This is a genomic window from Thiothrix winogradskyi, assembly GCF_021650935.1.
GTDB classification, from domain to species: Bacteria; Pseudomonadota; Gammaproteobacteria; order Thiotrichales; family Thiotrichaceae; genus Thiothrix; species Thiothrix winogradskyi.
On sequence record NZ_CP091244.1, the window covers coordinates 797,950 to 1,257,467 of the forward strand.

A 459,518-nucleotide genomic window follows, 5' to 3' on the forward strand; every position below is an offset into this window, starting at 1 on the left:
AAAATCGTATTCCTAACCCTAACTTGTTGGAAACTGGCGATATACTGATTATGCCCAAAGTAGCGGAGAAGGTAACACCGTGAAAATTGACCGTTTCTGGATGATACAAATCATCATCATCATCAGTTTATTTGCGCTGTTGATTGGCAGCTATCTGTTTTCATTTGGCTGGTTTGCCAACAAATCCACCAGTCTTGCGACAACCGTAGCTCCTGCGCCGGTTGAAGCAGTAGAAATAGCACCTCCTACACCTGCGCCTGCGCCTATGGCATTAGCAGTTGTTCCCAGCGAACCGCCGAAACCGCCAGCAACGTGTACGCCTGCTGGGGAAACCTTATCCAGTGACAGCATTCGTGACAGCTTAAGCAGCAGTGATGGGTTACGCCAGACAAGTTGCTTAGAGTTTTTGCAAGCGGAGAGCCTTGCCGGTGATAAGGGTGCGGAATTATGGATAGGACAAGCGCATCATCATGGTTGGGGTGTGGTGAAAAATCTGGAGGAAGCCGCTAGCCATTATCAGCAAGCGGCGCTAAGCGATGATTTAGCGGTGCGTGATTCCGCCCAGCAATGGTTAAAGCAGTTGGAACAAGAGCAGGCGTTGCCCAACTGATTACGGTTGCCAGTTGACGAAATTTTCCAGCAATTTCAAGCCATCATCCGCCGATTTTTCCGGGTGTGCCTGAATCGCAAATACATTGTCTTTGGCAATCGCGGAGGCGTAGCTGATGCCGTATTCGGTCGAGCCTGCAATCAAGTCCGGCGTGACTGGCTCCACATAATAGCTGTGGACGAAATAGAAGCGTGCGCCATCCGCAATGCCTTGCCACAGCGGGTGTTCGACTTGATGCCAGATTTGATTCCAGCCCATTTGCGGAATCTTCAGGCGCACACCAATTTCCTGATGCACCGTGTCGAAATAGCGCACATTACCCTCGTACAAACCGAGGCATTCAATGCCGCCGTTTTCTTCGGAATGCTGCATCAAGACCTGCATCCCCATGCAAATGCCGAGGAAAGGTTTGGTCTGGATGACTTCGCGTACCACTTCCGCCATGCCACGGGTTTCGAGTTCGCGCATACAGTCACGCGCCGCACCTTGCCCCGGAAACACCACGCGGTCGGCTTTTAAGATCATGTCAGGGTCAGACGTAATCGCTACCGTGGCATGACCAGCAGCAGCGTGGGAAACGGCGCGTTCCACCGAGTGTAGGTTGCCCATGTTGTAGTCGATGATGGCGATTTTTTGCATTAACTGTTCTCTTTAAGTGCGGAGAGTCTTCAAAGCTCACCCGCTTGTTGTAAGGCTTTAATGATGATGTTCTCTCCAAGATGAACATCCGAAGCCGATAACGTCATTAATAACGGTTTGATCGCAGGCAACATACCGCGTTGCTCCGCTAACAGCAGAACACCCACACTGCCCATGACCTCTAAACCATTGGCATAGGCAACTTTTTTAGCGCGTTGGTCATCAACCAACAATAAATCAGCGGATATTTCCAGATACAAAGCCATTGCTTCGCGCTCACCCAAGCCTAGACCCTTGAGCGGATGAATCGGAAAATTCGCGGTTGAAGCTATCAATACTTTGTCTTGCAAATACAAACTGAGATTGCTGGCTTCAGGTTTGCCTGCCACGCAAACCTCTTGAAAAACAGCATCCGGGACTCGCACCTGCCCAAACAACCTATCCAATAATGACAGGCAGCCACACACGGACAACGCTACCAATGGCGAGGAATCAGCAATAACAATCATAAGGGGTGCAGCCGATTAAAGCGCATCACATCCGCTTCTAAATCATCTGCATCCGTATTGATAACAGGGATATTGTACTGTTTACACGCGGCAAAAAAGCTATAGATGTCAACTCCGGCAAATTCACAAGCAGCACCACGCGATAATTGCCCAGACTGAAACAACAGCAATGCCGTGTACAGTTTTGCTTTTTGCGCCAGTGTCGTCGTGTCTTGTTGGGATGGAAAACAGTGGTCAGGTATGTCTAATGTCAATTGCATGGTTGTGTACCTCTGCGCGAAATCATACAAACAGATGAGATGACGTTACAAACTCCCCTTCGTCGACGGCATAATCCCCGCCATGCGCGGATCCAGCTCCAACGCCATGCGCAACGCCCGCCCGAAGGCTTTGAAAACGGTTTCGGCAATGTGGTGTGAATTGCGCCCTTTCAAATTGTCGATGTGCAACGACACCAGCGCGTGATTCACAAAGCCTTGGAAAAATTCGTAAAACAGGTCGGTTTCAAACGCGCCAATATTGGTGCGCGGGTATTCCACCTGATGTTCCAAGCCCGGTCTGCCGGAAAAGTCGATGACCACGCGGGAGAGGGCTTCATCCAACGGCACGTAAGCGTGGCCGTAACGGCGGATGCCTTTTTTGTCGCCTACGGCTTGCGCGAACGCTTGCCCCAAGGTAATGCCAATGTCTTCGACACTGTGGTGGTCGTCAATGTGGTGGTCGCCTTTGCATTCGATGTCGAGGTCAATCATGCCGTGACGCGCCACTTGATCAAGCATGTGTTCGAGGAAAGGAATACCGGTCGCAAAGCGCGATTTGCCCGTGCCATCGAGGTTGATGGTGATGCGGATTTGGGTTTCGAGCGTGTTGCGTGCCACGCTGGCAGTACGTTCAGTCATAGGGAACCTGTGTAACAGTGAGTTTGCTTGGATTCTACCACAGGCAAGCCGCGCTGCTAGGGTTTAGCCGCCCGTGGCGCTCATGTGGCGGAAAATCATCGGTTGCGCCGCTTGCAAATTGAACTCATGCCCTTGCGGTTTAATAGCCATGGATTCGAGCAGAGCTGCCCGCACCCGCGCATCATCGGTTGGATTCGCCCGCAATACGCGCCGCAAATCCATCGAATGTTCCTGCCCCAAACACAGCAGCAAGCGTCCTTCCGCCGTCACGCGCACCCGGTTGCAGGTATCGCAAAAATTGTGGCTATGCGGTGAAATAAATCCCACACGGTACGCGCTGTCTTCGCGGCGAAAATAGCGTGCCGGGCCGCCAGTCTGTTCTTCGATCGCGCTCAAACTCAAGTGCTGCTGCAAGTCGCGCAAAATTTCATCGCTGGAATAAAACGCTTCGGCACGGTCATGATCGCCGATAACGCCTAGGGGCATTTCTTCGATAAAGGTAATATCCATGCCGCGCCCGTGGGCAAATTCCACTAAATCCAGCACTTCGTCGTGGTTGCGGTGTTTCAAAATGACGGCATTGAGTTTGACGCGCTGGAAACCCGCTTCCAAGGCTGCGTCGATGCCTGCCAGCACTTTATTGATGTCACCCAAGCGCGTTAAGGCGTGAAAACGGTCGGGATTTAAGGTGTCGAGGCTGATATTGACGCGGGTAACGCCAGCGGCTTGCAGGTCTTTGGCGTAACGTGCCAATTGTGTGCCGTTCGTGGTTACGGTCAGATCTCGCAAGCCATCAAGTTGCCCCAAATCCTGGAACAGTTTCAAAATATTGCGGCGCACGAGGGGTTCACCACCCGTAATCCGAATTTTATTTACCCCCATATCCACGAAGGCTTTGCCCAAGCGTGCCATTTCTTCCAAGGTGAGTAATTGTTCACGCGGTACGAAGGTCATGTCTTCGGACATGCAATACACGCAACGCAAATCACAACGATCCGTCACGGACAGCCGCACATACGTGACTTGCCGCCCGAAACGATCCACCAATTGCACAGGGTTTGCTTTCGTATCCATTACCGCCTCTCTCTCAACAGCAACCAAACACCTACTGTACACAGCCTGCCCCGGAAAAGAAAACAACCGTAATGGGGAATTTTCATAATGAGCGGCGGTGTTAATTCTTGTACGATAGGTGCTGTGAAAATACAGGATACTCCAACACATGCTGACATTAACCCCTAAAACGTTATGGCTGGCGATTGGCTTGATTGCCATGAGTCTCGCGGCAAGCAGCTTTGTGCTGACTGCTTGGCTGGATCTTCACCCGTGTTATTTGTGCATTTTTCAGCGGCTATTATTCATGCTGTTAGCGGTATTTGGGTTGCTCGCGGCGACGGGGTTTGGTGAAAAAGTATGGGGCGGGTTGGTGATCTTGCTGGCAGGCGTGGGAACCGCAACGGCAGGTTATCAGACTTGGCTGCAATTACAGCCACCCGGCAGTGCGTCATGCGCAGGCAGCAATCCGAATCTGATTGAGCAATTGGTGTATTTCCTCAGCGATAATATCCCCAGCTTGTTTGAAGTCAGCGGCTTATGCGAAGACGAAGAGCTGGTTATTTTGGGACTTTCGCTGGCGAATTGGGCGCTGGTGTCGTTCTTGGCGGCGGTGATTGCGGCGGTGTGGGCGTTGCGTTTGAGAAAGACGGCTTAGGATATCTTGGGGATGGATTGCTCAATATTCCCCATGAAGACCCTCACCCCAACCCCTCTCCCAGAGGTAGAGGGGCTAAGAAAGACAACCTCTTACTCCCCCTCTACCTCCGGGAGAGGGGGCTGGGGGGTGAGGGTCTTCGAGGGTGGTGTGAACAATTACTTTCAGCTTAGTGCTTTTTCTTCGGTGCAATCAAATCGGTAATCGTGCCTTCAAACATTTCCGCCGCCATTGCGACCGTTTCGGAAAGCGTCGGATGCGGATGCACCGTCAAGCCAATATCCGTCGCATTCGACCCCATTTCAATCGCGTGTGCGACTTCAGCGATCAAATCCCCGGCATTCGTGCCGACAATGCCCGCGCCAATCACGCGTTCGGTTTCCGCGTCGAAAATCAGCTTGGTCATGCCTTCGTCCCGTCCGATGGATAGCGCCCGTCCGCTGGCTGCCCACGGGAATACGCCTTTGCCGTAGTTGATGCCCTTGGCTTTGGCTTCTTCTTCGGTCACGCCGACCCACGCAATTTCGGGGTCAGTGTAAGCGACCGATGGAATCACCCGTGCGTCGAAGTGGCTAGGCAAACCAGCCGCGACTTCCGCAGCCGTCTTACCTTCGTGCACCGCTTTGTGCGCCAGCATCGGTTGCCCAATGATGTCGCCAATCGCGAAGATGTGCGGCTGGGTAGTGCGCATTTGCGTATCGACCACTTGCACAAAGCCGCGCTCATCCACTGCCACACCGGCTTTTTCCGCACCGATGCGTTTGCCGTTCGGCGTGCGCCCAACTGCGACCAAAACACGGTCATACAATTGCGGTTCGGCTGGCGCTTGCTTGCCTTCAAACGTGACTTTCATGCCTGCCGCCGTGGCTTCGACTTTGGTCACGCGGGTTTCTAACCAGATGTTTTCATAACGCTTTTTAATGCGGTTGAAATACGGTTTCACCACGTCTTTGTCTGCGCCCGCAATAATGCCGGGCAGCATTTCGACCACGGTGATTTTAGAACCGAGTGCCGCGTAAACCGTCGCCATTTCCAGCCCGATAATGCCGCCGCCGATCACCAGCATGTGTTCTGGCACGCTCGCCAATTCCAGCGCACCCGTGGAGTCGATCACCCGCGGGTCGTCAGGAATGAACGGCAATTTCACCGCTTCTGAACCCGCCGCAATCACGGCTTTTTCAAAGCGCACCACGGTTTTCTTGCCGTCGTTGCCGATGACTTCGACGTGGTTGGGGTCGAGGAATGTACCCACGCCGTTGACCACTTGCACTTTGCGCTGTTTTGCCAAGCCCGACAGACCGCCGGTTAAGCGGTTGACGATCTTTTCTTTCCAGCCGCGTAGTTTGTCGATGTCGACTTTGGGCGGGGCAAATTCAATGCCGCAATCCGCCACTTCATGCGCTTCGTCCAGCACTTTTGCGGCGTGCAGCAAGGCTTTGGACGGAATGCAGCCGACGTTCAAACACACACCGCCCAAGGTGCTCCAGCGTTCCACCAACACGGTTTGCATTCCCAAATCGGCGGCACGGAAGGCAGCGGTATAACCGCCAGGGCCTGCGCCCAATACCAGCATCTGGCAGGAAAGATCTGCTTTCAAGTTACTCATGATTCCACTCCCCGCATTACAGGATCAGGTTACGCACGTCGGACAATACAAACGCGATATGGCTGACGAAACGCGCCGCATACGCACCATCAATCACACGATGGTCGTAAGACACCGCCAGTGGTTGCAGCAGGCGGTCGACGATTTCGCCATTCACGCGCTTGAGGCGGTCTTGCGCACGGGTCAGGCCGAGAATGCCGACTTCCGGTGCGTTGACAATCGGGGTGAAGTTAGTGCCGCCAATCCCGCCGAGGCTGGAAATGGTGAAGCAACCACCCTGCATGTCCGCCGCTTTGAGTTTGCCATCGCGGGCTTTTTTCGACACTTCGCCGAGTTCACGCGCCAGTTCAAACAAGCCTTTGCGGTCGACATCGCGGATGACGGGCACAACCAGGCCATCCGGCGTATCCACCGCAATGCCGATATTGTAGAACTTGCGCTGGATCAGGTTTTCACCATCGTCCGCCAGTGCCGAGTTGAATTTCGGGTATTCCTTGAGTGCGGCGACCACCGCTTTCAGCATGAATACCAGCGGGGTGAAGTTGAAGCCCATCGCCTTGGCCTTGTCTTTCAAGCTGTTGCGGTAGGCTTCCAGTTCGGTAATGTCGGCTTCGTCAAAATGGGTGACTTGCGGCACGTTTAGCCAGGCACGGTGCAAATGCTTGGCGGAGAGTTTGCCAATGCGCGACATCGGCACGGTTTCGATGGCGCCAAACTGACTCCAATCGGGTTGGGTAATCAGCGGAATGCCCATTTCACCGCCAGCAGGCGCGGCAGGTTTTGCCGCTGGTGCAGGTGTAGCAGCTTGTGCGACCACAGCACTGCCACCTTTGCCAAAGTTGCGCACATCGGCTTCGGTAATGCGCCCGTGTGGGCCTGAGCCTGCCACTTGCGTCAGATCAACGCCCAGTTCACGCGCAATACGGCGCACTGACGGGCTGGCGTGGGCGCGGCGGAAACGCTCCGCATCCACCGCCGGGGCATTGCTTGCCGGGGGAACAAAAAGGGAAGCGGCAGGCATGGCGGCTGCAACCGGAGCAGCCTCTGAGGATGATGCGCCTGCCACTTCCAAAACCAGAATCAAACTGCCTGCGGAGACTTTATCGCCGACTGCAATTTTCAATTGTTTCACCACACCCGCTTTCGGGGACGGAATTTCCATTGCGGCTTTGTCGGATTCGAGCGTAATCAACGAGGTTTCCGCGTCGATCACATCGCCTTCGCGCACCAGCACTTCAATGACATCCACATCGTGGAAATTGCCAATGTCCGGCACGCAAATTTCTTCCAAACCGGTCGGGGTGGCAACGGTAACGGGTACAGCCGCTGCCGCACCGCTGGACACTTTCGGTTGTGCGGGGGCAGACGCGACGTTAACGCTGGCTTCACCGGCGTCTTCCAGCACTAGGATCAGCGTGCCTTCGGAAACCTTATCGCCGATCGCAATCTTGATTTCCTTGACCACACCACCGCGTGGCGCGGGGATTTCCATCGCCGCTTTGTCGGATTCGAGCGTGATTAACGAATCGTCAATGGCAACCGTGTCGCCAACGTTGACGAGGACTTCAATAACATCGACATTGGAAAAGTTGCCAATGTCGGGAACGTGAATTTCGATACTCATAAGGGCAACTCCAAATCAAGCGTACAGCGGGTTGGGTTTTTCAGGGTCGATACCGTATTTCGCCAGTGCTTCCAGCACGGTTTTTACCGTGATTTTGCCTTTGGCTTTGCTGGTTTTTTGCTGGTCAGCCAGTGCTTTCAGCGCCGCTACGGTGACGTAATAACGGTCAACCTCGAAATGTGAGCGTAATGCATCACGGCTGTCGGAACGCCCGAAACCGTCCGTGCCCAACACATGGTAATCCCCCGGTACATACGCGCGGATTTGCTCGGCAAAGCTGCGGATGTAGTCGGTCGAAGCGATGACTGGGCCTTGTTGGCCTTCCAGACATTGCGTGACCCACGGTTTGCGCTCTTCCTGATCAGGATGTAGCAAATTCCACCGTGTACACGCTGCGCCATCTCGCGCCAATTCGTTCAAACTTGGTGTTGCCCAAATATCAGCTTCCACGCCCCAATCCGCTTGCAGCAAGTCAGCAGCAGCAATGACTTCGCGCAAGATTGAGCCGCAACCCAGCAATTGCACACGGTTTGCGGCTTTGCCTTCCGCCGCACGGAGTGAGTACATGCCCTTGATAATGCCTGCTTCCGAACCTTCCGGTAGTGCTGGCATGGCGTAGTTTTCGTTCAGGGTGGTGATGTAATAGAACACGTTTTCACCGTCCTGATACATACGCTTCATGCCGTCGTGCGCAATCACCGCCACTTCATACGCGAAGGTCGGGTCATACGATTTGCAGTTCGGAATAAAGCCCGCGAACAATTGGCTGTGACCATCCTGATGCTGCAAGCCTTCGCCATTCAGCGTAGTACGCCCTGACGTGCCGCCAACCAAGAAACCGCGTGCCAGCATATCACCCGCTGCCCACGCTAAGTCACCAATGCGTTGGAAACCAAACATGGAGTAGAAAATATAAAACGGAATCATCATCTTATGGTTATTCGCATAAGAGGTAGAAGCCGCAATCCACGACGACATTGCACCGTCTTCATTAATGCCTTCTTCCAACAACTGACCCTTTTGGGTTTCCTTGTACGGCATAATGTCGTTGGCATCTTCCGGCTCGTATTTTTGCCCTTCAGGGGAATAAATACCCACTTGGCGGAACATGCCTTCCATGCCGAAAGTACGCGCTTCATCCGGCACAATCGGCACTAAACGCGGCCCTAATTCCTTGTGACGTGCAATCGCTACCATCACGCGCACCATTGCCATCGTGGTGGAGAGGGTACGTTCGCCCGTGTCTTTCAACAGGGCGTCGAAGATCGACAGGTCAGGAATCGGCAGTGTCTCGAAGTTTTGCGGACGGTTCGGTAAATAACCACCCAACGCCTTACGACGCTCATGCAGATACTGCATTTCTGGCGAATCAGCCGCTGGTTTGTAGAATTCCGCGCCTTCGATTTGTTCTTGTGAGACTGGAATGCTGAAACGGTCACGCAACTTCAGTAATTGGTCGGAACTGAGCTTTTTCTGTTGATGGCTGATGTTCATGCCTTCGCCCGCTTCGCCCATGCCGTAACCTTTCACGGTGTGCATGAGGATAACGGTGGGGCGACCCACGGAATTCACCGCATTGTGGTACGCCGCGTAGACTTTTTCCTGATCGTGACCGCCGCGCATCAGTTCGTAGTAAATCTGGTCGTCGGTCATGTCGGCAACCATCGCTTTCAGCTCGGGGTACTTGCCGAAGAAGCGTTCACGGATGTACGCGCCGCCTTTGTTTTTGAAGTTCTGGTATTCGCCGTCGATGCATTCCATCATCAACTTGCGCAGTAACTGCCCGTATTGTGGATCAGCCAGCAAACGATCCCAGCCCGAACCCCACAGTACTTTGATCACGTTCCAGCCCGCGCCCCGGAAATTGCCTTCCAGTTCTTGCACGATTTTGCTATTGCCGCGTACCGGGCCGTCCAAACGTTGCAGGTTACAGTTGACGACAAACACGAGGTTGTCGAGTTTCTCGCGCGAAGCCAGCGCAATCGCGCCTTGGGATTGCGGTTCGTCCATTTCACCGTCGCCCAAGAATGCCCAAACCTTGCGACCTTCCGCATGATTTTCAGCTTTCTTGGTTAACTCTCTGTTTTCCAAATATTTTAAAAAACGCGCTTGGTAGATTGCCATGATTGGCCCCAAGCCCATTGAAACAGTGGAGAACTGCCAGAAATTCGGCATCAAATACGGGTGTGGATAGGATGAAATCCCCTTGCCACCGGCTTCAATGCGGAAGTTTTCTAACTGATCTTCGGTGATTCGCCCTTCGACGAAAGCGCGTGCATATGTGCCGGGCGCGGTATGTCCTTGAATAAACAGCATGTCGCTGCCATTCGGGTGATCATGGCCTTTCCAGAAGTGGTTATAACCGACTTCGTACATGATGGCGGAGGATTGGAATGAGGCAATGTGACCACCGGGGGAAGCAGGCTTGCGGTTGGCGCGTACCACCATGGCGGTAGCATTCCAGCGCAACGCCCGCAAAATATGGCGTTCCAGTTCCAAATTACCTGGATAAACAGGCTGTTGGCTCACCGGAATGGTGTTGACGTAAGGCGTGTGCATGTCGGGTGGCTCAATGCCGGACTCGAATGCTTTTTCAATGGTTTTTTGCAGTAAGTGGCGGGCGCGTTCCGCACCGAGGCGTTCCACTACCACGTCGATAGCTTCTTGCCATTCCGCCGTTTCTTGCGGGTCGAGGTCTTGGTAATCCAGACTCATAACGAGTTCTCCTAGCGATTGTATGAACAGTTGTCTTGGTATGTTTTTGTTATTCCTACCTGAATGGGATATATGTCGTCATCCCCCTATCCCATTGGGGGTGGATACTACTATAGATTTTCACAGAAAGAATGACAAATAATGATTGTATTTTTCAATAATAAGTATCTAAAAAAATAAGTTTTATTATCAGTTGCTTAGCTAAGAAATATTGTTTTAATAATCATTTGTTAGTATCTGGTAAAGAGGTTTTTTGAGAAAACCCTACGGATTTCCTGCGGCAATAACAGGAAATTTTGGGTAAACGGGGTGGGATAAACGCTGATTGATAGACGGATACAGGGATGACAACGATGATGAAACACGTAAAAAATATTTATTTATTTTTCAGGTGACTATTATGTTTTTGATTATTATTTAATCAAAAGAAGTGGGTGTATGTAATACTTTGGTCTGTAATGCGGCAATCTTGTCGACCAATCGCCATACCTGAGGTGTCAGCAAATTGAAACTAGAAAGCTGCATCGAACTGCGCCAATGCGGTCATGCTCAGGCGGTGATGGGGTCGTTGGTAATTAGGCATGGTGTGCCGCCCCAAACGCTGGAAGGAAAATGCCTTGCCCCACTGTGCGAGTAAGCTCATTGATTAGACTTTGCTCGTTGTCGCTTAGGTTCTGTGCTTGCACGAAGCCTCAACGTTCTTCATACACGCGGAAAGCAAAGTCAGGATCGACGGTTTCGCAATGAACATCCCACAGCAGCTTGTCCAGTTCTGGGTAGAGCTTACGGTTGATGGTGGTTGGCATGGCGATGCCCCTGCTTTGCTTGTCTCATGGTTTTTAGGGCTTGGGAAGGTGTTTGACGGCTTGTTCAAAGTCGCGGTCAATGGGTTGCGGCTCTGATAGCAATGCTTGGCGGTATTTGGCGTACTCCTGCTCGGCTTTTTGTAATGCTTGTTGGTGCGAAATCGTTCCTGCGTTGTCCAGCAGTTCACGCCCGGTCAGGCGCAGGAAATCATCCAGCCGTGCTGCCCAGTCTTTCATGTACATGGGGGTGCGGTTGAGTGCCTGTAATTCGGCGAGTTCGAGATAGGCGGTGACGATGCGGTTTAACACATCCAGTTCGTCGGTTGTCAGGTAATTTTTGGCAATGATTGTTTCCGCTTTGGTGGGCTTTTGACCTGTCCACGTGGTCATTCCCATATTGGGCTGGTCGGCATTGGCGCGGGTGTGGATGATTTCGGCGGCGGTGTGCCCGTGCGCTGCCCAGTGCATCTTGTTTTGCACGCTGGCGAAGAACTGTTGGGAAACCTCGGTTTTCGGGTCGTAATCAATGCTGGTAGCGTAAATGTCCAGCACCTTGCGCCAGAACACGCGCTCGGCAGAACGGATGTCGCGGATGCGGGCAAGCAATTCGTCGAAATAGTTGCCACCGCCGCCGCGTTTGAGGCGTTCGTCGTCCAGTGTGAAACCCTTGACCAGATATTCGCGCAGGCGTTGGGTTGCCCAGATACGGAACTGGGTTCCCCGGTGGGATTTTACCCGATAACCGACGGAGATGATCACGTCGAGGTTGAAGTGCTCGATCTCACGTTGGACATCCCTTGAGCCTTCGGCTTGAACTGTTGCAAATTTTGCAACGGTTGCCTCCTGCGTCAGCTCGCCTTCTGCAAAGATGTTGCGGATGTGGCGGGAAATCACCGACTTGTCGCGTTGGAACAGGTCGCTCATGTCGGTGAGGGAAAGCCACACGGTTTCGTCTTGCAGGCGAACTTCGAGGCGAGTTTGTCCGTCGGGGGTTTGGTAGAGGAGGAAATCAGGTATCATTACACAATATCGCTCAAAGGATTGATTTGTTTGTGAATATCCATAAAAAAGTGCATTGGCACAGGTTGCCTATGATGCCGACAGGCTAATAGAATGATTGGCCAAAATGAGTACTTAATAGCTGAAAGTTCTCTAAACTGATTAGAAACTTCGCATTCCTCAAAAACCTCATCAAGTAATTCAGAAGGGGCTTTGTCAACGCTTATATCAGAAAGTGTTCCTCCATGATTTGCACTGTACTTATAAAAGTGTTCTTCAGATGAATTGCCTGGATACCATACCTGAAAATTACAGTGCTGAAGAAAATCAATTTTCAATTCCTGAATAAGGCGATATGATTCATCAAATCCAAACATGGCAGAAAGAATTGAAATGTATTGATAAAGAATTGAACCTTTGGTTTTAGATTCTCTATATTTTTCTGATTTATCTGTAGGGTGTTCGATAAGCTCTGCATAGCTATTAATGTTTGACGGATATGTACTGTTCGACTGAAAAAGAAAATAGATACAATCACTCATAAGAGAAAGCAGCGATCAATGTCTGACCAGTTATTTCGATTTAACCCAAGAAACCAAACTGCTAAAACTATATCAATAGCTTGTTCATCCTTATAAGGGCTAAACAACATTGGATTATTTATAATAATTTGTTTTAATGATTCCTGATAGGATATAACAACTGCTTCCAAGTTTTCTGCAAGTTCTTTATCGCGAGGATTGAATCTATTTAAAAACCAGTAAGTCCAAATTCCTGTCAGCGAGAGGCGACCAATAATATCAAATAGCTTCAGGTTTACATCAACTGGGCAAGAAGGATGAGTAGCTGATGATAAAGCGTAAAGACTGTTAGCATGAGGGAGTATTGCTGCTTCTAAATAATGATTTATTATTTCAAAGTAAAGTTTAAAAATAGCGTCAAGCGTTTCTCTTATTAATTGTGATACTTTATCGTTTTTTTCAAATACTACTTTAGATATATCCCAAGCATGAAGAAGAGATATTTCTGATGCTAAGTAAGCACTCTCTAAATTTTTCTCTTCGCGACACCAACTATAAAGAATCCACAAGGAAATGTAGATTTGCCTTACTGAGGTCAGAATCTCTGTTTGAGTGTTATTTTCTGCTTTAGTCAGAAAATTAATCAAATAACTAAAGTGCTTAAATGAGACTTCTGGCTCATCAATCATGGCAAGTGCTTTTCTAAGCTGACTTCGTAAATGCTCAGGAACTAAATCTTCTTGCAAAAAATATTGTTCAATATAGTCAGCAAGCTTGTCACCATTCCACTCACTAAATGACAAATTCTCCCTTTGATTTTTAGCAGTATATCCAGATACTTCTTGTCTTATTTTTGACTCAATATCACCACCAAAACATAAGCAAATTTCAACTGGTTTATCACGATGTTCAGGTGGAATTCTTGATGGAATAAATGCGTCAATAATTTCATCTATTGATGGGCGCAGGGCTTGATCAGATGACCCGTTCCAAGTGCTACGAGTAAGGTTTCCCGCTTTTACAGAAAAAAGGTAAACTTTTTCTTCTCCATTGTCGATACGACCAACTGCGGCAATATCAACTCCATATTCCTTAGTTCCACGGCTGGGGGAGATAAAAACATTTAGCCCCATTTGACTGAGTAAGTCAGGCAAGATAGAATCAAGCTCATTTCGTTCTCTAAGTGAGGAGAGATATTCTTTAATTACCAATTTCATTACATGCATCCCTCCAACCGAAATCTACGAACTTGAAAATCTAATCCATGTGGATCAATATATTGTAGCGAAGGAAATTCAAAGCGAGTGCTAATCTTTTGCATTAGAGTTTCTTGTCTAGAGGTTATATTATCATGATGTATGTGATAAATTGTGCTATCACCATACAAAATCACTGATTCTTTTACTATTGAGAGGAAAACTGATTTTTCTCTTGCTTCATTATGTACGTCATTTATTATTTTATGGTGAAACCTGTTATATGCATGACGCTGTGCTTCACTTGGTCGTAGCTCATTAATTTTTAAAGCCTGATCTATACCTTCATGATAATCCTTAAGTTTAGCTAACACAGATGTTACAAAGTTTTTTGTTTTCTCTGATGCGCCATCCGATGATTTTTCAAGATAATCTTTTACGCTGCCGGGATAACTGATAAGCAGGGGATTAAATGTAATGCTAATTATTTCTTCAATTTGTTCTTCGGGTGCAGAATCAATTAAAGAAAAAATAAAGCTAATTGCGGAAATTTGTTTGGAAAAAAACCAACCGCAGGCTTTCTTTGCTAAGAAAACATGAAAACTTTCATATTTTTCTGAGAGCTGAGATATATCACATTTGATGATTACCCCTTTGTCTCTTGTCATATCAAGTAAATCAAGACAGAATCGTCCAAGCATGGCTTTTCTAGATAAAAACCATCGAGTAATAAGATTTGAAAGATAAATATCACTCTTGCATATTTCTCTCATCAAACAGCTAAAGTCGGAAATGGATATTTTATAGTTAGATCGTTCAAATAGTTTTTCAAGAAATATAATAACTTTGTCAAACTCTCTTTTTTCCAGCATATTTGACAGAATGTTATCAAGACGGCTTATCGTTCCTTTGTTCTGTGGTTTTATTTGGTAGGCAAACTTAATAAGACAAGCTTCTATATCGTCAGGTGTATTTTCTTTATTGAAAGATAAAAGTTCTAGGGCTGTATGTACAAATAAGTCACTAGCTATATCTTTATGTTTTTCTATGAAGTCCAATAAGATTGACTTGCAATTTTTTTCTTGTAGGAAAAGTGAAAACAGCGATCTTAATGATATGGATAATACTTCATCATTCTCTGTTTTTGATGATGCAATAATCACTTCTAATGCTATTTTTACAAGATCAAGTTGATTATTGTAATTAATAAAACCTAAGGAAAAAATGGCTCTTTTTGAAATAAAATGATTTTCATTTTTTACTAGTGAAAGGGTTTTTCTTGTGTGTTCCTCTAAATTTAAATCTGCCCCTGAAAGAATCGCTGGTGAAATAAAGTCAAATTCATCATCAACGTCTGTAGTTGCTATCGAGAGTAATTCGTTTGATCTTGTAGGATTTTTACGACAGAAATCTTTAAATGGAGTCATAAGCATATATGCCGCCATATCATCACCAGCTTCTAAAGAGAGGTGCTTAACACAATCCATAACTTGATGAACAGGGGCATTGATTGAAGGTAAGATTTCCTCAAGTATATATCTAAGTAGAAAAAAATCCCCGTTTGTATTTTTTCGTGTTAATTTTCTAAACTCAACGATAACATCTATCTGACCTTCGTTATGCATTCGTATTAATAATGGACGCAGAGTTTTTTCATTCTTGCGACTTTCCAAATCAAGCTCGTAAACCACATCCAAAAAAGTGTCATTTTTACAGCTTTGAAGTAGTTTCTTGGTAATCTCTTCCATTATGTTCTATCTCTTTTATCAGTGGCTTTAGTTTCTTGATACCCCAACGCCAGCATCGCATTCTTCACCCCATACAACGCCAACACATCCCGCAGCCACAACCGACACCCTTGCTCTTCAACACTATGATCCGCCGAGCAATCTACCTGCCATTGCCGCAGCACATACCCCGCCATTGCCGCCCGCAGTTTCAGATGCAGCACACCATCAACCATGCCGTAGTCGCGTTCGGTGATGTCGGGGTGTGGACGGTCAGGGTGCGGCACGATGTCGAGTTCGACAATGCGGTTCCACTGGATGTCTTGCGCGGGGAGTTCGTGTTTGGCGGGGTTGCCATCCAGCAGTTCGGTGGATTCCATGCGCGTAAACACAAAGTCGCGGAATTCGCCGGATTTGCGGTCAAAAGCGCGGACGTGCCAGCGCAGCCCGTCATTTGCCAATGCGAACGGCACAATTTCCCGCTCCGACATCCCGCTGGAATGCGAGAAATAACGCATCCGCACCGCTTTACGCTGATAAATCGCCCGCGTCACGGGCGCAAGGATGTCAACCACAGGGCGGTTTAACATCGGCGGCAGTTCACACGCCAAAAACGCATCCTGCATCTGGCTGATACCATCGCCAAACCCTTGCGACAACATCATCAACACCCGCTCGACATTGTGCGCAAACGCAGGCCGAAAGCCACAGCCCAGCACATACGCCTTGCTGCTGCCATCCAGACTGAGGTTATCGGGGCAAAGCTCGCGGTATTGCGCAAAATCGCGGGTCGCAGCGGCGGGCGCAATGCCAAAGCGCTCCATCAAATCCTGACGGCGCACATCACCCAGAAAGAACAAGCGGAACTCAATGTACGCCAGCCGTTCGCGCTGCGGCAGGCTCAAGGAGGCGAGTGTATCGGAAGAGGTTGTCGTAGTGTCGGTTTGTTTCATAGCGCATATTATGATCGTTACTATTTTTAAATTCAACAAAATGAGCTACTATACATAACCAATATGATGACATCTTTGAATGAGACAGAGACAAGCCATGAAAAAGGAATTGGTTCACACAGCCCAAGAACGTTATTCAGATGCAGGCGATACCGCTTTGTTCGGCAAACCAACGCAATCCATGAAAGCCCAATGGAATGTGCCTGACAATCGTCCGCTGGCGGATTTCGCCCCAACCATCATTCTCAAAGCTAAAGACTTCGCCACAGAAATCACTATCTTCAACGCCCGCGAACACAAAATGAACACGGAAGCCGCCATTTCCAGCGAACACATCACCAACAATCAAGCGGTGCGTAAAACACTGCTGGAGCGCGGCATTCGCCCAGAAAACCTGCCACCCGCCGAAGATGTGAAGAAAGTAGAGCGTCGTTTGGCTTCTGAAGCGAAAAAGGCACTCAAAAAGCCCGACGTATTAGACGAGTGAGTTCAGCTATCACCCACAACAACTACAATTCCGCTTATACTTCTCCATCTTCCCAATCCCCGGATTAAACGTATTGGTCGGATCAAGCTTTTTGTAGAACTCTCGCAAGCCACTTTCCGCCTTATACAAATGCCCCACATTATGCTCCGCCGGGTATTTCGCCCCCCGCGCATCCAGCAATTCCAGCATCGCCGCTTTCACCGCATGGGCATCCGCACCCTTTTTCAGAATGTAATCCTGATGGAAAACGTGGCACATAAAATGCCCGTAATACAAGGTATGTTCAATTTGGCTGCGAATGTGTTCCGGCAACACTTCCACCCAATCCGCATCATTGCGCCGCAACGCAATGTCCAACGCCAACATTTCTTCGCCGACCTGATCACTGAACAAGGTCTGGTAACGAATCGCCGCGCCCGCCGCCGCAAACCGCTGCAAAAACGCCTTACTCGCCTCCTGCGGCGTACACTCAAAATACGCCCCCGCATTGCCCGTATCCGCAAAGAATTCCGGCAAAAACGCCTGCGCCTCCGCAATCCCGCCCTCACTCATTTTCAAAATCAAGTGATGTTCATAAAGGTCACGGAATTCCAACAAACGATCCGGCAAATGCTGCGGAAACAAACGGCTTGCCCCCTGCATCACCCGATCACTCAAATATTTGGGCAACACCGGCAACTTGTTCAACGTCGCATCGGTACGCCCCTTAATCGCAAACAACTTCGGCATCACATCCGTCCCCAACTTCTCAATCGTCAGGAAGGTATCTTTGCCATACTTTTCCGCAATATTGAAAATATCGCGGTGCATGTATTCGCCCACTTCCGGCACATTTTCAAACTGACTGAGGATGTGCCGACGCAAGCGCGTCAACACCTGCGGGTCATTCGTGCCAATGTAAAATGCTTGTTCCTGCTGCACCATCGGAAACGTATCCAGCCGCACCGCAAACACCGCCAATTTCCCCGCGCACCCGCTGGCTTCAAACAAGCGGCTTTCATCGGCATTGAAACGCGCCGGTGTTGCCGCATCCACATCGCGCAACCGCGCCACGTAGTCGCGAGCCGATGCCAGCTTACCGCCGTCATCCACCCCGTCTTTCGCAAAATCGTCAGACTCCAGTCGCGTAATCATCTCCTCCGGCGACTCGCCCAAGGCAATGCCCAAATGGTTAACCATTTCGAGCTTGCCCTGTTCATTCACCTGCGCAAACAGCGCCATTTCGGTGTAAGCCGGGCCGCGCTTGACCAATGCCCCGCCGGAATTATTTGCCACTCCACCGACAATCGACGCGCCCAAACAGGACGAGCCGATCACCGAATGCGGCGCACGTTTCAACGGTTTGAGCAGTTTTTCCAACTTGTGCAAGGTTGCACCGGGAAAACTCAACACCTGTTCACCACCATTCAACAGCACCAAATCGTCCATCGCCAAGGTATTGATCACCACCACCTCACGGTCGTAATCGTCCCCGCTGGGGGTCGAGCCTTCCGTCAAGCCGGTTTTCGCTGCCTGCATGATAATAATGGTGTTCGCATCCACACAGGCTTGCAGCACGCGCCACAAATGCAGCAGCGTTTGCGGAAACACCACCGCCAATGCTGTGCCACTGCCCGAACGGAAACCAGTACGGTAATACTCAGTACGGCGTTGCCCGGTCGTCAGCTTATCCGCGCCCACAATGCCTTGCAGGGTGGTGATCAGGGGATGGTTCATGGCACTTGCCTCACATTAATGGGTCAGTCACGCCTAAGAAATGGATGGCAATCATGGTAATAATGCCCGCCATCACCAAATAATACAGCGTCGGAATAATCGTCATACGAATGGTTTGCCCTTCACGCCCTAGTAAGCCTACCGTTGCCGATGCTGCCACCACGTTGTGAATCGCAATCATATTGCCCGCTGCTGCACCCACCGCTTGCACCGCCACCAACATTGCACCCGATACCCCAATCAACCCCGCTGTATCAAATTGGAATTGCGCCAACATCAGGTTAGAAACGGTATTCGAGCCAGCAATAAACGCGCCCAATGCCCCAACTGCCGGAGCAAAGAACGGGTAAACATCACCTACACTGGTCGCCACCAATTGCGCCATTGCACGTGGCATAGACGGTAAATCCGCCAGATTCACCCCAGAGTTAATCAGAATCCGCACCATTGGAATGGTGAAAATCAATACAAAGCCCGCACCCAGCAACGTCCGCGAAGACTCGCCCACTGCCGCTTTCAACTCAGAAAATTTCATGCGATGCAGGAAGAATGTCGCCAGCACCACCAACACCATAATGCCACCCGGCAAGTACAAGAACTCGATTTTGCCGGAAATGCCTTTTTCACCCAGAATATCCACCCAAGGCAATACCAAGGTATTGTTGAGGAAAGCTTTCACATCGGCATTCGCCCGTGACAACACCAGCAACGCCGCCAGCAAGACATACGGCAACCACGCCATGCCAATCGACACGGGTGCTTTTGCGGTCAGGCTATCCAGTTTGATTTCGATGCTGCCCATCCATTCCGCTGCCCATTCGCTCGGTGGGGCAAAATCCCACGATTTTTTCGGCACGAGGAAACCGGCACGCGCCGCAGGCACAACCAATGACAAACCGACCAACGCACCAATGATAGAAGGGAATTCCGGCCCTAAAAACACGCCAGCCAGCGCGTAAGGAATCACAAACGCCAAACCGGTAAAAATCGCAAATGGCGCAACCGCCAAACCTTCCGTCCACGACTTATTACGCCCAAAGAAACGGGTCAGCATCATCGCCATAAACAACGGCATTAACACGCCAATAATCGCGTGGGTAATCGCCACCTCAGAGGTAATCAGCGCGTAAAACACTTCCCAACTAGAGCCATTCGCTGTCAGAGTTTCGCTGATACCGGCTTTATCCAAACCGCCGGAAACGCCCACCACAATTGGTGTACCCACCGCGCCAAACGATACGGGCGTGGATTGCACCATCATTCCGACCATGACGGCTGCCATTGCCGGAAAACCCAAGGCTACCATCAACGGTGCGACCACCGCTGCGGGTGTACCAAAACCGGATGCACCCTCAATAAAGCAGCCAAACAACCAAGCCACGATAATGACCTGAATGCGCCGATCGGTACTGACATTCGAGAATCCCGCCCGAATCGCGGTAATCGCCCCCGAATGTTTCAGCGTATTCAGCAGCAAGATTGCCCCGAAAATAATCCACAGAATGGCACCCGTCAGAATCAGACCTTGCAGGGTAGAAGCCAGCACCCGGTTGAAGGTCATTTCCCACGCGGTCAGCGCAATCGCTGCCGTCACCACAAATACCACGGGCATCGCTCGCCGTGCAGGCCAGTTCAATCCCACTAGCAGCACGGCTGCTAGCACCAAGGGCAAAAATGCCAGTAACGAAAGTAACGTTTGACTCATTGAGAACTCCTCCTCCTGAATATGATTGGTCTTACCAATTTAGCTAAAATGACCAACTGGTAAGACCATGAATTCTGGGGCTTTTCGTAAGTCCTTGTCAATACACAATCTAATTCACTTGCAATAAAACTTTCAGGCTTTTATGATAGCCGAAATTGGTAAGACCAAAAGAGCGGAAGCCATGAAGAAATTACGTATCGCCGAGCAACTCACTCAACAACTGGAACAGATGATCACCAGCGGACATTTCACGCTGGGCGAACGTTTGCCTGCCGAACGCGCCTTGGCTGAACAATTCGGCGTATCGCGCCCCTCGCTGCGCGAATCCATCCAAACCCTGAACAGTCGCGGCTTGCTGGTTTCCAAGCCGGGCGGCGGCACGTTTGTGCAAAGCGATACGCCACACGCCAACGCGCCGTGCAGCAGCCCATTGGTCGAGTTGTTCCGCGACAATCCCGAATACCGTTTCGATGTGCTGGAAATCCGCCACGCGCTAGAAGGCAATGCCGCTTGGTACGCTGCTTTGCGTGCCACCGATGACGACAAAGCCAATATCCGCGATTGTTTCGAGATCATGATTCAACGCCACGGCAACGCCGACCCGATGGACGAAGCCCGCGCCGATGCCGATTTCCACCTCGCGATTGTCGAAGCCTCGCACAATCTGGTGCTGTTGCACGTCATGAAAAACCTGTTTGAACTGCTGCAAAACAGCATTTCGCACAATCTGGATAAGCTCTACACCATCCCGCGTGTGTTCGATCCGCTCAAGAATCAGCACCGTGAACTGATGGAAGCCGTCCTTGCCAGCGACCCCGAACGCGCCCGCAAAGCCGCGCAAGAACATCTGGCTTTTGTGGAAGATTCCCTCAAATCCATCGACGCAGACGAAGCCCGCAAAGTGCGTTCGTTGCGCCACCTTACTTTGCTTGGAAGGTAAACCCATGCCCCCCATACCTGACACCATCTACTTTTTTGGCACTTGCCTCGTCGATTTGATGTACCCGCAAGCGGGTGTGTCGGCGATGCAATTGATTCAACGTGCGGGGGTGAAAGTCATTTTCCCACCCGCACAAACCTGTTGCGGACAACCCGCTTGGAACTCCGGCTACCGTGACGAAGCGCGTAGCGTGGCACGGGCGCAAATCGCGCTGTTCCCCAAACCCATTCCCATCGTGATTCCCTCCGGTTCGTGTGCGGGGATGATGAAAGTGCATTACCCCGAACTCTTCGCGGGGCAACCGGACGAAGCGCAAGCGGTGGATGTTGCCAGCCGCGTGTACGAACTCACCGAATTCCTCGTCGATGTGCTGCACATTGAGCTGCAAGATTTGGGCGAACCCGTAACAGTGGCGGTACACACGTCCTGTTCCGCCCGCCGTGAAATGGGTGTTGCCGACAAGATCGAATCATTGCTGGGGCAACTCAGCAATGTGCAACGGGTGGAACACGCACGTAAACCCGAATGCTGCGGTTTCGGCGGCACGTTCGCGGTGAAAGAACCGGAAATTTCGGCGGCGATGGTGCTGGATAAAGTCACCCACATTCGCCATGCACAGCCAGACCGCCTGATTAGTCAGGAGTGTGGTTGCTTGCTGAATATTAGCGGGACGATGGAAAAGCAGGGGGATGCGATTCCGCATCAGCATATTGCGGAGTTTTTGTGGGAGCGTACTAGCATGGCTTCGACTTCGCTCAGCCAACGGACAGATCGTTCCCTGAGCGAAGTCGAAGGGAACACGACGGAGGGTACACCATGACATCCACTTTCCGCACCACCGTCCGCACCAACCTCGCAAAGCCCGAAGTCCGCGCCAATTTTTACCGCGCAATGGATGGCTTGATGACGCGCCGCCTCGACCAATTCCCCGACAAAGCCGAACTGGAACGCTTGCGCACCCAAAGCATGGCAATCCGCGCCAATGCCCTAAGCAAGCTGCCGGAATTGCTGGAAACGCTCGAAGCCAACCTGACCCGCAACGGCATCCAAGTGCATTGGGCTGAAACCACTGACCAAGCCAACCAAATCGTGTTGTCGATTTTGCAAAAGCATAACGCCAAGTCGATCATCAAGGGCAAGTCGATGGTGTCGGAAGAAATGGGCTTAAACCATTTCCTCGAAGCCTTGGGCATTGAAGCCTTGGAATCGGATTTGGGCGAATTCATTATCCAGCTCGACCACGAAGCGCCGTCGCACATTATCATGCCCGCGATTCACAAAAACCGCATACAGATTGCCAAGTTGTTCCACGAAAAATTCCCCGACATTCCTTACACCGAAGACGTGGATGAATTGACGCAAATGGCGCGGCGCATTTTGCGCGACAAGTTTTACGCGACAACGGTGGGGCTTTCCGGCGTGAATTTCATGGTGGCAGAAACGGGTACGTTGTGTCTGGTGGAAAACGAGGGCAACGGGCGGATGTCCACAACCGCGCCATCGGTGCATATCGCGGTCACGGGCATTGAAAAAGTGGTGGAAAGCCTGAGCGATGTGCCGCCGCTATTGAGCATTTTGACGCGCTCGGCAACGGGGCAACCGATTACCACCTACTTCAATATGATTTCCGGCCCGCGTAAGCCGGGGGAAAAGGATGGCCCCGAAGAGGTGCATTTGGTGTTGCTGGATAATGGGCGTTCCAATATTTACAGTGACCCGGAATTGCTGGCGACGCTGCGTTGCATTCGTTGCGGGGCGTGTATTAACCATTGTCCGGTATACGTGCGCATTGGTGGACACAGTTATGGCACGGTGTATCCGGGGCCGATTGGCTCGATTTTAGAGCCGCAAAAAGCGGGGTTGGATGTGCATGGCGAATTGGCGCAAGCCTCAACCTTGTGCGGTGCGTGTAGCGAAGTTTGCCCGGTACGCATTCCGATTCCCAGTATTCTCAACCGCTTGCGTTACGACGGGGTGCGCAGGGATACCGCCAATACCAACACCGTGGGTTCGGGTAAACGCCGTACTTTGAGTGAAGCAGCGACATGGAAAACCTGGGCGTGGGCGGCAACGCATCCAACGATTTACCATGCCGGTTCGTCGCTGGCGACGCACTTCAAAGGCATGTTACCGACCAATTTGGGCGCGTGGACAACGGTACGTAGTGCGCCGAAACTGGCGGAATCCACTTTGCACCAACAAGTAAAAAATCTGGGAGTCGACCATGAGTAATACTGCACGCGCCAATATTCTCGCTCGTTTGAAAGAAACCCCTCCCCAACCCTCCCACACCTCTTATTCCTCCCCTGACAAGGGGAGGTTAGGAGGGGTTTCTTACGATTGGGATACGGCGGAACGGGTACGGCGTTTTACCGAACGCATGGTCGCAGTACGCGCCGAAGTACATCACGCCACGGCCGAAACGTGGCTGGATGTCGTCAGCCAAGTGTGTGCTGCCAAGGGTTTGAACAACTTGTTGGTTTCGCCGGAAACGGTGCTGGGCAAACAGATTCACGCGCAAGCCGACCGCTTTCCCACTCTCAAAACCTACGATCAGCCCATTGAAAGCTGGAAACAGGAAATGTTTTACGGGATAGATGCCGCGTTTACGGGCACGTATGGCGGAATTGCGGAAACGGGAACGTTGATCGTGATGCCATCCGTTGACGAACCGCGTTTGATGTCGCTGGTTCCACCCGTGCATATTGCGCTGCTGGAAGTGAATAAGCTTTACACCACGTTTGCGGAAGCGGTGCAGGCGCAAGGCTGGGTGCAAATGGGAATGCCGACGAATGCGCTACTGATTTCCGGGCCGTCGAAGTCGGCGGATATTGAGCAGACGCTGGCGTATGGGGTGCATGGGCCGAAGGAGTTGGTAGTGGTGTTGGTTTAAGCCCAGAAATCTCTTAACTTGAGCTAACCCATCTCCACCAATATTTCCTCTGCTATTGAGCCAAACAGTTGGCTTACAGCAGAGTGGAATGGTTTTAATATGCCCTCGTGAGGCAGTAGCTCTTGCCTAGCTAGTTGTTTCAAAATTTCAGGCTGATCCAGAAAGGTTTCAATCAGTTCAGCCTTCTGTGCCAACCATGTTCTTCGCCAATTCACTAAAATCGCTGCATTCAGATTGAGCTTATAAATGGTTAATCGTGCCTTAGCCCTGTCACGGCGTGGCATGTTTGTATTGGGCACGACACGTCCGCTGCTTGCTTCATAATGAAAATAACGTGCACAGTTTGGTCGCAAAGGATGAATAAACGCATCAGGGTTCCACCATTCCAAACGTGCATGACCACCAAAAACATCGTGTCTGGCAAGTTGTCCGAGTGCTTCATCATCAATCGCAGAAACAATCAGGTTCGTATGGTCAAAAGTCCTGTTGGGGTTGGTCGATCGCGGCTCAATATGATCCAGATGCGCCCCCAAGCCCTGATTTCTGCCTGTGCCATCAACAAGTGGAATCTCACTGTATGCACACAAGCTATATTGTTCGTCATGCAGGCATCTGTTTTGGGTGGCTTTTTTCCGTTGTCCGCGAAAATTCTTCCAACTGCGCCGCGCTTCTTCTGAAGTTGCTGGAGGTGTTTGATGCCGCCTTGCCAAATGGTGATTCGCCTCTCTCTTGAAAATTGCTCTCATCCCAGCAGTTCCCTTCTGCGCTTTACGGTATCCAACCTGATTAACTCAGCATGACTTTTACCCAAGGCATCTTCCAGTTTTTGGCGCAATTGCTGTGCTTTGGGAGAGTTCCAGTCACCCTGTTCGATGATCTGGCGATACCGTTCCAAATCAGCACTTTCTTTCACTTTTGGCATCGGGCTGACCTGCATCACGGTTTCCAATACGTCCGCATTCGTGCGGGCATAGCTCTCGGCGACTGGTTTGGCGGCAATAGTTTTGCCATCAATATTTTCGGTCAGCAGCCGGATATTTTCACTGGGAATAGTTGATAAGACTTGGGGGCTATGGGTTGTGACCACAAACTGCATGTGAGGAAATGCCTTACGCAAGTGGGCTAACACATTCTGCTGCCAGCTTGGGTGCAGGTGCATATCCACTTCATCAATTAAGACAATACCAGGTGATTTAAGAGGGGCATCTTCTTTAAACTGCTTATTCAATCGTACTGCACGATAAGCAATGTCAGCAATCATGGCGATCATGTTGCGAATACCATCAGATAGCTGGTTTACTGCCAACATCCCATATTTGCGATGTTCAATGATAGGTTGATCATGAATATCACTGAAGCGTAGATTATGCCAGCCTGTTTCAGCCAAACACACATCAACCACCGAGCCGATCCCCTTGAGCAAGGCTTGATAAGGGGTCGTCATGTGTAAGCCGCGTTCACCAAATTTTTCTATATTTTGGTCACGTAACTGGTTATGAGCTTTTGATGTATAGCGCAGCCAGTCAACAAAGTATTTATAGCTTGATGCTGGATCCAAGCAATCCAGATAGCCCGAAGTTCTTGAGTAGAATTCTGACGAGAACACTTTGTTTCCTGTCATTTTTTTCTGCGCCCAAAGCCTGCCTGTTCCGTAATAAGCAATGACAGGAAGAATAACATCGCTGTTTTCTTCGTCAGCAATTGATGTTTGTAGCCGGGTACCAATATCTATAACCTGCTTTGCTTCCTTGAATGTATTGTAGGAATGCGGGGTGTTCATCCGACGCTCCCAATCGACAACCTCTCCTAGAATCAAGCCCTTACAGATGAAGATGGATGGGTACTGAGCTTCCATCTCAAGGATTTCGGTGTCCATGATCTTAAGTAAGACATCATCTTTGGAAATTCCATACCGCTTGCCGTTATGAAATGCTCCCACGAAAGCACTTAGTGATACCGCAATAGCATCCAGTACGGTCGTTTTGCCTGCACCATTATTAGCCACCAAAACTGTCATATACTTATCCAGTTCAACGGTCAAGTCGGAGAAACAGCGGTAATTTTGTAACTGGATGGATTGTAAACCTGTATAGGTATTCATTTATTCAACCCTTTGGTTGCTGATTGCGTTCTTGACCATTGTAGCATTTTCCCACGTCTACTCTTGATTGGCACAACCATTGCGAATTTATCGAAAACATCACTTCTGTGTTCGAGTGGCGGGCATTCAAATACAAGCACCACAGACCGATAGCAGGATATTCGGTAATGGCTATTAGATTAAAGCATATTGTGAGATATTAACGTAACAGTAACACCTTGGTCATGCCAATAACACGTGATCAAACCACAGCAGTTTTCATCACTACGAGGCACGTGCTTCATGAGCGTTATCGCCATTATCGGCAACAAAGGCGGCGTTGGTAAAACCACGTTGGCGATTAATCTTGCAACCTTGTTGAGTGAGCAAGCTGCCACTTGCCTGCTGGATGCCGATCCGCAGGGTTCCATTTTGCATTGGGCGGCAATGGTCGATAATGCAAACATGCCCGCCGTTTTTGATGCCACCGCTAATGTCGGTAACGCGGTGGCGCAATACCGTGATGATTACCAACATATTCTGATCGACTGCCCGCCCCAGCTACAATCAGAACAGACACAAGCTGCCCTTGCGTCGGCGGATGTTGTCGTTATTCCCGTGTTGCCTTCCCCATTGGATTTGTGGGCGACAGTGGCGGTGAACGAAGGCATTGCTAGCGCACGGGAAAGCAACCCTGACCTCAAGGCACTCTTGGTGATCAACCAGATGGAGCCGAGCACTAAACATGAGTAATTTAGATAAAACCGGCGCACAGTTAATCCATTCCATGCGCAAGACCAAAGCCGCTGCTGCCCTGCAAACCGTGCAACCGCCAGCAGCAACGCCGTACCCCGATGGCAGCACCGTGTGGCCGGATTAATCATGCGCCGCAGTGTTTTAGTGTGCGTATGAAACGCTTGCTCCTCATTCTCTGGTGTGGTCTGTTGATCTTGGCAACGGCGAATACGTTAGCTATTGAGCAAACACCGCCCGCCACTGATATTGCTTTAAGCAAAGCAGAACAAGCATGGCTCGAAAAACGCCAAGGCGCACCGCTGCGCTATTGCTTCAGCCCCGTCTGGAAACCTTACGATTTCTTGGAGGATGGCAAACACAAAGGCATTTTCGCCGACTACCTGCGATTCCTCTCTCAGCGGTTGAATATTCCTTTGCAACCAGTGGTTAGCAATAGCTGGCACGAAGCCTTGCAGTTTGCCAGCGAACGCAAGTGTGATTTTGTATCAGGTGCAGTCAAAACACCTGAGCGTGAAGCGTATCTGGCGTTTACCACGCCGTATTACCTGACCACGCATGTTCTATTAGCCAAACCTGATCAAGCGTTCATCCAGTCGATTGCGGACATTGCGGATAGAAAGATCGCAGTACCAGCCAAGGGAGCCATCGCGGATACATTGCGGCAGACGTATCCTGCTACCACTTTTATTGGTGTGGAATCGTCAGAACTTCTATTCAAAACGGTCGAAAGTGGTGATGTCTATGCTGGGGTAGCGTCCTTCGAGCATGGGGTGCAAATTGTCCAGCAAGGTTTGTATAACCTGAAAATCATCGGCAAACTCGATGACACCTACCCCATTTCCATCGGGGTGCGCAATGATGCCCCCGAACTTCTCAGCATCATGCAAAAAGCGGTCGATTCACTGACCCAGACCGACCATAACACCATCAAGCGCACTTGGAGTTCAGTCAATCTTATTGACAGCACCGACTATTCCCTGATCTGGGAAGTCTCCATTACTGCGACGCTCTTATTGCTGGGGATCTTTTACTGGAATCGCAAATTGACCCGTTTGAATACCGCGCTGCAACAAGCCAAGGAAGAGGCGGATCGCGCCAATCAAGCCAAAAGCGAATTTCTGGCAAACATGAGCCATGAAATCCGTACCCCGATGAACGCAATGATTGGTTTGGGGTATTTGCTGCAACATACCGAACTCACGGCACAACAAGCCGATTACATCAACAAAATGCAGGCATCCTCCAAACTCTTGCTGGGAGTTATCGACGATATTCTTGATGTCGCCAAAATAGAAGCCGGTAAGCTTGCGCTCAACCCCACCGCGTTTCGGCTCAGTGATGTGTTGCAGCAAATAAGCTACTTGTTTGAAGAGCAAGCGCGGCAAAAAGGCTTGGGGTTTCAGATTCAAGTTGCTGAGGATGTGCCGACCTGTTTGATTGGCGACCCGCAACGCCTTGCGCAGATTTTGCTGAATTTGGTGAGTAATGCCGTTAAGTTTGCCGATGCGGGCGAGGTGTGTATCCGGGTGACACGCTTGCAGGCTGACGATGGCATTATCCGCTTGCAATTCAGCGTGACCGACACCGGTATGGGTATCAGTGTGGCGCAACAGGCAAAACTGTTTAAACCGTTTTCGCAAGCGGATAGCTCCTTTTCGCGGCGGCACGGCGGTAGCGGCTTGGGGTTAGCCATCAGTCAATCGCTGGCGCGGCTGATGGGTAGCGAGATCAGGCTGGAAAGCGCAGAAGGGCACGGCAGCACGTTTAGTTTCAGCGTTGCGTTTACAGCGTGTGTCGATATTGTGCCGATTAATACACCCTTCGCGCAAGCCACGGGGCTGTTCAAGGCGGCGCAGGTCTTATTGGTGGAAGATGATCTGTTGAATCAAATAGTGGCGGGTGAATTATTGCAGCGCTTAGGTGTGACGGTTACGGTGGCGAATAACGGTCTCGAAGCGCTGGAAGCTTTGGAGACAAACACCTTTCATCTGGTATTCATGGATATTCAAATGCCACAAATGGATGGTTATCAAGCGGTTAAATTGATTCGCCAACAGCCGCAATGGTTGCATTTACCGATTGTCGCCATGACCGCCCACGCGATTTCCACCGAACGGGCGAAGTGCATTGAGGCGGGGATGGATGATTATTTAAGCAAACCTATCGACCCTGCCGGGTTGGTAACGATGCTGGCGAAGTGGGTAAACATCCCCAACTGCTCCAACACCACCGTGGCATAAGCCCCCGCTGGCAAGGCAAAACTCAGGCGCAAGGTGCTCTCATCCACCACCTCAAACCCCACCGTACCCACATTGACACGCAAGGCACGGCGTTCCTGTTTCAAACCCTGCTTTTCCAGCCCCGCGCAAAAGATCGGGAAACGTGCGGCTTGTTCGGCTTCCAAGTCGCGTGCTTCGATTGCGGTGGGCAATTCGCCACGTCCCCACAAGACGCCGGTTGGGTGGATGGCTTGCGTTGCCAACCGTGCAGGCAATTCCGCACTGGCGTCGTCGGCAAACCACGCGCTGCCGCCTTCAAACATAAACACATCGCCCGGCACGCGCTGATTCCAGGTTCCGTCTGCGACCCGTTGCGCCAACACATTATTGAAAATCCACGAACGCGCTGCTGACAAATACAAGCTGCGCTGGTTACGTTGCTTTGGTTCTACGCCTGCCGCAAACCAGCGTTCTGCCTTGCGCAAATTACCGAAGTTATGCCCGAAACGCTGGTCGCCGTAGTAATTGGGAATCCCCTGCTGGCTGATTTGTTCGCAAATCGCAGCCGCTTCAGCGAAATCACCGCTGCACTGCCGCAAGGTGAGGATGAAACGGTTGGCTTCCAACGCGCCGCGTCGCAGCTTTTTGTCATGGCGCTGTTGCTGGAGAACTTCGATTTCAGCAGGCAGGGCAGCAAAATCCGGGTCAGCAATGCCCGGCAATTGCAGGCTAAACCATTGCGTGGTGATCGCATGGCGGTCTTTCAGCCCCGCGTAACCGACTTCCTTGGCAGGCACACCGGCACAGCGGGCGAGTTGCCCTGCCACCCAGTCGGTATTCGCGCCGGTTTTGCGGACTTGCACCCACAAATGTTCACCACTGCCGGTGAGGGCAATTTCCATTTGCTCATCGACGATAAAATCTTCCGGCGAACTGCGGAATTCACCGCGTAACGGGGCGGCATAAGCGCGGGCAAAGCCCGTGGTATCAAAGGTAGTTGGGTTCATGCGCGAACTATACCAGCCACAACGCCAAGGACAACAGCACGCCGTGCAATACCGCGCTGCCAATCGTCATTTTAATCGCCGGTTCGAGCTTATGCGGCGCGTGGGCGTGTTCCACCAATTGCAAACCGGCACGCAATGCAATCCCCAACGGCAAGGCACTCAGCAAGGCCATCGGTGGCAATACATCCAGCATGACCCACGCCACCAGCAACAACGTTGCCAGCAAGACTGCGGCTAGGTAAATTTTTGCCGCCGTATCCGCCCCAAAACGCACCACCCAATGGTGTTTGCCACTGGCAGCATCGGCTTCGCGGTCAGGGAACTGGTTAATCAGCAAAATATTCATGATTAACAACGACAAGGGCAAACTGATCACGAGCGGATACCACGCCAACGTGCCAGTTTGTACAAACCACGCGCCCAACGGGGTGAGAATGCCAAAACTCAAGGCAATCGTTGGTTCACCCAAGCCGCGACTATTCAAACTCAACGGCGGCGCGGAATAACCCCAACCAATTACCAAACCCGCCACGCCAATCCACAGTAAATCCATCCCGCTTTGCCATGCCAAGCCCACCCCGATTAGCATTGCCACCGCAAGCAAGCACGCGCCGAACACGAAGGTTTCGCCCGCGCTCAATACGCCGTTTTGGATAAAGCGACTGCCGCCGGTAAACGGAAACAAGCGTTGGGTATTGCGCCGATCCGTGCCATTTTGCTCGTCGTAGTAATCGTTCAGCACATTCATGCCCGCGTGTACCAACATCACCGCCAGCAATGTCCACGCCAGTAACCAGCCGTGTAACGCATAGCCTTGCGCCGATGCCGCAGCCGCGCCCACCAGTGCGGGCACAATACTTGCTGCCAGAAAGCCGGGGCGAGTGGCTAACCAATAGCGGCGTACCGGGGTATGCAGCAGACGTTCATTCGATCCTTCCATTATCGTTTCCTTCTATATTTGTCGACAATATTACGATATTTTTGCGTAATAACTGCCATTTCTGCGCAATATTGTCTACAATATCGCTGCGTGTTTGATAATTACACGTCGCCATTCAGTCTGCATGAGGAACACCCCAAGGTGTGCAGGCTGCATATTATTTTTGGAGGAGATGATTGTATATGAAACTGTTACACACTGTTGCAGGTGCTGCCCTGTTTGCATTAACCCTGAATGTATTTGCTGCTGATGCAGCAGCTCCAGCAACCGGTACAGAAGCCGAAGCACAAGCCATGAGCGAAAAAGCCTTAGCTGAAGTTGATAAAAACGGCGAAGCGGCGTTTGAAACGTTCAAAAAGGCTGACGGCGGCTTCCAAGATAGAGACCTGTATGTTTTCTGTATGGATCTGGATGGCAAAATGTTGTCCCACCCGAAAAAGCCTGAGCTGGTTGGTCAAAACCTGCTTGAGTTCGACAAATACGGTGAAAAACTGTTCCAGAATATGATTGCCACTGCAAAATCTACCGAAAGCAAAGGCTGGGTTGATTACAAGTGGCCACGTCCGGATACAGAAGAACTGACGGCTAAAAAAAGCTACGTGATGAAAAATTCTAAAGGCTTCTTCTGTGGTGTGGGTGCGTATGCAGCAGCAGCGGCAGCAGCTCCGGCAGCCCCAGCAGCTCCGGCACCGGCTGCAAAATAATTTCATAGGTCTTTCCAATCTGACATTTAGGCTACAGGTGTTCCGCTTGTAGCCTTTTTTTTGTGATTTCCGCTATTATCCTCGCCATGAAATACCATGACCTACGCGACTTTATCCAACAATTGGAAAAAATGGGCGAACTCAAACGCATTAGCGTGGAAGTTGACCCGTATTTGGAAATGACCGAAATCGCCGACCGCGTATTGCGTGCTGGCGGCCCCGCCTTGCTGTTTGAAAATCCCAAAGGGCATAACACCCCGGTACTCGCCAACTTGTTCGGCACGCCGCGCCGCGTGGCGTTGGGGATGGGCGAAGAATCAACCGAAGCCTTGCGCGAAGTCGGTAAATTGCTGGCGTTGCTCAAGCAGCCTGATCCGCCGAAAGGGTTTAAAGATGCGCTGAATGCGCTGCCTATTTTCCGCAAAGTGCTGGATATGGCACCGAAAGTGGTCAGCAAAGCTGCGTGTCAGCAGGTCGTGGAGGAAGGCGATAAAGTGGATTTGAGCAAGCTGCCGATTCAGCATTGCTGGCCGGGGGATGCTGCGCCGCTGATTACGTGGGGTTTGGTGATTACCAAAGGCCCGAATCAGAAACGCCAGAATTTGGGGATTTACCGCCAGCAAGTGTTGGGTAAGAACCGCGTGATTATGCGCTGGTTGTCGCATCGCGGCGGGGCGTTGGATTTTCGTGAGTTTCAGCAGGCGAATCCGGGTAAACCGTTTCCGGTAGCGGTGGCGATTGGCACTGACCCGGCGACGATTTTAGGGGCAGTTACGCCTGTGCCGGATTCGTTGTCGGAATATGCGTTTGCGGGGTTGTTGCGCGGTTCGCGGACGGAGTTGGTGCAAGCGATGGGGGTGGATTTGCAAGTGCCCGCGTCGGCGGAATTTGTGTTGGAGGGGCATATTTACCCCGACGATTTCGCACCCGAAGGGCCTTATGGCGACCATACCGGCTATTACAATGAGGTTGATAGCTTTCCAGTATTCACTATCGAGCGCATTACGCACCGCAAAGACCCGATTTACCACAGCACGTATACGGGGCGACCGCCGGATGAACCGGCGATTTTGGGCTTGGCGTTGAATGAAGTGTTCGTGCCGATTTTGCAGAAGCAGTTTCCTGAAATCGTCGACTTTTACCTGCCGCCGGAAGGCTGTTCGTATCGCATGGCGGTGGTGAGCATCAAGAAGCAATACCCCGGTCACGCCAAGCGGGTGATGATGGGGGTTTGGTCGTTCCTGCGCCAGTTTATGTACACCAAGTTCATTATCGTGGTGGATGACGATGTGAATACCCGCAAGTGGGAGGATGTGATTTGGGCAATGACGACGCGGATGGATCCGGCGCGGGATACCACGTTGATTGAGCATACGCCGATTGATTATCTGGATTTCGCCTCGCCCGTGTCAGGGTTGGGGTCGAAGATGGGCATGGATGCGACCAATAAATGGCCGGGGGAAACCACGCGGGAGTGGGGTACGCCGATTGTGATGGATGCGGCGGTGAAATCCCGCGTGGATGGGATGTGGAAAAGTTTGGGCTTATGATTTCATAAGGCTCGGTCATAGGTGTGACCGGAAGTGATGCAAATACATAAAATCGGATAACTACATTCCTATGAAGTTATCGGTTTGTGTTGGACACCTTCCGATTTCGCTGAAAATTTAGGTTTATATCACTTCCGCGCCCCTCGGTCAGGGAGTTAACTCAACACATCAGTAACTGAAATATAATAGCTCACCGTCATTTTTCTGTTACTAGATAGCTGAGCGTGTCCTCCCACCCCAAATTCAGGTCCAGCATACTCATCACTAATAGACCCCAGAGTCTCTTGTGTCGTTGTATCATCATCATAACCTTCATAAAGAACAGTTACTCTTCCATCATCAGGAACAATAACGGACACGCTCCGCGAATCGTCCCATCCCTCACCTGAATTTTTATTTACTTGATCGCTCAATCCAGTATCGTCTGCATTATCCCCGGGTGAGGAAATAATTCTTCCTATAAAAAACAATTCACCAGATCCCCAATTATCATTATCGTTATGAATATCAATTCGCCCAAATCGAACAGTTACTGTTTTCATAAAATACTCCATATTTTAAAAAATAAATTATTAAATAGGACTCCACTCACCACGACTTTGGTGTTCATTGATTCCAATCCATTCAAATTCAGTGGCTTGCTCACCTAATTTAATAACTAAAGTCCCCCAAAAAGCAGTTTTGAAGGCAGGTATAGCTGAAGCCGGACTACTTAGGAAAGCAGCTACACCTCCAGCAGCTAATCCGGCAAGAATACATTCACGGATAACAGGAACAAAATCTCCACTATCTGGAACTTTAACAGACAACTCAAAAACATGTGTCACATCACGATGAAACACACGTGGATATGGGAGTCTTGTTCCAAGTGGCCCATCAATATAACCAGTCTCCAGTTTGACATCCGGCGCACCGGGAACTCTTCCAACTTCCTCAATAATAATTCTTGGCATTGAACACCTCCTCACAGCAATTCCCGCCGATCTTAAAATGACTGTATAATCATGGTCTTGTAAAACGAGTCACTGTGCAACGAAATGCCTGCAAAACCACCTCCCCTGCCTCTTGTTGGTAGCCTGAAGCTACGCAAGACCCTCTCAGTCCCCGGATTGCTGGAACGTGTGCGCGGCTGTTTCAGTGAAGTCACTGACCACCGCAAAACCAAACCCGACTATCCCTTGGTTGACGTGCTGATGTCAGGGCTTGCCCTATTTTCGTTGAAAGACGGCTCACTGTTGCAGTTTGACAAACAGCGCGGGGACAAGGCACGACGGCACAACCTGAAAACCCTGTTTGGCATCCCCGATGCTCCTGTGACAGCCAAATGCGCACGGTATTGGACGGGGTAAAACCGCAGCGTCTGCGCCCGGTGTTCCGCGCCATCCATCAGGAACTGCAACGGCAAGGCATACTGGAAGGCTACCGTTTTCTAGGAAAGTATTTAGTCAGTATTGATGGAACAGGTATTTTTAGCTCTGGGGCTATCTCTTGCCCGGATTGTTGCATTAAGACACACAAGGACGGACGTGAGGAGTATTACCACCAGATGCTGGCGGCAGTGCTGGTTCACCCTGACAAGAATACCGTATTACCCTTTTTCCGACAGGCCATCACCAAGCAGGATGGCAGCAAGAAAAATGATTGCGAACACAATGCCTCTAAACGGCTCATCCCCCAGTTGCGCCAAGACTTCCCGCGCATGGAGATGATCCTGCTGCAAGATGCCCTTTCCTGCAATGCACCGCACATCCGTCTTCTGAAGTCAAACGGTTACAGCTTTATCATTACCGCCAAAGCCCGTAGTGGCAGCCTATTACTGAAGACGGTATTGGACGGGTTAGCCAATGGCAGTACCCAAGAATTGGCAGGCACGACGAGCAAAAAGTTACGGTGTGGCTACCGTTATGCCAACGACATCCCGCTCAACCATGCCAACCAAGACGTGCGGGTCAACTACATCGACTATTGGGAGGAACGCCCCGACGGTACAACCTTTATCTATGACTGCGTGACTGACATCCCCTCACCGCCGACAACGTGGCGGATGTGGTACGCGCAGCCGTTCCCGCTGGAAGGTGGAGAACGAAACCTTTAACACCCTTAAAAACCTCGGTTACAACCTCGAACATAATTACGGTCATGGCAAGCAACATCTTTCCACTGTGTTCGCCACCCTGATGATGTTGGCCTTCCTGATCGACCAGATTCAGGAAGCTTGCTGCCAGTACTTCCAAGCCGCCCGCACCCGCTTACAGAGCCGTACCGCATTGTGGGAGAAGATGCGTGGGATGTTCCGTGAGCATCTGATTAGCGATTGGGAGTCCTTCTATGCTGCCATCATTTGGGGTTATGAACATGCTGACCTGACACCCAAAGGCATTCGCAGCGGATGAAAATCAGGCTTGAGGGTACGCTGGGGTTTTCCAACAGGGTGTTGGGTTATGCAAAAGTCAGGCGGTATTCGGGCAGGCTTTCAGGGCTTGGAGGGTATGGTTGTGCCCGTAAAAATCAAAGCCCTCGCAGGTCTGCGAAGCTCTGATTACCGATGGATAGCGGGAATTGCTGACCTCCTCAAACCAACTTAAATAAGTTACTTTAAATAAACCATTTATTATTCACCCCAGCCTTCCGGTGACAATGAGTTATATCCCTTAATATCTTTCTCATCCCCTTTGATCTGGTAATAATTATTCTGATAAATAGAGAACATGCAAAGGTCTACAGGGGTTACTTCGGATGAGTTAACGCTTCTGATTGCTCCAGATGCCTCCAGTCCAGCAGCAGCCAGTTCCGAACAGAAAAACTTGGCGAAATCCTCAATATTGTAGGTAACAGAACCCGCTAACCGAAGCATGTCTAAGGCATCTAATGACGATTTAACTGCTTGGGGCATATCGTATTCTTTACCTTCCTGATCCAGTAAAAACCTACAAAATAAACCCAAATCCATTTTCTCCCTCACTGCATCTCTAAGTGGAAGCCACCACACTTCGCCCTCATATTTTCTTAGTCGGTCACTTAAACGACTCCTAATCACACCGGAAAAACCATTTAGGGAAGTTGACTCAATCACTTCATTAATATAATCCCTTTCAGGTTCACCATTAATCAGAACCTGAGAATGAAGGATGACCGCGACATGTGATACAGATGAGCGGGTTGCCCATTTGATAATATCGGAAATATTGCCTTTTCCAGAAAAGGCAATAATATCACCAGGCTTCATTTTGTTACGCACATCTTCATATTGAACAGTTAAACGAGACATAATATTAACCTCTAAATATTAATTTAATGCGATTTGAGGTTAAATTAATTGATTGCCATCGTTAGTACAATAGTGAATATGATATAGGGAATTAAGGATAAGGTTACGCCTAATGATCTGTATGTCTAGGCATAAAATTAACAACAATTAAGTCCGATTAAAAAATAGAAAAACTAACCCGCATCCCCTCTCCATTCCCCCGCCCCACCTCAAACCCAAACCCATTCCTCTCACACTCCCCCAACACAAACCCCAGCCCCAACCCATGCCCATTCACCTTAAAACTCTGCCCACTCCCCCGCATCACCGCCTCAATTTGCTCAGCCGTCATCCCCACCCCATTATCTTCCACCGCAATAACTATCTGATTACCCAAGATTTCAGCCGTAACCCTAACCTCGCCCCCCAACTGTTCCCCGAACCGCTCCTCCACCGCCTCCAACGCATTCTTCACCAAGTTATGAATAATCAGATAAGTCGCCCCGGTGCGTTCTTCAAAACGGTACTGTGCCGCCTCAGCCGGAAATATCACAGACAACGCCACTTGCGGGTAGGATTGCCCATGCCCTATTAATAAACGCACGTCGTCTTGCAATTCCGCCAGCGAAAGCGTGCGGGTAGTCGCGTGCTTATTGCCTATCCCATCCAGTATTAAATGGGTCACTTGAGTCATATACCCCAAGGCTTTTTCCAAGCGGTCTATGTCTTTAGACATAGCCACTGGGGAATAGCGCAAGTTATCCACCGACATTTTAGCGATGCCGATCAGGTTATTAATTTCATGGGTAACAACGCGGACAGAATGCCCAACGGCAGCATCGCGCTGCAAACAATGCGCTTCGCGTTCAATCACGGTGCAGTGCAATTGCGCCGCAAACAATTCTTGTAATTCAGCGTGTAAAGCGTGCCCGAACCGAAACAATAATGCCGCCAGCCCCACATAGCCCAGCAACCAATACCACCAACGAATAGCGCTACAAAAGACCCCGCCCAGCACAAACACCACCGTCGTCAGGATCAGTGGCAAAATGACTTGCACCAATAAACGGTAATAATGCTGCCGTAAATAAGCGTCCCACGCCTCATCCTGAATCGGTGGTGATGGTTGCATGAATCCTCACTGGCTCAAGTTACAACACGCCCAACCGTGTCGCCGCCTGCACCGCTTCCGTCCGATTACGCGCATGGAGGGTGCGTAAAATTGCACTCACATGCAGTTTCACCGTGCCATCTGAACAATTCAGCTCTCTGGCGATGGATTTATTGGGCAAACCCCTTGCCATCAAACGGATGACATCACGCTGACGCGGCGTCAAGCCGCTGTTATCAGTCTGTGGTGGTAAATTCGGGGGTGGCAAATTCGGGGGAGGTGGGTCTTTCGGTTCCGCACGTTGGCGCACCTCGGCTAACATCGACGGTGAAATATAAATTTCCCCCGCCAAAATCAAATGCACCGCATTTTTGACATCGCCCACGCCCGCTGACTTGGCGATATAACCCCGCGCACCTTTGGCAAGGGCTTGATTCATCATCTCTGAATTGTCCGAGCCGGACATAATCACAATCGGGGTCTCCACCGCAACACTGGCGTGCAACGTCTCTAAGCCCGCCACACCGCTTTGCCCCGGTAAAAAAACATCCAACATAATCAGATCGAACGGTGCATATTGGCGCACCACGCCTGCGGCTTCTTCCACCGAACCGACTTCAAATACCGCTGCGCTGGGGTAAAAACGTTCGAGCAGACTGCCTAACGCCTCACGAAATAACGGGTGGTCATCCACAATCAAAATACGCATGGCTAAGCCCCTTGACACACGTCACAAAAACACTCAAAAAGTATGCTTAATAGTATAGGTATTTAGGGATAAAATTCGACAACAGATATAACTATTAGCAACTTTTTTGATGACTATTTGACTTATCGCATTATTTTTAGGCGTTAATCCCCACCGCACTATTTATCAACCTGCGTTTACGATGACTTAAGTGATCATTATCACGGTGTTGAGCGGTGGAATTCGTTTAGAATTTGCCCTCATGCAATCCACCAACTTTGCGTTCCTGCGCCCGCATCACGACACGCTTGCTAACCTCGGCGGTTTGGCAGAAGCGGTGTTGTTCCTTGATCCCGGCAGTGCTTTGACACGCTTGCGGGGTTTTGCCGAAGAAGTTACCCGCACGATTTATCACCTCGAACGTTTGCCGCGCTTACCGCAAGCCAGTTTTTACGACTTGTTGAAAGACAGCGTATTCACCGGTTGTGTGAGCCGCGCCTTACTCGACCAACTGCATGTATTACGGCGTGAAGGTAACAGTACCGCCCACGGCAGCAATGGCGATGCCCGCAATGCACACCTTGCATTGGGGATTGCCCACCAAATCGCCACTTACATGGCAGTACGCTACTACGGGCATTCACCCGCCAAGATTGCACCGTTTGCCAGCGTTACCGACCCGCGCATCAGTGCCAAGCAACTCAAAAAGCTCGAAGACGAGTTGCAGCAAACCCGTGAAGCATTGGAACGCGAACGCACCCAACACAGCGAACGCCTTTCTCCACCCACGCCGCCCGAAGCCACCCAACGCCAAACCGCCAGCCAACAAGTCGCCAACTCCCTGCACTGGAACGAAGCACAAACCCGCGCTTTGCTGATTGATGTCATGCTGCAAAAAGCCGGTTGGGATGTGGGCGAACCTGCACAAGTCAGTGTGGAATTCGTGGTGGATTACCCCGATAACGTCTCCGGTAAAGGTCGCGCCGACTACGTGCTATGGGGTGACAATGGGCAACCACTGGCGGTGATCGAAGCCAAAAAATCCGGCAATAAAAGCCTGCAAGCGGGGCGCGAACAAGCGCGTTTGTATGCCGATGCGCTCGAACACATGGGCTACCAACGTCCGGTAATCTTTTACACCAACGGCTACGAAACCTTTATCTGGGACGATCACCAATACAACACCTACCGCCCCGTATACGGTTTTTACAGCAAAGACAGCCTCGATTATCTGATCTACCAACGCCATTACCGCGTCGCCGCACTCGAACAACACAACCCTGACCTGAAAATTGCCGACCGCCCCTACCAGATTGAGGCGATCAAAACCGTGGCGGCACATTTCCAGCAGCAACGCCGCAAAGCCTTGATTATCCAAGCCACAGGCACGGGTAAAACCCGCGTGGCGATTGCGCTGGCGGAATTGCTATTACGCACCGGCTGGGCAAAACGGGTGCTGTTTTTGTGTGATCGCAAGGAATTGCGCACCCAAGCCGATGAAGCCTTTAAGCACAATTTGCCGAGTGAGCCGCGTTGCGTGATCGGCGAAACCAACCGCATTGACCAATCCGCACGGATTTACATCGCCACCTACCCCGGCATGATGAGCCGCTTTGCGCAGCTCGATGTGGGCTTTTTCGACCTGATGATTGCCGATGAATCGCATCGCAGCATTTACAACCGCTACCGCGATTTATTCGACTATTTCGATGCGCTGCAACTGGGCTTGACGGCGACACCCGTGAAATTTATCAGCCGCAATACCTTCGATATTTTCGATTGTGAAACCACTGACCCGACCTATGAATTTGGGTTGGATGCGGCCATCAATAACGATCCGCCGTACCTTGCCCCATTTCGCGCCAAGGATTTAACCACCGAATTCCTGCGCAACGGCATTCACTACAAGGATTTGAGCAAGGAACAACAGCAGCAACTCGAAGCCGATTTGGGCGAAGAACAAGCGCGTATCACCAGGATTGCGGGCAAGGATATTGGGCGCAAAATCTTCAGCGAAGACACCGACCGCGCCATTCTCGAAAACTTGATGAATCACGGCATCAAAGATGAAACCGGCTCGTTGGTGGGCAAAACCATTATTTTTGCGCAACGCCAAGACCACGCCGAACACCTCGAAGCCTTGTTCTGCAAGCTCTACCCGCAATACGGCAGCAAAGTGTGCAAGGTGATCCACAACCAGATTCCCAAAGTCGAAAGCCTGATCAAGGAATTCAAAAAGAAAGGCAACCACGATTTCCGCATTGCCATTTCGGTGGATATGCTCGACACCGGCATTGATGTACCGGAAGTGGTGAATCTGGTGTTCGCCAAAAAAGTGATGTCATGGGTGAAATTCTGGCAAATGATCGGGCGCGGCACACGCCTTTGCCCCAATTTGTTCGGCGCGGGCAAGCACAAAACCGAATTCCGCATTTTCGACCATTACGGCAACTTCGAGTTTTTTGAACAGGAATATAAAGAGCCGGACGACGTGGGCAGCAAAGCCTTGTTGCAAACCTTGTTTGAGGCACGGCTGGAACTGGTCGATGTGGCACTCAAAGCCAATCATGCGGCGGCATTGGATACGGCACTTGCCTTGCTGCGGGCGGATTTGAACGACTTGCCGGAAGACAGCATTGCGGTGCAGCGCGAGTTGCGCAATGTGCGCGTGCTGCAAGAAACCGATGCCTTGCAGCGCATGACTGCCGCAACCCGCCATTTGCTTGCCAGCAAAATCGCGCCGTTGATGGCAGCGCGGGTGTTGCGCGACAAACACGCTACTCAGTTCGACAAACTCATGGCGACGCTGCAACGCTGTTGGGTGGAACAGGCCAGTTGTTTGGCGGATAAGCGCGATGCTTTGCTGGCGGAACTGGATAAACTGGCGGTGAATATTCAAGCCGTGCGCCAAAAAGACGCGGTGATTGCCGAAGTGCACCGCGCGGAATTCTGGCAAACCTTGAGCATGGAACGGCTGGAATGGGTGCGCACTGAATTGCGCGGCATAATGAAATACCGCCAAACGGGTGATAGCGTGAGTTACGGCACACCGACGACCAAAACCAAGGATGGCGGGGTGCAGGAAGCCGAGCGCCTAGTGAAAATTGCGGGGACGAATGAGGCGTTGCTGTATCGGCGGCGTTTGAAAACGGTGCTGGATGGCATGATTGCCGATAACCCGCTTTTGCAGAAAATCCGCAATGGTGAAGCGATTGCTGCGGCTGAATTACAGACACTGACCTCGACTATTCTGACCAGTCACCCCGGTGTGAGTTTGGAGGTGTTGAACACGTTTTATGGGCGTACTGCGGAACAGTTGCAGGAAACGGTGCGAGAATTGGTGGGGCTGGATGTGCAGGCGGTGGAACAGCATTTCACCGCATTCTTGCATCAGCATCCGACGTTGACGGCGCAACAGGTGCGCTTTATGAATTTGCTGAAAAATTACATCGCGGAACACGGCAGTATTCCGGTGGATACGCTGTATGACGCGCCGTTTACCAGCGTGGATTATCGCGGGATTGACGGGGTGTTTACCGAGGCGGATGCGGGGGAATTGTTTGCGGTGTTGCAGCCGTTTTTGAGGAAGGAAAGACCCTCACCCCAACCCCTCTCCCTGAGGTAGAGGGGCTAAGAAAGAAGAAAAACAGCTAACCATTCAACTCTTGGCTCCCCCTCTACCTCTGGGAGAGGGGCTGGGGGGTGAGGGTCTTCAAAGGAACATCAACCATGACGATACCTAATCGTGAAAAAGCCCGCTCGCTACGCCAACAACAAACGTCCGCCGAGCAACGCTTGTGGCAACAGCTACGCAACCGCCAATTAGACGGTTACAAATTTCACCGCCAATATGTTATTGCCCCCTACATCGTCGATTTCGCCTGTCGCGCCGAGAAACTCATCGTAGAGCTGGATGGCACACATCACGCTGAACCCGATCAAGCAGAATACGACCAAATCCGCAGCGAATGCCTAGCTGCCCAAGGCTACCGCATCCTACGTTTTTGGAATACCGACATCGACCACGCCCTACCCACCATCCTAGAAACCATCAAATTCACTCTTAAAGCCCCTCTACCTCCGGGAGAGGGGTTGGGGTGAGGGTCTCCCCATGCCACAATCCCCAACTTTCCCGCACTGACACAAAGGACACCCCATGCTGACCGGACAAGCCCGCAACGACATCGACAAACTCTGGGAAAAATTCTGGACGGGCGGCATCACTAACCCCTTAACCGTGATCGAGCAGATCAGTTACCTGCTGTTTGCGCGGATGCTGGATATGCAGGAGGAAATGGGCGAACGCAAAGCAGCACGCGGTAGCACGGTTACGCTGATTTTCCCCACGACGCCAGCAGGGCAGTTATTGCGCTGGAAAAACTTCAAGAATCTTTCAGGCAAGGCGTTGTACACACACTTGAAGGATAACGTTTACCCATTCTTCACCCAGATGGGCGAACAGCCCAACGATGATTTGAGCGCGGAAGGCAAAGCCTTGAGCGGGCTGGTGAATATCGGCGAATACATGCAAGACGCGGATTTGGCGATTAAAAACGAGTCGGTGCTGGCGGCGGCGGTGGCGATGGTGGATAAGCTGGAGCTGACCAAAAGCGATACCAAGGGCGATATTTACGAATATTTGTTGAGCAAGCTGACCACGGCGGGGATTAACGGGCAGTTTCGCACACCGCGCCACATTATTGACGCGATGATTGAGTTGGTTGCGCCGCTGCCCACGGAAACGGTGTGTGACCCGGCATGTGGCACAGCGGGTTTTTTGGCGCGGACGATGGAGTATTTGAACCGCACGTATTCGAGCGCGGATGGCACGTTTAGGGATGATGACGGCAATGTGCATTATTCTGGCGATTTGTTGAGCGAGTACCGTGAGCATATCAATAGCCAGATGTTTTGGGGGTTTGATTTCGATACCACCATGTTGCGGGTGTCGAGCATGAATATGCTGCTGCACGGGGTGAGTGATGCGAATATTTTGTATCAGGACAGCTTGAGCAAGTCGATCAAGGCGAATTTCCCGCGTCAGGAGGAGGATTTTTTCGACGTAATCCTCGCCAATCCGCCGTTCAAGGGTAGTCTGGATGAGAGCAATGTGAACCCGGATGTGTTGGGTGTGGTGAAGACCAAAAAGACCGAATTGCTGTTTGTGGCGCACATTTTGCGGGCGCTGAAATTGGGCGGGCGGGCAGCGGTAATCGTGCCGGATGGGGTGCTGTTTGGGTCGAGCAATGCGCATCAGCAGTTACGCCAGAGCTTGATCGAAAACAATCAGTTGGAAGGGATTGTGTCGTTGCCGAGCGGGGTATTTAAGCCGTATGCGGGCGTTTCCACCGCGATTTTGCTGTTCACCAAAGGCGGCACGACGGAACGGGTGTGGTTTTACGATGTGCAGGCGGATGGCTATTCGCTGGATGACAAACGCACCCCGCAGGAGGCGAATGATTTGCCGCAGGTGATTGCCCGTTGGCAGGCATACCGGGCGTTGGTGTTGGCGAATGCCGCAGCGGAAACCATTGCGGAGGCGTTTGGCGATAAGACCCAGCAGGCGTTTGCGGTGGCGAAGGCAGAGATTGCCGCGAATAAGTACGACCTGTCGATCAATCGCTACAAGGAGGTGGTGTATGCGGAAGAGCGGTACGACGCGCCCAAGGTGATTTTGGGGAAGTTGAAGGCGTTGGAAACAGAGATTTTGGCGAATTTGGAAGAGTTGGAGGCGATGCTGTGAAGCTGAAGACCCTCATCACCCCAACCCCCTCTCCCAGAGGTAGAGGGGGAGCAAGATAAAGATGGCGCTCTCCTCTTAGCCCCTCTACCTCCGGGAGAGGGGTTGGGGTGAGGGTCTTGCTAAACCACCCTGAATCCACTACATTTGTAGTATATTGTAATACATTTGGGGTGATGGTTATGTTGTCTTCTGTGTTGAGCGTTCGCTTAAGCGATGCCGAGCGTAACCTCTTGGAGGTTGCTGCGAGTCATGCCCGTCTTAAACTGGGCGATTTTATTCGCCGCAAGGCATTGGAAGCAGCCGAAGCCGAGTTGCTGGAACGCAATGTCATTGTGATTCCGACCAGTCGCTGGGCAGAAATTGAAGCTTTGATTAGTGCGCCCGCACGCGCCATTCCTGCGGTGAAAGAACTTGCCCGCTTTGCTCCGGCATGGAAACCCTGAATGCCGTCCGCCCGTTGGCGGAAAATGATGACCGCGCCAGTTTTGATTGCGGCAGGGCATCACTGAACGGTTGGTTGCAACGTAATGCCTGGCGCAATCAGGCGACCGGCGTTTCCCGAACCTATGTGTTGCCTGATCCCATACAGGCGCAGCAGATCAGGGGTTATGTGACCTTGGCAGCCGGAGAAATCCGCCGCGAATTTTTGCCTAAAAGCCAACAGCGTAATATGCCAGACCCTGTGCCTATTGTATTGCTGGGGCAGTTGGCGGTGGATGCCGCGCATCAGGGTACGGGCGTTTCCAAGGTATTGTTGGCGGCTGCGTTCACTTTCGCGGTACATGTCTCGAAAACCATCGGCAGCTTTGCATTGGTGACTCATCCGCTGGATGACAATGCCCGTGCGTTCTATCAGCGCTGGGGATTCAGCACCTTAGATCCTGATCCACAACAGGCGATGTATATCCGCATTCGTGACCTCGAAGCATCGGGTGTGCAGTAAATTGTTCATGTTGAAGACCCTCACCCCAATGCCAAAGAAACCCCTCCTAACCTCCCCTTATCAGGGGAGGTTAGGAGGGGTTTCTTCAATCCCCCAAAAACCGGAGAACCTGCTGTGAGTTGGTTTGGAAATGCGAAATCATGGTCTTTAGTTCCTCTAAAAGAGGTTGCAACCCTGAAAAGAGGCTACGATTTACCTGTCGATCAACGAAATCCGGGTAATGTGCCGATATATGCGGCAAATGGAAAAAATGGTTCTCATGATGAAGTAAAAAAGAAAGCTCCTAGTGTGGTTACAGGAAGGTCTGGAACTATCGGAAAAGTCCATTATGTCACAGAAGATTATTGGCCTTTAAATACAGCATTATATGTGACTGACTTTTACGGCAATGACCCAAAATGGGTTTATTACATGCTTCAGGCTTTCAAACTGGAGCGATTTGTAGAAGGTGCTGGCGTTCCAACACTGAATAGAAATCTGGTGCATGGTGAATTAATCCCCCTCCCACCACTCCCCGAACAACAACGCATCGCCGCCATCCTCGACAAAGCCGATGCCATCCGCCGCAAGCGCCAGCAAGCGATTCAACTGGCGGATGAGTTTTTGCGGTCGGTGTTTTTGGAAATGTTTGGTGATCCGGTAACGAACCCGAAGGGATGGGAGGTTAAGCTGTGTACTGATATTTGCCGACAGATTACAGTTGGACTTGTTATTAAACCTGCGTCTTATTATGTAGATGAAGGTATTCCAGCCATTAGATCATTAAACATTGGCGATAAAGGAATTAAACGTGAAAACTTCGTTTACTTTAGCGCATCTGACAACGAAACAGTTTTATCAAAGTCACGAGTGTACGAAGATGATATTGTTATAGTGCGTTCAGGTCAACCGGGGAAAGCGGCAGTGATTCCAAAAGAGTTAGATGGGATAAATGCAATTGACGTATTGATTGTCAGACCAGATAAAGAAAAAATTGAACCTAATTTTTTAGCTTTTTTCTTGAACTCAAGTGCTGGAAAAAGTCTTGTCATGAGCGAGGAAAGGGGGCAAGTACAAAAACACTTAAATGTTGGATCATTAAATGTAGCAAAAATACCTATTCCACCGATTGATAGACAACGGCAATTCGTCAAAATAATAAAAAAAATCCGAGATATTTCTGAAAAAAGCAAACTGGCAGAATGTGACGTGATGTTCAACGCGCTAAGTCAGCGGGCGTTTGCGGGGGAATTGTAAGACCCTCACCCCAACCCGCACCCCTGCCGCTTCATCGCGGCGCTTCGCCCCAGAGGTAGAGGGGCAAAGAGAAGCACGCCCTCTTTATCTTACTCCCCCTCTACCTCTGGGAGAGGGGGCTGGGGGGTGAGGGTCTTCAACCCGTTTGCGGGGAAACAATGAACGTGCCACCATCATTTCAACACACTGTTAGCAGAGGCATACCATGCAACTGACACTCGACATCCCAGAAAAATACCTTCTGGATTCCCCAGTGCGAACCGGAACTGGTGGATGTGTTGCGTTGCATCAAGCAAAGGGATTAGCCACTTCATCACTCGCTTGAAGGCTGATTTTTTCCAGTAATACGCCGCTGGCTTGTTCACGGCTCAATACCTCCACCACACCATCCAACAGGGCTTTGAGTTTTAGGGCGAGTGCTAAACCAGCGGCATCGTGCGTAAGATCCAAACTACCGTGCAAGGACACGCGATCCAAACGGTTTTCAATGTTTAAACCCTGCAATAAGTGGGTTTCGGCTTCATTTTTAAAAAAATCCATCGGGCTATACTCAAGGTTGCGGTAACGGCATCACGTTAGCTTTGCTGAAAGCGTCGAGGCTAGGGAAAGGGTCAATGCCTGCCGTTTGCGTCAACTCAGCAATGCTCATCATTTTGTAGTTCCTGTTAGCATCGTTTGCAACCCAATACGCGCCACTTTCCCCCGTATTGGCATCGTAAATCGCTTTGAAATAACTGGTTGGCACTAACACCCGATTATTAATGCGTTGCAACGCGGCTCCCGCAAAAATGGCACCCGAAACCACATACAACTCACCGCGCTGCTTGGCTAAATCGCGGGTGCGCGACTCAATGCTTGACCACAACCCCCGGTTATTTGATGGATTTTGCGGGGTCATATTCGCGAGGGAAAAACTTTCACGCATCGCTTCTGCCGTCGGCATATCCGCCGCTGGAACCAAATGCCCGCGATCAAAACCAGAGCCTGCATAATCCGCCAATTCAGCACGTTCATCAGCCGGTAGACGTGGCTCAGCGTAGAAATTATCAGTGCGATTAATATCCATCAGCAGCTCGGCATACGTCATTTGCTCACTTGCCCATAACGGGGTGCGTGTCACCCCCGAATGCAGCACTGCAAATTCCGTAAAACACAACGCCTGCGTTTTAGCCGCCAATTTAGCATTGACCAATTGCGGCATATCGCCATTAGCATGATGCTGCGGGCAAGCACTGGCACTACTGCCAGCGGTACTCGCCGTAGCCCCCGTGTTCGTCGCACCAGAACCCGATGAGGCGGTGTTATTGGATGCACAAGCCGTTAAGCTCAATAAGGTAAATAGTGTGATTAACACACGGTTAGACATTGTATTCATCAGCAAGCCCCAGCGTTCAGCAAATTGTAAGTCTAACGTACAATCGGCAAGAATACTTAGGGTAATGATGCTTAGCGTATGGTATTGCGCAACACGCCCACGCCTTCCACCTCACATTCCACCACATCCCCCGCTTGCAAATACTCCGGGGGTTCGCGCACAAAGCCCACGCCACTCGGCGTACCCGTGGCAATCACATCGCCCGCCTCCAATGTCATCCCCCGCGATAGCCATTCAATAATGCTGGCAACATCAAAAATCATATTGCGCGTATTCGATGCCTGTTTCGTCACCCCATTCACCCGACACGCAATCGCCAGCGCTTGTGGATCGGCAATCTCATCCGCCGTCACAATCCAGGGCCCCATTGGGCAACCGCCGTCAATGCTTTTGCCCAGAAAATACTGCTTGTGATTCAACTGAATATCCCGCGCACTCAAATCATTGATCACGGTGTAACCAAACACATGCGCCAAGGCATTCTCACGCGCAATCTTTTTGCCACCTTTGCCTAACACCACGCCCAATTCCGCTTCCCAATCCAGTTGTGAGCAAGTATCCGCGTCAAACGGCACAGTGGCTTCGTGCCCAATCACGCTGGTTGGGCATTTGGTAAACACAATCGGGTATTGCGGCGCTTTGCCGGTGCGCCCGATCTGGTTCGCGGTTTCTTGCGCGTGTTCCAGATAATTCAGCCCTAGGCACATGACGTTTTTACGCGGGCGCGGAATCGGTGCCAGCAGCGTCACGTCCGCCAACGGCACCCGCATTGCCGCCGTCAAGGTGTTACGCACGGTCTGCAAGTCAATGCCGCTATCAATCAACGCCAACATATCGCGCCACGCGGGTTGATCAAACGCCGCATCCAACGCCGGAAGCAGGGCAATCTCCGCCTCGACAATGCCGACAAAACGCTGATTTTGATACTGACAACTGATTAATTTCATGAATTTAGACCAAAAGTGTGGGTGAAATAGCGGAAATAATAACAATCGCAGGTACAATGCCGCCATCCTTTTATAACATCACGGAACCCACAATCTCATGGACATTGCCATATTATTTGGCTTGATTTTCCTCAATGGCTTTTTTGCCATGTCAGAAATTGCTTTAGTCACCGCCCGCAAAACTCGCTTACAAAACCTCGCTCAGCAAGGCGATAATGCCGCAGCTACCGCACTCCGCCTAGGCGAAGACCCCACGTTTTTCCTATCAGCCATACAAATTGGCATCACCTCCATCGGCGTATTAAGCGGGATTGTGGGTGAAGCTGCCTTAAGCCCGCCGTTCAGTGCGTGGTTACAAGGCTTTGGGGTAGAAGTCGACATAGCCAACCCGCTGGCAACCGTGCTGGTGGTGGTGAGCATTACCTATTTTTCCATCGTATTGGGCGAATTGGTGCCCAAACGTATCGGGCAAATCAGCCCAGAAGGGATTGCGCGTTTTGTGGCACATCCGATGCTGTGGCTGGCGATTTTGACCAAGCCTTTCGTAATGCTGTTGTCAGGTTCTACCCGTTTGCTATTGCATTTGCTGGGCGTGAAAGACACCGGCAATAACAGTGTCACCGAAGAAGACATCCACCACCTGTTGAGCGAAGGCTCGGATGCCGGGGTAATTGAGCAGCAAGAACACCAAATGGTGCGCAATGTATTCCGCCTTGATGACCGCCAGATTGCCTCCTTCATGGTTCCGCGCAATAACGTGGTATTTTTAGATGCGGATAAGCCCCTCGCAGAAAGCTTAAACCAAGTGGAAGCGCACCGTTACACCCGTTTCCCCGTGGTGCGCGGCAATTGGGAAGAGGTGCTGGGTTTGGTTAGCACCAGCGAGTTGCTGAATCAATTATTGCGCGGCGAACAACCGAGCCTGACCGAACACCTCAGTCCCGCCGTGTTTGTTCCCGAATCCCTGACTGGCATGGAATTGTTGGAAAACTTCAAAGATTCCGGCGGGCAGATGGTGTTTATCATCGACGAATACGGCGAAATTCAAGGCATTGTCACCTTGCATGACCTCATGGAAGCGATTACCGGCGAATTCAAACCGCAATCGCAGGAGGATGCTTGGGCAATCCAGCGCGAAGATGGCAGTTGGTTGCTGGATGGTTTAATTCCCGTCCCCGAACTCAAAGACCGTTTGGGCTTGCTGAGTGTTCCCGAAGAAGACCGAGGTCGTTACCACACCCTGAGCGGCATGTTGATGCTGATTTTAGGGCGCTTGCCACAAACCACCGACTATTGCGAGTGGGAAGGCTGGCGGCTCGAAGTGGTGGATATGGATGGCACCCGCATTGACAAAGTACTCGCCAGTGCGCTGCCTTCAGACACCACTGACTGCGAATCTTTGTAGGAGCCAGCCATGCTGGCGATCGCTTGCTACAGAAGAGATTTCGTGACTGTTGCTAAGCCGCTAATGCCGTCAACCATCAGTTTGCAGCCGGTGAGGAACAAAAACACGTAAGCGACTTGAAAAAACTGCTTTTCGGGTACGCGGTGATGCAATTTGTAGCCCAACCAAATCCCGAATGCCGCGATGGGCAGCAACAACACTGACGTACTCAAGTTGGTGCTGTTGAACTGCCCCAGCGCGGCGTAAGGAATCAGCTTCACGTAATTCACGATGGTAAAAAACAGCACCGTAGTTGCCTGATACACGGTTTTATCCAGCTTTTGTGGCAATAGGTAAATATTCACCGGGGGACCGCCCGCGTGCGCCACAAAACTGGTGAACCCGGCGATACTGCCCCAAAAAATCCCCGACTTCGCCCCCGGCTTGCCCATCGCCAAGCGCTGGAAGGGCTTAAACCAATAATTCAACGCAAACCCGACTGCAATCAGCCCCACCAATAAACGCACGTCACTGGCTCGAAAATACGTAAAGGTGAGCGCTCCAATCGCAATGCCCAGCAGCGCAGCGGGTAATAATTGCTGAAGGTGCGCCCATGACCAGCGTTTCCAAAAGGCTTTCAGCGCCATCAAATCCATCACGCACAAAATCGGCAGCAAAATCGCCGCCGCTTGCGCCGGGGGCATGGTCAGCGCCATTAACGGCACGCCCAATACCCCCAAACCGCCGCCCATGCCGCCTTTCGAGATGCCGACGATCAGCAGCGCCAGCACAGCCATCGTCAGTGTTAACGGGTCAGATAATATATTCATCGGGCTAAGAAACTGCGCTTAACGGCACGGTTGGTAATGACCATTCGGCCAGCATGGGGCGGACAGCATTTCACCTAAGTTAGCGGCTCGTAACCGTTCACTGACTTCCAGCAAACGGCTCACCAAGCCTTCTTCGACGGCGGCGTAAGCCTCGGAATCGACTTGGCGTTTCACCACAATCCCCAGTAATTCGGTGATCGCATTGCCCACTGAATTCTGCGAAATCGTTACCACCAAGCGCCCTTTGTCATCGCGGAACAGGATTTGCTTGTACGCCGGTCGCCAGCGAATATCGTTGGCAAATTGTGGGTCTTGAATCACTTTTTCGCGCAAATCCCGTGCGACTCGCATAAAACGCTGATTGCCCAGCAGCACATCATCAATCTGATTGGCGAAATTGGCGTTATCCGGCACTCGTGCTTCGCCCGTGGCAACCATCGAGAAAAACGTGCGATAGAAATCCAAAAATCCGCGCAATACTTGCTCGTATTCGTGCCAGAAATACTGGTCTTTTAAACGTTCCGCGCCGCCGACCACTTCCCAACACGGCAAGCCTTGCGGGTAGCCGGTCAAGCGCAATGAGGCTTCTTCGGTGGGCAATAGCTTAAGGATTTGCAGGTCTAACACTTCCAGAAACTTGCGGTAAGCTTCACTTAATTGCCGTAAAAATAACGTGTTATGCCCGCTGTCGGTCAGGTTGGGGTTATTAGCATCGGCTTCCTTGGCATTGCGCAATTCTGCCATCGGGAAAACCATGAAATGATTGTGAATCATGCGGATACTGGGCACACCCGGTTTGTTCAACGGCCAGGTCGAATCCAAACTGGCTTCCCCGCATAAAATCAGGTGTTCGGCAGGGTCGGGGTATTTCTCAAACATGTAATCGCAGATGATTTGCGTCATCTTCGACCAGACTTTCTTTTCCTGACGTTTCATTTGATCGCGGCGTACCGGACGACCCAGCGGGTCAAGAATGCGGCGCGAACAATCCAGAATAATCGAGGTGTCGAATTCCACGCTATGCCCGACGAGCTTGCGGTAGAGCAGTAAATCTTCTGGGGTGCGGAATAAGCCGTTTTCTTCGGCAAGGTTTTTCAGGTTGGCGGGGCTGTTGAAAAATTCCACCTGCGTCATGCCTTCCGGCACTTTCAGGGACATTTGTGGGCAAGGGGTAGCGATTTCACGGGGTGCTGTTTTCATGGGTGCGGTATCACTTTAGTTATGGGAAAACTCCCGTGTGTTTTTACCCCGATCGGAACAGGTATACAAGCAGCAACACGAACAAAGCCAGCAGTAACCAGCCACCAAACTCTTCCCAAAGCATTTTCACCAAACCGGGCTTGGGGGCAGCCGAGGCTTTTTTCTGTTCCGGTTTGGTGTTGATCGCTTTCAGCACTTCTTCTTTCACTTGCTGGTGCAAGTCTTCGTGCATCCCCGGAACGGGTTTGGCATCCACCAAGGTTGTGACCATGTGTTCTTTGATTCCGGCTTTGAGACCGGCTTTCATGCCATCTTCATGACCTTTTTTAAAGCCTTCGCCGACGCCGGTTTTGTAGCCTTCCAGCAGCCCGTGATTCCACCCAGCGCGATACGCCAGCCAGGCCACAATCATTAGTGCCAAACCAAAAAATACCCATATCATGACAACACTCGATTCCTTATGTTTGCTAATGCCAATGGTAGCAAAATCCCTAGCGGCATCCGCCTTTTTGCTTGCCCACACCATTTACCTGAGAATAAGGTCGTTCTTATAACTGACAGGTAGTAGCTTAGATGAAAACGTGGATGTGTGTGGTGTGTGGCTGGATTTACGACGAAGCTAGTGGTTTGCCCGAAGAAGGTATCGCGCCGGGTACGCCTTGGGAAGCGATTCCCGACGATTGGCGCTGCCCGGATTGCGGCGTGGGTAAGGATGATTTTGAGATGATGGAAGTCTGAAACTTTCCGCAATTATGCTAAACTGAGCGGCACTTTTTGAGACTGAAAACGAGAGTTCGACATGGCTGGTCATAGCAAATGGGCAAACATCAAACACCAAAAAGCCGCTGTTGATAAAAAACGCGGCAAAATTTGGACGAAAATCATCCGTGAAATTACCGTCGCCGCCCGCGAAGGCAAAACATCCGACCCCAACACCAACCCGCGCTTGCGCCTTGCGGTGGATAAAGGGCTGAGTGCTAACATGACCCGCGACACCATCGAAAAAGCTTGTAAGCGCGGCGCAGGCGAAACCAACACCGACAATTATGTCGAAGTGCGTTACGAAGGCTATGGCCCCGGCGGAATTGCGGTGATCGTCGAAACCATGACCGATAACGTCAACCGTACTGTGGGCGAAGTGCGCCACGCCCTCACCAAACACGGTGGCAACCTTGGCACGAATGGCTCGGTCGCCTTCCAGTTCAAGAAAATCGGCGTGATGAACTTTGCCCCCGGTCTGGATGAAGAAAAGCTCATGGAAGCCGCATTAGAAGCCGGTGCTGACGACATTCAAATGGACGACGACGGTTCGGCTGAAATCGTCACCACGCCGGAAGATTTCGCTGCCGTTAAAGTCGCCATGATTGCAGCAGGTTTCACGCCTGACCACGATGAAGTCACCATGCGGGCAGACAACTTTACGCTGGTGGAAGGCGATACTGCTGCTAAATTGCTGAAAATGATCGATATGCTGGAAGATTTGGATGATGTGCAAGAAGTCTTCACCAATGCGGATTTCAGCGATGAAGCCTTAGCGGCGCATGGTTAAGTGACCACGCGCCGTATTCTGGGCATTGACCCCGGTTCGCGGATTACCGGAATCGGGATTGTCGACACGGATGGGCGGCGCAATCAGCACGTTTTCAGCACCTGCTTGCGCTTAGGCGATGCATCTTTTCCCGAACGGCTGGGAACGATTTTCAGCGAAATCACCCGCATTATTCGCGAATACCAGCCACTTGAAATGGCGATTGAAAGCGTGTTCGTCTCCAACAACCCCGCATCGGCACTCAAATTGGGGCAAGCGCGAGGGGCGGCGATTTGCGCAGGCGTGATTGCTGGTTTGCCGGTCGCCGAATACAGCCCCAAAGAAGTCAAACAAGCCACCGTCGGCAAAGGTGGTGCGGATAAAGCGCAAGTGCAACACATGGTCAAGCTGCTGCTCAGTTTGCAAGGGCGGTTACAAGTCGATACAGCAGATGCGCTGGCGGTGGCATTGTGCCATGCTCATGCCAGTCACTTGCAACAACGTCTTAGGAGTACCGTAGCATGATTGGATTATTACGCGGTAAATTACTCATCAAACAGCCCCCCGATTTGCTGTTAGATGTGAATGGCGTGGGCTACGAAGTGCAGGCTTCAATGACCACATTCTACGATCTGCCGGAATTGCACCAAGAGGTGACGCTCTATACCCACTTTGTGGTGCGTGAAGACGCGCAATTGCTGTACGGTTTCAGTTCCCAAACCGAGCGCGAATTGTTTCGGCATTTGCTCAAAGTGAATGGCGTTGGCCCCAAAATGGCGCTGGCGATCGTGTCGGGCATGAGTCCAGTGGAATTCAATCAAGTGATTCACGCGGCGGATATTGCCCGCTTAAGCCGCATTCCTGGGGTCGGCAAGAAAACAGCAGAGCGCTTGGTGATTGAATTGCGCGACCGCTTGCCCAAAGCCGAAGCAAGCAGCAGCACGGGGGTTGCCGTTAGCGCCCCGCTTCCATCCGTTTCGATCAGTGATGAAGCTGTCAATGCACTGTTAGCACTCGGTTATAAACCCGCCCAAGCCAGTCAAATGATTGCCGCTTACGAAAATCAAGGCCTGAGTGTGGAAGACATGATCCGTCAAGCCTTGCGAGCTAGTCTGAACTAGGATTTTTAGGATTTAAGGATTAGCAGGATGGGGAGAAGAGACGTTTCTTCATCCTACTAATCTTGTAATCCTAAAAATCCTAGTTCAGACCTGACGCTACAATCTGTCAATGTTGTCACTTTCTGACAGCATCCGCACCTGCCAATCCACTTTGCCAATTCTAATAAAATTATCTTTTGATCAATTAAATTAATGATTTAAGTATGATAGGGTGCGATTGGCACGGGTGTTGCAATATCCTTTGTACAGACTGAGACGGCGAAGACTAGAAGGTCTGGAAGGGACGACAACAATAATAAGAAAGGGTTAAGGAAAGCATTTACCAGCAAGCCCCAAGAGATAGTGAGTAGGCATAAACATTAATAACAATAAAGCGCCTGACCATATCTCGACTTCTCTAACCCCCTACCGATAAGGCGGGGGGGATTTATCAGAAGTCTGGTGTTTTGAACAACAATAACAATAAGCTAATAATAATAACATTTGCCCGTGTTGACTGCCCCCGTTCGTCGGGGGTTTCGTTTTTCAGCGCTATTCAGCTACCGTTTATCTGTTTCTCTTCCTGCTTGGCGATATTCCAAGCATTTTCCATCTGTTCCAGATTAGCCGCTTCCAGCGAAATACCTTGGTCGGTGAGTAGGGTTTCGACCCGCACAAAGCGCCGTTCAAACTTTTGGTTGGATAAACGCAAGGCATTTTCCGCATTCACCCCCAGCAAACGTGCCAGATTGGTTGCGCCCATGAGCACATCGCCAACTTCTTCCTCAATCCGGCTTTGCGATTCACCGTTAGTGACTGCATCCAGCACTTCATCGAGTTCTTCCTGAATTTTAGGAATGACGTGTTGCCAATGTTCCCAATCAAACCCGACCCCGGCAGCGCGGCGCTGAAGTTTCTGGCTGCGGCGTAAGGCAGGCATCGCGGTGGGGATTCCGGCAAAGAATCCAGTTTCGTCCTTTTTTGTGCCACGTTCAGCCTGTTTAATCGCATCCCATGCTTGTTTTTGCTCATGTTCATCGGCGTATACCGTGTCGCCGAAGACATGCGGGTGGCGACGGATCATTTTGCGGGAAATGCCTGCGGCGACATCATGAAAATCGAACAAACCTTGTTCGCTGGCAATTTGCGCCATAAATACAATCTGGAATAACAGATCCCCCAGCTCATCACACAAGGCTGCGGCATCGTGCTTGTCTACTGCATCAGCCACCTCGTACACTTCTTCCAAGGTGTAGGGCAGAATGGTTTGCCAGGTTTGTTTAATGTCCCATGGGCAACCGTGCTCCGGGTCACGCAAGCGGCTCATTATGTTGAGCAATTCATTGATTGGAAGGGTACTTAATCCGTTTTTGCCTTGCATAGCATTTACCTGTAGCGTATCGTGCGTTCGTCGTGCAATATACACAATTGTGGTATTAATGCTACGCTCAAACATAAAGCAAAATCCAACTTACGACTCAAAACCTAGACTTGAAGGAGATCACCATGACTCTGAAACAGATTGCAGGCATTAGCTTTGCTGCTCTGATGCTGGCTACTGCTGGCGCTCACGCGGCTGATATGAAAGTTGTCAAAAATAGCAACGGCGAAGTTGTTAAAAATAGCAACGGCGAATGCGTTCAAGCCGTATACGGCTTCGCGCCAGAAGGTTGTGAAGCAGCACCTGCTCCACCAGCCGCAGCGCCAGCCGCTCCTGTTGCTGCGCCAACGCCACGTGCTGCGCCACGTGCACCAGTTGTCCCTAAAGTGAAAGCGAAAGGCAACTACAAAGGTCCAGTCCAAATGGATGACGCGGCACGTTCCAGCATGAAGCGTTTCGCGAAATAAACCTGACAACGAATCAAGCTACTTGATTCATCAATGGGTTAATAAGCCTCCTTGCCTCACGGTAAGGGGGCTTTTCTTTGTGCCTTTCCCAAGAAAATTCCGCTTGCCTATAGGCACTTACCCAGAAAGTAACCTATAATCTTAGCCGTTGTTGTATATTTAAGACACTATAGTCGTAATCTACGCATTCTGCTGACAGTACTAATTATTTCATGATGCAGAAACGCGGATTCCAACAATCGACACTCAAAACTAGGCTAAAGGAGATCACAATGACTCTGAAGAAAATTGCAGGTATCAGCATTGCTACGATGATGGCAACCATGATGATGACGACTGCTCATGCAGAAGATGGCAAATACGTTCAAAACAGTGCTGGCGAAGCGGTCAAAAATAGCGCTGGCGAATGCGTCAATGCACAATTTGGCAGTAATCCAGAAGGCTGTGAAGCGGCACCGCCTCCACCAGCACCCGCACCAGCTCCGGCTCCAGCGCCCGCACCGGCTCCGGCTCCGGCTCCAAAACCCATCCATCAAATGAGCTTGAGTTCTGATGCTAACTTCGACTTTGACAAAGCGGTACTCAAGCCAGCAGGTCAAGCTAACTTGAATCAGTTCCTGTCTGGTTTGGCTGGTGCAAAAGTAACGGGTATCAGCGTAGTCGGGCATACCGATAGCGTGGGTTCTGATGCTTACAACCAAAAGTTGTCTGAGCAGCGTGCGGCAGCAGTGGCTAACTATTTGGCTAGCAAAGGCGTTCCGGCAGCAGCTATCAAAGCGTCTGGTCAAGGCGAGTCACAACCTGTTGCTAATAATGGCACTAAAGAAGGTCGTGCAGCTAACCGTCGCGTTGACGTGACTGCGAGCGGCACACGCTAAGACCCGCATCTAACCTACACTAAACCTGTAGGGTCTTGATCAAGGAAAAGCCGGGTAAGCCCCGGCTTTTCTTTGGGTGCTATCCGCATGGGAATATTTCATTCCCAGCTAATATTCAGCTAGTATGTTGACCCTTATACGGGTCGGATTGTGCTTTTCCGGCTTAATAACACTCTACATTTTCACCACAATCCTTCTGGAGACAGAACATATGTCAATCAAAGTGGCTGTGCCCAAGGAAACCGCCGAGGGCGAGCGTCGGGTTGCCATCGAATCCAGCGTTATCGCCAAACTCAGCAAATTAGGTGCTGAAGTTTTGGTCGAAACCGGGGCGGGCGCTGCGGCACACCTTCCTGATAGCGCCTTCACCGGGGCAACGCTGGTGGCTACGGCAAACGATCTTTATCAGCAAGCCGACATTGTGCTCAAGGTACAACCCCCGTCTGACGCAGAAATTGCCCAATTAAAAGCGGGCAGTGTGTTAATCGGCATGTTGCAACCTTACCAATCCCCGGAGCGGATTGCGGCACTCAACGCTAAAAATATCACCAGCTTTGCGATGGAGCTGATTCCACGAATTTCGCGGGCGCAGTCGATGGACGTGCTGTCTTCGCAAGCTGCTATCGCTGGTTACAAAGCCGCGATTATGGGTGCTGATCTCGCGCCGCGCTTTTTCCCGATGCTGACCACGGCGGCAGGCACGATTCGCCCCTCCAAAGTCATTATCATTGGCGTGGGCGTGGCAGGTTTGCAGGCAATTGCAACCGCACGGCGTTTGGGCGCAGTGGTTGAAGCCTATGACGTGCGTTCCGCGACCAAAGAGCAAGTGCAATCACTCGGTGCAAAATTCATCGAACTCGGTATTACGGCGGAAGGCACGGGCGGTTACGCCCGCGAACTCACCGCTGAAGAAAAGCAGCAACAGCAAGAAGCCTTGGCGAAACACATTGCTACGGCTGACGTGCTGATTACCACCGCTGCGGTTCCGGGTCGTCCTTCCCCGAAAATCATTCCCGAATCCACGGTGGATGGCATGAAATCCGGCGCGGTCATTATCGACTTGGCAGCGGAAGGCGGCGGCAACTGCACCCTGACACAACCGGGTAAAACCATTGTGCATAACGGTGTGACCATTCACGCGCCCCTCAATGTGCCTAGTCAAGTGCCGGTACATGCGTCTGAAATGTACGCTAAAAACTTGCTCAATTTCCTGACTCCCATGCTGAAAGACGGTGCGTATGCTCCCGACTTCAGCGACGAAGTGATTGCAGGCGCGTTACTCACCCACGAAGGCAAAATCATGAACGCAGCCATTCGCCAACTGGTTGAAGGAGCATAACAATGGAAGGTTTTATCGCCATTTACATCTTCATCCTTGCCGGATTTGTCGGCTATGAAGTGATTTCCAAAGTGCCGGTTATCCTGCACACCCCGCTCATGTCGGGTTCAAATTTCGTTCACGGCATTGTGTTAGTCGGCGCAATGGTCGTGCTAGGTCAGGCAGAAGGCTTTATGGAACAATTGATTGGGTTCATTGCGGTGGTACTGGCAGCGGGTAACGCGGTTGGTGGTTACGTCGTGACCGAACGCATGTTAGAAATGTTTAAAAGCAGCAAAGGGGAGAAATAAGCATGAACCTTTTTGTTGAAATTTTTTACTTGGCAGCCGCAGTGCTGTTCATCCTCGGTCTTAAGCAAATGGCATCGCCGGTCACGGCGCGGCGCGGGATTGTGTGGGCAGGCATCGGCATGGTGCTGGCAACCTTGATTACGTTCGCGCACCCGCACGTCAACACCAATTACTTGCTGATTTTCATCGGGATTGCCGTCGGTGGTGGCATTGCTTGGAAAACCGGTAAAGAAGTCGCAATGACCGATATGCCGCAAATGATTGCGCTCTACAACGGCATGGGCGGCGGTGCGGCGGCGGCGATTGCGGCGGTGGAATTGATTAAGCGTCATGAAATGGATCCGGTGGTGCAATTACTCGCGGTGGCGGGTGCGCTGATTGGTGCGGTAGCATTCTCTGGCTCATTGATTGCCTTCGGTAAGTTGCAAGGTCTGAAACAATTACGCGGGGCTTTCCGCTTTAAGCATCAGCAACGTATCAACGCCGCCTTATTTGTTGTCACCGTGTGGATAGGCTTGGGGATTGCGACCAGCGGGACGGATTACGGCATGTTTGTGCTGTTCCTGTTCTTCGCACTGGCACTGGCGTTTGGGGTGATGATGACGCTGCCGATTGGTGGTGCGGATATGCCGGTAGTGATTTCCCTCTACAACGCTTTCACAGGTCTTGCCGTCGGTTTTGAAGGTTATGTGCTGAATAATCCTGCAATGATGATTGCGGGGGTTGTGGTGGGTGCTGCCGGTATGTTGCTGACGCAATTGATGGCAAAAGCGATGAACCGCCCGATTACCAACGTGCTGTTCAGCAATTTCGGCGAAACCACGGGTGAGGCGCAGGAAGTCAGCGGTTCCATGAAAGCGATTGAAGCTCCTGACGCTGCCATTATGATGGCGTTTGCGGAAAAGGTCATTATCATCCCCGGTTACGGCATGGCAGTCGCGCAAGCGCAGCACAAGGTTTGGGAAATGACCAAGCAATTGCAAGAGCGTGGCGTAACGGTCAAGTTTGCGATTCACCCAGTTGCGGGGCGGATGCCGGGGCACATGAACGTATTGCTGGCGGAAGCGGGCGTGCCGTATGACATTATTTACGATCTGGATGAAATCAACGAAGAATTTCGCACTGCCGATGTGGCGTTGGTGATTGGGGCGAATGACGTGGTGAACCCGATTGCGCGGACTGACCCGAACAGCCCAATTTACGGAATGCCGATTCTGAACGCGGATTACGCCAAGAACGTGATCGTGGTGAAACGCGGTCAAGGGGCGGGGTTCTCTGGGATTGAGAACCACCTGTTCTTCGCCGACAACTGCCGGATGCTGTATGGCGACGGGCAGGCGGTCGCGAATGAATTGATCACGAATATGAAAGAACTGTAACGCGCTTGCGTTCGCTACGGGTGGGGCAGGACGTGTTCTGTCCCACTCAGGCGCTCAGTAAACCTGAAACAGTTGCCGATGATGATTCGTTTGGGCGCAGATTCGGCAGTGCTGTTTTACTGCATTGCCATCCGCCGGGTAGTGAAAATGGCTGCCACACGCCTTACAACGCGCTTGCACCAAAGGAATCGTGGTATTGCCTAATGGCTGATCTGTTGGCTGATTCACTGGCTGCATTTGCCGAACGTTAACCGCATCCCGCTCACACACATCCATACAAATTCCGCATCCCGTGCAATGTTCCGCCTGAATCCGGTAGGCAAGGGCTTGCCCATCGTCACGCTTTTCCAATTGTAACGCCTGATGTGGGCAAAGCTTTATACACGCATCACAGCCATTGCAATTTGCCGCGCTCAGCGTGGGTACGAAGGTGTTGGATGGCAAAGCCACGGGTGGAGCCATGCTGTCGTCGACGGAAAATGCCAAGGCTTTGCGCAAAAACTGGCGGCGGTTGAGGGCGGGTGTGACCTTCACCACCGGGGTATTCCCCACTAATGCCGACTCTGTACAAGCCGTGACACACAAGCCGCAACCATCACAACGCGAGGTATCAATCTTCAGGCTGGCATCATCCAGTATCCACGCCTCCTGTGGGCAGGCATCCACGCAACGGGTGCAGCTCGCCACTTCGCAGAGGCTGTGGACGCAACGTTCAGGGACAATCTCTGGGATCACCCATTCTTGTTTAAGTTGTTTGAACCACCCCAGCGATAAACTCATGGCTTACCAGCTCGGCGCAACGCCGGGGTAATATTGCATGGTTTGCGGCTGTGCCGCTGCCCGCTGCTGGGCTTTCATGCGGGTTTCGATTTCCTCGTGGGTCGGGCGCGGCACACCCAGAATTTCTGCCAGTGAATCACGGATATGTTCGGCGTATGCCGCTGTTTCCAGTGCCAGCTTGGCATAGAACTCAGTGTGGCAGCGTTGCGCGACCCGCTGGGCAAACGGTAGCAGCCAGCGCAGCAGGTGTTCATCCATGAAACGTGCCGTTTCTGCCAGCAATACCAGTGGCTCTGCCTGTTCGGCTGCCTTGTCCAGCAGGTGGGCAATAAACAGCAGCTCATTGACTAGATGGTCATCTGCCCGCTTGCGCCAGTCGGGAACCGCCAGTTCGTGGCGGGCATACCAGTCGCGCACTTCAAACATTGGTTGCTGGCAAATCAGCTCCTCGTCATCAAGCCACACCGATTCCTGCGGCGAACTGTGGAATTTACCGTGGAGGTAAATGTCGGCAAAGTCACAGGCAAGCTCGTCAAGCAGGGTAGCGGGGAGCGGCTGCGGCAATGCCTCTGCCCCCAGGAACGCAACTGCCCGCAGTTCCTCCAGTTTCTCTGCGGTCACTTCCGTCGCGTGTAAATCCGCCAGCAGACGCAGGTCGTTGATGACTTCCAGCATCATTTTTTCTCCGGTGTGACAGGGGCTGGTTGGGCTGCGGAAGCCGCAGGGGTTGCGGCGACTGGCTCGACCTTGCCTTGACTGTGGGCAATGAACACAATGGATGGGTTAGTCAGTGCAGGGTCTGCCATGCCTTTCACTTGCCCCACCAGCTTGTCCTTTTCGGTGGGAGCCATCGCCTTGGTTTGGTAAGCACCCGCCCGTAACTGATCAATCGGACCAATATCCAGCACCCGCATCATGCACGCCATCACGCAATACGGCTTGCGCCCTGCATCAATCTCGTCCACGCACATATTGCATTTGGAGACGATGTTCTGTTCGGGGATGAATTGCGGCGCACCATAGGGGCAAGCGGCTTCACAACGGCGGCAGCCAATGCACAGGGTGGAATCAATATCGACGATGCCATCCTGTTTGCGCTTGAAAATCGCCCCGGTCGGGCAGGTCGGCAAACATGCTGGTTCCGCGCAATGGTTGCACGACATATTCACCTTGTAGGCATACACCGCCGGGTAAGTGCCACCTTCCACGTACATGACGCGGCGGAAACGTGGCCCCGGTGCTAGGCCATTTTTGTCCTTGCAGGCAATTTCACAGGCGCGACAACCAATACAGTCCACATTGTGGTGGATGAAGCCGAATTGCTGTTCGGGTACTACCGGTGTGTAGACCTCTTTCTTATGGCGTTTAATGGCTTCCTTGATGGTGGCCTTGTCCTGTAATACCGGATTTTTAGGTGATGGCTCGTTTGCCATAGGGGTTCTCCTCAGAATATTACAGGGTATTACAAGTCACGCCGGAACACGTGGCTACGGGCAGTCGCCAGTCTGTCCCAACCGGGTTTGTGTGCCAGATCGGTCTTGCGGATATTGCACAATACCGTGTTGTAGGCAAACGAACCGGCAGGGCTGGGTTCATCCAAGGTCAGCATGTCGGGGTTGCCTGCGCGGTCAATGCCGTTTTCATCCAGATCAATCCATGCGCCTTCATACACCACCAATACACCGGGCATCAGGCGTTCGGTCACATACACTGGCACAATAATGCTGCCCCGGTCGTTGAACACTTCCACGGTATCGCCGGTCTTGATGCCGAGTTTTTTCGCATCACTGGCATTGACGGTCACTTCCTGTTCATAAGTTTCACGCAACCAGCCGATATTGTTGAAAATCGAGTGGGTACGGTGACGCGGGTGCGGTGAAATCAAATGGAAGGGATGCTTGACGGTCTTTTCTTTATCACCGAGGTATTCCCACGGCACAATCCATTTGGGGATGGCGGGGATTTCATGCCCGTAAGCGGTTTTTGTCCAATCATCGTACTGTGCCAACTGCCCGGAGAAGATTTCGATCTTCCCGGAAGGGGTGGGCCAGGGCAGCCCTTTTTCCACATTGTCCTGGAAAGCGACGTGCGGGCGTGCCAGTTTGAATTTGTAAACCCCGCGTTTTTGGAACTCATCCCACGGCATTTCTACATGCTGGTGTGCCATCACCTTGTGTTCCCACCAGTCTTTCAGGTAAGCGTTATCCACCGCATCGTCATTGAGGAAGTAATCACGGTTGGCTTTGGGGTTGTAACGCTTGCCGAATTGCTCACCGCCGAGGCGATACGCCAACTCGGTGTAAATCTGGAAGTCGGTTTTACTTTCGCCCAGTGGCTGGATGACTTTGGGGCGGTGAATGTAGTAATGCCCCTTGTACCAAGGCAATGCCACGTCATGACGCTCGAAGTGGGTGGCAACGGGCAGCAATACATCGGCATACAAGCCAGACGGGGTAATGGTCGAATCATTGCACACCACCAAGTCCAGCTTGTTGATGGCTTTGATTTCCTTGTTGATATTGGTGAGCTGGTTGAACCAGTCCGAGCCTTGCCAGAAAATGCCGCGAATGTCGGGAATCAGCCCGTCACCCGCCTTGCCGCCCGGCCACAAGCCGATGTCTTCGCGTTTCACATTCGGGTAATTCAGCACGCAATGCGCCCAGCGGTCGGATTTAATGGACTGGTAGAACACATTGGCGAATTCGTCGTAAGGGTAGGCAACACCTTCGGCGTGCCATGCCTTGCCGATGCCTTCGGAGCAGCCGCCCAATACACCAATATTGCCGGTCATGGCTTGCAAGGCGGCTGCCATGCGGTTGTACTGTTCGCCGTAAGCGTTACGCCCCGGCGACCATGAGGCTTTCAGGGCTGCCGGTTTGGTGGTGGCGTACAGTTGCGCCAGTTTCTTGATGTCATCGGCTGACACCCCGCAGATTTCTGCTGCCCATTCGGGTGATTTGGGGGTGTTGTCGTAGGTGCCGAGGATGTAATCCTTGAAGTTTTCCTGATCCTTCGCCCAGTCTGGCATCGTACCCGCATCCATGCCTTGGGTGAATTTGTTGATGAAGTTCTGGTCGTGCAGGTTATTGGCGAAGATGTAATGTGCCATGCCCGCCATCATCGCCGCATCGGTATTGGGGCGTATCGGAATCCACCACGCATCATAGGCAGAAGCGGAGTCGGTGTATTGCGGGTCAACCAGCACGAATTTGCAACCTTTCTGCTTCGCCATGCGCATGTAGTAGAAGGTATTGCCGCCGTGGAAGGTATACGCCGGATTCCAGCCCCACATAATGATCAGTTTGGAATGGGCGAAAGCATCATCTTCGTTGCCATCTTCAATCGTGCCAAAGGTGATGCGCGAACTGAACTTAGTGCCCTCATACGATGGCACTGACCACGAACTGGTGCGGCAGCCGTACATACCCAAGAAACGTGCCTGTAAACCTTCGATCTGGTCGGATTTGTGCAGTACGCCCCAAGATGCACCAGCATAAGCCTGATCGAGCAGGGCAGTGGGGCCGTATTTGCTTTTCAACAATTCCATCTTTTCGGCGACTAAATCCAGCGCGGCATCCCATGAGGCGCGTTTGAATTTGCCTTCGCCGCGTGCACCGGTGCGTACCATTGGGTAGAGCAGGCGTTCTTGCGAATACAGGCGGGCGCGGTAGGAACGCCCCCGCAAGCAGGCGCGGATTTGTGGTTCTTCAAAGGTATCCTTGCCGAATGCGCCGTCTTTCTGGTAACGCCCGTCATCGGTGGACAGGCGCACAATCACGTCACCTTTCTTGTGAGCCACCAGCATGTGGCGTGAGCCGCAGTTGTGGGCGCAACTGGTGACAACAGTGGTTAACTCATCATCACGCGGGTAAGGCTCATAGGCGAATGCCTGGGCTTCTTTGGGCTTGAGGGTCAGCCCGCCTGCGGCGACAGCGGCTGAACCTAAAGCGGTGGTTTTCAGGAAGCTGCGCCGATCCATCTTCAGGGAGGACTTCAGCTTGTCTTTCCAGTCTTGTCCGTTATTCATGGTTTGCTCCCTTCAATCAAGAAACGCAGGTCAGATTCGGTTGGGCGGTTTTTTGCCCAATCCGGTGTCGGGGTAGCACCCGGCCATGCGTGGCGCGGGTAGGGGAAGCTGGTACGATACCATGACCGCCCACCGTGGCAACCGTAGCAGCTATCGCTGTTAGCAGCACCTTCTTGTTCAATACCCGCTGCATTCAGGAAATTGACCTGATGGCGCACGGTACGGATACCGGCATGGCACAACAGGCAGTTGTTCTGGAAGGTTGCACCGCTTTGTTCCCATGGCCCCGGCAGTCCCATGACTTCGTGCGGGAATTTGCCGTGGCACATCAGACAGGTATCGGGGTCAACCATTTTGCGCATGGTTAAACCGGCTTGGGTATCAAATGCACTACCACTCACTTCATCGCGCGGGTCGTTACCCTGATGACAGGTAGTGCAACTCATATTGGCAACCTTTTTAATAAAGGGTGCGGTTAAATGGCGCTGGTGAAACGTCATTTGCTCGCCTTCGTAGGTATCAAGGGTTTGATACCATGCCAGTGTAGTATTTTTTTGTAAACCTGCCGGGGATGCATCGCGGGTGTTGGTATCCAGTACTTCCTGATGGCATTTCAGGCAGTCGGCATCCGTGGCTGTGTCAATGGCAGGTTTAAAGTGTATGGGGTCGTAGCGGGCACGCACATAGTCCGCGTTGCTGGCTGTGGATGTCGCAACAGTTTGGGAGAGAGCCTCGTCAGTGGCTTTGGAGGGAGCCTCGTTAGTCGTTGTTGGCGACGCGGCTATTACTGTTTGTGTGGGGGGGGCGGACACATTATTTGTGGTAGCACTGTCTGGTGTTTTATTAGAAGTAAAATGTGTTGCGAGTCCCCAGATAACCACGGCAACGAGGGCTATTATACCAATCCACCATTTATCCTTGCCTGCATTCATGAACTTGACTCCTTTTGAAAAGTCCCCTCCCCATTGAGGAGAGGGGTTAAAGTGAGGGAAGCTTTATTTGGTTGGTGGTGTCCAACCTTGCATACCAGACATGCCGCCCATGCCTTGCATCCCGGACATGCCGCCCATGCCTGACATACCGTTCATCCCGGACATGCCGCCCATGCCTGACATACCGTTCATCCCGGACATGCCATCCATGCCTGACATACCGTTCATCCCGGACATGCCGCCCATGCCCGACATACCGTTCATGCCCGACATACCGTTCATGCCCGACATACCGTTCATGCCCGACATACCGTTCATGCCCGACATACCGTTCATGCCCGACATACCGTTCATGCCACCCATGCCTGACATACCGTTCATGCCACCCATGCCTGACATACCGTTCATCCCGGACATGCCGCCCATGCCCGACATACCGTTCATGCCCGACATACCGTTCATGCCACCCATGCCTGACATACCGTTCATGCCGCCCATGCCACTTTGGGTAGGCATCCAAACCCATTTACCGCCTTGACCTGCCATGCCGGACATTCCCTGCATCCCTGCCATGCCATTCATACCGCCCATGCCTTGCATCCCGGACATGCCGCCCATGCCTGACATACCGTTCATCCCGGACATGCCGTTCATTCCTGACATGCCGCCCATGCCGCCCATGCCTTGCATCCCAGACATACCACCCATGCCTGTCTGGTCAGGAACCCAAACCCAAGCGCCTTGCTGACCCGCCATCCCGGACATGCCACCCATGCCTTGCATCCCGGACATGCCACCCATGCCTGACATACCACTCATGCCATCCATGCCGGACATGCCATCCATGCCGGACATGCCTGACATACCGTTCATGCCACCCATGCCTTGCATCCCGGACATGCCGCCCATGCCTGACATACCACTCATACCTTGCTGCCGTCCAGCCATGCCGGACATGCCTGACATGCCATCCATACCGCCCATGCCCTGCATTCCAGACATGCCGCCCATGCCCTGCATTCCAGACATGCCGCCCATGCCCTGCATTCCAGACATACCGCCCATGCCTTGCATCCCGGACATACCGCCCATGCCTTGTTGTTCGGCAAATGCCACCGGTGACAGCAGCATAGCACCAACCAACATAGCCAAGGTTTTTTTAACAAACTGTTTCATTTGAAGTCTCCATCCAAAGGTTAATTAACGGTTACGTTTTGGAACGTTACTTGCCGGTGTGCCATTCACGCAGATCGTAAGGAGGGGGCATACCAGCGTGAGTGAAAGGGCTAAACCAGTTACCCTGATTTTCCAGAAAGCGCAGCGAAGCAGGGTAAGGCTGTGATACCCCCTGCAATGCGCTTGCATACCATGCGGCATCTTTCTGAACTTCAGTAATGGTGGGAGCGGTGGCGGGACGTTCTGCCGGGTTTGTGCCTGCGATATAGGCAATCTCGTCTGCCTGTGCGGTGGTGGCAAGCAGCACCAGTAAGAAGTGATGCATTCGCATATTGGGTTATCTCCTCTCGTTGTCCTTCACTCATCCATGTAAAGCAGAAACCGTGCCAGATAACAGGTTTTTTAAATAAGATTTTGATAAATAGATATTTATTTGGTGTGTTCCTTGCTAAAAGTTAGGTGTTTGATATTTGAAATCATGACAGAGTGTCATGCTATGAATGACATTGTGTCATGATAGAAGCTAATTAGGACATTTTGTCATAATGTGCGCTACACTCTCCCTATCAAAATAGGGAGTTATTCCGTGCCTATGTCTACGCAACACCTGAGCCGTCGCTTTATTGTCTTCCTGTTTGGGGTATTGGGGCTGGTGTCGGTGTGTTTCCTGTTAATGTTTTATTACTTCTACAATGCGCAGATTGCGGATGAGCGTACTCAAGCCTCGCATTCGGTCAGTTTGTTGCTGAAGTCGTCACTGGAAGGTGCCATGTTACGCCGTGACTTGCCCGGTTTGCGTGACATTATCGGCGATTTGGGCAGGCAGGAGGGGGTGAAGGAGGTCATGATCCTCAATCCGGCAGGTGAGGTGCGCTTTGCTTCCCGGCAAGAACGGCTGGGGCAGATGGAAGCATCAATCATCCAGCAGTTTTGCCCGAACTGTACCGCTGCCAGCCTGCCGCTGGAGCCTGTGACCCGTTTTTTCACTCCTAGTCATGGTGGTGAATTGTTGCGTACTTTCCATCCGGTCAGGAATAAGCAAGAGTGTATGCAATGCCACGGTAGCCCTGATACCCACCCGGTCAATGGCATTTTAGTCGTGGATTATGATGCGGCTCCGATCCGCCAAAAGGGCTGGATGAATATCTTGATATTGGCTGGGGCTGGTGTGGTGGCAGTCCTGTTCAGCGCGTGGGCAGCCTGGTGGTTTATGCAGCGCTATGTATTGCAACCTGTCAGCCGTTTGCATCAGGCCAGCCAAGCGCTGTCGCAAGGTGATTTGACCACCCGTGTTCCCGTGCGGGGCAGTGATGAAATGGCGAATCTTGCCACTACCTTTAACCACATGGCAGAACGTTTGCAACACGGTCATCAGGTGTTGCAAAGCCGCGAACAGTTCCTGCAAGGCTTGATTGATGCCGTACCGGACGGGGTGCGGGTGATTGACCCGTATTTCCAGATTGTGGTGGCAAACCGTGCTTATGCAGAACAGTGTGGCGTTGCTTCTGCGGAGAGCTTACGCCAGCAATACTGTTACAAGGTCACTTACCAGCGTGACACCCCTTGTCCGCCCTCCTTGCGTAGCTGCCCGCTGGCGACCTTGAGTGCCGAACAACCGACATTGAAATTCATGGAAACCCTGCAGCGGGCGGATGGTTCATTGCTATCCACCGAAGTCTACGCGGCGCGTTTGCCCGTGACAGCAGGGGCAGACCTTGCGTCAGAATGCTTGGTGGTGGAGTCGGTACGGGATATGGACAAAGCGGTGCAGTATTCGCATGAACAAAAACTTGCCTCGCTGGGTGAGTTGGCAGCCGGTGTTGCTCACGAAATCCATAACCCGCTGGCATCGGTACGCATTGCGCTGCAAGCCAGTGACCGAATACTGGATACCTCACAGGAAAATGTGACCGAACTGAAGGACTACCTGCATTTGGTGGATGAACAAGTGGAGCAGTGTTTGGATGTGACGCATCGTCTGATGAAATTGGGGGCGCTTGCCAGTGGTCATCCCGAACTGGTGGAGGTGAACACGGTGATTCGTGAAACACTGTCCCTATTGCGTTTTGAGCGTGAGCAAAAAGGGATTGGTGAATCTTTACAACTGGATGCCAGCAATCCGCGCATTCTTGCGGCAGATAACGATCTGCGCATGATTATCCTGAATCTGGTACAAAATGCTTTCCACGCCATGCCAGAGGGTGGTTTGTTGTGTGTTATTTCCCGAAAACAGGGTGCTAGTGTGGAAATCCGGGTGGAAGATACTGGCACGGGGATTCCCGATGAGATTCTGGCGCACATTTTCGATCCGTTTTTTAGCCGTCGCCATGACCAACGCGGCACGGGGCTGGGGTTGACCATTACCCGTACCTTGGTCAAGCAACACGGCGGGCAAATACAGGTGGCGGAACACGCGGCGGGCAAGACGGCGTTTATGCTGCATTTCCCAGATGCGGACGATGTGCAAAACCTGACCCAGGAGGCAGCATGATTCCCCTGATTTTGGTGGTTGATGATGATGTAACCCTGAATCGCCTGATGGTGGGGCAGCTTAACCGCATGGGGTATGCCGCAACCGGGGTGCATTCGTGGGCAGCCGCGCAGGCTTATTTGCAGCAACACGACCCGCATCTGGTGCTCTTGGATTGCCAGTTGCCAGATGCACGGGGGCGTGACGTTTTGCCGCAACTGGTGGGCGATTGCCCAGTGATTATTATTACCGCCTACGGCAGCGTTAAGGAAGCGGTGGGAGCGATGCAGGCGGGCGCAGCCGAATACTTGCTCAAGCCGGTCAATCTGGACGAGTTGCAACTGGTGATCCGCAAAGTGTTGGACGCGCACAGCATGAAACAGGAATTCCTTTACCTCAAGGAACAGGTGCAAAAGCGCAAATCCTTCATGGTCGGGCAAAGCCCCGCCTTGAAGGAAGTGGAAAACATGATCGGTGCGGTTGCCCCTAGCATGATGACGGTGCTGATTCAGGGCGAAAGCGGGGTGGGCAAGGAATTGGTTGCCCGCGAAATCCACGAGCGCAGCCAAGTTGCCAGCCGTAGTTTCGTCGCTTTGGATTGCTGCACCATGCAGGAAAACCTGTTCGAGTCCGAGCTGTTCGGGCATGAGAAAGGTGCGTTTACCGGTGCTGACCGCCAGAAAAAAGGGCTGATCGAAAGTGCCGAAGGCGGCACGCTGTTTCTGGATGAAATCGGTGAAATTACCCCGGCGATTCAGGCTAAACTGTTGCGGGTACTGGAAACCGGGCGTTTCCGGCGGCTGGGTGGAACCCGTGATATGACCGCCAATGTGCGGGTGGTGGCGGCGACTAACCGCGATTTGCTCGCCATGTCGCAGGAAGGCACGTTCCGCGCTGACCTGTTTTACCGTTTGAATGCCTTTACCATTTACGTGCCGCCGTTGCGCCAACGCCGCGAAGACATTCCGGCGTTGGTGAAACATTTCATCAATAACCATGACTTTTCACGGCGGGTTAATAAGCATCTGAGTGAGGAGGCGTTGGCGAAATTGGTGGCTTACCCGTGGCCGGGGAATATCCGCGAACTCAAAAACATGGTGGAACGGGCAATTATCCTATCCGGTGATACGGCGCGAATTTTGCCGGGACATATCATGCTGAGTGATGGCGTGGTGGCGACGGTTGCTGCGCCTGCCAGCAAAGGCGTGAGTCTGGATTTTGAACAGATACCGACGCTGGAGGATTTGGAAAAGCATTATCTGCACGTATTGCTGGACAAGTTCAACGGGCATCGCGGCAAGGTGGCGCGGACGCTGGGGATTAGCGAGCGCAATGTGTACCGTTTGCTGAAAAAGTATGAATTCATGGAAGCCTGAGTGAGAGTGTCGGACTTGAGTCCGACACGTTATCGCTGTTTTAAGGATTTCCCACTTTATCCCCGTCTTTCACCTCACGGGTAGCATCCATAATCAACCCGTAACTTACCCGGTCGGTCACTTTATAAACCACCAGATTTGCCACTTTTTCAGGTGGGAGTTGGCTGCACACCGCGCCCGATTTGGCTTTGCACGATTCCACCACATCCACGACGTATTTGCCCTGGGCGTAGACACCTAAGGTATGCCCCACTTCGATGCGATCACGCTGTCCTTTATTAATTACCGCAATCATGTGGTTGCCGCTAATCGCTTCCGCATCAAACAATGAGATAATGTCGCCGCGAATTTTGGTGCGGGGCGCATGGATTACGCCATTCAGGTAAGCCACGTCATCAATCGGGGCCAGCAAGCGGTCGCCTTTGCGGATTTCGCGTTTCGCATCCACGACGGTGGCGGTTGAGGTGTTATCGACCCGTTCGACCCGGCTGTAGCCGCCATAGGTCACTTCATAGCCGAGCAATTGCCCGGTACGCGGGTCATGCAAGACCTTATTAGGGTGGAAGATGGCACAGCGGGTTCCTGCTGCTGCATTGCGTAGGTTTTTGACGTAAATGGTTTCGCCTTCGGTAATCAACTGGCGATCATCGCGTGAGGCGAGGATATACGGCGCATTCTTAATCGTTGCCTCATCTAGCACCCGTGGCCACAGCATGAATTCCGCCAAGGTTGAAATGGGTTCGCCTTGCCCACGACGGTCAACGCGAATGCGCGGTTGCAATTTATCGCCGTTTGCGCCGTTGGCATAATCGAAGGTCAAGACATCGCCGGGGTAAAGCTGATGCGGGTTGGCAATGCGTTGGTTCTTGTCCCAGATTTCCGGCCAATGCCAAGGCGTGTTCAGGAATTTACGCGCAATGCGCCATAAGGTATCACCTTTTTTGACCACATAGCTGTTGGGTGCGGCGGGGTTGACGATAATGTTACCGGAATCAACGGCATCACTTGATTGCGAGGTCACTTGCCCATAATACTTGTCGTAAGGGTCTGCACCCCCGCGCGGGGTTGTAGTGGTTGCGCCGCAGCCGCTAAGCACAAGGGTCGCCCCGATGCTAAGGCACAGGGTGTTTAAGAAAAAAGCAGAAGAATGCCGCATGGTGGTATCCTTGTCGTTATTATGGGTTGGATGTGCAGGTTATAATAAACTATGGCTTGGGAAACATTCAGAACTTTTAGATTTTCGGTATTTACAATGGCACAACTAGAGATTTTACACCATCCAGACCCGCGTTTGCGCAAGAAAGCCGCGCCGGTTGCCCAGGTTGACGCGAGCATCCAACAGATTGTGGATGATATGTTTGAAACCATGTACGCCAACCAAGGCATTGGCTTGGCGGCAACGCAGGTCAACATTCATCAGCGCATTATCACCTTGGATATTTCGGAAACGAAAACGGAGCGGCTGTGCCTGATCAACCCGGAAATTTTGCACAAAGAAGGCAAAATCGAACACGAGGAAGGCTGTCTCTCGGTTCCCGATTACTACGAAAAAGTGACCCGTGCCGAACGCATCCGGTTACGCGCCCTGACCCGCGAAGGTGAAGTGCTGGAGCAAGACTTCGATGAGTTGCTGGCGATTTGTATCCAACACGAAATCGACCATTTGGATGGCAAATTATTCGTCGACTACCTCTCCACCCTCAAGCAACAACGCGCCCGCAAAGTGGTGCAAAAGTGGGAAAAAGAACAGGCTAAATTGGCAGAACGCCGCGCTGCTGCCGCCAAAGCGATCATCGCATGAGGGTCGTGTACGCGGGAACGCCCGAATTTGCTGTCCCTGCCTTGCAGGCATTGTTAGCGGCGGGGCATGACGTGGTGGCGGTGTATTGCCAACCTGACCGTCCGTCGGGGCGGGGGCGCAAGCTCACCTTTGGTCCGGTGAAACAGGTCGCGGTCGCCGCTGGTATTCCGGTGGAACAGCCGCTTTCCCTGAAACCGCCCGAAGCGCAGCAAACCCTGCGTGATTACGCCCCCGATGTGATGATCGTAGCGGCGTATGGCTTGATTTTGCCGCAAGCGGCACTGGACATTCCGCGTTACGGTTGCCTCAATATCCACGGGTCGCTATTGCCGCGCTGGCGCGGGGCAGCACCGATTCAACGCGCGATTCAGGCGGGTGATACCGAAACCGGTGTCACCATTATGCAAATGGCAGCAGGCTTGGATACCGGCGATATGTTGTACAAAACCGTTTGCCCGATTACCCCGCAAGATGGCGGGCAAAGCATCCACGACAAACTGGCGGAACAGGGCGCAACTGCATTGTTGCATACGTTGGAATTGCTGGCAGCAGGCAAGCTGCAACCCGAAGTGCAAGACGACGCACTCGCCAATTACGCCCATAAACTTACCAAGGCAGAAGCGCAAATCGACTGGACACAAGCAGCGGCAGTGATTGACCGTACCATCCGTGCGTTTGATGCGTATCCGGTGGCGTTTACCTTGTATGAGGGACAGCCGTTGCGGTTGTTTGCGTCTTCTGTAAAAGAAACCCCTCCTAACCTCCCCTTATCAGGGGATGGACAAGAAGACGTCCTATCTTTTCTTCGCTCCTCCCCTGATAAGGGGAGGCTGGGAGGGGTTTCTTCTCCCGGCACGGTCATTGCCGAAAGCAAATCCGGCGTCGATATTGCCACGGGTGATGGGGTCGTGCGCATCCTCAGCTTGCAACTCCCCGGTGGCAAACGCTTAACCGCCGAGCAATTCCTCAACGGGCGTTCGTTGCTAGGAGTGCAATTGTGAGCGCCCGTGCGACAGCGGCGTTGTGCTTACAACGAGTGATTTATGAGGGCGAATCCCTTACCGAGGTGTTGCAAGACCGCACAATTGCGACGCTCAATCCGCAAGATCAGGCGTTGTTACGCGACATGTGTTTCGGCACCTTGCGCTGGCACGAGCGTTTAAGCGCTATCCTCAAAAAACTGGTGAAGAAAGCGTTAAAAGCGGCGGATAAGGATGTGGAATGCCTGTTACGCATTGGGCTGTACCAGCTCATTTACCAGCGCAAACCTGACCACGCCGCCGTCAACGAAACGGTTAAAGCCACCAAAAAACTCAAAAAAGACTGGGCGGGCAAACTGGTGAATGGCGTGTTACGCACCTTTATCCGCCAGCAAGCCGAATTGTTGGTGCAAGCGGATAGTACTGTCACGGCACGTTACGCTTGCCCCGACTGGCTACTTAAACGCCTGCAAATCGCGTGGCCGGACGACTGGGCAGACATTCTCAGCGCCAGCAATACGCACGCGCCGATGACCTTGCGAGTCAATCAACGGATGCAAACCACGGCGGCGTATCAAGCCTTGCTGCAAGAGGCGGGCATTGCGGCGGAGCTTGTCCCCGCAGTGGATAGCGCCTTGATCTTGCAAACCCCCGTCGGTGTCGAACAACTCCCTGGCTTTTTCAGTGGCACGGTGTCGGTGCAAGATGCCGCTGCGCAACTCGCCGCACAATTGCTGGATTGCCAAGCCGGAATGCGCGTTTTGGATGCGTGCGCTGCTCCCGGTGGCAAAACCAGCCACTTGCTGGAGCGCACTGACGGCTTGCACTTAATTTTCAATCACAAGGTTTAAACCACCGGCTTTAGCCGGTCAGCTTTAGCTGCGATAATGCGCTGTATGAACGAAGCGAGGTGCAGCATGGATTACCGCTATGGCAGTCACACGGTCTATCAGATTGAGTATCACTTTGTTTGGGTGACGAAATACCGTTACAAGGTGTTGACGGGAGAAGTAGCGCAGCGTGTGCGTGAGCTTGTTCGGCAGACTTGCGAGGCATTTGAGATCAGGATAGTCAAAGGCGTGGTGAGCAAAGACCATGTGCATATCTTGGTGAGTTGCCCGCCGGAACTAGCACCGAGTGAAATCATGCGTCGGATCAAGGGAAGGACATCCAGTCGGCTGTTTGAGGAGTTCCCCCATGTGAAGAAACGTTACTGGGGAAGGCATTTTTGGGCACGCGGGTATTTCTGCGCCACCGTGGGTCAAATGACGGAAGAGATGATCAAACAGTATTTGGAGCATCACTTTGAGCCAAATCCAAACGACCATTTCAAGATGGAACCGGAGTAAGCGTACCGACACGTCGTTTAGCCGACGTGTATCCGGGACTTTCAGTCCGTAGCAAAAAAACCCACCAGCTTTAGCTGGTGGTTGTTTAGTGCACTCGATGAAAGCGAATCACGCCTCAAACGTGTCACCGAAAACCTGACACGCCTGAATTTGCAGGCGCAACTGGTAACAGCGGATGCGGGGGAATTGGAAACTTGGTGGGATGGTCAATTATTCGACCGTATTTTGTTGGATGCCCCGTGTTCAGCCACTGGTGTCATCCGTCGCCACCCGGATATTAAAGTATTACGCCGTGACAGCGATATTGCCGAATTGCAACAAGAACAGGCGCGTTTATTGCGCAGTTTGTGGCATACTTTGCGCCCCGGCGGGCAGTTGCTGTATGCGACTTGCTCAATTTTGCCGGATGAAAACAGCCGTCAGGTGGAAGCTTTTTTGGCGGAATACCCTGATGCTTACCAGCAGCCTATAGAGGCTGCATGGGGTCATGCCCAAACCGTCGGGCGGCAAATTTTGCCGGGGGAACAGGGCATGGATGGGTTTTACTACGCACGATTGGGCAAAGCAGTGCAGGAAACAATACCGTGATCAGCAAATTATCCATAACGCAGCGATTTTTAGTCACCGGACTGCTATTGCTGTGCGCTTGTTTGGGGCAGGCGCAGGCGCAGGCTTCTGAAAGCAGCATCCGTTTTCAGGAGTTTTCTATTCGGATTCAGCCACCCAAGCAATTGATAACCACCCTCAAGTTGGATTACGACCTGAGTGATTATTTGCGTGAAGGCTTATTGAATGGCTTAACATTACAAAACGAAACTCGCTTTACCTTGGAGTGGCATAACACTTGGTGGTGGAATACTCAAAAACCCTTGGTGGTGGTGAAAACTGAACTAAAATACCATCCATTGAGCAAGCAGTATCAGGTCGTGCGCCAGGATACCAAGCAGAGCTGGAACTTCCCGAATCTGCCCGCTGCCTTAGAACAAATGGGAGCCTTGAGCGATCATCGCTTGCCAGCGCTACCGGGGGATGCGTGGGGAGATAATGCGGCTATTTTTGTGACCGCTACGCTTACTCAGCAATCATTGGAGTTGCCGTTGAAACTGAAGTCATTATTTTCTGACCGCTATTCACTGGAAAGTGATGGAGTGCTGTGGCCGATTCCCTAAAAAACCGTTGGTGGCAATGGCTGCCGCTACTGTTAGTGTTTTTATTGCTGATGGTGTCGTTGACGTTATTGAATCTGGCGACGCTCAGCCCCAGTAATCTCCAGCGTTACGGGGATTGGCATTTTTACTTCAGTGTGCTGACGCTGGTGTTACTGAGTGTGGTTATTCTCGGTAATTTGGTCAAAGTATTTAATCAGTGGCGCACCCGGCAAGCCGGTTCGCGTTTTACCTTGCGCTTAATGACGGGTTTTCTGATCCTGACCTTATTGCCGGTCTTATTTGTCTCGCTGTTTGCGGTTAACCTGATTGGTACACGCATTGACCGCTGGTTTTCAGTGTCGGTGGAGCGTGCCTTGGGCGATTCGCTCGAATTGAGCGAGTTGGCACTGGAAACCCGTCACCGTCAATATTTGGATGCCTTAAGGCGTTTCCACCCTAGCCTGCACGGCAAAGAGGTGCACGAAATCCCGCTGTTATTGGAGAAATTTCTCAGTATCGGTGCAAGTGAAATCGTGCTGCTGGATCATTCCCAGCAATTGTTGGCGTTGGCATTGGAAGATACCGAAACCTTGATTCCGCAAATGCCGGGGCAGGGTTTATTTCGTGCCATGCAAATCCGTGATTATTATTACGCACTTGAACCGGAAGGTACGGATAAGTTGTTTTCACGGGTGGCGCTGAAGGTTCGTTATGGGCGTGAGAGCGAATATCAGGCTATCCTTACCGCCCGCTTTCCGATAGCGGAGCGGGAGCGTGCTTTGGCTGAAAGCGTGTTGTCAGGGCGTAATGAATACACAAGCCTGGTGTATCAGCGCGATGTGCTGAAAAACATGTTTCGCCTGATGATTATCGTCATTATGGTGTTGACTACTTTGTTTTCTTTGTGGGCAGCGTTTGTGTTTTCGCGGCGCTTGACGCGCCCGGTACGCACGCTGGTGGAAGGCACGCTCGCGGTCGCCGCTGGTGATTTGGATAAGAAATTGCCTGTCTCGGAACGCGATGATTTCAGCATCTTGGCACGTTCGTTTAATACCATGACCAAGCGTCTGTCAGATGCACGGGTGGAGCGTGAACAAGCCCGCCGCCAGTTGCAACAGGAACACGATTACCTGCATGTGGTGCTGGAACATTTATCGTCCGGGGTCATTACGCTGGATGAAGCCAGTACGATTCGGCGCGTGAATTCGGCGGCTAACAGCATTTTGCGCCAACCCTTGCTGGATCAAGTCGGTAAAACCTTGAGTGAATTGGGGGATAAGCTGCCCGCGTTACAGCCTTTCATTGATATGGTGCAAACGCATTGGCAAGACATGCTCACCGGGCGTGAATGGCAGGCTGAAATCACTTTGAATACCGAAGATGGGCGGGTGATTTTGGTGTGTCGGGGTGCTTCCTTACCGCAAGGCGTGTCGGGGCAGCAAGGTTCCGTGTTGGTCTTTGATGATGTGACGGATTTGATTCAGTCCGAACACGATGCGGCGTGGGGCGAAGTGGCGCGGCGCTTAGCGCATGAAATCAAAAATCCGCTGACCCCGATTCAGCTTTCGGCGGAACGTTTGCACCGCAAATTGGCAGGGGAACTCAGTGCCGACTCTGCCAGTTTCCTGCAACGCATGACCAATACGATTGTGCAGCAAGTCGACAACCTCAAGTCGATGGTGAATGCCTTTAGCGATTATGCCCGCGCCCCCAGCTTACGTCTCCAGTCGGTGAACCTGAATGCGTTGGTGCAGGAAATTGCTGAGTTGTACCGCCTGAATGAAGGACAGGTGCAGATTCATCTGGAACTGGCTCCGAATTTGCCTGCGTTAGCGCTGGATATTCACCGCATTCGCCAACTGCTGGTGAATTTGACCAAAAATGCGCTGGAGGCATTGGAGGAACATCACGTCAGCCCCGCCAGCGTCACTATCAGTACGCAATACCAAGTGGATAGCAAACAAGCCATACTCAGTGTTCGGGATAATGGCTCTGGGATTGCGCCAGAATTATTGCCACGCTTGTTCGAGCCTTACGTTACCAGCAAACACAAAGGCACCGGCTTGGGCTTGGCGATTGTTAAAAAAATCGTTGAGGAGCACGGCGGATACATCAGCGCCCGCAATCATGAGAGCGGAGGCGCTATAATCAGCGTAAAGTTTCCAGTCAATGAGGCATAGGGAGTAGGGATATGACCGCACAATACATTATGGTGGTGGATGACGAGCCGGATATTCGCCAGCTTGTCAGTGAAATTCTCGAAGACGAAGGCTATCGAGTAGTCACGGCTGAAAATGCCGCCAAAGCCCGTGAACTGCACCGCAGCCGCAAACCTGATCTGATTTTGCTCGATATTTGGATGCCGGGGCAAGACGGCATTTCCCTGCTCAAAGAATGGCGTGAAAACGATACGCTGTGTTGCCCAGTCATTATGATGTCAGGGCATGGCACGATTGAAACTGCCGTGGAAGCCACCAAACTCGGCGCACACGATTTTATTGAAAAGCCGCTGTCGATGGCAAAAATGTTGCTGACTATTAGCAATGCCTTGCGTGCCAGTCAACTGGAAAAAGAAAACCGGGGTTTGCGCAAACAAATGGTCAGCTCTTTGGAACCGGTAGGCAGTAGCCAACCCATGCAACGCTTGCGTGAACAAGCCAAACGCATTGCGCAACACGATAGCCGCGTGCTGTTGTATGGCGAGCCGGGTACGGGTAAGGAGACGTTTGCCCGTCATATTCATGCCATCAGTAGCCGTAAAAATCGCCCGTTTGTGCGTGCTGCCTTGAGTGCAGGTAAAGACCATGCGACCACGCTCAGCCATTTGCTGTTTGGGCGTGAGGAGCAGGGCAAAATTCAATACGGCTTGCTGGATGAAGCCAATGGCGGGGTGCTATTCCTCGCTGAAATCTATGAATTGGATCAGGATACCCAGACCCGTTTGCTGCATACCCTCAAGGAAAACCGCTACATGCGTATCGGTGGCAGCGATTGGGTGGATATGGATATTACCCTGATGGTGTCTTCCTCCCACGATTTGCTGGATGATGTGCGTGGCGGTAAATTCAATGAGGAATTGTATTACTTGTTGAATATCGTGCCGGTCATGATCCCGCCCTTGCGCGACCACCCCGAAGACGTGCCGGAATTACTGAATCATTACGTTGATATTCTGACCGCACAAGACGGTTTGCCGTACCGGCATATTTCGCTGGCGGCACAGAATTTTCTGCGTAATCACTCGTGGCCGGGTAATATCCGCGAATTGCGCAACCTGGTGCAGCGCTTGCTGATTTTGGGTACTGAGACTGAGGTGTCGCTGGATGAGGTGGAAGAGTCCGTCGGTACACGCATTCCTGTGTTTTCACAGGAAATCGGGCAAATTCCCGAAAGCCTGTTTGATATGCCGCTACGGGAAGCCCGCGAGCAGTTTGAACACGATTACCTGATTTATCAGCTCAAACAAGCCGATGGCAATGTGAGCAAACTCGCGGATCAGGTAAAAATGGAGCGTACCCATTTGTACCGCAAAATGCGCTCCCTCAATGTTGACCCGAAAAAATACGGACGCTAAGCGCACGCTATGAAAATCCTGATTCTCGGTGCTGGGCAAGTGGGTCATTCCGTTGCCGCTTCATTGGTAAACGAAGACAACGATGTCACGATTGTGGACACGAATGCCACTGCCTTGCGCGACTTGCGTGAAAAACTCGACGTGCGAGTGGAGGTGGGACAGGCTTCCTACCCACGGGTGCTGGAACGTGCCGGAATCGAGGATGCCGATATGATCGTGGCAGTGACCAATAGCGATGAAATCAATATGGTTGCCTGCCAGATTGCGCATACGCTCTACCATACGCCGACCAAAATTGCGCGGATTCGCTCCTCGCATTATTTGGATCGCCCCGAATTGTTTAACGATGCGGCGGTGCCGATTGATGTGCTGATCAGCCCGGAACAATTGGTGACAGAGCATATTTTTAACCTGATTTCCCACCCCGGTTCCTTGCAAGTGATCAGCTTTGCCAATGGCAAGGTGCAAATGGTCGGGGTGAAAGCGCTGCATGATGGCCCGCTGATTGGTTCCCCCTTGAAAGCCATGCGTGAACACATGCCGGGTGTGGAAGCACGGGTTGCGGCAATTTTCCGCAAAGGCAAGCCGATTAACCCGACCGAAGCCACGGTGGTGGAAGTTAATGATGAAATCTTTTTCATTGCCAGCCCCAAACACATCCGCGCCATTATTAGCGAATTACGCAAGCTCGACAAACCCTACAAGCGCATTATGCTGGCAGGTGGCGGCAATATTGGCAATCGCTTGGCACGTTTGCTGGAAGAGTCTCGTTATCACGTCAAAATCATTGAGAAAGATAATGAACGTGCTGCCAAACTCGCCGAACGCCTTGATAAAACCATTGTGCTGGAAGGCGATGCCGCTGACGAAAGCTTGCTGAGCGAGGAAAACATCGACAATACCGATGTGTTTGTGGCAATTACCAATGACGACGAAGCCAATATTTTGTCTTCCATGTTGGCGAAGCGTTTGGGGGCAAGACGGGTCATGTGCCTGATTAACCGCCCCAGTTACATTGATTTGGTGGAAAGCAGCATCGACATTGCGATTTCGCCGCAGCAAGTGACCATTGGCGCGTTACTGACGCATATTCGCCGGGGCGATATTGTGGCGGTACATGCTTTGCGGCGCGGTTCGGCGGAAGCGATTGAAGTGGTGGTACATGGCAATTACAAAACCTCGCGGGTGGTGGGCAGGCGTTTGGATGAAATCAAATTGCCTCCCAGTGCGACCATTGGCGCATTGGTGCGGGGGGATAGCATTTTGATGTCTGCTGCTGAATTGGTGGTGCAGGAAAATGACCACATCATTATGCTGGTGACGGACAAACGTTACGTGCCAGCGGTGGAGAAACTGTTCCAAGTCGGCATCCAATTCTTTTAAGCCTATGCAATTCAAAGTCATACAACGGGTGTTGGGCTTATTGATCATGGTGTTTAGCCTGACCATGCTGCCGCCTATCCTGATTGGTTGGGCAATGGATGACCCGGAAACCTTGCCGTTTTGGGAAAGTTTTGCCTTGTTGTTAGCTGGTGGGTTTTTATTGTGGCTACCGGTTTACCGTGAGCGCGGCGAATTGCGTTCCCGCGATGGCTTTTTGATTGTGGTGTTGTTTTGGGTGGTGTTGGGCTTATCGGGGTCGTTGCCTTTCATCTTGTCGGAATCGGTGGAATTATCCGTGACCGATGCGGTATTCGAGTCTATTTCCGGGCTAACCACGACCGGGGCGACGGTCATTATCGGTTTGGACAGTTTGCCGCGTTCCATGCTGTTTTACCGTCAGGAACTGCAATGGCTGGGGGGCATGGGTATTATCGTGTTGGCCGTGGCGATTCTGCCGATCCTGGGGGTTGGGGGGATGCAGCTTTATCGCGCCGAAACGCCGGGACCGATGAAAGATGCCAAGCTTACTCCACGCATTACCGAAACCGCTAAATTGCTGTGGTACATCTATTTGGTGTTGACGGTATTGTGTGCGGTGGCGTACCGCGTGGCGGGTATGGACTGGTTTAATGCGATTTCCCACAGTTTTAGTACCGTGGCAATTGGTGGGTTTTCAACCCATGATTCCAGCCTTGGGTATTACGATAGCAGTGCCATTGAGGCGGTTGCCATCGTATTTATGTTGCTCTCCGGGGTGCATTTCGGGCTGCATTTTATCGCTTGGCGCAGTGCCAGTCTCATGGGGTATGTGCGGGATTCGGAGTTTCGTGCCTATGTCAGTTTAATGCTGGGGCTGATGGTGATCAGCACGCTGTATTTGGCTTACAACTCAACCTATGAAACGTTTGCGGAAGCATTGCGGCATTCGGTGTTTCATGTGGTATCCATTGGGACGACCACTGGCTTTACGACCACAGGGTACAGTGAATGGCCGGGATTTTTGCCGGTGTTGCTGTTGTTTGCCAGTTTTATTGGCGGGTGTGCCGCGTCTACCGCCGGGGGCATGAAGGTCATTCGTTTCCTGCTGTTGGTGAAACAGGGGATTCGTGAAGTCAATCGCCTGATTCATCCCAATGCCCGCATCAGCATAAAAATCAACCGTAATCCGTTGCCGGAAAATGTGATGCAGGCGGTGTGGGGCTTTTTCTCGGTGTATATCGCGGTGTTTGTGGTGTTTATGCTGGTGCTAATGGCGCAGGGGTACGATCAAATTACCGCATTTTCTGCCGTTGCCGCCACTTTGAATAACTTGGGGCCAGGGCTTGGGGATGTCGCGGGTACATTCAAAAGCCTCGATGATTTTTCTAAATGGTGGTTATGTCTGGCGATGTTAATGGGGCGCTTGGAATTATTCACCATGTTGGTGATTTTAACCCCGGCATTTTGGCGCAAGTAGTTCGTTAACGCGGTTAATCTGCTGCGGATAGCCGTTCATCCCACATTCACCGCTGATAAATGGCGGAACCGGTATACTGCGCCACACAAGGAAGTACGTGCATGGCATGGACGCCTTTTCTTCCCTGAATCCCAACAATAAGACACAGCTAAGGGAATGCCTCATGAACAAACACTCACAGCGCGGTTTGACGCTCATCGAACTCATCGTCACTGTCACCATCGTGGCAATATTAGCAGCCGTGGCTACGCCGTCATTGCGTGAAATGGTGGAAAATAATCGCCTGACCGCTCTCAATAACCAACTGGTTTCCACCCTCAACTATGTACGCGCAGAAGCGGTAAAACGTAATTATCCTGTCACTATGTGCGTGCGTAAAGCGGATGGCTCAGGTTGCGTGGATAAAACCAGTACCGATGGATTTGATAACGGCTGGATTGTGTTTGTCGATTGCAACGGTAACGATGCGATTGATGCTTCCGGTTGTAATTACGGCTCCGGTAACACCAATGCGGCTGAGGAAATTCTATTGGATACCATGCCGAATTTTAATGGCGTCACGGTTACTGGTCCAGATACCATTCCCAATAACATAACCCCCAGCATTCGTTACAAGCCCAATGGTGGGATCGCAGGTGTCAGTGGCAGCTTGGTGCTGAATACGGATACACAGGAATACGAGCAGGATTTAAATGCCAGTGGGGTTGCGCGTTACAAAATCAAAATCCAATCGGCAACAGGCAGAATCCGCTCTTGTAAGATTCCAACCGGTGGCTCTGATTGCTGAGCGCTACGCACTGAATTGGGGCAAAATTTCATTGCGTATTCACTTGTGTTGGGGGAAAATCCGGTACGATTTACAACAATAAACCTGCGCTAGATCAAGGCAAGCTAGTGGTTTTCCGGCATAGAATTTGCATAACTATATTGCTGGTTACACGCAGAAGGAGAATTCATGCCCATCACCACGGAACATCCATCCCATGCTGGCACACTACCGGCATTGCACCAGCCCATTCATGCCGCCCTGCAACAGCATTATGCAACCCTCCGCGATGTGCATTTGCGCGAATTGTTTGCCGCTGATCCTGCCCGTTTTGAACGCTTTTCCCTGCAAGTTGGCGATATTTTCCTCGACTATTCCAAGAACCGGATTACCACTGAAACCTTGCAACTGCTGATGCAACTCGCGGAAGCGGCTGATGTGGCAGGCTGGCGCGAACGCATGTTCCAAGGTGACACCATCAATAACACCGAACACCGCGCCGTATTGCACACTGCTTTGCGCAATCGCAGCAATACGCCGGTGCTGGTTGACGGTGAAAATGTCATGCCAGCGGTGAATGCGGTGATCGCACAAATGAGCGCTTTCGCCGAACGGGTACGTGGCGGTAGCTGGACAGGTTATACCGGCAAGCCGATTGTGGATGTGGTGAACGTCGGCATCGGCGGTTCTGATTTGGGACCGCACATGGTGTACCAAGCCTTGAAAGCCTACCGTCATCCACGCCTGAATATGCATTACGTCTCCAATGTTGACGGTGCACACATTGCCGAAAAGCTCGAAAGCCTTGACCCTGAAACCACGCTGTTTATCGTCGCTTCCAAAACCTTTACCACCCAAGAAACCATGACCAATGCGCACCATGCGCGGCACTGGTTTTTGCAACACGCTGCCGATGACGCGCACATTGCCAAGCATTTCGTGGCGGTTTCCACCAATCGGGAAGCGGTGATGGGGTTTGGGGTTGACCCTGAGAATATGTTCGGTTTCTGGGATTGGGTCGGGGGGCGCTATTCGTTGTGGTCAGCGATTGGGCTTTCGGTGGTGTTGGCAGTGGGGGCAGAAAATTTCATTGCCTTGCTGGATGGCGCACACGCAATGGATCAGCATTTCCGTGATGCACCGTTTGAGTGCAATATGCCGGTCATCCTCGCGCTGTTGGGTGTGTGGTACAGCAATTATTTTGGGGCAGAATCGCAAGTCATCCTGCCTTACGATCATTACTTGCGCAGTCTGCCCTTGTATTTGCAGCAAGCCGATATGGAAAGCAATGGCAAATCGGTCGACCGTGATGGCAACGCCGTGGATTATGCCACCGGGCCGATTATTTGGGGGACGAGTGGCATTAATGGGCAACATGCGTTCTACCAACTGATTCACCAAGGTACACGGTTGATTCCGGCTGATTTCATTATTTCGGTCACGCCGCCGACCGATTTGCACGCGCAGCACGATATTCTGATGGCAAACTTTTTGGCGCAAACCGAAGCGCTAATGCGGGGGCGTACTTTGCAAGAAACCCGCGACAGTGGCGTGACCCCGCCTCATGCGCCTAAAGTGTTTGCTGGTAATCACCCTAGTAATGCTTTATTGCTGACGGCACTCACGCCGCATACTTTAGGTATGTTGATTGCGTTGTACGAACACAAAATTTTCGTGCAAGGCATTATTTGGAATCTGAACTCTTACGATCAGTGGGGGGTTGAATTGGGCAAGCAATTGGCGAAATGCATCCAGCCTGAATTGAATGCAGCCGAGCCTGTGACCTCGCATGACGCTTCCACCAATGGTTTAATTAATCGCTATCGGCAACAACGCGCCCAATAACGGGCAGTATAAACGCGCATACCTTGACCTGTAGCAGCGCATGGCGTGTCCACGCTTGCTAGGATCAAGGCATAACAAGCCATAACCCAAAAACGCATACGTAACCATAGGGTCGTCGATGAATGTAATTGCTGGTGATATTGGCGGTACAAAAAGCTGGCTGGCATGGGTGCAAGCCGATGCGCAGACTGCCAGAGTGTGCTTCGAACATGTGTATGCCAGTAGCGAATTTGTCAGTGCCGAAGCGTTGTTGCAGCAATTCTTGGCAGATGCGCAGCAAACCGTTGCCCCGGATAGTGTCTGTTTAGCTTTGCCGGGGCCGGTGCAAGCCGGTCAACCGATTCGCCTCACCAATCTGGATTGGACGCTGGAACATGCCGCGCTGCAAGCCTTGTTGAATACCCCACAACTGCTTTTTATGAATGATTTCCAAGCGGCGGCGGCAGGTGTTGCCACGCTAACGGCGGCAGATTATGTGGTGTTGAATGCGGGGGTGCACTCAGGGAACGGGGAAACGCGTGTGATTACGGGCGCGGGAACGGGCTTGGGATTGGCGTGGATGCAAGCGGATGCCAATGGACATTACCAGAGTTTTGCGACCGAAGGTGGGCATACCGATTTTGCGCCTGCGAATGCGCAGCAAGAACGCTTGCTGGCATTTATGCGCCAGCGTTTCAGCCATGTGTCGTGGGAAAGGGTCTTGTCTGGCCCCGGCGTGAATCAGGTTTACCAGTTTTGTCTGCATGATATGACGGGCAATTTGCCGGATGAGTTGCGTGACCGTGGTGGGGCTGAAGTGAATAGCGCTGCCCAAGCGGGCGACCCGATAGCGCTGGCGGCGATGGAGCTGTTTACCGATATTTACGCTAACTGGGTCGGCAATGTGGCGCTACTCTACCAGCCACGCGGTGGCTTGTATTTGGCGGGTGGTATTTCCGCTCGCATTCAAGCGTGGTTACAGACACCCCGGTTTTTGGCGGCTTGTTTTGACAAAGGCAGGATGGCTGGCTTGGTTCAGCAAATGCCGATCTACTTAATTACCAATACGCGGCTCGGCTTACAAGGGGCGCTGGCGGCTGCACTGCAACATAGGAAGACATCATGACACTGGATAAAAATCAGCAGGCAAAGTTGTACCGTTATTACACTGAACCGAAGATGGTCACGGAGTTGACCCGTAAAACCCTGGCCTTGGTGTTGGCGGGCGGCGAAGGTTCGCGTTTGAAAGATTTGACGATGTGGCGGGCAAAACCTGCTGTGCCATTCGGTGGTAAATACCGCATTATCGACTTTGCTTTATCCAATTGCGTGAATTCCGGCATTCGGCGGGTTGGGGTGCTGACGCAATACAAATCGCATTCCATGATTCGCCATTTGCAACGCGCCTGGGGGTTTATGCGGGCGGAAATCGGCGAGTTCGTGGAAATCCTTCCTGCGCAACAACGCACCAACAAAAAGGAATGGTATCAAGGCACTGCGGATGCGCTGTTCCAGAACATCGACATCGTGCAACGCCATGACCCGGACTACGTGCTGGTGTTGGGTGGCGACCATATTTACACGATGGATTATTCCAAAATGTTGATACACCACGTCAATTCTGATGCGGATTTCACCGTGGGCTGTATTGAAGTGCCGGTGGAGGAAGCCAAAGGTTTCGGGGTAATGTCGGTCGATGATGGCTTGCGTATCACTAAATTCGCTGAGAAGCCTGCTCATCCCGAAGAAATTGCTGGCAAGCCGGGCATGGCGTTAGCGTCGATGGGGATTTACATCTTCTCCCGGGATTTTCTCTACAAAGTGCTGTACGAAGATGCTGCGAAAATGCATTCCTCGCGGGATTTTGGCAAGGACATCATTCCCGCCAACATCAACAGCGCCAAGGCAATGGCCTATCCTTTCCGCAAGGATAATGGCGAACCGGGCTACTGGCGTGACGTGGGGACGCTGTATTCTTATTGGCAAGCCAATATGGAACAGTGCGCCGTCGAACCCGAACTGAATTTGTATGACCGTGACTGGCCAGTGTGGACTTACCAAGCACAATATCCACCCGCTAAATTCATTTTCGACGATGAAGGTTGCCGGGGTGAGGCCATTGACTCACTGATTTCAGCCGGTTGTATCCTTTCCGGCGCAAGGGTTAAACGCTCCCTGGTGTTTTTCGCCACCACGATTGGTAAACACAGCCATGTGCGCGATAGTGTGATTTTGCCCAAAGTGAGCATCGGGGAAAATTGCAAGATCACCAAAGCTATCATCGACAAAGGCACGGTAATTCCCGATGGTACGATTATCGGACAAGACCTCGAACTCGACAGCAAACGCTTCCACGTCACCCCCGAAGGCATCGTCCTGGTGACGGCGGAAATGATGGGACAAAAACTTCACTCCGGCGACAAGGATATGTTATGGCGAATGGCCAGTTAAATGTTGTTCTCTGCTGGCACATGCACCAGCCGTGGTATCGCAACGGGTTAGACGGTGAATACCGCCTACCGTGGGTTTACTTGCATGGCATCAAAGATTACAGCGACATGGCGGCGCATCTGGAAAAACACAGCCGGATGCGCAGCGTGGTTAACTTTGCCCCGGTGTTGCTGGAGCAAATCGACGATTACGCCCAGCAATTAAGTGCGTTCCTCAGCAACGCTACGCCGATGCAGGATAAGTTGTTGAATCTGCTGGCAGGGGTTGAACCCGTGCCAGCAGATACGGCAGCGCGTGCTGAATTGATCGCGGAATGCCAGCGTTGTCATGCGCCGACCATGATTCACTCGCACGCGCCATTTCAGCGCTTGTTCAAGATGATTGGTGCCACCGATGAGTCGGGCATTGGCAGCAAACGCTTTCGTTGTTCCTTAGTGTATTTGAGTGATCAATTTTTTCTCGATTTGTTGACTTGGTATCACTTGGCGTGGATGGGGCAGTCGTTGCAAGACTTACCCATTATTCAGCGCCTATTAGAACGGGGCAGCGAGTTCAGCGCGGCGGATCGGCGGGATTTGCTGGGCGTGATGCGTGATTGTCTGGCGGGTCTGATTCCGCGCTACCGCAAACTGGCGGAACGCGGGCAGGTGGAATTAGCCATGACGCCGTACATGCACCCGATTGTACCCTTGCTCAATGATTTCAATAACCTGCGTTGTTCCTTGCCGGATGCACCCGTGCCGCAAACTAGGCATTACCCTGACGGCGAAGTGCGATCACGCTGGCATTTGCAGCAAGGCATTGACGTATTCCAGCATTATTTCGGTTTGAAACCGCAAGGCGTGTGGTTGTCCGAAGGTGGAATTAGCGAAGACGCGGTAAGCCTGCTGGATGAGCTGGGGATTCGTTGGACGGCTTCCGGGGAAGGCGTGTGGCGTAACAGTTGCCGTTTATCAGGTTACGATGGTGAAGATGAACACAGCAAACGCAGCTTGTTCATGCCGTATCAGCAAGTGGATAGCAAGGTGCGCGTGTTCTTCCGCGATGATGGTTTGTCGGATTTGATCGGCTTTAAGTACAGCACCTGGCACGCCCGCGATGCGGTGGCAGATTTCGTGCAACACTTGGAAAACATTGCGGTATTCCTGAATCACAATGCCTCCAATCAAGTGGTGTCGATCATTTTGGATGGCGAAAATGCGTGGGAATATTACCCGAAAAACGGCGCGTATTTCCTCGATGCGCTGTATGCCGCGCTGAGCAATTCTGACCAAATCAAAATGGTCACGTTTGCCGAAGCCAGTAACTTGCCGACGCGCACTATGCCTAAGATTTGTGCGGGCAGTTGGGTGTATGGCTCGTTCTCGACGTGGATTGGTTCGCCCGATAAAAACCGTGGGTGGGATTACCTTGCTGCCGCCAAAGTCGCCTTCGACGAGGTAATGGCAGCGGGTACGTTGGATACCCAACAGCAAACCCTCGCCAGCCGTCAGTTGGGGATTTGCGAAGGTTCTGACTGGTTCTGGTGGTTCGGCGATTACAATCCGGCGGATAGCGTGCGCGATTTCGAGCGCTTGTTCCGTCAGCAATTGCGCAAGCTGTATGAAATGTTGGGCGTGGATGCGCCTGAGTATCTGGATAAACCGATGTCGCAAGGTGGTGCAGGCGCTGAAAATGCGGGCACGATGCGTAGGAATACTTGATGGGTGTACAAACGATTGGGCGTGCGGCGGGGGTGTTGTTACACCCCACTTCTTTGCCGAGCGGTAAATTGGATGCAGATGCGTACCGCTGGGTCGATTGGCTGGCAGATGCGGGTTTTAAGGTCTGGCAAATGTTGCCGCTGGGCGTGCCGTTGGCGGGGTTGTCGCCGTATCAATGTGCGTCAGCATTCGCCGTAAACCCAGATCTATTTTCTTCGCCCCCTTCACCCCTTGCGGGGGAAGGGCTGGGGATGGGGGGAACGGCGCAGCCGTTTTCTTTCGATGCATGGTACGCCAACCAAAAACACTGGGTCGAAGACTACGCCCTGTTCATGGTGCTAAAACAGCAGTTCGATGGCAAGGAATGGGCTGAATGGTCAGTAGCGTTCCGCAGCCGCGATCCCAAAACGCTGTTCACGGCACGCGGCGAACACGCCGAAGCCCTCGCCGCCATTATCCACGAGCAATATGCTTGCTGGTTGCAATGGCAAGCCTTACGCACCTATGCTACTGAACGCGGTGTTGCTCTGTTCGGTGACATGCCGATTTTCGTCGCCTACGACAGCGCGGATGTGTGGGCAAACCCACAGCGTTTCCTGCTGGATGACAGCGGGACACCAACCGTGGTGACAGGCGTGCCGCCCGACTATTTCTCCGAAACAGGGCAACGCTGGGGCAATCCGCACTACGACTGGGCATACATGCAGACGGAAAACTTCCAGTGGTGGCAACAACGCCTCGCTTATCATTTTGAATTTTTCGATTTGGTACGGCTGGATCATTTCCGTGGGCTAGAAGCAAGCTGGATGATTCCGGCGACCGAACCGACAGCCATCAACGGTTACTGGCAAAAGGTGGCAGGCGATGCGATGCTGGAAAGCTTGCAAGCGAGCATGGGTAATATTCCGCTGATTGCCGAAGATTTGGGGGTGATTACGCCCGATGTCACCGCTTTGCGTGACAAATACGGTTTGCCGGGCATGAGTGTATTGCAATTCGGCTTTGATCACTTTGACGATAACCCGCATAAGCCGCACAATGTGCGTGAGAATACCGTGTATTACACCGGTACACACGATAATGACACCTTGCAAGGTTGGTTCACCGGTCTGAATACGGATGCCCAGCGCCACGTCATGGGGGTGCTGGGTATTGAGGCTGCTTCACAGGTGACAGATACTATGCTGGACACGATTTTTGCCAGCCGTGCGTTGTTAGCCATTATTCCATTACAAGATTTACTGCATTTAGGTAGCGATGCCCGCATGAATACCCCCGGTACGGTGGAGGGTAATTGGGCATGGCGCTTCGACTGGTCAGACATACCGGCAACTCTGGCATCACAATTGCATGAAAAACTACAGGGACACCAGCGAAATGAACGAGAACTTGCGTCGGATACAACAAGGCACACATCACGACCCGTTTGATTGGCTGGGATGGCATCCGCTACCGGATGGCAACCAGGTGCTGCGTACTTTCATGCCTGCCGCTGAAGCGGTTGAAGTCGTCGGGCATGGATTGATGACACGCTTGGAAGGTACTGATTGTTTTGAAGCGAAGCTACCCTCTGCAACTGACACCACTCCTTCGCATCCCGCCCTACGCTGGCAGGACAAACAATCGGGCAACTGGCACGATGCCGTCTGTCCCTATACGTTTCCTCCACAGGTGGGCGACCTTGATTTGCATCTCCTTGGTCAAGGTCGCCATCACCACGCTTGGAAAGTTCTCGGTTCTCATGCGACCAGCGTTGACGGTATCGCAGGCACACGGTTTGCGGTGTGGGCTCCAGCGGTCAAGCGCGTCAGCGTGATCGGCGATTTCAATGCATGGGACGGGCGGCGTCACCCGATGCGAGTGCGCGGTGATTCCGGCGTGTGGGAAATTTTCATCCCCGGCATTGCAGTCGGCACTTCTTACAAATACGAAATCCTCAACCGTCACGATGCCATTGTGGTCAAAACCGACCCGTATGCGCAGCAGATGTTCATGCGCCCCGAAACCACTTCCCGCGTTCCCAATGATGTGCCGCACCCTTGGCAAGATAGCGCGTGGATTAGCGCCCGCGAACAGTTCGATTGGCAACACCAGCCGATGAGCGTGTACGAATTGCACCCCGGTTCATGGCGCAAACACCCGGATGGGCGTTTTTATTCGTGGGCGGAACTCACGGAAACGCTGATTCCTTACGTCACCGACTTAAATTACACCCACATCGAATTAATGCCGGTCGCGGAACACCCGCTGGATGAATCGTGGGGTTATCAAGTGTCGGGCTATTACGCCCCCACCGCCCGTTACGGCACGCCAGATGATTTCCGCGCATTCGTGGATGCCTGCCACGTCGCGGGGCTTGGCGTATTGCTGGATTGGGTTCCGGCGCATTTCCCCAAAGATGATTTTGCGCTGGCAAAATTTACCGGCGAACCGCTTTACGAACACGCTGACCCGCGTCGCGGCGAACATCAGGATTGGGGGACACTAATTTTCGATTTCGGGCGCAATGAGGTGAAAAACTTCCTGATTTCCAATGCGCTGTATTGGATTGATGAATTCCACATCGACGGGCTGCGGGTGGATGCGGTCGCGTCGATGCTGTATTTGGACTATTCGCGCAAAGCTGGAGAATGGTTGCCGAATCAGTATGGAGGACGCGAAAACATTGAAGCGATTGCGTTTTTGCGCGAAATGAATACCGTGGTGCATGGCTATTTCCCTGGCGTATTGACGATTGCGGAAGAATCCACGTCATGGCCTGCGGTATCGCGCCCGGTGGAAATCGGCGGTTTGGGTTTCAGCATGAAATGGAACATGGGTTGGATGAACGACAACCTCAAGTACATTGAGCAAAACCCCGTGCATCGTAAATACCACCATAACTTGCTAACGTTTAGCCAGATTTATGCGTATTCGGAAAATTTCGTGCTGCCGCTGTCACACGATGAAGTGGTGCATTTGAAGCACAGTATGCTGGATAAAATGCCGGGTGATTACTGGCAAGCCTTTGCGAATCTGCGGCTGTTTTATGCATGGCATTACGCGCACCCCGGTAAAAAGTTGTTGTTTATGGGCAGTGAATTCGGGCAATGGGCAGAATGGAACGTGAAAAAAGAGCTGGATTGGGCGTTATGCCAGTTTCCGGCGCATGACAGCATTCGCCATGTATTGCGCGATTTGAACCGGCTGTACCGTGATTTGCCCGCCTTGCACCACTACGATTTTGACGGGCGCGGCTTTCAGTGGATTGATTGCCATGATTCCGATCAATCGGTGTTGAGTTTGATCCGGCACGGTGAAAATCCTGATGATCAGTTGATTATATTGCTAAACTTTACCCCTGTACCCCGTTACGCTTACCGTATTGGGGTTCCCGCTGCTGCGAGCTACCGCGAAGTGCTGAATACCGATTCGGAATACTACGGCGGGAGCAATTGCGGCAATGCGGGCATGATTCCGGTGCAACCTCATGCTTGGATGGGGTTTGAGCATTCGGTCGAAGTCACCTTGCCGCCATTGGCGGCGCTATTTTTACAAGCGTGCTGAATGAAACTACTGTTTGTTGCGAGTGAAGCCTACCCCTTGGTAAAAACGGGTGGCTTGGGGGATGTTGCGTACAGTTTGCCGGTGGCGTTGCACAAAGCCGAGGTGGATGTGCGGCTGTTGTTGCCCGGCTACCGCGATTTATTGCGTAAATTGCGGAGCGTGCGGATTCTGGGTTGGTTGGAACTGCAAGGTGCGGGGCAAATACACACGGTGCGAATGCTGGAAAGCCAGCATCCCGATTACCCGTTCCCGCTGTGGATTGTGGATTGCCCCGCGCTGTTTGATCGCCCCGGCAACCCGTATTTGCAACCGAATGGCTACGACTGGGCGGATAATGTCGAGCGCTACACCGTGTTTGCACGGGCAGCGGCGGAACTGGCACGGGATGCGTTGCAACTGGACTGGACACCGGATGTGGTTCACGCCCACGACTGGCAAACCGGCTTAGTGCCTGCATTTCTGGATATGCTGCCGCAACGCCCGCAGCGGATTTTCACTATCCATAATCTGGCTTACGGCGGGCATTTTTCACAGGCCGATTTCACCAGCTTACACTTGCCAAGCTATTGGTGGTCAGCGGAAGGCGCGGAATTCTACGGCGGCTTTTCGATGCTGAAAGCAGGCATTGTGTATTCGGATGCCGTCACCACGGTCAGCCCGACGTATGCGCGGGAAATCTGTACGCCCGCGTTTGGTTACGGCATGGATGGTTTGCTGCAATCGCGCAGTTACAAGTTGCGCGGCATCCTCAATGGCATTGATAACGATATTTGGAATCCGGCAACCGATGCGTATTTGCCTGCACATTACAGTGTTGAGCAAGTCCAGCCGGGCAAAAGCCTGAATAAAGCCGCGCTGTTGCGGCGCTTTGGGGTGCAGGATCCTGATTCGCATCTGCCATTCCCTTTGCTGGGCATGGTGAGCCGTTTGGTGGAACAGAAAGGCGTGGATCTGGTGATTAACGCGATTCCCGATTTACTTGCCACCACCGATGCCCGCTTTGCGCTGATTGGGGCGGGACATGGCTATTTTGAACAACGCTTGCGGGATTTGGCGGCACAACACCCCAATCGCGTGTTTGTGTTCATCGGCTATGACGAGCAATTTGCGCACTTGCTGGAAGCGGGCGCGGATATGTTCTTGATGCCCTCGCGCTTTGAGCCGTGTGGGCTGAACCAGATGTACAGCTTGCGCTATGGCACGCCACCGATTGTGCTGCATACCGGTGGCTTGGCGGATACGGTGACGGATGGTGTGGATGGCTTCGTACTCCACGAACCGATTACCAGCGCCTTGAAAGGCACAATCCTGCGGGCAATTGACTGTTTCTATCAGCCAGCCTTGTGGCAGCAATTACAAACAACCGGCATGAAACATGCATTCGGATGGGATAACAGCGCGACAGAATATCTGGCGCTATACAACAAAGGAGCAACCGCATGACAGAACACTTTTCACAGCACATCCCGTATGTCGCCGTACCGCTAGACCCATTATCCAATGACGCAGAAACCTTAGGCGCTGATTTCCAGCGTTACCTCTCGTACCACTTGGGGCGTTTTCAGGGTTGCAAGCCGGTGTACTTGTATCAGGCATTGGCGTACACCTTACGGGATCGTTTAATGGTGAACTGGCGTAAGACTTGGGGCGAATACCTGCAACCGGGGCGTCGCCGCGCTTACTATATGTCGCTGGAATTTTTGATCGGGCGTTCGCTTGGCAATAATTTGTTGAATCTGGATATTTGCGAACCTACGAAAAGTGCGTTGTTGAACTATTGCACCGACATGGAGGAAGTGTCTTCGCAAGAACCCGATGCGGGTTTGGGGAATGGCGGTTTGGGGCGTTTGGCAGCGTGCTTTATGGACAGTTGCGCCACGCTGGGCTTGCCGGTAGTGGGTTATGGGATTCGCTACGAATATGGCATGTTCCGCCAGCACATCGACAACGGCTACCAAGTTGAAGACCCCGACCATTGGTTGCGCGACCCGAACCCGTGGGAATTGGAGCGTGCTGAATACAGCCAGCGGGTGCAATTCGGCGGTCATACCGAACATTTTCTTGATCACAGCGGCAAGCAGCGGGTACGCTGGGTCGGCACGAATGACGTGCTGGCTGTGCCGTTTGATATGCCGGTTTCCGGCTATAAAAACGATACCGTGAACACCTTGCGTTTGTGGAAAGCAACAGCGACGGATGAATTCAACCTCGACGAATTCAACGCGGGCAGTTACACCGAAGCGGTCGAAGCTAAAAACCACGCTGAACACATTTCAATGGTGCTGTACCCTAATGACAGCAGTGAAAACGGCAAGGAATTGCGCTTACGCCAGCAATATTTCCTTGCCTCTGCCAGTTTGAAAGACGCGATTCGTTTGTGGGAACGTCAGGGTAATTACGATTACACCAAGTTTGCGGCTGAACACGTTTTCCAGATGAACGATACGCACCCGACTATTGCGGTCGCGGAATTGATGCGCATTTTGATGGATGAGAAAGGCTTGGGTTGGGATGAAGCCTGGGCGATTACGTCTAACTGCATGGCGTACACCAACCACACGTTGTTGCCAGAAGCATTGGAACGTTGGGCAGTACATTTGTTTGCCAAATTGTTACCCCGCTTGCTGGAAATTATTTATGAAATCAATGCGCGTTTCTTGCGCCAAGTGGCAATGAAATGGCCGGGTGATACCGAACGTCAGCGCCGCATGTCGATCATCGAAGAAGGTGGTTCGCAACAAGTACGTATGGCTTGGCTGGCGATTGTGGGTAGCTTCTCGGTGAATGGCGTGGCAGCGTTGCATTCGCAATTGCTGGTGGATGGGCTGTTCCACGATTTCTACCAGCTCTGGCCGGAAAAATTCAATAACAAAACCAATGGCGTAACCCCACGGCGTTGGGTGGCACATGCCAACCCCGGCATGACAGCGTTGATTAGCGAACACATTGGTACAGACTGGGTGCGCGATTTGAGCCAATTGGAAAAGCTCAAGCCGTTGGCAGCACCCGAATACACCGCGTTTCATGCGCAATGGCAGGCGGTGAAATACGCCAACAAGCAGCGCTTAGCCGCATTGGTGAAAAAGGAATGCGGGGTCGATTTCAACCCGAATGCCTTGTTCGATGTGCAGGTGAAACGGATTCACGAGTACAAACGTCAGTTGCTGAATCTGTTGCACGTGGTGCATTTGTACCGCCGCATCAAACTCGGCAAGCTGGATAACTGGGCGGATCGCTGTGTGTTGATCGGTGGGAAAGCCGCGCCTGGTTACGCGATGGCAAAACGCATTATCAAGTTGATCAACAGCGTGGCGGAAGTGGTCAACAATGACCCTGATGTGGATGGGCGCTTGAAAGTTGCCTTCATCCCCAACTATCGGGTGTCGAGCATGGAGATTATTGCGCCTGCCGCGAATTTGTCCGAACAAATTTCCACCGCAGGCAAGGAAGCATCCGGCACGGGCAATATGAAGTTCATGATGAACGGCGCGTTGACCATCGGCACGTATGACGGCGCGAATATCGAAATTCTGGAAGCGGTTGGCGAACCGAACTTCTTCCTGTTCGGCTTGCGGGCGGATGATGTGGAGGAATTACGTCACTGCTACCGCCCTTGGCATTACGTTGAGCAGGATGAGGATTTACGCGGGGTGATTGAGCTGATTCGCTGTGGTCACTTCAATATGACCGAACCGGGCATTTTCGATATGGTATTGGATGCGCTGCTCAGCCCGCACGACCCGTGGATGACGCTGGCGGATTTCCGCAGCTACGTGAATGCGCAGGAACAGGTATCAGTGGCCTGGCAAGATCAGGCGCACTGGACGCGCATGAGTATTCTGAATACGGCGAGCAGCGGGTTCTTCTCCACTGACCGCACGATGGCAGAATATAACCGCGAGATTTGGAAGCTGAAGCCGGGGAATGGCAACGGGGATTGATATTATCCCTCCTTAATCCCGCCGCAAGGCTTTCGGCAGCACAAACGACACATTTTCGGTGATGCCCGAATCCTGCACGCGCACCTTCGCCCCGTGCGCTTGCAGGTGGGCAATCACGCCTTCCACCAACACTTCGGGGGCAGATGCGCCAGCGGTTACACCGACGTTACGCTTACCTTCCAGCCATTCGGCACGAATGTCTTCCGCACCATCAATCAAGTAAGCGGGCGTGCCGCGCTTTTCGGCAATTTCACGCAAACGGTTAGAATTAGAGCTATTGGGTGAACCCACAACCAGAATCATATCGCTTTCATCCGCGAGCTTTTTGAGCGCATCCTGACGGTTTTGGGTAGCGTAGCAAATGTCGTCTTTTTTCGGGCCAATAATGGCGGGGAATTTGGCACGCAAAGCGTCAATCACGATGGAAGCATCGTCCACGGATAACGTGGTTTGGGTGACGAACGCCAGTTTTTCGGGATTGTTCACCGTCAGTTCCGCCACTTCCTGCGGGGAATCGACGCGGTAAACTGCGCCACCGAACGCGGTGTCGTATTGTCCCATCGTGCCTTCGACTTCGGGGTGGTTTTTGTGTCCGATGAGGATGGTTTCGCGCCCTTCGCGGCTGTAACGCATTACTTCGATATGCACTTTCGTCACCAGCGGGCAGGTGGCATCGAATACTTTCAAACCACGGCGTTTGGCTTCTTGCTGTACTGCGAGCGACACGCCGTGAGCGCTGAAAATGACGGTGGCATCATCCGGCACTTCGTCGAGTTCTTGCACGAAAATCGCGCCTTTTTCCCGTAAGTTGTTCACCACAAAGCGGTTATGCACGACTTCGTGACGCACGTAGATGGGTGCGCCGAGGATTTCCAAGGCGCGGTCGACGATTTCGATAGCGCGGTCAACACCGGCACAAAATCCGCGTGGGTTGGCGAGAATGGCTTGCATGAGCGTTCCGTCTGTCAGTGATGGTTGAATAGCGATACTGTAACGAAATGCGGGTTGCAGTGCTATTTTCCAGTATGGTTGTGTTTCGCTATTTGTGTACAAATAACACTCCGAGATATTTCATGCTCATCGACAACAAATCTTCCGGCAAAGTCGGCGAAAAGCTCAAAGCAAACCTGACTTCAGGTGACAGGCTATCGTTTGTATGCGCCTTATTTTCCCTGCACGCTTTTGATGCCCTCAAACAGGAATTGACCAAAAGTGAAAGTTTGCGCTTATTGCTTGCCCCTGCGGGAATCACCAACGATGTCGCCAACGTATTGCCGATTCAGCTTACTGGCGATGCGTTTGAAACCCGCTTGCGTAACCGCCTAACCCAACACCACATTGCCCGTGAATGCGCCAAATGGTTGGAACAGAAAGTCACCGTGCGGCAGGTTAAGCAAGCGGGGATGGTGGGTAACAACCTGTTCCATATTCAGCACCCCGATCAAACCGGGTTTGCGGTTAACGGGAGTTCACAGTTCACCACATCCGGCTTGGGTTACAGCGAATCCCCCGGTTTCCACATGAACATGGGCTTTGCCGATCACGAAAATACCCGCGCCATGCTGGGCTGGTTTGACAGCTTGTGGAACAGCAACGCGGTTGAAGATGCCAAACAAACCCTGCTGCACCAGCTTCAAGCCTTGTATCGCGACTATTCCCCGCAGTTCATCTACTTCCTAACACTCTACAATATCTTCAAGGATTACATCGAAGACATCGACGAAGAGAAGATCATCCGCAGCAAAACGGGGGTGAAAGATACCGCCGTGTGGAACAAGCTCTACCGTTTCCAGCGTGACGGGGTAATCGGGGCAATCGACAAACTGGAGCGTTATAACGGCTGCATCATTGCCGATAGTGTGGGCTTGGGGAAAACCTTTGAAGCACTGGCCATCATCAAATACTACGAGTTGCGCAATGACCGGGTGTTGGTGCTTTGCCCCAAAAAGCTGCGTGAGAACTGGACGCTCTACACCGTCAACGACAAGCGCAACCTGCTGGTGGCTGACCGTTTCAACTACGATGTATTGAACCACACCGATCTTACCCGTGAAGGCGGCTTTTCCGGGGAAATCAATCTGGAAACCCTCAACTGGGGCAATTACGATCTAGTGGTAATCGACGAGTCGCACAACTTCCGCAACAACAATCCGCGCAAGGATGGCAAAACCCGCTATTCACAGATGATGCAGGCCATTATCCGTGCTGGGGTAAAAACCAAGGTGCTAATGCTGTCCGCTACCCCCGTCAACAATCGTATGAACGACCTAAAGAATCAGGTCGCCTTCATTACCGAAGGGCGGGATGATGCGTTGGCGGATCATGGACTAACCAGTATCGAACAGACCTTACGCAAGGCGCAAAGCCGCTTCAACGCATGGGTAAAACAAAGCCCTGAACAACGTACTGCAAAATCACTGTTGGATAATCTGAATTTCGACTATTTTAAGCTGCTGGACTTGCTGACCATTGCCCGTTCACGCAAGCACATCGAGAAGTATTACGGCACGGCAGACATCGGCAAGTTTCCGCAACGCCTCAAGCCACACAACATCAAGGCGGACATTGACAGCAACAGCCAATTCCCGCCGCTCCATGCCATTAACCGCACCATCCGCCGTTTACATTTGGGCGCGTATTCACCGCTGAAGTACGTGCGGGCAGACAAGCGCGAGGAATACAGCCGCCAGTACGACCAAGCGGTAAAAGGTGGGCAAGGCGGCGTGTTCCGGCAAGCTGACCGGGAAGAAAGCCTCATCCACCTGATGCGCGTCAACCTGCTCAAACGCATGGAAAGCTCGATCCATTCCTTTCATTTGACGGTCAATAGCTTGCTGGAACAGGTCGATACCCTGCTGGAGAAAGTGGAACAGCACCAAACCGCCGAGATTGAAGAACTCAGCATCGAAAACCTTGACCTCGATAGCCCAGAATGGGATGCCTTACTGATTGGCAACAAGATCAAGGTACTGATTCAGGACATGGATTTGGTCAGGTGGAGGCAGGACTTACAGGAAGACCGCTACCAACTGCAACACCTGTTGGAAGAATCACAAGCGATTAGTCCGGCACGGGATGCCAAGCTGCACGAGTTGCAGGCATTGATCCGTTCCAAGATCAACCAGCCCATCAATCCCGGCAACCGCAAGGTGATCATTTTCACCGCTTTTGCTGATACCGCCATCTACTTGTACCAACAGCTTGCACCGTGGGCATTGCAAGAACTGGGTGTGCATGGCGCATTGGTGACAGGTTCAGGCAGCAACAAGACCACGTTGAAAGGAGTCAATACCGACTTGGGCAGTTTGCTGATGCACTTCTCGCCCATCTCCAAGGAACGCGACAAGATCATTACCGGGGATGCACCGCAAATCGACCTGCTGATTGCTACCGATTGCATTTCCGAAGGGCAAAACCTGCAAGACTGCGACACGTTGATCAACTACGACATCCACTGGAATCCGGTACGCATTATCCAGCGGTTCGGGCGGATTGACCGTTTAGGCTCAAAGAATACCCGCATCCAGCTTGTGAATTTTTGGCCTAACATGGCGCTGGATGAATACATCAACCTCGAAGCACGGGTCAGCGGGCGTATGGTGCTGCTCGACATTTCCGCGACGGGTGAGGAAAACATCATTGTGCAGGATGAAGCCAGCCAGATGAATGACCTCGAATACCGCCGCAAGCAACTGGAACAGCTACAGGAAACCGTGCTTGATTTGGAAGACTTGGCAGGCGGGGTTTCTATCACCGACCTGACACTCAACGACTTCCGCATGGATTTGTCGGCTTACATGAAAGCCTATCAAGGTGTGCTGGAGCAATCGCCAATGGGCTTGTTTGCGGTTGCCAGCCTTGACGATGAGTTACGGAACGACGGCTTAGAACCGGGGGTGATTTTCTGCCTGAAGAATATCCGTAACCCGGTGCAGACCGACAGCAACTATGCACTTGCCCCGCATTTTCTGGTGTATGTCACCGCAGAGGGTGAGGTGAAACACCCATTCACCGCTACCCGGCAAGTGCTGGATAACCTGAAAAAATTGGCAGTACGGCATACTGTGCCGGATGAAACCGCCATCAACGCCTTCAACCGCAGCACCCGCAAAGGGGCAGATATGCAGCCCTATCAGCAGTTACTGGCAAAGGCTATCGACAGCATTGCAGGCAAGAGTCAGGAAACCGGGGTATTGAGCCTGTTCAGTCGGGGTGGGACGGTGCTTGCTCCGGGTGAGTCGCAGGGGATAGAAGATTTTGAAGTGGTAAGCTACGTTCTGTTACTGTAATGCACAATATATAGTATATATTTTATTTTTAGATACTATATATTGATTTTCAAATCAATTCTGAATGCCGTTAATCAGCCCTTATTGACACATTGACAATTTTTCATAATACTCAAAAATAAGTTGTGTAATTTGGTGTATAATTGGATAATAAGAACGACAGAAGGAGTCTACGCAACCATGAAAACACATATTCCAGTAGAACGGTTAAGCAACCCACCGTTAGTGTTGGTGCTTGCTGTTATAAAATTCGCCCAACTACCTTCAAAAGATTTTGAAGATGCCGTTCTTCAGTTGCATGGCGTAATTCGTAAAGAATATCCGGGTATAGAAAAAGGTAAAGACAAGAATATCCAAGTTCTTTTTAATGAGCAAGAAGATCAATTTCATCAAGAAATAAAACATACTGAAGAACCATCTGTAACATTTACCAGTTCAGATTCTTCTTGGTTAATTAAGATAAATACAACCAGTCTTGCCATTTTTACAAGAAAATATATATCTTTTGACGATTTACTAGAGAAGGTATTAAGAATAATAAGCCAACTAGAGCAGAAGGCTGGCATTACACATACTTCAAATATTGGTTTGCGTTATATTAACCGAATAGATATTAATACTGAAACTGGCTTTGATGATTCAGTAGTGAATGGTTTTCTTCAGCCCAAAATTTTGGAGTTTAATGCTATGGCTGGTTCTGATATGGTAAATATATACCAAGCTGATCCTGGCTGGTGTATTCTTAGAACCTCTTTAAGAATACAGGGACATGAAATTCCGAATGATCTATTGCCTGTCGCTCACAAGATGAGGCTTGCTCTTGAACCTGTAAATAATATTTTTGCCTCTATTGATATAGATAGCAATACGATGTCACATGACTATATTGAGTTTAATATCGAGGGCATTAAAAACTGTTTTTCAGAGCTTCATTCATTGGTAAAGATTGCTTTTGGAAGCGTTTTAACAGAGGCTGAAATTCAACGCAGGAGTTAGTCATGGGATACATATTGCCTCCTAATGCTACCAAAGTTGCGGCTAAATTTGCAGGAATGGTGATTGCAGGAATGTGTTTCGTTGCACCTCCAGCTAACGCTGCTACTGGTACTGCAAAAACTAATCTAAGCCCACCATTAGCCAAGGAAACGTCTGGCATAAGAAGTTCGAGAAAGGGGAGAAATCTTCTTTTAGGGTATGTGCGTTCTGATATTCAACCAGAGGCTAGATACGACACACCTACGAAAGCATCAGAAATTAGGAAAATTCCTACGCCGCAGGCTATCCATGTTGAAAACGCAGGTGGAGCTGAAAGCTTCTATGGCAGGGTTGAAAGTATTATGACTAGTTTTGGCTTTAACAAAAGTCAACTCTCAGCCGTTCTTAATGTACAGCGGAAGTCCATTTATGATTGGAAGTCTAACCTGTCTGTAGAAGTACGCTCCGCGACTGTTGATCGCGTCCAAACGCTTGAGGATTTTGCAGCTTACATGGATAATGGACACTCAAGATTCTTGAGTAAGTTGGCATTTGGTTCATTAGGCCATAAAGACTTGGCACAGGAAATAACCAAGGATGCCTTGGACTTGACCCAGTTAAAAGCATTATACGACAACTACTGGCTTGAGTTTGATGGTATGTACAAACGGGCTAAACTTCGTGAAGCAACTAAAGACTTCTCGAATGAGTCATCAAAAGAGGAACTGTTTATTAGTGTCTGAAGAAGATGATGTTCGTTCTAAACTGCTTGCAGCCGGATGGAAACAGGGGACTTGTATTGATGCTCAGGAAGCTCTTAAGACGATTCCTGATGTTTCCGAGTACCATAAGCAGTTATTAGAGAGTGAAAGCAACTGCTTGTTAATTATTACATTGTACGATTGCGCAGTAATCAATGATTCTTTTGAAAAAGAGCCATTGATTACCTATGTCATTGCAAAGCCAATTGATGGCATAAATCCCAATAACGCTTTGTCGAAAAACAGTCGTACTCTTCACTTTAATCTTATGGTGGATGGCAAAGAGTATCCCTTTGAAATTAATGCTGGTTCATTTGGTGTGTTTTGTCGAAAGGTACTATTAAGCCTTTTTCCATTAAGAAAAGTTACTTTTGATGAGAAAACAAAGCGAGTATTTCTTAAGTGGATTCAGCGACGCATTACTCAAGCCACATTCCCTGATAATTTTGATCGCAGACTAAACAAAAACAAACGTAGCAAGCTTTTTGATAAATATGATGATAAAAACGTTACTGGCGTTTATCTCAGGTTATCACCTAGACATGCTGAATTGCCAGAATCGGAAGTCTATGACGCATCAATCATAGTAGCTGTCAGTGATTCTGAAGCCCGAAAATTCATGAAAGAAAATGAAACTGCATTGCTAATGCAATTGGATTCATTCTTTAATTCGCTAACGGGCATTAACTTGATTGAAAAACAGATTTTTGCAGAAGGGCAATTAACTTTAAGCTTGTTGCGCGATTATGACTTATGGTCGCCTGAATACAATAGTTTCAAATCAAACCCTGAAGGCATTCCACCTGTAGACTTGGATGGATAATGTCCGAACACATTTTCTATTCTACTTTTAACCTCCCCGCCTCCACCCGGCAATCCGTCCGCATCTACAAAAAGCAGTTGCTGGAAAACGCTGACCTGACCGCGACCGACCGCAAGCACATCCAGCAGGACATCGACACGCTGGAGTGGCGGCATGTGTTGAAAGCGGGTACGTGCGACATTCTGCCGTTTAAGGATGAGGAACGCGATTACAGCGAACTGCACCTGATTCACGCCACGCTCAAGTTCCCCGCCCACGTCAAACGGCTGGGGGAAGTGTTGCAACGTGCGATCCAGTACCCGCTGATACTGGTGTTTGAACACGCGGGGCAGATTTGCATCCAGATGGCGGACAAGCGCATCAACCGCGCCGACAGCACCCGCCTGACGGTGGAAGCCCTCCATGACAGCGGTTGGCTGAATGTCATGGAGCCGGATGCCACTACCCTTGGTTTCCTGCAAGCCTTCCGCTTTGAGGTTTGTGACCAGCAACACCTATACGCCTTCTGGCAATGCCTGACGGACAAACTCGCAGGGCTGGAAACCGCACGTTATACCGGGCATTATGTGGCAACACCTACGCTTGACCGGGAACAACGCCGCGCCGTGTTGCAGCAACTCCATGTGCTGGAGCAGCAATTGACGACTATCCGCGCCACGCTCAAGCGGGAAACCCAGTTCAACCGTAAGCTGGAATTGAATATGCAGGCCAAGCAGTGCCAGCAACAGCTACAGGCATTGACCGCCCAACTCGACTAAAGGAATACCATGCACAAGCTGACCGCCCATGACGCTGAAACCCAAAGCCTTGATCTGGTCGCCGACAATATCGCCAAACTGACCGCGCTGTTCCCAGAAATTCTCACCGAAGGGGCGGATGGTGGCAAGCGGGTGGATTTTGAAGCCTTGCGCGAGTTGTTGGGTACGGCGGTGGAGGACAAGGAAGAGCGTTACAACTTCACTTGGCATGGCAAGGCGCAAGCGCGGCGACTGGCGCAAACGCCGTCCACGGGTACGTTGCGTCCGTGTCCGGCGGAATCCAAGCATTGGGACAGCACCCAAAACCTGTTCATCGAAGGCGATAACCTCGAAGTGCTGAAGCTGCTGCAAAAGAGCTATCACCAGCGGGTGAAGATGATCTACATCGACCCGCCGTACAACACCGGCAAGGACTTCATCTACCCTGACAACTACCGCGACAATATCGCCAACTATCTGGAACTGACCGGGCAGACCGGGGAAGACGGGCGCAAGCTCGCCGCCAATCCCGAAACGTCGGGGCGTTACCACACCCACTGGCTGAACATGATGTATCCTCGACTCAAACTTGCACGCAACCTGCTGCGGGACGACGGCGTAATCTTCATCTCCATCGACGACACCGAAGTTGCCAACCTGCGCAAACTCTGCGACGAAATCTTCGGCGAAGAAAACTTCTTATCTAATGTCATTTGGCATAAAAAATATGCAGCATCAAATGATGTTAAGGGCATTGCTCCGATGCACGACCATATTTTGGTCTATCAAAAATCTGGCAGCTTTGAGCGTAACTTGCTACCACGTACTGAAAAGCAAGATTCTCTTTATAAATATGATAGTAATGATGGTAAAGGCTTGTGGCGACCTGATAATTTGTCAGTAAAAACTGTTTCAGAGTCATACCTTTATCCCATTATTAATCCAAAAACAGGGAAAACCTATATGCCACCAGCAGGACGTTGTTGGCTGACTAGTTCAGAAAATATGCAGAACTGGATTAATGAATCACGAGTTTTCTTTGGACAAAGTGGAGATGGCGCACCTCAATTAAAACGCTACCTATCCGAAGTACAGCAAGGCATAGTTCCTCAATCTTATTGGTCTTATGATGAAGTCGGACACACCGATAGCTCTCGAAAAGAGTTAAAGGCCTTATTCAATGATCCTCCTTTTGATAATCCTAAATCGACAGGTGTAATCATTCGATCTATACAAATCGGTTGTGTTAAAGATGACCTGATTTTGGATTTTTTTTCGGGGAGTGGGACGACGGCGCACGCGGTGATGGCGTTGAATGCGGAGGATGGTGGCAACCGGAAGTTCATTATGGTGCAGCTGCCAGAACCGACCGATAAGCCCGATTACCCCACGATTGCGGACATCGGCAAAGAGCGGATTCGCCGAGCTGGAGACGCAATTATCGCCAAGCCAGCCAGCCAGCCAGCCAGCCAGCCAGCCAGCCAGCCAGCCAGCCAGCCAGCCAGCCATTATACTTCATTAGACATAGGATTTAAGGTGTTCAAGCTGGACTCGACCAATATCAAGCCGTGGGACGTGGGTTTCGACGACCTCGAAACCAGCCTGCCGCTGTTCACCGACAGCCTCAAGGACGACCGCAGCAACGACGACGTGCTGTATGAAATCCTGCTCAAATACGGGCTGGACTTGAGCCTGCCCATCACCACCCACACCCTCGCAAGCAAAACAGTCTACAGTATCGGCATGGGCGCACTGATCGTCTGCCTAGACAAAGCCATCACGCTCGACACCGTGGAAGGCATCGCCAAACTCAAAGACGAACTCCAACCCGAAGACAGCCTGATGCGCGTGGTATTCCGCGATTCCGGCTTTGCCGACGACGTAGTGAAAGTCAATGCCGTGCAAATCCTCAAACAGGCGGGGATTGAAGACGTGCGGAGTGTATAAGGAAAAGCCAATGACCAAAGATGCGTTGATTGCCCGTCTCAAAGGCTACGAATGGGCTGACTTTGAGTGTAAAAAAGCCAAACGCAGCATCCCTGACGATGCGTATGCAACCGTCAGTGCCTTTGCGAACACCGCAGGCGGCTGGCTATTGTTTGGCATATCCGAAGAACAAGGGCAACTGCTGGTCACGGGTATTGATAACGATGCATTTGACCAAGTACAAAATAACTTCCTGACCGTCCTACGCAGCGGGCAGAAATTGAATCGCCCCATTGCCGTACAACCCACCGTTCACGAGCTGGATGGCAAGCGTGTCTTGGCTTGTTTCATCCCCGCCAGCCCCCGCCATGAAAAGCCGATCTACCTGAAAGGCAACCCACGCAACAGCTACATCCGCCGGGGCGCAAGCGATGAGCAAGTGACCGAACACGAGCTACAACGCTTCATGCGTGATGCCGCCCTCAAATCGTGGGATAGTGAAGGGCTGATTGACATTCCGGCAACCCAATTTTTTGATGCTGACACCTTGCAATGGTATCAGACGCAATTTTACCAGCGGCATCCTGAAAAAAAGGCCATTACCGAAGCACTGCCTTTCCTGCTGGAATGGAATTTCATTGTTGAGCAAGGGCAGCAACAGTTCCCAACCCGTGCCGCCGTGTTGCTGTTTGGCAAAGACCGCTTTGTGCGCCAATTGTTACCGCGCCCTGTGCTGGATTACCAACGCATCGACACCTTGTTTGCCAACTGGTCGCCCGAGTTACGTTGGCATGACCGCCTGCTGTTTGAAGAAAACTTGTTCTCCACATGGCGCGGTCTGGTCGGGAAATACATGCGCATTGCGGAACGCCCATTCTTGCTTGACCCCGCCACTTTGCGCCGCAATGATGACCCCGCCGACTACGTGGCATTCCGTGAAGCAGCGATTAATTTGCTGATCCATCAAGACTACGGCGACACTTTCCGCACTCCCGCCCTGAAAATATTTGTCGACCGCACCGTATTCTGGAATCCGGGCGATGCCTTCGCCACGGCTAGCGAATTGCTGGAATACAGCGAAAAGGAATTGCGCAATCCTGCCATTGTCACTGCATTCCGTCGCATCGGCCTCAGTGACCAAGCAGGGACAGGTATCCGCGCCATTTACCGCAACTGGCATCAATTGGGGCGAGTTCCCCCCAGCATCCACAACAACAAGGCCAACAAAAGTTTTGAGTTGGTACTGGTTAATGAACCACTGATTACCCCGACGGTGCGCCAATTTCAGCAACGCTTGGGGGCTAAACTGACCACGCAGCAAGCCGAAGTACTGGCATTGGCAGTACGGGCAGCGACAGTCAGCCCATTGGATGTGCGTCAACTGATCCAAGGCGGCGTTGCCGAAGTGCAGGCACTCCTGAACAGTCTCGTGGCGCAACAATTACTGCTGGAATTAGAACCCAAGCAAACCTACCAATTGCCGGAACACTTGCAAGCCTTGTTTTCTGCTAGCTCAACAGTAGCGGGTATTCAGCATCCACGGCTAGAGTCGCGGCTAGAGTCACGGCTAGGGTCAAATTTGGCAGCCAAGGTTGTATTGCTATTGCGTGAGCAGCCGCTGGGTAAAATCCGGCTCGCTGAAGCATTAGGGCACAAAACCGTATCCGGCGAACTGAACAAGCAAGTAAAACACCTGTTAACCCGACAATGGATTGAGATGACCTTGCCAGAGAAGCCCTCAAGCCGCCTGCAACAGTATCGGCTGACCGCAGCAGCGTTAGATTTAATAACACAACTGGAACAGGTGGAGTTATCGTGAAAATCCAGTTCGACAGCAACCTTGCCTACCAGCAACAGGCAGTAGAAGCCATCCTCGGCGTATTTGAAGGGCAGGAAACCACCCAAACCACCTTCACCGTCACGTCAAAACCCATCTTCAACGGGCGTGGGCAAGGCGATCTGCTGCAAACCGCCGCTGCCAGCGAATACGGCATCGGCAACCGCCTGATGTTGCTGGAGGACGAATTGCTGGACAATGTGCGCCGCGTCCAACTCCAAAACGGCCTCAAGCAAACCAGCAAGTTGGACAAAAAAGCCCTGAATTTCACCGTTGAAATGGAAACCGGCACAGGCAAAACCTACGTCTACCTGCGTTCCATTTTTGAGTTGCACCTGCGTTACGGCTTCACCAAATTCATCATCGTCGTGCCGTCCATTGCCATCAAGGAAGGCGTGTACAAATCGCTGCAAATCACCAACACGCATTTCAAAGACCTGTACCAAAACATCCGCTACGACTACTTCATCTACGACTCGCAAAAGCGCGAACAGGTGCGCAGTTTCGCCACCAGCGACTACGTGCAGATCATGGTGATCAACATTGATGCCTTCCGCAAAAGCTTCAGCGACCCGGACAAAGAAACCAAAGCTAACCTGATCCACCGTGCTGACGACCGATTGAATGGGCAACGCCCAATTGAATTCATCCGCGACACCTGCCCGATTGTGATTATCGACGAACCGCAAAGCGTGGACAGAACCGACAAAGCCAAGGAAGCAATTGCCAGCCTCAACCCGCTGTGTACCTTGCGCTATTCCGCCACCCACGCAGACAAGCACCAGATGCTCTACAAGCTGGACGCGATTGATGCCTTCGAGCAAAAGCTGGTCAAACAGATTGAAGTCAAATCCCTCAATGTGCAGGATGGGCATAACAAAGCCTACCTCAAGCTGCTCAGCGTCGATAACCGCAAGTCGCCCATTACCGCCACCATCGAACTGGACGCACTGCAAAAAGGCGGCGTGGTAAAACGTATCAGCAAAAAGCTCAAAGCCGGAGCTGACCTGCTGGAAGTTTCCGGCGGGCGTGACCTGTACGACGGTTACATCATCAACGACATCGTTTGCACACCGGGCAGCGAATACATCGACTTCACCAGCAAGCCCGACATCCTTAAGCTAGGACAAGCCATTGGCGATGTAGACGAAGATGCGCGTAAACGCCTGCAAATCCGCCAGACCATCGAAAAACATCTGGAACGCGAACTGCTCCTGAACCCGATGGGTATCAAAGTCCTGAGCCTGTTTTTCATCGACCGCGTAGCCAATTACCGCAGCTACGATGCAGCGGGGCATGTCGTCCTCGGCAAATACGCACAATGGTTTGAAGCCGAATACCGCGCAATGGTTGCCAAACCCAAGTACCGTTCCCTGTTCGGCGAAATCGACCCAACGGCGGAAGTCAGCAAAGTGCATGACGGCTATTTCTCCGCCGATAAGCGCAAAAAAGGCGACCCGGATAGCCTGATCCGTTTCAAAGACAGCAGCGGCACAACGGCTGAAGACGAAAGCACCTATAACCTGATCATGAAGGAGAAGGAAAAGCTGCTCAGTTTCGATTCCAAGCTGCGCTTCATCTTCTCGCATTCTGCCTTGCGTGAAGGCTGGGACAACCCCAATGTGTTCCAGATTTGCACCCTGAATGAAACCGCATCCACCCTAAAAAAGCGTCAGGAAATCGGGCGCGGCTTGCGGTTGGCGGTCAACCAACAGGGCGAACGCATCCAAGGTTTCACCGTCAACACCCTGACCGTGATGGCAAACGAGTCCTACGAGGCATTCGCCGCGCAGCTTCAGCGTGAATACGAGCAGGATGCAGGTATCCGTTTTGATGTAAAAAAGCACATCAAAAATGCCGACACTGGGCAAACGGTACAGCTCAACAAACAGGTTTACCTCAGCCCCGAATTCACCGCGCTGTGGGATCGCATCAAGCACCAGACCACCTACCGGGTGAATTTCACCCCTGAAAACCTGATTAACACTTGCGCCAGCAAGCTGGGTGAGATGATCGTGGGTAAAACCCGCTTTGAATCCATTGAAGCCAAGCTCCACATTGACCGTAGCGAAATCGCAGGCACAGACGTAAAAACCCAAACCTACGTCTACGACCTGCGTGATTACACCTTACCGGACATCGTGACCTACTTACAGGATGCCACTAACCTGACGCGCCGCAGTGTGATTGACATCCTGCAACGCTCAGGCCGCCTGAAAGACTTCAAAAGCAACCCGCAAAAGTTTATCGAACAGGCCACCGCCATCATCCAACAAGCTATGCGCTTGGCATTGGTGGACGGCATCAAATACCACAAAATCGGTGATGAGCATTTCTACGCCCAAGAATTGTTTGAATCGGCAGAATTGCGCGGCTACCTCAACGACAATATGCAAGCCGCCGCCAAGTGCGTGTATGAGCATGTGGTGTATGACTCCGATGTGGAAGCCAGCTTTGCTTTGGGTATGGAGCAGAGCGAGGACGTGAAGCTTTACGCCAAACTCCCCGGCTGGTTCAAGATCGACACCCCGCTCGGCACCTACAACCCCGACTGGGCCGTGTTGGTGGAACAAGACGGCAAAGAGCGGCTGTATTTTGTGGTGGAAACCAAAGGCACGTTGCTGCCCGATGCGCTACGCCCGGTGGAAGACGGTAAAATCAAATGCGGGCGGGCGCACTTTGCCGCGATGGAAAACGATGTGCGATTTACCATTACCAACGAGTTTCGGGAGTTTGTGGGGCAGTGGTAGTGACCTTTCATGACAGCCGCGTGAAAAATATGAAAGGTGATGGTTCGCTTTACCCACGCAACCTTGTAAGATACGCGCACCTTTAGTGTTCAAAATAAAAGCGAGTGCATCCATGCTCCACGCTCACCTTTCCCCAGGGCCGCTACCGTCGCGTATGCAATTGACCAAAGACGGCAAGTTGAAACACTTTCTGACTATCGAAGGTTTGCCGCCGCTATTGTTGGAAGAGATCCTTGATCGCGCCGAACAATTCGTCACGTTGCCGAATAAACAGCAGAAAAAAGCCCCCCTGCTGCGCGGTAAAACGGTCATGAACCTGTTCTTCGAGAACTCCACCCGTACCCGTGTGACATTTGAAATCGCCGCGCAACGCCTCGGCGCGGATGTCACCAACCTCGATATTCGCACCTCATCCGCGTCCAAGGGTGAAACCTTACTGGACACGGTGCGCAATTTGGAAGCGATGAACGCCGATATGTTCGTGGTGCGCCATGAACACGCGGGCGCGGCGCATTTCATTGCCCGCTACTGCGCCCCGCATATCAGCGTGCTGAACGCGGGCGATGGGCGGCATTCACACCCCACCCAAGCGATGTTGGATATGTTCACCATTCGCCAAAAGAAGGGCAGTTTCCAGCCTTTGAAAGTGGCAATTGTGGGTGATGTGCTGCATTCACGGGTGGCGCGTTCGCAAATTCACGCGCTGACCACGTTAGCAACCGGCGAAGTGCGCGTGGTTGCCCCGAAAACGCTCGTGCCTGCGGGCATTGAGAAAATGGGCGTGAACGTATTCCACCACATGGAAGAAGGCATTGAGGATGTGGATGTGGTGATTATGCTGCGCCTGCAACGCGAACGGATGCAGACTGCGCTGCTGCCCTCCGAACGCGAATTTTTCAAACTCTACGGCTTGACCGAAGCCCGCCTGAAACACGCCAAGCCCGACGCGATTGTGATGCACCCCGGTCCGATTAATCGCGGCGTGGAAATTGATTCACGGGTTGCCGATGGAATGCAGTCGGTAATTTTGGAACAAGTCACCAACGGCATTGCGGTACGCATGGCGGTGATGTCGATGATTATGGGGCCACAAGGGGGTGCGGCATGAGCCTATTGATACGCAACGCACGGGTAATTGACCCCGCCAGCGGTTTGGATGGGCAGCGCACGTTGTTGATTGACGGCGGGCGCATTGCGGCGATTGCCGAAACGTCCGCAGCGTTTGTTGCCGATGAAGAAATCAATGCCAAGGGTCTGTGGGTATTTCCGGGGGCGATTGATTTGTCGGCCTGGCTACGTGAGCCGGGGTTGGATCAGAAAGCGACTCTGGCAAGCGAAACTTTCGCTGCCGCCACCAGTGGCATTACCACCCTGTGTTACCAGCCGGAACCGCGTGCCAGCTTTGACAATGCCGCGCAGGTGAAGTTGATTTACGATTTGAATCGCCGTTCGCAATACGCCAATGTCGAAGTATTGGGCAATTTGACCCAAGGGTTGAAGGGCGAACAACTGAGCAATATGGCGAGTTTGAAACGCGCCGGTTGCGTGGGGGTGAGCAATGGGTTGCAACCGTTTCATAGCTTGCAAACCTTGCGCCGGGCGATGGAGTATGCCGCCACCCACGACCTCACGGTGTTCATTTACCCCTTGGAACATGCGCTGGCAGCAGGTGGGTATATGCACGAAGGTGAAGTGTCCGCACGCTTAGGCTTGCCCGCGATTCCCTCGGCGGCGGAAACCGTGGCGGTGGCGCAAACCTTGGCACTCGCCAGCCACACGGGGGCGAAAGTGCATTTTTGCCGCTTATCGGCGCGTTTGAGTGTGCGCTTGGTGCGTCAAGCCAAGGCAAGCGACCTTGAGATTACTGCCGATGTCGCCGCGCACCAGTTATTCCTGACCGATCGCGATGTCAGCGATTTCAACCCGCTGTGCCATGTGATGCCGCCGTTGCGCTCTACCCGCGATTTGGAGGCACTGCGCGAAGGGCTGGCGGATGGCACGATTGATGCGATTTGTTCCGACCATCAGCCGCACGAAGTCGATGCCAAACTTGCGCCATTTCAGCAAACCGAACCGGGGATTTCCGCGCTGGAAACCTTGTTGCCGCTGACTTTGCGACTGGTGGAGGATGGCGTATTGAGCTTGTCGGAAGCCTTGCGCAAAGTGACGATTGCCCCAGCCAGTATTATTGGCAGTGAGGCAGGGGAAATCAGTGTGGGCGCTCCGGCGGATTTGGTGTTGTTTGACCCGGCTGCGTTATGGGAGCTGGATTTGAACCACATGCACAGCAGCGGGCAGAATTCGCCGTTTGGGGGCTGGAATTTTAATGGTGCGGTGAAACGCACGTTATTGGCAGGGAAGACTGTGTTTAGTGTTTAGTTTGCCACGTCGTAAGATTGGGATTGGCATAGCGTGAAATCAGGATTATGTTGCCCTACGATCAGGAATGAAATGGATGTTGTTTGATGTTTGAAATTGCCTTGTATGAGCCTGAGATTCCGCCGAATACCGGCAATATCATGCGCTTATGCGCCAACACGGGTTGCCGTTTGCACCTGATTCACCCGCTAGGCTTTTCGCTGGATGAGAAGCAGGTCAAGCGGGCGGGAATGGATTACCGTGATCTGGCGGTGGTGCATGAACACGACAATTTTGCCGCGTTTAACTTAGCAATGCAGGACAAGCGCGTGTTTGCGTTGAGTACTAAGGTGAATACGCGCTATACCGATGTCGCTTTTCAGCCAGGGGATGTATTGCTGTTTGGCCCTGAAACGCGGGGTTTGCCGGAAGCTTTGCTGTTAAGCTTGCCGGATGAGCTGAAATTGCGCGTGCCGATGTTGCCGGATAGCCGCAGCATGAATTTATCGAACACCGTCGCTGTGGTGGTGTATGAGGCATTGCGGCAACACGGTTTTCCCGATTTGAGGTAAACTCAACACATGAAACTAATCCGCCGCATCCTCCCCGCTCCTGCCCATGACCCCGGTTGTGTTGCCACCATCGGTAACTTCGATGGCTTGCACAAAGGGCATCAAGCCGTGATCCAGCACGTCGAATGGAAAGCGCAAGCCCTCGGCTTACCCGCCACGGTGATCAGCTTTGAGCCGCTACCCATTGAGTTTTTCCGCGCACCACCGCCACCGCGTATTTATGCCTTGCGCGACAAACTGCGCTTGCTGGAAGCGATGAACGTGGAGCGCTTTGCCTGCCTACGCTTTAACAAGCAACTGGCGAGCATGGAGGCGGAAGATTTCGTGCAAGACATCCTGCTGGATGGTTTAAAGGTGCGCTATCTGGTCGTGGGCGATGATTTCCGTTTTGGCAAAGGGCGCAAGGGCGATTACCACTTGTTGCAGGCAATGGGCGCAGCGGCAGGGATGCAGGTGGTGGATACGCCTACCTTGTTGCATGAGGATGAGCGCGTCAGTAGCACCCGTATCCGGCTGGCGTTGAGTACGGCGGAGTTGGCGCAAGCAGCGGAATTGCTGGGCAAGCCTTACCGGATTTCGGGGCGGGTGCGCCACGGCGACAAACGCGGGCGTACCATCGGCTTTCCCACCCTGAATATGCGCGTGCCGCAACACATCGCGCTACGTCGTGGGGTGTATGCCGTGCAGGTGTATGGGCTTGGTGAGGAAATCATCAATGGCGTGGCAAATTTAGGCACACGCCCGTCGGTGCATGGCGTAGAAAACCGGCTGGAAATACACCTGTTCGACTTTGCCCAACAGGTGTACGGCAAGCATATTTGCGTGGAACCCGTGGCATTCATCCGTGACGAAATGAAATTTACGTCACTGGATGAATTGAAGGCACAGATTGCGCGGGATGCGGTGCAGGCACGCGCTCTGCTTTAAACGGCCGCTAATACGTCGGTGTGTGCGTCTTTGCCCAACCGCGCACCGAATACGGTGACAATGCGGGATGCTGCTAGGCTTGCCAGTTTACCGGCGCGGGCATTATCCATCCCTTGGGTAATGCCATACAGGAATGCGCCCGCGAACATATCGCCTGCCCCATTGGTATCGACGGCTTTGACCGGATGCGCGGCAATTTCAGTACGCCCACTATCATCGACCACCAACGCACCTTTGCTGCCCAAGGTAATCACCAGCTTGCCTGCATAGGGTTTAATGGCGCGGATTACTTCTTCCAGATCGTCCTTGCCGGTAAACACACTGGCTTCCTCGCGATTGCAGAATAAAATATCCGCACCATCGCCCAGCATTTCATCCACACCACTGCGGAAGAAACGCACCATCGCCGGGTCAGAAAAGGTCATCGCGGTTTTTACGCCGTGTTCCTTGGCAACTTGCCGTGCTTTCAACGCGGCTGCCCGTGAAATGTCAGACGTTACCAAATAGCCTTCGATGTACAAATACTGGGATTGCTTGAGTTCATCCAAGTGCAATTCGGCTTCGGAAAAGTCAGCGGTAATCCCCAAAAACGTATTCATGGTGCGCTCGGCATCGGGTGTGACCATGACCATGCATTTGCCCGTGACACCTTCACACGCGCACCGTACTTGATCAAGGCGGGTATTAACACCAGCGGCGTGCAGATCATGCATGTAAAATTCGCCGGTTTCATCATTAGCAACTTTACAGGCGTAAAACGTTTTGCCCCCAAACTGGCTGACTGCCACGATGCTGTTGGCGGCGGAACCACCACTGGCACGTTTTTTCAAGCCGAAGGTTTCGGTTAAACCCGCCAGTAATTGTTGCTGTTTTGCCTCATCAATCAGGGTCATCATGCCTTTTTGGATGCCGTGTGCCGCCAAAAAGTCGTCTGTCACCTCAAATTCCTTATCTACCAGCGCATTGCCAATACCGAATACGTCGTATTTCATCGTGTCCCCATCAGATATTTACGTGAAAACGCCTTGTACCTTATCCCGCGTCTATTTTCCAGCATTTGCCCTAACTCAAGTGCATTCTGTGCCTTACTCACAGGCTTGTCCCCATACTTATCCACGAAGTTATCCACAGGAATGCCGTTTATCAGTACTTTGTTAACAGTCATAAATACACTTATGAGACTGTTGTTAAAACCTACAAATGGGCAGTCATTAGCGTGACGAGTGTCATTAGTCGGTTAAATTAAGCCTTTTGTCTATTAAAACTGTTTTTTAATTCTGGGTTCAGGAACTGCTTAAAAAAAGCTGACCAAGAAATTGCCATCGCAAACTGTGGGTCTTTTCATGGGGTTGGTGGACTTATCCACAAAAGCCCCTGTTTAAGATTACCCTTCCAGCTCGGCACGTAAGCGTGCTTCTTCCCGGTTTAGCTCGCGTCGCTGAGAAATAGAACGCCACAGCAATGCCAGAATAAACATCAATGAAACCAGTGCAACCACCAGCGATACCCGTGTTGGTGTTGGAAATTTACCGTCTTCTGTGCCGGTGATTTGCTGCTCTAAAATGTTTTGCAATGGCACGGCGGATTTGTCGCTGTTAGCGGCGCTGGGTGTCGCCGGTGGTGTCAATTGGTCAGCAAACACGGGCGCAGTTTCGGGTGGAGCGCTGGGTATTTGTTCGGGGTCTGGATTGGCAGCCAAGGTCAGGCTCGGTGGCATGGTGGTACCCGGTTCAGCCGGTGGTGGTGGTGCGGCACTGGTGTTACCGGGTTCCAATTCTTGGAGGCGGGTGTGCAGTGCTTGGCTTTCAGCGTATTGCCGTTTGATGGAAATACTGGCTTCCCGCAATGACGCCTGTAAGTTCTGGATGTGGGTATCACGTTGCTCCAGCAGTTGTTTCAGGTCGGTCAGTTCGGCTTGCAACGCGGCATCGGCTTGCTGGGTTTGTTGTGTTTGTTCGGGGGTTGCGCTAGTCGTGGGATCGCTGGTGGTGGGTAAGGCGGCGACTTGTGCCGAGGCCGTTTCCAATTCCGCGATGCGGGCATCTTTGGCTTGTAGTTGTTGTTTCAGATCCGCCAGCTCTGTTTGTAATTTAATCATTAACTCGTTTTGCAATTGTGCGACTTGTGCCTGATCCGATGCAGGCTCAGGCGTAGCCGGTGCTGCTGCTTGGCTTGCCTGTAATTCTGCTAACTGCTTGCTTAAGTCAGTGCTGCGTTGTTGTTCGGCGCTGAGTTGTTCTTTCAGGCGCGTGATTTCAGCGTGAAGGCTGGCTTGGGCGGCTTGTTTGCCCGCACTTTGTTGAACTTCAGGAACTACCGGGATCTTGAGGTAAACGCCTTTTTTGAGTTTGTTAATATCGCCACTGATAAACGCATCGGGGTTTTGCGCACGGATAGCTGCCATCATTTGCGGTACGCTGATGTCATAGGAAGGGCGTCGCCGACTGGCAATATCCCACAGCGAGTCATTGTTTTTTACCGGCCCGTAACTGGCTCCGGCGTAGGCGGGAGGTAAGCTGCTTAATGATGCTGCCAGTAACAGCCCCGTGGCAACAGCAAGTATTTTATATTTCATGGCAATTCCGCAGAGACAATCTAAGTTAATCTTTTATATAGACGATCCGCGCATAAAATGCAGGCGGATCGCCATAGCCCATCTAATCATAACCTGATGTCAGCCGGTCTGCACGGTTTACCGGACAGCGTGCCCCGTCATCGGGATTTCCGGTGCAGGCTGATTCGCCCAGCGGCTTGCCAGCAGGTACTTAGGCTTTCCGACACCTTGTTGTGGGTTCAGTTCCAGTACCGTTTCACGTTCCAGTTTTTCGAGGATTTTTTCCGCGATTTTCTGGCGTTCGGGTTTGCCAATCAGCGACGGTTGCAAGCCTAATGCCTTGGTGTGGTGGCGAATGACATCAGTGACGGCATCTGTTACCGGGCGTACCGTGGGTTTGACGTCACCGTTGAGAATACGTGAGCGCACTTCCATGTAAATCAGCTTGAAAAAGCGTTCACGGGTTAGGTCGCGTACATTGGCTTCCGGTGGGTCAGGGCGTGACGTTTCCGGGGTATCCGCTGGGGTATCCATCGTGGCTTCTGGTATGGCTTCGGGATGAAGGCGCACATTGACCGCATTGGTTAGTTCGGTGCGTTCGGGCGTGATTTGGTTCAGGTACTGATCGCGTTCCGCATTGCCGAAATCCCTAGGAATGCCGTTGGGGGTTGTTGCACCCGTGACACCAACGGCGACGGCTAAATTGTCATCCGCATGGATAAGTTCACCGCGCGTATCGCGCCCCAGCAATAACAATGCGCGTTTGTGGTCGGCTACGTAACTGCCCACAAAGTGAAAAGCGTATTCAAATGTGCCGATAATAATGATGGCAAACAAAAACGATGCCCAAATGCCGCCAATATTAAACAAATCCTTGAGCAGGCGGATCATCGCATAGTGCTTGTCTTCATCGTATTCCAGCGTTTTGGCTTGCGTAATGGCAGCACTCAGCGCGGAACCGACCATGGTTGCTGAGCTACCAGCGGCTGCTTCTGCTGCGGCGAGTTCACCGCGTGCTTCCGCAATTTTGTCATGTTCGTAACGTTCACACTGTTGAATGCGCGTATCGGTACGGTATTTGGCACGGCACGCGGCAAGTTCAGCCTCATGCCTTGCCAGTTTACCACGTGCTGCTGCCAACTGTGTGGTAGCGCCTGAAGGGGCTGTGGCTTGCACACTCAGATTTTGAATGCTGCCGAGGGCGGCTTGAAACACCGGAGACCCTTCAGAACGCTCGCGCACGGTGGCATCTTCACGTTCCATTGACTGCGAGACTTCTGAAAATAAGCCAAAAAAAACCACAATCACCGTGGCGACGATCGCTGCCGGACCTTTGTAGCCACTGGCATACAAAAATGCTTGGGCGGCGGTGATGACGGCGGTAATGCCCAAACCTAGCATAGCATTCGCCCATTGCTCTCCCGTCCAGTTGGGCGGATCCATTTCCCCGCCCGCGAAGTATTTCACCACGAAAAAAGCGGAGGCAAGGAATGCCGCAAATGCTGCCATCAATAGCCAGGCTTCGGCTTTGCGCAAATCACCGAGGATGTCGCGCAGTGATTTGGTGGCGACCAGGTGCGCTGGTCGATCCAAGTTGGTATTTGTGTTGGAATCCGTCATAATAAAACCTTCCTGTCTTAAACTTAACTCAGTGATAGCGGGAATTTCCGGCGTGTTGAAAGCGGCAACTTTCATCACGCCATTTTTATGCTGCATATTTAGCTCTCATGGTTTACATCCAGCCTGCTAACATCAAGAGCACGCTCAAAAACCACAATAAGTGCCGGTCAGCCCGCAGGCTATGCGCGGCGACTACCGCCCCGACCAACGCCAGACCGATCAGCACGTAGGGCAAATGCAGCATCGCGGTTTCTATGTTAATGCTCTGTTCCAGACCGGGAAGCAGGATCAGCAAAGCCCAGATGGCTAATGCCCATACCACCAGTAAGGCGCGGGTGACTTGCCAGACCTGCCCCCACTCTGGTTTGTCTGGTGTTGCTGATAAGGTTGCGTCAAGTGACGGTGTTTGCATGTCAATATTCATAGGGTTACTCCTTGATTGTTTGCTTAATAACTGCGGAACAAACCGACCATTTTGCCCTGTACCTGTACGCTTTCGGCGGGGTAGCGCATCGGTTGCATTTGGCTGTTTTCCGGGCGTAGTTCGATACGCCCATCGGGTAGACGGTACAGGCGTTTGAGGGTGGCTTCTTCGCGTTCCACTAGAGCGACCACAATGTCGCCATCGCGGGCGTTGTCTTGTTGTTGGATGACGACGAAATCACCGTCCATAATGCCGATGTCGATCATCGACTCGCCACGCACTTCCAGCACGTAACGCCCATTGCCACCGAACAAATCGCTGGGGTTGATTTCATCTTTACCCGCAATCGCTTCGATCGGTTTACCGGCGGCAATGCGCCCGGCAAGCGGTAAGCCAAGGCTTAGCGGCATTTGCGGGTGGCGTGCCACTGCCGTCTCTGGCAGCCGGTAGGCACGTTTGCCCGCTGTGGCGTGTAGGCGACCTTCCCGGATCAGCGCCTGCACATGTTGGTGAATGGTACTGCGGGTGGAAATCCCGCCTGCTTGGGCAATTTCATCCAAAGTAGGGGTGTAGCCATTACGGGCGTACAGGGACTGGATAATGTCCCAAATCTGTTGTTGTCGGCGTGTGAGCATAGCGCGGTTCCTTCTTAGCAAAACGAACAAAACACGAACCAAATATACGGTTTAGTACCGACCTACGCCAATCAAAAATACTTGCCGTAGATTCGCTTTTTGTTCGGTTTTACCGATGAACGGTAGAATTGACTTGAAGAAAACGCGCTTAGTGAAGGCTTTAGTGGAATGCGACGGACAACTGATTGATCTTGCGGAATTGCCCCGGTGTCATGCCGCTAATTTCACGAAATGCTTGTGTGAACAGGGTTTCAGAGGTAAAGCCGACACGTAAACCTACGGCTTGCAAGGTGGTGTCAGGTTCTTCCAACAGCATATCTTCTGCTGCTTCTACCCGAAATTCGCTCACATAGCGTGAAAAGCCTTTGCCGAGCCGGGTTTGCAGTAATTCCGCCACTTGTTGGGGCGATAGCCCCAGCCGTTCTGCCAGCGTATCGAGCGATAAGTCGGGTTGGCGGAACAGTTCTTGTTCCTGCATTAAGCCTTCGACTTCTGCCAGCATCAGATCGCAATCCACTTGCGCCAAGGTGGATGCGGCATGGGTTTCGCGGACAGCTTCCGCTAAGTCGGTCGTTAGCCAGGGGGCAATGCTGAGTGCGGCATAGATCAGTAAGAGCACAAGCCCAATGGCGCTGGCATGTGCCATGAAAAAGACGTTTTCCGGCAGTAAGGTTACGCCCATTCCCAATGGCAAGGTTGATAAGGCGATGATAAATGCTATCCCTAGGATTATTCTGACCGGTTGAAAGCGATTCGGTTGTTGACGCAATGCAGCATACAAGCGGCTGGCTAACCACACGCAATACCCAGCTCCCAAAGCAAAGGCTAAGGTCACGGCTATAGGGAAGGGGAGAAAAGGGGCAGCCAAAATCGGTAACAGGTGCAGCACGTCACGCGGTAGTTTTTCACGTGTTGCCTGCAATAGTGGTTTGCTGAACAGGTAAAAGGTTGGGGCGACGGTGAACAATAAGACTTGGTAGTAAGGGCTGTGAATAATATCAGCCCCCGTCTGTAACCAGACAAAATACGCCAGTTGCAGACCCAGCAGGGTAATGAGCACGATAATGCCCATTGCCTGTGCGGTGGCTTGCCCTTGGTAATGTTCGCGCCGGAAATGGGTTAAGGCGAGCAGCGGGATGCTGAATACGGAAAAGCCGATGAGCAGCGTACTGATTGTCTGCATGGCTTAACGCTTATCGTCAGGTCGGCAGGCTGCATTGGCGCGGATCAGTGCATCCACTTGTTCTTTGCTCAGTTTGCCAGTGGAGTTCATGGCTTGTTTGGCGACGTCCTGAATGCTTTGGGTTTCAGCTTCCTTGACGGGCGCGGTTTCGGTGCAGCCAACCATTAGACTGCCGGTGAACAAAAGACACGCATAAACCGCGAGTGAAAATAGTGTACGCATGGTGAGAATGCCCTCGAAAAGAATATGCTACTTAGATAACACATTCTTGCCGTTAGTAAACATAGAATTTACCGATAGGGGCGTTTATTGCTGATAAGTGGTTATGCCGTTGAAGGATTCATCACACCCAATAATACGTGTTGTTGTTGGAACTGATGTAACAGAGTTAACCCGAACTCTAATAGTTGCTCTGTGTTAGGGTGTTGAATTTCCCCTGCAATCCGGGTGAGTGCTTGTCTGGCACTGATTCCCTCTTGCAGCGATTGCAGCAGCCGGGCGGTAATGGCATTAAGTACGATGAAATCAATCTTGTTTTCTGGGTTTCTGATTAATAATAGATGGGTGGGTTCTGGGGTGTGCGGTTGGTAAGCCGTGTTAATGCGGTGGACGGGGTATTGATAACTTTGTAACAACATGACCGGATTCAGTACGGGGATGCCATCCAGTAAATCGCCATTCGGGTTAATCTGTTGCCAGTTGATGGGCGCGTCGGCAAGTGTTAGCGGGATTTCCACCCATTCGTAATGCGCGAGTTCCAGCAAAAACGGTGGGCGGTCACTGAGCGAAGTCGAAGTGAGCCATTGCACAAATTCCGCCGAAATTTCACGGAAATAGGGCGTGGTACAGGCGTGTTCAGCATAAAATTGGCGTACCAGCGCATTCCAAACGTCATCATCCAGAATGCTGCGAATAACAGGAAAGCAGTTGCTGAGGAAATCTTCCACGTTATTGAAGAGCAATTCCACGTAAACACCCACTCGTGCCGCATCAACACCGGCAGGCGGCGGATTCGCGGCAGGGTCGCGCAAATGAGCGGCAAAGGCACGTTGGTAGGCTTCAGTAGGATTCATACGGCGTGTTTCCGTTGCAGGCTGGCAATGTGTTGCACTTCCGGGAGCAATTCTTCCAAGGGTGGGATGTGGTAATCGCGCTCTAACAGCGTTGGGAATACGCCAAATTGCTGATAGGTGAAATCCAGCAATGCCCACACCGGGTCGATGACTGGAGCGCCATGCGTGTCGATCAGCAGGTTTTCTTCTTGTTGGTAATGCCCCGCCATGTGCAGATACACCACCCGTTCCTTGGGCAGTTTGCGCAAAAATTCGTAAGGGTCGTAAGCGTGGTTGACGCTGTTAACGTAGACGTTATTCACATCCAGATGCAACAGGCAATCGGCTTCGGTCAACACCGCGTTGATGAAGGTGGCTTCATCCATCTCATTGATGGGGGCTTGCAGGTAGAACGAGGCGTTTTCAATGCCGATTTGCTGCCCCAACATGTCTTGGGTTTGGCGAATACGGGCAACCGTGTGCTGAATCGCTGCTTCGGTAAACGGAATCGGTAGCAAGTCATACAACTGCCCGTGATCGGAACACCAGGATAAATGCTCGGTATACAGCGGGATACGGTGTAGCTGCATGAATTGCTTGAGTTCGATGAGCAATTCGGTGTTGAGCGGGGTTAAACCACCTAACGATAAGGAAAGGCCGTGGCACACAAACGGGTAACGTTCGGTGAAAGCTTGCAAGCGTTTGGCGCTAACCGGGTCAGCACCGATCCAGTTTTCGGGGGCGATTTCAAAGAAATCAATGCAGTCGGGGACTTGTTGTTCCAGCGCAACCAGATGGTCACGCCGGAAACCAAGCCCTGCCCCGTGTAAGGCAGAGCGCTGCATGGCTTAACCTTGGATGCTGATAGCCGCCAATGGCGTATTCAAGCGGAAGGTTTCATTTTGGGAAGTTTTATCATCTTTCTTTTCTTCTTTATTACCGCCGCAAGTGCCTTCTTTGCCACCACACTTGCCTTCCTTGCCGCCGCATTTGCCTTCACTCATTTTGCTGTGCAGGGCTTTACGCTCTTCGGCATCCAAAGAGCCGTCTTTGTTGGCATCGGCTTCGGTAAACATTTTTTCGTGGTGGCTCATGAATTCTTCTTTCGTGACCATGCCGTCTTTGTCGGCATCAGCAGGGCAATCGTCGGATTTTTTATTGCCGCCGCACATGCCAGCGCCACATTTCATTTCGCCATCCGCTTTGTTTTCAGCCAATTGCATATAGCCGCTGCTGAGCGTCTCGGCAGCGAAAGGGTTTTCGGCGCTAACCGATCCAGTACCCAAGGTAACGACTGCGAAGGTGGTGCCCAAAGCCAGTTTCAGGGATGTTTTGGTATTCATGTTCTAATGTCTCCGTAAAATCATGTGGATTATTGTGTTAATCAGGCGAGCTGATTCATGGCATTGTACGCAAAAATCGGGGGATTGGATGCGGCATGGAAAAATTTTTAGGGTAGGTGATGAGTGAATTAAGTCCGTATCGGTACTGGATTTAGGTGAGTTATCCACAGGCTGCTAACAGGTTTTTGACAAGATGTTGTGCTTGACCACTCGCTAAAGCACATCCTATAGTATTTCCTGAAAAAGAATCCACTACTTGTGGGCAATCAATAATTTTCCGTATGCCAAGCCATTCCGACCTCATGAGGATCAACCATGTCAGCCGTCAGCGTCCAAGACTTTCAACCAGTCACCCCTGTTTCTATGACACAGCCCGTGTCGAATGCTAATTCATTTGCCTGCAAAGTGATTCGCCGCAATGGTCAGGTGACAGATTTCGACGGCAGCAAAATTCAGGTGGCGATGACCAAAGCCTTTTTGGATGTGGAAGGCAGCAATGCAGCAGGTTCGGCACGTATCCACGACACGGTACGCAAGTTGACCGCACAAGTTGTCGATGCCCTGCTGCGCCGCACCCCCGATGGCGGCATGGTGCACATCGAAGACATTCAAGATCAAGTGGAACTGGCGTTAATGCGGGCAGGTGAACACAAAGTCGCCCGCAGTTACGTGCTGTATCGTGCCGAACGGGCGCGTTTACGTGCCGAAAAAGATGCCAAGAGCAAGAAAAAAGGCAAAAAATCCGAAAACGTGATTCACGTAAAATCCGCTACTGGCGATTTGAAACCGTTGGATGAAGAGCGTTTACGCAAGATCATTGCAGAAGCGGTCGATGGCTTGGAAGGGGTCAGTGCTGAACAAGTCATGACTGCCACCATGCGTAATTTGTACGATGGCATTTCCGAAAAAGAAGTCGCCACCGCGTTGATTATCAGCACCCGCGTGATGATTGACCGCGAACCCAACTATTCTCAAGCCGCTGCGCGGATGTTGATGGATAGCTTGCGCCGCGAAGCCTTGAGTTTCCTTGAGGGTCAGCACACCGAAGCCACCCAGCACGAAATGGTTGAGCTTTATGCGGAAGTCTTGAAAAAAACCATTCAGGTCGGGGTCAAGGTCGAGCGTTTGGCGGATGATTTGGGGCGTTACGATTTGGCGAAACTGGGCGCGGCGATTAAGCCAGAACGCGATTTGCAGTTTACTTACCTCGGTTTGCAAACGTTGTATGACCGTTATTTCCTGCATCACGACGGGGTGCGTTTTGAGTTGCCGCAGGTGTTTTTCATGCGCGTGGCAATGGGCTTGGCAATTAACGAAGTCGAGCGCGAAGACCGGGCGATTGAGTTTTACAATCTGCTCTCCAGCTTTGATTTCATGAGCAGCACGCCGACGCTGTTTAACTCTGGGACATTGCGTCCGCAGTTGTCGTCTTGCTACCTGACTACCGTGCCCGACCATTTGGAAGGGATTTACGACGCGATTAAAGACAATGCTTTGCTGTCGAAATACGCGGGTGGCTTGGGCAATGACTGGTCACGGGTGCGCGGCATGGGGGCGCATATCAAAGGCACGAATGGCAAGTCGCAAGGTGTTGTGCCGTTTTTGAAGGTGGCGAATGATACGGCGGTCGCGGTCAACCAGTGTTTCGCACCGGATACGCAGCTTCATACCGCCGATGGCATTAAAGCCATTCGTGACGTGAAAGCGGGCGATTTGGTGCTAGGTATCAGCGGCACTTACCGTGAAGTCAAACGCGCTATGGTTTACAACCAGCACGATGCAATGGTAGCTCTGGATGTGAAGCATTCGATTGAACCCGTGAAAGTGACCGCAGGACATCCGTTCTACGCGCTGCGCGGTGTGCCGTTGGAGCAGGCAAACGACCGTACCGTTAATTGGTTGGCAAAAGGCAAGGTGAAGCCGGAATGGGTTGAGGCAGGGCAATTGCAAAAAGGCGATTACGTTGCGCAAGTCATCCCGACCGAAACCGTGATGGTGGATGGCTTTGATGCTGACGATGCACGGTTGTACGGTATTTTGCTGGGTGATGGGCATTTGTCAAAAGACGGGATGCAATGGGGCGTTTCAGGCAACCCGCAAAATGATTCGCACCTTGATTTCGTGCGTGCATATTTGGCTGAACGTGGTATCCATAGTTGGGAAACAGCACGTGGCGAAACCTACACGCAAATTCATTGGGCAAGCGGTCGTGGTGTCGTGCGCAATGCCACTAACGGGCGCATTGTCGGTGCAGGTGCTGCCACGTTGCCGTTCAGCTATGACGATATTTACAACGCGCAAGGTGAAAAGCGGATTTCACGCCAATTCAGTCATTTACCGCACCCGCAAACTTTGGCATTGATTCAAGGCTTGCTGGAAACTGATGGCGGCGTGAGTCGCGGCAAGGAAATTTACTTCACCAATACCTCGCGTCAACTGGCGGAAGGTTTGCGTTATCAGTGCTTGCGTTTGGGTGTGCCGACGGCGGGACAATACCGTGAACGTGACAATGCCCATACCGGCACACGTTCTGATGGCACACAAATCGAATTTAACGGTATTACTAAAGCGTTTGATATTCGTATTCCTGCTGTGCCAGAAATCGCGGCACTGGTGGATTGCCAGCCTATCGACAAGCGTAACTGGCTGACTTACAACGGTTGCGTCTTCAGCCGTGTGCGCGGAGTGGAAAGTATTCCAACCCTGCCATTCGTATTCGATCTGATTGTGGAAGGCGATGAGTCCTACATGACTACGGCGGCACTGGCGCACAATGGCGGGAAGCGAAAGGGCGCAGTCTGTGCCTATCTTGAAACCTGGCATATCGACATCGAAGACTTCCTCGAACTGCGCAAAAATACGGGCGACGAACGCCGCCGTACCCACGATATGAACACCGCGAACTGGATTCCTGATCTGTTCATGAAGCGCGTGGCAGCAGAAGCCGAATGGACGCTGTTTTCCCCCGACGATGCGCCTGATTTACATGATTTGACTGGTAAAGCGTTTGAAGCGCGTTATGCCGAATACGAAGCCAAAGCAGCACGCGGCGAAATGAAATTATTCCGCAAAGTGCCAGCGGTGCAATTGTGGCGCAAAATGTTGGGGATGATCTTTGAAACCGGACATCCGTGGATTACCTTCAAAGACCCGTGTAATGTGCGCTATACCAATCAGCACATGGGTGTGGTGCATTCCAGTAACCTGTGTACTGAAATTACCTTGCATACCAATGATAGTGAAATTGCGGTGTGTAATCTTGGTTCAGTCAACCTGACCGCGCACGTCAACGACGGCAAACTCGATGTGGCGAAACTGGAACGCACCGTGACCACCGCGATGCGGATGCTGGATAACGTCATTGACTACAATTACTACAGTGTGCCGCAAGCGCGGAAATCCAACCTGCGCCACCGTCCAGTCGGCATGGGCATCATGGGTTTCCAAGACGCGCTGTACAAAATGAACCTCGCTTACGCCACTACCGAAGCGGTCGAATTCGCCGATCAAAGCATGGAAGCGGTGTCGTATTTCGCGATTCGTGCCTCCAGCAACCTCGCGGCAGAGCGCGGCAAATATCCGAGCTACAACGGTTCGCTGTGGAGCAAAGGCATTCTGCCCATCGACTCGCTGGAATTGCTGGGCGAAGAGCGCGGCGAATATTTCATCGTTGACCATACCCAAACGCTGGATTGGGATGCATTGCGCAACCAAGTCAAAGCCCAAGGAATGCGCAACTCCAACGTGATGGCAATTGCGCCGACCGCGACGATTTCCAATATTTGCGGCGTGTCGCAGTCCATCGAGCCGACTTACCAGAACCTGTTCGTCAAATCCAATTTGTCGGGCGAATTTACTGTCATCAACCCGTATCTGGTGCAGGATTTGAAAGCACTCGGCATGTGGGATGAGGTGATGATCAACGACCTCAAATACTTCGACGGCTCGCTGCAACCGCTGGATCGTGTGCCGGACGCGCTCAAAGCCAAGTACGCCACCGCGTTTGAAATCGACGCACGTTGGTTGGTCGAAGCTGCTAGCCGCCGCCAGAAATGGATTGATCAGGGGCAATCGCTCAACTTGTACATGAAAGAGCCGAATGGCACGAAGCTGGATAATTTGTACAAACTGGCGTGGGTGCGTGGGCTGAAAACCACCTATTACCTGCGCACTTTGGGTGCTACTGGCGCGGAAAAGACCAGCTCGGATGATTCTTCGGCAGCGGATAGCGTGGCGGGGATTAAACGGGCGGCGAATTTGGTATCGGTGGGATCGGAAGCACCGAAGGCTTGTTCGTTGCTTGATCCAGAGTGTGAGGCGTGTCAATAATGAAAAACTATCTGATGAATAGTATTGGTGGTGATTTGGTTTCTTCACCTCCGTGGGAGGAAGTAAGTGACATGATTCGTCATTGGTCTTCGTGTCCTGATAATGGCTATCTTGGTAGTGACTACGGATATAAAACCTCGCTTCTATCTTTTTTGAAAGAACCGCAAAATGATCAGGTTTCTAGGAAAATTGTAGAAAAAATGCAAGCGGATATTCCTGTTTTGTTTGGAAAGGATATATCTCTTGATTGGGATAACCTTATTCCTGAGCAATTAAATGTCCATGTTGGAAATAATTTAACAGTAGTTTTGCTAGATGCATAGGTGTTGCTGAATGAAACATGACATATATAAGAGTTGGGAAAAAATATTAGACCCTAAGATTTTGCAAGAAAGTCTTATGCTTGTTTCAATGTTCGTTGTCGTGTATGAAATGTTGGAAGACGTTATTGTAAGAAGGATAAAGATTTTTTACACAGATGGATTTGATGAGAAAGATGAAATAATTTCTCCACGCTATCAAAGTGAAGTGAAAAGCCTAAATAGAAGTCCTGTTTATGCCTCTATAGCTTGGCTTGTAAATAATGAAGTGATAGATGATGCTGATAGGGCGACCTTTGAAGTTGTAAAATTGCTTAGAAATAAAATTGTTCATGAGTTGCCAATGTTGATTATGACGGATGGCATTCCTCCGGAACTGGATCAGCGTTTTTCTGAAGCAATCTACTTATTGGAAAAAATAGAACAATGGTGGTGGGTGAATTTTGAAATGGAAGTGAACCCAGAAGTTGATTCCGCTGATGTTACGCCGGGTTCTGTATGGATGTTAAAAATTCTTCTTGAAGTCGCAGGTGGAAAAACTGAGCATTACGATGAGTTTAAAAAGGTTTTTACGAAATGTTAATGGGGATTTCATTCAAGGATACGCCTAAGCGTAGGTTTTTGCCTTCTACGCTCACAGGTGTTCCTGTATGAAAGTTTTGGAACTGTTCTCTGGTGCGGGCGGATTGGCAACAGGGCTGGAGTTTGCCGGTTTTCATCACGTCAAACTGGTGGAGTTCAACAAACACGCTTGCGCCACCCTGCAAGCTAATTTCGGTACAGAAAAAGTTTTCGCAGGAGACATTCGTGATTTCAGCTACGACGGCTTGAAGGGTGTGGACATCGTAGCAGGCGGCCCGCCATGTCAGCCGTTTTCCTTGGGTGGTAAGCATCAGGCGGGTCAGGATCATCGCGATATGTTCCCCTATGCCATCAACGCGATTCGCGAGCTGCAACCCAAAGCGTTCATTTTTGAGAATGTAAAAGGCTTGTTGCGCTCATCCTTCGCTGATTACTTTGAATATATCGTGCTACGCCTGACCTTCCCCGACTATAAACCAAAATTCGGATTCGATTGGCAGTTACACCTGCAATTACTCAGAAAGCTCAAGTACGAAACCCATCAAGGGCTGAAATACAAAGTGGCTTATCAGCTTGTCAACGCTGCGGATTACGGTGTGCCGCAAAGCCGCGAACGGGTGTTCATGGTCGGTATTCGTGACGATCTTGAGGTGGAATGGGCATTTCCCGCCCCTACACATTCCGATAGCGGTTTGTTGTGGGACAAGTTTGTGACAGGCGAATATTGGGAAAAACACGGTTTGGCGCATGAGCAGCGTGAACAGCCGAATGCCGCAACCCAAAAGCAAGTAAATGTGCTCAAAACCCGTTATGGCTTGTTCCCACCTGCGCTGAAACCGTGGCAGACCGTGCGTGATGCGTTGGGTCATTTGCCAGACCCGCGTTCTGATCATGCCATTCCCGACCATCTTTTCCGTGATGGCGCACGGGTGTATCCGGGGCATACGGGAAGTGATCATGACTTGCCTGCCAAAACCTTGAAAGCGGGTGGGCATGGCGTACCGGGTGGCGAAAATATGCTGCGTTACCGTGATGGTTCAGTGCGCTATTTCACTGTGCATGAAGCCAAGTTGCTGCAAACCTTCCCGGCAGATTTTTATATCGAAGGCGCGTGGGGTGAGGCGATGCGACAGATTGGGAACGCTGTGCCAGTGCATTTGTCCCAAACACTCGGTAAGGCTTTGCGCACAACATTGCAGCAAGCCAAACCAGCGTTTGAACAAACAATGCCGTTTGCTTATAGGGCGGTTGGATAATTTATGGAACTCACTACTGACATCCTCCGTGCCGAAGCTGCCCGTTTTGCAGATCTCGAAAGTCAACATCCTGAGCCATCGCTGTTTGGCGTGACGGATGGCAAGACTGTGGGTACTTATCTGAAACACAAATTTCGGTCATTCTTGCGTGGACAAGGGTATCAATTTGAGGAGGATAATTCCCACAACGGCATCGACTTTCCTGGTTTGCTGGTCGATATGAAAGTTATTAGCACCGACAGATCTCAATCCTCTTGTCCGTTCAAGTCACCACGGCAAAAAGTGTATGGCTTAGGTTATTCATTGATCATTTTCGTATACGACAAAACGGATGATGAAGTTGCCCATGTTGCCATCCTAACCATTGCCAATACGGTTTTTGTCGCGGCGGAGCGTACTGCTGATTTTAAGATGACGAAAGGGATACGCGATATTTTGGAGAATGAAGGCAATCGGGATGATGTGGTTGCATTTCTATCAGACAGTTACCTGTTACAAGACGAGGAACAACTGGATAGTTTGGCAAAAGAGCTGTTGAGGCATAAGCCAGAGCAGGGATATTTGAATATGCCCCGTCAGCTAGACTGTTTTTATGGTTTGACAAGCAATAGATTGATAGAGGGAATGCCATTGTGATAGTGGAAAATGTAAAACCATTAGGTCATCGCCCTTTGATCGAATACCCGTGGGCAGGTGAGATTGATCGTTTATTGAATTCCGCTATTGGCTCGAATCCGCAGTATCGAGCATTTTTATTCGATGCTGTGGTCTCCCTTGCCTATATTGATGCAACGGCAGGCTTGGAGAGGTCTATTGAGCGTTGTGACAACGTAATGGATGATTATAACGCTCATCTTGGTTTTATCAATTTGTGTTCCCCTTGCTATACAACCGGCATTTGGCAGTATCAAAAAGCGGCAAAACCTGAATCTGGCGCATTGGGTAAATTAAGCAGTGAAATCATTTTGAAATTTGTGGAGCATTTCTCTGCAAATTTTGTCAGCGTATCGGTTATCGGTGGCAGCGACTATGCGGATGCTGTGATTCAACATACATCAGGGTTGAAAATATTAGCAGAAGTGAAATCTGCTCCTTTAATGACTTATCCCTTGTTGATAAACGCAAAAGAGGCAAATGCAGTCACACATCACCAAAAATTGGTCATGACCTCATCGCAACTTCGGGTATGTGAGACAGCACTTTATCTACATGATGGCAAGGTGATTCCACTAGGCAAAGTGGGTTCTGAAAATTGGCCGTTCAAGGGATTTGTTGACTTTGTGTTGGATGATTCAAAGCAATCAGATATGGCGAAACATCTTCAAACATGGATGATGGCACGCGATACCTACAAAGATAAAAATAGACAAAATAAGTACTATTACCTAACTAATGCTTGTGGCAGTCCACCAGCAGAGGCTAAGAAAAATCACGGTTGGCCTCAGAAAGAGGTAATCAGCGATGGTAAAACCAGTGCAGGTATGGACAGGACTGACGACATCAAAAAGGGTATCTACCAAACCCTAAAAATAGGTGTAAAACACAAGCAGCACGTTGAATATCGGACAGCGATTATTTCCAACTTGCCAGCCTATAGGCATGGTGTTGATTACGTCGAACCACTTGTTCCAATGTTGTGGGGTTTTGAAGAGGATTTAGAAGAGTTAGCCGGAAAGCAAGCGATTCCACGGAACAAGCTCCGGTATGCTTTCGACTACATCATTACCCTCGAAGATCCATTACTGCGGGGATTGGATATATGAAGCAAGCCCTAAATCATGAAACCAGACCTTACACCGGCATCGTACTTGAACGCATCAAGCACCTGCCCCCCGGCGGAAAAATGGGTGATTTACCCCCGCATTTGCAACATGAAAGTTTCGTGCGCACGGGTGCAAAGAAAACAGGTGGCCCGAATATGCGCCTGTTACGTTTGGAACACGACAAACCCGCATTGACGGTAACAGCGTACATTTTCAATAAGTTTGTTCACCCAACAGAAGACCGTTATTTGACCCCACGCGAAGCCGCCAGCCTTCAAGATTTTCCGGTCGATTACGCATTCATGGGAACGCAGGGGCAAGTCCATCAACAAATTGGTAATGCCGTTCCGGTCAAATTGGGGAAAGCTATTGCGGTGGAGGTTGCCAACTACTTCGTGAGCAAAGGGCAAACGGGACAGATCACTATCGCCTCCTATTTTTGCGGGGCAGGCGGTTTAGACTTGGGATTTGAACAGGCTAATCATGCGCTTGTTCAATTTAAGACCTGCTTTTCGACGGATATAGAAGAGCCTGTAGAAAAAACGATTTGTAAAAACAGACCAGAATGGAATTTTCAGCGTGCCGACATTCGGGAGCTTGAACCGGAACAGGTGCGACTATCCATCGGCAGTAATCCCGATGTCATTATTGGCGGCCCCCCGTGCCAACCCTTCAGCGTCGCAGGCAAGCAGAAAGCGACCCATGACCCGTTAGGCGTTTTATACCGCGATTACATTCGCCATATTGATTACCTGAAACCTCGGATGGTGGTAATGGAAAATGTCTATGGTCTTGCGCAAGTCAAGAGTGCCAACATGATTGAAGAAATCTACCAATCATTTGCGGACATCGGTTACGACGTGACCCACAGCGAGTTAATGGCGGCTGATTACGGCACACCCCAAAAACGGCGAAGGCTGTTTTTTGTGGCTGCACAGAATTTGGCGGGATTCCATTTCCCAGAGCCGACACACAGCGAATACGCCAATCTTTTAGGGCTTCCACGTTACGTGGGAGCTGGTGAAGTTCTTAGCACATTACCACCTGCCAACCTCAAACGTTAGTTTAGTTGGCATTCAGCATTTAGGAGAGTAAAATCATGACGCTTGATTGGGATAACCCACTTGCCGCGCCCGTGCCACGCACGAACGGCTACCAACCGACTTTTAGTCTTGACGAAGTGTTTGTTGAAGAACCTACTGTGGAGGTAGATGAAAGTGAGCTCAGCGCAAAAACCCAAGTTGCAGTTAAATCGCCAACGGAGTCGGCGACGTTTGCAACGACGGTAACAGAGGCGGCTTCTCACAGAACTGTAGAAGCCGCTCCAACGGTCAGCCCTACCCGCCAGCCGTTTGTGCCAGAGCCTTTCAAACCTCAACAGCCGATCAGTAGCGCTGACAAGCGCGTGATCAATGGCAGCGGCGACATCAACCAACTCGCCCCGTTCAAATACCCGTGGGCATGGGATTTTTTCCTCAACGCCAATAAAAACCACTGGACACCACTCGACATCAATATGGCGCAGGATGTGCATGACTACCATCACAACCTCAGCCCAGCCGAACGCCATGTGTACGAAAACGTCCTTGCCTATTTGACCACTTCCGACATTCTGGCGATGCGCAATATTGGCTTGGCGGTAATGGAAAAAATGACCGCACCGGAATTGCAAATCTACCAAGCCCGTCAAGTCTACGAGGAAGCCCTGCATACTTGGACTTACCAGCATTGCATCGAAACCATCGGGCTGGATCAGGTGGAAATCTATAACCGTTACCGCGTTGTTCCAGAAATCAACGCCAAAATCCAACTGGCGAACCGGCGCTTAAACGATGCCTTGCGTCACGATATTGACCTGAAAAACCGCGATGATTTGCATAACTTTGTGATGTCGTACACATTCTTTGCGGGAATTTTTGAAGGTTGCTGGTTTTACAACGGTTTCTCGCCAATTTTTGCGCTGCAACGTCGCGGCATGATGAAAGGCACGGGTGAGCAATTCCAATACATTATGCGTGACGAAGTGTTACACGCTTCGTTTGGTATTCGCGTGGTGCGCCAGATCATGCAGGAAGAAAACGTGACACTCGACCCGCAAGCGGTGCGCGATATGTGGGATGAGGCAGAAGCGGCGGAAATCAACTATTCCAAGTACATCTTGCCGACCCCGATCTTGGGTTATAGCCAGCAAGACCATCACGAACAGTTTCGCTTTATTGCGAATCGTCGGGCGCGTCAGTTGGGCATGGCAGAACCGTTCCCCGGTGCGCAAAATGCCCTGCCCTGGTTGGACGAGCAGTCCAATATGCGTAAGGAAAAGAACTTCTTTGAAACCCGTGTGACCGAATACCAAACGGGTGGGGCGCTGAAGTGGGATTAAGCTCGCGCTTGACCTGACATAAAAAAGCCCGGATTGACCGGGCTTTTTTACGCATAAACGAAAGCAAGGACACCATCCCTAAGAATGATGCCCTTGCTAGGATTGTGAGCAGGTATACCCGCTCTAAGTATTATTTCGCAGGTGCAACAGGAGCCGCGACTGGTGCAGTAGGAGCAGCCATTGGCATAGCAGGAGCCATCATTGGAGTGCTGCCAGCTTTGGAAGAGTTGCCAGTGCCGTAAGCATTGCCGTTGCCATCACCGTAGCCGTAACCATTGCCAGCGCCGTACCAGTCGCCGTTGCCTTTGCCGTTAGCAGCCATGTCGGTATCCATGTTAGTGCGGCCTTTGCCTTTGAAAGTGATCGCGAAATCAACTTCACCGTCAGCGTCGCCTTTACCACGACCCCAGCCGTTTGCATCGCCGTTGCCTTTGCCATAGCCAGTGCCGTTACCAGCAGTGCCTTGACCAGCAGTGTTGCCAGTTGCAGAACCGTTGTCGAAGCCGTCAAAGAATTCAGCAGAAGCAGCGCCAGACAGAGCGATCAGAGCAGAGAAGATAATAGCTTGTAATTTCATGAGTATGTTTCCTAGCAAATTTGTGTGTAAGTTCAGTATGAGAGAATTATAATATTAGGGTTTTCTAATGTAAAGCGATTTTTTACGTTTTGGAGGACTTTTTGCAAATCGTCTGACAAACGGGTGCAATGCTGCGAAAATGCTATGCTTTATGCCATGAGTGATGTTATGTCTGAGACATTATTGCGCTTGCGTGCTGAGTTAATCGCCGTAGGGCAGTTTTTTCATGCTAGGGGCTGGGTTCCGGCGACTAGCAGCAATTTTTCGGCGCGTTTGGGTGCTGAGGAGATGCTCATTACCAGTTCTGGTCAGCATAAAGGGCGGCTGGATGAACAGGGATTTTTGCGGGCGGATTTGCACGGCAATGCCTTGGATGTTGGCAAGCGCCCTTCTGCTGAAACCGGCTTGCATACCGTGATGTACCGGCGTGATCCGGCACTGGGCTGTGTGTTGCACACGCATTCGGTGAATGCCACGGTGCTGTCGATGCGTTTGGAGCAGGTGGTATTTGAGGGTTATGAGGTGCAAAAGGCATTCCCCGGTGTGACCACGCATGAGAGTCGTGTGGTGATTCCGGTGTTCCCGAATAGCCAAGATATTCCCGCGCTGGCGGCAGTCGTTGATGCTTATTTGGATGCAAACCCGCAGACTGTCGGCTATTTGATTCGCGGGCATGGCTTGTATACGTGGGGGGCGACGGTGGCGGATACCCAGCGGCATATTGAGGCGTTAGAATTTTTGTTTGAATGTGTTTATCGACAAATGCTATTAGACAGGTAAAACCATGAGTGAATTGAAGATTTACGCGGATAACAATCCGCAACAGGCTGAAACCTATACCGATTACGCGACCATCAGTGCTTTATTGCAAGCGCAGGGCGTGCGTTTTGAGCGTTGGGAAGCTAATGCGCCCTTGGCGGATGCGGCAACGCAAGAGGAAGTGATTGCGGCATATCGTGCGGATATTGACCGCTTGATGGCAGAAAATGGTTTCCAGAGTGTGGATGTCGTCAGTTTAACGCCCGATCACCCCGACAAAGCGCTGTTTCGCCAGAAATTTTTGAACGAACATACCCATTCCGAATACGAGGTGCGTTTTTTTGTGGATGGGCAGGGTTTGTTTTACCTGCATCTGGGCGACAAGGTATACACGGTATTGTGCGAAAAAGGCGATTTGATCAGTGTGCCAGCGGGGGCAACGCATTGGTTTGACATGGGGCCGAATCCACGTTTCAAGGCGATTCGCTTGTTCACCAATACTGACGGTTGGGTGGCGAATTTTACCGGCAGTGAAATTGCGGCATTGTTTCCGCGCCTGGAGAACTGATGAGTATTAAAGCCATACTCACCGACATTGAAGGTACGACCACCAGCCTCTCATTCGTGAAAGACGTGTTGTTCCCTTACGCCGACCAGCAAATGGAAGCGTTTGTGGTGAAGCATCGTCAAGACCCGCAAGTCGCCAAACTCATAGATGATGTGCGCTTGGAAACCGGCAATGCGGTGTTGTCATTGGCGGGGGCGATTGCACAATTGCGGCAGTGGATTGCGGAAGACAAAAAGATTACCCCGCTAAAGGCAATTCAGGGCTTGATGTGGGAAGAAGGCTACCGCAACGGCGATTTCACGGGGCATGTGTATGAGGATGCGGTGCGCCATTTACTGCACTGGCATGAGCTTGGTCTGGCGTTATATGTCTATTCGTCGGGTTCAGTGTATGCGCAGAAGCTGTTGTTCGGGTATTCTGATGCCGGTGATTTAACCCCGCTGTTCAGTGGCTATTTTGATACGGCGGTAGGGCATAAGCGTGAGGCTAACTCGTATCAGGCAATTGTTGCCGCGCTGGGATTGCCCGCCGCTGAGATTTTATTCCTATCGGATATTGCGGAAGAGTTGGATGCGGCAGCGCAAGCCGGGTTAAAAACCTGCTGCGTAGTGCGTGAAGACCAGCCAACTGATGCTTTGCAACACCGCTGGGTAAAAAACTTTGATGAGCTGGATGTGATGAGTATCACATAGGCTGTCTTGGTAATCTGACTATTATTTATGACAACAAATTTACTGACGGGCATTCCCCAATGAATATTTTCCCGATTATCCTCGCAGCGGGTCAAGGCACCCGGATGCGCTCCACTTTGCCGAAGGTTCTGCATCCCATTGCGGGTAAACCGATGTTACAACATGTGGTGGAAGTGTGCGCTGCCCTGCAAAACCGTAACGTGGCGTGCCACATGGCTATTGTCTATGGGCATGGCGGCGAATTGGTGCGTGAACACATACAAGGTGAAAACCTCAACTGGGCGCTGCAATCGCTGCAAAAAGGCACGGGTCATGCGGTCAGTCAAGCCATCCATTTGGTGGACAATGACGACGTGGTATTGATTGCCTATGGCGATGTGCCGCTGATTCGTTCCGTAACCTTGCAAGCCTTGGCGCAAGGGTTGGGCGATGCTGCATTGTGCATTCTAACCACGCAGCTTGCTGATCCGAAAGGCTATGGGCGTATTGTGCGCAATGCCGACGGCTTGGTGCAGGCGATTGTCGAGGAAAAAGACGCCAGTGATGCACAGCGCCAGATTGGCGAAGTGAATACCGGCTTTATTGCCGCGCGTGGTGCAGATATGAAGCGTTGGTTACAGCAACTGACCCCACAAAATGCACAAGGCGAATATTACCTCACCGATTGCGTCAGCTTGGCGGTAGCCGAAGGCGGCAGCATTAATACGGTACTGTGTGCTGATCCGGTTGAGGTCGAGGGCGCGAACAATCGGGTGCAATTGGCCCGTTTGGAACGTGCTTGCCAACAGCGTCAAGTAGAAAAGCTGATGTTGGCAGGCGTGACCGTTGCTGACCCCGCCCGCTTGGACATTCGCGGCACGGTCGAAACCGGGCAGGACGTTTTCCTGGATGTGAACGTGGTGTTGATCGGCAAGGTCAAATTCGGCAATAACGTCACGGTGGAAGCCGGTTGCGTGATTCAGGATACGACGATTGGTGATAATACTCACATTAAAGCGCATTCGGTGCTTGAAGAGGCGGTCATTGGGGCGAAGTGTGATATTGGTCCGTTTGCCCGTTTGCGCCCCGGCACAGTGTTGGAAGACAAAGCGAAAATCGGCAATTTCGTTGAAACCAAGAAAGCGCACATCGGCAAAGGCAGCAAAGTCAACCACCTGAGCTACATCGGCGATACCGAGATGGGGGATGACGTGAATATTGGGGCAGGCACGATTACGTGTAACTACGATGGTGCCAACAAACACAAAACCGTGATTGGTGATGGGGTATTCGTCGGTTCTTGTACGCAATTGGTTGCCCCCGTCAGCATTGGTGACGGCGCTACGATTGGCGCTGGTTCAACCATTACCAAAGCAGCACCGGCAGGTGAACTCACCTTGTCCCGCGCCAAACAAATGACCTTGAAAGGCTGGCAGCGTCCAGTGAAGGAGAAAAAATAATGTGTGGTATTGTCGGCGCAGTTGCGCAACGTCCGGTGGTGGAAATTTTATTGGAAGGCTTACGCCGTCTGGAATACCGTGGTTATGACTCTGCCGGTGTGGCGGTGGTACGTGCCGAGGGTGATTTGGTACGTAGCCGTGCAGTGGGCAAGGTGGCAGCGCTGATGGAGCGTCTTGAAGGCGAACCGATTGATGGCAAACTGGGCATTGCGCATACCCGCTGGGCAACGCATGGCGTGCCTGCCGAGCGCAATGCGCACCCGCATTTCAGCGGCGAATGGGTCGGTTTGGTGCATAACGGCATTATCGAAAACCACGTCGAATTGCGTAAACGTTTGCAAGACAGCGGTTATCACTTTACTTCGGATACCGATACGGAAGTGGTTGCCCACTTGATTGACGTGTTCCGCCGCAAAGGTGTGAGCATGTTGGATGCGGTGATGGCAGCGCGGTGTGAATTGCACGGCGCGTATGCGCTGGCGGTGATTTCGCCGGATGAGCCGGATACGCTGATCGTGGCACGCCAAGGCAGCCCGCTGGTGCTGGGTTTGGGGATCGGTGAAAATTTCATTGGTTCAGACATTCAAGCCTTGCTGCCCGTGACCAGCCGCTTTATTTATTTGGAAAATGGCGATGTGGCGCGGATTACCCGCAAGAAGATCGATATTTTTGACCTGAATGGCGAGCGCGTGGAGCGTCCGGTACGTGAGTCGAATGCGTCGATGTGTTCGGCAGAATTGGGTGACTACCGCCACTTCATGTTGAAGGAAATCTTCGAGCAGCCGCAATCAGTGACCGGAACATTGGAGAATCGTCTGGCAGGCGATCACGTTTTGCCTGCATTGTTAGGTGTGCCGGATGCGTTGGAACGCTTGGCGCAAGTGGAAGAAATTCAGATTCTGGCATGTGGCACGAGTTACCACGCGGGTTTGGTGGGGCGTTATTGGATTGAGGCGAATACCGATATTCCGTGCAATGTGGAAGTGGCCAGCGAATACCGTTACCGCCGTCAGCCACCGCGCAAGAATATGTTGTTCGTGACGATTTCCCAGTCGGGTGAAACCGCTGATACCTTGGCGGCATTGGAAAAGATCAAGGAAAACCACGGCGCATTGGCAACCTTGACCATTTGCAACGTGGCAGAAAGTTCTTTAACCCGCGAATCCGATATGGCGCTGATGACAATGGCAGGTCCGGAAATCGGCGTGGCATCCACTAAAGCGTTTACGACGCAATTGGTGGCGTTGCAATTGCTGATGGTATTGCTAATGCAAGCCAAGGGGGCGGATAAAGCCAAAGTCGCACAGATGGTGGCGGATTTACGTAAATTGCCTGCGCTGATTGAGCAAGCGTTGGATTTGAACCCGAAAATAGAAACATTGGCAGAGCGTTTCATCGAGAAAAACCATGCACTGTTCTTAGGGCGTGGCGAACTTTACCCGATAGCGATGGAAGGGGCGCTCAAGCTCAAGGAAATTTCCTATATCCACGCCGAAGCCTATCCCGCCGGTGAACTCAAGCATGGCCCACTTGCGTTGGTCGACAGCGAAATGCCGATTGTTACAGTAGCACCCAATACGGCTTTGTTGGAGAAACTAAAGTCCAACTTGGAAGAAGTGCGTTCGCGGGGTGGTGAGTTGTATGTATTTGCTGATCGCGATGCGCATATCGTCGCGGCGGATAATTTGCATGTGTTGGAAATGCCTCACGTCCCTGAAATGCTTGCGCCGATTGTGTACACGATTCCGTTGCAATTGCTGTCCTACCATGTGGCGGTGTTGAAAGGCACGGATGTGGACAAGCCTCGCAATTTGGCGAAATCCGTGACCGTCGAATAGTATTGAAGAATACTATGGTAGATGGGTTTCAGTATTGAATCCCTTCGCTATTTGTTTTGTGGTAACTTTAGTACAATCTTATATTCTAATGAACCAGCGGCTATGTCGCTGGTTTCTTTTTAGGCAACACACACATTTATTTGGCTAGAGGTAGGCATTAACATGGGTAGCTGGCTAGCGTCACTGCTAAGTGACTGGAAAGACCGTTTCACGCCCTATATGGCTTGGATCGGTGAATTAAAGAATCCGGCGGTATTAAAAGCCGATGCGATGGCGGGGCTGACGGTTGCCTTGGTGTTGATTCCGCAGTCAATGGCGTATGCGCAATTAGCAGGCTTGCCGCCTTATATTGGTTTGTATGCTGCCTTTTTACCGGTCATGGTGGCGGCAATTTTCGGTTCTTCACGGCAATTAGGCACGGGGCCGGTGGCAGTCGTTTCCCTGATGTCGGCGGCGGCGATGCAACCTTATGCTGCTCAGGGCTTGCCCATTGAAACTATCATTGTTTATTCCGCACTATTGGCATTGATGATCGGGATATTCCAGTTGTCGCTCGGCTTATTGCGCATGGGGGTGCTGGTAGACTTTTTGTCGCATCCGGTCGTGGTGGGTTTCACCAATGCGGGCGCGTTGATTATTGCAACTTCGCAAGTGCCGAAACTGTTTGGGTTGAATGTTAAAGCCGATCAGTTTGACCATTCGTATGAATTCTGGTGGGCAACCCTCACATCCTTGGGGAATACCCATGCGACAACATTCGCATTAGGGGCTTTTGCACTGACCACCTTAGTGGTGTTGAAGAAGTATGCGCCACGCTTGCCGGGTGTGTTGATTACGGTGCTGATTACCACGGTTTTATCGTGGGTAGTGGATTACAAAGGCATGGGCGGTAGTGTGATTGGGAGTATTCCTGAAGGCTTGCCGCCGTTCTCCTTGCCGCTGGTGGAAATGAGTTTACAGAACTTTGTGTCGTTAGCCACGACTGCGGCAGTGATTGGGTTGATTGGTTTCGTCGAAGCCATTTCCATTGCTAAAGCGATGGCTTCGCAAACCCGTCAGCGTTTGTCGGCGAATCAGGAGTTGGTTGGGCAAGGTTTGTCGAATATTACCTCTGGTGTGTTTGGTGGCTATGCGGTATCAGGATCATTCTCGCGTTCTGCAGTGAACTTTGCGTCAGGTGCGATGACCGGATTCTCATCAGTAGTGACGGGTTTGCTGGTGGCGGTGACCTTGTTGTTCTTGACACCGTTGCTGTATCACTTGCCGCAGGCGACTTTGGCAGCGGTGATTATTATGGCGGTAGTTAATTTGATTAAGATTGCTCCGATCAAGCACGCTTGGAAAGTCGAGCCGCATGACGGTGTGGTGGCTGTTGTTACTTTCTTTGCAACGTTGGCATTTGCGCCGCATTTGGATAAGGGTATCTTGTTAGGCGTGGTATTGTCATTGGGCTTATTCCTGTACCGCACGATGAGCCCTGCCTTGGTAGAGGTTGCACGTGATGCGGATGGCACAATGCGTGATGCTGCTGCGCATGGCTTGAAAACCAGCGACTCGATCGCGGTCTATCGCTTTGATGGCGATTTGTACTTTGCAAATACCGGCTATTTGGAAGGTAAATTGCTCAATAACGTTTCGCAAAAACCCAATCTGAAAGTCCTGATTCTGGATATGGAATCTATCGACCAAGTGGATTCCACAGGGGAGGAAATGTTAGAGAAGCTGGCAGATCGTCTCAAGTTTGCGGGTATTGAGTTTTATATTGCACGGACAAAGTTGCGGGTATACGAGGCATTCCAGCGTTCTGGCTTGGCTAAGCATATTGGCGAAGAACGTTTCTTCCGTGAGCGTAAATATGCGATCAATTATGCGAAAGAGCAGTTCGGTGATGCCATCGACATCGAGCCATTCAAGCATTATATGCCTGCGTAATAAGACAGCGTAGCCGCTAAAAAAAGGTCACGTTATGTGACCTTTTTTTTGGTTAGTCCAAGGCAATGGTGATGGTTTTGTCAACATCGGCTTCGACTTTGAAGATGGCTTCTTTGAGGATGTGTTCTTGTGTCACGGTAGCCCGATAACGTCCGGCATCCAAATATACGGTGCCGCTATGGCGTCGTTCGAGTTCTGCGACGGGTTTTGAGGATGTGTTTGTGCCATCAAGCTTGAATACCGCCCAAGAAACGGGTTCTAGTATGGATTGGTTATTGATGGTTGCGACCAGTGTTACTCGATTGGCAGATGCTGAGCCTGCCATCACCATGAGAATAGTTCCGATAGTAACAGCGCTGATTGTGGTTATGCCTGGGGAGGCAAGACGGGAGCGCGAAAACATATGACACTTCCTAGAAAATAAGCGGTTAAGTTGTTGCTATAAAATACCAATGCAGGGTATAAAAAATTACCACTGCATGTAGTGTAATGCAATTTTTAAGCAGTTGCACTAGGGTTTTAACGTGCTTAACCAAGTAGTCTCACTAGGTAGGGAGTTTTAATACATTAGGTTCGGATCCATTCGCCTGATTTTCCACCGGATTTCAGGAGCAGGCGGATGCCTTCCATTGACATGCCTTTATCAATGGCTTTGCACATATCGTAGATGGTTAGCAGGGTAATATTCACGGCGGTTAGGGCTTCCATCTCAACACCGGTTTGCCCGCGTGTTTCGACGCTGACACGACAATGGACGGAAGCCGTTTCAGTTTGTGGTGTTAACGCGATGTCAACTTTGGTCAGTGCCAGTGGATGACACAGTGGGATTAAATCGGCAGTTTTTTTAGCTGCCATAATGCCTGCGATGCGAGCGATGCCCAGTACATCGCCCTTTTTATGGTCGCCTTGCAGGATTTTTTCCAAGGTGTGGGGCTGCATCGTAATGCGTCCTTCGGCAACGGCGATGCGGTGAGTGAAATCTTTCCCACCGACATCAACCATGTGTGCCTGACCTTGAGCATTGAAATGGGTCAGTTGTCCATCCATTGCGGTGCTCTGCATTACATAACCTTACCACTGTTGGCTTCCGTGGTCTTAGGCTCTGGTTGTTTGAGGCGGGTTTGCACCAAATCCATGCCTTTGAGGATATTCAGGGCTTCAAAGAGCTGATAATCGTCTTCAGCCAGCGATGATTTAGCTTTATCAGCGTCAATGGCTTTGTCTGTTTTTTCCTCGGTTTTCCCTTCGGTTTTTTCTTCAGTGTTGGCAGGGGTTTCTTCGGTTTTTTCCTCGGCAGGCTTGCTTTCGGTTTTGCCATTACCGTTAGGGTTGCTGAGGTGTTTGCTCAAATTGGCTTCTGATACCGGGTCAAGCATGTCATCAGTGTCATCTTCACCTTTGACTTTTAGGGCTTTGAGTTCAATGTCGGGTGTAATGCCTTCCGCCTGAATGGAGAGTCCAGAAGGGGTGAAGTAACGCGCGGTAGTGAGTTTGACCGCTGTTTTGTCATTCAACTGCAAGACGGTTTGTACGGAGCCTTTCCCAAACGTTTTCTGACCGACGATCAGGGCGCGTTTGTGGTCTTTGAGTGCGCCTGCGACGATTTCGGAAGCGGAGGCTGAGCCTTGGTTAACCAGTACCACAATCGGGGCATTGTCAATGGCATCACCTTTTTGGGCGCTGTATTCCATCTTGGCATCTTCAACCCGCCCTTCGGTGTAAACAATTTTACCGGACTCTAGGAATGCATCCGATACGCCGACGGCTGCATTCAAGACCCCGCCGGGGTTGTTGCGTAGGTCAAGTATCAAGCCGCGCAGCTTATCCTTGTTTTCTTTTTTGAGGGTTTCGATGCCTTCTATTAGTGCTTCAGTGGTTTTGGCTTGGAAGCTGGTGATACGTACATAGCCATAACCCGGCTCTAGGATGCGTTGTTTGACGCTTTTGACCTGAATAATGTCGCGCTTGATGCTTACTTTGAAGGGTTTGTCTTTGCCTTCACGGACAATCATAAGGTCAATGTTGCTACCCGGCTTGCCGCGCATCAGTTTGACGGCATCGTTTAGGGTCATGCCTTTCACGGGGGTTTCATCGAGACGAATGATTAAATCGCCCGATTGTAAACCCGCTTTTTGAGCAGGGGTATCGTCAATAGGAGAGATTACTTTAACGAAGCCGTCTTCCATGCCGACCTCGATACCCAAGCCACCGAACTCACCGCTGGTGCCGACTTGCAATTCCTTGAATTCTTCCTCATCCAGATACGCAGAATGCGGGTCAAGGTTGCTGAGCATTCCCCGAATGGCATTGGTCATCAGGTCTTTGTCTTTGACATCCTCAACGTAGTTTTCCTTGATGCGTGAGTAGACCTCGGAAAATTGTTGCAGCTCATCCAGTGGCGGCGTGTTTTCAACCGTTTGCCGGAAAGCGAACACATTGAGGCTGATGCTGGTGGTGACACCAATCAAAACGCCAGCCATAGTGCCAGCCAGAACGCGGTAACGTGTATGCATAATCGTATCTCTCCAATGTTTTGGCTGCTCACGTCCTTGTCAGCAGAATTGTTTTGTGGCGGCATTTACAGGTTGCAAAACCCTGCCAGTTTACCACTGTGTGGCAGAAATGCACTTTAGTTGTTGTAAAAATGGTGCAATTGTAACGTATTCGTTGAGTGCGGTGGTGGTATGCTCACGACAGGCTTCAGCGACACCAACGCGCTGGGTTCTGCGGGGTTGTGCCGCTCCTGATTTCAAAATACAGGGCATCTTGGCTTTGTCCGCTGGAGTTGCCGACAGCGGCAATCGTTTCATTGGCGTTCACTGTTGCCCCTTCCTTTTTATATACTGCCCGATTATAGCCGTAAAGGCTCATGTAGTTATTGTCATGTTCGATGATGATTAAATGTCCGTAACCATCCATCCAGCCGGAAAACGCAACCCGACCTTTGGCAATGGCTTTGACCTTGCTTCCACCGGGGGCGGCCAGTACCACACCGCGCCAGCGTTGCTTTTCATTTCGTGCTGAACCGTAACTGTGGATTATTTTGCCGCTCACGGGCCAAGGCAATTGACCGCGTAGCTTGGAAAACGCTTTGCCGCTGTTCAGTGTTGCTGAGGAAGTGTTGGTGACTGCTTCTGCCTTGGTTGTTTTTGCGGGCTTGGTGGTTGCTTCAGTGCTGCTTGGTTTGGCTGTTTGCTGTTCTTCTGTAGCCGTTGTGGCACTGGTTTGTTGTTTTTCTTTGGCTTTATTGGCGGCAATACGGTCGAGTACGGCTTGTAAGTTGGCTTCTTCGGTTTTTAGTTTGCTAAGCTTTTTTTCAGCAGAGCGAATGTCGCCTTTTATATTGTCCAGTGCGAATGAACGGGCTTTCAGTGTACCTTGAATGTCGACTTTTTGTTGTTCAAGGGTTTTATTGAGTTCCTGCAAGTAACTATTGTCTTTTTCGATGGCAGTACGCACAGCCTCAATGTCATTTAAGGTTTTTTGGATGCCCTGAATGCGGGTGACACGGTTTTCGTTCAAATACTCAAAGTAACGGACAGTGCGGCTAATGTCAGAAGGTTCGTCCTGACGTAACAGCAGGCGCAGATGGGATTGTTCGCCAGCGGTATACAGTGCCTGTAATTGCTGTGCTAAGCCGGATTTTTGAGCCTGCAATTCGGCATCGAGCTTTTGTTGTTTACGAACGGAGTCCTCTAATTTGCTGAGTGTGGCGTCAATTTTTTTTTCAGTTTGGTGGTGTTTGTCTGAAATTTCACCCAGTTTTTTTTCCAGCTTGGTCACTTCACTCTGCAAGTCACGTGACTCGCCTTGTTGCGAGCTGAGTTCTTTGGATAGTTCACGGATATCACGCTGTAGTTGCTGCTGTTTTTTGGGGTCAGCAGCATTCGCATGAGTCCATGAGACGAATAGCAGTATGAGCAGGGGGAGGTAAACTTTCACCGTGTGTCAATTGTTCTAAGCTGTTAATGGTTGATAATAGTCTACCATAGGAAAGAGATGACACGGAATGTAATAGAGTATATTATCGTATTTATCTATACTAATATACTGAGTCTTCTGTCTTATTGTTAGTGTTGCTTGAGTGACGGAAACTTAAAAAATACCATTTTCGATGAGGAAATCTATGGGTAGCATTGCTCTCAACAATAAGTGTGACTTCACGATTGAAGATATGTTGATCAAAGAAGAGGACATTGACCGTGCTTCCCGTTCTTTGAAAGCTATTTCACATCCATTGCGTTTAAAAATTCTATGTGTGCTGGGTGACAAAGAGGTGAGTGTGCAAGATATTGTGGATAGCGTCGGTACATCCCAAAGCAATATTTCCCAACACCTTGCCATTTTGCGGGATAAAGGCATTTTGGCTTCACGTAAAGATGCTAATCGCGTCTATTACCGCGTGGGCGATTACCGCACGCTGCGCCTGATTAGCATGATGCAGGAAGTTTTTTGCACTGCCCCACACTGAGTATCTGCCTGACTATTACCAAAAAATCTGTGTTTAGGGGTTTACCTAGTTCTTTGTGATGTATATCTTTAGCCACTGTTCGTTGCTGAAGGGTCTAATGTGGAAGAGTATATCGTTTTCGCCCGTAATCATCCCCTGTTAATGATGGGGTTGGTGGCTATCATCGGCATGATCGTCTGGACAGAGTTCAGTCGCCTCACCCGCAAATATAAACAAGTTAACGCGACTCAGGCGGTGCAGATCCTCAATCAGGATGGTTCGGTTGTGGTTGATGTCCGTGAAGAAGGGGAGGTGAGCGCTGGAAAAATCAAAGGCGCGAAGCACATTCCCTTGGGGCAATTGAAAAAACGCTTGGTTGAATTGGAATATGCCAAAAACAAGCCTGTTTTGGTGTATTGTCGCAGTGGTAGCCGTTCTTCCCATGCTTGCGGTGTCATGACCAAAGAAGGTTTTGAGAATGTCAGCAATCTGGCGGGTGGTATCATGGCATGGGAGTCCGCCAATCTTCCGGTTAGTAAACGATGACGCAACGCCCGGTACGCATGTATGCGACCCTGTTCTGCCCCTATTGCTTACGTGCGCGGATGCTGCTCAAACGCAAGGGCATTAAGTACGAAGAAATCAGTGTTGGCAATGATGCTGAACTGTGGGCAGAGATGGAGCGTCTCAGTCAACGTGATACGGTGCCGCAAATATTCATCGGTGATTTATCCATCGGTGGCTATGATGACATGGCGGCTTTAGACCGTGCTGGCAAGCTTGATGCTTTGCTGTTTGAACCTTAAATCCATTAGAGGGGTATGCTATGAGCGACGCTCAACCGCAAGAACAACAATTTATTATTCAGCGTATTTATATCAAGGATGTTTCGTTTGAAGCGCCTAACTCACCGGCTATTTTTACCCAAGAGTGGAACCCTAATACCAATCTGGATTTGAATACCAAGGTCAATACCCTGGCTAATGACAACTACGAAGTGGAGTTGTTCATTACCATTACCGTCAAAAGCGATGACAAAACCGCATTTTTGGTGGAAGTCAAGCAAGCTGGGGTATTCTTCATCCAGGGTTATGGGCAGGAGCAACTCAACCATTTGCTGGCGGCGTATTGCCCTAACATCCTGTTCCCGTATGCACGTGAAGTGATTGCGGGCATGGTCTCGAAAGGCAGCTTCCCGGAACTGCACTTGTCACCAATCAACTTCGATGCCCTGTATGCTCGCCGTTTACAGGAAGAGCAAGCGAAAGCTGGCGCGGCATGATTGAGCGCATCCAGTCCATCGCAGTTTACGGTGCAGGCTCGTGGGGAACCGCGTTAGCGTTGCAATTGGCGCGTAATGGTCTGGATGTGTTGCTGTGGGATATTAATCCTGAACACGTTGATAACCTTAATCGGCAACGTGAAAATGCACATTACCTGCCGGGTATTGCTTTTCCTGACAAACTCCTGTGTTCCGCTGATTTGCCGACGGTAGCGGCGTTTGCGGATTACCATTTGGTGGTTGTACCCAGCCATGTGTTCCGTGACATGTTGCGGAAATTGTCCCCGTTATTAAATGCTGAGGATGCCGTTTTGTGGGCTACCAAAGGCTTGGAGCTAGAAACGGGTAAGTTGCTGCATCAAGTGTTGGAAGAGGAATTGCCGCAATGCCGCTCTTATGGCGTGGTGTCTGGTCCCACCTTTGCGGCTGAAGTGGCGCGTGGTTTACCGACTGCGATGACCGTGGCAGCCAATCAGCCTGCTTTAGCGCAAGCCGTTGCTGCGGCGTTTAGTGCAGCGAATTACCGCGCTTACATCAGTAACGATGTGTTAGGCGTGGAATTGGGCGGGGCAGTGAAAAACGTCTTGGCGATTGCGGCGGGTATTTCCGACGGTTTGGGTTTCGGGGCGAATGCGCGGGTGGCGATTGTCACACGCGGCTTGGCGGAAATCATGCGTTTGGGCGCAAAGCTTGGTGCACAACCCGAAACTTTGATGGGTTTAGCCGGTGTTGGCGATTTGGTGCTGACTTGCACCGATAACCAATCGCGTAATCGGCGTTTAGGCTTGGCGCTTGGTCAAGGCAAAAGCCGGGATGCCGCGATTGCTGAAATCGGTCAAGCGGTAGAAGGGGCGAAATCAGCGCTTTCCATCGGTAAGTTAGCCGAACGTGCTGGGGTGGAGATGCCCATTTGCCAACAAGTTTACCGTATCCTTTACGAGCACTTGCCGCCGAAACAGGCGGTGCACGAGCTGCTTTCCCGTGATCTGAAAGCGGAATTCTGAGCCTTTATTTGTCGGGAGTTCACGCATGAGCACCGTTCCTGCCTACGCTATCGGTATTGTTATGGATCCGATCAGCAGCATTAACATTAAAAAAGACAGTACCTTTGCCATGATGCTGGAAGCCCAGCGCCGTGGCTGTTCCTTATTCCATATTTTGCAAGGCGACTTGTTTATGGATGATGGCGTGGTGTTTGCCAAGATGAATCCGGTGACGGTTAAAGACGATCCCAGCGCTTGGTTTACGTTCGGTGAAGCGCTGGTTAGGCCGCTGCATGAATTGCCAGTGGTGTTAATGCGCAAAGATCCGCCGTTTGATATGGAATACATTTACAGCACGTATTTGCTGGAATTGGTGCAAAAACACGGCACGCTGGTGGTGAATCGCCCGGAGAGTATCCGCAGTGCCAATGAAAAATTATTTGCGGCGTGGTTTCCTGAATATTGTCCGCCGACCCGTGTGACCCGTGATATGGCACGTATCCGCGAATTTCTGGCGCAACAGCAACACATTGTGGTGAAACCGTTGGATGGCATGGGCGGTTCGATGATTTTCCAGATTAAACAGGGCGACCCGAACCGCAATGTGATTCTGGAGGCGATTACCGCACACGGCACACGCACGGTGATGGCACAGCGCTTTTTGCCGGAATATAAACAGGGCGATAAGCGCATTTTGCTGATCGACGGTGAGCCGTTCCCTCATGCATTGGCTAGGATTCCGGCGGAAGGTGAGGGGCGGGCGAATTTGGCGGCAGGCGGTAAGGGTGTTGGTGTGGATCTGACGGAGCGTGAATTCGCCATCTGTGCAGGCATTGCACCGGTATTGCGGGAAATGGGTTTGCTATTCGTGGGACTGGATGTGATCGGGGATTATGTGACCGAGATTAATGTCACTAGCCCGACGTGTATTCGTGAATTGGATGCTATTTATGCTGCTAATATTGCCAGCCTGCTATGGGATGCGGTTGAGCGCAGGCTGGCAGACCACGCTTAGGCCGTTTGCTTCAACATGCCATACAGGTCGTCTTTTAGGTGTAGGCGGCGCAATTTGAGGCTTTCCACAAAATCGTCAGCATGGACTTCGATTTCTTGCTCAATGCGATGAAGCTGTGAGTCCACTTCATGGTATTCGTCAAACAGGCGGGCAAAGTGCCGATCATTCATTTTCAGGTGATGAATCTGCTCTTTATATTCGGGAAATTCGGTGGCGAGATCGTGAGATTCTCCAAACATTCGTTACGCTCCTTTATTCATTAAAAATTGGCATTCCAGACTATCATAATACCGGGATGGGGCGTGTGAGTTAAGTCAAATTCTGGACTATGCTAGAATCTGCTTTTACACATAACAGGAGCCTAGCGTGAAAGCCAGAGTCAAATGGTTGGATAATATGAGTTTTGTCGGTGAGTCTGGCAGTGGACATTCCGTGGTGATGGATGGTGCGCCCGAATTTGGGGGGCGTAACCTTGGAATGCGCCCGATGGAAATGCTGTTGCTGGGTTTGGGCGGTTGTTCGTCTTTCGATGTGGTGCTGATCCTGCAAAAATCCAAACAGCAAGTGCTGGATTGTGAAGTGCAGATCGAAGCCGAGCGGGCAGACAAAGATCCCAAGGTTTTTACCCGTATCCACTTGCATTTTGTGGTTAGCGGACGCAACCTCGCTACCGATAAAGTCGAGCGGGCTGTTAAGTTATCTGCCGAAAAATATTGCTCCGCTTCGATTATGTTGGGCAAAACCGCTGAGATTACCCACGATTTTGAGTTGCACGAAGCGCCGTGAAGCATTTATTTCACTTGCACGCGGGGGCATAGTTTTGCATAGTTCACTCCCGTACCGGTTGTCGGTCAACCGGTTGATTTTTTTATGCTACGCCTGACAAAGAGGATGATCAGAATTGGTTGAGCGTCATCAAAAGCAGATTCGCCTGCACGGGTTTAACAACCTGACAAAAACCTTAAGTTTTAATATTTACGACATCTGCTACGCAAGGAGTCCGGCTCACCGTGAAGAATACCTCGCGTACATTGATGAAGAATACAATGCCGACCGTTTGACCAACATTCTCACCAATGTGGCAGACATTATTGGCGCTAATATTCTGAACGTGGCGCGTCAGGATTACGATCCCCAAGGCGCGAGCGTTACTATTCTGGTATCGGAAGAACCTATCCTGTCAGAAGAAAAAATCCATGCATCAGCGTCAGCACGTCCTGGTCCTTACCCGGAAGATGTGGTGGCACATCTGGATAAAAGCCATCTGACAGTGCATACCTACCCTGAAAGTCACCCTGATAACGGCATCAGTACTTTCCGTGCCGACATTGATGTTTCCACGTGTGGGCGTATCTCGCCATTGAAAGCATTGAATTACTTAATACATAGTTTGGAATCCGATATTGTCATTATGGACTATCGAGTGCGTGGTTTTACCCGTGATGTGAAAGGTAAAAAGCACTTCATCGACCATAAGATCAATTCCATCCAAAATTTCTTGTCACCCGAAACAAAACGTAATTACTCCATGCTGGACGTTAACGTTTACCAAGAGAATATCTTTCACACCAAGATGATGCTGAAGGAGTTTGAATTGGATAACTACTTGTTTGGTCTAGGTAAAAATGATTATTTTGAAAAAGACATCAAGCAGATTGAAATGCAATTACGCAAGGAAATGAAGGAAATTTTTTACGGCAGAAACACCGGCAGTTTGTGATGGCTATCACAGCGATTACTGCGAAGGTGTGTTAGTGCTAACCCATCATTTGCTTGAATTTTAATTGATTTTTATTATCATTTAATGCCAATATGTTGTAATTCAACAACATATTGGCAGGTTCCAAACAATTGAAACATTCAATGGTATATCTGAGCTAATATTGACCACGATGGTTGTTTCCGGTGTATAGACTCTGCTAACGTTCGTTCTGTGATGTTTTATAGTGTGTAAAAGCATCACAAACAAAAATTATTGTTCTATACGAAAGAACGCAAAAAAGGTTATACAAGAGATTATGAGTAGTGTTAGTGTGAAGCCGTTAGCCCTATTGAGTGTAGGGATGATGGCATTGTTACTGGCTGGCTGTAATTCTGAAACTGTTAAAACTGCGGATGCAGAACAAGCCAAGGTGTATACCGCGCAGTTTGCCCATTCTAAGAATACTTCAAATACTTCGGCAACTGTGACGAAAATACCTGTTCAAGCCTCACGTGATACCACCCTGTTGGATCGTGTGGTGTGGAACGCTGAAAAGCAAAAAGGCAAAATGTATCGCTTCGGCGGTGAAAGCCCTAAAACGGGTTTTGATTGTAGTGGTTTGACGCAATTCGCTTTTGAGCAAGGCGCTGGTATTTCCCTGCCACGTACCGCTGCGGAGCAATACGCATCATCAGTCAAAGTCCCTAAGCATGAAGCCAGCAAAGGCGACTTGGTTTTCTTCAAAACCAGTGGCAAGCGCATCAGTCATGTTGGTATTTACTTGGGTGATGAGAAGTTTGTCCATGCCCCGCGTACTGGCAAAGCCATCACCACCGATAAGCTTGTGGGCTATTGGGGCGATCGGTTGATTGGTTTCGGACGTGTTCCGGGCGCTTGTAAGCCTGCTTACTCCTAAATTGTCCCTCTCAAAAAGGTCGCCCTTAGTGCGACCTTTTTTATTTTCGGAGTATCACGGTAAGCTGTTTAACCAGTTAGCGACTACTGCTGTGAGCGCGTCGCCCCTGTCTTTGTAATAATGATCGGCATCGGGTAGCACCATTTGTTTGGAATGCGTATTGCCTGCTTTCTGCATGAGTGCCTGACGTTCCGGTGCAAGGCTGAGTACTTGCGGAAAGTCTTTCTCGCCATACACATCCAGTACGGGTACGGTTAATTTATCCAGCGGAAAGGGGTGCAGCAGTTCCTGTTGGTAATCGGTTGCTCCCATCCCCAGCCCCACATAAGCGGCAATATCCTTTCCGCCAGTTGTCTCTACCCAGTTCATGGCCATGTGTGCGCCGCAACTGTGGGCCGCTAACACGATGTTGGTAATGCCTTGTTGTTTCAGCAACGCTATACCCGCGTTGATGCGTTTGTCCGCATTGGCAAATAACGGGACGTAATCGTAGTATTTGGCTTCTTTTTCCAGCACTGGCATTTGCAAGGATAGGGTTGTCCAGCCTTTTGCCACCAAACCTACCCGTAAAGGATGCACGACATCTTCCCAATCTGCGTGGTAGCCGCGCCCATGCAAAATAATAACAGCCCCTCGTGGTTGTTCCGCTGCCATGAGGATGCCCATGAAATTCTGAGTGCCGTCATTCAGACTAATCACCTCGCCATCCATAATCGTATCGCTGATTTCGCTCGCAAGGCGTTGCTCACGGGCGTAATCAGGCGTGGCGTTAGCATCTGGTGCCGGTTTGTTCGCGCTGGGGGCGGGTGGCGCTACATCATTTTTTTTTTCTTCCAAGGGATTTTGCTCGGAAGGTGCAGGAATGGGCGCTGTTGGTGCGGCCGGCATCGGCGGTGCTGCCGGGGGCGGTGCTATAGCTGCCGGTGCGGGTTCAACCATTGGCGCAGGTGTCACCGCAGGCGCTGGAGGTGTACTGGTTAATGCGGTATCCGCAGTGGGGGTGACGGCTGGCATGGTTACGGGCATGGCTACATCCGCAGGCGCAGGCGCAGGGGCAGGCGCAGGGGCAGGCGCAGGCGCAGGGGCAGGCGCAGGCGCAGGGGCAGGCGCAGGGGCAGGCGTGTTGGCTGCCTCTTGAGCTGGGTCGGTAAGATTCACGGGGGGGCGCATGACCATTAAGGTCAATACCACAACGGAGGCAAGCGTATAAACGGCTGCGGCAACTTTCATGTTCCTCATCTCCTCGACGGGTCAACGTTTGGTTAAATCGAATGAAACATTCACAATATACGATTGGAAGTCGGCGATACTTTCACTTAGAGTATAATGCTCCAAGAAGTTTAATCAACCATACAACCGAGGAGTCCACACATGGAACTGAAGGGTAGTAAGACAGAACAGCATCTTAAAGATGCCTTTGCTGGTGAATCTCAAGCCAACCGCCGTTACCTCTATTTCGCAGCCAAAGCCGACGTTGAAGGCTACAACGACGTTGCTACCGTATTCCGCTCCACTGCGGAAGGTGAAACCGGTCACGCGCACGGTCACTTGGAATACTTGGAAGCCTCTGGCGACCCAGCAACTGGTCTGCCAATCGGCCCTACTGCTGCCAACCTGAAAGCCTCTATCGCGGGCGAAACCCACGAGTACACTGACATGTACCCTGGGATGGCAAAAGACGCACGCGCCGAAGGTTTCGACGAAATCGCCGACTGGTTCGAGACACTGGCAAAAGCGGAGCGTTCACACGCTAACCGTTTCCAGAAAGCACTGGATAATCTGGACGCTTAATGTCTTGGTGGGGGCGAATGATCATTCGCCCCTACACCCCCCAACGGAGAACAACAAACATGGCAACCCCGATCCGCGAAGGCAGCCTGCAAGCCCCCACCCGTCACGCGCTAGACTGGAAAAACCCCGAATTTTATAACGAAGATGCCGTCCTGCACGAAATGGAGCGCGTCTTTGATCTCTGTCACGGTTGCCGCCGCTGCGTCAGCCTGTGCAATTCCTTCCCCACGCTGTTTGATCTTGTGGACAATTCCAAGACGATGGAAGTGGATGGCGTTGATAAAAAAGATTATTGGCAGGTCGTCGATCATTGCTATTTGTGCGACCTGTGTTACATGACCAAATGCCCGTACATTCCGCCGCATGAGTGGAATATCGACTTCCCGCACCTGATGTTGCGTGCCAAAGCGGTGAAGTTTAAGAAGGGTGAAACCAAATTCCGCGATAAAGTGCTGAGTTCTACCGATATGGTCGGCAAGCTGGCGGGAATTCCGGTGGTCGCGGGTGTGGTCAATAAAATGAATCAAAGCCCCGCATTCCGTCAACAACTCGACAAAGTGTTGGGTGTGCATCCGCAGGCGAAAATACCGTCTTACCACAGCGACAAAGGGCGTGACCGTGTGGCGCGTTACAAAACCTTGGATGAATCCAAGGCGATTGCTGCGGGGCGTACCACGGGCAAGGTGGCGATTTTCGCGACGTGCTACGGCAACTATAACGAGCCGCATATCGTCGATGATTTGCGTAAGGTATTTGAAATCAATGGTATTCCGGTGACGTTGCTGGATAAAGAACAATGCTGTGGGATGCCAAAGCTGGAACTTGGTGATCTGGAATCAGTAGCGGCGGCGAAAGAAGCCAATATTCCAGCAATGATGAAACTCATCAATGAAGGCTGGGATATTGTCGGCCCCGTACCGTCGTGCGTGCTGATGTTCAAGCAGGAATTGCCGCTAATGTTCCCCGATGATGCTGATGTGCAAACGGTGAAAGGGCGTATTTTCGACCCATTCGAGTACCTGATGCTGCGCCACAAGGAAGGCAAGTTGAACACCAACTTCAAAAAGTCTTTGGGCAAGGTCAGCTACCACACGTCTTGCCATTTGCGCGTGCAGAACATCGGTTACAAAACCCGCGAATTGCTGGAACTCGTGCCGGATACCAAGCTGGAATTGCTGGAACGTTGTTCCGGGCATGACGGTACATATGCGGTGAAAAGCGAATTCCACGACATTTCGATAAAAATTTGCCGTCCGCTGTTCGGTAAGGTCAATCAGGCTAAGCCGGATTATTACGGCAGTGATTGCCCGATGGCAGGGCATCAAATCGAGAGTGGGTTGGATGAGGGTATGCCTCCACCAACACATCCGCTGACCATGTTACGCATTGCCTACGGCATTTAACCCCCCCATCCCCAGCCCTTCCCCCGCAAGGGGTGAAGGGAGGAAGATAACCGGAGACGTGATGATGGAAAAGTTGACCCGTGCAGACTTGCTGAGTCTGGAACAGTATTCAATCGAACGCAAAGCCTTCCGCGAGAAGGTGATGGCGCACAAAGCTGATCGCAAAATACACATCGGCCCGAATGCGACGCTGTATTTTGAAGATCGCTTAACCATGCAATACCAGATTCAGGAAATGCTGCGGATTGAGAAGATTTTCGAGTCCGCTGGCATTAATGAGGAACTGGAATCGTATAACCCGTTGATTCCCGATGGCTCGAACTGGAAAGCGACGTTCATGGTCGAGTTTTCCGATGTGGAAGAGCGCAAAGTGCAACTGGGTCGGCTGATCGGAATCGAGCGGCATACCTGGGTGCAGGTGGCGGGTTTCGATAAGGTTTACGCGATTGCCAATGAAGATTTGGAACGCGAAACCGAGGAGAAAACCTCGGCAGTGCATTTTACGCGCTTTGAATTGACCCCGGTGATGGTGGCTTCGGTGCAGGAAGGTGCGGCGATTCAGATGGGGATTGAGCACCCGAATTATGCGTATAGCGTGACCTTGGGTGAAGCCTCGCGTGCGTCGTTGGCGGCTGATTTGGGTTAAGCCCTAACCAGCATCCTCACGGTTAATCACCTTGAGGATGATTTGACACAAACGTTGCCAGTCCGACGGTTTGTGTAAAAAGCCATTCATCCCCGCTGCAAGGCATTGTTGCTTAACTTCAGCACTCGTGTGCGCAGTCAAAGCGATGACGGGAATGTTGGGGGTGGGGGAATGTTGGCGTATCCATTGCAACACGTCAAAGCCGCTGATGTCGGGCAGGTTAATATCCAGTAATACCACATCAAACGGGTGCTGTTGCAAGTACAACAACGCGCTTTGCCCATCTGCGGCGACTTCCACCTTGCCACCTTGTGCGCTTAATAGTTCATAACCCAGCAAACGGTTCATAAATTCGTCATCGACCAATAAAATGCGGATGCCCTGCGGTAGTTGGCACAGGGGTTGATGCGCTGCTGAGGCTTCGGTATGGGCGATGTAAAACGGCAATGTGAAGAAAAAATGGCTGCCTTGACCCACGGTACTTTCAACCGCTAATTTTCCGCCCAAACAGGTAACGAGGCGGCTGCTAATTGCCAGCCCTAAGCCGATACCGTCCTGTGAAAGGTTGGAGGTTGGCTTTGCTTGGGTAAATTCATCAAAAATCGTCGATAATTTTTCAGCAGCAATGCCAATCCCCGTATCACGTACCGAAAAAGACAGGCGCAATTGTCGTGGTTCTGCTGTTGCATGGCATTGTACTGTACACGTGACCGAGCCTTCGACGGTATAACGCAGCGCATTTTGCAATAAATTGGTCAGGATTTGCGTTAAGCGTAAGCGGTCGCCCAGTAACGTTTCCGGGATGGCATCATGCCCGATAAATGCCAACGACAAGCCTTTTTTCTGCGCCTGATTATTGGTTAAATCATGTACTTGGCGCATGACAATGCTCAGTTGAAAGGGTTCTTGCTGTAGCTCTAAGCTATTGCTTTCAATTTTGGCGATGTCTAACACATTGCCCATTAAGCGTGACATGTGTTGGGAGGTTTGTTCCAGTTGCGTGACGTATTCCTCTTGCTTGGGGGTGAGCGTGGTGAGGCGTAACAGCGTGCCTAAGCTGGTGATGGCGTTGAGTGGCGTGCGTAATTCATGGTTAATGGTTGCCAGAAAGCTGCTTTTGGCTTGATTCGCTGCGGCGGTGCGCTGCATGGTTTCTCGCAATAACCTGACTTTTTCCATTTGGATAACGGATAGCAACAGCAAAAAAATCAGGTGTCCCAGTGGCATGGCAGTGACGTAAAACGCTTGCACATCCCAGTGTGTCACATTGAAAGTCAGTACCAACCCACTGGGTGCGACCAAAAACAGCACGAGGAAAAAAATACCAAAGAAGTAACGCGCAATACGGTTGCCGGTGCGCAAGGCGGCGATACTGGTGCTGAACATTGCCAGCGTGGCAATAAGTGCCATGCTATTGGCAATCAGTGTGCCGCGCGGAATCCAGCCAGTGACCACGATCAGCGGCAAACACGTCAAGATAATTCCGCTTAACAGCCAGTGATGGAGTGGTGTGTGTTGTTTGGTTTGCAGCAATTGTTGCGTGAATAGGCAAGCGGATATGTTGGCAAGGTACAGGGGTGTGATGAAAAAATGCGAGCCAGTATCGTGCAGAAATTTAATGCCCTCAAATACCGGATTGGAAAGGTGTGCAACTGTCGCCATGGCGAGAATATGCGCCACCAGTGACAAGTAGCTAGGCTCACGCAACGCGAAAAACAAGAACAGATTATAAGCCGCCAACGCCAACATCGCCCCGTAAATAGCAGCGTAGAGGCGATAGTTTTGTTTGCTGCGTTCCAGCATCGCATCCGCTGTGACCAATTCCACCGGCAAGCGAAACGCGGAATCGCCATTGGTTGCCCGCACGTAGATTTGCAAAGGCATGGCGTGGGGGAGTGCCAGTGACCAAGCAGGGCGGCGGTAGTCGGTCACGGGGGCGGCGTACTGTGCGGTTACGTCTTGCCCCTCGGACAGCAGATAGAAGTCGTATTCATCCTCTAGGAATGCGTCGGACAAGGCATACCATTTTAAACTGGATTGGTTGATCAGATTAAAACGTACCCAATACGCCGAGCGGCTTCTGCCGAAGCTGGGGGCACTCTGGACGGTGTGTGCAATAAACTGTGCGTCAAACGCCGCAGATGCAACCTGTTGCAGGCTTAATTGCCGTGACGGGTCTTCCAAAACTGCCATAAAAGGTGCGGAGGAAACTGTGTCTTGGCTATCCGTGAGGATTAATGTTGAGGTGTCAGCCGCTGTCACTTGGCTGAGTAAAAACAGCAGTAAACTCACCAGCCAAGACAATGGCGTCGTGTGTTTCATCAATGGCTACGATTAATCGCAAACCACGCTAGTGATTCCAATGCTTGCCGATAGTCGCTATCTGGCAGGCATTGCAGGCTGGCAATCGCACTTTCCGTTTCACCCTTGGCACGTTCTAACGTGTAATCAATCGCCTTAGTGTCGGTAATGGCTCGCATAATGGCATCAATTTGATCCAGCCCGCCTTGCTCGATAGCACTGCGGAGGATGGCAGCCGTCGCCGCATCGCTGCGTTGTATCGCAATAATCAGCGGCAGTGTGGGCTTGCCTTCGGCTAAATCATCACCGACGTTTTTGCCCATTTCCTCGGCATCCGCAGTGTAATCCAGCACGTCATCGACCAATTGGAATGCTGTGCCTAAGTGCATTCCGTATTTTGCCATCGCCTCTTCGTGTTCCGCACTCAAGCCCGTCAGGACTGCGCCCAACTGACACGCCGCTTCAAACAATTTCGCGGTTTTGGAATGAATCACTTCCATGTAACGTGCTTCGGAGGTGTCGGGATCGTGGCAGTTAAGCAATTGCAACACTTCGCCTTCCGCAATCACGTTGGTGGTGGTGGATAAAATTTCCATCACCCGCATACTGCCCACATCCACCATCATTTCAAACGAGCGTGAATACAGGAAATCGCCGACCAACACAGCGGCTTGATTGCCCCACACATTGTTGGCGGTTTCCTTGCCACGACGCATGTCGGATTCGTCTACCACATCGTCATGCAGTAACGTGGCGGTGTGGATAAATTCCACAATCGCGGCAATATCCACATGCCGTTCCCCCTGATAACCACAGGCGCGAGCGACCAGCAACGCCAGCAGCGGGCGCAAGCGCTTGCCCCCACTTCCGATAATGTAGTGGCTGAGTTGGTTGATAAGCACGACATCAGAATGCAGGCGACGCTGAATGAGAGCATTGACTGCCTGCATGTCGGTATCGGCAAGTTGGCGAATTGTATTGAAATCCATGAGTATGCAGGCTGCGGTAAAGCCCCGAATGCTAGGAATACCCCCCCGCTATGTCAAGCGATACGCGCAACTCCTTGAAATATTTTATTTCGCGTTTGACCTGAAGGGGTACAAGCAGTATAATCCTGCGGCTCTTTAACAGGACATTTTTTGGAGAATCGACAATCATGTATGCGGTCATCGTAACGGGCGGTAAACAGTACCGCGTCGCTCAGGGCGACAGCATCTTCGTTGAAAAACTGGATGTAGTAGAAGGCGCAGACATTGATTTCGATAATGTCCTGATGGTCGGGGAAGGTGACACCGTGCAAATCGGCGCACCTTACGTTGCAGGCGCGAAAGTAACTGCAAACGTTGTGGCCCAGACTCGCGGCGTCAAAGTGCGGATCATGAAATTCCGCCGCCGTAAGCACCATCAGAAATGTACTGGTCATCGCCAGTACCTGACACAAATCGAAATCACTGGCATTTCAGCAGCGTAAGGGGAGACAGCAATGGCACATAAGAAAGCAGGCGGTAGTACCCGCAACGGTCGCGATTCAGAATCGAAACGACTTGGCGTTAAGCGCTTTGGTGGTCAATTCGTTCTGGCTGGTAACATTCTGGTTCGCCAGCGTGGCACACGCTTCCACGCTGGTGACAACGTAGGTATCGGCAAAGACCATACCTTGTTCGCCAAGGCAGACGGCGTAGTGGTTTTCAAGCAAAAAGGCACTGAAAACCGCAAGTTTGTAAGCATTCAGCCCGTTGAAGGCTGTTCCGCTTAAAAACTTCCGTCTTCGGACGATTTGCGTAAAAGCCCCGCCTGTCGGGGCTTTTCGCGTGTTATGATCAGGTCATGAAAAGTATCCCGCACCCCATTCAATATCAAGGCAGTAAGCGCAATTTAGCAGCCGCGATTCTTGGTTATTTTCCCAAGGATGTGGATCGCTTAATTGAGCCATTTGCGGGTTCGGCAGCGATCAGTATTGCGGCGGCGGCACGTCAATTGGCGGCGCGTTACGCGATTAATGATGTCAACAAACCGTTAGTAGAATTGCTGCGATTGATGGTAGAGCAACCAACAGAAACGGCTGATTATTACGAGCAGATTTGGAATGGGCAGCTCACAGAGGATAGTCCGAGCCATTATTATCAGATGCGAGATGCCTTTAACCGCAGCCAAGACCCTCGTCTTTTCCTGTATTTGTTAGCGCGTTGTGTCAAAGGTGCGGTGCGTTACAATGCTGATGGGATGTTCAATCAAAGTCCAGATAAGCGTCGTAAAGGCACTCGCCCCGCGACTATGCGTAACAATATTTTCGGGGTGTCAGCGTTGTTGCAAGGTAAGAGTGCCTTTTCAGCACTGGATTACCGTGATGTGCTGAGAACGGTTACGACCGATGATCTCGTGTACATGGATCCGCCTTATCAGGGCGTTTGCGGTGAACACGATTCGCGCTACTTGTCCGGTATTGACCACCATGAGTTTGTATTGGCACTGGAAGAATTGAATGAACGGGGCATCGCTTATGTCGTTAGTTATGATGGACGCAGGGGTGATAAGGCATTCGGCGAGTTGCTGCCTAGTTATCTGGAGTTGTCGCGTATTGAATTGTTAGCAGGGCGTTCTAGCCAATCGACCTTGCTGGGACGCACTGAGATGACGTATGAATCGTTGTATTTGTCACCTGTTTTAGTGCAGAAGCGGACATTGCCTGCTTTACGGAGTCATGCTATTCCCATACAGCCACACTATGTGCCTGAGGCTAATGCGCTCTATGCCTGAAGTGTCAGCCGCATTATTGGAGTTGTGCCGCGCCGTAACAGCCAAACGTCCTAAAACGGTGATTGATCATATTTTGGCGCATGGCTTTATCACGACCGAAGCGTTGAAAGATGTTTACGGCTACAACCATCCGCCCCGAGCTGTGCGGGATGTACGTGAAAATGGCATTCCATTGGAAACGTTTCGGGTAACGGGTTCGGATGGGCGTAAGATTGCGGCTTATCGCTTTGGTGAATTGAGCGGGTTAACGGTCAGAAAGTTATCAGGGCGCACGGGTCTGTCCAAGCGCCTCAAAGAGGCTCTGATTGCCAAGTACGGTTGCCAGTGTTTCATCTATTTGGAAGTGATGGATGAACGTGAGTTGCAGATTGATCATCGCGTTCCCTATGAGGTGGGTGGTGACGGTGAAGAAGGGCAGGAGTTAAATCCTGACGATTTTATGTTGCTGTCTGCCTCCGCAAATCGCGCAAAATCATGGTCGTGTGAGCATTGTGATAATTGGAATGGCAGTAAAGATAAGCATGTTTGCCTGACCTGTTACTGGGCGTTCCCAGAAAATTATACCCATGTGGCAATGCGCCACAGTCGTCGTATTGACCTTGTTTGGCAAGGGGATGAAGTGGCAGTTTATGAAAAACTGAAAGCAGCCGCTTCTGAGCTTGGTAAAGAAGTCCCTGAGTTTGTTAAAGAAGTGCTTGAGCGGGAAGCCAAGTTACTGGGATAGGATTTATGCAGTTTGTTGATGAAGTAGTAATCCGCGTGAAAGCGGGTGATGGTGGCAATGGTTGCGTGAGCTTCCGCCGCGAAAAGTACATCGAGTTCGGTGGCCCCAACGGTGGCGATGGTGGCGATGGTGGCGATGTGTATCTGGTTGCCGAGCGCAATTTGAATACGCTGATTGATTTCCGTCACCAGCGTTATTACGAAGCACAACGCGGTGAAAACGGCGCGGGCAACAATATGACCGGCAGGCGCGGCGATGATCAAGAGATCAGCGTTCCCGTCGGCACAGTCGCTTACGACGAAGAAACCGGCGAGATGATCGGCGATTTGATCGAACCCGGTCAGCGCTTGCTGGTGGCAAAAGGCGGTTGGCATGGCTTGGGTAACTTGCGTTACAAAAGCTCAATCAACCGTGCGCCGCGTCAATCGAAGCCGGGTACGGTGGGTGAATTGCGCGTGTTGCGCATGGAGCTGAAGTTGCTGGCGGATGTGGGTTTGTTGGGTTTGCCGAATGCGGGCAAATCGACGTTGATTAGCGCGGTGTCGTCGGCGCGTCCGAAAGTGGCGGATTACCCGTTCACGACCTTGTACCCGAATTTGGGCGTGGTCAGCGTCGGCGTGACGCAAAGTTTCGTGATGGCGGATATTCCCGGTTTGATCGAGGGGGCTGCGGAAGGCGCGGGTCTTGGTATTCAATTCCTGCGGCATTTATCACGTACCAGTTTATTGCTGCATGTGGTGGACGTGGCACCGATGGCGGAGGAAAATGAGCCAGTGCGTGCGGTGCGCACCATCGAAGGCGAGTTGGAGCAATACAGCGAAGAGCTGGCGAATTACCCGCGTTGGTTGGTGTTGAATAAGATCGACTTGTTACCACCAGAAGAACGCGCTGCCCGTTGTCAGGAAATTGTGGATGCACTCGGTTGGACAGGGCGTGTTTTCCAAATTTCCGCCGCCACCAGTGCAGGCACGCAAGACCTGTGTTTCCACATTATGCAGTATTTGGACGAACATGCAGACCACTCGAACTGAATTTATGCCCAAGACCCAGCGTTGGGTCGTCAAGATTGGCAGTGCCTTGCTGACTCGCGATGGCGAAGGCTTAGACCGCGAAGCCTTGGCAGATTGGGCGGGGCAAATGGCTCGCCTGCATCAGTCTGGTGTGGAAATCGTGTTGGTATCTTCTGGCGCTGTCGCTGAAGGCATGAGCCGCATGGGGTGGAAAACCAAGCCCAAAGCCTTGTTTGAAAAGCAGGCGGCGGCAGCGATTGGGCAAATGAGCTTGATTCATGCTTACGAGATGGTGTTCCAGCAACACGGTTTCCACGCCGCGCAAGTGTTGCTCACACATGATGACCTCGCCAATCGCCGCCGTTACCTCAATGCGCGTAGCACCCTGACCACCTTGATTGACCTCAAGGTAATTCCGGTGATCAATGAGAATGACACGGTGGCGTTTGAGGAAATTCGTCTCGGTGACAACGATACGCTGGGCGCGATGGTCGCGAATCTGGTGGAGGCGGATGTGCTGGTGATTCTCACCGACCAGTCCGGCTTATTTGACAAAGACCCGCGTAAGTTTGCGGATGCGCAGATGATTGTTGAGGGGCGGGCGAATAACCCCGATTACGTGGAATTTGCCGGTGGGGCTGGCACGTTGATTGGCAGCGGCGGAATGCGTACCAAGGTCATTGCTGCGCAACGGGCAGCGCGTTCGGGCTGTGCGACGGTGATTGCTTCCGGGCGTGAACCGCTGGTGTTGGAGCGGTTACGCACGGGTGAATTGTTAGGCACGCTGTTATTGCCGGATGCGGCACCGATTGCGGCACGTAAACAGTGGATTGCGGGGCAATTGGCGGCAAAAGGCACGTTGTGGCTCGACGCTGGGGCGGCAGAAGCGATTCTTAAGACTGGAAAAAGCTTGCTACCCGTGGGGGTGACGAGGGTGGAAGGCGTGTTTGACCGGGGTGAGGTGGTGAGTTGCGTCACCGATGATGGGCGCTTGATTGCCAAGGGATTGGTGAATTATTCGAGTGAAGAAGCGAACCGGATTAAACGTCAGCCGAGCAAATCCATTGAGCAAGTACTAGGCTATGTGGACGCGCTGGAGCTGATCCACCGTGACAATTTGGTCTTGTTATAGTGAAAAGCTTGCTTTAGTCGGATTTTATTGTGGTGTGCGCTGTCTCTGGGATATGTTCTGGCAGCCTGGTGTGTAAAGGAAATCAATGATGGATAGCGAGCGTTACAATATTCAAGTGTCGGTGGAATCCCATTTCATCGAAAAAGAGTCTAACCCGGAGCAGTCGCGTTACGTGTTTGCGTACACGGTGACGATTGTGAATCAAGGCAGTGTCCCTGCAAAATTGTTAACCCGGCATTGGGTGATTTCTGATGCAGATGGGCGAACCCAGGAAGTACGCGGTGAGGGTGTCGTCGGTGAGCAACCTTATCTGCAACCGGGGGAAGGGTTCCGTTATACCAGTGGCACGATTTTGGATACCCCACTGGGGGTGATGCAGGGTGCTTATCAAATGTTGGCCGATGATGGTGAACATTTTGACGCAATTATTGCACCGTTTCGTTTGGTCGATCCGCGCGTTTTGCATTAAATCTTCTCGATATTACCACTCGTCATACCCCGCTAGACATGCCTGAAAACGGCGGGGTATAGTGAAATAGATTTCTCCTATAGTGTCTATAAAAACAAAAAGTGGTAACAATGAAAACCCCAAGCAAATCAAACCAAGTCAGTGGTCTGGTAGCGCTGTCTGTGCTGTGCGGTGCAGCATTACACAGTGAGTCGGCGGAAGCGGCTGTTTACACTTACGTCGATAAAGACGGTACGCGATGGTTAACCAATACGCCGAAAAAAGGCAATAAATATAAATTAGTTGCCAAATACGGTTCGCCACAAAAAAAGTCACCTAAGTCTGCGCCAGTTCAAGCTGTGTCAAATTATAATGCAACAGTGCCTGTTAGTATGACCAGTTCCAGAGGGCATTGTGGTGCACAAAATGCGGCACAGTTAGAACGCAAAATGTTGCCTCATCTGGATTCTATCCGTACTCATGCACGTGCTTACGGTGTGGATGAGCGGCTGGTAATTGCAGTGATGAAGCAAGAATCCTGTTTTAACCCTAGCGCCCGTTCACGGGTGGGGGCGATGGGCTTGATGCAACTGATGCCTGGTACTGCGGATATGATGGGTGTTGGCAATGCGTGGGATCCGCACCAAAATATACGAGGAGGGGTGAAATACCTTGCCGAACAGTTGCGCACGTTCAACGGAAGTGTGCCATTAGCGTTAGCGGCTTACAACGCCGGTCCTGGCGCGGTGCGCAAACACAAGGGGATTCCGCCTTATAACGAAACCCAAAATTATGTGGCGAAAATCATGCGTGACTACCGTGGAGCGCAGGCACACCCGATTCAGCAAGCACAGGCAGCGCCTCAGGCTGGGGGGTATCAGCGTAGTGCCGGTGTACCCGCAGGTATTTCGCGTGGGCAAGGTTGGGCAAAACCGGTTCAGGATTTCACGGTTTTCCGTGGTTTATCGTAAAGGCTTAACGGCGCAGCTTCTTTTTACATCGCAGCAGGCTGCACAGACTGGCAACAATGAAACGCGAAGTGTATGCTTTGACGTTTGATTTTGATCTGTGGAGATAAGCAATGTCGATGTCTGACCGCGATGGCCTGATCTGGCTGGACGGCGAAATGGTGCCTTGGCGCGAAGCCAAAACCCACGTCTTAACCCATACCCTGCACTACGGCATGGGCGTTTTTGAAGGCGTGCGGGCGTATAAGACTGACCAAGGCACGGCGATTTTCCGCTTGCAAGATCACACGGATCGCCTGTTTAATTCCGCCAAAATCATGCGGATGCCGATGCCATTCAGCAAAGAACAGTTGAATGATGCGCAACGTGCGGCAGTGCGTGAAAACAATCTGGATTCTGCCTACATTCGCCCGATGTGTTTCTACGGTTCGGAAGGCATGGGTTTGCGTGCTGATAACTTGGAAACCCACGCAATGGTCGCCGCTTGGACATGGGGTGCTTACCTCGGCGCGGAAAACATGGAAAAAGGTATCCGCATCAAGACCTCCTCCTTCAACCGCCATCACGTCAATGTCACCATGTGCAAGGCGAAAGCTAACGGCAACTACATGAACTCCATGCTGGCGTTGCGTGAAGCCTTAGATGATGGTTATGACGAAGCCTTATTGCTGGATGTGGACGGTTTTGTGTCCGAAGGCAGCGCGGAAAACTTCTTTTTGATCAAAGAAGGTATTTTGTATACCCCGGAACTGACGGCAGCATTGGATGGTATTACCCGTAAAACCGTGATCACACTGGCGCGTGATCTGGGCTATGAAGTCCGCGAAAAGCGCATTTCTCGTGACGAAGTGTATGGGGCGGACGAAGCTTTCTTTACCGGCACAGCAGCGGAAGTCACCCCGATTCGTGAGCTGGATCGTCGTGCGATTGGCTCTGGCTCACGTGGCCCGATTACCGCGCAATTGCAAGCCCTGTATCTGGATATTGTGCACGGTCGCTCTGACAAATACCGTTATTGGCTGACCCTTGTGTAACCGATACTGAACTGATCACGTTGGAGGTTGTATGTCTGCGCCGAGCCTTGCTGATTACAAACGTTTGAATGATACCCGCGAAGTGGTGGTGAAACGTCAAGATTTGCCCTTGAGCTGCCCCACGGATGCGACTGCGTTGTGGTGCTCGCACCCGCGTGTGTCGCTGGCGATTGATGCCAGTGCGGATAAAACCGTGCGCTGCCCGTATTGCGGTACGCTTTACCGTTTGATCGACTAAACGCTATGGCGTTTTCCCCCCAACGTTGCCTGATCGTCGGCCCTTCGTGGGTCGGCGATATGGTGATGGCACAAAGCCTGTTCATGGCACTCAAACAGCGTTTCCCCGATTTGCAGATTGATGTGCTTGCGCCTGCGTGGAGCAAGTCGATTTTGGCAGCAATGCCTGAAGTGCGTGCGGCAATTGAGATGCCGTTGCAGCATGGCGAATTGGCACTGGGTAAACGTTACCAGCTTGGCAAATCCTTGCGGGCGAGTGCGTATGATTGGGCGATTGTGTTGCCGCGTTCGCTGAAAGCCGCACTGGTGCCGTTTTGGGCAAACATTCCGGTGCGCACGGGGTTTAAAGGGGAAATGCGTTACGGCTTGTTGAATGATATTCGCCCGCTGGATAAAACGGTGTTGACGATGACGGTGCAACGCTTTGTGGCGTTGGGGTTGGCGAAGGATGCTAGGTTGCCGCCGAACGTTCAGCAGCCGCAGTTAATCGTTGAAAGAAACCCCTCCCCAGCCCTCCCCTTATCAGGGAAGGGAGCTAAGATAGCTGATGCCTCTTACTCCTCCCCTGATAAGGGGAGGTTGGGAGGGGTTTCTCTTCTAGCCCTCTGCCCCGGCGCAGAATACGGTGCTGCCAAACGCTGGCCTGCCGAATATTACGCCGTCGTCGCCCAACATTACATCGCGCAAGGCGGGCAAGTGATCCTACTCGGCTCTGCCAAAGATGCCCCCGTCACCGCGCAAATTGCCGCCGCTGTGAATTCCCCCGCTTGCCAAGACCTTGCAGGCAAAACCAGCATTCAGGATGTGCTGGAGCTGCTCGCCCAAGCCGATCAGGTGGTCAGCAATGACTCCGGTTTGATGCACGTTGCTGCCGCCGTAGACACGCCGGTGATTGCGGTGTATGGCTCTTCCGACCCGACGTATACCCCGCCTTTGAGTGACAAAGCAAAAATTCTCACCCTTGGGTTGCCGTGCAGCCCGTGTTTCAAGCGCGAATGCCCGCTCCAACATTTGGATTGCCTCAAAAAAATTCTGCCCGAACAAGTCATTTCCTTGCTATAAAGCAACTAATCACATAACAAAACCCGCTATGCTGTGCCGCAGCAATTTTTCTTTTGAATAGGTGTATGTATGGAACTCGAACAACTCAAAGTGCGTGGTTTTTTGGCGAAATGTTCGCCTTTGAAAGAGTTGCCAGCAGAGTGGCTGGATAAGCTTGCACAGAGCGTTACATTCAAGTGTTCTTCCGCTGGTGACGCCGTTTTAACCATTGGCGAACAGAATGATCATGTACTGCTCATCCGCCGGGGTGCCGTTGATGTGTGTCTGGAAAGCGGGGATGTGTACGGGCGTTTTAGCAAGGGTGACTGGGTGGGCTATCGTTCCGTGCTGCGTGGTGGCGTAGTCAGTATGAATGTGATGGCCTTGGAAGACAGCTTGTTCTTCGCCATTCCTGCCTCTCTGTTTTTAGAGTTGGTGGGTAGCTTTGATCGTGTTTCCAAATACTTCTCTGATCGCAAACAAGAGCGGTTGCGCAGTGCGCTACAAGAAATCCGTGGCAATGACGGTATGTCATTGGTGGCGATGCACGTGCGCGATTTGATGAAGCTGCCAATGCTGGTGGGTAAAAGCGATAGCATCCAGCAAGTGGCGCAACAGATGAACGAATTCAATACCCAAACCGTGATGGTCACAGGCGATGACGGTGGTTTGTGCGGCATTGTCACCGACGTGGATTTCCGTAAGCGCGTGGTGGCAGAAGGGCGCAGCATTCATTTGCCGATTGCCGATATTATGACCCTGAACCCGCTGACCCTGACCCCGCGTGATCAGGCTTCCGAAGCCTTATTGCTGATGTCGCGCCGCAATATCCGCCATTTGCCAGTGGTGGAAGACAGCGAAGTGGTGGGTGTGTTATCCGCCAGCGATTTGTTACGCACCCAAAGCAGCAGCGCAGTGTATTTGGTCGGGGATATTTTCGCGGCGCAAGACGTGGCGCGGTTGGCGGAATTGAGCAAGAGTTTGCCGAAACTGTTGGTCAGTTTGGTGAAACAAAGTTTGCCTGCCAATGATATTGGGCAATCCATCACCTCCATCGGGCAGGCGATTGCACGGCGTTTATTGGTGATGGCAGAAGAAAAATTCGGCGCACCGCCCGTGCCGTATGCGTTTATCGTGGCGGGGTCGATGGCGCGGCGTGAACAGACTGCGCATTCCGATCAGGATAACGGCATGATTTTGTCGGATGATTACAATGAGGCGCAACACGGCGAGTATTTCCGGCAGATAGCGAAATATGTGAGCGACGGTTTGGATGCGTGCGGTTACATTTACTGCCCCGGCAATGTGATGGCGACCAATGACCAGTGGAGGCAACCGTTGGCGGTATGGCGTGGCTATTTTGATGCGTGGATCACTAAGCCAGAACCGATGGCGTTAATGTATGCCAGCATTTTCTTCGACCTGCGCTGCTTGCACGGCGACGCCAGTTTGCTAAGCCGTTTGCTAGAAGAAATCCTGAGCAAAACCAAAACTAGTACTCTGTTTCAAGCGTTTATGGCTGGCAATGCCCTGAGCCACAAACCGCCGATCGGTTTCTTCCGAGGCTTTGTGTTGGATAAAGACAGCAAAGACAGCAGTGCTGAAAAAGGCATGGATATGAAGAAACGCGGCGTTGTGCCGATCATCGACATGGCGCGGCTGTATGCGTTGGCGGCAGGGCTTGCGCCGATCAATACGTGGGAACGGCTGGAGGCGATCGCCGACGCGGGAACCATGACTCGTTCCACCGTGGAAGACGTGCGCGATGCTTTCGAGTTCATCAGCATGGTGCGCTTGCAGCATCAAGCCAAGCAAATCGAAAACGGGCAAAAACCCAATAACCACATGCCGCCCGAAGAGCTGTCAGCGTTAGAACGTCGCCATTTGAAAGATGCGTTCGAGGTGATTTCGACCATGCAGGAAAGCATGGCGACCCGCTATCAGGCGGATCGGTTTAGATAAGGAGAGCCGCTGGTGTGTTACATGCCCAGTTGACGGAATTTGCTTGCCCTGCGCTGACGGTGGCAGGCAGCGACACGATCCGCACGGTAGCTGCCCGCATGACGCAGGCGGCAGGTCGTGCTGCGCTGGTGTTGGACGCATCTGGCAACTTGCAAGGCGTGGTCACGGATATGGATTTGCGCACACGGGTGCTGGCTGCTGGGCTTGAGCCGACAACCCCGGTGGGCGACATTATGACTAGCCAACCGCTGGTGGTTGATGCTTCTGAAACCGCATCCGCCGCGCTGCTGCTGATGGCACGGCGCAATATTCGCCATATTCTGGTAAGGCTGGCAGATGGCAGTTTTGGGATTGTGTCGGCGTTCGATCTGTTGCGGCAATACGATTACAACGCTGCTTGGCTGATTGGCGACATCCACGTCGCGGCGGATGTGGCAACCCTGTCACGCCTCAGTCAACATTTGCCATCTGCCTTGGTGCGCATGGTGCAAAACGGCACGCCTGCCCATGACATTGCGCACTCCCTGAGTCTGGTTGGGCAGGAAATTGTGCATCGCTTGCTGACACTCGCGGAAAACCGTTTCGGCGAACCGCCCATTCCCTACGCTTTCATCGTTGCTGGTTCGATGGGGCGGCATGAGCAAACTATCCACACCGATCAAGATAACGCGATGATTCTGGACGATAGTTTCGTGGCGGAATTACACGACGGCTATTTCCAGCAAGTGGCGCACTTTGTCAGTGATGGGCTGGCGGCGTGTGGGTATGTGTATTGCCCCGGCAATATCATGGCAAGCAATCCGCAATGGCGGCAACCGCTGCACGTTTGGCGCGAATATTTCCGCCAGTGGATTGATACCCCCGAACCGCAAGCTTTGGTGAATGCAACCATCTTTTTCGATCTGCGCTGTACCTATGGCGATGACAGTTTGTGGTTGCGGCTGCGTGATGATTTGTTGGGGCGTAGCCGCAATAGCAGCTTGTTTCAGCGTTTGCTGGCGGAAAATGCGCAAACGTTCCAGCCGCCGCTGAATTTTTGGGGCGGGCTTGCCAGTGAGCGCAACGCCAATGGCGAAAAAGTCATCGACTTGAAAAAGCGTGGGGTTGTGCCGGTGATTGATTTGGCGCGGGTGTATGCACTGGCACACGGTTTGCCGCCCGTGAATACGGTGGAACGCCTGCAAGCCTTGGCAGAGGCGGGGGCGTTGAACCGTGCTGATGTGGGGGAATTGCTGGAAGCATTGGAGGTGATTAGTCGCTTGCGTTTGCAGCATCAGGCACGGCAGGTGCTGGCGGGGGTGAAGCCGGATAATGCGTTGCCACTGGCGAGTTTGTCGGCGTTGGAGCGTAATCATTTGAAGGGTGCTTGTAAGGTGGTGGCGCGGTTGCAGCAGGGGATGTTCCGGGTTTACCGGAGTGGGGGGTGATTGTTGATAGATTTGGTAGTGTATCTGTCTTGAACTGGGATTTTTAGGATTCGTGGGATTTTAGGATTAAGAGAAGAGGTCGGTGGGTGTCCATCCTGCTAATCCTTAAATCCTGAAAATCCTAGTTCAAGACGAAAAATGGAGTCGCTAACGCCAAAAAACATTGTAAAATGGCGTTACGAACTCCATTTTACGGTGATGCTGATGTACAACCGACTGTTTACCCCGCCCAACAACAAGAGCTTTTTCCTATTCGGGCCTCGCGGTACGGGTAAAACCACTTGGCTGAAAACACATTTCAAGGATGCCATCCATCTGGATTTTCTACGCCCAGCGTTATACCAACGCCTGCTGGGGTCGGAAAACCGGCTGGAGGAATACATTCCGTCCGACTACAGCGGTTGGGTGGTGCTGGATGAAGTGCAGAAAATCCCCAATCTGTTGGATGAAGTCCACCGCTTGATTGAGGAACGTAAGGATCTGTACTTTGTGTTAACGGGTTCGAGCGCCCGCAAATTGCGCCGCAGCAATGTCAATCTGCTGGCGGGGCGTGCCTTGCAATACCACTTTTTCCCGCTGACCGTGCAGGAAGTGGGCAATGATTTCGTGCTGGAGCGAGCCTTGCGCTACGGGATGTTGCCGTCGGTATTCAGCGAAGAAAATCCTAAACACTACTTGCAAGCCTACCTCCAAACCTATTTGGAACAGGAGGTGCAGCAAGAAGGCTTGACCCGCAATATCGGCGCATTCAGCCGCTTTCTGGAGATTGCCAGCTTTTCCCAAGGCGAATCGCTGAACATCACCGAAGTGGCACGCGAAGCCAATATCAACCGCAAAGTGGCGGAAAACTATTTCACCATCCTCGAAGATTTGCTGATTGCCTACCGCCTGCCGGTCTTTAGCAAACGTGCCAAACGTAAGCTGACCCAGCACTGCAAGTTTTACCTGTTCGATACCGGCATTTATTACCAGGTGCGCCCCAAAGGGGTGTTGGATAGCCCGGAGGAACTGGAAGGCGTGTGTCTGGAATCGCTGGTGTTGCAGGAAATCCGCGCCATGAATGCCTACCGCGACTGGGGCTATGACTTGTCATTTTGGCGCACCGCGACGGGGATTGAGGTGGATATTATCTGCTACGGCGAAAACGGGTTCTATGCGCTTGAGGTTAAACGCACTCGGCAGGTTTCCAGCAAACACTTGAGTGGGCTGAAGAGTTTCCGTGAGGATTATCCGCAAGTTACGCCGTATCTGCTGTATGGTGGTGATGACGTGTTGGAGGTTGATGGGATTAAGGTGATTCCGGTCGTTACTTTTTTGAAGGGGATGGACGGATATTTGATGCCTGAAAGATTTCGCCAAACTGCTTTGCAAGTTCCCAATGCTGAAACCCGTCGGGCAATGGAAGAAGCACGAGTCATCACTAAAGCACGTTTCGATAAGCCCTAGAAGCTGTTAGATGCCCTTCACCTCGAATGACAAATAGTTTGAATTGTAACGATAATCGGAAAAAATCCGATTATCCTTTCAAATTCGGCTATACGCTGTACCCAGATCAAGAGAATGTTGCCTTCGACTCCGCTCAGGCAACGGCACGTCCGCTGGCTGAGCGGAGTCGAAGCCACATTCAGGCAATCACTCCAGTTCCTTTAACGTTTTCTCAATAATCCCAATCCACTGTTGCTGCTGCCCGTGCAGCAAGCCTTTTTCCTCCAATGGTTTCAGGATTGCCAATGCTTTTTCGCCGTGTGCGCGGGCGGCTTTGGTGTAGTCCTGTTGCTGCGCAATACCCAGTAATTTGAAATGTGACACCACCACATCGGTTTTCCATCCGGCATTGCCGGGGTCGTTGTCCGCCAACGTTTGGAAAATGTTCTGGCTTTTCTCAAACACGGCTTTGGCGTCGTCGAGCTTGCCCTGCGCTTTTAGGATGTTGCCGATCTTGTTAAGGCTGACGGAGAGGTCGCGTTGCCATTCTGCATTGCTGGGGTCGTTGTCCGCCAGCGTTTGTACCAATTCGTTACGAATCTTGTAATGTTTCAGTGCTTCATCAAGATTCCCTTGATCTTTAAACACATTGCCAATTCTTTCATGGCTGATTCCTAAGTCGTATTGCCATCCTGCATTGCTGGGGTCGTTGTCTGCTAGCGTTTGGAAAATGTTCTGGCTTTTCTCAAACACAGCTTTGGCGTCGTCGAGCTTGCCCTGCGCTTTTAGGATGTCGCCGATATTGATAAGGTTGACGGAGAGGTCGCGTTGCCATGCTGCATTGCTGGGGTCGTTGTCCGCCAGCGTTTGGAAAATGTTCTGGCTTTTCTCAAACACAGCTTTGGCGTCGTCGAGCTTGCCCTGCGCTTGGAGGATGTCGCCGATCTTGTTAAGGCTGATGGAGAGGTCGCGTTGCCAGTCAGTATTGCTGGGGTCGTTGTCCGCCAGCGTTTGCACCAATTCGTTACGAATCTTGTAATGTTTCAGTGCTTCATCAAGATTCCCTTGATCTTTAAACACATTGCCAATTCTTTCATGGCTGATTCCTAAGTCGTATTGCCATGCTGCATTGCTGGGGTCGTTGTCCGCCAGCGTTTGTAAAATGTTCTGGCTTTTCTCAAACACGGCTTTGGCGTCGTCGAGCTTGCCCTGCGCTTGGAGGATGTCGCCGATTTTGATAAGGCTGACGGAGAGGTCGCGTTGCCATGCTGCATTGCTGGGGTCGTTGTCCACCAGCGTTTGGAAAATGTTCTGGCTTTTCTCAAACACGGCTTTGGCGTCGTCGAGCTTGCCCTGCGCTTCGAGGATGTCGCCGATCTTGTTAAGGCTGATGGAGAGGTCGCGTTGCCAGTCAGTATTGCTGGGGTCGTTGTCCGCCAGCGTTTGTACCAATTCGTTACGAATTTTGTAATGCTTTAATGCTGCGTCCAGATTGCCCTGTGCCTGTTCAACCATGCCAATTCTTTCATGGCTGATTCCTAAGTCGTATTGCCATCCTGCATTGCTGGGGTCGTTGTCTGCCAGCGTTTGGAAAATGTGTTGGCTTTTCTCAAACACGGCTTTGGTGTCGTCGAGCTTGCCCTGCGCTTCGAGGATGTCGCCAATCTTGTTAAGGCTGACGGAGACGTCACGTTGCCATCCGACGTTGCTGGGGTCGTTGTCCGCCAGCGTTCGGCGGATAGTCTGGCTTTTCTCAAACACGGATTTGGCGTCGTCGAGCTTGCCCTGCGCTTGGAGGATGTTGCCGATGTTGTTAAGGCTGACGGAGAGGTCGCGTTGCCATCCGGCATTGCTGGGGTCGTTGTCCGCCAGCGTTTGGAAAATACGTTGGCTTTTCTCAAACACGGCTTTGGCGTCGTCGAGCTTGCCCTGCGCTTTGAGGATGTCGCCGATGTTGTTAAGGCTGACGGAGAGGTCGCGTTGCCATCCGGCATTACTGGGGTCGTTGTCCGCCAGCGTTTGGAAAATACGTTGGCTTTTCTCAAACACGGCTTTGGCGTCGTCGAGCTTGCCCTGCGCTTTGAGGATGTTGCCGATGTTGTTAAGGCTGACGGAGAGGTCGCGTTGCCATCCGGCATTGCTGGGGTCGTTGTCCGCCAGCGTTTGGTGGATGTTCATGCTTTTCTCAAACACGGCTTTGGCGTCGTCGAGCTGGCCCTGCGCTTTGAGGATGTCGCCGATCCTGTCAAGGCTGACGGAGAGGTCGCGTTGCCATCCGGCATTGCTGGGGTCGTTGTCCGTCAGCGTTTGGGCAATGTCGCGGCTTTTCTCAAACACGGCTTTGGCGTCGTCGAGCTGGCCCTGCGCGGTGAGGATGTCGCCGATCTTTTCCAGGCTGACGGCGAGGTCGCGTTGCCATCCGGCATTGCTGGGGTCGTTGTCCGCCAGCGTTTGGCTGATGTTCATGCTTTTCTCAAACACGGCTTTGGCGTCGTCGAGCTGGCCCTGCGCTTTGAGGATGTTGCCGATCTTGTTAAGGCTGACGGAGAGGTCGCGTTGCCATCCGGCATCGCTGGGGTCGTTGTCGGCACGTTGCTGGTCGGATTGGAGGGCTTCGCGGTACAGTTTTTCGGCTTCCGGTAGTTTGCCTTGGGCTGCCAGTGTGTCGGCTTGTTGTAACAGGTTGGTGGCGCGTTGGCGTTCCAGATCATCGCCTTGGACGCTATCGCCGAGGTTATTGTAATAAGCCGTTACCCGTGACTGGATGTCCTGCATGATGTCGAGCCGCCCGATGGGTTCGAGTTTGTCGCGCAGGTCGAAGTTGATGAAGTTGATCAGGGTGTTGGCTTCCCGCAACATCGCCTCCAAACGTTGTTGCCGCTGCTCTTCGGCTTGGTGGCTGTGCTGGATGTAGGCGCGTTCGTCCGCGCTCAAGCCGGAGCGGTTGGCAAACAGCCATTCCCGCGCCCGTTCCAGCGCAATGCCCTGCAACAGCCCCTTGTCCTTGTGCGCGTCGGGCAGGTGTTGCCATTCGCGCAGGCTGTGTTCGAGTTGTTGCTTGCTGAGCAGGAAGTCGTGTTCTTCGCGCAGCCAGCCGTTGAGCAGTTGCCAGTGGCGCAACAGGGCTTCGTGCGCCACTTCCACCCGCTTGATGCCGTTGGCACTGCGTTGTACCAGCAGGCGGGCATTGGTGAGTTTATCCAGCAGCGGGTGAGCAGCGGCAGGCAGGGCTTCCCAATCCGCCGCTTGGCGCACGTAGTCGCCCGCGTCATTGACCCGCACCAGATGCGGAATGAAGGCATCACGCAAGGCTTGCTGTGCTGCCTCACCCAAGCGGTCGGGCTGGATGGCTTCGCTGGCTTTGTGTTGCACCGCATTTTCCAGTGGGTTGAGGCGCTCAGAACCGAGGCGGTGGTATTCGTCCAGCGTCAGGTCGCCATCCGTGCCAAAACGTTCGTACAGTTCACGCAAGGCAAACGCCAGCAGCGGCAATGCGTCAGCGGTCGCCGCATCGTGGGTGGCAACAGTCACCAAACCGTCTTCAACCGTCAACCCCACCACCCCCGCCGGACCACGGATCAGGTCGCTAACCCGTTCCAGTGGCAAGGGGTCAAGCGCGAACAGGCTGGTTTCCAGTGCGCCGGTTTCACTCACTTGGGCTTGTAAGGCTGCCAGATAATCGCTGCGCATTGCCATCAGGGTCAGCAGCGGCAGTTTTGCTTGTTGTGCTGCCAGCAATAGCCGGAACAGGGCTTGGGTTTGTTGCGGCTCGGCGGTGGTGAACAATTCTTCGGCTTGGTCAATGCTCAGCAACACCGTGGCATCCCATTGAGCATTCGGGGTACGCAATTGTTCAAGGTAATTGCTCAGGGCAGGCAATGCCTGTTCACCCTGCAACTGGGCGTAAAGCTCGGCGGCGTGTTGTGGTGTGCCGTTGGCAGTTGCCAGCACTTGCGCCAGTTTGCGCAGCGGTTCGCGTTCCGGGCGCAAGGCTTCCAGCACCAGCCAGTGGCGGGTATCGCGGCGCAAACGCGGCAACAACCCGGCTTTCAGCAGTGAGGATTTGCCCGCACCGGAAGCCGCCAGCATCAGCAATACACTGGCATTGCCGAGGGTACGGTGCTGATTGAGGCGTTCGCGCAACTGATTGGTTTCATGGTCACGCCCGAAAAATACCGGCGCATCTTCTGCCTCAAACGCCAGCATACCGGGGTACGGCGGGCGGGTTTTGTCCCAGTCAAAGCGTTGCTGAAGGGTAAGGGTCAGTTCGGTAAGCTGGGCGTGCAGGCGTTGCAGCGCGTCGTCACGATCTTTTGTCAGGTCAAGGTGCTGGAGGTCTGCCGCCACCGTGGTCTGCAAGCCGGGTTGGATGCGCAGTGGGAAAATGGTTTTGCCCAAGGCTCGCGCCTGCATAAATTCAAACCCGCACCACTGCGAAGCCAGCCAGTGGTCACTGAGTAGGCAAATCAGCGCGTGGGAACGCTGGATTTCACGGTACAGCACTTTTTCCCACTCGCTCCCCGCCGCAATGCCATGCCGTGCGTCAGAGTCGAGGAATAGTGATTCAAAGCCTTGGCTTTCCAGCCAGCGCATGAGTTCGAGTGCTTCCGCCTTGTCTTTGGTGGAATGGCTGATAAAAATGAGTGCCACAAGCAAGCCCTGATGTGGTTGGGAATGGCTGTTTTATAGCCGTAACGGGCTGTAAAGTCCAGTAAGGTGCTACGAATCCGCTACACTTAACCTACACGGATAAAACGGGGAGGAACAACATGTTAAAAAGCAGCATGACCACGCAACGCCTACTGGCGCTGTTTACCGCTGGGGTCGCCTTCCTCAATTTCCCGCTGCTGGCATTGTGGAATCACAATGTGCAGGTATGGGGCATTCCGCTGTTTCCGCTGGGCTTGTTTGCGGTGTGGGTGGTGCTGATTGTGCTGCTGGCACTGATCATGGAAACGGGTGAGGATTAAGCCATGTTGTCACCCGTATTGGTTATCGGTGTTACCTTTGCTTACCTGTTAAGTCTGTTTGCGGTGGCGTATGTGGCGGATAAACGTGCGGAAGCCGGGCGTTCGGTAATTGCCAACCCGTGGGTTTACGCACTTTCCATTGCGGTGTATTGCACGGCTTGGACGTATTTCGGCAGTATCGGGCGAGCTGCCAGTGGCGGGGTGTGGTTCCTGCCAATTTATCTGGGGCCGATGCTGGCAATGGTGCTGGCATGGTTGGTGGTGCGCAAGATGATCCGCATTGCCAAAACCTACCGGATTACTTCAATCGCCGACTTTATCGCCAGCCGTTACGGCAAAAGCCCGTTGCTGGCGGGGCTGGTCACGCTGATTACGGTGGTGGGGATTGTGCCGTACATTGCGCTGCAACTGAAAGCCATTTCCAGCGGTTACGCGGTGCTGACTCTGCCACTCGGTGAGAAACTCGCCACACCGACCGATTGGTGGGCGGATAGCACCCTGTACATCGCGTTGGCACTGGCGGGTTTCACCATTATGTTCGGCACGCGTCATCTGGATAGCAGCGAACGCCACGAGGGCATGGTGGCAGCCATTGCGTTTGAGTCGGTGGTGAAATTGTTGGCATTCCTGCTGGTCGGGCTGTTTGTCACTTATGGCATGTTCAATGGTATTGGCGATATTTTCGCGCAGGCAATGAATACGGAACACTTGCGCAAACTGCTGACCTTTGATCAGGGGCAGCAACCGTTTGTGTATACGCAATGGTTTACCTTGACCCTGCTGGCGATGCTTTCGGTGATTTTCCTGCCACGCCAGTTTCAGGTGATGGTGGTGGAAAACGTCGATGAACGCCATTTGCGTCGGGCGGTGTGGGTGTTCCCGCTGTATTTGCTGCTGATCAACCTGTTTGTGTTGCCGATTGCCTTGGGTGGCTTGCTGTATTTTGGGGTGGGGACGATTAACCCGGAAACCTTCATCTTGTCACTGCCACTGGCACAGGGGCAAAACACCCTAGCACTGCTGGCATTTGTCGGTGGGGTGTCAGCAGCCACCGGCATGGTGATCGTGGAAGCCATCGCGGTCTCCACGATGGTGTGCAACGATCTGGTGATGCCCTTGCTGTTGCGTACCCGGCGTTTCGGGGAACGTTCCGGCGGCGATCTAACCCAAGTACTGCTGCGCATTCGCCGCATGGCGATCATTGTGATTTTGCTGCTGGGCTATCTGTATTTCCATCTGGCAGGCGAAGCCTACGCGCTGGTCAGCATTGGTCTGATCAGCTTTGCGGCGGTGGCGCAATTTGCCCCGGCAATGCTGGGCGGTATGTACTGGAAAGGCGCAACCCGTAACGGCGCATTCGCAGGCTTGCTGGCTGGTTTCCTGCTGTGGGCGTACACGCTGATGCTGCCGTCGCTGGCAAAATCGGGCTGGATGTCGGCGGATTTCCTGCAACACGGCTTGTTCGGGATTGACTTGCTGAAACCGGAAGCGCTGCTGGGCTTGAGTGGGTTGGACAGCATTACCCATTCGTTGTTCTGGAGCTTGTTTGCGAATATCAGTGTTTACGTGCTGGTGTCATTGTGGCATCGTCCCAGCGCCCGCGAAGCCAGCCAGGCATTGCTGTTTGTCGATGTGTTCCAGCGCACTCATAGCGCCCACCCGGTATTCTGGCAGGGGCAAGCCAAAGTCACTGATTTGTTGCACCTGACTGGGCGGTTTCTGGGGCAAGAAAAAGCGCAACATTTATTCAGCGAATATGCCCGTAAAGCCGATGTTCATGACATAGGGCAAATACCGGCTGATGCCAAACTGGTACACTTCGTGGAAACGCAACTGACTGGCGCGATTGGCAGCGCATCGGCGCGGGTGATGGTGGCTTCCGTGGTGGAGGAGGAGGTGCTGGAACTCGACGATGTGATGCGCATTCTGGAGGAGGCATCGCAATTACGCGCCTATTCGCAAGCACTGGAGGAGAAATCGTATTCCCTGCAATTGGCAACCGATGAGTTGCGGGCAGCCAATGACAAGCTGAAAAGCCTTGACCGTTTGAAAGACGAATTCATGTCGTCCGTTACCCATGAATTGCGCACACCGTTGACTTCCATTCGCGCCCTGACCGAGCTGATGCAGGATGACTCGGAAATGGAGGTGGAACAGCGTCAGCAATTCCTCGGCATTGTGGTGGCAGAAGCCGAACGTCTTAGTCGTCTGGTCAATCAGGTGCTGGATATGGCAAAGATCGAATCCGGTCATGTCGATTGGCATGAAACCGAGGTCGACATGGCAGAGGTGGTGCAGCAGGCGGTCAATAGTGTGGCAGCCACCTGCCGCGAACGCAGCATTACGCTGGATACGCAATTGCCGGAACAGGTGATGCCAGTGCAGGCAGACCATGACCGACTGGTGCAGGTCATGCTGAATTTGCTTTCCAATGCCATGAAATTTGTCCCGGCACGGGCTGGCAGGATTGCAGTGTGCTTGCAAGATAGCGCCGCAGGCGTTACGGTCACAGTGACAGACAATGGTGTCGGCATCCCGACCGACAAGCACGTCTTGGTGTTTGAAAAATTCCGGCAAGTCGATAACGCTTCCGGCTCACAACAAGGCACAGGATTAGGCTTGCCCATTAGCCGCGAAATCGTGGAACATTTCGGCGGACGGATGTGGCTGGAATCCGAAGCAGGCAGAGGAGCGTGCTTCGGATTCTTTTTGCCGAGGTGAAGAACCCAGAGAGGAGAACAACATGACCAAAACCGTACTGATCGCGGATGATGAACCCAACATCCTGATCTCGCTGGAATTCCTGATGAAGCGCGAAGGTTATCGCGTGCTGCTGGCGCACGACGGGCAGGAAGCCTGCGACCTGATCATGACAGAACGCCCCGACCTGTTGCTGCTGGATGTGATGATGCCGAAAAAGACCGGCTTCGATGTCTGCCATGAAGTTCGCGCCCATGCGGATTTCAAGGATACCCCCATCCTGCTGCTGACCGCCAAAGGGCGCGATACCGATGTCGCCAAAGGGCTGGCAATGGGGGCGAATGCCTACATGATCAAGCCGTTTTCCACCAAGGAACTGGTGCAAAAAGTCCGTGAGATGCTGGGGGCTGCGGTATGAGGCGCTTTGATAAACGTGTCGCCATCGGGGTTGCCATTATTGGCGTGATTTGCCTAGTGTGGTTAGGTGTTACCGGGGCATTGATTGGGGCATCCCTGAGCGAAAGTGAGCGTGAGGCGGTACGCAATGCCGTCGGGGCGCGGGGCGTTTTGCTGGTGGTGATGTGGGCGGTGTCGCTGGTCGTGGTCGGTGCGGTGTTGAGCCGTCTGGTGGCTTATTTCATGACAGCCCCGGCGCGGCTGGCGGAAGAAGCCCAAGTGTTGCTGGGAACCGATGTCAAACGCCAGCTCGTCCCCACCGGCAGTATCGAAAACCGCCGCTTGACGGATTTGTTCAACCAGTTGGTGCAACAGCGCGAATCCTTGCGTGACGAAATGGATGTACGGGTTGCTGAAGCTGCCCACAACACCGAACAGGAAAAAAACCGTCTCGCCGCGCTCATGTCGGAACTGACCAAAAGCGTGGTGGTGTGTAACCTCGACGGGCGTATTTTGCTGTACAACAACCGCGCAAGGATGCAGTTCCGCAAGCTGTCGCAAGCCCCCGGCGCTATTGGCGGTACGGAACTGATCGGTTTGGGGCGTTCGGTCTACGGCGTGTTTGACCGCAAGCTGGTGGCACACGCGCTGGAAAACATTCAGCACCGTTTGCAACGCGGTGCGGCTGCCCCTTCCGCGCAATTCATCACCACCACCCCGTCGGGTCAGTTGTTGCGGGCGCAAATGGCACCGGTACGTTCGCCGCAGGAAGGCAATGAGCTGCCGAAAATGACCGGCTTCGTGCTGATGCTCGACAATATTACCCGCGAATTTGAGGCACAAGCGCGTCAGGACAGCATCTTGCACACCCTGACCGAACGCAGCCGTGCCGCACTTGCCAATATGCAGGCAGCACTCGATGTACTCGAATACCCCGACCTCGAACCCGACATGCACGAACGCTTGCTGAAAGTGTTGCGCGAAGAAACCGCAGGGCTGGGTACGCGCCTGCGCGAAATCAAGTCTTCCGCTGTGGATGGCACCGTGTTGCGCTGGCCACTGGAAGACATGCTGGGGGCGGATTTGGTAGCAGCGGCGATTCGCCGTATCGAAACCATCGACAATCTGTCCGCTGTTGCCGAGCAGGTGGACGATTCCCTGTGGCTCAAGGTGGAAAGTTTCTCACTGCTGCAAGCGCTGTCCTACCTTGCGGAACGCCTCAAGCAGGAATGCGTGATTACCACCCTGCAATTACGGCTGGGTATGGGTGACGGGCGGGCGCAACTGGATTTGTGCTGGCAGCCTTCCGCCGATAAAGCCACCACGGAAGTGATTCCCGGTTGGGAAACTGACCCGATGCGTTCTGGCGGCGAAGACACATCCCTTACCATTCAGGACGTGGTAGAACGTCATGGCGGGGCATTCTGGTTTGGGCGTGACCCTGACAGCGGTACAGTCTTTTTCCGTTTCCTGCTGCCACTCGCCGCTCCGCAGGAACAACTGGAAACCGCCAGCATGGTGCGCAATGAAAGCCGCCCGGAATACTACGATTTCGACCTGTTCCAGAGTTCGGCACAAACCCGCTCGCTGGAAGATAGCAAGCTCAGCGAACTGTCATTCACCGTATTCGATACCGAAACCACCGGGCTTGACCCTGCCAACGGCGACGAAATCATTCAGATTGCAGCGGTGCGCATCGTCAACGGCAAGCTGCTGCGCCATGAGAGTTTCGACCAGTTTGTTGACCCGAAACGCAATATTCCCGAGCATACCATTCCCATCCACGGCATTACCCCCGACATGGTGAAAGGGCAACCAACCATCGACAAGGTATTGCCCGCGTTCCACCAGTTTACCCAGGATACCGTGCTGGTCGCGCACAATGCGGCGTTCGACATGCGCTGCTTGCAGGTGAAGGAGAAAGTCACCGGACTGGTGTTTGACAACCCGGTTATGGATACCTTGCTGTTGTCTGCTGTTGTCCACCCGAATCAGGAATCACACCGGCTGGAGGCGATTACCGAACGTTTTAACATCAATATCTTGGGGCGGCATACCGCGCTGGGGGATTCGATGGCGACGGCGGAAGTTTTCCTACGGCTGATTCCGCTGCTGGCAGAGAAAGGCATCTTTACCTTGGGGCAGGCGCGGGAAGCCGCTCAGAAGACGTATTACGCCCGCCTGAAATATTGATTGCATATTAAGGTTGACCTTGGCTTGGATTCAGCTTAGCTTATCTGATTAATCAAATTTTAGAGCGAAACCAAGATGGCACGTATTACGGTTGAAGATTGCCTACAGCATGTTGATAACAATTTTGCGCTGGTATTGAAAGCGGCAAAACGCGCCCGTGACATTTCCCACGGCGCTCAGCCGCTGGTGGCAGATGAGGGCGATAAGCCTACTGTCATCGCCCTGCGCGAAATTGCCGAAGGCTTGCTGGTACAGAAACCAGTGGTGATTTCCACCAAAGCAATCGACGATTAAGACTGATAAAGAATACCCACTGCTACCTTGAGTGGGTATTTTTTTGAGGTTGAGAATACGACCTGACCTGATACGCTCGGTGAGGATGTTTTATGTCAGATGATAATTCATACCGTGAACCCGCGCCCGACGACAATGAGCGTGGGGATGAATCCAGCAACACGGGGGATGGTTTTCATGAATTTAGTGAGCCGGGTCCTGCGGCGCATGAGTCGATAGCGCCTTCTGAAGTACCTGAGCCAGCGCCTAAACCGATTATTTCGCATAATGTTTTTCGCGCCAATAATCTGATGCAGTTGGTTGAGCGTTACATGTCGCCAGCCGATACCCGCAAAGTCTACGATGCTTTTCTGTTGGCTGCGGAAAAGCACGAAGGTCAGATGCGGGCGGATAAAATCACCCCTTATATTACCCACCCCTTGGAAGTCGCCCGCACGTTGGCATTGTGGTATCTGGATGTGGATACCGTTTGTGCAGCGCTGTTACACGATGTCCCTGAAGATACCGATTGCAGCATTGAAGAAGTCGTGGAGAAATTTGGGGCTACGGTCGGGCATTTGGTTGGTGGTGTCACCAAGTTAAAGCGTAACGATGCGTTGCCGACCAAACAGGCGGTGACGATTGCCAGTTATCACAAAATGATGCAGGCGATGACGCAGGATTTCCGCGTGGTATTGGTCAAATTGGCTGATCGTTTGCACAATATGAAAACCTTGGAGAATGTGGAGCCTGATAAGCGGCGACGGGTCGCGCGGGAAACCTCCACGACTTATGTGACCTTAGCGCGGCGCATGGGGATGAATATTATCCGGCGCGAATTGCAGTGGCTATCGTTCCAGGGTTTGTACCCTTGGCGTAGCAGCATTATGGAGCGGGCGCTGAATAGGTATCTGCAAGAGAATGAAGAAAAGCACGAGCAAATCTTCAAAAGCATTTCGGATGCGCTGGAAGTCAGCATTCCCAGTAGTAGTGTGTTGGTGTGGGAAAAAAACCTGTTCCGGGTGTATGAGCAGTGTCGCCGTAAAAAGGTTGGTTTCCGCCAGCAGTGTGATTTGCTGGAAATCAGCGTGCAAGTCGCTGAGCCGGAAGAGTGTTACCGCGCTTTAGGCATTATCCACAGTTTATTCAAGCCGCGTATGGGGATGGTCAGGGATTTCATTGCTGCACCCAGAGCGTATGGTTTTCAGTCATTGCAGACCACGGTGACGGCATCCAATGGGCAGGTGGTGCGTTTCCAGATCCAGACGCGGGAAATGTATCAGGTGGCACAATTAGGGGTTGCGGCACGTTGGAATCACGTTTCGGGAACCCGTTCTTATACCCAAGGGGTATTCAATAGCTGGATCGAGCAGGTCAAGGAATTCGATAATCAGGCACAAAACCCGGATGAGTTTTATGCGGCAATGCAAGGCGATATGTTCCAGACTGAGATTTACGCCTATACCCCGGAAGGTGATGTGAAAGAATTGCCGCGCGGGGCAACCTTGGTGGATTTTGCTTACGCCGTGCATACCGAATTAGGGCATCGTTGCGTGAAAGCCAAGGTTGATGGCGTGGAGCGGGGATTACGCAGCCGTGTGCCGAATAATATGGCGACGATTGAAATTATTACTGGTGATGAGCCTAATCCAACCTGAGTTCGGGATAAGGTAAGGCGCAGCCTTTCATGGGAGAATGTGAGTAACCACACACAACATTGACCCCACCAAAGGCTGCTACTGAGATGCTAACACGGTTATTCTGTGCCATTGACGATTTTTGTCAGGACTTTCATCCCGAATGGAACAAAACGTTATTGACCCCGAAAGGCGGGCATCGTCGTCGCCACAGTGGTCTTGGCGATAGTGAAATCATGACGATTTTGGTGCATTACCACCAAGTGGGGTATCGTACTTTCAAGTGGTATTATGAGCGTCATGTCAAAGTATTTCTTAAGGGTCATTTCCCGCAACTCCCTAGTTATCAACGTTTTATTGAGTTAATGCCGCGTGTTCTTTTGCCACTAACCCTGTTTATGCAGCAACGCTGTGAAACGGGGCGAGGTATTGCCTTCATAGACTCTACCCCTTGAAAGTCTGTGAAAATTTGCGTATTCCACGTCATCACACCTTTCGCAAAGACGCAGGCGGGGTAAATCGTCAACAGGCTGGTTTTATGGGTTCAAACTTCATTTGGTCGTGGATGACTGCGGCAATATTTTATCGTTTGCCATTACTTCGGGTAATACCGATGACCGTAAGCCCGTTCCCACGTTGCTGAAAAAAGTGGTCGGCAAAGTCTTTGGTGATCGTGGCTACATTTCCAAGGCATTGACAGAATCGTTGGCAGAGCAAGGGGTTGAATGGATTACCTCGCTGAAGAAAAACATGAAACCCGTGGCGCGTGACACGTTCGATACACTGATGTTGCGTAAACGGAGCATCATCGAAACCATCAATGATCAGTTGAAAAATATTTCACAAATTGAGCATTCACGCCACCGTTCACTCACTAACTATATGATTAACATCATTGCTGGCTTGGTGTCATATGCCTATCAAGATAAAAAACCAGCACTGGATTTAAAAACATCAGCATTGGTTGTGATCTAAATTGAGGGATGGCTTATCCCGAACTCAGGTTAATCCAGACGTTGGCTGGTTGCATTTCGTCAAGACGAGTAAGGCGTTGTACGCGATCCGCAGTTGGTTGCGTCAGCATAATGCTTTACCTGAATGGGGCGAACAGGGGATGGGGCAGAAAATGTTAGCAGGTATTGTCTTGGATGTTCGCGATGTGAAAGGCATGTTACGCCAAATCACGAAAGCGCTGGACAGTTTGGATGTGAATATCGTCGATCTGAAAATTACTGGCGAGGGGCGTATCAAGCAAGATGCTTTTACCATTCAAGTGGATGATCAAGGGCATTTACAAGAAGTCATTCGTCAGCTAAAACACATACCGAATGTATTGAATGTCAGCAAATCGACGAAATAAAGGAATTTCATGAACAAGACCATCATTTCTACGCCTGACGCGCCGCAGGCGATCGGTACGTATTCGCAAGCGGTACGTGTGGGCGATACTGTTTACCTGTCCGGGCAAATTCCCTTGGTTCCTGCCACGATGCAAATGGTGGAAGGGGATATTGCCGCGCAAGTGCGCCAAGTGTTTGAGAATTTGTCTGCCGTTGCCAAGGCTGCGGGTGGTTCGCTGAATGATTGCGTGAAAGTGCATGTGTTTCTTACCGATCTGGTGAATTTTCCGGTAGTGAATCAAGTGATGGCAGAGTATTTCGTGGAGCCTTACCCCGCCCGTGCGGCGATTGGGGTGGCTTCCTTGCCACGCGGCGCGGAAGTGGAAGTCGATGCTATTATGGTCTTGGGCTAAGCCATGACGAATGGGCAACAGCCGTACAAGCTGGCAACCATTGACTTGGGGTCGAACAGTTTCCACATGATCGTAGTGCAGATTGATGCGTTCGGGCAAGTTAATATTCTGGATCGCCTGCGCGAACCGGTGCGCTTAGGTGGCGGTTTGGATGCGAAGGGCAATCTGAGTCTGGATGCGCAACAGCGTGCGGTCGATTGCCTGCGGCGTTTCGGTGAGCGGATTCGCGATTTTCCCTCCGAAAACGTGGCAGCCGTTGGCACGAATACCTTGCGTCTGACTAAAAATTCTCGCGAGTTTTTGCACCGTGCTGAGGAGGCTTTGGGGCATCCGATTGCGGTAATCAGCGGGCGTGAGGAAGCGCGTTTGATTTACCTCGGTGTGGCGCATTCTCTCGCCAAAGATCAGCAAGGCAAACGCTTTGTGATGGACATCGGCGGCGGCAGCACCGAGCTGATCATTGGGCAGGGTTTCGAGCCGTTGCATCTGGAAAGTTTGCGCATGGGCTGTGTCAGCAGCACTTTGGCATTTTTCCCCGATGGCAAGCTGGTGAAGGCGTGTTGGGATAAAGCGATTACGGCAGCGTTGCTGGAGTTGCGCCCGATTAAAGCCGCTTACCGGGCGATTGGCTGGGAGTCGGCAACCGGCGCATCTGGCACTATTCGTGCGGTGAAAAAAGTCATTCAGCAAACCGGGCTTGCGCCTTACGGCATCACCTTGGAACACATGTATCGCGTGCGTGACATGATGATCGAGGCAGGGCATATCGACAGACTGAAATTGCCGGGGTTGAGTGATGAGCGCAAGCCGGTATTCGCGGGTGGTTTGGCGGTGCTGATTGCGGTGTTTGAGGCGCTGAAAATCGACCGGATGTTGGTGTCTGATGGGGCATTGCGTGAAGGCTTGGTGTATGACCGGCTGGAACGTTACCAGCACGATGATATTCGTGATAAGACGGTGCGAGCTTGGCAACAGCGTTTTCAAGTTGATCAAAGCTATGCGTCGGCGGTGCATTTAACCGCGCTTAACTTATTCAACCGATGCCGTGATGATTGGAAATTACCGGGTCATTTAGCGGAATTGCTGGGCTGGGCGGCTGATTTACACGAATTGGGGCTGGCGGTGTCGCATTCCAGTTACCATAAACACGGCGGCTATTTGCTGGAATACGCGGATTTGCCCGGCTTTTCTACCGAAGAACAACGTTGGTTGAGCGTGTTGGTACGTACTCATCGGCAAAAAATTTCCAGTAAATTGTTTGGCTTGTTGAATGTGGAAGATTACCAGAATGCGCTGTATCTGTGTGTATTGCTGCGTTTGGCGGTGTTATTGCACCGTTCGCATAAGGAAGTAGCGCCGCGTATTGAGCGGCTTCGCGTGGGTAAAAACCGGGTTGAGCTGCGCTTTGCGGATGACATCCGCGCGAAAAAGCCGTTATTGCTGGCGGATCTAGAACGTGAGCACGTGTTTTTGAAAGCGGTGAAGGTTGACCTGGTGTTTTGATATGTAATTGCTGAATTTGTTGCACATAACTTGACAGTGCGCCTATCTCCATTAGAATATCAGTATGTTTTAATATTTTATTCGGATGTAGGGTTGTTTATGTTTGGAATTCGTGAAGTTGACGCCGCTGGTTTGAAAAAAATGCTGGATTCAGGTGAAAAAGTCCGCTTGGTTGACGTGCGTTCCGCTTCGGAAGTGGCTCAGGGCATTATTGAAGGCTCAGAATTCATGCCATTGCATACCCTGCCGTTACGCATGAATGATTTACCCAAAGACGAAACGATCGTGTTTTATTGCCGCAGTGGCGCACGTTCAGCGCAGGCGTGTATGTTTTTATCGCAGAATATCGGCATTGAGGCGGTGAACTTACGCGGTGGAATTATTTCGTGGTATCAATCAGGTATGAAGGTTGTGTTACCAAACGCTGCCTAACACGCTAATTCTGTTATAGTAACAGAGTATTTGAGAGAGGTGGGTCTTATCGACCCGTGAGTTACACTTTTTACATGAGACATCAAGCATGAGCAAAAAGCTGGCGATCATCGCAACTAAAGGTTCCTTAGATTGGGGCTACCCTCCGTTCATTCTGGCATCCACGGCGGCTGCGTTGGGTTATGACGTACAGGTTTTCTTCACGTTCTACGGTTTACAATTGCTGAAGAAAAAACTGGATCTGCAAGTCACCTCATTGGGCAACCCTGGTATGCCAATGCCGATGCCAATGCCGGTGTTGTTGCAAGCACTGCCGGGTATGCAAGGCATGATGACTGCCATGATGAAAAAGAAAATGGCAGACAAAGGCGTGGCGGACTTGGCAGAGCTGCGTGAACTGTGTCAGGAAGCGGATGTCAAATTCATCGCTTGCCAGATGACCGTTGACCTGTTTGAGATGGATAACAAAGAATTCATCGACGGCGTGGAATACGCAGGTGCGGCAATGTTCTTTGAATTTGCTGGCGAAGCCGATATCTGTTTGTTTATCTGATTTCCGAAGGTTATTGGACAGTCAGAAAGAAGCCGGGTATACCCCGGCTTTTTACTTAGGGAAAGCGTAACATGAAAATCATGATCATCAGTGGTAGCCACCGTGAAAATTCGCAAAGTGACAAAGTAGCGCGTTACATAGCGCAGTCGTTGTTGGATAATAAGCAGGCAACGACGACTGAGGTGTTTTCACTGGCAGGCAACCCCTTGCCCTTGTGGGATGAGGGGATTTGGAACGGTGAGGCTAAATGGCAGGCATTACTCAACCCTTTATCGGAAAAACTGGCAACCAGTGATGGTTTTGTCATCATTGCCCCGGAATGGCACGGGCAAGTCCCCGCCGGGTTAAAGAATTTCTTTTTGCTCTGGGGGGCAGGTGAGCTTGCTCATAAGCCTGCCTTGATTGTGGCGGTTTCCTCATCAGATGGCGGCGCTTACCCAGTGGCAGAATTACGGATGAGCAGTTACAAAAATAACCGTATTTGCTACATCCCTGAACAACTGATTGTGCGCAATGTGGAATCTGTCCTCAATGCGGATCCGATACAAAACAAACCGGAAGCGGATAGTTATTTCCGCGAACGTATTGTGTATGCGGGAGGTATCCTCTGCGCGTATGCAACTGCACTGAAAAGTGTGCGCGAATCCGGCGTTACTGAAACGGCTGTGTTCCGTTTTGGTATGTAACCAGAGGCTATCAGCATGTTGAAAACAGCGTCAATGACGCCCCAGCGGGTACTTAACCGCATTGGGCGCATGAATTATTTCCACGATGACCGCCACGCGGAACGTACCAATGAAATCCGTTGGCTGGTGGAAGAATTCGTGGAAATTCCGGTGAAAAATTTGCCGCTGGCCTTGGAGGGCTTCACCATTGTGCAGCTCACCGACATGCATTTACGCCCGTACACACAGGTTGAACATATTCAGCGTGCAGTGGAAAAAACCAACGCCCTCAAGCCGGATTTGGTGGTGCTGACGGGCGATTACGTGTGGCACGATGGCGAAGATATTCTGGATCTTGTACCTGTGCTGGCGGGGCTGAATGCGCGTTACGGCGTGTTCGCGGTCATGGGCAACCACGACATTAAAACTGATCCGGTATTGATTGAGGAAACCTTCGCCAAGCACGGTATTCCGGTACTGCGCAATGACGGCTTGGATATTCAGCACAGTGGTGGTGTATTTCATCTGGCGGGCATTGACGATGGCTGGCTCGGTAAACCTGACATTAAGGCGACTTTAGATAAATTACGCGGTAATAAGCCGGTAGTGCTGTTGGCGCATGAGCCGGATATGCTGGATTGGTATGCGGATGATACCCGTATTTCTTTGCAATTGTCCGGGCATACACATGGCGGGCAGGTGCAACTCAAACCGGGCAAGCCGTTTATCCGTCCGTATTTGGGGCGTAAATACGTGCAGGGTTTATATCGGGTCAATGAGTCTTGGATTTATACCAGTCGGGGTATTGGTTCTACAGGTTTGCCGATTCGCCGGAATTGTTCGCCAGAAATTACGCATGTCACCTTGGTGGGCGGCGATTATTATTCCTTAGCGGCATGACACTTTATCTGAAAAGCTTGGGTATTCAGGCAATGGGTTGGGTAAACTGTTTGGCATACAATAACGCGCTGGCACTGCCTATCATGGCATAAAGACCTTCTGTAAGCTCAAGCTTGCCAGGCGAGTCGGTTAGTCGGTAATAATTACAAAAACAACGAACTAGGTTAAAGTGTGAATATGCCTGATACCCTAAACAATACGCTTGAACGCGACCTGACCGGCCTGAAAGTTGTCGTGGTGGATGACAGCAAAACCATTCTGCGCACTGCTGAGGTATTACTCACTGAGCAGGGGTGTTGGGTGGTCACTGCCGGTGATGGTTTTGAGTCACTGTCAAAAATAGCGTCCTTTAAACCGGATGTTATTTTCGTGGATATTATGATGCCACGTTTAGATGGCTATCAAACCTGCGCACTCATCAAGGCAAACCGACAGTACCGTGATACCCCGGTTATCCTCTTGTCGAGCAAAGACAGCATTTTTGATATGGCGCGGGGGCGCTTGGCGGGTTCTGATAAGTACCTGACCAAGCCGTTCACCAAAGACGATTTGCTGGCAGCTATTTATACGCATGTAAAGTTACCTGAAGCGCCTAAGCCGCCGGAAGCACCAGCAGAAACCCATGAGATGCCCTTCATTGATCTAATTGACGAGTAAGGGGAATGTTATGTCTGGGCTGCATGTACTGATCATCGACGATTCTTTGACTGAATCCCGTATTTTTACCGCATTGCTGGAGAAAAAGGGCTACCAGGTGAGTGTTGCCTGCAACGGTCAGGAAGGGATTGAGGTCGCTAAAGCACGCCAGCCGGATGTGATCCTGATGGATGTCGTCATGCCCCTGCTGAATGGGTTTCAAGCAACCCGTGAATTAACACGCACACTTGAAACCGCACACATTCCTATCGTGGTATGCAGTTCCAAATCGACTGAAACTGATCGGGTATGGGCGCTGCGGCAAGGAGCGAAAGCTTATTTAGTCAAGCCGGTCGAACCCAAAGTCCTACTGGAAACCATTGCGCAGTTTGCCATTAAGGCTGGTAAACATGGCTAGCCCTTACGAATTACTGGCTGGCTTAGCCTTGTTGCGGGAAAAAAAACGCCGCTCACGTCAACACCATGCGCAAGAATTACAGGAGTGGTCGGGCTTCCAGGTGCATGTGGGGGGCTTGCTTTGCCTGATTCCCTGCGATCAAGTTGAAGAGGTGGTGACACCTGCCAGCGTTGCTGGTGTGCGGGGTGTGCCTGCGTGGGTGAGTGGCGTGATTTATTGCCGCGCACAACTGGTGACGCTGGTGGATGTGGCGGGGTTATTACTGGAAAAAGAGCGGCCGCTGGCTTCCGGGCGGGCGTTTGTGGTGCGTGGCTCGCACGAATGGTTCGGGTTACAGGCAGGTAACTTTGAAGGGGTGCGCCATATTTGGTCTGATACCCCGGTGTGTGATGCACCGCCTGCATTGGCAGGGGATTGGCAGCGCTTTACGCGCCAATGGTTGCTATTGGACGATCAGCCCGTCGCGGTGCTGGAGGCATTCAAATTGGTGGCTGCACTGGAAAGTGGGGAGATGCGCTAATGAGTCTGCTGGCTTATCAGATTATTATTGCGATATTGCTGCTACTGCTGCTGGTCATGGGGGTGTTATTACTGCACCTGAAACGTCAGATGCATACCCAGTCAGCAGGTGAGGCACGCCAGCAGCAACAGGCGGTATTGCGTTTGCTGGATGAGATGAGCTCGCTGGCAGATGGGGACTTGACGATGCGGGCGACGGTGACAGAAGACGTGACCGGGGCAATTGCTGATGCGGTGAACTACGCGGTGGATGCATTGCAGGCGCTGGTAATGCGGGTGGATATGACCTCCCATCGTCTGACCGGCTTTGCACAGGATGCCGATACACGCATCAACAGTTTGGCGGTATCGTCTGCCCGTCAGGCACAGGAAATTGGTGTCGTCACCTCGGCGATTGCGACCATGACAAAATCTATCCAGAAGGTATCGCGCAACGCTTCGAGTTCTACCGACGTTGCCCGTAAATCATTGGATATTTCCCAAGCGGGGGCGCATACCGTGCGGGCAACAATTGCCGATATGGGCGCGATCCGCGAGAAAATTCAGGCAACCTCCAAACGCTTGAAACGTTTAGGGGAAAGTTCGCAGGAAGTGGGCGACATTGTGCGCCTGATGAATGACATTGCGGAACAGACCAATATTCTGGCACTGAATGCATCGATTCAAACCAGTTCTAGCCAAGCGATGAGCGGCAGCGCTCAAGGCAATGCAGGTTTCCGGCGCTTGGCGGATGAAATGCAGCAATTGGCGCAACAAGCGGGGGAGGCTTCCCGCAAGATTGATGTGCTGATTCGTACCATGCAAGCCGATACCAGTGAGGTAATGGCGTCGATGGAGGAAACCACCGCGAAAGTGGTGGATGGGGCGCGGAATGCCGAATTAGCCGGTGCTGCGCTCGATGAAGTGGAAGATGTTACCGTGGGTCTGGCACGTTTGATCGGTAATATCTCCGAGGCAGCAGGCAAACAGGCGAATATGGCGGGGCAGGTGGCGAATACCATGAATGCGATTCAGGAGATTACCCAGCAAACCGCCCGTTACAGCGAAGAAACCAGGGATCTGGTCACGGATCTGAATGCCACAGCGGCTGATTTGCGCGGTGCTATCGCGGATTTCAATCTGGCCGAAGAAAAACAATAATGACAGGTGCAATATGATTTCGGATAAATCAAGTTTGGCAAGCCGTCTTGGATGGGTCATCAAGGATACCGAGCTGGCCATTGAGCAAGCGCGGCAATCGTTCGGGCGTTACACCGAGACAGCCGACAAGGGTGAATTAAGTGTCAGCCGTGAAACTTGCCGCCACTTGAATGGGGTTTTAGAAATGCTGGATGCCAGCGGTGTCATTATGCTCAGCCGTGAAATCGTGCTGTTGCTGGATGCCCTGATTCAGGATCGGGTGGAAAACCTGCGGGCGGCTCAGGATGCGGTTGCCGAAGGTTTGCTGCAATTGTCGGAATACCTCAAGCATTTGCAGGAAGGTTATGCCGACTTGCCGGTGATTGTGCTGCCTGCGCTGAATAATTTACGCGCATCCCGCGAGGCGGAGTTGTTGTCTGAGCATTTGATTTTCCTGCCAGAAGACGGTCATGCCAGTGATGCGGTGATTGGTACTAGTGAATACGTGTCATTGCCACTGGAAAAACTACAGCAGGTCAGCACCAAGTTGCGATTTTTTCTGCAAAAAGCTCTGTTGGGTTGGTTCCGTCAGGAGCAACCGGAGCGCATGTTACAGGCAGCGGGCAAAGTCACTGACAATATGATTAAGCTCAATCGCAGCCAGCGCTTGCGTTCTTTGTGGTGGATTGCCTCCGGTTTGACGGATGCGCTGGAACACGGGCGTTTGGAACAAGGGGTGGCGGTCAAAATGCTGGTGGGGCGGCTGGAGCGTGAAATCCGCCGTTTCGCGGAGATGGGCGAGGCGCGTTATGACCGCGTTCTCTCGGATGAATTCATTAAAAACCTGCTGTATTACGTTGGCTTGGCTGAGCCGGGTGCAACGATTACGGATAAAGTCAAAGCGGCTTACCATCTGGATTTGTATCTGCCGCAAGGCGAGACCTTGGATGAATTACGCCATTATTACACCACGCCTGGGCGTGATATGTGGCGGGCGGTGGCTTCTTCTGTCACCGAAGAATTGCGTAATTTGCAAAGTATTCTCGATGCGATGCAAGATCAGGAACGCCAACCCGAATTACTCGGCAAACTTGCTGACAAAACCGAGAATCTTGCCAGTACCTTGGCGATGTTGGGTTTGGGGCAGGCAGGAACGCTTACATCTGAGTTGGCAACGGCGTTAAAAGCACGTTTAGCCAGCGGTGCAGCGCAAGATTTGGAAGCCATGTTGGGGATTAGTACCCACTACGCCCGTTTGGAAAAAGTACTCGCTGAATACGCCGAAACCGGACATGATTTGACCGAAACCATTTTCAGCCAAGACAGCGATACGCCCGATCCTTCGGATGAACGTAGCCTGTTACGCTCAACCCTGACGGAATTGAGCCGTGCTCAGACTCGGATGGTGGCGTTTTATAAAGAAGGCTGGGCATTTGTGTGTCTGGAAGAAGTCGCCACTTTGTTGGAAAACATCAGCGGTGCATTGACCATTGCAGGTACGAGTGAATTATTGCCACTGGTGGATACTGCCGTGCGCTATGTGCGTGAGGATTTGTTGGCGCACCAGCGTCAGCCATCATTGGATGAGTTGGCTACGTTTGCGGATGTTCTGACCTTGTTTGAAGCTTCGGTGTCGGCACGTTTGCATCAGGAAGATTATTTATCGCTGTTGCCGATCGGGTTTGCCAAGCTGCGTGAGCTGGATCATTCCAGTGATCTGAACCTGTTGAATGATGTGGATCTCGACGAGCTGGAAGCCGACGTTGAGGCAAAAAAAAAAGCGCAACACCGCACACCATCGACTTTACTACAACGTTTACGGATGCCGATCGAGCCAGTGCTAGTACCGGCATAGCGGCTGAAGCGGCTTCTGCCGCCTCGGCAGTGTCAGCGTTGCGGGAAGCCTTGGGTGAGGACATCTTCGAGATCTTCAGCGAAGAAGTGACCGAAATCAGTGAGACGCTGCAAACGCTTTACCCGCAGTGGGATAAGGCGCGAACCCAGCGTGAAACCTTGGTGGAAATCCGGCGTGCCTTTCATACCCTGAAAGGCAGTGGGCGTATGGCGGGGGCGTTTGCACTGGGTGATTTTGCTTGGATTCACGAAGACTTGTTGAATCACGTCATGAGCGGGCAATTGAAAGCCGATGAGCGGGTTTCCGCGCAAATTGGCAAAGCCGTAGAGGAATTGCGGGTAAGGCTCGATTATTTCCTGAATGCTTCACAAAAAGATGCGCGTGTTGAGCGCATGATTGCGGAAGCGGAAACCGTATTGCTGCCGCCGGAAGCCGCGCCACTGGAAACGTGGGACTTTTCCGCCGCAGAGCCGGTCGCCAAACCAGCGTTGTTGCCTGAAGCACTGGTCGAGTTTGCTGAACCGATTAGTGTCCCTGAATCTGAACCCGAATACGTGCTTAATTTTATTAGTGATATTGAGCCGGAAAGCGTTCCCGAACCTACTGCCGATTACGAACCAGTATTTGATTTTACTGTGAATATTGAGCCGGAAAGCGTTCCAGAACCAGCCCCGGAAGTCGATGATACCGCAGAAGCCGATGCCGAATCGCGGATGATCTGGCAATTGTTCTGGGAGGAAGTCCCGGAACAGCTTCAGGCGCTCGACCGTAATCTGCAACACCTGCGGGAAGCACCGGAAGAACGTGACATTATCCGCGAACTCGAACGTGAATTTCACACCCTCAAAGGTGGAGCTCGCATGGCGCAATTGGCTTCACTGGCTGATGTCAGTCATGACGCTGAAACGCTGCTAAGCCATTTACACGGCGTTGGGCGCGTGTCGGATGCGGATATTGAGCGTTTGCAACTGGCAGTTGACCAACTGCATACCCTGACGGAAGCGTTGCATCAACCCAACGCACAGGTCAATACGCTGCCGGAAACCGTGATGCCGTCAACGATGCCATCAACGCCAGTCTTGGCAGAATTGCCCGATCTCACGCCAGTTGCGCCGCTTGTTGAGCCAATGCCAGCGCCGATAGCCGATGCTTGGGTGCGGCAACGGTCGGCACAGACGGAATCAGGCAGTTTGCTGGAACGTTTGTTGTTGGAACAAGCCGATAGCTTGCCCGATATTAGCGTGCTGGATAGTACTTCCCGCGCCACATCTGCCCCGGATGCCACGCCATCCACCGCAGCCATCAGTAACCCCCATGAAACCATCCGCTTGCCTGCCGTGTTTGTGGATAATCTGATTGATCGGGTGGTGGAACTCAATGTGCAACAGGTACACATGTCCGAACACCTCAGCAGCATGGGGATGGACGTGGATGAATTGGTGCGCACGGTAGCCCGCTTACGTCAGCAAATCCGTACTTTGGAAGTGGAAAGCGAGGCCCGCATCCACGACGGGCGTAGCAAACGTTTGCAAGCCAGCAAAACGGCTGCCAACGATGCCGGTTTTGACCCGCTGGAAATGGATCAATATGCCGAGGTACAACGCATTTCGCGCTCATTGGCAGAAAGCCTGAACGACTTGGTGAATTTGGAAGCGGATTTGGCGGCTCAGGTACGTAAAGGTGAACAATTATTGCAAGCCGATATGCGCACCACCCGCAAACTCCAGCGCGATTTACTCGACACGCGCTTGGTGGCTGTTACCATGCTGGTGCCGCGCTTACGCCGTTTGACCCGTCAAGTGGCGAGTGATCTGGGCAAGCAAGTGGCTCTGGAAGTGCAGGGTGAAGACTGCGAACTCGACCGTAATTTGTTGCAAAACATGACTGCCCCGTTGGAACATTTGATCCGTAATGCCATTTCACACGGTCTGGAAACCCCGGAAGAGCGTGAACAGGCAGGTAAACCCCGTACCGGTAACATTACCCTGACGATTAGCCGAGATGACAATGAAATTGTGATCCGTTTCCGTGATGACGGGCGTGGTTTGAACCGTGAACGCTTGCGTGAGCGTGCTATCGAAATGGGTTTGGTGGGCAAGGGGCTGGAATTGCCGGAAGTGGAATTGGATCGTTTGATTTTACGCCCCGGTTTTTCCACCGCAGCCACCATCAGTCAAATTTCAGGGCGAGGTATTGGCATGGATGTGGTGCATTCCGAACTCAAAGCTTTGGGCGGTAGTTTGCAGATCGCCTCTAAGCCGGGTGAAGGCACGACGTTTGCCATGCATTTGCCCTTCACTTTGGTGGTGAACCCGGTGCTGCTGGTTGACGTGCAAACCCAAGTGTATGCTTTACCGATTACGGGGGTTCAAGGTTTGGCACGTTTGTCCGGGCAGCAGATTCAAGCAGCGCTGCAATCTGGTGCTGAAAAGTTGATGTTTGCGGGGGAAGCTTACGCCTTGCATCATCTGGCGGAGGTCTTGGGTGGGCAACGTGCGGAGCCTGTATTCGCTGCTGATGAGCGTTTCCCAGTGGTGTTTATTCAGTTGCAGGGGCAGGCGCTGGCATGGGTGATTGATCACGTGCGTGGGCGGCGCGAAGTGGTATTGCAACCGCTGGGAACCTTGTTCAAAAGTTGCCGCTTGTACTCGGCGGCAACAGTTGCGCCGGATGGCAGTGTCTACCTTGTGCCGGATATGGCAGAACTGGCACGGCTGGCGGAAACCCCACCAGTGTTAGCACCTGTACTTGCCGTTGAAGAGCTGTCTGCGCCTGATGAACCCAGCGGGCCGCCACGGGTGTTGGTCGTGGATGATTCGATTACGGTGCGCCGTGTGACTGAAAAATTCCTCAATAGCCGTGAATACACGGTGCTGACGGCGAAAGACGGCATGGAGGCACTGGAGCGTATTGCGGAATTCCAACCCAACGTGGTGTTGCTGGATATTGAAATGCCGCGTATGGATGGCTTTGAGTTGCTGGGGCATCTGCGGCGTGACCCGCAATGGGCGCGATTGCCGGTGATTATGATCAGTTCGCGTACTGCGCAAAAACACCGGGAACATGCCGGAGCGTTGGGCGCAACGGGTTTCCTCGGCAAACCCTACCAAAACGAAGTGCTGCTGGATGCCTTACAAGAGGTCTTAGCCAGTGGGCACGAAGCCAACAATACCCATGAGTGGGAGAACTTGCCAGCATGAACCCTGCACAACAACCTGCGATCAAAAGCCTGATCGTGCGCCTGCATCACGGTAGTTTGATATTGCCAGTCAATTTGATGGCAGAATTGGTGACGGGAGGCGAACTGACACCTTCGGAACATCCGGGCTTGGAGGGTTGGTTGCAATGGCGTAACCGGCAAATTCCCGTGGTGTCCCTAGAGTCCTTGTGTATGCAGGAAGTGGCCGACGAGTCTGGCGAAGGTAAATGCCTGATCTTACATACCGTATCAGCGTTGCCGGGTTTGCCGTTTATTGCGTTGCGGGTGCAGGGGGGCTTGAATACCTTGGACATTTTGCCCGATACCTTGCGCGATGATCACAGCGGTAATGTGCAGCGTTGCCCCTATGTGGCAAGGCAAGTCCGCGCTTCACATTTGCTGTGCTTTATTCCTGATTTGCCGACGATTGAGGCGGTAGTGGCAGAAGTGTTGCAATTGACAGGAGAACAGCCGGAGGCAGCGCTGTTAGAGTAGTACTAGCCCTAAGACCACGATGAGCATAAATGTCATGGTAATGGCGGTGTTCATGGTGTTTTGGTTGAGCATCTTATCCATGAACACGCTTTTCTCGGCAACATTGCGCATCATTTCGATACGTTGTTTGACCGGAAAAGTTTCAGGCTTTTCATAGCTGGCAGCGCCGCCTTTGAGGTTGATCAGCGGCACTAACATATTGATATTAATATGAGCTTGGATTGCATCTTGGGTGGGGCTGTCATAGTTCAGTGTCCAGGGTGCAGCATATTCAAACGCCTCCATGAGAAACATGTCGCGCATTTTTTCTTGGCTCGCCTTAATAATAGCGCGGTTGCGCTCTAGCCCTTTTTGTAAATCTTCCAATGGCATCATTGGCATGGGCGCGGAAACATGCACGTAATAATCCCGCCCACGGATTGTTACTTTTACAGTACCAGCGTAATTGCTGGGTTCGGTGTCTTTTTTTTCATCAGCCATAGTCGTCACATCGAATGCAGGTAGGTTGTTGATTTTTGGTATCGATTCTAATAGCGCTGAGCTGACCGCCCCATACACAGCCCGTGTCCAGCGCAATGACATAATTTCCATTATAGTACCCCAAAGTAGACCAATGACCAAATAGTACGGTCACACCTAGGGCTTGTTTTATTGGAGAGGCAAACCACGGAGTAAGTTCCCTGGTTTGTGTGAAAAGTGAGCTGGTATCAAAGGGATTGCCTTTGGCCTCAAATTCGAGGCTGCCATCGGCACGGCAATAGCGCATTCGGGTGAAGGCATTGAGAATGTAGCGGTGGCGGTCTGGCTGGCTATCCGCCGGGTTCCAGGTATCCGGCTGGTCGCCATACACCAGTGCTAACCACTCGGCAACGCGGGGGCTGGTGAGTTCAGCTTCGACTTCACGAGCGCAGGTTTGCGCGGTGGCTAAATCCCACTGCGGGGGAATACCCGCATGACTCATGGCGTACCCTAGCTGGTTATCCACATGCAATAAAGGGCGTTGCGCCAGCCAAGTAATCAATTCGGGGTAATCGGGTGCATCCAGCAACAGTTTCAAACTCTTGTGCGGTTTACGCAGCCCATGATGTGCTGCCAGCAAGCTGATGTCATGGTTGCCCAATACACACACGGCGGCATCCCGCAGGGAGTGCACAAAGCGTAAGGTTTCCAGCGATTGTTTGCCACGATTTACCAAATCCCCGGCAAACCACAGCGTGTCTTGCCGGGGGTCAAAGCGCAGTGTATCCAAAAGGCGCATGAGTGGGTCGTAACACCCTTGTAAATCACCGATTGCGTAAGTAGCCATGTGTTTACCTGTTTAATTTACCTATTTATTAGGCGCAATAAAAAGGCGTCCCGCAGGACGCCTCATTCAACTCCACCGAAGGCGTGTAGGCTTAGTCGTTACCTGTCAAGCTCATCAGGAATTGTACAATATACCAGAACATTAAACCGACGCTGGAAAACAGCCCCAGTGAAGCGCCGACATGCTGATCGGTGTGGTATTCATGGATCATTTGTGAGGTTTGGTACAGCATGACCGCGCCCGCAAATACAATCATAATCCCAAAGAACACCAACCCTAAGGTAAACCCAAACAGGATGCTGGCTAAGATCACACCCAGTGCGATAAAGCTGCCGACGGTGATAAACGGTGCCAAGAACGAAAAGTTCTTACGGGTGGTAAACGCGGTGAAGGTAATCCCGCCCGCCAGCATCAAGGTCAGCAGCGCTGCACTCGGTAGCACATTCGGGTTAGGGGCGAAATTCAATGCGCCGTAAATCAGCGGGGTGGAAATCACTGCAAAGGCAGCGACGTACAGCCCTAAGCCCGCGTACTGCATTTCTTTGGAAATGGCAGAATGCGCCCATTTGTCGGCGAAATACGATGCGCCCATGAATAGCGCCAGCACAATCAGCCAGCTCCACATGCTGCCTTGCATCAGTTGCATCAGCGGTTTAGCTGCGCCAGATTGAATCAGTAAAGTGGTCAGTGCGGCGTAAGCCACGATTGCCCCACCTAAGTGCAGGTAAGTGCGGCGAATGAAGCCCGCACGTTCGGTTTCACTGGCATTGGCAACCAGTGTACCCGAATTCATATCCAAGTATGCCATGTTAGTGTCTCCCTTGTTTTCGTGAAATCAATACGTCATTCAATTAAATGGTCGCCATTATCACATACGGATAGCCATAGGGCTAATTCCCATTCCAGATAACGTTTGTTGCCATTGTTGCAACATTTCCGGGGAGGTTGCAGGCCCTACGCGCACCCGAAACCAGGTTGCCCCCTGAATATTGGCGGCTTCTACTTGGCTATTCAGCCCTTTTTTCTTTAGGCGGTTTTGCATGTCGGCTGCCTGATCTTGGGTTTTATAGGAACCAACCTGAAAGGCATTGGTTCCCGTGATCGCGGCAGGGGTGGTTTTCTTGGGTTCTGGTTTGGCGGTATCTGCTTTTGGTGGGGTATCCGCCGCAGCGGGTTTTTTCTCCGCTTCTTTGGGCGGTGGTACAGCCGCTGGCTTTTTTTCATTGGCTAGATTGGATGCGGTTGCTTGTTGTTCAACCTGTGCGGCGAGTGGCACGTCTATTTCCAGTTGTGGTAATACGGCGTGATAGCTGAAACCGGGCGTTTCATCGGTAGGTTGCGCTGGTGTGTTGCTCGCAGCACTGTCCTGGTTATTGTTGGTGACTAAGGTGGAATCGGTCGGCGCGGGGCTATCACCGAGGCTGGTGGTGCTACTGATGCCGGGTTGGGCGGTAGCGCTTGCCTCCGGGGTGTTGCCTTTGTTGGCAAGTGCGTACATGCCTGCACCGATAAGGAGTCCGATAGCCACGCCGCCGACCATCCAACCCAGACCGTATTGCCCAAAAGCACTGCCAGACGCTGCCTGTTTTTTGAAATCTTTGGTCATGGTGTGGTGTCTCGATAATTAGGGTGTGTTGTGATTATAGCGAAAACTTCAGGAATGAATCACTTATGGGTCACATTTTTCATGTCTAACGGTCAGTTCCGTGCGTTAGGCGATTTTTAATGACAAGGGTTGAACAAAAAAAGCCGGGCAAGCCCGGCTAATATCCATCTACAAGAGAGTCGAGAGAAATACTGTATGCAAGTATCCTCTCATAAGTCTTTTGAATGATCATGTGTGCTATCGACCTGCGTAGGCTTATGGGCGATGAGTGGAAAAATCCACTAAAAATTTATTACCAACGGCGAATCCGTCACTTCCCACTGCCCCTTAGCCACGTTTTCCCCACTCACGCTATTGAACACCAGATAGCTGTATTTGCCGTAATGCGGTAATTTTGCCAGCATTTTATCCAAACCGTCGGGGCTGGAGGCATCCAACAACACAATCGCCTGCTCACCCGCCCGCAACCCCAACGCCAAGGTGTGCAAGCCGCAGGTGTAATTGACGCTATTCAAGGTATACGCCGCTTCGGTCATGCGAAACGGTTCTTTGGCACGTTCCAGCAAGCCTTGCAACGCGGCATTATCCCCGCCCAGCAAAATCACCGTGCCGGTATCCGGCAAGGGCGCGTCGTCGTACTGCACCCGTAATTGCGGATCACGCGCTTTTAGGGTATCCAACCAGCTTTCCCAGGCGACCTGCATTGCCGCATCGGTGTTGCGTGACAGCACGTAAGTCTTGTTGCCTTTGCCACTCATGACACCGATGGATGCAGGCATTTCCGCCGCATCCGGCAAGCGAAACACATCAAATTCCGGGTCAAGCGCGATTTGCAGCGGTTTGGCAGGCAAGGATAGCGTGAACGTTTGGCTCGCTTGCGTCATCTGCAAGGTGTCGACCTGTTCGGCTTGCCCTTCCGCAAAACGAATCCGCAGCGGCAATGCCAGCGGGTAAACCTTGTCTGCTTGCGCCTGTTGCTTGAGAGTAAGTTGCAAGCGATAGCCTTTATCTGCCGGAGTCACGGCATATTCGGCAATGCGCAAACGCGGAGCGCCCGTACCCGTCAACCACGCTTGGCGAAAGGCTTTGTCCGTTTGCCAGCTATCCAGCAATTGCCCAAAGGTAGCGGCTTGAAAGCGGTATTGCTGGTAAAAACGCTTTAACCCGTCAAAAAATGCCTGATCCCCGACCTGTTGGCGCAGCATGTGAAACAGCATCAGTGACTTGCCATAGCCGATGGCTTGGGTGGCTTCATCGTGACGGCTGCGGAAACTCATTAGCGGGAAATCGTCTTGCTGCCCGACAAAGGTGGCGTATTTTTGCAAGCTGGTGCGCCGGTATTCCGCGCCTTCGCCCATCTGCTGTTTAATGCGTTGATCGGCTAAGTAGGCGGTCAAACCTTCCGACCAATTGCCCTCGCGGGCATCCACATACACGCTATTGCCCCACCAGTTGTGCAAAATTTCGTGCGGAAACGACGAGTGCAAAATAAACGGCAAACGAATGACTCGCGACCCCAGCAATGTGAACGAAGGCATTCCCCAGCCGGTTTCCCAAAAGCTTTCCACCGTGGCAAATTTGGCGTAGGGGTAATCACCCAGGAGTGCGGAATATTTGTTCAAGTATTGCTCGGTGGCTTGCAGGTAGCGCTTTGCCAAGGCTTCATCCGGTTCTTGCAAATACACCATCGCATTCGCGTGTTTGCCCGCTTGTTGGTACACATGGAAACGCCCTGCCAGTAAATACAGGCTGTCTTGCGGTTGGGTTTCTGCCCAGCCAGTGGCGGTTTGTTTGCCTTGGCTCAGGCTGACCCAGCCATCCGGTAAGTTAATTTGCAGGGTGAAGGTGTGCAGCGCATCAGCGGTTTGTGCATACCATTGGCTGTTGGCATCCAAATAAATACCACGTTTATTCAATAAGATGCAAGCTTGAGTCAGCCAAGCACAATCGGGGGTGGAAGCCAGCCTACCACGGTATTTGAGGGTGATTTCCCCTTGTTCCTGCTTAAGTGGAATACTATATGCACCAGCCGCCTGTGTGGAGTGCGGCACACTGCCAGCCTCTAGCGTGAACTGCGGGTTGAGCGTGAAGCTAAACTGCCCGTTTTGCCGCAATGCGGCGGGGATGCGCAGGGTATCTTCCACCTGCAATTCGCCGGTTTTAATATCAGGCGTTACCTGCAAATCGTGGTGTAACACCGGCAACGCGGCGGCAGCACTCAAGCTTGGCAGCCATAACAGCAATAGGATCACAAGATGTTTCACAGTCGACATACACTATTTCCTGATTTTATGCGGCGCACATTATTGGCAGCGTGCCTAGCAGTCATTGGCGTGTTACCCATCGGCAGTAGCGCCGCCACGGTGGAACACGCGAATCTGGATGAGGCATTAGCGCACATTCGCGAACATATGCCCACCGGCGTGGTGCAGGGTAAACCGCTACCATTTTCTACCCTAATGGAAACCTTGGCACAAAACCGTGTGGTATTTGTGGGTGAAATCCACGACCGTTATGACCATCACCTGCATCAATTGGCGGTATTGCAAGGCTTGCATCAGCGTAACCCGAAGCTGGCGATTGGGGTGGAATGGTTTCAGCAACCGTTCCAGCCGGTGTTGAATGATTATCTGGCGGGCAAACTCACTGAGGTGGAATTCTTGCGCCGCAGCGAGTATTTCGAGCGCTGGGGTTACGATTACCGCCAATTACGCCCGATTTTGGAATACGCCAAAGCCAACCGCTTGCCGGTGCTGGCGTTGAATGCGCCCGTCGAGTTGACTCGCAAAGTGTCGCAAGGGGGATTGGAAGCGCTGAGCAACGGCGAGCGAGCGCAATTGCCACCAACCATCCACCCGGCAGATGCGGCTTATCAGGCACGTTTGCGCAAAGTTTTCGAGGCGCATTCAAAAGACCCGCAGCAATTCGAGCGCTTTATGTTGGTGCAGCGGATTTGGGATGAAACCATGGCGCATAAGGTGGCACGTTACCTGAAGGTTCACCCGGAACATCAAATGGTGGTATTCGCCGGGGTGGGGCATATCAGTGATGGCGCGGGGATTCCAGCCGATTTGGCGCGGCAATTACCAGCGCTGAAACTGGCGACCGTCGCCAGCAGTGACAGCAAGGCAACCGCAGCAGCGGTGGATTATCCCTTAATTACCGAAGCCGTCACCTTGCCATCTACTGGCAAATTGGGCGTATTGCTGGATGCGCAGGGCAAAGGCTTGAGCATTTCCGCCTTGGATAAAAACAGTGCGGCGGGCAAAGCGGGCTTACAGAAAGGCGACAGGCTCGCGACCCTAGAAGGCATGGCACTTGAAAATATGGCGGATCTGAAATTGGCGTTATCGCAATATCAGGTGGGCAAAACAGTGAAAATGACGGTGGAACGTGCCGGTTCAAACGACCTATTGGCTTATACCGTGGTGTTGCAGTAAAGCTTATAAGGATTAGAAAGGTCTATTTTGATATAAGTCAGATGAACATTTAATACCGTTGTTGCGACAAACTTCCAAGGCTTACAGTAGAAAACAACTGGAGGGGCATTTTATGTCTGGTAAAGATCTGGCTAACTATCTTGAACAGCGCGTGGCGATGTTGGGGATTTCCCGCTCGGAAGTGGCGCGTCGTGCCGATATATCTCGGCAAACTTGGTATCGACTCTTGAGCGCTGACTTGACTGATGCCAAACTGTCGACCATCACGCGCTTGGCAGAAGCGCTGGAAACTACTCCCTTGCACTTGCTGCGTCTTTATTTGGATGAGGGAGTGGACAGAGTACACCTTAACGGAGCAAGCAACGATGCAGGCGGATTTTTGGCACGAACGTTGGAAACACCAGCAAATCGGGTTTCACCAAGCGGAAATTAATAGCCACTTACAGGCATTCTGGGGGCGAATGCAGGTGTCAGCCGATAGCCGCATTTTCGTGCCATTGTGTGGTAAAAGTCGCGATATGCTGTGGTTGCGCTCTCAAAATTTGTTGGTGACGGGCGTGGAGATCAGCCCGATTGCGGTACATGATTTTTTTGCTGAAAACGGTTTGGAGCCAATTGTCACGCAACAAGGCGCGTTTGAGTGCTGGGAATGTGACGGGCTGGTCATTTTGTTGGGCGATTTTTTCCACCTGAGCGCAGCGGATCTGGCGGATTGTGCCGGTGTGTTTGACCGCGCTTCGCTGATTGCTTTACCACCCGATATGCGCACCCACTATGCGCAACATTTGATGAGTATTTTACCGCCTGCGGTGCAGATACTGTTGATTACGCTGGAATACGATCAGCGTGAAATGAAGGGACCACCGTTTTCGGTGCATGAGGCAGAAGTGCGCGATTTTTATGAAGAATACTACGCGGTGGAGCGTTTACATGCGCTGGATGCGTTGGCGGATGAACCCGGTTTTCGCCAGCGCGGGCTGACCCGGCTGGATGAAAAGGTGTACGTGTTGACGCCGCGTTGAGCTTATTTTGGTGCTACTTCAGTCGTGGCAATTGCTGCCGGGTCGGGGGTATCGGTTGCGGGCTTATTGAACATATACAGCACGGCAATGCCGATACCGATGGCAGCAACCACAGCGGCGATTTTCAGTTTGGGGTCACTGTTGCTGGAATCGTCTGTGCCTAATTGACGGCGAGCTTCGCGGTAAAGGGCGTCGGATTCTTCTTGTTGGGCGCGTTGGTGCGCTTCTTTAATGCTTTTCGCCAATTCGTTGTCGTATTTTTGGCGTTCCATCTCGACGGCTTCCTTCATGCGTTGAGTACGCAGAAAGTGATCGCCAATCACGCCGCAGGCTTCACATTTTTCATTGATTTCTTTGGTTTGCACTTGGGTGTGTTTGCAGGCAGGGCACTTATATAACGTGGCGGTGGGCTGGCTCACTTCGTCGTCTTTGGGGACGAGTTGCAGGGTGGGGCGAATTGCGCAGTGAATTGCCAGCGTTTTGAGTTGTTCGCTGAGCGCTTGTGCTTCGGCTTCGGTGATGTTTTCACGAATTGACACCATGCCGTTGTTGAACAGCAGCGCATCGGATAATTTGAATTCGAGGTAAGGGCTGTGATCGTCCAGCAAATCCAGCACATCGCGTACCAAGGCTTCGACTGACTTTTCAGAACGGTGTCCGGTGACGACCAGATCGAACAGTTCCTGAATTTCAATGGCTTGTGATTCTGACATGGCGTTTTGTCCTGTGTTTTTTATTGTGTGCCTACGCAAGGCAATCTTGAGCAAAGGGTATAAGCAGCCAGACAGGATGTAAACAGTGAGCAGATGAACGTGCTATTGATCAGACGGTTTGCGGTGTGGTTTGCCGCAGTCGCACGCATCGGGAACGGGGTCAAGACCGCCTTCGTGCCAAGGGTTGCAACGCCCGATACGGCGAATCGCCAGCCAACTGCCTTTGAGTGCGCCGTGTTGCTCTATCGCTTCTTTTGCGTAATGCGAACAGGTGGGGTAGAAACGGCAACTGCTCCCCAGCAGCGGGCTGAGGAACAATTGGTAGAAGCGGATGATGGCGATTAGGAGGTGTTTCATGAATTCTCCTCTTGTAAATGCCGTTTTTTCAGCTTTAAGAGTTTCTGATCACAAGTAATTAATTCTAATTTTTCATATTTTGCCGTTGCTAAATGCAAAATATCGAATTTGTGTTTTTTCTTATCGGGAGCGTGATTGTCGCGTTCTGTGCGGAAGATTTCTGCTGCTAATTCAGCAATGTATTGATTAACTTGAATCATCGTACAACCTAAATCAGCTAGATCTTCTTCAAGCTTGTGCCGCTCGTCAGCACTTTTAGCGTCACATAATAACTCGTATTGAATAACTGGTGTGATAGTTAGTATAGCTTGGGTACTAATAAGCTCACCCAGCATTTGACTAGATTGCTCTTGTAAGGCAGCTAATTTTATATCTTTTTCGGTTGATTCAGGCGTAATGTCAATTTTTTTGAATGGCAGTGCATAAATCAAGAAGTTGCTATCCAGCAAATAACGTTTGTTTGTCATTGTGCGACCTTTCTACTTTTCATACGCTCCAGCAAAGCCATTCTTGCTTTTTGTTGAGTTTCAGTGATTGGTCTATCCAACGCAAGACGATTAAGGTCAATATTGAATGCAACCTTGAGTAAATCAATCATCGCAGTATTGCCCGGATTTTTGATTTTATAGGTACGCACAACATCATCTGCATCCCGCCGTAGCTCATAAGCTTCACCGTCTTCAAGCTGACTTAACACTAGCGGGGAATGTGTGGCAATGAAGAATGTAGTGTTGGGGAACAGCTTTTTGAGTGTTGGAATGATCTTAACCTGCCATTCCAAATGGAGGTGGCTCTCGATTTCGTCGATTAGGACAATGCCTTGCACATTTTGCAAATCACGCGCATTAGTCGCCGCCCCATATTCTGAGATGATTTTAGTTAATATTTTGAATATAGAAACAAAGCCAGTACTAAGTTGTGATAGTTCTTTCTCTTCGTTATTAACTTTCAAAGTAATATTATCTTTGTCGTCAAGCTCTAAGTAATTGGCATCGTATTTGGAATCAATTTCATGCAAGCATTTCAATAGAGTGAACAAATAATGCTGGCGATTGTTCTTATTTTTTTGGAAAATGCTTGATAAGTTAGCGCTTTCTTTGATCCAATTACGTAGCGAATCCGACTTTACAGTGGCTTCTTCAAAATGCCCTCTATCTTGTGTCTCAATGAATACGACAGGTGGTTTTTCCTTTAAATCTATCTGAAAATTGACATCTAGTATATTGAGTAATCTCGTTTTACCCACGCCATTTGCGCCGATGAAGACATATGCTTGCTTACTCGGATCGAGATCCAGCTCAATTGTGCCGACACAACGTGGGTCGTCTAGTCGTAAGTGGGTTAAATCCAGCATTGTCGTTGCTCCATCGGTAGAACCATTTCCGCTATGGTAGCAGAAATGGCTCAGTGCCGGTAATCAGGCGATTAGTGTTGATTGCTTCTGGCTCTGATGGAATCAAAATTATCGTCCACCAACAACTCGCCGTTGCGGAACACCGGACGCAGCAAATTACTTTCCCACGACAGCGCATCCTCACGAATCGTTTTGATCACGCCCGCATCCCTAATCACCGCGAGCCGCCCACGTTTGGAATGCTTGCCCGAATCCGTAATCGGCTGCTTATACACATCGCGCCAAGCGCCATTGATTTGCATCGCGGAAGCCTTCATCGCAAAGCGCAAGGTATCGCGATTAACCTTCTGCAATAGCCCGCCGCCCATACCAAACGCGACATTCTCAGTAGAAAATCCTGCCTGTTGAATGCGTTGCAAAATCACGCCGATGGAATCCACATCCACCCCATCGCCCTGAATCACGCGCACGCAATCGCTCAACACTTTGTAACCCTTGCTGTTCACCCGTCCGCCGAATTCCGCATACAAGCGTTCCAGCACTTCTGGCACGATGTCTTCCGGCACACCCGAATCGGGGCGAATCACCACGGTCGCACCGCTGTTTTCGACTTGCGTCCGCAATTGCTTGCCCCAAATCTCGGAAACGGCGTGGTAGATGTCGTAGGAATCGGATACGACCGCGAGTAATTTCCCCGCCTGCCCGAATTGTTGCAGCATATTGGCGTAAGCATCCGCTTCGCCTTCGCGTCCCCATGCGGTAATGGTGGAATGTTCTGCCGCTGGGATTGAAAAGCCAGCCATATCCGCGCCGTAATATTTACGTGCCGCCAGCAATGCCACGACCGTATCGCCACCGATGAAATTGACCAAGTGCGCCATGCCGCCGAGGGCTGCGGATTCGTGGGACGATACGCCGCGTGCGCCAAAATCATGCAGCTTGAAGGGCAATTCATTCGCCGGATTGTCGCAAGTTGCGTCAAGTGCTTGGCGAATGCTTTGCTTCACCTGCCATGACAACGTGGCAACGGTGGTCGGATACCACACTGCCCGCAGCAATGCCGTTTCCAGATACGAAGTCAGCCAAAACGCTTGCAGGTCAGTATTGCGGATTTGCACCAAGGCATTGCCGGTGGGAACAACCATGCCTTCGGGTAACGCTTGGATTTCAATCGGCAAAAAACCGCCGTGTTGCTGCACAATCTGTTCCCAGCCTTGGCGGAAAAACGGCACACCATGCGCCGCAAACAACGCCTCCGCCTCATCAATATCCGCCGTCGTGACAGGCTTGAGCAGGTATTCCTTGATGAACGCCTGCAAGCCAAAAAACAGCGTTTGCGGAAACTGCCCGCCGCGTGATTCGATGTAGGATGACACCACTTGCGTCCCCGTAGGGTATTGCAAAAAGTGGCTGGCTTTGTAGCTGTCAGTGTTGAGAATCAAGTTAGTGAACATAGGAAATCCTCCTGTGTAGTGGTATGAGTGGCAGTCTATCTGCCACCGTTTACCCTCACCCCAACCCCTCTCCCAGAGGTAGAGGGGCTAAAGAAAGGGTTTTGTTCCCCCTCTACCTCTGGGAGAGGGGGCTAGGGGGTGAGGGGTTCTTCACCCAATCATCGTCTTGATGATCTGAAAATGGTCTTCAAACAGCCGTTCAGGATCAAGGTCGCCCAACGGAACCCAGAAAGCGTGCTGCGCATCATCGCCACCTTTCACTTTCGGCAAACCGTGCGCATCCGCTTTAAGTTCAATCAGAAACGCATGAGTAATGGTGCGCCCACGTGCCGAACGGTAGGGGTCATCAAACACTTGCTCTTTCACAATCGAACCCGCCAACACGGGCGCTGGTACTTTGATGCGGGTTTCTTCACGCAATTCACGGATGACGGCATCACGCAGCTTTTCGTGCGGGTCAAGAAAACCGCCGGGTAATGCCCATTGCCCTTTGCCGGGGCGAGCTTTGCGTTCGATCAGCAGGATGTGTCCGGCTTGCACCACCACCGCATCCACCGTCACAAACGTTGGTGCGTAGGGCGCGGCTTCCCAACCTTTGCGGTACTGGTTAACGAATTCCCACTCGCTGGCAATGTGCTGAAAGGTCTCAGATTCGCGGAAGGTTTCCAGCCAGGTTTGCACCGCTGGCGGCATCTCGCCATTCGCAGCACCCCGTTGGAAATACTGTTCACGCAACGGTGTGGATGACACCCCGCGCACGTTTTCCACCGCGACCGATTGCCATTGCGGGAACATCGACAGGTAGTAGGAACTGTGGTCTTTGCTGTGTCCAATCAAGCCAATGCGCGGCGCGGCACTACCGACTTTTGGTGGGAAACGGCAAGTAATGCCATGCACGGTTTGTTGCACGCGGGTAATCCAGCCTTGCTCGTTGTAGGTGTCATCCAGCAATGGCGCAAGAATCAAGCGTTCGCCCGCTTCAGGAAACGTAGCACGGATAAAGGCTTCACGCTCGGCAAATGTCCAGGGATTGCGCAAGGTACGCGGTTGGCAACTCGAACCGACCAGCACAATCACGCGCTCGGCACGTTGCAACGCGGTTTCCACCACGGCTTGATGTCCCGCATGAAACGGCTGGAAACGACCAATGAAGACCAGAAAATCAAAATCAGGTTTGAACATGTCAGTAAGCTCCTTACTGAGAATGGTTGAGCTTGGTCTATCCAAGCTATTTATGATTAAACGCTGATTAGTTCGTTGCGTCAATGCCAAATATCTGCCACTTGCTACCGCTTAAGTGTTAGAATTTTCAACATAAAGGGCAAAAACATTTCTCAGGGGCTAGGCATGTTGGAACATCAGGACTTTTGGCTGGAAATCATTAAGGTTATACCAGCGTATTTATGGGTGATAGGGGCATTCAGCGCGTTTTTGTTGGCATACGATCTCTATTCACGGCAATTATTGCTCAGTACTTATGCCAAACAACAGCAGAATGGATTGGCAGATCTGTCACAGGTCGAACGCGCATTCGATGATGTACTCACGGTGGCGGCGCGAAATCCGCATTGGCATATCGAGGTGAGTGCAGCAGATAAGGCGCAGGTGTTACGGCGGCTGCAAGGCAATGGTGAGATGTTAAGCGGTTGCCGCGTGCTATGGTTGGATGATCGCCCCGATACGTTAGTGAATGAAATCCGCCTGTTGCAATATTTGGGGTTGGACGTTATTACCGTCACTTCGGCGGGTGAAGCCTTGGGGCATTTGAAACAGACCAGTTGCGAACTGTTGGTGTCGGATATTGCCCGCCCCGAAGGGCAGTCGAATGGCATCGCCACCTTGCAAACCTTGCACGATCATTACCCCGCTTTGCCCGCGATTTTCTATGTGGGTAATTTCAATGCGCAAGACGGTGTGCCTGCCGGTGCGTTTGGTATCACTAATCGACCTGATGAGTTGTTGCACCTGATTTTGGACATTATGGGGCGCAAGTGCTTGTAGCCATTAACTCAACGCCTTGAGCGTCAGCGACACACTCGCCAGCAACAACAACACCCCAATCAGGCGCGTCATGTGCGCTTGCGTTAACCCCGTGTGCACATGACCGCCTAACCACAACGCTCCCAACATCAGGGGCAAGGCAAACAACGCATTCCACCACACCGTTTGCGCCATCAACAATCCGGCAATAAAAAACGTCGCAATCCGCACCGCTCCTTCGATAAAAAACAGCGCCGAAAATGTTGCCCGCAACAGCGTTTTATCCTGAATGCGGTGATTCAAATAAATCACATACGGTGGCCCACCTGTGCCAAACAGCCCGCCGACCGTGCCACCGGTGAACGAAGCCGGAATTGCCCACCAAGCCGATACCGGCTTTTCACCCTTCAAATTCAGCAAACTGCGTACCGCAAACACGGCAATAAACGCCGCCAAGATCAGCAACATCGGCGTAAGCGGTAAATTCACCAGCAATTGCGTCCCCACAATCACCCCGATCAGGCTAAACGGAATCAACATGCCCACTTCACGCCATTGCACCCGTTGCAAATCCAGCCCGCCCATCACCAACGACGCGGTGAAATCCAGCAGCAAAATCAGCGGCACAACGAAGGTCAGCGGCAAAAACAGCGCCAGCAACGGCACCGCAATCAACCCCGACCCAAACCCCGCAATGCCGCGAATAAAATACGCCAGCACCACAATCGCCGTCGCAGCGGCATACTGCCAAACGTCCATCAGGCGTACAGCGTTTTAGGGTCGATCAACACCTCACGATCAATAATCACCTGATCGCCTTCCACTTTATTGTAAAAGCACGAACGCCGTCCGGTATGGCACGCCGGGCCAGTTTGATCGACCAGCAGTAAAATTGTGTCAGCATCACAGTCGATACGGAACTCCTTCAGCACCTGCATTTGCCCCGATGATTCACCCTTGCGCCAAAAACGGTTGCGCGACCGTGACCAATAGCAAACGCGCCCGGTTTCCAGTGTTTCCTCGATGCTGGCACGGTTCATCCACGCCATCATTAGCACTTCGTGCGTGTCGAATTGCTGGGCAATCGCGGGAATCAGTCCGTCGCTGTTGTATTTGAGGGTATCGAGGGTTTCAGTCAAGGTCATGGGGAATTCCTGTATCAGCAGTCGGTTAGTGGTGCGAGTATACCAGCCTGTTGTAGGATGTGACCCATTCCTGATTGAGATGAAACAAACCACTTATGATAACCCTGTACCAATTCAATTCCTGCCCATTTTGCTGGAAAGTAAAAGCCTTCCTCAACTACACCAAAATCCCTTACAACGTAGTGGAAGTTACTCCGTTCGGGATGAAAGAGCTGGATTTCACCGACCACAAAAAAGTCCCTGTGCTGAAAGATGATGCCGAAATCCTAGTCGAATCCAGCGCGATTGTGCGTTACCTGAACGACAAATACGCGGATTTGCTGCTCACTCCACAGGATGATGAATGGCAAGCGTGGGTGGATAACACGCTGGTGCATTACCTGCCGCCGTTGATTCATCCTAATATCGGTAAATCGTTCCACAATCTGGGGCTAGTCATGACCGGAAGTAAGGATGGTGCGGTTAAACGTTTCTTGGTGCGGCTGGTCGGTGCAATGGTGATGCCGCGTGTTGCCAATAAAATGAAGCTGAAACACAACATTCAAAATCCTGCTGCCGAGTTTGAAGTGGCGTTAGCGCATTGGGTCGATAAGGGTTTGGCTGGCAAAGACTTTTACGCGGGTGAACAACCGGGCTTGGTGGATACCAACGTGTTTGGGGTGTTGCGTTCCGCGCAAGGGATGGGGATTTTGGAAGCCGCTGCCACCAGCAACCCTACGTTTGGGCGCTGGTACGCAGCTTGTCGCAGCATGATGGATGCCTAGCCGTTACGCCAAATGCCAGCCGACTGTTTCACCTGCTCGCAGGGGAATGAGTGCATGGTCGCCAGCCTTGAGTGCTGCGGGAACAGTCCACGGCTGCTTCACCAGCGTCACTTGCTCCTGATTACGGGGTAGTCCATAAAAGTCGGGGCCGTGGAAGCTGGCGAACGCCTCCAGTTTATCCAGCGCTCCGGCTTGTTCAAACACCTCCGCATATAGCTCAAGTGCCGCGTGTGCGCTGTAAATACCCGCACAGCCGCAAGACGATTCCTTGTCATGACGCAGATGCGGGGCGCTGTCCGTCCCAAGGAAAAACTTCGGATTGCCACTGGTAGCGGCTGCCACCAGTGCCAGACGGTGGCTTTCACGCTTGAGTACTGGCAGGCAATACGCATGAGGGCGGATACCACCTTGGAACATGGCATTGCGATTATACAGCAGGTGATGAACCGTAATGGTAGCGGCAACATTAGCCGCTGCTGCCGTCACAAACGCTGCTGCTTGCGCCGTGGTAATGTGTTCCAGCACCACCCGCAGGCGCGGCAGACGTTCCAACAACGGCACGAGAATGCGCTCGATGAAAACCGCTTCACGGTCGAAAATGTCAATGTCGGTATCGGTGACTTCACCGTGTACGAGCAGCGGTAAACCGACTTCCTGCATGGTTTCCAGAACCGCTGCTACCCGATGAATATCGGTGACACCGGAATCGGAATTGGTGGTTGCCCCCGCTGGGTAATACTTCACCGCGTGGATGAAGCCGCTAGACTTAGCCTGACGGATGTCTTCCGGCGACGTCTTGTCGGTCAGGTACAAGGTCATCAGTGGCTCAAAGCGCATCTCAGCAGGCAAGGCAGCCAAAATACGCTCGCGGTAAGCACTTGCTTCTGCCACCGTGCGCACGGGCGGTTTTAGGTTGGGCATGACAATAGCGCGGGCAAAACGCTGGGCAGTATCCGGTAGCACTGTCGCCAACATGTCGCCATCACGCAGGTGTACATGCCAGTCATCGGGGCGTGTCATAGTCAATTGCAATTAAATCACCTGTCCCGGCAATTTGCGCGTATACCCCGCAGCATCCAGCTTCGCCAGATACTCAGCCCAGTTCTGTTCCATGTTCTTGCCCAGCTCATACAGCAAGTTCCAGTCGTAAATCCCGCTGTCGTGGTTGTCATCAAAGACTAACTGGATGGCGTAGTGACCCACCTGCTCAATGCCCTTGATATTCACGTTTTCCTTGCCGATTTGCAGTTTTTCCTGCCCAGGCCCATGCCCGCGTACTTCGGCGGAGGGTGAATTCACGCGCAAGTATTCGCAACTGAGTGCGTGGACTTCATCGCCCGGCCACGTAATCAACAGTTCGCGGGTTTTCTGGTTTAAGGTAATATCCAGTGGTGTCATGTTCGGTTCTCTTTACAAAATATAACGGCTAAGGTCTTCGTCTTTGACCAATTCGCCCAAAATCTGGTTAACGTAAGCCGCGTCTACCGTCATTTGGTCGTCGCAATCGGGCGCTTCAAACAGCACATTTTCCAGCAAACGCTCGACCACCGTGTGCAGGCGGCGTGCGCCGATGTTTTCGGTGCGTTCGTTGACTTCAAAGGCAATTTCCGCAATCCGCCGAATCGCATCGGGGGCAAAGGTCAGCTTTACGCCTTCGGTTGCCAGCAGCCCTTCGTACTGTTCGGTCAGGGATGCATTCGGTTCGGTGAGGATGCGTTCAAAGTCATTCGCGCTCAAGGCATCCATTTCTACACGAATTGGTAGCCGACCCTGTAATTCCGGTATTAAGTCGGAGGGTTTAGCCACGTGGAATGCGCCGGAGGCAATGAACAAAATATGGTCGGTTTTCACCATGCCGTATTTGGTGTTAACGGTGCAACCTTCGATCAATGGCAGCAAATCGCGTTGTACGCCTTCGCGGGAAACATCCGCGCCGCTGGTCTGCCCGCTACGTGCCACTTTGTCGATTTCGTCGAGGAACACGATGCCGGTTTGTTCAACCGCAAACAACGCACGTTGCTTTAGCTCTTCCTCATTGACCATTTTGTGGGCTTCTTCTTCGGTCAATACTTTGAGCGCGTCTTTGATCTTCATTTTGCGCTTGCGCTTTTTGTTGCTGCCGATGTTTTGGAACATGCTTTGCAACTGGCTTGCCATTTCTTCCATACCCGGTGGAGTCATGATTTCCACGCTTGCGCCACCGACTGCCACATCCAGTTCGATTTCTTTGTCGTTGAGTTCGCCTTCTCGCAATTTTTTGCGGAATTTCTGGCGAGTGACGGAATCTTCACGCACGGGTTTGGCAGGTTCGTCATCACCGCTGGATAGCCATTCGTTAACCGGTGTTTCTTTGCGCGGCGCAGGTAAGAGAATGTCGAGAATGCGTTCTTCGGCGGCTTCCTGAGCGCGGTAGTTGACCTTGGCAACTTCTTGCTCGCGCATCATTTTCATCGCCATGTCAGCAAGGTCGCGGATGATGGAATCGACTTCCTTGCCCACGTAACCGACTTCGGTGAATTTGGTGGCTTCGACCTTGATGAAGGGCGCATTCGCGAGTTTGGCTAAACGGCGGGCAATTTCGGTTTTACCGACACCCGTGGGGCCAATCATCAGGATGTTTTTCGGGGTCACTTCGGGGCGCAGCGCATCATCAAGCTGCTGCCTGCGCCAGCGGTTACGCAGTGCAATGGCGACGGAACGCTTGGCCTTGTCCTGACCAATAACGTGTTTGTCGAGTTCTTGGACAATTTCGCGGGGGGTCATCGTGCCGACGCTCATTAAAGTTCCTCAATGGTCAGGTTGTGGTTGCTGTAAATGCAAATGTCGGCGGCAATGTGCAGCCCTTTTTCGACGATTTCGCGGGCGGAAAGCTGAGTGTTTTCCAGCAAAGCGCGGGCGGCGGATTGCGCAAATGCACCGCCGGAACCGATGGCGATTAAATCATTTTCTTGCTCGATCACGTCGCCGTTACCGGTGATCAGCAGGGAAGCAGTCGCGTCTGCCACGATCAACAGTGCTTCTAATTTGCGTAACATGCGGTCGGTACGCCAGTCTTTGGCGAGTTCCACAGCGGCACGGGTGAGGTTGCCATTGTGCGCTTGCAGCTTGCTTTCAAAGCGTTCAAACAGGGTGAAGGCATCGGCTGTTCCACCGGCAAAGCCTGCAATGACCTTATCGTTGTACAAGCGGCGTACCTTGCGGGCATTGCCTTTCATCACCGTATTGCCCAGCGTGACTTGACCATCGCCGCCGACAACGACTTTGCCGTCGCGACGCACGCTTAGGATGGTGGTTCCTCGGTATTGTTCCAAAATGCGCTCCAGATGCTTTTGTGTAGGCTATAGCGTGTGGGTGTTTGAGGTAAATTTCAAGGGCTAGGGCGAACCCGCGTTGTGATAAAAAAATATTGTTTAAGAAACGGGCGAAAAGCATGTACCATGCAGGCTGATTTGCGGTATTTTCCCCTTAAACTTCAATTAGTTATTATTGCTACATTGTTGTTTTGATACCACAATGATTTTTTACTCTTTGGGCCTTAAGGAGGTGCATGATGAGTATTATTGGTTTAATCATTCTTGCAGTCATCGTACTCGCAGCTTGCTATACGACCCGTTGCTTGCAGCAGGGTGCGCGGCGTGAAAATTTGCCCCGTGAAATTGAAAAGCTGTTGTAAGCCCTTTGTATGATTTAGATTTTTAAAAGATCAACCACCATCTGATTATTAAACCTGCCCGCTTGATGCGGGCAGTGTTTTGTCTGCTCACTGCATCCCCATTCTTGTGCATCGACGTATTGCTTTATGATTGATTAAGCTATGCTTAGTCATGAGAATGTACAACGATGTGCGACCCTTTATATGGGATTTTGATTGAATGCAGCAAAAAGAGACTGCGATTATCCTGTTAGTGGATGAGGCATGTGAGAGCGAAAATTTATTCCGTCATGCGCAAGCCGCAATTGCAGCAGGTGCGCAGAGTCTGTTATTGCTGGCGTGTGAGCGCAATGGCTTGACTCCGGCATTGGTGGATGCTGGTTTGCAAGCTTTGCCCGTGCCGGTATTCGGTGGCATTTTCCCGCAAATCGTGGTCGGTTCGCGTCGCTTGGAACAGGGTTATGTGGTGTGTGGTCTGCCGTTTGCGGTGACGGTGGAATACGTCGCTAAGCTGTCAGACCCTAGCGCGGATTACCGTTCCGACCTTGCCGCCTTAGCCGCTACTGTTAACCCGCCGCAAACGTTAGTGGTGTTGGTTGATGGGTTGAGCACGCGGATTTCAGCTTTACTGGAAAGCCTCTACGGTGAATTCGGCGATGAATGCACGTATATCGGCGGCGGCGCGGGTTCCCTCAGTTTTCAGCAGCAAGCGTGTTTATTCAGCAATCAAGGTTTAGTCGGTGATTGCGCTCAACTGACCGCGTTGGATCTTCCCGTCGGAATCGGCATTGAACACGGCTGGCATAGCTTTGCTGGGCCTTTTTTCGTGACCGGCTCACAGCATAACACCGTATTATCGTTGGACTATCAACCCGCGTTTGAGATTTATCGCCGCGTGGTGGAAGCGGATAGCGGGCGTTCGTTTGCGGATACGCCGTTCTTTGAATTGAGCAAGGCTTATCCGTTTGGGTTGGTGCGTTTGACCGACGATGTGGTGGTGCGTGACCCGTTATTTTGCCGCGATAATGCGATTACGTGCATTGGTGAAGTGCCTGCGCATCACATGCTGTACATCCTCAAAGGCGATGCGGAACATTTATTGCTGGCGGCTCGTGATTGCACCTTAACGGCGTTACGCGCCCAGTCCGCACCGTGCATGGCGTTGCTGTTTGATTGTGTGAGCCGCGCCTTGTTTCTCGACAACCGTTTTCAGGAAGAACTCGACACTATCCACGCTCAGTTACCCACAGGATTGCCGCTGTTGGGCGTCTTGTCGCTGGGTGAAATTGCTGATGCAGGCAATGCTTGTCTGGAGTTTTTTAATAAAACCACGGTACTGGGGATTGTTGCTGACGCATGAGTACGACATTAGAACTGTTATCGGTGCAATACGCCTTGGCGTTACTCGTGGGGCAAAGCTTGGATTTGCGTACGATGTTGCACCAGTTTCTCCCACCTGCCTTGAAATTGCTGAATTGCCGCAGCGGTTATTTGTGGTTACGCCGCTGTGAGCCATTTGACACAATTCCCGGCATTGAGCCTTGTTACAGTTACCCCAAACTGAAAATACCATTGGTGGATAAGTCCGCGAACCTCGCGGCGGTGATTCAAGCGATTGCGGATAACGCTTGGGTGTTGACGCAACCTTTGGATATTGTCGAAACCGACGGCAGTTATTGCCACCTGTTACCTATCGGGCAAACGGGCGTGTTGATGTTGCGCCGTGATCCGCCGTTGTCGACAGCGCATTTACAGGCACTGACCCCGGTATTAATGCGTTTGGAAACCGCGTGTTTGGCGTGTGTGCAACATGCCAATTTGGAAGCGGCGCGTCAGGAAGCCGAACGGGCGAATCAGGCGAAAAACGAATTTCTGGCAATGATTAGCCATGAAATCCGTACCCCGATGAACAGTGTGATGGGGCTGACCGATTTGCTGGGGTACAGCGAACTTGCGCCTGCACAACGTGAATACGTGGAGTTGATTCGGACATCTTCTGGTGCGTTGCTGGACATTATCAATGAGATTCTGGATTTTTCGCGGATTGAGTCCGGAGCAACTCATGTAAACAGTGCGCCATTTAATGTGTACGCTTTATTGGAAACGGCATTAGCGCCATTGGCAGTTGCAGCACGTGACAAGGGCATTGCCTTTCAGTGGTGCATTGGCGCGGATGTGCCGGAAACAGTAGAAGGTGATGCGGGGCGTTTACGGCAGGTGCTCATTAATCTGGTCGGTAATGCGTTAAAATTTACCAACCGTAATGGCGACATTGCGATCAATATCAGCGCTCTGCCACACGCCCCAGTGGGCTATGCACGGGTAAGGTTTAGTGTGCGTGATACGGGCATTGGGATTGCGGCAGAACAGCTAAAGCTTATTTTCCAGCCATTCCAGCAAGCGGATAGCCGAATTTCACGGCGTTATGGTGGGACAGGTTTAGGGCTGACCATTTCTGCGCAATTGGTGGCAATGATGGGTGGAGAATTGCAGGTTGAAAGCCAGCTTGCACAAGGTAGCACCTTTTACTTTACCTTGTTGCTGCCAACGCAAGTCACACCAACGCCAGCGACTCCCGTTACCGATGCCTTGGGCATGGTACAACGCCCACTGACAATTCTGTTGGCAGAAGACAATGAAATCAATGGCATGTTTACCCGCTTGCTGCTCAATAAAGTCGGGCATCAGGTGACGGTCGTCGAAAATGGGCGTGAGGCACTGGAAAGTTGGCAACACCAGCGCCCGGATGTGATCCTGATGGATATGCAAATGCCGGTCATGGATGGCGTGGAAGCCACGCTGCTGATTCGCACCAATGAGCAAATTACTGGCACACACACGCCGATTATTGCGCTGACCGCTAATGTGCTGGCGAGTGATCGAACCCGTTGCCTGCAAGCTGGTATGGATGATTTTCTCAGCAAACCGGTTGAGCTACCCGTGTTATTAGCGGCATTGGAGCGGGCAACTGCTCGCTAGACCTTTAGTAAACGTTGGGTTGCGGTGCTGCATTGATCGACATAATCGGAGGAATCTGGTATTTGTTACGTGCTGCCAGCGGTAACGAACTGCTTCGATTGGGGAATTGCTTGGCTTTCCCCGTGTAATTAAGCGGTGGTGGCGCATTGAAGTTAACAATCCAAGGCTGTGTGTCGATTTTGCTCAGGCGCAACATCGCCAGCACACAATCTGCGGTGCTTTGATTATTTGCCATCGGAATATTCAAGAGGGTGGCAATGCGCAGCAAGGCTTTGACATCGGCGTCGTGTGGCACTGGCGTCATCGGATCCCAAAAGAAAATTAAAATATCAATCAAGCCTTCCGAGATACGTGCCCCGATTTGTTGATCACCACCGAGTGGTCCGCTGAGTAAACACGTTACCTCCAAGCCCGTTTGCTCTGTTATCAAACGCCCGGTTGTGCCGGTAGCAAATAATGCACATTCGGCTAGGATAGGGTAATTGGCTTTCGACCACTGAATAAGTGCCGGTTTTAGATTGTCGTGTGCAACCAATGCGATTTTATGTCTATGCATGTTCCTCAAGCCCCCGCTACTGAAACGCTGCTGTATGATTAATTTTTCTAATGACTGATTAATCATACAGCACTATCACGGGGTGATGCAATCCATATAGCAGGCATTCAGGTCGGTCATTCCCCGCGCACTATGATGGGGCGTATAATGGGGCAGTACGTAGCCATGTGAGAACAACAATGCCACTGATCAATGATGCCATCTGGACGAATAGCCCTTACCTGCAACACCAGCTTGCCCGCCACCCCGAATGGCAAGCCTATGCGGAATCCAGCCAGCCCTACACCGAGGGCGCATTGGTGGCAAACATTGTTGCCGAAGTCCTCGCGCAACCCGATTACGATAGCGTATTGCGCACGGTACGGCTGATCCGCAACCGTGAAATGCTACGCATTGCTTACCGCGACCTGATGGGCATGGCGGAACTCGCCGAAACCTTGCAAACCACCTCCGACCTCGCCGACGGTTTGGTGGATGCCGCTTACCGTTGGAGTTACGCCGAACTCACCGCCAAACACGGCATTCCACGCAGCCGCAGCGGTGAACCCCAGCAGATGGTGATTATCGGCATGGGCAAACTCGGCGGGCAGGAACTCAACTTTTCCTCTGACATTGATATGATTTTCGCCTTTCCCGAAGCAGGTGCAACCGATGGCAGGCGCGACCTCGATAACCAAACCTTTTTCACCCGCGTCGGGCAACGGATGATCGCCATTCTGGGGCAAACCACGGCGGATGGCATTGTGTACCGCGTCGATATGCGCTTACGCCCCTTTGGTGAAGTTGGCGCACTCGCCTTGTCGTTCGATGCGATGGAGCATTACTACGAAACCCACGGGCGCGAATGGGAACGTTACGCCCTGATCAAAGCGCGGGTGATGGCAGGCGACAAAACCAACGGCGCGGAATTGATGGCACGCTTGCGCCCGTTTGTATTCCGCCGCTACCTTGATTACGGCGCGATTGAGCAATTGCGCGATATGAAAGCCATGATCAACCGCGAAGCCGAACGCCGTGGCAAATACCTCGATGTGAAACTCGGCACAGGCGGTATTCGCGAAATCGAATTTACCGCGCAAGTATTTCAATTGATGCGCGGCGGGCGGATTCCCGAATTGCGGGGGCGTAGTTTGCTGCCGACGTTGGATGCGTTATTGGCGCAACAATTGCTGACGGCGGAAGAGTTTGCGGTGTTGCAACCGGCGTATCATTTCCTGCGCCGCACGGAAAACCGTCTGCAAATGTGGAACGACGAACAAACACATTCGCTGCCGACCACGCCAGAACGTCAAGCCTGCCTTGCCAGCTCAATGGGGTTTGCGGATTGGGTGAGTTTTGAGGCGGAATTGAATCGTCATCAGCGGGCGGTAGCGCAGATTTTCCAGCGCGTGTTTGCGCTCGAAACCCAAGAAAGCCAGCCGATGCCGGAGCATCCCGCGATTCAGGCATTGCTGCACAGCCGTTTGTATAACACGCTGACCGATACGGGGCGCAGCCGTTTGAACCGCTTGCTGCCTGCGTTGTTGGATGCGTGTAATGCTTTGGCTGACCCCGAACAGGCGTTGGAACGTTGCTTGCGGATTGTGCAAAAGATTGCGCCGCGTTCCGGCTACATTGCCATGCTGGCCGATCACCCGAATGCGTTGGAGCAATTCGTGCGTTTGGTCAGCGACAGTTTGTGGATTACCAGCCAATTGACCGATCACCCGATTTTGCTGGATCAACTGCTGGATTCGCGCCAGTTGTATACGCCGCTGGATCGTGAGCAATTGGGCGCGGCATTGCGGCTGGAATTGGAGCGTATTGATCAGGGTGATACCGAACAGGTGATGGAACGCTTGCGCCAATTCAAGCAAGCGCAAGTGTTGCGGGTGGCAGCGGCGGATATTACCGGCGTATTGCCGCTGATGAAGGTGTCGGATCAGTTGACCTGGATTGCCGAGGCGGTGCTGGAAGAAACCCAGCGGCACGTGTGGGCGACGATGACGGCACAAACGGGCGTGCCGTGTTACAAGGATGAGACGGGGGAAATGCAGCAAGCCGGTTTTGCGATTATTGCTTACGGCAAACTTGGCGGCTTGGAACTTGGTTACGGGTCTGATCTCGATATTATTTTTCTGCACGACAGCCACGGCACGGCGCAGCAAACTGTTCCCTATGATCAACTCCCTTCGACTACGCTCAGGGAGCGGCTCCCACCGTTGGCTGAGCGTAGTCGAAGCCAACCCGCCAAAGTGTTGGAAAATGCCGTGTTTTATGCGCGGTTTGCGCAAAAAATTATTCACACGCTGACGACGTTTACCCCAGCGGGACGCTTGTACGAAACCGATACGCGCTTGCGCCCCAGTGGGGCTTCGGGTTTGCTGGTCAGCAGTTTGAATGCGTTTCGCACTTACCAGCAGGAAAAGGCGTGGGTGTGGGAACATCAGGCGTTGTTACGGGCGCGGGTGATTACGGGAACGGAGCGTTTGCGGTCGCAGTTTGAGCAAGTACGTCATGAGATTTTGTGTCAGCCGCGTGATAGGGCGGAGTTGCGCAAGCAGGTGATTGCGATGCGCCAGAAAATGTGGGAAAGCATGGCGAGTAAGGATGCCAATGTGTTTAACCTGAAAAAAGACCCCGGTGGGGTGACGGATATTGAATTCATTGTGCAGTTTCTGATTCTGGCGCACGCGCACGAACACCCGGAATTGGTGCGCTGGAGCGACAATATCCGGCAATTGGAGTCGTTGCAGGGGGCGGGGATTTTGCCTGCGGATACGGCAGGGATGCTGGCGGATGCTTACCGGACGTTGCGTGATCGTATCCACGAATTGGCGTTGCAGGAGCAGGACGCGGTGGTGGAGGCGAGGCAGTTTGTGCACGAGCGGGATGCGGTGCGGGCGGCTTGGGTGGGGTTGGTGGAGGCTTAATCGGCTGTACTACTGTTGGTAGGTGTCACTGATGCTGCGTTTGAATGACAATTTTACTGAATATCATGAAAAGATAGCCGCCTGTCGGTTTCGTCATACTTTTTAAGAAAAATAATGCTAATTTTCGTGATGTTATAATTTTTGGAGAAAAGCCATGATTAATCAGTCTTATCAATTCAAACCTGCCGTTAATAATAGTAGCAATCGTAATAATAATTGCCAGCCATGCCGAAGCAATAATACTAAGTCTACCCAATTTAATACGCTTCAGAATATGTTCAGTCAATTGTTGCCACTATTGCAAAAATTATTGTCTCAAATTGGAAATAATAACACCAGTAATCCAACGCCATGTCCATCAAAAGAATTAAATCTTAGCCAAGAGGATTTAACTCGTTTAGGCGATATTGTTTATCCTCCTAATGCTTTCTATGGTCTAAGCGGTAGACCAACACTGACAGGGGTTGTGGATACTAATAATGACCAAAAACTTTCTGCTGGAGATGTGGGTAAGATTGAGTTTCTTGTAAATCCCATTCCTCCTGATACCTCTCATGTGGGAAAAGGTGAAGTGATACTAACACAAAAACAAATAGATTCATTTAATGGCGTTTAATAAAAACAATAAATATTTAGAAGTGTTACTTGTGCAAATACAACGTCCCGAAGTTAACGGGACGTTGTATATTGATTATTAACCTAAAACATTGTCTAGTTAATGTTGAAGTTCAAGAAACTTGTTTCTGGCCATGAACCACTGGATTGTGGGGCTTTAACTTGCCATACTGCTGTGCCCGGTGCAAAGTTAACACCGGAATTATAACTGCATGTTCCTGAACCACAATTCGCACTAGTAGCAGATATTGCTTGATACACCACATACGGCCATGATAGTGATGAACCATTATCAGCGATTACCCAATATTCAGTTTGACCTGCTAATGGTGTCCAAGTAAAAGTTGGTGTAACACCCGTAGTTGTACCGTTTGGGGTCAATCCTTGAAACGTGCTTGTTCCGCTTCCGACTGTAAAACTCAGTATGTTTGTTTCTGGCCATGAACCACTGGATTGTGGGGCTTTAACTTGCCATACTGCTGTGCCCGGTGCAAAGTTAACACCGGAATTATAACTGCATGTTCCTGAACCACAATTCGCACTAGTAGCAGATATTGCTTGATACACCACATACGGCCATGATAGTGATGAACCATTATCAGCGATTACCCAATATTCAGTTTGACCTGCTAATGGTGTCCAAGTAAAAGTTGGTGTAACACCCGTAGTTGTACCGTTTGGGGTCAATCCCTCAAATGTACTATTGTTGGATTCTAAAAAATTGATCGCATTACCAATATTTATTCTTGGTTTTGTGATATTAACTTTATCATCTGTTACCGGATTACCTGTATTGATAAGAATACTTTTTAATTCACTAACAGAGAGAAAATTTCCTGTTAGTGACTTGGCTGACTGTTGCAAAATGGCAGCCGCGCCTGCTGCATAAGGGCTTGATGCTGAAGTTCCATTAAAATCTGTTGTGTAATTACCCGAACTATAACCAGCAGAACCCACAATATCAGTTGTATATGCATCTGCTGATGGAGCGAGTATATCTAATAATGAAGACATATTGGTATAACCAATGACTTTATCTGCCTGTGCAGATTCAAATGCGATGTAAGGTTGGCTAGGTGTGCATTGAGATGACAATGATTTATTTGTTATGCAAGAGTTACCTGATACACATACTGATCGAGATCCTAATGCATTGTCATAAACAGCACCGACAGAAATTACTGAGGATAAACAGGCAGGTGCAGATATGCCACTGCAATGTCCTGTATTACCAGAAGCGGCAAAGATTGCTATATCACTCATAAGTGCTATATCAGCAGCAGAACCCATTAATGAATAGCTTCCATTACCTGAGTCACATATTGATGAAAATTCTGTATTATCACCAATGCTCATGTTCACAATCATAATGGGATTATTAAGATTGTCATATTGATGGCTACTCGCCCAATCAAGTGCTGAGGCAATAGCCTGATATGAGTGAAAGGCTGGATTTCCACTTCCTGTTTTTAATGAATAAATTTTTGCATCCGAAGCAACTCCTCCCGCATAATCACCGACAGCCGTGATATTTCCTGCTGCGATGCCGGAGACGGCAGTACCATGAGCATCACCTGATGATGGTCTGGGATCAGCGTCGTTATCGCCAAAATCAAATCCACCTATGACTTTTGAGTTGAAAATACTATTGGGAGTTCCACCCAGTGATGGGTGAGCTGTATCTACTCCAGAGTCGATAATTGCAATGGAAATACCTGTTCCACTGTAGCTATTTCTAACACCAAATCCATTGATCAGAGATAATCCTTGTGTTGTAGCCGATTGAAACGTTAAATTTTCCTCAATAAGAACAATATTTGTATTATTGGATAATTGCTCAAGTCCTTTTAACGTCACCTCAGCATAAAATGCAGACACAAGAGAAAATTCCTTTTTTATCTTGATTTCATTTTTATCAAGAGATTTGGCAACAGAATTAAGGGATTTTCTTATCTCTTTAGCTAATGCGTCTTTGTTTTCTTTTTTGGTAAGATCTATATATCCAGTGTTTTTATTTTTCCCACCTGCATTTATATAATCCTTGAACTTCTTTGGATTGTCTTGTATAGATTTTTGGGAAAGTTTCTTTATTTCCTCGGATGTACTTATAGTAACTAGCACATCTATTTTCCCCTCAGCCTCAATTTTTGAAACAATATCGCGATTACTAAGTTTCTCAAAGTTGATATTGGTATCAGCAGCATTTACAGAATACATTGAAAATAAAAAAGCTAAGATTAAAGCTTTGATTAAATTATTTTGAATACACATGGGAACCTCTAAAAACCCGGCGTATTGCAACGGTTAGCGTTGGCCTATCGGCATTTTGTTAAAAAAACACCAACCCATCTCAATTTTTAGCACACCAAGCCACAATCAGGTTGTTTTTCCGCATTTTTGCTGTTTTTTCGGGAATTTCTCCATCAAATGGGCACAACTCCGCCCTCTCTGAGCGAACAGAGCCGACGCAGGTTATACACGGTTGCTTTGATGCTGAGGCCGAATACTGCCCGTGCCAACCCAATGCTGCGGATGGCTTTGCCACCCATCGCACAGATTGACCCAAACACATGCTCAACCCGTGCGCGGGGTCTGGCGATGCGGGTGTTGCGGCGTTTCTGGCAGTCGGATTGCGGCTTGCCTTTCTTGGCTTTGTGCTGGATGTGTAACCGCCAGCTACCTTGGTTGAGGCGTTGTTCACGGGATTGGTCTTCATAACCTTTGTCCGCCCATACGTCACGGCTGGTGTTGGCTCGGTCAAGCACCGCTTCAAAATGGTTGGTGTCATGCTCTTTGGCGGTGCTGATGTGGCGTTTGCGGATGAGTTTGTATTTCCGATCGGCACTGATACTGAGTTTGTAGCCGTGGTAGCTTTTGCCGTGTTTTTTCGTCCAGCTTGCTTCCGTATCCTTTTGGCGACGTTGGCAGGTGTCCAGCCAGCGGGTGTTGCCGCTTGTTCCAACAGCGCTTTTTCTTCTTTGTGGAAATGTTGTTTAGGGGCTTCCACCAGCGTGGCATCGACGATTTGACCACCACGGGCAATAAAACCGTGTTGTTGTAATTGCCGTTGGACGGCATCAAACAGGGCATCCGCACCACCTGCCGCACTGATCCGTTCACGGAATACCCACAAGGTATTGGCATCCGGGATCGTGCTGGAATGACGCAGGCCACAAAACCGTTGGAACGACAGCCGGTCAAGCAATTGGTATTCCAATGCCTCGTCCGACAGGTTGTACAGGTGTTGCAACACCAAGACCCGTACCATCAGTTCCGTTGGGTAGGGTGGACGGCCTCCTCGCTTGTCACTTGGGCGTGGGGCGATGTGGTCGATTTCTGCTGCCAAGGCGACAAAGTTGACGTGCTGGTTCAGCGTGGACAGCAGGTCGCCCTTGCGGTCGAGTTTCTGTTCACGCTCTTCGGCGGCAAACAGACTGGTTTTGATGGCACTTTTCTTGGGCATGGCTAGTAACGGGGCGGTGGCTCAGATGAGCATTTTCTCACATTTGTGTGGGTATCAGTGGGTTTTTAGAGGTTCCCACATGTGAAGCCCCACAAATGAAAGATGTTGTGTTAAATTTAATTTAAATGAATCCTACTCTTTTCTTTTGATAAAGATTAATAGACGGCATATTATGCTGTTTTTCAACATAATTCGCCAAAAACTTTTTAATTAAAGTTTGCTTTAAGTTGATTAAAATCAATGAATTAGATAATATCTTGTTTTTAAGCCCCTTGTGATTACTGATTGATATTTTATATCATAAATTTAAATAACATTGCAACCACTAGTCTGAATTTCTCACATTATTGTCATAGAATGACCTGGAAATCTTACCCAGCCTACGTTTTGTGGCATGACACTCTATCTTTCGCTACCTCGATTACGGCGCGATTGAGCAATTGCGCGACATGAAAGCGATGATCAACCGCGAAGCCGAACGCCGGGGCAAATACCTCGATGTGAAACTCGGCACTGGCGGTATCCGTGAAATCGAATTTACGGCGCAAGTGTTTCAATTGATGCGCGGCGGGCGGATTCCCGAATTGCGGGGGCGTAGTTTGCTGCCGACGTTGGATGCGTTATTGGCACAGCAACTGCTGACGGCGGAAGAGTTTGAGGTGTTGCAACCAGCGTACTATTTCCTGCGCCGCACGGAAAACCGCCTGCAAATGTGGAATGATGAACAGACGCATTCGCTGCCGACCACGCTAGAACGTCAAGCGTGCCTTGCCAGTTCGATGGGGTTTGCGGATTGGGCGAGTTTTGAGGCAGAACTGAATCGCCATCAGCAGGCGGTAGCGCAGATTTTCCAGCGAGTATTTGCGCTCGAAACGCAGGAAAGTCAGCCGATGCCGGAACATCCTGCGATTCAGGCACTGTTGCACAGCCGTTTGTACAACACCTTGACCGATACCGGGCGCAGCCGTTTGAACCGCTTACTGCCTGCGTTGCTGGATGCGTGTAATGCCTTGGCTGATCCCGAACAGGCGTTGGAACGCTGTTTGCGGATTGTGCAAAAAATTGCGCCGCGTTCCGGCTATATTGCCATGCTCGCCGATCACCCGAATGCGTTGGAACAATTCGTGCGCTTGGTCAGCGACAGTTTGTGGATTACCAGTCAATTGACCGATCACCCGATTTTGCTGGATCAATTGCTGGATTCGCGCCAGTTGTATACGCCGCTGGATCGGGAGCAATTGGGCGCGGCATTGCGGCTGGAATTGGAGCGCATTGATCAGGGCGATACCGAACAGGTGATGGAACGTTTGCGTCAATTCAAGCAAGCGCAGGTATTGCGCGTTGCGGCGGCGGACATTACCGGCGTATTGCCGCTGATGAAGGTGTCGGATCAGTTGACTTGGATTGCAGAAGCCGTGTTAGAAGAAACTCAGCGGCATGTGTGGGAGACGATGACGGCGCAGACGGGCGTGCCAACTTATATCGCGGCTGCGCCGGAATACCCCCCCATCCCCAGCCCTTCCCCCGCAAGGGGTGAAGGGAGCAAGATAGAAGAGGCGGGGTTTGCGATTATTGCTTACGGCAAACTCGGCGGTCTGGAACTCGGTTACGGCTCTGATCTCGACATTATTTTCTTGCACGACAGTCACGGTACGGCGCAGCAAACCAATGGCAAGAAGACGCTGGAAAATGCGGTGTTTTATGCACGATTTGCGCAGAAAATTATTCATACGCTGACGACGTTTACGCCAGCGGGACGCTTGTACGAAACCGATACGCGCTTGCGCCCTAGTGGGGCTTCGGGTTTGTTGGTGACGAGTTTGAATGCGTTTCGTACCTACCAGCAGGAAAAGGCGTGGGTGTGGGAACATCAGGCGTTGTTGCGGGCGCGGGTGATCACGGGTTCGGAGCGTTTGCGGGCGCAGTTTGAGCAGGTGCGTCACGAGATTTTATGTCAGTCGCGTGATAGGGCGGAGTTGCGCAAGCAGGTGATTGCGATGCGTCAGAAGATGTGGGACAGCATGGCGAGTAAGGATGCCCGCGTGTTTAACCTGAAAAAAGACCCCGGCGGGGTGACGGATATTGAATTTATTGTGCAATTCCTGATTTTGGCGCACGCGCATGAATACCCGGAACTGGTGCGCTGGAGCGACAATATCCGCCAACTTGATTCGTTGCAGGTGGCAGGCGTTTTACCAACGGACACAGCGGAAGCATTGGCGGATGCCTATCGGACGTTGCGTGACCGTATCCACGAATTGTCGTTGCAGGAGCAGGAAGCAGTGGTTGATGCGGGGCAGTTTATGCGTGAGCGTGAGGTGGTGCGGGCGGCTTGGGTTGGGTTGGTGGAGCAATAAATCCCCGCTGCCTTGAAAAACAGTCTGCTACCCGTCAATATACACATATTACGTGTACACGGAGACTGTGCCATGAATATCACCTTATCGGTTGACGATGCCCTCGTGACAGAAGCCCGTCGGGTTGCTACAACAATGGGTAAAAGCCTGAATCAGATTATCCGCGAATATTTGGAACATTTGACTCGCCAGCAAAAAACTGAGGCTGATTTCGATGAATTCGCCGCGTTGTGTGGGCAAGGCAACTCGCACGGCTGGAAATTCAATCGGGATGAACTGCATGAAAGAGCGTAGCTTTCTTGATACTAATATCCTGCTTTACACCGATGATAAAAAAGCCCCGGAGAAGCAGGCGCAAGCCCTCGCCCTGTTGAAATCCGGCTGGCAAACGGGCAATGCAGTCATTTCCACGCAGGTGTTGCAGGAATATTTTGCCGCTGCCACTCGCAAACTGTCAGTACCCGTGGAAACCGCCCGCCGCAAGATCGAATTACTCAGTGCGCGTGCGGATGTGTTTAGCATTGCGCCTGACGATATTGTGCAAGCGATTGATTTGCATCGCCTGCACAGCTTTTCATTTTGGGATTCACTGATTGTACGCATGGCGCAGAAAAGTGCTTGTACCGTACTGTTTTCGGAAGACATGCAGGATGGGCGGGTGATCGGTAATGTGCGGATTGTGAATCCGTTTGCTTAACGCGCTCAATACAACATCCCAAACAACCACAACGGAATCCGCCTGCCATCGCCGATGACCACATCATCGACCACAGCGTAGCCATCCGGGTGCTGGGCAAGCTGTTTGAGGGTTCTGCCCACGCCGCCAATTTCAAATACCCAGCGGTCATCCACGAGAAAATCGCCCTTGTCGTGGTAATGCACCTGATGCTGATAACCCAGTTGCGAGACAAAAAAACTTTCACGGAGTGAGCCGACATTGGGGCTAGCACACAGTGTGTAAAACAGGTTGGTGTTGTCCAGCAGCAGCTTATCCGGCTTGTTGACGGTACGCATTCCGCTGCCGCCGCGCACGCTATGCACCAGACTGCCCGCGCTCATGCTGTCGAGATAGCGCGAAAGCGTCGGCCAAGACGTACCCACCCCCGCGCTCAGTTTGGAAATGTTCAATTCCACCGGGTCAGTGCTGCACAGCATGTACAGCAGCTTTTTCAGCTTATCCAGTTTGTCGGGGGCGATGCTGTAGAGGCTGGCAAGGTCGGAATCAATCGTCAGGTTGATCACTTCCAGCAGCTTGCTGGTGTAATTATCCAGCGATTCGCGGTAGAACGGGTAAGCGCCGTAACGCAGGTATTTCTTGAACTGTTCAATCGGGCGCAGCGTTTGCATGACATTTGCCGCCAAGTTGGCGTGATTGGCGAGGATGTCGGGCAGGGCATAGGCCGCAAACTGTTGCCCGGTTTCGATTTCCATGAATTCACGCAATGACAGTACCGGCAGCTCATGCACCACCGCCCGCCGCGATAAATCCGCCAGTTCGTGTTCCAGCCGCAACGCCGACGAGCCGGAAAAGATCACCTGCAAATCAAAGGTATCACGGATCGCCTTGAGGTGAATGGCAAAGCCTTTGCGCTTGTGGATTTCGTCGATCAGCAGCAGTTGCCCGCCTTCTTGGTAAAAGGTTTGCGCTAGGGCATACAGATCCACATCCACCATCGCCGGGTGGTCGCACGCAATGTACAGGATGCGGGAGGCTTCCAAGCCGCAGCTTTGCGCGTGTTGCAGAAGTACGGTGGTCTTGCCACAACCGCGTGCGCCCTTGATGCCGATCAGTTGTTCGCCGAAGTCGATACGAGTGTGCAGGAAACGGCGGTATTCTGGTTGCCGTCGGGCAAGGATTAAGGCGGATGTCTGACGGAGGATGGGGGGATCATCGTCTGTGAAACCTGTTTTAGTGAAAAGTGGCTTTAGTCTAAAGTGTAGTTTAGAGCAAAAAGCGAGAATTATCACTTACGGATTATGCTGGGCGATGATCATTGTAATCTTCCCTTGCTAGGGCAGCAAAGAGGGCAACCGCCGGTTGCCCCTACAGGGAATCGACTTAGGGGCGACCGGCGGTCGCCCTCTTCAATAGTGGTTCATTAAGCAGCTAAACTGCTCAAGGTAAAATCGGTATGAATTTTCTGGTAAGGAATGCTCACACCCTTGTCATCCTGCTCAACGATACCCAGTTCTTTCAATGAATTAACGTCATCATGGATGCGATGCACATCCCGCTGGGTTTGCCGTGCTAATTCTCGCAGGCTGACTTTGCCCAGCCGTTGCAGCTTGCTGATCAGTTCCCAACGTTTGGGGGTGATAGCACGGAACAGGGCGGAAGGTGATTCAAACGTCAGGAATTCGCCCGCGTATTCGCCGGTTTTCCATGTGTTAACGAAACGCTGCTGCATTTCCTGCATGGCAGCATCTTCATCCAGAATGCGGATTGTCAGTGTTCTCATGCTTGCCTCCTCTGCTGTGCTTATGTTGTCAGTCATAGCAACAAATGACAGAAGGGTCAATTGAGGGCAGAAAATCCGTCGCCGCGATGCAGACCTAAAGACCAAAATTCCCACCTGACAAATGCTGGCATATACAGTTGCTGTTCGATGGGCTTAACATCGTCACTCCCCAGCAATTTATTAAGGAGGCGTTATGGGCGTAATCACCGTCAGATTGCCAGAAGACACCCACCAACGGGTCAAAACGCTGGCGTCATCCCGCAATATCAGCATCAACAAGCTGTACGAAGAATTCACCATCATGGCACTCACCCAGTTTGATGCTGAAAACCGCTTCAAGGCACTTGCCAGCCGGGGCAACAAACAGCGTGGGTTGGAGCTGCTGAAAAAACTGCAAAACCATTACGGGGATGCTGACTGAATTGACTTGATCATCTCTGGAGGGGATTTTCTTCGATTAGCCGGACAAAATCGCCGATAAACGGTATTATCAAGCCCATTGTAAAGTGAACAGGGCTTGCTCACATGACTAGGGTTTTCATCAGTTACAGCCACGATTCGGACGCACACCGCGAGTTTGTGCGCGGCATATCCGACCGTTTGCGTAAGGAAGGGCTGGATTGTCTGATTGACCTGTATGTGAACGGTTTTCCACCCGAAGGCTGGCAACGTTGGATGGAAAACCAGATCGAATCGGCTGATTTTGTGTTGCTGGTTTGCACCGAAACTTATTTGCGGCGTTACCGTGGACAGGAAACTGAGGGCGGGCGCGGCGTGACGTTTGAAGGCGTGGTCATCTCGCAAACGCTATACGATCACTATTACCGCAACACCAAGTTCATCCCGATGATTCCGACGCATGGCAGTCTGGATCATGTACCGCTAACACTGAAACCTTATTCAACGTATTGCCTGCCCAGTGATTACGACAAGTTGTACCGTGTGCTGACGGGGCAAGCTGAATACATTGCGCCGCCGCTGGGGGAAATCCGTTCCATGCCTGCGGCGAATGGACACACGCCGCCCTCCATCCACTCCGACCGCCTCCCCACCGTCAAAGGCGGCTTCTTCGGACGTACCGCCGAACTGCAACTCCTCAACACCGCATGGGCAAACACCACCACCCGCATCATCCAATTCATCGCCCCCGGCGGCACAGGCAAAACCAAGCTGCTGCGCCACTGGCTTGACCACACCACCGACATTCCGGTGCTGATTGCGTGGTCGTTCTATTCGCAAGGCGCAAGCGAAGACAAGCAGACTTCCGCCACGCCGTTTTTCAGCCATGCGTTTGCCAAGCTGGGTTCGACCCGCGAGCGGTTTGCGTCGGAGGAGGACAAGGGCGACCACCTCGCCGAGTTGCTGCACGGTAAACGCTACGTGCTGGTGCTGGATGGGCTGGAGCCGTTGCAACACGGCGGCGCGGCAATGCGCGGCGAACTCAAAGACAAAGCCATCCGCCAGTTGCTGCGCCAGCTTGCCCGCCATCCGTGCGGCTTGTGCATTATCACCACACGAATTGCGCTGCATGAACTCAGTGACCGCGACGCGCCTACTGTCATCCGCCACGATTTGCAAAACCTGACGGGGGCGGATGGCATCCAGTTGCTGCAATCGCTGGGGGTGACGGGCAGCGCGGCGGAACTGGGCAAGGCGGTGGGTGAATACGGCGGTCATGCGCTGGCGTTGAGTTTGCTGGGGAATGTGTTGCGGCTGCGGCATCAAGGCGATGTGCGCAAGCGTGATACGCTCAAGGCACTGGTCAAAGCAAAGGGCAATCAAGACAGCCGCCACGCCTTCAAGGTGATGCAGGCTTACGCAGAATGGTTTGCGGGCGAGCCTGAGCTGGCATTGCTGCACTTGTTGGGGCTGTTCGACCACCCCATCGGGCAAGACGTGCTGCAAATGCTGTGGGATGCGCAGATTCCACACCTGACCGCCGACATTGATGAAGATGAATGGCTGGAAGCCATCGCCAGTTTGCGCGAAGAACACCACCTGTTATCGCAGCATGACAGCGGCGGCGACCTCGACTGCCACCCGCTGATCCGCGAATACTTCGGCGGGCAACTGCAAACCCAACAGCCGCAAGCGTGGCAGCAGGCACATGAACGGCTGTACGAGTACTACAAAGCCCTGCCCAAGAACCCATTACCCGATACGCTGGAAGAAATGCAGCCGCTGTTCAGTGCGGTGGCGCATGGGTGTGCGGCGGGGTTGCATACAAAATCTTGGGAAGAGGTTTACTGGGCGCGAATCAAACGAGGAAATGAGCATTACATTGAAAAGAAGCTCGGTGCTTTCAGCGATAATTTGGCAACTATTTCACATTTCTTTTCAAAACCATGGAGGGTTCCAGCCTCAGATTTGAATAATCACAGGCAGGCTTTAATCCTAAACTTGGCAGGCTTCGGCTTACGTGCCTTGGGGCGGCTGCGTGAACTGGAGCCGATGCAGGCAAATTCCGATTACGATGTAAAGCATGAAAGGTGGCTTCAGGCAGCGCAAGCAACCAACAACCTCAGCGAACTGCAACTCACCCTCGGCGATGTGGCGCAAGCGGTGGAGAGCAGCGGCGCACGCAGCAGCCGCTACGCAGACCAGTCCGGGGATTGGCAATCACGCATGATGTTCCGCACCACCCACGCCGATGCCCTGCATCAGGCAGGGGACACCGCCGCCGCCCTTGCCCTGTTCCGGGAAGCGGAGCAACTCCAGCAGGAAAATCAGCCTTCGTACCCACGCCTGTATTCGCTGGGAGGTTTCCGCTACTGCGACCTGCTGCTGGCACAGGGCAGCACGGAGGAGGTGCTGGAGCGGTACGAACAATGGGTGGAATGGCGACAGGACGGTGATCCGCTGCTGGATAGATCATTGGAATATCTCACCCTCGGACGCGCCCATCTGCAACAACTCTTGCTCCCCTCTACCTCCGGGAGAGGGGCTGGGGGTGAGGGTCTTCACTGGCTGGAGCAGGCTGTCGCTGGTTTGCGTGCAGCAGGAACATTGCACAATTTACCGTGGGGTCTACTCGCCCGCGCTGCGCTGCACCGCCACACCCGCGACTTCGCCCGCGCCCGGCAGGACTTGCAGGAAGTGTTCGACATCGCCGACGGCAGCGGGATGCGGCTGCATTTGACGGATTATCATTTGGAGATGGCGCGGTTGTTGGTGGCGGAGGAGAAAGAGGGCGTATGCAATACGCCCCTACAGGGAACGGCAGACGTAGGGGCGTATTGCATACGCCCTCTTCAATACCACATCGCGGAAGCCGAACGTTTGATTGCGGCAACCGGCTACCACCGCCGCGACAAAGAACTGATGGAGTTACAAGCCGCCCTCACTTAATACACCAACTCCGCCCAACGCCCATCCGCCACCAGCCGGTTCTTCAACGCCTGCCAGTTCGCCGCCGAACCCGCCAATTCGCCCATCACCTTATCCAGCACCGCCACCTGTTTCTTCAACCCGGCAAGGTAAACGTAAGTGTTCGGCATCTGCATCATTACCCAGGTTTTCGCGCCGTTTTCCGCCAGACTCTTGCCCAGATTGCCGGACGCATCGCGCCACGCCTGCGGGTCAATCGCCTGATACGCCTCAAAGGTAGCCTGATCGTAATAGTTGGTAATGTCATTGTTCTGGTCGTTCATGTACAACGCATCCAGCCCGCTTTTCGCGCCGTAGAACAAGCGCACTTGCCCACGCCAGCCCTGTTCCTGCGCGTATACTGACTTGATCAAAGTACGGAAGGGCGCAATCCCCGTCCCCGTCCCAATCATCAACAAGTTGCTGGTGTTATCCGCAGGCACTTTGAACGCCGCCTTGTAAGGCCCGGTCAGGGTAATCTGCTTGCCCGGTGCGGCATCACACAGGTAGTTGGAGGCAATGCCGGGGTATTCTTCGCCCGACACCTCGTCGATGTAGGAACAACGCCGCACCAGAATCTCGATGTCAGAGCCTTCGCCATGCGGCTGTGCCGCTAACACGCTGTAATAGCGATGATGGAAGCGGTTGCCAAACGGATGTTTGCCTTCCACCAGCACGCCAATATTCTGCCCCGGCATCGCCCGGAACGCCGGGTCATGGATGGTCAATACCATCTCACGCACCTCATCCGTTTTGGTATCGGTAATGCGCTTGCTGGAGCGAACGATAGCGTCGCAGGTATTGCTGTAAGTCTGTTCGTTGGTATCCGTCATAAAATCCTCTCTCATTAATAGCGTTAAGACCCTCACCCCAACCCCTCTCCCAGAGGTAGAGGGGCTAAGAAAAACAATCTCTTACTCCCCCTCTACCTCTGGGAGAGGGGGCTGGGGGGTGAGGGTCTTTTCAATGTCCCCGGTTTTTGCACGCCTTCTTGCCACTGCACCCGCATGACGACCCACAGCCGCCGCCTTCTTCGCGTGGCGGGCCAAATTCCGGGTGGCGCAAGGCAAATTCTTTCACAATGCGTTGCACCACAATCCACGCGCCGAACAACACCGGAATCACCAGCATTGCAATCAGATAATCCCGCATTATTCCGCTCCCAGTCCTGCAAATCCCATAAACGCCAGTGACAACAAGCCACCCAGAATCAGGCTCAATGCCGCCCCTTGGGTCACGCTCGGCAACTTCGCCAAATCCAGCCGCTCACGCAGCCCCGCCATCAGCAGCAAGGCCAGAATGAACCCCGCGCCCGCACCCAGCGCATACGCCAGCGCTTGCATGAAGTTGTATTCCTTAAATGTCTGGAACAACGCCAGTCCCAGAATTGCGCAGTTGGTGGTAATCAGCGGCAAATAAATCCCCAGCGCACGAAACAATGCCGGGCTAAGTTTTTTCAGGGTCATTTCCACCAATTGCACGGCGGACGCAATCACCACGATGTAACTGATCAGGCGCAAATATTCGATATTGAACGCCACCAGCAATTCATTGAGGAAATACGCACACACCGAACTCACCAGCATCACGAACGAGGTTGCCAAGCCCATCGGCACTGCCGTATTCAGCTTGCCGGACACACCCAGAAACGGGCACAACCCCAAAAACATCGCCAGCACAAAGTTGTTCGCCAAAAAAGCGTTGAAAAAGATAAAAGTAATGCTGTCGGTACTACCCATGCGTGACACCCTCCGCCAAAGATTGTTTGCGTGTTTTCAGCCATTCAAAGAACAGCAACCAGCCGCCCAGCACCAAAAAGCCGCCCGGTGGCAATACCATCACCACCCACGGCTGGAACTGTTCACTAAACAGCGGCAAGCCAAACAGCGAACCACTGCCGAGGATTTCGCGCACTACGCCCAAGCACAGCAAAGCCAGCGTGAAACCCAGCCCCATGCCTGCCGCGTTTACCATCGACTTGACGGGTTTGTTGCGTGACGCACAAGCTTCCGCCCGCCCCAGAATAATGCAGTTCACCACAATCAACTGGATGAACGCCCCCAGCGCGTTGTAAACCTCCTGACTCAACGCCTGCATGGTGTAATCCACGATGGTCACAAAGGTCGAAATGATCACAATGTAAGTGGCAATGCGCACTTCCGACGGAATCAGGTTGCGGAACAACGACACCAGCAAACTCGATGCCACCAGCACGAATGCGGTTGCCAAGCCCATTGCCAGCGCATTGATCGCCGAGTTGGTGACAGCCAGCACCGGACACATGCCCAGCATCATCACGAATACCGGGTTTTCGCGCCACACGCCTTCGAGGAAAGTATCGACCGTAATCCGGTCATCCTGTTTGATCAGGCTCATGGTTGCGCTCCTTCGATTTGCGGCAATAGCGGTACGACCTTGGGCAGCACGTCTTGCGCACTGTTGTTCAAGCCCTTGGCAATGGCTTTGGAGGAAATGGTCGCGCCGCTGATGGCGTCGATTTCCCACGGGTTGTGTTTCGCGCCGTGCTTGACCGCCACAATCGCGTTTGCCAGCGCATCGCCCGCCGCATTCACCTTGGCTTCCAGCTTGTCGAAATTGGCGACAAAGTTCTTGTCAGTAATCACCTTGTCACCCAGCCCCGGCGTTTCGGTTTGCTTGATGACCTTGATGCCGGTAATGCACTCGCATTGCGGGTTATAAGCGTAAATGGTGTCCACCGAGCCGGAATAGCCCTGCGCACTGCCTTCAGCCGCCACGCCCACCAGTTTGCCTTGGGCATCGTAACCCGCGTACACATTCGTGCCTTTCATGCCGGGGACAGCTTCCAGCAATTCACCTTTTTCATTGATGATGAAATGCTTGTCAGCGGTTGCACCCTTGATCACTTCCAACACCGTTTTCTGGATAGCCAAACGTTTGTTTTCTTCAATCGCCGGTTTGGTGGCTTGAAACACTGTCACGATCAGGAAACCTGACAGCGCGGTTACAAACCCCAGCGTGGCGATCATCGCCGTGCTATTTCTGCCACTCATGCGGATTTCCTCCGTGCGCCAAACAGCCGTGGTTGTGTCCAGGTATCAATCAGCGGTGTCGCCGCATTGCCCAGCAAAATGGCGTACATAATGCCCTCCGACAAACTCCCGAACTGGCGAATGAGTACTGTGAGGAAGCCTATCAGCAAGCCGTAGATCATTACCCCTTTCGGTGTCAGTGGCGAACCTACCATGTCGGAAGCCATGAACATTGCCCCCAGCATCAGCCCGCCGGAAAACAGCATGAATACCGGGTCAGCGTATTTGTCCGGGTTAATCAGGTACAACACCCCAGACGTGACGACCACCCCGACGAAAATCCACGCCGGAATCTGCCAGTTCATCATCTTGCGGATCACCAGATACAGCCCACACACCAGAATCAGCAGCGCAGACGTTTCCCCCGCCGACCCCGCTACCGTACCCGTAAACAACTCCATCGGGCTGGTAGCAAGGTGCTGGAACTTGTGCAAACTCAGCGGCGTAGCTCCGGTAAATCCATCCACCGCCACCTGTTTCACCCACTCGGCGGTTTCCGGCGGCATCATGAACGGCGCAGTCAGGCTGGAAGGTACAAACTCGCTGAAACGCCCCGTGAAAAACGCCGGAGTCCAAGTGGTAATCGCCACCGGAAACGCGGCTTGCACAAACGCCCGCCCCACCAATGCCGGATTGAAGACGTTGTAACCAATCCCGCCAAACACCGCCTTGCCAATCGCAATCCCGGCAATCCCCGCCACCGCCGCCATCCACAGCGGGAAACCGGGTGGCAAGGTCAACGCCAATAAAATCCCGCTGATGGTGGACGACCAGTCGCTCAAGCTGCTGGGTTTATTACCCATCCAGTTGAAAAAGCGTTCCGTACCAAGGCAAGCCAGCGTGGTGACAATCACCAGTGCCAGCACGCTAATGCCGAACTGGTACACCGCGAACGCCACAATCGGCAGCAGCGCGTACACCACGTTGCGCATGATGGTTGGCACATCCTGCGGCTTTTTCACGTGCGGTGCTGTGTGCAGAACAATGTGTTTCTTGCTCATGCTTTCCCCTTCTGTTCACGGTTGACGGCTTTGGCAATGCGGAAATATTGCACCAGCGGGATATTCGATGGGCATACAAAGCTGCAACAGCCGCATTCAAAGCAACTGTTGAGGTGGAAATCGCTTTCCATCTCGGCGTAGTGGCGTTTGCCCGCCAGCCAGCCCATTTGCGCCGGGTTGAGGTGCATCGGGCAGGCATCCACACAGCGCGAACACTTGATGCAGGGGAACACGGCGGTATCGTTTTCACCTTCCAGAAAGGTGCGCTCCTGAAACACCAGCAAACCGGACGTGCCTTTGGTGATCGGCACATCCAGTGAAGGCAGCGACATTCCCATCATCGGCCCACCGAGGATCACTTTTTCGTGGTCGGCGGTAATGCCGAGTTGTTCAAGGATGAAGCGTACCGGTGTGCCAATCGGCATCAGGTAATTGCCTGCTTTGGCGACATTCGTACCAGTCACAGTGACGACGCGCTCAATCAGCCCTTCGCCTTTGGGTAACAGTTTGCCGAGTTGCGCCAGCGTGCCGACGTTGTTGACCACAATGCCGATGTCGATGGGCAAACCACCAGCGGGAACTTCCACACCCAGCAGCGATTTCAGCAGCATCTTTTCCGCGCCCTGTGGGTACTTGGTTTCCACCAGTTCCACTGTGATCGGGTCGTCGGGTTTCAAGGCGGCTTTTATCGCGGTGGCTGCATCGGCTTTGTTGTCTTCAATGCCTACGATGGCGCGTTTTGCTCCGGTAATGTGCAGCGCGTAACGGATGCCTTGCAGCAAATCCTGTGGCTGTTCCAGCATCACCCGATGGTCGCAGGTGAGGTAGGGTTCGCATTCGCAGCCGTTCACCACCAGCGTGTGCGCAGTTTTGCCGTGCGGAATGCGCAATTTGACGTGCGACGGGAACGCTGCCCCGCCCAACCCTGCCATGCCGGTGGCTTGCACCCGCTGGATCAGTTCGTCGTGATCCAGCGTTTCCGGCTCGACCGGATTGCCGTACAGCACGTACTGGGAAGAGGCTTTGTACACATCAATCACAATCGACAGCACTTTGGGGCCAGCCGCACTCGGCATCAGCCCAATGCTGCTGACCACACCCGTGGCAGGCGCGTGTACCGGGACGGACATAAAACCATCCGCCTCGGCAATGATTTGCCCGCGCAGCACTTCCTGCCCCACGTTGACCACGGGCTTGGCAGGTGCGCCGATGTGTTGTGCCACCGGCACAATCAGGCGCGGCGGAAACGCCAGCCGCTGGATCGCCTTCCCCTGCGTTGCGTCCTTGTGGTAACGCGGGTGAATGCCGTGCGAGAAGCGGCCTTTGCGAAATTTTTCAAACAGAGCAAGCATGGTGACTCCTCATCATTTCCCTGTATTTCCCGTAGGGGCGGTTCGCGAACCGCCCCTACGGGAAATACCCGAATTATTGGTATTTCGCTGCCCGCGCCACCAGCTTGTCCAAGCCAGCTTCGTTCGGGTTGGGCGGAGTCCCAGGGTGCAGGCAACCTGCCGTGCATTTCTCTGCCGCTTTCACGATGTCCTTGAACGAGCCGCCTTGTGGGTTGATCACAATGGCTTTCTTGGCATCGTTGTACGCAAAGATAGCCGAGTTGATATTGATGCACTCGTCACAGGCGGTACATTCCGGTGTTTCCACCCACACTGGCTCGAAACTGCCCGCGTTAGCCGCTGTACCCGCTGGAGACAATGCGCCGTTGCCACCGCTTGCCAGCAAACCCGCTGGAACACTACCCGCAGCCATGCCCATCAGGGTAGCGGTGAGCTGTTGTGCGACTTCGGCTTTGGCTTGCAGTTTGATCGCATCCAGATCCACAACCTGATCAACCCCAGTCAGTGACTTGAGCTGATGCCAGAAACCACGGCGTTCTTCGGTGGAAGCCACCAGTTCTTGCGCAACCAACACCCGCATCAGGCGGTTTTTGCCATCGACTGCCCAGATGTACGGGAACAGGCCGTCGCGTGCGTCTTCATCCAGTTCGATGAAGTCGTGCAACTGCACCATATTGTCGTTCCAGGTTTCCGGTGGGGCTTTGCGGAAGCTTTTGCGGAAACGGCCTTCGGTCAGGGCGAAATCGGCAAAGGTCATCGGCACTTTCATGCTGGCGGTTTTGCCTTTTTCGTCGGTGTATTCCAGCGTGTAAGTTGGCCAATCGGTGTCGATGGACGGGTTGCCTTCGATGCTGGCGCAGTCTTTCAGGGTTTCGCCTGCATCCGGGTCGAAGCGGAACAAGGGGTATGCACGCGATTCGACCGCCAGCTTGCTTTGCTGTTCGGCAGCGTCATCCGCCACACCGTGTTCGGGTTGGCACACCGCGTAGATATTGAACAGGGCTGGACGGCGGCTGTTCAAACCGTCGATAAAGCCTTCGATCATGTGGGTCATGTTGGAAATGGAGCTTTGCAGCACAAAGGACGTGCGATGCGCCATCCCGATCAGGCTCATTTCCTTGCGGATTTCGGTCTTGCCTTTCCACGCCTTGCCATACGGAGCCATGTCGGAAACCTGCCCGATAAAGCCGGAGGTACACGCTTGCCCGCCCGTGTTGGAATACACTTGCGTATCCAACACCAGCACCTTGATCGGCATTCCTGACATCAAGGCGCGGGATAGGTTCTGGAAGCCGATGTCGTACATTGCACCATCACCACCGACCGCCACCACTGGCGGGCACAAACGCCATTCCTCATCACTGAAGGCTTTCCAGTTGAAATAGGTGAGGAAGCTATCATGGTCAACCGGATCGTACTTGTCGGCAATGATCAGCTCGGCTTTACGGATGGCTTTGAAACCGTCCGCCATTTTCGCCATGTGGCCTTCAAAGATACCCATCGCCATCGACGGCGCGTCCTGGAACAAATGGTTTGCCCACGGGAACGGATACGGATTGAACGGGAAGGTGGATGCCCACACCGAGGTACAGCCCGTGGCGTTGATGATGCCCATTTCGGCGCGGCCTTGCTTGGTCTGGCCTTCGGTGTAACGCCATTTCAGGTTGCGCAGCGCGTCCAGCAGCTTGGTAATGTCTTTCAACCATTGCTGGTTGAGTGGCTGGGTCGGGCCATCTGCTTCCAGTGAATGGGAGAGGATACCCAGCGTCAGGTCGTGTTCCTTGTTGCCGTCGATAGCGGCGCGGAAGGCAGCCGTGTCGCCAAGGTTGATATTGTTCGCCAAGGTCATGCGCACCTTGGTTTCGAGCTGGTTGATCAGCGTGTCGATCTTTTCCAGATGGGCTTTGACACGCGGTTGCAGCAGGGCAGTCACGGTGGCGGTGAACAGGTGGATACTGGTCTTTTCGCCGCACCCCAGACACGCGCCGTCACCGGAGAGCATGGAATGGTAGTTGTGCTTGTCGAGCAGCAGGGTTTCGAGTGCGCCAACCTTTTCATCCAGATCGTCGATACGGTTGAATTCAGGCGCGGTGGTGGGCAATTCCAGCCAGAATTGCCATTCCTTGCGCATCCGTTCGACAGCTGATTCGGTTTGTGGGGCAGCAACCAAGGCTTGGTCGTCACAGACCTTGATACATTCCATACAGCCTTTACAGGTGTAAGGGTTGATGGTGATGGAGAACAGCCCGCCGCTGCCTGCCTGCTTTTTCTCGCGGGTGTTGTAGTAAGGCTTGGTAATGGCAAAGCGGAAGTCGCCGATGGTGGCGAGCAGGCGGCTGAATTCGCGTTCCAGACTTTCCTTTTCTTTGCCTTCCAGTTCAGATTCAGCCAGCAGTTCCAGCACCGCGTGGTCGATGAGCTGGTTGACGTTGGCGGCTTCGCCGTTTTGCTCAATCAGGTCGCGCAGCTTTTTCTCAACAGTGCGCACTTCACGGCGCAGGAAACGGGTCGGGTTGCCGCCGCGTTCGATGGTCATGATGGCGGAGTTAAATACGTCGCTGATGGAATTGACCAGACCGGGAATTGCGCTATCCGGGCACACGCTGTAGCAGTTGCCGCAAGCGGTACAGTTTTCTGGCTTGAATTCGGGGTATTCAAAACGGATTTGGGTCATGTCGCGGTAGAAACCCGTTGCCACTGGCATCAAGCCGGTTGCCATGTACGGGTCGGCGAGGTTGCCGCTGCCTTTGCCTTCGAGGTAGAAGCTGCCGGTTTGTTCCCAGAAACGGTGGATGTCGGACAAGCGTCCGTCGCCTTCTGGCAACTGTTTCAGCATGATGGGCAAGGAACTGGCTTGCTTGCGCACCGCTTCCGGGGTCAAACCGACGGTTTTTTCGGTGATTTCAATGATTTCATCGAAACCACGGCGTACCACTTTGAGGTTGTCTTCAACGACTCGTGCGCCTTTGCCGCCGAACTTGTCGCGTAATTGTTTTTCAATGGCATCAAACAGGGTGTCGCGGGTCATATTGTTCCGCGCCATCAACGGGGAAGCAGCGAAGAATGCGCCCTGGAAAGCGTTACCCTGCATACGGAATTGCAGTTCAGCGTTGGAAGCTTCTTCGCGGGCAATCTTGAAGCCGTCGATGTAGTACAGACGGATGCCGTGGTCAACGATGTATTTCTGTGCCTGACGCGGAATTTGCGCCCACACTTCTGCCGGTGAACCGAGGCTGCTCTGGATAATGAACACACCATCCTTGTCCAGCCCGTGCAATGGGTTGGAGTGCAGGAACACGTTCGGGTCGGGTGACAGCACCACGTCAACGAAATGGTATTCGCACGATAAACGGATCGGCTCAGGGGCAGCAGACAGGTAGTAGGTGGTCGGCTGACCTTTCTTTTCCGAACCGTATTTGGGGTTGGCTTTGATGTCGAAACCGAGCAGGTCGTACAAGGTCATCGCCAGGTTTTTGCCGGTGGTGATCGCACCCCAGCCGCCGACCGAGTGCATCCGCACCGTGATCGAACCTTTCGGCATCAGGTTGGGGTTTTCGCTGCCATACACCGACAAATCCTTGATTTGCGGGTAACGGGTCAGCAGGTCGTTGAAATAGACTTCCTGACGCGGGGATGCGGCATTGCGGTAGAAGTCGATACCCAGATAGAAGAAACGCTGGTTTTTGCCATTCGGCAGCATGTTTTCGATAGCACCGATAATGCCTTCCGGTTGCAAGTCGCGGCTACCCAAGCCGTAGCAGCCGGAGTACAGGGCTGGGGCTTCACCGCTTTTGTAGCTGGCATACAGCGGGTAAGGCAGTTCACCACGGGTAGCGAAACCGTTTTCCATGCTCTTGGTGAGGGAGGCGCGGACTTCACGCATCACGGGTAAATCTTCTGCCAGCGGCTGGTCGGTACGCTCCAGCACCACGCAGCCTTTCTTGCCTTTGAGTGCCTTGCTGATCAAATCGCCGGGGAAGGGGCGGTACATGGTGAGGTTAATCACGCCCACTTTGAGCTTGCGGGTATCACGCAGGTAATCGGCAACCGCTTCCGCCTGCACGATCATGCTGCCTTGCCCAAGGATTACGTAGTCCGCGTCATCGCAACGGTATTCGGCAATGCGCCCGTAGTAACGCCCGGTGAGGCTGGCGTATTCCGCCATCGCTTTTTCGGACAGGTCGCGGATGTGGTCGAAGAAATACGGGCGTTGCGCCGCCGTCGCTTGCATGTAAGCGTCCTGGTTTTGCACCGTACCCGCCACCATCGGGTTATCCACGCTCCACACTTCGGGGACGCGGCGGCGTTTCGGGCCGTAAATCATTTCTTGCGCTGGGGTCGGGCAGTCGATCATGTCGGCAGGGTTGCCGAGGAATTCCGCAATCAGTTCGCGTTCCGGCACTTGCAGCGGTTCGATCAAATGGGTGGTGAGGAAGCCGTCTTGCGCCACTGCCGCAGGCGTGAGGGAGAGTTCGGCAATCTTGCGCCCGATCAGGTTCAAGTCAGCCGCTTCTTGCGCATTCTTGGCGAAAATTTGGAAGAAACCGGTGTCGTCGATGCAGTGGTAGTCATCATGCCCGCAATGCACGTTGAGGCTGGCTTTGGTAATGGCGCGGCAACCAATGTTCAGCACGTAAGGCAGGCGTTTACCCACAGCGGCATATAAGGATTCGTGCATGAATGCCACGCCTTGTGCGGAGGAGAAGTTGGTGGCACGCAAGCCGGTCATGGACATCCCCGCAGTCACCGCCGCCGCCGCGTGTTCGGATTCCGGCTCAACGAAAATCAGCGGTTGCCCGGCGTTATTGACGTGACCTTTCGCCACTTCTTCCGCCCAGTATTCGCCCATTTGAGTGGAAGGGGTAATGGGGTACGCACCTGCTGCATCCGATGCTTCACGTTCGCACATAATGACGGCAGCGTTGCCATCCATTGCCATGCGTGTGCCGGGGTACTTGACGCTAGGTGGGGTAGTTTTTTTGAATCCGAACATATTGACTGCCTCTACGGGTGAGAAGTGAAAGGGTTTATGCACGGCTAACCGGCAATGCCTGTTTTCTGATGACAGGTTTTGCCTTATGGCCTTTGACGATGTTCCCTTGTTTGCTCAACCAGACGATGGCACCGGTAGGACACCGCTGGATGCTGACTTTGGAAGCCAGGGAATTCTTGCTGTAATCAATGGTTGCCAGGTTATCCCTGATCGTTATTAATCCCTCTGGGGAGTCGTTCACGCAACGCTCACAAGCATTGCAAGCCACTTCGCATTCGGCTTCCGCCTCCTCGCCGTGATGGAGATTTTTGCAAGCCACCCACAATTGGTGGCTGACGGGGTGCAGTTCAAATAGCTTTTTCGGGCAAACATCGACGCAATCGCCACAGGCGGTGCATTTGTCGGCATCGACCACCGGCAGGCCGTTTTTATCCATTGAAATCGCGCCGAATTCGCAGACATCGGCACAATCCGCCATGCCCAGGCAGCCCCACGTACAGGTTTTGCCGCCGCCGCCGACCATTGCCGCGCCCCGGCAGGAATGCAGCCCGGAATACACGGCGCGGGAATGGGCAACGTGATTGCCACCGGCGCACGCCAGCCGTGCCACGCGCTTTTCCTGATCACCCAAATCCACGCCGAGAAATTCGGCAATGGCAACATTGTTGGCGGGCGCGTTAACGGTGCATTGACCCGGTTTGACTTCGCCCGCAATCAGCTTTTCGGCGAAAATGCGGCAACCGGCTTCACCACATGCACCACAATTGGCATGGGGCAGGGCGGAATCCACTTCGTCGATGCGCGGGTCTTCGTAGACAAACAGGAAACGGTTAGCGATAGCCAGAATAACGGCGAGAGAAACCCCCAAGGCCAGCATGTAACCTAGGGCAACTACGGTGTCTGCGGAGAGAATACTGGCGTCAATCACGCTAAAATGTCCTATTGTGGGGAAATATGACATTTAAGTTACCCAAATTGGTGCGCCGCAATAGTGATCTATATCAACGTTTTTAATTGCATTGACAAGACAAAAGAGATAGATTAACTGGCTGAAATGGATAGATAGCCTAAATACTTTCTCTGCCGCTAAGAGCTGCTGCATGTTGTTACCTTCCTTTGCGCCGGGTGTTGTTGCCAGCGTTTGTTTGCTGGGCATGGCGCTGGGCAGTGTCCTGCATTTGTTGTTTCCCCTCCTTCCTTTGTGGCTCAGTGGCTTGTGCGGCTGGTTGGCGCTCGTCTTTATGCTATTGAGTGGGCAGCCGTTGCGAGCGTTTACCCAGTTTTTCCTGCTGGCGAGTGTGGGGGGAATACTGTTGCTGTGGGGTATGATGCGCGGTGGTGCTGTTTCCTTGCCTGATATTCTGCTGCAAAACAATGGCTTGCTGGTGATGTTGTATTGCGTTGGCTTCCTGCGCCTGATTGCGGCGGGGGACGATACGGCGCATGAATCCCTTCCCCACGGTAAAAAAGCTTTCCTGCAAACGTTGATGGGCGTGCACGTGTTGGGGGCAGTGATCAATATCTCAATCCTAGTGTTGATGGCGGAACGGTTGCGCGTCAGCGGGGCGCTGAACCGGCAGGCGGTGGTGGTGCTGAGCCGAGGTTTTTCGTTGGCGGCATTTTGGTCGCCATTTTTCGCGGCAATGGCGGTGGCGTTGACTTACGCGCCGGGGGCGCAATTGTATCCGGTGGTGCTGACGGGATTGGGGTTGATGCTGGTGGCGTTGCTGGTTAGTGTGCTGGAACTGGGGGGATGGCGGTTGCAACAAGTGGCGGATTTTCGTGGTTATCCGCTGCATTTTGGCAGTCTGGTCATTCCGCTATTGCTGGCAGTCAGTGTGCTAGTGTTGCATGAAGGCTTGCCTGCCGTGCCGGTGTTGATGGTGGTCAGCGTGACAGCGGTGCTGTTGACTGTGCTGTTTCTGTGGGTAAAGCGCCCGCAGGCGCTGTGGCAGCAACTGGCGGCGCATGTGCTGGGCAGTGGCTCGCGGATGGCGCGGGAGGTGTCGCTGTTTCTGGGGGCTGGGCTGCTGAGTATCGGGGTGCAGACCTTATCCGGGACGTTTGATTGGCAGCCGTTTGGTCATTTCGGCGCGGTGCAGGCTAGTCTGGCGCTGGCGGTCGCCATTTTGGTGGCGTTGACCGGGGTGCATCCGGTGGTTAGCGTGAGCGTGTTGGGTTCGTTGCTGACGCCGCTGCATGTTGATCCCAACATGCTGGCGGTGCTGTTCCTGTGTTTCTGGAGCCTTGGGGTGGTGGCAAGCCCGTTTTCCGGTCTTAACACCATTCTGCGCAGTCAGTTCGATGCCTCCGGGATGGATTTGTTCAAGGGCAATATCCGCTATGTGGTGCTGATGTGGGGCGTGGTTTCGCTGCTGTTTTTCTGGAAACTTCCCGTGTCGGGCATCAGTGCAACTTGATACGCGGGGTTGTTTTGCGGCGGATAAAACCCGACACGGTATCGAGTGCCACTTTCCAAAAGCCATGCAAGCCGAGTTGGTGCTTTTTGTAGAGCATGTTGTACATAAAGCGGGCAATATAGCCTTCCACAAACAATGTGCCTTTGGAAAGGTTCCCCATCAAGCCTCCTGCTGCCCAGTTTTCTCCCAAGGAAATCAGTGAGCCAAAGTCTTGGTAGTGGAAATCTTGCAGCGGTTTGCCTTCCACACGGTTGCGTAATTGCTTGGCAAGGTGCAGGGCTTGCTGGTGGGCGGCTTGGGCGCGTGGGGGAATTAACGTGCCGGGCGCTTTGCCTAGCCAAGGTGCTGCTGCACAGTCACCAAAGGCAAACACATTATCATCCAGTGTGGTTTGCAGGGTGGGTTTGACCAGCAATTGGTTGATATTGTTGATGGCGAGATTATCCATGTTTTGCAGGCAAACAAAGGAGCGGATACCCGCAGCCCATACCACCAATTCGGCGGGAATGAATTCGCCGGATGCCAGTTCCACGCCATCCGCTTTGACCCCAGCGACGCGGGCATCGGTGCGCACATTAATCTCCAGTTTCTGGAGGATACGCATGGCTTCGTCAGCAATGCGTTCAGGCAAGGCAGGCAGGATGCGTGGTGCGGCTTCGATCAGGTTGAGATTGACATCGCGGTCAGCATCCAAGCGTTCCAGACCGTAATCGACGAGTGTACGCACGCTTTTATGCAATTCGGCTGCCAATTCCACGCCGGTTGCTCCCGCACCAATAATGGCAACTTGTAACTGCCCCGGTTGCAGCGGCGCGGCTTGCGCATTGGCGCGGATGAAGGCATTCACCAGTTTGCGGTGAAAGCGTTCTGCCTGTTCAGCGGTATCCAGTTGAATCGCGTGTTCCGCCACACCGGGGATATTGAAATCGTGGGTACGACTGCCAATCGCCACCACCAAGGTGTCGTAAGGTAAGCTGCGCGGTGGGGTCACGGTTATGCCGTCTTCGTCAGTATGCGCGTCGATAAACACCAGACGTTGGCTGCGGTCAACGCCGGTCATTGCCCCAATGCGGTAGCGGAAGTGATGCCAGCGTGCTTGGGCGAGGTAGTCGATTTCGTGCAAGGTGTAATCCATGCTGCCGGAGGCGATTTCGTGCAGCATCGGTTTCCAAATATGGGTACGGTTTTTATCCACCAAGGTAATGTGGGCGCGTTGTTGCTTGCCCAAGGTTTTGCCTAACAAGGTTGCCAGTTCCAGCCCGCCAGCGCCGCCACCCACAATGACTATGCGGTGTAAGCCTTCACCTTCTGCGATATGCACGTGCATGATGTTCCATCCCTTAAGAAATATTGCAATGCAGCATAGCTTAACGGCGTTGGGTTGGCAAAAGGTTGCCGTGCAAGGCGATAGCTGCTTGCAGCAATGCCTGTTGCAAGCGGGGTTCGTGCATCCCATGCCCAGCATCGACCGAAATCAATTGGCTGTTGGGCAAGTGTTGCGCCAGTAACACCGCGCTGGCATAGCGGCATACATAATCGTGCAGACCATGCACCAGCATTACTGGCAGGGTACGCAAGGCTTCCAGTCCCTGCATCACCCCTTGCGCGGGCAAGAAAAATTGCTGGTAACAGTAATGGCTGTAAATGCGGGTGCTGTTGATGCGCGGCTGCCAAGTGCTGGCATCAGGGTTAAACACGGGGGCAGGCAACCCCATGACCGCGCATTCCCACGCATCCCATGCCAGTGCGTAACGGTATGCCTGTTCCGGGCGTATGCGCGGATTGTGAATATGCCGGTACAGGCTATTCAGCGGATTTTCACCCGCAGTGGGTTTCAACGTGTGCAATAAGGCGTGATACGCGGCGGGAAACTGTTGCGCAACCCCGTGCGACAAACTAAACCATTCCCAGTCGTCCTGACGTGCCAAAAATGCCCCACGCAATAGCAACGCACTGACTTGCGCGGGATATTGCTTGGCGTATTCCAATGCCAGTGTTGCCCCCCATGAACCGCCGTAAATCACCCAGCGCGTAATCCCCAAATGTTGGCGCAGGGCTTCCATGTCCAGCAGCAAATTGACAGGGTGATTCCCCAGCAAACCACCTTGCGGGGTCGATTGCCCACAACCGCGCTGGTCTAGTTGGATAATGCGGAAACCTTGCGGATACAACCATTGTGCCTGTGCCGGATGGCACGCCGAACCGGGGCCGCCATGCACAAACAACAGTGGAATTCCCGTCGGATTGCCGAACTCGGCGTAATGCAGCACATGACCGTGCGTGACCGGCAATTTCATAATTGTGCAGGGCGCTTTTCCAGCCGGGTTTCGCCGGAGAGTTGGAAAAAAGCATCCAGTAAGGTGCTGGTTTGCGTTTGGGCGATAAGTGCCGCAGGCGGAGCGTGTGCCAGTAATTTGCCTTTATGCATGACCAGCACTTGATCGGCGGCTTCTGCCTCGTCAATTAAGTGGGTGGCCCATAACACGCTTAAGCCTTGTTCACGGCACAAACGCTGCACATAGCTTAGCAAGGTGGCGCGGGAAGCGGGGTCAAGCCCGACGGTGGCTTCGTCCATTAATAGCAGTTTGGGTTCGGTAAGCAAGGCACGCGCCAGTTCCACCTTGCGGCGATTTCCCCCGCTGAGGTGGCGGCACGGGGTAGGGGAAACTTCAGCGATTTCCAATTGGGTTAAGGCAGCGTGACTGCGGGTGCGGATATTGGCTTTGTTCATGCCATGCAAGCGCCCGTAAAAATCCAGATTCGCTTGCACACTCAAATCCAAATCCAGCGCCGGTTGCTGGAAGACCACGCCCATTTGTGCCAAGGCTTGCGGTAACTCGTGGCGAATGCTGATACCGTTGAGGTGAATCTCACCCTGATCAGGCGCAAACAAGCCGGTAAGCAATTGGAATAAGGTGGATTTGCCCGCCCCATTCGGTCCTAAGAGCGCATGAAAGCCGCTGCCAAGCTGGAAACTCACCTGATTCACCGCGCACAGTTTGCCGTAGTGTTTGCTAACCGTCTGCACGGACAAGATAGGCGCTTCAGTCATGGTCAGTTTCCAGTGAGGTTAGAGCCGCTGAGCTTACAGGGTCAAAATCCAGTCGACCAATGTTTCTGCGTCTTTAGGGCTTAATGACGGGTTTGGCGGCATAAAGCGCATATTAACATCAGGCCATTTCTTTTCTTGGTTGACAGTACCCGCAATGACAGCTTCCACCAAAGTTTTTTTAGCATCGGCGTTCCCCTTGTAACGTTCCGCTACCGCATGGAAGCTGGGCGCAAGCGGGATGTAATGGCTGTCGACTTGTTGGTTGACACCGTGGCAGGCGATGCAGCCGTTTTGGGCGGCGAGGTTGATCATGCCTTCGTAGGTCACGACTTCTTCACTGACCTCATCTTGCTTAATGGTCAGAATCCATTCGGCTAACTGGGTGGCTTCTTCCGGGGAAACATTCACATTGGGGGGCATGAAGCGCATATTGACGCTGCCTTCCCAATCCTGTTTGGTATCTATCGTTCCCTTGAGGATGCGTTGTGACAGGAAGCCCACGGCATCTTTCTGATCTTTGAAACGTGCTGCAATATCCGCGTAAGCAGGCGCTAAGGGAATCGCAGGGCCAGTTTTCGCTTGCACCGAGTGGCAAATAAAACAGCCTTGTTTGGTCGCCATTTCCAACATGGTTCCGTCAGCGTGTACGGTACTGGTCATGCCGACCAATGCAGCCAATGCTACCATTTTCAAATACTTCATTGTCGTTCTCCACGAATGCCAATCTAACAAAATATGCCTATGATTCTAGGGGGAATGGGGTTGGGAAAAGGTTGGCAATGTCAGCACCCCGGAGAGCAAGGCTGGGTATTCTTGCAATAGCGTTACCTGTAACGGTTGCAACGCGCTGGTAGCCAAGGGGCGCGGGCGTGGTAATGGCACACGGTAATCCAAAATCACGCGGGCGGGGCGTGCGGATAGGAATATCACACGATCTGCCAGCAACAAGGCTTCATTCAAACTGTGGGTCACGAATAGCACGGTCGGGGCGTTTTCTGCCCAGAGTGTTAACAGCAATTGGCGTAACTCTTGCGCGGTGGGTTCATCGAGGGATTGAAACGGTTCATCCATCAGCAATAAGCTGGGTTGGGTGACGAAGGCACGTACCAACGCCACGCGCCGTTTCATGCCGCCGGATAATTGTTTGGGGAAACTGTCACGAAAATCCTGCAAATCGAGTTGCTGTAACAAGGTGTCCATGCGTGTAAAGCGGGCGCTATCGGTTTGGTATTGCGGCGCATCCAGCACCAGCCGAATATTGTCCGCCACACTTAGCCAAGGCATTAAGCGTGGTTCTTGGAACATAAAGCTCAGGGTGGCTTGCGGCGGGTAAGCAATCTGCCCCACAAAATCCTGATCCAACCCGGCAATGATATTCAGCAAGGTGCTTTTGCCTGTGCCTGAGGGGCCGACCAAGGCGATGAATTCGCCGCGTTCCGCCGTTAGGTGCAAATCTTGCAGCGCACACACACCGTTCGGGTAGGTTTTGTGCGGGATATTGATGGATAAACTCATGCTCGCCACCGATTGACGCGCTGTTCCAAGGGGCGCAATAGCAGCGTTTCCAGCGTCAAGATAATCAGCACAAACGCCAGCGTGTACGCCAAAATGCCGGTAATGTCGAAAAAGTGGAAATAATTACCCAATTGAAAGCCTACGCCATTGCTACGCCCCAGCAATTCCACCACCAGCACAATTTTCCAGATCAGTGCCAAGCCGTTACGCGCCGCGCCGAATAAATAGGGGTAAAGCTGCGGCAGATAGACCTTGCGGAAGGTTTGCCAGCGTGACAAGCGGTAGACTTGCGCCACTTGCAGTAAATCCTGGTCGATGGCACGCGCCCCTTCGCGTATTGCCACCACCACGGTCGGAATTTTATTGATGGTGACGGCTAAGATAGCGGCTACTTCCCCCAAACCCAGCCAGATGTAACACAAAATAATGGTGACGAGTGCCGGAATATTCAGCCCCAAAATCAGCAGCACATCCAGCCAGTTATTCCATAATGGGCGGCTGCCCATGAGGATACCGAGCGCCACCCCGATCAGCATCGCGAGGGTAAAACTCACCGCGATTCGCCCCAAAGTTGCGCCCAAGTGAAACAGCAGTTCACCCTGGAAAAGCGCTTGCCACAAGGTTTCCAGCACGGCTGACGGCGCGGGCAGGGAACGGCTTTCCAACAGCATGGCGAGTAATTGCCAGACCAGCACCAAACCTAGCAATACCCAAACGCGCAGGAAACGTTGCGTCATGGTTTGGCGGTGCAGTCGGGCAAGTTAAACCCTGCCCAGAACACGCCTTTGTCCAAGGCGGTGGCTTTGCCCACCAGTTTTTCACCGCCAATTTCTGCCAAAATGCGGAAGGTGTCGGTGGCAGCTTGCTTTTCCTTGTCGCCAAAACAGGCGGGAATGCCAGCGCGGAAACCGTCACGCAGGGCGGTAAATACCGCATCATCCTCAGCTTTCATGCGCGGGCGTAGGCGTTCCCATTCGGCATTGTCGCTTTGCATTTTCTGCTTGGCGGCGTAGGAGGCTTTGAGGAAACCGTTGACGCTGGCGGCGTGTTCTTGCGCCCATTTTTCGCTGAATACCCAGCCGATCAGTGGCAGGTCGCGTTGGATACCCAAGCCTTCCAGCGTATCGGGGACGGTGATGATGCTGCGCATTCCGGCGGCTTTGAGGCGGGCGGCGTAGTTCCAGAAATTCAGCACCGCATCCAGATCGCCGCGTTGCATTAGCTCATTCAGCAAGGGGGGCGCGGCGTATTGCGGTTCGGTTTCTGCCTGCAAATCCAGCTTCTGGGTTTGCTGGGCAACGGCGCGTAACAGCAACCAGCTTTTGTCGGAAGCGCCGCCTGCCACACCGAGCTTTTTGCCTTTGAGGTCAGCCAGCGTCTTGATGGGGCTGTCGGCTTTGACCAGCAATTCGCCGACCGCGTTGGAATAGGGGAATAGGGTGTAATCCTGACCGGCAGCGCGTTGGCGGGCAACCCATACCCAGTCGGAGACGATCATGTCGACCGCGCCACCTTGCAGCGCTACGGTGGAAGCATCGGCGGAAGCCAGCCGCACGACTTCGAGTTCAATCCCTTGTTGTTCGGCGAGTTTGTGGGTTTGGATGACATCCATTTCCCAGTTGACAGTACCGAATTCCAGCACGCCGACGCGGACTTTTTCCAGCGCAAACGTGGGGGAAATCAGCCCTGCGAGCAAACCCAAGACAGCGACACAGCGTACCCAGCAACGACGGTATGAACCCGACATAATGTCCTCCTCCACGATGACATGAATGCTTCTTGATACCGTAAAGTGGGGGGGGAATGCTACCAACTTTTTACCAACCTGCGATAGGAGTGTTGTTCTTGGTACCAAACATCGTAAGTAGGTTTCAGAATATGTTTTGATATGTACTGAATAGCTGGGACACACACTGCATCGCCCATCGCAAAATATCCCTTGTTGGCGTTATTCGGCATCCAGAAACTGTCACGGACACCCTGTAAACGTGCATATTCCCTTGGCGTCATCAGACGAGCTTTCCAGCTACCGTGACCAATTTGCACCAGTATTTGCTTGCTTGATCCCCCTCTGGGGGTACGTAAACAGCCTGCAATCCCATCCGATCTCAATTCTGCCATGGATTGACCGTTACGCATCCGACGGTAAACTGTGCCGTAAAAGTAGTCCGGCTCATTGAGCTTTTCCTTGATAACAACCCGATGTCCTGTACTCATCTGACTAAACAGATAGTGCTGTTTTTCGGTATCCCACCACAAAGGTGAGTCTTCCGCTACTTGCTCAACAATGTCAGAAAGTTTGAGTGCTGTTTTCTTAGGTACTGGTATGTCAAACAAGCCCCAATTCAGGTCAGGGTTGCTTTGAATCAAGTCTCGTAATTTAGTTGAGCGCAGTTGAGGATTTTGGTGAAAATGATTCCACCAAGTGTCCAGAATACTTTTTTTGGCTTTAAGTTTCATGACCTGTTTAGCTAGGGTGTTTTCAACTGCAACAACAAATACTCTAGGTCGGCTTTGAGGTGTGAATATCACGGCATCAATCTCAATGATGTCGACGGTATATCCCAATATATTCAGGGTCTTAACCGTGTTTCTGATGTCTTTCCCCTGATGCGAGGTCAGAAAGCCTTTGACGTTTTCAAGTAAAACGATAGGGGGATGAGTGTTGCGCTGTTTCTTTTGTGCCAGGATGTCCAGTAATGCACTGAGAGTACCTGATTCTTTCCCTGCGAGACCTGCCCGGTCGCCAGCCACTGAAAGGTCAGTACAAGGAAACGATGCCGTATACAGGAAAACATTATCCGGTATTTGCTCAGGTAGCTTGGCAATATTCCAAATGTCATCCAGAACAAAATCGTTATCACCAAAATTTGCGATGTAAGTCTCCTTCTTGTCTTGGGCAATGTCATTGGCCCAAGCGCATGACCAGCCATCATCTGCCAGTCCCTCACGCACCAAGCCAACGCCAGCAAAAAATTCCGCAAATCTCATCATGAAATAAACCTGTTCAAGGTATCAATGATCGTGTCGTTTCGTTCAACCAAAGCACCCTCGCGAATTTCCAGTACCAGTATGCCGTTCGTCCTCACGAATCCTGCTGGAATACTGCGACGGAACCGTTGCCTGCGTTGAGCACTAGGAACGGAGGTGTCATAGTTTTGCAGATACTCTGGTTTCCATTGGTTGAAGTAGCTTGCTAAGTCTTTCCCCGCCATGACTTTAACGATCACATCAACGTAAGTTTCAGAGTATGCACAAAACAGGTGGTTGATTTGTGCATCTTCATCCAGCTTATGGGTTCCAGTGTTGAGATGGTACTGATATTCGTATGAAGCTCCCATTTTAGCCGACTTGATTTCCCAACCAGATAAATCAGCCCCCGTATTGCCTGTACTGGATCGCCCCGTTAGGATGGCACCGAACAGTTCCCAAATCACTGATGGAACTGAACCTGTTACCTTTAGGTTATGCGCCTTAAGCAAGCTAATTTTTTCAGCATCAAGGATGTGCTTCTGATAGAACTGGAATGTTTCATCAATACGGTTCATGGAGCTTCTCCCTTTGATGGGAAAAGTTCATGTGGCTGGCAGTTCAGTGCTGTTATCAACCGGTAAATATTAATGAGGCTGACGTTGCGATGCCCTCTTTCAACTGAACTAATATACGTTCGATCAAGGTCGGTTAGCTCAGCAAGTTTTTCTTGGCTAAACCCTTTTTGCGCTCTTATTTGTTGGACTTTCGTACCAAAAAAAGTTAGTAACTCTTTGTCCTGCATGATTAAGTTTTACATGGTGAAAGCCTAATCTTTTACTTTTGTAGACTATGAGTCTATGGACTATAAGTCACATATGCTGGGCGATTTTACACAACCTAATACGCGCCGGATTAAATCCTTGTCAGTTTGAAAATCAATCAATCATCCTCTCCACCACATCGACAACGGCACGGCAAACAGCTTTTCCCCAAACGGCACAAGCTCGCGCCCGCTATACAACACAATCCCACGCCGGAACAGCGTCGGTTCGGTTTCCTGCAAATGCCGCAAGCCTTTGAAGTCTTTGCTATCCACCGTGGCACTGGCTTTGACCTCAATGCCAGTAATATCGCCCGCCCGATTTTCGAGGATGAAATCGACCTCTATATCGCTTTGGGTGCGGTAGTGCCACAAGGCCAAACGCTGTTGAGAAAAAGCGAGATATTTCAGCAATTCACCCAATACGAAGGTTTCGACCAAGCCACCGGGTAAGCCGCTTTCGACACCCATGCGCCCTGCTGTCCAGTTGGCGAGGTGGGCAAGCAAACCCGTGTCCGGCACGAATACCTTGGGGGCTTTGACCAGTCGCTTACCCGGATTACGCTCCCATGACGGCAGGCGATACACCAGAAACAGCATTTCCAGCAACGTAAAATAACGTTTGAGCGTGGTTTGAGTCAGGTTGCTGGTACGTGACAATTCCGCAAAATTCAGCAGGTTGGCACTGCGGTTTGCCAATAGTTGCAACAGATTGGGGATTTCGGTCAGTTGTTCCACCCGCGCCAGCTCGCGCACATCGCGGTACAGGATCGCTTGCAAGTAGTTGTCGAACCACGCCGCCCGCCGCCGTTCGCTGCGACGTGTCACCGCTTCGGGGAAACCGCCCGTTACCAGCTTGTCGATCAGTTGGGCGCGTTCACAGGGCGGGATAGGCGTTGCATCCAGCTTGCCATCAAACAGCCAATCCGCCAGATTGGTGGTGGCATCACCGGCCAGTTCGGCGCTCGACAACGGCCACAGCGACAACACTTCCATACGCCCTGCGAGTGAATCGGCAATATCCGGCAACAGCATCACGTTTGCCGAACCCGTCAGCAGGAAACGCCCCGGCTTGCGGTCACGGTCAACCGCTGCTTTGATGGCGAGGAACAAGGCTGGGGCGCGTTGCACTTCATCCAATGCCACTGCGCCATTGATGCCTGCAATGAATCCGGCGGGGTCGCCAGTAGCGGCGGCGAGTGTGGCGTGATCATCCAGCGTGAAATAACGCCGTCCCTCATTGGCAGCGAATGCCTGAATCAGGGTGCTTTTGCCCGTTTGACGTGCGCCATTAAGCAACACAACGGGGGTGTCAGCGAGTGCTTCTTGTAGCAAGGGGGTGATGTGGCGTGTATACATGTCGCTATTTTAGATCATGTATATCTGCCATTCAATAGCTGAAAATCATCCACTTGATGGACGATTTTACATGCAATCAAGCCTGCCGCGCCTTCTTCACCATCCCCCGCTGCGGGTCATAGCCCCACACTGCCAGCAGGAAAAATACGATTAAAGCGCCCAATACGACCAGTGAGGAGAGGAGGTTGAACTGACCGTAAAGGGCAAAGCGGATCATTTCCACCGCATGGGTGAACGGATTCAATTGCGCGAGTTGATGCACAATGGTTGCGCCCGATTCCTGCAATTTCCACAGCGGGTAGAGTGCGGTAGAAATAAAAAACATCGGGAAAATCACAAAATTCATGGTTCCGGCGAAATTTTCCAATTGGCGGATCGACACCGACAGCAGCAAGCCCAATGCCCCCAGCATTAACCCCGCCAGAATCAGCGGTGGCAACGCATACAGCCATCCTGACCACGGAATATCCACCTTAAACACGGCGCACAACGCCAGAAACGCATACGCTTGCAACACCGATAGCACCGTGCCCGCCACCAGCTTACTGAATAGCAAAAACCAGCGCGGTTGCGGTGCAATCAGCAATAAGCGCATTAAGCCCATTTCGCGGTCATAGACCATTGCCAGCGACGATTGCATCCCATTGAATAACAACACCATTCCCAGCAAACCGGGGACGACGTAGACCTGATATTCGATATAGGTTTCGTAAGGCGGGATAATCGACACCCCGAAAATGTTCTGGAATCCGGCGGCGAATACCACCAGCCACAAGGCTGGACGCACCAATGCCGACAGCAAGCGCCCGCGCTGATGCCAGAATTTAACCGTTTCGCGTTGGCTGATTGCCAGCAGTGCGGGCAAACGTCGCGTGTGTGCCATAACCTCCTCCCCGATGGTTAGCTGTGTCTTGATACCGCAAATAGACGGGTTGCGCTACCAACTTTTTACCAACCTCAAGCGGCCAACCAACCTTTTTCCAACCAACCCCCGTCTACAGTGACCCTAAAGCGATGCATAATGAGGAGGACATTGTGAAGCCATTTACCCCGCCTTTTACCCTAGCGTTACTGTCATTCAGCCTGTTGGCTGCCCTTCCTGTTTTTGCCAAAGATACTGGCTATCTGTTTGTTAGCAGCGAAAAAGACAACAATATCAGCGTACTCGATGCCAAAACCTTTGAAGTGGTCAAGCGGATTGGCACGGCTGCCCGCCCGCGCCACCTGCAATTCAGCCCTGATCGCAGCAAAATTTACGCCGCCTGCGGTGATGGTGCGGCGATTGACATTATCGACGTTGCCAAACTGGAACTGGTCGACCGCATTGCTGGCATCGAAGACCCCGAATTATTCGACATTAGCGCTGATGGCAAAACGCTATATATCTCGCTGGAAGATGATGGCGCACTCGGTATCCTCAATCTGGACGAATACTTTGCTAAACGCGGCGACAAACCCGACCTGAGCGTTGCTGAACCAGCCCCGCCGGGTGAAAGCAGCGAGTCCGAAGACGACAAAGCCGATCACGATGATGATGAAAAAGAGGGGGAAGGCGACGCTGACACCACAATTCCCGGCATGAAAACCGTGGAAGTCGGCGAAGAACCGGAAGGTATCTTGCTCAGCCCGGATGGTAAAACCGTGTATGTGACTTCTGAAGTGGCGAACACTGTCCACGTCGTGGATACCGCCAGCGGTGAGATGCAAGCGAATATCGTGGTCGGCAATCGCCCACGCCGTTTCGCCATGACCCCCGACCAAAAAGAATTGTGGGTCACGAATGAAATCAGCGGTGAAGTCACCATCATTGACCCCGCCACCAACAAAGTGACCAAAACCATTAAGTTCCAGCCCAAAGGTTTCCGCGAGGAAGATGTTACCCCGGTTGGCATTGCCATGAGCAGCGACGGTAAAACTGTGATTGTCGGTTTGGGTGGGGCAAATCACATTGCCTTCGTCGATGTTGCCAGCCAGGCAATTCAGGACTACGTGTTGGTGGGTAAGCGAGCCTGGAACGTGACCTTGAACCGTGATAATAGCTTGCTCTACGTTGCCAATGGCTTGAGCGATGACATCTCGGTAGTGGATATTGCCAGCCGCAAAGTGGTGAAATCGGTGCCGATTGCACGTGTACCGCATACGGTGCTGATTGATGATTAGCAGAATTCTTGTCCTCCTTGCGCTATTGCTGAGTAATGCGGTAAGCGCTGCCGATTTCCCCATCGGCTACCTGCAATTGCAGGATGACGCGCGTTACAGTGGCAAGCGCACCTTTGCGCAATACCTGATGCAGCCACTCGGTCGCCCTTACGCGGGAGCTGAGGTGGCGCTAAAGGAAAGCAAATTCCACGGTTCCGCCGTTGGTGCAGAATTCAAGCTGCAACAGGTCAAAGGTAAAGATACTGCCGACTTGCTGGCGCAGGTGGAGAGCCTCAGTAAGCAAGGCGTGCAGTTTTTCGTGGTGGATACCCCAGCGGCTACGCTGGCGGAATTGGCAGCGGCTACCAAGGGCAAAGACTTGTTGCTATTAAATATTTCTGCCCGCGAAGACAGCTTGCGGCAAGCGCAATGTCAGGCGCATTTGCTGCACCTTATCCCCAATTACGCGATGCTGACCGACGCGCTGACTCAATACCTAAAAGTGCGCAAATGGAATGAAGCGCTGTTATTGCACGGTGGATCTGACGAAGACCTGCAATTGACTGCCGCGTTTGAACGTTCCGCCAAGCGTTACGGCGTGGAAATTGACGAAAAGCGCCCGTTTGAATTGAGCAATGACCCGCGTCACCGTGATCAGAATAATGTGGCGTTGCTGACCGCTGATGCCGATTACGATGTGATTTTTGTCGCGGATACCCACGGTGAATTTGCCCGCAATGTGCCTTACCAAAGCATTAAGCCGCAGTTAGTGGTGGGGTCGGAAGGTTTAGCCCCAGCCGCTTGGCATTGGGCATGGGAACGCCACGGCGCACCGCAATTGGAAAAGCGTTTCGAGAAACACGCCGGTCGCCCGATGCGTGACGTGGACTGGGCGGCGTGGATGGCAGTCAAGGCGATTGCCGAAGCGGTACAGCGCACTGCCAGCACTGACTTTGCCAAACTGCGCGAACACTTGCTGAGTGATGCGTTCATTTTGGATGGTTTTAAGGGCAAACGTAGCAATTTCCGTCCGTGGGATCGCCAGTTACGCCAGCCGATTTTGCTGGGAACGCATAACTGGGTGGTGGAACGCCTGCCGCTGGATGGTTTCCTGCACCAAACCAATAACCTCGACACCTTGGGCTTTGATGAGCGCGATAGCCAATGTAAGTTTTGAGAGCCTGTCTTTGGCGGAGGATACACCCCCGCCATTTTTACTTGGACTAAAAGTCGAAACTAACGCCTCCCATGATTTGCCGCCCGCGTCCGGCGGTTTTGCCATCGACACGGCTGGCGAGGTATTCCTTATCCGCTAAGTTTTCCGCACTGATGAAATAGCTGGCTTTGGAATTACCGGGCTTGTAATTCAAAGAGGCGTTCAACAGGGTGTAGGCGGGAATCGTGCCTTCTTCACCCGATTCATTTTCTACGGTGGTGTTCGCGCCATCCGCAAACTGTTCGCTGACGTGGTTGACACCAATACGCGCATCTAAACCGTTGGGGTGTTCGTAGCCAAGGTTTACGCTGGCAAGGTGCTTGGGTGCGTAGGGCATCCGATTGCCGCTGAGAATATCTTCATCGGCAACATCGGTTTTGAATTTGGCATTGGCAAGATGGGTGTAACTGCCTTGCAGGTAAACATTGCTGCTGGTGTTATTCAGTACCCCAAAGTCAACCCGCCCTGCCAGCTCAACCCCGTTTTGCTGGGTTTTGCCGCCGTTGAAGAAACGCCCGTTATCCTGAATCACAACCTCGTCAAAATCGGTGTGGAACACGGTGGCTTCGGTGGTAATACCGGGCTTGGGTTTGCTGCGCACGCCCAGTTCCCAGTTAGTGCTTTCCTCTGGCTTGGTGTTGCTGACCACCGCACTGTCAGCACCATCGGCACTAATGTCGCGGTCAGGGCGCGGCGGGGCAAAACCTTTGTGGACACCGGCAAACACCGTGGTTTTTTCCTTGCCATTCCAAGCGACCCCAAAGCCGGGCAGGACTTTGGTTTGCTTATTGCTAAGCTGGGATTCGGGGTTGTTTTGCGGTTGACCTTCAGCGCGTTTCACATCGGTGTTGATGGTGAGATCTTCGACCCGCACGCCCGGCGTAATCGACCAGTCACCAAGATGTGAGGTGTTTTGCGCGTAATACGATTTGGCATCGAGGTCAATGTCGATTTGCTCACGATGCCCCGTACCGCCATTCACGCCGACAAAGCTGGTGGCGTAGTCTTTGTCCTGAAAGCGCGGGTCAGCTCCCCGGAATTGGTTACGTTCCTGCGTTTCCTTGTGGTAGCGCATTCCGATCACGGCTTCGTTTTCGACACCAAAAGCGTTATGGCTAATATCCAAGCGCGGTTCAATCCCCCAGTATTGGAAATCGCGGGGTCGCCAGCGCCCACCGCACAATTCCGCATTTTCTTCGGTCGCCACGCCCAAATCTTCACAGCGATCCATCACGGAACGCCCATCCAGACTGCCGGGTTCATTGGTTTGACGGAACGAGGCGCGGCTATTATCGACGTAATAGGCTTGTGTGCTTAGTTTGGCTTTGTCGTTGATTTCCAGCGTGTGTTGCACTTGTGCGGTGGTGCGTTCCTGCTCGAAACGGTCATTTTTACCGGTCGGGGCTTGGAAGGGGTCTTCGGCGTATTCCACTGTTCCCAAGCCGGTTTCAGACACATGCGAATCTTCGGTAAACTGCGATACCTTCGCGGTCAGGGTTTGTTTGTCATTGAGATTGAGCTTGCCCTTGAGGGTGTATTCGCTGACATCGAAATCGTGGTTGGTACGGATACCATCGCCTTGTTTTTTAATGACATCGAGTCGCACCCCGCCTTTTTCATTGCCTGCGCCAATAGTGGCGGCTATCCCTGTGTAATTATTATTGCCAACGCTGGCAGTCACACTGCCTTCTCGCCCATTTTCAGGCACGGGTTGGGTGACGAAATTGATCATGCCGCCGATGGTTTGCGGGCCATACAGCACTTGCCCTGAGCCTTTGACCACTTCAATCGTGTCTACCCGTTCGGTTGGCGTGGTGTAATGGGCGGAAGGGTCGCCATACGGCCCTAAAAACAAGGGCATTCCATCTTCCAGCAGCAAGGTGCGCGAGGAACGCCGGGGGTCTAAGCCGCGCATCCCAATATTCACCCCCAAGCCCATGGTATTTTCACCGACGACATGAATGCCGGGGACGGTGTTTAGGGTTTCTTCTACCGAAAAGGCGCGGCGTTGTTCTAAATCCGCACGGTCAATAATTGCGAATGAGCCGGGAACACCGTCGAGTTTTTTGGGCAAAATACCCACGACATCAATGCTACCCAGTGCCGTGACCTCGGTATCCGCTAGCAATAAGCCAGGGGTCACGCCAACCGCCAGTAATACCGCGATACGCAGTTTGTTATGGGGGAACTGTGTTATTTTCATCCTGCTCTCCTTGGGAATGTGGTTCAATTAACACAGTGTAAAGGTCGGTACGTTGGAAAATCGTTGGGGCGTTCTCAGGATTCTCTCAGAAACTTAAACCCTATGCCGCGCACGGTGTGGATCATGCGGGGAATGCCGTCCGGTTCGAGTTTGCGGCGTAAGTAACCGATGTACACATCTACAGCATTTTCGGTGACGTCAGCGCTGGCATCCCAAGCATGAGTAAGCAGGTGCTGGCGGCTTAACACCTCGCCCGCATGGCGCAGCAAGTATGCCAGCAACAAAAATTCACGTTCCGTCATCGCCAGCAGTTGACCGGCTAAGCGGACTTCGCGGGTATCCAGATTGAGGTGCAGCTCTCCGGCTTGCAGTTGGCGGGTCGGGGCATATTGCAGCGATTGGCGGCGTTCCAAGGCTCGCAGCCGTGCGGTGAGTTCTGAAAATGCAAACGGTTTGGTGAGGTAATCATCCGCTCCGGCATCCAACCCGGCGATTTTGCTTTCCAGCGCATCACGGGCGGATAACACCAAAATCGGCATGGTCGCGGCTGTTAAACGCCAAGCACGGCACACGCTTAAACCATCCATATCCGGCAAGCCCAAATCCAGAATGGCAAGGTTCGGCGGGTTCGCCATCGCCCGCAGTGCGTCTTTGGCGGTTGTGACCCATTCGACTTGCCAGCCTTCCATTGCCAAACCCCGGCAAATAAAGCTGGCAATGCCGGAGTCATCTTCCACCAGTAATACACGCATGGCTGCACTCCTAAAACACAATGGCAATACTGGTGCCGACATTTGGCAGACTGCTAACGTTCACCTCACCGTGATGCTGTTCCACAATCCAGCGAGCAATGCCCATGCCTAAACCGTAGCCACGTCCGTGATGGGCTTGCGTATTCGGGTTGGCTTGGTAATAACGCTCAAACAAATGCGGCAAGTTTTCCGGGGCAATGCCAATGCCAGTGTCGTGGATGCGCAGGGCGATTTTCCCCGTTTCTGCCTGTAAGGATAGGGTAATCGTACCGCCTGCGGGGGTAAATTTAATGGCATTATCCAGCAAGGTCATCAGCAATTGCCGCAACCAATCGGCATCGCCCGTCATGGTGACGGCGTGGTCAGGTAATGCCAATTGGATTACCACTTGGCGGCTGTTGGCAAAGCCTTGGATAGTGCGCACCGTGTCTTGTAACAGCTTGCACCATTCCACGGGTGCAAACTGCAAGCGCAGTACGCCGTTTTCAGCACGGGCGACGGCTAACAAGTCTTGGATGCGGCGTTGCAGGTAAGCGCTATTGGCAAGAATAACGTCCAAGGTTTGGCGGTAGAGTGTGTTATCCGCCTGTGGATTCAGCAGCGCAATATCCGCTTCCCCCATCATGACGGTTAGGGGGGAACGCAGTTCATGGCTGACATCTTCCAAAAAACGCCGCCGGTTGTGATCGGTTTGGCGCAGATGTGCATTGCTGGTTTGTAAGGAACGGGTGCGTGCAGTCAGTAGATAAACCAATGTCAGGGCGGCTACCACACTCATTACCACCATGACGGTAATGATCAGGTGCATGTATTGTTGTAGCTCGCGGTGGGTTTGCTTGACGGTGTGTAACTCGGCTTGTTCGTCGGTTAAGGCGGCATCCAACAACGGTTGCAGGTTTTGTTGATACAACGCCAACACCGTGCCGCTAAACCATTGCAGTTTTGCGTGCATATTGTTCTCGCTAGTGACCGGCGGCTGATTGGCAACGCGGAGTAAATGGTTCAGCTCATGTTGCATCCGTTGGAAATGGTCAATTTCAGCGAATTCTGCGGCTTTATCGTGTGTTTGGACTAGGGCGGCTTCCTGATGACTGATGGTGACTAAGGCTTGAAAGCGTGCTTGGATCTGCTGGGTTGAATCACTTAATGCGGGGGTTGCCTTATCTTGCAATAGCACTGCTATCTGACGGCTGAAATGCTGGTGAATATCACCGTGCAAGCGTTGCAATGCTTGTAATTGCTGATGGGATTTGTCTGAGCGTTCCAGTAAATACCCAAGGTAATGGGTTGCCCACAGATTGGTCATAACCAGCACGCTGATGATGAGCAGGTACAGCGCCATTACTGCTTGAATGCGCCGTCTGAGGGGATGCCAAAATTGCCGGAATGCTTGCATGGGTGTCTCGTTGCTGCTGCTGGGCTTACGTTATGCGCTTTGCGGTTGGCAAAAGGTTGGCATGAGCAAAGCAACCTCCGGTGCAACCAACCAATAACAAACCTTCGCTGTGGCATAGTCCGCATCACGGTTATTTTATTAGCGGAGCTGCGATGAAACATAACGCTTGGTTGTTAGCACTGCATTGGTTGTGGTTCTTTGGCTTATTGCTGATGGGCTTGGCAGCGTTGTGGGATAAGGGCATTTTGCCATGGATGTTCGCGACCGATAACACGTATTTGTGCCTGTTGATGGTGGGGATTTTCCTGCTCACCTGTTTGCACTGTGGGTATCGCAGTGTGTTTTTGTCGCAGCAAACCCATGCCTTGTGGGATTGGGAACAGGGCAAACGCCGCGATAATGGCGCAGTCATCAGCCGTTATTTGCGTGATTTACAGGCGATTGCGAATCCGCAGGAAAAGCAACTCACGGCGGAATTGCTCAGTGCGCAATTGCGCGGGCAACACGAAGTCGGTTGGTTTATCACCGGGGCGCTGATCAAGTTGGGAATGCTCGGCACGGTGATTGGCTTTGTGATGATGCTGGGGTCAATGACGCATTTGGATGCGCTCGATATTACCCAAGTGCAAACCCTGATGAGCCAGATGACGCAAGGCATGAAAATCGCGCTCAATACCACGATTATCGGCTTGGTCGGCAGTATGTTATTGGGGATTCAATACCTGATGTTGGATCGTAGCGCCGATAAATTGGTGCTGGATGCGGTTCACGCCAGCGAGGTAGTGCATGGCGCTGTTTAAACGCCGCAATACGCTGGATGTCGACCCCTTTAGTGATTTGCTGTTTAACGCCTTACTCACCTTTACCTTTTTGTTTTTAATGGCGTTATTGCTGATGAACCCGACCGCGAAAAGCGGCATTATCAACCCGAAAGCCGAGTTCATGATTACGGTGAGTTGGCCGGATAACTCACCCGATGACATTGATACCTGGGTGGAAGGGCCACAAGGCAAGCTGGTGTGGTATTCGCGCCCGCAAACCGGCTTGATGCACTTGGATCGGGATGACCGTGGCATGGCAAATGACATGCAACTCATTGATGGTAAAGAAATCATTAACCCCTTGAATCAGGAGGTGGTAACGATTCGCGGGCGACCACCGGGCGACTATACCATCAACGTGCATTATTACCGCAGCCAAACCCTGCGCCCTGTACCCGTCACGGTGTATGTGGCGGAAGTGAATCCAACCCTGAAAGTACTGCATTACGCCACTACCACGCTAGAGCGGTTGGGCGAAGAAAAAACGGCAGTGCGTTTCAGCATTACCCCGGATGGGCAAATCACCGACATTAATACGCTACAAAAATCCCTCGTGTTAGGAGAAAAACTATGACCGAAATGCTCGCCCTATTGGTGGTGGCGTATGTGTTTTTGCTGGCAATGGTGGTGCTGGTGTTGACACACGGGCGGCTGCATTGGTTGGTAAAATTCGGTTTGGTCATCATTGCCACTGGGTTTTATTGGGTCAGTTATCAGGGCTGGCAACAGGTACAGGGTTGGCCTGCGCAAACCGCTTTGCCGGATAAATTCCTATTGCACGCTTCGGTGATTGAAGAGCCGAATCAGGAACAAGGCACGCCGGGGCGTATCTTTATTTGGGCATCGAATCTGAAAGGCAGCAAACCGGAAGGTGAACCACGTGCCTACCAGATTGAATACGGGCGTGAGGTGCATTCGGCTTTGCAAGATGCGTTACGCAATCAACGCAATGGCAATGTGCAAATCGGTACCAAAGAGCGCAAACGCACCAGCAACGAAATGGCGCAAACCAATGCCAAACAGGTGAGCGATTTGAAAGACGACCTCAAGTTCAGTAATTTGCCCGACCCTGCGTTACCGGAGAAGTGAGATGAAACGCTGGTATTTCACGTTGTTGTGCCTGCCATTGTTGTACGCTTGCGGCAAACCGGCAGCGGATGATTATTTCCCCTTGGATAAGGGTTTGCGTTGGGAATATCAAGTGACGATTACCCAACCGCACCGTGCCGAGAGCAAAACCCTGACAATTGAGAATGTAGCGACGGAAAGCGTGCAAGATACGCCGACTACGGTGCGCCGTACCAGCGATGGCACCGATTACTACATCGCTCGCACAGAGGATGGTCTGTACCGCATTGCCAAACGTACCATCGTGGAATTAGTCCCACAACGGGATGCAACGCCGCGCATGGTATTGCCTGCTACGGTTCGCCAAGCCATCGGTAAAACCTGGTCGAACCCTTCCATGCCCTACCTGATTGAGCGCGTGTTTGAAGGCAATGATGAAATCACCGCCGGTTCACTGCGTTTCCCCATGACCTATACCCTGACGAGTGTGAATGAAACCGTGAGTGTGCCTGCCGGTACGTTTACCCAGTGCGTATTGGTGGAGGGGCAAACCGAATTGTCGCTGTATGCGGATGTGCGCAAAGGCCATTCGCTGGTGCCGATTACTACCCGCGAATGGTATGCACCGGGGGTAGGCTTGGTGAAGTTGGTGCGTGATGAACCGTTGGATACCGACATCTACAAAGGCGGCACGATGACGCTGGAACTGATGCAGTTTACGGATTAGCCCGTTGCACGCCTAGGGCTTGAATGCTTGCGGGGTGACGGTGTGCAGGGGTAAACCGGCTTGTTGCCAGCCGTCGGTGCCATCCTTGAACCAATACACCTGCGTGTAGCCATACTGGCGCACCCGTTGCACGGTATTCCACGACATCCAGCAATCCGCCACGCAAAAGAATACCAGCGGCTTATGTTTGTTGCCGCTGGTTAAGTGTTGTAAGTGGGTTTGTAAATACGTTTCCATCTCGGCATCGAGTGTGCCGTAGCCAACATTGGGTAGCCATACCGCCTCCGGTAGGCTGTAATGGTCTTCATTCGGCAGCCATTCGCTGGGGAAGCCGGGTTCATTGCGCCGCAAAATTGCCCAGACATCAATCAATACCGGCTCAGCCGTTTGCAGCAGGGTTTGCAATTCCGTGACATTGAGGGTGATAGCATTGGGAACACAGGCGGGCGTTGCCCCGCGATAGTGTTCCATTTTTAATTCCGGTGGCATATCCGGGGTACGTTCACATTGGGTAATACCCAAATCCGGCTGGCAGGCAGCTAAGCAGAGAGTGAGTGGGAGTAGGAGGAGTTTCCGCTTCATTCCACCTGTTTCGCCGGTTTCAGGTTCGCTTGTTCCAGCGCGGGGTACAGATGACTGACCGAGCGCCGCAGTTCATTTTTGGCTAATGCTACATCCTTGAAAGCGGCGGGGATGGGCGTTTGCATCACTTCTGTCATGTCCAGCCCATTGGCAGCCGCGTCTTTCAGAGCGGTTTCCAGCCATTGCAGCCATGCACGGGCCTGGGCAATCGGGGCGGAGTCGTTGGCAACGTTGCCATGCCCCGGCACGAGGGTTTTAAAGGGTAAGGCTTGCAGGCTGTCCAAGGTTTGCAGCCATGCATTCAGGGTGGCGTGCGGGGTAGTGGCAGCGCGGTTATTGAAAACCAAATCACCGGCAAACAATACGCCCGTGGTATGGTCAAACAGCACCAAATCGCCAGCGGTATGCCCTTGCAAGGCAATTACTTCCAATTCATGCCCGCCGATGATTTCCTTGCCTGCTTTGGCTTCTTGGGTGGGGGCGCTGATGCGGGTATCGCGCATCCAGTCGCCGATCAGCCGGTACATATTGCCGCTAAAGGTTTCGCCTTCCGCCTTAATGCCGTCGCGTGTAGCGGGCAGGGCGTAAATCGGCACATCGCCATACACTTGATTGCCAAGGAAATGATCGGGGTGATGGTGGGTAATGTAGACTCGCAGGATTTTCTTGCCGGTCAGCTTTTCAATGGCTGCCCGCTGTTGCTCACCGAAACGTCGGGATACGCCCGTATCAATCACCACTACGCCATCGGCAGTGACAATAAAGCCGGTATTGACAATGAAACCGCCATTGGCTTTGGAAAAGTCTTCGGTTTTGCCTTCGATAACGTAAGTATCAGTAGCAATTTGCTGCGGCTGTAAGGCGTAGTCAAAGTCATTAGCGAATACCGCGCCATTCAACAATAACAGAAAGGCAAGCAGTGCCTGCTTGAACCCCTCACCCCAACCCCTCTCCCTCAAGGGGAGAGGGGCTAAGAGTTTATCTTTCTTGCTCCCCCTCGCCCCTTGAGGGACGACGCTGAAAGCGGCTGGGTGCGGGGGCTGGGGGGTGAGGGGTTTCTTGATCATCGCGTTACCTCCGCCGCAATTTTGTTGCCGTTGTTGTCGCGCCCTTCCAGTTTGAAGGTGGTTGCTTTGCCGACATCCAAACTCAGCATGGGGTTTTCGCTGATGGGTTCGTACAGATCCAGTTCTGCCAGCAGATTACCTTGTGCATCCTTGACGTTGAGGTTTTCGATATAGAAATTGGGAATACCGCTTGCCAAGCCGGTATCCATCGGGTGCATGACGCGGATACGCAAACGGTTGTTTTCTGCCCGTTCCCACACATTGGCGGACACTTGACCCAACGATTTGCTCCAGTCACCGGATGAGGTGCCAACGCTGGGCAACGTGCAGCCGCCGCCCGCCGCATTGACGTAAGTGCTACCCACATGCCACACCCCATCAGCGGTTTTTGCCGCCACACGGATAGGGCTGCCTTGTTGCAGTTTCATGCGAAACGCCAGACTCGCGGGTACGGTTTTGGGGCGGAAATTGAGGACGTGGGGCAGCGGGTTTAAATCCGATACCACCACGATTTCCTGAATGCCGCTTAAGGCGCTGGCATCGAACGCAACTGGCACATTCAAGGAATCTTCGGCATCCGCCGGAGCATCCACTTTCACTTTGTCATCGAATACATACGGCTCACCCTTGAGGAAGCGCGAATGCATCGCTCCCCATTGCGGGGAATTGAGCGGATCAAGTTCTGCTGCGCCTGCCGGTTGACAGAGCAGGCAGAGTAATAACCATCTGCCATGCCGGAACATAAAGCCTCACTTCTGCGCAGTGTTTGCCGCAGGGGTTGTGGTGGTCGCAGTCGGTGGTGCGGCGGGGGGGGCATAGGTCAATTTGTGCTGCTCGAAAATCTGTTTTACCGTGCCGTCTCTGACCAACTCTGCCATGGCGTTGTCGATAGCACTGGCAAGTTCGGCGTAATCGGCTTTGACCGCTACACCCATTGCCCAACTATCCCGTGCTAAACCGGGGGTAGTCAGGCGCTGAATCTGAATGTGTTCGGGGCGTTCTGCAAGAACACCTTCCAGTTCACCGCGTGGTCCCATAATTCCGGCAATCTCGCCTTTTTTGAGGGCTTCGGCTGCCAAGGTTAGGTTGGGGAAGTGGCGCACATTGTTGCTGACTTTGCCTTGCAGGGTTTCCAGCAGGTAAAAATCGCTGAGGGTGTCGATTTCTGCCCCAATCGCTTCGCTGGTGAAATTGGCAATGGTGGGTTGTTTGCCGACCTTGTTGGTATCAAACGCAAACACCACCTGTTCCAGTTGGTAAGGCGCTATGAATTTTACCTGATCTACCTTGGCGGAATAGGCGTTGTCATAGGGCATGTGCAGCATCATATCGGTGACACCGCCGCCGAGGTAATGCCCTTTCCAGACATTATTGCGTAAGTCATCTTCAAGCTTTTCATCGCTGGGGGTGACGAGGCGCACTTCGCTTTTGACGCCAAGTTTTTGGGCGATGGCTTCGGCAAGCGCTACGTCAATACCTTGTTGCTTGCCATCCTTGACGAAGGAATACGGTGGGAAATCTTTATACAGTGATGCACTTAATGTGCCTTTGGTTTTGACATTTTCCAGATCAGCGTGTGCTGGGCTTGCCAATAGGCAGCAGGTGATTGCTGCGGTGAATACGGTCGTTAATTGCATACGTCCTCCTTACGTGGGAAACCCCGTACCACTTCTCCCCAAGCGGTACGGGGCAACAATATCACTTCTTGTCTTCAGGTTTGTCTTCAGACTTGGTTTCTTCCTTTTTGTCTTCTTTTTTCTCTTCCTTGGGAGGTGCGTCTACTGACACAGACTCTAGCCAAGAACGGATCGACCACAGACCTTCCTGTGCGACAATGCCGTCAAATTTGGGCATGTAGGTGACGCCGTTGCGGATAGCGCCGTTAATCATGCGTTCTTTAAAAAATTCGTCGCCTTCTGCACCCAGCGGCAGGGTTTCGCGCAAGTCAGGGGCAATCCCGCCGGATACGCCATCAATCCCGTGGCAACGCGCACAGTTTTGGGCGTAAGCCGCGTGGCCGATTTCAATGGCACGTTCATTGCCAGAATACGGGTTGGTGTCTAGCCAGACGGTGCTGTCTTTAAGCGGTTCTAAACCGCTGATGTCAATGGCTTGTGGAGTGACGTCGCCGTGGGCAAATGCATTGACACCGACAACTAAACCCAGCGTTGCTACCACCACAGAAACAGAACGTTTAACGATTTGCATATCTCATACCTTCGATCAAAAATAGCCCCTTACTAGGTGGGTAACGGGGCGGATAGTCCCCCCGTTACCACACTAAACGCGGGAATTAGGATGTTTTCGGCAGTTTGAATACCCACAGGCTGCCACCCTGATTGAGGTGCTTGACGCTTTTAGCGACTTCGCCACCCCACAACGGAACTGCACCACCCCAGCCGGACGGTACGGCAACAAACTGTTCACCGTCTTGTTCCCACGTCACTGGGATGCCGACCACACCAGAGCCGGTCTGGAACTTCCACAGTTCCGCACCTGTTTTGGCATCAAATGCTTTCAGGTAGCCTTCCGGCGTGCCGGTAAACACCAGATTGCCAGCGGTAGTCAGTACGCCACCCCAGAGTGGTGCTTTGTTTTTGGCTTCCCAGACGATTTTGCCGGTTTTCGGATCCATCGCCCGCAATGCGCCGATGTAATCTTCGTTCAATGGCTTGATGGTGAAACCCGCCCCCAAGTAAGCCGCGCCTTTTTTGTAGCTGATCGGCTCGTTCCAGATGTCCATGCCCCATTCGTTGGCAGGCACGTAGAACAGCTCGGTATTCGGGTTGTAAGCCATCGGCATCCAGTTTTTACCGCCTAAGAATGAGGGCGCGGAGAATACCGATGTGCCTTTGTCAGCACCCTCACTGGGTTTGCCGGGGCGGTTGTCGTCAATGTATTCCGGGCGACCGGTTTTCAGGTCAATACCTTTTGCCCAAGTAATCTGGTTGACGAAGGGGGTGGCATTGATCAGCTTGCCATTGGTGCGATCCAGTACGTAGAAGAAGCCATTACGGTCAGCGTGACCACCGGCTTTGATGACCGTGCCGTCTTCTTGCTTCAAGTCAAACGAAATGAATTCGTTGACGCCATCGAAGTCCCAACCATCATGCGGTGTCCACTGGTAGTGCCACTTAATTTTGCCGTCATCGGGGTTGATGGCCAGTAACGAGGAGGAATACAGGTTGTCACCGGGGCGCAGATGCGAGTTCCACGGCGAAGGGTTGCCTGTACCGAAAAACAGTGAATCGGTATCCACGTCGTAAGTACCGCCTAACCAAGTGGCTGCACCACCGGTTTGCCACAAGTCACCCGGCCAGGATTTGTTGGTTTCGCCGGTAATGCCGTTGTCTTTGCCATCCAATGTCCCCATGTGACCTTCGACTGAGGGGCGTGACCAGACCAGTTTGCCGGTTTTGGCATCACGGGCTTCGACTTTACCCACGACACCGAATTCACCACCGGAATTGCCCGTAATGACTTTGCCTTTCACTACAATGGGGGCGGCGGTATTGGAGTAACCCGCTTTGAAATCGCCCAGCTTTTCTTTCCATACCACTTTGCCGGTTTCTTGGTCGAGGGCAACCAGTTGCGCGTCAAGGGTGGCGAAAATAAACAGGTTGTCGTACAGCGCCCCGCCACGGTTTACCACGTCACAGCACGGCATAATGCCTTCGGGCAAGCGGTGGTCGTATTGCCATAGCTCTGCGCCAGTTTTAGCATCAACGGCGAAGGCACGTGAATAGGAGGCAGTGGTGAATATCTTGCCATTATGTACCAATGGCTGGGCTTCCTAACCACGCTGTTTTTCATCCCCAAACGACAGTACATAGGCTGGTACAAGGTTTTTCACGGTCTCGGCATTAAGCTTATCCAATGGGCTGAAACGTTGCCCTTGTAAGCCCATACCGTAACTCACGACATTATCGGTGGTTTTGGCATCGTCGGCGATGTCCTGATCGGTAACGGCGAACGCGGCAGTGGTACTAAACGCAGCGCCAATGGCAAGTGCCAGCACTAATTGACGGAATGAACGCTCTGGTTTCATGAATGGTTTCTCCTCTCCAGCTAAAGCAATTGTAGGTAGAACCCGTAAACGCCTCCCAAAGCGACTTACGGATGTTAGAAAACAGCTTAACGAACATCAGGTTGGAAAAAGGTTGGGCGAATTTGATTTTTGTCGTTGCCGAAAAACGAGGGGTTTGCTAGTGCCAACCCCTAAGCGGCTGCTATCAATCGCCTGTGTAATCACCTGATGATGCGGTGACTTTGCGCAAGTGGGGTCGGCATTGGTCGGGTCGCCGGTCAGTTTGAAGGCTTGGCAATGACAACCGCCAAAATCTTTTTCACGTTCATCGCAGGTGCGGCACGGCTCTTTCATCCAGTCTTCGCCCCGGAACTGATTGAAGGCGGGCGATTCGTTCCAAATCCATTCCAGCTCATGGTCACGCACGTTATGCAGCGCCAACCCCGGTAAATCGCGGGCAGCATGGCAGGGCAACGCCACCCCATCCGGGGCAACCGCAAGGAACACCCGACCCCAACCGCCGACACAGGCTTTCGGGCGGTTTTCGTAATAATCCGGCACCACGTAGTAAATACGCATTTTGCCCTTGAGCTTGGCCTGATACTCATGCGCTACCCGTTCGGCTTCGCGCACTTGTTCCAGTGTCGGTAGCAAATGGTCACGGTTGAGCAATGCCCAGCCTTCAAATTGCGTGGTGGCCAATTCCACGTAATCGGCTTGCAATTCCACGGCTAAATCCAGCATTTGGCTGACGCGGTGGCTGTTCTGGCGGTGGATCACGAAACACAACACCATCGGGTAGCCATTGGCTTTCACCGCTCGCGCCATGTCGAGTTTGTGCTGGAAAGCGTCAGTACCCGCCAGATAATCATTCAGCACCGCGTCATCGGCTTGGAAACTCACCTGAATATGATCCAGCCCCAGTTCGCGGAAACGTTCCACCCGTGCCGCATCCATGCCCACACCCGACGTAATCAGGTTGCTGTAATAGCCGAGTTTGCGGGCTTCACCGATGAGGATTTCCAAATCTTTGCGTACCAGCGGTTCGCCGCCGGAAAAGCCCAGTTGCGCCGCGCCGAGTTGGCGGGCTTGGTGCAATACCCGCAGCCAGCCTTCGGTATCGAGTTCGTCTTTTTTGGGAATAAGGTTGAGAGGGTTACTGCAATACGGGCATTGCAGCGGGCAGGAATGGGTCACTTCCGCTAAGAGCCAGAGCGGCGGCGGTGGTTTAGCCATAACGCACCCACCCACGCTCTAGCGCTTCAGCCAGAAAACTCAGCACATCTTCGCGCAAGTCTTCCGCTTCGTATTCGTTTTCCAAGTCAGCGATGACGCGCACTATGCTGCGTTCGCCATTACAGAACGTCAGAATGGCAGCAGCGGTTTCATTGAGTTGCACCATGCCTTCGGGGTAGAGCAGCACATGGCAGTCTTGCACCGGTTCCCACTGAAAGCGGTAGCCGGGGGCAAGTGCCGGTTTGGCATTCAGGTCAGGCATTTTCCACCTCCGCAATGTTGAAATACGGCGGCATGTGTTGAATGTATGCCAGATACATCGCATCCAGCATTGTCCACAACACATCCAGCTTGAACTTGAGGATTTGCAGAGCGCGTTGCTGTTGCTCGACCGTGGTGAAATGTTGCAGGGTTAACGCCAGCCCGTGATCGACATCGCGGTGGGCTTCGGTCAAACGGTTGCGGAAATATTGCAACCCGGCGTTATCAATCCACGGGTAATGATCCGGCCAGCTTTGCAGGCGCTGGCGGTGCGCGGTCGGGGCGAACAATTCGGTCAGCGAGGAACACACCCCTTCGCGCCAATCAGCGTGATGCACGAAATTGATATAAGCATCTACCGCGAAACGCACGCCCGGCAAGACATGGCGCTGGTCGAGCAATTCCTCACGCGGCACACCGCAAGCTTCGCCTAGGCGTATCCATGCTTCAATCCCACCGTCGGAAACATGGTCGGTGGCAGGCCCGCCGTCGTGGTCGAGGATGCGTTGAATCCATACCCGGCGCACGTCGCGATCCGGGCAATTGAATAGCAGTGCCGCATCTTTGCGCGGAATCGTGACCTGATAATAAAAGCGGTTGGCAACCCAGCCACGCAATTGCGCGGCATTGAGCTTGCCCTCGTACATCATCTGCTGAAATGGGTGGTGAATGTGGTAATAGCGCCCCAGTGAGCGCAATTGCTGTTCAAATTCGGCGGGTGTCCACGCGGTCGTCATCGGTTATCTCCTCTCCCAAAGATTGTCCACAGTATGGAAGTCGTGGGGTTGGAGAAAGGTTGGTTGTTAAAACCGGAGATAGTGGGTATGACGATTATCTTCAATCTGTCGTTATTTGGACTTTTGTATTACAGTTAGTGCATTCATTGAAAAAAGGTAGTATTTGGTATGCAACTGGCAACGATTTCTCCCAAGTTCCAAGTGGTGATTCCACGTGCCATACGTGAGCCGATGGGCATTCAAGTGGGACAAAAAATGCAGGTGTTACGTTACGGTAATCGTATTGAGTTGATTCCATTTAAAATAGCCAAAGAGTTACGCGGATTTTTGCGTGGTATTGATACAACCATCGAGCGTGAAGGTGATCGTGTATGAAGGTCGTGGATTCGTGTGGTTGGTTGGAGTATTTTGCTGATGGTGCAAATGCCGATAAATTTGCAGCCGCTATTGAAGATACCCAACAGTTGATTGTTCCCGTGATCAGTATTTTTGAAGTATTCAAGCGTGTGCTACAGCAACGCGGTGAGGATGCTGCATTGCAAGCCGTTGCAATCATGTCACAAGGGCAGGTGATTGATTTGGATATGTCACTTGCCTTGATGGCAGCGAAACTCTCTGCTGAACTTAAAATGCCTATGGCGGATAGCATCATCCTCACCACTGCACGCCAATACCATGCAGTTGTTCTGACACAAGACAACGATTTTGAAGGCGTGGCAGGTGTGGAGTATTTTAAAAAAGTCACTTAGTCAGCTCGTGACAACTTGGTGAAAAGTTTGGCGTATTCGCTGTAATATCATCAAAAATCGTTTTCAAATCAGTATCACGAAGTTCTTCAGTGCTTGCAGTTATGACGATTCCATGTAACTGCGCCCTAAGATCATACCAGCGTTGCTGTAAAATTTTCCAATTATGTTCATCGTAAGTGCCACGAAATACGACGGATCTGATTTCAATCCGAGAAAAATGTTCAGGTTTTTCGTTCGCTTGACTCTCACGCACAAGCGTATTTTCCCAATGGCTACCAACTCGGTCAACGCGACCAATTTGCTGCTCAACAATACCGGGATTCCATTCGGGATGAAGTAATATAACAATTCGACAGGCTTTATGTAGATTCAAACCTTCACGACCAACCATTGATTGGGCAACTAAAACTTTCGGAAAGCTATGCAAACGGTTAAAAGCCACTTGCATAACCCGACGTGATTCCAGTTTGGTTTCTCCATACATAAATCGAGCGAAACTGCCGCGTTGGTGATTATACTCATAACCTAGCCGCTCTCTAATTAATGGAAAATCAATTATTTTTTCATTCGACTCATCATTATTATCAGCGTTATCTGTATCTACAATAGCTTTGGGTGCATCATCATGATCGGCATTGTCTGTATCCATAATGGCGTTAATTAATTCAATGAATGTATTGGCATAGTCTTTTGGTAATAATTTTTTGTTTCCATCTAATAATTCGTACATGGCGCGGCTTAACCAAATCAATGTATCGTCATCATTTTGGATGTCATGCAATATTTTTCTCATTGGATTAATGCTTTGCCCTAAACCTTGCTGAATCGTATCTATAAGCTGATTTCTAAATGAATTTAAGCGACGTTGTTCCTTATGGTATTGTTTATCCAGCTCACGGTTGATGCTTTCAATTGTAGGAAAACGAGTATCAAGCTGTAACTGAGTACATGCAGCTTGAACTGCTGCCTCCTCATCCTGATGTACCGTAGCCTGTGGCCAATGCGTATTGGTTTGTAGTCGATGTAACATTTGCCTTGCGTTCAACAGATTAACCAATGCTCTCATTGGCTGAGTAAAGCGTCCAAAAACTAGTACTTTTTCATCTTTTTCAATGTATTTTTCAATTTCCTCAACTGTTGCAAGAATAGCAGGATGGTCATAAAGTAATGCTTGTTTTTCAAAGCTATTGCCAATAACAACTAACCACCATTGAATACGTTGCTGACGTTTTTCATCATCATCAACTGATTTTTGATTATCACTTTTCATTTCATCCTGTTTGGGCTTGTCAGATTCTGTGTACAGATGCTGATCAATTAAGGAGGAAATTCCATGTCCATTACCAAGGGTAAGTCTTAATCGTTTCGCTTTGGGGTCATCTGCCTGATTTGCAACGACAGATAATGCTTCGGCTGCGCAAATGGCTTGTTTCCATGATGCAGATAATGAGGCTGTTGTGATTGGGATTTCCTGTTGGTAACGATAGTCACTGGCAGGTAAACCCGTTAATGTCTGAAAGTCTTTGACTGCTTGATCCTCACGCTTATCTCGGCGCAACAGAAAAGGTGACAAGGTGGACTGAAACTGTTTGGCAGCATGTTTGTACTCTTCACGAGTTCTTTCATTACTGCGCCAAGTTTTCTGAAGGTGCTGAACTGCATGGATATAAGTCTCAATAGATGGATGAATGTCATTCATTTGCTCCACATCAAGTTGAATACGTTGCAGTATTTGCTTCCATTGTTCCAAGTGCAATTCCACAGGTGTTGCAGTCAAAGCAACCCGCCGGGTACTAGTGGTTGGTAGAATAACATTACTCAGCAGTCGTGATAGACCACTATCTTCTGCGCGACTTTTATGAGCCTCATCAATAATCACTAAATCAAAAACACCCAAACCAATACCTACTGCTCTTTCCAGCCAGATACGCCCCTCTTTATGCTTATGGTAGAAATCTCCTGAGCGCAATGGCATAGTATTCCATGCATCATTTTCATAGAGATTATCTAATAAATGAAAAGCAGGATGTGAAGCATCTTCAGGAATTTCTTTGACAATACTCTCTGCTGCATTACATACCCAATAATCTGATAAATTTTCACTGAGAGAGCCACGGGGTAATCGCCCATCTTGTCGCTTGCGCCATTCTGCAAACAACCGGGGAAGTAAAGCCCAACGCCAACTATCTGATTTATTACCTAAACGCCAGTTGGTAAATGAGTGTGAGACTAAAACAATATCTTCATTAAACCACGGTGCTTGCTCTTGCGGATCATCTGATTTCCATGCCTTGAGATAAGCCCAAAAGCTTCTTAGTACAGACTTCGTATTAGGTCTACCACATTTTTGTCGTTCGTCTTGCCGTTTTTGTATTTCATCCTGCCATTGATAACCCAAGCCGGGGGGAATCAAAATAGCAACGCGCCCCTTACATTCAACAACAGCATGTGCCAACTCAACCGCTACACGGGTTTTCCCCATGCCAACTTCATCAGCAATCACTACGCCATTATTGGCAATACGATCAGCAAGAGCCAAGATGCTTGCCTGTTGACCATCGTTCAACCATGTTTCTTTGCCTTGCTCACGCAATTGTTTTTGTTTGGCAGCAGAACAACGCAGAATTTCGGCAACTTTTTGCCATCCCTGAAAAGATTGGTTCATGGTTTACTTGCTCCCCAATTTTTTATAGCTGTATACATTCCATTCCTGTTCCAAGCGTAAAAGCATTTCCTCGTAGCATTGTCCTTCACTACTCAGGTTGGTTTCTGCGTAAGCCGGACGGAATGGCTTCTCCCATAATGGACTAAGCGGATTGATGGAAAAATTGCGAAACGCAGATAAAACAACACTGTCTTTTGCTTGTATCAGCGTCTGTTCAAGTCGGTTACACCATGTAAGCCAGTCAACTTGCACTATAGCTGTTTGCTTTTTTGCTATATTTTCAATTAGCTGCATCATTACTCTTGCTGGGTACTGGTTTGATTCAGGCATCCCTATTACATTGTTTGATTGCATAACGTTAGATTCAGTGTCATCCGTATCTGTTGGCAAGTCTTCATCTTCAGGTGGTTGTGGGAAATTGAGCAATTGCCACCACGCATCTTCTAGTTCCAATTGCGGTAATGCAGTACCGGCAAAACGACCATGCTCATCCATCACCGGAACTTCAGTTTGAAACTCGCTATCACCATTGAACCAACGAACCGTAACTTGCCGAGGTTTAGCTTCAACCCAATTAAAGTAGCCTGAATTATCTGTCGCGCATGGTGTGCCGGAAACGCACAGTACATCAAACGGAGTTGTGTCTAAATTTCCAGCTTCATCCGGCACTTTGAGTTTTCCAATGCCATTACTTTCACACCAAACTAGGCAAGCTACAGGAGCAGCAATAAATTGAGTATCACGTTCTGGCATTCCATCTCCTGCACTCAACTTATCAGGGGTTGAATTCAGGTCGTCCTTCCATTGCATAGGCAAAACATTGGTGATTAAGTTCTGCGGCAAGGTTTCTTTGTTACCTTCCCATTGGAAATTTTGCGGGGCAATGATAATGCCAGCTTCAAGATTTCCACCTGATACTGATGTTTTTTGTGCAAATCCAGGAAGTGTCAGATTGCCCGATCCTAGATACAACCATGCGTTATTGCAATACGGGGAATTTTTTCGATAAGTAGCTGAAAACAAAAATTTCGCATGTAAAAATTTTTCTTGTTTTCCTAGAAATGGCGGTTGACCTGCTTTTCTAACACTCCATCCCTGTTTTTTAATTGCATCAATAGAATGAACGATGCACTGGCAATCTAATGGATTTATGAAAACATCTATTTCAGCAGAGTTAGTTAACAAGTCCGCATCTTGAAGTGAATCAACGATTTTACCAAGAACAGTAGGAAGACCCGCACTATTATTAGCTTCATAGAAACCTGACCCCATCGCAAGATAGTTACGACGGATATTTGGATCAGCAAGCTCTGAAATCTTTCCAACTAACTGAGCTAAGAGGGAATGCCTGCGATTATCAAAGAAGCGGGATGATTCTGATGTTTTAATCTCACTGATTTTTTGTAACCATTTCTCGACCTGTACCCTTTTTCTATAAGATTCAGTTTCAATGTTAGTACGCAATTGCAGCAGCCGATCATCAAAATACTCTGTCAGCCAAACCATCATCTGCCATGCTTTATGAACGTCTACACAAGCTTGTTGCCTTTCTTTATTTTTATGAATATCCGTCAAGGTTTGACTGTCAACATCAACTCGCCATGCTAGATCAAGACTATCTTCAAGCGTATTTTTTGTCCAGTTTCCAGTGGAAACAATCAAGCGTATACACCATCGTGATTGCTCAGACTCATGTTGAAATCCCAGTATGGCAACTTTGGCATGTAACAATTTAAACGGTGGGTTTTTCCGTATTGGCAGATGCAACAAGCCCGGTGCAGCAGTCATCGAAATTTGTGGATTACCTGCATCTAGCAATATCGCTAAAACGATACGCCCACTATAAGCACGTTGAGCATTAGTCTGATGTGAGAACCGTTCTAATGCATTATTAAGAAAATCACTATCGGCTGAGTAGCCACACAACCAACCAAAAGTTCCAATAAAATTCTCTGGTGGTTCAAAGTGATGCACCAAAGAAGGAGGAGAGAATTTGCTCATCACTCATCCTCCGTATTTTTATTGCCAACTAACCACTGATCAAGCTGACCATGTAGATCAATATTTAATAGAAACAGATTGCGCATTCGGTAAGAAATTCCTTCTGGCCACTCAGGCCACTGCATATCAGATGAAACATCTGTTTCTATCCCTGAATCTTCTTGGTCATCAACGGTGTTGGAGTGTTGAGCTATATCTGAGCCAATGAATGCCATGCCGGGTACAATGAAATGGTTTCGCTGTTTCAATACACGACCATCACGTTGTACAAGACTGGTAATAATCTTTTCATCATCTTGTACGCATTCGTTTACAAAACTGGTGGCTATTTTGCTGGGAGAAGGATCATGACTGAGATGGATAAAATCTGTTGCTCGTTTTTTTAGTTCTGTAATCGCAGATTGAATTTCTGAAGGCAGAGCGTTTCGTAAATCTAGATGTTGCTTTGCTTGATTGCCAATCTGCAACTCCACTTGGTCTAATACATTAAGTGCAGCCTGACGAGTGAGAAAAAACATTCCACCGGATTGTAAATCATCCCAATGCAACTGTTCCAGCATCGGTGGCTTTGATCGCCAATCTAGCTTTTGCCCCGGATTGCCAAGCAAATATTCCATCCAGTTTAAGGCAGCCTTGCGGCGATTCGCACCAAAACTATCTATATCGGCAGCGATGAGCCGTTCTCGCAAGAAGTCACAGGCATTCAACGGCATTGATGTTTTGGGGGATAAAACAGGTCGTAGACCCGCAGTATTGATATTCTTTTTATTCCCATTTATCCATTCGGCAAGAATTTTAATGGGGGTTTTCTGGGAACGATAATCGTCACAAACCATATTTGTCAGTGTATGACCATGATGGGTACACGCAAATGAGTTGAAACGCCCTCCATTTGACTCCACAAACCCTAACGCTCGTAATGCCTGAACTGTTGCCATCCGCATGGGTTGGGAAACATAAAAGCCAGATTTGGAAACAACGAAAAAACTGAGGTCTACCTTGCTTTTATTTTTTAATTTGGTAACACCACGCAGGCGGGAATCCGCTTTCCTTGTCTCGTTCTTCTCGTTCAAGGCTAGACAGCATCCGAGTGCTTCAACCGCATTAGCAACCCTAATGTTATCTACTGGCTTGCCTTGACTTCGCACATACTCGGCAACACTGACTCCAAGTGTGGCAAGAAATAATTGTTTGCCAAACCAAACACCCCCCATGCCGGGTACAGCAAGATCATTGAATGCACGGACAGCAGCACCAAGCCCTAAAGTACGTGTACGTTTGGTGCTTTCCAGTGTTTCTGCACCAAGTAGCCCCCAAGAATAAGTCATTGATAGTCGTCCTATTCGTAGCCCCAAAAGATTAAAATTCTATCAGGTAAAATGTGTGAAGTGTATACGAATAGGTTTTATAAATGTAAGTTTCTACAATTCCAGCAACATCCCATCAAACGCAACCTCAATCCCCGCTGCTGCCAGTTCAGCACGTTCGGGCGAGGTTTCTTCCAGAATCGGGTTGATATTGTTGATGTCAATTAGAATCTTGCGGGTATCGGGAAAATTCCCTAGTCATTCGATCATGCAGCTCTAACCCGATTACGGCAGAGTCATTTAGGAAGTCTATAGCGCCCCAATGAGCGCAATTGCTGTTCAAATTCGGCGGGTGTCCACGCGGTCGTCATCGGTTATAGGAATCCGCCCTGATTCGTGTAGAGTTGCTGCCATTGGAAGTTAAAGGAAGCCACGAATGGATTGGCCTTTACACGAATCAGAGCGGATTCCTATATCTCCTCTCCCAAAGATTGTCCACAGTATGGAAGTCGTGGGGTTGGAGAAAGGTTGGTTCATACGGAATGGAGAGCATGTCATGTCGCGTGCTAAACTCTCTGTATACCCCAACCTAAATGTTGCCACATTATGATCCAGTTTCCTTACGGCATCAGTGATTTCCACCTTATCCGCACAAAAGGGTATTTGTACCTTGATCGCACGGTCGCTATTCCAGATTTGGAAACGGTTGGACGACAGCTAGTATTCCTGCGCCCGCGCCGTTTCGGGAAATCCTTGCTGCTGTCAACGTTGGCGAACTACTACGATTTGTATGCGGCGGATGAATTTTCTACGCTGTTTGGCGACCTTGCCATTGGCAAAAATCCTACCGCCGAACGTAACCAGTACTTGATCTTGCGTTGGGATTTTTCCAAAGTATCGGCTCAGGGCGATCTTGCCGCGATTACTGGCAACCTGTTCCGCCACCTGAACGAGTGCATCAAGGGTTTCGCCCAAAAATATCAGGCAATCCTCAAGTTTCCGATTACGGTGTATGCAGAGGATGCGCTGGCAAGTTTTGATTCTTTAGCCAACAGTGTGAAAAACAGCGGGCACACCCTCTACCTGCTGATTGACGAATACGACAATTTCGCCAATGAAATCCTCACCAGTGACCCGCGTGACCGGGTACGTTACCACGACCTGCTAGAGGGTGAGGGCGTATTGAAAACCTTGTTCAAAGTTATCAAAGCCAGTGCGTCCGAAGGCAATATTTCGCGGGTATTCATCACCGGCGTTTCCCCCGTGGTATTGAGCGACATGACCAGCGGCTACAATGTCGCCACCAGTATTTATCTGGATGAACGTTTCAATGCCTTGTGTGGGGTGACGCAAGACGAACTGATCTTGTTATTGCAGCAAACCCTGCAAGCCCATCAGCAGGATAGCAGTAAGGTTGCGGATATTCTGGATGTGATGCGGCGATTCTATAACGGCTACCGCTTTTGCGAAGTGTTGACGTTGCCGCTGGTGTATAACCCCACCTTGAGCTTTTACTTTTTGCGCCATTACCAGCAGAACGGCGATATGCCGCGCCAAATGCTCGACGGCAATCTGGCGATGGATGCGGGGCGTATCCGTTACATTGCCAACCTGCCAGCCGGTGCGGCTGTGATTGACCAAATTCTGGATGAAACCCGCACGACCCCCTTGCGGCAACTGGAAACCCGCTTCGGGGTAGAACAATTGCAACGGGTGCAACACGACCCGACCTACATGCTCTCCCTGCTGTATTTTTTTGGGGTGTTGACGATAGCGGATGTGGATGGCATGGGGCGGCTAGTGCTGGCAATTCCCAATCTGGTGATCCGTGGCTTGATTCAAAACGTTGATTCAGTGACGTTATTCTGACTTGGCAGACACTAGGCTCACGGCGGAACAAGTGCGTAACCAATCCCGCGAAACCTTGGCGGCATTACCCGTGGTGCAAACAGCGATGCAGGCGGCTTTGACCCAGTTGCAGGATTACCGTCAGGCACTGGAAACCAAATACCAGCAGCCAGACCGCCTGCATTGTCTGGCCGTGGTGGCACTGGGGTTTGAGCGGGTGCTGTGGCAAGCGTGCTGATGACTTTATAGCAGCGGGTTTTTACAATTCCAACAACATCCCATCAAACGCAACCTCAATCCCCGCCGCCGCCAGCTCAGCACGTTCGGGCGAGGTTTCTTCCAGAATCGGGTTGGTATTATTGATGTGAATCAGAATCTTGCGCACAGCGGGGAAATTCGCCAGCCATTCGATCATGCCGCCTTCGCCGGATTGCGGCAGATGCCCCATTTGACGGGCAAGTTTCGTCCCGACCTGACGGCGTGACATTTCATCATCTGTCCAGCACGTGCCATCCACCAGCACACAATCGGCATCGGCGAAAAATGGCTGTAAGTGCGGTTCGATTTCGCCTAAGCCGGGGGCGTAAAACAATTTGCCACCCGTAGCGGTATCTTCAAACCAGAAACCAACATTATCGCCGGGGGTAGGGTGTTCGCGGTGCGGGGAATACGGCGGCGCTTTGCTGTGCAAACTCACGGGGGTAATGCGCAGATTATCGAGGGTGGGAATGCTGAACGCCGTGCCATCCAGCGGTAAGGCATGGCGGTTAGTGCCGCAATAGTGTTGCAGCATGTTCAGAATCGGAAAGCCCGTGGTCAGGTCTTCGTACACGCTATCCGTGCAATACAGTTCCAGCGGCTGTTTGCTTTCACGCAAAATCAGCAAGCCCGTGGTGTGGTCAATTTGGCTATCCGCCAGCATCACCGCCACAATACCGGTATCGCGCAATTGGCGAGCGGGTTGCAATAATTCATGGTTAGCGTTGAGTTGGGTACGGATGTCCGGTGAAGCATTCACCAGCAACCAGTTCACTTTGTCGGTGGAAACCGCAATGGAGGATTGGGTACGCGAACGGGCAATAATCTCACCCGTTCGCTCCCCGGCACACATTGGGCAATTACAGTTCCATTGGGGAAATCCACCGCCCGCCGCAGAACCGAGTACCAAGACAAACAAGATTAACGATTCATAATGTACAGGTTAATCTCGAAACCGTAGCGCATTTCGTTGAATGCCGGTTTAGTCCATTTCAGTGACTTTTTCATGGGTTGTCTCCTAGTTAGGTTAATGGTGAGTTTATAGCATACCGCAATCGAGGTTGGTGGAAGGTTGGTGATGTTATGGGAGCATGTGAAATTTACCAAAAAGAAAGGCTGGGAAAGGAGTCAACCCAGCCTCAAACGGCGTGAAACGCCAGACGGTGGCTTACGCAAGCAGTACAACGCAAGCCAGAGGAGGAACTTTTAGAACGACAACATTGCACCAACGGCAACACTACCGGATTTGTCTTCGCCAACACCCGCTAATTCACTGGTTTGGTTAGACGCTTCGCCAATGAGGGTGAGGCTGTCGGTGAGTTTGTGGTAAGCGCCCACGGTCACTTTGTCATTTTTGACTTTAGTGAGTTTGGTTTGCTCACTTTCAGAGTAGTTGACGCCCAATTTGGTTTTGCCCACGGTATAACTGGCTTGTGCCATGTAGCCTTCCACTTCTTCAGCTTCGCCGGTCGTGCTACTAAAGCCGGGGAAAATAATCCCGCCCAAACCGAGGGTATCCATGCCTTCGCCTTGATAATACGCACCGGCAAAACTGGCTTTATTCACATCGACTTTAGCGAAGACATCCGTACCGCTGATGCTGGGTTTATCACCATTGGCGAGACGGACTTTTTGATTGATTGCTGTGGCGGAAACCTTTGCTTTTACGCCTTTGCCGCCATCCCAGTCATAGCTGATTTTGCCGTGAACACCAGGCTGTCCGCCATCACCAGTGGATTTGCCGTTGGATTCGACCCCATCCACGGGGTTGAAAATCCCGACGGTTGCTTCCACCCCGTTTTTCTTCGGTGCCGTCCAGTTAATTTGTGCCAGACGGTCGGTATACACATAGCCATAACCCAAACCGCCAAGGGTAGTATGCCCGGGGCCTGCGGAAGCGAAGGTTGCACCATTGCCAATCAAGCTCATGTCATTAATGATCGGGTCAAAGCCAAACAAACCGAAATCACGCCCGGCTTTGACAGTCCCCATCTTGTCGTTGCCGAAGGTCAGGTAGACTTGACGCGCATCCACCGTGGAAAAGTCCAGCGCATCACCCGGTAAACCATTGGCATCTTGTGACGCCATTCCGTAGTACACATTGACGTTACCACTGAGGTCGTAGCCACTCTGTTTCGTTTTGGCACTGAAATTCAGTGACGCGGGTAATAAACCGTTGGAAACACTATGGGTATCGCCACTGGCAGTTCCACCCGCATCCAAATCAGCACATGCCAAGCCAGCCATCGTGCCACCTTTCGCGCCCAAATCGCCAGCATCACAGGTGGTCACGGTGTAAAACGTATTAACATTGCCACCCAAGCCCAATTCCCAATCGCCCGCCTGCCAAGTGGCGGCATGGGCAGCTAGGCTGCATGTGCTGAACGCAAGGATAATTGCCAATGTAATGGGATTCTTATTCATAAGTATTCTCCTCTCCGTAAATCAAACAAGTATGTTGATGCGCCGTGTTGCGGGCGACGTCTGAACCTTAATTTGACCAAGGTTGGGAAAAGGTCGGGAAAAGGTTGGTGCAAGGTTGGTGTTTTGTGAAAATACGGATTTTTTATGAATATTTTCGTGATTATCTGTTTATTTTTGTTAAATTGTCTTTGGATTTTAATATTAAAAATCAATTTTTTACAAAAGGTTATCGCAGCTTCTGGTGCGCTGGGTGAATGAGGTTTTTTGAATATTTTTATTTATTTTTTACTGTTTGGCTAATGTGTTTTCTATTAATCTGTTGGTCACTGTGCTAATCTCCGTGTATTGCCACAAGTTTGCTTCGGCGTCTTGTGCATGACGTTAACACCTGAAAGGTTGGAAAAAGGTTGGGAGGCTTTTTTCTAACCGTTACAACCGCTTGAACTAAACGCAGGAGGAGGCGTATGGAACAGGTTATGGCTAGTAGTACAAGTTTATCGCAGCGCAGGCGAATTATTGAAACGCAGTGGAGCCGTTTCCAGTCCGGTAGCCCTTTTCTAAAAAGCACCGAAATCCGTGAAGACATTATGTCGTCGTGGCAACGCAGTTTACAGTTCATTAAGCCCCGCCAAACCCATGCACCCGCCGATGACGAATATACCGCCCTGCAACGGTGGCAGCAGTCGCAGCTTTGTCAGGCAGCCCGCCGTGAACAAGATCAAATGGTGCAATTGGCAAAAGAAGGTGAATTAGTCGCAGCCATTGCTGATCCGCAAGGGCGTTTGTTGTGGACTTTTTCCAGCAGTCATATGCGTAGCCGTGCCGAAGCAGTTAATTTTACCGCTGGTGGGCATTGGGATGAACATTCCGTGGGAACCAATGCTGTTGGTCTGGCGATGAAATTACGGCGTTCCGTGACGGTCTTTTCCTCAGAACACTACCTGCCTTTTGTCCATGACTGGGTGTGTTATGCCGCACCGATCATGCACCCGCAGTCCGGCGAGGTTGTGGGAATTCTCGATATGTCGACGACATGGAATCGTCATACACCATTGGGGCAGGCCGCTGTCACGGAATTGGCACGTTCCATCGGGCGGTGTTTGCCTAGCTGTTTGCCACGTGCGGAATTGGAAATCCACGCGTTGGGGCAGCCACGCATTTTGTTTGAAGGCAAGCCGTTAAACCTACCAATGCGCCAAGTGGAAATTCTGTGCTTATTGGCGCTCAACCCACAAGGCTTAACCTTGGAGGGTTTTCATGCAGCTCTATACGGTGATTCACGGGTTTCGCTGACCACGCTGAAAGCTGAATTGTCACACTTACGGCGTTTATTGGGTGGAAAAATCGGTTCGCGTCCTTACCGTTTGCAAATGCCAGTGTGGGCGGACTTTGTTCAGGTTTGGCAAGCCTTGCGCCAGCAACGCAGTGATGAAGCCTTTGCTCTTTACCGTGGTTCATTCCTGCCCCAATCCACTTCACCTGAGTTGGAGGAATGGCGGCATTGCATTGATGCGGTCATGGGACGGGCGTTAGAGTCGTGTCAGGAGCCGCGTGTTCTGATGGAAAAACTGTGTCATAGCACTTCCGGCAGTGAATTGGTGCGGGAACGTTTGGCTGAATTGATGTCGATGAATTAAGCGGATGACGTTGTGAGTGATGCATAATGGTTCAAGTATTCGATTTCATAGCGTGCCAGTGCTGTTTTTATGTCCTGCGAGGCGATGAGTGGCGATAAAGCGCGTGCCAATACATTGCAGTTCCATAAGCCAATAATCGGCTGTTGTCCAAAAGCGTAGCGCCCCGTTACATCATCACGATTACCCACATAATGCGGATCGTGATCGGGGGTGAAGCTACTTTCCCCCAAATCCAGCGTGACCCCGACAATCGACTGGTTGTCGGTATTCATAACCCCGTGTGTAAAGCCAACCGCTTGCCAATGGGCAATCAACCGCGCCGTTCTCTGCACCACAGCAGCAAACCAGCGGGCGTAGCGTGCTTCGTCTGTACCCAGGCATTCTGGGTAGTGTTGCGTGATCACATGGTCAGCCAGTTGGCGCAAGGCGGAATGGTCGCGGCGGAAATAATGGTATTCAAACGTGCCAAAACGGATGTGGCTCGGTGCAATGCGGGTGAGAATCGCCGCAGGTTGGAAACCCTGACGATACACCAGCGGTTTGCCGGAAACGATACACAACACCCGGCTGGTGGGTACACCGAGTGCGGCTAATTGTTCGCTGAGGGTGTATTCGTGCAAGCATTCTTCCAGACCGGCACGTCCATCGGCGCTGCGAGCATAAGGAGTTCTGCCCACCCCTTTGAGTGCCATATCCCACACGCCGCTACTGCTGCGGATTTCCCCTAGCAGCACATTACGCCCATCCCCTAAAAACGGATTAAATTTGCCGAATTGATGCCCCGCGTAGGCGTGCGCAATGGGGTGCATTCCGGGTAATAAAGTATTGCCACTGAACACTTGCAGGAACAAGTCGGTATCGCATTCGGTGGGATCAATATCCAGCAAAGTGGCAACGCTGGTGTTGGCACATACGCGTTGCGCTTGCTCCAACCCTTGCGGTAGGTGAGGTGTGTAAAATGTTGTGCCTAGGGTGTGGAAATGTTGTTGAAAGCTGAGTTCAGATAAAAGCTGCATGTTTCCCTCTAAAACGCGGGTCAGGCGTACTTGCCTGCCCCACGCACGTCATTAGAGACGAAAATTAGAAGAAGCCCAATGGGTTTACGTCGTAGCTTACTAGCAGGTTTTTGGTTTGCTGGTAATGATCAAGCATCATCTTGTGGGTTTCGCGACCAACACCGGACTTTTTGTAGCCACCGAACGCAGCGTGAGCAGGGTAGAGATGGTAGCAGTTTGTCCATACACGACCGGCTTGAATGCCACGCCCCATGCGGTAAGAACGGTTCATGTCACGTGTCCACACGCCTGCACCTAAGCCGAATTCGGTGTCATTGGCAATCGCCAGTGCTTCGGCTTCGTCTTTGAAAGTAGCCACGGACACGACTGGTCCGAAGATTTCTTCTTGGAACACGCGCATATTATTGGTGCCTTTCAGCAGCGTCGGTTGGATGTAATAACCGTCGCAGTAGTCGCCACCCAATTGCTCGGCTGCGCCCCCGGTAATGACTTCTGCGCCTTCTTCCTTGCCAATTTGGATATAGCTGAGAATTTTTTCGTACTGCTCTTGGGAGGCTTGTGCGCCGACCATGACTTCAGTATCCAACGGGTTGCCGCGTTTGATCATTGCCGCACGTTCGATGACCATGCCAATGAATTTTTCGTAAATGGATTCCTGAATCAATAAGCGTGATGGGCAGGTGCAAACTTCGCCTTGGTTGAAGAATGCCAATACTGCGCCTTCGACCGCTTTGCTCACAAACGCATCTTCATAATCCAACACGTCAGCGAAGAACACATTCGGGGATTTGCCACCCAATTCGACGGTGGAAGGAATAATATTTTCCGCCGCGTATTTCATAATCAGCGAGCCGACCGGGGTAGAGCCGGTGAAAGCGATTTTGGCGATGCGGGTGCTGGTTGCGAGTGCTTTGCCTGCTTCCACGCCGAAGCCGTTAACAATGTTCAATACGCCTGCTGGCAATAGGTCAGCAATCAGTTCCATCATGACGAGGATCGAAGCTGGGGTTTGTTCGGCGGGTTTCAGCACCACGCAGTTACCGGCTGCTAATGCCGGAGCGAGTTTCCAGCACGCCATCAATAGGGGGAAGTTCCAGGGGATGATTTGCCCGACTACGCCTAATGGCTCGTGGAAATGGTACGCGACGGTGTGTTCGTCGATTTCGCCCATCGTGCCTTCTTGCGCCCGCAAGCAGCCCGCGAAATAGCGGAAGTGATCCGCGCACAGCGGCACGTCAGCGTTGAGGGTTTCGCGCACGGCTTTGCCATTGTCCCAGGTTTCGGCGACTGCCAGCATTTCCAGATTTGCCTCAATGCGATCCGCGATTTTCAGCAGGGTATTGGAACGTGCGGTGACGGATGTCTTGCCCCACGCATCTTTAGCGGCGTGGGCGGCATCCAGTGCCAGTTCAACGTCTTCGGCAGTGGAACGCGGAATTTGGCAGAACGGCTTGCCGTTGACCGGAGAAATGTTATCGAAGTATTCGCCCTTGACGGGTTCTTTCCATTCGCCGCCGATGAAGTTGCCGTAACGTTCTTTGAAATGGATGACAGCGCCGTCGGTATTCGGGTTTGCGTATTGCATGTTATCTTCTCTCCTCTCATGGGGTCGGTTATCAGGTGAGAGCTAACGCTTAAGGGTAGCTCTTGTGGATAACATAAGGCATAGAGGTTGGAGAAAGGTTGGTTGTGAAGTCTCTCTGCTGCGAATCGCCACCGTTCATCTTTCTACTTGCCCTGTTGCTGATTAATTTGAGTAGAATCATGCGGGTATCAACCAACTATCGTGGCTATGTATGCGTGTCAGGTTACTATCGCTGTTGTTAATGTTTGGTCTTATGAGCGTGTCGGTGCAGGCGGAAATTTACCGTTGGGTGGATGCTGCCGGTAACACGGTGTATGGCGATAACCCACCGAAACAAAGTGCTGCCAAGCCCGTCGATTTGCCGATGTTAACCGTGGCAGATAGCCCCGCTCCTGCACCCGCTGCCAAGCTCGACGCCGCCCCCGCAGCAGAGGAAGAAGCGTATACCGATTTTGCGATTACCTCACCGAGTGCGGATGAAGCCATCCGTGCTAATGAGGGGAATGTGACGGTGAGTGTATCCCTGAAACCGGCATTAAAACCCGGCGATAGCGTGGCACTTTATCTGGACTCAAAACAAGTCGGATCCGGCGCATCACTGTCTTTTGCATTGACCGAAGTGGAACGCGGCGAACACAGCGTATTTGCCGTTTTAAGCAATGCGGAAGGTGACATTATTCAAAACACCGAGCCGGTAACATTCAGCGTCTTACGGCATTCAGCCCTGCAATAGCGTTCAAGCCCGTGTGCCGAAAATCGCCGTGCCAATGCGCACGATGGTTGCACCTTCGGCAATCGCGGCTTCCATGTCATCGGTCATGCCCATTGACAGCGTATCCAGCGTGAAACCTTGCGCGACCAAATCTTCTTGCAATGCCCGCACTTGCGCAAACACGGCGCGTTGCTGAGCGAAATCCTGTTCTGGCGCAGGAATTGCCATCAAACCCCGCAAGCGAATCCCCGGTAAAGCAGCGATCTGACTTGCTAATGCTGCCAATTCCTCCGGTTGTATCCCCGATTTGCTGATTTCATTGCTGATATTCACTTGCAAGCAAATATTAATCTCTGGCGCGTCCGCTGGTTTTTGGTCGCTTAAGCGCTGGGCAATTTTGAGACTGTCAACCGAATGCACCCAGCGGGCAGTGCTGGCGATCAAACGGGTTTTGTTGGATTGGATCGGGCCGATGAAATGCCAGTCGAGATTGCTATGGTCATTGGCAAGTTCGGCAGCTTTTTCGACCATTTCTTGCACGTAATTTTCACCGAAACAGGTTTGCCCCGCGTCGATGGCTTCACGAATACTGGCGCTGGGGTGTTTCTTGCTCACTGCCAATAATTGCACGCTGCCCGGTTTACGCCCAAAGCGTTGTTCGGCAGCGCGGATACGTTCGCCGATTGTCTGGATATTGTCACGGATTGTCATGGTATGTGTTACTTTCCTCATTAATCACTGAACTAAACCCATAACGTGAATTATAACAACAATGGACATTACCCAACTATTGGCGTTCAGCGTCAAAAACAATGCATCCGACTTGCACTTGTCGGGCGGGATGCCTCCCATGATCCGTGTCGATGGCGAAATGCGCAAGATCAACTTGCCGGTGCTCGACCATAAACAAGTACACGCGCTGGTGTACGACATCATGAATGATCACCAACGTAAAAACTACGAAGAGCATTGGGAATGCGATTTTTCGTTTGAAATTCCCGGTGTGGCGCGGTTTCGTGTGAATGCCTTTAACCAAAACCGTGGCGCAGGTGCGGTGTTTCGTACCATCCCCAGCAAAGTATTAACGCTGGATCAGTTGGGTGCGCCAGGTATTTTTCGGAAAATTTCGGAAAACCCACGCGGCTTGGTGTTGGTGACAGGGCCGACCGGTTCGGGTAAATCCACCACCCTCGCGGCGATGGTCGATTACAAAAATGATACCGATTACGGGCATATTTTGACCATTGAAGACCCGATCGAATTCGTGCACGAAAGCAAAAAAAGTTTGGTCAACCAACGTGAAGTGCATCGCGATACCAAAGGCTTTGAAGCCGCCCTCCGTTCCGCCTTGCGTGAAGACCCGGATACCATTCTGGTCGGGGAAATGCGTGACTTGGAAACGATTCGCTTGGCACTAACCGCAGCAGAAACCGGGCATTTGGTATTCGGCACGTTGCATACGACATCCGCACCCAAAACCATTGACCGTATTGTGGACGTGTTCCCCGCTGCCGAAAAAGAGATGGTGCGTTCCATGCTTTCCGAATCCTTGCAAGCGGTGATTTCGCAAACTTTGCTGAAGAAAAAAGGTGGGGGGCGCGTGGCAGCACACGAAATTCTGATTGGCAATCGGGCGGTGCGTAACCTGATTCGTGAAAATAAGATTGCGCAAATGCGTTCTGCGATGCAAACCGGGCAAAGTGACGGGATGCAAACCCTTGATCAATCACTGAAAAACTTGGTGATGAAAGGTTTGGTGGATCGTGAAGCGGCGCGGCGTAAAGCCGATAACCCGGATTCTATTTAACGAGGGCTGGACTATGGATCGCGATGCTGCTGTCAGCTACGTGCATAAGTTATTGGCGACTATGTTGGAAAAAAAGGCTTCCGACTTGTATGTTACGGCGGAGGCGGCTCCTTCTGCCAAAATTTCCAGCGAAATGCTGCCATTAACCAATCAGCCACTCAATGAGCAAACGGCGCGGATGTTGGTGCGGGCGATTATGAATGACCGCCAGCTCAAACAGTTCGAGGAGGACATGGAATGCAATTTTTCCATTAGTCTGCCGGGCAAAGCGCGATTCCGGGTGAATGCGTTCACGCAACGCGGTTGTGCGGGGATGGTCTTGCGCCATATTCCCAACCATATTCCGGGGTTGAAGGATTTGGGTTTGCCGCCGGTCTTGCGCGATATTGCGATGACCAAGCGCGGTTTGGTGATTATGGTGGGGGCGACCGGTTCAGGTAAATCGACCACACTGGCATCAATGGTCGATTTCCGCAATACCAATTCCAAAGGGCATATTGTCACGATTGAAGACCCGATTGAGTTTGTGCATCAGCACAAAGGGTGCTTGATTACGCAGCGCGAAGTGGGTGTCGATACCGCCAGCTATGAAATCGCGATGAAGAATACCTTGCGGCAAGCTCCTGATGTGATTTTGCTGGGGGAGATCCGTGACCGTGAGTCGATGGATTACGCGATTGCCTACGCCGAAACTGGGCATTTGTGCTTGTCGACCTTGCACGCCAACAGTTCCAACCAAGCGATTGACCGTATTATCAACTTTTTCCCGGAAGAACGCCGCAATCAATTATTGATGGATTTGTCGCTTAATCTTAAGGCGGTGGTCTCACAGCGGCTGGTGCGTAAAGCCAAAGGGGAAGGGCGTTTGCCTGCGGTGGAGGTGGTTATTAATACCCCATTAATGGCAGATTTAATCCTGAAAGGCGATGTGCCGGGCATGAAGATTCTGACCTCAAAATCGCGTGAACACGGAATGCGCACCTTCGACCAAGCGCTATTTGATCTGATTGAGGCACGGCAAATCACGGTGCATGAAGCTTTACGTCATGCGGATTCGCAGAATGACTTGCGCCTGCGTCTCAAACTGGAAAGCCGTTTCGCGCAAGATAATGACTTCTTCAAGGGGTTGGATGATTTGGCGATTGAACCACTGGAGAATACCCGCGCATGACAATTTTAACTGAAGCCGAGCTGCGCATTACCCCAATGTTGAATATGATGGTGAAGCAAAATGCATCGGATTTGTATTTGACCACGGGGGCGCACGCCACGATTAAAATGCGTGGGCAGCTTAAGCGCATTAGCCGCGAACCGATGAAACCGGGCAATATTCGTCAATTAGCTGAAGAGATCCTCACCGCAACCGAAATTGAAGCTTTCTTTACTGATCGTGAATTAAATAAGGGATTTTCGCTGAAAGGCATTGGGCGTTTCCGCATGAATTTTTATTTTCAGCGCGGGGAAGTGTCGATGGTGATTCGCCATATTCGTTCCGACATTCGCTCGCCGGATGAGTTGAAATTGCCGGAAGTGCTGAAAAAGTTGGTGATGCAAAAGGAAGGGATGTTGCTGTTTGTAGGTTCCACAGGGTCGGGTAAATCCACGTCGATGGCATCCTTGATTCAGCACCGCAATGAGCACCATTCTGGGCATATTTTGACGATTGAAGATCCGATTGAATACACCTTCCGCCACGGCAAATCCATTATCGGGCAGCGTGAAGTCGGTTTTGATACCTTGAGTTACGCCAATGCGATGCGCGAAGCGATGCGTGAAGCCCCTGACATGATCATGGTGGGAGAAGTACGCGATACCGAAACGATGGATGCGGTGTTGGGTTTTGCCGATACTGGGCATTTGGTATTGTCGACCTTGCACGCTACCAATGTGATTCAGGCACTGGAGCGGATGCTGTATTTGTTTCCCAGTGAAAACAAAAACCGGGTATTGATGGATTTGTCCTTGAATCTACGCGGTATTGTGGCACAACGGCTGATTCCCGATGAACAGGATGGCTTGCATCTGGCAGCGGAGGTATTGGTGAATACCCCGTATGTGGCAGAACTGATCCGCACCGGACAATTTGGCGAGTTGAAAGACATTATCGCCAAAGGTTCGGTGGATGGGATGCAAACCTTTGACCAAGCCTTATACCAGCTTTACACCGACAGCTATATCAGCAAGACCGTGGCGTTGGAATACGCCGGTTCCCGCAACGATTTGGAATGGCAAATCAATTTCGGTGCGGGTCAGGCGGCGGGGAGCGATGCGGATTATGCCTTGCCGGAAATGGCTTAAGTAAACGGAGATGCAACTACCGGTACGTTTAAGTACTGGCATATATCGTGACGATTATCCATGCCATTTTCATTGAAGGCGCGGGCATTCAGAATAACGCCTGCCAGCTTGAGACCGCGTTGTTGCACGGCTGCGGCAGTGAGTAAGACATGGTTGATGCAACCTAAACGGTCTTCTGTGACGATAACTACTGGCAAGCCTAGCATTTGGGCAAGATCGGCATTGAGACCGTCATCGGCAATCGGTGAATAGAAGCCACCCGCACCTTCCACATGCAGAAACTGGTGGGGTTCCCAATGCGTGGGGCAGGCTGCTGCCAGTTGTTGCAGCACTAGGGTTTTGCCTTCTTGCATTGCTGCCCGTGGTGGGGCAAGGGCAGCAGCAAAGCGGTAAGGGCAGACGCTATGATCGAAAGTTTGCCCCGCTGCATTGGCTAACTGCCAAGCGTCAGTTTGTTGGATGTCTTCAGCCCAACCCGATTCGGCGGGTTTGCGTGGGATCACTTCACGCCCCAATACTCGCAAGGTCTTAATCAGTTGTGTTCCTATCCATGTTTTACCTACGCCAGTATCCGTGCCGGTCATGAAAATGCCCCTAGCAGTATCTATGCCAGAATCAGCCAGCCATTGTGCGAATTTTGGAACAATCATTTCCATGCGGTTTCCTTTTCTTTCTCAAAGGTATCATTTTAGATGATACGTTGATGGCAGTGCCTGCCATTTTTCCACTGAAAGTTAAGCCTAGACTAATGTTTCTATGACTAAGGGACAATACTAGGGGGTATCCAGCAGATGATACTTATGTCGGGAATCAAAAAGATGATAATTTTAACTTATTAACTTGAACCATTTTGCTAAAAAATACGACTATTAGTTTGTTTATTAAACTAATTTGATTCAAATCAATAAATTTTACATATAACTTGCTTGGTAAATAATAAGATGACGATAAAAAGGTTCTCCCTTGTTTTGGGCGGCGGTTTGCTGCTTTCTTGTGCTAATTGGGCTATGGCTCAGCAACAGTGTCAGGGTAATATTCCCGCTTCCACTCCCGTGCAGCGCTTCAATGATCAGGGTAATGGTACACTCATTGATACTCATACCGGTTTGATGTGGAAAAAATGTTTAGAAGGTCAGGATGGGGAGCGTTGCGGCGGACAGGCGGTACGCATGGAGTGGGATAGCGCCGCCAATCTCGCGCAATTAACCGGTAGTGATAAGTTTGCCGGTTACACTGGCTGGCGCTTACCAACGCTGGATGAACTCAACAGTATTGTGGAGCAACGTTGTTCCGAACCTGCTGTTAATCTGGACGTGTTTCCGCGAATGCCTGCGGTTGGGGTTTGGTCGATGAATCAAGTCGATTCATTTGCATGGAGTATGGATTTCGATAAAGGTCGCGCCTATGAACACCTCAAAGGTGCGGGTAAATACATTCGCTTGGTGCGCAATTTACGGTGATTGACAGTGATTGTGCAGAATCTTTAGGCGGAAGCCGTCCCGGATGCTGCGTTGCTAAGTGCATTGGAGGCAGCATCCGGGTGTCGCTGGAAATACGCTTACCGGCGTTGAGGCTTATTTCTTGCCAACATCCTGCGGGATAATGAAATATTGTGGGGCAGCAGCGGGGGCTTGTTGTACTGGCGCTGCTTCAGCGGGTGCAACTTGTTCTGCTAGTTTTGGTTCGGCGGGTTGAACCTTGGCGTCAGCTTTGACAGCGGTGGTCGCTGCCGGTGTGGCGCTGTAGCGTTCAAAGCTGCCATTGTCTTCAATATCCGCAGCGGGTGCTGTTGGTTGTAAGGCGGCTGCCAATTGCTTGGGGGTGGTCGTCATGAAAGTATTCATGTCCACAATATCCTTATCGGTCAGGATACCGGCAGCTTGGCGCAGTTTCAGCGTATTCAACAGGTAGGTGTAGCGGGTTTGGGCGTAATCACGGCGGGCGCTGAAGACATTGCGCAGTGAGGTAAGCACATCTACCGCAGTACGGGTGCCAACTTCAAAACCGGCTTGGGTAGCTTCAGCCGCTGTTTCAGCAGAGGCAAGCGCCCGTTGGTTCGCTTTGACTTGGCTGATGCTGGATTGCACGGTCAAAAATGCATTACGTGCTTGTTGTTCCGTGGTGCGGTTCTGGAATTCAAATTGCTGCTGTGCTTGGCGAAAATTGTGTTGAGCTTCGCGGATTCTGGAATCTGTGCTGCCGCCTGTATACAGCGGCATACTGACTTGCACGCCAACACTGGCACCATATACTTGTGGGTCTAATGCTGCATCGCTCTGGGTATCGCTCCCAGTTTGTTTGGCGACCAGATCCACGACGGGTTTTTTCGCAGCGCGTTGAATATCAATCGCTGTTTGTGCCGCCTGAATCGCGTGTTGGCTGGCAATGAGCTGCTTGTTATTGGCTTTGGCTGTTTTGACCCATTGCTCAATATCGGCTGGGGTTGGCACGGTCAGCGGTAGGTTGGCTGCTGGCGCATTCAGCGTCTGGTAGAAACCACCCGTGAGTACCCGTAACTGTTCCCGGCTGAGGTCAAGCTGGTTGACCGCGTTGATTTCCTGGGCAATTGCCAGATCGTAGCGTGATTCCGCTTCTTTGACATCGGTAATGGCAGAGCGACCAGCATCAAAATAGGCGCGGGTTTGTTCCAGTTGGCGGCTGATGGCGTCTTTTTCAGTGCGGGCGAATTCGAGATTGTCTTGTGCTAACAGAAAATTGAAATAGGCTTCCGCGACGCGCAGGATCAGCCCTTCCCGTTCAGCATCCAAACCGGCACTGGCTTGCGCAATGACCGAATCCGCCTGATTAACTTGAGCGTTCAGGGCTTTGTTATACAGAGATTTGCTCAAATTCAGGCTGTAATTAGCGTTGCTGGAATTGAGGCTATTGCTTGATTCGAGCAGGGATGCATCACGGGTAGTGCGTTGGTGATTTTGGGTAATGGATCCGGAAACCCCGACTTGTGGTTTGAGCGCAGCAAGTGCTTGCGGTTTACGTTCCAGAATCGCCAGATAATCGCTTTCCAGCGCTTTGAATTGGGCATCGTAGCCTTTGGCTTGTTGGTAAACCTGAAGCAGATTTTCTGCCTGTGCCTGTTGCGTGACGAGTGTCAGGGAGGCTGCTATCAAGAATGCCAGTGTGTGTTGTTTCATAAAAAACGATTCCAAGTATGTAGTTAGCCACATGGGGTTTATGCATGTTGTAGTCAAACGCGAATTATAGCCCTAATTCGTGTTAATAGAGTGACATATCGTGGTCAATCTCTTTTGCCCAACGGTCAATCCCGCCAGTTAGATTGATCACTTGAAAGCCATTTCGTTCCAGATAATAGCACGCATGAGCGCTGCGGATACCGTGATGGCACACGACCAGCCACTCGTGCGTTTTATCCAAGTGTGCCATTTTCCCCACTAATTGCCCTAAGGGAATCAGGGTTGAAGGCTCAAAGTGGGCAATATCGTATTCCCATTCTTCCCTAACATCCAGTATATGCAATGGGGATTGTGCACTTAATTGCGCTGCCAACTCGCTAGGTGTCCAGTGGCGCATGGTTAAAAAACAAATGTCCGGTCGGTGTCGCTGTTAGCCCCAGCCAATGCTTTCAAGTGGGTTTCAAACAGCTTGGTATGGGTAAACTCACCGTCCGCTTCGTGGGTCACTAGCATGGCTTGCATCGCAGCACCTTGCCCCACCACGATGAACAGCCGCCCACCTAGCGCTAATTGGTTTTCAAAGCGCGGTAAATAGTGGGGGATAGAACCTGTTACTGCAATCACATCGTATTGTTTGGTAATTGACCCATCACGTAAGGCATCAGCGGTATGCAAGGCATGGTTACGCAGCTTAAGGTTAAACAGGCGTTCTTCCGCTCGTCGGGTAAAGTCTTCATGAATATCCACACTGTCGACGTGTTTGCTAAGATGGGCAAGACAGGCGGTGACAAACCCGCTGCCTGTGCCAATTTCTAGGCAAGTGTCATCGGGCGAAATCTTGAGTGCCTGCAACATGCGGGCTTCGACGCGGGGGAACATCATGTGTTCACCATGACCTAGGGGAATTTCCACATCAGCAAACGCCAGTGCTTGGTGAATTTTAGGCACAAATAGCTCACGTTGAATGAAACCAAACGTTTCCAAAATGGTCTGATCCAATACGTCCCACGGGCGTATTTGCTGTTCGATCATATTAAAGCGGGCGTGTTCCAGATTCATGCGGCAGGCTCCAGACGAAGAATGGGATAAGAGTACGGATTACGGCGCTATGTCGCAAGTGATTGCGTACTGCCCAAAACAATCTAATGCGAGGTTTTTTATGAAAAGCTTGGGAATGCTGCTGTTAGGAGGCGTATTACTCGTGACAGCCTTGTCAGGGTGTAGCCGTTCCAATGCAGCAGATGGCATGGCAAATATGGCGGCATTTCAGCAATGCCGTGAGCCGCGCCCGGAAATTTGTTACGAAGTGTTTGCGCCAGTGTGCGCTCAGGTGACGGATCCGCTGATCCGGTGTGTGAATGCGCCGTGCCCTTCCACGCTTCAGGCGACGTATGTTAATGATTGCAAGGCGTGTGCTGATCAACAGGTGCAAGGCTTTGTGCCTGGGCAATGTAAGTAAATGCATGTGTAGGGGCGGTTCATGAACCGCCCCTACGGGCGTTAGGCTAAGCCTTCGTTGCCATCCACGTTTTTCAGTTTTGGTGTATTCAGCTCAATCTTACCAATGGTCTTTTTGTCGCGCAGGTAATCGGCGACCACTTCCCAGATTTGCTTGTTAGGCTTCACCTCTTCCTGAACGCTTGCCCAGCCTGCCACGGGGTAGGTTTTTGCCGCATCCAGTGGTTTGCCATCCAGCATCATATCGGATACCCGTTCGCCCATTTTGGCCGTCGGGTCAAAGGTGAACTTCAAGCCACCGACGCGCACCATGTCGCCGCCTTGCTGGTAGTAAGGGTCTTCGTTGAAGAGGTTATCCGCCACGTCTTCGAGGATGGTTTTGATGGTTTCACCGGTCATTTCGTTACGTGTTACCGTGCCGTAAGTAATCGCGGTTTGGTCAGCAACGTGTTCAAACGTGATTGGCTGCCCAGGTAGTACGCTGGTTCCCCAACGGAAGCCCGGTGAAAACGCCATCGGCGCATCCAATTCTTGCATCAGCGCGTCGCAGATCAATTGGTCGAATGTTCCGTTGAAGTTGCCACGGCGGTACAATACGTCATCGCACACAGCGAGTTCTTCCGCCAATTCTTTCTTGTACGGTTCACGGATTTTGTCGATGAGTGCCTGCATATCCTTGTTGGCTTCCAACAAGTTGGAGAATACCGGCAGCAATTTGTAACGGAAATCCGCCACTTTGCCGTCTTTCACATCCAGATCGAGTACGCCGAGGAATTTGCCGTTAGAGCCAGCATTCGTGACCAGCGTTTTGCCGCCTGCATTTTCCACCACTACCGGTTGGAATACGCCATCGTGGGTATGACCGCCCATGATCGCGTCAATGCCGGTGACTTTGCTGGCCATTTTCAGGTCAACGTCCATGCCGTTGTGCGACAGCATAATGACAACTTTCGCGCCTTTGCTACGCGCATCGTCAACCGCTTGCTGCATGTCTGAATCGCGGATGCCGAAGCTCCAGTCAGCTACCATGTGACGTGGGTTGGCAACGGGTACGTAAGGGAATGCCTGCCCAATAATTGCCACCGGTACGCCGTTGATTTCTTTGATCACGAACGGTTCAAACACGCGCTCGTCAAAGTCGTTGCTGAAAACGTTTTGGGCGACGAAATCAATTTTGCCCGCGAAATCTTTCTCAACGATTTCTTTGACACGATCCGCGCCGAAGGTCATTTCCCAGTGCGGGGTCATGACGTCCACGCCGAGAGCAAGCTGTGCATCCACCATGTCTTGCGCATTGGTTTTCAGGGATGTCCATGAGCCTTGCCAAGTATCGCCGCCGTCCAACAGCAGTGAGCCGGGGCGTTGGGCACGTACTTGATCAACCAAGGTTTTCAGGTGAGCAAACCCGCCGACCTTGCCGTATTTTTTTGCGGCTTCAACGTAATCAATGTAGGTGAAAGCGTGCGCATCCATTGTCCCGGCTTCGATGCCGTACTTTTTCAGGAAGTGTTCGCCGACCAAGTGTGGCACTGCACCTTTCATGCTGCCGATACCCAGATTCACGTTCGGCTCGCGGAAGTAAATCGGTAATAGTTGCGCGTGGCAGTCGGTGTAATGCATCAAGGATACATTGCCAAAAGCAGGCAGTTCATACGGATTACCGGGGGTTTTAACAGCGGTTTTGTCGCCTTCTTTGCTGGCATCTGCTGCAAAAGCGTTATTCAGGCTGAAACCGGCAACGCTGGCGGCTGCCAACATTTGCATAAATTCACGACGGGTTAAACTCACGTTTTCTCTCCTCAAACGGGCTGAAGTTGTTCTTGCTACAGGGGTAGTGACGGGGTTCAGGTGAAAATATTCCATCTTTTTTGGAATATTACGGCGTTTTTCTGCATCATGTGCAATAGAACCGCTAAGAGAAACTTATAAACCACATGTTTAGTCAGTATTTTCGTTTTAACCGTCTCGACCAGCAGTTGTCGGAACACCGCGCCAAGCTACATCGTATGGCAGTGGCATGGTGTGGCGATAGCGCGTTAGCCGACGATCTGGTGCAAGACACCCTTGCAAAAGCCTTAGAAAAACAAGAACAACTCAAAGATGAAGCGCGTTTGGGTGCGTGGTTGTACAAAATTCTGCATAACTGTTGGATGGAGCATTTACGCACCCAAAAGCCGACACTGGACATCGACGAGATGGAGCTAAGCTGTACGGATTGCCCCGAAAAACACTTTGCCGATGATCAACTGGCCACCCAAGTACGCATTGCGGTGGAATCGTTGCCGGTGAGTCAATGCCAAGTGATGACCTTAGTGGATTTGGAAGGGTATAGCTATGAACAAGTGGCATCGATTCTCGATATTCCGATAGGGACAGTAATGAGCCGCCTCAGCCGCGCCCGCGAAACCATGAAAAAACGCCTGCAAGGCATACGTCAAACTGACAACGTTCACTATTTACGGAGAGTGAAATGAACCCCGATCAGCTAACCATTCACGATCGCCTGCACGCCCTCGCAGACGGGCAATTGGATGCTGAACAAGCCAGCCTCGTGTTAGCTCAGGTGGAAGCTGACCCTGGGCTGCAAAAACAGTTGTGTGAAATCCAGCGCATCAAACATCTGGTGAAATCGGCCTACCCTTTGCCCGTTTTGCGTCAACCCGTGCATCGCCCAGCAGTATGGCAACAAGCAGCGATGGTCATGCTGGCGTTCGGTCTCGTTTTTGTTGCCGGTGCAGGCAGCAGCCATTATGTGCCGAAATTGTGGCAACCTGAAGGTTTGACGTTGGAAAATGCAGCAGCACACGACGACCGTTTCATCGTGTTTCTGGATTCACACGAGCCTGCCAAATTGGAAAAAGCCTTGGTGAAGGCTGAAAAACTGGCGCAACAAGTCGAGTCTAAAGATGGCAGTGTGTATGTTGTTACCAGTGCGGAAGGCATTGACTTATTGCGTCTGGGTGAAACCCAGCATGAAGGTCGCATTTTGCACATGGGTGAGCAATACCCGCACCTGAAATTTGTGGCGTGCAGCAATACGTTGTACTCGTTCAGACAGCGCGGCGAATTGGTAGCATTGGTTGACGATACCGAAATTGCCCCGTCAGCGGTGCAGTTTGTGGTAGAGCACATGCGTGACGGGTGGCGGTATATCGCGATTTAAGGTTGTTCCGGGGTGTTTGTTGCTAGCGTTTGTTAGCCGCATCACCCCAATCTAGGTTGTTGCAAGCCTCACACTCTGCTTCCAACACCCCCATCCACACCAGCAAAGCATGAACTTTGCAGCCTGCACAGAAACCCAGTACGGTTTCCATCCACATGAAACCAAAGCATACCCACACCAGTACCAGCGGAATCCATGCTGGCATGTAGTTGTAGGTTTCTGGAAGCATTTCACTGCCTGCTAGGGTGTTGACCCAGCCTGCAAAAATTTCGGGGTTAAAGAAAATCAAACAGGTGACGATAAAACTTGCGCCAATCGACCAAGCAAAGCGTTTCGGCAGCAAGGGTTTCCACACGGGGCGCAGGTTTTTCGCCAAAAAGCTGCTGAGCAAGATGGTGGGCGACAAGCGTGAAGTGCTGACAAACATGCCCGAAATCATTTCAAACAGCGCGTAAAACAGCACAAGGGTTTGGAAACTGTAGTCGTAGGTGCGCTTGACCGCTTCGACGTTATACAGAATACGCCCGTCAAAATCGGTTTCGAGCGTATCGGTAATCACCGCTCCCGTCACTTCCCACGTTGAGGTGTAAATGGCATCGAACAGCGTAAACGCCATGTAGATGGGAATCACGAGCAACAGCCCCGCACGGATGCGCACGGCAGTGTCGTTAATGTAGGGGCTGACTTCGTTGCGGTCGCGAAACCACAAATCTTTGCAGCAAGTGATGATCCAATTCATCATCGGGCTTGTCTCCTTCCTCTCAACCGTCAAGTTGAGGCTGGAGCAAGCCCAGCCTCACACGCTGCTGTGTTACATTTACGGTTTCAGCAGTTGATAACCTTGCGATTGCAAACGGCCTGCTTCGGCGACACCGGAGGGGATCACGTCTTCTACTTTTGCGTCATACAAATCGGCAAAAGCAATTTTGCGTCCGGTCAGGGTGTTGTAGCAAATTTGGAATTTCACACCTTTTTCCTTCAATTCCGCAATTTTAGCGGGCAATTTGGCATCGGCATTCATTTCTACTTGCTTGGCGGTGGTCAACATACCTAAGCCGTCACCGTTCATCACGATTACCGCGTCGGTTTTTTTGCCGGTTTGTTCCAGTGCTTTGATGTAATTGCTGACATTGCCGAGCACACCAAGGTATTTCTTCTCGTCACCCTCCATCGTGACGTGAACCACGACTTTTTCAGCACCCGCGTAATAGTCGTCAGCGACTTTGGGTGCAGGCACGCCGGGGTCAAATTTGGCTTCGGCGGGCTTAGCATCAGCAGCCGGAGCAGCGGCAGCTTCTGCTTTAGGTGCAGCCGGTTTGGCATCGTCAGCGTGTGCAAGACCAGCAACACTGCTGGCAGTCATCAATAAACCCAGTATGATTGGTTTTAACATGGGTCGTTCTCCTCCTACGGTTGATAAAATTGCTATTCAAATTCCATTTCGCGGAACACCATGCCCGCATTCGCTAACGCGAGTTCGTCGAACGTATCAAGGTGGGCAAACGCACTTTGGTCGATCTTGTAGGCATCTTGTAAAGTGCCGCCACTTTCAAGCACTTCGCCGACTTTGGTACGCAGGTGTACTAGGTAATCTTTGGTGTATTTCGTGACTTCCGCCAAGTTGGTGGGGCCGCCGTGTCCGGGAATAATGTGGGTGGGTTTGAGGGCTTCGAGTTTTGCCCAGGTTTCGATCCACGCATCGGTATCGGTGTCTTCAAACAGTGGCAGCAGCCGTTCATGGAAGGCCACATCGCCGCTGATGAGCAATTGCTTTTCGGGCATCCACAGCATAATGTCGCCGGGGCTGTGTGCCGCACCGATGCGTAAGGCTTGCATTTTCCAAGAGCCGAGGCTTAGGTCCATGCTGTCTTCGCTGAGGATAATGTCAGGCTTGGAAAGTTCGGTACGGTAAGCTTTGTCGCGGCTGCGGTTGCGCATTAAGGCGATAATGTCTGCGCCACGTTGTTCGACTTCGTGCCAAGCATCTTGGTGCATAATGACTTTTGCACCTTGTTCCTGCCAGTAATTCATGCCGAGCATGGCGTGACCTTGCCCATTTTCGAGCAGAACGTATTTGACGGGTTGGTCAGTACGTTGCTTGATTTCGTCGTGCAGGGCTTGTGCCAACAGGTAATTGTCACCGGCATTCATGACGACGACACCGGCATCGGTAATCACGAAGGAAAGGTTGTTATTGTGTCCGCTGTTGTCGTAGGTGGGCGGTGCGGTTGCGCCAATCGCTGACCATACGCCGGGGATGACTTCCACGGGTTTGCTGTAAAGGAAAGAATCAAGGGCTTTGTCGTTTTCTGAGACGGGTAGCCCTGCGTCTTTCCATGCAAAAAAGCCGTCTGCGTAGTTTTTGACATTGGTGTAGCCGAGTTTCATTAGGGTATCAGCGGCGAGTGGGCTACGCTGGTTGACACCGCAATACACCACGATGGGAGTGTTTTTGTCGGGCAATTGTTCGGTGGCGTGCATTTCTAACCAACCGCGTAACAAGTTGCGGTGGCGGGGTGCGTCGATGCTGCCACCGAGTAGGGTGATTTCTTGCGGGGTGCGCACGTCAATGAGCTGGGTTTCGGGGTGCTTTTGCAGCAAATCCTTGAGTTCAGCCGTGTTGATATTGGTGATGCGTTTGTTGACTTCATCCAGTAATTGTTTGGCTTGTTCGGTGAGGGCGGGTGCTTCGCGGGCTGGGGCGGCGGCAGGTGTATCATTAGTTGTGGTCGTGCCGGATGTTGGTGTGTCGGTGTTTTCCGCTTCGGGTTGCATTCCTTCCTGTTCCAGCGACAGGTAGACCTGATAGGCATTGCGGCGGTTGGCTTCGTCAAAAGCGGGCAGATGGATGAAATCGCCCCAGTCGGTGGCGGCATACGCTTCGTCAAACGGGATCATGTCTTCAACCGCTTTGCCCATGGTTTCACGCAGGAATTCGATGTATTGGACAGTGGTTTTAATCACTTCCTGCGGGTTTTTGGACATGGGACCGTGACCGGGAACCATTGCGGTGAGTTTGCCTTGCGCCATGTCTTTTAAGCGTTCCAGCCAGATTTTGGTATTGGCATCGCCGACAAAGGGGACGCGCCCTTCAAAAATCAGATCGCCAATCAGCAATACGCCATCTGGTTCGACTAACACGCTTTGGTCGCCGTCAGAATGCGCTTTGCCGTTGAAAATCAGTTTGATGGTGACACCGCCGAGGGTGATTTCTTCATTGCCATCGACATAACGGTCAGGTTTAACCAAGCGGGTGTGAGCATTAACCCAGGGGGCAAGGTCTGCACGGCGTGAGGCCAGCAGGGTTTCGGCGTTTTCGGAATTGAGGTATTCCTCCGCACCAGCGGGGGCGATGATTTCCGCGCCCAAATCTTTAAAGACTTGCAAGCCGTAAATATGGTCGGCGTGGTAGTGGCTGACAATGACCTTTTTCACCGGTTTATCGGTTATTTTTTTGAGCTTTTGCAGGAATAATTGCGCCAAAGCGGGCGTGCCAAGGGTATCGAACAGTACCACTCCTTCGTCAGTGACAATCGCTGCTGCGTTGGAAATGAAACCGTGGTTTTGCGTGGCTGCACCGGGTGCGCCTTGCACGTAGTACACGTGTTCGGAAACTTTAATCAGCTCCATCACGACAGGGGGAAGTTTGTCGTCAGCATGGGCATTCAGCCCCAGTGTTAAACAGAGAGCGGCGAAGAATGCAGCAATGATGCGCATGAATCCTCCGTAATGCGTGAGGGATGGAGCGTGTAGGGGTAAACGATAGCAGTAGAGACGCAAACTTTTGCGTCTCTACGGGTAGGCAACAGCAGTGTGCGTTACGCTACATCAGCTTCGGCAGAGTCTTTCTCGCCTTTGTTGTCAGTCCAAGCCAGCTTCACTTTGTCGCCCGCCTTGCCCGCGTAGTTGAACGCGAGGTAAGGGTTTTTGGAGACAGAGCCGCCCCATTTGGCAGTCAGGATAGTTTTGTCACCCGCAGTGACGACGATGTCCTGAATGAAATGTGCGGGAACCAGCTCGCCGGTTTTCTTGTCTTTACGTTGCCCGGTTTCCATCGGGTGTGTCATCAGTGCTTTGACTTCAACGACATCGCCTTTCGCAGAGGCTTTAAGTTTAATACTAGACATGTGTGTACTCCTCTGAATTAGCCGCCGCAGCCGCCGATGGTGACTTTAACTTCTTGCTTAGCGGTGTAAGCTTTATCACCGGCTTTGGCAATCGCGATAACGTTAGCGGTCTTGCCCATTTTGATCCGGGTAGATGCTTCAGGTTGCGTACCTTCACCGAGGATAAACATCGCTGCCAGTGGGGTAGGGTTGCCATCAACAAGGATGCTGATTTCCGTGGTGCCTGCGACGCCGGACGTGACGGTAACAGGGACAACCGCGCCGTTTTCAGCGATTTCAGGGGCTTTGATTTTAATGTCAGCGGAATCTGTTGGGGTCACTGCCATGGCTTTCAGGGCATCGTCCATTGTTTTGGCATCAAATGCACCGCCGCCTTCTGCCATGACCATGCGTGGGGTCAGCAAACCCGCGCTGACCGCAAGACCTGCCGCGCTGGCAGCCAAGGTGCCTTGTAAAAATGTTCTGCGTTTCATAAGTTTCCTCTCTCCAGAGATGTGTTGTGAGCGTAATGGTGCTGAGAGCAAGCCACTCTCACCATTCAGGTATAATGATGTGAGTAGTGCCGAAAATATTCCGTCTTTTTTATGTAATCGCATAAAAAACCCGGCGGGAAGCCGGGTTCAAGTCGATTGTCAGATCGAACGTAAGGTGGGCTTACTTACGTGAGCCTGGACCGTTCCATTCCAAGCCATTGGACATATAAGTCAGGAAGTATTCCAGTGCCTTATATTCATCACCTTGAGCTTTGGTGTTGTTTGCGCGTACCATGGTATTGCAACCCATGAAACGGTTGTGCAGCGTGGTGATTTCACCATCCGCAGAACGGTAAGTGGGCCAATGTGTCACATGACCAACCGCAGGGCTAAGCAAATCCGCACGGATCATTTTGCCTGCATTGTTGGTGTGGCAATCCGCACAAGACATATTCAACTGACCACGCTTAGAGTAGTAGTAGTTTTTGCCTTTCTCGTACCAATCAACTGCTTTGCCTTCAGGAGTGGCAACGTTGATTTTGCTACCACGATTTTCCATCGCGATATACGCCATCAGCTGTGCAATTTTACCTTTGTTCAGCAACGGCTTGCCTTCTTTGTCGACAAAGCCTTCGCCATCACCGTCAGTTTTGCAGGCGTTTAAGGCACCTTCAGCCGTGACGATAGTGTCTTTCTCAGCATCGTAGAAAGGGTACTTAGTGCGGATGGATTTGATGTCACCCATGCAATCAGCATACGTTTTGCCATTTTTGAATGGCGTTTCCCAAATGGTCTTACCTGCATCAATATCAGGTTCGTAAGGAGGGAAGGATGATTCCATTTCCTCCCACTGGGCTTTCAAAGCGGGATCCAATGCATAAGCACCGTCTTTGAAATCTTCAAACGGGATGTCTTTGAATGCTGTCTTGAAATGGTCTTGGAATGCCGCCATTTCTTCCGCAGGTCCAGCGTGTACGGTGCTGAATGCGGAAACTGCTAACGCAAATGCAACGGATGCTGCGGTTAATACTTTTTTCATGGAAACCTCCAGTTAAGCAACGTCTGCTTCGGCAGAGTCTTTCTCGCCTTTGTTGTCAGTCCAAGCCAGCTTCACTTTGTCGCCCGCCTTGCCCGCGTAGTTGAACGCGAGGTAAGGGTTTTTGGAGACAGAGCCGCCCCATTTGGCAGTCAGGATAGTTTTGTCACCCGCAGTGACGACGATGTCCTGAATGAAATGTGCGGGAACCAGCTCGCCGGTTTTCTTGTCTTTACGTTGCCCGGTTTCCATCGGGTGTGTCATCAGTGCTTTGACTTCAACGACATCGCCTTTCGCAGAGGCTTTAAGTTTAATACTAGACATGTGTGTACTCCTCTGAATTAGCCGCCGCAGCCGCCGATGGTGACTTTAACTTCTTGCTTAGCGGTGTAAGCTTTATCACCGGCTTTGGCAATCGCGATAACGTTAGCGGTCTTGCCCATTTTGATCCGGGTAGATGCTTCAGGTTGCGTACCTTCACCGAGGATAAACATCGCTGCCAGTGGGGTAGGGTTGCCATCAACAAGAATGCTGATTTCCGTGGTGCCTGCGACGCCGGACGTGACGGTGACAGGGACAACCGCGCCGTTTTCAGCGATTTCAGGGGCTTTGATTTTAATGTCAGCGGAATCTGTTGGGGTCACTGCCATGGCTTTCAGGGCATCGTCCATTGTTTTGGCATCAAATGCACCGCCGCCTTCTGCCATGACCATGCGTGGGGTCAGCAAACCCGCGCTGACCGCAAGACCTGCCGCGCTGGCAGCCAAGGTGCCTTGTAAAAATGTTCTGCGTTTCATAAGTTTCCTCTCTCCAAAATTCAGCAAATCCACATTACAGCTCATGAATAAAGTCAACAACTCTATCCAGTTCCGCGTCAGTCAGAATCCCCATCGGCCCAAACGGGATCATAATGGTATTAGGATTGGCGACCCGTGCATCAGCGATTTGTGCTTTGAGTTTTGCCTTGTCTGGGAAGCGGGCTTTCATGGCAATTAATGGTGGGCCAATGTTGCCGGGCAGTTCACCACCAGCGATCATGTGGCACGCCAAACAGTTACCCAACCCACGGTCAAATGCCAACTCTTTGCCTGTCATTTCTTTTTTTGCTTCAGCCGGTTTAGCTTCTGCTGGTTTTGCTTCCGCTTTGGCAGCATCTGCTTTTTTATCATCGGCTGCATAAGCAGACGAGAATACAACGGTTAAAGCCAGCACAGAAACTGATGCCGACATCACCAAAGTGCGAAAAATTTTCCGCATAACGACCTCCTCTCTAAACGAAACATTTCAACGAAACGTGTTTCTCTACGCTTGTTAGACGGCTGAGATAGCACATTTTACTAAACCTTGAGAAATATCAACTTTCGGGTTGGAAGCTTAACCGATTGTGGTAAAACACGCAAAAAAACTTTAATGAAACCAGTATCTTGAATAAGAATATAATTATATTCTTATGTTTTCTGGTTAAAATTTGTCAAGTTGTTTTTCTTTGGTTTCCATTTGCTCAATTTCGCGTGCCATTGCTTGCAGGCGGGCGCTAGTATGCGCGGGATTGCCGGGCAGGCGTGAGGCTTGTTCGAGAATGGCGCGGGCGTGTTTGTATTCGCCCATGCGAATGCTACGTTCGGCGGCAGAACGGTACGCTTCAGCCGCTTGCCCGGCTTGTTCTGCAACCCGTTGACGGATTTCGAGGAATTCCAGACTGGTTTGTTCCGTCAATTGGGTGCGGCTGAGTAATTGCCAGGCTTGCGGTGCTTTTTGGTTGGCAAGCAAGGCTTCAGCCAACAGGCTAAGAATATCCTCCTGACCGGGATAAGAGCTTGCCAGCGGGGTGAGCAGCGCTTCGGTTTCGGCATAACGACGGGTTGCATTCAGTGCAGCCGCAATCGTAAGGGCAATCGGTAGTTGGCGTGATTGTGTACCCAAAGTTTGCAGGGCAGCATTGGGATTGCCGCGCCGCAATTGGCTGACGGCTTGGGCATATTGCGTGAGTTGTGCATCGCCTGCGGTAACGGCAGGTGAATTCGGGGCAGTGATGGCACGGAGCTTTTCACGGGCATAGGCGTAATCACTGTCTTCGCGGACACCGCGTTTGCCCATTTGATTGGCTTGGGCGCGGGTATCGCTCAACCGGTCGATGCTTTGCGGGTGAGTGCGCAAATATTGGGTAATGTCACCGTGTAAGTCGGAGGTGCGCCGATCCAGTTTTTCCATGAATAAGGACATGGCTTGCGGGTCAAGCCCTGCCCCCGCGAGAATGCGCAAGCCGGTGCGATCCGCTTCGGTTTCCATCTGACGGCTAAAGCTCAGTTGGCGGTGCAATTGCGTGGCAATGGTGCTGGTGATAATGGCTTGGGCGGCTTCCGGGCTTTTGCTGGCAGCCGCTGCACCGGCAAGTACTCCTAGCCCGGTCATGAGCGGATTGCCTTTGCGTTCCGCTAACATTCGCGCAATATGGCGCTGGGAAACGTGGGCAATTTCATGCGCCACCACAGCGGCTAATTCACTTTCCGAGCGCGTATTCAAAATCAACCCGGAATGCATGACGATGACCCCGCCGGGCATGGCGTAGGCGTTGATTTCCGGGTTTTTGACAATCAGAAAATAATAATTGCCGCCACCGGGTGCATGGGCAGCAAGGCGGTTGCCAAGGGCGCGTAACCAGCCGCTAAGTTCAGGGTCTTCCACAATGGGTTCACTGCCGCGCAATTCGCGGATGAGCTTGATGCCAAGCAATGCTTCTTGGGTGCTGCTGAGGGTGTTATTGGCGGGGTTGCCCAGATCGGGGATATTGATGCTGGGGACTTCCAGATCCAGTGCGGCATGGCTGGCAGCCGTAAGGCTTAAGCTGATGGCAATCAGGCTGGCGTGTATCAGGTATTTCATCATCAGGTCGGTTTGTGGGTGTAGAACCCTAACTATAATCGGAATGCGCGTGAAAGTATGCCTTCACTTTCAATTGCGCTTGCGGGTCAGCCTTAGTCAGTCTTGGTCTCAGGAAATTTGTATTCTCGCCATTCTATGCTGTAATCGGTGTTTCGTTTGAATCGGGAGAACGCTGTGTACCACTTGTTGGAACAACGCTTACGTGAGATTGATGCCCACCATTTGCACCCTTACCTACGCAATGCCCGCACGGGGCTGGAAAAAGAAAGCCTGAGAGTGTCGTCTGAAGGGCGATTGTCGCAACGTGATCATCCGGCGGTGCTGGGGTCTGCGTTAACCCACCCGTGGATTACCACCGATTACGCCGAATCCTTGCTGGAACTGATTACGCCGCCGCAGGAACGTGCTGCTCAGTCACTGGATTTCTTGCTCAATATCGAAACGTTTGTGTACCAGCAACTTAACGATGAATTGTTGTGGACAACCAGTATGCCGTGTGTGCTGAGCGGCGAACGCGATATTCGGATTGCTGAATACGGCAGTTCCAACGCCGGGCGTATGAAGCACATTTACCGTGAAGGGCTGGCCTGGCGCTATGGCAAGGCGATGCAGGTGATTGCCGGAATCCATTTCAACTATTCCATCGATGATGCCTTTTGGCAGCCTTGGCAGCAGGTACAGGGGGATGCAGGCGAGTTACGGGCGTTCCGTGATGCGCAATACATGGCATTAGTGCGTAATTTGCAGCGTTATGGCTGGCTGATTATTTACTTGTTTGGTACGTCGCCCGCGATCTGCAAAAGCTTCCTCGGTGGCAGAGAAGCACCCGAAGGCATGGAGGCGTTTAACGAATACACGCTCTATGAGCCTTTCGGCACGTCGTTGCGCATGGGGAATATTGGTTACACCAATAGTAAGGAAAATAAAACCGGGGTGAAGGTGTGTTACAACACCCTCGACAGTTACGTGAGTAGTTTGCGTCAGGCAATCAATACCCCTTGCCCGGAATACGCCGCTATCGGGGTGAAAGTGGCAGGGCAGTACCGCCAGTTAAATGCCAATATCCTGCAAATTGAAAACGAATATTACAGTACGGTACGCCCCAAGCAGTTATTGCAAGGTTTTGAGAAACCCACGGATGCTCTGGAGCGCAGGGGCATTGCGTATGTGGAATTGCGTTCGCTTGATGTGAATGCGTTCCACCCCGCAGGCTTAACGCGCCGTCAACTCTTTTTCCTCGAAGTCTTTATGCATTTCTGTTTATTGCAGGAAAGCCCGCTGGTGTCTGCGGATGAATTTCAGGCCATCAACCAGAACCAAATGTTAACGGCGCATCGCGGGCGTGACCCCGATGTACGTTTGAGTTGCTTGGGTAAGAGCGTGTTATTGCGTGATCAGGCTAGGGATTTGTTGCAAGCCATGCGCCCGGTGGCAGAGATGTTGAACACGGTACACGGGGAGGATTGTTACACCGATTCGTTAGACAGCCAGATTCAGCTTGCTTACAACCCGGACATTACGCCGTCGGCACGGATGCTGGAAGAGATGCGAGCTAATCAGGAGAGTTTTTTCGCGTTTGCGCAGCGTAAATCCCAAGAACACCGTGAGTATTTCCTGCAACGGACGCTTGACCCCGCGTTGATCCTTGAATTCCAGCAAGCTGCTGCAAGCTCCTTAAGCCGTCAGCAAGCGCTTGAAGCCAGTGAAAAAATGGATTTTGATAGCTTCCTAAACGCTTATCTATCAGGGGCTTTGGTTGACGTGAAAAATTAACCGGACAAATATCCGATTTTTGTTACCCGCAGCGAAAAACTGGGGTACACTGCAAATAACTTGCCTGATACTTGAAAGTTCCGTGAGCCTTGTTAGTTTGATGCCACGTTTTTACTTGCAGGTTTCACAGTGCATAACCTATCGAACCACAGTGGTCGATCGTTATCAGGTAATTTGGTGTGACTGATTATCTATAACGTAAATTCCCAAGCAGCACACGCTATTTATGAGATGACAAACAGTGAATATTTACGTTGGCAACCTGCCCTATAAAATTACCGAAAACGACTTGCGTGACCTGTTCTCCGCTTACGGCGAAGTGACCAGTGTCAGCATGATCAAAGACAAAATGACGGGGCAATCCAAGGGCTTCGGTTTTGTTGACATGCCAGATGCTGCTCAAGGCAATGCAGCGATTCAGGGTCTGAACGAGCAAGCCGTTCAAGGCCGTAACATTAAAGTTAACGAAGCAAAACCACGCGAAGATCGTCCACGTGATGGCGGCGGTCGTGGCGGCTTCGGTGGTGGCGGCGGCGGCGGTGGTCGTGGTGGTGATCGCGGCGGCTTCGGTGGCGGCGGTGATCGTGGCGGCTTCGGCGGCGGTGGTGATCGCGGTGGTCGTGGTGGTGATCGCGGCGGCTTCGGTGGCGGTGATCGCGGCGGTCGCGGTGGTGATCGTGGCGGCTTCGGCGGCGGCGGTGGCTACCGTTAATTCTTAACGGTTTCGCGTAAGGCAGGTTGATGCTGCATCAGCCTGCCTTCTCAATGCCTGCCGGTAGGCAAACCGGGGATTCAATACACAAGTGTTTATTCCTGCCGGTTTCGCCGTTCTTTATCTGCACGTTTGCTTTGGCTACGCCACAGGCTTTTGCTACAAACTTCAGCAGATGCGCGTTAGCTTTGCCATCCACTGGCGGGGCAGTAATCCTTATGCGAATGCGATCTTCCTGCACTTCTGCAAATTCATCCCGGCTTGCCTTGGGCTGCACCCGCACAAACAGGTGCAACACTTCATCTTCCCAGCGGTAAAACGTAGTCATTAGTACGTGATCGTCGTGTTACAGCCCGAAGGATTGCAACACAATCAACACGATATACAACAACAAAATTGCTGCCATTGGTGCCAAATCTACCATGCCAATAACAGGCACGAATTGACGAATCGGGCGCAACAATGGCTCTGTTAGGCTGTTCAAAATGTCTGCCAATGGGTTGCCCTGGCTATTGCCGACCCAACTGAGTACGGCTTGAATGACCAATGCAAAGATGTAGATGTAAATCACGGTGCGTACAAGGTCGATCACGGAATATAGCAGCACCACCGGTAAACTGGTTTCACTGCCCTGCAATGCGACCAGCAAAAATGTCTGGATAATCTTTAAACTCAATGCCAGCACAATCGCGGCGGTATCGAGTTTGCCAATTGCCGGAATCATGCGTCGCATTGGTACAAGTACCGGATTGGTGATTTTCACCAAAAATTGTGACAGTGGGTTGTAGAAGTTTGCCCGCGACAATGCCAGCAAAAAACGGATGAGTACCGCGCCGATATACAGCGAAAATAAAGTTTGCACCAAAAAAATGCCGACGTTCTGGAGTGCTTCCATGAGCGACTATCCCCTGTTTGATAAATGATGATTAGCTGTTGGCGGCTGCCAATTCGCGTGAACGGCTGGCTGCTGCTTGTAAGGCTTGCGCAAACAAATCGTGCAAACCACCCGTGGTTAACACGTTCAAAGCAGCCTCGGTCGTGCCGCCTTTGGATGTGACTTTTTGGCGCAATTCACCGGGTAAATCATCACTTTCCAGTGCCAGTTTTGCGGCACCGAGAGCGGTTTGCACAATCAGCAAGTGCGCTTCTTCGGGACGTAAACCGAGTTGTTCGGCAGCGGCTTGCATGGCTTCCATGACCAAAAAGAAGTAGGCGGGACCACTGCCAGAAATAGCGGTGACGGCATCCAGCTTGGTTTCATCATCGAACCAGACGGTAATGCCGACAGCACGTAACAGGCTTTCGGCTGCACTGCGTTGCGAGTCAGATACGTGCTGATTCGCGTATAAACCCGTTGCACCGGCTTGCACCAAAGCGGGGGTGTTGGGCATACAACGCACAATCGCTTGATTGCCACCCAACCAGCGGTTGAGCGCTTCTTCGCGAATTCCGGCGGCGATGGAGACAAACAACGGGCGGCTGAGTTGCGCATTGCTGGCAAGGTTTTCGGTCACATTGCGCATGATTTGCGGTTTGACAGCGAGTACCACCACGTCGGCACCTTGCATGGCTTCGAGATTGTCGGTGGTGGCGGTGACTTCCGGCCAATGTTTGCGGATGGCATCGAGTTGGTGTTCGTCAGGGTCGGCAACGCGCAATGCGACATTCGCTTGGTCTTGCAATAGACCGACGATCAGGCTGCGAGCCATATTGCCAGCGCCAATGAAGGTGATGGTGGTAGGTTTTTGGGCGAGTTTAGGTGTGTCCATAAAAGCTCTTTACTGTGTATCCGTTAGCAGATTTCCGTAATAATGGGTGCATTCTACTATTTTCAAGGACAAGAATGGAAAATTTGCTGCTATTGGGGTTATTAGGGCTGGGGCTTTGGTTCTGGATTGATTCGATGAATGCTCGCGAACGGGCGGTAGCGGCAGCGATACGCGCATGTCGGGAGATTGATGTGCAGTTTCTGGATCAAACCGTATCCTTGGAAAGCATGAAACCTACCCGTAACCGTCAGGGGCATTTGGTGTGGCGACGCATTTACGGGTTTGAGTTTAGTACCCAAGGGGTGGAGCGGCGGCATGGTCGTGCGATCTTACGCGGGCGGGTGTTGGAACAGGTGCAGTTGGATCAGGATGAGGGCACGACGATTGAGCAGCACGAAGCTTGAACGGCTGCTCTCCCGTTGCCTGCAATGTTACAAAAACCGGCTGACCAAAATCATATCGCCATCCACGTCTTGGGGCAGTGGAATACGCATTTTGTGACCGCTCCCCGGCGCAGTGGTGACAGGAATACCGTCCATATTTTCCATGCGTTCCAGTACCAGTTCGCGGTTGCCTTCCGGTAACACCAATTCCAGTCGATCTCCTACGCTGAAACGGTTTTTCACATCTAGCTCAATCCAGCCGTTGTCACGGTCAACGCGCATGGCTTCGGCAACGAATTGCTGCTGATGCCCCATCGACGCGCCTTGCATGTAGTTTTGGTATTCGTGGGTATGGTGGCGTTCGTAAAAGCCGTCGGTATAACCACGATTCGCCAGATTTTCCAAGATACCCAGCAATTTGGGGTCAAAGTTGCGCCCAGCCATTGCATCGTCAATCGCCTGTTTATATGTCTGTGCAGTCCGCGCCACGTAGTAATGCGATTTGGTGCGCCCTTCGATTTTCAAGCAATCTACGCCGATTTCGGTGAGTTTTTGGACGTGTTCGACGGCGCGTAAATCCTTGGAATTCATGATATACGTGCCGTGTTCGTCTTCCATGACGGGCATGAGTTCGCCGGGGCGGTTGGTTTCTTCGAGGAAGTACACCTTGTCCGCCAGCGGATGGCGTTCTTGATTGCCGCAACTGCCCATGCTTTGCGCTTGGTTAAACAAATCCATCGACAACACCGCTTCTTTGGGGACAAATTTGCCTTCTGCTGCTTCGACCGCTTCGGTGGTTTTGTATTCCCAGCGGCACGCATTGGTGCAAGTGCCTTGATTCGGGTCGCGGTGGTTGAAGTAGCCGGAGAGCAGGCAACGCCCGGAATAGGCGATGCACAATGCACCGTGGACGAAGACTTCCAGCTCCATATCGGGGCATTCTTGGCGGATTTCGGCGATTTCATCCAGCGATAATTCCCGCGATAAAATCACGCGGGTCAAGCCGAGGCTTTGCCAGAATTTCACCGTGGCGTAGTTCACCGTGTTGGCTTGTACGGAAAGGTGGACGGGCATGTCCGGCCATTTTTCGCGTACCAACATAATCAAGCCGGGGTCTGCCATGATCAGCGCATCGGGATTCATCGCAATCACGGGGGCAAGGTCTTCCATGAAGGTTTTGATCTTGCTGTTGTGCGGGGAAATGTTTGCCGCAACGAAAAACTGTTTGCCCAACGAATGCGCTTCGGCAATGCCGAGCGCGAGGTTGTCGTTTTTAAACTCGTTATTGCGCACCCGCAGCGAGTAGCGCGGTTGTCCGGCGTAGACCGCATCCGCACCGTAGGCGAAGGCGTGGCGCATGGATTTGAGTGTGCCCGCAGGGGCAAGCAATTCAGGGCGTTTCATGGGGAGTATCCGCTGTGTGTAAGTTCAAGCGAGGATTATATTCCCAAGTGCGGCGCTAGGCTAATTTACTGCAAGGCTGGGGCGGTTTACGCTGCCCACTTCCGCCGGTTAGCCGCAAAGTCCAACACCAGCGCAAACACATTATCGCACTTGGTTTTAAAGGTCATGCGGTCATAACTATCGGGTAAATCCTTATCCAGCACATCTTCAATGGCGTTTTTCACCGCCAGTTGCGTTTGGCTGTCTTTCCACCAATCTTGCACCAACACTTTGGGGTGTTCCTGTAACAAGCGGATCAGCAGGTCTTTCGCCGCCAGTTTCACCCGCTGTTCTTCCGTCTGGGTGAGTTTGTCTTTTTTCAGCAAGTCGTACAGTTCCAGCTCATCCTCGCTCAAGCCTTCGCGCACATGGCGTTCATCCTCGGTTTGCATCGCTTGGGTGAAATGCACCAAATCGTCAAAATAGTTGTCGGCGGATGAACTGCCTGCATTGTAACGCTCGATAATCGCCTGCAAGCGTGCCGCAAACGCCACCCGTGTCACGTTTTGCGCCATCATGTTATGCAATTTGGCTTCAATGAATGCCCGCATATCCGCAATTTCGATATTTTTGTACAGCGCCACCGTGAAATCTTCGCGCAGCTTGTCGAAATCAATCTTGCTTAAATCCCATGTGCGCCCTTTTTGGATAATGCGGTATTCCGCGCTGTATTCACGCTGGCGAAACTCGTCGGCATCATCCACCACCACGCTTTCATCCAGCAATTCGGCAATGCGCTGGCTGACGGCTTCAATATCTGCACCTTCTACCAAGCTATCCATCACCCCGCGTAAGTATTGAATGGCGGCAATATCCAGCCGTGGTGCTTGCTGGTAAATCTCTGGTTTGCAGGCTTCGTACAAGGCAGCCACGGTGTTGTCGTAGACGTTGAAGGCTTTGCGCCATTCTTCATTGCCCAGCAAAATGTCGGCAAAAGTGTTGAATTTCGCAATATTTTTGAAAGTGTCTTGCGTACCTAGTACAGCATTCAGGTCAATGTCACGCTCACGGCAAAAGGCCAGCGTTTGGGCAACCGCATCATCCAGCAACACCAATAATTCGGTTTTTTCCTGCACTGGCACGGTTTCACCCGTGTCGCCTTGCGCGTAATCTTTCAACGCCTTTTTCATGTTGCGGAATACGTTGTAGTAATCGACGATTTCACCGTGCTGTTTTTCCACGGGTTTGCCGCTGTACCCCTGAATGCTGTAAGACGCGACGCGGTTGGCACGGGCGATGGTTTGCATCAAGGTGTGGCCTTTCATCGGCTTGTCGAGGTACAGCGTTGAAACGGTGGGTGCATCAAATCCGGTCAGCCACATGGCGCACACAAATACCAGTTGCAACGGGTGTTCAGGGTCTTTGAAATTGTGCTCAATGTCGTGACCGTTGGCATCCAACTGGTCGAGCCGCGTAATGTGCGGTTTTATGTCAAGCTTTTGCTGGGTGAAACGCGCTTCATCGGCTTTGGGATCGCTGATCACGACCGCCATTTCTACCGACTTCATCCATTCCAGCCGTTTTTTCAGGCGGGCTTTTTCAACTTCATTGGTGGTGGTATTGATGCGCCCGCGCAGGTTTTTCAGTTCGGCTTTCCAATGCTGCTGCACCTTGTCGTACATGGTCACGGCGGTGAATTTATCGACGGTAATCACCATGCCCTTGCCGAGATAGCCACGTTGTGGGAAGTGGTACACGATGTCTTGTGCAATCGTATCTAGCCGGTCGTCGCGTTTGATCACTTCCATTTCGGTGGCGAATTTGCGTTCCAGCTTGTCCTGTTGCGCCGCATCCAGATTTTCATCCTCCAGCAAGGCACAGAATTCTTCGCTCAAATCCTCATTCTGAATCAACACCTTGGGGACGCGCTTTTCGTAGAACAGCGGCACGGTGGCTTTATCATCCATCGCTTGTTGGAAGTTGTATTCCGAGACGTAACCGCCGAACCACGCGCTGGTTTTACGCTCCTTACCCAACAATGGCGTACCCGTGAAAGCAAGGAAATGTGCTCCCTTGAGTCCGGCACGCATGTTTTCCGCCAGATTTTGGTATTGGGTGCGGTGCGCTTCATCCACCATCACAATGACTTCGCGTCCGCCGTTGGGGTCAAACAGGCGCGGGTAGGCTTTGCCCTTGTCATAGCGGAATTTCTGGATCAGGGTGAACATCACCTTTTTGTTCTGCCCCAGAAACTTGCGCATTTCTTCGGCGTTGCTGGGTTGCGCGGCATCCTCTTTTTGCACCGTGCCGGTATTCAGGAAGTTGCGGTAAATCTGCCCGTCCAAATCCTGCCGATCCGTCACCACCACAAAGCTGAAATTGCCGCTGACCTTGCGGAAAATTTTGCGCACGTAAAAAATCATCGAAAAACTTTTGCCCGACCCTTGGGTGTGCCAAAACACCCCCAGTTTGCCATCGTGCTGCTCACGTTGCAGGAAACGCTGATAAGCACTGTTCACCCCCAGAAACTGATGGTTTTGCGCAATGATTTTGGTGTTGCCCTTGTGGTAGATCACGAAGTTTTCGACGTAATCCAGCAAGCGGCTGCGTTCGCACAAGCCCGCGATGGCGTATTCCAGCGATGTGCCTTGCGCTTCGATTTGCGGGCGGTTGACCACTTCTTTTTCATCCGCCACCCGCAACCAGTGGAAGAAATGTTCCCAACCGGCAGTAAAGCTGCCCACGCGGGTTTCCAGCGCGTTGGAGAGAATGCAAAACGCATTGCAGTGGAACAGTTGCGGAATATCGTGCAGGTAATCCGTCAGGTTGCCATCAAAGGCACTGCGGAGTTTAACGTTGGAGTTTTTCAGTTCGATGAACACCAAGGGCAAGCCATTGACGTACAAAATTACATCCGGGCGGCGGTATGCGGCTTTGGGGGCTTGCCCCAGTGACTTGATCCACAATTGCGCCACGGCGAGGTAGCGGTTATTGGCGGGTATGTTGAAGTCGATCAGGCGCACGAAGTCGTGTTGTTTCACGCCCTTGGCATCTTCAAAAGTGACGGGTACGCCATCGCGGATAAACTGATCGAGTTCCTGATTGGCTTTGAGCGGGGAAAGCGCGATACGCCGATCCATCAGCTTTGCCACCACTTCGGTGATAACGCTGGCGGGAATGTGCGGATTCAAGCGTTCGCAGGCTTCCCGTAAACGCTCGGCGAGAATCACATCGCGCTTGTCGCGGCGCTGCGAACCGTCGTTGAGATCATCAGGGTTAGCGGTGTGGCACACCAGTACATCGAAGCCGTGCAAGTGTTGCAGCTTTTGCAGCAATGCCTGCTCGATGTCGTCTTCGGATATAAAATTTCTTGCCATTTGCCCAGCCCCGTTTATGCGCCTGTATTTGGGGAAGTTTAGCGCAGATGTAACGCACAAGAATACAAAAGCACCTCTTTACGCAAACAAATTAACCGCCAACATTTCCGCTGCATCATTCAAACGGTCATCATTCGTCCAAAATTCGGTGCAACCGTAATACTGTGCCGTGGCAAGGATGCAAAGCATCCGGCGTTTTCAATCGAAAACGAGCGCGTAGCTGTAACGCTGCATCATAAATTTCATCCGTGATCGGCAGCATGATTTGCGCAGCTATAAAATCCTCAAACTCTTGGTAAAGCTCGACATTCTGATCGCGTAAGGGTTTGGTTAACACCTCCAACCGCAACAATGGCGAAACCGCAAGTTGGCAACCCGGTGACTGTTCCATCTTCTCCAGGATTTTCGGTCTAAAAACAGTGTGCTTCTCAATCAAGTAAATGACGATACAAGCATCCAGATAGATGCGCTGGCTCATTCATCACCCCAAGCATCACGATTTTCCCGGATAGTTTCTTCCATTGCCGCTGGATTTCCAGCCGGACGCTGTTGGTAACGTGGAGATTTCAGCAAAGCCAATACAGCCGCCACGTCACCTTTACGCGCTGCCCAAATAGAGTGGGGAAGTTCACTGAGCTTGCCGGGAAGTAAGGTCAAAATCACACGGGTGGGCTGTGTCACCTTCAGGTTTTCCAGCAAATGCACCGTCCCATCAGGATGAATAACTGCTTCAATTGCTTGTAACATAACGATTCCCCTCTGTGTTTATCATCTCAACAAGTGTAACTCATCTTTCTCCCTATCGCCCATTTTGCGGGAGAGTTAGATCTAGGCTATCTTTGGATGCATCGACGGCGGCAACTGCACCGCCAAATCCGCTACCGCCAACTTCCCCTTACTCCCCGACTACTGTTAGCGCGTAAGCTAATAAATCCTCACCGAAATGGGCTTTAGACAGGCGCAGAATATCAATGTAGGGTGCAAGCAATGGAATGATGCCTTGATGCTTGGCTTCGATTAGCACACCGAGACTACCGATAATTTTGACCTGATTGATCTTCGCCACTTTGCGTCCTGCTTTTTCATCAATCAGCAAATAATCGGCGTGAAGGTTTTTGTATCACGCCAACTCCCGTGCCAACATCTCAATTTCTGCTTGCAGCTCGTCGGTGCTTTCGTAGGTCTGCGGCTCGATGCCCCGTTGACGGCATTCGTATAAAAACTCATAGCGGTCTAGGTCGCCGACAAATTCAGCGGCAGCACTGGCGGAAAAACGCCCCTGACGGTACAAGTCGATGTCGGTATTCAGCTTGAGCAGGCGCACAAGCTCGGTGGGTGATTGAAAGATCAAATACTTTTCTGGAATATCGAGTGTCAGTTGCATGATGCACCTCTGCTAACGATGTTTGATGTCATACTAGCACGAAACCGCTTCGAGTTCATTTCTGCAACCGCTGGTTGCAGAAATGATAACCCTCACCCCAACCCCTCTCCCAGAGGCAGAGGGGCTAAGAAAAACAAGCTCTTACTCCCCCTCTACCTCTGGGAGAGGGGGTTGGGGGGTGAGGGTCTTTCACACATTTTCCCGCATCGACGGCGGCAACTGCACCGCCAAATCCTCCACCGCCAACTTCCCCGAAATCAAACGCGGCAACAACGCATTCTTCGTCTTCGCCAGCATGTTATTTATCTGCGTGAGACGTTGAATTTCTTTAAACATGGAGCATGTCAGTATGTGGTATTGATCTCTTAAGGGAACCTCTAAAAACCCGGCGTATTGCAACGGTTAGCGTTGGTCTATCGACATTTTGTTAAAAAAACACCAACCCATCTCAATTTTTAGCACACCAAGCCACAATCAGGTGGTTTTTCCGCATTTTTGCTGTTTTTTCGGGAATTTCTCCATCAAATGGGCACAACTCCGCCCTCTTTGAGTGAACAAAGCCGCCGCAAGTTATACACGGTTGCCTTAATGCTGAGGCCGAATACTGCCCGTGCCAACCCGATGCTGCGGATGGCTTTGCCTCCCATCGCACAGATTGACCCAAACACATGCTCAACCCGTGCGCGGGGTCTGGCGATGCGGGTGTTGCGGCGCTTCTGGCAGTCGGATTGCGGCTTGCCTTTCTTGGCTTTGTGCTGGATGTGTAACCGCCAGCTACCTTGGTTGAGGCGTTGTTCACGGGATTGGTCTTCGTAACCTTTGTCCGCCCATACGTCACGGCTGGTGTTGGCTCGGTCAAGCACCGCTTCAAAATGGTTGGTGTCATGTTCTTTGGCGGTGCTGATGTGGCGTTTGCGGATGAGTTTGTATTTCCGATCGGCACTGATACTGAGTTTGTAGCCGTGGTAACTTTTACCGTGTTTTTTCGTCCAGCTTGCTTCCGTATCCTTTTGGCGACGTTGGCAGGTGTCCAGTCAGCAGGTGTTGCCGCTTGTTCCAACAGCGCTTTTTCTTCTTTGTGGAAATGTTGTTTAGGGGCTTCCACCAGCGTGGCATCAACGATTTGACCACCACGGGCAATAAAACCGTGTTGTTGTAATTGCCGTTGGACGGCATCAAACAGGGCATCCGCACCACCTGCCGCACTGATCCGTTCACGGAATACCCACAAGGTATTGGCATCCGGGATCGTGCTGGAATGACGCAGGCCACAAAACCGTTGGAACGACAGCCGGTCAAGCAATTGGTATTCCAATGCCTCGTCCGACAGGTTGTACAGGTGTTGCAACACCAAGACCCGTACCATCAGTTCCGTTGGGTAGGGTGGACGGCCTCCTCGCTTGTCACTGGGGCGTGGGGCGATGTGGTCGATTTCTCCTGCCAAGGCGACAAAGTTGACGTGCTGGTTCAGGGTGGACAGCAGGTCGCCCTTGCGGTCGAGTTTCTGTTCACGCTCTTCGGCGGCAAACAGACTGGTTTTGATGGCACTTTTCTTGGGCATGGCTAGTAACGGGGCGGTGGCTCAGATGAGCATTTTCTCACATTTGTGTGGGTATCAGTGGGTTTTTAGAGGTTCCCTTAAATATTTAGGCGCACAAATAAATTTTAATCCAGAGAATTTCCCTTTACTAAGATTTGTCATTGTGGTTCCTGTGGAACCAAATGCATAAATGGTTTCTTTTAGTCCTTTAACAGTATAAAAAGCCCATTCCAAATCATTCTCATTTTTCAGAACAATACTATTAATCTGTTGATTTGTGCAGCAACGTTGCGTTGTAATGCTTGTTATTCCGCCTGTCCCGATACAACTAACACTGATTGCATTTTTTGGTAACATCTGTGACGGCTGTGAGTTTAACCCATCTTCTGTAAGATTTTCTTCCGTTTCATAAATAAACATATTTCCGTGCATATCTGGTGTTTTTATAAAATGTATATTGCCAAGGTAATACTTTTCATTGGATGTTAGAGGTGTCTTTCCTGTGATAATCTTTCCGAGCGAATCAACTCGTTGCAACTCCCATCCCTTCGGAATCCCCTTCTCAAACTCAGCGTCACGCCAGCCGGGGAAACGGAAGCGCACAAACCATTCGCGGTAGAGTTCTTCCGCCATGTTTTCCAGCAAGGCAATACGCCGCTTGTTGTTCTCAATCAGATCGTCGTAGGCGGAGAGAATGCCCGCGATTTTCCGCTGAGACTCAAGATCAGGCGCGGGAAAACCAATAGAAAGGAGCTTTTCGAGACTCATATTGTCTTGAGTTGTGCCTTGTGAAATTGATTGCATTTGCAACCGGAAGGTATCTAAACAATATTTCACATACTTTACATCGGCTTTTTTCTTGTTCGGCAAAAATCCAATGATGCTATCAGGAAAACAGGCTGGATAACTCAAAATAGCCGTATCAGCAATATTTGCGGCTATTGTTATACAAAGAGTACCTTTTTCCCACAGCTTACTTTGAGCCAGCCCCTTTTCATTGTAAGTTTGCGTATGTGATGTCACATAAAATGAACTGTGTTTCACATCACCAGTTTGAATAAATGGATATTTTCCACCATAAAGCTCTGGATCATTTCTTGGGCGATGTTTTGACTTGCCCCGATTAACAGTACCTAATTCGTTAAGTTTATAATGTTTCATTATCGCCCACCAAAATACGCAAGTTTCCTTGAATCAACTCATTTAAGCTGATTCCAGCTTTATTTAGTGAAATCAACTCGTCGTTCATGGCGATGAGGTCGGCGAGGAATTTTTCTTCGGTCTTGCCGTCTTCTTCGATGACCACGCCGACGTACCGCCCCGGATTCAGCGAGTAATCCTGTTCCTGTACCTCGGCAGGGGACGCAAGTTTGCACAGCCCAGTCACGTCTTCGTAACGCGCCGCCGGAAACCGTTCCTGCAACCAGTGGATGTGCTGAAAAGTGCTTTCCGCGCTGCTGACTTCCTTGTGCAATTGCTCCAACGCCGCTTTCAGTTGCTTGGTGTCGCGGTCAGTCCCCGCCCGTTTGCCTTCCGCTTTCGCCGCCTCCGCCTTGGCTTTTTCGTGGGTGCGGATAATCTTGTCGAGCTTTTTCAACCCCGCGTGCAAGCCCACAAAAAACGGATCAAACGTCGCCCGCAACTCGTGTTGCAATGCATTCATGGTATCCAGCGCGGCATCATCGCCCGCCATGTCTTCGGTGCGCTCCACGTAATCCTGATACGCCTGTTCCAACGCCGCTAAGCCCTGCCATTGTGCCAGCAAATCCTGTACTGCCTGCTTGCCCTGTTCTTCCGCCAACACCGCCAACAATTGCGCACTAACGGGTTCAACTTGCTGCTGATTTTCCGCCAACCGCGCCATGCCGTCGGCAAAATAGCCATCAATCAAACTCAAGAACTCGGCACGTTCGCCCTTGTGCAGCTTGCTGATAATCGCAATATTCTGGATTTGAGCCTCGGTAAATTCGCGGTGCGCCCGGTCAATCTGGGTAAAAATATTCCGCGCATCAATGAACAGAATCTTGTTATCCGCCTTCGCCTTGTCGAAAAACCACAAAGTCGCAGGCAGCGTCACGGTGTAAAACATGTTCGAGGGCAGCGTCAACATCGCGTAAATCAGGTTGTTATCCACCAGTTTCTGGCGCATGTCCGCTTCGGAATGCCGCGCATCACTCGCCGAATTCGCCATCACCAACGCCGCCCGCCCCTTGGCTTTCAACGAGGTGGCGAATAGGCTGATCCACAAATAATTGGCATTCGGCACGGTTTCCTTGCCCTGATCCACCTGCTTGAGCTTGGTCTTGTTGCGCGGGATGCCGTAAGTGTTGAAACGCGGGTCATTTTCCACTGTCGCCACTGGTACATCATCGACATTGAACGGCGGATTCGCCATCACGAAATCAAACTTGCCGAAGCCGTCAAACGGGTTTTCGCTGTAACTGTTCGCCAGCCGAATGTCGCCGCGCAAGCCGTTCACCGCTAGGTTCATCTTCGCCAGCTTAACGCTATCAAACCTGAGTTCGGGATAAGCCATCCCTCAATTTAGATCACAACCAATGCTGATGTTTTTAAATCCAGTGCTGGTTTTTTATCTTGATAGGCATATGACACCAAGCCAGCAATGATGTTAATCATATAGTTAGTGAGTGAACGGTGGCGTGAATGCTCAATTTGTGAAATATTTTTCAACTGATCATTGATGGTTTCGATGATGCTCCGTTTACGCAACATCAGTGTATCGAACGTGTCACGCGCCACGGGTTTCATGTTTTTCTTCAGCGAGGTAATCCATTCAACCCCTTGCTCTGCCAACGATTCTGTCAATGCCTTGGAAATGTAGCCACGATCACCAAAGACTTTGCCGACCACTTTTTTCAGCAACGTGGGAACGGGCTTACGGTCATCGGTATTACCCGAAGTAATGGCAAACGATAAAATATTGCCGCAGTCATCCACGACCAAATGAAGTTTGAACCCATAAAACCAGCCTGTTGACGATTTACCCCGCCTGCGTCTTTGCGAAAGGTGTGATGACGTGGAATACGCAAATTTTCACAGACTTTCAAGGGGTAGAGTCTATGAAGGCAATACCTCGCCCCGTTTCACAGCGTTGCTGCATAAACAGGGTTAGTGGCAAAAGAACACGCGGCATTAACTCAATAAAACGTTGATAACTAGGGAGTTGCGGGAAATGACCCTTAAGAAATACTTTGACATGACGCTCATAATACCACTTGAAAGTACGATACCCCACTTGGTGGTAATGCACCAAAATCGTCATGATTTCACTATCGCCAAGACCACTGTGGCGACGACGATGCCCGCCTTTCGGGGTCAATAACGTTTTGTTCCATTCGGGATGAAAGTCCTGACAAAAATCGTCAATGGCACAGAATAACCGTGTTAGCATCTCAGTAGCAGCCTTTGGTGGGGTCAATGTTGTGTGTGGTTACTCACATTCTCCCATGAAAGGCTGCGCCTTACCTTATCCCGAACTCAGGTTATCAAGAGTTTTTTCCTGCCCGTACACAAACAAGGAATTGTCTGGCGGCGGAGGGGCAGTTGTAAGGGCGGTTCGCGAACCGCCCCTACGGTGTTGCACAAAATGCTGGGACTGCACAAACATCCCGCCCGACCCACACGCAGGGTCATACACCGAGCCATGATGCGGCTCGATGATTTCCACCATCAGTTTGACCACCGAAGTCGGGGTAAAGAACTCGCCGCCCTTTTGCCCCTCACTCAAGGCAAACTTGCCGAGGAAAAACTCGTAGATTTTGCCGAACACATCACCACTGGCATCCAGCGGAATGTTGGAAAAGCTTTTCACCAAATCAAACAATACCGTGCGGCTTTCCGGGGTGCGGTTAAAGGAAAAGTATTCTTCCTTGGGCAACACGCCTTCCAGTTCCGGCTTGTATTGCTCGATCGCCTCCATTGCCAGCTTGATGGCTTTGGCAATGTCTTCCTGCCCTGGCAAGTTCAGCAAATGCTCATAACGCGCTTGTTCCGGCAAGTAGAAGCCGCATTTTTCCCGCGCAATCTCCGCCAACGATTTCTCGCGCCGCCCACCTTGCAAACGCTGGTATTCCGCCACAATATCGGCTTCTGCATGGCGGTATTTGTTATCGGCAAACTTGAGGAAAATCAGCCCCAGCACCGGGGTAGCGTATTCGCTGGATTTCAGCCCGGTATTGGCACGGAGGTTGTCGGCGGCAGACCAAAGGTCGGTTTCAAGCTGTTTGAGCTGTTCGGCATTCATGCGTGGGGGTACTTGTCTGAGTGGGAGAGCCGCGCATTATAGACCAAGCTAACCGTTTACCCGTAATAATCCGGTTCGTTGCCCGCTTTCCATTTGATATTGCACCCCAGTGAGGGTTTTTGCGCATCCGGTGGGTACATGTTGTCGAGCAAGCGATCCAGTGCATGACGCAAATCATTGCCGGTCACTGGCACATCCCCGCGCGGACGCGCATCGTCAAATTGCCCGCGATAAAATAGCTTATGCTCGTGGTCAAACAAGAATAAATCGGGTGTGCAAGCGGCTCGATACGCTTTGGCAACGGCTTGGGTTTCGTCGTACAAATACGGGAAGGTGTAACCGTGCTCGTGTACGGTTTCGACCATTTTTTCGGGGCTATCATCAGGGTAATTGGCGACATCGTTAGCATTGATGGCAACCACGGCGACCCCGCGTTCCTGATAGTCTTTTGCCAGTTGCGCAAAAACATCGCGGATCAAAATCACATAAGGGCAATGGTTGCAGATAAAAGCCACCAGTAACGGTTTGCCGGAAAAATCTTGTTTGGCGATGAGTTTGCCGCTGGCAGGTTCTAATAGCATGAAATCGGGGGCATCTGTGCCAAGTTCCAACATGGTGGATGGGGTGCGTGCCATAGCCGCCTCCTTTAATCTGACTGTGATGGTAGGGCAATCCGATTATACGCAAATTGCTACCGTATGTGGCAAATTCCCACGTTTTCTGTTTATACTCCGTTGCACTGCAATAATTTTGATGGGCGGAGGAATCAGCAATGGCGGCACGTTACGAAGACTTAGGCAATGGCATTTACTGTATCGACACGGATCTATACCGTCCGCAATTGGCGGCGTGTTATTTGGTGCGCGAAGGCGATGCGGCGGCATTCGTGGATACTGGTACTTATCACACCGTGCCCTTGTTGATGGAAGTGTTAGCGGATTTGGGTTTGAGTGCTGACCATGTGCGTTATGTGATTCCCACCCATGTGCATTTGGATCATGCAGGTGGGGCCGGTGAGTTGATGGCACGTTGCCCGAATGCGACGCTAATCGTGCATCCCAAAGGCACGCCGCACATGATTGACCCTTCACGTTTGCAGGCAGGTGCAACCGCTGTGTATGGTGAGGCTGGCTTTGCGAAAGATTACGGCAAGCTAGTGGCGATTCCTGCTGAACGTGTGGTGTCGGCGACCGATGGCTACGTTATTGATCTGAACGGACGTACCTTAACGTTTTACGATACCCCCGGTCACGCCAACCATCATGGCTGCATTTTCGATGCGCAGAGCCGTGCGTGTTTCACGGGTGATACCTTCGGCATTGCCTACCGCGAATTTGTGACAGAGCAGGGGGCGTGGATGTTTGCGCCGACCACACCCGTGGCTTTTTCCCCGCAAGAGTGGCATCAGAGTCTGGATAAGCTGGCAGCTTTACAACCGAGTGCGATGTTGCTCACCCACTATGGGCGGGTGACGGATGTGCAAGGTTTGTTGCCTAAATTGCGTGCAAGTATTGATGCGTTAAGTGCTTTGGCGTTGGAACAGCTCAATGCGCCAAAAGGGCGCGTTGAAACCCTAAAAGAGCAGGTGTTTTGCCTCTGGCTTGAAGAGATAGGCAAGCGTGGGGTTGACCTTCCCGAAGGGGATATGCGCGAATTGTTGGAGGTAGATGCTACCTTGAATGCGCAAGGCTTAGATGTGTGGTTGCAGCGTCTCGCTAAAGTGAAAACTTGAAGGATATTCAGGTAATTACGAATAACCTAGTAACAAAATCAACTAATTGCGATCTAGGTTATTGGTAAATTAAAATATTATAATATACTTTAAATATAAGCATTTATGAGGGCTTTTGATACAATTTTCTTATGATATGGAAGAAACAAACTCTTTGGTTTGTGCACTAAAATTGTATAGAGTGTGCGTGGTTCAAAATTTCAAGCAAGTGGCTAATGAAATTTTTCTATAGCATATAGAGTTGGTGTTGGTCACTTGAAAATCTACACAAGATTTGGCGGGTACCACACTTACGGGAGATTGGCATGATCAAGCCTCATGGTTCTGATGAACTGAATCCATTATTCGTATATGACAGTGCTAAAAACGAAGCATTGCAGAAAGAAGCAGAAGGTCTTACTTCAATCGTAGTCAGCTCGGCGACAGCAGCGAATGCTGTGATGCTCGGCGGTGGCTACTTCAACCCGCTCACTGGCTATATGAATAAGGCAGATGCTCTGTCAGTCGCGAAAAATATGCACACCACTTCTGGCCTGTTTTGGCCAACGCCGGTGCTGAACCTGGTTGAAGATGCTGGCAGCCTCAAAGCGGGTGATCGCATTGCATTGAGAGACCCCAACGTGGAAGGGCATCCGGTACTTGCCGTCATGGATGTTGAAGGTGTCGAAGCATTCACCGACGAAGAAATGGCTACCATGACCCAGCAGATTTACCGTCCTGCTGAAGGTGAAGCGCATATCGGCGCGGATACGTTCAATTCCCAAGGCAAGTTTTGCCTGTCAGGGTCGATCAAGGTACTGAACTTCTCCTACTTCCAAAGCGAATTCCCGGATACTTTCCGTACTGCTGTTGAAATTCGCAACGAAATTACCGAGCGCGGCTGGAAGAAGGTCGTTGCCTTCCAGACCCGTAATCCGATGCACTTGGCACACGAAGAACTGTGCCACATGGCGATGGATCGTCTCGGCTGTGATGGCTTGGTCATCCACATGCTGCTGGGCAAGCTGAAGAAGGGCGATATTCCCGCTCCAGTACGTGATGCCGCCATCCGTAAGATGGTTGAGCTGTACTTCCCGCCTAACAGCGCGATGGTAACGGGTTACGGTTTCGACATGTTGTATGCGGGGCCAAAAGAAGCGGTATTACATGCCGTATTCCGCCAAAACATGGGGGCGACACATTTCATTATTGGTCGTGACCATGCGGGTGTGGGCGATCATTACGGCGCATTTGATGCTCAGGAAATTTTCGATAATGAAGTGCCTAAAGATGCCCTTGCCATCGAAATCTTCCGCGCAGACCACACGGCTTACTCCAAAAAGCTGGATAAGGTTGTGATGATGTGTGAGGCACCGGATCATAAGAAGGAAGATTTTGTGCTTCTTTCTGGTACCAAAGTTCGTGAAATGCTGGGTCAAGGCATTGCACCACCAAAGGAATTTTCTCGTCCTGAAGTGGCTCAGATTTTGATCGAGTATTACCAAAGTGAAAACGGCTAAGGCTGTTTAGAAAGTATCTCTGGTGCAGTCTGAGCTTTGAGGAAAGGGCAACAGGCTTCACTGGTTGAGTTCTGTGACCGTATGTAGCAATACAATTAATTTGAAGGAGTTACACAATGCCTACGTTTGTACGTACTGACAAATGTGATGGCTGCAAGGGCGGCGACCGCACCGCTTGCATGTACATCTGCCCACACAACCTGATGAAGCTGGACGTTGATGGTTCTGCCACAGGCCACGCGATGAAAGCGTATAACCAAGAGCCGGATCAATGCTGGGAATGCTATTCCTGCGTTAAAATCTGCCCTTCCAACGCAATCGAAGCACGTCACTATGCTGACGTGGTACCACTCGGTGGTTCTGTACAGCCTTTGCGCGGTCAAGACTCCATCATGTGGTCTATTAAGTTCCGTAACGGTGTAATGAAGCGTTTCAAATTCCCGATCCGTACTACCCCAGAAGGTTCCATTGATTGCTACGGCGGCAAGCCTAAAGCTGATCTGGCTAACTTGGGTAAAGCACTGTTGACTCGTGATGTCATGGGCGGCTACCGCGCTGGCAACCCGGCTGAACTGATCTGCAAGTAATTTGTAAATCACAAGATACGCTTCATTATTAACATTTAAGCATTGAGGAAATACAAATGGCAGGTACATTTGGTAATCCAGAAGTTGTCCAAGAAGAAGTGGACATCCTGATCATCGGTGGCGGTATGGCTGCGTGTGGCGCGGCATATGAAATCATGCCTTGGATCGGCGCAGCGAAAGACGCTGGCGTTGACATCACCGTTAAGTTGGTTGACAAGGCAGCAATGGATCGTTCCGGCGCAGTTGCACAAGGTTTGTCTGCAATCAACACTTACATCGGTCCAAACCAAGACCCAGCAGACTACGCTCGTATGGTCTCCAACGACCTGATGGGTATCACCCGTGACGACTTGGCTTACGACTTAGGCCGTAACGTTGACGATTCCGTGCATTTGTTTGAAGAATGGGGTCTCCCAATCTGGAAAACCGTTAACGGCGAACGTTTTGACGGTGCTACTTGGCCGAAAGAAGGCGGCAAGCTGTTGAAAGACGGCGGCGATCCTGTTCGTTCCGGTAAATGGCAGATCATGATCAACGGCGAATCCTACAAGTGGATCGTTGCTGAAGCTGCGAAAAAAGCACTGGGTTCTGACAATATTCAGGAACGTGTTTTCATCGTTAAGCTGGTAAATGATGCTAACGACAAAAACCGCGTTGCCGGTGCTGTTGGCTTCTCTACTCGTGAAGACAAAGTATACGTTTACAAATTCAAGGCTTGCCTGCTGGTAGCGGGTGGTTGCGTAAACATCTTCCGTCCACGTTCCGTTGGTGAAGGCCAAGGCCGTGCATGGTATCCCGTATGGAACGCAGGTTCCACCTACACCATGGCTGCTGAAGCCGGTGCAGAACTGACCATGATGGAAAACCGTTTCGTTCCAGCACGTTTCAAAGACGGCTACGGTCCGGTTGGCGCATGGTTCCTGCTGTTCAAAGCCCAAGCGACTAACGCCTATGGCGAAGTTTACATGGTTAAGAACAAAGAATTGCTGAACGACTATCCTCCGTATGGTCAAGCAGCGGTTCCGGCATCTTGCCTGCGTAACCACTTGATGCTGAAGGAAATGAAAGAAGGTCGTGGTCCAATCTACATGGATACCGTTACCGCTTTGGCAAAACTGCGTGAAACACTGTCTCCTCGTGAAGTAAAGCACTTGGAAGCAGAAGCGTGGGAAGACTTCCTTGACATGTGTATCGGTCAGTGCGGTATCTGGGTTGGTGAAAACATCGAACCAGAAAAGAAAAACTCCGAACTGATGCCTACCGAACCGTACCTGCTGGGTTCACACTCAGGTTGCTGCGGTATCTGGGCTTCTGGTCCAGATGACGTTGGTGCACCGACCACTGAAGAACATCCAGACAAAGACCTGATTCCTGCTCACCTGCCACAAGGCTGGAACTGGGGCTACCGCTCCATGACCACAGTACGTGGTCTGTTCACAGCGGGTGACGGTGTTGGCGCTTCTGGCCACAAGTTCTCTTCTGGTTCACACACTGAAGGTCGTATGTGCGCACAGTCTATGGTTAAGTTCGTTATGGACAACAAAGACTGGGTTCCTACACTGGATACTTCTGTTGAGTCACTGGTTGAAGAAATCTACCGCCCAGTTCGTACTTTCTTGGAACACAAGGACTACACCACTGCGATTGATGTAAACCCACACTACATCACTCCACGTATGTTGCAGTTCCGTCTCCAGAAAATCATGGACGAGTATGTTGCAGGTGTTGCGACTTACTACACTACCAACGGCCACATGTTGGCAGTAGCGGAAGAAAAACTGGGTATGTTGAAAGAAGATGCGGTGAAAATGCGTGCAAAAGACCTGCATGAATTGCTCCGCGCATGGGAAAACTATCACCGTATCCTGACGGCGGAAGCGCACATGAAGCACATCCAATTCCGTAAGGAAAGCCGTTACCCTGGTTTCTACTACCGCATGGACCACAACTACGTGGATGAAACCAACTGGCATTGCTTCGTAAACTCTGTTTACGACAAAGAAACCAAGACTTGGAACGTGTTCAAACGCGCTCACAAAGACTTGGTTGATAAATCTAAGCTGTTCAAGCCCGCCTCTCACTAAGAAGGGGTTGCTAGACAACAGCTCTAAACCTTACTATCGGGTTTAGGCCAATCAGGGCATCTCATGATGCCCTGATTTTTATCGACGGTAGTAAATGTTGGAGGAGTTCACCACATGAAAGTTATCCTGTTAGGCGGCCCCGGCGCGGGCAAAGGCACACAAGCCAATTTCATCAAAGAAAAATACAGTATTCCACAAATTTCCACGGGCGACATGCTGCGTGCTGCGGTTAAAGCAGGCACGGAAATGGGCATCGCTGCCAAAAAAGTGATGGATGCAGGCGGTCTGGTTTCTGACGAAATCATTCTTGGTCTGGTTAAAGAGCGCACGGCGGAAGCCGATTGTGCTAATGGTTTCTTATTCGACGGTTTCCCACGTACTTTGGCACAAGCCGAATCTCTGAAGGCACAAGGTGTTGATATTGATGCGGTTGTTGAGATTGCGGTAGACGATGCCGAAATCGTGCGCCGTATGAGTGGTCGTCGCGTTCACGTGGCATCAGGTCGCACTTATCACGTCGTATTCAACCCTCCAAAAGTGGAAGGCAAAGACGACGAAACCGGCGAAGACTTAATCCAGCGTGCTGACGATGCGGAAGAAACCGTATTGAAGCGTTTGGAAATTTATCATGCCCAAACTGCGCCGTTGATCGGTTATTATACTGATTGGGTAGCATCGGGCGAAGCCAATGCCCCGCGTTATATCCGTGTCGAAGGCGTTGGTTCGGTTGACTCTATCCGCGACCAGATTTTCGCGGCATTGGGTTAAACCCCTCACCCCAACCCCTCTCCCAGAGGGCGAGGGGCTAAGAGTCAGTCGAAGGGTTCTCATCTCTTACTCCCCTCTACCTCCGGGAGAGGGGCTGGGGGTGAGGGTCTTTCCTCTATCAAATTTTAGGAGCGACAATGACTGCATCTCCCGAAAAAGTGGCAGCCGGTAAGGTAGTGCAATTCACTTACCGCATTGCTGACCGTCATGGCGACATTATGGAGCAAGTGGATTTACCCTTAAGCATGGTGTTCATGCGCCATAACCGCTTGTATGACGTGGTGGAAAAAGCCTTGGTCGGTTGCCGCGTGGGTGATGAAGTGTCCGTTGATGTTCCGGCAGCAGATGGCGCGTGGGGCGAAGCCGACGCTGACCTGATTCTGGTGCAAGACATTGAGCATGTCCCACCGCCGTACCGCAAAATCGGTGCAGAAGCGCAGTTCCAAGCTGAAAATGGCGAAATCAAAGCTTTCCGCGTGACCAGCGTTACCGAAGATTCCGTCACTTTGGACGGCAATCACCCGTTTGCTGGGCAAACCATGACCTTCCACGTCAAAGTCATTGCGATCCGCGATGCCAGCAAAGATGAGTTGCTGCATGGCATTGAGTCCGGCGCACCGACTGACTTTGGTAATACCACTATTCATTAAATAACAGAGGCAGCATGTTATGGCAGTTCCTGATCTGACCGCCCTCGAAAAATCGATTATTCAACAAAGCATTAATGAGCGTTGGCGCAACGGCGGCATCGTGGCGGAAGAGGTCGATGTCGAACTGCGCCTCTCCAAAGCTGACCGTGAAGTTACCGAGTGCCCCGCGCTGTATTGGGAGCATAACGGTTGTACCTTTATCGTCGCCAAGGTCGGAGAGAGTCGCTACCGTTCACAATTTTTCTACTCTGCCAAAGAACAATTCAACACCGGCATTGAAGAATACACCGATTTAGGCGACTGCGTGCTTTTCCTGCTGCGTTTGCAGGCAGACCACGAGAGTGAGCGCCAACAGAATTTTCCCAAAGCTTCATGAAATTAGAGATACCCACACGTTAGTTTGAGAGATTGCATAGAGGAGTTTGTGTTTATGACCGTTAAGAATGCTTTTTACGCACAGTCCGGTGGTGTTACCGCCGTTATCAACGCTTCAGCCTGCGGCGTAATTGAAACCGCCCGCCAGCACAGCGACAAAATCGGCACGGTATACGCCGGTCAAAACGGCATTATCGGCGCATTGCTGGAAAACCTGATTGATACCAGCAAGGTTTCCGATGCGGATGTTGCGGCATTGCGCCACACCCCATCGGGTGCATTCGGTTCTTGCCGCTACAAAATGAAAAGCTTGGAAAAGAACAAGCGTGAATACGATCGTCTGATCGACGTGTTCAAAGCGCATAACATCGGCTACTTCTTCTACAACGGCGGTGGCGACTCTGCCGATACCTGCCTGAAGGTTTCTCAACTGGCCGATGCAATGGGCTTCCCGATTCAGGCGATTCACGTGCCTAAAACCGTGGATAACGATTTGCCTGTTACCGACAACTGCCCCGGCTTTGGTTCGGTTGCCAAGTACATCGCGGTATCTACCCGTGAAGCGAGCTACGACGTAGCCTCCATGTGCGCCACGTCCACCAAGATTTTCGTGCTGGAAGTGATGGGGCGTCATGCGGGTTGGATTGCAGCGGCGGGCGGTTTGGCAGCCGATGCCAACAACGATATTCCAGTCGTTATTCTGTTCCCTGAAGTTGAATTCAACCAAGAGAAATTCCTCGCGACCGTTGATGCGAAAGTTAAACAGTACGGCTATTGCAGCATCGTGGTGTCCGAAGGTTGCCATTACCCTGACGGCAAATTCTTGGCAGAGCAGGGGACTCGTGACTCGTTCGGTCATGCGCAATTGGGCGGTGCTGCTCCGGTTGTTGCTAATATGATCAAAGATGCGTTGGGTTACAAATTCCACTGGGCGGTTGCGGACTACCTGCAACGTGCAGCGCGTCATTTGTCCTCAAAATCTGACGTGGAACAAGCCTACGCACTGGGCAAAGCCGCAGTTGAGTTGGCGTTGGAAGGCAAAAACTCCGTCATGCCAGCGGTTATCCGCACTTCTAACAATCCGTACACTTGGCACATTGGCATGGGCGAGTTGAAAGACATCGCCAATGTCGAAAAAATGATGCCGATGGAATACATTTCCGAAGATGGCTACGGTATTACCGATGCTTGCCGCGAATACCTGCAACCGTTGATCGAAGGCGAAGATTATCCGCCTTACGAAAACGGTATGCCGAAATACGTGACGCTCAAGCATGAGTTGCTAGAGAAAAAATTGCCAGCGTTTGAGCTGTAAATCTTAACTTCCCCACAACTAGCGCCCCTGTTTGCACAACAGGGGCGTTCTTTTTATACTGATTCCTTCACAGTACACACCCCGGTAACTAAAGATCATGGCTGAAAAACTCGACATTCCTGAGGAATTCCAAAGCTCCCTCATTCCTGAATTGCTAACGGATGACACCACTATCCAGTTTGATTGCCACCCTGGTGTTTCCTGTTTCAATATTTGCTGTAAAGCGGCGGATGTGACGCTTGCACCGTATGACATCCTGCGCCTGAAAAAGCGCTTGGGGATGACATCCAGCGAATTCCTCGACAAGCATACTGTGCCGTTTGAGACCGATGGGCACGGCACGCCCGGTGTCAAATTGCGTACCGATGACAACAAAACCTGCCTGTTTGTGCGTGAGGAAGGGTGTAGCGTGTATGAAGACCGCCCAGCCGCTTGCCGTTATTACGGATTGGGGTTGCTGTCACACCGAGCGGCGGACACTTACCAAGACGTGCAATATTATTTCCGTAACAAGGAGGCGCACTGTCAGGGCTGGAACACCGAGAAGGTGATGACCGTCCGTGATTACCGCGCTGCGCAAGGCGTGCCGGAATACGACGAAATCAACCGCGAGTGGATGCAGTTGATGCTGAAAAAGAAGTCAGCAGGCCCTGCGATTGGTAAACCCGATCCGCTGAGCTTCCAGTTGTATTTCATGGCAAGTTTTGACATTGACCGTTTCCGCCGTTTTGTGGAAAGCCCCGCATTCGCTAAAGTTTACATGATCAGCGATGAAGATCGTACGTCTTTCCAAGATGACGTGATCCTGCAAAAATTTGCGTTCCGTTTGCTGCGTCAGGTGTTGTTTGATGAGCAAACCATTCCTACACATGAAAATGTTCTCGAAAAACGCTGGGAAGAGCGTAAAGATATTATTGAGCTGCGCCACAAAGCCGCTGTTGATTTGCATTTGAAGCGTGCGGAAGAAGAACGTCAGGCAGCCTTGAACAGCGGTTTGGATGAGGATAAGTAAAAATTAAGCAAGTTGCGCGGATTTTCAGGTTATTTTGGTTTTATCCGACTGGCGGGCTATCTACCCGCCAGAAAACCTGTATACTTGGCACTTCATTTTACATCGTTTCTATCGAGTCTGCGGGCATCCTGTCTACATCCTCTTGAACGGTTTACGAAAACCTTAAGGAGGTTCTCATGGCTACTAAGCTTTACGTTGGCAATTTGCCTTATTCTGTTACTCAACAAGGTCTGCAAGACAAATTCGCTGCATACGGTGAAGTAACTTCTGTCAGCATTATCACTGACCGTGATACTGGGCAAAACAAAGGTTTTGCATTCGTAGAAATGTCCAACGGCAGCGAAGCCCAAAAAGCTATCGACGGCTTGAACGGCGCTGATATGGGCGGTCGCGGTATGAAAGTTAACGAAGCAAAACCACAAGCGCCACGCGATAATAATCGCAGCGGCGGCGGCGGTGGTTTTGGCGGTGGTCGTAGCGGCGGTGGCGGTGGCGGCGGCGGTCGCTGGTAATAAGCCTTCGGCTTAACCAAGCATTCAGAAACCCGGTCTTGTGCCGGGTTTTTGCTTTTGCGACAATTTAGCTGAATTTACGTTTTAGGGTGTATATAACAATGACAGTCTCTGTCGCTATTATTTCCGATACGCACGGGCATCTTGACCCGCGCATTATTGAAATCATCCGCGAGTGCGATTACGCCATTCATGCAGGGGATATTTGCGGGGAAAATGTACTCGCGGCAATGCAGCCCAAAAGTGCGATGGTGATAGCGGTGGCGGGCAATAATGAACCACGTTGCATGGTCGATTTCCCCTTGCCATCCATCAGTGAATTGGAATTACCGGGCGGGAAAATTTGCATTGAACACGGGCACGAGCACGGGCATCACACCCCTTGCCACGATTCCCTGCGTGCGCAGCATCCTGATGCCCGCGTAATTGTTTACGGTCATACCCATAAGATGGTGCAAGATAAAAGCGCGATTCCGTGGGTAGTCAACCCCGGTGCAGCAGGGCAGACCCGCACGCATGGCGGGCCTTCCTGTTTGGTGCTGACTGCCAGTAACGATAACTGGGATGTCAAAGAATTCCGTTTTGAACTGTGACTTAAAGGATTTAAAAATCCTAGTGCAGACTATTGAACGCCCAGTAATTCCACATCAAATACCAATGTGGCGTTCGGTGGAATTACGCCGCCCGCGCCACGCGCACCGTAGCCCATTTCAGGTGGGATAATCAACGTGCGTTGCCCACCAATTTTCATGCCTTGTACGCCTTCATCCCAGCCTTTGATAACACGCCCACCGCCGAGTGGGAACTCGAAAGGCTGCCCACGATCACGCGAACTGTCGAATTTCGTGCCGTGTTTGTCGGCGGCTTTTTCGTCATACAACCAGCCTGTGTAATGCACAGAAACCATCTTGCCAGCGGTAGCTTCTGCACCGTCGCCTACTTTTACATCCGTTTTAACTAGATCAACCATTTTAATATCCGTTGCTTGTGGGGAAGAAGTGCCAGTGGTACTCGTCGTGGCGGTCTTATCCGAACACGCTGCCATAAAAATGCTGCCGGAGAGTGCCACAGCCAGCGCTAATAATGTGGTGGTTTTCATGTTTATCAATTCCTTGGCAAGAAAAAAGGGGCATTATGCCCCTTTTTCCCTAAACGTGCGATAAACGGTTAGTTATTGCTTATTTGTCAGCAATTTCACGCAATTTCTTGGACTGGATAATGTTGCCATTTAGTGCAGCATCCAGTGCGGAACGCCCGAATGCCACGTCCATCAACTGGCTGTAGTACATGACCGGCATTTCAAAGTTGGTCTTGTAACGCGCGTTGATTTCATCCTGATAGATTTCGACATTGGCTTGGCACAGTGGGCATGGGGTAACAATCATATTCGCGCCGCTGTCGTAAGCGGATTCGATGATGTCTTTGACCAATGCCTGACCTTTTTCGGGTTCAGAGAACATTAGCGCACCGCTACAGCAAGCGACTTTTTTGTCGTACTTGGTGAGGGCTTCTGCACCGAGGGTTTCGACCATCTTGTCCAGATACATTGGGTTCTCGAACGATTCACCGGCAATCCCGAACGGGCGGTTGGTTTGGCAACCGACGTAACCGGCGATTTTCAGACCTTCCAGTGGCTTTTTAACCTTAGAACCCAGCACGTCGTAGCCGATGTCTTCGATCAGGACTTCCACCATGTGGCGGACTTTTTTGTTGCCCTTGTATTCCAGCTTCACCGATTGCAGGGCAATATTGGTTTCGGCTTTCAGGGTCGGGTTGTGGTTCAAGCGTTCCTGCACTTCGCGGGTGTTGAGCCAGCAAGCAGCGCAGGTGGCTACCACGTCCTGATCGGGGTGATGCTTTTCGGACAAGGCCAAGTTACGCGCGGAAAGCGTCATGCGTGGCAATTCGCCACCGCCAGCATAACCGATGGATGCGCCGCAGCAGTTCCAATCCGGGATTGGATTCAGCTTGATGTCCAGCTCTTCGCACAGGGTTTCCACCGACTTTTCCAAGTTGGAAGACGATGCTCCCTTCTGGGAAGAACAGCCGGGGTAGTAAGAATATTCATGCTTTGCCATTGTTACCTCATCCTCCTCATTTCGCGTCAGTGTTGGTGCCGACACGTGCTGCTTCCAGCTCTTCGGCTTTTTTCAGCATGGCGTGGAAGCCAGAAAGATCCTTAACGCCATGACCACCGAGCATTTCCATCGGTGACATACGCTTGGCTTTCATCATATTTAACCCTAGCTTTTGCTTGCCCAGTGACACTTTCACGCCTTCGGCGAAACCGTCTTTGAAGTACAAGCCCAGACCCAGTTTCAGCTCGTTGACACGACCTTTCTTGATCAGGTTATCCCAGAACATTTGCCCGAACTTTTCCGTCGGCTGATTCTTGGGTTTCATGCCCATGCGCTTACCGTAGTGCGCCAAGCCGTGCATGATGTGGGTAATCGGCAAACCACGCGGGCAACGCGCCACGCAGTTGTAGCACGATGTACACATCCACATGGAGGTGGATGACAGCACTTCGTCACGCTTGTTAGCGCGGATCATCATGAATAGCTCTTGCGGCGGATGATCCCAATGCGGCCCCAGCGGGCACGAACCGGAACAGACGCCACATTGCATACACATTTTGACCCAGTTGCCTTCCTCGACGTTATCCGTCACTTCTTTGAGGAAGTTGCCTTTGTATTTTTCAACCATCGCTTGATTGACAGCAGTAGTCATTCCAGCATCCTCCTTAGAACTTGAACGGGCTGAGGCCGACACGGTTAATCACGTCAACCATCTCATCCAGCAGTTTGGGTGCGCGGTCGATGTCTGTAATAGCGACTTCGTGCACCGCGACGCGATCGGATTCGAGGTTCATGGTCGACAGGGTGTCGCCAATTTTTGCCATCCTAACATGCGCCATTTCTGAGCCTTTGACAAAATGGCACTGATAATCTGCGCCTTTTTTGCAGCCCATCATCACCACGCCGTCGTAGCCGCTGCCCAACGCATCCTTGATCCAGATGGTGTTGGTAGAGCCGAGGCAACGCACTGGAATCACGCGGATAAACGCGCTGGATTCGTTACGTTTCATCGCTGCCATGTCGAGTGCAGGGTAGGCATCATTTTCACATGCCAGTACCAGAATACGCGGCTTTTCCTGGAACTCATCCGGCACATCGACGGCTTTCAATTGCGCCCCGACGGTTTCAATGGAGTAGTTCTTGAAGGAAATAACCTGTACCGGGCAAGCACCCATGCACGTCCCGCAACGGCGGCAACGTGCTTCGTTGTATTTCGGGTAGCCTTTTTCGTCTTCGTCAATCGCACCGAACGGGCATTCCACGGTACAGCGTTTGCACTGGGTGCAGCCTTCTTTACGGAAGGATGGGAAGCTCAAGTCGCCGGAACGGGGGTGTGCAGCGCGACCAATCGCGGAGTTTTCAATCGCCTGAATCGCTTTCATTACCGCGCCCATCGCGTCGGTTTGCGCTTGCGCGGCATCCATCGGACGGCGTACCGGGCCTGCGCTGTAGATACCCGTGCGGCGGGTTTCATACGGGAAGCAGATGAAATGCGAATCGGTGAAACCATTCACCAATTGCGGCATATCCGGGCCTTGGCGGTAGTTCAGGTTAAGGATGGATTGGACGGAGACTTTCACTTCGCCGCTTTCGTCCTTGTCCTTCATGGTGTCGATGTCAGTACCGGAGTTGGGTAACATGCCCGTCGCCAATACCACCAGATCAGCACCCATCTGCGCGTCTTCGTCAAGGATCAAGTCTTTGAAATTGACTTGCAAATCATTGCCTTTAACGTCAACTGTGGAGACTTTGCCTTTGCGGAAAGTCACAAACTTGTCTTGCGCACTGCGGTAGAAGTTTTCGCCGCCAGCACCCGGTGTACGGATGTCGTCAAACAACACGGTGGTTTCAATGTCAGGGTTAGTGTCTTTGAAATACATCGCTTGCTTGATGCTGGTAGCGCAGCAATGACCGGAACAGTAGGACAAATGCCCTTCCTTGGTACTGCGTTGACCTGCGCATTGCACGAATACCACGTTTTCGACCACTTTGCCGTCAGCACGTTTGATCGGGTCATCGCCTGCGGCGCGAGCCAGTGCTTCCAGTTCCAGTTGGGTCACAACGTTCGGCGATTTGCCGTAGCTGAATTCCGGCAGGTTATTGGCATCGTAAGGGGTGAAACCAGTGGCTTGCACAATCGCGCCAAACTCAGCGTGCGTGCCTGCGCCTACGGTAGAGGCAATATCCACCTCAAAACGACCCGGTGCACCGGCGGTTTTCGCGATGCTGGAATTCAGGTAAACGGTTATTTTGTCATCCGCTTCCACCGCCGCAATCAGCGCAGCAACGCCGGTATCTTGCGGGTTTTGGAACGGGGAGTGTTCTGGCTGGCGTTGCTTGAGTTGCCCCATCACGCCGCCCAAACGGTCGGACTTTTCGATAATGCTGGCGTAGTAACCGGCTTTGGAGGCTTCGAGTGCCGCCGTCATGCCGGTAATGCCGCCGCCGACCACCATAATGTGGTTGTTTTTGCCTTGTTCACCACTGGCATCGGCTTGTTGCATCGCTTTGACTTCGGCGCAACCCATGCGGATGTAGTCGGCTGCCATTTCCTGCGTGGTTTCGTCGTGTTCGCTGCCTTCGGGACGAATCCAGATGACACCTTCACGCAAGTTTACCCGCGCGGTTGGCACTGCCCCGAAGTTGAAACTTTCGGTTTTGGCACGGCGCGAACACGCCATAATGACCGCTTTGGTTACTTTGTCGTCGCCTTCCGCTGCCATGTCGGCTTTGATCATGTCCACGCCGGCCTGACTGCACAGGAAGTCGTGGGTCTTGCAGAAGCCAATCCGACCTTCGCGCACGGCTACTGATTCGAGGGATTTAGTGTCAAGACGGTCGCCAATACCGCAACCCGTACACAGATAACCACCAATTTTCATCTTATGCTCCTGCTACCTGATTGACGACTTGCACCGCACGCAAGGCCGCAGCCGTGGCGTGTTGCACTGCGCGGTTTACGTCCAGCGCGTCGGAGGCAACCCCAGCCGCAAAAATGCCGCCGTTGCTGTCGTCATGTTCGATGAAGCCTTCATCGTTGACCAGAATCTTGATCGGGAAACCTTTGAAATCCACACTCGGTTCCATGCCCGTTGCCAATACCACCAGATCGTGCGGGTTGGCGTAACGCTTGTAACCTTCGGTATCTACACCATGCAGGACAGGATTGCCGCTGGCTTTATCTTCCTCAATCTTGGCGACTTTGGACTTGATGAAGCTGACGTTCGGGTTGGCTTGCACGTTTTGGTAGAAGTCGTCAAAACGGTCAATCGCCCGCATGTCGATGTAGTAAATCGTGGATTTACCGTCGTCACCAAACTTTTCCTGCACGTAGTTGGTTTGCTTGAGGGAAGCCATGCAGCAAATGCGTGAGCAATGCGCCAGATGGTTTTTGTCCCGCGAACCCGCGCACTGGATAAAGGCGATGTTTTTCGCTTCTTTACCGTCGGAAGGGCGCAGTAATTTGCCGTTGGTAGGGCCGTGTGGATCCATCAAGCGTTCAAATTCGACGTTGGTAATGACGTTAGCAAAACGGTCGTAACCGTAAGCCTGAATCTTGTTGGCGTCGTAAGGTTTCCAACCTGTCGCAAACACCACCGCACCGGCTTTCAGGTCGAGGGTTTCGACTTGCTGATCCAGCTCGATTGCGCCGTATTTGCAGGCAGCTTTGGCAGCGTCGGCTTCGGCAGTGCCAATGATGCGCTGGTCAATCACGTATTGCTGCGGGAATGCCATCGCGTTGGGCAGGTAAACGCTCTTGCGCTTGCCGAGGTTGTAGTTGAATTCGTCGTCAAATTCAGTCGTGGCAGCCTTGGCGCAGTCGCCGCACGCGGTGCAATTGCTGTTGACGTAACGCGGGGTAATGGTCACGGAAACCGTGTAATCACCTTTGTCTCCGCTGATGTTGGAAACTTCCGCTTGGGTAATCACCGTGAGATTTTTGTTCATCTTAATGCGGCGTTGATTGATTTCTTGACCGCAGGTCGGGTGACACATTTTAGGGAAGTACTTGTAAAGCTGGGAAACACGTCCCCCTAAATAAGGGCGTTTTTCTAGCAAAATGACCTGCTTACCCGTTTCGGCTGCTTCGAGTGCAGTGGTCATGCCACTGATACCGCCGCCGACGACGATAATGGTCTGGTTGGTTGCAACGACATCCGTCATTGAGGCTCCTCCGTCAAAGACAGGTTATTTCTGAATCGCTTGAAGAAACACCTTCTGTTGCTCAATGTGTGTGAATTGAGCAGGGTGAATCTATAATGGCAGGCAGAATACTATATCCAACGAGCCACATTCCAGCGTGTACCCACATGGAGATAGATGCTTTTATTGATTTGCAAATTAATAAAAATAATGACGTTTTGAAAGGATGATCTATATCAGGGATTCGTAATATTCTTGATTACGAATCCCTTGGATTTAATGAAATTCAGCCAATTCCTTGATGTGTGCGGTGACGCTTCGCCCCAGTGGTGACAGTTCGTAGCCACCTTCCAGACAGGAAACCAGTCGACCGTTAGCAAACTCTTTGGCAATCTGGCACAGTTCTTTGGTGATCCAGATGTAATCACGTTCGACCAAATTGAAGCCGCCCATATCGTCTTCCAAATGCGAATCAAACCCGGCGGAAATCATCACCAGTTCTGGTTTAAATTCGCGCATGGCTGGCAGCCAACTGGCTTCCACCGCTTCGCGCCATGCCGCACCACCGGTTCCGGCAGGCAACGGCAGGTTGCGAATATTGGGAATATCGGTATCCGCGCCGCTGAATGGGTAGAAGGGATGCTGGAAGGATGAAAAAAACATTACCTTGTCGTTGCCGCTGAAAATTTCTTCCGTACCGTCACCGTGGTGTACGTCGAAATCAATAATCGCAACCCGTTCAATGCCATACACCTCAATGGCATGGGCAGCACCGACAGCCACGTTATTGAAAATGCAAAAGCCCGCCGCACGGTTACGCCCAGCATGATGACCCGGCGGGCGAATCGCGCAAAACGTGTGTTTGTGTGAGCCAGCCATTGCCAAATCGACAGCCATCACGGCTGCGCCCGCCGCGTGCAAAGCAGCATCCAGCGAATGTTTATTCATGCCGGTATCGCCATCCAACATGGCGTGACCTTCGCTGGGGGCGGTGGCAAACACCCGTTCCAGGTATTCCGCATCATGCACCCGCAGCAAGTGCTCGCGCTCGGCACAATGCGAATCGTAATGGCGCGAAATCCAGTCCACCCCCGACATAATCATGCGGTTGTTAATGGCATCCAGACGCTCCGCGCATTCGGGATGGTGAGGTGAGCCATTATCGTGCAAATGGCAGTGGGAATGGGTAATTACGGCAACGGTCATGTTCTTTTCACGCAAATCAGAGTAAGATATGTTGCAATGCAGCAAAAGGCTGGGTTTTGCGCTTTTGCAACTGTTCATCATAGAGGTTTTGGCTATGAGCCACCATTACTTAAATCAACTATTTGCCCCGCAAAGCGTCGCGGTATTCGGTGCGAGCGAGCGGGAAAAAGCCGTGGGCACCGTGGTGTTCCAGAACTTATTGTCCGCCGGGTTCAAAGGGGCGCTATACCCGATCAACCCCAAGCATTCTGAGATTCAAGGTCAAACAGCTTATCCGAATTTGGTAGCGTTAAACAAGCCGGTTGACTTGGCGGTAGTGGCGACCCCTGCTGCGACTGTCCCTGGCATCATTCGCCAATGCGGTGAACACGGGGTGAAAGGCGTGGTGGTGGTGTCCGCAGGGTTTGCCGAGGCAGGCAATCGCGGGAAGCGTTTGCAAAAAGACATTACCGATATTGTCCGCCAATACGCGATGCACATCATTGGCCCGAATTGTTTGGGCATTATGCGCCCCTCTGTCGGTTTGAATGCCACCTTTAGCCGTAATCAGGCGCAAGCCGGTAATCTGGCGCTGGTATCGCAATCCGGCGCGATGTGTACCGCGATTTTGGATTGGGCAGCCACGCAAGGTATTGGTTTTTCGACCGTGATTACCTTGGGGGATACAGCGGATGTGGATTTCGGCGACACGCTGGATTATTTGGCGCTTGACCCCAAAACCGATAGCATTTTGCTGTATGTGGAAGGGATTCACGATGCACGTGGGTTCATGAGCGGTTTGCGCACGGCTTCGCGCATGAAGCCGGTGATTGTGTTGAAAGCCGGGCGTTACGAGGAAGGTTCGCGTGCAGTAATGTCGCACACGGGCGCAATTGTAGGCGGCGATGATGCCTTTGATGCCGCGTTGGAACGTGCCGGTGTAGTTCGTGCTAATACCATTGCGCAACTGTTTTCAGCGGCACAAATCCTTTCTTCCGGCATTCGTGTGCAGCAAGACCGTTTGCTGATTATTACCAATGGCGGCGGCCCTGGGGTAATGGCGACGGATCGGGCGGTGGAAATGGGTTTGCGCATGGCGGAGCTTTCCCCCACGACGTTGGCAGAGTTGAACAAGGTATTGCCATTCACTTGGTCGCACGGCAATCCGGTGGATATTCTCGGTGATGCTGACCCAGAACGTTACGCCGCTGCGCTGAAAATCTGTATGCAGGATGAGAGTATCGACGGCATTCTGGTGATGTTGACTCCACAAGCCATGACCGACCCCGCCGGGGTCGCCACCACTGTCATCAACAGTTGTGACACCAGCAAAAAAGGCAAACCTTGCAAACCGATTCTCACTTGTTGGATGGGCGAACAACAAGTAGCTACCGGACGCCAGCTATTGGCGGAAGCCGGTGTGCCGCATTTTCGCACGCCCGAAGCAGCGGTCGAAGCGTTTGCTTACCTCACTCAATACCGCAGCAATCAGAAATTGCTGATGCAAGTGCCGCCGTCGGTGCAGGAGCAAAAAACCGAGCCGGATGTGGACGGGGCGCGGTTAATCATCGAAAGCGTGTTGGCAGAAGGGCGGCGTTCGCTTTCCACCACCGAATCCCGTGCGATTTTGTCGGCGTTTCGTATTCCTGCATTGCCGACCATTTTGGTACGTAGTCCGGCAGAAGCTTTGGTGGCTGCGGAATCCTTGGGTTATCCGGTGGTGCTGAAAATCAGTTCCCCCGACATTCACCACAAGTCGGATGTGGATGGAGTGCGCCTCAACGTTGCCAGCGCCCACGCGGTACGTAGCGTTTACCAAGAATTGCTGGAAACCACCCGTCGTAATTTGCCAGAAGCGCGGATTGATGGTGTGACCGTGGAAAGCATGTACCACAGCAATTCCTCACGTGAACTGATGATCGGCGTGGTGCGTGACCCAGTATTTGGTCCGGTGATCAGTTTCGGCATGGGCGGCACGTCGGTGGAAATTCACCGTGACCGTGCGGTGGCGTTGCCGCCGTTGAACGATTACATGATCAAGAAAACCGTGTGCCGTACCCGCGTGGCACGTTTGCTGGGTAAATTCCGCAATATGCCGTCGATCCATTTCGATGCCTTGTGGAAAGTGATGCAGCGCGTCTCGGAAATGGTGTGTGAATTACCAGAAATAGTGGAAATGGACATCAATCCGCTGATGGCGGATGCTAACGGGGTGATGGCGGTGGATGCGCGTTTCATCATCAACTACCCGCCGACCACGGCGCGGCGTTATGATCACATGGCGATTCACCCTTACCCGAATGATTTGGTGAAGCGCCTGCAACTGGCGGATGGGACGGATATTGTGATTCGCCCAATTCGCCCCGAAGACGCGGAAATGGAGCAGGAATTCGTGCGTAACCTGTCGAAAGAATCGCGTTACATGCGTTTCATGCAGTCATTGCGTGAACTCACGCCTGACATGCTGGTGCGTCTTACGCAAATTGATTATGACCGTGAAATGGCGTTTCTGGCACTGACGCGCCAAGATGGGCAGGATGTGGAAATGGGGGTGGCGCGTTACGCGATTAACCCCGATAAAATGAGCTGTGAATTTGCGCTGGTAATTGCCGATGAATGGCAGAACCGGGGCTTGGGTGGTTTGATGATGCAAACCTTGATTGATGCGGCACGGGCGAAAGGCTTGCGCACCATTGAGGGCGAGGTATTGCCACATAACCATGGGATGCTGAAATTGATGCAGCGTTTGGGGTTTACCCGTCATCAGGATGGGATGGACGATGGTGTAGTCATGGTGAGTAAACGCTTAGGAGATACCTGTTGCTAACAGAGAATAGCGCTGCATCGGCGATACCGGTGATAATGACATTGGCGGGGCATGACCCCACGGGTGGGGCAGGCATTCAGGCGGATAGCGAGGCGATTGCGAGTCAAGGCTGTCATGCGGTGAGTGTCATTACCTGTTTGACGGTGCAAGATACGTGCAATGTGCAACGCATTGAGCCGCTGGCGGATTATTTGATCGAGCAACAAGCGGAGGCGTTGTTGGCGGATATGCCGATTGCGGCGTTCAAAATTGGTCTGCTGGGCAGTGTTGACGTGGTGCAGGCGGTGCATCGTATTTTGTTGCAAGCGCCGGATGTGCCGGTGATTCTCGATCCGGTGTTGGCGGCAGGTGGCGGCAAGGGCTTCGCCAATGAGCAATTATTGGGGGCAATTCGCGAATACTTGTTGCCGCTGACGACTTTGCTGACCCCGAATGTGCCGGAAACCACGCAACTGGCGGTAAGGGGTGCAACGCTGGATGAACAAGCCTTTTCCTTGCTGGATCAGGGGTGCGAATACGTGTTGCTGACCGGGACTCATGCCGAAACCGAGCGCGTGGAAAATGCGCTGTATGGCGATGGTAAACGCTTGCGCACCTGGTTGTGGGAACGACTGCCGGAAACTTACCACGGTTCGGGGTGTACGTTGGCTTCGGCTTGCGCGGCGAATCTGGCGAAGGGGATGGAGATGAGCAAAGCGGTGGCAGCGGCGCAGGCGTATACGTGGGGTAGCTTGCAGGCAGGGCGCAAGCTGGGACGCGGGCAGTGGATACCGGATCGGTTTTATTGGCGTCTGAACTAAGATTTTTAGGATTAAAGGATGGGTAGGATGAAGATGTCTCCCTCGTAATCCTGATAATCCTTTAATCTTGTAAATCCCAGTTCAAGACAAGCAAAGGTAATCCCATGCAAGGACTCTACGTCATCACCGACGGTTCAACCGGCGAGATATTGTTAAGCAAAGTCGAACAAGCCCTGCGCGGCGGTGCAGCTATCGTGCAATACCGCGACAAAACCACCGATCAAGCACGTCGCGAACAAGAAGCGGCTGCCTTGCGCTCACTCTGTCAGCAACACCACGCACTTTTCGTCATCAACGACGATGTGGCGTTGGCAAAAGCCGTGCAAGCGGATGGAGTGCATGTGGGGCGCGATGATTCCGCCTTGAGTACTGCACGAGAGGCTTTGGGCAAAGCCGCGATCATTGGCGTATCCTGCTACAACCAGCTAGAGCTGGCACTGAATGCAGCAGAGCAGGGCGCGGATTACATCGCCTTCGGCAGCTTTTTCCCCTCACCCACCAAACCGAACGCGCCCCGCGCTACGCTAGAATTATTGCACCAAGCACGTCAACAACTCGCTCTACCCATTTGCGCTATCGGTGGTATTACGCTGGAAAATGCCCCTGATTTGCTGGCAAATGGCGCGGATATGCTCGCGGTGATTACCGATGTGTTTAATAACCCTGCGATTGAGCATCAGGCTGCACGCTATCAGGCATTGATTCGGGGCTATATTCCGGCTCTAGTATAGCGGGTTCGGGTGTGATCGTGCTGAGCGCATCCTGTAATGCTGAGCGGGCATCCGCGCTTAAATGGGTTTGTTGCAGTTGGGTGGTAAGGCGTTGGCGTAATGCCGTATTGTTTTGCAGCTTTTCCAGAATGGGGGGGCCGCCCATGTGTGAGCCTAAGATTAAGCCCACCTGTTCTGCCAATACTTTGCTGTCGATAATGCGTTGGTAATACGTGTCATCGGCGCGTTCGCGGTGTTTGAGTAATTCCATTGCATAGCGTTGGGTTCCGTAGTCGGAGAGTGCGTAACGGTCTTGCAGGGTGGGTTGCGCTATGCCAGTTTCGAGGTATTGCAATAGCAATTGCTGGTGTTGTTCTGGTATTACCCGGTTGGCGTTGGTTTCCGCCGCATTGGGGGAGAGTTCCATGAAAATGCTATTGCTGAGCATTGCCATCATGCTTTGGCGTTGTTGCGAGGTCATGGGGTTGCTGTTGATGTCGCGCAATAGGGTGCTGACATCGGTGTTGGGGTCGGTCAGTGCCTGTTGCTGCAAACGGAAACCGAAATATTGATCCGGGCTAATTTGACTGCGTAACTGTTCCAGTTGTTGTGCAAATTGTGTTGCGGGTACTAAGCCATGCGCATCTTGTGACATGGTGTGATAGATATTCAGGTAGGTACTCAAGACTTCCGGGTCACTTTCACGCAGGAATTGGGTTTCGAGAAAATCTTTGATGCGTTGCTGGCGTGGGGTGGCGCGTTCGGTGGTTGTCGCGCCTACGTTGCCGTCATAGTAGCGGGTTTCGGGGGGTAATAAGGCGCTGTACGCTAAATTGGAACGTGCTATGCCCGAATATTCGCCTGCGGCTAATACCGTGAGCATGTCTTCAAACAAGGTATCATCCAGCGAGATACTTATCAGGCTTAATGCTTGGGAACTGGCAGGGTCTTCCAGCCCTAGGTTAAGAGTTTGTTCCCACATGGCGCGAAGGGTGTGGGGAATGGAAATATCCTTGGCTTGGGCAAAGAGCTTTTCAAGATGCAGGGATAAATCATCAACCCGTGGTTGATAGGCTTCGCGGATGGCTTCGTCGGCTTGTTGATACGGGTCATAGGGGTTATAGATAAGTTGTTGCAAGCTAGAAATTTCCAGCAAAGTGGTGTTGATTTCACTGAGCAAGGGTTCAAGCATAGCCAATAATGCAGGATTTCCCGATGATGCATCAGGTACAGGGGGTGCGCTGTTACGCTCTGGCGTTTCTGCCAATGGTGGCGGGGCGGCAAAAGGAAAACGTGCGGCTGTATTCGTGATGTCAAGGTGTGCTACTGTGGGGACTGACAGCGAGGGTGCAGCCGGTGTGTCTGGCTTGCCGTATAGGTAAGCTAGCGTAAGCGCAATGGCTACTAATAATCCGAAACCTAGTTTGTAACTATTCAAGCGTTAGCCTCTCGCGTAAGATTGTTAACCTTTTCCTGTTATCGTCAATTCTGCCAAGGATGCCAGCCGTGACCCGTTCTGAAACGTTATTTGAGCAAGCCAAACATTCCATTCCCGGCGGGGTCAATTCCCCGGTGCGGGCTTTTCGTAGCGTCGGCGGTACTCCCCGGTTTATTGCCCGCGCTCAAGGGGCGTATATGTGGGATGCGGACGGCAATCGTCTGATTGATTACGTCGGTTCGTGGGGGCCAATGGTCGCCGGTCATGCTCACCCCGAAGTGGTCGCTGCGGTGCAAGCCGCTGCGGTGGATGGTTTGAGCTACGGTGCGCCTACCGAATTGGAAATCACGATGGCGGAGCGCATTTGCGCCATTATGCCGTCCATTGAGATGGTGCGCATGACCAGTTCGGGCACAGAAGCCACGATGTCGGCGATTCGCTTGGCGCGTGGTTTTACCGGGCGTAACTTCTTGGTCAAGTTTGAAGGGGGCTATCATGGGCATGGCGACTCGTTGCTGGTGAAAGCCGGTTCGGGTGCATTGACGTTTGGACAACCGAGTTCCCCCGGTGTGCCAGCGGAATTGGCGCAATACACCCTGACGCTTGACTATAACAATAGCACACAGGTGCGCGAAGTGTTCGCGGCGCGTGGGCATGAAATTGCCTGCATTATTGTCGAACCTGTTTCCGGCAATATGAACTGCATCCCGCCCGTGGAAGGTTTCCTCGAAACTTTGCGTGATGTCTGTGATCAGTCGGGTGCGGTATTGATTTTCGATGAAGTCATGACCGGCTTTCGGGTGGCATTGGGCGGGGCGCAGCAGGTGTACGGCGTTAAACCCGACATTACCACGCTGGGTAAAATCATCGGCGGTGGAATGCCAGTCGGTGCGTTTGGCGGCAGACGTGACATTATGGAACATCTGTCACCATTGGGTGCGGTGTATCAGGCTGGCACTTTATCTGGCAACCCGATTGCGATGACAGCGGGGTTGAAAATGTTGGAAATCATTTCCCGCGATGATTTCTACGCAGAACTGACCAGTAAAACCACGTATTTGTTGGAAGGTTTGCAGCAAGCCGCCGACGCTGCCAGTGTGCCGTTTATCACTCAGCAAGTGGGGGGGATGTTCGGCTTGTTCTTCACCACTGAATCGCGCATTGACACTTACGCACAAGTGACGCAATGCAATATTCAACAGTTCAACCGCTTTTTCCACGGCATGTTAGATCGTGGCGTGTATCTTGCACCATCCGCGTATGAGGCGGGATTTGTATCCAATGCTCATACCCAAGCCGATTTGGATGAAACCATTGCGATTGCTAAAGACGTATTTGCCAGCTTATAAGCGCTAAGGAATGCCTACGTGTCGTTAAGACTTTTGCTTGTGTTGGCGACCCTGTGGTTAGGGGTTGCTGCGTCGTCGTTTGCGGAAAACAGTTCGTCTTCCATTTATTCCGATGTTGAGGCGTCGGTGTATCAGGTGCGGGTGATTAATCAGCAAACCGGCAAAAAAACCGCGATTGGTTCGGCGTTTGTGGTGATGCGCCCGGATATTATTGCGACCAATTATCACGTGGTCAGCACCTACATCAATAATCCAGAAGGCGATTTTGCGCTGGATTATTTATCGACTTCCGGCAATACCGGGCGCTTAGAATTGCTGGCAGTGGATGTATTGCATGACCTTGCCGTCTTGAAAGCCGATACCAACCTAGGCAAGCCCTTGCAAATTGCGAAGATTCCACCCAAGGGGGCGCGGTTGTATTCCTTAGGTAATCCGATGGATAAAGGCTTTTCGATTGTGGAAGGCACGAATAACGGGGTAATGAAATCCAGTGATGATAACAATATCTTGTTTTCTGGTAGCCTTAATTCTGGGATGAGTGGTGGCCCTACGCTGGACGAAAACAAGAATGTGGTGGGGATCAATGTGGCGACGTCGGGCAATGGTTTGAGTTACCTTGTGCCTGCTGACTATTTGGCAATCATTTTGGAACGTTTGAAACTGACCGGGTTTCAGGCAGATGCGGATATTGGGCAGCGTATTACTGAGCAATTGAAAAACAACGCCGATAAGTACGTACAAAATTTGCAGAAGCGGGAGTGGACGTTTCAGCAGTTGGGAAATTTCAAAGTGCCGATGGATGTCACCAGCGTGGTGCGGTGCTGGGATAACAGTGATAAGCCGATACCGGGTAATTTAATGCGCTCGTATTTCACCCAATGCAGCAATGAGAGCAGTATTTATCTGGATGATGATCTGGAAGTGGGAACTTTGGACTACGAGTACGTGTGGTTGGATGCGGGGGAAATGACTCCGGCACGTTTTTACCGCCACTATGAGGCGATGAATGTCAGTGTTTCCGCGAGTGGGGCTGGCGAACAAGATGTGACCAATTTTGAGTGTTTTACCGATTTTACGCTGATTGCGGGACAGGAATTCAAAATGAGCGTGTGTCGGCGTGATTACCTCAATTACACCGGGCTGAGTGATTTGTTGGTGACGGCGGCTTTGGTGGGGCATAAGCGTCAGGGGATGCTGTTCAATTTGGATATGACGGGCACGACCTTTGAAAGTGGCATGGCGTTGTTGCAGCGCATGTTGGGGGATTTCAAATGGCAAAAATGATTCTTGAAATCCACACACGCGGTTTGAATCAGTACCACCGTTTGGAGCAGTTTCCGGTAACGATTGGGCGGGCGCTGGATAATGATTTAATTTTGTCCGATAACTCGGTGTCGCCTTACCATTTGCGTTTGGAGCAAGATGCCGAGGGGCAGGTATTTGCCCACAATTTGTCGAGTGAAAACGGTACGCGCCTGAATAAGCACCAGCTTGGGGTGCAGCCGGTACAGGTGCCGATCCCCAGTCAGTTATTGCTGGGCAACCGTAAGTTGCGTTTGGCATCAACGGAAATGCCGGTAGAAACCACGCACGTGAGTCGTTGTGCGGGTTTGTTTATGCCTTTTTGTAAGCCGTTGTGGGCAGCGTTGCTGTTGTTGTTGACGGTGCTATCACTGTTGCTGAATGACTATTTGAATGTGGCGGTCGCTAAAGAACCGCTCTATTACATCAGCGGGATACTGCCGACCTTGGTGTGGATGCTGTTTGCGACTTTGGTGATCAGTGGCATTACGCGGCTGTTCACGCACCGTTGGGAGTTTGCTCCGGCGTTGAGTGTGGTGTCATTGTTTAACTTGGTGCCAATGGTATTGGAAGAAATAAGCGGCTGGTTGAGTTATTTCCTGACATCGGATGCGCCGTTTACTTGGCTCATGACCGGTTTCAGTGGTTTTGTGCTGATACCGGCGTTGTTGTATGCCTATCTGCATTGGGTATTAAGTCAGAAACGTTTGCCCGCTTTGGGCATTGCCTTGGTCTTGAGTGCGCTGCCGCTAGGCTTGAGGGCAATTAGCGTGTTGGATCAAGTAACGATGGCAAATGAGTTTTCCAGCGAGCCGTATTACCATCAAGAACTGAGTTCGCTGAATATCCATGCGAATCCACCGTTGTCATTGGATACGTATTTGCAACGCGCCGCAGACGCTTTGCCGTCGCAATTAGCAGACGAATAAGTTCAAAGATCCCCAAAGCGGTGCTGGAGCAAGGCCAGTGCCGCGCTACTTGCCGTTTCCGCTCGCAATATCCGTGGCCCTAACGAGACGGGTATTACCCCAGCTTGCACACAGGTTTCTACTTCCTCATCGGTAAACCCACCTTCTGGGCCAATCAATAGCGCAATCGGTGTGGGTAAATCTGCGGGTAGGGCGTTAATGCGCGGAAAATCACCGGGCGCGAGAATCAGCCGCGTACCCGTACAAGGCGTTGCCAGCCAACGTTCCAGCGTTAACGGTGCTTGCACGGTCGGCATTCGGGTGCGTCCTGATTGTTCGCAAGCCGCCACCACAATGCCTTCCCAATGCTGCAATTTTTTATCCACCTGCTCTTTGCTGATGCGGACTACGCTGCGCTGCGTGATTAGCGGTTGGATGGTATTTACCCCCAGCTCCACGGCTTTTTGCAGGGCAAAATCCATCTTGTCGGGCTTGATGACGGCTTGCACGAGGGTGAGGTGAGCGGGAGATTCGGTGTCAATTGCGGAAAAGCTGTCAATCTGGACGGATGCGCTACGTTTGCTGACGTTGCTTATCTGTGCGAAATATTCGCCGCCTTCGCCGTTAAATAGAATTAGCTGTTCGCCCACGCCCAAGCGCAACACCTGTACGGCATGGCGAAATGTCGTGTCGGGCAAGGTAAATTCCTGCCCGACCGCGAAAGATTGCGGGACGTAAAAACGCGGGACGCGCATTAGTCTGCCAACCCAATGTTTTTCCAAATACTCATGGTCGGTTCAACCCGATTCATTGTATAGAAATGCAAGCCGGGCGCACCCGTTTCCAGCAAGTTTTCACACAGTAGGCTAATGAATTCCTCACCGAATTTGGCGATGGATTCCACATCATCTGCATAGGTTTCCAGTTGCTTACGCAACCAGCGCGGAATTTCTGCCCCACACATATCCGAAAAACGCGCCAGTTGTGAATAATTGGTGATCGGCATAATGCCGGGGACGATGGGGATTTCCACGCCCTTTTTCACGCATTCATCCACAAAATGCCAATACGCATCCGCATTGAAGAAGTATTGGGTAATCGCACTGTTCGCGCCCGCATTGACTTTGCGCAAAAAGTTGTCAATGTCGACTTTGAGGTTGGGGGCTTGCGGGTGCATTTCGGGGTAAGCCGCTACTTCGATATTGAAATGGTCGCCGGTTTCCTTGCGGATAAATTCCACCAGCTCGTTGGCGTAGCGGAATTGCCCCAAATCGCGTGAGCCGGACGGCAAATCACCGCGCAAGGCGACAATGTGCTTGATGCCGTTATTGCGGTAGGTGTCCAGAATCTCGCGGATTTGTTCAGCACTCGAACCGACGCACGACAAATGCGGCGCGGCTTCAATGCCGGAATCGCGTTGGATTTCCAGCACGGTGTTCAATGTGTTTGCTTGCGTTGAGCCGCCCGCGCCGTAAGTGACGGAAAAGAAACGCGGGTTTAATGCCGCTAATTCGTTACGTACTGCGCGTAAGTTCTCCGCACCCTTGTCAGTCTTCGGCGGGAAAAACTCGAAGCTGAAAATTAGATCATCGTGATGATGATCGTGTTGATGGTCGTCAGTCATGATTGTGTCTCACCAAGCGGTTACGGAACCGCTTTAATTGGGATTGAAAGCGTTGGTAAAGTGAGATGGGTGTTTGTGGTTGGGCGGCACGGATTTTCTCCAGCAGCGCGTCGTAAACAAACAAGTTTTGAAAATCCACCTTTAACCCTTGCAACACCAGCAATTCGGCGACAGGCAGGTAATCGCCACCGCGCCAGTATAAATAATAGGGCAGAGCATAAGGCATGATCTTGCCCAAACTCACTAAAGAATCCGTTGCCGCGACCCGTTCCAGCAGGCCTTGCGGCTGCGTTAGATCAATGTCGAACAATGTCTGCAATGCTGTTTCAATTTTAGCAATGACCGTCGCTTCGACAGGCAGCCCCATCTGGCAGGTGTAGGTGTGGTAGTTGAGCCAATGCCCCAACAGCACCCGCGCATCTGCGACGGTTTGGCTGGTTTTGCGTTGATAGTAATCGCGAATACGCGGCGTTGCCCAGACGTGGTTTGCCAATGCAACGGGGTGATCGGCTAATACACACACTTGCGTCATGCCGAATGGCTCGATGTGACACCATGCGAAACCGGCTTGGCTTGCTAAATCCGCCAATTTCTCCGGCGACAGCAAGAAGTAATGCGCTCCCGGTGACAACGCGGCGAGTAACTCACCCGCTGGCGTTTGCAGATTTAATGCGCCAGCCCTCGGTGTGGTTAATAGCAGGATGCCATTGGATGTTAATGCGCGTTTGATTTCTTGCAGAAAAGCCAACGGGTCAGACACATGTTCCAAGACTTCGGTCGCGTAAATGCAGTCGAATGGCTGATCTTGAATGCTAGTAGCTTCATGCAAATACTGTGGAAGGATCGGTATTTCCAGCAAGCGTGAACCTATCAGACCGTAGGCCGAAGGTTCTAATCCTATGACCGTTTCGGCATTCCATTGTGTGCGGCAATAATCCAGCGTAACTCCAGCATTGCCGCCGATTTCTAACACAGAACGGAATTGGGCAAACGGCAAGCGTTCTAATAAACTCACTTTCCAGTCTAGCCCGCCCACGATTTCTAAGTAATGGTAGATATAGTAGGGAAAATCGGGGTCTTGCAGAATAATCTGGGTATCAGGATACGGGACGAGAAAACGTTCCATATTCGGAAACCACGCACTGCCACAGTCGCCGCACTTCGCCACATCCATAATGCCCAAATCGGTCGCCCAATGCGCAACTGTCAGAATGAGGTGGTTATGGTGAGTATTGCCACAGACCCGACAGGCATCCGTAGTGACAGGACGCGGGTTGTACCAAACGACCCGATCATTTTGCATGGTGATTGCCTTTAACCCTAACAAAGATACCGGGCTAAAGCCCAACCTACAGTAACCCCGTAGGTCGGACTTCAGTCCGACAACACATCCAATTCTAACTAATCTTAATAACGGTAATGGTCAGCCTTGTAAGGCCCTTCCACTGCGACGTTAATGTACTGCGCTTGCTTTTCGGTCAAGGTGCTGAGTTGCGCGTTGAGGGTTTTCAACTGCAACCGAGCAACTTTTTCGTCCAAATGCTTCGGCAGGGTGTAAACGCCAATCGGGTATTTGCCGGAATCGCGTTCTGTCCACAACTCGATTTGCGCAATGGTTTGGTTGGCAAACGAAGAAGACATGACGTAAGACGGATGCCCTGTCGCACAGCCTAGGTTCACCAAACGCCCTTTTGCCAGCAGCGTGATGCGCTTGCCGTCAGGGAAGATCACGTGGTCAACTTGTGGCTTGATTTCGTCCCACTCGTACTGTTCCAGTGAAGCTACGTCGATTTCGTTATCGAAGTGACCGATATTGCAGACGATGGCTTCGTTTTTCATCGCAGCCATGTGGTCATGGGTGATGACGTGGAAATTGCCGGTCGCGGTGACGAAAATGTCGGCTTTGTCAGCCGCGTATTCCATTGTTACCACGCGGTAGCCTTCCATTGCCGCTTGCAGGGCGCAAATCGGGTCGATTTCTGTTACCCAGACTTGTGCAGACAGGGCGCGTAAAGCTTGCGCAGAGCCTTTGCCTACGTCGCCGTAACCGCAAACCAGTGCGACTTTGCCCGCAATCATCACGTCGGTAGCACGCTTGATGCTGTCGACCAGTGATTCGCGGCAGCCGTACAGGTTGTCGAATTTGGATTTGGTAACGGAATCGTTGACGTTGATCGCTGGGAATTTCAGCTCGCCGCGTGCGTACATTTGATACAGGCGGTGAACCCCGGTGGTGGTTTCTTCAGTAACACCACGGATTTCTGCTAAACGGCTGCTGTACCAGTTCGGGGAGGTTTCCAAACGCTTGCGGATAGCGGCGTACAGAAAGGTTTCTTCCTCAGATTCAGGTTTGGCAACCAAGCTAGGGTCTTGTTCAGCGCGTGCGCCCAAATGCAGCAGCAGCGTAGCATCGCCGCCGTCATCCAGAATCATGTTCGCTTGTTCGCCATTCGGCCACTCGAAGATTTTGTGGGTGTAATCCCAGTATTCTTCCAGTGATTCGCCTTTGTACGCGAATACCGGAACGCCTGCTTGTGCAATGGCGGCGGCGGCGTGGTCCTGCGTGGAGAAGATGTTGCAAGAAGCCCAGCGCACGTCTGCGCCCAGTGCAGTCAGGGTTTCGATCAACACGCCAGTTTGGATGGTCATGTGCAGTGAACCCGCGATACGCGCACCCGCCAATGGCTTGGATGCAGCGAATTCTTTGCGAATCGACATCAAACCCGGCATTTCGTGTTCGGCGACGTTGAGTTCTTTACGGCCCCAAGCAGACAAGCCCATATCGGCGACGATATAGTCGTTAAAAGTAGTCATGTTGTAATCTCCTAAATATTTTTACAAACCAGCAGCAGCGCGTAATGCGTCAGCGCGGTCAGTGCGTTCCCAAGGCAGGTCGAGATCATCACGACCGAAGTGACCGTAAGCGGCAGTGCCACGGTAAATCGGGCGCAACAGATCCAGCATTTTGGTGATGCCATAAGGACGCAGGTCGAAGTGTTCGCGTACCAGATTTTCGATCAGGGTTTCATCGACTTTGTTCGTGCCGAAGGTTTCAACCGTGATGGAAGTCGGTTGCGCGACACCGATAGCGTAGGAGACTTGAATTTCGCAACGATCCGCCAAGCCAGCCGCGACGATGTTTTTCGCCACGTAACGACCCGCGTAAGCCGCAGAACGGTCAACTTTGGATGGGTCTTTGCCGGAGAATGCGCCGCCGCCGTGACGCGCCATACCACCGTAAGTGTCAACGATGATTTTACGTCCGGTTAAACCGCAGTCGCCAACAGGGCCGCCGATTACGAAGTTGCCGGTTGGGTTGATGTGGAATTTGGTGTCCTTGTGCAGCCATTCAGTTGGCAGGACAGGGAAAATAACGTGTTCCATCACACCCATGCGCAGGTCATCAAGGCTGATGTCCGGGCTGTGTTGGGTGGACAAAACTACTGCGTCGATAGCAACGATTTTGCCGTCTTCGTAACGCACAGTAACTTGGGATTTTGCATCAGGGCGCAGCCAAGGCAATGTGCCGTTTTTGCGCATATCCGCTTGTTGCTTCACCAAACGGTGGGCGTAAGTCAGTGCAGCTGGCATCAAAACGTCAGTTTCATTGCTGGCGTAACCGAACATCAAGCCTTGGTCGCCCGCGCCTTGGTCTTCTGGTTTCGCACGGTCAACGCCCATCGCGATGTCAGGGGATTGCTTGCCGAGTGCATTGATCACCGCGCACGTGTGACCGTCAAAGCCGATTTCGGAATTGTTGTAGCCGATGTCATTGACCACGCCACGCACGATGCCTTCGTAGTCGATTTCCGCAGTGGTGGTAATTTCGCCTGCCAGTACGACCATGCCGGTCTTGGTCAGAGTTTCGCACGCAACACGGGCGTAAGGGTCTTTGGCAATGATGGCATCCAAAATGGCATCGGAAATTTGATCCGCCATTTTGTCTGGGTGGCCTTCAGAAACAGATTCGGACGTGAAGAGGTAACTTCTCTCAGTCATTAATGTTCTCCTAAAACTAAAAATTAAATGACTGAGCGCCGTTGGTATGTGCAACCACTATCTGAGCCTGGCGGGTCATCCCGTCGCAACGCTCCTCAGATACCGTGGGTTTTTTCAGACAGCTAACTAGCCCAGCTAGCATCCGATGGGCGGTATAATAACGAAAAAAATCCTGTGTTGCATCATTCATTATCTAAGAAAGTGACAAATTTTAGCCCAAATTGGGGCGCTATCTATCCAACAAGGGAGAGTTGCTCCTGCCATAGAAGTCCGACACAATACAAGTACTTCACTCTTCCCTGAATAATAAATATACGGAGAGTTCCTGTTGCTACTTTGGGTCGCGCTTGAGTGGTAACAGTCTGTGAAAAAAATGTGAACCTATTGCTGCGTTGCGTCATAATAGATGCAGCCAATACTGGGATTACGCCTTGCTGTTGCCCATCATTCCGTCGATGGGTTAAAACGAGACTTTGAAACTACAGGAGACCCGTCAATGACTACACGCCGTGAGCTGGCTAACGCAATCCGCGTCTTGGCTATGGATGCCGTACAAAAAGCAAATTCCGGGCATCCGGGCGCACCGATGGGCATGGCAGACATTGCCGAAGTCCTCTATAACGATTTCATGTCCCATAATCCACAGAATCCTACTTGGGCAAACCGTGACCGTTTCGTCATGTCCAACGGGCATGGCTCAATGTTGCCATACTCCGTGCTGCACTTGACAGGTTACGACCTGAGCATGGATGACCTGAAAGCGTTCCGCCAACTGCATTCCAGAACACCGGGGCATCCTGAATACGGTTATGCGCCGGGTATTGAAACGACCACAGGGCCTTTGGGTCAAGGTATTACCAACGCTGTTGGTATGGCATTGGCTGAAAAAATTCTCGCTGCACAATTCAACAAGCCGGGTCACACCATTGTTGACCATTACAGCTACGTGTTCTTGGGCGATGGCTGCTTGATGGAAGGTATTTCCCATGAAGCGTGCTCTTTCGCAGGCACAATGGGTTTGGGTAAACTGATCTGCTTCTACGACGACAACAACATCTCCATCGACGGCGAAGTGGATGGCTGGTTCACTGACAATACCCCGATGCGTTTTGAAGCTTATGGCTGGCATGTCCTGAGCGTTGACGGTCACGATGCTGACGCGATCAAAGCGGCAACAGAAGCAGCGAAAGCGGAAACTGGCAAGCCTTCCCTGATTTGCTGCAAAACCACCATCGGTTTTGGTTCACCCAACAAAGCCGGTTCACACGATTGCCACGGCGCACCGTTGGGTGATGCTGAAATCGCCTTGACTCGCCAAGCCTTGGGTTGGACTAACGCTGAACCGTTCGCCATTCCTGCTAATGTTTACGCTGGTTGGGATGCTAAAGCGAAAGGTGCAGCGGCTGAAGAAGCGTGGAACGGCACGTTTGCGGCTTATGCAGCGGCTTACCCAGCAGAAGCGGCTGAATTCAAGCGTCGTATGGCGGGCGAATTGCCTGCTAACTGGGCTGAAGAATCTGCGAAAGCCATTGCTGCGATTGACGCGAAAGCAGAATCTCCGGCGACTCGCGTAGCTTCCAAAAATGCACTGGATGCGTTTGCACCATTGCTGCCTGAATTCCTCGGCGGCTCGGCTGACTTGACACCTTCCAATAATACCTTCAACAAGTCCAGCAAGCACATCAGCCCTGGGCATCACAAAGCGCAAGATTTCAGCGGCAACTACCTGTCTTACGGTGTGCGCGAATTCGGTATGAGCGCAATCATGAATGGTGTGGCTCTGCACGGCGGCTTACTGCCTTACGGTGCGACCTTCCTGATGTTCTCTGAATACGCCCGTAATGCGTTGCGTATGGCGGCGTTGATGAAGATTCAAAGCATCTTCGTTTACACCCATGACTCCATCGGTTTGGGCGAAGACGGCCCGACGCATCAGCCGGTTGAGCAAATCCCAACGCTGCGCATGATTCCACGTATGTCCGTATGGCGTGCATGTGATGCAGTGGAAACGGCTGTGTCGTGGAAACATGCGATTGAATACAAAGGCCCTAGCACGCTGATCTTCTCGCGCCAAAATCTGAAGCATCAGGTACGTACTGCGGCACAGCTTGCCAATATCGCCAAAGGCGGCTATGTGTTGAAAGACACCGACGGCACACCTGACGTGATCGTGATTGCGACCGGCTCTGAAGTCGAATTGGCGATGGAAGCAGCAGCGCAATCTGATAAGAAAGTGCGCGTGGTTTCCATGCCGTCTTGCGATGTGTTCGATGCACAAGATGCGGCGTACAAAGAATCGGTATTGCCTGCCGCTGTGACTGCCCGCGTAGCGGTTGAAGCAGCTATTGGCGATGGTTGGTATAAATATGTCGGTCTGAATGGTAAAGTTATTTGCATGACGACCTTTGGCGAATCTGCGCCAGCAGGTCAGTTGTTCAAGCAATTTGGCTTCACGGCTGAAAATGTGTTGAACGCTATCAATAGCGTCGCGTAAGTATTACGACACCCCGGCGGCTTTTCTGAGGAGGGGAGCTGCCACTGATTTTATCTGATTAATTTTCGAGGAGTTTTTCATGACAATTAAAGTTGGTATTAATGGTTTTGGCCGTATTGGTCGTATGGCTTTCCGCGCTATCGCTAAAGATTTCCCCGGTATCGAAGTCGTCGGTATTAATGACCTGTTGGCGGCTGACTACCTCGCATACATGTTGAAATATGACTCCGTGCACGGTCGTTTCAACGGTGACGTTGCGGTTGATGGCAGCAACTTGGTCGTTAACGGCAAGACGGTACGTCTGACCGCTGAACGCGATCCGGCTAACCTGAAATGGAGCGAAATCGGCGCTGACATCATTTTGGAATGCACGGGCTTCTTCCTCGACGAAGCAGGCTGCCAAAAGCACATCGAAGCGGGCGCGAAGAAAGTGGTCATGTCTGCTCCTTCCAAAGACACTACCCCAATGTTCGTTTACGGCGTAAACCACAGCACTTATGCCGGTCAAGCGATCATTTCTGCGGCTTCTTGCACCACTAACTGCCTCGCACCTGTGGCAAAAGTCCTGAACGACAACTGGGGCATCAAGCGTGGTTTGATGACTACCGTTCACGCGGCAACTGCTACTCAAAAGACTGTTGACGGCCCTTCCATGAAAGATTGGCGCGGTGGTCGTGGTATTTTGGAAAACATCATTCCATCATCTACCGGTGCTGCTAAAGCGGTTGGCGTAGTACTGCCAGAGCTGAAGGGCAAACTGACCGGTATGGCGTTCCGCGTGCCGACTTCTGACGTTTCCGTGGTCGACCTGACGGTTGAACTGAATGCAGAAGCGTCTTACAAAGACATCTGTGCCGCCATGAAAGCAGCTTCTGAAGGCGCGATGAAAGGCGTATTGGGTTACACCGACGAGAAAGTCGTATCGACTGACTTCGTAGGCAACACTGCACCGTCTACCTTCGATGCAGAAGCGGGTATTGCGCTGGATAGCACTTTCGTAAAAATCGTGGCTTGGTACGACAACGAATACGGCTATACCTGCAACATGCTGCGCTTTGTTGAGCACGTCGCAGCGAACTAAGAGAAGAATTCCCCCCACCCTAACCCTCCCCCGCAAGGGGGGAGGGAACAAGAGGCACATTTTCCAGTTCTCTTGCTCCCTTCCCCCCTTGCGGGGGAAGGGCTGGGGATGGGGGGGTAATCTTCAGATCCGTCACATAAATCACCCCACGCTTTATTTGACTGATTTGATTTCTGCAAGGAGTTCCACCACATGGCTTTCATCAAAATGACCGATCTGGATCTGAAGGGCAAACGCGTTCTGATCCGTTCCGACCTGAACGTTCCTGTCAAAGACGGCAAAGTCACTTCCGACGCACGCATTACCGCTTCAATGGCGACCATCCAGCACGCAATGGACGCGGGTGCAAAAGTAATGGTCACTTCCCACTTGGGTCGCCCGACTGAAGGCGAGTGGTCTGAAGCCGTTTCTTTGCAGCCGATTGCTGACAATATTGCCGCACGTTTAGGTAAAGAAGTCCGCTTGATTAAAGACTGGGTTGACGGTGGTTTTGACGTGGCTGAAGGCGAATTGGTGGTACTGGAAAACTGCCGCGTTAACAAAGGCGAAAAGAAAAACGTCGAAGAAACCGCCAAGAAATACGCGGCACTGTGTGACGTATTCGTCATGGATGCATTTGGTACTGCGCACCGTGCGGAAGCTTCTACCTACGGTGTCGGCATGTTTGCCCCAGTCGCAGCCGCTGGCATGTTGCTGACCGAAGAACTGGTTGCTTTGGATAAAGCATTGGCAAACCCGGCACGTCCAATGGTCGCAATCGTCGGCGGTTCTAAAGTTTCCACCAAACTGACCGTTTTGGAAGCCCTGTCTGAAAAGTGCGAACAGTTGGTTGTGGGTGGCGGGATTGCTAACACCTTCCTGAAAGCCACCGGTCACAACGTCGGTAAGTCGTTGTGCGAAGACGATTTGGTTGACACTGCCAACGCGCTGATTACCAAAATGACTGCACGCGGAGCAATCATCCCCATCGCCGTGGATGTGGTGTGCGGCAAGAAATTTGATCCAGCCGAACCTGCCGTTCTGAAAGACGCGAAAGACGTGGCAGACGATGACATGATTTTCGACATCGGCCCTAAATCTGCACAAGAGCTGGTCGACATTATCATGAACGCTGGTACTGTCGTTTGGAACGGCCCAGTCGGTGTCTTCGAGTTTGACCAATTCGGCGAAGGTACTAAAGCGATTTCAATGGCAATGGCGGAAACCAAAGCGTTCACACTGGCAGGCGGCGGCGACACCATCGCAGCGATCCAGAAGTACGACATTTACGACAAGATTTCTTATATCTCCACGGCGGGCGGTGCGTTCCTCGAATACCTCGAAGGCAAAACCCTGCCAGCAGTAGCCATGTTGGAAGAACGCGCTAAGGGTTAATTTCTGTAGGGGCGGTTCGCGAACCGCCCTTACGACCGCCCTTACGTGGGATGGCAAGCGTTTTTGATCGTACAAATGACATAAAACAAGCATAAACTAAGCACTTTACAGCACACAGTTAATAGGTAATCCATTGAGAAGGACAAAAATTGTAGCGACCATGGGGCCTGCTACCAATACGCCAGAAGCAATCGAAGCGATTATTCTGGCAGGTGTGGACGTGGTGCGAATGAATTTTTCGCACGGTACCCACGCAGAACACGCGGCGCGTGCGGCTTTGGTGCGTGAGTTGGCGCACAAAGCGGGGCGCATTGTCGGGATTCTCGGCGACCTGCAAGGACCTAAATTACGCATTGCGCGTTTTAAAGACGGTAAAATTACCCTGAAAGCGGGTGATGCTTTCATTTTGGATGCTGAGCTTGCCAGCGATGCCGGAAGCCAGGAGCGCGTTGGCCTCGGTTACAAAGAGTTGGTCAACGATGTGAAAGCTGGGGATGAACTCTGGTTGGATGATGGGCGCATTGTGTTGGAAATCGTGGAGGTACGGGGGCAGGAAATCCATACCCGTGCCATCAACGGTGGTATTCTTTCCAATAACAAGGGTTTGAACCGGCGTGGCGGCGGCTTGAGTGCCGAAGCCCTGACCGAAAAAGACAAGGAAGACATTGCTGCTGCCGCCAGTATTGGCGTGGATTTCTTGGCAGTATCGTTCCCGCGTTCTGCTGACGATATTCACGAGGCTCGCCGGTTGGCATTGGAAGCCGGTTGCAAAGCCGCTATCGTTGCCAAAATGGAACGTGCTGAGACGATGGAACCCACCATTCGTGATGAAATCATTCTTGCTTCTGACGTGATTATGATTGCTCGCGGTGATTTAGGGGTGGAAATTGGTGATGCCAAGTTACCGGAAGCGCAAAAGTGTTTGATCAGCCGGGCGCGTACCCTGAATCGTGCGGTGATTACTGCCACACAAATGATGGAAACCATGACCGAAAACCCCATCCCCACGCGGGCGGAGGTCTTCGACGTGGCGAACGCGGTCATGGATGGTACGGATGCGGTAATGTTGTCCGGCGAAACCGCGACCGGTAAACACCCGGCACTCGTGGTGAAAACGATGGCGGCGATTTGCAAGGAAGCGGAAAATTCCAATGAAACCCGCCGTTCTGGGCATCGCATGGAAGACCGTTTTGGGCGCATTGACGAAGGCATTGCAATGGCTACCATGTACACCGCCAATCACATGGGGGTACGTGCGATTGCGGCGTTGACTGAATCGGGTGCAACACCGTTGTGGATGTCGCGGATTCGTTCCGGTATCCCGATTTACGCGCTGACTTCCAGTGATGAAGCAGCGCGGCGGGTGAGCATGTATCGCGGGGTTTATCCGGTGAAATTGCATGAGCCGTTGAAAGACCCGAAAATAGCCAACCGTCAAGCGGTCGAATTGATGATTAAAGAAGGTATCGTCGAAAACGGTGATCTGGTCATTATTACCAAAGGTGACTTGATGGGGACGAAAGGCGGCACTAACCAGCTCAAGATTCTGCGTGTCGGTGAGCACCAAAACGGCTAAGGCACGCAACACGTTAATAGTTTAAACAACATTTTGAGGAGAACAACATGGCTTTGATTTCTTTGCGTCAATTACTGGATCACGCGGCTGAAAACGGTTACGGGATGCCAGCGTTCAACGTTAACAACATGGAGCAAATCCACGCCATCATGCAAGCGGCTGATGCGTGCAACTCCCCGGTTATCTTGCAAGGTTCTGCCGGTGCGCGTTCTTACGCGGGCGAACCGTTCCTGCGTCATCTGGTACTGGCAGCGGTCGAAATGTACCCGCATATCCCGGTGGTTATGCACCAAGACCACGGTGCTGAGCCAGCGGTTTGCTTCCGTTCTATCCAGTCTGGTTTCACCTCCGTCATGATGGACGGTTCTTTGATGGCTGATGGCAAAACCCCGTCCAGCTACGAATACAACGTTGAAACCACTCGTAAAGTGGTTGAACTGGCGCACGCTTGCGGCGTTTCCGTGGAAGGCGAACTGGGTTGCTTGGGTTCACTCGAAACCGGCATGATGGGCGAAGAAGACGGTCACGGTGCTGACGGCGTGTTGGATCATTCCCAACTGTTGACTGACCCAGAAGAAGCGGCTGACTTCGTGCGCAAGACTGGCGTTGACGCGCTGGCAATTGCCATCGGTACTTCTCACGGTGCGTACAAGTTCACTAAGAAGCCTACCGGCAACGTACTGCGTATCGACCGCGTGAAAGAAATCAATGCCCGCATTCCAACCGTTCACTTGGTTATGCACGGCTCTTCTTCTGTGCCAGAAGATTGGCTCGAAATCATCAACAACTACGGCGGCGACATGGGTCAAACCTACGGCGTACCGGTGTCTGAAATCGTTGAAGGCATTAAGCACGGTGTACGTAAAGTTAACATCGACACGGATTTGCGGATGGCATCGACTGGTGCAATTCGTAAGCACTTGTTTGACAACAAGGCTAACTTTGATCCACGCAAGTTCCTGAAAGAAGCGACCAAAGCGATGTCAGGCATCTGTAAAGACCGCTTTGAAGCGTTTGGTACTGCGGGCATGGCTGACAAAATCAAGCCTGTGTCACTGGAAATCATGTTCGGTCAATACAAAGCTGGCAAGCTCGACCCGAAAGTGTCGTAATGCCGCTTAACGCTTAGCGTTGAAAAAAACGTAGAGACGCAAAATATTGCGTCTCTACAAACCCCTCAACGGGTTAAACTTCTAACCACCATTCGGAATAATCAACACCGGTACTTTGCTATGCTGCGTCACTGTCCGCGCTGTTGACCCCAGCATGGTATGCCCACTCGCTTGCCGCGTATGGCTGCCAATCACGATCAAATCCACCCCGTGCGTTTCCGCGTAATGGTTAATCACATCCGCCGGATTGCCCGCGCTGACTGCAATCTTGTCGATCAGCTCGTCCTTATCCTTGCAGATGTCGTCTTCTTCCGCACAGTAGTTTTTCAGGCGTTCGCGCATGGTTTCGATGACCTGCTGCATACTTTCCTGTTCGATGTCGTGGATTTCCTTGCCCGGCATGTACATCGACAAAATCGCTGAACCGGTCGTGCCAATCGGCGCAACCGCGTGCAACATAATGATTTTCGCCTTGTGAATCCGTGCCAGATTGATTGCCTGCCGGAACACCGGGCGCATGTGCGTACCCAGATTGGTGGCGTACAAAATGGTTTGGAATGGTTTTATTTCACTCATGCTCATCGCTCCTTACAGCATCCCCATTACCCGTGGCAGCCATAGGCTGATTTCCGGCACATACGTGATCAGCATCAGGAACGCCAACATGGTGTACAGCCAAGGCAATACCGCCACGGTAAGTGCTGACAAGCCCATTTTGGTAATTCCTGATGCGACGTACAAGTTCAAACCCACCGGCGGGGTGATCATCCCGATTTCCATATTCACCACCATAATAATGCCGAAATGCACCGGATGGATGCCCAACGCCATTGCCATCGGGAACAGAATCGGCGCGAAAATCAGCATAATGCTGGACGGTTCCATAAAATTACCCGCCAACAGCAGCAGGATATTCACCGCAATCAGGAACGTGATAATGCCCATGCCTTGCTCAGTCATCCACCCCGCCAATGATTGCGGAATACCTTCGTTGGTCAATAGGAAGGAGAACAGCACTGCGTTGGTGATAATGTACAGCAACATGGCGGACATGCTGGCGGAATTCAGCAGCACACGCGGTATATCTTTTAGGCTCAAGTCTTTGTAAACAAATACCGCAATCACAAAGGCATACACCGCACTCATTGCTGCCGCTTCCGTCGGGGTGAAAATGCCGGTGTAAATCCCGCCCATGACCACGATGATCAGCATCAAGCCCCAGACCGAATCTTTAAAGGCTTTCAGACGTTGCCTCCAGCTTGCTTTCGGTTGACGCGGGAAATTGCCTTTTTTGGCACGATACCAAGTAGTGCCACCGAGGAACAGTGTCAGTATCAACCCCGGAATTACCCCGGCGATGAACAATGCACCAATCGACGAGTTGGTTGCTACCGCATACATCACCATGACGATAGAGGGCGGAATCAAAATCCCTAACCCACCGGAAGAAGCGATGACCCCCGCGCCAAATTCCTTGGGGAAACCTGCTTTCACCATGGCGGGTAACAGAATCGAACCAATCGCCACCACCGTTGCAGGGCTAGAGCCGGAAACTGCTGCAAACAACGCGCAAGCCAAGACGCCCGCCAAGCCCAAACCGCCGAACCAATGCCCGACCATCGAGGTGGCAAAGTTGACCATGCGTTTCGCCACCCCGCCGTGAGTGAGGAAATTCCCGGCAAGGATAAAAAACGGAATCGCCATGATCTCGAACTTTTCGATCCCCGTGAACAGCTTCAATGCCACCGATTCCACCGGTACGGAAGTCATGGTAAACAGGAAGGTCATCACCGTCAGCCCCAGTGCAATCGACACGGGCATTCCGGTGAGCATCAACAACATCAACAAACCAAAGATGATTAAGGCACTCATGGCTTTTGCTCCACTACCGGGAATGGATCGGTATCGTGCAAGCCGTCAACATGCCCGTGATCATGATGCGGCAATTCACCCGTTTTCCAGTAATTCGCCAGCACTTGCAGAAATCGGAAACACATCAACGCCGAGCCAAGCGGTACAGCGAGATACACGACCCAAGTACGCCATTCCAGATCCGGCGTGGTGGGCCCTTCGTAATACGGGGCAGTTTCCATCCCCAAGGTACTTAACACTGCGTAAGCCATGCCGTTATGCCACACCAGATTAAAACCCAGCACCGCGACTAATGCGGTAAAAAATGCGCCCGCACACAAGGCGACGATGGTGGTGATACGGCGGTTGTCAGGTGATAAATTGTTTACCACCACATCCACGCCGACGTGAATGCCTTGACGCACCCCGTAAGCTGCGCCAAATTTCGCCATCCACACGAACAGGATAATGCACAACTCTTGCGCCCAGCTCAGGTGAATGCTTAATAAAAAATCTTGGAACGCACCCAGCGGCAAGCCGGAAGCGTAACGGTGTACCACTGCCACAAAAATCACGATGGTGGCGGCAGCCAGCAAGACACTAATCAATACTTCTTCGAGATGATCGAACCACTTCATACATTTCTCCTCCAAAATGTATTAGAAGGGAGACCCCTCACCCCCTAGCCCCCTCTCCCTCAAGGGGAGAGGGGGAACAAGAATGAAGTGTCTCTTAGCCCCTCTACCTTTGGGAGAGGGGTTGGGGTGAGGGTTTTCTTCTTATTTACCCGCCTCAAACCCAGTCGCTTTGTAAACCGCGTCAATGGTTTCCTTGCCAATGCGTTCTGCCATTTCGGTATGGACAGGCATCAGGGCGGCTTGCAGGGCTTTGATTTCGTCTTCGCTAGGCACGTAAACTTCGGTTTTACCGCTGGCTTTTACCGCTTCCAATGCTTGGTCGTTGTCGGCTTTGGCGATTTCGTTGGCGTAGTCGGTGGATTCTTGCATGGCTTCATCCAGTGACTTGCGCACGTCTTCCGGCAGTTTGTCCCAGAAATCCTTGTTGGTGATAACCGCATAGCCGAGGTAGCCGTGGTTGGTCGCGCTGGCGTGCTTTTGCACTTCGTGCATTTTCTGGGTGTACAGGTTGGAAGGTGGGTTTTCAGTACCGTCCACAACGCCGGTTTGCAGAGCTTGGTAGGTTTCAGAGAACGGCATGACTTGCGGGTTTGCGCCGAGCGCCCGCATTTGTGCTTCAATCACTTTGGAAGACTGGATGCGCATTTTCAAGCCTTTGAAATCATCCGGGGTTTTCAGCGGCTTGTTGGCACTCATTACCTTGAAACCGTTATCCCAGAATGCCAGACCTTTCACGCCTTTGGGTTCGAGTTTCGCTAACAGGCTGGCACCGACTTCACCTTTGGTGACTTTGTGCAGGTCTTCGTAGTTTTTAAAGATGTACGGCAGGTCGAATACTTCAAAATCTTTCACCCCCAATGGGCCGAATTTCGCCAGTGACGGTGCGAGCATCTGGACCGCACCCATTTGCAGGGCTTCCATTTCTTCCTTGTCTTTGTAGAGGGTGCTGTTGGCGTAAACTTCAACCTTGACCGCACCTTTGGTTTTTTCTTCAGCCAGTGTTTTGAACTTTTCAGCCGCTTTACCTTTCGGGGTATCGGGTGCAACCACGTGGCTGAACTTGATGACGATCGGGTCAGCAGCGTAGGAATACATGCTGAACAAGCCAAGGGCAACAGCAGTCGTCAGGGTTAACAGGGTCTTTTTCATCTCTCTCTCCAAGTGAATTGCGGTTAAACACGGATTCAGTATTGGAAGAAACGTGCCAACAGTGCGGATTGCACCAAAGTCTTTTTATTTTCATTAATAAACAATGTGTTGGGATTGGTTTGATCGTTGGGTGTTAGGGCTGGCGAGCTGACAAACGGCGGATTTCCGCCGAATGCCTAGGGGTGGGCTGGCGGATTTTCGCCAGTCAAGGTGATTTGCTGGAAGGTTAGTCCGTATTTCTGCAAATACACCCGCAGGCGGTGCGAATCGTTCGCGCTGGCACGTTGTGTGCGGCTGATATTGAACAGGGTACGTCCCGCATCCGCAAGACTTTTGGCGGTGCGGCACACGCGGATGACTTCCGCCAATTGCACCCGGTCAAAATGGTCGATGGTTTCCAGCACCTCATCCGCCACGAATTCGCGCAAGATGCTATCGGTATTGTTGCTGGCTGCCGTCTCCTGAAAACTGCCCCAGTCGTAGCGCAAGCGGCGGATTTCTTCCGTCACGCTTTCTTCAGTAATCCGCCCGCCATTCGCCAGCGTTGCCATGCGCGTAATGCTGGAGTTGAGGTCGCGAAAATTCGCCCGCCAAGTTGCCGCTGGGGTTTGCGCAAACGCTAGGTATTGTTCCCGCGCCGCTTTGTTGAAGCTGACTTTGTGCCCGACTTTGCGGGTGAATTGCTGCAATTCGTATTCGATATTCGCCTCCAAATCTTCGAGGCGGTGGCGCAGACCGGGGAGTTCGTATGTCCACAAATTGATACGAGCCAGCAAGTCTTCGCGGAATTTGCCGTCGCGCACGCGCTGAAACAGGTCGCGATTCGTGCCTGCAATCAGTTGGAAATCGCTGCTAGTTTCCTTGTCGCTACCGAAGGGGGTGAATACCTTGTCTTCGATGGCGCGGAGTAGCATGGCTTGTTCGTCCAGCCCCAGTTCGCCGATTTCGTCCAGAAACAGCAAACCCTTGTCGGCTTCGCGCAGCAAGCCGCTGCGGGCGGTGAGTGCGCCGGTGAACGCGCCTTTCACATGCCCGAACAGCGCGGACATGGCATTGTCGCCGCGCAAGGTGGCGCAGTTGACTTCCACCAGTTTGCCACTGACTTGCCCACGTTGTTTTTTCAGCGTGTAAATGCGTTTGGCGAGGCGCGATTTGCCGACACCTGTAGCACCCGTGAGTAGGATCGGCGCGGCGGAGCGGATGGAGACTTGTTCGAGTTGCGCAATCAGGGCGTTGAAAGCAGGGTTGCGGGTGTCGATGCCGCCTTTCAGGTACGCTATGCCTTCCTGTGCTTCACGCTCGAAGCGGCTGGCGATTTGGTCGTAGCGCGACAGGTCGAGGTCGATGATTTGATACGTGCCCTGCACGCCTTCCGCACTCGGCGACGTTTGTAGCAACTTACCGGGGATGTAATTGGCTTCGGTGAGCAGGAATAGGCAGATTTGCGCGACGTGCGAACCGGTGGTGATGTGCACGTAGTAGCGGTGTTGCTCCGGGTCGAAACGTTGCTGGCGGGTGAATTCGTGAAGCTGGTTATAGACTTGCTCGAAGTCCCACGGGTTGGCGTAGTCGACTACGTAGGAGGTGATGCTGGCGTGCGGCGCAAGGTCGCGCATGTCACGCAGGGTGACAGCGGCAAGTTCCACTTCGTCGAGGTGATGGATGAGAATGAATTCATCCACCGGAAATTCCGGGTGCATGAGGATGCTGACCGACGGTCGCCAGCGCGAGTGGCGGCGTTTGCCTAAGCCCTGCTGATCAAGGCGCGAACCGAGGATGCTGATGACGGTGTTCATGTTGCTGCATTACTCCCCAGCAATCACTAACGCTTTGTCGATCAGTTTGGGGCTGAGATGAGCGTCGGTTTGCTGAATAATTTGCAGATACGGTTTAATGGTGGAGATGAGTTGGTTTTCTTTGGCTAACAGCAAGATACCGACACTGCCGATAATGTGAATGTCGTTACGCAATGCCGCTTTTCGCGCCCGTAAGTCATCAATGAGCAAGCGGTCGGCATGTTGTTTTTTATACAATGCCATTGCTTGCAGTTCACCATTGCCTAACCCTTCGGTGGTAATCACGAAATCGTGTAGATCAATCGCCAACACTTTATCTTGTAAATAGTGCCGTAGCCTGTCTGCTTGGGGTTTGCCTTGAACAGTTGCTTCTTGAAACACGGCGGGAGGTACACGAACCTTTGCAAACAAAGTGTCCAGCCAGCCCAAGCCGTCGCACGCGGCTATAGCAACCAGTGGTGAGGTATCGGCAATGACTAGCATCAGCAGGTTAACCGAAAATCAGCCAGCTCGGCTTCCAAGTCTTCGGGCGTGTAGTTGATGGTCGGAATGTCGTGTTTTTTGCACTCTGCCATGAAGGTGTAGCGGTCAACGCCTGCCAGTTCGGTTGCAGCACCTGCGGACAGCTTTCCGGCTTGGAATAGTGCGAGAGCGGCGTACAGCTTGAGAATACTGGCAATTTCCGGCTTGGTTTTATCCAGCCCGAAGTATTCGGGGATGTCCATTGTGATTTGCATATTAGGTATTCCTCGTGGAAAGGTGCTGTTTCCATTCTATAGAGACTGGGATTTTCCGGCAAAGGGTTTGTACGTGCGGTTTCATGCGGTCACTGCCTGCACCGCTGCTGCGCTGAAATCCGCTGCCACTTGCCGCTGTTCCGTCAGCAAGGTTTCCAGCGTGTCGCACAGTGCCATTAATTCATCGACTTGCGCCACAATGCGGTGTTGCTCTTCGAGTGGGGGGAGTGCAAGAACAAGACTTCTAATTTGCTCACGAGATACATTTTTCATGGAGCTACTTGTTCCTCCTGCAACCTGAGCATAATAATTTCGTGCGAAATTAGAGCTATTTACTAAGATAATGAAGTTCTTATTCGTCATGGATGTAAAAATAAAACGTATAATTTTGTCACTAAGCATCAATTTTGTTGGAGTGTTTTCAGGAACAATCACGGCTCTAGCAACTAATTCAGCAGTATTTGCTCTAGAAATTAAAAAATCGCCTGCTCTGACTTCATACTCAGGTTTTGGGTCTAAGTTTTTAGGCAGTTCTTTATTTTCTTCTGGTTTGAATATCCCCCAAGTAACTGCACTAACTTTTAACACCCCCCAGTTGCCTTGCTGTCGTGGTATTGACTCACATGTTGGACTCCATCCCGCGTCAGAACCTAAAGCTAAGTAATCCAATCTTATCCATTCCCAGCCATTCGGCGACTCAAATGGCTTCTCTTCGTCTTTGATTTTTGCCAATGACTTTTGGCGTTTTATTTTTCCTTCGAGGATTAGGCATTCTTTTTCGGCGGCGATTTTCTCCAGCAACACAGATGCAGGTTCGTCGTTGGGGTCTTGTGGAACGAGTTTGCCCATAACGGCGAGTTGAAGAATCAGCTCGCGTAATTTCGCTATATTTTCGAGTGCTACGGTGCGGTCTTTCAGTTTGCCGCGTCGCATGTCGCTGGGTAGCGGTAAGTTTGCGCCGTACAGGGTGTTGAAATGGGTGGCGATGCGTTGCCAGTGCTGGTCGAAGACCCTCACCCCAACCCCTCTCCCGGAGGTAGAGGGGCTAAGAGAAACAAGCTCTTGCTCCCCCTCTACCTCTGGGAGAGGGGGCTGGGGGGTGAGGGTCTTCGAGGAGAACGCCATCACTGCCTGAATCACCGCCGTATTCGCCTCCAGCAAATTACGCGCCTGATCATCCTGTTGCGCTTCGAGCTGATCACACAACACCATCAATTCATCGACCTTCGCCACAATCCGCTGCTGCTCTTCCAGCGGCGGAAGCGGAATCAACATTTGGCGTAAACCACTTAGAGGTACGGTTTTTTGAGCAATACCAGTCGCCACTTGTGTTGCATAATCAACAGCATACTTTGAGGATAACACTAACGGTAAATAACTATTAGGGCTTGATTCTGTTGATTTCAGTATTGCTATGTGACGTTGAACACAAAAAATCTCATCGCTATTTATGTAAACAGGGATGCCATATGAGCCTGTAACAGTATAAAGAATATCGCCTTTTAACGGCTTTCTGCCCCAGTCTAATGCTTGATAATATTCATCTGATACAAAACGACATTCATCTAAAAAAAGCCTTCCTTTGTTAACATTTCCTATCACTAAAAAAGGAATGCCATTTTCAGTTTTTGGAGGGGGCTGATGATCACCATCTGTAACAATAGCCAAAAGATCAGTCAACAATACCCATTTCCATTTTATTGGCAAATCGAAAGGTTTTTCTTTCCCTATTGATAAAGGCTTTTGGCGTTTGATTTTTCCTTCGAGGATTAGACGTTCTTTTTCGGCGGCGATTTTTTCAAGCAACACTGATGCAGGTTCGTCGTTGGGATCTTGAGGGACGAGTTTGCCTTGTACGGCGAGTTGCAGGATGAGGGCGCGGAGGTTGGCGATGCCATTCGGCGCACGCGCAAACAGCGGAAACTGCGCCACAAAAGCCGCAAGGTCAAAGTGAGCAGGCTCTGGAGAGTGAGGGGTATTCTTCATTTTTTTGTCGCCTTAACCGTTTGCTCCAACGCCTGCAACTCCTCTAAATCCTGCGCATCCGCCACCAGCGCCGCCTCACGCTTACGCCGCGCATCAAATTCCGCATAAATTTCAGCGACTTTTTTTTCCATCTGCGCGTGACTCTTTTTTCCTGGTGTTTGCAAAATGGGCTTCTCGTTAAACAGCAGCAGACTGTTCACGGTATTACGCCAATACTGCAAGGTTAGGTCTTTGCGCTCTTTCACCCGTAACTCGGCGGATTCCAAAAAGATCATGACCAAGCGGTTCAGGCTATCCACTTCATCCGCCGTCAGGTAATTTTTAGCGATGGTTATATCAGCCTTACGCACCACATTCCCCGCAAAAGAGGTGAGGTTCATATTGGGTGCGTTGGCATCAGCACGTTGCAAGATGATTTCCGCCGCCGTATGCCCCGTCACCGCATACAGCAGCTTGTTTTGTGTCTCCGCAAAAAACATCTGCGTGGCTTTATCCGTCGCGTCGTAATCGGATGACAACATTAGCAGGTCGCGTACTTTCTGGTAAAAACGCTTTTCCGAAGCGCGGATGTCACGGATACGCGCCAACAACTCATCGAAGTAATCGGCTCGACCATCAGGGTTTTTAAGACGCGCATCGTCCATCACAAACCCTTTGATCAGGTACTCTTTCAGGTGCGTATTTGCCCATTTCCTGAACTCTGTACCTCGCGAACTACGCACCCTGAACCCAATTGCCAGCACCATATCGAGCGCATAAAATTTTACGTTATACGGCTTGCCGTTGGTGGCAACTATTAAGTAATCCTTAATAGTTGATTCTGGCAATAACTCGCCTTCTTTCAATATATTGCTGATGTGTGTGTTGATATTTGGAACAGAGGTGGCAAACAGTTCTGCTAATTGGTTCTGATTCATCCACACATTGCCGTCACGCGCATACAGCGATACAGCGGCTTTGCCATCTTTGGTGTGATAAATGATAAGGTTTTGTTTATCTTCAGTATTCATGAACGTTCCTTCCCTATTTCTGCTGTAACGCCGCTGCCAACACCGCCTGTAACTGCCCCAACGTCGCCTCAATCTCGGTCTGCAACGCCCCATGCCGCGCCAACAACGCATCAGGATCACCCAAGGTCGATGCCTTAATGTGCGGATTCGGGCTGTCGAGGTTGTAAATCGGCCAGTAAATCCCATCCGCCTTGGCTCGCGCCTGCTTTTCCGCCTCCAACGCCTGCTCACGCTCAAGCTGATACTGCTCAATTTGCGTATTCAACGCCACCTTGCCCTCAGCATCCGCGTCTTTCAACTGCGCTTTCAGCTCCTTAATGGCGTGCGCCAGATTACTAACCAGCAAACGTTGCGCCTTGGCTTCATCGTTATACGGCTTGGCTTCCGCCTGCTTATCGGCTTTCAGCGTGCCGAAGGGTACTTTCCATGCCTGCGCATTTTCCACGCGCCCTTCACGTTGCGCACCGCCCCACCACGCGGCACACGCAGCAAATTCTTCCACCCGCAGCGGACGGGTTTTGTTATACGCCTTCACCCCCGGCGGCAACTGCATTTCGTAGTACCAAATATCGCGGGTCGGCTCGCCTTTTTCCAAAAATAGCAAGTTGGTTTTGATGCTGGTGTAAGGCGCAAACACCGAATTCGGCAAACGCACCACCGTATGCAGGTTGCAATCGCGCAGTAGCATTTCCTTGATCTTGGCTTTCACGCCTTCGCCAAACAGCGTGCCATCCGGCAATACCAGTGCCGCCCGTCCTTTGTCCTTGAGGATATGCACAATCAATTGCAAGAACAGGTCAGCCGTTTCGCGGGTCTGCATATCGTCATGAAAGTTCTTTTCAATGCCATCCTCTTCCATGCCCCCAAAAGGCGGATTGGTCAGCACCACGTCAAAGCGTTCCGTCGGTTTCCAGTAATCGCGTTTCCGTGCCAGCGTGTTGTCACGCATAATCTGATCAGGAACTTCAATACCGTGAAAAAACATATTGGTAGTACACAGCAAATGCGGCAGCGGCTTCTTTTCCACCCCAAAAATCTGGCGTTGCAAGGTGCGGTGAGCGGTGGCATCACCCTTAACCTCATGGCGATTCACATGCTCGATGGTGCAAGTCAAAAAGCCACCCGTGCCACACGCGGGGTCAATCACCCGTTCACCCAGCTTCGGGTCAGTCATTTGCACCATGAATTCGGTCACAGAACGCGGGGTATAAAATTCGCCCGCATTGCCCGCGCTTTGCAGGTCTTTGAGCAAGGTTTCGTAGAAATCGCCAAACGCATGACGGTCATCCAGACTTTCCAGCTCCAACTCGTTGAGCTTGTTGATCACCGCCCGCAACAACGTGCCGTTTTTCATGTAGTTGTAGGAATCTTCCATCACCTTTTTGACCACGAAGCCACGCGGGTTATTGGTGTGGGTCGCAGACAGGTTTTTCAGGGTAGGAAACAAAGTATCGTTGACGAATTTCAGCAAGGCTTCGCCAGTCTTTGGATTCTGTTTTTCTTCGCCTGTATCTGGGTCTGTAATGGTTGTCGCTGCCCATTCACTCCAGCGCAATTCGGCAGGCAAGGCGGGTTGGTAGTCGTTGCTTTCCGCTTCTAAATCCAGTTCCTGCTCGTCAAAGATACGCAAGAACAGCAACCACGCCATTTGCCCTAAGCGTTGGGCATCGCCGTCAACACCGGCATCCTTGCGCATAATGTCTTGAATGGATTTAACAATCGTACTGATCGACATGGCATTCCTTGTTTGGGGGGCAAATCAAGGCGCGATAATAGCACTTTTGGAAGACCCTCACCCCCCAACCCCCTCTCCCAGAGGTAGAGGGGGAGCAAGAGGTCGTTTTTCTTAGCCCCTCTACCTCTGGGAGAGGGGTTGGGGTGAGGGTCTTCAGGAATACAATTGCTGCTCCAGCACTTGCAGAGCTTCGTCGTATTTGGCGCGTCCGCCGAAGGCTTGCATGATTTGGCGCGGTGTACCCAGTTGTTTGATCGGCTCTTGCTGAAGCGCCTCAATATCCTCAAGGCTTTCCACGCCTTGCTCGACGTATTTATCCAGTGACGCTGCCAGCACTTTGGCGGCTTGCTCCCCGTAGCGGGTAAACACATCACGCTTTTTGACTTGTAAGGCGCGATCACGGCGCGTCAGCGGCGGCTGGTCGTAGACCACATGGCAAATCAGGTCGAAGGCATCCAGCTCTTTCCCTACCTTGTTTTCCAGCTCATCCCAGATAACCCCGTGGGTTTGCAACTCGGCAATGATGGCGCGTTTGCGTTCGGCTGCGTTCCAGTGTTTCAGGAAAGAATCCAGATTGCGGTAATGCTTGCTCACGGCTTGGCGGGTGTAATCGCGGATGGATTCTGTCACCAGCCCGTCTTTGCCGTAATACTGGGTGCGTTCTAGCACGACTTCAACGGATTCGCCCTCGATGTAATATTTCACTCGCGGCTGGGGCGGCTTAGGGTCAACGACTGTGCCGTCGTCGTTATCGTCAGGTGGTGTTGGGTCTGTATCATCGAGATCGGTTTCATCGGGATCAACCGTACCATCATCCTCACCGCTAGGGGTGTAAACCCGGACAGGTTCACCATCAAACGCATCATCCTTAAAGTTTTGGGTCGCGCCCTTGAAGTCGATAATCGTGAACCATGTTTTGCCGTAATCCTCATCAATGCGCGTACCTCGCCCGATGACTTGCTTGAACTTGGTCATGGATTCGATGCGCTGATCCAGCACAATCAGCTTGCAGGTTTTGGCATCCACGCCGGTACTCATCAACTCCGACGTGGTGGCGATGACCGGATAAGGTGAGCCTGAATCAATGAAATACGACAACTGCGCCTTGCCCTCGGCATTGTCGCCAGTGATTTGCATGATGTAACGCTCATCTTCCGCCACTTTGTCACCATTGAGGTTTTCCAGTGCCAGTTTCATGCGGTTGGCGTGATCGACATCCGCGCAAAACACGATGGTTTTATCCATGCGGTTGGTGGCTTTGAGGTGCTGGGTGATGATGCGAGCAACGGCTTGGGTACGTTTCTCAACCACTAACGAACGGTCAAAATCCCGCTGGTTAAAAGTACGCGCTTCAATGACTTTGCCGTATTTGTCTTTTTCACCGGGCTTGGGTGTCCAACCTTCTTTATCAAGGTCAAAATCAATCCGCACCACTTTGTAGGGCGCAAGAAAGCCGTCATCAATGCCCTGTTTGAGCGAGTAAGTGTAAATCGGCTCACCAAAATAATAGCTATTGGAAACGGTAGTGGTTTCTTTGGGTGTGGCTGTCAAGCCCAAGTGTGTCGCACCGGAAAAATAGTCCAGAATTTCACGCCATGCGGAATCTTCCGCCGCACTGCCACGGTGGCATTCATCAATCACAATCAGGTCAAAAAAGTTGGGCAGGAATTGCTTGTAAATCTTTTTGGCTTCGTCGTTGCCAGTGATGGCTTGATACAGCGACAAATACACCTCGTAATGCGTTTCCACCTTGCGGTCTTCGATCTTGGTCATGGTCGCGCCAAACGGGCGAAAGTCGTTGTTTTTGGTTTGATCGACCAGAATATTGCGGTCAGCCAGAAACAGGATGCGCTGTTTGCGCCCCGCCTTCCACAAGCGCCAAATGATCTGGAACGCAGTAAAGGTTTTACCCGTGCCGGTTGCCATGACCAGCAAGACGCGGTTTTTGCCTTGGGCGATGGCTTCAATGGTCTTGTTGATGGCTTGCATCTGGTAATAACGCGGGGATTTGCCGCTGCCATCGTCGTAGTAATCTTGCCCCAACAGGGCTTGCTGGTCGGGTTGGTAGTCTTTCCAACGACACAACTTATCCCACAACACGCTTGGGGTGGGAAATTGGTCGAGGGTCAGTTCAGTATTGGGTTGTTCCAGATTGGTTTTGTCATGAAAGATAAAGCCATCACCGTTGGAGGTGAATACAAACGGTACATCCAGCATCAGCGCATAAGCTCGCCCTTGATCTTGCCCCGCGCCGATACTTTTGGTGTTCTTCTTGGCTTCAATAATCGCCAGCGGAATATTGGGCTTGTAAAACAGGGCGAAGTCGGCGCGTTGCGGTTTGCCACGGCTGCTGACTTGCCCGCGCACATGAACCTTGCCAGCCGTCAGTGGGAATTGCTGGAAAACCTGTGTCATCACATCCCACCCCGCTTTGTGCAAAGCTGGAATGATGTATTTGGTTTCCATGTCCGTTTCGGATTGTTGCCGCTTGTCCATGAGTAGCCCTAACTCGTGTACGGTTGAAGAGGTGGCTAATATAACATCGGCACGTTATTGGGTATAAAAAATATTACGGGGCAATAGGCAACATTAGATGCAGGCAACTTCTACCAAACAATCATAAAACGTCGCCGCATTCCCCAAGTCGGTGAGGGCTTGGCTGGCAACTTCATTGCAGTTTTTGCCATCGCGCCCCATTTTTTTCCACCAGATCGAATACGCCACCACCACGCCGGGGCGGATGCGCTCAGTGATCACTGCTTTTACCTGAAATTCACCGCGCTCATTGAAGACCCGCAGGTCTTGTCCTTCCTGAATGCCACGTTGGGCAGCATCCACCGGATGCATTTCTAGGGTTGGCTCTGGTTTTTTGGTACGCAGGCTATCCACATTCACAAAGCTGGTGTTGAGGAAATGCCGGTCAGGTGGGCTGATCAGCATCAGCGGGAAACGTGCCGCCAAGGCGGGGTTGCTTTGTGGCGACTCATACGGTGGCAAATAATCCGGGAGCGGGTCTAAGCCCAATGCCGCCAGTTCGCTGGAAGCAAATTCACAACGCCCCGATGGGGTGGGGAAACCGCCTTTAGCAAACGGTGCATCGGCTACCGCGAGCTTTTGCCAGCCTTGGGTTTGTAGCGTTTCCCATGCTATGTCACGGGTGTGGGCATGATCCCAATGGAAGGCTTGCTTGGCAATGGTCATGTCATCTTCCTGCAAGCACGCATCCGTCAGCCCCATGCGGGCTGCTATCAGGCGGAATATTTCAGCATTCGGCTTGCATTCACCCAAGGGTTGGATAGCCGGATTACTGAGCAAGATGTAACGGTGTCCATACGATTTGTGGATGTCGCCATGCTCCAATTGCGTGGTGGCGGGTAACACAATATCGGCATAATCGGCGGTATCGGTCTGGAAATGCTCCAGCACGACGGTAAACAAATCATCGCGTGCAAAGCCCTGTGCCACCTTGCTGCTGTCTGGCGCAACGGCGACCGGATTGCTGTTATACACAATCATCGCTTCGATTTTTGCACCAAACGCAGCATCACCGGGATGGAGCAACGCATCGCCAATCGTGCTCATATTGATGGTGCGAGGTGTGCCATTTGGGCACAAATCGGGGCGGTCGAGTGCATCACGATTGACGGGAAAAAAACCGGAACTGGACATGAGCAAGCCGCCTGCGGGATGCCGCCATGCCCCCAACAGCGAGGGTAAACAAGCCACTGCCCGCACCGCATTGCCACCGCCACGCACGCGCTGCAAACCATAACCCAAACGGAACGCAACTGGCGATTTATCGACCAATGCGGTTTTGCCCAATAAGCTTGCTAAGTCTTCAATCGTTGCCACCGGAATACCGCAAATGCCCGCGACCCGCTCTGGAGTGTAGGATGCGGCACGTTCGGCCAGTTGCTCAAAACCCACGGTGTAGTTGTCGATATAATCGTGATCAAGCCAGCCATCGCGCACAAAAATATGGATTAAGCCCAAAGCTAAAGCGGCATCCGTTCCCGGCAATACCGCGATGTGTTGGTTGCATTTTTGCGCGGCAAGGGAACGGTGCGGATCAATGGCGATCAGGATTGCCCCGTTGCGTTGCGCCGCTTGCGCCCGCAGCCAGAAATGCACGCTGGTGGTGATGGGGTTGCTACCCCAAATCACAATCAGGCGTGAATGGCTGTACTGATCCATGTCCATGCCGACCCCTGCGCCATAGGTGGTACGCATTCCGGCAGCACCTGCACTGGCACAAATGGTGCGGTCTAGTCGTGACCCACCCAGTTTATTGAACAAGCGTGCGGCCATGCCTTCACTTTGCACATAACCCATGGTTCCGCCATAGCTATACGGCACAATCGCTTCGGGTGCGCGTTGGGCAATCGTCGTGAGGCGGGAGGCAATTTCATCCAATGCCTCATCCCAGGTAATGCGGACAAATTTGCCTTCACCCTTGTTACCCATACGGCGCATCGGGTACAGCAAACGGTCTTTGTGGTAGGTACGTTCGGTATAGCGCGTGACCTTGGTACACAATACACCGTCAGTGGCGGGGTGGTTCGGGTCGCCTTCCACCTTAATGGCTCGCCCTACTTCATTCACCGTCACCAACATCGCGCAGGTATCCGGGCAATCGTGGGGGCAAGCAACACGGACGACAGTAGACATAGCAGCACCTAAGGTTAAATCCAATTAGCCCCAGCTTAAACAATCAGCTTTAGCCCTTCAATTCACTAGTAAACATATCTTTCATCATAGACATCTTCATGGCTTTATCCTTGCAAATCGTAGGTCAAACCTATAAATTGCAAGGATGATTACACGGCACATCACATCCATTGTCCAGCAAGCTCTCAATCGTCAGGCTGCTGTTGCCCTTATCGGCCCACGTCAGGTGGGCAAAACCACCTTGGCTTATGAACTGGCGGATACACGCCCATCGCTTTACCTTGACCTTGAATCGCCCGCTGACCGTAACAAGCTCAGTGACCCGGAACTGTTCCTTGGGCAGCATGAAGACAAGCTGGTGATATTGGATGAGATCCACCGCGTACCGGAATTGTTTCAGAGCCTACGCGGGCTGATCGATAAAGGGCGACGCATCGGCAAACGTACTGGGCGATTTCTGATTCTCGGTTCGGCCTCCATTGACTTGCTGCGTCAGTCCAGTGAAACGCTTGCTGGGCGTATCGAGTATGTGGATATGGGGCCACTAGATATACAGGAGGCCGGGGAAAGCAATGCTGATCTTAACCGCCTCTGGCTACGCGGCGGTTTCCCTGACAGTTACCTTGCGGCGAATGACCGTGACAGTCTGATCTTGCGGGAAGCCTTCATCCGCACGTATTTGGAACGCGATGTGCCACAGTTTGGCTTTCGCATCCCCACCGAAACCGTGGAACGCTTGTGGACGATGCTCGCGCATCAACAAGGCGGGTTATTGAATGTGTCGCAACTGGCGGCATCGCTGGGGGTTAGTTCGCACTCAGTCAATCACTACATTGGCTTGCTGATGGATTTGCTGCTGGTGCGGCGTTTGCAGCCTTACCATGCCAATGTTGGCAAACGTTTGGTCAAATCCCCCCGCGTGTATATCCGCGATAGCGGCTTGGTTCATGCGCTGCTGCGGCTCGGTGATTTGAACACCTTGGCTGGGCATCCGGTCGTGGGGGCTAGTTGGGAAGGTTTTGTGATTGAGAACCTGTTGGCGGCAGCCCCACGGCGCACTCAGGCTAGCTTTTACCGTACCGCTGCCGGTGCCGAAATGGATCTAGTGTTGGAATTGGGTGGTGAACACGGTCTGTGGGCAATAGAGGTCAAACGCAGCCTTGCACCCGCACCCAGTAAGGGTTTCCATCATGCAAGGGAAGACCTGCAACCGGCACGGACGTTTATCGTTTACCCCGGACAAGACCGCTACCCGTTAAGTGCTGGCGTAGAAGTCATCAGCCTACGTGAACTGGCGGGAGAGCTGACCAAGCTGCCGTGAAGGAATTATCCAACGCTATAGCGGCAACGCCGTCTTATCCACCACCCGCCGCAATACAAAGCTGGAATGCACCCCAGTCACCCCCGGTATACGGGTAATGCGGTTGAGCAGCAATTCCTGATACGCATCCATATCCTTCACCACCACTTTGAGCTGGTAATCAGCGGATTGCCCGGTGATCAGCAGGCATTCCAACACTTCAGGGATGGCGGCGATGCGAGCTTCAAAGGTATCGAAACGTTCCGGCGTGTGCTGATCCATCGAGATGTGGATCAAGGCCATCAGCGACAAACCGAGCTTTTTCGCATCCAGCAACGCCCGATAGCCGGTGATGAAGCCCGCTTCTTGCAGCAGCCGTACCCGCCGCAAACAGGGCGATGGCGACAGCCCAATGCGGTCAGCCAAATCCTGATTGCTGATGCAGCCGTTGTCTTGCAGCACTTGCAGGATGTGCCAGTCGTAGCGGTCGAGTTGCATGATTATTCCATTGGTGATTTGATTTAAGCAATTTACTGCCAATACGATAGGTTTTTACCCCGCAAAACGCAATCGCCTGCCACGCCGTTTCTTTTAAACTAACCGCATTAACTACTAGAGCAGCGTGCCATGTTGAAACAGCCTTCCACCAAATATAAGCCGTTCCCGCCCGTCGCATTGGTTGATCGCCAATGGCCGAGCCGCACCATCACCCAGCCGCCAATTTGGATGAGTACCGATTTGCGCGACGGCAATCAGGCGCTGTTCGAGCCGATGAATGTAGAACGCAAAATGCGCATGTTCCACACGCTCTGCGCCATCGGTTTCAAGGAAATCGAAGTTGCCTTCCCTTCCGCCTCGCAAACCGATTTTGATTTTGTGCGCGAGCTGATCGAAGGCCAGCACATCCCCGCCGATGTCACCATCGAAGTGTTGACGCAGGCGCGGGAACACCTGATTCGGCGCACGATGGAATCCTTACGCGGCGCACGCCGGGCGATTGTGCATGTCTACAATGCCACTTCCCAGCCATTCCGCGATACCGTGTTTGGCATGAGCAAGGCGGATGTGTTGGGCATGGCAGTGTCAGCGGTGGAATTGATCAAGCAATTGGCCGCCGACCAGCCTGAAACCGAGTGGGTATTGGAATACAGCCCGGAAACCTTCAGCGCCACCGAACTGGACTTTGCCCGCGAAGTCTGCGATGCCGTGACCGCTGCATGGGGTGCAACCCCCAACAGACCCGTGATCCTCAACTTGCCCGCCACGGTCGAAATGGCAACACCGAATGTGTACGCCGACCAGATTGAATGGATGCACCGCCAGCTTGCCCGCCGCGACAGCGTGATTCTCAGCGTGCATCCGCACAATGACCGAGGCACAGCGGTAGCCGCGACAGAATTGGCGTTGTTGGCTGGGGCAGATCGGGTCGAAGGTTGCTTGTTCGGCAGCGGCGAACGTACCGGCAATGTCGACATCGTGACTTTGGCATTGAACCTCTACACCCAGGGCATTGCGCCCGGTTTGGACTTTGCCGACATCAATGCGGTGGCGCGGACAGCGGAATATTGCACGCAATTGCCGATTCATCCGCGTCACCCGTATGTAGGTGATCTGGTGTTTACTGCATTTTCCGGCTCGCATCAGGATGCGATCAAGAAGGGTTTGGCGGTGCAAACGGCAGAGTCGTTCTGGAATGTGCCGTATTTGCCGATTGATCCGGCGGACGTGGGGCGCAGTTACGATTCAGTGATTCGCGTCAATAGCCAGTCGGGCAAAGGCGGCATTGCGTACTTGCTGGAAAGTGCTTATGGCATCGTGATGCCGCGCCGCTTGCAGGTTGAATTTTCCAGCGTGGTGAAAGACCACACCGACCAGCACGGCTGCGAAGTGAATGCCAGTGATATTTGGAGCATTTTTGCCGCAACGTATTTGGATACTGCCAAGCCCGTGCGCTATTGCGAACACCATTTGTTTGAACAGGGTGATGCGCAAGGCATCCGTTTGGTGATTGAGCGGGACGGCATTCAGCACGAATTGACGGGTACGGGCAATGGACCAATTGACGCAGCAGTTCACGCCTTGCAGGGAGCAGGCATTCGCGTGCAAGTGCGCAGTTACGAGGAGCGTTCTATTGGTGCAAGCCTGGATGCGGGTGATGCGCAAGCCTGCGCTTTCATTGAATTGCGACAGGCAGGCGCGGGCAGCAGTGCTGAATGTTACGGCGTGGGGATTGACGGCAATATTATTACCGCGTCCATCAAAGCCTTGGTCAGCGGGGTGAATCGGTTGTCGGCATGATGGCGGTAGATCTTCAAACCACCCACCACACCAGCCGCTCCACCCCCAGCGCACACACCACGAAACTGTGCAAACGCAACTGCTGCCGGTACTTGCTTTGCAAGCCGTCACGATAAGCCAGCACCCGTTCCCGCCCTTCGCGCAAACGGCTGGCAACGGGTGGTAAGGCTTCCAGTGCAGCCTGATCGGGGGTGGCAAGTTCCGCTGCCGTCATCCCCAATTCTTTCAAACCCACGTATTTGAATTCGATCAGAATGTCCTGCAACTGTTGGAAATGGCGCATATCCGGGCGGATCAGCATCGTCAAGTCGGCATAACCGTCACCGATTTCCGCTTCCGAATCCATAATGTACGTCGCCTGCTCAAACAACAGGGTCAGGAACGCCGCCTTGATGGTGAGTTCATTGAGCCAGCGGTAATCGCGCTTGCTGAACACCGGGAAATATTGGCTTTCGACCAGATGGCACAAGGGCGCAATGTCCGCATGACCCAGCAAGGACTTCACCGCAGCCTGATGGTCATGCCAATCCAGTTGCGGCACCAGCAAGGCTTGCAAGCGTTCGGCATACAGGCTGCGGATCACCAGATTGGGCACAACCAGACAGGACTCGCCGAATGCATTGGCTTCACGGCGGAAGGTCAACACCCCAAAGTAATACAGCAAGGATGCCATGAAATCAGGGTCTTTCTTGACCTGCAAAATGTCATGTACCCCAAAACGGTCTTGCAATTCCTGAATCGCAATGTCTCCCTGCTGGCTCAGCGCGGTCATGATCAACTGATCGCCTCCCGGCAAATTGGCAATGTAACTGAGCTTGTTACGATCCATTGACAGGTTGCTGTCCAGCATCCGGCGCGGATACGCACACCCGGTTTGCAAATGCCCCAAAAAGTACAAAGCCAAGGTCGGGTTATACACGCCATCTTGCTGCGGTTCCGGGCAGAAACGGTAGCCGTTGTAGAAATCACGCATCAAGCTCAAAGTTTCATCCGCAAACGGTGTGGGAAGCTGGCAGGCTTGGGTCACGCCCTGCACAAACTGGCTGATTTCACCTTCTGTAAACCCGCATAAGGTATTGAAACGTTCTTCCAGATAAATATTGGTCGCCACATTGTAGCCGCTGCTCATGTCACTCATGACAATCGGTGCTACACCCGTGATAAATACCCGGTCTACCCCCTGCCCAGCCGCCGCTGCCTTGATGTTTTTGAACAGCGACTTGAGTACGCCTTCCCCCATCAGCAACGCCGCATAACGTGAATCGTGGCTGGGGTAATGTTGGCTCACCATAATTTCATTGGCGAAATTGTCATATTCGTCAATCAGCAAATAGAGCTTGTATGGCGTTTGGCTAACGACAGCCACCAGTGACTGGAAAGAAGCTAAAGCATTGTCAGTATTGATGATTATCGGGGTCGGCAACAAGTCTTTGTAGTCATCACTGAACTTGCGGATATTGCCGTTCAGGTAATCAAACAGATTGGCGGTAATCTTATTGGCATCTCCTTCCGGGCTGACCGCTGAAAAATCCCACTTCATCACCAAGTAACGGTTATGCAAAGGGGTTGGATTCTGCCCTATCGCCAACTTACCGAAGATTTCCTCAAAACGGCTGGCTTTGTTGAGGTCGTAATAGTTTTCCAGCATCGACAGCAACAGCGACTTACCAAAACGGCGCGGACGCAGAAACAATAATTGCTTGCCTGCATCCTCCAACAACGGCAGAAAAGCGGTACGGTCAACGTACTCGTAACCTTCGCTAATAACTGCTTCAAAGTTGGCGATGCCGTAGGGGAATTTCATGCGACTGCCTCGTAACCGATGTATTTGCAGAAATATAGCATAGCCATTAAGCCGCCATGCCCTTTTGCACCAGTTTGGCAAACGAGCTAGGGTTGCGCGAACAAATATGCACCTTGCCACGCCCGCTAAAGCGCAACACAATGCCTTCGCCACTGGTGGCGCTATTGACCAGATTGCCAAACATGCCGCCTAAGCCACCACCAGAACTGCTGGTGGTGACGGAAATTTCGTAGTGTAAGGTGCTGTCCCAGCACACGACGTGGGCGTTATCAATGATGAGGTCTTTGCCCGGTTCAACGTCCAGCGAGAACATTGCGCCAAAACCGGAAACCACCACCTGCCCCGTCCCCGATGTTTCCATGACGAAAAAGCCGCCGGATTGTGCAAATAACGCATTGCCGACGCTTTGGGTACGCACTTTCATTTCGGTGCCAGACGTGGCTGCGACGAATGCGCCATCATTCAGCAAATATTGGCGTGCGCCCACGTCGATGATTTCCATGCCACCGGGTAGTGCAGGGGAAAGCAGGCAATCGCCATCCCCACGTAGCGCTTCGATGTGTTGTTGGAACAAGGTTTCGCCATTGGTGAAACGGCGCATCAAGGCACTGCCTAAGCCACCGGTCATGCGTCCTTTCAGCTCAAGATTGGCTTCCATCATCACCATTGCGCCGGATTCGCAGTAAATTTTGTCGCCTTTCTGCATGGAAACGTGGAGGAATGGGTCAACTTCGCCGGTAATGGTAAATACTGTCATGGTGTCGCTCTCTGTTTTGAAGGTATTGCTTACCAACGGTACGCCGCGCCTGCGTACCCACCCCACACCGTGTTGCTCTCGATGATTGGGCTGTCTGCAATGGCGCTGCCATAGCTGTTGGCGCTCACGTTGCCCACCAAGGTCAGACGGCGGCTGAGTGGCTTTTCCATTTTAACGCCAACTTTTAGGGCGAGTGAATCATCTGCCTGATAAGCGGGGCGATCGGCTTTGGCTTCAGCAGCATCCACGCCCACGTAGTAGTCGGTGAGGTCGGCAGAAAGCCATTGCAATTCGGCATACGGGCGCAGGTTGAGCGGCATGTCGGGGTGATGGGTGTAACGCAATTTGGCTTGTGCACCTTCGTGGGCGGCGACATCTTGGGCAAAGTCGGCGGAAATTGTACCAGTGGTGAGTTTCCACACGCTACCAACCCGCAGGTTGATGGCGCGATCCAGCTCTGCCATGTCTTGCAGTGCGGCACTGTCGCCACGTTCGGCGTCCCATTCATCCAGCCCAGCACCGATATAAAACTCACGTGCTGGGGTAGCACTGAATGACCATGCGGGGCCAGTGATGTCAAAGCCGTTTTCTTTGATGATCACGGGTTTGACACCGATTTGCGTATCGCCACCCACGAACGGGGATTGGTCAACAGTGGCGGCAAGCCCGATATTCCACTGGCGCGGCTCAGCAGCGTTAGCGGGTGTCTGGACGGTTGCTAAGAAAGCGAGTGCGGCACACAATGCGTACTTCATGTCATATCCTCGGTTCAAGTTTAATGAAATCCAGCAGTACAGACCTTATCTTACCGATGCTTCAGCAACACCTTGGCACAAGCATTGCGATTGCGCGTGTTGATGCTGTCAGTGGCGGCTGTATCAATCAAACCAGTACGGTAACACTTGCCGATGGCAGCCGCTATTTCCTCAAAGTGAATCAGGCCAGTTTGCTGGAAATGTTTGCGGCAGAAGCGGATGGGCTGCACGCCATTCGCGCCAGTGCCAGCCTGCGAGCACCTGAGCCGTTGGGTTGTGGGGTGCAAGGGCAACAGGCGTATCTGTTACTGGAATATTTGCCACTGCAAGCACACGGTGATCAGCAACAGGCGGGGGCGCAACTCGCAGCGCTGCACCGCCATACTGCCGCGCAACACGGCTGGTTTCGCAGCAATACCATCGGCGCAAGCCCGCAGCGTAATACCCAAACGCACGACTGGGTGCAATTCTGGCAACAGGAGCGCTTGGGTTTTCAGCTTGAGCGGGCGCGACGTAATGGCTACCCGCCGCGTTCTTATGAACAAGGTTTGAGCTTGAAAGCGGGCATGGGTGCATTGTTTGCCGATTATCAGCCCTCGGCGTCGTTGTTACACGGCGATTTGTGGGGTGGAAATCTGGCGTATTTGCCGGATGGTAGCCCAGTGGTTTTCGACCCTGCGGTGTACTACGGCGACCGCGAAACTGACCTGGCCATGACCGAGCTGTTTGGCGGATTTGGGGCAGACTTTTATGCGGCGTATAATGAAGCTTGGCGTTTGAATCAAGGCTATGCGGTGCGTAAGACGCTGTATAATTTGTACCACATCCTAAATCACTTCAACCTGTTTGGCGGTGGCTATGGCGAGCAGGCGGCAGGCATGACCGAGAAACTGCTGGCAGAAATCGGCTGAAGCACTGTCAAAACAACGTAATGAATCACCTGAGATAGCGGTCATGAGCGTATTGAACCCCTTGTCCTTGAGCCAGCGACGGATGCCGGACAAGCAAATGTTAACCGGTCTCAGCCGTTTCCAACGGATATTGTTGGTGGCGGACGGTACGGTGACGGAAATGCTGGAGCAGTATCTAGCAGAGAAAATCAAGGTCTTGAAGCTGCACGAAAAAATTGCCAGCGATACCAATGACATTAACCCCAAGCATCAGGCTTCCTTGGGGAGGGATGATGTGGGGCCAGTCATGCGGCGGGAAGTGTTGCTACAGGGGCAACACACTCTGCAAGCTTGGCTTCATGCCGATTCCACGCTCGTGCTGAATCATCTGGAGCAAGGTTTTCGCGCTGATCTGCTGGCGTCACGTGAGCCGATAGGGCGCTTGTGGGAAAAGTATCAGGTCGAAACGTTCAAAAGTATTGTGGATTTTGAAAAACGCCCAGCAGGTGAGTTGGCAGAATACTTTGGGATTTCCCCGACAGAAACCCTGATTTCCAGAACCTATGCGGTGTATTCCGGTGGCAAGCTGATTATGATCATTACCGAAACATTTCCCGCCTGTTTTTTCCAGGATTAGTGTTTCTACAGAGGGCTGGCAGAAGTGGTTTGCTGAGCTTCAAGCTCCGCAAGCCGTTTTTCCAACGCTTCCAGCTTTTCGCGGGTACGCAGCAATACCGCTGACTGAATCTCAAATTCTTCCCGCGTCACCAGATTCATCTTTTGCAAGCCGCCTTCGAGCAGGCCGCGCATATTCTTTTCCACGTCTTCCTGCATATTGCGCACCGGTTCGGGCAGCAGTGCTGAGAGTTTCTTTGCCAGATCGTCAAGGTTGCCAAAGTTTTGCATACGTTTTCCTTAGTGCTGAGTGGATGCCCCGGATTGTAGCAAATTCGGTAAGTGTGCGGGTATGCCTTAGGCTTAGTGCATTAAATCCGATTGATGCACTGTTATGGTGCTTGATAACGCTCCGAAACAGGGATAAAGCCGCTAAATAGTGGTGAGGCGGCTTCTGAGTGATTGGCACGTCAATTGCAACATGCCTAGCGTTAAGCAATTTAGTTGGCATCCCTAACTAGCAAGGAGTTAGTTCTATGAAAATGGTCACAGCCATTATTAAGCCATTCAAACTCGATGACGTGCGCGATGCGTTGGGTGATATTGGCATTAAAGGCATCACCGTCACTGAAGTAAAAGGTTTCGGGCGTCAGAAAGGTCACACCGAATTGTACCGTGGCGCAGAGTATGTGGTGGATTTCCTGCCTAAAATCAAGCTCGAAGCCGCAGTAGCTGAGTCGCAAGTGGAACAAGTCATTGAGGCGATTACTAAGTCTGCGAATACGGGAAAAATCGGTGATGGCAAGATTTTTGTCACCTCAGTAGAACAAGTTATCCGCATTCGCACTGGCGAAAGCGGTAAAGATGCACTGTAAGAAAGGGGGAATTCCATGAATATTCGTCTTGGTTTAACGATGTTAGCAGCCGTGCTGGGTTTTTCCGGTGTGGCAATGGCTGACGAAGTGGCGGCTGCTCCAATACCCGATAAAGGGGATACCGCGTGGATGATGCTGTCCACCTTGCTGGTTATTCTGATGATTATACCGGGTGTGGCATTGTTTTACGGTGGCTTGGTTCGTGCTAAAAACATGTTGTCAGTGCTGACCCAAGTGATGGCTATTTTCTGTATGATTTCGCTGTTGTGGGCGATTTACGGTTATTCTCTGGCATTCGGCGATGGCGGCAGCCTGAACTGGATGATTGGCGATTTCTCCAAAATGTTCCTCGCTGGCATTACGGCTGACAGTACTGCGGCTACCTTTACTGATGGGGTAGTGATTCCTGAGTTTGTATTTGTTTCCTTCCAGTTGACGTTTGCGGCAATTACCGTGGCACTGATTGTGGGCGGTTTGGCTGAACGGGTGAAGTTTTCTGCCTTAATGGTGTTTGGTGCACTGTGGTTCACCTTCTCTTACCTGCCTATTACACACATGGTTTGGGCAACTGGCGGTTACTTGTTTGAAGCGGGTGATTTGGACTTTGCGGGTGGCACAGTTGTACACATCAATGCGGGTATTGCGGCTCTGGTTGGCGCAATTGTATTGGGCAAGCGGGTTGGTTTTGGACGTGACCCGATGCAACCACACAATCTGCCAATGACTATGATTGGTGCATCGTTGCTATGGGTAGGTTGGTTCGGTTTTAACGCCGGTTCTAATCTGGAAGCCAATGGTGGCGCAGGTTTGGCTTTCATCAACACCATTCTGGCGACAGCGGCTGGTGGTATGGCCTGGATGTTCGCTGAGTGGTTATTGCGTGGTAAGCCTTCCATGCTGGGTGTGGCTTCTGGTGTCATCGCTGGCTTGGTTGCGGTAACACCAGCAGCAGGTTTGGTGGGGCCGATGGGCGCTATCGTGCTGGGTGCTATTGCGGGTGCATTGTGCTTGTGGGGCGTGACTGGTCTGAAGAAAATGCTGGGCTACGATGATAGCTTGGACGTTTTCGGCATCCACGGTCTGGGCGGCATCATTGGTGCGATTGGTACGGGTATCTTTGTTTCCCCAGCTTTAGGCGGTGTTGGTGTAGACGACTACTCTATGGGCGGGCAAGTCATTACCCAAGCAACCGGTGTATTGTTAACCATCGTTTGGTCGGGTGTCGTGAGCTTTGTATTGTTCAAACTGATCGACATGACCATGGGGCTGCGCGTATCGGAAGAAGAAGAACGCCAAGGTTTGGATACGGCTTCTCACGGTGAGCGTGCTTATTCCATGTAATTAATAGTGATGTTCAACTGACTATTCTTCGAGTCGATTTGAGGCGGGACTAACACTCCCGCCTTTTTTATTGGGGTGAGGGGTTCTTTTAAGGCAGTTGCCCTTGTTCGCGGATTTGGTACGTGCCATCCGCTTGTGGTGGCACGATAAAGCTGGTGAGGAATTGTTTGGTGCCATCGTCAATGCTGTTACCCGGTTTGATGTCGAGCTGGGTTTGGTATTGACCATCGGCTTGCAGGGTAACGGTGCCGTTCACGCTGAAGGCGGCTTCCGGTGCAGACGCAAGGCTGAGTTGCTGCGCATCATTTTCCCCGCCGCTAATAATGGCGGTGTAATTGCCGTAACGTTGCGGCAGCATTTGCACTCCGGCTTCACGCCATTCGCCGTGACCGCTGAGTTGGGGGATGGTTTGCTGATCCCATTCCAGATTGTTCAGATTGGCGTGGAATGTACCACTGAGGGGCGGAATCATCAGGTTTTGCAAATAGGGGGAAACCACTTGTGCGGGCAGATTGCTCAGATTCAACGGGGCGCAATGCAGCTTACCAGCGAGATTAATACCGCATGTAGCGTCGATGTCGCCACCTTGTGCCAAGGTTCCGCGTAAATCTGCCGCGAGTTGCCCTTTTAGCAAGGCACTGGTTTGCAGATCCCATTGCAGGTTGTTGATCTGCACGCCTTGCGCACTGAGACTGCTTGCGCCACCTTGCCAAAGCGTACCGTTGATACCTTGCAATTGCACCGGCAAGTCAGCAGGCAGTTGCGCCAATACCAGTTTGGCGGGCAATTGTGTCAAGGAGGCGAGCAGGAAACTGGCAGTGCCTGCGAGAATGAGGGTGCGTGTTTTCATCGTTCCAGCGTTATTTGCGCATCAACCGTGCCGGGTTTATCTGCCGGTTTTAAGGTCATACTGGTGGTATTGGCGGCGTGTTGGGTTTCCATCATGGCGATAAATTGCGCCAAGGTGTCGAAGGGCTTGGCTTCCAGCTTGAGGGTGACGGTATTTTTGTTTTTTTCCTCGGAACTGGTGCCAGTGCCGTCGAGTTGGAATTGTTTGAGCGCGGCAATCACGCTGGTGTGCAAACTGCCACCGGTGACGGCGGGTGCATTGGGTGCTGCCCCTCGCAAGGCGAAGATTTCAGCGCGTTGACGTTGCATCTCGGCATGGGCGGATTGCGCATCTTCCAAGTCTTGTTGTAGCAATTGGTGGTGGGCGCTAAGTGGTTTCCACACGAATAGCCACAGCAGGGTTAAGCCGATCAGGGCTGCACCAATGCTGAGTAAGCGGCGTTCGTTGGCTGCGAGGTTTTGCCACCAGGCTTTCATGATTGACCTCCCAAGGTCAGGGTGGCTTTTACGCTGTCAGCGGTGCGCGAAGATTGCAGTTCTACCGGGTTGCCCAGCGCTTTTTCGAGGGTATCGCGTAAGGTTTCGATGGCTTGCTGGTTAGGCGCTTGCAGGTTGACGGTGAGCGTGCCGGTTTGGGCACGAATATCTTCCACCGTTAAACCGCCCGCAGTTTGCATCGCTGCTGCCACCGCCGCTAATTGTGGTAAGGGGCTGGTGCTGGTGTTAGCGGCATTGTTTTGACCTTTGATGCGCACCAGTTCCGAGGCTAAGCGATTTTTCAGGCTGCGCGGGTCAACACCGCTGGCATTGGGGAAGAGTTCGCTGAACAGTTGCAGGTTTTGCGCATCCACCGCGTCGAGTTGTTGTTGCAAGCGGTAGCTTTCGACCCCGTAAATGCCGACTGCCAGCAGTGCGGTAATAATGGCTAAACTGGCGGCTAAGCGCCAACGTTGCCAATGCTCGCGGAATTGTGCGCGATTTTCATCCTGTAAGCCGTTGAGCAAATTGAGCTTGAGCGCGGGTTGCAGGCTGCTGGGTAACAGTTGTTCGGCTTGGGTTTCGGGAAGTAACGCAAAGCGCGGGTCGGCTGCCCATTTTTCGGTTTGGTCGCTGTACAGGCGCAGGGGCAACGCTTCGGTTTTCCCAGAGGTTAAGCTGTCCAGCAATAATGGCAGGGCAGCGGGGCTGCTGGCGTAGCCGGACAGTTCGCCGGTTCTGATCCAGATTGTGTTGCCTTGTTGCCAGAGTGTCAGGCTATCCGCTTCCCAAGGCAGGGCAAACAGGTCGGGCAAGACGCTATTGGCGCGTAATTGGTGCGCTTGCAGGGCATTGACCCATACCCGCAGGCGGTCGCGGCGGATAATGGCAACGTCTACTTGGGTGGAATCCGCACGGGTTTGCCAGACGATGTGCTGGTGATCAAGGTCATCGGCAATGCTGTCTTCGAGCGCAAACGGCACGGCTTGCTGCAATTGGCGTTGGTTGCGGGTGTTGACGCTGGTTTGGGTTAACAGCACTTCGCGGCTGGGAATCAGCAATACAATGTCTTGCCCCCGTGCCGCAGGCAGGAGCTTTTCCCAAGAACCGTGTTGCCAGTCAGCAGGCTTATTGCTCAGCACTGCCCAGGCGGGTTCGGGGTCATTCGGTGTTTGTAAGCGTATTACTAGCATCGTCAGTTATTGGTATTGGTTGTTCGTTAACCCGGTCGAATTGGCGCATTATGACACGAACACTCCCGTCGTTGTCGCGGAATAATAGACTATTGACGAAAACCCGTGCGCGATTGATTTGCACCTCACCTGTTAGGCGAAAATATTGCGTGGTCACGTCAAAGCTGTTCCGAAAGGCATGATTTTGATCGGAAGTGAAGGCCATTTCCTGCGCAAAAGCGTCATTGCGTTTGTAGGCTTGTTTGAGTTTACGCTTGTCGAGAATGGTGGTGATTTGGGTATTACTTAGCTTCATGGCCTGTAACACTTCTTTGTTGGCAGTGTTGGGGTTAATGGTGGTTTGCTTAGGTAACGCAGTCACGGTATTCAGAAAGCGGTTGAGTGCTTTGTTTTTTGCTTCAGGGTCTGGCATATCCAAGCGCAGCAAGCGTACTTCACTGGTATCGGCAAATGGCATATCGGCGGCAAGGTAGGCAATGTTGCCTGAGAGGTAATAATCGCGTTCGGCACCTTCTAAGCTTTGCGGTTCGGTGTTGATGTCTAACCAATCGACAATGGCATTGACGAAACCGGGGGGTAAACCAGCATCTGTGACAAACGGCTTGAGTTGTTCAACTGCTGCTCCGTTTTGCTGATCGCGTGATTCACCTTCTTGACTAATCAGGTTATTGAGGTTGAAACGTGCTTGCAAGTCTTCCAGTTTGCCGGTGAATTTGACCACAGCGCCGCTTTCTTCGTTAAGGGTTTGAGTCGGCAATTGTTGCGCCCAGCGGTCGGTGAGGGCATCGTATCTATTGTCTTTGGCGTCCAATTGCAGTTGTAGCCCCGCGTATTGTTCCATCATCAGCACGTATTGCCATGCCCGCTCCAGCGATTGGAAATTCTCGGTTTGGCGCACTGCGTAGCTTTGCCGCGCAAAAATAGCGGCTGCCAACGTGACAACCAAGACCGCAATCACTAAGACCGAGAGGATGGCGATCCCACGTTGCTGGCGGATAGGCTTAGGGGCTGGGCGCTGGTTTGGGTGCATTGGGTGCTATCGGTTGTAAACGTTCGGACAGGCGGCGACCGTTGCCCGGATTCAGTTTTTCATCGTAAATCGTAGTATAGCCCATGACCGCCTGCACGTATTCACGGGTTTCGGTGAAGGGGATACTTTCAATCCACTGATCGGCATTAATCAGTTGTTGTGGTGCCCATTGCGGTGGGCGGCCGGGACCTGCATTGTAGGCGGCGGTGGCTTGCGCGTAGTTGCCGGAAAATTTGCTAAGCATTTCACTTAAATAGGCACTGCCTAGCTGAATATTGGTGGCAGGGGGCAATATGTCGTCACGTCCCCTGATGTTTAGCCCTAGTTTGGTGCCGACGGCTTTGGCAGTGGGGGGAATCAGTTGCATAAGACCAAGGGCGTTGGCGCTGGATTCCACGTTGGCGTCAAAAGCACTTTCGCGGCGCATCACCCCCATGACCCAGGCGGGTTGAATGCCTTGGTTACGCGCTTGTGCCATTACCAGCTCGCTGTGTACCACGGGGAAGCGCAGGTGGGTTTCATCCCATTCCTTGGCGCGGGCGACAGTCCAGATGGCGAGATTGTGGTCATTGCCACGAATCGCGAGATCAGCGGTAGCCAGTGCACCTTCTTTGTCCATTTGTTTAAGGGCGCGAAACCATTCCTTGCGGCCTTGTTCGCGTTCGCCCAAGGCAAACCACTCGAAGGCACGTTGGATAGTGGCGACTTTTTGCAATCCGGCAACCCGTTGGCTGCGGTCAACCGCTGGGGTTTTGAGGTTGGTGTATGCCTGCCCTAAACGGTCAGCCGCCAGAAAACCGTAGAAGGTGGCGTGGGGGGCAATGTCGGTATAGAGCTGGGTGGCTTTGGCTTTTTTACCGGTTTGTTCGAGGGCGCGGGCTTGCCAGTAATGCCAACTGGCGGCATCACGTTCGTGCTCGAAGTGCAGGTGTTGAGTAGCATCCAACAGGGTTTCCCATTCACCTTGACGGGCGGCAATCCGGGCAAGCCACAAGGTTGCATCCTGAGTGCGGTGTTCGCCGGGAATGGCAGCAAGGCGTTTCAAGGCAGCAGGGTTATGGCGTAAGGCTTGTTGTATGCCCAGTGCACTTTCGACTTTGGCACTTTCTTCGGGGGGGAATTTCAGGGTTTGGCGGGCGGTTTGCCAGAGGGCTTCGGCTTGTTGGGATTCTTTTTTGGCAAGGCGTTCCAGCCCGAAAGCAATGGCATCGCGTAGGTAAGGGTTATCCGGCTGCTGTATGGCTGCGGGGAGTGCTTCTGCTGGGGAGTTGCGGATTTGGATCCAGGTATTCACGGCAGTTTGCGCTTCAGGCGGTAACTCCGTCGCCAGTTGGGTGGCGAGTGTGGTTTGATTTTTATCGAGTGCTGCCCGGATGCGTTCCCGGTAATCACTGGTGGAGAGCATCACATGGCGGCGCAATAAGTCGGTGACGGGAATACAAGCGTCCGAAAGCGATTTGCTGAGCGTCATCCAAGTTTGTTTGCCCAGTTCCAGTGCGGCGTCTTTTTGCCCCACGGCGGCAAGTGCTTGGGTGCGGTAGCATTGGGTATCGGTGTCATCCACTGTTGCAGGGATGGTGGCAAGCAAGGTTTGCCATTCTTGTTTGGTGGCAAAGCGTTTGGCGAGTTGTATCTGCAAGGCATCAGCCATCAATGAATCAGGGTTGCGGCGGATAAAATCCAGCACGGGGGCATCGGGAAGGGTATCGAAACGCTGTTTCAGGTCGGTGTATTCCAGCCAAGGGTAGAGCGGGTATTGGCGCATGTCAGCGGGAAGGCTGGCAAAGGTGTCAGTGTTTCCGGCTTGCAGGTCGCGGTAGGTTTGCTGAAACACTTTGCGTTGGTTTTCCGGCGACTCCGCTAGGGCGGGCGGGGTGCTGGATAACACGCAACAAATCAAGGTGAGAAGCAGTCGGCTCATTAACAAGAATCATAATTACCAATAATGTGCCAAGAGTCTCATAAATGCCGTCATGGATTCAAATGAATGCTGTACCGGCATACGGTATTCAGGCGGCTTGGTCGAGTGCCTCTTGTGCTCGTAATACATTACTTTTGAATAACAGATACCCGTAATGTTTGACTTCACCGGTTTTGGTACAGGCGGTAAAGCATACCCCGGCATAGATTTCACGACCTTCTGGGCTGGCCTGATGTTCAATCATAATGATGTCACGGGTCATGCTGCTGAGTTTGCCATTGGTATTGCTGTAAGCAATGTCACCGAATTCGATACCGTGGGTGGGGGCAAATTTGACAGCCAGTTGGCCATTTTTCAGGTGGTTGTGTGGGCTGGTGGAGAGAAAGGCGATTTTGACGTGGCGGAGAATAATATCAGGACAAGGGTTGGAGATTTCAATGCTTAAGCGTTCATCGGGCATTCCGTCTTGGTAGCGGCGCTGCATTCTGACTTTAGGCCAGTAGCGGGCTGTTTCGGGGCGGGGGGAGGTTTCGCAGGGGGTGCATTCTTGCATACCGGCGTTGGCGCTGTTTTTGTCAGCAATATGTAATTGATGGATGTTCATGGTGTTACCTCATTGGCTTAGGGTGTTTTCTAGTGAAACTCATAGCTAAGGCTCTTGACTTTACTGAAAAGTTCCGATTCATTAAGTGATGGTGATCACTTAATGACAAATCATTTTGAAAATCGACCTAATTTTGTTGTGTGCCTTATTTTTAATTTATTTACCGTCATTATAGCGGCTGGCAAACCGAATCCGAGATGAATCAGGATAAGTGAGCCGATAATGGGTATGTAAGGCAGATAACAGGTTAATGGCGTTAAATATTTGCCAATAAACTGAGGTAACGGTTAAAGCGTCGTGGTGGCAGTTGTCCGCTTTGTACAGCCGCTTTTATGGCGCAACCCGGCTCATGGTTATGGGTGCAATTGTGGAAGCGGCATTCACCCAGAAACGGGCGGAATTCGGGGAAGCCAGTTTCCAGCGTCGCAAAGTCCATGCCGGTTAACCCAAAATCGCGCACACCGGGGGAGTCGATCAGCGAGCCGCCCGACGGTAAGCGGTACAGGGTTGCCGAGGTGGTGGTGTGGCGACCTTCGCCGGTCTCAGAAATAGTGCCGACGCGAATATCAGTTTCGGGCAGTAATTGCATGGCAAGCGATGATTTGCCTACCCCGGATTGCCCGACCACAATCGCGGTGCGCCCTTGAATGGCATCAAGGATGGGTTGAATGCCCTGCTGTTGCTTGGCGGAGACGTGCAGAATCGGAATGCCAATGCGTTGGTATTCTGCTAAACAGATTTCGGCTTCGGCACTGGCGAGGCTCTGGCGTAAGTCGGCTTTGTTGAAAACCAAGAGCACGTCGGCGGGGAGGCGGTTGGCAGCAATCAGGTAACGGTCGAGCGTTTCCCAAACGGGGGCGGGTTGCCAACTGGCGACCACAATCAATAGGTCGATATTGGCAGCAATGGGGCGCAATCTGCCGCGAAAATCGGGGCGTTCCAGCACGTTGCGGCGCGGGAGCATGGCAGTGACGGCGGCATTGCCTTGGGCTTGGCGTTCCCACTGCACGTAGTCGCCGCAAGCAAGGTGGTCAAGTTTGCGGCGGGCTGTACAGCGTAATAGTTCAGCGTCCGCTGTTTCTACTAAGAAATCAGCGCCGAAACGGGTAATGATTTGCCCGTTTTCTGGTGCGGTGGAGGCAGGGTGAGATAAGTTTTCCGTCATAACGTCCTATTGTGACGGAAAACGTCTGAGTTGCCCATGTATTACGGAAATTTGTGGTAAGTCTGGTTGAGATAAGCCACTACATCCTTGATTTCATCGTCATACCAGTTGATATTCCGGCTGATGTCGCATTGACGAACTTCTTTTTCCAAACTGGCAGTGTCTGTGATGACGGGGTTTGGCGTGGTTAGTGCCTCCGTATCACAGGGCGAATTAACGAACAGTATTTGTCCGTTAGCCGGGTTAGGTGCGGCTTGTGCTGTCTGCATCAGCAGTAGACCGCTACAGAGAATCATAAGAGCTTTCGCTTTCATTTCACTACTCTTGTTACATTTGTTGTTGTAAATGCGCAATCCGTATCGCTGCGGGCGGATGCGAGTCATAAAATGCCGAATACCACGGATCAGGTGTCAGGGTGTTGGCATTCTCTTTATAAAGACCCACTAATGCCGCAATCAGTTCCGCACTGCTCGATTGTTGTGCCGCGAATTCATCTGCCTCAAATTCGTGTTTGCGCGACCACCAGGCCATGATCGGGCCGATAAAAAAGGTGAACACCGAACTGACTAATATAAATAACACCAGCGCCATGTACGTCGAGGGTTGGCTGACACCGAGTGCAGTATAAAACCACGCTTGTGTCATTAACCATGCCAAAACGATGAAACCGCTCAATGTCATGAGCATTGACAATTAGGGCAATCGCATTAAATATATCTTGTTTTACAAAGCCCTAAGTTTTAGGCTTGGTAGCCCCTGGTCTGCCTGTAACGATTTTTAGTAGGTAATCCTCATCCCAGCCTGCGTTAAGACGTTTGTTTTTCACGCCGAGCTTGACGGTTTTTTCGGTTTTGACCAAATTGAGGGCAATATGCCGAACAACCGCCATATTCGCATCGCTGTTACCGGAACGCATTCGTTGGTCATCTTCGCGGAAAGCGTAGTCCAATACCCAATGCAAATTGTTCTCGATGCCCCAATGCGCACGCACGATTTGCCCTAAACGTTCAGGGTTTGAGGCTTCCATACTGGTGATGAAGTAACGGGTTTCTTCCGTGGTTTTGTCCTTGCATTCGCGGGTAGCCGTCACAGCAATGATGCTAGTGAGCTTAGGCCAATGAACATGGTCTTTCTTTAACCAGTCGATAGCTGATGTGGCGCGTACACTACGGGTCTCAATCCGTCCATGTCCACCGTCATAGCTGACATGTCCCACGGGTGGGCAGGTGTTAGCCGATTCAAAGAACAGCTTTACGTCTTGGTGAAGTGTGCCTTGATTACCCTTTAAGCTGAGCAGGTAATCTGCACCTTTGTCTACGATTTGTAGGGCAATGGCGGTTTGGCATCCCATCGCATCCAGCGTCACCACTGCTCCTGCAATATCCAGTTGCATCAATAGTTTAGGGATGGCAGTGATTTCATTGGACTTGTCATCCACCCGCTGCTGACCTAGCACCAACTGGTTTTGAGTTGCCCAAGCACTGACCATGTAAATGGCCGACTTATCTGATGCGCTATCAAGGCTACGGCGCAGGCATTTACCATCAATGGCAATGATTTCACCGTCACTAAGGTCGCCCAAGTCTGCCACCCAGCGACTAAAACACTCACTGAACTGCTGGGTGTCGATCAACCCAAAAACGCGCCCAAAGGTATCGTGTGACGGGATACCATGCTTCAAATCCAGTACGCTGGTGAACCACTTTTCTTTGGCTCTGCCAAACTGTTCGATGGATGCCCAGTCATCCGCGCCGCAAATCACCGCGCACAGCGTGATAAAGAAAATGTCGCTCAGTTTGTGTCGCTTACGGCGATCTAAGCGTGGGTCAGGGATTGAAGCAAAGTGTTCGAGTATCGAGGCTGTCGGGCGGAGTTTCATCAGGCAACCAAAAGCATGAAAGGAAACAAGCTTAAGGGACTTTTGTCAAGACCATTTTAATGCGATTACCCTACATTGACAATGCCATGCCCTTGACAATGTGTTTGCGTTTGAAATGCCCCAATTCGTGCGCGAGTACCGCTTCCACTTGCGCGGGGGTGAGGTGTTTGAGCAGGGTGTCGAAAAACACAATGCGCTTGTTTTTACCAAAGCCGGTGAAGTAAGCGTTGCCGTGAGCCGAACGGCGCGAGCCATCCATGATGAATACGCCTTTGCTGTTAAAGCCGGTGCGTGCTAACAAGGCGTTGAGGCGTTCGGCAACTTCGCCATCTTCCAAGGGGCTGAATTTATTGAATAAAGGTGCGATGAATTTGGGGTATGCCCACGTCATTAGCAGTGAAAATGCGGTGAGCGCTGCCCACGCATATAACCACCATAAGCTACCCGCCGAGGTCATCAGCCACAAAATCAGCATGATCACCGGAATACCGATAATCAACGCCAGTGCTGCGCCTTTGAGCGTGTCGGTGATAAAAGTGGCTGGGGTCATCTTATTGAAACCAAAGCGCTCTTCCAACACAAAAGTGCGGTAGAGTGACATTGGCATATCCAATAGGCTGCCAATCAGTATCAGGCTGAGCATGACCGCTGTGCCGGTGTATAGCTCATTCCAACCGAAGCTGCGCCATTGCGTATCCAGCCATTCCAGCCCGCCGCCGAGCGTCCAGACCAGTAGGATCACCAAGCCAATTAGCAGGTCGATGCGCCCTAAACCGCCTTTGGCGAGGGTGTAATCAGCGGCTTTTTGGTGCTCTTCCAGCGAGATTTTGCCCGCAAACGCGCTGGGAACAGCGCTGCGGTGAGCGCCGACATGCTGTTTCTGGCGCAACGACAAGTACAGTTGTACCAAGGTCGATGCCAGCAAAAACGCGAGGAAAATGTAGGTAAAGGTTTGCATAATCTCTGTTATATTCCAGCTTCCTTAAAGTAAGTGCAGTGTACCCGAATGAGCGTGAATCAGGAAAATTTGATCTGGATTGATCTGGAAATGACGGGCTTAGATACCGTCAACGACGTGATTATCGAAATTGCCACCGTCGTCACCGATAAAGACCTGAATATACTGGCAGAAGGCCCGGTGATTGCCATCCATCAAACCGCCGAAACGCTGGCAAAAATGGATGAATGGAATCAGAAACAACACGGTGGTTCGGGGCTGATTCAGCGCGTGTTGGCGAGTGAATGGACGGAGGCGCAAGCCGAACAAGCGACCCTCGATTTCCTGAAGCAGTTTGTGCCAGCGGGTGCGTCGCCGATGTGCGGCAATAGCATTTGTCAGGATCGGCGTTTCCTGGCGCGGCAAATGCCGGAATTGGAGAAGTTTTTCCATTACCGCAATCTGGATGTGAGTACCCTGAAGGAATTGGCGAACCGCTGGAAGCCGGGGTTGGCGGCAGATTTTAAGAAGGAATCACAGCATTTGGCGCTGGCGGATGTGCGGGATTCGATTGATGAGCTGGCGTATTATCGGGCGCATTTTATTCGGCAATAGCGGGCAAAATACACTACTGCTTGGGAGTTGCACACCATGCCTGAATCACAGAACTGTTTTTACCCATCTCCACGGGTCGGGGACAAGGTTTCCAAGACGGTCATGTTGGCTATGTTATTTGGCGGGTCGACAGTCACCTTGCTTGTGTCTGCATCATCAGGTAATAGCCTGTTTAGCATCCTGATGGCGGTTTTTTTTGTGCTGCTCACGTTGGTTATGTTGGTTGCGGTCGTGGAAATGCGTCAGTTCTGGTATCGGTTTGGTGAAATGCCGTTGTTGCTTGACCCGTTTCCAGGCGCGATTGGTGGGCAGGTTGGCGGGAAGATCCAGTTGTGTTCACCTCCCAAACAGAGCCAATGCAGTGTGGTGCTTTCCTGCCTTTATCAGGAAAATCTGATCTGGCAGCAAGAATCTGTGGCGCGGTATGCAAACTTGAGCGGTGGTAATGCATGGCTGTTCTGTTTTGACGTACCCGACGATTTACCTGCCAGCGTGAGCAAGCCTGATAGCGATGCGCCTTATGTTTGGCGACTGGTGCTGAAACTGGGGGAGGGTACGTTGCTCCTGCGTGGGTCGGAGGGCAACTGGGTGTATGAAATCCCGGTGCTACCAACCCGACAACGTTCCGCTATCCATCCTGATGATTGGGTCAAGTCGCCTGCTGGGGTACTGCCTACCCTAACACCTGACCAGTGCGAGGCAGCCGGTTTCCCGGCGGGAGCCAGCGTTGTCCACTACCGCATGTTTGGCGATCAGTTCATCCCCGCTGCCTTGGTGGGTTTTTTGGGTCTGATGGCGGTGACAGGGGCAGTGCTGGCAGCGGACACCACGCTGGTGGGGATGATGTCGCTGGTCTTTTTCGGCAGTGCGGGTATGTTGCTTATCTGGATCGGTACAACATTGTTGTTCACTAGCTTGACCGTGGTAATGGATGGCAGCAATCTGTCAGTGAAACACGCCTTTCTGGGCTGGACGATTGATTTCATTGCGGTTCCTTACGCCAGTATCGCCAGCATCCAGATGCAGGATAGCGGGCATTCGCGCTTTATACGGCAGAACGGGCAGAATTTACCCAATTACCGAGTTGTGGCTCAACTTGCTAATGGTTCCAGCTTACCCCTGACACAGGTGATTGAAGGCGAGGCGGTCGCAGGGCAGGCAGTGGCGTATTTTAAAGCCGCTATGATGCGTTAACTCCCGTTGTAATGATTTAGAGAAACCATCGAGTCTGCCCCTTTGGGTTAAATCTGAAGGCTTTCTGGAAATGGCATTAACTCGCATACGGCCCTAAAAACCGCACACCATTGAAATGAATCAAATGCGAAGGGTCGCTGGCGCACCAGACTTCAGTTTCCCATGCGACTACCGACAAAAACTTGCGCAGGATTTCACCTCGGTCAGGGAAGGCTGTCACATAAACCAAACCTGCCGAACTTGATTTGAACAAGTTGGCAAGTTCGGCGTGGCGAATTCCGTCTACCGGGCCACTGCTGGTTACGGCTTCGACCAAAATCAGCCAGTTTTTCTCGCGGTGATAAAGCACTATATCGGGCATTTTGCCGTGGTTGCCGACTTCAACGCCCAATGATTGCAACAACGGTTCGTTGAAATAGCCCCATTTGCTGCCAGTGTCACCCACGTATACCAGTTCGCCACCGGGTACGAAATGTGGGGCAAATACCTCAATAATCTGCCGGATCAGGCCGGAATGTGCGCCCGGACTCAAAGTAATCGTTTGATCTTGCTGAATGGTGACAGGAATGCGTTGCATATCACGGTGGCGGGCAAACTGGTCAGCCAGTGTTTGCCGTTGTGCCAAATAGTTGCCTAAAGCGGCATCCCAATTTTTTGTGCCAAACTGTTGGAACAGCGCAAGGGCTTGTTCCTCAACTTGATAGCAATTATCCGCGCTGTTCACTGCCCGGTCGGGTTTGTCGGGGTTGTGCAGCAAGACACCTGCCGCTACCAATTGTTTGACACTGTATTTGCGCACACTTTCGCGAGTGTTTTCGGCGTAGTTGCGTGCCATTTGTTGGCGGGCAAAATCCAGTATGGCACGAATACCCAGCAGTGAATTGCTGGCATGTTGCCATCGCTCATCAGCAGGTAAATTCAGCAATGCCAGCAACGTAATGGCGGTGCGTTCGTTGAGTTGTTCTTTGGGCATCCCCAAGGCTTGGAGGATGTGCAATGCGTCGTTGATGCGTTCTTGCTGTGTGGTCATAGGGCTGCAACCAGTTGGTCGATGGTGGTTTGGTCAAGGCTGGCATAGCTGGCGGCACGTTCGCCGAGTACCAGCAATTGGGCGCGACTGGGGTAACGCAAGGTACGCAAGTCGGTAGCATTGACTTGCGTATGCCCGGAAAATACGCGGAACCAATCATCCAGCACAGTCGAATTGAGGAAGGTTGCCAAACCGCTTGCCAGTGTTGCATCCAGCCCTGCTTTGCCGATGTGGAAGATATTCCAGTGGTTTTCAAAGCCGATCAGTTCACTGCTCAGTATTTCCGGTGTCAGGTGATAAGCGACAACACGACGGCGTTCTTCCTTGGAGGAAAAGCGTTTAACCAGCACGTAATGTCCATTTGGCATCAGCCATTTGCGGGAGGCTGGTAGCAAGTGCAAAGCGTTGGGTTTCTTGTGTAGTTTAGGCCAAACCAGTTGCCCGGTACTGAAATGGTGGGGGTAGAGCAAAGGCACGGTGTTGTTGCCGGGTTGTGCACTCCAGCATTCTTTCAGGCGGAAATCGACCACGGGGCCGGTGCAAACTTCCAAGCCTAGTTCTACCAACGAATGGGTACTGACGGCGGGAATATCTGTTGCGGCATGGCTGGTCGGGATGTGGATGAATTGCTCGGCATCACCCGATTTGACGATGTTCGCAAAGGCAAAGCAGGCTTCCTGATAGTCAGCGAAACGAGCATCGTGCGAAGTCGAGACGGTGACTTGCCCTTGTTCCACATTTTTGAGCAGATGGATAATGATGTTTTCTTGTAATACGTCGTCTGCACCGAAGGCTTTGCTGCGGCTTTCAAACAGGTGGATGTGGCGAATAGCGCACTGTTTTAACAGCAGTTCACGGAACGGGCGGTAATAGCTGCCGTTGCAGAACGAGCGCGGGATAATGGCTACCAGTTCGCCGCCGGTTTCCAGCAGCAGGATGGCGAGTGCAACAAAGCCAGTATATAGATTGACGGTTTCAATCCCGGCTTTGCGCAAGAGTTGACGGTGACGAGACTGGGTGTTGATTTTCTTGTACGGCGGATTGAGGATGGCGTGGGTGTAGCGTTTGCCGATACCGGTTTGTGCTGCAAAACTGGTGTCTTCGATGAAATCAATGGAATGTAATTGGGTAGTGATGTGCCCTTGCCCGCGTTGCACGTATTGTTCCAGCGTCGTTTGCAGGTAACGGCGCAAGATGGGGTCGATTTCCCATGCATCCACTGCGGTGCTTGTGCCGTGTTGCAGGGCAGCGTCCAAAAAAGCAGCGGTCAGCGAACCCGTGCCTGCACCAGCATCCAGCAAGCGGGCTTGTTCCGGGTAATGGAACAGCGAAGCCATGAAGCGGGCAATGGCAGCGGATGTCATATATTGGCCTAGCTGGCTGCGTTGGGTGTCCGGCAGTTGCTGGCAGGCTTCGCGGTGGAGATGGTTGGAGACAAGGGTAGTTATCATGGCATTATGATAGGGAGAGCCTGTAGCAAACACAAATTAAACCAACCGCATCAACAATGTCTCCACCGGCACTTTCACCGGCTTGCCCACTGCAAAGCAATCCGCTTCCACATACGGCATATCCATCACCACCTGCAAGGCATGTTCCGCGCCCAGTTGTTCCTGAAACCAGCCCAGATGCTTGTTGAGCGGTTGGTTGACGGAGCTTTTCACTTCTACCAACAACCAAGGCTGGTTATCGCGGCTGATGAGGAAATCGACTTCTTTCTGGTCTTTGGTGCGCAGGTAATGCAGTTGGTAATCGCCCAGCCCGTGATCTGTCCACCAATGCACGGCTTTGAGCAAATGGCTGGCAATCAGATTTTCGTTTTTCGCACCGATGTCTTTCACCTGTGACCAATCCCACAGATAGATTTTCGGCTCTTTGCGCAAGGCAGATGCAAGGTTCTGAAACCAAGGCGTAACCCGAAAAGCGTAGTAGAAACTTTCCAGCAGCGTCACCCAGCGGCGGATGGTGTCCACACTGACATTGATCTGGTTTGCCAGCGAGCTGTAACGCACCACCTGCCCACATTGCTCCCGCAACAGGGTGGCGAGTACATCCAGATGGGCGATGTCTTGCACGGTGTTGGTGTCGTGGATTAGCATGATAAAAAGTAACTATCAGAATAGATTCCTATCTTTTTGGATAGGTGTTTTTGCAAACTTGTTTTCCTCCAAACAACCGCGCCAAAAAATAAATATCATTTAATTCAGTGGCTTAAAAAATAATCTCCACGTCTGGCACACCCTTTGCAAAGATACCAGCGACTTTCGTTACTCGTGGAGCAGGTTCAACCGCCTGCCTGACGCGACCACCACTGGTGTTACCGCGTATCTGTTCTGATCGTCAAAACCATGCAGCCATAGCTCAGTCTGGTAGAGCAACCGGAAATCCGGTCGGTCGTTGGTTCGACTCCAACTGGCTGCCCCATCACTGTAGCTCAGTCTGGTAGAGCACTGGATCTTGTATCTGGTTGTCGTCGGTTCGACTCCGGCTAGTGAACTTACCCTTAAACGGTAACTTAGCCCGCAAGGGCAAACAAACGGCAAACCACCACGGTCAATGCCCGCCAGCATTCGTGCTGGAAGGCAACGACCAACACCCGCGCCGCCTTGACGGCGGGTTTGCGGGGTGCGAAACCGCCACAGCTTCGGCGCACGCTGGTTTCCCATCCGGCACAAACCGTCAAGCCTGCAAGGGTGTGGGGGAATGCCACCTATTTTTTAAAGGACAACGCCATGTTATTCAAAACCAAAATCATTGTTCCAGAAACACATCGCGGGCTGTTGTTCAAAGACGAACAGTTCGCGCAAGTCCTGCCTGCGGGTGTCCACACCTTCCACGGCTGGAAAAACCAATACCGCGTGCAGCAATTCGCGGTCACAGGCAGTGCGCAAACCTTTGTGCCGGATGATGTCGTCAGCCTTGCCGATTTGCACGCCGCCCCATTCGCCGCGCACCTCCAACGCTGGGAAACCGGCGAACAGGAAGTCGGTTTGCTGTACCAAGACAATGTGCTGAAAGACATCAAGCCACCTGCGCAACGTGGCGCGTGCTGGCAAGGTCAGCGTAGCATCGAAGTCCGCAAGCTCGACATCAGCACCGATTTCAAGCTGCCCAAAGCCTTGGCAAGCCAATTGCTGACCGCAAAAGATGCCACCTTACGGGCGGCGGCCTTAAACGCTTTGGTGATGGCGACCATCCCCGAAGGTCACACCGGCTTTCTGGAAGTCGACGGCGAACAGCGCGAAATACTGACGGCAGGTACGCACGTTTGGTGGCAATTCAACCACACGATCAAGGTCACGCAACTCGATTGCCGCCTGCAAAACATGGAGGTTAATGGTCAGGAAATCCTCACCAAAGACCGCGTAGGCTTGCGCATCAACCTTTCCGCCATGTGGCAGATTGTTGACCCGCAGCAAGTCAAAACGGCACTGGCAGACCACAAGGACTACCTGTACCGCGAGCTGCAACTGGCGTTACGTGCCGTGGTTTCCACCCAAACGCTGGACGAATTGCTGGCAGACAAAAACCTGCTGAACCAATCCATCCAGCAAACGGTGGCGGAAAAAGCAGCGGCTTACGGCATCGACCTGAAAACCGTCGGGGCGCGTGACATCGTATTGCCCGGTGACATGAAAGCGATTCTGGCGCAAGTTGTCGAAGCCGAAAAACGCGCCGAAGCCAACCTGATCCGCCGCCGTGAAGAAACGCAGGAAACCCGTTCCCTGCACAACACCGCCAAGGTCATGGAAGGCAACCCGGTCTTGCTGCGCCTGAAAGAGCTGGAAATCTTGGAAAAGATCACCGGGCGCATCAGCACCCTGAACGTCTACGGCGGTCTGGATGGCGTCATGAACGATTTGGTCAAGCTGACGGATAAGGGCAAAGCAGCGTAACCTTCCACAATGCAACCCCCGTAGAGACGCAAGATTTTGCGTCTCTACATCATCAGGAGAAAACCAACATGACCTTCATCATGGTCGACATCGAAGCCGATGGCCCGATCCCCGGCGATTATTCAATGGTCAGTTTCGGCGCGGTCATTGTCGAGCCGGATTTGCAGCGCACCTTTTATGGGCAACTCCAACCGATTTCCGAACGCTGGATTCCGCAAGCCCTTGCGGTCAGCGGGCATTCCCGTGAGGAAACGCTTACGTTTGAGGAACCTGCTGTCGTCATGCAAGGTTTTGCCGATTGGCTCCAGCGCGAAGTCAAAGGCCGCCCGCATTTCATCGCCGACAATAACGGCTTTGATTGGTCGTTCATCAACTGGTATTTCCATCACTTTCTGGGCAGTAATCCGTTTGGCTACAGTTCCACCAATCTGGGTTCACTGTACAAAGGCTTGGTGCGGGATATGTTTCAGAACTTCAAGCACCTGCGTAAAACGGCGCATGACCACCATCCGGTGAATGATGCAAAAGGGAATGCGGAAGCGTTGCTCACGTTGGCGCGGCAATACGGTTTGAAATTACCCTAGCACAAACATTTTCCGCATCGCACAAAACTCAGGTAATATCAGACCAACGGCGGTATCACGTCATCAGGCAATCGCTCAATCGGCAGAAATCCGCTACGTTTCGATAACAGCTTTAGGACGACATACCGCTATGAAAGACGAATTAGACCAAGCCGCACTCGACTACCACCGCTTCCCGCAACCGGGCAAACTCGAAGTCACTCCCACCAAAAACATGGCGAACCAGCGCGATTTGGCACTGGCGTATTCCCCCGGCGTAGCAGCGGCAAGCCTTGCGATTGCGGCTGACCCCGCGTGTGCGGCGGATTACACCTCACGCGGCAATCTGGTAGCGGTTATTTCCAACGGCACGGCGGTGCTGGGTTTGGGTTCGATCGGCGCACTCGCCTCCAAACCCGTGATGGAAGGCAAAGCGGTATTGTTCAAGAAATTCGCGGGTGTGAATGCCTTCGACATTGAAATGGACACGCTCGACGTAGACCGTTTGGTGGACGCGATCAGCTTGCTTGAACCGACATTCGGCGGCATTAACCTCGAAGATATTAAAGCCCCGGAATGTTTTGAGGTGGAAAAACGCCTTAAAGCCATGATGAAAATTCCCGTTTTCCACGACGACCAGCACGGCACGGCGATTTGCGTGGCAGCAGCCATCCGTAACGGTTTGCGCGTCGCGGGTAAGAATATCGAAGACGTGAAACTGGTGTGTTCCGGCGCGGGTGCAGCAGCAATTGCTTGTCTGAATTTGCTGGTTGAAATGGGTTTAAAGAAAGAAAACATCGTCGTTAACGACCGCTTCGGCATTATCTACACCGGTCGGGTCGATGAAATGAACCCGTACAACGCCGCTTACGCCATCGACACCGACGCACGCACGCTGGATGATGTGATGGACGGCGTGGACGTTTTCCTCGGTTTATCCGCGCCGCGCGTGTTGAAACAGCATCACGTCAAGGTAATGGCGGCAAATCCCCTTATCCTCGCGCTCGCCAACCCTGAGCCAGAAATCCGCCCCGAACTGATTTACGAAGTGCGTTCTGACGCGATTGTGGCTACCGGGCGCAGCGATTATCCCAACCAAGTGAATAACGTGCTGTGCTTCCCGTTCCTGTTCCGGGGCGCGTTGGACGTGGGTGCAACTGAAATCAACGAAGCGATGAAAATTGCGGTGGTCGAAGCCATTGGCGATTTGGCAATGCGCGAAGCCTCCGACGCAGTAGTGTCTGCGTATGGCGGGGCGGAATTCCACTTCGGGCGCGACTACCTGATTCCTAAGCCATTCGATCCGCGTTTGATGACCATCATTCCGCCGCGTGTCGCTAAAGCTGCGATGGAAACCGGTGTGGCTACCCGCCCAATTACCGATTTCGAGGCGTATGAACGTCAACTGGAAAGTTTCGTGTTCCGCTCCGGCATGACCATGAAACCCGTGTTTGAAAAAGCCAAACGCAACCCGCAGCGCATTGTGTTTGCGGAAGGCGAATCCCAGCGCGTCATCAACGCCGCCCAGCAATTGGTGGATGATGGCATTTGCAAACCGATCCTGCTGGGCAACCCTGAGCTGATTCAGCGTAATATCGAAGCCTACGATTTGCGCCTGAAAATCGGTGAAAACATTACCGTGGTTGACCCTCGCAATAACCCCGACTACGAACGCCATGTGGAAGAACATTACGCCGTGATGTGCCGCAAAGGGGTAACGCCAACTTACAGCCGCCGGGTAATGACGGCGCGTACCACGCAAATTGCGGCGGTAATGGTGCGTTGTGGCGATGCCGACGCGATGATTTGCGGGGTGGAAGGTAACTTCATTTCGCATCTGCATTACGTGCGTGACTTGATTGGGGCGCGTCCCGGTTTGAGCGATGTGGCGGCAGTGACCATGCTGATTTTGAAGCAGGGGACATATTTCCTCACCGATACCCACGTCGGCGATGACCCAACCGCTGAGCAGCTTGCTGATAACACCGCATTGGCGGCGGAATTGGTGGCAGGTTTTGGGATGGAACCCAAAGCGGCGTTGCTGTCGCATTCCAACTTTGGCAGCCGCATGAATGTGCATTCCGCCAAAATGCGTCGCACGCTGGAAATCTTACGTGAAAAACACCCGGATTTGCTGGTGGAAGGTGAAATGCACGCGGATGCGGCGTTATCGCAAGACATCCGTGACCGCATGTTCAAAGGCTGCGCGTTTGAGGGCGAAGCCAATTTGCTGGTTTGCCCCGATCTGAACTCGGCGAATATTGCGTACAATATGACCAAAACGCTGGCGGATGGTTTACCGGTGGGGCCAATGTTGGTGGGTACAAAATACCCCGCGCATATTCTCACCGAAAGCACCACGGTGCGCGGGATTGTGAACATGGCAGCCTTCGCCAGCGTCGAAGCGATGAGCCGCAAAGCGTAACGTTTGACAATGAGCGCGTAGAGACGCAAGATTTTGCGTCTCTACCTAACCCAAGGAATGGCTATGAAAACTTTCGGCATATTGGTGTTTTGCCTCGCGACCTTGTGTGCTTGCACACCGCCTACTGGGAGCGAGCAAGCGACTACCCGTGCGACCGTGACTGGTACAACCACGCAGCCTGATCCCGTCGAAACGCAGATTCGCGCTTTAGAGAAGGCTGGCAAACTCAAGGTGTTGGCAGTGCGTGAATCGTTCCCGCTTCAATTTGAACTCGAAGGCTCAGCCCAGGCGATTGCTGAAGTGCAAGCGTTGGCGCAACCGCGCTAGGGTCTTAATTGGCTATTAAAGGGTTTCCTGCGCTATTTCAGGATATTGCGTATACTCACCCCATCACAACCTATCACACTTGGGTGAAAGCGCATGGACTGGATGAGCTACCTTTTCATAGTACTGGGAATACTGGCGGTGGCAGTGCTAGGCGCTGCCGCGTTCTCAGCTTTTTATAAACGTGCCAAAAAAGACACGGCGTTTGTACGCACTGGCTTAGGTGGGGAAAAAGTCATTCTTGGTAGTGGCGCATTCGTGCTGCCCGTCATCCACGAGGTGATGCCGATCAATATGCAAACCCTGAAAATCGAAATTACCCGTGAAATGGAACAGGCGCTGGTCACAAAAGACCCGCTGCGGGTGGATGTAACCGCCGAATTCTTCCTGCGGGTGGAAGCCCGCCCAGAAGCCATTAGTACCGCAGCCCGTGCGTTGGGCTTGCGTACTTTGGATAAGGAAGCAATCAGGGAGGTGTTTGAAGCCCCGTGCGTTGCTGCCTTGCGTTCGGTTGCTTCAGGGATGGAGCTGGAGGAGTTACACCAAAAACGTGCCGCGTTTGAACACAACGTAGAAGAAGCGGTGAATGCCGAGTTTCACAAAAACGGTTTGGAACTGGTATCGGTATCCCTCACGGGTCTTGACCAGACCGACAAAAAATATTTCGACCCCAACAATGCCTTCGACGCGAAAGGCTTGAGTATTTTGGAGCAAGTAACCTCCGACAATGCCAAACGCCGCAATAATATTGAGCAAGAAACGGCGGTCGCGATTAAGCAGCGTAACCTCGAAGCCACCATCAAAAAAGAAGAGATGGAGTACAAGGAAGTCGTGGCGCAAAACGAACGCAAGCGCCAAAAAGCCGAGAACGAAGCCGAAACCCAGCGCAAGATCGAAGAAATCAATATCGACAAAGAGATTTCGATTGAACGCGCCCAACAATCCATGAACATGCAACAAGCCGCGTTAGAACGGGAAGTGTCACAAGCGTGGATTGAAACCAACAAAGTCAAAGCCGAATTCGAGAAGATTTCCGAGGAAATCCGTACCGCCCGCGAACGCGCCGAAGCCGAACGTTCCCGCATTGTCGAAGTCATCAGTGCTGAAAAAGAAGCACGTCGCCAAGTGATTATTGCTGAAGCCAATGCCGATGTAGAAAAAATGGCAGCAATGGCAGCGCAATTGCGTTACCAAGTCGAAGCGGCGGGCAAGAAAGCGCTTAACGAAGCATCCAACCTGCTCTCCAACGACCAAATTGCGATGCAAGTCAAAATGGAAATCGTGCGGCAATTGCCGAATATTATCCGCGAAAGTGTGCGCCCGATGGAAAATATCGAAGGCATCAAAATCATGCACATCGACGGTTTAAACAATGCCATCGGGCGCAGTAGTTCTGGTGGTGGCAACAATGGCGGCGATGCAGGCAACGGCAATAACAACGGCGGCGGTGGCAGCAACCTTGCCGAGCAAGTGGTGGATAGTGCCTTGCGTTACCGTGCGCAAGTGCCTTTGATTGAAAGCTTGTTGGGTGAAGTCGGTTTGAAAGGTGGTTCGCTCAATGATATGACGCGCAGTTTACACGCGGGTCTGTTTGCTGAAGAGGCAAAACCGCCGGAAGCTAAAAAGCCCGCGCCAACCCCGGCGCGTGAGCGCGAACAGCCAGTGACCGCCGATGATGACGGCTACGACGATGATTACTACCGTGATGAACGTGCTTAAGTCAGTGTCTTAACGTGATTTACGGTTGCTGTGGTCAACTTCTGGGTTATAGCTATACGCCGCAATCCGGCGCTCTTCTTCCGCTTGTGCCAGTATGCCGGGGGCTAATTCCCGCAGTTGTTTGAGTAACCATGCGTAATTCCTGTTATCGGCTGTTATGCCCAGCAGCGCACTGATTTCTAAGGCTTCGGTCGCAAACAGGAGTCGGTATTGCGCGTATTGGTTATAAATCAGTGCCTTGTTCCATTCTAAAATCAGGTCGTTGGTGGTTTCCAATAGGTCAGTGTTGACCTGTTGGTATTCCAGCATGTAAGCCAGTTTGCTGCGTATTTGGGTCTCTTCGTGCTGAAGTTGCGTCAGGTTGCTGGTAATGCTGGTTTCCTGACCCTGAGTCAGCGCTGTGAGCAGGGTTTGGCGGCGTTGGTCGCTGTAAGGTTGGAATACCGTGTTTAGGCTTTGCCCCTTTTGAGGTTTGGGGAGCTTGATGGCTTTGAGCAGCGTTTCGGCTTCGCGTAAGTGTTTGCGAATCGCTTCGGTTTCCTCTAACTGAAATTCGCGGCTGTCACCGAGTGCATCCTGAATGCGTTTTTGCAGGCGTTGCGCTTCCTCATCAAACATGGCGCGTACATGGCGGTCTTCGCCGGTATGGTAATGCAGCCAGAATTCGCGGCGGCTGCGGTCAATTTCCTGATAGGCTTTGCGTAATTGCTGTTGCTGTGCCCAGCGAATGTCGATGATGGTTTGCAGAAAGCGGCGTTGTTCGGGCATTTGTTCCGCCCATTCCCTGACCTTGCCGAAAAAGGTGTTTAGCTCCGTCATTTGTTTGAGCATGTCTTGGCGCAAGCCGTAAAGATCCGGGTAGGTGGTGCTTTCGTAAGTTTCCAGATCGAGTTCAGTTTTGGGTTGTTGTGGGTTTGCCGTATTTTCTGCCGTGTCAACGGGGGGCGTGGGTTCGCGGTTGCCTTGTTTCCAGAGGAAATTGAGTGCGGCAATCACCAGTACGCCAGTAAACGCAATCAAGATCAGTAGGCGGGTGTCGTTAGGCAGCTTGAATTTACTCAGAAAACCGTTCAGCCAGCGTACAAAGAATACAATACCAGCGGCAGTGCCTAGCCAGAGAAGGAATAATAGTAAACCGTGTGAATCCATGAGTGTGAGGGCGCTTGGGTTGAGGGTAATGAATGTGTTGAAGTGTAGCAGAGAATTTCCCAATATTAGTGCTTGACAGCAACCCCTCAAAACGCTTTAATAGCGCCCTCTGTGGCCGGATAGCTCAGTTGGTAGAGCAGGGGATTGAAAATCCCCGTGTCGGCGGTTCGATTCCGTCTCCGGCCACCACTTCATTTTCGATTACCCCCTTTAGCCTGCTGTTAGCGGGCTTCCTTTTGCAAGACTTCTGCTTAATCCTAGCTCTAACTCGTGTACAATCATGCTGTTATTGTCGCTTAAGGATCTCCCTCATGTCTCAATCTGCCAAGTTAGAATTAGTCAGTTTCAAAGTCTGCCCTTTCGTGCAACGTTCGGTGATTGCCCTGAATGCGAAGGGAGTTGCATATACCTTGACGCATATTAACCCACATGAACCACCGGATTGGTTCAAAGCCATTTCCCCCTTGGGCAAAGTGCCGGTATTGCTCGTCGATGGTACGCCGTTGTTTGAATCTGCGGTGATTCTTGAATACGTGGATGAAGTGTATCCCCCGGCGTTGCACCCTGCGGATCCTTTGGAAAAAGCGCGGCATCGGGCGTGGATTGAGTTCTGCTCTGAGTTGCTCGGTCGGCAGTTTCGCATGTTAACGGCGAAAGACGCTGCTGGTTTCGATGAAGCACGCGAGTCTTTGCAGCAAGGTTTGCAACGTTTGGATACGGTATTAGCCGCAGACTCGCCCTATTTTGCTGGTGCAACGTTTCATTTGGTGGATTGTGTGTATGCGCCCTTGTTTATGCGCCTTGCTTTACTGAAGCAGCATTACGCATTGGAGTTGTCGCTGAGTGCGCGGATGCAGGCGTGGAGCGATGCACTGCTGGCACTAGAGGCAGTGAAAACCTCGGTGGTGGACGATTTTGAGACGGTATTTGCCAATTTCCTCAAAGGCAATGATGGTTACATCCTCAAGCGCTAATATTGCACAGATACTTGTGCTCTAGTGTTTTTTGTTATAAACAAAAGCTTATAACGAACTAGAGGGCTAAGCGTATGAGTATTTATAAAAAGGGTGTTCCTGTTGCCTTTTCCTTGATAATGGTGTTACTGAGTGGTTGCGGCGGTGGTGGCGGCGGCACGACACAAAATACGGTGATTGGTGGCACGGCTCCTCCGGTTGTGCCGCCTACGGCAATACCGAAGACATTTACAGAGGTGAAAGTCGCCGATGTGACTGCCTGTGTTACCGACAATAGCACTAAACTGATGTGGGAAGTCAAAACCGATGAAGCACTGGGTGCAATTCCCAGTTTCCGCGATAAGGATTACGGTTATAACTGGGGCAGTGACGGTAAAGCTGCCGGGACTGCGGCAAGTGCCAATCTTTTGGCTAGCTCGGCTCCGCCTTGCCAAGCCTCAGGAAGCATTATGACCAAGTGTACGACCGATGCGTATGTCAATGCGGTCAACGCTGCTGCTTTGTGTGGTTATACCAATTGGCGTTTACCAACAGTCGACGAGTTACGTGGGTTGATTGACACTAGCCGTCCTGCAAGACCCTTTATTTATCCGGCATTGGGTAGCACATCTTCAGACCCTGAAGTGCAAGGTCAATCGGTGCGTGGTTATTGGGCGTCCAATCCGGCGACAGTCGGTCATGCGGCGGTAAGTTTTTCCTTGGCAACGGGAGATCGCGCCCAAGGTCATGGCGACAGTTATAACTATGTGCGCTTAGTGCGCAACAACTGATCCTACTCCCTTCTCCATTGCTCCCTTCACCCCTTGCGGGGGAAGGGTTGGGGATGGGGGGGTTAAGGCGTAGCCTTAGAAAAACAACGCCACTTTTGCTTCTGCACGGTATTTGTGCAGCAATGGTTCGGTGTAACCATTCGGCTGTTCCCGTCCTTTGAACACTAGATCACACGCTGCTTTAAACGCTACGCTCTTGTCGAAGTTACCACTCATTTTGGTGTAAGTTGGGTCGCCTTCGTTTTGTGCGTCCACTTTGGTTGCCATACGCTTGAAGGCTTCGAGGATTTGCGCTTCGGTACAGATACCGTGATGCAACCAGTTTGCCATGTGCTGGCTGGAAATGCGCAAGGTGGCACGGTCTTCCATCAAACCTATGTCGTTCACGTCCGGCACTTTGGAACAGCCAACGCCTTGGTTGACCCAACGTACCACGTAACCGAGGATGCCTTGCGCGTTATTGTCCAATTCCTGCTGGATTTCGGCGGCGCTCCAGCTTGGATTCGCTGCCACCGGAATGGTGAGGATGTCGTCAATATTGGCACGCGGACGGCTTTTCAGTTCTTCCTGACGCGCAAATACATTGACCTTGTGGTAATGCATTGCGTGCAAGGTGGCTGCGGTGGGGGAGGGAACCCAAGCGGTATTCGCGCCCGCCAGTGGATGCCCGATTTTGGTTGCCAGCATATTGGCCATTTGATCGGGAATTGCCCACATGCCTTTGCCGATTTGCGCATGACCCGGTAAACCGCATTCCAAACCGATGTCGACGTTCCAGTCTTCGTAAGCCTTGATCCACGCAGCGGTTTTCATATCGCCTTTGCGGATCATCGGGCCAGCTTCCATTGAAGTGTGCATTTCGTCGCCGGTACGGTCGAGGAAGCCAGTGTTGATGAACACTATCCGTTCCTTGGCTGCGCGGATGCATTCTTTCAAGTTGACGGTAGTGCGGCGCTCTTCATCCATAATGCCGACTTTTAGGGTGTTGCGCGGCAGTTTGAGGGCGTCTTCGATGCTGCCGAACAGGTCATTGGTGAAAGCGACTTCTTCGGGGCCGTGCATCTTTGGCTTAACGATATACACCGAACCGGTGCGGGAATTGCTGAATTTGGCACTGCCATTGAGGTTGTGGATGGCAAGCATGGATGTCATGTAACCGTCCAGAATGCCTTCGGGAATTTCGTTACCGTCTTGGTCCAGAATCGCGGGGTTAGTCATTAAGTGACCAACGTTGCGCACGAACAATAGGCTACGACCGGGCAGGGAAACCGTGCCGCCGTGCGCAGCCGTGTATTCACGATCCGGGTTCATGGTGCGGGTAAAGGTTTTGCTACCTTTGCTGACCTGTTCGCTCAAATCGCCTTTCATCAGACCGAGCCAGTTGGTGTAAATCAGCACTTTATCGACATCATCGACGGCGGCGACGGAATCTTCGCAGTCCATAATGGTGGTGAGCGCGGCTTCCATAAGAATGTCGTTGACGCCTGCGGCATCTTCTTTGCCAATCATGCCGTTACGGTCGATCTGGATTTCAAAGTGCAAGCCGTTATTGCGTAATAAAATGGCAGATGGAGCATCGGGATCGCCGCGATAACCAACAAACTGGTTGCCATCGCGCAATGCCACGACTGAGCCACCGATCATGTCGACCATCAACATGCCGCTTTCATCGACACGGTAGGTGCTGGCATTGTGGTGCGAGAGGAATGAGAGTGGTGCGGCTTCGTCAAGGAAGTTACGTGCAAATTCAATGACTTTTTTGCCGCGCACCGGGTTATAGGCTTTACCCGCTTCCGCGCCATCGGTGTTGGGAATCGCATCCGTGCCATACAGGGCATCGTACAAACTGCCCCAGCGGGCGTTGGCGGCATTCAAGGCGAAACGTGCATTCATTACCGGTACGACCAATTGCGCCCCAGCAGTGCTGGTGATCTCCAAGTCTACGTTAGCGGTAGTAACGTTGAATGCTTCACCTTCAGGCAGTAAGTAGCCGATGTCTTGCAAAAACGCTTTGTAAGCGGCGAAATCAAACTGACCACGGTTGGCAATATGCCATGCGTCAATTTTGGCTTGAATTTCATCGCGTTTCGCCAGCAGTTCACGGTTGCGGGGTGCAAAACGGGTAATGATGTCTGCCAGCCCAGCCCAAAAATCTGCGGCACTGATACCTGTCCCCGGTAGTGCTTGCTGGGTTACGAAATCATGCAAAAGTGTTGACACTTGTAAGTCATTAACCAGAATTCTGTTACCCATTCGTCACGATCCTCTAAAAAAATAAACAAAACTGTCGACATTTTCCGGTTATAACCCAAGATCAGCAAGGAAAAAAATTATAATTATCAATGGTAATAATTAAAAACGACGCCATCGGTCATCAGATGAATAGCATGATGGGCTAGTTCCAGCCGTATGACGGTTCTTATATACTTTTACTATGCATACAAAACACCATTTACTGTTTCTACACCGGTTAGCTCATCTGGCAGCGCTTGGCGTGATGTTGGTGGGTGTAGTCGTATTAGTCGGGTGGTTTAATCACCTTCCGGTGCTGTATCGTGTGGAACACGATTTGCCGCTGATGACGCCCGGCGCTGCCGTTTCCTTTGTGTTCACGGGGGCTGCACTGTTCTTGTTGCAGCCTGAAAAAACCTCATTACTACGGCGTATCATGGGGCGATTGCTGGCAATAGGCGGCGTTGTGTTGGGTTTGTTAATGCTGCTGAGTTCTTGGCACAGTATTCCCGATGCCTTATTGGGGCATGGTTTGACGCCATTGACTTGGTTGAATCTGTCTGATGCGAAAGATTCGCCGCAAACGGGCATTGCTTTTATACTCACTTGCACCGGTTTATTTTTCCTCAGTTTAGAGCGTCAGTCACTGATTAATGTGGCGCAGTGGGCGGCTTTTTTTAGCGTCATGTTGTTAGTGGCGGTGTTTTTTGGCTACGCCCATCAGGAAGACATGTTTAAGGTGTTTACCGGCGAAGCGGGCATGGCACTGCCAACGGCAACAGCATTTGCTTTGGTGGGGTTGGGGATTATTCTGGCAAAAGTGGAAAAAGGCTTTTTCCGCATTATGGCGAGTAATGCTTCTGGTGGTTTGGTGGTGCGTCGGGTGATGTTTCTCATGGCGCTGTTCCCGCCGCTCTTGGGCTGGCTGCCGATTTTGCTGGAGCATGGCACACTGACGCATACGCAAGTCGAATCCCTGCTGGCTTCCGGGATGGTAATGGTGATTGTGCTGATCGTCATCCGGTTGGCTTACCAGTTAGATCAGGAAGAATCCCTGCGTGAACAAGCCCAGCACGAAGCAGTGCAACACCAGACGGATCTTGAGCAAATGGTGCGTTTGAATACGATGGGGGAAATGGCATCCGGTATTGCGCATGAACTCAACCAGCCACTCGCTGCGGTAGCGAATTATGCGAGCGCGTGTCAACGGATTTTGCAATCTGACGGGGCAACTGCTCGTTTGCAGGAGCCTTTGCAAGCGATTCAGCAACAAGCGTTGCGGGCTTCAGAAATTATCCGGCACTTGCGGGCATTGGTGCGTAAACAGCCGCCGCATAAAGTCATGGCGTGTTTGGAGCAGGTTATTCACGAGGCATTGCATTTGAGCAAAACTGGAACCAGTAAGCTGAATGTGCCGCTATTGCTGGAACTCGACGCTGATGTGCCGGATATTTCGTTGGATATTATTCAGATTCAACAGGTTATCCTCAATATTGTGCAAAATGCGCGGGACGCTATGCAGGATACGCCCAGTAACTGCCGCCAAATCTTGGTAAGGAGTTTTGTGAATCAGGAAGGGTTCGTACAGGTTGATATTTCTGATACCGGCTCAGGGATGGATGAGGAACTCAAGCAGCGCGTATTCGATGCATTTGTCACCACCAAGGGGGCGCACGGCATGGGAATTGGTTTGTCATTGTGCCGTTCGATTATCGAGGCGCACGGCGGACGTTTGTGGGTGGAATCAGAACCGGGGCAGGGTGCAACGTTTTCGTTTACCCTGCCGGTAACGTAAGGGCGGTAAGGGCGGTTCGTGAACCGCCCCTACGTGTTACGCTTTGATGAATGGCATTTTCTTCAAAACCATCGCTGCCGGGCAGAAGCCAGTGAATGCGGATTGAATCAGGTTGATGGCGATGAAAGCTAAGAAAAAGACGGAAAAAGTGCCGTAGCCGAGGTAGCCGATCAACAGCGCGACTAAAATCATGATACCCGCGAAAACTTGAACTGCGTTACTGAGAGTCATGGTGTATTCCTTCTTTAAAAGTATAGGTGGTTAAATTTACGTATTCTAAGCGCACTGAGTGTATTAGTATTTGTTAATAAAGGCAATTGAGCAATCTCAATGTTACCTGAAGACTTGTGGGTAATGATGTACCGTTAGTCTAGTACAGGCACGAGTCAACATGATCACTTTTAAATATATTGGGTTGGCAGGCGGCATCGGCTTGTTGGTGGGAATAGTCGGTATGCAGTTTTGGTACGCTCAACAATACCCCAGTCGCCCACTGTTTGTGGAAATCGAAAACCTGCGGGGCGAAACCATTCCTTTACTAAAAATCGAGCACGGTAACGATTTGAGTCAGGAAAAAATCTTGCTGACACAGTTACAGGCTGGCGAAACCCGTATCATTACCCTGAATCATGAACCGGGCAGAGGCTATAGCGTGGAAGTGCAGCTTGCTGATGGCAAAACAGTGGAGGCTTGCGTGGGTAAAACCTCCGAGCGCTGGGTGAATGAAGTGGCGATTACCTCCAACGGTATTTTCAGTCGGGATTAGGCAATAAGGAACAGGTTTGAAAACAGCGCTAGCGGGTTTTGGGATTTCAGCACTGGTACACGCCATTGTAGGGTTGGTAGTTGTGCCGCTGTTATTGTGGCAAGACAAGCTGGGGTTGCCAGAAGCGCAACCAACAGTAGTGCCGTTATCATTGGCACAGTTTCAGCCTGCACCCATTGTGCCGGTTGTACCAGCGCCGGTTGCTAAACCTGAGCCGCCGCCCAAGCCGGTGGAAAAACCCAAGCCTGTTACCAAGCCCCAACCGGTGGAAAAACCCAAGCCGGAAAAAAAACCAGTTGAAAAAAAGTTAGCGGCTGCAACCAAACCAAAGTCAGATAATCCACCTAAGCCGGAAACGCCTGTGGTGAAACCTGTGGTCACGCCGTCTCCATCTCCGACCCCAGCGGTTGCGACTCAAGCTGTCACGCCTGTACCCAAAGCAGTGCCCGTGCCTAAACCAGCCCCTGTTGCGCCTTCTGCGCCTGCGATTGATAACGCGGCTGCTGAGGCAGCGTATCGCCAGAAATTGCAAAATCTGATTGGTGCACGTAAACAATACCCGCGTCAGGCAGAGCGGGCGGAAGTGGAAGGCATAGTTACGGTGTCATTCACGGTATTGCCGAATGGGACGATCACTGGCGCACGGGTAAGTCAGAGTTCGGGTAATGAATGGCTGGATAAAGCGGCGTTGCAAGCGGTGAATGCCAGTTCCGGTACGTTACCGTTTCCGGCGGGTATTAATAAAAAGCAGTGGGATTTTGCTTTGAAAGTGAATTTCAGGCTGAATTGAGCGTTTAGTGGGCAAAAAAAATGCGGGCCGAAGCCCGCACCGGATCGCGCCACCTGAGGAGAGGTAGGTAAGTCTCAGGCAGCTTCACAAAGGGGATGACGCACGGTCTGTTTCACGGCTTGGGGGCGTTGCGCCCGTACCGGAATGATGTCCAAACCCAGTTCGTCATGGTGTTTCAAGAGCCAGCGGCGGGCTTCAGGCGAGATGTGCTTGCCGACCACAAAGCCGGTTGCGCCGTAATTGCGGCTGACCAGTGCTTGCAGCAGCAGGCAACGGTTTTCCCCCAAACCTTCGATGCATGGCAACAGCGAGAGTTTGACCTGACGCGCCGAGGTGCATTTGACCTGATTGCGCAGTTCACGTACTTGCTGGTGGAAATCGGGGGCGCTTTCATTGATACCAATTTGTACCAACAAGCCGCCGCCGGTTTCAGTTTCTGTCAGCCATTCACACGCCCGTTGCAGATCGTTGCTATCCAGCGTAGGGGTGGCTTGCACGGCGATAATGCTGTTCCAGTCCTGCACGTTTTGGCGCAGAGCAGGGACGTTGAAACGCAAGCTGTTAAACGCGGGATGCAGGATTTTTTGCAAAGGTTTGACGTTGCCGCTGGCATACCACGTATCCGGTGTGCGGTTCGCGTCGAAGGCTTGTGCCAGTGCGGCGACATCCGCAGGCAGGCGGTAGAAACTGTCCACACTGACTTCGGCAATGGCACGACGTTCCAGTTCATCGACCAGAACGATGCGCCCGCTGAGTTGGGCTTCGCGTTTTTCCGCCGGGGTCAGGGACAACGCCAGCGGCAGTGGCCATAAGGTGCCATTTGCCAACCGATTGCGTTGCAAGACGCTGCGGTGATCGTCTTGATTGAGGTAGCCGTGCAACGGTGCAAAAGCGCCATTCAACAGCAGTTCTAATATACTGATTTCGTTGTGGTTGACGATTTTATGCAGGATGCTCATGGGCTATATGCCTCTCGGTAATCTTTGGTTGCAGGCAAGTATGGGATAATGCATAAACAATTTAAAACGCTATAATTCGCTATGGTTATCTTAAAAAGTGATAAAGTATGAAATTGTTTCAACTGCGCTTACTCAAAACCTTGCTGAATAACGGCATGAATGTGTCGCGGGCGGCAGATCAGCATTACATTGTACAATCTGCTGTCAGTCGTCAATTGGGTTTGCTGGAAGAAGAATTGGGGATGCCGCTGTTCGAGCGCAAAGGCAAACGGTTGGTGGAATCAACCCCAGTGTGCAAAGCCATCGTGCAGGAACTCGACCGTATCGAGCAGTCGCTGGAAAATATCCGTGCCGTGGCGGACGATTACCGTCTGCAAACCCGTGGTGAAATCCGCATCGCCACCACGCATACCCAAGCCAAGTATTTTTTGCCGGAAGTGATGTTGGAATTCCGCCAGCGTTACCCAGATGTGGCGATTCATTTCCTGCAAGGCACACCCGTGGAATTGGTGCGGATGCTGCACGATGGCAAGGCGGATATTGCGGTGTGCACCGAGGAATTGGATAAGGATTCCAGCTTAGATAGCCGCAAGTGTTACGACTGGAATCACGGGCTGGTGCTGCCGGATGGGCATCCGCTGGCGGAGGGGAGGCTGACGTTGGCACGTATTGCGGAGCACCCGGTGCTGACTTACATTTTCGGGTTTACGGGGCGTTCTAAAATCCACGACACGTTTCGCAATGCGGGGTTGACGCTGGATGTGACCTTTGCGGCGACCGATACCGATGTAATTATCAGCTACGTGCGGCTGGGGTTTGGCGCGGGCATTATTGCGAAAATGGCGTATTCACATATTCACGATGACGATTTGGTGTTGCGGGATTTGTCGCAGTTGCTGCCGGTGTCAACAACCCGCGTGGCGTGGTTGAAAAACAAATACCTCAAGCAATATGTGATGGAAATGGTGGACTTATTGGTGGAGCAGGGTGAGAGTGAGGAGTGGTATGTCTGAAATCAGTAATTAATTATGTTCTTAATATCTGATTTATAAAAGGTTTCTTGCGTATAGGAATCGCTTCTGTTAGAAATGTGCGATATTGTAAAAACAGCACGCATCACAGTGCGTTAGGATGAAAAATGATGAAAAAACTACCTTTATTGATGGCAACAGTTGTCACACTTGCAGGGTTACATCTGACCGCTTGTGCAGAAGAGAAAGCAGCTAAACCTGTAGCAACTGAGGAAGCAGCTAAACCTGTAGCGACTGAGGAAGCGCCAAAACAAGCGACTGAACAAGCCGCAAAACCTGCGGAAGCAACGGGAGACGCTGCCGCTAAACCATCTGCTGATGCTGCGCAGGCACCTGCACCCACTGAGAATGCTGAAAAGAAAGCAGACGGTGATGCAGCGGCAGCTCCGGCTGAAGCTAAAGATGCGAAAAAAGCAGAAGGTGGTGATGAACCTGGTTGTAACTAGGTTCATGCTTACATTCTGTGGCTGAATTCTTGAAAGGAGAGTGAGGGGATTCCGCCGTGGAAACGAACGTTTATTAATTGGAGGATATGCATGAAATTGACAAAATTATTCGGTATGGCTGCCTTGGTTGCAGGTTTGAGTGCTTCTGGTGCGTTATTGGCTGACGAGGCTAAGCCTGTAGGCATTACCGCAGACAAAATGAGCATTACAGTTAAACACGGTGGTGAATCAGTAGAAATTAAGCGCAATCAAGACAATAAAGCGGTAGTGATTGATGATTTTGCTAAGACCTCACGCCCTTGCCCGCCATTCTGTATCCAGCCAGATACTGTTGCTGATGGTGTTGAAACCATTGCTGAAATGGGTATGCTGGGTTATCTCGAAAAAATGAGTGGTGGCGATGCCAGTGTTTTGGTCGTTGACTCCCGCACTGCTGACTGGGTAGAAAAAGGTACGATTCCTGGTGCAGTTAATATTCCATGGGAAGGCTTAGCACCGGATAAAGGCGCTACTACTGAAGGCATTATCAAAATCCTGTCCGAGCAGTTTGGTGCAAAATTGGCAGATGGGAAGGACTCGATGGCAGTAGACGAAGCGGTTGCTGCCGGTGGTGACGCAGTGAGTAAAGTATTTGACTATTCCGGTGCGAAAACATTGGTGCTGTTCTGTAATGGCATGTGGTGTGGTCAATCACCAACCAATATCAAAACCTTGCTGAAGTTTGGCTACCCGGCGGATAAAATCAAGTGGTATCGCGGTGGTATGCAGGACTGGGCGATTCTCGGTTTGACTACCGTTAAGCCAGCCGCTGCTAAGTAAGCCCTTCAGTTTAATCTGAATAACAAAAAGCCAGCATCTGCTGGCTTTTTGTGTTTAGGGGCTTAAGCGTTCCTGTACCAAGACCCACGGGGCTACTACGACTGCCCATAAATGATCGGGGTGGCGGTTTGCCCAGTCGATGGCGATTTCATCGCGAAGTTGCCCAACTTGCTGAGTTGCTAACCATTGTTGGATTAAGTGGGTATTGTCTTCGGCAATACCGGTGGCAACGGCAACGAGATCCAAGCTTGCATCCACGTGTATGACTTTGCCGCCTGCAAAATAGCGCTCCAGTTCCAGCCAAGTGATCCGCGCGGTTTCGAGGTTCAAGCGGTCACGTAGGGGTAATGATTCTTCCATATTCCTTATCTATTGGGTGATTATCATGCGGATATTTTACGGCAGAGGGTTGCCTTAAGGATAGCCGTTATCAGCTTTCATTTAGTTTGTCTCTAGCGTATTGAATATTTTCTTGAATGCGCGGGTGTTGGTCGGTGGGTACGGCTGGGTTTGACAATAATTGAGTACAAAGGTCAATGGATTGCTGATAACGACCGGTCCAATAAGCTGCAATGGCTAATTCATCGGCTGCATTCCACGTGTAAACCGTATTACTGATAAAGAGTAAATCAGGTGTCATCGGTGTATTAAAAGCGGTTAATGCATATACATAGGCAAGGGAGTAACGCTCTTGTGAGCGTAAGTATTTGGCTAGATGATAGAGGGCTTCGGCTCGGCTAGGGCGATTTTCATAGGCTGTTAGGTAAGCGTTGATAATGGTTTCGCTGGGTTCTGCTAAATATTCTTTGATGCGGGCAATTTCAAACAGCGAGAACCAAACCTCTTCCTTCCAACCACCTTGACTGACCCGCTTTTGGTAGGTTGCAATAGCCTGTTCGTGAGCGCCGCTGTCGCGGTAAGTTTTGGCTAGATAAAAGGTATTGCGGGTGATAAGAGAGGGGGCATGATTTAATAAACCACTGTCTTTGGCTGCTTTGCGTGCTGCATGGCTGGCTGATTTAAGCGTCTCTAATTGTGTGATTTGCTCTTGAAGTAGGCGTGCATCCCGTGCGTACTTATCACTTTTTGCACCACCATCGGCGAAATCTAGCATGGAAATGCTGTGTAAATGTTCTTGTTTGCTGAGAAATGGTGTGATGGAGTCGCAGTATTCGTGCGTAGCTCCCCAGTAACGAAACCGTCGTTCGCCTTTTAAATGTCCGTTAACGAGACGGGTGTTGGAATAGGTTAATGTGCCACCGAGTGCTTGTTGATCGACCAAATAGGCATCGGCATCGAGGTGGTGTTTCCAGTTAGGATTCAGGACGTTCAGTGCCATGTCTGCATCGCAAAATAGGATATAGTCGGCTTTGGTTTCGGCTAATGCTAGGGCTTCACTGCGATTATGGGAAAAATTTACCCACGTACGTTCAATAAGTTCGCCTGGTATGCCATGTTGTGCCATGAAGGTGCGGATGATGTCTTGCGTGCCATCGGTTGAGCCAGTATCCACGACTACCCAGTAATTCAGTTCATTGACCATTGAAGCCATGCAGCGTTCGATGATGTGGGCTTCGTTTTTGACAATCGCGTTCCAACAGATAGTTTTGGGATTTGTATTCATAATATTTACTCGATGGCTGGTATTGGGTGACGGTCTAGCGTTTTTTGTGCAAATTTCAGGTTATTTTCTATGCGTGGTTTTTGATCGTCAGGTGTTTGAGGATTGTCGAGAAGCTTCATTAGCATGTCAGTGGCTTGCTGTAATTGCCCTGTGTAAATGGCGCAGATAGATAGCTCATCGATAAATTGCCAGTGATAAACACCGGGGTCGAGAAAGAGTACGTCATTCGGTAGTGGCGTGTCTTTTGCTGTCGAACCGAGTTGATAACCCAGTCGATAATGTTTGTTGATGCGGCAAATTCTGACCGCTTCGCATAATGCTTCTAAACGTTGGGGACGGTAATGGTATGCCGTGACGTAAGCATCCAGTACTTCCAAAAGGGGGTGATCTAACTTGGACTTATGATGCGCAACTTCCAGTAGTGAGTAGTAGACCTCTTCGTGCCACCCGCCCATCGTTACACGTTTTTGGTAGTGGGTGAGAGCTTTTTCAGGATAACCGGCATCGCGGTAACTTTGCGCGAGATAAAATTGGTAACGGTCATTGTGAGGTTCGGTTTCTAATGCTTTTTCTAATATGCGGGCATCGTCTAGGTATTTGTGGGGATTTTGGCTTCTGGCACCATCAGTCGTGCTGTGTATTTGACAATCATCGGATAACTTGGCACTGGTGTAGGGCAGGTAGCAATATAGGTATTCGTGCAGTACACCTTCCCAATACCAAGGTAGGGTACCGTTAATTAATTTGGGGAAATAATATGTAATTCCCTCGCGGTGCATTTTGATTAGATAGCGATCAGCCGCTAAATTATTGAAGCGATAAGCGTCTGTTTTGATCAGTTGGTCATCCGCATCCATGATAAGAATGTAGTCGGCTTTGCCGAGTGCTTGTTGTAGGGCAAGGTTGCGGTTGTATCCGAAATTTTGCCATTCATTTTCGAGTAGAATGCCGTCAATTCCGTGTTGGGCAAAGTAGTCACGGATAATCTGCTGTGTGCCGTCTGTTGAACCGGTATCGCTGATAACCCAATAGTCGAGCATATCTTTGACGCTATCCAGGCAGCGGGTAATGACTTTGCTTTCATTTTTTACAATCATGTTTAAGCAGATGCTGGGTTTTTCGATCATTGTGGCAACTCCTTAAGGTTTTAGTTTCTAGGGGGTATCAGAGAAAAGCCCACCAATGGCGGGCTTTTCTGCTGGGTGAAAGTGGTAGCCTCAGGGGAGGTCTACCACTCGTTATCCGTGGATAACGTTAGGCTTATTTCACCTTACCGTTCAAGTCCATGCCTTTTTTCAGGTCAGCCTCGAAGGTGAAGGAGCCATCAGCGCCCTTGGTACTTAAGGTGAAGACTTTGCCGTTGCCGTCATTGTCTGCCAAGTGACCATACCAACCGTTGTACGTACCAGAACCGCCAGTCGCTGTCAGCGTGCCGTCAGCTTGCTTTTGTACGCCAGTCAGGCTGATGTCGCCTTTGGAAGTCCACAGTGTCGCGGTGCTGCCACCGTTCCAGATGAACTTAACATCAGCATTGCAACCGTCAGTGGTTTTGCCCATGTAAGTGCCAGGAGTGACCATCGCTGGCATACCAGGGCCCGCAGGACCAGTTGCGCCAGTTGCACCAGTTGCACCAGTTGCACCAGTTGCACCAGTTGCACCAGTTGCACCAGTTGCACCAGTTGCACCAGTTGCACCAGTTGCACCAGTTGCACCAGTTGCACCAGTTGCACCAGTTGCACCAGTAGCACCAGTAGCACCAGTAGCACCAGTAGCACCAGTAGCACCAGTAGCACCAGTAGCACCAGTAGCACCAGTAGCACCAGTAGCACCAGTAGCACCAGTAGCACCAGTAGCACCAGTAGCACCAGTAGCACCAGTAGCACCAGTAGCACCAGTAGCACCAGTAGCACCAGTAGCACCAGTAGCACCAGTGTCACCTTTCAGCCATGCGCGAACGTCGTTTTGGTCAGTTGTGCCGCTGTTATCGAAGTCACCAATAGTGTCTTTGAACCAGTCGAAGAAGCCTTGACCATTTGAACCGTTGCTACCAGTTGCACCAGTAGCACCAGTTGCACCAGTTGCACCAGTTGCACCAGTTGCACCAGTTGCACCAGTAGCACCAGTTGCACCAGTTGCACCAGTTGCACCAGTAGCACCAGTAGCACCAGTAGCACCAGTTGCACCAGTTGCACCAGTAGCACCAGTTGCACCAGTAGCACCAGTAGCACCAGTTGCACCAGTTGCACCAGTAGCACCAGTTGCACCAGTTGCACCAGTTGCACCAGTTGCACCAGTTGCACCAGTTGCACCAGTTGCACCAGTAGCACCAGTTGCACCAGTTGCACCAGTAGCGCCAGTAGCGCCAGTTGCACCAGTGTCACCCTTGTCGCCTTTAGCACCAGTTGCGCCAGTAGCGCCAGTTGCACCAGTGTCACCCTTGTCGCCTTTAGCACCAGTAGCGCCAGTAGCGCCAGTAGCGCCAGTAGCGCCAGTTGCACCAGTTGCACCAGTTGCACCAGTTGCACCAGTTGCACCAGTAGCACCAGTAGCGCCAGTTGCACCAGTAGCGCCAGTAGCGCCAGTAGCGCCAGTTGCACCAGTTGCACCAGTGTCACCCTTGTCGCCTTTAGCACCAGTTGCGCCAGTTGCGCCAGTTGCACCAGTAGCGCCAGTTGCGCCAGTTGCGCCAGTTGCGCCAGTTGCGCCAGTTGCGCCAGTTGCACCAGTTGCACCAGTTGCGCCAGTTGCGCCAGTTGCACCAGTTGCACCAGTTGCACCAGTTGCGCCAGTTGCGCCAGTTGCACCAGTTGCACCAGTTGCACCAGTTGCACCAGTTGCACCAGTTGCACCAGTTGCACCAGTTGCACCAGTTGCGCCAGTTGCACCAGTTGCACCAGTTGCACCAGTTGCACCAGTTGCACCAGTTGCACCAGTTGCGCCAGTTGCGCCAGTTGCGCCAGTTGCACCAGTTGCACCAGTTGCACCGGTGTCACCCTTGTCGCCTTTAGCACCAGTTGCGCCAGTTGCACCAGTTGCGCCAGTTGCACCAGTTGCGCCAGTTGCACCAGTTGCACCAGTTGCACCAGTTGCACCAGTTGCACCAGTTGCGCCAGTTGCGCCAGTTGCGCCAGTTGCACCAGTTGCACCAGTTGCACCAGTTGCGCCAGTTGCACCAGTTGCGCCAGTTGCACCGGTGTCACCCTTGTCGCCTTTAGCACCAGTTGCGCCAGTTGCGCCAGTTGCACCAGTTGCACCGGTGTCACCCTTGTCGCCTTTAGCACCAGTTGCGCCAGTTGCGCCAGTTGCGCCAGTTGCGCCAGTTGCACCGGTGTCACCCTTGTCGCCTTTAGCACCAGTTGCACCAGTTGCGCCAGTTGCGCCAGTTGCACCAGTTGCACCAGTTGCACCGGTGTCACCCTTGTCGCCTTTAGCACCAGTTGCGCCAGTTGCGCCAGTTGCGCCAGTTGCACCGGTGTCACCCTTGTCGCCTTTAGCACCAGTTGCGCCAGTTGCGCCAGTTGCGCCAGTTGCGCCAGTTGCACCAGTTGCACCAGTTGCACCAGTTGCACCAGTTGCACCAGTTGCGCCAGTTGCGCCAGTTGCGCCAGTTGCGCCAGTTGCGCCAGTTGCGCCAGTTGCGCCAGTTGCGCCAGTTGCGCCAGTTGCGCCAGTTGCGCCAGTTGCGCCAGTTGCGCCAGTTGCGCCAGTTGCGCCAGTTGCGCCAGTTGCGCCAGTTGCGCCAGTTGCGCCAGTTGCGCCAGTTGCGCCAGTTGCGCCAGTTGCGCCAGTTGCGCCAGTTGCGCCAGTTGCGCCAGTTGCACCAGTTGCACCAGTTGCGCCAGTAGCACCAGTTGCGCCAGTTGCGCCAGTTGCGCCAGTTGCACCTTGTGGACCTCTTGGACCACGACGACCACGACCACGTCCCGGACCATGGTGGTGTTCGCCATTTACACCACCGTTGGAACCGCCAGTACCAGTGCCAGAACCTGTACCGCCAGTACCAGTGCCGGAGCCTGTACCGCCAGTACCAGTGCCAGAACCTGTACCGCCAGTACCAGTGCCGGAGCCTGTACCGCCAGTACCAGTGCCAGAACCTGTACCGCCAGTACCAGTGCCAGAACCTGTACCGCCAGTACCAGTGCCAGAACCTGTACCGCCAGTACCAGTACCAGTGCCGGAGCCTGTACCACCCGTACCACCAGTTGAACCATCACAAGAACAACCATTACCACCTTGGTCTCCTTGACCGCCTTGGTTGCCTTGACTGCCGCTGTTGCCACCTTGCATTTGTTGCAGTAACTGCATGATCATTTGTAGTAAGCTCATCAGTAACTGGGTGGAATCGCCACCGAGTCCCGGCATTCCACTTGTGCCACCCATCATGGATGAGGTAGATGAACCTAAGCCAGAAGTTGAACTGGTATTGTTGCTGCCATAGTTACCGCTAATCACTGAGTGATTGGAGGTATTGTTGATAGGGTTGAGATTGGACATTGATTTGCTCCTTTGCCTTTACTAATCGTGACTGAAGTCATTTCAGCCGCTTTTTATTATTCCGGGCGTAACAGCCTGAGTGGTTCAGGGTCAACAGACGTGCCAGAAAATCCATATCAGACGTGCCGTTTCTGTTTCACTCGAAATAAATTTTGTTGCGCTCTGCTTTGAGGTTTGGTGCGTTGCGCGATGTTCTGGAGTATGTGTCAAGCTTTTTTAATTCGTGATGGTAGGAGGGATGAAAGTTGCAAACTCGCTTACGAGCGGTTCATGTGCGGGTGTTGTTTGGGCGTTTACAATGGGGAATGATTCGCTGATGATGCGGTCTTATGCATTAATCCACCTCACCAGAAGGCCATTTTCTCATGACTGACTCCTCTCTTGCCAAGCCGTTGAGCTGGGCTGAAGCGTTGCAGGCGTTTCTGCATCCGCGTGTTATCACCATGTTGTTCCTAGGGTTTTCGGCGGGGATTCCGATCCTGTTGATCTTTTCTTCCCTGTCGTTGTGGTTGGGCGAAGCGGGGGTGGAGCGCAAGGCGGTGACGTTTTTCAGTTGGGCGGCGTTGGGGTATTCGTTCAAGTTTGTGTGGGCACCGTTAATCGACAAACTGCCATTGCCATTTTTGACCGCATGGTTAGGTAAGCGGCGGGCGTGGTTGTTGGTTGCTCAGGCGTTGATCATTGTGGCGATTGTGTTGATGGGAAATATTGATCCGGCTCTAGGGCAAGACCATTTGGTGTTGATGGCGTGGGCAGCCGTTTTGCTGGGGTTTTCATCGGCAACGCAGGATATTGTGATTGATGCGTACCGGATTGAGGCGGCAGAAACCCGTTTGCAGGCGATGATGTCTTCCACGTATATCGCGGGTTATCGGTTGGGAATGATTGTGGCGGGGGCTGGGGCGTTGTTTTTGGCGTCTTGGCTGGGGTCGGAAAAAGAGCATTATGTGTACGCGGCATGGCAGTGGACGTATTGGGCAATGGCAGCGACGATGTTGGTGGGGGTGGTGACAACCTTGGTGATTCCCGAACCGGAGCAAAAGCAGGTGGATCGTTACCATTACGCGGCGCTGGATTATTTGCGTTTGGTGTTGGTATTTGCCGCAGCGGTATCCGTATTTGTGTTGGTGTTTGCTTATACGAAAGGAACGTTTGGGGAATGGCAGGCAGTGGTGGATGATGCGTTTGCCGGTTTCGGTTTGGAGGCATTGCATTTGCTGATGGCTCTGCTGATGGCGGTGTTAATGGGCTGGTTATTGGTGGCGCTTGGGGCGGTGAATCGGGCAATGGCGCGGGATACGTGGTTTTCACCGATTGTGGATTTTTTTCGCCGCTACGGGGTACGCACGGCGTTGTTATTGTTGGCATTGATTGGTTTGTATCGGATTACCGATATTGTCCCCGGTGTGATTTCTAACGTGTTTTACCAGGATCTGGGGTTTAGTAAGCCGGAAATTGCGACGGCGGTGAAAACTTTTGGGGTGGTGGTGAGTATTGCCGGGGGATTTATGGGCGGCTTGTTTGCGACCCGCTATGGGGTGATGCGTACCTTGATGTTAGGGGCTATTCTGACGGCGTTTACGAATTTGGTGTTCGTGTGGTTAGCGTATGTCGGGCATGATGTGACGGTCATGTACATCGCGGTGACGGCGGATAATCTGGCGGCAGGGTTTGCGAGTGCAGCATTTGTGGCGTTTTTGTCGTCCCTGACCAGCGTATCGTTTACAGCGGTGCAATACGCGATTTTCAGCTCGTTGATGACGCTATTGCCGAAAACCATTGGCGGGTATTCCGGCACAATTGTGGATAATATTGGCTACCCCGGTTTTTTCACTTTTACTACTTTAATTGGCATTCCAGTGCTGTGGTTGGTCTGGGCGGCGGGTAAGCATTTGAAGGTGGAATGAGACGGGTGCAGATTGTGCCTCATTAATGCAGCGCTTGGATGACAGGAATCTCTAATTCGCTGTAGTGTTTTTTAGAGGTGTGGCGATGATTTTGGTTAGGGTCAGTGCTGTGCGAATCGTAAATGCTGTAAATAATGCCCAAGTCTTGTTCGATTTCAACGTGACGGTAGGGGTGCAGGTGCCGGATCGCTTCGATGGTGGTGGTGTAGGGCAGTGGTCCGGTGGTTCTGACCACGCCCCAGAAGCCTACCCCAACGGTGGTCACGTCGTAGTGTAGGATGTTGTGAATCACTTGTTGGATGACCGCGAATAGAAAGGGATGACCGGCAGCCGCGATGACATGCCATTGTTGGAACTCGCCGCCTTCAATCGCTGCGAGTTCCGGGTGCAGCCCCCAAGCGTGGTATTTGTTTTGATCCCACTTGGAGAGGATATAACGGTCATCGGGTAATAGTACGTCATCCAGCGGGCGGGTCGTGGTGCTTTTCATATCAAGGTAGACGCCGCCTTGTGCATAAATGAGCAAATACCGAAAAAAATCAACCCGTGCTGCTCCGTATGCTGGGTCGATCAAACGGTAAATGTCTACTATTTCCTGCCCATAATGTTGCCGGATGATGGTCTCAATGTCAGCGTCATCATATAGCCGGTATTCCCAGTCAGGATTTAGCTGCATGATTCTAGTGATGTTGTCCTGTAGCGGCGTTGGCAAGCCGGTTTTGGAATAATAAGTTTGATGTATTACTTTAGCTATGTGTTTAGCTTGTGGGGTCGTGGCTATCATTGGCAGGTGTGACATGTTTCCCTCGTCTGTAAATAGGCAGGTCAATGCTTATGCTGAGCCGATGATTTGTGTGGGGTGCAGTGTTAAGCGATAAGTGTTGCTGATTTGCTTACTGATGGCATTCTTTCGACCGCATCTATCTCTAAAGTAATAGATGTCATGTTACAATATACTGCGAATTGTATATTTAGGAATAACTATGACGACTCAACCCCCAAAGATTATTTACACCTTAACGGATGAAGCGCCATTATTGGCGACCTATTCGTTATTACCCATTATCAAACGGTTTACGGCGGCGGCAGGTATTGAAGTCATGCAAAGTGACATTTCCGTGGCAGCCCGCATTCTTGCCGAATTCCCTGACTACCTGACTGAGGCGCAACGTGTGCCAGATAATCTGGCGGAATTGGGGCGGCTGACACAAGTATCTGATACCAATATCATTAAGTTGCCCAATATCAGTGCTTCGATGCCGCAATTGAAAGCCGCGATTACCGAGCTGCGTGCCAAAGGTTTTGCCGTGCCAGAATACCCTGAAAATCCGCAAACGGATGCCGAAAAGCAGCTACTGAACCGTTACGCCAACGTATTGGGCAGCGCAGTGAATCCGGTCTTGCGTGAAGGCAATTCCGACCGGCGGGCACCACCTGCGGTGAAGCGTTACGCACAGAAAAACCCGCATTCGATGGGGAAGTGGAGTCCAGCGTCGCGTACTCACGTTTCGTTTATGCGCCGTGGTGATTTTTATTCCAGCGAAAAGTCCATGACGATGGCGCGTGATTGCGATGTACGCATGGAGTTGGTGATGGCGAATGGTCAAATCATGCGCTTAAAGGAAAAGACTTCGTTGCTGAAAGACGAAATCATCGACAGTATGTTCATGAGCAAAAAATCCTTGTGTGCGTTCTACGAAGAGCAGCTTCAGGATGCTAAAGAAACCGGCATTATGTTTTCCCTGCATGTGAAGGCAACCATGATGAAGGTGTCGCACCCCATCGTGTTTGGTCACGCGGTTAAGGTGTTTTTCAAGGATTTATTTGCCAAGCACGGCGAGCTGTTTGCGCAGTTAGGGGTTAATCCGAACAATGGCATGAGCAGTGTTTACGAGAAAATTCAGTCGCTGCCAGCGGCACAACGCGCGGAAATTGAGGCGGATATTCAAGCCTGTTACGCCAGTCAGCCAGAAATTGCGATGGTTGATTCCGACAAGGGCATTACCAATTTGCACGCGCCGAACGATGTGATTGTGGATGCGTCGATGCCTGCGATGATCCGCAATGGCGGCAAAATGTGGGGCGTGGATGGCAAGCTCAAGGACACCAAAGCGGTGATTCCCGAAAGCACGTTTGCGCGTATTTATCAGGAAATGATCAATTTTTGCAAAACCAATGGCGCATTTGATCCGGCAACGATGGGTTCAGTGCCTAACGTGGGTCTGATGGCGCAACAGGCAGAAGAATACGGTTCGCACGACAAAACGTTTGAAGTGCCAATCGACGGCGTGGCGCGGATTGTGGATGATCAAGGCAAAGTGCTGATGGAGCAACACGTCGAAGCGGGTGACATTTGGCGCATGTGCCAAGTGAAAGATGCGCCCGTGCGTGATTGGGTGAAATTGGCGGTGAATCGTGCACGTCAGTCGAAGATACCGGCGGTATTCTGGCTCGACCCGTACCGTCCGCATGAAGCGGAATTGATCAAAAAAGTAAACTTGTACTTGAAAGACCATGACTTAACGGGTGTGGAAATCCACATTATGTCGCAAACACGGGCGATGCGTTTCACCTTGGAGCGCATTGTACGGGGCATGGATACGATCTCCGTGACGGGTAATATTTTGCGCGATTACCTGACCGATTTGTTCCCGATCATGGAGTTGGGAACCAGTGCCAAAATGCTGTCGATTGTGCCGCTGATGGCAGGTGGCAGTTTGTTTGAAACGGGGGCGGGTGGTTCTGCGCCCAAGCATGTGCAACAGTTGACCGGTGAAAACCATTTGCGTTGGGATTCCTTGGGTGAGTTCTTGGCGTTGGCGGTGTCCTTGGAAGAGGTGGCTATCCAAACGGGGAGTCCGCGTGCCAAGATTCTGGCAACGACGCTGGATTTGGCAACCGGCAAGCTGTTGGATAACCGCAAGTCGCCGTCTGCTAGGACGGGGCAGTTGGATACACGCGGTAGCCATTTTTATTTGGCGCTGTATTGGGCGGAAGCCTTGGCAACGCAAACGGATGATGCAGCATTAGCCGCACAGTTTGCGCCGCTGGCACAAGCCTTGGCAGAGAATGAGCCGGTGATTGTGGCGGAATTGAATGCGGTGCAAGGTCAGCCGGTGGATTTGGGCGGTTATTATTACGCTGATCCGGCAAGGATGGCGCAGGTAATGCGTCCGAGCGCGACGTTGAATGCGGCATTGGCAGCGGCAGCCGTTTAAGATAAAGAAACCCCTCCCCGACCCTCCCCTTATCAAGGGAGGGAGCAAAGAAAAGCATCTTCCTCTTGTCCCTCCCCTGACAAGGGGAGGTTAGGAGGGGTTTCTTCATTCCAAGGTCTTAAACAACACCTGCGAATTGCGCTGGTAGTTATACAGCGATTTCTTATTGGCAGGCAGTTCATCCACGCTGCCTTTTTCAAAGCCGCGTTCCCGAAACCAGTCGGTGGTCTGGGTGGTCAGCACCAGCAGGCGGGTTTTGCCTTGGGTTTTCGCGAGTTGTGCAATGTGTTTGAGGAGTTTATCGCCCCGATTGCCGCCACGATCGTGCTGGCTGACGGCGAGGCAGGCGAGTTCGGCAACCTGTGGATCAGCGGTATCGTAGAGGGCAACGCACGCAATCACCTCGCGGTCGCGGATGATAATGTGGAAGTTATGGATTTCCAGTTCCAGTTGTTCGCGGGAACGTTTGATCAAAATGCCGCGTTCTTCCAGCGGGCGAATCAGTTCCATAATCCCGCTGATGTCTTCAATCGTCGCGGCACGTAGGCGTTCAAACTGTTCGGCGGCAATCATGCTGCCCACGCCATCGCGTGTATACAGTTCCAGCAGCAATGCCCCATCAATGTCCGCGTCGAGTAGGTGGATGCGTTCCACTTGGTTTTCTGAGGCTTCAATCACGGCGGGTAGCAGCGAGTTGTAGGGCAGGCTGGCTTTGGCTTCCTCAAGGGTGAGTTCGTGCGGCAAATTCAGCGGCTGATGGCTGAGGAATATCAGCTTGTCGGCTTTAATCGCTGTGGTGGCAGCGACCGCGACTTGTTCGTAACGCAGGTTGTAGGCTTCGCCCGTCGGTGAATAGCCCATCGGCGAGAGCAGCACGATATTGCCGGAATCGAGTTGCTGTTGCATCAACGTGTGGTTGATTTTTCGCACCTGTCCGCTGTAGCCGTAGTCGATGCCATCGCAAATACCCAGCGGACGTGCCGTAATGTAATTGCCAGAAATAATCCCTAAACCTTCATTATTTAGCGATGGTTGATTGAGCGCATGGGTCAGCAAGTTTTCGATGCGGATACGCAAAAAACCGATGGCTTCCTGTGCCGCCAGCAACGACGTGCTGTCGGTAACGCGAATGCCTTTGTGCAAGCGAATCGGGGTGTTAGTGCGGTGCAAGCGTTCGTCAATTTGCGGGCGCGTGCCGTGTACCAGCACCAGCCGTGCGCCGAGGCTGGAAATAATGGCGAGGTCTTGCACAATTTGCCGAAAGTGTGGCGTGGCAATCACTTCACCAGCAAACGCGATCACGAAAGTTTTACCCCGATGGCTGTGGATGTAAGGCGCGGCTTCGCGGAAAAACGTGACGCTGTGCGGGTTGGGTGCTTGCCTCATGTTGATTACCCTTGGGTTAGCAACATCTGATCAACCAAGTCGCAAATACAGTGGATGAGCAGCAAATGGGTTTCCTGAATCCGCGCTGTGCTGTCAGCGGGGACACGCAGTTCCACATCACCCGCTTGCAACAGCGCTTTCATGCTGCCACCCGCTTTACCACTCAGGGCGATAACCTGCATTCCGCACTCATGCGCGGCGTCGATAGCGCGATTCACGTTGGTGGAATTGCCGCTGGTGGAAATTGCCAGCAATACATCACCCTTGCGCCCCAAGGCTTCGATTTGGCGGGAAAATACCCGTTCGTAGCTGTAGTCGTTGGCGATGGAGGTGAGGGTGGAAGTATCCGTGGTCAGCGCAATCGCGGGCAAACCCCGACGTTCTTGCTCGAAACGGTTGAGCATTTCGGAGGAGAAATGTTGCGCATCCCCCGCCGAACCGCCATTGCCGCAACTGAGGATTTTGCCGCCGTGTTGCACCGTGTCGAATACCAGCGTAGCGGCGGCGAGAATCGGTTCTTGCAATACCGCGAGGGCTTGTTGCTTGGTTTCAATGCTGGCAGCGAAGTGTTGTTGGATACGTGTCTGTAAATTCATGGAATTCATGGTTTAGCCCGAGTCGAAAGCGTTTTTGATCCAAAGGATAGCGTTATCACCTTCGACCGCTACCACGTCAAAACGTGCCTGGGCATCCGGTGCGCGGTATTGCAAATAATGTTGTGCGGTGCGGATGATACGCGCTTGTTTGCGTGGGTCAATACTGTGCAATGCGCCGCCGTAACGGGTAGTTTTGCGGTAGCGCACTTCGACGAACACGATGACATTGCCATCGCGCATAATCAGGTCGATTTCGCCCATTTTCAGGCGGTAATTCTGGTGCAGCAGGTGTAAACCGCTGGCTTGCAAATGTTCACAAGCCAGTTGTTCGGTGCTGATGCCGCGTTGCAGGTGCGGCGCTTGCGCCTTATTGTCCAACGGCTTGCGGTACGCCGTTAGCAAACGTGGCGAATAGCAAGGTGCGTTGAACTTGGCGATTGCCCATTAAACGGATATTGCCGGTTTTGCCATTGACTTGCGTATTGGGGTTACGCGCAATGCTGGGCAGGTTTTTGGCAATCAGGAATGCATCCATCCCCAGTGCGAACATACGCGGGAATTGCGAGTTGTTGAGTGTGCCGGATTGCAAGCCTTCCATCACCCAAGGGATTTCGGTGTACATAATGCCGTCAAGGTCGGCATCTTTGCCAGCATCAACCCGCCCGGAAAAAATATGTGAGGTGGCATAAATCGGCAATTCCGGCGCTTGTGCGGCTAACAAGGGGCGCATTAGGCGGGCTTGGCTGGGGGATGCTGCCAGGAACACCATGCTGGCGCGACCTTGGGTGGCGGCTAAGGCATTTTGTACGTTTTGCAGGTAAGCGTTAGATGGGGTATCAGCAAATTGTTGAATATTGATCACTTGACCGCCTTTGGCTTGGTAGGCGGCACGGAATGCGCCGGAGATGCGATCCCCCCAACTGGAAGCGGGCGCTAACACGATGGCAGTGCGTAAGCCACGTGCACTGGTGGTTTCGGCGACTTGACGGGCTTCGTCTTCTGGCAATAACCCGAATTGGTAAAGCGCACCGGGTATATTACGGCTATTGGTCAGGTAGTTCAGGCTGAGCAGGGGTTTGGAGAGCACTTGCGGTTGGGCGAGTAATTCAGCTAAGGATTCTTTATCCAAGGGGCCGATGACAATATCCGCACCATCGGCGACGGCGCGTTGGTATTGGGCCACTGCACCGCCTGCACTGACATCATAGAGTTGTACGCTGGTTTCGCGGGCAACACTGTTACGGGCGGTGTCGATACCCCGGTAAATTTCTTGGCCGACACTACCCAATGCCCCGGATTGTGGCAGGAGTGCCGCTACGCGCGTGACGCTGGTGGGTACAAGTGCCGTTTGTACATTTTGGACACTGGGTGCAGCACCGCCACCATTGCCACTTGCCATCGCTTGGGCGCGTTGCTGGATGTGTTTAACTTTTTCACGCAAGGCTGGGGACAGGTTATCCAAATTAGTGGGTAAGGTGCGCAGTGCGAGTGCGGGGTTGTTTTGTTGCAACGCCAAGAGCGCTCTGACATAGGCTTGGCGGGCGCGGTTCTCACCATCGAGGGCGGAAGCAGGCACTTTTGCCAGATAGGTGTTGGTTAAATTGGCATCGCCGATGGAGGCGGCAATTTCAGCCGCTTGCAAAATGACGCGCTCGCGTTGCGGGGTGGGGTAGCGTGCGGCGGCTGCGTAATAGGTTTGCGCCGCTTCGCGTTTTTTCCCCTGATTAAAGAGTGCGTTGGCTTGTTCAACCGTGGCATTGCCTTGGGTGACTGAACTGCCGTCGGTATTGATGAAGTCGTTGGGCGAGCAGCCTTGCAACATCAATGGGACAGCCAATAAGGCGATGGCGCAGTATTTCAGAATGCTTTGGTGAAATCGTAATGGCATGGTGTGCTTCCTGGTACCTGTTTGTGGGGTATGGTTGCCGAAATATAGCATTTTTTGTTGGGTATGACGTATGTTTGATACGGCTGGCGGTATTTTACTGTGGGTATTCTGGCGTTTGCCCACTGATAAACATCAATTAAGCCTATTAACAATCCGGCTATATGTCGAAAATAGGACTATGCTTGTTGACGAGAGTTGCTACTAATAAGTAAGGGAGGTGTTCTAATGTCCACAGGTTTGGCTGTTGCTATTTTGTGTGCGCTTGCCGCACTCGTCTATGGTCTGGTGACGACGCGCTGGGTGCTTGCCCGCCCGGAAGGGAATGCAGAAATGCGGCGGATTGCGCAGGCTATTCAGGAAGGGGCGCAAGCTTATTTGAATCGTCAATACACCACGATTGCGGTGGTGGGAATTCTGTTATTTGCGGTTATTTTTATTGCACTGGGTTGGCAAACCGCAATTGGTTTTGCGCTAGGTGCAGTGCTATCCGGTGCGACGGGTTATATCGGGATGAATGTGTCGGTGCGGGCGAATGTGCGCACGGCGGAAGCCGCCAAAGACGGCTTGAATGCGGCGTTGGATGTGGCATTTAAAGGTGGAGCGATTACCGGCATGTTAGTGGTCGGCTTGGCATTGCTAGGTGTGGCGGGTTATTACGCGGTATTGACCCTGACCGGCACATCGTCGATGGACGCGATTCATGCGTTGGTGGGCTTGGCATTCGGTGGTTCCTTGATTTCGATTTTTGCGCGGTTGGGCGGTGGCATTTTCACTAAGGGCGCGGATGTCGGCGCGGATTTGGTGGGTAAGGTGGAAGCGGGTATTCCGGAAGACGATCCACGTAACCCGGCGGTGATTGCCGATAATGTGGGGGATAACGTCGGTGACTGCGCGGGGATGGCGGCGGATTTGTTTGAAACCTATGCGGTGACGATTATTGCGACCATGTTGCTTGGCGGCTTGCTGATGGGTGGCTCGGAAAATGCCATTGTGTACCCATTGGTGTTGGGGGGCTTTTCCATTCTGGCGTCGATTTTAGGCGCGATGTTTGTGAAAGCGCGTACCGGCGGCAAGATTATGAATGCGCTGTACCGTGGTTTGGCGGTGGCAGGTGGGGCGTCACTGATCTTTTTCTACCCTGTTACCGTGATTATGATGGGAGATAACCCGGATTATTCCGTGAATGCACTGTATGGCTCGGCAGTGATTGGCTTGGTGCTGACGGCGGCAATGGTGTGGATTACGGAATATTACACCGCTACCGAATACAGCCCGGTGCGGCATATTGCACAAGCGTCTACTACCGGACATGGCACTAACGTGATTGCGGGTCTTGGGGTGTCGATGCGTTCCACGGCAGCACCGGTGTTGGCGGTGTGTTTGGCAATCTGGGGTGCTTATGAACTGGCGGGGTTGTACGGAATTGCGATTGCAGCAACCTCAATGCTGTCAATGGCAGGGATTGTGGTTGCACTCGATGCTTACGGCCCGATTACTGACAATGCGGGTGGTATCGCGGAAATGGCAGGTTTACCCGATGATATTCGCAATATTACTGACCCGCTCGATGCGGTGGGCAATACCACAAAAGCCGTGACCAAAGGTTATGCGATTGGCTCAGCGGGCTTGGCGGCGTTGGTGTTGTTTGCGGATTATACTTATGCCTTGTCAGCGGCACATCAGACAGTAATGACCTTTGACCTTTCCAATCATTTGGTCATTATCGGTTTGTTTATTGGTGGGATGGTGCCGTATTTGTTTGGGGCAATGGCGATGGAAGCCGTGGGGCGTGCTGCCGGTTCGGTGGTGGTGGAAGTGCGCCGCCAATTCCAGACGATTCCGGGCATTATGGATGGCACAGGCAAGCCGGAATACGGTACTTGCGTGGATATGCTAACCAAATCGGCAATTAAGGAAATGATTGTGCCGTCATTATTACCAGTGGCAGTACCGGTGATTGTGGGGCTGACCTTGGGGCCACAGGCACTCGGCGGGGTGTTGCTGGGAACGATTGTGACGGGAATTTTCGTGGCAATTTCCATGACAACCGGCGGCGGTGCTTGGGATAATGCCAAGAAATACATCGAGGAAGGCAATTTCGGTGGCAAAGGTTCGGAAGCGCATAAAGCCGCTGTGACAGGCGATACTGTCGGCGACCCGTACAAGGATACGGCAGGCCCTGCGATTAACCCGTTGATCAAAATCATTAACATTGTCGCGTTGCTGATTGTGCCGTTGTTGGCGTAAGGTAGTGCATGGCTGGCGTTGCCAGTCAAAACCAGAAGCCCGCCCTTCGTGGTGGGCTTCGTTGTTTGGGGAAGTGGATGAAACAAGGCATTTTATACTGCGTGGCAACGCCCATCGGTAATTTGGCGGATATGACGGAGCGTGCCAAGCGTATTTTGGCGGAAGTGGATAAGATTTATGCGGAAGATACCCGCGTGACCCGTGGTTTGCTCACCCATTTCGGCATTCAAGGGACGCTGGCGAGTTTGCACGATTACAACGAGGCGGGGCGCGTTGCCAGTATCCAAGCCGAATTGGAGCAGGGTATGCAATTGGCGTTAGTCAGCGATGCGGGTACGCCGTTGATCAGCGACCCCGGTTACAAGCTGGTTCATGCCTTGGGGAATTCAGGGTGCAAAATTGTGCCGATTCCGGGGGCAAGTGCCTTGATTGCGGCGCTGTCGGTAGCGGGGTTGCCGACGGATCGGTTTGTATTTGAAGGTTTTTTACCGGCAAAAGCGGTGTCGCGGCGCAAATGGCTGGAAAGTTTGGTAGATGAGCCGCGCACCTTGGTGTTTTACGAATCCAGTCACCGTATTGCTGAGATGCTTGCGGATGTGGCAAGCACCTTGGGTGAGGAACGCCCGGTAGTGGTATTGCGCGAATTGACCAAGCTGTTTGAAAGCATTTACCGGGGTAGCGCGGGTGAATTAGTCGCGCAACTGAGTACCGATACCAATATGTCACGCGGTGAATTCGTGGTGGTGGTGGCGGGTAAGGTGGCGAATGAGGATCAGGAACAACTCAGTGCCTTGCGTGCGGACAGTATTCTGGCGGTGTTGCTGGAAGAGTTGCCGGTGAAACAGGCAGCAGCGATTGCTGCCCGTTTGACGGGATTGCCGAAAAACCAGTTGTATAAGCAAGCGCTGGCGATGGTTTAGGCGGCTGATTCTGGCGCTTCACTGGGTTCTTCGGGGCTATTGATGACGATGAGTTTGTCGGGGTCGAGTGCTAAAATTTGTTGCGCAATGTCGAGCGGAATCAGGCAACGTTTGCCACCTAAAAAGATAATCGCGAGTTCGCCAGCGGCTAAGGCTTGCTGTTGGGCTTCGGTGACGTAGAGGTATTTGATATTGTCACCGACCACAAAATTGTAGCGAATGTCAGCATCGTCGACATTCTGTAGGTTGGCGCTGATGAGCGCGGCAACTTGTTCGCGGGTTTGTTTGCGGCGAGCGGCGATTTCACGCTGGCGTTGTTCGGCTTGTTCTCGCTCTTCGCGTTCGGTTTTGGCGCGGGCTGCGTAAAATTGTTCGAGGTCGCTTTTTTCTTTGGGAGCTGGGCGTGGTGCTTTATTTTCAGTGCGTTGCGGTTTTTCTGGGGCTACGGCTGGGCGGTTGTCACGACGCGGGGCTTTATCGCGCGGTGGGGCTTGCCGTGAGGGAGCAGGTTTGGGTTGGTTAGCCTTTTCAATCTGTGCTTCGGTGACTAGCCCCGCTTTGAGGAGTTGGTCGCGTAATGAGTGTGCCATGCTGTTCTCTTGAAATTGTCGACAAGTAGTGGTGGTTAGTTGCTGTTAGATTCGTTAACAAGCGGTATAATACCGTGATTTTTACACAAGAGTAGAGTAAACCATGAATATTGATAAAGTTCCTGCTGGGCGTGATGTTCCTGATTGCGTGAATGTCATCATTGAGATTCCGGCATTGTCGACGCCAGTCAAGTATGAGTTGGATAAGGAAAGCGGGGCGTTGTACGTTGACCGTTTCCTGTCTACCCCGATGTTTTACCCAGCAAATTATGGGTTTATTCCGCACACGTTGGCACAGGATGGCGACCCTACCGACGTGTTGGTGGTCAGCCCGACACCGTTGATGCACGGTTGTGTGATTCCGGTGCGCCCGGTGGGTATGTTGAAAATGTCGGATGAATCCGGGATTGATGCCAAAATTGTGGCAGTGCCTGCGCATAAGTTGTCTTCTGGGTATCGCGAAATTAACTCCTATGAGCAACTGCCACCACTATTGTTGAGCCAAATCCAACACTTCTTTGAGCGTTACAAAGAATTGGATGCAGGCAAGTGGGTGAAAGTGGAAGGCTGGGCAGGTATCGAAGAAGCCAAGCAAGAAATTTTAGACAGTATTGAGCGCTATAATACGGAGCAACCAGAGGAGATTCCGTTCTCTTAATCTGTTATAGTCGCCCGATTTCAAGCAGGGCAGACAGGATGCTCGTTAGTACTTTATGAGCGATAGACCGATTAAATTAGAACGCGATGAGCAGCACATGTTCAATGTGCGGGCTGTGGTTGCGGGTGTCTTTATTCTGTTTGCCCTGCTAGGGATTTTGGGGAGGGTTTACCAGCTCCAAGTATCCGATTACGCCAAATATTCTGATCTTTCCCGCCAGCATTATCAAAAACGCATTCCTATCCCCCCCAATCGTGGTCAAATTTATGACCGCAACGGCGTGCTATTGGCTGATAGCCACACGCAATACGTGCTTGAAGTGGTACGTGACAATATCGGTGATGAAAATGGTGACGGTAAGTCGACGTTAGCCGATGTTGATTTATTCGTTGAACGTTTGGGGGGACTTATTCCCTTGGTAGAAAAAGATGTGCGTTTGTTCAAAACACAGGCTCGGCGCTTTAAATATCAGCCTATTCCCATTCGGGGCAATTTAACGGAAGAGGAACAGGCGGTCTTGGCGGTGAATGCCCCCCGCTTTCGTGGTGCCAAGGTGGTAAAGCGCATGGAGCGTTACTATCCTTTGGTGGAAACGGCGAGTCATGTGATTGGGTATGTGGGGCGTATTGATGCCCGCGATCTGGAGCGTGTCGACAAGATTGAGTACACCGGTACTACCCATATTGGTAAGTCTGGTGTGGAAGCTTCCCATGAAGACCGTTTGCACGGGAAGGCGGGTTTTGAGCTGATTGAGGTGGATGCGCATGGCAAAAAGCAGAAAGAACTCGGTAAGCAAGAACCAGTAGGCGGGCAGGAGTTGTTTCTGGGCTTGGATATTAATCTGCAAATTGTTGCGGAAAATTTATTGAAAAATGAACGTGGGGCGATTGTGGCGATGGATCCGAGTAACGGTGAAGTGCTGGCTTTGGCGAGTGTGCCGACGTTTGACCCGAATTTATTTATTAATGGTATCTCGCAGAAAGATTACAGCGCCTTGCGCGAAGATCCTGGTCGTCCTTTATTCAATCGTGCCTTGCAGGGAGCATACCCGCCGGGTTCGACGATTAAGCCAATGGTAGGGGTGGCAGGCTTGATTGAGGGTGTTATTACGCCGGGTAGCCGGGTGTATGACCCTGGATTTTTCCGTTTGCAAGGTCAAAAACATGCGTTTCGGTGTTGGAATAAAAAAGGGCATGGTTCGGTTGATTTGAAGTATTCGATCCAGCAGTCTTGCGATACCTACTTTTATGATTTGGCGTATCGCATGGGAATTGATCGTTTCTCAGCAGGGATGCGGCAGTTTGGTTTTGGTGAAAAAACTGGCATTGACTTGCCAGCAGAGGCATCAGGCTTAATGCCAAGCAAGGAATGGAAGGAAAAGCGGCATAAGCGCAGTTGGTTTCCCGGTGATACCGTCAATATTGGTATCGGGCAGGGGTATTGGCTGGCAACACCCCTGCAATTGGCTCATGCCACCACCATTATGGCGAACCGGGGGGTGCGCTTGAAGCCACATGTCTTGCGTGGGGTGCGTACTGCACGTAATCAAGATGAGAGTATTCTTAAGCCGGAGCCGTTTCCAAGTATTGAAGCGAAGGATAATTATTGGACATTGACCATTCAGGGAATGGAAAACGTAATGCGCCCAGGTGGTACTGCGCGGTCATCGGGTGATGGGGCAAGTTACCGCATTGCGGGTAAGACAGGTACGGCACAGGTGTTCGGTTTGGCGGGTGGGAAATACAATGCGAAGCGCATTGCTAAGCGTTTGCGTGACCATGCGTTGTTTGTGGGGTTTGCGCCTGCGGATAACCCTAAAATTGCGGTGGCAGTGATTGTGGAGAATGCGATGGGCGGTGGTGGGACTGCCGCTGCACCGTTAGCACGCAAGCTTATGGATGCGTATTTACTTCAGCAGTACGGTGAGAATATGTTGAAACCAGCCGGTGAAGTGGTGCACCAAGAGCCTGTTTCAGAGACACCGCCCGCAGACGCTGAGAAAAAAACACCGAAAAAGAAAAAACAGGGGGGTGAGTAGTGATTAACAGTTTGTTGCCTTCTTGGTTGATTGTCGCTTTACAGCGGGTGGATGCGGTATTACTGGCGGCATTGTCATTGCTGATCTTTCTAGGGTTGGCAACGCTGTATAGCGCCAGTGATGGCGAGATTGAGCGAGTGCAACGGCAAATGATGCACTTTTCAATTGGCTTGGGTGTGATGTTGATTTTTTCGCAGATCTCCAGCAAAACCCTGCGGCAGTGGTCGATCTGGTTGTACGGTATTGGGGTTGTCTTGCTGATTTTAGTGCTGATTATCGGCGTCACTAAAAAAGGGGCAACCCGGTGGTTGTACATCGGTATTGATATACAGCCTTCAGAAATCATGAAGTTAGCCGTGCCAATGATGTTGGCGTATTACTTTTCAGAGAAACCTTTGCCCCCCCGTTTTATTGATATTGTGATTGCGCTGGTGCTGGTATTAGTGCCGATGCTGTTGGTAATGAAACAGCCGGATTTGGGAACGGCTTTGCTGATTGCAACCTCAGGCTTTTTTGTTATTTATCTGGCAGGGATGTCTTGGTGGCTGATTGGTGGGGCGATTGCTTTTGTCACAATAGCAGCACCCTTATTGTACTTTTTTGGGATGCATGATTACCAACGCAGGCGGGTTGATACACTTTTGAATCCAGAATCGGATTTGTTGGGAACTGGATACCATATTTATCAGTCAAAAATTGCGATTGGTTCTGGTGGGGCTTATGGAAAAGGTTGGATGCAAGGTGATCAAGGGCATCTGGACTTTCTGCCAGAACGGCACACAGACTTCATTTTTGCGATTTTTGGTGAAGAATTCGGCTTAGTCGGTAGTTTGATTTTAATGGGGTTATACCTGTTTATTATCTGGCGGGGCTTATATCTGGCCAGCAAGGGTGAAGATACCTTTGCACGCTTGCTAGGTGGCAGTCTGAGTGTGTCATTTTTCTTTTACCTGTTTGTGAATACCGGCATGGTCAGCGGAATGCTTCCGGTGGTGGGGGTGCCGCTGCCATTAGTGAGCTACGGGGGAACCTCGGTGGTTACGCTGATGATGGCTTTCGGGATCATTATGGGGATGAAGAAACGCAAACGCATTTATCAACGGGATGGCTGAAGACGGATTTTCATGCCCTCCCTCAGGCAGTTTGGAGATGGAGGCTATGAACGTCATGTATGATTCGGTTAAATGGGGTCAGTCACTGGGGAAGCTGGTGAGTGTGGTATTAATGGGGGGAGTGTTAGGGGGGTGTGCGGCGAGTCCGCAATGGCCTTGGGTGTTTGCGCCACCGGGGGCGAATGTGCCGCCTAATCAGCAGCAAAGCTATCCACCGGTTAGACAGACCGTGGTAACGCCTCCGCCTGTTAGTGGCAATATTCCTGCTCCGCAGCAGCCTCCCGTGTCAACAACCCCTCGCCAGCCAGCGAACTACCCGGCAGGATTAGGGGGTGATTACGCCAACTACCCCGCGATGCGCCAGTTCATTGGTAAAATGAATAACCAGCACGGTTTCGATATTGCGTTTTTGGAACAGACCTTTTCCGGGGTACAGCGTGATAAAGAAGCATTGACCAAAGCCGGGGCACCCACCGAAGGACAGGTATGGCGTGCCTATCGCCCGATTTTCCTGACCGAAGAGCGCATTAATGGTGGGGTTGAGTTTTGGAACCGTCACGCTGCCTTGTTGGATGCTGCGACCCGCCAATACGGGGTGGATACGGAGTATTTGGTGGCTATTATTGGGGTGGAAACGCAATACGGTAAAAATACGGGCAAGCACAATACCTTACAGGCATTGACGACTCTGGGCTTTGATTTTCCGCGCCGTGCCAGTTTCTATCAAAAAGAGTTGGAACAATTTTTGCTGTTGTCACGTGAAGAGAAAGTGCGTCCGCAAATCTTCAACGGCTCTTACGCGGGGGCGATGGGCTTAGGGCAGTTCATTTCCAGCAGTTACCGCAGCTATGCCATTGATGGCAATCGCGATGGCAAGCGTGATTTGTGGAATCCGCAAGATGCTATCCCCAGTGTTGCGAATTATTTTGCGAAAAATGGCTGGAAGCGTGGCGCAGGGGTCGCGGTTCCGGCTTATGTTTCTGGTGGAGGCTATGCTAGTATTGCCGAAGCAACACCGAAAAAACCTTCGCGTACTTTGGCAGACTTGGCTGCGAGAGGCGTGCGACCACAGGCGGCGATTAACTCAGCTAAAGTGAGTTTGATCAAGCTGGAAGGCACAACGGATGAATATTGGGTGGGTGGGGAAAATTTCTATGCCATTACCCGTTATAATCCTAACGTAAAATATGCGATGGCAGTACATCAGCTTGCGCAGGAAATCCGTAAGCGTAAGTTTGGTTTTTAAGAGTTATAGTGATAATAAATAGAAGCTGATCCATGTGTTGTGGCGTGGGTCAGCTTTTCTAATGGGCAATGATGAAGCTGGACAATACGATGACAATAAACTGGCGATTTTCGGGAGTCTTATTGGCTTCCATGACCATGAGTTTGGTCGCTTGTAGTGGTAATACTGCTAAGAAAAGTGCGGTAGCATCGGCACAGGTTCCTACGGAGTTGAGTACAGAACCCCGTACTGAGTGTGGTAACGATCCCGCTTACACGATCGAAGGTAAAACGTATCAAGTGCTCGATTCTGCGTCAGGTTATGCCGAGCAAGGTACAGCAGCGTGGTACGGTGCGGAATATCAGGGTACCGAGACGGCTGGTTGTGAAGTGTTTGATATGTATGGTTATTCAGCAGCACACCGTACATTACCCTTGCCCAGTTTTGCTAAAGTAACTAACCAGCAAAATGGCAAGCACATTATTGTGCGTATCAATGACCGTGGTCCGTTTGAGAGTGGTGATTTGATTCAGCTATCGTTTGCAGCGTCTAATGCATTGGGCATTAAGGCGAAAAGCGGTGCACCTGTTGAAGTGGCTGCCATTTCGCCGGAGCAATTGCCACCTGAAGCTCAGGTTGCGGTTAAGCCCATGGTGACGCAACCTGCCAAGACGGCGGAGCCACTGGATAAGTCAAAGCCTTATTATGTGATTGCCGGTACATGGCCTGATCGTAATACCTCGCTGGATATGTTTGTGCGTTTGACTTCGGTGGGTCTGGCAAAAACAGAGATGGCTACCGCGCAGCAAAATGGGCGTGAAATGTATCAGGTAAGGGTTGGACCTTTGTACAACCAAGATCAAATTGATAATGTGAAAGATATACTGCAAAGTAACGGCTTGGCGAACTTCAAGGTGGTTGCTGGTAAGTAATTCAGTAAAAGGACTGTTATGTTGATAAGGATTCTTAAGCCGTTATTGTTGGCAGGGTTGCTGGCTGGCGGTATCGTGATGGCTGCACCGGAGTCAGCATCGCCAAACACGGGTGAACCCGCTCCCAAGGATATGTCGACTGCTCCGTACAATGATCCGGCTATTCCGCCGGAAATTATTGCGATGGCACCCGGTGTTCCCGAAATTGAAGCGAAAAGTTATCTGCTGGTCGATTTCCAAAGTGGTGAAGAACTGGCAGGCATCAACCCCGGAATGCGTGTTGAGCCAGCCAGTATTACCAAATTAATGACCGCTTACCTTGTGTATCAGGATCTGGGTAAAGGCAAGGTCAAGCTGGAAGATGAAGTGCTGATCAGCGAAAAAGCTTGGAAAATGGAAGGCTCGCGCATGTTCGTGGAGTTGGGTAAAAAAGTACAGTTTGAGAAATTGCTCAAAAGCATGATTATTCAATCGGGTAACGATGCAGCCGTCGCGTTGGCGGAGCATATCGCTGGTAGCGAAGAGGCGTTTGTGCAACGCATGAATCAGGCCGCGCTTGACCTCGGTATGCAAGATACCCGTTACATGAATGTCACCGGCTGGCCTGCTAAAGATCACTACACCACCGCGCGTGATATTGTGAAGTTAGTGAAGGCATTGGTGTACGAATTCCCGGAATATTACAAGCTGTATGCGCAGAAAGAGTTCAGTTACAACAATATCAAGCAGCAAAACCGTAATCGCTTATTGTGGCGTGATCCAACGGTGGATGGCTTAAAAACGGGGCATACCGAGTCGGCGGGTTATTGTTTGGTTGCGTCCGCCAAGCGTGACAATATGCGCCTGATTTCCGTGGTATTGGGTGCGAAAAGCGAAGAAGCCCGTGCTAATGTGAGTCAGCAATTATTGGAGTACGGTTTCCGCACTTTTGAAACCCATAAGTTATATGCTGCTGGCGCGGTGCTGGCAAAGGTGCGTGTCTGGAAAGGTGAGGCTACTGAAGTGCCTGCCGGTGTGATTGATGATTTATTTGTGAGTATTGCTAAAGGCCGTTATGACCAGTTAAATGGCGGAATGCAGCTTGATAAAGGCATTGACGCCCCCATTAAACGTGGTGACGTACTGGGCAAAGTGATTATTACGGATAAGGAACTGGGCAAAGTCGTTAAGGAAACCCCGTTACTAGCGTTGGAAGACGTGGGCGAGGGTGGCTGGTGGCGGCGGGTGATGGATGGTATCCAGAAGCTGTTCGCGGATTGATAGCGTAAGCGTGAGGATAGGCTGTGGAGCGTTTTGGACAGCAGGAAGAGTTAATACTGGAGTTTCCCTGTGATTTTCCCATTAAAGTGGTGGGACGCGCAGAGGTGGAATTTCACCTGCGTATTTGTGAAATTGTGTGCCGCCATGACAATGACTTTGACCCGGAAGTGCATTTGCTGCGCCGCGATAGCTCGACGGGTAAATACCATAGCTTGACCGTGAATTTACGTGCGACCAGCAAGCAGCAGATTGATGCGGTGTATCAGGATTTAAAAGCCTGCGAGTTGGTGTTGTGGGCGTTGTAAGTGAGGCGGCTTTAACGACAACGCTGCATATCCGTCAATTGGGGGTAGCCCAGTATGCTGCTGTTTGGCAGCAAATGCAGGTATTTACCCAGCAGCGTTTAGCGGATACGCCTGATGAAATCTGGTTGGTGCAACATCCCCCGGTTTTTACGCTGGGACGCAACGGCAAAATGGAGCATGTGTTAGCACCGGGGGATATTCCCGTCATTCCGATTGATCGGGGTGGGCAGGTGACGTATCACGGTCCTGGGCAATTGGTGGTTTACATGCTGTTGGATATTCGCCGTAAAGCGCTGGGGGTGCGTGAGTTGGTGACAGCGATTGAGCAATCGGTTATCGACTTGCTGGCGCATTATGGCATTACGGCTTTGGGCGATAGGGATGCACCGGGGGTTTACGTCGCAGGGCGTAAAATTGCGGCATTAGGCTTGCGTATTTCAAAAGGATGCACCTACCACGGTTTGAGTTTGAATGTGGCGATGGATTTGGAACCCTTTCAGCGCATTAATCCGTGCGGCTATGCGGGTTTGCAGGTGACGCAATGTGCAGATTTAGGGATTGAGCAGACGCCTGAGGCATTAGCCCACGAATTGTGTGAATCCCTTGCACAGCGTTTGCACTATCCCACGTTAGTCTGGTCGTTGGATCAAACGTAGTATGTACTTTTCGTCATCACTTTGGACATAAGCGGCATCAGCAGCTTGCGGGCAAGAAATGGCAGTTTTGCGCCACCGGCTTGCATGGCAACCTCACCGTGATGTTGTTCGTCGGCTTTCATTTTTTGCAGAATCGCCATGTCGGCTAAGGCATGAGGGGGAAGGCGATTGATGTGTTCTTCCAGGTGCTTGATGACTTGATCTTCGGTTTCTTTGACAAAACCCAAGCTCCATTTGTCACCGATTTTGCCTGCAATCGCCCCGATGGTGAATGAACCCCAGTAGAACAGCGGGTTCAGTAAGCTTTTGCGACCGCCTAATTCTTGCAGGCGTTTTTCTGTCCAGTTGAGATGGTCGTTTTCTTCCATCGCGGAACGTTCCATCTGCTCACGGATGTCTTCGCGGTTGGCGGTTAATGCCTGCCCACGGTATAAACCTTGGGCAGACACTTCACCGGTATGATTGATGCGCATCAGGCGAATAACCAAGTCACGCTCTGCATCGTTAAGCGGAGCCGTTTCGGGTATGTCTGCTGCCGGATTCGGGCGTTCCGTTGTCGGTGCGGTGGCGTGAACCACACGCAACGATTGGTCAATTTCGGTCAGGACTTTATCCAGCAGGCTAAGTTTGCGCATCTCGCTCTCCCATGCTTATTTGGTTTCGCGTTTTACCAAATAATCAACGACTTGCAATAAGGTTTCTTCACTGCCAACCATGCTGGGGCTGGTGCGGTATTTGCCATTCACAATAATAACCGGCACGGAGTCCGCTTTGGATTTTTCGCCCACTTCTTTGGCGCGTGCCATCATGGTCTTCATTTCCATGGAGTTCAGGGCGCTCTTGACCTGATCAGCGGTAAAGCCGAGTTCGGTGAAAAAGCGTGTCATGGCATCATCGTCATTGATTTTACGGCGCTGTTTTTGCAGGGCTTCAAAGATTTTCGTGTGTACATGTTTGCTGCCATCGGCATCCAGCATTTGCCCAACGTAGAACAATTTCGCGTGGTATTCCCAGCGCGGGCTGAGGGTAGCAGGCACACGTTGGAAGACTACATTGTCCGGTTTCTTGCTGAGGAATTTCTCAATCGTGGGTTCCAGCGAATAGCAATGCGGGCAGCCGTACCAGAACAAATCCACGACTTCGACTTTTCCTGCCGCAGCTTGCGTGGGAATTGTCGATGGTAAGGTGACGTAATGCGTGCCTTCCTTAAACTCTTGTGCCTGACTGGCTTCGGGAATACAGCCAGTCAGGGCAAACAGCGCAGCCATCATGAAGCCGAGGGTGTGGCTTAATGTGCGTTTCATTGGTTTATTATCTCCCTTTTGTGTTTATTAAAAATACTATCAACCAGTTATTGCAATAACTCG

General features: G+C 51.8%; 434 protein-coding genes, 3 tRNA genes, 5 pseudogenes and 1 riboswitch (1 of these 443 running past the window's edge). Of the genes and pseudogenes, 223 read left to right on the forward strand and 219 right to left on the reverse strand.

The annotated features are described in order from the left end of the window. Both L2Y54_RS04195 and L2Y54_RS04200 read left to right on the forward strand, forming a co-directional pair. Positions 1-83, forward strand: the end of a protein-coding gene (locus tag L2Y54_RS04195; RefSeq protein WP_236500029.1) for a transporter substrate-binding and LysM peptidoglycan-binding domain-containing protein. The gene continues 937 nt to the left of window position 1, outside the view; only the last 83 of its 1,020 coding nucleotides appear in the window; its start codon lies beyond the left edge, outside the window; the stop codon is at positions 81-83. Beyond that, on the forward strand, positions 80-610 hold the full coding sequence (locus L2Y54_RS04200) for an SEL1-like repeat protein (RefSeq protein WP_236500030.1): 531 nt from the start codon (positions 80-82) through the stop codon (positions 608-610). The genes L2Y54_RS04195 and L2Y54_RS04200 overlap by 4 nt, the downstream gene beginning before the upstream one ends. Here the strand turns inward: L2Y54_RS04200 and hisH are convergent, their stop codons facing one another. The 5 genes from hisH to moaA form a co-directional block, all read right to left on the reverse strand. Continuing rightward, complete coding sequence (gene hisH, locus L2Y54_RS04205; RefSeq protein ID WP_236500031.1) at positions 611-1,249, reverse strand: imidazole glycerol phosphate synthase subunit HisH; 639 nt, start codon at positions 1,247-1,249, stop codon at positions 611-613. A 29-nt stretch (positions 1,250-1,278) separates the two neighbouring features. Further along, positions 1,279-1,758, reverse strand: coding sequence for a PIN domain-containing protein (locus L2Y54_RS04210; RefSeq protein WP_236500032.1), 480 nt, complete (start codon positions 1,756-1,758; stop codon positions 1,279-1,281). Next, positions 1,755-2,018: a UPF0175 family protein gene (locus tag L2Y54_RS04215; RefSeq protein WP_236500033.1), complete on the reverse strand. Its 264-nt coding sequence runs from the start codon at positions 2,016-2,018 to the stop codon at positions 1,755-1,757. Before L2Y54_RS04215 ends, L2Y54_RS04210 begins: the two co-directional genes overlap by 4 nt. Positions 2,019-2,063: 45 nt before the next feature. Next, positions 2,064-2,657 carry an imidazoleglycerol-phosphate dehydratase HisB gene (gene hisB, locus L2Y54_RS04220; protein ID WP_236500034.1) on the reverse strand — a complete coding sequence of 198 codons (594 nt, stop codon included), beginning with the start codon at positions 2,655-2,657 and terminating at the stop codon, positions 2,064-2,066. A gap of 63 nt (positions 2,658-2,720) precedes the next feature. Beyond that, on the reverse strand, positions 2,721-3,731 hold the full coding sequence (gene moaA / locus L2Y54_RS04225) for a GTP 3',8-cyclase MoaA (RefSeq protein WP_236500035.1): 1,011 nt from the start codon (positions 3,729-3,731) through the stop codon (positions 2,721-2,723). A gap of 148 nt (positions 3,732-3,879) precedes the next feature. On the opposite strand from moaA, the gene L2Y54_RS04230 reads away from it, so the two are divergent. Beyond that, positions 3,880-4,368, forward strand: coding sequence for a disulfide bond formation protein B (locus L2Y54_RS04230; protein ID WP_236500036.1), 489 nt, complete (start codon positions 3,880-3,882; stop codon positions 4,366-4,368). Between the two features lie 169 nt (positions 4,369-4,537). Here L2Y54_RS04230 and lpdA read toward each other — a convergent pair whose 3' ends face one another. The 9 genes from lpdA to L2Y54_RS04270 all read right to left on the reverse strand — a co-directional run bounded on the left by lpdA (position 4,538) and on the right by L2Y54_RS04270 (position 16,515). Further along, positions 4,538-5,974 (reverse strand): dihydrolipoyl dehydrogenase, encoded by a 1,437-nt coding sequence (gene lpdA / locus L2Y54_RS04235; protein WP_236500037.1) that lies wholly within the window; start codon positions 5,972-5,974, stop codon positions 4,538-4,540. Positions 5,975-5,990: 16 nt separating this feature from the next. Further along, positions 5,991-7,598 (reverse strand): dihydrolipoyllysine-residue acetyltransferase, encoded by a 1,608-nt coding sequence (locus L2Y54_RS04240; RefSeq protein ID WP_236500038.1) that lies wholly within the window; start codon positions 7,596-7,598, stop codon positions 5,991-5,993. A 15-nt stretch (positions 7,599-7,613) separates the two neighbouring features. Beyond that, positions 7,614-10,313 carry a pyruvate dehydrogenase (acetyl-transferring), homodimeric type gene (gene aceE / locus L2Y54_RS04245; protein ID WP_236500040.1) on the reverse strand — a complete coding sequence of 900 codons (2,700 nt, stop codon included), beginning with the start codon at positions 10,311-10,313 and terminating at the stop codon, positions 7,614-7,616. A gap of 511 nt (positions 10,314-10,824) precedes the next feature. After that, positions 10,825-10,956, reverse strand: a complete 132-nt coding sequence (locus L2Y54_RS21670) for a hypothetical protein (RefSeq protein ID WP_255697867.1) — start codon at positions 10,954-10,956, stop codon at positions 10,825-10,827. A 196-nt stretch (positions 10,957-11,152) separates the two neighbouring features. Then, the gene (locus L2Y54_RS04250; RefSeq protein WP_236500041.1) at positions 11,153-12,139 is read right to left on the reverse strand and encodes a virulence RhuM family protein; all 987 of its coding nucleotides are present in this window, start codon (positions 12,137-12,139) and stop codon (positions 11,153-11,155) included. Continuing rightward, complete coding sequence (locus L2Y54_RS04255) at positions 12,139-12,660, reverse strand: hypothetical protein (protein WP_236500042.1); 522 nt, start codon at positions 12,658-12,660, stop codon at positions 12,139-12,141. The genes L2Y54_RS04250 and L2Y54_RS04255 overlap by 1 nt, the downstream gene beginning before the upstream one ends. Continuing rightward, the gene (locus L2Y54_RS04260; RefSeq protein ID WP_236500043.1) at positions 12,657-13,856 is read right to left on the reverse strand and encodes a hypothetical protein; all 1,200 of its coding nucleotides are present in this window, start codon (positions 13,854-13,856) and stop codon (positions 12,657-12,659) included. The genes L2Y54_RS04255 and L2Y54_RS04260 overlap by 4 nt, the downstream gene beginning before the upstream one ends. Further along, entirely contained in the window at positions 13,856-15,583 is a 1,728-nt protein-coding gene (locus tag L2Y54_RS04265; protein ID WP_236500044.1) for a hypothetical protein, read from the reverse strand. Before L2Y54_RS04265 ends, L2Y54_RS04260 begins: the two co-directional genes overlap by 1 nt. Further along, complete coding sequence (locus L2Y54_RS04270) at positions 15,583-16,515, reverse strand: WYL domain-containing transcriptional regulator (RefSeq protein WP_236500045.1); 933 nt, start codon at positions 16,513-16,515, stop codon at positions 15,583-15,585. Before L2Y54_RS04270 ends, L2Y54_RS04265 begins: the two co-directional genes overlap by 1 nt. A gap of 97 nt (positions 16,516-16,612) precedes the next feature. On the opposite strand from L2Y54_RS04270, the gene L2Y54_RS04275 reads away from it, so the two are divergent. Beyond that, the gene (locus L2Y54_RS04275; protein WP_236500046.1) at positions 16,613-17,002 is read left to right on the forward strand and encodes a hypothetical protein; all 390 of its coding nucleotides are present in this window, start codon (positions 16,613-16,615) and stop codon (positions 17,000-17,002) included. A 9-nt stretch (positions 17,003-17,011) separates the two neighbouring features. Here L2Y54_RS04275 and dld read toward each other — a convergent pair whose 3' ends face one another. Together dld and L2Y54_RS04285 are read right to left on the reverse strand one after the other, a co-directional pair. Continuing rightward, positions 17,012-18,718 (reverse strand): D-lactate dehydrogenase, encoded by a 1,707-nt coding sequence (gene dld / locus L2Y54_RS04280; protein WP_236500047.1) that lies wholly within the window; start codon positions 18,716-18,718, stop codon positions 17,012-17,014. Positions 18,719-18,728: 10 nt separating this feature from the next. After that, positions 18,729-20,423, reverse strand: a complete 1,695-nt coding sequence (locus L2Y54_RS04285; protein WP_236500048.1) for an L-lactate permease — start codon at positions 20,421-20,423, stop codon at positions 18,729-18,731. Positions 20,424-20,604: 181 nt separating this feature from the next. Here L2Y54_RS04285 and L2Y54_RS04290 point away from each other — a divergent pair, with 181 nt between their 5' ends. From L2Y54_RS04290 to L2Y54_RS04305, 4 genes are read left to right on the forward strand one after another with little or no spacing between them, the layout of a single operon-like run. Then, positions 20,605-21,363 carry an FCD domain-containing protein gene (locus tag L2Y54_RS04290; protein WP_236500049.1) on the forward strand — a complete coding sequence of 253 codons (759 nt, stop codon included), beginning with the start codon at positions 20,605-20,607 and terminating at the stop codon, positions 21,361-21,363. 4 nt (positions 21,364-21,367) lie between these two features. Then, positions 21,368-22,183 (forward strand): (Fe-S)-binding protein, encoded by an 816-nt coding sequence (locus L2Y54_RS04295; protein ID WP_236500050.1) that lies wholly within the window; start codon positions 21,368-21,370, stop codon positions 22,181-22,183. After that, on the forward strand, positions 22,180-23,595 hold the full coding sequence (locus L2Y54_RS04300; protein WP_236500051.1) for a LutB/LldF family L-lactate oxidation iron-sulfur protein: 1,416 nt from the start codon (positions 22,180-22,182) through the stop codon (positions 23,593-23,595). Before L2Y54_RS04295 ends, L2Y54_RS04300 begins: the two co-directional genes overlap by 4 nt. Beyond that, positions 23,588-24,256, forward strand: a complete 669-nt coding sequence (locus tag L2Y54_RS04305; protein ID WP_236500052.1) for a LutC/YkgG family protein — start codon at positions 23,588-23,590, stop codon at positions 24,254-24,256. The genes L2Y54_RS04300 and L2Y54_RS04305 overlap by 8 nt, the downstream gene beginning before the upstream one ends. 23 nt (positions 24,257-24,279) lie before the next feature. Here L2Y54_RS04305 and L2Y54_RS04310 read toward each other — a convergent pair whose 3' ends face one another. Beyond that, entirely contained in the window at positions 24,280-25,002 is a 723-nt protein-coding gene (locus L2Y54_RS04310; protein ID WP_236500053.1) for a retron system putative HNH endonuclease, read from the reverse strand. Further along, positions 24,999-26,357, reverse strand: a complete 1,359-nt coding sequence (locus tag L2Y54_RS04315) for an AAA family ATPase (protein WP_236500054.1) — start codon at positions 26,355-26,357, stop codon at positions 24,999-25,001. The genes L2Y54_RS04310 and L2Y54_RS04315 overlap by 4 nt, the downstream gene beginning before the upstream one ends. A gap of 282 nt (positions 26,358-26,639) precedes the next feature. Between L2Y54_RS04315 and L2Y54_RS04320 the strand changes: the two genes are divergently transcribed. The 3 genes from L2Y54_RS04320 to L2Y54_RS04325 are packed head-to-tail and all read left to right on the forward strand — an operon-like array spanning position 26,640 to position 29,332. Further along, entirely contained in the window at positions 26,640-27,089 is a 450-nt protein-coding gene (locus tag L2Y54_RS04320; protein WP_236500055.1) for a ParA family protein, read from the forward strand. Beyond that, a complete protein-coding gene (locus tag L2Y54_RS21675) occupies positions 27,082-27,216 on the forward strand; it encodes a hypothetical protein (protein WP_255697869.1) in 135 nt (44 codons plus the stop codon). The genes L2Y54_RS04320 and L2Y54_RS21675 overlap by 8 nt, the downstream gene beginning before the upstream one ends. 28 nt (positions 27,217-27,244) lie before the next feature. Then, entirely contained in the window at positions 27,245-29,332 is a 2,088-nt protein-coding gene (locus tag L2Y54_RS04325) for a response regulator (RefSeq protein WP_236500056.1), read from the forward strand. On the opposite strand, the gene truD is transcribed toward L2Y54_RS04325, so the two are convergent. Then, positions 29,239-30,318 carry a tRNA pseudouridine(13) synthase TruD gene (gene truD / locus L2Y54_RS04330; RefSeq protein WP_236500057.1) on the reverse strand — a complete coding sequence of 360 codons (1,080 nt, stop codon included), beginning with the start codon at positions 30,316-30,318 and terminating at the stop codon, positions 29,239-29,241. The genes L2Y54_RS04325 and truD overlap by 94 nt on opposite strands. Before the next feature lie 7 nt (positions 30,319-30,325). After that, the gene (locus L2Y54_RS04335; protein WP_236500058.1) at positions 30,326-31,258 is read right to left on the reverse strand and encodes a prenyltransferase; all 933 of its coding nucleotides are present in this window, start codon (positions 31,256-31,258) and stop codon (positions 30,326-30,328) included. Positions 31,259-31,440: 182 nt separating this feature from the next. Here L2Y54_RS04335 and L2Y54_RS04340 point away from each other — a divergent pair, with 182 nt between their 5' ends. Both L2Y54_RS04340 and ubiD read left to right on the forward strand, forming a co-directional pair. Next, positions 31,441-31,962, forward strand: coding sequence for a cache domain-containing protein (locus L2Y54_RS04340; protein ID WP_236500059.1), 522 nt, complete (start codon positions 31,441-31,443; stop codon positions 31,960-31,962). A gap of 86 nt (positions 31,963-32,048) precedes the next feature. Then, the gene (gene ubiD, locus L2Y54_RS04345; protein ID WP_236501992.1) at positions 32,049-33,512 is read left to right on the forward strand and encodes a 4-hydroxy-3-polyprenylbenzoate decarboxylase; all 1,464 of its coding nucleotides are present in this window, start codon (positions 32,049-32,051) and stop codon (positions 33,510-33,512) included. Between the two features lie 155 nt (positions 33,513-33,667). On the opposite strand, the gene L2Y54_RS04350 is transcribed toward ubiD, so the two are convergent. Then, complete coding sequence (locus tag L2Y54_RS04350) at positions 33,668-34,054, reverse strand: hypothetical protein (protein ID WP_236500060.1); 387 nt, start codon at positions 34,052-34,054, stop codon at positions 33,668-33,670. Between the two features lie 30 nt (positions 34,055-34,084). After that, complete coding sequence (locus L2Y54_RS04355; protein WP_236500061.1) at positions 34,085-34,465, reverse strand: hypothetical protein; 381 nt, start codon at positions 34,463-34,465, stop codon at positions 34,085-34,087. Between the two features lie 84 nt (positions 34,466-34,549). On the opposite strand from L2Y54_RS04355, the gene L2Y54_RS04360 reads away from it, so the two are divergent. The 3 genes and pseudogenes from L2Y54_RS04360 to L2Y54_RS04370 all read left to right on the forward strand — a co-directional run bounded on the left by L2Y54_RS04360 (position 34,550) and on the right by L2Y54_RS04370 (position 35,905). Continuing rightward, complete coding sequence (locus L2Y54_RS04360) at positions 34,550-34,861, forward strand: hypothetical protein (RefSeq protein WP_236500062.1); 312 nt, start codon at positions 34,550-34,552, stop codon at positions 34,859-34,861. Positions 34,862-35,531: 670 nt separating this feature from the next. Then, positions 35,532-35,699, forward strand: a pseudogene (locus tag L2Y54_RS21835) (ISNCY-like element ISAtsp9 family transposase); the annotation flags it as partial. Further along, positions 35,690-35,905 carry a hypothetical protein gene (locus tag L2Y54_RS04370; protein WP_236496349.1) on the forward strand — a complete coding sequence of 72 codons (216 nt, stop codon included), beginning with the start codon at positions 35,690-35,692 and terminating at the stop codon, positions 35,903-35,905. The pseudogene L2Y54_RS21835 and the gene L2Y54_RS04370, both read left to right, overlap by 10 nt. Positions 35,906-36,123: 218 nt before the next feature. On the opposite strand, the gene L2Y54_RS04375 is transcribed toward L2Y54_RS04370, so the two are convergent. The 3 genes from L2Y54_RS04375 to L2Y54_RS04385 form a co-directional block, all read right to left on the reverse strand. Beyond that, positions 36,124-36,780 carry a hypothetical protein gene (locus L2Y54_RS04375; RefSeq protein ID WP_236500066.1) on the reverse strand — a complete coding sequence of 219 codons (657 nt, stop codon included), beginning with the start codon at positions 36,778-36,780 and terminating at the stop codon, positions 36,124-36,126. A 157-nt stretch (positions 36,781-36,937) separates the two neighbouring features. Beyond that, positions 36,938-37,891 carry a sensor histidine kinase gene (locus L2Y54_RS04380; RefSeq protein WP_236500067.1) on the reverse strand — a complete coding sequence of 318 codons (954 nt, stop codon included), beginning with the start codon at positions 37,889-37,891 and terminating at the stop codon, positions 36,938-36,940. A 19-nt stretch (positions 37,892-37,910) separates the two neighbouring features. Continuing rightward, positions 37,911-38,579 carry a response regulator gene (locus tag L2Y54_RS04385; RefSeq protein WP_236500068.1) on the reverse strand — a complete coding sequence of 223 codons (669 nt, stop codon included), beginning with the start codon at positions 38,577-38,579 and terminating at the stop codon, positions 37,911-37,913. A gap of 241 nt (positions 38,580-38,820) precedes the next feature. Between L2Y54_RS04385 and L2Y54_RS04390 the strand changes: the two genes are divergently transcribed. From L2Y54_RS04390 to L2Y54_RS04415, 6 genes are all read left to right on the forward strand, one after another. Beyond that, entirely contained in the window at positions 38,821-42,183 is a 3,363-nt protein-coding gene (locus L2Y54_RS04390; RefSeq protein WP_236500069.1) for a DEAD/DEAH box helicase family protein, read from the forward strand. Between the two features lie 104 nt (positions 42,184-42,287). Next, complete coding sequence (locus tag L2Y54_RS04395; RefSeq protein ID WP_236500071.1) at positions 42,288-42,659, forward strand: endonuclease domain-containing protein; 372 nt, start codon at positions 42,288-42,290, stop codon at positions 42,657-42,659. Positions 42,660-42,714: 55 nt separating this feature from the next. After that, on the forward strand, positions 42,715-44,301 hold the full coding sequence (locus L2Y54_RS04400) for a type I restriction-modification system subunit M (protein ID WP_236500072.1): 1,587 nt from the start codon (positions 42,715-42,717) through the stop codon (positions 44,299-44,301). 179 nt (positions 44,302-44,480) lie between these two features. Then, positions 44,481-44,744 (forward strand): type II toxin -antitoxin system TacA 1-like antitoxin, encoded by a 264-nt coding sequence (locus L2Y54_RS04405; RefSeq protein WP_236500073.1) that lies wholly within the window; start codon positions 44,481-44,483, stop codon positions 44,742-44,744. Further along, complete coding sequence (locus tag L2Y54_RS04410; RefSeq protein WP_236500075.1) at positions 44,732-45,244, forward strand: GNAT family N-acetyltransferase; 513 nt, start codon at positions 44,732-44,734, stop codon at positions 45,242-45,244. The genes L2Y54_RS04405 and L2Y54_RS04410 overlap by 13 nt, the downstream gene beginning before the upstream one ends. A 114-nt stretch (positions 45,245-45,358) precedes the next feature. Beyond that, a complete protein-coding gene (locus L2Y54_RS04415) occupies positions 45,359-46,480 on the forward strand; it encodes a restriction endonuclease subunit S (protein WP_236500078.1) in 1,122 nt (373 codons plus the stop codon). A 288-nt stretch (positions 46,481-46,768) separates the two neighbouring features. Here L2Y54_RS04415 and L2Y54_RS04420 read toward each other — a convergent pair whose 3' ends face one another. The 3 genes from L2Y54_RS04420 to L2Y54_RS04430 form a co-directional block, all read right to left on the reverse strand. Continuing rightward, positions 46,769-47,020 carry a hypothetical protein gene (locus L2Y54_RS04420; RefSeq protein WP_236500081.1) on the reverse strand — a complete coding sequence of 84 codons (252 nt, stop codon included), beginning with the start codon at positions 47,018-47,020 and terminating at the stop codon, positions 46,769-46,771. A 10-nt stretch (positions 47,021-47,030) separates the two neighbouring features. Continuing rightward, on the reverse strand, positions 47,031-47,855 hold the full coding sequence (locus tag L2Y54_RS04425; protein ID WP_236500084.1) for a DNA/RNA non-specific endonuclease: 825 nt from the start codon (positions 47,853-47,855) through the stop codon (positions 47,031-47,033). Between the two features lie 71 nt (positions 47,856-47,926). Continuing rightward, positions 47,927-48,802, reverse strand: a complete 876-nt coding sequence (locus tag L2Y54_RS04430) for a fumarylacetoacetate hydrolase family protein (protein ID WP_236500085.1) — start codon at positions 48,800-48,802, stop codon at positions 47,927-47,929. A gap of 97 nt (positions 48,803-48,899) precedes the next feature. Between L2Y54_RS04430 and L2Y54_RS04435 the strand changes: the two genes are divergently transcribed. Further along, positions 48,900-50,207: a hemolysin family protein gene (locus tag L2Y54_RS04435; protein WP_236500086.1), complete on the forward strand. Its 1,308-nt coding sequence runs from the start codon at positions 48,900-48,902 to the stop codon at positions 50,205-50,207. 26 nt (positions 50,208-50,233) lie between these two features. Here the strand turns inward: L2Y54_RS04435 and L2Y54_RS04440 are convergent, their stop codons facing one another. From L2Y54_RS04440 to L2Y54_RS04450, 3 genes are read right to left on the reverse strand one after another with little or no spacing between them, the layout of a single operon-like run. Further along, complete coding sequence (locus L2Y54_RS04440) at positions 50,234-51,016, reverse strand: sulfite exporter TauE/SafE family protein (protein ID WP_236500089.1); 783 nt, start codon at positions 51,014-51,016, stop codon at positions 50,234-50,236. Positions 51,017-51,034: 18 nt separating this feature from the next. Beyond that, complete coding sequence (locus L2Y54_RS04445; RefSeq protein WP_236500091.1) at positions 51,035-52,216, reverse strand: hypothetical protein; 1,182 nt, start codon at positions 52,214-52,216, stop codon at positions 51,035-51,037. 43 nt (positions 52,217-52,259) lie between these two features. Next, positions 52,260-52,658, reverse strand: coding sequence for a FliH/SctL family protein (locus L2Y54_RS04450; protein WP_236500093.1), 399 nt, complete (start codon positions 52,656-52,658; stop codon positions 52,260-52,262). Positions 52,659-52,789: 131 nt separating this feature from the next. Here L2Y54_RS04450 and L2Y54_RS04455 point away from each other — a divergent pair, with 131 nt between their 5' ends. From L2Y54_RS04455 to ruvA, 4 genes are all read left to right on the forward strand, one after another. Beyond that, positions 52,790-52,954, forward strand: a complete 165-nt coding sequence (locus L2Y54_RS04455) for a rubredoxin (protein ID WP_236500094.1) — start codon at positions 52,790-52,792, stop codon at positions 52,952-52,954. Between the two features lie 61 nt (positions 52,955-53,015). Continuing rightward, complete coding sequence (locus L2Y54_RS04460) at positions 53,016-53,765, forward strand: YebC/PmpR family DNA-binding transcriptional regulator (protein WP_236500097.1); 750 nt, start codon at positions 53,016-53,018, stop codon at positions 53,763-53,765. Beyond that, on the forward strand, positions 53,766-54,269 hold the full coding sequence (ruvC, locus tag L2Y54_RS04465; protein WP_236500101.1) for a crossover junction endodeoxyribonuclease RuvC: 504 nt from the start codon (positions 53,766-53,768) through the stop codon (positions 54,267-54,269). Then, on the forward strand, positions 54,266-54,865 hold the full coding sequence (gene ruvA / locus L2Y54_RS04470; RefSeq protein ID WP_236500103.1) for a Holliday junction branch migration protein RuvA: 600 nt from the start codon (positions 54,266-54,268) through the stop codon (positions 54,863-54,865). Before ruvC ends, ruvA begins: the two co-directional genes overlap by 4 nt. A 535-nt stretch (positions 54,866-55,400) precedes the next feature. Here the strand turns inward: ruvA and mazG are convergent. Beyond that, the gene (gene mazG, locus L2Y54_RS04475) at positions 55,401-56,225 is read right to left on the reverse strand and encodes a nucleoside triphosphate pyrophosphohydrolase (RefSeq protein WP_236500106.1); all 825 of its coding nucleotides are present in this window, start codon (positions 56,223-56,225) and stop codon (positions 55,401-55,403) included. A gap of 125 nt (positions 56,226-56,350) precedes the next feature. Between mazG and L2Y54_RS04480 the strand changes: the two genes are divergently transcribed. The 5 genes from L2Y54_RS04480 to L2Y54_RS04500 all read left to right on the forward strand — a co-directional run bounded on the left by L2Y54_RS04480 (position 56,351) and on the right by L2Y54_RS04500 (position 60,578). Further along, positions 56,351-56,692 carry a hypothetical protein gene (locus L2Y54_RS04480; protein WP_236500108.1) on the forward strand — a complete coding sequence of 114 codons (342 nt, stop codon included), beginning with the start codon at positions 56,351-56,353 and terminating at the stop codon, positions 56,690-56,692. A gap of 272 nt (positions 56,693-56,964) precedes the next feature. Further along, on the forward strand, positions 56,965-57,570 hold the full coding sequence (locus tag L2Y54_RS21735) for an OmpA family protein (protein WP_311196222.1): 606 nt from the start codon (positions 56,965-56,967) through the stop codon (positions 57,568-57,570). Positions 57,571-57,781: 211 nt separating this feature from the next. Beyond that, a complete protein-coding gene (locus tag L2Y54_RS04490) occupies positions 57,782-58,909 on the forward strand; it encodes a Re/Si-specific NAD(P)(+) transhydrogenase subunit alpha (RefSeq protein WP_236500111.1) in 1,128 nt (375 codons plus the stop codon). A 2-nt stretch (positions 58,910-58,911) separates the two neighbouring features. Further along, positions 58,912-59,199, forward strand: a complete 288-nt coding sequence (locus tag L2Y54_RS04495) for an NAD(P) transhydrogenase subunit alpha part 2 (protein ID WP_210228005.1) — start codon at positions 58,912-58,914, stop codon at positions 59,197-59,199. Between the two features lie 2 nt (positions 59,200-59,201). Continuing rightward, on the forward strand, positions 59,202-60,578 hold the full coding sequence (locus L2Y54_RS04500) for an NAD(P)(+) transhydrogenase (Re/Si-specific) subunit beta (RefSeq protein WP_236500113.1): 1,377 nt from the start codon (positions 59,202-59,204) through the stop codon (positions 60,576-60,578). A 54-nt stretch (positions 60,579-60,632) separates the two neighbouring features. On the opposite strand, the gene L2Y54_RS04505 is transcribed toward L2Y54_RS04500, so the two are convergent. From L2Y54_RS04505 to L2Y54_RS04535, 7 genes are all read right to left on the reverse strand, one after another. After that, entirely contained in the window at positions 60,633-61,358 is a 726-nt protein-coding gene (locus L2Y54_RS04505; RefSeq protein ID WP_236500115.1) for a 4Fe-4S binding protein, read from the reverse strand. A 3-nt stretch (positions 61,359-61,361) separates the two neighbouring features. Continuing rightward, positions 61,362-62,036 carry a TorD/DmsD family molecular chaperone gene (locus tag L2Y54_RS04510; RefSeq protein WP_236500118.1) on the reverse strand — a complete coding sequence of 225 codons (675 nt, stop codon included), beginning with the start codon at positions 62,034-62,036 and terminating at the stop codon, positions 61,362-61,364. After that, a complete protein-coding gene (locus L2Y54_RS04515) occupies positions 62,033-62,791 on the reverse strand; it encodes a 4Fe-4S dicluster domain-containing protein (protein WP_236500120.1) in 759 nt (252 codons plus the stop codon). Before L2Y54_RS04515 ends, L2Y54_RS04510 begins: the two co-directional genes overlap by 4 nt. A 29-nt stretch (positions 62,792-62,820) precedes the next feature. Next, on the reverse strand, positions 62,821-65,385 hold the full coding sequence (locus L2Y54_RS04520) for a molybdopterin-dependent oxidoreductase (protein WP_236500121.1): 2,565 nt from the start codon (positions 65,383-65,385) through the stop codon (positions 62,821-62,823). After that, positions 65,382-66,317 carry a hypothetical protein gene (locus L2Y54_RS04525; RefSeq protein ID WP_236500125.1) on the reverse strand — a complete coding sequence of 312 codons (936 nt, stop codon included), beginning with the start codon at positions 66,315-66,317 and terminating at the stop codon, positions 65,382-65,384. The genes L2Y54_RS04520 and L2Y54_RS04525 overlap by 4 nt, the downstream gene beginning before the upstream one ends. A 63-nt stretch (positions 66,318-66,380) precedes the next feature. Continuing rightward, the gene (locus tag L2Y54_RS04530; protein WP_236500126.1) at positions 66,381-67,493 is read right to left on the reverse strand and encodes a hypothetical protein; all 1,113 of its coding nucleotides are present in this window, start codon (positions 67,491-67,493) and stop codon (positions 66,381-66,383) included. A 46-nt stretch (positions 67,494-67,539) separates the two neighbouring features. Beyond that, positions 67,540-67,824, reverse strand: coding sequence for a hypothetical protein (locus L2Y54_RS04535; RefSeq protein WP_236500129.1), 285 nt, complete (start codon positions 67,822-67,824; stop codon positions 67,540-67,542). Between the two features lie 261 nt (positions 67,825-68,085). On the opposite strand from L2Y54_RS04535, the gene L2Y54_RS04540 reads away from it, so the two are divergent. Both L2Y54_RS04540 and L2Y54_RS04545 read left to right on the forward strand, forming a co-directional pair. Continuing rightward, positions 68,086-69,984: an ATP-binding protein gene (locus tag L2Y54_RS04540; protein ID WP_236501995.1), complete on the forward strand. Its 1,899-nt coding sequence runs from the start codon at positions 68,086-68,088 to the stop codon at positions 69,982-69,984. Then, positions 69,981-71,339 (forward strand): sigma-54-dependent transcriptional regulator, encoded by a 1,359-nt coding sequence (locus L2Y54_RS04545; RefSeq protein WP_236500130.1) that lies wholly within the window; start codon positions 69,981-69,983, stop codon positions 71,337-71,339. The genes L2Y54_RS04540 and L2Y54_RS04545 overlap by 4 nt, the downstream gene beginning before the upstream one ends. 40 nt (positions 71,340-71,379) lie before the next feature. Here L2Y54_RS04545 and L2Y54_RS04550 read toward each other — a convergent pair whose 3' ends face one another. Further along, a complete protein-coding gene (locus L2Y54_RS04550; protein WP_236500132.1) occupies positions 71,380-72,495 on the reverse strand; it encodes a LysM peptidoglycan-binding domain-containing protein in 1,116 nt (371 codons plus the stop codon). Between the two features lie 96 nt (positions 72,496-72,591). Here L2Y54_RS04550 and def point away from each other — a divergent pair, with 96 nt between their 5' ends. The 19 genes from def (at position 72,592) to L2Y54_RS04645 (ending at position 97,261) form a co-directional block, all read left to right on the forward strand. Further along, positions 72,592-73,140 carry a peptide deformylase gene (gene def / locus L2Y54_RS04555; protein ID WP_236500135.1) on the forward strand — a complete coding sequence of 183 codons (549 nt, stop codon included), beginning with the start codon at positions 72,592-72,594 and terminating at the stop codon, positions 73,138-73,140. After that, positions 73,137-74,141, forward strand: a complete 1,005-nt coding sequence (fmt, locus tag L2Y54_RS04560; RefSeq protein ID WP_236500137.1) for a methionyl-tRNA formyltransferase — start codon at positions 73,137-73,139, stop codon at positions 74,139-74,141. The genes def and fmt overlap by 4 nt, the downstream gene beginning before the upstream one ends. Beyond that, on the forward strand, positions 74,138-74,971 hold the full coding sequence (locus L2Y54_RS04565; RefSeq protein WP_236500141.1) for a transcription antitermination factor NusB: 834 nt from the start codon (positions 74,138-74,140) through the stop codon (positions 74,969-74,971). Before fmt ends, L2Y54_RS04565 begins: the two co-directional genes overlap by 4 nt. Before the next feature lie 66 nt (positions 74,972-75,037). Then, on the forward strand, positions 75,038-75,469 hold the full coding sequence (gene tnpA / locus L2Y54_RS04570) for an IS200/IS605 family transposase (protein ID WP_236501979.1): 432 nt from the start codon (positions 75,038-75,040) through the stop codon (positions 75,467-75,469). 81 nt (positions 75,470-75,550) lie between these two features. Further along, on the forward strand, positions 75,551-76,057 hold the full coding sequence (locus tag L2Y54_RS04575) for a 16S rRNA (cytosine(967)-C(5))-methyltransferase (protein WP_236500144.1): 507 nt from the start codon (positions 75,551-75,553) through the stop codon (positions 76,055-76,057). Further along, positions 76,054-76,638 (forward strand): DUF4390 domain-containing protein, encoded by a 585-nt coding sequence (locus L2Y54_RS04580; RefSeq protein WP_236500146.1) that lies wholly within the window; start codon positions 76,054-76,056, stop codon positions 76,636-76,638. Before L2Y54_RS04575 ends, L2Y54_RS04580 begins: the two co-directional genes overlap by 4 nt. Next, complete coding sequence (locus L2Y54_RS04585; RefSeq protein WP_236500149.1) at positions 76,623-78,797, forward strand: sensor histidine kinase; 2,175 nt, start codon at positions 76,623-76,625, stop codon at positions 78,795-78,797. Before L2Y54_RS04580 ends, L2Y54_RS04585 begins: the two co-directional genes overlap by 16 nt. Before the next feature lie 11 nt (positions 78,798-78,808). After that, positions 78,809-80,191 (forward strand): sigma-54-dependent transcriptional regulator, encoded by a 1,383-nt coding sequence (locus tag L2Y54_RS04590; RefSeq protein ID WP_236500151.1) that lies wholly within the window; start codon positions 78,809-78,811, stop codon positions 80,189-80,191. A 9-nt stretch (positions 80,192-80,200) separates the two neighbouring features. Then, positions 80,201-81,574: a Trk system potassium transporter TrkA gene (gene trkA, locus L2Y54_RS04595; RefSeq protein WP_236500153.1), complete on the forward strand. Its 1,374-nt coding sequence runs from the start codon at positions 80,201-80,203 to the stop codon at positions 81,572-81,574. Between the two features lie 4 nt (positions 81,575-81,578). Next, the gene (locus tag L2Y54_RS04600; protein ID WP_236500155.1) at positions 81,579-83,030 is read left to right on the forward strand and encodes a TrkH family potassium uptake protein; all 1,452 of its coding nucleotides are present in this window, start codon (positions 81,579-81,581) and stop codon (positions 83,028-83,030) included. A gap of 163 nt (positions 83,031-83,193) precedes the next feature. Then, on the forward strand, positions 83,194-83,817 hold the full coding sequence (locus L2Y54_RS04605; protein WP_236500157.1) for a GspH/FimT family pseudopilin: 624 nt from the start codon (positions 83,194-83,196) through the stop codon (positions 83,815-83,817). A 168-nt stretch (positions 83,818-83,985) separates the two neighbouring features. Beyond that, the gene (pgi, locus tag L2Y54_RS04610; protein WP_236500158.1) at positions 83,986-85,641 is read left to right on the forward strand and encodes a glucose-6-phosphate isomerase; all 1,656 of its coding nucleotides are present in this window, start codon (positions 83,986-83,988) and stop codon (positions 85,639-85,641) included. 118 nt (positions 85,642-85,759) lie between these two features. Next, on the forward strand, positions 85,760-86,746 hold the full coding sequence (gene glk / locus L2Y54_RS04615) for a glucokinase (RefSeq protein WP_236500160.1): 987 nt from the start codon (positions 85,760-85,762) through the stop codon (positions 86,744-86,746). After that, on the forward strand, positions 86,743-88,071 hold the full coding sequence (gene glgC / locus L2Y54_RS04620) for a glucose-1-phosphate adenylyltransferase (RefSeq protein ID WP_236500163.1): 1,329 nt from the start codon (positions 86,743-86,745) through the stop codon (positions 88,069-88,071). Before glk ends, glgC begins: the two co-directional genes overlap by 4 nt. Further along, positions 88,053-89,774: a glycoside hydrolase family 57 protein gene (locus L2Y54_RS04625; RefSeq protein WP_236500164.1), complete on the forward strand. Its 1,722-nt coding sequence runs from the start codon at positions 88,053-88,055 to the stop codon at positions 89,772-89,774. The genes glgC and L2Y54_RS04625 overlap by 19 nt, the downstream gene beginning before the upstream one ends. Beyond that, positions 89,774-91,204, forward strand: a complete 1,431-nt coding sequence (malQ, locus tag L2Y54_RS04630) for a 4-alpha-glucanotransferase (protein WP_236500165.1) — start codon at positions 89,774-89,776, stop codon at positions 91,202-91,204. Before L2Y54_RS04625 ends, malQ begins: the two co-directional genes overlap by 1 nt. After that, positions 91,152-93,320 (forward strand): 1,4-alpha-glucan branching protein GlgB, encoded by a 2,169-nt coding sequence (gene glgB, locus L2Y54_RS04635; protein WP_236500168.1) that lies wholly within the window; start codon positions 91,152-91,154, stop codon positions 93,318-93,320. Before malQ ends, glgB begins: the two co-directional genes overlap by 53 nt. Continuing rightward, positions 93,321-94,763: a glycogen synthase GlgA gene (gene glgA / locus L2Y54_RS04640; protein ID WP_236500169.1), complete on the forward strand. Its 1,443-nt coding sequence runs from the start codon at positions 93,321-93,323 to the stop codon at positions 94,761-94,763. It begins immediately after the preceding gene. Beyond that, positions 94,760-97,261 carry a glycogen/starch/alpha-glucan phosphorylase gene (locus tag L2Y54_RS04645; RefSeq protein WP_236500178.1) on the forward strand — a complete coding sequence of 834 codons (2,502 nt, stop codon included), beginning with the start codon at positions 94,760-94,762 and terminating at the stop codon, positions 97,259-97,261. The genes glgA and L2Y54_RS04645 overlap by 4 nt, the downstream gene beginning before the upstream one ends. Positions 97,262-97,273: 12 nt before the next feature. On the opposite strand, the gene ispH is transcribed toward L2Y54_RS04645, so the two are convergent. Next, positions 97,274-98,212: a 4-hydroxy-3-methylbut-2-enyl diphosphate reductase gene (ispH, locus tag L2Y54_RS04650; RefSeq protein WP_236500179.1), complete on the reverse strand. Its 939-nt coding sequence runs from the start codon at positions 98,210-98,212 to the stop codon at positions 97,274-97,276. A gap of 122 nt (positions 98,213-98,334) precedes the next feature. Between ispH and L2Y54_RS04655 the strand changes: the two genes are divergently transcribed. From L2Y54_RS04655 to ribF, 12 genes are all read left to right on the forward strand, one after another. Continuing rightward, the gene (locus L2Y54_RS04655; protein WP_236500185.1) at positions 98,335-101,550 is read left to right on the forward strand and encodes a helicase-related protein; all 3,216 of its coding nucleotides are present in this window, start codon (positions 98,335-98,337) and stop codon (positions 101,548-101,550) included. A gap of 180 nt (positions 101,551-101,730) precedes the next feature. Beyond that, positions 101,731-102,546: a TIGR04255 family protein gene (locus L2Y54_RS04660; RefSeq protein WP_236500186.1), complete on the forward strand. Its 816-nt coding sequence runs from the start codon at positions 101,731-101,733 to the stop codon at positions 102,544-102,546. Positions 102,547-102,548: 2 nt separating this feature from the next. Continuing rightward, positions 102,549-103,268, forward strand: a complete 720-nt coding sequence (locus L2Y54_RS04665) for a hypothetical protein (RefSeq protein WP_236500189.1) — start codon at positions 102,549-102,551, stop codon at positions 103,266-103,268. Further along, positions 103,261-104,109, forward strand: coding sequence for a hypothetical protein (locus tag L2Y54_RS04670; RefSeq protein WP_236500191.1), 849 nt, complete (start codon positions 103,261-103,263; stop codon positions 104,107-104,109). The genes L2Y54_RS04665 and L2Y54_RS04670 overlap by 8 nt, the downstream gene beginning before the upstream one ends. Next, complete coding sequence (locus tag L2Y54_RS04675; protein ID WP_236500199.1) at positions 104,109-104,867, forward strand: DUF4391 domain-containing protein; 759 nt, start codon at positions 104,109-104,111, stop codon at positions 104,865-104,867. Before L2Y54_RS04670 ends, L2Y54_RS04675 begins: the two co-directional genes overlap by 1 nt. 9 nt (positions 104,868-104,876) lie before the next feature. After that, complete coding sequence (locus tag L2Y54_RS04680; protein ID WP_236500202.1) at positions 104,877-106,793, forward strand: site-specific DNA-methyltransferase; 1,917 nt, start codon at positions 104,877-104,879, stop codon at positions 106,791-106,793. 10 nt (positions 106,794-106,803) lie between these two features. Next, positions 106,804-108,591, forward strand: coding sequence for an RNA-binding domain-containing protein (locus tag L2Y54_RS04685; protein ID WP_236500204.1), 1,788 nt, complete (start codon positions 106,804-106,806; stop codon positions 108,589-108,591). Continuing rightward, positions 108,588-111,359 carry a type III restriction-modification system endonuclease gene (locus L2Y54_RS04690; RefSeq protein WP_236500232.1) on the forward strand — a complete coding sequence of 924 codons (2,772 nt, stop codon included), beginning with the start codon at positions 108,588-108,590 and terminating at the stop codon, positions 111,357-111,359. The genes L2Y54_RS04685 and L2Y54_RS04690 overlap by 4 nt, the downstream gene beginning before the upstream one ends. Positions 111,360-111,471: 112 nt before the next feature. After that, entirely contained in the window at positions 111,472-112,467 is a 996-nt protein-coding gene (locus L2Y54_RS04695) for an aspartate carbamoyltransferase catalytic subunit (RefSeq protein ID WP_202718959.1), read from the forward strand. Beyond that, complete coding sequence (locus L2Y54_RS04700) at positions 112,464-113,738, forward strand: dihydroorotase (RefSeq protein ID WP_236500239.1); 1,275 nt, start codon at positions 112,464-112,466, stop codon at positions 113,736-113,738. The genes L2Y54_RS04695 and L2Y54_RS04700 overlap by 4 nt, the downstream gene beginning before the upstream one ends. An 86-nt stretch (positions 113,739-113,824) precedes the next feature. After that, positions 113,825-114,289 (forward strand): tRNA (cytidine(34)-2'-O)-methyltransferase, encoded by a 465-nt coding sequence (locus L2Y54_RS04705; RefSeq protein ID WP_236500242.1) that lies wholly within the window; start codon positions 113,825-113,827, stop codon positions 114,287-114,289. 9 nt (positions 114,290-114,298) lie between these two features. Next, positions 114,299-115,216 carry a bifunctional riboflavin kinase/FAD synthetase gene (gene ribF / locus L2Y54_RS04710; protein ID WP_236500243.1) on the forward strand — a complete coding sequence of 306 codons (918 nt, stop codon included), beginning with the start codon at positions 114,299-114,301 and terminating at the stop codon, positions 115,214-115,216. Here the strand turns inward: ribF and L2Y54_RS04715 are convergent. The 10 genes from L2Y54_RS04715 to L2Y54_RS04760 form a co-directional block, all read right to left on the reverse strand. Then, positions 115,213-116,208, reverse strand: a complete 996-nt coding sequence (locus L2Y54_RS04715) for an adenosine kinase (protein WP_236500245.1) — start codon at positions 116,206-116,208, stop codon at positions 115,213-115,215. The two genes, ribF and L2Y54_RS04715, sit on opposite strands and share 4 nt — an antisense overlap. A 392-nt stretch (positions 116,209-116,600) precedes the next feature. Continuing rightward, positions 116,601-117,791 (reverse strand): FimV/HubP family polar landmark protein, encoded by a 1,191-nt coding sequence (locus L2Y54_RS04720; protein WP_236500248.1) that lies wholly within the window; start codon positions 117,789-117,791, stop codon positions 116,601-116,603. A 117-nt stretch (positions 117,792-117,908) separates the two neighbouring features. Beyond that, positions 117,909-119,486, reverse strand: coding sequence for a hypothetical protein (locus tag L2Y54_RS04725; protein ID WP_236500250.1), 1,578 nt, complete (start codon positions 119,484-119,486; stop codon positions 117,909-117,911). A gap of 16 nt (positions 119,487-119,502) precedes the next feature. Next, complete coding sequence (locus L2Y54_RS04730; protein ID WP_236500251.1) at positions 119,503-119,814, reverse strand: hypothetical protein; 312 nt, start codon at positions 119,812-119,814, stop codon at positions 119,503-119,505. Positions 119,815-119,837: 23 nt separating this feature from the next. After that, the gene (gene lexA / locus L2Y54_RS04735; protein WP_236500255.1) at positions 119,838-120,449 is read right to left on the reverse strand and encodes a transcriptional repressor LexA; all 612 of its coding nucleotides are present in this window, start codon (positions 120,447-120,449) and stop codon (positions 119,838-119,840) included. Between the two features lie 160 nt (positions 120,450-120,609). Continuing rightward, positions 120,610-121,632 (reverse strand): AraC family transcriptional regulator, encoded by a 1,023-nt coding sequence (locus tag L2Y54_RS04740; RefSeq protein ID WP_236500258.1) that lies wholly within the window; start codon positions 121,630-121,632, stop codon positions 120,610-120,612. 3 nt (positions 121,633-121,635) lie between these two features. Continuing rightward, positions 121,636-121,854 (reverse strand): hypothetical protein, encoded by a 219-nt coding sequence (locus L2Y54_RS04745; RefSeq protein ID WP_236500260.1) that lies wholly within the window; start codon positions 121,852-121,854, stop codon positions 121,636-121,638. Between the two features lie 101 nt (positions 121,855-121,955). Further along, positions 121,956-122,705 (reverse strand): HvfC family RiPP maturation protein, encoded by a 750-nt coding sequence (locus tag L2Y54_RS04750; protein ID WP_236500273.1) that lies wholly within the window; start codon positions 122,703-122,705, stop codon positions 121,956-121,958. Continuing rightward, entirely contained in the window at positions 122,702-123,529 is an 828-nt protein-coding gene (locus L2Y54_RS04755) for an HvfB family MNIO-type RiPP peptide maturase (RefSeq protein ID WP_236500275.1), read from the reverse strand. The genes L2Y54_RS04750 and L2Y54_RS04755 overlap by 4 nt, the downstream gene beginning before the upstream one ends. A gap of 3 nt (positions 123,530-123,532) precedes the next feature. After that, complete coding sequence (locus L2Y54_RS04760) at positions 123,533-124,027, reverse strand: hypothetical protein (protein WP_236500277.1); 495 nt, start codon at positions 124,025-124,027, stop codon at positions 123,533-123,535. A gap of 363 nt (positions 124,028-124,390) precedes the next feature. Between L2Y54_RS04760 and L2Y54_RS04765 the strand changes: the two genes are divergently transcribed. From L2Y54_RS04765 to L2Y54_RS04800, 8 genes are all read left to right on the forward strand, one after another. Then, positions 124,391-128,356, forward strand: a complete 3,966-nt coding sequence (locus L2Y54_RS04765) for a ribonucleoside-diphosphate reductase subunit alpha (RefSeq protein WP_236501996.1) — start codon at positions 124,391-124,393, stop codon at positions 128,354-128,356. Continuing rightward, positions 128,356-128,679 (forward strand): hypothetical protein, encoded by a 324-nt coding sequence (locus L2Y54_RS04770; protein WP_236500279.1) that lies wholly within the window; start codon positions 128,356-128,358, stop codon positions 128,677-128,679. Before L2Y54_RS04765 ends, L2Y54_RS04770 begins: the two co-directional genes overlap by 1 nt. A 10-nt stretch (positions 128,680-128,689) precedes the next feature. Continuing rightward, the gene (locus L2Y54_RS04775) at positions 128,690-129,259 is read left to right on the forward strand and encodes a hypothetical protein (RefSeq protein ID WP_236500288.1); all 570 of its coding nucleotides are present in this window, start codon (positions 128,690-128,692) and stop codon (positions 129,257-129,259) included. Between the two features lie 67 nt (positions 129,260-129,326). Further along, on the forward strand, positions 129,327-130,514 hold the full coding sequence (locus L2Y54_RS04780; RefSeq protein WP_236500291.1) for a DNA cytosine methyltransferase: 1,188 nt from the start codon (positions 129,327-129,329) through the stop codon (positions 130,512-130,514). Between the two features lie 3 nt (positions 130,515-130,517). After that, a complete protein-coding gene (locus L2Y54_RS04785; RefSeq protein WP_236500298.1) occupies positions 130,518-131,150 on the forward strand; it encodes a hypothetical protein in 633 nt (210 codons plus the stop codon). Next, positions 131,147-132,277, forward strand: coding sequence for a hypothetical protein (locus tag L2Y54_RS04790; protein ID WP_236500300.1), 1,131 nt, complete (start codon positions 131,147-131,149; stop codon positions 132,275-132,277). Before L2Y54_RS04785 ends, L2Y54_RS04790 begins: the two co-directional genes overlap by 4 nt. Then, the gene (locus L2Y54_RS04795) at positions 132,274-133,341 is read left to right on the forward strand and encodes a DNA cytosine methyltransferase (protein WP_236500302.1); all 1,068 of its coding nucleotides are present in this window, start codon (positions 132,274-132,276) and stop codon (positions 133,339-133,341) included. The genes L2Y54_RS04790 and L2Y54_RS04795 overlap by 4 nt, the downstream gene beginning before the upstream one ends. 35 nt (positions 133,342-133,376) lie before the next feature. Then, positions 133,377-134,657 carry a ribonucleotide-diphosphate reductase subunit beta gene (locus tag L2Y54_RS04800; protein ID WP_236500325.1) on the forward strand — a complete coding sequence of 427 codons (1,281 nt, stop codon included), beginning with the start codon at positions 133,377-133,379 and terminating at the stop codon, positions 134,655-134,657. Between the two features lie 130 nt (positions 134,658-134,787). Here L2Y54_RS04800 and L2Y54_RS04805 read toward each other — a convergent pair whose 3' ends face one another. Beyond that, on the reverse strand, positions 134,788-135,234 hold the full coding sequence (locus L2Y54_RS04805; protein ID WP_236500327.1) for a hypothetical protein: 447 nt from the start codon (positions 135,232-135,234) through the stop codon (positions 134,788-134,790). Between the two features lie 168 nt (positions 135,235-135,402). Here L2Y54_RS04805 and L2Y54_RS04810 point away from each other — a divergent pair, with 168 nt between their 5' ends. From L2Y54_RS04810 to L2Y54_RS04835, 6 genes are all read left to right on the forward strand, one after another. Next, positions 135,403-136,014 carry a methylthioribulose 1-phosphate dehydratase gene (locus L2Y54_RS04810; protein WP_236500329.1) on the forward strand — a complete coding sequence of 204 codons (612 nt, stop codon included), beginning with the start codon at positions 135,403-135,405 and terminating at the stop codon, positions 136,012-136,014. A gap of 4 nt (positions 136,015-136,018) precedes the next feature. Beyond that, on the forward strand, positions 136,019-136,561 hold the full coding sequence (locus L2Y54_RS04815) for a 1,2-dihydroxy-3-keto-5-methylthiopentene dioxygenase (RefSeq protein WP_236500339.1): 543 nt from the start codon (positions 136,019-136,021) through the stop codon (positions 136,559-136,561). Beyond that, positions 136,561-137,253 carry an acireductone synthase gene (mtnC, locus tag L2Y54_RS04820; RefSeq protein ID WP_236500347.1) on the forward strand — a complete coding sequence of 231 codons (693 nt, stop codon included), beginning with the start codon at positions 136,561-136,563 and terminating at the stop codon, positions 137,251-137,253. The genes L2Y54_RS04815 and mtnC overlap by 1 nt, the downstream gene beginning before the upstream one ends. Before the next feature lie 59 nt (positions 137,254-137,312). After that, positions 137,313-138,692 carry a bifunctional UDP-N-acetylglucosamine diphosphorylase/glucosamine-1-phosphate N-acetyltransferase GlmU gene (gene glmU / locus L2Y54_RS04825; protein WP_236500348.1) on the forward strand — a complete coding sequence of 460 codons (1,380 nt, stop codon included), beginning with the start codon at positions 137,313-137,315 and terminating at the stop codon, positions 138,690-138,692. Then, entirely contained in the window at positions 138,692-140,530 is a 1,839-nt protein-coding gene (glmS, locus tag L2Y54_RS04830) for a glutamine--fructose-6-phosphate transaminase (isomerizing) (RefSeq protein ID WP_236500356.1), read from the forward strand. Before glmU ends, glmS begins: the two co-directional genes overlap by 1 nt. Positions 140,531-140,692: 162 nt before the next feature. Further along, the gene (locus L2Y54_RS04835) at positions 140,693-142,462 is read left to right on the forward strand and encodes a SulP family inorganic anion transporter (protein WP_236500364.1); all 1,770 of its coding nucleotides are present in this window, start codon (positions 140,693-140,695) and stop codon (positions 142,460-142,462) included. A 52-nt stretch (positions 142,463-142,514) separates the two neighbouring features. On the opposite strand, the gene L2Y54_RS04840 is transcribed toward L2Y54_RS04835, so the two are convergent. From L2Y54_RS04840 to L2Y54_RS04855, 4 genes are all read right to left on the reverse strand, one after another. Continuing rightward, entirely contained in the window at positions 142,515-142,865 is a 351-nt protein-coding gene (locus tag L2Y54_RS04840) for a hypothetical protein (RefSeq protein ID WP_236500365.1), read from the reverse strand. Between the two features lie 164 nt (positions 142,866-143,029). Then, positions 143,030-143,524 carry a cyclic pyranopterin monophosphate synthase MoaC gene (gene moaC, locus L2Y54_RS04845; RefSeq protein ID WP_236500370.1) on the reverse strand — a complete coding sequence of 165 codons (495 nt, stop codon included), beginning with the start codon at positions 143,522-143,524 and terminating at the stop codon, positions 143,030-143,032. Continuing rightward, the gene (locus tag L2Y54_RS04850; protein WP_236500374.1) at positions 143,524-144,975 is read right to left on the reverse strand and encodes a S41 family peptidase; all 1,452 of its coding nucleotides are present in this window, start codon (positions 144,973-144,975) and stop codon (positions 143,524-143,526) included. The genes moaC and L2Y54_RS04850 overlap by 1 nt, the downstream gene beginning before the upstream one ends. A gap of 187 nt (positions 144,976-145,162) precedes the next feature. Continuing rightward, positions 145,163-146,404: a murein hydrolase activator EnvC family protein gene (locus L2Y54_RS04855; RefSeq protein WP_236500379.1), complete on the reverse strand. Its 1,242-nt coding sequence runs from the start codon at positions 146,402-146,404 to the stop codon at positions 145,163-145,165. Between the two features lie 184 nt (positions 146,405-146,588). Here L2Y54_RS04855 and L2Y54_RS04860 point away from each other — a divergent pair, with 184 nt between their 5' ends. The 6 genes from L2Y54_RS04860 to gshB all read left to right on the forward strand — a co-directional run bounded on the left by L2Y54_RS04860 (position 146,589) and on the right by gshB (position 150,192). Continuing rightward, positions 146,589-146,933 carry an ArsR/SmtB family transcription factor gene (locus tag L2Y54_RS04860; protein WP_236500400.1) on the forward strand — a complete coding sequence of 115 codons (345 nt, stop codon included), beginning with the start codon at positions 146,589-146,591 and terminating at the stop codon, positions 146,931-146,933. Between the two features lie 99 nt (positions 146,934-147,032). After that, entirely contained in the window at positions 147,033-147,458 is a 426-nt protein-coding gene (locus tag L2Y54_RS04865) for a rhodanese-like domain-containing protein (protein WP_236500402.1), read from the forward strand. Next, positions 147,455-147,718: a glutaredoxin 3 gene (gene grxC, locus L2Y54_RS04870; RefSeq protein ID WP_236500404.1), complete on the forward strand. Its 264-nt coding sequence runs from the start codon at positions 147,455-147,457 to the stop codon at positions 147,716-147,718. The genes L2Y54_RS04865 and grxC overlap by 4 nt, the downstream gene beginning before the upstream one ends. A 20-nt stretch (positions 147,719-147,738) precedes the next feature. Continuing rightward, complete coding sequence (gene secB, locus L2Y54_RS04875) at positions 147,739-148,194, forward strand: protein-export chaperone SecB (RefSeq protein WP_236500407.1); 456 nt, start codon at positions 147,739-147,741, stop codon at positions 148,192-148,194. Further along, positions 148,191-149,198 carry an NAD(P)H-dependent glycerol-3-phosphate dehydrogenase gene (locus L2Y54_RS04880; RefSeq protein WP_236500408.1) on the forward strand — a complete coding sequence of 336 codons (1,008 nt, stop codon included), beginning with the start codon at positions 148,191-148,193 and terminating at the stop codon, positions 149,196-149,198. The genes secB and L2Y54_RS04880 overlap by 4 nt, the downstream gene beginning before the upstream one ends. Positions 149,199-149,223: 25 nt before the next feature. Next, a complete protein-coding gene (gene gshB / locus L2Y54_RS04885; protein WP_236500415.1) occupies positions 149,224-150,192 on the forward strand; it encodes a glutathione synthase in 969 nt (322 codons plus the stop codon). Here gshB and L2Y54_RS04890 read toward each other — a convergent pair. Beyond that, positions 150,189-150,431, reverse strand: coding sequence for an HP1242/YdcH family protein (locus L2Y54_RS04890; protein WP_236500418.1), 243 nt, complete (start codon positions 150,429-150,431; stop codon positions 150,189-150,191). The two genes, gshB and L2Y54_RS04890, sit on opposite strands and share 4 nt — an antisense overlap. A 127-nt stretch (positions 150,432-150,558) precedes the next feature. Between L2Y54_RS04890 and L2Y54_RS04895 the strand changes: the two genes are divergently transcribed. The 3 genes from L2Y54_RS04895 to L2Y54_RS04905 all read left to right on the forward strand — a co-directional run bounded on the left by L2Y54_RS04895 (position 150,559) and on the right by L2Y54_RS04905 (position 152,810). Continuing rightward, positions 150,559-150,978, forward strand: coding sequence for an OsmC family protein (locus tag L2Y54_RS04895; RefSeq protein ID WP_236500420.1), 420 nt, complete (start codon positions 150,559-150,561; stop codon positions 150,976-150,978). A 115-nt stretch (positions 150,979-151,093) separates the two neighbouring features. Next, entirely contained in the window at positions 151,094-151,912 is an 819-nt protein-coding gene (gene speD / locus L2Y54_RS04900) for an adenosylmethionine decarboxylase (protein WP_236500422.1), read from the forward strand. A gap of 298 nt (positions 151,913-152,210) precedes the next feature. Beyond that, positions 152,211-152,810 carry a C40 family peptidase gene (locus L2Y54_RS04905; RefSeq protein WP_236500425.1) on the forward strand — a complete coding sequence of 200 codons (600 nt, stop codon included), beginning with the start codon at positions 152,211-152,213 and terminating at the stop codon, positions 152,808-152,810. 54 nt (positions 152,811-152,864) lie between these two features. Here L2Y54_RS04905 and L2Y54_RS04910 read toward each other — a convergent pair whose 3' ends face one another. Further along, the gene (locus tag L2Y54_RS04910) at positions 152,865-154,040 is read right to left on the reverse strand and encodes a DUF3530 family protein (protein WP_236500427.1); all 1,176 of its coding nucleotides are present in this window, start codon (positions 154,038-154,040) and stop codon (positions 152,865-152,867) included. A 141-nt stretch (positions 154,041-154,181) separates the two neighbouring features. Here L2Y54_RS04910 and L2Y54_RS04915 point away from each other — a divergent pair, with 141 nt between their 5' ends. The 3 genes from L2Y54_RS04915 (at position 154,182) to L2Y54_RS04925 (ending at position 156,650) form a co-directional block, all read left to right on the forward strand. Beyond that, positions 154,182-154,601 (forward strand): rubrerythrin family protein, encoded by a 420-nt coding sequence (locus L2Y54_RS04915; protein WP_236500429.1) that lies wholly within the window; start codon positions 154,182-154,184, stop codon positions 154,599-154,601. Between the two features lie 59 nt (positions 154,602-154,660). Beyond that, complete coding sequence (locus tag L2Y54_RS04920) at positions 154,661-156,004, forward strand: (Fe-S)-binding protein (protein ID WP_236500432.1); 1,344 nt, start codon at positions 154,661-154,663, stop codon at positions 156,002-156,004. Positions 156,005-156,065: 61 nt separating this feature from the next. Beyond that, positions 156,066-156,650 (forward strand): DUF3501 family protein, encoded by a 585-nt coding sequence (locus L2Y54_RS04925; protein WP_236500434.1) that lies wholly within the window; start codon positions 156,066-156,068, stop codon positions 156,648-156,650. A 3-nt stretch (positions 156,651-156,653) separates the two neighbouring features. On the opposite strand, the gene L2Y54_RS04930 is transcribed toward L2Y54_RS04925, so the two are convergent. Both L2Y54_RS04930 and ispB read right to left on the reverse strand, forming a co-directional pair. After that, positions 156,654-158,972, reverse strand: a complete 2,319-nt coding sequence (locus tag L2Y54_RS04930) for a response regulator (protein WP_236500437.1) — start codon at positions 158,970-158,972, stop codon at positions 156,654-156,656. Continuing rightward, positions 158,972-159,940 (reverse strand): octaprenyl diphosphate synthase, encoded by a 969-nt coding sequence (gene ispB, locus L2Y54_RS04935; protein WP_236500439.1) that lies wholly within the window; start codon positions 159,938-159,940, stop codon positions 158,972-158,974. Before ispB ends, L2Y54_RS04930 begins: the two co-directional genes overlap by 1 nt. A 167-nt stretch (positions 159,941-160,107) precedes the next feature. Here ispB and rplU point away from each other — a divergent pair, with 167 nt between their 5' ends. The 14 genes from rplU to L2Y54_RS05010 all read left to right on the forward strand — a co-directional run bounded on the left by rplU (position 160,108) and on the right by L2Y54_RS05010 (position 173,137). Next, complete coding sequence (rplU, locus tag L2Y54_RS04940; RefSeq protein ID WP_236500440.1) at positions 160,108-160,422, forward strand: 50S ribosomal protein L21; 315 nt, start codon at positions 160,108-160,110, stop codon at positions 160,420-160,422. A gap of 12 nt (positions 160,423-160,434) precedes the next feature. Next, on the forward strand, positions 160,435-160,707 hold the full coding sequence (rpmA, locus tag L2Y54_RS04945) for a 50S ribosomal protein L27 (protein ID WP_236500443.1): 273 nt from the start codon (positions 160,435-160,437) through the stop codon (positions 160,705-160,707). A gap of 71 nt (positions 160,708-160,778) precedes the next feature. Then, positions 160,779-161,708, forward strand: coding sequence for a Dam family site-specific DNA-(adenine-N6)-methyltransferase (locus L2Y54_RS04950; RefSeq protein ID WP_236500447.1), 930 nt, complete (start codon positions 160,779-160,781; stop codon positions 161,706-161,708). Further along, complete coding sequence (locus tag L2Y54_RS04955) at positions 161,701-162,432, forward strand: HNH endonuclease (protein WP_236500449.1); 732 nt, start codon at positions 161,701-161,703, stop codon at positions 162,430-162,432. The genes L2Y54_RS04950 and L2Y54_RS04955 overlap by 8 nt, the downstream gene beginning before the upstream one ends. Before the next feature lie 5 nt (positions 162,433-162,437). Then, entirely contained in the window at positions 162,438-163,463 is a 1,026-nt protein-coding gene (cgtA, locus tag L2Y54_RS04960; protein WP_236500458.1) for an Obg family GTPase CgtA, read from the forward strand. 4 nt (positions 163,464-163,467) lie between these two features. After that, positions 163,468-164,574, forward strand: coding sequence for a glutamate 5-kinase (proB, locus tag L2Y54_RS04965; protein WP_414718441.1), 1,107 nt, complete (start codon positions 163,468-163,470; stop codon positions 164,572-164,574). An 85-nt stretch (positions 164,575-164,659) separates the two neighbouring features. Continuing rightward, the gene (gene apaG / locus L2Y54_RS04970) at positions 164,660-165,043 is read left to right on the forward strand and encodes a Co2+/Mg2+ efflux protein ApaG (protein ID WP_479688086.1); all 384 of its coding nucleotides are present in this window, start codon (positions 164,660-164,662) and stop codon (positions 165,041-165,043) included. Positions 165,044-165,153: 110 nt separating this feature from the next. Beyond that, on the forward strand, positions 165,154-165,993 hold the full coding sequence (locus L2Y54_RS21740; protein ID WP_311196223.1) for a lytic transglycosylase domain-containing protein: 840 nt from the start codon (positions 165,154-165,156) through the stop codon (positions 165,991-165,993). A gap of 110 nt (positions 165,994-166,103) precedes the next feature. Then, positions 166,104-167,024 (forward strand): branched-chain amino acid transaminase, encoded by a 921-nt coding sequence (locus L2Y54_RS04985; RefSeq protein WP_236500466.1) that lies wholly within the window; start codon positions 166,104-166,106, stop codon positions 167,022-167,024. Between the two features lie 31 nt (positions 167,025-167,055). Beyond that, a complete protein-coding gene (locus tag L2Y54_RS04990) occupies positions 167,056-167,262 on the forward strand; it encodes a zinc-finger domain-containing protein (protein WP_236500468.1) in 207 nt (68 codons plus the stop codon). Between the two features lie 5 nt (positions 167,263-167,267). Next, on the forward strand, positions 167,268-168,323 hold the full coding sequence (gene waaF, locus L2Y54_RS04995; protein ID WP_236500470.1) for a lipopolysaccharide heptosyltransferase II: 1,056 nt from the start codon (positions 167,268-167,270) through the stop codon (positions 168,321-168,323). Between the two features lie 69 nt (positions 168,324-168,392). Then, on the forward strand, positions 168,393-170,264 hold the full coding sequence (locus L2Y54_RS05000) for a putative nucleotidyltransferase substrate binding domain-containing protein (protein WP_236500473.1): 1,872 nt from the start codon (positions 168,393-168,395) through the stop codon (positions 170,262-170,264). Positions 170,265-170,278: 14 nt separating this feature from the next. Then, positions 170,279-171,691: a DUF294 nucleotidyltransferase-like domain-containing protein gene (locus L2Y54_RS05005; protein WP_236500482.1), complete on the forward strand. Its 1,413-nt coding sequence runs from the start codon at positions 170,279-170,281 to the stop codon at positions 171,689-171,691. Positions 171,692-171,895: 204 nt separating this feature from the next. Continuing rightward, on the forward strand, positions 171,896-173,137 hold the full coding sequence (locus L2Y54_RS05010; protein WP_236500485.1) for an ATP-binding protein: 1,242 nt from the start codon (positions 171,896-171,898) through the stop codon (positions 173,135-173,137). A 186-nt stretch (positions 173,138-173,323) separates the two neighbouring features. Here the strand turns inward: L2Y54_RS05010 and L2Y54_RS05015 are convergent, their stop codons facing one another. Then, complete coding sequence (locus L2Y54_RS05015; RefSeq protein WP_236500487.1) at positions 173,324-177,766, reverse strand: nSTAND1 domain-containing NTPase; 4,443 nt, start codon at positions 177,764-177,766, stop codon at positions 173,324-173,326. 119 nt (positions 177,767-177,885) lie between these two features. Between L2Y54_RS05015 and L2Y54_RS05020 the strand changes: the two genes are divergently transcribed. The 21 genes and pseudogenes from L2Y54_RS05020 to L2Y54_RS05125 all read left to right on the forward strand — a co-directional run bounded on the left by L2Y54_RS05020 (position 177,886) and on the right by L2Y54_RS05125 (position 199,332). Beyond that, positions 177,886-178,086: a hypothetical protein gene (locus tag L2Y54_RS05020; protein WP_236500495.1), complete on the forward strand. Its 201-nt coding sequence runs from the start codon at positions 177,886-177,888 to the stop codon at positions 178,084-178,086. Positions 178,087-178,089: 3 nt separating this feature from the next. Continuing rightward, positions 178,090-180,807, forward strand: a complete 2,718-nt coding sequence (locus L2Y54_RS05025; protein WP_236500502.1) for a sensor histidine kinase — start codon at positions 178,090-178,092, stop codon at positions 180,805-180,807. A 22-nt stretch (positions 180,808-180,829) separates the two neighbouring features. Next, positions 180,830-181,204, forward strand: coding sequence for a response regulator transcription factor (locus L2Y54_RS05030; RefSeq protein ID WP_236500503.1), 375 nt, complete (start codon positions 180,830-180,832; stop codon positions 181,202-181,204). Next, entirely contained in the window at positions 181,201-183,375 is a 2,175-nt protein-coding gene (locus L2Y54_RS05035) for a 3'-5' exonuclease (protein WP_236500506.1), read from the forward strand. The genes L2Y54_RS05030 and L2Y54_RS05035 overlap by 4 nt, the downstream gene beginning before the upstream one ends. A gap of 75 nt (positions 183,376-183,450) precedes the next feature. Then, a complete protein-coding gene (gene rpoZ / locus L2Y54_RS05040; RefSeq protein WP_236500509.1) occupies positions 183,451-183,669 on the forward strand; it encodes a DNA-directed RNA polymerase subunit omega in 219 nt (72 codons plus the stop codon). A 92-nt stretch (positions 183,670-183,761) separates the two neighbouring features. Then, on the forward strand, positions 183,762-185,306 hold the full coding sequence (locus L2Y54_RS05045) for an HD domain-containing protein (protein WP_236500511.1): 1,545 nt from the start codon (positions 183,762-183,764) through the stop codon (positions 185,304-185,306). Between the two features lie 86 nt (positions 185,307-185,392). Continuing rightward, positions 185,393-186,260, forward strand: a pseudogene (locus tag L2Y54_RS21965) (IS982 family transposase). Position 186,261: 1 nt separating this feature from the next. Next, positions 186,262-186,645, forward strand: a complete 384-nt coding sequence (locus L2Y54_RS05060) for an ACT domain-containing protein (RefSeq protein ID WP_236500513.1) — start codon at positions 186,262-186,264, stop codon at positions 186,643-186,645. Between the two features lie 9 nt (positions 186,646-186,654). Next, on the forward strand, positions 186,655-187,038 hold the full coding sequence (locus L2Y54_RS05065) for a RidA family protein (protein WP_236500515.1): 384 nt from the start codon (positions 186,655-186,657) through the stop codon (positions 187,036-187,038). Positions 187,039-187,041: 3 nt separating this feature from the next. Continuing rightward, entirely contained in the window at positions 187,042-188,541 is a 1,500-nt protein-coding gene (gene ppx, locus L2Y54_RS05070) for an exopolyphosphatase (protein ID WP_236500519.1), read from the forward strand. Positions 188,542-188,640: 99 nt separating this feature from the next. After that, complete coding sequence (locus tag L2Y54_RS05075; RefSeq protein WP_236500521.1) at positions 188,641-188,973, forward strand: rhodanese-like domain-containing protein; 333 nt, start codon at positions 188,641-188,643, stop codon at positions 188,971-188,973. A gap of 88 nt (positions 188,974-189,061) precedes the next feature. Continuing rightward, positions 189,062-189,526: a sulfur carrier protein DsrE2 gene (gene dsrE2 / locus L2Y54_RS05080; RefSeq protein ID WP_236500523.1), complete on the forward strand. Its 465-nt coding sequence runs from the start codon at positions 189,062-189,064 to the stop codon at positions 189,524-189,526. 71 nt (positions 189,527-189,597) lie between these two features. After that, positions 189,598-190,212: an NAD(P)H-dependent oxidoreductase gene (locus tag L2Y54_RS05085; RefSeq protein ID WP_236500526.1), complete on the forward strand. Its 615-nt coding sequence runs from the start codon at positions 189,598-189,600 to the stop codon at positions 190,210-190,212. A gap of 15 nt (positions 190,213-190,227) precedes the next feature. Then, positions 190,228-191,091 carry a metallophosphoesterase gene (locus L2Y54_RS05090; protein WP_236500534.1) on the forward strand — a complete coding sequence of 288 codons (864 nt, stop codon included), beginning with the start codon at positions 190,228-190,230 and terminating at the stop codon, positions 191,089-191,091. 177 nt (positions 191,092-191,268) lie between these two features. Continuing rightward, on the forward strand, positions 191,269-191,748 hold the full coding sequence (locus L2Y54_RS05095) for a response regulator (protein ID WP_236500541.1): 480 nt from the start codon (positions 191,269-191,271) through the stop codon (positions 191,746-191,748). A gap of 10 nt (positions 191,749-191,758) precedes the next feature. Then, positions 191,759-192,145 (forward strand): response regulator, encoded by a 387-nt coding sequence (locus L2Y54_RS05100; RefSeq protein ID WP_236500542.1) that lies wholly within the window; start codon positions 191,759-191,761, stop codon positions 192,143-192,145. Further along, positions 192,138-192,665, forward strand: coding sequence for a chemotaxis protein CheW (locus L2Y54_RS05105; protein ID WP_236500545.1), 528 nt, complete (start codon positions 192,138-192,140; stop codon positions 192,663-192,665). Before L2Y54_RS05100 ends, L2Y54_RS05105 begins: the two co-directional genes overlap by 8 nt. Then, the gene (locus L2Y54_RS05110) at positions 192,665-193,804 is read left to right on the forward strand and encodes a methyl-accepting chemotaxis protein (RefSeq protein ID WP_236500554.1); all 1,140 of its coding nucleotides are present in this window, start codon (positions 192,665-192,667) and stop codon (positions 193,802-193,804) included. The genes L2Y54_RS05105 and L2Y54_RS05110 overlap by 1 nt, the downstream gene beginning before the upstream one ends. A gap of 13 nt (positions 193,805-193,817) precedes the next feature. Then, on the forward strand, positions 193,818-195,638 hold the full coding sequence (locus tag L2Y54_RS05115) for a FimL-related protein (RefSeq protein WP_236500556.1): 1,821 nt from the start codon (positions 193,818-193,820) through the stop codon (positions 195,636-195,638). Positions 195,639-195,667: 29 nt separating this feature from the next. Next, entirely contained in the window at positions 195,668-198,838 is a 3,171-nt protein-coding gene (locus L2Y54_RS05120; RefSeq protein WP_236500558.1) for a response regulator, read from the forward strand. Further along, positions 198,835-199,332: a chemotaxis protein CheW gene (locus L2Y54_RS05125; RefSeq protein WP_236500562.1), complete on the forward strand. Its 498-nt coding sequence runs from the start codon at positions 198,835-198,837 to the stop codon at positions 199,330-199,332. The genes L2Y54_RS05120 and L2Y54_RS05125 overlap by 4 nt, the downstream gene beginning before the upstream one ends. On the opposite strand, the gene L2Y54_RS05130 is transcribed toward L2Y54_RS05125, so the two are convergent. The 5 genes from L2Y54_RS05130 to L2Y54_RS05150 form a co-directional block, all read right to left on the reverse strand. Beyond that, complete coding sequence (locus tag L2Y54_RS05130; protein ID WP_236500564.1) at positions 199,324-199,812, reverse strand: hypothetical protein; 489 nt, start codon at positions 199,810-199,812, stop codon at positions 199,324-199,326. The two genes, L2Y54_RS05125 and L2Y54_RS05130, sit on opposite strands and share 9 nt — an antisense overlap. Continuing rightward, a complete protein-coding gene (locus tag L2Y54_RS05135; protein WP_236500572.1) occupies positions 199,805-200,638 on the reverse strand; it encodes a symmetrical bis(5'-nucleosyl)-tetraphosphatase in 834 nt (277 codons plus the stop codon). Before L2Y54_RS05135 ends, L2Y54_RS05130 begins: the two co-directional genes overlap by 8 nt. A gap of 91 nt (positions 200,639-200,729) precedes the next feature. Continuing rightward, a complete protein-coding gene (locus L2Y54_RS05140) occupies positions 200,730-201,446 on the reverse strand; it encodes a Bax inhibitor-1/YccA family protein (protein ID WP_236500579.1) in 717 nt (238 codons plus the stop codon). A gap of 60 nt (positions 201,447-201,506) precedes the next feature. Then, positions 201,507-202,244 carry an SPOR domain-containing protein gene (locus L2Y54_RS05145; RefSeq protein WP_236500587.1) on the reverse strand — a complete coding sequence of 246 codons (738 nt, stop codon included), beginning with the start codon at positions 202,242-202,244 and terminating at the stop codon, positions 201,507-201,509. 281 nt (positions 202,245-202,525) lie between these two features. Then, positions 202,526-204,517, reverse strand: coding sequence for a M1 family metallopeptidase (locus tag L2Y54_RS05150; RefSeq protein ID WP_236500590.1), 1,992 nt, complete (start codon positions 204,515-204,517; stop codon positions 202,526-202,528). On the opposite strand from L2Y54_RS05150, the gene L2Y54_RS05155 reads away from it, so the two are divergent. From L2Y54_RS05155 to L2Y54_RS05165, 3 genes are all read left to right on the forward strand, one after another. Continuing rightward, a complete protein-coding gene (locus L2Y54_RS05155) occupies positions 204,500-205,684 on the forward strand; it encodes a ChaN family lipoprotein (RefSeq protein WP_236500600.1) in 1,185 nt (394 codons plus the stop codon). The two genes, L2Y54_RS05150 and L2Y54_RS05155, sit on opposite strands and share 18 nt — an antisense overlap. 112 nt (positions 205,685-205,796) lie before the next feature. Then, a complete protein-coding gene (locus tag L2Y54_RS05160) occupies positions 205,797-206,117 on the forward strand; it encodes a helix-turn-helix domain-containing protein (protein WP_236500602.1) in 321 nt (106 codons plus the stop codon). Further along, on the forward strand, positions 206,050-206,706 hold the full coding sequence (locus L2Y54_RS05165) for a thiopurine S-methyltransferase (protein ID WP_236500610.1): 657 nt from the start codon (positions 206,050-206,052) through the stop codon (positions 206,704-206,706). Before L2Y54_RS05160 ends, L2Y54_RS05165 begins: the two co-directional genes overlap by 68 nt. A 2-nt stretch (positions 206,707-206,708) precedes the next feature. On the opposite strand, the gene L2Y54_RS05170 is transcribed toward L2Y54_RS05165, so the two are convergent. From L2Y54_RS05170 to L2Y54_RS05195, 6 genes are all read right to left on the reverse strand, one after another. Then, positions 206,709-207,419, reverse strand: coding sequence for a hypothetical protein (locus L2Y54_RS05170; RefSeq protein ID WP_236500613.1), 711 nt, complete (start codon positions 207,417-207,419; stop codon positions 206,709-206,711). A gap of 102 nt (positions 207,420-207,521) precedes the next feature. After that, positions 207,522-207,776, reverse strand: coding sequence for a membrane protein insertion efficiency factor YidD (gene yidD, locus L2Y54_RS05175; RefSeq protein WP_236500623.1), 255 nt, complete (start codon positions 207,774-207,776; stop codon positions 207,522-207,524). Beyond that, positions 207,773-208,243: a type II toxin-antitoxin system VapC family toxin gene (locus L2Y54_RS05180; protein ID WP_236500626.1), complete on the reverse strand. Its 471-nt coding sequence runs from the start codon at positions 208,241-208,243 to the stop codon at positions 207,773-207,775. The genes yidD and L2Y54_RS05180 overlap by 4 nt, the downstream gene beginning before the upstream one ends. After that, on the reverse strand, positions 208,240-209,130 hold the full coding sequence (locus tag L2Y54_RS05185) for an AAA family ATPase (RefSeq protein ID WP_236500645.1): 891 nt from the start codon (positions 209,128-209,130) through the stop codon (positions 208,240-208,242). Before L2Y54_RS05185 ends, L2Y54_RS05180 begins: the two co-directional genes overlap by 4 nt. A gap of 71 nt (positions 209,131-209,201) precedes the next feature. Beyond that, entirely contained in the window at positions 209,202-210,584 is a 1,383-nt protein-coding gene (locus L2Y54_RS05190; RefSeq protein ID WP_236500647.1) for a nicotinate phosphoribosyltransferase, read from the reverse strand. Between the two features lie 150 nt (positions 210,585-210,734). Beyond that, positions 210,735-211,766: a bifunctional nicotinamide-nucleotide adenylyltransferase/Nudix hydroxylase gene (locus tag L2Y54_RS05195; RefSeq protein ID WP_236500650.1), complete on the reverse strand. Its 1,032-nt coding sequence runs from the start codon at positions 211,764-211,766 to the stop codon at positions 210,735-210,737. 165 nt (positions 211,767-211,931) lie between these two features. On the opposite strand from L2Y54_RS05195, the gene L2Y54_RS05200 reads away from it, so the two are divergent. Next, entirely contained in the window at positions 211,932-212,585 is a 654-nt protein-coding gene (locus L2Y54_RS05200; protein ID WP_236500657.1) for a DNA-binding transcriptional response regulator, read from the forward strand. A gap of 3 nt (positions 212,586-212,588) precedes the next feature. Here the strand turns inward: L2Y54_RS05200 and L2Y54_RS05205 are convergent, their stop codons facing one another. Together L2Y54_RS05205 and hisI are read right to left on the reverse strand one after the other, a co-directional pair. Beyond that, a complete protein-coding gene (locus tag L2Y54_RS05205; protein ID WP_236500658.1) occupies positions 212,589-213,323 on the reverse strand; it encodes a sulfite exporter TauE/SafE family protein in 735 nt (244 codons plus the stop codon). Beyond that, positions 213,323-213,709, reverse strand: coding sequence for a phosphoribosyl-AMP cyclohydrolase (hisI, locus tag L2Y54_RS05210; RefSeq protein ID WP_236500684.1), 387 nt, complete (start codon positions 213,707-213,709; stop codon positions 213,323-213,325). Before hisI ends, L2Y54_RS05205 begins: the two co-directional genes overlap by 1 nt. A gap of 95 nt (positions 213,710-213,804) precedes the next feature. Here hisI and L2Y54_RS05215 point away from each other — a divergent pair, with 95 nt between their 5' ends. Beyond that, complete coding sequence (locus L2Y54_RS05215) at positions 213,805-214,473, forward strand: glutathione S-transferase family protein (RefSeq protein WP_236500685.1); 669 nt, start codon at positions 213,805-213,807, stop codon at positions 214,471-214,473. A 3-nt stretch (positions 214,474-214,476) separates the two neighbouring features. Here L2Y54_RS05215 and pyrC read toward each other — a convergent pair whose 3' ends face one another. Genes pyrC through hslV form a run of 4 tightly spaced genes read right to left on the reverse strand, consistent with a single transcriptional unit; the run spans position 214,477 to position 217,784 of the window. Continuing rightward, positions 214,477-215,448, reverse strand: a complete 972-nt coding sequence (pyrC, locus tag L2Y54_RS05220) for a dihydroorotase (RefSeq protein WP_349768784.1) — start codon at positions 215,446-215,448, stop codon at positions 214,477-214,479. A 57-nt stretch (positions 215,449-215,505) separates the two neighbouring features. Next, a complete protein-coding gene (locus L2Y54_RS05225) occupies positions 215,506-215,871 on the reverse strand; it encodes a gamma-butyrobetaine hydroxylase family protein (RefSeq protein ID WP_236500687.1) in 366 nt (121 codons plus the stop codon). Positions 215,872-215,883: 12 nt separating this feature from the next. Continuing rightward, positions 215,884-217,251 carry an ATP-dependent protease ATPase subunit HslU gene (gene hslU / locus L2Y54_RS05230; RefSeq protein ID WP_236500690.1) on the reverse strand — a complete coding sequence of 456 codons (1,368 nt, stop codon included), beginning with the start codon at positions 217,249-217,251 and terminating at the stop codon, positions 215,884-215,886. Continuing rightward, a complete protein-coding gene (gene hslV, locus L2Y54_RS05235) occupies positions 217,251-217,784 on the reverse strand; it encodes an ATP-dependent protease subunit HslV (RefSeq protein ID WP_236500692.1) in 534 nt (177 codons plus the stop codon). The genes hslU and hslV overlap by 1 nt, the downstream gene beginning before the upstream one ends. Positions 217,785-218,020: 236 nt before the next feature. Between hslV and L2Y54_RS21680 the strand changes: the two genes are divergently transcribed. The 3 genes from L2Y54_RS21680 (at position 218,021) to L2Y54_RS05245 (ending at position 221,104) form a co-directional block, all read left to right on the forward strand. Then, positions 218,021-218,146, forward strand: a complete 126-nt coding sequence (locus tag L2Y54_RS21680; RefSeq protein WP_255697874.1) for a hypothetical protein — start codon at positions 218,021-218,023, stop codon at positions 218,144-218,146. 199 nt (positions 218,147-218,345) lie between these two features. Then, a complete protein-coding gene (locus tag L2Y54_RS05240) occupies positions 218,346-219,485 on the forward strand; it encodes an FIST signal transduction protein (RefSeq protein ID WP_236500698.1) in 1,140 nt (379 codons plus the stop codon). Beyond that, positions 219,482-221,104 carry an ATP-binding protein gene (locus L2Y54_RS05245; protein ID WP_236500699.1) on the forward strand — a complete coding sequence of 541 codons (1,623 nt, stop codon included), beginning with the start codon at positions 219,482-219,484 and terminating at the stop codon, positions 221,102-221,104. Before L2Y54_RS05240 ends, L2Y54_RS05245 begins: the two co-directional genes overlap by 4 nt. A 4-nt stretch (positions 221,105-221,108) precedes the next feature. On the opposite strand, the gene L2Y54_RS05250 is transcribed toward L2Y54_RS05245, so the two are convergent. Next, complete coding sequence (locus L2Y54_RS05250) at positions 221,109-221,660, reverse strand: methylglyoxal synthase (protein ID WP_236500700.1); 552 nt, start codon at positions 221,658-221,660, stop codon at positions 221,109-221,111. Between the two features lie 179 nt (positions 221,661-221,839). Here L2Y54_RS05250 and glnE (L2Y54_RS05255) point away from each other — a divergent pair, with 179 nt between their 5' ends. After that, the gene (glnE, locus tag L2Y54_RS05255) at positions 221,840-224,572 is read left to right on the forward strand and encodes a bifunctional [glutamate--ammonia ligase]-adenylyl-L-tyrosine phosphorylase/[glutamate--ammonia-ligase] adenylyltransferase (protein WP_236500719.1); all 2,733 of its coding nucleotides are present in this window, start codon (positions 221,840-221,842) and stop codon (positions 224,570-224,572) included. A gap of 154 nt (positions 224,573-224,726) precedes the next feature. After that, positions 224,727-225,188 (forward strand): hypothetical protein, encoded by a 462-nt coding sequence (locus L2Y54_RS05260; RefSeq protein ID WP_236500722.1) that lies wholly within the window; start codon positions 224,727-224,729, stop codon positions 225,186-225,188. A 95-nt stretch (positions 225,189-225,283) separates the two neighbouring features. Here the strand turns inward: L2Y54_RS05260 and L2Y54_RS05265 are convergent, their stop codons facing one another. Together L2Y54_RS05265 and L2Y54_RS05270 are read right to left on the reverse strand one after the other, a co-directional pair. Continuing rightward, entirely contained in the window at positions 225,284-227,458 is a 2,175-nt protein-coding gene (locus L2Y54_RS05265; protein ID WP_236500724.1) for a S8 family peptidase, read from the reverse strand. 152 nt (positions 227,459-227,610) lie between these two features. Then, positions 227,611-228,650 (reverse strand): annotated as a pseudogene (locus L2Y54_RS05270) (IS5 family transposase). A 449-nt stretch (positions 228,651-229,099) separates the two neighbouring features. Here L2Y54_RS05270 and glnE (L2Y54_RS05275) point away from each other — a divergent pair. The 3 genes from glnE (L2Y54_RS05275) (at position 229,100) to L2Y54_RS05285 (ending at position 231,704) form a co-directional block, all read left to right on the forward strand. Beyond that, a complete protein-coding gene (gene glnE, locus L2Y54_RS05275; protein ID WP_236500731.1) occupies positions 229,100-231,007 on the forward strand; it encodes a bifunctional [glutamate--ammonia ligase]-adenylyl-L-tyrosine phosphorylase/[glutamate--ammonia-ligase] adenylyltransferase in 1,908 nt (635 codons plus the stop codon). Between the two features lie 72 nt (positions 231,008-231,079). Then, positions 231,080-231,301 carry a hypothetical protein gene (locus L2Y54_RS05280; protein ID WP_236500732.1) on the forward strand — a complete coding sequence of 74 codons (222 nt, stop codon included), beginning with the start codon at positions 231,080-231,082 and terminating at the stop codon, positions 231,299-231,301. Next, entirely contained in the window at positions 231,288-231,704 is a 417-nt protein-coding gene (locus L2Y54_RS05285; protein WP_236500733.1) for a PIN domain-containing protein, read from the forward strand. Before L2Y54_RS05280 ends, L2Y54_RS05285 begins: the two co-directional genes overlap by 14 nt. 5 nt (positions 231,705-231,709) lie before the next feature. Here L2Y54_RS05285 and L2Y54_RS05290 read toward each other — a convergent pair whose 3' ends face one another. Both L2Y54_RS05290 and L2Y54_RS05295 read right to left on the reverse strand, forming a co-directional pair. Further along, the gene (locus L2Y54_RS05290) at positions 231,710-232,975 is read right to left on the reverse strand and encodes an ATP-binding protein (protein ID WP_236500734.1); all 1,266 of its coding nucleotides are present in this window, start codon (positions 232,973-232,975) and stop codon (positions 231,710-231,712) included. 131 nt (positions 232,976-233,106) lie between these two features. Then, positions 233,107-233,466, reverse strand: a complete 360-nt coding sequence (locus L2Y54_RS05295) for an HVO_A0114 family putative DNA-binding protein (RefSeq protein ID WP_210229624.1) — start codon at positions 233,464-233,466, stop codon at positions 233,107-233,109. Positions 233,467-233,659: 193 nt separating this feature from the next. Between L2Y54_RS05295 and L2Y54_RS05300 the strand changes: the two genes are divergently transcribed. Further along, positions 233,660-233,887, forward strand: a complete 228-nt coding sequence (locus tag L2Y54_RS05300; protein WP_236500736.1) for a toxin-antitoxin system HicB family antitoxin — start codon at positions 233,660-233,662, stop codon at positions 233,885-233,887. Between the two features lie 104 nt (positions 233,888-233,991). Further along, complete coding sequence (locus L2Y54_RS05305) at positions 233,992-236,814, forward strand: toll/interleukin-1 receptor domain-containing protein (RefSeq protein WP_236500737.1); 2,823 nt, start codon at positions 233,992-233,994, stop codon at positions 236,812-236,814. On the opposite strand, the gene L2Y54_RS05310 is transcribed toward L2Y54_RS05305, so the two are convergent. The 9 genes from L2Y54_RS05310 to L2Y54_RS05350 form a co-directional block, all read right to left on the reverse strand. Then, a complete protein-coding gene (locus L2Y54_RS05310) occupies positions 236,811-237,665 on the reverse strand; it encodes a ferredoxin reductase domain-containing protein (protein ID WP_236500738.1) in 855 nt (284 codons plus the stop codon). The two genes, L2Y54_RS05305 and L2Y54_RS05310, sit on opposite strands and share 4 nt — an antisense overlap. Before the next feature lie 130 nt (positions 237,666-237,795). Further along, positions 237,796-237,984 (reverse strand): chemotaxis protein, encoded by a 189-nt coding sequence (locus tag L2Y54_RS05315; protein WP_236500742.1) that lies wholly within the window; start codon positions 237,982-237,984, stop codon positions 237,796-237,798. Further along, complete coding sequence (locus tag L2Y54_RS05320) at positions 237,984-238,571, reverse strand: electron transport complex protein RnfA (protein ID WP_236500744.1); 588 nt, start codon at positions 238,569-238,571, stop codon at positions 237,984-237,986. Before L2Y54_RS05320 ends, L2Y54_RS05315 begins: the two co-directional genes overlap by 1 nt. Next, positions 238,564-239,208, reverse strand: a complete 645-nt coding sequence (gene rsxE, locus L2Y54_RS05325) for an electron transport complex subunit RsxE (RefSeq protein WP_236500745.1) — start codon at positions 239,206-239,208, stop codon at positions 238,564-238,566. The genes L2Y54_RS05320 and rsxE overlap by 8 nt, the downstream gene beginning before the upstream one ends. Next, positions 239,205-239,864 carry an RnfABCDGE type electron transport complex subunit G gene (locus L2Y54_RS05330; RefSeq protein ID WP_236500747.1) on the reverse strand — a complete coding sequence of 220 codons (660 nt, stop codon included), beginning with the start codon at positions 239,862-239,864 and terminating at the stop codon, positions 239,205-239,207. The genes rsxE and L2Y54_RS05330 overlap by 4 nt, the downstream gene beginning before the upstream one ends. Next, positions 239,861-240,904, reverse strand: a complete 1,044-nt coding sequence (locus tag L2Y54_RS05335) for an RnfABCDGE type electron transport complex subunit D (RefSeq protein ID WP_236500748.1) — start codon at positions 240,902-240,904, stop codon at positions 239,861-239,863. Before L2Y54_RS05335 ends, L2Y54_RS05330 begins: the two co-directional genes overlap by 4 nt. Next, the gene (gene rsxC, locus L2Y54_RS05340; protein WP_236500749.1) at positions 240,901-242,256 is read right to left on the reverse strand and encodes an electron transport complex subunit RsxC; all 1,356 of its coding nucleotides are present in this window, start codon (positions 242,254-242,256) and stop codon (positions 240,901-240,903) included. The genes L2Y54_RS05335 and rsxC overlap by 4 nt, the downstream gene beginning before the upstream one ends. Positions 242,257-242,329: 73 nt before the next feature. Then, entirely contained in the window at positions 242,330-247,249 is a 4,920-nt protein-coding gene (locus L2Y54_RS05345) for a 2-oxoacid:acceptor oxidoreductase family protein (protein ID WP_236500756.1), read from the reverse strand. 34 nt (positions 247,250-247,283) lie between these two features. Then, the gene (locus L2Y54_RS05350; protein WP_236500758.1) at positions 247,284-248,177 is read right to left on the reverse strand and encodes an RnfABCDGE type electron transport complex subunit B; all 894 of its coding nucleotides are present in this window, start codon (positions 248,175-248,177) and stop codon (positions 247,284-247,286) included. Positions 248,178-248,349: 172 nt separating this feature from the next. Here L2Y54_RS05350 and L2Y54_RS05355 point away from each other — a divergent pair, with 172 nt between their 5' ends. Next, the gene (locus L2Y54_RS05355) at positions 248,350-249,669 is read left to right on the forward strand and encodes a hypothetical protein (RefSeq protein ID WP_236500759.1); all 1,320 of its coding nucleotides are present in this window, start codon (positions 248,350-248,352) and stop codon (positions 249,667-249,669) included. On the opposite strand, the gene L2Y54_RS05360 is transcribed toward L2Y54_RS05355, so the two are convergent. From L2Y54_RS05360 to L2Y54_RS05410, 12 genes are all read right to left on the reverse strand, one after another. Next, complete coding sequence (locus L2Y54_RS05360) at positions 249,656-250,996, reverse strand: NAD(P)/FAD-dependent oxidoreductase (RefSeq protein ID WP_236500760.1); 1,341 nt, start codon at positions 250,994-250,996, stop codon at positions 249,656-249,658. The genes L2Y54_RS05355 and L2Y54_RS05360 overlap by 14 nt on opposite strands. Positions 250,997-251,036: 40 nt before the next feature. Next, positions 251,037-251,966 carry an alpha/beta fold hydrolase gene (locus tag L2Y54_RS05365; RefSeq protein ID WP_236500762.1) on the reverse strand — a complete coding sequence of 310 codons (930 nt, stop codon included), beginning with the start codon at positions 251,964-251,966 and terminating at the stop codon, positions 251,037-251,039. Further along, positions 251,963-252,721: an ATP-binding cassette domain-containing protein gene (locus L2Y54_RS05370; protein ID WP_236500764.1), complete on the reverse strand. Its 759-nt coding sequence runs from the start codon at positions 252,719-252,721 to the stop codon at positions 251,963-251,965. Before L2Y54_RS05370 ends, L2Y54_RS05365 begins: the two co-directional genes overlap by 4 nt. Positions 252,722-252,754: 33 nt before the next feature. Then, positions 252,755-253,423: a c-type cytochrome gene (locus L2Y54_RS05375; RefSeq protein ID WP_236500765.1), complete on the reverse strand. Its 669-nt coding sequence runs from the start codon at positions 253,421-253,423 to the stop codon at positions 252,755-252,757. A 45-nt stretch (positions 253,424-253,468) separates the two neighbouring features. After that, positions 253,469-254,236, reverse strand: a complete 768-nt coding sequence (locus L2Y54_RS05380; RefSeq protein ID WP_236500766.1) for an ABC transporter ATP-binding protein — start codon at positions 254,234-254,236, stop codon at positions 253,469-253,471. After that, positions 254,233-254,973, reverse strand: a complete 741-nt coding sequence (locus tag L2Y54_RS05385; RefSeq protein WP_236500767.1) for an ABC transporter permease — start codon at positions 254,971-254,973, stop codon at positions 254,233-254,235. The genes L2Y54_RS05380 and L2Y54_RS05385 overlap by 4 nt, the downstream gene beginning before the upstream one ends. After that, positions 254,970-255,983, reverse strand: coding sequence for an ABC transporter substrate-binding protein (locus L2Y54_RS05390; RefSeq protein ID WP_236500768.1), 1,014 nt, complete (start codon positions 255,981-255,983; stop codon positions 254,970-254,972). The genes L2Y54_RS05385 and L2Y54_RS05390 overlap by 4 nt, the downstream gene beginning before the upstream one ends. Positions 255,984-256,042: 59 nt before the next feature. Next, entirely contained in the window at positions 256,043-257,230 is a 1,188-nt protein-coding gene (locus L2Y54_RS05395; protein ID WP_236500769.1) for a DNA cytosine methyltransferase, read from the reverse strand. After that, positions 257,227-257,784, reverse strand: a complete 558-nt coding sequence (locus L2Y54_RS05400) for a hypothetical protein (protein ID WP_236500770.1) — start codon at positions 257,782-257,784, stop codon at positions 257,227-257,229. The genes L2Y54_RS05395 and L2Y54_RS05400 overlap by 4 nt, the downstream gene beginning before the upstream one ends. Then, positions 257,781-258,011: a helix-turn-helix domain-containing protein gene (locus L2Y54_RS21745; RefSeq protein ID WP_311196225.1), complete on the reverse strand. Its 231-nt coding sequence runs from the start codon at positions 258,009-258,011 to the stop codon at positions 257,781-257,783. The genes L2Y54_RS05400 and L2Y54_RS21745 overlap by 4 nt, the downstream gene beginning before the upstream one ends. 141 nt (positions 258,012-258,152) lie before the next feature. Next, positions 258,153-259,388 (reverse strand): ATP-binding protein, encoded by a 1,236-nt coding sequence (locus tag L2Y54_RS05405; protein WP_236500771.1) that lies wholly within the window; start codon positions 259,386-259,388, stop codon positions 258,153-258,155. A 76-nt stretch (positions 259,389-259,464) separates the two neighbouring features. Further along, the gene (locus L2Y54_RS05410; RefSeq protein ID WP_236500773.1) at positions 259,465-260,271 is read right to left on the reverse strand and encodes an ABC transporter permease; all 807 of its coding nucleotides are present in this window, start codon (positions 260,269-260,271) and stop codon (positions 259,465-259,467) included. 152 nt (positions 260,272-260,423) lie between these two features. On the opposite strand from L2Y54_RS05410, the gene L2Y54_RS05415 reads away from it, so the two are divergent. Both L2Y54_RS05415 and L2Y54_RS05420 read left to right on the forward strand, forming a co-directional pair. Then, on the forward strand, positions 260,424-261,548 hold the full coding sequence (locus tag L2Y54_RS05415; RefSeq protein WP_236500774.1) for a YVTN family beta-propeller repeat protein: 1,125 nt from the start codon (positions 260,424-260,426) through the stop codon (positions 261,546-261,548). Beyond that, complete coding sequence (locus L2Y54_RS05420; protein WP_236500775.1) at positions 261,541-262,704, forward strand: ABC transporter substrate-binding protein; 1,164 nt, start codon at positions 261,541-261,543, stop codon at positions 262,702-262,704. Before L2Y54_RS05415 ends, L2Y54_RS05420 begins: the two co-directional genes overlap by 8 nt. Before the next feature lie 46 nt (positions 262,705-262,750). Here L2Y54_RS05420 and L2Y54_RS05425 read toward each other — a convergent pair whose 3' ends face one another. The 3 genes from L2Y54_RS05425 to L2Y54_RS05435 all read right to left on the reverse strand — a co-directional run bounded on the left by L2Y54_RS05425 (position 262,751) and on the right by L2Y54_RS05435 (position 267,094). Further along, entirely contained in the window at positions 262,751-264,946 is a 2,196-nt protein-coding gene (locus L2Y54_RS05425; protein ID WP_236500776.1) for a TonB-dependent receptor family protein, read from the reverse strand. A 74-nt stretch (positions 264,947-265,020) separates the two neighbouring features. Next, positions 265,021-265,698 (reverse strand): response regulator transcription factor, encoded by a 678-nt coding sequence (locus L2Y54_RS05430; RefSeq protein WP_236500777.1) that lies wholly within the window; start codon positions 265,696-265,698, stop codon positions 265,021-265,023. Positions 265,699-265,708: 10 nt separating this feature from the next. After that, entirely contained in the window at positions 265,709-267,094 is a 1,386-nt protein-coding gene (locus tag L2Y54_RS05435) for a sensor histidine kinase (RefSeq protein WP_236500778.1), read from the reverse strand. Positions 267,095-267,246: 152 nt separating this feature from the next. Between L2Y54_RS05435 and L2Y54_RS05440 the strand changes: the two genes are divergently transcribed. The 4 genes from L2Y54_RS05440 to L2Y54_RS05455 are packed head-to-tail and all read left to right on the forward strand — an operon-like array spanning position 267,247 to position 269,710. After that, a complete protein-coding gene (locus L2Y54_RS05440; RefSeq protein ID WP_236500779.1) occupies positions 267,247-267,894 on the forward strand; it encodes a MotA/TolQ/ExbB proton channel family protein in 648 nt (215 codons plus the stop codon). Continuing rightward, positions 267,881-268,489: a hypothetical protein gene (locus tag L2Y54_RS05445; protein ID WP_236500780.1), complete on the forward strand. Its 609-nt coding sequence runs from the start codon at positions 267,881-267,883 to the stop codon at positions 268,487-268,489. The genes L2Y54_RS05440 and L2Y54_RS05445 overlap by 14 nt, the downstream gene beginning before the upstream one ends. Further along, positions 268,486-269,004 (forward strand): hypothetical protein, encoded by a 519-nt coding sequence (locus L2Y54_RS05450; protein ID WP_236500781.1) that lies wholly within the window; start codon positions 268,486-268,488, stop codon positions 269,002-269,004. The genes L2Y54_RS05445 and L2Y54_RS05450 overlap by 4 nt, the downstream gene beginning before the upstream one ends. Before the next feature lies 1 nt (position 269,005). Then, positions 269,006-269,710, forward strand: a complete 705-nt coding sequence (locus L2Y54_RS05455; protein WP_236500782.1) for a hypothetical protein — start codon at positions 269,006-269,008, stop codon at positions 269,708-269,710. Between the two features lie 12 nt (positions 269,711-269,722). Here the strand turns inward: L2Y54_RS05455 and L2Y54_RS05460 are convergent, their stop codons facing one another. The 10 genes from L2Y54_RS05460 to pqqC form a co-directional block, all read right to left on the reverse strand. After that, positions 269,723-270,292 carry a rhodanese-like domain-containing protein gene (locus tag L2Y54_RS05460; protein WP_236500783.1) on the reverse strand — a complete coding sequence of 190 codons (570 nt, stop codon included), beginning with the start codon at positions 270,290-270,292 and terminating at the stop codon, positions 269,723-269,725. Beyond that, complete coding sequence (locus L2Y54_RS05465; protein ID WP_236500784.1) at positions 270,289-271,359, reverse strand: quinoprotein relay system zinc metallohydrolase 1; 1,071 nt, start codon at positions 271,357-271,359, stop codon at positions 270,289-270,291. The genes L2Y54_RS05460 and L2Y54_RS05465 overlap by 4 nt, the downstream gene beginning before the upstream one ends. Continuing rightward, positions 271,356-272,102 carry a quinoprotein dehydrogenase-associated SoxYZ-like carrier gene (locus L2Y54_RS05470; RefSeq protein ID WP_236500785.1) on the reverse strand — a complete coding sequence of 249 codons (747 nt, stop codon included), beginning with the start codon at positions 272,100-272,102 and terminating at the stop codon, positions 271,356-271,358. The genes L2Y54_RS05465 and L2Y54_RS05470 overlap by 4 nt, the downstream gene beginning before the upstream one ends. A gap of 6 nt (positions 272,103-272,108) precedes the next feature. After that, on the reverse strand, positions 272,109-272,996 hold the full coding sequence (locus L2Y54_RS05475) for a substrate-binding periplasmic protein (protein ID WP_236500786.1): 888 nt from the start codon (positions 272,994-272,996) through the stop codon (positions 272,109-272,111). Positions 272,997-273,057: 61 nt separating this feature from the next. Beyond that, complete coding sequence (gene pedF, locus L2Y54_RS05480) at positions 273,058-273,567, reverse strand: cytochrome c-550 PedF (RefSeq protein ID WP_236500787.1); 510 nt, start codon at positions 273,565-273,567, stop codon at positions 273,058-273,060. Positions 273,568-273,652: 85 nt separating this feature from the next. Further along, positions 273,653-275,140, reverse strand: a complete 1,488-nt coding sequence (locus tag L2Y54_RS05485) for a methanol/ethanol family PQQ-dependent dehydrogenase (protein ID WP_311196226.1) — start codon at positions 275,138-275,140, stop codon at positions 273,653-273,655. Positions 275,141-275,152: 12 nt separating this feature from the next. After that, the gene (locus L2Y54_RS21750) at positions 275,153-275,407 is read right to left on the reverse strand and encodes a hypothetical protein (protein ID WP_311196227.1); all 255 of its coding nucleotides are present in this window, start codon (positions 275,405-275,407) and stop codon (positions 275,153-275,155) included. Positions 275,408-275,503: 96 nt separating this feature from the next. Beyond that, positions 275,504-276,622, reverse strand: coding sequence for a pyrroloquinoline quinone biosynthesis protein PqqE (gene pqqE / locus L2Y54_RS05490; protein WP_236500788.1), 1,119 nt, complete (start codon positions 276,620-276,622; stop codon positions 275,504-275,506). After that, positions 276,615-276,884, reverse strand: coding sequence for a pyrroloquinoline quinone biosynthesis peptide chaperone PqqD (gene pqqD, locus L2Y54_RS05495; protein WP_236500789.1), 270 nt, complete (start codon positions 276,882-276,884; stop codon positions 276,615-276,617). Before pqqD ends, pqqE begins: the two co-directional genes overlap by 8 nt. Then, complete coding sequence (gene pqqC / locus L2Y54_RS05500; RefSeq protein WP_236500790.1) at positions 276,877-277,620, reverse strand: pyrroloquinoline-quinone synthase PqqC; 744 nt, start codon at positions 277,618-277,620, stop codon at positions 276,877-276,879. The genes pqqD and pqqC overlap by 8 nt, the downstream gene beginning before the upstream one ends. A gap of 168 nt (positions 277,621-277,788) precedes the next feature. Between pqqC and L2Y54_RS05505 the strand changes: the two genes are divergently transcribed. Beyond that, positions 277,789-277,995, forward strand: coding sequence for an AbrB/MazE/SpoVT family DNA-binding domain-containing protein (locus L2Y54_RS05505; protein WP_236500791.1), 207 nt, complete (start codon positions 277,789-277,791; stop codon positions 277,993-277,995). Next, positions 277,992-278,369: a type II toxin-antitoxin system VapC family toxin gene (locus tag L2Y54_RS05510; protein WP_236500792.1), complete on the forward strand. Its 378-nt coding sequence runs from the start codon at positions 277,992-277,994 to the stop codon at positions 278,367-278,369. The genes L2Y54_RS05505 and L2Y54_RS05510 overlap by 4 nt, the downstream gene beginning before the upstream one ends. On the opposite strand, the gene L2Y54_RS05515 is transcribed toward L2Y54_RS05510, so the two are convergent. The 3 genes from L2Y54_RS05515 to L2Y54_RS05525 are packed head-to-tail and all read right to left on the reverse strand — an operon-like array spanning position 278,362 to position 284,363. After that, on the reverse strand, positions 278,362-281,034 hold the full coding sequence (locus L2Y54_RS05515) for a helicase-related protein (protein WP_236500793.1): 2,673 nt from the start codon (positions 281,032-281,034) through the stop codon (positions 278,362-278,364). The genes L2Y54_RS05510 and L2Y54_RS05515 overlap by 8 nt on opposite strands. Before the next feature lie 3 nt (positions 281,035-281,037). Further along, a complete protein-coding gene (locus L2Y54_RS05520) occupies positions 281,038-283,035 on the reverse strand; it encodes a phospholipase D-like domain-containing protein (RefSeq protein ID WP_236500795.1) in 1,998 nt (665 codons plus the stop codon). Beyond that, positions 283,035-284,363, reverse strand: a complete 1,329-nt coding sequence (locus L2Y54_RS05525) for a hypothetical protein (RefSeq protein ID WP_236500796.1) — start codon at positions 284,361-284,363, stop codon at positions 283,035-283,037. Before L2Y54_RS05525 ends, L2Y54_RS05520 begins: the two co-directional genes overlap by 1 nt. Before the next feature lie 585 nt (positions 284,364-284,948). Between L2Y54_RS05525 and L2Y54_RS05530 the strand changes: the two genes are divergently transcribed. Together L2Y54_RS05530 and L2Y54_RS21755 are read left to right on the forward strand one after the other, a co-directional pair. Beyond that, positions 284,949-286,211: an AAA family ATPase gene (locus L2Y54_RS05530; RefSeq protein ID WP_311196228.1), complete on the forward strand. Its 1,263-nt coding sequence runs from the start codon at positions 284,949-284,951 to the stop codon at positions 286,209-286,211. Between the two features lies 1 nt (position 286,212). Next, positions 286,213-286,428, forward strand: coding sequence for a hypothetical protein (locus L2Y54_RS21755; protein WP_311196229.1), 216 nt, complete (start codon positions 286,213-286,215; stop codon positions 286,426-286,428). A 21-nt stretch (positions 286,429-286,449) separates the two neighbouring features. Here the strand turns inward: L2Y54_RS21755 and pqqB are convergent, their stop codons facing one another. The 3 genes from pqqB to L2Y54_RS05540 all read right to left on the reverse strand — a co-directional run bounded on the left by pqqB (position 286,450) and on the right by L2Y54_RS05540 (position 288,872). Beyond that, positions 286,450-287,367 carry a pyrroloquinoline quinone biosynthesis protein PqqB gene (gene pqqB, locus L2Y54_RS05535; protein ID WP_236500797.1) on the reverse strand — a complete coding sequence of 306 codons (918 nt, stop codon included), beginning with the start codon at positions 287,365-287,367 and terminating at the stop codon, positions 286,450-286,452. Positions 287,368-287,369: 2 nt separating this feature from the next. Next, positions 287,370-287,456, reverse strand: a complete 87-nt coding sequence (pqqA, locus tag L2Y54_RS21840; RefSeq protein ID WP_038140970.1) for a pyrroloquinoline quinone precursor peptide PqqA — start codon at positions 287,454-287,456, stop codon at positions 287,370-287,372. Between the two features lie 198 nt (positions 287,457-287,654). Beyond that, a complete protein-coding gene (locus L2Y54_RS05540; protein WP_236500798.1) occupies positions 287,655-288,872 on the reverse strand; it encodes a porin in 1,218 nt (405 codons plus the stop codon). A 476-nt stretch (positions 288,873-289,348) separates the two neighbouring features. On the opposite strand from L2Y54_RS05540, the gene L2Y54_RS05545 reads away from it, so the two are divergent. Continuing rightward, positions 289,349-290,509, forward strand: a complete 1,161-nt coding sequence (locus tag L2Y54_RS05545; protein WP_236500799.1) for a helix-turn-helix domain-containing protein — start codon at positions 289,349-289,351, stop codon at positions 290,507-290,509. Here the strand turns inward: L2Y54_RS05545 and L2Y54_RS05550 are convergent. Together L2Y54_RS05550 and exaC are read right to left on the reverse strand one after the other, a co-directional pair. Further along, positions 290,506-291,525 carry a protein adenylyltransferase SelO family protein gene (locus L2Y54_RS05550; protein ID WP_236500800.1) on the reverse strand — a complete coding sequence of 340 codons (1,020 nt, stop codon included), beginning with the start codon at positions 291,523-291,525 and terminating at the stop codon, positions 290,506-290,508. The two genes, L2Y54_RS05545 and L2Y54_RS05550, sit on opposite strands and share 4 nt — an antisense overlap. Positions 291,526-291,589: 64 nt before the next feature. Further along, positions 291,590-293,110: an acetaldehyde dehydrogenase ExaC gene (gene exaC, locus L2Y54_RS05555; protein ID WP_236500801.1), complete on the reverse strand. Its 1,521-nt coding sequence runs from the start codon at positions 293,108-293,110 to the stop codon at positions 291,590-291,592. 241 nt (positions 293,111-293,351) lie between these two features. On the opposite strand from exaC, the gene L2Y54_RS05560 reads away from it, so the two are divergent. Continuing rightward, positions 293,352-293,843 carry a DUF4124 domain-containing protein gene (locus L2Y54_RS05560; RefSeq protein ID WP_236500802.1) on the forward strand — a complete coding sequence of 164 codons (492 nt, stop codon included), beginning with the start codon at positions 293,352-293,354 and terminating at the stop codon, positions 293,841-293,843. Between the two features lie 3 nt (positions 293,844-293,846). On the opposite strand, the gene L2Y54_RS05565 is transcribed toward L2Y54_RS05560, so the two are convergent. Further along, positions 293,847-294,533 (reverse strand): YggS family pyridoxal phosphate-dependent enzyme, encoded by a 687-nt coding sequence (locus L2Y54_RS05565; protein WP_236500804.1) that lies wholly within the window; start codon positions 294,531-294,533, stop codon positions 293,847-293,849. 61 nt (positions 294,534-294,594) lie between these two features. On the opposite strand from L2Y54_RS05565, the gene L2Y54_RS05570 reads away from it, so the two are divergent. The 3 genes from L2Y54_RS05570 to L2Y54_RS05580 are packed head-to-tail and all read left to right on the forward strand — an operon-like array spanning position 294,595 to position 297,927. Then, positions 294,595-295,629 (forward strand): type IV pilus twitching motility protein PilT, encoded by a 1,035-nt coding sequence (locus L2Y54_RS05570; RefSeq protein ID WP_202715528.1) that lies wholly within the window; start codon positions 294,595-294,597, stop codon positions 295,627-295,629. A gap of 13 nt (positions 295,630-295,642) precedes the next feature. After that, positions 295,643-296,800 (forward strand): PilT/PilU family type 4a pilus ATPase, encoded by a 1,158-nt coding sequence (locus tag L2Y54_RS05575; protein WP_236500805.1) that lies wholly within the window; start codon positions 295,643-295,645, stop codon positions 296,798-296,800. Beyond that, positions 296,797-297,927 carry a PilT/PilU family type 4a pilus ATPase gene (locus L2Y54_RS05580; protein ID WP_236500806.1) on the forward strand — a complete coding sequence of 377 codons (1,131 nt, stop codon included), beginning with the start codon at positions 296,797-296,799 and terminating at the stop codon, positions 297,925-297,927. Before L2Y54_RS05575 ends, L2Y54_RS05580 begins: the two co-directional genes overlap by 4 nt. On the opposite strand, the gene bioD is transcribed toward L2Y54_RS05580, so the two are convergent. Next, a complete protein-coding gene (bioD, locus tag L2Y54_RS05585) occupies positions 297,924-298,583 on the reverse strand; it encodes a dethiobiotin synthase (protein WP_236500807.1) in 660 nt (219 codons plus the stop codon). The two genes, L2Y54_RS05580 and bioD, sit on opposite strands and share 4 nt — an antisense overlap. A 351-nt stretch (positions 298,584-298,934) precedes the next feature. Between bioD and L2Y54_RS05590 the strand changes: the two genes are divergently transcribed. After that, entirely contained in the window at positions 298,935-299,387 is a 453-nt protein-coding gene (locus L2Y54_RS05590) for an Lcl C-terminal domain-containing protein (RefSeq protein ID WP_236500808.1), read from the forward strand. A 114-nt stretch (positions 299,388-299,501) separates the two neighbouring features. On the opposite strand, the gene L2Y54_RS05595 is transcribed toward L2Y54_RS05590, so the two are convergent. The 3 genes from L2Y54_RS05595 to L2Y54_RS05605 form a co-directional block, all read right to left on the reverse strand. Next, entirely contained in the window at positions 299,502-301,079 is a 1,578-nt protein-coding gene (locus L2Y54_RS05595; RefSeq protein WP_236500809.1) for a TolC family outer membrane protein, read from the reverse strand. Between the two features lie 82 nt (positions 301,080-301,161). After that, on the reverse strand, positions 301,162-301,476 hold the full coding sequence (locus tag L2Y54_RS05600; protein WP_236500810.1) for a rhodanese-like domain-containing protein: 315 nt from the start codon (positions 301,474-301,476) through the stop codon (positions 301,162-301,164). A gap of 2 nt (positions 301,477-301,478) precedes the next feature. Continuing rightward, positions 301,479-302,138, reverse strand: a complete 660-nt coding sequence (locus L2Y54_RS05605) for a protein-L-isoaspartate O-methyltransferase family protein (protein ID WP_236500811.1) — start codon at positions 302,136-302,138, stop codon at positions 301,479-301,481. Positions 302,139-302,238: 100 nt separating this feature from the next. On the opposite strand from L2Y54_RS05605, the gene L2Y54_RS05610 reads away from it, so the two are divergent. Continuing rightward, a complete protein-coding gene (locus tag L2Y54_RS05610) occupies positions 302,239-302,538 on the forward strand; it encodes a hypothetical protein (RefSeq protein ID WP_236500813.1) in 300 nt (99 codons plus the stop codon). 41 nt (positions 302,539-302,579) lie between these two features. Here the strand turns inward: L2Y54_RS05610 and soxB are convergent, their stop codons facing one another. Beyond that, the gene (soxB, locus tag L2Y54_RS05615; RefSeq protein WP_236500814.1) at positions 302,580-304,325 is read right to left on the reverse strand and encodes a thiosulfohydrolase SoxB; all 1,746 of its coding nucleotides are present in this window, start codon (positions 304,323-304,325) and stop codon (positions 302,580-302,582) included. A gap of 146 nt (positions 304,326-304,471) precedes the next feature. Here soxB and L2Y54_RS05620 point away from each other — a divergent pair, with 146 nt between their 5' ends. Further along, positions 304,472-305,011 (forward strand): RNA polymerase sigma factor, encoded by a 540-nt coding sequence (locus L2Y54_RS05620; protein WP_236500815.1) that lies wholly within the window; start codon positions 304,472-304,474, stop codon positions 305,009-305,011. Then, a complete protein-coding gene (locus tag L2Y54_RS05625; RefSeq protein ID WP_236500816.1) occupies positions 305,008-305,700 on the forward strand; it encodes a hypothetical protein in 693 nt (230 codons plus the stop codon). Before L2Y54_RS05620 ends, L2Y54_RS05625 begins: the two co-directional genes overlap by 4 nt. Positions 305,701-305,722: 22 nt before the next feature. Here L2Y54_RS05625 and L2Y54_RS05630 read toward each other — a convergent pair whose 3' ends face one another. From L2Y54_RS05630 to L2Y54_RS05675, 10 genes are all read right to left on the reverse strand, one after another. Beyond that, a complete protein-coding gene (locus tag L2Y54_RS05630) occupies positions 305,723-306,442 on the reverse strand; it encodes a DUF4395 domain-containing protein (RefSeq protein WP_236500817.1) in 720 nt (239 codons plus the stop codon). 75 nt (positions 306,443-306,517) lie between these two features. After that, positions 306,518-307,093 (reverse strand): DsrE family protein, encoded by a 576-nt coding sequence (locus L2Y54_RS05635; protein WP_236500818.1) that lies wholly within the window; start codon positions 307,091-307,093, stop codon positions 306,518-306,520. Positions 307,094-307,125: 32 nt separating this feature from the next. Beyond that, on the reverse strand, positions 307,126-309,417 hold the full coding sequence (locus L2Y54_RS05640) for an MBL fold metallo-hydrolase (RefSeq protein ID WP_236500819.1): 2,292 nt from the start codon (positions 309,415-309,417) through the stop codon (positions 307,126-307,128). A 101-nt stretch (positions 309,418-309,518) separates the two neighbouring features. After that, positions 309,519-309,827, reverse strand: a complete 309-nt coding sequence (soxZ, locus tag L2Y54_RS05645) for a thiosulfate oxidation carrier complex protein SoxZ (RefSeq protein WP_236500820.1) — start codon at positions 309,825-309,827, stop codon at positions 309,519-309,521. A 17-nt stretch (positions 309,828-309,844) separates the two neighbouring features. Then, a complete protein-coding gene (soxY, locus tag L2Y54_RS05650) occupies positions 309,845-310,300 on the reverse strand; it encodes a thiosulfate oxidation carrier protein SoxY (RefSeq protein ID WP_236500821.1) in 456 nt (151 codons plus the stop codon). Between the two features lie 181 nt (positions 310,301-310,481). Then, positions 310,482-311,339, reverse strand: a complete 858-nt coding sequence (gene soxA / locus L2Y54_RS05655) for a sulfur oxidation c-type cytochrome SoxA (protein WP_236500822.1) — start codon at positions 311,337-311,339, stop codon at positions 310,482-310,484. A gap of 12 nt (positions 311,340-311,351) precedes the next feature. Continuing rightward, entirely contained in the window at positions 311,352-311,660 is a 309-nt protein-coding gene (gene soxZ / locus L2Y54_RS05660) for a thiosulfate oxidation carrier complex protein SoxZ (RefSeq protein ID WP_236500820.1), read from the reverse strand. Positions 311,661-311,677: 17 nt separating this feature from the next. Continuing rightward, a complete protein-coding gene (gene soxY / locus L2Y54_RS05665; RefSeq protein ID WP_236500821.1) occupies positions 311,678-312,133 on the reverse strand; it encodes a thiosulfate oxidation carrier protein SoxY in 456 nt (151 codons plus the stop codon). A 34-nt stretch (positions 312,134-312,167) separates the two neighbouring features. Beyond that, on the reverse strand, positions 312,168-312,593 hold the full coding sequence (gene soxX, locus L2Y54_RS05670) for a sulfur oxidation c-type cytochrome SoxX (protein WP_236500823.1): 426 nt from the start codon (positions 312,591-312,593) through the stop codon (positions 312,168-312,170). 204 nt (positions 312,594-312,797) lie between these two features. After that, entirely contained in the window at positions 312,798-314,222 is a 1,425-nt protein-coding gene (locus L2Y54_RS05675; RefSeq protein ID WP_236500824.1) for a M48 family metalloprotease, read from the reverse strand. Positions 314,223-314,393: 171 nt separating this feature from the next. On the opposite strand from L2Y54_RS05675, the gene gshA reads away from it, so the two are divergent. Next, entirely contained in the window at positions 314,394-315,992 is a 1,599-nt protein-coding gene (gene gshA, locus L2Y54_RS05680) for a glutamate--cysteine ligase (RefSeq protein WP_236500825.1), read from the forward strand. Between the two features lie 241 nt (positions 315,993-316,233). Beyond that, on the forward strand, positions 316,234-316,704 hold the full coding sequence (locus L2Y54_RS05685) for an RNA recognition motif domain-containing protein (RefSeq protein ID WP_236500826.1): 471 nt from the start codon (positions 316,234-316,236) through the stop codon (positions 316,702-316,704). A 37-nt stretch (positions 316,705-316,741) separates the two neighbouring features. Here the strand turns inward: L2Y54_RS05685 and L2Y54_RS05690 are convergent, their stop codons facing one another. From L2Y54_RS05690 to proC, 3 genes are read right to left on the reverse strand one after another with little or no spacing between them, the layout of a single operon-like run. Then, entirely contained in the window at positions 316,742-317,032 is a 291-nt protein-coding gene (locus L2Y54_RS05690; RefSeq protein ID WP_236500827.1) for a DUF167 family protein, read from the reverse strand. Positions 317,033-317,050: 18 nt separating this feature from the next. Next, a complete protein-coding gene (locus L2Y54_RS05695; RefSeq protein ID WP_236500829.1) occupies positions 317,051-317,599 on the reverse strand; it encodes a YggT family protein in 549 nt (182 codons plus the stop codon). Positions 317,600-317,630: 31 nt separating this feature from the next. Beyond that, positions 317,631-318,473, reverse strand: a complete 843-nt coding sequence (proC, locus tag L2Y54_RS05700) for a pyrroline-5-carboxylate reductase (protein ID WP_236500830.1) — start codon at positions 318,471-318,473, stop codon at positions 317,631-317,633. A gap of 74 nt (positions 318,474-318,547) precedes the next feature. Between proC and L2Y54_RS05705 the strand changes: the two genes are divergently transcribed. Beyond that, positions 318,548-318,877, forward strand: coding sequence for a DUF3301 domain-containing protein (locus L2Y54_RS05705; RefSeq protein WP_236500831.1), 330 nt, complete (start codon positions 318,548-318,550; stop codon positions 318,875-318,877). Positions 318,878-318,904: 27 nt separating this feature from the next. On the opposite strand, the gene trhP is transcribed toward L2Y54_RS05705, so the two are convergent. From trhP to L2Y54_RS05770, 12 genes and pseudogenes are all read right to left on the reverse strand, one after another. Then, a complete protein-coding gene (gene trhP / locus L2Y54_RS05710; protein ID WP_236500832.1) occupies positions 318,905-320,260 on the reverse strand; it encodes a prephenate-dependent tRNA uridine(34) hydroxylase TrhP in 1,356 nt (451 codons plus the stop codon). A gap of 86 nt (positions 320,261-320,346) precedes the next feature. Next, the gene (locus L2Y54_RS05715) at positions 320,347-323,616 is read right to left on the reverse strand and encodes a type I restriction endonuclease subunit R (RefSeq protein WP_236500833.1); all 3,270 of its coding nucleotides are present in this window, start codon (positions 323,614-323,616) and stop codon (positions 320,347-320,349) included. 130 nt (positions 323,617-323,746) lie between these two features. Continuing rightward, entirely contained in the window at positions 323,747-324,094 is a 348-nt protein-coding gene (locus tag L2Y54_RS05720) for a type II toxin-antitoxin system VapC family toxin (RefSeq protein WP_236500834.1), read from the reverse strand. Further along, on the reverse strand, positions 324,091-324,363 hold the full coding sequence (locus L2Y54_RS05725; RefSeq protein ID WP_202715569.1) for a hypothetical protein: 273 nt from the start codon (positions 324,361-324,363) through the stop codon (positions 324,091-324,093). Before L2Y54_RS05725 ends, L2Y54_RS05720 begins: the two co-directional genes overlap by 4 nt. A gap of 148 nt (positions 324,364-324,511) precedes the next feature. Next, the gene (locus L2Y54_RS05730) at positions 324,512-324,682 is read right to left on the reverse strand and encodes a DUF3368 domain-containing protein (protein ID WP_236500835.1); all 171 of its coding nucleotides are present in this window, start codon (positions 324,680-324,682) and stop codon (positions 324,512-324,514) included. A gap of 54 nt (positions 324,683-324,736) precedes the next feature. Next, positions 324,737-325,000 carry a UPF0175 family protein gene (locus L2Y54_RS05735; protein ID WP_236500836.1) on the reverse strand — a complete coding sequence of 88 codons (264 nt, stop codon included), beginning with the start codon at positions 324,998-325,000 and terminating at the stop codon, positions 324,737-324,739. A gap of 521 nt (positions 325,001-325,521) precedes the next feature. Beyond that, positions 325,522-326,561, reverse strand: a pseudogene (locus L2Y54_RS05740) (IS5 family transposase). 54 nt (positions 326,562-326,615) lie between these two features. Continuing rightward, entirely contained in the window at positions 326,616-327,701 is a 1,086-nt protein-coding gene (locus tag L2Y54_RS05745) for a restriction endonuclease subunit S (RefSeq protein WP_236500837.1), read from the reverse strand. Next, entirely contained in the window at positions 327,688-329,031 is a 1,344-nt protein-coding gene (locus tag L2Y54_RS05750) for an HsdM family class I SAM-dependent methyltransferase (protein WP_236500838.1), read from the reverse strand. The genes L2Y54_RS05745 and L2Y54_RS05750 overlap by 14 nt, the downstream gene beginning before the upstream one ends. Before the next feature lie 53 nt (positions 329,032-329,084). Beyond that, a pseudogene (locus tag L2Y54_RS21970) lies at positions 329,085-329,952 on the reverse strand (IS982 family transposase). 75 nt (positions 329,953-330,027) lie between these two features. Next, positions 330,028-330,804, reverse strand: coding sequence for a type I restriction-modification system subunit M (locus L2Y54_RS05765; protein ID WP_236500839.1), 777 nt, complete (start codon positions 330,802-330,804; stop codon positions 330,028-330,030). Positions 330,805-330,860: 56 nt separating this feature from the next. Beyond that, positions 330,861-331,439: a thioredoxin family protein gene (locus L2Y54_RS05770; RefSeq protein WP_236500840.1), complete on the reverse strand. Its 579-nt coding sequence runs from the start codon at positions 331,437-331,439 to the stop codon at positions 330,861-330,863. A 137-nt stretch (positions 331,440-331,576) separates the two neighbouring features. Here L2Y54_RS05770 and L2Y54_RS05775 point away from each other — a divergent pair, with 137 nt between their 5' ends. The 11 genes from L2Y54_RS05775 to L2Y54_RS05825 all read left to right on the forward strand — a co-directional run bounded on the left by L2Y54_RS05775 (position 331,577) and on the right by L2Y54_RS05825 (position 341,931). After that, complete coding sequence (locus tag L2Y54_RS05775) at positions 331,577-332,536, forward strand: MBL fold metallo-hydrolase (RefSeq protein WP_236500841.1); 960 nt, start codon at positions 331,577-331,579, stop codon at positions 332,534-332,536. A gap of 305 nt (positions 332,537-332,841) precedes the next feature. Beyond that, positions 332,842-334,035 carry a sulfate adenylyltransferase gene (gene sat, locus L2Y54_RS05780; RefSeq protein WP_236500842.1) on the forward strand — a complete coding sequence of 398 codons (1,194 nt, stop codon included), beginning with the start codon at positions 332,842-332,844 and terminating at the stop codon, positions 334,033-334,035. Between the two features lie 116 nt (positions 334,036-334,151). Further along, positions 334,152-334,622 (forward strand): adenylyl-sulfate reductase subunit beta, encoded by a 471-nt coding sequence (gene aprB / locus L2Y54_RS05785; RefSeq protein ID WP_202715578.1) that lies wholly within the window; start codon positions 334,152-334,154, stop codon positions 334,620-334,622. A gap of 56 nt (positions 334,623-334,678) precedes the next feature. Further along, positions 334,679-336,706 (forward strand): adenylyl-sulfate reductase subunit alpha, encoded by a 2,028-nt coding sequence (gene aprA / locus L2Y54_RS05790; protein ID WP_236500843.1) that lies wholly within the window; start codon positions 334,679-334,681, stop codon positions 336,704-336,706. A 114-nt stretch (positions 336,707-336,820) separates the two neighbouring features. Then, positions 336,821-337,474: an adenylate kinase gene (adk, locus tag L2Y54_RS05795; RefSeq protein ID WP_236500844.1), complete on the forward strand. Its 654-nt coding sequence runs from the start codon at positions 336,821-336,823 to the stop codon at positions 337,472-337,474. Between the two features lie 137 nt (positions 337,475-337,611). Continuing rightward, positions 337,612-338,124 carry an FKBP-type peptidyl-prolyl cis-trans isomerase gene (locus L2Y54_RS05800; RefSeq protein ID WP_236500846.1) on the forward strand — a complete coding sequence of 171 codons (513 nt, stop codon included), beginning with the start codon at positions 337,612-337,614 and terminating at the stop codon, positions 338,122-338,124. Positions 338,125-338,143: 19 nt separating this feature from the next. Next, positions 338,144-338,500, forward strand: coding sequence for a hypothetical protein (locus tag L2Y54_RS05805; protein ID WP_236500847.1), 357 nt, complete (start codon positions 338,144-338,146; stop codon positions 338,498-338,500). A gap of 54 nt (positions 338,501-338,554) precedes the next feature. Continuing rightward, on the forward strand, positions 338,555-339,814 hold the full coding sequence (locus L2Y54_RS05810) for a 6-phosphofructokinase (protein ID WP_236500848.1): 1,260 nt from the start codon (positions 338,555-338,557) through the stop codon (positions 339,812-339,814). 97 nt (positions 339,815-339,911) lie between these two features. Then, on the forward strand, positions 339,912-340,826 hold the full coding sequence (locus L2Y54_RS05815) for a YkgJ family cysteine cluster protein (RefSeq protein ID WP_236500849.1): 915 nt from the start codon (positions 339,912-339,914) through the stop codon (positions 340,824-340,826). Positions 340,827-341,002: 176 nt separating this feature from the next. Further along, positions 341,003-341,338 carry an RNA recognition motif domain-containing protein gene (locus tag L2Y54_RS05820; RefSeq protein WP_236500850.1) on the forward strand — a complete coding sequence of 112 codons (336 nt, stop codon included), beginning with the start codon at positions 341,003-341,005 and terminating at the stop codon, positions 341,336-341,338. Positions 341,339-341,439: 101 nt separating this feature from the next. Then, positions 341,440-341,931 carry a metallophosphoesterase family protein gene (locus L2Y54_RS05825; RefSeq protein WP_236500851.1) on the forward strand — a complete coding sequence of 164 codons (492 nt, stop codon included), beginning with the start codon at positions 341,440-341,442 and terminating at the stop codon, positions 341,929-341,931. A gap of 29 nt (positions 341,932-341,960) precedes the next feature. On the opposite strand, the gene L2Y54_RS05830 is transcribed toward L2Y54_RS05825, so the two are convergent. From L2Y54_RS05830 to L2Y54_RS05855, 6 genes are all read right to left on the reverse strand, one after another. Continuing rightward, positions 341,961-342,437 carry an FKBP-type peptidyl-prolyl cis-trans isomerase gene (locus L2Y54_RS05830; RefSeq protein ID WP_236500852.1) on the reverse strand — a complete coding sequence of 159 codons (477 nt, stop codon included), beginning with the start codon at positions 342,435-342,437 and terminating at the stop codon, positions 341,961-341,963. 79 nt (positions 342,438-342,516) lie between these two features. Further along, complete coding sequence (locus L2Y54_RS05835) at positions 342,517-343,416, reverse strand: CoB--CoM heterodisulfide reductase iron-sulfur subunit B family protein (protein ID WP_236500853.1); 900 nt, start codon at positions 343,414-343,416, stop codon at positions 342,517-342,519. Between the two features lie 16 nt (positions 343,417-343,432). Further along, positions 343,433-344,068 carry a 4Fe-4S dicluster domain-containing protein gene (locus L2Y54_RS05840; RefSeq protein WP_236500855.1) on the reverse strand — a complete coding sequence of 212 codons (636 nt, stop codon included), beginning with the start codon at positions 344,066-344,068 and terminating at the stop codon, positions 343,433-343,435. Between the two features lie 13 nt (positions 344,069-344,081). Next, positions 344,082-346,298: a hydrogenase iron-sulfur subunit gene (locus L2Y54_RS05845; RefSeq protein ID WP_236500856.1), complete on the reverse strand. Its 2,217-nt coding sequence runs from the start codon at positions 346,296-346,298 to the stop codon at positions 344,082-344,084. A gap of 1 nt (position 346,299) precedes the next feature. Continuing rightward, positions 346,300-347,580: a CoB--CoM heterodisulfide reductase iron-sulfur subunit A family protein gene (locus L2Y54_RS05850; protein WP_236500857.1), complete on the reverse strand. Its 1,281-nt coding sequence runs from the start codon at positions 347,578-347,580 to the stop codon at positions 346,300-346,302. Positions 347,581-347,835: 255 nt separating this feature from the next. Then, positions 347,836-348,765, reverse strand: coding sequence for a histone deacetylase family protein (locus tag L2Y54_RS05855; RefSeq protein ID WP_236500858.1), 930 nt, complete (start codon positions 348,763-348,765; stop codon positions 347,836-347,838). 94 nt (positions 348,766-348,859) lie between these two features. Between L2Y54_RS05855 and L2Y54_RS05860 the strand changes: the two genes are divergently transcribed. From L2Y54_RS05860 to thiE, 3 genes are all read left to right on the forward strand, one after another. Beyond that, positions 348,860-351,571 carry a bifunctional acetate--CoA ligase family protein/GNAT family N-acetyltransferase gene (locus tag L2Y54_RS05860; RefSeq protein ID WP_236500859.1) on the forward strand — a complete coding sequence of 904 codons (2,712 nt, stop codon included), beginning with the start codon at positions 348,860-348,862 and terminating at the stop codon, positions 351,569-351,571. Beyond that, positions 351,565-352,371, forward strand: a complete 807-nt coding sequence (thiD, locus tag L2Y54_RS05865; protein WP_236500860.1) for a bifunctional hydroxymethylpyrimidine kinase/phosphomethylpyrimidine kinase — start codon at positions 351,565-351,567, stop codon at positions 352,369-352,371. Before L2Y54_RS05860 ends, thiD begins: the two co-directional genes overlap by 7 nt. Positions 352,372-352,475: 104 nt before the next feature. After that, positions 352,476-353,102 (forward strand): thiamine phosphate synthase, encoded by a 627-nt coding sequence (gene thiE, locus L2Y54_RS05870; RefSeq protein ID WP_236500861.1) that lies wholly within the window; start codon positions 352,476-352,478, stop codon positions 353,100-353,102. Here the strand turns inward: thiE and L2Y54_RS05875 are convergent. Then, the gene (locus tag L2Y54_RS05875) at positions 353,026-354,519 is read right to left on the reverse strand and encodes a hypothetical protein (RefSeq protein WP_236500862.1); all 1,494 of its coding nucleotides are present in this window, start codon (positions 354,517-354,519) and stop codon (positions 353,026-353,028) included. The two genes, thiE and L2Y54_RS05875, sit on opposite strands and share 77 nt — an antisense overlap. 68 nt (positions 354,520-354,587) lie before the next feature. Between L2Y54_RS05875 and hemL the strand changes: the two genes are divergently transcribed. Genes hemL through L2Y54_RS05890 form a run of 3 tightly spaced genes read left to right on the forward strand, consistent with a single transcriptional unit; the run spans position 354,588 to position 358,099 of the window. Beyond that, the gene (gene hemL, locus L2Y54_RS05880; RefSeq protein WP_236500863.1) at positions 354,588-355,868 is read left to right on the forward strand and encodes a glutamate-1-semialdehyde 2,1-aminomutase; all 1,281 of its coding nucleotides are present in this window, start codon (positions 354,588-354,590) and stop codon (positions 355,866-355,868) included. Between the two features lie 18 nt (positions 355,869-355,886). After that, entirely contained in the window at positions 355,887-357,152 is a 1,266-nt protein-coding gene (locus tag L2Y54_RS05885) for a S1 family peptidase (protein ID WP_236500865.1), read from the forward strand. Beyond that, the gene (locus L2Y54_RS05890) at positions 357,140-358,099 is read left to right on the forward strand and encodes an FHA domain-containing protein (protein ID WP_236500866.1); all 960 of its coding nucleotides are present in this window, start codon (positions 357,140-357,142) and stop codon (positions 358,097-358,099) included. The genes L2Y54_RS05885 and L2Y54_RS05890 overlap by 13 nt, the downstream gene beginning before the upstream one ends. A 2-nt stretch (positions 358,100-358,101) precedes the next feature. Here L2Y54_RS05890 and L2Y54_RS05895 read toward each other — a convergent pair whose 3' ends face one another. The 5 genes from L2Y54_RS05895 to metK all read right to left on the reverse strand — a co-directional run bounded on the left by L2Y54_RS05895 (position 358,102) and on the right by metK (position 363,701). Next, positions 358,102-358,833: a 16S rRNA (uracil(1498)-N(3))-methyltransferase gene (locus L2Y54_RS05895; protein WP_236500867.1), complete on the reverse strand. Its 732-nt coding sequence runs from the start codon at positions 358,831-358,833 to the stop codon at positions 358,102-358,104. Beyond that, the gene (metF, locus tag L2Y54_RS05900; RefSeq protein ID WP_236500868.1) at positions 358,833-359,702 is read right to left on the reverse strand and encodes a methylenetetrahydrofolate reductase [NAD(P)H]; all 870 of its coding nucleotides are present in this window, start codon (positions 359,700-359,702) and stop codon (positions 358,833-358,835) included. The genes L2Y54_RS05895 and metF overlap by 1 nt, the downstream gene beginning before the upstream one ends. Then, complete coding sequence (locus L2Y54_RS05905) at positions 359,695-361,005, reverse strand: class I SAM-dependent methyltransferase (RefSeq protein WP_236500869.1); 1,311 nt, start codon at positions 361,003-361,005, stop codon at positions 359,695-359,697. The genes metF and L2Y54_RS05905 overlap by 8 nt, the downstream gene beginning before the upstream one ends. A gap of 104 nt (positions 361,006-361,109) precedes the next feature. Further along, positions 361,110-362,516, reverse strand: coding sequence for an adenosylhomocysteinase (gene ahcY, locus L2Y54_RS05910; RefSeq protein ID WP_236500870.1), 1,407 nt, complete (start codon positions 362,514-362,516; stop codon positions 361,110-361,112). 21 nt (positions 362,517-362,537) lie between these two features. Then, on the reverse strand, positions 362,538-363,701 hold the full coding sequence (gene metK, locus L2Y54_RS05915; RefSeq protein ID WP_236500871.1) for a methionine adenosyltransferase: 1,164 nt from the start codon (positions 363,699-363,701) through the stop codon (positions 362,538-362,540). A 26-nt stretch (positions 363,702-363,727) separates the two neighbouring features. Beyond that, positions 363,728-363,804, reverse strand: a riboswitch (S-adenosyl-L-homocysteine riboswitch). A 393-nt stretch (positions 363,805-364,197) separates the two neighbouring features. On the opposite strand from metK, the gene tkt reads away from it, so the two are divergent. The 5 genes from tkt (at position 364,198) to fba (ending at position 371,338) form a co-directional block, all read left to right on the forward strand. Next, on the forward strand, positions 364,198-366,195 hold the full coding sequence (gene tkt, locus L2Y54_RS05920) for a transketolase (protein WP_236500873.1): 1,998 nt from the start codon (positions 364,198-364,200) through the stop codon (positions 366,193-366,195). Positions 366,196-366,274: 79 nt separating this feature from the next. Continuing rightward, entirely contained in the window at positions 366,275-367,276 is a 1,002-nt protein-coding gene (gene gap / locus L2Y54_RS05925; protein ID WP_236500874.1) for a type I glyceraldehyde-3-phosphate dehydrogenase, read from the forward strand. A 192-nt stretch (positions 367,277-367,468) separates the two neighbouring features. Further along, positions 367,469-368,650 carry a phosphoglycerate kinase gene (locus L2Y54_RS05930; protein WP_236500876.1) on the forward strand — a complete coding sequence of 394 codons (1,182 nt, stop codon included), beginning with the start codon at positions 367,469-367,471 and terminating at the stop codon, positions 368,648-368,650. Positions 368,651-368,810: 160 nt separating this feature from the next. After that, the gene (pyk, locus tag L2Y54_RS05935; RefSeq protein WP_236500877.1) at positions 368,811-370,226 is read left to right on the forward strand and encodes a pyruvate kinase; all 1,416 of its coding nucleotides are present in this window, start codon (positions 368,811-368,813) and stop codon (positions 370,224-370,226) included. A gap of 47 nt (positions 370,227-370,273) precedes the next feature. Continuing rightward, positions 370,274-371,338, forward strand: coding sequence for a class II fructose-bisphosphate aldolase (fba, locus tag L2Y54_RS05940; RefSeq protein WP_236500878.1), 1,065 nt, complete (start codon positions 370,274-370,276; stop codon positions 371,336-371,338). A gap of 81 nt (positions 371,339-371,419) precedes the next feature. Here the strand turns inward: fba and L2Y54_RS05945 are convergent, their stop codons facing one another. The 12 genes from L2Y54_RS05945 to L2Y54_RS06000 all read right to left on the reverse strand — a co-directional run bounded on the left by L2Y54_RS05945 (position 371,420) and on the right by L2Y54_RS06000 (position 386,908). Next, positions 371,420-371,914, reverse strand: coding sequence for a universal stress protein (locus L2Y54_RS05945; protein WP_236500879.1), 495 nt, complete (start codon positions 371,912-371,914; stop codon positions 371,420-371,422). Between the two features lie 12 nt (positions 371,915-371,926). Next, the gene (locus L2Y54_RS05950) at positions 371,927-373,210 is read right to left on the reverse strand and encodes a TRAP transporter large permease (RefSeq protein ID WP_236500880.1); all 1,284 of its coding nucleotides are present in this window, start codon (positions 373,208-373,210) and stop codon (positions 371,927-371,929) included. Further along, positions 373,207-373,827, reverse strand: a complete 621-nt coding sequence (locus L2Y54_RS05955; RefSeq protein WP_236500881.1) for a TRAP transporter small permease — start codon at positions 373,825-373,827, stop codon at positions 373,207-373,209. Before L2Y54_RS05955 ends, L2Y54_RS05950 begins: the two co-directional genes overlap by 4 nt. A 141-nt stretch (positions 373,828-373,968) precedes the next feature. Then, positions 373,969-374,976 carry a TRAP transporter substrate-binding protein gene (locus L2Y54_RS05960; RefSeq protein WP_236500882.1) on the reverse strand — a complete coding sequence of 336 codons (1,008 nt, stop codon included), beginning with the start codon at positions 374,974-374,976 and terminating at the stop codon, positions 373,969-373,971. A 176-nt stretch (positions 374,977-375,152) separates the two neighbouring features. After that, positions 375,153-376,772 carry an RNA repair transcriptional activator RtcR gene (rtcR, locus tag L2Y54_RS05965; protein WP_236500883.1) on the reverse strand — a complete coding sequence of 540 codons (1,620 nt, stop codon included), beginning with the start codon at positions 376,770-376,772 and terminating at the stop codon, positions 375,153-375,155. Positions 376,773-376,781: 9 nt separating this feature from the next. Continuing rightward, the gene (locus L2Y54_RS05970) at positions 376,782-377,255 is read right to left on the reverse strand and encodes a PIN domain-containing protein (RefSeq protein WP_236500884.1); all 474 of its coding nucleotides are present in this window, start codon (positions 377,253-377,255) and stop codon (positions 376,782-376,784) included. Then, positions 377,255-377,509, reverse strand: a complete 255-nt coding sequence (locus L2Y54_RS05975; RefSeq protein WP_207253048.1) for a UPF0175 family protein — start codon at positions 377,507-377,509, stop codon at positions 377,255-377,257. Before L2Y54_RS05975 ends, L2Y54_RS05970 begins: the two co-directional genes overlap by 1 nt. An 81-nt stretch (positions 377,510-377,590) precedes the next feature. Beyond that, the gene (locus tag L2Y54_RS05980; RefSeq protein WP_236500885.1) at positions 377,591-379,495 is read right to left on the reverse strand and encodes a restriction endonuclease subunit S; all 1,905 of its coding nucleotides are present in this window, start codon (positions 379,493-379,495) and stop codon (positions 377,591-377,593) included. Beyond that, positions 379,492-380,505 carry a virulence RhuM family protein gene (locus L2Y54_RS05985; RefSeq protein WP_236500886.1) on the reverse strand — a complete coding sequence of 338 codons (1,014 nt, stop codon included), beginning with the start codon at positions 380,503-380,505 and terminating at the stop codon, positions 379,492-379,494. Before L2Y54_RS05985 ends, L2Y54_RS05980 begins: the two co-directional genes overlap by 4 nt. A 13-nt stretch (positions 380,506-380,518) precedes the next feature. Continuing rightward, positions 380,519-382,240 carry a class I SAM-dependent DNA methyltransferase gene (locus L2Y54_RS05990; protein ID WP_236500887.1) on the reverse strand — a complete coding sequence of 574 codons (1,722 nt, stop codon included), beginning with the start codon at positions 382,238-382,240 and terminating at the stop codon, positions 380,519-380,521. 153 nt (positions 382,241-382,393) lie between these two features. After that, complete coding sequence (gene hsdR / locus L2Y54_RS05995) at positions 382,394-384,736, reverse strand: EcoAI/FtnUII family type I restriction enzme subunit R (RefSeq protein WP_236500888.1); 2,343 nt, start codon at positions 384,734-384,736, stop codon at positions 382,394-382,396. Positions 384,737-384,829: 93 nt separating this feature from the next. Further along, a complete protein-coding gene (locus L2Y54_RS06000) occupies positions 384,830-386,908 on the reverse strand; it encodes a molybdopterin-containing oxidoreductase family protein (protein ID WP_236500889.1) in 2,079 nt (692 codons plus the stop codon). Between the two features lie 145 nt (positions 386,909-387,053). Here L2Y54_RS06000 and L2Y54_RS06005 point away from each other — a divergent pair, with 145 nt between their 5' ends. Next, positions 387,054-388,229, forward strand: coding sequence for an ATP-binding protein (locus tag L2Y54_RS06005; protein WP_236500890.1), 1,176 nt, complete (start codon positions 387,054-387,056; stop codon positions 388,227-388,229). A 15-nt stretch (positions 388,230-388,244) separates the two neighbouring features. On the opposite strand, the gene L2Y54_RS06010 is transcribed toward L2Y54_RS06005, so the two are convergent. Further along, positions 388,245-388,706, reverse strand: coding sequence for an Lrp/AsnC family transcriptional regulator (locus tag L2Y54_RS06010; protein WP_414718445.1), 462 nt, complete (start codon positions 388,704-388,706; stop codon positions 388,245-388,247). A 129-nt stretch (positions 388,707-388,835) separates the two neighbouring features. On the opposite strand from L2Y54_RS06010, the gene leuA reads away from it, so the two are divergent. Beyond that, the gene (gene leuA / locus L2Y54_RS06015) at positions 388,836-390,506 is read left to right on the forward strand and encodes a 2-isopropylmalate synthase (RefSeq protein ID WP_236500891.1); all 1,671 of its coding nucleotides are present in this window, start codon (positions 388,836-388,838) and stop codon (positions 390,504-390,506) included. A 13-nt stretch (positions 390,507-390,519) separates the two neighbouring features. On the opposite strand, the gene L2Y54_RS06020 is transcribed toward leuA, so the two are convergent. The 3 genes from L2Y54_RS06020 to L2Y54_RS06030 are packed head-to-tail and all read right to left on the reverse strand — an operon-like array spanning position 390,520 to position 393,822. Beyond that, positions 390,520-392,310 (reverse strand): AAA family ATPase, encoded by a 1,791-nt coding sequence (locus L2Y54_RS06020; protein ID WP_236500892.1) that lies wholly within the window; start codon positions 392,308-392,310, stop codon positions 390,520-390,522. Positions 392,311-392,356: 46 nt separating this feature from the next. Further along, positions 392,357-393,067 carry a TIGR00266 family protein gene (locus tag L2Y54_RS06025; RefSeq protein WP_236500893.1) on the reverse strand — a complete coding sequence of 237 codons (711 nt, stop codon included), beginning with the start codon at positions 393,065-393,067 and terminating at the stop codon, positions 392,357-392,359. 29 nt (positions 393,068-393,096) lie between these two features. Beyond that, a complete protein-coding gene (locus L2Y54_RS06030) occupies positions 393,097-393,822 on the reverse strand; it encodes a MipA/OmpV family protein (protein ID WP_236500894.1) in 726 nt (241 codons plus the stop codon). Between the two features lie 23 nt (positions 393,823-393,845). Between L2Y54_RS06030 and L2Y54_RS06035 the strand changes: the two genes are divergently transcribed. Both L2Y54_RS06035 and L2Y54_RS06040 read left to right on the forward strand, forming a co-directional pair. Then, complete coding sequence (locus L2Y54_RS06035) at positions 393,846-394,733, forward strand: fructosamine kinase family protein (RefSeq protein WP_236500895.1); 888 nt, start codon at positions 393,846-393,848, stop codon at positions 394,731-394,733. 43 nt (positions 394,734-394,776) lie between these two features. After that, positions 394,777-395,349: a chorismate--pyruvate lyase family protein gene (locus L2Y54_RS06040; RefSeq protein WP_236500896.1), complete on the forward strand. Its 573-nt coding sequence runs from the start codon at positions 394,777-394,779 to the stop codon at positions 395,347-395,349. A gap of 5 nt (positions 395,350-395,354) precedes the next feature. Here the strand turns inward: L2Y54_RS06040 and ubiK are convergent, their stop codons facing one another. Further along, the gene (gene ubiK / locus L2Y54_RS06045) at positions 395,355-395,618 is read right to left on the reverse strand and encodes a ubiquinone biosynthesis accessory factor UbiK (RefSeq protein ID WP_236500898.1); all 264 of its coding nucleotides are present in this window, start codon (positions 395,616-395,618) and stop codon (positions 395,355-395,357) included. A gap of 245 nt (positions 395,619-395,863) precedes the next feature. Here ubiK and L2Y54_RS06050 point away from each other — a divergent pair, with 245 nt between their 5' ends. Together L2Y54_RS06050 and L2Y54_RS06055 are read left to right on the forward strand one after the other, a co-directional pair. Further along, positions 395,864-396,202, forward strand: a complete 339-nt coding sequence (locus L2Y54_RS06050; protein WP_236500899.1) for a P-II family nitrogen regulator — start codon at positions 395,864-395,866, stop codon at positions 396,200-396,202. 15 nt (positions 396,203-396,217) lie between these two features. Next, positions 396,218-397,543 (forward strand): ammonium transporter, encoded by a 1,326-nt coding sequence (locus L2Y54_RS06055; RefSeq protein WP_236500900.1) that lies wholly within the window; start codon positions 396,218-396,220, stop codon positions 397,541-397,543. An 88-nt stretch (positions 397,544-397,631) separates the two neighbouring features. On the opposite strand, the gene L2Y54_RS06060 is transcribed toward L2Y54_RS06055, so the two are convergent. From L2Y54_RS06060 to L2Y54_RS06110, 11 genes are all read right to left on the reverse strand, one after another. Next, entirely contained in the window at positions 397,632-398,393 is a 762-nt protein-coding gene (locus tag L2Y54_RS06060; RefSeq protein WP_236500901.1) for a type II secretion system protein N, read from the reverse strand. Next, complete coding sequence (gspM, locus tag L2Y54_RS06065) at positions 398,390-398,869, reverse strand: type II secretion system protein GspM (RefSeq protein WP_236500902.1); 480 nt, start codon at positions 398,867-398,869, stop codon at positions 398,390-398,392. The genes L2Y54_RS06060 and gspM overlap by 4 nt, the downstream gene beginning before the upstream one ends. After that, on the reverse strand, positions 398,866-400,062 hold the full coding sequence (gene gspL / locus L2Y54_RS06070; RefSeq protein ID WP_236500903.1) for a type II secretion system protein GspL: 1,197 nt from the start codon (positions 400,060-400,062) through the stop codon (positions 398,866-398,868). The genes gspM and gspL overlap by 4 nt, the downstream gene beginning before the upstream one ends. Beyond that, positions 400,031-401,092 (reverse strand): type II secretion system minor pseudopilin GspK, encoded by a 1,062-nt coding sequence (gene gspK / locus L2Y54_RS06075; protein WP_236500904.1) that lies wholly within the window; start codon positions 401,090-401,092, stop codon positions 400,031-400,033. The genes gspL and gspK overlap by 32 nt, the downstream gene beginning before the upstream one ends. Beyond that, a complete protein-coding gene (locus tag L2Y54_RS06080) occupies positions 401,064-403,013 on the reverse strand; it encodes a transglycosylase SLT domain-containing protein (RefSeq protein WP_236500905.1) in 1,950 nt (649 codons plus the stop codon). The genes gspK and L2Y54_RS06080 overlap by 29 nt, the downstream gene beginning before the upstream one ends. Before the next feature lie 88 nt (positions 403,014-403,101). After that, positions 403,102-403,617 carry a protein-tyrosine phosphatase family protein gene (locus L2Y54_RS06085; protein WP_236500907.1) on the reverse strand — a complete coding sequence of 172 codons (516 nt, stop codon included), beginning with the start codon at positions 403,615-403,617 and terminating at the stop codon, positions 403,102-403,104. A gap of 256 nt (positions 403,618-403,873) precedes the next feature. Continuing rightward, the gene (gene rsgA / locus L2Y54_RS06090; RefSeq protein ID WP_236500908.1) at positions 403,874-404,782 is read right to left on the reverse strand and encodes a ribosome small subunit-dependent GTPase A; all 909 of its coding nucleotides are present in this window, start codon (positions 404,780-404,782) and stop codon (positions 403,874-403,876) included. Between the two features lie 41 nt (positions 404,783-404,823). Further along, positions 404,824-405,096 carry a hypothetical protein gene (locus L2Y54_RS06095; RefSeq protein ID WP_236500909.1) on the reverse strand — a complete coding sequence of 91 codons (273 nt, stop codon included), beginning with the start codon at positions 405,094-405,096 and terminating at the stop codon, positions 404,824-404,826. A 13-nt stretch (positions 405,097-405,109) separates the two neighbouring features. Then, the gene (locus L2Y54_RS06100; RefSeq protein WP_236500910.1) at positions 405,110-405,469 is read right to left on the reverse strand and encodes a M48 family metalloprotease; all 360 of its coding nucleotides are present in this window, start codon (positions 405,467-405,469) and stop codon (positions 405,110-405,112) included. A 46-nt stretch (positions 405,470-405,515) separates the two neighbouring features. Continuing rightward, positions 405,516-406,661, reverse strand: a complete 1,146-nt coding sequence (locus L2Y54_RS06105; RefSeq protein WP_236499760.1) for an ISAs1 family transposase — start codon at positions 406,659-406,661, stop codon at positions 405,516-405,518. 70 nt (positions 406,662-406,731) lie between these two features. Beyond that, the gene (locus tag L2Y54_RS06110; protein ID WP_236500911.1) at positions 406,732-407,619 is read right to left on the reverse strand and encodes a M48 family metallopeptidase; all 888 of its coding nucleotides are present in this window, start codon (positions 407,617-407,619) and stop codon (positions 406,732-406,734) included. Positions 407,620-407,667: 48 nt separating this feature from the next. Between L2Y54_RS06110 and orn the strand changes: the two genes are divergently transcribed. Further along, entirely contained in the window at positions 407,668-408,213 is a 546-nt protein-coding gene (gene orn / locus L2Y54_RS06115) for an oligoribonuclease (protein WP_236500912.1), read from the forward strand. A 36-nt stretch (positions 408,214-408,249) separates the two neighbouring features. Continuing rightward, positions 408,250-409,407 carry a hypothetical protein gene (locus L2Y54_RS06120; RefSeq protein WP_236500913.1) on the forward strand — a complete coding sequence of 386 codons (1,158 nt, stop codon included), beginning with the start codon at positions 408,250-408,252 and terminating at the stop codon, positions 409,405-409,407. 76 nt (positions 409,408-409,483) lie between these two features. Here the strand turns inward: L2Y54_RS06120 and L2Y54_RS06125 are convergent, their stop codons facing one another. Genes L2Y54_RS06125 through L2Y54_RS06135 form a run of 3 tightly spaced genes read right to left on the reverse strand, consistent with a single transcriptional unit; the run spans position 409,484 to position 412,536 of the window. Beyond that, the gene (locus tag L2Y54_RS06125; RefSeq protein WP_236500914.1) at positions 409,484-410,437 is read right to left on the reverse strand and encodes a BsuBI/PstI family type II restriction endonuclease; all 954 of its coding nucleotides are present in this window, start codon (positions 410,435-410,437) and stop codon (positions 409,484-409,486) included. Further along, positions 410,434-411,888, reverse strand: a complete 1,455-nt coding sequence (locus L2Y54_RS06130) for an Eco57I restriction-modification methylase domain-containing protein (RefSeq protein ID WP_236500916.1) — start codon at positions 411,886-411,888, stop codon at positions 410,434-410,436. Before L2Y54_RS06130 ends, L2Y54_RS06125 begins: the two co-directional genes overlap by 4 nt. A gap of 36 nt (positions 411,889-411,924) precedes the next feature. After that, positions 411,925-412,536, reverse strand: a complete 612-nt coding sequence (locus tag L2Y54_RS06135) for a DUF4143 domain-containing protein (protein ID WP_236500917.1) — start codon at positions 412,534-412,536, stop codon at positions 411,925-411,927. Between the two features lie 251 nt (positions 412,537-412,787). Here L2Y54_RS06135 and L2Y54_RS06140 point away from each other — a divergent pair. Then, positions 412,788-412,861 (forward strand) — tRNA-OTHER (locus tag L2Y54_RS06140). After that, a tRNA-Gln gene (locus L2Y54_RS06145) sits at positions 412,861-412,931 on the forward strand. Before L2Y54_RS06140 ends, L2Y54_RS06145 begins: the two co-directional genes overlap by 1 nt. Positions 412,932-412,952: 21 nt before the next feature. Here the strand turns inward: L2Y54_RS06145 and L2Y54_RS06150 are convergent. Next, positions 412,953-413,090 (reverse strand): hypothetical protein, encoded by a 138-nt coding sequence (locus L2Y54_RS06150; RefSeq protein WP_236500918.1) that lies wholly within the window; start codon positions 413,088-413,090, stop codon positions 412,953-412,955. 79 nt (positions 413,091-413,169) lie between these two features. Between L2Y54_RS06150 and L2Y54_RS06155 the strand changes: the two genes are divergently transcribed. From L2Y54_RS06155 to L2Y54_RS06175, 5 genes are all read left to right on the forward strand, one after another. Further along, the gene (locus L2Y54_RS06155; RefSeq protein WP_236500919.1) at positions 413,170-414,333 is read left to right on the forward strand and encodes a slipin family protein; all 1,164 of its coding nucleotides are present in this window, start codon (positions 413,170-413,172) and stop codon (positions 414,331-414,333) included. A 68-nt stretch (positions 414,334-414,401) separates the two neighbouring features. Next, the gene (locus tag L2Y54_RS06160) at positions 414,402-414,917 is read left to right on the forward strand and encodes a 3'-5' exonuclease (RefSeq protein WP_236500920.1); all 516 of its coding nucleotides are present in this window, start codon (positions 414,402-414,404) and stop codon (positions 414,915-414,917) included. Positions 414,918-415,047: 130 nt separating this feature from the next. Further along, a complete protein-coding gene (locus tag L2Y54_RS06165) occupies positions 415,048-417,321 on the forward strand; it encodes an NADP-dependent malic enzyme (protein WP_236500921.1) in 2,274 nt (757 codons plus the stop codon). Positions 417,322-417,384: 63 nt separating this feature from the next. Further along, a complete protein-coding gene (locus L2Y54_RS06170) occupies positions 417,385-417,648 on the forward strand; it encodes a hypothetical protein (RefSeq protein ID WP_236500922.1) in 264 nt (87 codons plus the stop codon). Between the two features lie 93 nt (positions 417,649-417,741). Further along, positions 417,742-419,364, forward strand: a complete 1,623-nt coding sequence (locus L2Y54_RS06175; RefSeq protein WP_236500923.1) for a flotillin family protein — start codon at positions 417,742-417,744, stop codon at positions 419,362-419,364. A gap of 9 nt (positions 419,365-419,373) precedes the next feature. Here L2Y54_RS06175 and L2Y54_RS06180 read toward each other — a convergent pair whose 3' ends face one another. Continuing rightward, on the reverse strand, positions 419,374-420,513 hold the full coding sequence (locus L2Y54_RS06180; protein WP_236500925.1) for a hypothetical protein: 1,140 nt from the start codon (positions 420,511-420,513) through the stop codon (positions 419,374-419,376). Between the two features lie 113 nt (positions 420,514-420,626). On the opposite strand from L2Y54_RS06180, the gene L2Y54_RS06185 reads away from it, so the two are divergent. The 3 genes from L2Y54_RS06185 (at position 420,627) to L2Y54_RS06195 (ending at position 422,257) form a co-directional block, all read left to right on the forward strand. After that, a tRNA-Phe gene (locus L2Y54_RS06185) sits at positions 420,627-420,702 on the forward strand. Between the two features lie 122 nt (positions 420,703-420,824). Continuing rightward, the gene (locus tag L2Y54_RS06190; RefSeq protein WP_236500926.1) at positions 420,825-421,487 is read left to right on the forward strand and encodes a glutathione S-transferase family protein; all 663 of its coding nucleotides are present in this window, start codon (positions 420,825-420,827) and stop codon (positions 421,485-421,487) included. Positions 421,488-421,561: 74 nt separating this feature from the next. Beyond that, positions 421,562-422,257: an Lcl C-terminal domain-containing protein gene (locus tag L2Y54_RS06195; RefSeq protein WP_236500928.1), complete on the forward strand. Its 696-nt coding sequence runs from the start codon at positions 421,562-421,564 to the stop codon at positions 422,255-422,257. Between the two features lie 75 nt (positions 422,258-422,332). Here the strand turns inward: L2Y54_RS06195 and L2Y54_RS06200 are convergent, their stop codons facing one another. Further along, positions 422,333-424,510 carry a malate synthase G gene (locus L2Y54_RS06200; RefSeq protein WP_236500929.1) on the reverse strand — a complete coding sequence of 726 codons (2,178 nt, stop codon included), beginning with the start codon at positions 424,508-424,510 and terminating at the stop codon, positions 422,333-422,335. Between the two features lie 181 nt (positions 424,511-424,691). Between L2Y54_RS06200 and L2Y54_RS06205 the strand changes: the two genes are divergently transcribed. Then, on the forward strand, positions 424,692-426,284 hold the full coding sequence (locus tag L2Y54_RS06205) for a sensor histidine kinase (protein WP_236500930.1): 1,593 nt from the start codon (positions 424,692-424,694) through the stop codon (positions 426,282-426,284). Between the two features lie 36 nt (positions 426,285-426,320). Here the strand turns inward: L2Y54_RS06205 and L2Y54_RS06210 are convergent, their stop codons facing one another. Beyond that, on the reverse strand, positions 426,321-426,515 hold the full coding sequence (locus L2Y54_RS06210) for a YgaP family membrane protein (protein ID WP_236500931.1): 195 nt from the start codon (positions 426,513-426,515) through the stop codon (positions 426,321-426,323). Between the two features lie 160 nt (positions 426,516-426,675). Between L2Y54_RS06210 and L2Y54_RS06215 the strand changes: the two genes are divergently transcribed. Together L2Y54_RS06215 and L2Y54_RS06220 are read left to right on the forward strand one after the other, a co-directional pair. Next, positions 426,676-427,050, forward strand: coding sequence for a hypothetical protein (locus L2Y54_RS06215; RefSeq protein ID WP_236500932.1), 375 nt, complete (start codon positions 426,676-426,678; stop codon positions 427,048-427,050). Positions 427,051-427,066: 16 nt separating this feature from the next. Further along, on the forward strand, positions 427,067-427,840 hold the full coding sequence (locus tag L2Y54_RS06220) for an energy transducer TonB (RefSeq protein WP_236500933.1): 774 nt from the start codon (positions 427,067-427,069) through the stop codon (positions 427,838-427,840). Positions 427,841-427,914: 74 nt separating this feature from the next. Here L2Y54_RS06220 and L2Y54_RS06225 read toward each other — a convergent pair whose 3' ends face one another. Next, complete coding sequence (locus L2Y54_RS06225; protein WP_236500934.1) at positions 427,915-428,799, reverse strand: bifunctional sulfate adenylyltransferase/adenylylsulfate kinase; 885 nt, start codon at positions 428,797-428,799, stop codon at positions 427,915-427,917. A gap of 107 nt (positions 428,800-428,906) precedes the next feature. Here L2Y54_RS06225 and L2Y54_RS06230 point away from each other — a divergent pair, with 107 nt between their 5' ends. The 3 genes from L2Y54_RS06230 (at position 428,907) to L2Y54_RS06240 (ending at position 431,095) form a co-directional block, all read left to right on the forward strand. Then, positions 428,907-429,812 carry a LysR substrate-binding domain-containing protein gene (locus L2Y54_RS06230; RefSeq protein WP_236500936.1) on the forward strand — a complete coding sequence of 302 codons (906 nt, stop codon included), beginning with the start codon at positions 428,907-428,909 and terminating at the stop codon, positions 429,810-429,812. Between the two features lie 125 nt (positions 429,813-429,937). Beyond that, positions 429,938-430,276: a hypothetical protein gene (locus L2Y54_RS06235; protein WP_236500937.1), complete on the forward strand. Its 339-nt coding sequence runs from the start codon at positions 429,938-429,940 to the stop codon at positions 430,274-430,276. 90 nt (positions 430,277-430,366) lie between these two features. After that, positions 430,367-431,095, forward strand: coding sequence for a rhodanese-like domain-containing protein (locus L2Y54_RS06240; RefSeq protein ID WP_236500938.1), 729 nt, complete (start codon positions 430,367-430,369; stop codon positions 431,093-431,095). A gap of 54 nt (positions 431,096-431,149) precedes the next feature. On the opposite strand, the gene L2Y54_RS06245 is transcribed toward L2Y54_RS06240, so the two are convergent. The 7 genes from L2Y54_RS06245 to L2Y54_RS06275 form a co-directional block, all read right to left on the reverse strand. Then, entirely contained in the window at positions 431,150-431,455 is a 306-nt protein-coding gene (locus L2Y54_RS06245; protein ID WP_236500939.1) for a DUF2288 domain-containing protein, read from the reverse strand. 70 nt (positions 431,456-431,525) lie between these two features. Further along, complete coding sequence (locus tag L2Y54_RS06250) at positions 431,526-432,719, reverse strand: tetratricopeptide repeat-containing glycosyltransferase (protein ID WP_236500940.1); 1,194 nt, start codon at positions 432,717-432,719, stop codon at positions 431,526-431,528. A 5-nt stretch (positions 432,720-432,724) separates the two neighbouring features. Then, positions 432,725-433,846 carry a tetratricopeptide repeat-containing glycosyltransferase gene (locus L2Y54_RS06255; protein WP_236500941.1) on the reverse strand — a complete coding sequence of 374 codons (1,122 nt, stop codon included), beginning with the start codon at positions 433,844-433,846 and terminating at the stop codon, positions 432,725-432,727. 133 nt (positions 433,847-433,979) lie between these two features. Next, positions 433,980-434,276, reverse strand: a complete 297-nt coding sequence (locus L2Y54_RS06260) for a hypothetical protein (protein ID WP_236500942.1) — start codon at positions 434,274-434,276, stop codon at positions 433,980-433,982. Further along, on the reverse strand, positions 434,177-434,647 hold the full coding sequence (locus L2Y54_RS06265; protein WP_236500943.1) for a hypothetical protein: 471 nt from the start codon (positions 434,645-434,647) through the stop codon (positions 434,177-434,179). Before L2Y54_RS06265 ends, L2Y54_RS06260 begins: the two co-directional genes overlap by 100 nt. 12 nt (positions 434,648-434,659) lie before the next feature. Continuing rightward, positions 434,660-436,624, reverse strand: coding sequence for a hypothetical protein (locus tag L2Y54_RS06270; protein WP_236500944.1), 1,965 nt, complete (start codon positions 436,622-436,624; stop codon positions 434,660-434,662). Between the two features lie 42 nt (positions 436,625-436,666). Continuing rightward, positions 436,667-436,999: a hypothetical protein gene (locus L2Y54_RS06275; protein WP_236500946.1), complete on the reverse strand. Its 333-nt coding sequence runs from the start codon at positions 436,997-436,999 to the stop codon at positions 436,667-436,669. Positions 437,000-437,022: 23 nt separating this feature from the next. Between L2Y54_RS06275 and L2Y54_RS21685 the strand changes: the two genes are divergently transcribed. Then, entirely contained in the window at positions 437,023-437,157 is a 135-nt protein-coding gene (locus tag L2Y54_RS21685) for a hypothetical protein (RefSeq protein WP_255697888.1), read from the forward strand. 421 nt (positions 437,158-437,578) lie between these two features. Then, positions 437,579-439,120 (forward strand): AmpG family muropeptide MFS transporter, encoded by a 1,542-nt coding sequence (locus tag L2Y54_RS06280; RefSeq protein ID WP_236500947.1) that lies wholly within the window; start codon positions 437,579-437,581, stop codon positions 439,118-439,120. Positions 439,121-439,142: 22 nt separating this feature from the next. Here L2Y54_RS06280 and L2Y54_RS06285 read toward each other — a convergent pair whose 3' ends face one another. After that, positions 439,143-439,796, reverse strand: coding sequence for a glycosyltransferase family 32 protein (locus tag L2Y54_RS06285; RefSeq protein ID WP_236500948.1), 654 nt, complete (start codon positions 439,794-439,796; stop codon positions 439,143-439,145). Positions 439,797-440,103: 307 nt separating this feature from the next. Between L2Y54_RS06285 and L2Y54_RS06290 the strand changes: the two genes are divergently transcribed. Continuing rightward, entirely contained in the window at positions 440,104-442,338 is a 2,235-nt protein-coding gene (locus L2Y54_RS06290) for an NADP-dependent isocitrate dehydrogenase (protein WP_236500949.1), read from the forward strand. A 105-nt stretch (positions 442,339-442,443) separates the two neighbouring features. Here L2Y54_RS06290 and argA read toward each other — a convergent pair whose 3' ends face one another. From argA to L2Y54_RS06310, 4 genes are read right to left on the reverse strand one after another with little or no spacing between them, the layout of a single operon-like run. Next, positions 442,444-443,724, reverse strand: coding sequence for an amino-acid N-acetyltransferase (gene argA, locus L2Y54_RS06295; RefSeq protein ID WP_236500950.1), 1,281 nt, complete (start codon positions 443,722-443,724; stop codon positions 442,444-442,446). Positions 443,725-443,729: 5 nt separating this feature from the next. Next, the gene (locus tag L2Y54_RS06300; RefSeq protein WP_236500951.1) at positions 443,730-444,320 is read right to left on the reverse strand and encodes a phosphoheptose isomerase; all 591 of its coding nucleotides are present in this window, start codon (positions 444,318-444,320) and stop codon (positions 443,730-443,732) included. A 12-nt stretch (positions 444,321-444,332) separates the two neighbouring features. Beyond that, a complete protein-coding gene (locus L2Y54_RS06305) occupies positions 444,333-444,722 on the reverse strand; it encodes a YraN family protein (protein ID WP_236500952.1) in 390 nt (129 codons plus the stop codon). After that, positions 444,688-446,208: a penicillin-binding protein activator gene (locus L2Y54_RS06310; protein WP_236500953.1), complete on the reverse strand. Its 1,521-nt coding sequence runs from the start codon at positions 446,206-446,208 to the stop codon at positions 444,688-444,690. Before L2Y54_RS06310 ends, L2Y54_RS06305 begins: the two co-directional genes overlap by 35 nt. A 225-nt stretch (positions 446,209-446,433) precedes the next feature. On the opposite strand from L2Y54_RS06310, the gene L2Y54_RS06315 reads away from it, so the two are divergent. Continuing rightward, positions 446,434-448,455 (forward strand): sodium-translocating pyrophosphatase, encoded by a 2,022-nt coding sequence (locus tag L2Y54_RS06315; RefSeq protein WP_236500955.1) that lies wholly within the window; start codon positions 446,434-446,436, stop codon positions 448,453-448,455. A gap of 77 nt (positions 448,456-448,532) precedes the next feature. After that, on the forward strand, positions 448,533-449,375 hold the full coding sequence (rsmI, locus tag L2Y54_RS06320; protein WP_236500956.1) for a 16S rRNA (cytidine(1402)-2'-O)-methyltransferase: 843 nt from the start codon (positions 448,533-448,535) through the stop codon (positions 449,373-449,375). Here the strand turns inward: rsmI and L2Y54_RS06325 are convergent. After that, entirely contained in the window at positions 449,372-449,965 is a 594-nt protein-coding gene (locus L2Y54_RS06325) for a DUF2058 family protein (RefSeq protein WP_236500957.1), read from the reverse strand. The genes rsmI and L2Y54_RS06325 overlap by 4 nt on opposite strands. A gap of 103 nt (positions 449,966-450,068) precedes the next feature. On the opposite strand from L2Y54_RS06325, the gene ppa reads away from it, so the two are divergent. From ppa to lipB, 8 genes are all read left to right on the forward strand, one after another. Then, entirely contained in the window at positions 450,069-450,623 is a 555-nt protein-coding gene (gene ppa / locus L2Y54_RS06330; RefSeq protein WP_236500958.1) for an inorganic diphosphatase, read from the forward strand. 55 nt (positions 450,624-450,678) lie between these two features. After that, a complete protein-coding gene (gene mrdA / locus L2Y54_RS06335; RefSeq protein WP_236500959.1) occupies positions 450,679-452,661 on the forward strand; it encodes a penicillin-binding protein 2 in 1,983 nt (660 codons plus the stop codon). Next, complete coding sequence (gene rodA, locus L2Y54_RS06340; RefSeq protein ID WP_236500960.1) at positions 452,661-453,773, forward strand: rod shape-determining protein RodA; 1,113 nt, start codon at positions 452,661-452,663, stop codon at positions 453,771-453,773. Before mrdA ends, rodA begins: the two co-directional genes overlap by 1 nt. A gap of 46 nt (positions 453,774-453,819) precedes the next feature. Then, on the forward strand, positions 453,820-455,019 hold the full coding sequence (gene mltB / locus L2Y54_RS06345; protein ID WP_236500961.1) for a lytic murein transglycosylase B: 1,200 nt from the start codon (positions 453,820-453,822) through the stop codon (positions 455,017-455,019). Between the two features lie 89 nt (positions 455,020-455,108). After that, positions 455,109-455,930: a septal ring lytic transglycosylase RlpA family protein gene (locus tag L2Y54_RS06350; RefSeq protein ID WP_236500962.1), complete on the forward strand. Its 822-nt coding sequence runs from the start codon at positions 455,109-455,111 to the stop codon at positions 455,928-455,930. Positions 455,931-455,948: 18 nt separating this feature from the next. Further along, on the forward strand, positions 455,949-457,190 hold the full coding sequence (locus tag L2Y54_RS06355) for a D-alanyl-D-alanine carboxypeptidase family protein (RefSeq protein ID WP_236500963.1): 1,242 nt from the start codon (positions 455,949-455,951) through the stop codon (positions 457,188-457,190). 23 nt (positions 457,191-457,213) lie between these two features. Then, complete coding sequence (locus L2Y54_RS06360) at positions 457,214-457,495, forward strand: YbeD family protein (RefSeq protein ID WP_236500965.1); 282 nt, start codon at positions 457,214-457,216, stop codon at positions 457,493-457,495. Positions 457,496-457,569: 74 nt separating this feature from the next. After that, complete coding sequence (gene lipB / locus L2Y54_RS06365) at positions 457,570-458,151, forward strand: lipoyl(octanoyl) transferase LipB (protein ID WP_236502000.1); 582 nt, start codon at positions 457,570-457,572, stop codon at positions 458,149-458,151. Here lipB and coq7 read toward each other — a convergent pair. Beyond that, the gene (coq7, locus tag L2Y54_RS06370; protein ID WP_236500966.1) at positions 458,142-458,786 is read right to left on the reverse strand and encodes a 2-polyprenyl-3-methyl-6-methoxy-1,4-benzoquinone monooxygenase; all 645 of its coding nucleotides are present in this window, start codon (positions 458,784-458,786) and stop codon (positions 458,142-458,144) included. The genes lipB and coq7 overlap by 10 nt on opposite strands. Before the next feature lie 15 nt (positions 458,787-458,801). Next, positions 458,802-459,455 carry a thiol:disulfide interchange protein DsbA/DsbL gene (locus L2Y54_RS06375; RefSeq protein ID WP_236500967.1) on the reverse strand — a complete coding sequence of 218 codons (654 nt, stop codon included), beginning with the start codon at positions 459,453-459,455 and terminating at the stop codon, positions 458,802-458,804. Positions 459,456-459,518: the final 63 nt, after the last annotated feature.

Excerpts from the sequence above, each read along its gene's own strand:
- hisH (WP_236500031.1), bottom strand. The coding sequence starts at position 1,249 with ATGCAAAAAATCGCCATCATCGACTACAACATGGGCAACCTACACTCG.
- L2Y54_RS04210 (WP_236500032.1), bottom strand. The coding sequence starts at position 1,758 with ATGATTGTTATTGCTGATTCCTCGCCATTGGTAGCGTTGTCCGTGTGT.
- L2Y54_RS04215 (WP_236500033.1), bottom strand. The coding sequence starts at position 2,018 with ATGCAATTGACATTAGACATACCTGACCACTGTTTTCCATCCCAACAA.
- hisB (WP_236500034.1), bottom strand. The coding sequence starts at position 2,657 with ATGACTGAACGTACTGCCAGCGTGGCACGCAACACGCTCGAAACCCAA.
- moaA (WP_236500035.1), bottom strand. The coding sequence starts at position 3,731 with ATGGATACGAAAGCAAACCCTGTGCAATTGGTGGATCGTTTCGGGCGG.
- L2Y54_RS04230 (WP_236500036.1), top strand. The coding sequence starts at position 3,880 with ATGCTGACATTAACCCCTAAAACGTTATGGCTGGCGATTGGCTTGATT.
- lpdA (WP_236500037.1), bottom strand. The coding sequence starts at position 5,974 with ATGAGTAACTTGAAAGCAGATCTTTCCTGCCAGATGCTGGTATTGGGC.
- L2Y54_RS04240 (WP_236500038.1), bottom strand. The coding sequence starts at position 7,598 with ATGAGTATCGAAATTCACGTTCCCGACATTGGCAACTTTTCCAATGTC.
- aceE (WP_236500040.1), bottom strand. The coding sequence starts at position 10,313 with ATGAGTCTGGATTACCAAGACCTCGACCCGCAAGAAACGGCGGAATGG.
- L2Y54_RS21670 (WP_255697867.1), bottom strand. The coding sequence starts at position 10,956 with ATGAGCTTACTCGCACAGTGGGGCAAGGCATTTTCCTTCCAGCGTTTG.
- L2Y54_RS04250 (WP_236500041.1), bottom strand. The coding sequence starts at position 12,139 with ATGATACCTGATTTCCTCCTCTACCAAACCCCCGACGGACAAACTCGC.
- L2Y54_RS04255 (WP_236500042.1), bottom strand. The coding sequence starts at position 12,660 with ATGAGTGATTGTATCTATTTTCTTTTTCAGTCGAACAGTACATATCCG.
- L2Y54_RS04260 (WP_236500043.1), bottom strand. The coding sequence starts at position 13,856 with ATGAAATTGGTAATTAAAGAATATCTCTCCTCACTTAGAGAACGAAAT.
- L2Y54_RS04265 (WP_236500044.1), bottom strand. The coding sequence starts at position 15,583 with ATGGAAGAGATTACCAAGAAACTACTTCAAAGCTGTAAAAATGACACT.
- L2Y54_RS04270 (WP_236500045.1), bottom strand. The coding sequence starts at position 16,515 with ATGAAACAAACCGACACTACGACAACCTCTTCCGATACACTCGCCTCC.
- L2Y54_RS04275 (WP_236500046.1), top strand. The coding sequence starts at position 16,613 with ATGAAAAAGGAATTGGTTCACACAGCCCAAGAACGTTATTCAGATGCA.
- dld (WP_236500047.1), bottom strand. The coding sequence starts at position 18,718 with ATGAACCATCCCCTGATCACCACCCTGCAAGGCATTGTGGGCGCGGAT.
- L2Y54_RS04285 (WP_236500048.1), bottom strand. The coding sequence starts at position 20,423 with ATGAGTCAAACGTTACTTTCGTTACTGGCATTTTTGCCCTTGGTGCTA.
- L2Y54_RS04290 (WP_236500049.1), top strand. The coding sequence starts at position 20,605 with ATGAAGAAATTACGTATCGCCGAGCAACTCACTCAACAACTGGAACAG.
- L2Y54_RS04295 (WP_236500050.1), top strand. The coding sequence starts at position 21,368 with ATGCCCCCCATACCTGACACCATCTACTTTTTTGGCACTTGCCTCGTC.
- L2Y54_RS04300 (WP_236500051.1), top strand. The coding sequence starts at position 22,180 with ATGACATCCACTTTCCGCACCACCGTCCGCACCAACCTCGCAAAGCCC.
- L2Y54_RS04305 (WP_236500052.1), top strand. The coding sequence starts at position 23,588 with ATGAGTAATACTGCACGCGCCAATATTCTCGCTCGTTTGAAAGAAACC.
- L2Y54_RS04310 (WP_236500053.1), bottom strand. The coding sequence starts at position 25,002 with ATGAGAGCAATTTTCAAGAGAGAGGCGAATCACCATTTGGCAAGGCGG.
- L2Y54_RS04315 (WP_236500054.1), bottom strand. The coding sequence starts at position 26,357 with ATGAATACCTATACAGGTTTACAATCCATCCAGTTACAAAATTACCGC.
- L2Y54_RS04320 (WP_236500055.1), top strand. The coding sequence starts at position 26,640 with ATGAGCGTTATCGCCATTATCGGCAACAAAGGCGGCGTTGGTAAAACC.
- L2Y54_RS21675 (WP_255697869.1), top strand. The coding sequence starts at position 27,082 with ATGAGTAATTTAGATAAAACCGGCGCACAGTTAATCCATTCCATGCGC.
- L2Y54_RS04325 (WP_236500056.1), top strand. The coding sequence starts at position 27,245 with ATGAAACGCTTGCTCCTCATTCTCTGGTGTGGTCTGTTGATCTTGGCA.
- truD (WP_236500057.1), bottom strand. The coding sequence starts at position 30,318 with ATGAACCCAACTACCTTTGATACCACGGGCTTTGCCCGCGCTTATGCC.
- L2Y54_RS04335 (WP_236500058.1), bottom strand. The coding sequence starts at position 31,258 with ATGGAAGGATCGAATGAACGTCTGCTGCATACCCCGGTACGCCGCTAT.
- L2Y54_RS04340 (WP_236500059.1), top strand. The coding sequence starts at position 31,441 with ATGAAACTGTTACACACTGTTGCAGGTGCTGCCCTGTTTGCATTAACC.
- ubiD (WP_236501992.1), top strand. The coding sequence starts at position 32,049 with ATGAAATACCATGACCTACGCGACTTTATCCAACAATTGGAAAAAATG.
- L2Y54_RS04350 (WP_236500060.1), bottom strand. The coding sequence starts at position 34,054 with ATGAAAACAGTAACTGTTCGATTTGGGCGAATTGATATTCATAACGAT.
- L2Y54_RS04355 (WP_236500061.1), bottom strand. The coding sequence starts at position 34,465 with ATGCCAAGAATTATTATTGAGGAAGTTGGAAGAGTTCCCGGTGCGCCG.
- L2Y54_RS04360 (WP_236500062.1), top strand. The coding sequence starts at position 34,550 with ATGCCTGCAAAACCACCTCCCCTGCCTCTTGTTGGTAGCCTGAAGCTA.
- L2Y54_RS04370 (WP_236496349.1), top strand. The coding sequence starts at position 35,690 with ATGATGTTGGCCTTCCTGATCGACCAGATTCAGGAAGCTTGCTGCCAG.
- L2Y54_RS04375 (WP_236500066.1), bottom strand. The coding sequence starts at position 36,780 with ATGTCTCGTTTAACTGTTCAATATGAAGATGTGCGTAACAAAATGAAG.
- L2Y54_RS04380 (WP_236500067.1), bottom strand. The coding sequence starts at position 37,891 with ATGCAACCATCACCACCGATTCAGGATGAGGCGTGGGACGCTTATTTA.
- L2Y54_RS04385 (WP_236500068.1), bottom strand. The coding sequence starts at position 38,579 with ATGCGTATTTTGATTGTGGATGACCACCCGTTATTTCGTGAGGCGTTA.
- L2Y54_RS04390 (WP_236500069.1), top strand. The coding sequence starts at position 38,821 with ATGCAATCCACCAACTTTGCGTTCCTGCGCCCGCATCACGACACGCTT.
- L2Y54_RS04395 (WP_236500071.1), top strand. The coding sequence starts at position 42,288 with ATGACGATACCTAATCGTGAAAAAGCCCGCTCGCTACGCCAACAACAA.
- L2Y54_RS04400 (WP_236500072.1), top strand. The coding sequence starts at position 42,715 with ATGCTGACCGGACAAGCCCGCAACGACATCGACAAACTCTGGGAAAAA.
- L2Y54_RS04405 (WP_236500073.1), top strand. The coding sequence starts at position 44,481 with ATGTTGTCTTCTGTGTTGAGCGTTCGCTTAAGCGATGCCGAGCGTAAC.
- L2Y54_RS04410 (WP_236500075.1), top strand. The coding sequence starts at position 44,732 with ATGGAAACCCTGAATGCCGTCCGCCCGTTGGCGGAAAATGATGACCGC.
- L2Y54_RS04420 (WP_236500081.1), bottom strand. The coding sequence starts at position 47,020 with ATGGATTTTTTTAAAAATGAAGCCGAAACCCACTTATTGCAGGGTTTA.
- L2Y54_RS04425 (WP_236500084.1), bottom strand. The coding sequence starts at position 47,855 with ATGAATACAATGTCTAACCGTGTGTTAATCACACTATTTACCTTATTG.
- L2Y54_RS04430 (WP_236500085.1), bottom strand. The coding sequence starts at position 48,802 with ATGAAATTAATCAGTTGTCAGTATCAAAATCAGCGTTTTGTCGGCATT.
- L2Y54_RS04435 (WP_236500086.1), top strand. The coding sequence starts at position 48,900 with ATGGACATTGCCATATTATTTGGCTTGATTTTCCTCAATGGCTTTTTT.
- L2Y54_RS04440 (WP_236500089.1), bottom strand. The coding sequence starts at position 51,016 with ATGAATATATTATCTGACCCGTTAACACTGACGATGGCTGTGCTGGCG.
- L2Y54_RS04445 (WP_236500091.1), bottom strand. The coding sequence starts at position 52,216 with ATGAAAACAGCACCCCGTGAAATCGCTACCCCTTGCCCACAAATGTCC.
- L2Y54_RS04450 (WP_236500093.1), bottom strand. The coding sequence starts at position 52,658 with ATGATATGGGTATTTTTTGGTTTGGCACTAATGATTGTGGCCTGGCTG.
- L2Y54_RS04455 (WP_236500094.1), top strand. The coding sequence starts at position 52,790 with ATGAAAACGTGGATGTGTGTGGTGTGTGGCTGGATTTACGACGAAGCT.
- L2Y54_RS04460 (WP_236500097.1), top strand. The coding sequence starts at position 53,016 with ATGGCTGGTCATAGCAAATGGGCAAACATCAAACACCAAAAAGCCGCT.
- ruvA (WP_236500103.1), top strand. The coding sequence starts at position 54,266 with ATGATTGGATTATTACGCGGTAAATTACTCATCAAACAGCCCCCCGAT.
- mazG (WP_236500106.1), bottom strand. The coding sequence starts at position 56,225 with ATGCAAGGCAAAAACGGATTAAGTACCCTTCCAATCAATGAATTGCTC.
- L2Y54_RS04480 (WP_236500108.1), top strand. The coding sequence starts at position 56,351 with ATGACTCTGAAACAGATTGCAGGCATTAGCTTTGCTGCTCTGATGCTG.
- L2Y54_RS21735 (WP_311196222.1), top strand. The coding sequence starts at position 56,965 with ATGACTCTGAAGAAAATTGCAGGTATCAGCATTGCTACGATGATGGCA.
- L2Y54_RS04490 (WP_236500111.1), top strand. The coding sequence starts at position 57,782 with ATGTCAATCAAAGTGGCTGTGCCCAAGGAAACCGCCGAGGGCGAGCGT.
- L2Y54_RS04495 (WP_210228005.1), top strand. The coding sequence starts at position 58,912 with ATGGAAGGTTTTATCGCCATTTACATCTTCATCCTTGCCGGATTTGTC.
- L2Y54_RS04500 (WP_236500113.1), top strand. The coding sequence starts at position 59,202 with ATGAACCTTTTTGTTGAAATTTTTTACTTGGCAGCCGCAGTGCTGTTC.
- L2Y54_RS04505 (WP_236500115.1), bottom strand. The coding sequence starts at position 61,358 with ATGAGTTTATCGCTGGGGTGGTTCAAACAACTTAAACAAGAATGGGTG.
- L2Y54_RS04510 (WP_236500118.1), bottom strand. The coding sequence starts at position 62,036 with ATGATGCTGGAAGTCATCAACGACCTGCGTCTGCTGGCGGATTTACAC.
- L2Y54_RS04515 (WP_236500120.1), bottom strand. The coding sequence starts at position 62,791 with ATGGCAAACGAGCCATCACCTAAAAATCCGGTATTACAGGACAAGGCC.
- L2Y54_RS04520 (WP_236500121.1), bottom strand. The coding sequence starts at position 65,385 with ATGAATAACGGACAAGACTGGAAAGACAAGCTGAAGTCCTCCCTGAAG.
- L2Y54_RS04525 (WP_236500125.1), bottom strand. The coding sequence starts at position 66,317 with ATGAATGCAGGCAAGGATAAATGGTGGATTGGTATAATAGCCCTCGTT.
- L2Y54_RS04530 (WP_236500126.1), bottom strand. The coding sequence starts at position 67,493 with ATGAAACAGTTTGTTAAAAAAACCTTGGCTATGTTGGTTGGTGCTATG.
- L2Y54_RS04535 (WP_236500129.1), bottom strand. The coding sequence starts at position 67,824 with ATGCGAATGCATCACTTCTTACTGGTGCTGCTTGCCACCACCGCACAG.
- L2Y54_RS04540 (WP_236501995.1), top strand. The coding sequence starts at position 68,086 with ATGTCTACGCAACACCTGAGCCGTCGCTTTATTGTCTTCCTGTTTGGG.
- L2Y54_RS04545 (WP_236500130.1), top strand. The coding sequence starts at position 69,981 with ATGATTCCCCTGATTTTGGTGGTTGATGATGATGTAACCCTGAATCGC.
- L2Y54_RS04550 (WP_236500132.1), bottom strand. The coding sequence starts at position 72,495 with ATGCGGCATTCTTCTGCTTTTTTCTTAAACACCCTGTGCCTTAGCATC.
- def (WP_236500135.1), top strand. The coding sequence starts at position 72,592 with ATGGCACAACTAGAGATTTTACACCATCCAGACCCGCGTTTGCGCAAG.
- fmt (WP_236500137.1), top strand. The coding sequence starts at position 73,137 with ATGAGGGTCGTGTACGCGGGAACGCCCGAATTTGCTGTCCCTGCCTTG.
- tnpA (WP_236501979.1), top strand. The coding sequence starts at position 75,038 with ATGGATTACCGCTATGGCAGTCACACGGTCTATCAGATTGAGTATCAC.
- L2Y54_RS04590 (WP_236500151.1), top strand. The coding sequence starts at position 78,809 with ATGACCGCACAATACATTATGGTGGTGGATGACGAGCCGGATATTCGC.
- trkA (WP_236500153.1), top strand. The coding sequence starts at position 80,201 with ATGAAAATCCTGATTCTCGGTGCTGGGCAAGTGGGTCATTCCGTTGCC.
- L2Y54_RS04600 (WP_236500155.1), top strand. The coding sequence starts at position 81,579 with ATGCAATTCAAAGTCATACAACGGGTGTTGGGCTTATTGATCATGGTG.
- L2Y54_RS04605 (WP_236500157.1), top strand. The coding sequence starts at position 83,194 with ATGAACAAACACTCACAGCGCGGTTTGACGCTCATCGAACTCATCGTC.
- pgi (WP_236500158.1), top strand. The coding sequence starts at position 83,986 with ATGCCCATCACCACGGAACATCCATCCCATGCTGGCACACTACCGGCA.
- glk (WP_236500160.1), top strand. The coding sequence starts at position 85,760 with ATGAATGTAATTGCTGGTGATATTGGCGGTACAAAAAGCTGGCTGGCA.
- glgC (WP_236500163.1), top strand. The coding sequence starts at position 86,743 with ATGACACTGGATAAAAATCAGCAGGCAAAGTTGTACCGTTATTACACT.
- L2Y54_RS04625 (WP_236500164.1), top strand. The coding sequence starts at position 88,053 with ATGGCGAATGGCCAGTTAAATGTTGTTCTCTGCTGGCACATGCACCAG.
- malQ (WP_236500165.1), top strand. The coding sequence starts at position 89,774 with ATGGGTGTACAAACGATTGGGCGTGCGGCGGGGGTGTTGTTACACCCC.
- glgB (WP_236500168.1), top strand. The coding sequence starts at position 91,152 with ATGAACGAGAACTTGCGTCGGATACAACAAGGCACACATCACGACCCG.
- glgA (WP_236500169.1), top strand. The coding sequence starts at position 93,321 with ATGAAACTACTGTTTGTTGCGAGTGAAGCCTACCCCTTGGTAAAAACG.
- L2Y54_RS04645 (WP_236500178.1), top strand. The coding sequence starts at position 94,760 with ATGACAGAACACTTTTCACAGCACATCCCGTATGTCGCCGTACCGCTA.
- ispH (WP_236500179.1), bottom strand. The coding sequence starts at position 98,212 with ATGCAAGCCATTCTCGCCAACCCACGCGGATTTTGTGCCGGTGTTGAC.
- L2Y54_RS04655 (WP_236500185.1), top strand. The coding sequence starts at position 98,335 with ATGCTCATCGACAACAAATCTTCCGGCAAAGTCGGCGAAAAGCTCAAA.
- L2Y54_RS04660 (WP_236500186.1), top strand. The coding sequence starts at position 101,731 with ATGAAAACACATATTCCAGTAGAACGGTTAAGCAACCCACCGTTAGTG.
- L2Y54_RS04665 (WP_236500189.1), top strand. The coding sequence starts at position 102,549 with ATGGGATACATATTGCCTCCTAATGCTACCAAAGTTGCGGCTAAATTT.
- L2Y54_RS04675 (WP_236500199.1), top strand. The coding sequence starts at position 104,109 with ATGTCCGAACACATTTTCTATTCTACTTTTAACCTCCCCGCCTCCACC.
- L2Y54_RS04680 (WP_236500202.1), top strand. The coding sequence starts at position 104,877 with ATGCACAAGCTGACCGCCCATGACGCTGAAACCCAAAGCCTTGATCTG.
- L2Y54_RS04685 (WP_236500204.1), top strand. The coding sequence starts at position 106,804 with ATGACCAAAGATGCGTTGATTGCCCGTCTCAAAGGCTACGAATGGGCT.
- L2Y54_RS04695 (WP_202718959.1), top strand. The coding sequence starts at position 111,472 with ATGCTCCACGCTCACCTTTCCCCAGGGCCGCTACCGTCGCGTATGCAA.
- L2Y54_RS04700 (WP_236500239.1), top strand. The coding sequence starts at position 112,464 with ATGAGCCTATTGATACGCAACGCACGGGTAATTGACCCCGCCAGCGGT.
- L2Y54_RS04705 (WP_236500242.1), top strand. The coding sequence starts at position 113,825 with ATGTTTGAAATTGCCTTGTATGAGCCTGAGATTCCGCCGAATACCGGC.
- ribF (WP_236500243.1), top strand. The coding sequence starts at position 114,299 with ATGAAACTAATCCGCCGCATCCTCCCCGCTCCTGCCCATGACCCCGGT.
- L2Y54_RS04715 (WP_236500245.1), bottom strand. The coding sequence starts at position 116,208 with ATGAAATACGACGTATTCGGTATTGGCAATGCGCTGGTAGATAAGGAA.
- L2Y54_RS04720 (WP_236500248.1), bottom strand. The coding sequence starts at position 117,791 with ATGAAATATAAAATACTTGCTGTTGCCACGGGGCTGTTACTGGCAGCA.
- L2Y54_RS04725 (WP_236500250.1), bottom strand. The coding sequence starts at position 119,486 with ATGCAGCATAAAAATGGCGTGATGAAAGTTGCCGCTTTCAACACGCCG.
- L2Y54_RS04730 (WP_236500251.1), bottom strand. The coding sequence starts at position 119,814 with ATGAATATTGACATGCAAACACCGTCACTTGACGCAACCTTATCAGCA.
- lexA (WP_236500255.1), bottom strand. The coding sequence starts at position 120,449 with ATGCTCACACGCCGACAACAACAGATTTGGGACATTATCCAGTCCCTG.
- L2Y54_RS04740 (WP_236500258.1), bottom strand. The coding sequence starts at position 121,632 with ATGCAGACAATCAGTACGCTGCTCATCGGCTTTTCCGTATTCAGCATC.
- L2Y54_RS04745 (WP_236500260.1), bottom strand. The coding sequence starts at position 121,854 with ATGCGTACACTATTTTCACTCGCGGTTTATGCGTGTCTTTTGTTCACC.
- L2Y54_RS04750 (WP_236500273.1), bottom strand. The coding sequence starts at position 122,705 with ATGAATCCTACTGAAGCCTACCAACGTGCCTTTGCCGCTCATTTGCGC.
- L2Y54_RS04755 (WP_236500275.1), bottom strand. The coding sequence starts at position 123,529 with ATGCAGCGCTCTGCCTTACACGGGGCAGGGCTTGGTTTCCGGCGTGAC.
- L2Y54_RS04760 (WP_236500277.1), bottom strand. The coding sequence starts at position 124,027 with ATGAATACCAAAACATCCCTGAAACTGGCTTTGGGCACCACCTTCGCA.
- L2Y54_RS04765 (WP_236501996.1), top strand. The coding sequence starts at position 124,391 with ATGACACAGCCCGTGTCGAATGCTAATTCATTTGCCTGCAAAGTGATT.
- L2Y54_RS04770 (WP_236500279.1), top strand. The coding sequence starts at position 128,356 with ATGAAAAACTATCTGATGAATAGTATTGGTGGTGATTTGGTTTCTTCA.
- L2Y54_RS04775 (WP_236500288.1), top strand. The coding sequence starts at position 128,690 with ATGAAACATGACATATATAAGAGTTGGGAAAAAATATTAGACCCTAAG.
- L2Y54_RS04780 (WP_236500291.1), top strand. The coding sequence starts at position 129,327 with ATGAAAGTTTTGGAACTGTTCTCTGGTGCGGGCGGATTGGCAACAGGG.
- L2Y54_RS04785 (WP_236500298.1), top strand. The coding sequence starts at position 130,518 with ATGGAACTCACTACTGACATCCTCCGTGCCGAAGCTGCCCGTTTTGCA.
- L2Y54_RS04795 (WP_236500302.1), top strand. The coding sequence starts at position 132,274 with ATGAAGCAAGCCCTAAATCATGAAACCAGACCTTACACCGGCATCGTA.
- L2Y54_RS04800 (WP_236500325.1), top strand. The coding sequence starts at position 133,377 with ATGACGCTTGATTGGGATAACCCACTTGCCGCGCCCGTGCCACGCACG.
- L2Y54_RS04805 (WP_236500327.1), bottom strand. The coding sequence starts at position 135,234 with ATGAAATTACAAGCTATTATCTTCTCTGCTCTGATCGCTCTGTCTGGC.
- L2Y54_RS04810 (WP_236500329.1), top strand. The coding sequence starts at position 135,403 with ATGTCTGAGACATTATTGCGCTTGCGTGCTGAGTTAATCGCCGTAGGG.
- L2Y54_RS04815 (WP_236500339.1), top strand. The coding sequence starts at position 136,019 with ATGAGTGAATTGAAGATTTACGCGGATAACAATCCGCAACAGGCTGAA.
- mtnC (WP_236500347.1), top strand. The coding sequence starts at position 136,561 with ATGAGTATTAAAGCCATACTCACCGACATTGAAGGTACGACCACCAGC.
- glmU (WP_236500348.1), top strand. The coding sequence starts at position 137,313 with ATGAATATTTTCCCGATTATCCTCGCAGCGGGTCAAGGCACCCGGATG.
- glmS (WP_236500356.1), top strand. The coding sequence starts at position 138,692 with ATGTGTGGTATTGTCGGCGCAGTTGCGCAACGTCCGGTGGTGGAAATT.
- L2Y54_RS04835 (WP_236500364.1), top strand. The coding sequence starts at position 140,693 with ATGGGTAGCTGGCTAGCGTCACTGCTAAGTGACTGGAAAGACCGTTTC.
- L2Y54_RS04840 (WP_236500365.1), bottom strand. The coding sequence starts at position 142,865 with ATGTTTTCGCGCTCCCGTCTTGCCTCCCCAGGCATAACCACAATCAGC.
- moaC (WP_236500370.1), bottom strand. The coding sequence starts at position 143,524 with ATGCAGAGCACCGCAATGGATGGACAACTGACCCATTTCAATGCTCAA.
- L2Y54_RS04850 (WP_236500374.1), bottom strand. The coding sequence starts at position 144,975 with ATGCATACACGTTACCGCGTTCTGGCTGGCACTATGGCTGGCGTTTTG.
- L2Y54_RS04860 (WP_236500400.1), top strand. The coding sequence starts at position 146,589 with ATGGGTAGCATTGCTCTCAACAATAAGTGTGACTTCACGATTGAAGAT.
- grxC (WP_236500404.1), top strand. The coding sequence starts at position 147,455 with ATGACGCAACGCCCGGTACGCATGTATGCGACCCTGTTCTGCCCCTAT.
- secB (WP_236500407.1), top strand. The coding sequence starts at position 147,739 with ATGAGCGACGCTCAACCGCAAGAACAACAATTTATTATTCAGCGTATT.
- L2Y54_RS04880 (WP_236500408.1), top strand. The coding sequence starts at position 148,191 with ATGATTGAGCGCATCCAGTCCATCGCAGTTTACGGTGCAGGCTCGTGG.
- gshB (WP_236500415.1), top strand. The coding sequence starts at position 149,224 with ATGAGCACCGTTCCTGCCTACGCTATCGGTATTGTTATGGATCCGATC.
- L2Y54_RS04890 (WP_236500418.1), bottom strand. The coding sequence starts at position 150,431 with ATGTTTGGAGAATCTCACGATCTCGCCACCGAATTTCCCGAATATAAA.
- L2Y54_RS04905 (WP_236500425.1), top strand. The coding sequence starts at position 152,211 with ATGAGTAGTGTTAGTGTGAAGCCGTTAGCCCTATTGAGTGTAGGGATG.
- L2Y54_RS04910 (WP_236500427.1), bottom strand. The coding sequence starts at position 154,040 with ATGAAAGTTGCCGCAGCCGTTTATACGCTTGCCTCCGTTGTGGTATTG.
- L2Y54_RS04915 (WP_236500429.1), top strand. The coding sequence starts at position 154,182 with ATGGAACTGAAGGGTAGTAAGACAGAACAGCATCTTAAAGATGCCTTT.
- L2Y54_RS04920 (WP_236500432.1), top strand. The coding sequence starts at position 154,661 with ATGGCAACCCCGATCCGCGAAGGCAGCCTGCAAGCCCCCACCCGTCAC.
- L2Y54_RS04925 (WP_236500434.1), top strand. The coding sequence starts at position 156,066 with ATGATGGAAAAGTTGACCCGTGCAGACTTGCTGAGTCTGGAACAGTAT.
- L2Y54_RS04930 (WP_236500437.1), bottom strand. The coding sequence starts at position 158,972 with ATGAAACACACGACGCCATTGTCTTGGCTGGTGAGTTTACTGCTGTTT.
- ispB (WP_236500439.1), bottom strand. The coding sequence starts at position 159,940 with ATGGATTTCAATACAATTCGCCAACTTGCCGATACCGACATGCAGGCA.
- rplU (WP_236500440.1), top strand. The coding sequence starts at position 160,108 with ATGTATGCGGTCATCGTAACGGGCGGTAAACAGTACCGCGTCGCTCAG.
- rpmA (WP_236500443.1), top strand. The coding sequence starts at position 160,435 with ATGGCACATAAGAAAGCAGGCGGTAGTACCCGCAACGGTCGCGATTCA.
- L2Y54_RS04950 (WP_236500447.1), top strand. The coding sequence starts at position 160,779 with ATGAAAAGTATCCCGCACCCCATTCAATATCAAGGCAGTAAGCGCAAT.
- L2Y54_RS04955 (WP_236500449.1), top strand. The coding sequence starts at position 161,701 with ATGCCTGAAGTGTCAGCCGCATTATTGGAGTTGTGCCGCGCCGTAACA.
- cgtA (WP_236500458.1), top strand. The coding sequence starts at position 162,438 with ATGCAGTTTGTTGATGAAGTAGTAATCCGCGTGAAAGCGGGTGATGGT.
- proB (WP_414718441.1), top strand. The coding sequence starts at position 163,468 with ATGCCCAAGACCCAGCGTTGGGTCGTCAAGATTGGCAGTGCCTTGCTG.
- apaG (WP_479688086.1), top strand. The coding sequence starts at position 164,660 with ATGATGGATAGCGAGCGTTACAATATTCAAGTGTCGGTGGAATCCCAT.
- L2Y54_RS21740 (WP_311196223.1), top strand. The coding sequence starts at position 165,154 with ATGAAAACCCCAAGCAAATCAAACCAAGTCAGTGGTCTGGTAGCGCTG.
- L2Y54_RS04985 (WP_236500466.1), top strand. The coding sequence starts at position 166,104 with ATGTCGATGTCTGACCGCGATGGCCTGATCTGGCTGGACGGCGAAATG.
- L2Y54_RS04990 (WP_236500468.1), top strand. The coding sequence starts at position 167,056 with ATGTCTGCGCCGAGCCTTGCTGATTACAAACGTTTGAATGATACCCGC.
- waaF (WP_236500470.1), top strand. The coding sequence starts at position 167,268 with ATGGCGTTTTCCCCCCAACGTTGCCTGATCGTCGGCCCTTCGTGGGTC.
- L2Y54_RS05000 (WP_236500473.1), top strand. The coding sequence starts at position 168,393 with ATGGAACTCGAACAACTCAAAGTGCGTGGTTTTTTGGCGAAATGTTCG.
- L2Y54_RS05010 (WP_236500485.1), top strand. The coding sequence starts at position 171,896 with ATGTACAACCGACTGTTTACCCCGCCCAACAACAAGAGCTTTTTCCTA.
- L2Y54_RS05020 (WP_236500495.1), top strand. The coding sequence starts at position 177,886 with ATGTTAAAAAGCAGCATGACCACGCAACGCCTACTGGCGCTGTTTACC.
- L2Y54_RS05025 (WP_236500502.1), top strand. The coding sequence starts at position 178,090 with ATGTTGTCACCCGTATTGGTTATCGGTGTTACCTTTGCTTACCTGTTA.
- L2Y54_RS05030 (WP_236500503.1), top strand. The coding sequence starts at position 180,830 with ATGACCAAAACCGTACTGATCGCGGATGATGAACCCAACATCCTGATC.
- L2Y54_RS05035 (WP_236500506.1), top strand. The coding sequence starts at position 181,201 with ATGAGGCGCTTTGATAAACGTGTCGCCATCGGGGTTGCCATTATTGGC.
- rpoZ (WP_236500509.1), top strand. The coding sequence starts at position 183,451 with ATGGCACGTATTACGGTTGAAGATTGCCTACAGCATGTTGATAACAAT.
- L2Y54_RS05045 (WP_236500511.1), top strand. The coding sequence starts at position 183,762 with ATGTCAGATGATAATTCATACCGTGAACCCGCGCCCGACGACAATGAG.
- L2Y54_RS05065 (WP_236500515.1), top strand. The coding sequence starts at position 186,655 with ATGAACAAGACCATCATTTCTACGCCTGACGCGCCGCAGGCGATCGGT.
- ppx (WP_236500519.1), top strand. The coding sequence starts at position 187,042 with ATGACGAATGGGCAACAGCCGTACAAGCTGGCAACCATTGACTTGGGG.
- L2Y54_RS05075 (WP_236500521.1), top strand. The coding sequence starts at position 188,641 with ATGTTTGGAATTCGTGAAGTTGACGCCGCTGGTTTGAAAAAAATGCTG.
- dsrE2 (WP_236500523.1), top strand. The coding sequence starts at position 189,062 with ATGAGCAAAAAGCTGGCGATCATCGCAACTAAAGGTTCCTTAGATTGG.
- L2Y54_RS05085 (WP_236500526.1), top strand. The coding sequence starts at position 189,598 with ATGAAAATCATGATCATCAGTGGTAGCCACCGTGAAAATTCGCAAAGT.
- L2Y54_RS05090 (WP_236500534.1), top strand. The coding sequence starts at position 190,228 with ATGTTGAAAACAGCGTCAATGACGCCCCAGCGGGTACTTAACCGCATT.
- L2Y54_RS05095 (WP_236500541.1), top strand. The coding sequence starts at position 191,269 with ATGCCTGATACCCTAAACAATACGCTTGAACGCGACCTGACCGGCCTG.
- L2Y54_RS05100 (WP_236500542.1), top strand. The coding sequence starts at position 191,759 with ATGTCTGGGCTGCATGTACTGATCATCGACGATTCTTTGACTGAATCC.
- L2Y54_RS05105 (WP_236500545.1), top strand. The coding sequence starts at position 192,138 with ATGGCTAGCCCTTACGAATTACTGGCTGGCTTAGCCTTGTTGCGGGAA.
- L2Y54_RS05110 (WP_236500554.1), top strand. The coding sequence starts at position 192,665 with ATGAGTCTGCTGGCTTATCAGATTATTATTGCGATATTGCTGCTACTG.
- L2Y54_RS05115 (WP_236500556.1), top strand. The coding sequence starts at position 193,818 with ATGATTTCGGATAAATCAAGTTTGGCAAGCCGTCTTGGATGGGTCATC.
- L2Y54_RS05125 (WP_236500562.1), top strand. The coding sequence starts at position 198,835 with ATGAACCCTGCACAACAACCTGCGATCAAAAGCCTGATCGTGCGCCTG.
- L2Y54_RS05130 (WP_236500564.1), bottom strand. The coding sequence starts at position 199,812 with ATGGCTGATGAAAAAAAAGACACCGAACCCAGCAATTACGCTGGTACT.
- L2Y54_RS05135 (WP_236500572.1), bottom strand. The coding sequence starts at position 200,638 with ATGGCTACTTACGCAATCGGTGATTTACAAGGGTGTTACGACCCACTC.
- L2Y54_RS05140 (WP_236500579.1), bottom strand. The coding sequence starts at position 201,446 with ATGGCATACTTGGATATGAATTCGGGTACACTGGTTGCCAATGCCAGT.
- L2Y54_RS05145 (WP_236500587.1), bottom strand. The coding sequence starts at position 202,244 with ATGACCAAAGATTTCAAAAAACAGGCAGCGTCTGGCAGTGCTTTTGGG.
- L2Y54_RS05155 (WP_236500600.1), top strand. The coding sequence starts at position 204,500 with ATGTTTCACAGTCGACATACACTATTTCCTGATTTTATGCGGCGCACA.
- L2Y54_RS05150 (WP_236500590.1), bottom strand. The coding sequence starts at position 204,517 with ATGTCGACTGTGAAACATCTTGTGATCCTATTGCTGTTATGGCTGCCA.
- L2Y54_RS05160 (WP_236500602.1), top strand. The coding sequence starts at position 205,797 with ATGTCTGGTAAAGATCTGGCTAACTATCTTGAACAGCGCGTGGCGATG.
- L2Y54_RS05165 (WP_236500610.1), top strand. The coding sequence starts at position 206,050 with ATGCAGGCGGATTTTTGGCACGAACGTTGGAAACACCAGCAAATCGGG.
- L2Y54_RS05170 (WP_236500613.1), bottom strand. The coding sequence starts at position 207,419 with ATGTCAGAATCACAAGCCATTGAAATTCAGGAACTGTTCGATCTGGTC.
- yidD (WP_236500623.1), bottom strand. The coding sequence starts at position 207,776 with ATGAAACACCTCCTAATCGCCATCATCCGCTTCTACCAATTGTTCCTC.
- L2Y54_RS05180 (WP_236500626.1), bottom strand. The coding sequence starts at position 208,243 with ATGACAAACAAACGTTATTTGCTGGATAGCAACTTCTTGATTTATGCA.
- L2Y54_RS05185 (WP_236500645.1), bottom strand. The coding sequence starts at position 209,130 with ATGCTGGATTTAACCCACTTACGACTAGACGACCCACGTTGTGTCGGC.
- L2Y54_RS05190 (WP_236500647.1), bottom strand. The coding sequence starts at position 210,584 with ATGTTCACTAACTTGATTCTCAACACTGACAGCTACAAAGCCAGCCAC.
- L2Y54_RS05195 (WP_236500650.1), bottom strand. The coding sequence starts at position 211,766 with ATGTTCAAACCTGATTTTGATTTTCTGGTCTTCATTGGTCGTTTCCAG.
- L2Y54_RS05200 (WP_236500657.1), top strand. The coding sequence starts at position 211,932 with ATGTTGGAACATCAGGACTTTTGGCTGGAAATCATTAAGGTTATACCA.
- L2Y54_RS05205 (WP_236500658.1), bottom strand. The coding sequence starts at position 213,323 with ATGGACGTTTGGCAGTATGCCGCTGCGACGGCGATTGTGGTGCTGGCG.
- hisI (WP_236500684.1), bottom strand. The coding sequence starts at position 213,709 with ATGACCTTGACTGAAACCCTCGATACCCTCAAATACAACAGCGACGGA.
- L2Y54_RS05215 (WP_236500685.1), top strand. The coding sequence starts at position 213,805 with ATGATAACCCTGTACCAATTCAATTCCTGCCCATTTTGCTGGAAAGTA.
- pyrC (WP_349768784.1), bottom strand. The coding sequence starts at position 215,448 with ATGTTGGCGACAGTGCTACCGGATACTGCCCAGCGTTTTGCCCGCGCT.
- L2Y54_RS05225 (WP_236500687.1), bottom strand. The coding sequence starts at position 215,871 with ATGACACCACTGGATATTACCTTAAACCAGAAAACCCGCGAACTGTTG.
- hslU (WP_236500690.1), bottom strand. The coding sequence starts at position 217,251 with ATGAGCGTCGGCACGATGACCCCCCGCGAAATTGTCCAAGAACTCGAC.
- L2Y54_RS21680 (WP_255697874.1), top strand. The coding sequence starts at position 218,021 with ATGATGAGTATTATTGGTTTAATCATTCTTGCAGTCATCGTACTCGCA.
- L2Y54_RS05240 (WP_236500698.1), top strand. The coding sequence starts at position 218,346 with ATGCAGCAAAAAGAGACTGCGATTATCCTGTTAGTGGATGAGGCATGT.
- L2Y54_RS05245 (WP_236500699.1), top strand. The coding sequence starts at position 219,482 with ATGAGTACGACATTAGAACTGTTATCGGTGCAATACGCCTTGGCGTTA.
- L2Y54_RS05250 (WP_236500700.1), bottom strand. The coding sequence starts at position 221,660 with ATGCATAGACATAAAATCGCATTGGTTGCACACGACAATCTAAAACCG.
- glnE (WP_236500719.1), top strand. The coding sequence starts at position 221,840 with ATGCCACTGATCAATGATGCCATCTGGACGAATAGCCCTTACCTGCAA.
- L2Y54_RS05260 (WP_236500722.1), top strand. The coding sequence starts at position 224,727 with ATGATTAATCAGTCTTATCAATTCAAACCTGCCGTTAATAATAGTAGC.
- L2Y54_RS05265 (WP_236500724.1), bottom strand. The coding sequence starts at position 227,458 with ATGTGTATTCAAAATAATTTAATCAAAGCTTTAATCTTAGCTTTTTTA.
- glnE (WP_236500731.1), top strand. The coding sequence starts at position 229,100 with ATGAAAGCGATGATCAACCGCGAAGCCGAACGCCGGGGCAAATACCTC.
- L2Y54_RS05280 (WP_236500732.1), top strand. The coding sequence starts at position 231,080 with ATGAATATCACCTTATCGGTTGACGATGCCCTCGTGACAGAAGCCCGT.
- L2Y54_RS05285 (WP_236500733.1), top strand. The coding sequence starts at position 231,288 with ATGAAAGAGCGTAGCTTTCTTGATACTAATATCCTGCTTTACACCGAT.
- L2Y54_RS05295 (WP_210229624.1), bottom strand. The coding sequence starts at position 233,466 with ATGAGAACACTGACAATCCGCATTCTGGATGAAGATGCTGCCATGCAG.
- L2Y54_RS05300 (WP_236500736.1), top strand. The coding sequence starts at position 233,660 with ATGGGCGTAATCACCGTCAGATTGCCAGAAGACACCCACCAACGGGTC.
- L2Y54_RS05305 (WP_236500737.1), top strand. The coding sequence starts at position 233,992 with ATGACTAGGGTTTTCATCAGTTACAGCCACGATTCGGACGCACACCGC.
- L2Y54_RS05310 (WP_236500738.1), bottom strand. The coding sequence starts at position 237,665 with ATGACGGATACCAACGAACAGACTTACAGCAATACCTGCGACGCTATC.
- L2Y54_RS05315 (WP_236500742.1), bottom strand. The coding sequence starts at position 237,984 with ATGCGGGATTATCTGATTGCAATGCTGGTGATTCCGGTGTTGTTCGGC.
- L2Y54_RS05320 (WP_236500744.1), bottom strand. The coding sequence starts at position 238,571 with ATGGGTAGTACCGACAGCATTACTTTTATCTTTTTCAACGCTTTTTTG.
- rsxE (WP_236500745.1), bottom strand. The coding sequence starts at position 239,208 with ATGAGCCTGATCAAACAGGATGACCGGATTACGGTCGATACTTTCCTC.
- L2Y54_RS05330 (WP_236500747.1), bottom strand. The coding sequence starts at position 239,864 with ATGAGTGGCAGAAATAGCACGGCGATGATCGCCACGCTGGGGTTTGTA.
- L2Y54_RS05335 (WP_236500748.1), bottom strand. The coding sequence starts at position 240,904 with ATGAGCAAGAAACACATTGTTCTGCACACAGCACCGCACGTGAAAAAG.
- rsxC (WP_236500749.1), bottom strand. The coding sequence starts at position 242,256 with ATGCTTGCTCTGTTTGAAAAATTTCGCAAAGGCCGCTTCTCGCACGGC.
- L2Y54_RS05345 (WP_236500756.1), bottom strand. The coding sequence starts at position 247,249 with ATGTTCGGATTCAAAAAAACTACCCCACCTAGCGTCAAGTACCCCGGC.
- L2Y54_RS05355 (WP_236500759.1), top strand. The coding sequence starts at position 248,350 with ATGTTGTTACCTTCCTTTGCGCCGGGTGTTGTTGCCAGCGTTTGTTTG.
- L2Y54_RS05360 (WP_236500760.1), bottom strand. The coding sequence starts at position 250,996 with ATGCACGTGCATATCGCAGAAGGTGAAGGCTTACACCGCATAGTCATT.
- L2Y54_RS05365 (WP_236500762.1), bottom strand. The coding sequence starts at position 251,966 with ATGAAATTGCCGGTCACGCACGGTCATGTGCTGCATTACGCCGAGTTC.
- L2Y54_RS05370 (WP_236500764.1), bottom strand. The coding sequence starts at position 252,721 with ATGACTGAAGCGCCTATCTTGTCCGTGCAGACGGTTAGCAAACACTAC.
- L2Y54_RS05375 (WP_236500765.1), bottom strand. The coding sequence starts at position 253,423 with ATGAAGTATTTGAAAATGGTAGCATTGGCTGCATTGGTCGGCATGACC.
- L2Y54_RS05380 (WP_236500766.1), bottom strand. The coding sequence starts at position 254,236 with ATGAGTTTATCCATCAATATCCCGCACAAAACCTACCCGAACGGTGTG.
- L2Y54_RS05385 (WP_236500767.1), bottom strand. The coding sequence starts at position 254,973 with ATGACGCAACGTTTCCTGCGCGTTTGGGTATTGCTAGGTTTGGTGCTG.
- L2Y54_RS05390 (WP_236500768.1), bottom strand. The coding sequence starts at position 255,983 with ATGTCGGGTTCATACCGTCGTTGCTGGGTACGCTGTGTCGCTGTCTTG.
- L2Y54_RS05395 (WP_236500769.1), bottom strand. The coding sequence starts at position 257,230 with ATGATGAGATTTGCGGAATTTTTTGCTGGCGTTGGCTTGGTGCGTGAG.
- L2Y54_RS05400 (WP_236500770.1), bottom strand. The coding sequence starts at position 257,784 with ATGAACCGTATTGATGAAACATTCCAGTTCTATCAGAAGCACATCCTT.
- L2Y54_RS21745 (WP_311196225.1), bottom strand. The coding sequence starts at position 258,011 with ATGCAGGACAAAGAGTTACTAACTTTTTTTGGTACGAAAGTCCAACAA.
- L2Y54_RS05405 (WP_236500771.1), bottom strand. The coding sequence starts at position 259,388 with ATGTATACACGCCACATCACCCCCTTGCTACAAGAAGCACTCGCTGAC.
- L2Y54_RS05410 (WP_236500773.1), bottom strand. The coding sequence starts at position 260,271 with ATGGCACACACGCGACGTTTGCCCGCACTGCTGGCAATCAGCCAACGC.
- L2Y54_RS05420 (WP_236500775.1), top strand. The coding sequence starts at position 261,541 with ATGATTAGCAGAATTCTTGTCCTCCTTGCGCTATTGCTGAGTAATGCG.
- L2Y54_RS05425 (WP_236500776.1), bottom strand. The coding sequence starts at position 264,946 with ATGAAAATAACACAGTTCCCCCATAACAAACTGCGTATCGCGGTATTA.
- L2Y54_RS05430 (WP_236500777.1), bottom strand. The coding sequence starts at position 265,698 with ATGCGTGTATTACTGGTGGAAGATGACTCCGGCATTGCCAGCTTTATT.
- L2Y54_RS05435 (WP_236500778.1), bottom strand. The coding sequence starts at position 267,094 with ATGCAAGCATTCCGGCAATTTTGGCATCCCCTCAGACGGCGCATTCAA.
- L2Y54_RS05440 (WP_236500779.1), top strand. The coding sequence starts at position 267,247 with ATGAAACATAACGCTTGGTTGTTAGCACTGCATTGGTTGTGGTTCTTT.
- L2Y54_RS05445 (WP_236500780.1), top strand. The coding sequence starts at position 267,881 with ATGGCGCTGTTTAAACGCCGCAATACGCTGGATGTCGACCCCTTTAGT.
- L2Y54_RS05450 (WP_236500781.1), top strand. The coding sequence starts at position 268,486 with ATGACCGAAATGCTCGCCCTATTGGTGGTGGCGTATGTGTTTTTGCTG.
- L2Y54_RS05455 (WP_236500782.1), top strand. The coding sequence starts at position 269,006 with ATGAAACGCTGGTATTTCACGTTGTTGTGCCTGCCATTGTTGTACGCT.
- L2Y54_RS05460 (WP_236500783.1), bottom strand. The coding sequence starts at position 270,292 with ATGAAGCGGAAACTCCTCCTACTCCCACTCACTCTCTGCTTAGCTGCC.
- L2Y54_RS05465 (WP_236500784.1), bottom strand. The coding sequence starts at position 271,359 with ATGATCAAGAAACCCCTCACCCCCCAGCCCCCGCACCCAGCCGCTTTC.
- L2Y54_RS05470 (WP_236500785.1), bottom strand. The coding sequence starts at position 272,102 with ATGTTCCGGCATGGCAGATGGTTATTACTCTGCCTGCTCTGTCAACCG.
- L2Y54_RS05475 (WP_236500786.1), bottom strand. The coding sequence starts at position 272,996 with ATGCAATTAACGACCGTATTCACCGCAGCAATCACCTGCTGCCTATTG.
- pedF (WP_236500787.1), bottom strand. The coding sequence starts at position 273,567 with ATGCAAATCGTTAAACGTTCTGTTTCTGTGGTGGTAGCAACGCTGGGT.
- L2Y54_RS21750 (WP_311196227.1), bottom strand. The coding sequence starts at position 275,407 with ATGAAACCAGAGCGTTCATTCCGTCAATTAGTGCTGGCACTTGCCATT.
- pqqE (WP_236500788.1), bottom strand. The coding sequence starts at position 276,622 with ATGGCTAAACCACCGCCGCCGCTCTGGCTCTTAGCGGAAGTGACCCAT.
- pqqD (WP_236500789.1), bottom strand. The coding sequence starts at position 276,884 with ATGCCTGACCTGAATGCCAAACCGGCACTTGCCCCCGGCTACCGCTTT.
- pqqC (WP_236500790.1), bottom strand. The coding sequence starts at position 277,620 with ATGACGACCGCGTGGACACCCGCCGAATTTGAACAGCAATTGCGCTCA.
- L2Y54_RS05505 (WP_236500791.1), top strand. The coding sequence starts at position 277,789 with ATGCAACTGGCAACGATTTCTCCCAAGTTCCAAGTGGTGATTCCACGT.
- L2Y54_RS05510 (WP_236500792.1), top strand. The coding sequence starts at position 277,992 with ATGAAGGTCGTGGATTCGTGTGGTTGGTTGGAGTATTTTGCTGATGGT.
- L2Y54_RS05515 (WP_236500793.1), bottom strand. The coding sequence starts at position 281,034 with ATGAACCAATCTTTTCAGGGATGGCAAAAAGTTGCCGAAATTCTGCGT.
- L2Y54_RS05520 (WP_236500795.1), bottom strand. The coding sequence starts at position 283,035 with ATGAGCAAATTCTCTCCTCCTTCTTTGGTGCATCACTTTGAACCACCA.
- L2Y54_RS05525 (WP_236500796.1), bottom strand. The coding sequence starts at position 284,363 with ATGACTTATTCTTGGGGGCTACTTGGTGCAGAAACACTGGAAAGCACC.
- L2Y54_RS05530 (WP_311196228.1), top strand. The coding sequence starts at position 284,949 with ATGATCCAGTTTCCTTACGGCATCAGTGATTTCCACCTTATCCGCACA.
- pqqA (WP_038140970.1), bottom strand. The coding sequence starts at position 287,456 with ATGAAAAAGTCACTGAAATGGACTAAACCGGCATTCAACGAAATGCGC.
- L2Y54_RS05540 (WP_236500798.1), bottom strand. The coding sequence starts at position 288,872 with ATGAATAAGAATCCCATTACATTGGCAATTATCCTTGCGTTCAGCACA.
- L2Y54_RS05545 (WP_236500799.1), top strand. The coding sequence starts at position 289,349 with ATGGCTAGTAGTACAAGTTTATCGCAGCGCAGGCGAATTATTGAAACG.
- L2Y54_RS05550 (WP_236500800.1), bottom strand. The coding sequence starts at position 291,525 with ATGCAGCTTTTATCTGAACTCAGCTTTCAACAACATTTCCACACCCTA.
- exaC (WP_236500801.1), bottom strand. The coding sequence starts at position 293,110 with ATGCAATACGCAAACCCGAATACCGACGGCGCTGTCATCCATTTCAAA.
- L2Y54_RS05560 (WP_236500802.1), top strand. The coding sequence starts at position 293,352 with ATGTTTGGTCTTATGAGCGTGTCGGTGCAGGCGGAAATTTACCGTTGG.
- L2Y54_RS05565 (WP_236500804.1), bottom strand. The coding sequence starts at position 294,533 with ATGACAATCCGTGACAATATCCAGACAATCGGCGAACGTATCCGCGCT.
- L2Y54_RS05570 (WP_202715528.1), top strand. The coding sequence starts at position 294,595 with ATGGACATTACCCAACTATTGGCGTTCAGCGTCAAAAACAATGCATCC.
- L2Y54_RS05575 (WP_236500805.1), top strand. The coding sequence starts at position 295,643 with ATGGATCGCGATGCTGCTGTCAGCTACGTGCATAAGTTATTGGCGACT.
- L2Y54_RS05580 (WP_236500806.1), top strand. The coding sequence starts at position 296,797 with ATGACAATTTTAACTGAAGCCGAGCTGCGCATTACCCCAATGTTGAAT.
- bioD (WP_236500807.1), bottom strand. The coding sequence starts at position 298,583 with ATGGAAATGATTGTTCCAAAATTCGCACAATGGCTGGCTGATTCTGGC.
- L2Y54_RS05590 (WP_236500808.1), top strand. The coding sequence starts at position 298,935 with ATGGCTCAGCAACAGTGTCAGGGTAATATTCCCGCTTCCACTCCCGTG.
- L2Y54_RS05595 (WP_236500809.1), bottom strand. The coding sequence starts at position 301,079 with ATGAAACAACACACACTGGCATTCTTGATAGCAGCCTCCCTGACACTC.
- L2Y54_RS05600 (WP_236500810.1), bottom strand. The coding sequence starts at position 301,476 with ATGCGCCACTGGACACCTAGCGAGTTGGCAGCGCAATTAAGTGCACAA.
- L2Y54_RS05605 (WP_236500811.1), bottom strand. The coding sequence starts at position 302,138 with ATGAATCTGGAACACGCCCGCTTTAATATGATCGAACAGCAAATACGC.
- L2Y54_RS05610 (WP_236500813.1), top strand. The coding sequence starts at position 302,239 with ATGAAAAGCTTGGGAATGCTGCTGTTAGGAGGCGTATTACTCGTGACA.
- L2Y54_RS05620 (WP_236500815.1), top strand. The coding sequence starts at position 304,472 with ATGTTTAGTCAGTATTTTCGTTTTAACCGTCTCGACCAGCAGTTGTCG.
- L2Y54_RS05625 (WP_236500816.1), top strand. The coding sequence starts at position 305,008 with ATGAACCCCGATCAGCTAACCATTCACGATCGCCTGCACGCCCTCGCA.
- L2Y54_RS05630 (WP_236500817.1), bottom strand. The coding sequence starts at position 306,442 with ATGATGAATTGGATCATCACTTGCTGCAAAGATTTGTGGTTTCGCGAC.
- L2Y54_RS05635 (WP_236500818.1), bottom strand. The coding sequence starts at position 307,093 with ATGTTAAAACCAATCATACTGGGTTTATTGATGACTGCCAGCAGTGTT.
- L2Y54_RS05640 (WP_236500819.1), bottom strand. The coding sequence starts at position 309,417 with ATGCGCATCATTGCTGCATTCTTCGCCGCTCTCTGTTTAACACTGGGG.
- soxZ (WP_236500820.1), bottom strand. The coding sequence starts at position 309,827 with ATGTCTAGTATTAAACTTAAAGCCTCTGCGAAAGGCGATGTCGTTGAA.
- soxY (WP_236500821.1), bottom strand. The coding sequence starts at position 310,300 with ATGAAACGCAGAACATTTTTACAAGGCACCTTGGCTGCCAGCGCGGCA.
- soxA (WP_236500822.1), bottom strand. The coding sequence starts at position 311,339 with ATGAAAAAAGTATTAACCGCAGCATCCGTTGCATTTGCGTTAGCAGTT.
- soxZ (WP_236500820.1), bottom strand. The coding sequence starts at position 311,660 with ATGTCTAGTATTAAACTTAAAGCCTCTGCGAAAGGCGATGTCGTTGAA.
- soxY (WP_236500821.1), bottom strand. The coding sequence starts at position 312,133 with ATGAAACGCAGAACATTTTTACAAGGCACCTTGGCTGCCAGCGCGGCA.
- soxX (WP_236500823.1), bottom strand. The coding sequence starts at position 312,593 with ATGCGGAAAATTTTTCGCACTTTGGTGATGTCGGCATCAGTTTCTGTG.
- L2Y54_RS05675 (WP_236500824.1), bottom strand. The coding sequence starts at position 314,222 with ATGATGAAATACCTGATACACGCCAGCCTGATTGCCATCAGCTTAAGC.
- L2Y54_RS05690 (WP_236500827.1), bottom strand. The coding sequence starts at position 317,032 with ATGACTACGTTTTACCGCTGGGAAGATGAAGTGTTGCACCTGTTTGTG.
- L2Y54_RS05695 (WP_236500829.1), bottom strand. The coding sequence starts at position 317,599 with ATGGAAGCACTCCAGAACGTCGGCATTTTTTTGGTGCAAACTTTATTT.
- proC (WP_236500830.1), bottom strand. The coding sequence starts at position 318,473 with ATGGACACACCTAAACTCGCCCAAAAACCTACCACCATCACCTTCATT.
- L2Y54_RS05705 (WP_236500831.1), top strand. The coding sequence starts at position 318,548 with ATGGAAAATTTGCTGCTATTGGGGTTATTAGGGCTGGGGCTTTGGTTC.
- trhP (WP_236500832.1), bottom strand. The coding sequence starts at position 320,260 with ATGAAACGCCCTGAATTGCTTGCCCCTGCGGGCACACTCAAATCCATG.
- L2Y54_RS05715 (WP_236500833.1), bottom strand. The coding sequence starts at position 323,616 with ATGGCAAGAAATTTTATATCCGAAGACGACATCGAGCAGGCATTGCTG.
- L2Y54_RS05720 (WP_236500834.1), bottom strand. The coding sequence starts at position 324,094 with ATGAGCCAGCGCATCTATCTGGATGCTTGTATCGTCATTTACTTGATT.
- L2Y54_RS05725 (WP_202715569.1), bottom strand. The coding sequence starts at position 324,363 with ATGTTACAAGCAATTGAAGCAGTTATTCATCCTGATGGGACGGTGCAT.
- L2Y54_RS05735 (WP_236500836.1), bottom strand. The coding sequence starts at position 325,000 with ATGCAACTGACACTCGATATTCCAGAAAAGTATTTGATCTTTCAATCA.
- L2Y54_RS05745 (WP_236500837.1), bottom strand. The coding sequence starts at position 327,701 with ATGAAACATTATAAACTTAACGAATTAGGTACTGTTAATCGGGGCAAG.
- L2Y54_RS05750 (WP_236500838.1), bottom strand. The coding sequence starts at position 329,031 with ATGAACCTAGCGGTGAACGGCTTGCGCGGCGACATTCGGCTGGCGAAC.
- L2Y54_RS05765 (WP_236500839.1), bottom strand. The coding sequence starts at position 330,804 with ATGAATGCCGAACAGCTCAAACAGCTTGAAACCGACCTTTGGTCTGCC.
- L2Y54_RS05770 (WP_236500840.1), bottom strand. The coding sequence starts at position 331,439 with ATGGCACGCACCCCATCCACCATGTTGGAACTTGGCACAGATGCCCCC.
- L2Y54_RS05775 (WP_236500841.1), top strand. The coding sequence starts at position 331,577 with ATGGCGGCACGTTACGAAGACTTAGGCAATGGCATTTACTGTATCGAC.
- sat (WP_236500842.1), top strand. The coding sequence starts at position 332,842 with ATGATCAAGCCTCATGGTTCTGATGAACTGAATCCATTATTCGTATAT.
- aprB (WP_202715578.1), top strand. The coding sequence starts at position 334,152 with ATGCCTACGTTTGTACGTACTGACAAATGTGATGGCTGCAAGGGCGGC.
- aprA (WP_236500843.1), top strand. The coding sequence starts at position 334,679 with ATGGCAGGTACATTTGGTAATCCAGAAGTTGTCCAAGAAGAAGTGGAC.
- adk (WP_236500844.1), top strand. The coding sequence starts at position 336,821 with ATGAAAGTTATCCTGTTAGGCGGCCCCGGCGCGGGCAAAGGCACACAA.
- L2Y54_RS05800 (WP_236500846.1), top strand. The coding sequence starts at position 337,612 with ATGACTGCATCTCCCGAAAAAGTGGCAGCCGGTAAGGTAGTGCAATTC.
- L2Y54_RS05805 (WP_236500847.1), top strand. The coding sequence starts at position 338,144 with ATGGCAGTTCCTGATCTGACCGCCCTCGAAAAATCGATTATTCAACAA.
- L2Y54_RS05810 (WP_236500848.1), top strand. The coding sequence starts at position 338,555 with ATGACCGTTAAGAATGCTTTTTACGCACAGTCCGGTGGTGTTACCGCC.
- L2Y54_RS05815 (WP_236500849.1), top strand. The coding sequence starts at position 339,912 with ATGGCTGAAAAACTCGACATTCCTGAGGAATTCCAAAGCTCCCTCATT.
- L2Y54_RS05820 (WP_236500850.1), top strand. The coding sequence starts at position 341,003 with ATGGCTACTAAGCTTTACGTTGGCAATTTGCCTTATTCTGTTACTCAA.
- L2Y54_RS05825 (WP_236500851.1), top strand. The coding sequence starts at position 341,440 with ATGACAGTCTCTGTCGCTATTATTTCCGATACGCACGGGCATCTTGAC.
- L2Y54_RS05830 (WP_236500852.1), bottom strand. The coding sequence starts at position 342,437 with ATGAAAACCACCACATTATTAGCGCTGGCTGTGGCACTCTCCGGCAGC.
- L2Y54_RS05835 (WP_236500853.1), bottom strand. The coding sequence starts at position 343,416 with ATGGCAAAGCATGAATATTCTTACTACCCCGGCTGTTCTTCCCAGAAG.
- L2Y54_RS05840 (WP_236500855.1), bottom strand. The coding sequence starts at position 344,068 with ATGACTACTGCTGTCAATCAAGCGATGGTTGAAAAATACAAAGGCAAC.
- L2Y54_RS05845 (WP_236500856.1), bottom strand. The coding sequence starts at position 346,298 with ATGAAAATTGGTGGTTATCTGTGTACGGGTTGCGGTATTGGCGACCGT.
- L2Y54_RS05850 (WP_236500857.1), bottom strand. The coding sequence starts at position 347,580 with ATGACGGATGTCGTTGCAACCAACCAGACCATTATCGTCGTCGGCGGC.
- L2Y54_RS05855 (WP_236500858.1), bottom strand. The coding sequence starts at position 348,765 with ATGACCGTTGCCGTAATTACCCATTCCCACTGCCATTTGCACGATAAT.
- L2Y54_RS05860 (WP_236500859.1), top strand. The coding sequence starts at position 348,860 with ATGAGCCACCATTACTTAAATCAACTATTTGCCCCGCAAAGCGTCGCG.
- thiE (WP_236500861.1), top strand. The coding sequence starts at position 352,476 with ATGCAAGGACTCTACGTCATCACCGACGGTTCAACCGGCGAGATATTG.
- L2Y54_RS05890 (WP_236500866.1), top strand. The coding sequence starts at position 357,140 with ATGGCAAAAATGATTCTTGAAATCCACACACGCGGTTTGAATCAGTAC.
- L2Y54_RS05895 (WP_236500867.1), bottom strand. The coding sequence starts at position 358,833 with ATGCGCGTCCCGCGTTTTTACGTCCCGCAATCTTTCGCGGTCGGGCAG.
- metF (WP_236500868.1), bottom strand. The coding sequence starts at position 359,702 with ATGACTGACGACCATCAACACGATCATCATCACGATGATCTAATTTTC.
- L2Y54_RS05905 (WP_236500869.1), bottom strand. The coding sequence starts at position 361,005 with ATGCAAAATGATCGGGTCGTTTGGTACAACCCGCGTCCTGTCACTACG.
- ahcY (WP_236500870.1), bottom strand. The coding sequence starts at position 362,516 with ATGACTACTTTTAACGACTATATCGTCGCCGATATGGGCTTGTCTGCT.
- metK (WP_236500871.1), bottom strand. The coding sequence starts at position 363,701 with ATGACTGAGAGAAGTTACCTCTTCACGTCCGAATCTGTTTCTGAAGGC.
- tkt (WP_236500873.1), top strand. The coding sequence starts at position 364,198 with ATGACTACACGCCGTGAGCTGGCTAACGCAATCCGCGTCTTGGCTATG.
- gap (WP_236500874.1), top strand. The coding sequence starts at position 366,275 with ATGACAATTAAAGTTGGTATTAATGGTTTTGGCCGTATTGGTCGTATG.
- L2Y54_RS05930 (WP_236500876.1), top strand. The coding sequence starts at position 367,469 with ATGGCTTTCATCAAAATGACCGATCTGGATCTGAAGGGCAAACGCGTT.
- pyk (WP_236500877.1), top strand. The coding sequence starts at position 368,811 with ATGGGGCCTGCTACCAATACGCCAGAAGCAATCGAAGCGATTATTCTG.
- fba (WP_236500878.1), top strand. The coding sequence starts at position 370,274 with ATGGCTTTGATTTCTTTGCGTCAATTACTGGATCACGCGGCTGAAAAC.
- L2Y54_RS05945 (WP_236500879.1), bottom strand. The coding sequence starts at position 371,914 with ATGAGTGAAATAAAACCATTCCAAACCATTTTGTACGCCACCAATCTG.
- L2Y54_RS05950 (WP_236500880.1), bottom strand. The coding sequence starts at position 373,210 with ATGAGTGCCTTAATCATCTTTGGTTTGTTGATGTTGTTGATGCTCACC.
- L2Y54_RS05955 (WP_236500881.1), bottom strand. The coding sequence starts at position 373,827 with ATGAAGTGGTTCGATCATCTCGAAGAAGTATTGATTAGTGTCTTGCTG.
- L2Y54_RS05960 (WP_236500882.1), bottom strand. The coding sequence starts at position 374,976 with ATGAAAAAGACCCTGTTAACCCTGACGACTGCTGTTGCCCTTGGCTTG.
- rtcR (WP_236500883.1), bottom strand. The coding sequence starts at position 376,772 with ATGAACACCGTCATCAGCATCCTCGGTTCGCGCCTTGATCAGCAGGGC.
- L2Y54_RS05970 (WP_236500884.1), bottom strand. The coding sequence starts at position 377,255 with ATGCTAGTCATTGCCGATACCTCACCACTGGTTGCTATAGCCGCGTGC.
- L2Y54_RS05975 (WP_207253048.1), bottom strand. The coding sequence starts at position 377,509 with ATGCAAATCACAATGGACATCCCCGAATACTTCGGGCTGGATAAAACC.
- L2Y54_RS05980 (WP_236500885.1), bottom strand. The coding sequence starts at position 379,495 with ATGAAGAATACCCCTCACTCTCCAGAGCCTGCTCACTTTGACCTTGCG.
- L2Y54_RS05985 (WP_236500886.1), bottom strand. The coding sequence starts at position 380,505 with ATGAATACTGAAGATAAACAAAACCTTATCATTTATCACACCAAAGAT.
- L2Y54_RS05990 (WP_236500887.1), bottom strand. The coding sequence starts at position 382,240 with ATGTCGATCAGTACGATTGTTAAATCCATTCAAGACATTATGCGCAAG.
- hsdR (WP_236500888.1), bottom strand. The coding sequence starts at position 384,736 with ATGGACAAGCGGCAACAATCCGAAACGGACATGGAAACCAAATACATC.
- L2Y54_RS06000 (WP_236500889.1), bottom strand. The coding sequence starts at position 386,908 with ATGTCTACTGTCGTCCGTGTTGCTTGCCCCCACGATTGCCCGGATACC.
- L2Y54_RS06005 (WP_236500890.1), top strand. The coding sequence starts at position 387,054 with ATGATTACACGGCACATCACATCCATTGTCCAGCAAGCTCTCAATCGT.
- L2Y54_RS06010 (WP_414718445.1), bottom strand. The coding sequence starts at position 388,706 with ATGCAACTCGACCGCTACGACTGGCACATCCTGCAAGTGCTGCAAGAC.
- leuA (WP_236500891.1), top strand. The coding sequence starts at position 388,836 with ATGTTGAAACAGCCTTCCACCAAATATAAGCCGTTCCCGCCCGTCGCA.
- L2Y54_RS06020 (WP_236500892.1), bottom strand. The coding sequence starts at position 392,310 with ATGAAATTCCCCTACGGCATCGCCAACTTTGAAGCAGTTATTAGCGAA.
- L2Y54_RS06025 (WP_236500893.1), bottom strand. The coding sequence starts at position 393,067 with ATGACAGTATTTACCATTACCGGCGAAGTTGACCCATTCCTCCACGTT.
- L2Y54_RS06030 (WP_236500894.1), bottom strand. The coding sequence starts at position 393,822 with ATGAAGTACGCATTGTGTGCCGCACTCGCTTTCTTAGCAACCGTCCAG.
- L2Y54_RS06035 (WP_236500895.1), top strand. The coding sequence starts at position 393,846 with ATGAAATCCAGCAGTACAGACCTTATCTTACCGATGCTTCAGCAACAC.
- L2Y54_RS06040 (WP_236500896.1), top strand. The coding sequence starts at position 394,777 with ATGAGCGTATTGAACCCCTTGTCCTTGAGCCAGCGACGGATGCCGGAC.
- ubiK (WP_236500898.1), bottom strand. The coding sequence starts at position 395,618 with ATGCAAAACTTTGGCAACCTTGACGATCTGGCAAAGAAACTCTCAGCA.
- L2Y54_RS06050 (WP_236500899.1), top strand. The coding sequence starts at position 395,864 with ATGAAAATGGTCACAGCCATTATTAAGCCATTCAAACTCGATGACGTG.
- L2Y54_RS06055 (WP_236500900.1), top strand. The coding sequence starts at position 396,218 with ATGAATATTCGTCTTGGTTTAACGATGTTAGCAGCCGTGCTGGGTTTT.
- L2Y54_RS06060 (WP_236500901.1), bottom strand. The coding sequence starts at position 398,393 with ATGAAAACACGCACCCTCATTCTCGCAGGCACTGCCAGTTTCCTGCTC.
- gspM (WP_236500902.1), bottom strand. The coding sequence starts at position 398,869 with ATGAAAGCCTGGTGGCAAAACCTCGCAGCCAACGAACGCCGCTTACTC.
- gspL (WP_236500903.1), bottom strand. The coding sequence starts at position 400,062 with ATGCTAGTAATACGCTTACAAACACCGAATGACCCCGAACCCGCCTGG.
- gspK (WP_236500904.1), bottom strand. The coding sequence starts at position 401,092 with ATGCACCCAAACCAGCGCCCAGCCCCTAAGCCTATCCGCCAGCAACGT.
- L2Y54_RS06080 (WP_236500905.1), bottom strand. The coding sequence starts at position 403,013 with ATGAGCCGACTGCTTCTCACCTTGATTTGTTGCGTGTTATCCAGCACC.
- L2Y54_RS06085 (WP_236500907.1), bottom strand. The coding sequence starts at position 403,617 with ATGAACATCCATCAATTACATATTGCTGACAAAAACAGCGCCAACGCC.
- rsgA (WP_236500908.1), bottom strand. The coding sequence starts at position 404,782 with ATGACGGAAAACTTATCTCACCCTGCCTCCACCGCACCAGAAAACGGG.
- L2Y54_RS06095 (WP_236500909.1), bottom strand. The coding sequence starts at position 405,096 with ATGAAAGCGAAAGCTCTTATGATTCTCTGTAGCGGTCTACTGCTGATG.
- L2Y54_RS06100 (WP_236500910.1), bottom strand. The coding sequence starts at position 405,469 with ATGCTCATGACATTGAGCGGTTTCATCGTTTTGGCATGGTTAATGACA.
- L2Y54_RS06105 (WP_236499760.1), bottom strand. The coding sequence starts at position 406,661 with ATGAAACTCCGCCCGACAGCCTCGATACTCGAACACTTTGCTTCAATC.
- L2Y54_RS06110 (WP_236500911.1), bottom strand. The coding sequence starts at position 407,619 with ATGCAAACCTTTACCTACATTTTCCTCGCGTTTTTGCTGGCATCGACC.
- orn (WP_236500912.1), top strand. The coding sequence starts at position 407,668 with ATGAGCGTGAATCAGGAAAATTTGATCTGGATTGATCTGGAAATGACG.
- L2Y54_RS06120 (WP_236500913.1), top strand. The coding sequence starts at position 408,250 with ATGCCTGAATCACAGAACTGTTTTTACCCATCTCCACGGGTCGGGGAC.
- L2Y54_RS06125 (WP_236500914.1), bottom strand. The coding sequence starts at position 410,437 with ATGACCACACAGCAAGAACGCATCAACGACGCATTGCACATCCTCCAA.
- L2Y54_RS06130 (WP_236500916.1), bottom strand. The coding sequence starts at position 411,888 with ATGATAACTACCCTTGTCTCCAACCATCTCCACCGCGAAGCCTGCCAG.
- L2Y54_RS06135 (WP_236500917.1), bottom strand. The coding sequence starts at position 412,536 with ATGCTAATCCACGACACCAACACCGTGCAAGACATCGCCCATCTGGAT.
- L2Y54_RS06155 (WP_236500919.1), top strand. The coding sequence starts at position 413,170 with ATGTTATTCAAAACCAAAATCATTGTTCCAGAAACACATCGCGGGCTG.
- L2Y54_RS06160 (WP_236500920.1), top strand. The coding sequence starts at position 414,402 with ATGACCTTCATCATGGTCGACATCGAAGCCGATGGCCCGATCCCCGGC.
- L2Y54_RS06165 (WP_236500921.1), top strand. The coding sequence starts at position 415,048 with ATGAAAGACGAATTAGACCAAGCCGCACTCGACTACCACCGCTTCCCG.
- L2Y54_RS06170 (WP_236500922.1), top strand. The coding sequence starts at position 417,385 with ATGAAAACTTTCGGCATATTGGTGTTTTGCCTCGCGACCTTGTGTGCT.
- L2Y54_RS06175 (WP_236500923.1), top strand. The coding sequence starts at position 417,742 with ATGGACTGGATGAGCTACCTTTTCATAGTACTGGGAATACTGGCGGTG.
- L2Y54_RS06180 (WP_236500925.1), bottom strand. The coding sequence starts at position 420,513 with ATGGATTCACACGGTTTACTATTATTCCTTCTCTGGCTAGGCACTGCC.
- L2Y54_RS06190 (WP_236500926.1), top strand. The coding sequence starts at position 420,825 with ATGTCTCAATCTGCCAAGTTAGAATTAGTCAGTTTCAAAGTCTGCCCT.
- L2Y54_RS06195 (WP_236500928.1), top strand. The coding sequence starts at position 421,562 with ATGAGTATTTATAAAAAGGGTGTTCCTGTTGCCTTTTCCTTGATAATG.
- L2Y54_RS06200 (WP_236500929.1), bottom strand. The coding sequence starts at position 424,510 with ATGGGTAACAGAATTCTGGTTAATGACTTACAAGTGTCAACACTTTTG.
- L2Y54_RS06205 (WP_236500930.1), top strand. The coding sequence starts at position 424,692 with ATGCATACAAAACACCATTTACTGTTTCTACACCGGTTAGCTCATCTG.
- L2Y54_RS06210 (WP_236500931.1), bottom strand. The coding sequence starts at position 426,515 with ATGACTCTCAGTAACGCAGTTCAAGTTTTCGCGGGTATCATGATTTTA.
- L2Y54_RS06215 (WP_236500932.1), top strand. The coding sequence starts at position 426,676 with ATGATCACTTTTAAATATATTGGGTTGGCAGGCGGCATCGGCTTGTTG.
- L2Y54_RS06225 (WP_236500934.1), bottom strand. The coding sequence starts at position 428,799 with ATGAGCATCCTGCATAAAATCGTCAACCACAACGAAATCAGTATATTA.
- L2Y54_RS06230 (WP_236500936.1), top strand. The coding sequence starts at position 428,907 with ATGAAATTGTTTCAACTGCGCTTACTCAAAACCTTGCTGAATAACGGC.
- L2Y54_RS06235 (WP_236500937.1), top strand. The coding sequence starts at position 429,938 with ATGATGAAAAAACTACCTTTATTGATGGCAACAGTTGTCACACTTGCA.
- L2Y54_RS06240 (WP_236500938.1), top strand. The coding sequence starts at position 430,367 with ATGAAATTGACAAAATTATTCGGTATGGCTGCCTTGGTTGCAGGTTTG.
- L2Y54_RS06245 (WP_236500939.1), bottom strand. The coding sequence starts at position 431,455 with ATGGAAGAATCATTACCCCTACGTGACCGCTTGAACCTCGAAACCGCG.
- L2Y54_RS06250 (WP_236500940.1), bottom strand. The coding sequence starts at position 432,719 with ATGAATACAAATCCCAAAACTATCTGTTGGAACGCGATTGTCAAAAAC.
- L2Y54_RS06255 (WP_236500941.1), bottom strand. The coding sequence starts at position 433,846 with ATGATCGAAAAACCCAGCATCTGCTTAAACATGATTGTAAAAAATGAA.
- L2Y54_RS06260 (WP_236500942.1), bottom strand. The coding sequence starts at position 434,276 with ATGGGCAAAACCACTGACGGTTGCAATGCTGATGTTAAGTTCATCTGG.
- L2Y54_RS21685 (WP_255697888.1), top strand. The coding sequence starts at position 437,023 with ATGATCATTTGTAGTAAGCTCATCAGTAACTGGGTGGAATCGCCACCG.
- L2Y54_RS06280 (WP_236500947.1), top strand. The coding sequence starts at position 437,579 with ATGACTGACTCCTCTCTTGCCAAGCCGTTGAGCTGGGCTGAAGCGTTG.
- L2Y54_RS06285 (WP_236500948.1), bottom strand. The coding sequence starts at position 439,796 with ATGCAGCTAAATCCTGACTGGGAATACCGGCTATATGATGACGCTGAC.
- L2Y54_RS06290 (WP_236500949.1), top strand. The coding sequence starts at position 440,104 with ATGACGACTCAACCCCCAAAGATTATTTACACCTTAACGGATGAAGCG.
- argA (WP_236500950.1), bottom strand. The coding sequence starts at position 443,724 with ATGAGGCAAGCACCCAACCCGCACAGCGTCACGTTTTTCCGCGAAGCC.
- L2Y54_RS06300 (WP_236500951.1), bottom strand. The coding sequence starts at position 444,320 with ATGAATTTACAGACACGTATCCAACAACACTTCGCTGCCAGCATTGAA.
- L2Y54_RS06310 (WP_236500953.1), bottom strand. The coding sequence starts at position 446,208 with ATGCCATTACGATTTCACCAAAGCATTCTGAAATACTGCGCCATCGCC.
- L2Y54_RS06315 (WP_236500955.1), top strand. The coding sequence starts at position 446,434 with ATGTCCACAGGTTTGGCTGTTGCTATTTTGTGTGCGCTTGCCGCACTC.
- rsmI (WP_236500956.1), top strand. The coding sequence starts at position 448,533 with ATGAAACAAGGCATTTTATACTGCGTGGCAACGCCCATCGGTAATTTG.
- L2Y54_RS06325 (WP_236500957.1), bottom strand. The coding sequence starts at position 449,965 with ATGGCACACTCATTACGCGACCAACTCCTCAAAGCGGGGCTAGTCACC.
- ppa (WP_236500958.1), top strand. The coding sequence starts at position 450,069 with ATGAATATTGATAAAGTTCCTGCTGGGCGTGATGTTCCTGATTGCGTG.
- mrdA (WP_236500959.1), top strand. The coding sequence starts at position 450,679 with ATGAGCGATAGACCGATTAAATTAGAACGCGATGAGCAGCACATGTTC.
- mltB (WP_236500961.1), top strand. The coding sequence starts at position 453,820 with ATGAACGTCATGTATGATTCGGTTAAATGGGGTCAGTCACTGGGGAAG.
- L2Y54_RS06350 (WP_236500962.1), top strand. The coding sequence starts at position 455,109 with ATGACAATAAACTGGCGATTTTCGGGAGTCTTATTGGCTTCCATGACC.
- L2Y54_RS06355 (WP_236500963.1), top strand. The coding sequence starts at position 455,949 with ATGTTGATAAGGATTCTTAAGCCGTTATTGTTGGCAGGGTTGCTGGCT.
- lipB (WP_236502000.1), top strand. The coding sequence starts at position 457,570 with ATGCAGGTATTTACCCAGCAGCGTTTAGCGGATACGCCTGATGAAATC.
- coq7 (WP_236500966.1), bottom strand. The coding sequence starts at position 458,786 with ATGCGCAAACTTAGCCTGCTGGATAAAGTCCTGACCGAAATTGACCAA.
- L2Y54_RS06375 (WP_236500967.1), bottom strand. The coding sequence starts at position 459,455 with ATGAAACGCACATTAAGCCACACCCTCGGCTTCATGATGGCTGCGCTG.